Genomic DNA, 461,373 nt, shown 5'->3' on the forward strand with positions numbered 1-461,373 from the left:
ACTTGACGCCCATTCCAGCTAATCAACTGTATGAATGATTTTTGGTGGTTAATAAATATTATGCCTCTGAACCATTTTCAGTTTTAATTGACAAACTATTTGTAATCAAATAGATAAATAGTTGACTTATGAATACGACGGAAGTGAACCTGCTGGACTGGCAGAAACGGTACGGAACGGAAGAAGCCTGCGCTCAAGCGCTGGCGCAACAACGCTGGTCGGAAGGATTCCGTTGTCCGCAATGTAGAATGGCTATGCCCTCACCACGCGCCACAGTTACGAATGCTCCCAATGTCATTACCAAGCTTCGCTCACGGCTGGGACGCTGTTTCACTCCACCAACCTTTCCCTGACCAAGTGGTTCTGGGCAATCTATCTGAGTTCATCGGACAAGGGTATCTCCACCATGCGGCTTTCCAAACAAATCGGTATATCTTGGATCACCGTCAGCCGGATACTGCGCAAGATACGTATTGCCATGGGGCATCTTGCAGCCTCTATCGGCTGCAAGATCTGATCGAGATTGACGATGCTCTGGTAGGTGGCAGACGCAGTGGAAAGCGGGGCGCGGCGCTGAAGGAAAATCTCCGGTGCTGGTGGCGGTTGAGAACCGGGGTCAGCGTGCCGGTTATATCGCCATGCAAAAGGTCTCCGCTGTGACAAAGAAGTCGGTGGCGAAGTTTGTGCAACACCCCCTCCCGCCTGGCCAACCAGTGCGCAATGATGCGCTGGCTTCGTTGGTGGAGATCGGCAAGACCCAGCACCATACCGCACGGGTGACCCCGCCCGACAAAGCCGGAGAATGGCTGCCCTGGGTGCATATCGCCATCGGCAACCTCAAGGCGTTTCTGCTGGGAACCTATCACGGGGTATCGTCCAAGTATCTGCAAGAGTATTTCAATGAGTTCTGTTATCGATTCAATTGACGTGCGTGGGAAGCAGAATTGCCATTACACCTCCTCAACGCTTGCCTTACGCATACTCAGGTTAAACTGAAAATGGTTTAGAGGCATAATAAATATTGAATTAAGTACGGTATCGCACTGTCCGAGTTTAATATTTCGCGCAGTATTCACGTGCGGATATTACCGTCATATTGGTAATCAATTTCCAGGAGATTTTTATGAACAAAGATGATGACAAGGATATGGAAGTAAAAGGAAAGCTTCAGAAGAACATTGGTAAAGCCCAAGTTGGTTTTGGTGATCTTAAGGAATGATCTAAAGAAAAACAACTGAAGCGAATATGGTGCAGAATGCATTAACAATATTAAATGTGCGAATGCACAGCAAACATTTCTTAAACAAAAAATTTCTACTGGAGATAAATTATGAGTTATGAAAATAATGATACTGATGAGATAAACAAAAACAGTGGTAATAGGCTTGGCCCCCAATTAATGGGGGTAAATACGCTTATTGGAAATGATGTCTATAATCAAATAGAAGAAGATCTGGGTGACATCAAGGAAATAATGCTGGACATGGAGAGCGGTAAAATCGTTTATGCAGTTTTGTCCTATGGCGGTATTCTCGGCATCGGAGAAAAACTTTTCGCAGTGCCATGGGGTGCGTTGACACTAGATACGCCGAATAAGCGTTTCATACTTAATGTAGAGAAAGATCAACTCGAGAATGCGCCGGGATTCGATAAGGATAATTGGCCCAATGTGGCGGATCCAGCTTGGAAAAATCAAGTTTAGCAATCTGGACTTGATCTGACAGACACCCTAAAAATTCGGTAACTGTCAGATTAAGTCTGACCTAGTGCAACTACACATTAACTTACCTGATTAGCCACAATGTTCAGCCGCGCGTATGAGGCGCTCAGGATAGGGCGAAGTGACGGATGATGCTCGAAGCAGTCTGAACAGAATGACAGACAGGTCGAAGCGGCGGTTGAATCGATATTGAAACTCGGCGAGATCACGATGGGCGTACTTGGAGAAATCGAACGCATGGTAGGTTCCAGAGAACGTCGTCTTCAGATTGCCTAAGAGGGTATTGACCGCGCGAAATTGCTCCAGCTTTACGCAGGCAGTACCGCCGCCGGTGACGGTGCGCTCGTGAGTGGCTCCAGATTCTGTGACGGCTCGGAAGCACCCCAATCCATCGGAAATGACATTAACCGACGCGCACAGCGATTTCTTCGCCCACTGGGCAATCGCGTCTTTGGTAAATTTCAGCCTGGTCAGGCAAACGAACAGCGGATGGCCAGTTTCAGTGGTCTGCACCGCAGCGATGAAGGGCACCTTGTTCTCCGAGCCCCGGCCGCTCTTGCCGCCGGGCAACTCCCCACCCAGATAAGCGTCGTCGATCTCAACGCGACCGTCGAGCTGGCGCGATTCTTCCCGCACCGTCATGACTTGCATCAGCTTGTGTTTCAACAGCCAGGCGGTCTTGTAGCGTACCCCCAAATGACGTTTGAGTTCCAGCGCCAATATGCTGTTCTTCGATTGACTCAACAGATGCATACCCAAAAACCAGTGGGTCAGGGGCAGCTTCGTGGCGTGGAAAATCGTCCCGCAGATTGCAGTGGTCTGTTCTCGGCACATCGAACACTGCCAGTAATGCAGTCCCTTGCGCTCGAAGGTGCTATGGTGCGTACCGCCGCACTTCGGACAAACAAACCCGGCAGGCCAGCGCGAAGCAACCAATGCTGCGTGGCATTTATCCTCCGTTCCGTAATTTTCCATGAATCCAGTCATCGACAGACCTTTTTGAAACTGAATCTTGTTGATCCCCATCGCGCACTCCTCTTGTCGGTATGCGCTTATTATCCGCCTCTACAGGCTCACCAGATGAGCCTGCTGAGTTTCGTGGCTAATCAGGTTAACTTTTGTGGTTGGGATCTTGAATCCGGCCTACATTAAATTTCACCGCCGTGCTTCTTCCATGTCGATCACTAGGCATGCATTGCATCAAGATCCCTTCTGAATTTTAGCCGTTCAAACTTATTTCTCGTTGGAAATTCAAATCACTTTCAATCTTCCCGTGTTGGACATTGCACCGTGCTGAAAATTCCAACTGTATAAGTTCAAGAAACGACGCTGCAAATTCTGTTATCTACCCCGTATCGGCGGCCAATCCGAAAGCAATGGCAAGCGGGGTTGCAATAGCATATGTTGCCCATGGCGGCATGATTAAATTTGAACTGTAAAAAATTGTGTAGGTGCTCCCAGGGGTGAAACAATTTGTTACAAATTTTTCCTTAAAATGAATATTTTTCTTACAGTTCAAGCATATTCTCTATTTTCTCAATGTTATATAATAAAAATATTAACTAGGTGATTCATACAATAAGCAGATATTAATCTATATCAAAAGCTTTCAACAAAGGTTGGCAGCCAGAGGGATTGAAATATACACATGGCATGCTGGCCTGAATATTCGTCGAAACAAGTATCCTGTTAACCCAAGCACATACGTCATTTAAATTGGCACGTTGAAAGTCTTGCTGTTGAATTTATAGTAAAGATAACCAAAAATTGCATCAAATTAACGGTAGGAAACTGAATGAAGAATAAAGCCATTTGGATTACGGTCGGGGTTTTAGTGATCGTCGGAGTACTTGCGACCTTTTTATTATATGGGAAGCAGGAAAAGCAAACGCTAACGGAAACGCCGCCAATGGGACGTGGTGGCAGGGATGGTGCAAACCGACCCGTGCCGGTGACAGTTGCAATCGCCCGGACAGGTGACATCGATGTGATGATTAACGCATTGGGCACTGTTACCGCACGCAACACTGTAACGGTTAAGCCACGCGTCGACGGCCAGCTTGTTCGAGTTGCTTTCCGTGAAGGTCAAGTCGTGAAGATTGGAGATTTACTTGCAGAAATTGACCCGCGCTCTTTCCAGTCGCAACTTGATCAAGCGAACGGACAGTTAATGCGGGATCAGGCGTTACTTGCCAATGCGCGGCTTGATCAGGCTCGTTATCGCGGCTTGTTGGCGAAGGACTCTATCGCGAAGCAACAGGTCGACGCGCAGGAAGCGCTGGTAAGACAATATGAGGGAGGGGTGAAAACGGATAGAGCTCTGGTGGATAACGCTAAATTACAGCTTGCTTTTACTCGCGTTACGGCACCGATTGCCGGCCGTCTTGGGCTGCGTTTGGTTGACACCGGTAACATGGTTCGCGTTACGGATACGGGTGGTTTGGTGGTTATTACTCAGACCCAGCCGATTACTGTTATTTTCTCAATTCCTTCGGACAATCTTGCTGTAGTGATAAGCAAACTTCAGGATAATCAACAGCTGACAGTCGAAGCTTGGGATCGTGATGATAAAAATAAGTTGGCGATCGGTACGTTGCTGACAATTGACAATCAGATTGATGCAACAACGGGAACTGTCAAGCTTAAGGCCGAATTCACCAATTCTGACAATGCTCTTTTCCCGAATCAATTTGTCAATGTTCACTTGCGCATCGAAACTCGTCATGGAGTTACTGTAATTCCGACTTCAGCATCCCAGCGTGGCACACAGGGAACTTTTTTCTATGTGGTAGATGAGAGCAAAACAGTGAGCATGCGACCTGTCGTGCTCGGACCAATTTCGGGCAATATTGTGGCGGTCGAGAAGGGTTTGGTTCCTGGCGAGAAAGTAGTAATCGACGGTGCGGACAAGCTGCGTCCGGGCGCAAAAGTGGAGATAAATTTCCCTGGTGAGAAGGGTGGAGAAAGCAAAGGCCCTCCTCGAGGTGATAGGTCTCGAGGTAATAGGCCTCAAGGTGAGAGGCCTCAAGGTGAGAGGCCTCAAGGTGAGAGGCGCCAAAATGGGCGCAATCCCCCGGCTGAGAGCAAAGGCGGGGTATGAACCCTTCACGTCTGTTTATTATCCGGCCAGTTGCAACATCACTGCTAATGGTCGCCATCCTGTTGTCAGGAATGCTGGCCTACCGGTTATTGCCAGTTTCAGCTTTGCCGGAGGTTGATTACCCGACTATTCAGGTGACTACTTTTTATCCCGGTGCCAGCCCGGACGTCACAACATCCTCAATTACCGCTCCATTGGAGCGTCAATTCGGTCAAATGCCCGGTCTGAACCAGATGTCTTCCAGCAGTTCAGGCGGTGCCTCAGTCATTACCCTGCAGTTCGGACTCGATCTCAGTCTTGATGTTGCCGAACAAGGAGTGCAGGCAGCGATTAACGCGGCTACTTCTTTCCTGCCTACTGATTTACCGATGCCGCCGATTTACAGCAAGGTCAATCCCGCTGATGCGCCTATCGTTACGCTGGCGATTACGTCCGCAACGCTGCCGCTGCCGAAAGTGCAAGACTTGGTAGATACGCGCCTGGCGCAGAAACTTTCGCAGCTTCCTGGCGTTGGCCTGGTTAGTATTGGTGGCGGTCAACGGCCTGCGGTTCGTATTCAGGCCAATCCAAAATCACTTGCTGCAAATGGTCTAAACCTCGACGATATTCGCATTGCTATCGGAAATGCCAATGTAAACATTGCGAAAGGAAGTTTTGATGGCGCGGCACGGGCTTCAACCCTGGACGCCAACGATCAACTCAAATCAGCCGAAGAATACCGAAATCTTATTATCGCTTGGCGCAATGGTGCCCCGATTCGTTTAAGTGATATTGCCGACACCATTGATGGAGCCGAGAACACACATCTTGCTGCTTGGGCTGACCAAACTCGGGCTGTGATCCTAAATGTTCGGCGTCAACCTGGGGCCAATGTCATCGAAACGGTGGATCGCATCCAGAAGCTGTTGCCGCAACTGCAAGCTACATTACCTGGATCTATCAATGTCAAGGTTCTCACCGACCGAACTACTACGATTCGTGCCTCGGTGGAAGATGTCCGTTTCGAGTTGATGCTTTCTGTCGTACTGGTGGTGATGGTCATCTTTCTGTTTTTACGTAACGTGTACGCCACCATCATCCCCGGCATTGCCGTGCCACTGTCGCTTATCGGCACTTTTGGGGTGATGTATCTGGCGGGTTTCAGCATCAATAACTTAACGCTGATGGCGTTAACTATTGCTACCGGATTCGTGGTGGATGACGCAATTGTAATGATCGAGAATATCACGCGTTATATTGAGGCTGGTGATTCGCCCTTGCAAGCGGCGCTCAAGGGCGCTGAGCAAATAAGTTTTACCATTATTTCGTTGACCTTTTCGCTAATCGCTGTGCTGATTCCGCTGCTGTTCATGGGAGATGTAGTCGGCCGGCTGTTCCGCGAATTCGCTATCACATTGGCGGTGGCGATTCTGATTTCTGCCGTTGTATCGCTTACCCTCACGCCGATGATGTGTGCCAAATTGTTGCGACATATACCTGCTGCCGAGCAAGGTTGGTTTTACCGCAAGAGTGGCGTTTTTTTCGATAGGGTGATTGCGCGTTATGGGGTCATGCTCAACTGGGTGCTTGACCGTCAGTTAGCTACGTTGCTGGTAGCGGGAGCCACATTGGTTCTTACCGTACTGCTCTATATGTTCGTGCCTAAAGGTTTTTTCCCGGTGCAGGACACTGGAGTGATTCAAGGTATGACCCAAGCCCCTCAGTCTGTTTCTTTCGCGGCGATGGCCGAACGACAACAGGCACTCGCTCAGGTTGTGCTGAAAGATCCTGCGGTGGAGAGCTTGTCGTCATTTATCGGCGTTGATGGCACTAATGCCACGTTAAACAGTGGTCGCATGCTGATTAACCTCAAACCAAAGAGCGCTCGCAACACTGACGCCACTGGTGTGATTCGTCGCCTGCAACACAGTCTGGCACAGGTGCAGGGAATAGAGATGTACATGCAACCGGTGCAGGATCTAACTATTGAGACGCGGGTAAGTAGTACTCAATACCAGTTCAGTGTCGAAGATGCCAATCCGGCCGAGCTAGCCGAATGGGCGCCCAAATTGTTGGAGCGTCTGCGTAAATTGCCGGAACTGATTGATGTGAACAGTGATGTTCAGGACCAAGGCTTACAGGCTTATGTCGAGATCGACCGCGATACCGCTGGCCGACTTGGTATTACGCCTGCGGCAATAGATAACACGCTATACAATGCCTTTGGCCAACGACTTATCTCAACCATATTCACCCAATCCAGCTTGTATCGCGTAGTGCTGGAAGTTAAGCCTGAATTTCAGCGAGGGCCGGAGGCTCTGAATGGAATTTACATCGTATCGCTTAATGGTAGTCAGGTGCCGTTATCGTCGATTGCTCGTATTTCAGAACGTGCGACACCTCTGTCTATCAACCATATTGATCAGTTTCCCGCCGCCACTATTTCTTTTAACTTGGCGCCTGGCGCTTCGTTGGGTAACGCAGTGAAGGCTATCCGTGCTGCGGAACAAGAAATTGGACTACCTGTCAGCGTTCAAACCAGTTTTCAGGGAGCTGCTCTGGCGTTCCAAGCTTCTCTGAGCAACATGTTGCTACTGATTCTTGCGGCAATTATTACAATGTATATTGTTCTGGGGATACTCTATGAGAGTTATATTCACCCAGTCACCATTCTATCCACCCTTCCTTCCGCTGGCGTGGGGGCATTATTAGCACTGTTGCTGTCGCGCACCGACCTTGGAGTAATCGGTATCATCGGTATCATTTTACTAATTGGTATCGTTAAGAAAAATGCCATTATGATGATCGACTTCGCACTGGATGCAGAGCGTAACCATGGTAAAACACCACGTGAGGCAATCTATGAAGCTTGCCTGTTACGTTTTCGGCCGATTCTGATGACGACCATGTGTGCCTTGCTTGCCGCGCTTCCATTGATGCTCGGCACCGGCGTTGGGTCCGAATTGCGCCATCCTCTGGGTATCACGATGGTGGGAGGGTTGCTGGTAAGTCAGGTGCTGACTCTATTTACAACGCCGGTTATTTACCTTGCCTTTGATCAGTGGGCGCAGCGCTTCAAATCATCCCCCCAGCTGCCAACCGTATCTGAGGTGTAACTTAATCTTGCTGCCATGAGTTTATCTGAAACCTTCATAAACCGCCCGGTTGCCACGACGCTATTGGCATTGGGTATCGTATTGTCGGGGGTAATTGCATTTACATTGCTTCCTGTAGCAGCCTTACCACAAGTTGATTTTCCAACAATCTCGGTGCAGGCAACACTGCCGGGGGCCAGTCCAGAAACGATGGCTGCCACGGTGGCGACACCGCTTGAACGATCGCTTGGCCTCATTGCCGGTGTTACCGAGATCAGCTCGTCTAGTTCGCTTGGTTCAACCCGAATCACTTTGCAATTCGATCTTGATCGCAATATCGATGGTGCTGCGCGTGATGTTCAGGCGGCAATGAACGCGACGCGGAATCTACTACCCACTGGTCTTCCCAGCAACCCACTCTACCGTAAAGTTAATCCGGCCGATGCGCCGATTATGATTCTTTCTCTTACCTCAGAATCGATGAGTCGAGGGCAAATGTACGATGCGGCATCGACTATCCTCGCGCAAAAAATATCCCAACTGAAAGGAATCGGTCTGGTGACCGTAGGGGGCAGTTCACTACCTGCAGTGCGTGTGTCACTCAACCCGAATGTCCTGAACAAGTATGGCATAGGCGTAGAGGATGTACGTGCTGCGATCGTCGCTACCAACGCTAACAGGCCTAAAGGCTCGCTTGAGAACGAAGATCGGCGCTGGCAGATACTGGCTAACGATCAGGCCAAAACTGCTGCCGAATATCTTCCGACAATCGTAGCTTATCGTAACGGCGCCCCCGTTCGTCTTGCCGACATTGCTCAGGTAGAGGATTCAGTACAGGACATCCGAAATGCCGGACTGGTCAATGGTAAACCTGCCGTGATGCTGCTCCTGAATCGCCAGCCGGGCGCCAATATCATTGAAACGGTAGATCAGGTAAAGCAATTATTGCCCCTATTGCGTGCTTCTATACCAGCAGCAATGACCCTGTCTGTGGCGTCGGACCGCACGCCGACCATTCGCGCATCGTTGCAGGCAGTCGAACACACCCTTTTGATTTCGATCGCCCTGGTGATATTGGTTGTATTTCTGTTTCTGCGCGACGTCCGGGCTGCGCTCATCCCAAGCGTTGCGGTCTCGGTATCGCTGATCGGTACCTTTGGTGTGATGTATCTGGCCGGTTTCAGTCTGAACAATATTTCGCTTATGGCCCTGACCGTCGGTACCGGATTTGTGGTGGATGATGCTGTGGTGATGCTGGAAAATATTTCTCGCCACATCGAGAACGGTCTTTCGCCATTTAAAGCTGCTGTTCAAGGGGCACGCGAGGTGAGCTTCACGGTATTATCAATGAGTCTGTCTTTGATCGCTGTATTCATACCGATTTTGTTAATGGGCGGTGTCGTCGGGCGACTGTTTCGAGAATTTGCTATTACGTTATCGGCAGCCATTCTAGTATCCTTGGTTGTCTCGTTGACTGTTACACCCATGATGTGTGCACGGCTATTGCGTCCACGATCAGAGTCATCGCAAGGACGTTTTTATCGGGTAAATGAACGTATCTTCAATGCGCTATTGAACGGTTATCGAGTATCGCTCGATTGGGCACTCGTTCACGGTCGCTTCATGCTATTCGTACTTTTGGCAACAGTTTGCCTTAATATTTATCTTTACACGGTCATACCCAAGGGCTTTTTCCCGCAGCAGGATACCGGCCGTCTGACGGGAGCCATTCAGGCAGACCAAAGCATTTCTTTCCAGGCCATGCGAGACAAACTTGCTACTTTCGTCAATATTGTCGGGCAAGATCCTGCGGTGGATAGTGTCGTAGGTTTTACTGGGGGAGGGCAAGTCAATACTGGGCGAATGTTCGTTGGACTAAAGCCTTTGGCTGAACGTCAGATATCCGCTGACAAGGTTATCGCCCGGTTGCGCAGCAAGCTTGGCCATGAACCCGGTGCCAACCTGTTTCTGCAATCGGTCCAGGACATTAGCGTCGGTGGTCGTGCCGGTAACGCGCAATACCAATACACACTCCAGGCAGATGGGATTGATGAATTGCGTACCTGGGAACCCATCATCCGCCAAGCATTGCGCTCGCTACCACAGCTTGCGGATGTCAACACCGACCAACAAAACAAAGGGGGGCAGACTTCGCTGATCATCGACCGCGATGCTGCTGCCCGGCTAGGATTGACGCAGAGGCTTATCGATACAACATTGAACGATTTATTCGGTCAGCGCCAAGTATCAACGATATATAACCCATTGAACCAGTATCGAGTGGTTATGGAAGCTGCTCCGCAATATTTACAGAGCCCGGAAGCACTGAAAGACGTGTTCTTCATTGCCCCCGGAGGCCTGCAAGTGCCACTGGCTGCATTTGCCCGCTGGGAAGAAACGGCGACGCCACTGGCGATTAATCACCAAGGTCAGTTTGCAGCCTCAACAATCTCATTTAACCTCCCGGTTGGCGTGTCGCTTTCAGATGCTACGCGAGCAATTGAGGATGCAATGGCGAAGATCGGCGTGCCTACTTCTGTACATGGCAGCTTTCAGGGAACAGCTAAAGCCTTTCAGATGTCGCTCGCCACACAGCCTTTGCTTATCCTTGCCGCGTTGGTTGCAGTATACCTCGTGCTCGGCATGCTTTATGAGAGCTACATTCATCCTATAACCATTCTTTCGACGCTACCGTCGGCGGGAGTAGGAGCGATTCTAGCGCTGCTCGCGTTCAAGATGGATTTTAGTATTATCGCGTTGATTGGCGTCATCCTTCTAATCGGCATTGTCAAAAAGAATGCGATCTTGATGATCGACTTTGCGCTTGAAGCCGAACGGCAACGTGGCTTGAGTCCACGTGATGCGATCTATGAAGCCTGTTTATTACGTTTCCGTCCAATCATGATGACCAGTATGGCTGCCTTGTTTGGCGCACTGCCGCTCGCCTTGGGCTCGGGCATGGGTGCTGAATTGCGCCAACCACTGGGAATATCTATTGTGGGTGGGTTGATTTTAAGTCAACTGTTAACGTTGTATACGACCCCGGTGGTCTATCTATACCTCGATCGATTTGGGCTATGGTGTCAAAAAATTTGGAAGCAACGGCCCCAAGTTAAATCCCTGAAAACTGCGCAACAAACAGAATTATGACTAATTTAAAGGGATTGATAACAACTTCAGGAGTTATATTGATAAAAACTAACAATATCATTTGTGTGCTGGTATTTTTAAGCCTGACCGGATGTGCCGTGGGACCCGACTACAAAAAACCTGATGTCATACCTCCAACCACTTTCAAGGAAGAGGCAAATCATTGGAAATTGGCAGAACCGCGGGATCACACTCCGCGCGGTAAATGGTGGGAAGTATATGGTGACATCCAGCTGAATGCGCTTGTACAACAAGTAGCAATCTCCAACCAAAATATACATAGCGCCGAAGCGCAATACCGGCAGGCACTCGCTCTTCTGGGTGCTGCGCGTGCACGTTACTTCCCTACAGTGACCGGAAACTTTGCTCATACTCGGGGACAAGGCACAAGCTCAACCAATTCTGGGGTAACAATTCCAGGTAATCCCACCGCAGCGATTACCGATACGAACCGGTTATTAATGAGTGCCAGCTGGGAGGTCGATTTGTGGGGACGAATAGGGCGCACTGTTGAATTAAATCAAGCTTCAGCTGAAGCCAGTGCTGCCGACCTGCAATCAGCATTGCTAAGTGTTCAATCTACGTTGGTACAGACTTACTTTCAATTGCGTATCAATGATGCACAACGTAAATTACTGGAACAAACAACCATAGCCTATAAGCGGTCGCTTCAAATTACTCAAAATCGCTATGAAGCTGGCATTGCAGGACGTTCTGATGTTGTTCAAGCAGATACACAATTAAAATCTACTCAAGCTCAGGCGATAGATCTGGGTGTGCAGAGGGCACAGTTTGAGCATGCGATCGCCGTGCTGATCGGTAAAGCCCCGTCCAATTTTTTTCTAAAACCTAGTTCAATCTTGCCAAATTTGCCAGAATTTCCTGCGGGCCTTCCGTCAGAATTGCTGGAGCGGCGCCCCGATATTGCCGCAGCGGAACGTCGCATTCAGGCTGCGAATGCCCAGATTGGCGTTACTCAAGCTGCATTTTTTCCATCTCTCATACTTGGCGCCTCAACTGGTTATCAAAGTTCACTGCTTTCCAATTTAATATCCTTGCCAAGGCGAGTATGGTCTTTGGGGCCGACCATTGCGGCCACAGTGTTTGACGGAGGGTTGAGGTCATCACAAAAAGAGCAGGCAATTGCTTTATTTGACAAAAGCGTTGCTGACTATCGCCAGATCGTTCTGGCTGGATTTCAGGAAGTTGAGGACAATCTTTCTACGTTGCGCATCCTGAGTGAAGAAGCCAAGGTACAACTTGAAGCGAGACAGTCGGCGCAGGAATCCGTTACGCTCTTTAATAACCAGTACATAGCTGGAACAGTAAGCTACCTGAATGTCGTCACAGCACAGGCAACAGCGCTTGATGCGGACATACGCAGCCTCAATATCATTGGCCGAAGCTTGGTCGCCAATGCAGCCTTGCTCAAAGCACTTGGTGGGGACTGGCGGGAACGTTCAATTTAGTTGTCGCCTGAGTGCCATGCGTTCATGTTGCCATTTTGAGCGCAAAATATTCTTCCTCTTTCTCAAATTTAAGGGCAGAAATATTTGTCAGTAAATTTTACAAAACGGGTAATGTAGTGAATCGCATAATTTATAATACATTGAATTTAGAATAGTTATAAATAATGGCATGATAAATGCTTATATAGATTGCGAACAATAAAATTGGGGATAAAAATGAAATCTAAACAAATCTTAATAGCAGTTAGTTTAATGAGTGCTGTGATGGGGAGTCACTCGGTGCTAGCGGACATAATTACTGTCGCTTATGAAGGTTCAGCAAATTTTGGCAGCGGGGGCGTTGGCTATTATTTTAACGGTACAGTCGCTCCCAACCCTAACTCCAATACGGTTCCTGTTGGCGTTGGAATTGGCGGTGACAGCTTCACATCGTTAGATCATTCATATGATTTTTCCACCTCCGGTCAATTCAATACGTGGTGCGTTGACATTTACCATTGGTTGAACGGTAGCAATGTTCAATATACGGTTGGTACCGCAGCTGAACTTACCAATGCATTAAGTATTTTGCGTCCAGATGCCGCGACGAGAGTGAATCAACTAGGGCAATTGGCCAATCAAGTTTATGGCACTTTCGACAATAAAGATGGGTCAGCGGCCTTTCAATTGGCCGTATGGGCAATTACTTACGGGACAGCTGACGTATCAGGACACTACCACATCAGCACGATAGACACAGGCTTCATGGTGGATAGCGGCACAGCGGGTTCGTCCTACGGAATCCTGGCCAACCAGTGGCTACAGAACCTGGGTGCAGGAGGTCCAGGGAATTACAAACTTACATATTTGAATGACGGTGATGTTAACAAAACGCAAGATATGGTTGTTTTTACAGCTGTTCCTCCTAAACTGGTCACTGTTCCCGAACCTACTACCCTCGCTCTTCTCGGTCTTGGCCTAGCTGGACTTGGATTCAGTAGACGTAAGTTCGTAAGTTAATCAGTATTTAGGGTTTGATTGTTTTCTTGCCTTGTTATTGATATTACGTCCACAGCATGATGCCAAAGAGTTCGCTGTTGCATCATGACTGTGGCGTTTGTCGGCAACCGAATTAAAATCGGTGGTACTCGGCCAGTTGCGTGCGGTTTTGCGTATGCTGGTTTTGTTGGGTGACATAATTGCTTAGACAATCGAATTCGACTCGAACATGTACCTACATGTCTTTTGCCACACCCGTTAGTTCTATTCACATAATCTAAGTTGGACGGTTCTACGGACAATTGTGAGTCTATTGATCCGGCACCGTTTATCCAAGAAGTCGTTCGCATTGAGCTTGTCGAAATGTGAATGGCTTCTTATGCTTCGACAAGCTCAGCACGAACGGCAGTCAAGTTCAAGTCGTGCCGGATCAATAATAGGCTACAGTTTATTGTGGAAATACTTCTGGTTAGAAGCCCAACTGCGACGAACATCTAAATAGCTACTGCGAACGATTGTGGGAAATGCTCGAGTTATTGCGTTTTCATCATCCGCGCTTTCATGGCATTGTCGAAAATACATTTGTAGCGTGGGTGCTGGGCAAAAAAACAAAAAATTCAAGGTCGAAATGGACAGTTCGGACATTTTGATTCTTCAGTTTTTTGGTTAAAACAACACTCCAGTGACTGTGCCAGGCAGCTTGTAGATCGACGGCAAGCAATAAACGGTATACCTTGGACTAGCGCCAAGTTACGAAAATGGTGCATCACATTATGCCCCAGGAAATCTGTAAATAATATCAACAGTTCTGTATTCCTAGGCAGTCCATGCGGTTTGCGCTGGTGTGCCACATGTCGTCCGGTAATATGACGGGTAATGTTTATATTCCAATCAGACAGCAGTTCAGGAATATTTCCCAATCGATCCGCACCAATTACTATTGCGTTCATGTATTCACCCCTTGTACGAATTGCTTAATATTTAACAGATACAAATAATAACTATTATCATTTAAATTGTCAATGCAATTGATAATAATTATCAATTGATACTGGTGGCTCAGTAGTCCATTACACGGTATTGATGGACTACTGATTTATAGATCTCTGATTAACAGATTGAACTATGGTGGTTAAAAGTCTTTTTTCTTGGAAAATATAGACGTAAAAACACTTAAAAATGAATTACTCCATAACAGTTCTTTGATTACTTAAGCATGGAAGACGCGCGTAAATAATTCAAACTTTGAAGTTGATCGATTCCGCTGAAGGTAAGGTTATTTGATTCTGAAAGGTGGCACGGCTGGAATAAATCTGATACCAAATGGAAATGCGTGCCGCTGCCAACGATTCTTAGCGATGAAATGCGCCCGTTCTTCATCGCGGCCAGCACTTGACCATCGCGCTCGCCAGCGACAATTGCGCGCAAAATCTTTTGCCCCGTTTCAACGACCACCTCCGAGATGACGTTGGTGAGCTGGATGTTCATCTGCGTGAGCGTCTTTTGCATGCGCTGCACATACGTGCCCTGGCTTCTCAAAAGCATCCCGCGCTGGCGCCACAGAGAGCGCAATACGCACACGGCTTCGGTGGGACGAAATGCGCCGCGAAGCAAACCGTAGCTCATAAGTTGCTGCAACCATTGACAGTCCAGCAGGTCAGACTTGCGGCCCGAGACATTTTTGACGTGGCGCGCATTAACCTGAAATACTTTGAAACCGCGCGATTCCAGAAGCTCGAACAAAGGGATCCAGTACACGCCCGTGGATTCCATCGCGACCGTGTCCACACCGCAAGCGTCGAGCCAGATCTGCATTAAGGCTTGCAGTCCTGCTTCTTCCATGTCGATCTCTATCATGATCTATTCAGAATTTCAGCTGCTCAGAATCATGTCCCGTTTAAAATTCGATTCGCCTCCAAACTCAATACACCTTGAATAAAGGCTGAATCTTGCATGTCATTAAATATGAGAATAGAATCACGAACTATTATCACTTGTAATGTTAGATGAATTAATAGTTATGAGTAAATTAGGTATTGCTCCACTGATTGGTATTGATAAGTGCAAAAATACTTGATCGAAATAAGCATTCATAGTGATGCCGTGTTTTGCATGAGGACGAAGTGCTCATCCAGCATTCAGAATAAACGTACCGTTTAGATGCACCAGTTTTAAGTATGTGACATCGAATTACCCGCCGCTAAGTAGTGCATTACGTACCAGATATTTTTTGATTTGATATTAATTTTGATTTGGAGAAACAACAATGTATACCCGAAACCTTAAATGCATTACTACCGTGGCGCGAAAACATGATGGCATCCAAACTCGATGCAGCCATCGCCAAACTAAGCTCGTCATCGCAATGAATAGCGCATTAATCTGCTTTGGAGTAGCCACTTTTGGTTTATCGGGTGCTGCAGTTGCGCAGTCCAATATTGTTGCCAGCACAGCTTTGCAGACATACAACATTTCCGCGGGGTCGTTGCAAACTGCACTGATTCTTTTTGTAAAACAGGCAGACGTTAAAGTCTTCACTGATCCTGCATTGCTCAGTGGAAAAACGACACAAGGACTCCAGGGAAATTACACTGTTCAGGATGGATTGAAGCATTTGCTTGATGATAGTGGCCTGCAAGCAGTGCCTCAGGGTAAGGGGTATATGGTGAAAAAATCACAAATATCTAAATCAAACCCTGAGCCAACCGACAGTGAAACTACGCTGCCAGTAATATCGGTCTCTGCAAAAAGTAGCCCCAGTAACACAAGTACTGGTTACACAATAACTAGTACCACCACAGCTACCAAGACAAACACGCCGCTGCTTGATACACCGCAATCTATATCTGTTGTGACGCAGGCTATGATCAAAGATCAGGCTATACAAAGCATGGCGGATACAGTGCGCTATGTCCCGGGCATGGGGATTTCGCAAGGGGAAGGGAATCGGGATGCCTTGGTTTTCCGGGGTAACCGCTCCACAGGAGACTTTTTTGTTTCTGGCATACGAGATGATGTTCAGTATTTTCGCGATATCTACAACATAGAAAGAGTTGAAGTACTCAAGGGCCCCAATGGAATGATCTTTGGCCGGGGCGGCTCCGGGGGCGTAATCAACCGGGTGATTAAAGAAGCGGACTGGAACCAGATACGTGAACTCACGGTACAAGCGGGTTCGTTTGATACTAAGCGCGTGGCACTGGATGTTGGTCAGGGCGTGAATGACGTTGCCGCAGTTCGTCTTAATACCATGTATGAAAATTCGGGCAGTTTTCGTAATGGCGTGGATTTGAAACGATACGGAATCAATCCTACTGTTACGATCATGCCTAGTGATAACACCAAAGTAGTGCTCAATGCAGAATATTTCAAGGATGACCGCACAGCCGATCGAGGTATCCCTTCCTTTAATGGACGCCCTTTAAAAACCAATGCGTCAACATTTTTTGGTGATTCCGATCGAAGCAATGCGAACACAGAACTTAAGGCAGCCAATGCGCTTATCGAGCATAAGTTTAATGATGAAGTAATGATCCGCAACCGCACACGTTTTGCTATTCAAGACAAATTTTATCAGAACGTATACCCAAACGCTGTAAATGCTGCTGGAACCACGGTAGCGATTAATGCTTACAGCGAAGCAACTCAGCGAGATAATTTCTTCAACCAGACAGACCTTTTGTTTTCCCTGAACACAGGGAAGGTGAAACATGATCTGGTAGTTGGCCTCGAAGTAGGTCGTCAGGAAACAGACAGTCTACGTCGGACCGGGTTTTTCAATAACACAGCCACATCGGTTACCGCACCTCTTACTAACCCGATTACGACTGTTCCAATCACATTCAGGACACAGGCCTCAGATGGTGATAATCATAGTGTCACAAAACAAACAGCGCTTTATCTGCAAGACCAGATTAAACTATTGCCTCAATTACAAGCAATTCTCGGAGTGCGCTACGATAGGATCGAAGTGGATTTCCGCAAAAATAACGCCGCTCCTGCTCTTGACATAAATACCAAGGATAATTTTTTCTCACCAAGAGTCGGCTTGGTTTACAAGCCAATCGAGACAGTCTCAATTTATACAAGCTATAGTTTGTCATATGTGCCCAGAGCCGGCGAACAACTTACTTCACTAACGGTGACCAACAAAGCGCTCGAACCGGAAAAATTTAAAAATGTGGAAGTGGGAGCGAAGTGGGATATCCGTCCTGGCCTCGCTTTGACTACTGCCCTGTTTCAGCTGGATCGTACCAATGTGATTATTCCAGATCCGAACAATGCAGCCATCTCTCATTTAGGCGGTGGCCAGCGTAATAAGGGCTTCGAGTTAGGTCTGGCCGGCCGAGTTACATCGGATTGGAGCGTCATGGGGGGATATACTTACCAAGATGGGGTAATTACCAACACGCTTTCCTCTACCGCCAAAGAAGGGGCCGTCTTGGCGGAACTTCCAAAGAACACATTCTCATTGTGGAACCGGTATGACATCAACCCGAGATGGGGTGTTGGACTTGGTGTTATAAATCGTGGTGCTATGTACACTTCGACTGACAATACAGTTCGTTTGCCGGGCTTCACTCGAGTAGATGCGGCTATATATGCCAAGATTGATAAAAACCTGCGGGCTCAGTTGAATATAGAAAACCTGCTTGATAGAAATTATTACGCTTCCGCCCACAATAATAACAATATTTCTCCAGGGTCTCCTCTTGCTGCAAGAGTTTCATTAATTGCTAATTTCTAGATTTTTAGGATAGCAAAAAGGTACATCAGCCCCCGTCGCACAGGCGGGGCATCATAAAAATTTACAATCCCGTCAAGCTGAAGTAGAATACAAATTGTTCTTGTTTGTATTCTTTATGGGCGACCATTAATGGGTTTGAAATTGGTCTAGGCTAAGCTTGATGGGACTCGCTTAATCTTCGACGAATTCAAGGCGAACGGCCCGAAGATTTAACAACCGACTCTACAGATTGATCCATGTAACTACGGTAGCTCAACTTAAAATCATTACAACTTTGCAAGTTTATTGTGACCACGACACGAATAAAAGAACAATTTTAATGTTTCTATACAAACGATAATCAGGATTCAATTAATCGTAATTTCACTTAATCTGGAAGCCAGCCACGTGTTTTCTCACCAGCCAGCCACCTTTTTTTATTTAAAGAACAGGGGAACTCATGAGATTCAAAAAAACACGTCCTGTGTTACTGGTAGCGCTGGCATTACAACAACTCTACAGCCCAGCCTTCGCACAAACCTCCACAAACGATGGCAAAAACGATAAATCAATCGATGCCACCCAATTGCCGGAAATTAAAGTGAACAGTCAAAAGGTGACTGACGATTTTGCAGCAAGTTCTTTCGCGGGTTTTAGAACGCCGACACCCTTGCGTGATATTCCGCAGACAATCACGGTCATCAATCGTGCCCTGATGGACTCTCAGGCGATCGCTTCGTTATCGGAGGCTTTACGCAATGTACCCGGCATTACCGTAGGCGGCGCCGAAGGCGGGCAGATCGGTAACAACATCAACCTGCGCGGCTTCACGGCACGTACCGACATGTATCTCAATGGGATGCGTGACAGTGGTCAGTATTATCGCGACACCTACTATCTTGAGTCGGTCGAAGTATTAAAAGGTCCATCGTCCATGCTGTTTGGGCGCGGTTCTACCGGAGGCGTGATCAACCAGGTCAGTAAACGGCCACAATTAGGCGATGCAAATCAAGTTACCGGCACCGTCGACACCAATGGGGGGGTGCGTTCAACGGGGGACTTTAACCGTCAATTGTCGGATACTTCCGCGTTCCGCATTGTCATGATGGGTCAAAAAGCGCAAACGACACGTGATGTCATTGTCAATAGAGACTTTGGAATTGCACCGTCCCTGCGCTTTGGAATTGGCACGCAGACTGAAATCACACTGTCAGCGATTCTCTCTCACAACAACGACATAGTGGATTACGGCATTCCCTCCGTCAATGGCCGCCCGGTCAAGGTTAATCGCGATACTTTTTACGGCTTGACAGACGATAAGACCGTACAAAATACAGCTATTTTAAGTGGCCTCGTCGAACACAAGTTGAATTCAAACATGACACTGCGTAATCAGTTGCAATATAGCCACTACAGAACTGACGCACAGACATCATATGGTAACGCCATCGGCACCATGGCCGGTAACGTATTTACCCCGCTAACCACCGCAGGCATTGGAAATATTACTGCGCAGCCGTTGAGTTCATTGTTTAACAGGTTCGCCAGTCATGATCGCCTGCTTAAAAATGAAATAGTCAATAATCAGACCGATCTGATCGCAAAATTTGATACCGGCACCCTCAAGCATACAATGATCGCCGGCGTTGCACTCAGCCGTGAGACCTCCAACATTCAAACTACTGCCCGTAGCAACCTGCCCATCGTATCGATAGTCAATCCGGCCTACATTTCGACACCCGCCAATTCCGTGAAAACGTTCGGAAATAACGCAGATGCAGAAGCTACTCAAGTGGGCGCATATATCAACGACACGATCGAATTGAACAAGCAATGGAAAGTGGTCGGCGGTGTGCGCTGGGATCGCTTCAAGGCGGACCTGACCAACACCGTCAGTACCGCTACCCCGCCGCTTCTTAGAGCCGATCAAACGGTGAGTTTTACCAGCGTACGGGGCGGCGTGATTTACCAACCGGATAATGTGCAATCGTACTATGCATCGTATGGCACCTCATTTAACCCATCATTGGAACAACTGACGGCAACCGCTGGTACGCAAGCCTTACCACCAGAAAAAAGTCGTTCCTACGAAGTCGGTACCAAATGGGATGTACTGGGCGGCAATCTATCGTTGACGTCGGCCTTATTCGATATTGAAAAGACCAATTCGCGCTCACAAGTATCGCCCGGGATCTATATCTCTAATGGGAACGTGCGCGTCACCGGTTTTGAGTTTGGTGCAGCGGGTCGGATCACGCGCGACTGGCAACTGATGGGCGGCTACACGCATCTTGTCCCCAAGATTGCTCAAGCTTCACCGTTGGAGGGATCCAATGGAAAAGATCTGGCCAATACGCCGCGTGACATGGCCACGTTATGGACGACCTACAAAGTCACCCCACAATGGGAAACCGGTGGTGGGGCCACCTATATGTCCTCACGCTTTGCCAGCAACACCAATGTCGTTTCTGCCGCTGGCTACACTCGCTGGGATGGCACGGTTGCCTATCATTTGCCTAAGTATGATATCCGGTTGAACCTTCTTAATCTGACCAACAAGGAATATATCAGCTCACTGATTCCATCAGATGGGGGGCGCTCGGTACCTGGAAGCGGACGTACTGCACTGATAACCGTTGCCCATCGCTTTTAAACATCTCAGCGCCCACGATCCATGTTAGTACAAATTCCTGAGGTATTGAGCGTCGAACAGGTACGCTTTGTGCGAGAAAAGCTCGATACCGCTGGGGAGGCATGGGTCGATGGTCGCGCGACGGCAGGCCATCAAGGGGCGCCGGTCAAGCGTAATTTGCAGATCGCGGAAAATACACCTATTGCGTACGAGTTAGGCGATTTGATTTTGGCCGAACTCGAACGCAACCCCCTCTTTATTAGTTCTACGCTGCCAAATCGGGTTTATCCTCCGATGTTTAATCGATATGAAAGCGGCATGTATTTTGGCAGCCATGTCGATGGTGGTATGCGGTTGATACCGGGCACAGGTGAAAAAATCCGCACTGATGTCTCTGCCACCTTATTTCTTTCTGCACCCGACGAATACGACGGGGGTGAGTTACAGATTGAAGATACTTACGGTATGCACAACGCGAAATTCGCGGCAGGTGATTTGCTGATTTATCCGGCTACCAGCCTGCATCGAGTGACGCCGATAACACGCGGCGTGCGTACCGCCTGTTTTTTCTGGGTTCAAAGTTTGATTGCTGATGATGGACAGCGCACTTTACTGTTCGATCTCGATACCGCTATTCAACGGCTGAATACTGCCAATGCGGATGAAACTGCGCGTATCCATTTAACTGGTTGTTATCACAACCTGATACGCATGTGGGGTGCACCCTAAGAATTTTTCTGAATAACCCTATGACGACAATCGTTCAACTCAATACCTCTCACAATGTCCGCGCAGCGAAAGGCGCTGATAATGACTTGGTTGATTCAAAAGACCGTGATCTTCGTTCACGGCGTGCCGTTTTTTTAAAATGGTTGCGCAAGACCCATGGCTGGATCGGACTTTGGGGCGCGGCCATAGGCTTGCTCTTTGGAGTGACCGGAATCTTGCTAAACCATCGCACTGTGCTGAAAATACCGGCTGCGCAAGTTCAAGAAACGACACTGCAAATTCCGTTACCAACTCCTGCACCGACCACTTCGAAAGCAATGGCAAGCTGGTTGCAACAGGAATTGATGGTCGATCGGCCTGCCTCGCGCGAGCGTAGTGAACCGGCCAAGCCTGTGGCATGGGGTGATAAGACCCTGAAACAGCCTGCGCACTGGACGGTTACATTTAGCTCGCCGCAAGCCAACCTGCAGGCGGAATATTGGGTCGGTAACACTTTCGTCACCGTCAAGCGTAGCGACCAAAATATATTCGGTACTTTGAATAATCTGCACAAAGGTAACAATGTGGGCATACCTTGGGTTCTTCTCGCAGATACGTTGGCTGGAAGCATTATCCTGCTGTCATTAACGGGTGTTGTACTTTGGACACAGCTTAATCGCCGCCGCATGATCGGCTTCGGCATAGGCTTAACATCGCTCACGCTGTTGATTGGTTTTGCGATGCAGGAGTTGATGTAAGAAATCCCTGAGTAAGTCGGTTTTCGTAGAGATTTACGTTTCGTAGCTGAGCACTTTTTAAAACCTGTCTGTCTCATCAGTCAACTCCCTCCCCGCGTTCAAACAACCTCTCGAACACGGTCTGAATCAATATCTAATCTCCAAGCGTCACGACAAAGCTGCCTGTTTAACATTCCTGCATGCAAGTGGAAAGGGCGCGGACTTTCAGCGTTCTCATTGCTTGCACACACTCGCTGACGCTGGTTCAACATCTGTTGGCCGTCGAGCTTTGTAAATGCACCAATTACATACACATTCCGGTTGGGCTTGCACTGACATCGTGCAATCCCAGTTTAATCCATGTCTTTAATTTAATAACTTGTTGATTTTTATAATAAAAAATATGGCATTAATATTGCTTGTAACTAATTATCTAATTAATGAACTGATTTAATTTTTAAACGTGTGTGTAGCTGGATGCATTGTCCATTTGCTAACAGGACCAATCGGGAGACGGGAGTAAACATGAAAAATGCACAGGTATATTTGATAGGGGCAGGGCCAGGTAGTTTGGAGCTGTTAACTCTTGGTGCAGTGCGAGCCATTGGGCTGGCGGATGCTCTTCTGATTGATGACTTAGTGAATCCTGATGTTCTGGAGTTTGCCCGAGGCAACGCGCAGATTATTCACGTGGGCAAGCGCGGGGGATGTAACTCTACACCACAAGCATTCATCCACAAGCAGATGATTTCACTGGCGCGTGCAGGCAAGGTGGTAGCGCGCATCAAGGGCGGTGATCCGTTTATGTTCGGGCGCGGGGGTGAAGAACTACAAGCTTTGCGACAAGCTGGTATTTCGGTATCCGTGATCAGTGGCATTACTTCCGGCATGGCAGTTACGGCTTCTTTGAATATTCCACTTACGCATAGAAACTGTACGCATGGCGTAACGTTTGTCACGGGCCATACGCAAGGAGCAGAGGAACCGAATTGGCAGGCATTGGCGGAGACAGGCACTACTCTGGTTATTTATATGGGTATGTCCAATTTAGGGCACATCGTGCAGCAACTGATAGCGAATGGATTACCGGCAGATATTCCCGCTGCTGCAATTCAGAACGGTACGCTGCCTAATCAGCGGCAAGTAGTGACTACGCTGGGGCAACTTGAATCAATGGTAGTTGCCGAAAAAATGGCTAGCCCCGCGATCGTGGTTATTGGCGAAGTAGTGCGATTTGCCGAAATGACGGAACAAATCTCGCAACAATTGGCCGCATAAAAATTTGTAAATAGGAGTGATGTCATGAAAAAAATGAAGCTGGTTATGGTGGGTAATGGAATGGCGGGTGTACGGACTTTGGAAGAGTTATTGAAACTGACTCCCGATTTGTATGACATTACCGTATTTGGTGCCGAGCCTTATCCTAATTACAACCGCATTATGTTGTCCCCGGTATTGGCAGGCGAACAAGGTATCCAGGACATTATCCTGAACGACATTGACTGGTATAAGCAAAACAACATCACCTTGCATCTGAATAAAAAGGTCGTGCGCATCGCCCGAAAAAACAAGGTAGTGGTGGCTGAGGATGGCACAGAAGCCGAGTACGATAGATTGTTGCTGGCGACTGGATCCAGTTCCTTTATTTTGCCGGTTCCCGGCAAGGAACTGGCGGGAGTGATTGGCTACCGCGACATTCAGGATACCAATGCGATGATAGCCGCAGCGGAAAAATATAAGCATGCGGTGGTTATCGGCGGTGGCCTGCTCGGACTGGAAGCCGCTAATGGCTTGGCGCTTAGAGGTATGGATGTCACCGTGGTGCATCTCATGTCATGGCTGATGGAACGTCAACTGGATGACAATTCCGCCCAAATGCTGCAATCCGCTTTGGAAGCCAAGGGTTTGAAATTCCTGTTGGAGCAGCAAACGCAAGAGTTGGTCAGCGATGGTCATGGCCGCGTAAAGACGATTCGCTTCAAGGATGGTACTGAGATTCCTGCTGACCTGGTGGTGATGGCGGTTGGTATCCGCCCGAATGTTGCGCTGGCAGAAGCAGCCGGGATTTATTGTAATCGTGGCATTGTGGTGAGCGATACCATGCAAACCTATGATCCCAGTATCTACGCAGTGGGTGAGTGCGTTTCCCATCGCGGCACTGCTTACGGTTTGGTTGCTCCGCTATTCGACATGGCTAAAGTCTGTGCCAATCATCTGGCGCGTATGGGAATCGCATATTACCAAGGCTCGGTTACCTCCACCAAGCTCAAAGTTACCGGAGTAGATTTGTTTTCAGCCGGGAATTTTACTGGCAGCAATGAAACGAATGAGATCGTCATGCACGATGTCACTGGCGGGCGGTACAAGAAACTGGTACTGAACAACGATACGCTGATCGGCGCAGTGATGTACGGCGATACCAAGGATAGCTCGTGGTATTTCCAGATGATACGTGATGGTAAAAATGTCGCCGAAATCCGTGATCAATTAATATTTGGCCAATCCCATCTAGGCAATGCTGGCTCTCAAGGGCAAAACCTTGCGGCGACCATGACAAACGCGATGGAAGTCTGCGGCTGCAATGGAGTATGCAAAGGGACTATCGTCAAGGCAATCAAGGAACAAGGGCTATTCACGTTGGAGGATGTACGCAAGCACACTAAGGCGTCTGCTTCCTGTGGTTCATGCACCGGTCTGGTCGAACAAATTCTCGCCTCCACCGTCGGAGGTGCTTATGCACCACCAGCTACGACCGTGAAGCCTTTATGTGACTGCACTTCTCACAGTCATGAAGAGGTGCGCAAAGCAATCCGCGAGGAAAAGTTGATTTCAATCTCGCAAGTCATGGCGTTCCTTAATTGGAACACTACAAATGGGTGTGTCAAGTGTAGGCCGGCATTGAACTATTACCTGCTATGCGCTTGGCCGCATGAAGCAAAAGATGATCCACAATCACGGTTCATCAATGAGCGCGCCAACGCCAACATACAAAAGGACGGCACATTCTCGGTAGTGCCGCGCATGTATGGCGGCATAACCACCCCACAGCAATTACGCCGCATTGCTGATGTAGCAGAAAAATACAACATCCCGACGGTTAAGGTGACAGGCGGGCAACGTATAGATTTACTCGGCGTAAAAAAAACAGACTTGCCGAAGGTGTGGGCAGATCTGGACATGCCATCAGGCTATGCCTATGGAAAAGCCTTGCGCACGGTCAAAACCTGTGTGGGCAGCGAGTGGTGCCGTTTCGGTGTGCAAGACTCGACGCAGATGGGTATCGACATCGAACGCGCATTTGACCATATGTGGATGCCGCACAAATTCAAGGTTGCCGTGTCCGGCTGCCCGCGTAACTGTGCTGAATCAGGCATTAAAGATGTGGGCATAATCGGCGTGGAATCAGGTTGGGAAATCTATGTGGCTGGTAACGGCGGTATCAAGACCGTGGTCGCGCAATTCCTGGTGAAGGTAAAGACTCATGATGACGTGATGGAGTACACCGGTGCATTCGCCCAGCTTTATCGCGAAGAAGCACATTACCTGGACCGCACAGTACATTACGTCGAACGGGTTGGTCTGGACCATATCAAGAAACACGTAGTAGAGAATGCAGGCAATCGTAAAGCTCTATATGCAAGATTGCTATTTGCGCTACAGGGTGCAACAAACCCATGGTCTAAAGAAAACATCAATGCGCGTGAATTCGAATCGCTGGCAATTTAACAAGGGGCAAATCATGAACACTTGGCATGAAGTCACAACCTTAGAAGAAATACCGCCTCTGGGCGCGCGCGTAGTTACGACAAAACAGGGGGACATCGCACTGTTTCGCACTGCTGAAGGAGAGGTATTTGCGTTGCTCGATCGGTGTCCGCATAAGGGCGGCCATCTATCACAAGGCATTGTATTCGGGAAGAAAGTTGCCTGTCCGCTGCATAGCTGGAATATCTGCCTGGATGATGGCAAAGCAGTAGCGCCAGACGTAGGGTGCACGCGCTCCTATCCGGTCAAAGTAGAAAATGATGTGGTGTATTTATCGCTTGCATAAGTTTATAGAATTACCCGAAGGTTAATTTCATAACGTTAAAGGTGATGAAAATGGATTACGTGCAACCTATCAAGTTAATAAAGCAGCTTGTTATTGTTGGCGAAAAAAAAGCATCTCTCAGTGTTCGGGATATGCTACTTCGTGGTTTTCTTTCTGGAGTGCTGCTGGGTTTTGCGACTGCACTTGCGTTCAGGGTCTCAGATGGATTTACGGGAGGCGCGGCTGCACTGGTGATGGGGGTCATTTTCCCCGTCGGCTTCGTAATGATCGTACTACTTGGATTGGAATTGGTCACTGGCAGCTTTGCGCTGTTACCGATGAGTGTCGCTGATGGAAAAATAAGTGGCAGGGAAATGTTGCGAAATTGGTGCTGGGTTTTTCTAGGGAATTTACTGGGCAGTCTGTTTTTTGGTGGGTTGCTGGCCTTGGCACTGACTGGAACTTCGCCTGCTCCGAGTGGCCGATTGGCAGAAAAAATTATTGCGGTTGCTCAGGCTAAAACGCTTGCCTATCAGCATGCAGGTTCAATCGGCTGGCTCGCTGCCTTGATCAATGGCATCCTCTGTAATTGGATGGTGACTTTAGGCGTAGTGTTGGGTTTGATCTCTACTTCAACTATTGGAAAAATCATTGCTCCCTGGCTGCCAATCATGACATTTTTTGCACTAGGGTTTGAGCACTGTGTCGTCAATATGTTCGTAATCCCTACCGCAATATTATTGGGTGCCGACATCAGCGTTTATCAATGGTGGTTCTGGAATCAAATTCCGGTCACGCTGGGAAACTTAATTGGAGGTTCGATTTTTACCGGCATGCTCTTGTACACCACTTATGGCAGAATGAATAAACATGTTCGATTGTAGGGCAATGTGAGGTCAATTTGACGGTTGTCGAAATGGTAGCCGTCACAAAAGAATAAAAGCGGGTTTTGCTTTACAGTAAATTCACAATACAAGGATGTTTACTACAAACTTGGCAGTATTTTTAAAAGCTAATCCCATAAAACTATTGCGTATATTTGCCGTCTAATTTGCATTTAGGTGTTGGATAGATTTATTAATAAACCATGGAGCAATTATTTCAAAAGTGAAAATGCTTATGGCCAATACCTTTTTACCTACCTTGGAACACCTCGCCACTGCAGTTATTCTGCTGGATGGGGAGTCGCATATCGCATACCTCAACCCGGCTGCGGAAAACCTGTTTGCCTTAAGCAGCAAAAGTCTGATTGGCCATCCAGTGCAGCATGTATTCACCCACACCGAGCAACTCGTTGCTGCAATGCAGCATGCACTAACCAATAACGCCAGCTATATTGAACATGATCTTATGTTGGGCATACCTCCACATGGCAAGCTGCATTTGCGCTGCACCGCGACGCCACTACAATTAAACAATCATTTGCTACTTGAATTTCATACCATTGATCGTCCGCTAAAGTTAGCACGCGAAGAACAGATGCTAGACCAGACTCAAGCTAATCGCCTTCTGTTACGTAATCTGGCACACGAAATCAAGAATCCTTTGGGTGGCATACGAGGTGCTGCACAACTACTCGAACATGAATTAGAGAAACCCAGTCTGCGTGAATACACCCAAGTCGTTATTCAGGAAACCGACCGTTTGGTTTCGCTAATGGAAAAATTGCTCACTCCGCAACATAAGCCCAATTTCAGCTCCCTCAACATTCACGAAGTTCTTGAACGCGTGCGTAGCGTAGTTCAAGCTGAATTCCCAGAAAATATGTCTATCCAGCGCGATTACGACATCAGCCTGCCAGTACTTATGGGCGACAAGGAGCAACTCATTCAGACAATCCTGAATCTCGTACGCAATGCTGCGCAGTCCATGCAGGGACAAGGTAAGATTGTGCTACGTACACGCATCTCGCGCCAGGTAACGTTGATGAAGAAACGCCATCGCTTGGCGGTAATGATTCAGGTTATCGACGATGGCCCGGGCATCCCCTTACATTTGCACGACAAGATTTTTTATCCGCTGGTCTCTGGCCGTGATAATGGACATGGCCTGGGATTGAGCCTGGCGCAAGATTTTGTCAGCCAGCATGAAGGCAGTATCGAATTTGACAGTGAACCGGGACGCACCTGCTTCACGGTAATGCTGCCACTAAAATAAAGTGCATAAATGGGAACCAATATGAAACCTGTTTGGATCATTGATGATGACCGCTCCATACGCTGGGTTCTGGAAAAAGCCCTGGCACGTTCGGACATCAAATTTACAAGCTTTGCTTCGGCCGATGAAGCATTAGTTGCGCTGCAGCACGACACACCGCAGGTCGTCATCAGTGATATCCGCATGCCCGGCAGCTCTGGGCTGGATCTTTTGCAAAAAATACGAGAAAGGATTCCGAGTTTGCCAGTCATCATCATGACTGCTTATTCTGACCTGGAAAGTGCGGTGTCGGCATTTCAAGGTGGCGCTTTTGAGTATCTGCCCAAACCGTTTGACGTCGATCAGGCTGTCGCTCTAATACGCCGTGCGTTAGAACAAAGCTTGCGTACTGACGTGCCTACAGAAGAGCAATCAGCCGCATCTGCACCTGATATTCTGGGACAAGCACCCGCAATGCAGGAAGTGTTCCGCGCTATTGGTCGGCTCGCACATTCCCATGCAACTGTGATTATCAACGGCGAATCCGGCACCGGCAAGGAGTTGGTAGCACACGCTCTGCACCGCCACAGTCCACGCGCCAACGAACCCTTCATCGCCATTAACACTGCGGCTATTCCGAAAGATTTGCTCGAATCCGAATTGTTTGGGCATGAGCGCGGGGCATTTACTGGTGCGGCCACGACCCGCCGCGGTCGTTTTGAGCAAGCCGAAGGTGGCACACTGTTTCTTGATGAAATCGGCGACATGCCGGCGGAGCTGCAAACACGTTTATTGCGTGTGCTGTCGGACAAGAATTATTATCGCGTTGGAGGGCATCAGCCGATTAAAACTAATGTACGTATTATTGCTGCCACGCACCAGAATCTGGATGAGCGGGTAAAAGAAGGTCTATTTCGTGAAGATTTATTTCACCGCCTCAACGTTATCCGTCTGCGCCTGCCGCCACTACGTGAACGGCGTGTGGATATTCCCTTGTTGGCAAAATATTTTTTGCAGAAAAAAGCAGGCGAACTTGCTGTCGAACAAAAGACTTTTAGCGAGGACACACTGAATTATCTTGCAACACAGAATTTCCCCGGCAATGTGCGGCAACTGGAAAACCTCTGCCATTGGCTCACTGTAATGACACCATCACAACAGATAGAAATTGCCGACCTGCCGCTCGAATTGCGCGAGGCACCCGCTGTCACTGATGCCTCGCCCGACGATTGGCGTTGCGAGTTGGGTCTGCAGGTCACGCTTGCATTGCAACGTGGGGATCAAAATATACTAGGCAGTTTAAACCAGCAGTTCGAACGCACACTGATTACTCAGGCACTGAAGCACACTGATGGCAGACGCATAGAAGCTGCTGCCCTCCTGGGCATGGGACGTAACACGATGACACGCAAGATTCAGGAATTTGGATTGGATCAATAAATAGCGGCGATATTATTTAATAATAACTTGCACCGGACAAAAAAGAGGATTCCCGGAATCAATCAATTCAACTTAGCGGGGATGAGTCAGAACAGTGTTTTTGGTCTGGCCGCAAGAGTACAAATACCGTCAGTGCGGTAAAGGCAAGACATGCAGCCAAAAAGAAAGCGCTGGACGGATGCATTAACCACAACGCCCCAGCGATCAGTGATGCAGGCAGATAGATAAGGCCGGTCACAAAATTGTAGACACCGATCGCGGATGCGCGCCGCTCTAATTCGAGATCTGCTATAAACGCCTTGCTTTGGGCTTCGTCGATCGCATAAAACACGCCATAGATGATGAAGAGGGCAATGATCTGCCATTGTGTGGTCGCGAATGCGAAGCCGAGGCTCATCAATAGATAGATCAGGTAGCCCAGCATTATTATCCGAGCCCTTCCTAAACGGTCCCCAAGTTTGCCTATCAGTGGTGATGCAACAACGAACGCAATATTGAACAAGGCGTAAAGCAACACGATGTCCTTAATTGAAAAACCGACGCTGTGTGCACGTAACAGCAGAAAGCCGAAACTGAAATAGGCCAGTGAAAAGATTCCTGCTGCAACAAGGTAGCGTTTGAATTGCGGGCTGAGAATTTTCCATGTTTCGAACATATTCTCGCGTCGGTGCTCAACCCCTGGAGGATTCTTGATGAGACTCAAGATCAGGACGCCGAGCAAGGCGGGAATGAGCGCGGCCCAGAACAGGATCCGGAACGTCGAGGCTCCGTCACCCAGCCATGAAAGCAGACCGTACGCCACAAGTGGGCCAAGAACGGCTCCAGACTTGTCGAGAGCTTTGTGCACTCCGAATGAATATCCCCTCGTGTCTTTGTCGGATACTGCCGCAAGCCAGGCATCTCGTGGTGGCCCGCGGAAACCCTTACCCAGCCGTTCGATGACACGAAATATACTGAGTCCTACAACTGAACTGGTGATTAACAAAATGATTTTAGCCAGCGCGGAGAAACCATATCCGGCCAGAGCGAAAACTTTGCGTTTTCCGGTTCGATCGGACAACCAGCCCGCCAAGTAATTCAATGAGGATGCGGAGAAGTCGGCAAGTCCCTCGATCAGACCAAGCAAAGCGGCTGATGCCCCTGCGATGGTTGTAAAGAAAATTGCGAAGACGGAAAAAATCATCTCGGAGCTAAGGTCAGTTAAAAAGCTCACTAGACCCAGCTTGAGTATGTCTGGATGCACACCAAACTTCTTACCTGCCGGATCAGGTGACATCGTACCCTTGCCCCTTTTTAATTAGTTTTACTCGAATTTGCTTGTAATGTGGGCAAAAATTTGTAGTTTTTTAGCCTGCTTTTTCATCAGGCGTTTTGACGGCAGACTCTACCATAAACTGCAAGCCATTTTTATGGCACAAAAAACAGTCCCGAAAAATTAATAATTGTTTTTAAACGATCTTATGTAAAAAATGTGTGGCTGGTGTTAGCACGTGGTGTGGTTGTCAGTTCGGTTGAAATTAAGAGCTATTTGAAGTGGCTGGCGTTATGCCTAATAGCCGGGTTAAAAAATTCCGTTTACCCCATGTTTTTTCTATTTATTTTCTTCATATAACTTCAGAACGTTTAATTATTTTGCATTTATAACGCGGAAATTAAGGCGGTTTCCTACGCTTATTCGTTCAATAGTCATAGCGCATTGTTGTTTAGCATGTGTGTCATGGAAGAAGTAAAAAAGTAATGGAGGATATAAGCAAAATGGTCAGCAAAATTGACAATGCATTACAGTTTAATCGAACCGTGCTGAATCTGCGCGCGGCGCGGCAGGAACTTATTGCTTCCAATATCGCTAATGTCGATACACCTAACTACAAGGCAAAAGATATTGATTTTGTCAAGACGTTGCAAGGCGCAATTTCAGGTAATACGGTGAAGTTGCAGATGGCAGGTACCATGCCCCATCACTTGAGTAGTAGCCCAGGTGAAAACGTAATGGGTGCGCCGGTAATGTTCCGCAATGTAGTGCAGCCTAGCGCGGACGGCAACACGGTGGATATGGATGTTGAGCGTGCGCAGTTTGCTGATAATGCTTTGCGCTATGAAGCCAGCGTGAAATTTGTGGACAACCAAATCAAAAGTGTATTGACCGCGTTACAAGGATAACCATTATGTCGTTATTTAATATTTTTAACATTTCTGGTTCTGCCATGACGGCGCAGTCACAGCGTCTGAATGTGGTGGCCAGCAATTTGGCCAACGCCGATAGTACGACTAGTGCCAATGGCCAGCCTTATCGTGCCAAGCAGGTGATGTTTAGCGCCACGCCGATGGGAGATGGAGGGGGGGCCGGGGTAAAAGTATCAGGGGTGGTGGAAGATGCTTCACCGATGAAAATGCTTTATGACCCCAAACACCCTATGGCCAACGCGCAGGGTTATGTCACGCTGCCCAATGTTAATGTGGTGGAAGAGATGGTGAACATGATTTCGTCTTCGCGTTCCTATCAAAATAATGTGGAGGTGATGAATACCTCCAAGAGTTTGTTGCTCAAAACTCTGACCATAGGTCAGTAACGAAAGGATAAACCATGATTAGCGCAACTCAAGATACCGGCTCCGCTTCCGCACTTATTTCTTCGCTTAATGCCAAGCGCAATGCTGCGTCGAATACTGAAAGCAGCGTTGCTACTACAGAGGATAGATTTTTGAAACTGTTAGTTACCCAAATGAAAAATCAGGATCCGTTGAATCCGATGGATAACGCGCAGGTGACATCACAGATGGCGCAGCTTAGTACGGTAAGCGGCATTGATAAGCTTAATGCCACCCTGCAGGCATTAAGCGACAGTATGTCCATGGGACAGTCTTTATCAGCCACCAGCATGATAGGGCATGGGGTTTTGATTTCAGGCTCTACGATTACTCTGCAAGATGGCAAGGCAATTGGTGGGATTGAACTGACTCAGCCCGCTGATAGCGTAAAGGTTTTGATACAGGATGCTGCGGGTAACACGGTGAGCACCTTGCAAATGGGTCCGCAGAAGGCTGGTGTGACACCACTGGCATGGGATGGTCAGACAGACGCGGGTTCACCTGCCGTAAATGGAACATATAAATTTTCGGTGGAAGCAATGCTGGCTGGCAATAAAATTGACGCTAATGCCCTGACCTTTGGCATGGTAAATGCTGTAACTCCAGGAACAAATGGAGCTACTCTGGATGTGGGGTCGGCTGGTAGCGTTGCGTTATCTGCAGTAAAGCAAATTATCTAATGTAAGGAGAGTGTCATGGGATTTCAACAAGGGTTAAGTGGATTAAATGCGGCGGCCCAGAATCTGAACGTAATCGGTAATAACGTTGCTAACGCAAGTACCGTTGGTTTTAAACAATCACAAACGCAGTTTGCGGATGTGTATGCCAGCACTTTGGGCGGCTCCGGTGGCTTGGCAGCAGGGATTGGCACTAAAGTTTCAACTGTGGCCCAACAATTTGGGCAAGGGAATATCAGTGTCACCAGCAACCCGCTGGATATAGCGATTAGCGGCCAAGGGTTTTATCAACTGGACAATAATGGCGCAATATCTTACAGCCGGAATGGCCAATTTCAATTGGACAAAAACGGTTTTGTAGTAAATGCACAGGGTCACAAGTTAACCGGTTTCGCGGCTAATCCGGTGACGGGAGCCATTTCGCTGGGTAGTGCAGTGCCATTGCAAGTGTCTACGCAGTCTCTTACTCCTTTGCCGAGTTCCACATCTTCGGTTGGCGTAAATTTGGATTCCCGTATGTCAGTGCCTACTACGGCAGTTTTTAGCGCGACTGATTCAACCTCGTATAATAGTTCTACCGCCTTGACGCTATATGACAGTTTGGGCAATAGCCATATTGCGACTACGTATTTTGTGAAGAATGCGACTGTAAATACTTGGGATGTTCATGTGACCGTGGATGGTTTAGGTCTGGATGGAACAGCTGCGACTGCAACGAATACTTTGCTAGGGACATCTCCTACTTTAACCTTTAATACAACCGGTGCGCTCATTACCCCAGCGACAGGCATAGTAAGCGTACCGGGTATTGTTTATGCAACAGGTTCGACTACCCCTCAGCCTTTGACGTTCAATTTTCTTTCTTCTACGCAATTCGGTGCGGCATTTGCAGTGAATCAACTGACTCAAAATGGCTATACATCCGGGCAGTTGAGTGGTTTTAACACAAGTGCGGACGGTACTATTGTGGGCCGCTATACCAACGGGCAATCCAAGGCATTGGGACAAATTTTGCTCGCTAACTTTGCCAATCCACAGGGCCTGCAGCCTGTGGGCAACAATGAATGGAGTGCCTCCGCAAGTTCTGGTTCAGCATTGATAGGTACGCCGGGCACCTCAAGTTTGGGTGTGGTGCAGTCAAGCGCAGTGGAAGATTCCAACGTGGATTTGACCGCTGAACTGGTGAATATGATTATGGCGCAGCGTGTATATCAGGCTAATGCGCAAACCATCAAGACGGAGGATGCAATGATGCAAACCATTACCAATCTGCGCTAAGTAGTTACCTGACTGCTGCGCTTAACTGAGGAGAAGAAGATGGACAGGCTTATTTATACTGCCATGAGCGGGGCATCGCACACGTTGCAACAGCAAGCGACGGTGGGGCAAAATTTATCCAACGTTAACACTCCTGGTTATCGCGCTGCCGTTAATGCATTCCGCGCAGTGCCGCTAGTTGGCGAAGGTTTGCCGACGCGTGCTTTTGTAGTGGATTCCACTGCCGGTGCTGATTTTTCACCAGGGGTAATGCAGCCAACCGGGCGCAATCTGGACATGGCGGTACAGGGTAGAGGCTGGATTGCCGTACAACTGGAAAACGGCAGTGAGGCATATACCCGTAATGGCAGTTTCCACGTTACTCCCGAAGGTATTCTGCAGACCCGTACCGGCTTGAATGTGGCAGGTGACTCGGGCTTGATTACTATTCCGCCCAATACCGAAGTGACCGTAGCCAAGGATGGCACCCTTTCCACCGTACCAACTGGAATGCCACCTAATCAGGTTGTGGTGGTTGGGCGGATCAAGTTAGTGAATCCGGCAGAAGCGCAGATGGTACGCGGTGACGACGGCTTGTTTCGTACAAGGGATGGTAAGCCTGCCGCGGCTGATATAGAGGTGACAGTGGCTCCCGGTAATCTGGAAAGTAGCAATGTGAATACTGTAGAAGTAATGGTAAATATGATTGCGCTGGCACGGCAGTTCGATATGCAGATGAAAATGCTGCAAAGCGCTGACAGTAATGCCAAGCAGGCCAGCCAAATACTCAATATGAACGCTTGATTTCGACGCGACTAACCGCGCTCCTATAAATTTTGAAAGGATAGTGACCATGATACGTTCCTTATGGATTTCTAAAACGGGACTGGAAGCGCAGCAAACCCAGATGGACGTCATCGCTAACAACCTTGCGAACGTTAGTACCACCGGTTTCAAACGTTCGCGTGCGGTGTTCGAGGATTTGCTGTACCAGACTATACGTCAGCCTGGTGCGCAATCTTCGCAGCAGACCCAGATTCCATCCGGTTTGCAGATCGGCACTGGCGTGCGTCCGACTGCCTCGGAGCGTATTCAAACTCAGGGTAATCTGCAACAAACCAGCAACCAGTTTGATATAGCAATACAAGGCGCAGGTTTCTTTCAGGTACTAATGCCGGACGGTACGACGGCTTATACACGAAGCGGATCATTTCAGACTGACAGCCAGGGACAGCTGGTGACTGCTAGCGGCTTTGTAGTGCAGCCTGCTTTAACTATCCCTGTCAATGCCACCAACGTCACCATAGCCCGCGACGGCACGGTGTCGGTCACTCAGGCCGGGGTCGCAACACCCGTGCAGATCGGCAGTATGCAATTGGCTGTCTTCATTAATCCGGTTGGCCTGCAAAGCCAAGGAGAAAATTTGTACGTAGAAACTGCATCATCTGGAACGCCCAACACCAATGTGCCGGGCACTAATGGCGCTGGATTGCTGAATCAGGGCTATGTGGAAACCTCTAATGTGAACGTAGTTGAGGAGCTGGTTAATATGATACAGACGCAGCGTGCTTATGAAATCAACTCCAAGGCAATCACGGTTTCCGATCAAATGTTGCAAAAATTAGCGCAGATGTAAGTGGAGTGAAATGCGCCATGCGGAACTTGTCTAGCCGGATTATGTGCAGCGTGATGTTGGTGCTTGGGGGGTGTGCGCATACTCCTTCGACCAATATCCATCAGCCGATGACAGCACGTGCGCCCGATAAAAAAGCAGAGGCTGATAATGGTTCCATCTTTCAGGCCGGGCAGAATGAGCGACCATTGTATGAAGGAAAACGCGCGCGTAACGTGGGCGATATTCTCACTATTATCATTTCAGAAACGACTTCAGCTGCCGGAAAATCGACTAGCGGCGCAGAACATAAAGGAAGTATGTCTTTACAAACGCCGAGTATCACGCAAATTCCCGGCGCCAATTTAACGATGCATGGCATCGGTCTTGCTAGCAGCTCAAGCGGCAGTTTGGCTGACAAAAGTAATAATGCTGGTGACAATACCTTTATTGGAACCGTCACAGTGACTGTGGTTGAAGTGTTAACAAACGGCAATTTATTAGTCAGTGGTGAGAAGCAGGTCGCGATTAATCAAGCGAATGAATATATTCGATTTTCCGGTGTAGTCAATCCGTACACCATAACTGGCAGCAATACCGTGCAATCCACACAAGTGGCGGATGCACATATTGAATACAAAGGTGCCAATCATATTGATATGGCTGTAATCATGAGCATGCTGGGACGCGCCTTTTTGTCTGTATTACCGTTCTGAAAAAGGCTAATACAATGAATATTGTACAAATTATTATTCGAATTGCCAAAATAATATTCCTGATATTGGTAGTTGCTGTGCCTACTGCCTCATACGCTGAGCGCATCAAGGATCTCGCCAGCATTCAGGGTGTGCGAGAAAACCAGTTGCTTGGCTATGGCTTGGTTGCTGGTCTGGATAACAGTGGTGATATGACCACACAAACGCCATTCACTGTTCAAAGCGTGATCAGTATGTTGACGCAAATGGGAGTAAGTTTGCCTCCTAATATCACCCTACAATTAAAAAATGTGGCGGCAGTAATGGTGACGGCAATGCTTCCACCATTCGCGCGTCCCGGACAGGCTATAGACGTCACAGTTTCTTCGATGGGTAATGCAAAAAGCCTGCGCGGAGGAACACTTTTAATGACGCCACTCAAAGGTGCAGATGGCCAGGTGTATGCCATGTCGCAGGGTAATTTGCTGGTTGGTGGTGTGGGGGCGGCAGCCGGCAATGCCAAGGTGCAGGTCAATCACTTGAGTGTCGGACGCATTCCTGGTGGGGCAACAATAGAACGATCCGTGCCAACAGTATTGGGGCAGGGCGATTACATCCATCTGGAATTAAAAGCTATGGATTTCACTACTGCAACACGTCTTGCCGTTGCAATCAATTCTGCACTTTCGCCGTCTACGGAAATTGCTGCTGCATTGGATGGTCGCACTATCCAGGTGCGCGCACCAACAGGCAGTGCGCGTGTGGCTTTTGTTTCGCAGGTTGAAAATTTACAGGTTGACCCCGCGCAGGGTGGGGCGCGCGTGATCGTAAATGCGCGCACCGGTTCGGTCGTTATGAATCAGACGGTGACGTTGGATAATTGCGCGATCTCACACGGCAACCTGACGGTGGTGATCAATACTGATATCACGGTGAGTCAACCCAACCCATTCTCCCAAGGCAAAACAGTGCAGGTCGCTAAATCTACAATCGACATTCAGTCCGATAAAGGGGGGCTGGTCATGCTGAATAAAGGCGTGACGTTGGGCGAAGTTGTGAAGGCGTTGAATTCGATAGGTGCAACTCCGCAGGATCTGCTTGCTATCTTGCAGGCGATGAAGTCTGCCGGGGCATTGCGCGCTGAACTCGAGATTATTTAATGAACATTATGCGACACACTTTGGTTGCACCAACTGTCTATCTTAATTTAGAACTTTAATTCATTGAGATACCGAGAATGATCAATTCAAGTGATATTTCCGGTAGAGCCGATGTTTCCGGCAGCTTGGCGGTGAGTGCGCAAAGCTTGGACAAACTGCGTATGCAGGCCAAACAGTCACCCGACCAGGCCTTAAAACTGGTTGCACAACAGTTCGAAACAGTATTTATGAACATGATGCTGAAATCCATGCGTGATGCTACACCGCAAGACGGCATGTTTGATAGCGAACAAACCAAAATGTTTACCGGAATGCTGGATCAGCAATTGGTGCAGAGTATGTCTAGCCGAGGAGTGGGTTTGGCTGACATCATGATCAAGCAATTGAGCCGAGCAGCCAGTACTGATGTTGCTCAGACACGGGCAGAATCTGTATTGGCTACGCCAGTGCGCACTGCTAGTGCGATGCCTGTGCCGTATAATGACAGTTTTGCGAATGGGATAAAAAGCAGTCCATCCCAGCCCACCCCGCTCCAACAAGATTTTGTGCGTCGCATGACACCTCACGCTGTGCAAGCGAGCCAGGAAACCGGTGTGCCGACGCATCTGGTAATGGGACAAGCTGCGCTGGAAAGTGGCTGGGGCCGACGGGAGATACGTCTGCCTGATGGCAGCACCAGTTTCAACCTGTTTGGCATCAAGGCTGGTGGTAACTGGAATGGAAAGGTAGCGGAAGTGGTCACTACTGAGTACCACAATGGAGTAGCAAGCAAGCAGGTAGAAAAATTTCGTGCTTATTCATCCTATACCGAAGCATTCAGCGATTACGCACATCTGTTACGGGACAATCCACGCTATGCTCAAGTGTTGCAGTCAGGGCAAGGGAGCCCTCCCGAGTTAGCCCATGCATTACAGCGAGCGGGTTATGCGACTGATCCTGATTATGCGGATAAATTGGTGAAAGTCATGAATCGGATTAATACGATAAGTTAACAGTGTCGCTCAATTAAAGAAATTTTATGGGACGCCGATAACTTGTACAACGTCCTGCAAGTATTCAGGTTAGATGGAGCACACCCTTTCTCGCAAATGAGGAGAAAATAGTGATTATTTATAATCCTTCATTCTGGGCTGAGTGCATACGATCAGTTTAAACACGCAAAGTGTGGCAAGGAATTTATGGGAATCGGTATTTTCGGGAGTGGGGTCAGCGCATTGAATGCAGCCCAAATTGGGTTGTCGATAACTGAACACAATATTGCCAATGTGAATACCCCCGGTTTTAATCGGCAGGAGGTCGTGCTAGGGACACGCTTACCTCAAGCGACTGGCGCAGGATTTATTGGCCAAGGGGTAGATGTCAACAGTGTCAAACGAATATATAACGAATTTCTGTCTAACCAAGTTATGCAAGGACAGGCGCAGGCCAGTCAATTGGAAACCTATGCCAATCAGATTGGACAGATCAATAATATGCTGGCTGATCCCGATGCCGGCCTGTCGCCCGCATTACAGGAATTTTTCGGCGCGGTAAATGATGTTGCCGGCTCGCCGGAGTCTCAAGCCGCGAGGCAAGCTATGCTGGGTAGCGCTCAGTCTCTGGTGTCACGGTTTCAGTCGTTAAATCAGCGCATGAGTGACATTAATAGCAGCATCAATGGCCAGATTACCAGCAGCGTAACGACCATTAATAGTTATGCGCAGCAGATTGCATCCATGAATAAGAATATCGTGCTGGCACAAGCGGCATTCAATGGGCAGCCGCCTAACGATTTGCTAGACCAGCGTGATCAACTTATCTCGCAGTTGAATCAGGAAATAAAAGCAAATGTAGTTAAGCAAAGCGATGGTAGCTTTAACGTATTCATCGGCGCTGGCCAATCACTGGTGGTGGGAGAGCAGGTAAATACTTTACAGGCAGTTCAATCGCTTAGTGATCCCTCCAGGATTGATGTGGCATATCGCTCAGGTGCGAGCGTTATTCGCTTGCAGCAAAATAGTCTTCAGGGTGGCAATATGGGGGGGCTTTTAGCTTTCCGCAGTGAGTCGCTGGATGTCGAACAAAATGCCTTGGGCCGGGTGGCCATGGTATTGGCAGATACGTTTAATCAACAGCATAAGCTTGGACAGGATCTGAATGGTACGCTCGGCGGTAATTTCTTTGCCCAGCCTGTGCCTGTAGTCAATACGAATGCAGCAAATACAGGCAACGCTACTGTTAGCGCCAGCGTTGCTAGTTCTTCAGCGTTGACCGCCAGCGATTATTCGTTGCGATTTAACGGTGGGACTGCTTATACATTGACTCGTCTTTCGGATAATACGGTTACCGCCTTTGCTACTTTGCCACAAACAGTGGACGGCCTTACGATCACTACTACTGCGGGAGCAATGACGGGTGATAGTTACACGATACGCCCGACCGTAAATGGAGCACGTGACATTTCTGTTGCCATCAGTGATCCCTCCAAGATTGCCGTATCGGTGCCAATTCGTACTAATGCATCACTGGCTAATATTGGATCGGGGCGCATTAGCGCAGGCACGGTGAATGCAACTCTTCCTATCAATGCCAATTTGCAGCAGCCAGTCAGCATTGTTTTTGATAGCCCACCGACTACATTCACTGTGACGGGCGTAGGGATATCGGGTTCCCCGGTTGCAGGTGTGGCTTATGTCGTGGGTACAGCTATTACCTATAACGGGTGGACTATGCAGATCACTGGTGCCCCTGCTGCGGGGGATACCTTCACGGTGGCAAGTAATACCAATGCTGCAGCAGACAACCGTAATGCACTGCTGCTGGCGAGCTTGCAAACCAAAAATACAGTTGCGGGCGGAACTGCCTCTTATCAGGGCGCTTATGCGCAATTGGTCAGTCAAGTTGGTAATAAGACACGTGAGCTGGAAACAATCAGTCTGGCGCAAACCAGTATGGTTAATCAGCTTATTCAAACACAACAATCAGTCTCCGGAGTGAATCTGGATGAGGAGGCAGCCAATCTGATGCGTTATCAGCGTGCCTATCAAGCTGCGGGGAAAGCAATTCAAATTGCCGGTACTTTGTTTGATACTTTGTTAAGTTTAGGAGGGTAACAAGCCATGCGTATTAGCACTAGCACTCTTTATAATGCCAACGTAAGTGTGCTTAATCAGCAGCAGGCTCAGCTGTTGCACACACAACAGCAGATTTCCACTCAGCGGCGTATCCTCACTCCAGCAGATGATCCGATTGCCTCAGCTCGCGTACTGGACGTATCGCAAGCGGACGCCTCTAATTCACAATATGCGGCCAACCGAAATGTTGCACTGAATTCCACGTCGATGAGTGAGGGAGTTTTGCAAAGCGTAACGAACTTGCTGCAGGATGTCAGAACTCTAGCAGTCAATGCGGGTAGTGGGGTACTAAATAATTCTGACCGGCAAACTATGGCAACGGATTTAAGTGGTCATCTGGAAGAGTTATTGGCATTGGCAAATAGCACAGATGGAATAGGTAATTACCTGTTTTCTGGTTTTCAGGGCAGAACACAACCTTTCGCTAACAGCAATGCGGGTGTCCAGTATCAGACCGATGATGGTCAACGCATGATTCAGGTCAGCAGTTCAAGACAATTGGCGGCCAGTGATTCCGGCGCAGACATTTTTATGCGCATCAAGAATGGCAATGGAACCTTTACTACCCAGGCGGCACCTGCGAATGTCGGGAGTGGCATTGTCAGCTCAGGAGTGGTTACTAATCCGACGTTGCTTACGGGAAATAATTATCAGGTGACATTCAGTGTGGTCGCTGGTGTGACAACTTATGGTGTGACCAATACCACGCCGGGAGCATTGGTGCCGGTGCCAGTAGCAGCCGGTACCCCTTATGTCAGCGGACAGGTAATCAGCTTTGATGGCTTGCAGTTTGATGTCACAGGGGCGCCGGCTAGTGGGGATGTATTCACTGTAGCGCCCAGCACCAATGAAAGTATATTCAAAACTATCTCCAATTTAATTACTGCTCTGAGAACGCCTAATCCACCGGGGGGGGCGATTGCAACAGCGTTAAATAGTCTGGATCGTGGCATGGATAATGTGTTGACAGTGCGCGCCTCATTAGGGACCCGCATGCGGGAGCTGGATGCTCTGCAAAGCGCAGGGGAAAGTATAGGGGAACAGTACAAACAGACATTATCGCAATTGCAGGGTGTGGATTTAAATAAGGCGATCAGCGATCTCACCCAGCAAAGAACCAGCCTGGAAGCTGCGCAGAAATCTTTTCTGGCTGTGTCTGGGTTGTCTCTTTTCAACTATATGTAGAAACTCTGCCCCCAAGTTTCTACATTGTCAGTTTTATTTGTTCTATGTGAAATAGAGTAGTAATCAGCTTTCAATCTCCCGCATAAAAAGTAGCGTTCCCACAGAAAAAGATGCATCTGTTTGTCTTGAGCTTGTCGAAGGATGAGCGAATTTACTTTTCGCCAAACGAGAAACTTCTATTCAGTCGCCGTGCATTATGGCTTCTTGCCGTTCATTTTGTACTTCTAGAAAAATTATCCCTACGAATCATAATTTAGTGCTGTTTTAGTATTAAAGATTCTTTAAAGATTGCCGCTACATATTTGAGAATTTTATTTTTTAATAAAAGCTAAAAAGAAAGTGGGGGACGAAATTATGGCAGTGCAAAAAATTAATTCGGCAGCACATAAAGCTACAGCAACATTCTGTTGGGGAATTGCTTTAGGAATTGGTATTGCCGGCGCCTCACTGTTGCTTATTCTGGGTGAAATGGGCTGGGCTAATATCGTGTCGGCTGTCGTTCTGATCGGAATATCAGCAGCTGCTGGAGAGTGGGGCGCTCGCCGTCATCGTACCTTACTTAAGTTAGCCATAGCACAAGAGATGGTCAATGCCAAAGCAAGATTTGAAATCGAACTTGAGAATGCGGCTGTAGGTGGCTTGGAAGAGGTATGTACGGAGGTGGTGCCTATCTGGTCCAGACAAGTCGAAATCACTCGTAATCAAACCGAAACAGCCATCATGGACTTGGCCAATCGTTTTGTTGGCATTAATGCAAAACTGGAGGCATCGGTACGTGCGTCGCAAAGCGCTGCTGGTGATCTGGCAGGTAATGCGGAGGGTGGGGCATTGGCAGTAATGACACAAAGCGAGTCATCGCTGACCAGTGTGATTGACTCTATTAGGGAAGCGCAGCATAGCCGCAACGACATGCTGGAACAAGTTAGAAGCCTCAATGATTACACGGGCGAACTGAGAGCCATGGCCGTCAAGGTAGCAGAGATTGCCGCTCAAACAAACTTGCTCGCTTTAAATGCCGCGATCGAAGCTGCAAGGGCCGGAGAAGCAGGGCGTGGATTCGCTGTGGTGGCGGACGAAGTGCGCAAACTATCCAGCCTTTCCAGTGAAACCGGTAAAAAAATGTCAGGTACCGTTGATATTATCAGTAACGCCATCACCAGCGTATTCAAGATCGCTGAAAGCTCTTCCGAACATGATTTCAAATCAGTCGCAAGTTCTGAATTGATTATCCAACAGGTTCTCCAAAGCTTTAATAACGTCACTTCGAATTTGTCAGACTCTGCGGAACTGCTACAACAGGAAAGCGCAGGTATTCGCGATGAATTATCCGACGTGCTGGTTTCACTTCAGTTCCAGGATCGCGTCAGCCAGATACTGGTTCATGTGCGCAACAACATGGAAAAGTTGCACCAGCACTTGCAGCAATACAAGCAGGACAGGGCAGCGTCTATTCCGGTTAAACACATCAATATCAAAACATGGTTGGCGGATATGGAGACGCTCTATGCCACGCAGGAACAAGTGCACACTCATCGCGGGGGTCAATCCAGCGCAGCCGCGAAACAAGAAATTACATTTTTTTAGGAGGAAGTATGGGTAAAGCAATATTGATAGTTGATGATTCCGCAAGTGTAAGGCAGGTCGTCAGCATTGCATTAAAAGGGGCAGGTTACGACGTGATTGAGGGGTGTGATGGCAAGGATGCGTTGACAAAACTTAATGGGCAAAAAATCCATCTGATTATCAGCGATGTGAACATGCCCAACATGGATGGGATTACCTTCGTCAAGGAAGTCAAGAAACTGCCAAATTATAAGTTCACGCCAATCATCATGCTCACCACCGAGTCTCAGGAAGGAAAAAAACAGGAAGGCCAAGCAGCGGGTGCCAAGGCTTGGGTGGTTAAACCGTTCCAGCCGGCACAAATGCTGACCGCCGTGGCCAAATTGATATTGCCATAAAGCTTGGCAATGAGGACTACATAAGGAAATACCATGCCTATCATCTCAACAAATAAAAATGGACAGTCGCTACTGCATATTGAGGGCGACATGACTATCTACACTGCTGCCGACATGAAGAGTGAACTGATGACTCATATGGCTCAACCGTGCGAGCGAGAAATTGATTTGTCAGAGGTCAGTGAAATGGATAGCGCTGGCCTGCAAATTCTTATCTCGGCTAAGCGCGAAGCCGAAAAGCACGGAACCAGTTTGCGATTAAGCGGGCACAGCCGTGCGGTGCTCGATGTGCTGGATATGTGTAATTTGGCATCTTATTTCGGCGATCCGGTGGTGCTTTCTTGTAATGAGAAAAAAGGACAATAAAATGAGCATAAATCTCGATCAAGCACTACAAACATACATCGCCGAAGCACGCGAGCTACTGCAAGAGATGGAGGACTCGCTGTTGCGGCTTGAAGGTGATCCGAACGATGCCGACACAATCGGCGCTATATTTCGCGCCGCGCATACTATCAAGGGATCAGCCGGTTTGTTCGGATTAGATCCTATTGTCAGTTTCACTCATATTGTTGAAGACGTATTGGACCGAGTACGCGATGGAGACGTTGCTATTGAGGCCAATCTGATCGCGGTATTGCTTGAAAGCGGCGATCACATGTTGCACTTGGTTAACGTAGTTGCCGCCCAAGGCGAACAGTTGGATACAGAAGCGATTGCACGGGAAAGTGGTTTGCGTATTCGGTTGCAGGCATATCAGGATGATTCCAAGACAAGTCATACCGTTCAAATAAAGGCAGAAATTCCACTGGAGTCCAGCGGTGGTGGTTTGGTAGAGACGGACAATTGGCACATCTCATTGCGCTTCGGCCAGAACGTAATGAGAGATGGGATGGATCCACTTTCTTTCCTCCGTTACTTGTCTACTCTCGGAGAAATTGTTTCCATTACTACTATGTTCGATGCCCTGCCGCTTGCCCATGAAATGGATGCGGAATCGTGCTATCTCGGTTTTGAAATTGATTTTAAGTCGGATGCGGACAAGGCGACTATCGCGGGAGTGTTCGAATTCGCACGAGAAGGCAGTCTTATCCATATTCTGCCGCCGCATAGCAAGCTGACGGAATACATCGAATTAATTCGCACGTTACCGGAATGCGAAACGCGCTTAGGCGAAATCTTGGTGATCACAGGGGCGCTCACCCAACAGGAATTGGAAGATGGCCTAAGCGAACAGCAAACCAGTGTCCGTTCGGACGGCTCTACAACGCCGCTGGGTGAAATTTTGGTGGACCAGCACTCGGTCGAACATGAAGTAGTGCAAGCCGCGCTGGATAAGCAAACTCAGTCCAAAGATAGTAAAAACAAGGAAAACCGTTACATTCGGGTGCATGCCGACAAGCTGGATGAATTGATCAATATGGTGGGTGAGTTGGTCATAGCCGGAGCAGGTGTAAGTTTGCTTGCCCAGCGCGTTAGCGATAACGGACTACAGGAAGCCACTTCAGTGATGTCGGGGTTAGTGGAGGAAATACGCGATGGTGCGTTGCGTCTGCGTATGGTTCCTATTGGTGAAACCTTTAACCGTTTTCAGCGTGTGGTACGTGATGTTGGCCGCGAACTTGGGAAGGACATTGAACTGGTAATTACCGGTGCAGATACCGAACTGGACAAGACCGTTGTGGAAAAAATTGGAGATCCACTTATGCATCTGGTGCGTAACGCTATGGATCACGGTATCGAGTCGGCTTCAATTCGAGAGGCAAAAGGGAAGTCAGCCAAAGGTACGCTGCGGCTTAACGCTTTTCATGATTCGGGCAGTATTGTAATTGAGATTGTCGATGATGGAGGTGGTCTTAACCGTGATCGAATTCTGCAAAAGGCTAGGGATCGCGGCTTGATTGCTCCTAACGTAACACCGCCTGATCAGGAGATTTACAACATGATTTTTGAGGCAGGTTTCTCTACCGCAGAAGCCGTAACCAATCTTTCAGGTCGAGGCGTGGGGATGGATGTAGTCAAACGTAACATCACAGCACTGCGCGGCACTGTGAGTCTAGATAGCGCGGTAGGTCAAGGCACTACAGTCAGTATTCGTTTGCCGCTTACTCTCGCGATTATCGATGGCTTTTTGGTAGGTGTCGGAAAATCCAGCTATATAGTGCCGCTGGACATGGTACAGGAATGCATTGAGCTGACCGAAAATGACCGCCAGTTAACGCGCGAGCGCAGCTATCTCAATCTACGCGGCGAGGTATTGCCATTTGTCATGCTGCGCGATCATTTTGAAGTTGAGGGTACTACCGGAGTGCGGCGCGAGAATGTGGTCGTAGTGAGTTGTGCAGGTCAAAAAGCGGGGCTGGTGGTAGATGAGCTAATGGGCGAATTCCAGACTGTAATCAAACCACTAGGTAAGATATTCAGTACCCTGCGCGGAATCAGTGGCTCCACCATACTCGGTAGCGGTGAAGTGGCGCTGATTTTGGATGTGTCATCGTTGGTTCAGCAGGCAGTTAATCGGGAATCTCAGCATGTTTCAACCAGGCAATTTACACATTAATTTTCGTGTCACTAAATTTTATAAACTTTACTTAAAGTAATCACTGGGAGAATAAATTATGTTTAAAAATATGAAAATAGGTATGCGTTTGGGCTTTGGTTTTGGCTTGGTGGTGATTTTACTGTTAATCATCGCGGTCTTAGCTATTTCGCGGCTTTCGCAGCAAAACGATATGCTGAATCTTATCGTTAATGATCGATATATGAAAATGGGTGTAGTGACGGATATCAAGAGCGAATCCACTGCCATTGCCATCGCGTTAAGAAACATGATGCTCACTGATAGCCGTGATGACATGAAGAAACAAGAAGGAAAAATTATTGAATCGAAGAATAAAATTGGAGAAAACGTAGAGAAATTGCAAAAGATAGTTATCTTGCCGAAAGGAAAGGAGATGCTGCAGCAAGTTCTGGAGGCCCGAACAAAATATGTTGATGGCTATAAGACATTGATTAATATTGTTAATGAAGGGAAGAACGATGAAGCGCGGGTGTATTTGACTAATGTACTGCGTCCCATCCTAGGCGCTTATCAAGCCAGCTTGAATAAATTTAACGATTTTCAGAATGAGTTGGTGGTTACAGCCGTCAAGGATGCCGCCGATAGTTATAACATGGCACGCAACGTGATGCTGGCCCTGGTAGCGATTGCGCTGGCATTGGCCGCAAGTATCGCCTTATGGGTCACTAGCAGCATTACCAAACCGTTGAATGTAGCCGTGAACGTGGCAAACCAATTAGCCGAAGGAGATCTGTCTGCAAAGATCGAGGTGACTTCTAAAGATGAAACCGGTCAATTACTTATAGCCATGCAAAACATGGTAGGAAAATTGTCGCAGGTTGTCACTGAAGTGCGCAGTGCCTCGGACAATCTCTCCAGCGCTTCTGAAGAAGTAAGCGCGACTGCCCAATCCATGAGCCAAGCCACTAGCGAACAGGCAGCCAGTGTGGAAGAAACCAGTGCATCGGTTGAGCAGATGAGTGCTTCCATCAATCAGAATACCGAAAATGCCAAGGTTACCGACGGTATGGCCAGCAAGGCAGCCAAGGAAGCGACCGAGGGTGGCGAGTCAGTGCAGCAAACTGTGTCGGCCATGAAGGAAATCGCAAAGAAAATCAGCATTATCGACGACATTGCCTATCAGACGAATTTGCTTGCGCTCAATGCTGCCATCGAAGCAGCTCGGGCGGGCGAACATGGCAAGGGTTTCGCAGTAGTGGCAGCGGAGGTGCGCAAACTGGCTGAACGCAGCCAGGTGGCGGCGCAGGAAATTGGCGAGCTGGCCTCCAGCAGCGTCGGGATGGCGGAGAAGGCTGGCAGACTGTTGGATGAAATGGTGCCCTCCATTAACAAGACTTCCGATTTGGTACAGGAGATCAGCGCCGCATCGGAAGAGCAATCTTCCGGCGTGAGTCAGATCAATACCGCAATGAGCCAGTTGAGCCAGATTACTCAGCAAAATGCATCGGCATCTGAAGAGCTGGCAGCTACCGCTGAGGAAATGAACAATCAGGCGGAGCAACTGCAACAGACCATGGGGTTCTTTAAAGTCGAAACGAATGTCGGCGGCAGTCAACGCAAGGCTGTCGTGAATAAGGTGGCGGCGGATAATAGCAAAGCTGCACGCCCGGCCAAGGCAAAAGCAAAAGCTGCCATGCACGCCCTTGCTGGCATCCCGAATGAAGCTGAATTTGCCCGATTTTAATAGGAGATAGCCATGGGCGCACTAGTTAAAAAGGAAATTCATGCGGCTGTCGTGCAGCAGGAAAGGGGGCAATATCTAACCTTCCTGATTGGAGGCGAGATGTTTGCCATCAGCATCCTCGGCATCAAGGAGATCATCGAATACGGCAACCTCACTACCGTACCCATGATGCCGGATTTCATTCGCGGCGTGATAAACCTGCGGGGTGCAGTGGTGCCGGTAGTGGACATGTCGGCACGCTTCGGCCGCACCGCATCCGAAGTAACGCGGCGTAGCTGTATTGTCATCATTGAAGTCGAAGCGGATGACGAAAAGCAGGATGTCGGCGTAGTCGTGGATTCGGTATCAGAAGTGCTCGAAATACCAGCCGCTGAAATTGAGCCGGCACCGAGTTTCGGTGCCAGGATCCGGGCTGACTTCATCAGCGGCATGGGTAAAGTAAACGGTCAGTTCGTGATCATACTCAACGCTGACCGCGTACTGTCAGTGAATGAAATGGCCATGCTGTCAGGGGCAAGCGTGACGGAGATTGCTGAGGCAGTATTAGCGTAAGCAAGCAGAACACGCATGGTGAGCGACGGATGGGTGAAAGTTGGCGTAATTTACCAAACTTTCTCCATCCTGATGCCATCCACTTCGGCAGTTTTGCCGATCCCAGGTAGACCAAGCGTTTACAATAAACTGTAGAACGAAAAAACCAATGCATACCGCCACGCTAAGAGATGATGAATTTAACCAGTTCCGTAGCTGGTTACATCGCACCGCCGGGATTAATCTCTCCGACGCAAAAAAAGCGTTGGTCTCAGGACGTCTGTCCAAGCGGCTGAAACACTATGATTTGACCAGCTATGGTGATTATTTCCGGCTGATTACTCAGAGCACCGAAGCAGCGGAATTACAGACTGCACTGGATCTGCTTACCACCAACGAGACCTATTTTTTTCGCGAACCCAAACACTTTGATTTTCTGCGAGGGCAGATTTTACCCAAGGCGCATGCAGGCAAAACATTTCGCTTATGGAGTGCAGCCAGCTCGTCCGGCGAAGAACCTTACAGCCTCGCCATGACACTTGCCGATGGTTTGTCTAGCACGCCTTGGGAAATCGTCGCGTCCGACATCAGCACCCGCGTTCTCGAAAAAGCCCGCTCTGGCCACTATGACATGGAACGGGCGCACAATATTCCGCAGTCTCTGCTCTCTAAGCACTGCCTGAAGGGTACTGGTTCCCAAGAAGGTACTTTCATGATTGAGCGCAGCTTGCGCAGTCGCATGCAATTCATGCAAATCAATCTGAATACAACACTGCCGAAGCTGGGCGAGTTTGACGTTATTTTTCTGCGTAATGTCATGATCTATTTCGACATGGATACAAAACGCCAAGTAGTTGCACGCATGTTGCCATTTTTGAAGCCTGGCGGTTATTTTATTGTCAGCCATTCAGAAAGCCTTAATGGAATCACCGATGGCCTGAAATTGGTATCCCCATCTATATACAGCAAACCATGAAGCGGTCTGGAAATGTCATTGAAGTATTTTTACAGCCGGGAGATTTTTATTTCGGTGATACGAATACTCGCATCCGTACTCTTCTTGGATCCTGTGTATCTATTACCATGTGGCATCCGACAAGATTAATTGGTGGCATGTGTCACTACCTGCTACCTGCTCGGGAAAACGCTTCGGCGAATTCGCTCGATGGCCGTTATGCGAAGGAAGCCATGCAAATGTTTGCGCGGGAAATTCGGGCAGCCAAAACACACCCTTCAGAATATACCGTGAAATTATTCGGGGCGGGCAACATGTTTCCCGGTATAAAAAAAAAGAACCCGTGCGATCTTAAAGGCTGCACTGATAGTATAAATATATGCATGAACATCTCCTGCAAAAACATGACTATTGCTCGCTCGCTTGTTGCTTCACACGGATTCGTGGTCACAGCCGAAGACTTGGGAGGGGCTGGCCATCGGCAGATTGTATTCGACATTCATAACGGCAATGTCTGGGTGCGCAAACCCGGCGTAACCCAAGCATGATTTAAAGAGCATAAATAAATGAAAAAAATTAAAGTGTTATTGGTCGACGATTCGGCTGTAGTGCGGCAAGTATTGCAGGCAGTATTGGATCAGGAACCGGACATTCAGGTAATTGGCGCGGCATCCGATCCTATTTTTGCCATGGAAAAAATGACTCGCGAATGGCCGGATGTCATCGTGCTAGACGTGGAGATGCCGCGCATGGACGGCATCACCTTCCTCAAAAAAATAATGGCTGAACACCCCACGCCGGTGGTGATCTGTTCTACGCTCACGGAAAAAGGTGCGGAAACCACCATGCAAGCGCTTGCCGCTGGAGCAGTTGAAATTATTACCAAGCCCAAAGTCGGGTTGAAAAGTTTTTTGCAGGAATCATCAAACGATTTAGTAGCTGCAGTCAGGGCGGCAGCCCAGGCCAACGTCAGGCGCCAGGTCAGAGCGGCAGCACCGCTACCACAAGTGGCAGTAAAACTTAATGCCGATGCTATTCTCTCAGCAGCCACTGCACATTCCATGGCGCAAACCACCGAACGAATTGTTGCCATCGGTACCTCGACCGGTGGTACACAGGCTCTGGAAGCCGTGTTGACAGCATTGCCGCGAGTTTGCCCCGGCATAGTTATCGTGCAACATATGCCGGAAAAATTTACTGCCTTATTTGCTGAACGTCTCAACGGTCTGTGTCAAATAGAAGTGAGAGAGGCAAAAAATAACGATCGTGTTATTCCGGGTCTTGCCCTGATTGCTCCCGGTGGCAAGCATATGCTGCTTAAGCGTAGCGGCGCGTATTACCATGTTGAAGTGGTGGATGGCCCCTTGGTTAATCGCCATCGTCCGTCAGTGGATGTGCTGTTCCGCTCAGTGGCCAAGTTTGCGGGAAAAAATGCCACCGGCATCATCATGACAGGCATGGGTGACGATGGTGCACGCGGCCTGAAAGAAATGCTGGACGCAGGAGCTCCCACGGTGGCGCAGGATGAAGCTACATGTGTTGTATTCGGTATGCCCAAGGAAGCCATTAAGCTGGGCGCTGCAAAAAAGGTGGTGCCATTGCATGAAATGCATTGGGCTATTTTGGGAAGATAAATGGGGCTGGCAGGTATCGAGTCTTGAGGTGTTAAATTATGCACATTCAGCTTGGATGCAGACGATTAAAATTATTTATATCTAAGCTGCGTTAACCCACTTATTTAAGTCGGGTGTAGTTGAGTTACAGTGATTTTTCGGTTTGGTTGTCGTGGCATTGCTTGGATTTCTGCCTCATCCAAAAATGAAATCCAACATTTATTTTGTAGTGTGTGTTGCGAGTTTTGGAAGGCATAGTTTGGCCTATCTAAATGTTGCTGCAACAGAACGGAATATTCACATCGACCGAAATTAGCAATAGATCATTTTTGTTCAAAAGAGCTGTAAGCCTGGTCAATTCCAACTGCTTTGTTGTAGCGGATACTTGGGCAAATATTTAGTTTTGCATCCGCTCCCGATTAATTATTATCTGTTTCGCAGGTTACCAATTAATACCTGTGGCGACATTAATAATCGACAGATTTACAGGTAGCCAAGAAAAAAAGTTCATGACATAGCTCATCACTTCTGTGTGGCAACTTTCTCGCTATTGATGAACTATGAAAGTCTGCTTGGAACGGAAGCAAGCTTTTGGGTGTAGCTGACCAGTCTCTCTGGGTATTGTTAATGCTGCTGGTATATAAAGAAAAATTCCTGTCCCCAGCAGCGTAACTTTGCAATCAATTTTTTAAATTTCACGATTCCTCCACTGTTTTCAAATTCATTAAAAATTTGCTCACACTTCCGCTACTCCTCATTCAGTAACGGCTGTATAACTTGTAACTTTATAGCGCCCTTGAGTTTTGAAAGAAATTTCAAACTATGATTTCAACGCTAGAAGAGCAAGTGTATGAACCGGAGGACAAGGGATCCTGTATGTGTTGATGGTCAAACACGTTGATCATGAATTCTTGATTTGTGGAGTGATTGCATTGCCGCGCAAGCTTGAAACATAAGCATAACCGGCTAATATCGCCAGGAATGGACAGTCACCCTGTGCTCATGATATTGCGCGTTTCGGATGCATTCTGGCTGCTGTCATGCAGAATGTGTTGCTTAATAAAACAATATATCAAACTCAGTTTGTTATTAATATTTCTGTCGCTATCTCGGCAAATCTCAAATACCAAATTCAACTACCACCTACTAAAGTAGGTGGGTTGAGGCTACGTCCGCCGCCCACTAAGAGTGAGCGAACCGTGGCGGACTACGCTAAAACCATATTCACAGAGCATGTAATGAAACTCATAGCATTTAAAACCTTAAATGCACCAGCTAAAGCAGGTGGTTTTTACCAATTGATGGAAAATTAAAGTAATGAATAAAATATCCGTTAAAGATACATAGAAAGTACATTTTCTGGAAATAGTTACTTATCCAGAACGTAGTGGCAGTTAAATATGGCGCTGTATGCGGCGTATATGTTGTAGATAGCAGTCGGGTGAAATTCAGGCTGTGATAAGTTGTTGAGCAAGATATTCAACCCCTCAGTGTGAGATTAGTGGCACCCCTATATCGGGCAGCAATGAAGTAGCACTGATTTTAGATGTGTAATTGTTGGTTCAATAATTAGCCAATCGGAAAACATGTCTATGTAACGAATGTAGGTGCCTCGCTCAATATGGGGTTCCATATTTATATTTAAAATATTAACAAGAGAGGCTGGTTATGTTTAAAAACATGAAAATAGGTATGCGTCTTGGATTTGGATTTAGTTTGGTATTGATTTTACTAATAATAATAGCGTCGATAGCAATTACACGACTTTCAAAATTGAATGAAATGTTGGATCTGGTGGTTAGTGATAGAAATATTAAAGTGGCTATGATTACGGATATCAATAATGAAACCAATAAAATTGCTATCGCGCTAAGAAATATGTTGCTCACAGATAAACGCGATGATCTGGTAAAGCAGGAAGATAAGGTTATCGAAGCGCGGAAAAAAATTCAAGACAATGTAGATAAGTTACAAAAGCTTATCGCATTGCCGAAAGGAAAGGAGATGCTGCAACATATTCTGGATGATCGCGCAAAGTATATCGATAGCCAGAAAAACTTGATAACCATGATTAAAGATGGGAAGAAAGACGAGTCGCGGGCATTTATGACTAACGTACTACGGCCCACCCTGGAAGCTTATCAAGCTAATTTGAATGTTTTTAACGATTTTCAAGTTGAGTTAGTTCGGACAACCGCCAAGGAGGCTACCGAAAACTATAACTTTGCACGTAACTTAATGCTGGCCCTGGCAACAATTGCTTTAGGGCTAGCTGCAGGTATCGCCTACTGGGTCACGCGCAGCATAACAAATCCATTGAATGAAGCAGTGAGTGTGTCTAATCAGTTGGCTAAAGGTGATCTGACTGTCAAGGTCAATGTAAATTCTAAAGATGAAACTGGCCAACTGCTCGCAGCCATGCAAATCATGGCAGACAATATTCGTTCGAACGTAGAGGAGGCGGCAAAAATTGCCAATGAAAATCTGCGTATTAAGATCGCATTGGATAGCGTTAGTACCAATGTGATGATAGCCGACAATGATCGAAATATTATTTACGCGAATGCCGCTGTTGTAAGTATGTTGTCTAATGCTGAAGCTGACATGCGCAAGGCTTTGCCTAATTTCTCGGTGGCGAGATTGGTCGGTTCCAATATCGATCAATTCCACAAAAATCCGTCACACCAGAAGCACTTGCTTGCCACTTTCAACAGTAACCACAAGGCGCAAATTACCGTGGGTGCCCGTATATTTGGGCTGTCGGCTAATCCGGTGTTGAACGATAAGGGTGAGCGCCTTGGCAGTGTTGTCGAATGGAATGATCGCACTGTAGAGGTGGCGATCGAAAATGAGATCAGTTCTATTGTTGAAGGGGCAGTGAATGGTAACTTTACTTTACGGGTTGTAGAAGAAGGGAAAACCGGTTTCTCCGCTAAAGTTAGCACAGACATCAATCAATTAATGGCAACCAGCGAGGAAGGACTGAACGATGTATTGCGTGTTCTTGCAGCCCTTGCTCAAGGCGATCTAACGAAAACCATAGAGAAGGAGTACGCGGGAACATTTGGTGAATTGAAGGTGGCTAGTAACGAAGTAGTTGAAAAATTATCGCATATTGTTACCGACGTAATCAGTTCAACGGATGCCTTGTTACAAGCCTCAGAACAGGTTAGTGCCACTTCACAATCGTTGTCACAAGCTGCTAGCGAACAGGCAGCCAGTGTGGAAGAAACCAGTGCCTCGATCGAGCAGATGAGCGCTTCAATCAGCCAGAATACCGAAAATGCCAAGGTTACCGACGGTATGGCCAGCAAGGCAGCCAAGGAAGCGACCGAGGGTGGCGAGGCGGTCGGGCAGACAGTGTCGGCCATGAAGGAAATCGCAAAGAAAATCAGCATTATCGACGACATTGCCTATCAGACGAATTTGCTTGCGCTCAATGCTGCCATCGAAGCAGCCCGGGCGGGCGAACATGGCAAGGGTTTCGCAGTAGTGGCAGCGGAGGTGCGCAAACTGGCTGAACGCAGCCAGGTGGCGGCGCAGGAAATTGGCGAGCTGGCCTCCAGCAGCGTCGGGATGGCGGAGAAGGCTGGCAGACTGTTGGATGAAATGGTGCCCTCCATTAACAAGACTTCCGATTTGGTACAGGAGATCAGCGCCGCATCGGAAGAGCAATCTTCCGGCGTGAGTCAGATCAACAACGCCATGGGACAGTTGAATCAGATGACTCAGCAAAATGCATCGGCATCCGAAGAGCTGGCTGCAACCGCTGAGGAAATGAGCGGTCAGGCGGATCAACTGCAAGGGATAATGGGATTCTTTACAGTAAAGACGAATACCAGCGGCAGCCAGCAACGTCAGGCTGCTGTAAACAGGGTAGCTGCATCTACAAATAGCAAAGCTGCACGCCCGGCCAAGGCAAAAGCAAAAGCTGCCATGCACGCCCTTGCTGGCATCCCGAATGAAGCTGAATTTGCCCGATTTTAATAGGAGATAGCCATGGGCGCACTAGTTAAAAAGGAAATTCATGCGGCTGTCGTGCAGCAGGAAAGGGGGCAATATCTAACCTTCCTGATTGGAGGCGAGATGTTTGCCATCAGCATCCTCGGCATCAAGGAGATCATCGAATACGGCAACCTCACTACCGTACCCATGATGCCGGATTTCATTCGCGGCGTGATAAACCTGCGGGGTGCAGTGGTGCCGGTAGTGGACATGTCGGCACGCTTCGGCCGCACCGCATCCGAAGTAACGCGGCGTAGCTGTATTGTCATCATTGAAGTCGAAGCGGATGACGAAAAGCAGGATGTCGGCGTAGTCGTGGATTCGGTATCAGAAGTGCTCGAAATACCAGCCGCTGAAATTGAGCCGGCACCGAGTTTCGGTGCCAGGATCCGGGCTGACTTCATCAGCGGCATGGGTAAAGTAAACGGTCAGTTCGTGATCATACTCAACGCTGACCGCGTACTGTCAGTGAATGAAATGGCCATGCTGTCAGGGGCAAGCGTGACGGAGATTGCTGAGGCAGTATTAGCGTAAGCAAGCAGAACACGCATGGTGAGCGACGGATGGGTGAAAGTTGGCGTAATTTACCAAACTTTCTCCATCCTGATGCCATCCACTTCGGCAGTTTTGCCGATCCCAGGTAGACCAAGCGTTTACAATAAACTGTAGAACGAAAAAACCAATGCATACCGCCACGCTAAGAGATGATGAATTTAACCAGTTCCGTAGCTGGTTACATCGCACCGCCGGGATTAATCTCTCCGACGCAAAAAAAGCGTTGGTCTCAGGACGTCTGTCCAAGCGGCTGAAACACTATGATTTGACCAGCTATGGTGATTATTTCCGGCTGATTACTCAGAGCACCGAAGCAGCGGAATTACAGACTGCACTGGATCTGCTTACCACCAACGAGACCTATTTTTTTCGCGAACCCAAACACTTTGATTTTCTGCGAGGGCAGATTTTACCCAAGGCGCATGCAGGCAAAACATTTCGCTTATGGAGTGCAGCCAGCTCGTCCGGCGAAGAACCTTACAGCCTCGCCATGACACTTGCCGATGGTTTGTCTAGCACGCCTTGGGAAATCGTCGCGTCCGACATCAGCACCCGCGTTCTCGAAAAAGCCCGCTCTGGCCACTATGACATGGAACGGGCGCACAATATTCCGCAGTCTCTGCTCTCTAAGCACTGCCTGAAGGGTACTGGTTCCCAAGAAGGTACTTTCATGATTGAGCGCAGCTTGCGCAGTCGCATGCAATTCATGCAAATCAATCTGAATACAACACTGCCGAAGCTGGGCGAGTTTGACGTTATTTTTCTGCGTAATGTCATGATCTATTTCGACATGGATACAAAACGCCAAGTAGTTGCACGCATGTTGCCATTTTTGAAGCCTGGCGGTTATTTTATTGTCAGCCATTCAGAAAGCCTTAATGGAATCACCGATGGCCTGAAATTGGTATCCCCGTCTATATACAGCAAGCCATGAAGCGGTCTGGAAATGTCATTGAAGTATTTTTACAGCCGGGAGATTTTTATTTCGGTGATATGAATACTCGCATCCGTACCCTTCTTGGGTCCTGTGTATCTATTACCATGTGGCATCCGACAAGACTAATCGGTGGCATGTGTCACTACCTGCTACCTGCCCGGGAAAACGCTTCGGCGAATTCGCTCGATGGCCGTTATGCGAAGGAAGCCATGCAAATGTTTGCGCGGGAAATTCGGGCAGCCAAAACACACCCTTCAGAATATACCGTGAAATTATTCGGAGCGGGCAACATGTTTCCCGGTATAAAAAAAAAGAACCCGTGCGATCTTAAAGGTTGCACTGATAGTATAAATATATGCATGAACATCTCCTGCAAAAACATGACTATTGCTCGCTCGCTTGTTGCTTCACACGGATTCGTGGTCACAGCCGAAGACATGGGAGGGAATAGTCATCGGCAGATTGTATTTGATATTCATAACGGCAATGTCTGGGTGCGCAAACCCGGCGTAACCCAGGCATGATTTAAAGAGCGGCAGTTGAAGCAGCTAAAGTTCAGCTAGATCATTTGGCCCCTCATGATGTTCTCACCGGTTTGCCTAATCGTATATTGTTTCAAGACCGACTTAACGAAGCGATTGAGTTGGCCTGTCGTCAAGGTAGGCAAATTGCACTGTTGTTTGTGGATCTTGATCAATTTAAACATATCAATGACTCATTAGGACATGGGGTGGGTGACAAACTGCTGCAATCGGTTGTGCAACGCTTGGTAAGTTGTGTGCGTCACTCGGATACCATCAGCCGTCAGGGCGGTGATGAGTTTGTCCTGCTCTTACCTTATATAAAGCATCCGGAAGATGCTGCTATTTGTGCGCAAAAGATATTGGCCGCGCTCGCCCTACCTCACAATATCGATCAAAACTATCTTTATATCAGTGGAAGTATTGGTATCAGTATTTATCCTGATGATGGGAAGAATGGGGAGACCCTCATCAAGAGCGCGGATACTGCGATGTATTTTGCCAAGGACAACGGCCGCAATAATTACAAGTTTTTCAAGCAGGACATGAATGATCGCGCCGTCCAGCGGCAAACCATCGAAGCCAGCTTGCGTCGCGCACTTGAACGACAGGAATTTGTGTTGTATTACCAACCAAAAATAAATCTTACAAGTGGTGCGATTGTCGGTGCCGAGGCGCTTATCCGCTGGCAACATCCGGAACGAGGGCTGATACCGCCAGGACAATTCGTGGCTATCGCCGAAGACTGTGGCTTGATTCTGCAGTTGGGCCGTTGGGTGCTACGGGAAGCTTGTCTCCAGGCTCGATCTTGGCAGCAGGCTGGGCTACCGCCCATTATTGTTGCAGTTAACACCTCTGCGCTCGAGTTCTGCGCCAGGAATTTTTTAGATAATATCTGTGCAGTGTTCAAGGAAACTGGCTTGGAGCCGCGCTATCTGGTACTGGAATTAACCGAAAGCGTCCTCATGCAAGATGCCGGGTGTACTGATTCTATGCTTCATACACTTGCAGATTTGGGTGTAAAGCTTTCGATCGATGATTTTGGTACTGGCTATTCCAGCCTGAGTTACCTGAGACAATTTCCGATCGACACCCTGAAGATTGATCAGTCGTTCGTGAAGCAAATGTGCAGCAACGCGGACGATGCTGCCATCGTCAGTGCGGTGATAAGCATGGGTAAAAATCTCAAGAAACGTGTCATTGCGGAGGGTATAGAAACACGAGAGCAATACGAACTTCTTCTTGCTCAGGATTGCGACGAGGGCCAAGGCTATTACTTTAGCCATCCGGTGACTGTAAATGATTTCACAGCTTTATTGCAAACTGGCATTTCACCTACAAGGGATTAATCAAAACAACCCCTGCTTGGGCTACTTTTAGTCGATCGTTACAGTTCAGTACTATTCTGCCGATACGAATACAAGTAGGGGAATTGTGAAAATGCCTTCTTCAATTTTCGACAATCAGGCATTCAATCCGTGTTGAGCAGGTCGCTAGCTGAATCACAATAAGAGGTTTTACATGCAGATACTGAATAACATCAAATTAGCTTATCGTTTTGGCTTAATCGTTTTGTCCGTTGTCGTCGGCTTCTCTATTTATGGTATGTGGTCATTCAAGACGCTCAATGAGCTGAAGGTCAACGGCCCAATTTATCACCGCATAGTTCAAGGCAAAGATTTGGTAGCAGATATTCTTCCTCCTCCTGAATACATCATCGAATCCTATTTGGTTAGTTTGCAGTTGGAAGAGAGCGATAAAAACGATCAGCCCTCATTGATTGCTCGCCTTAAAACGCTAAAAAACGAATATGACACTCGTTATGAATTTTGGAAAACAGAAAATTTATCACCAGATCTTAGTGAACCTCTACTCAAGGATGCGCACGAACCAGCTGCCGCATTCTATGAAATGGCACTTAAAGAGTTTGTTCCTGCGATAGAGAGCGGAAATAAAGATGTCTCTGAGAAAGCAATGAAAAAAATGAAATCAGCTTATGAACATCACCGCAAAGCCATTGAGCGCGTGGTTGAAAATGCTAATAAACGCTTCGTTGCTGATGAAAATACCGCGGCTGCTCGAATAAATTCAGCGACGTTTTTAATGTTAACGGTCTTAGTTATATCAGTGGCTGTAACAGTTTGTATCTCTATGCTGATCTCTAAGTCGGTTACGGCTTCTCTACTAAATGTGCAGCGTACGATGCTCGAAATTAAAAACACTAATGATCTTACACGCCGAATAAATATCGAAAGTGATGACGAAATTGGTCAGACTTCAAAAACATTCAACGAGCTGATTATTAGCCTGCAAAGCTCTTTACTATCACTCACTAACAACGCAAACGGTGTATCACAAGCGGCCCTTGAGTTATCTTCTTCCGCTCAGCAAGTAGCACGTAGCTCAGAAGAGCAGAGTTCATCTGCGTCTGCGATGGCGGCAACTGTAGAGCAAGTAACCGTCGGAATAACGCTCATTACTGATGGTGCACGTGAAGCACAGGATATTTCAATCAAATCAGGTAATCTATCCAGCCAGGGTGCTGAAATCATTCAAAATGCAGCTGTAACGATGATGCAAATAGCTGAGACGGTTAAGCAAACCTCCACATCAATTGAAGTACTTGGCTTACGGTCCAACCAAATATCTTCCGTTGTTCAGGTAATCAAAGAAGTGGCTGATCAAACCAACTTGTTGGCACTAAACGCTGCGATTGAGGCAGCCAGAGCAGGTGAGCAAGGTAGAGGGTTTGCCGTTGTAGCAGATGAAGTTCGAAAGCTAGCTGCACGCACCTCTAAAGCCACAGAAGAAATTTCGCACATGATACAAAGTATTCAGAGCAGTACGAATAATGCCATGGAGACAATGAAAGTTGCTGTAACTGAGGCAGACAGAGGTGCGGTATTGGCTCAAGAAGCGGGAGTATCCATTATTCAAATCAAAGACGGATCTTCAAAAGTGGTGGCAGTGGTGAATAATATTTCCGACTCGCTCAATGAACAAAATAGTGCAAGCCAAGATATTGCTGTTCACGTTGAGCGGGTGGCTCAACAGGCAGAAGAAAATACTGCTGCTGCTGGCCAGACCGCAAGCTCTGCAATTCAACTCGAAAAACTAGCAAGCGATATGCTTGCTACAGTAGGTAAATTTAAGTTGTAGTCTTACAGTTGTGCTCTGTCCACTTAGTTTTTATGAGCGAACTTTTTTAGCAACTCGATAATAAGGCTGTTTCATTTGTGTGGTTTGTATTGAGTTGCCAGATGGATAATCTTTGCACTTCTAGCAGGTTGAGCTGATAAGTTTGTTGATTTGCAATCCCTTCCCACTAAGGTGCTCAATGAATTATTTAAATCCACGAATGCATCCCACATCAAGGTTGATAGTCGCAAACAGGACTTCAACGGGGTGTGAGCACGTATTCTTTCCATATCAATACGGCATTGCAATCCTCGCAGGCGGAAAACATTGTCACTACTGGAGATTTGACTTTCGATAACAGTACGACGTCGCAACTCAAAGTCATCCGGATCCGTTCTCGCCAGCCTAGCCCAATCATCGAAATCGAAGTTATCCATTGAGTCAAACTTAAAGCATTCAATGGAAAAAGTCTAGGCTTACTATCAAATTCAATCTGTGCGGAGGAAAGCTATAGAAGGCTGCCTACGGGCAACTTCGACCAAAAGGTAGACAGGTCCTGGGTTCGAGTCCAGGTCGGGGGGACAAACAGGCTTTTGCCAGTTGGCGAGCGTTGCTAATTACATGCGGCCTCTAGGAATCATATAGACCCTTGTTATGGCTTGCCAAGTAGATGCATGACGCGCTGCACAGTGTCCAGACTGGTGTGGGTGATGTTTTCCAGTAGCGGTATTATGTGGGGCAGCAATAGCATCACTGTTGCAAAACCGATTGTTAAAGTAATCGGGAAGCCGACCGCGAAGATGTTCAGTTGTGGCGCGCTACGGGTTAGGATGCCAAGTGCAAAATTAGAAATTAGCAGCGCGCCGATCACTGGCATGCTTAGTTGTAGCGCATTAGAGAATATGCTACCGCCCCATGAGGCCAGAGTATGCAGCGCGATTGCCGCAGGGGGTGCGCTATTAACGGGAAAAGCGCGGAAGCTGTCTGCTAGCGCTTCCAGCATGATGAGATGTCCATTGAAGCTGAGAAAGGCGAGCATAGCGAGGACGCTTAAAATTTGCGCTATCACTGGCGTGTAGGACGTGTTCTGCGGGTCATAGAAAATAGCGAAACCTAGTCCCATTTGAATTCCGATCATATCCCCGGCCATTTCAATTGCCGTGAAAATCAGGCGCATGGTGAAACCTATAGCCAGCCCGGCTAGAAGTTGCTGGATCAGAATAAAAAAACCAAGCGCAGAAGCTGGGTCAATATTGGACTGTACAGTTAAGGTAGGCACCATAATTATGGTTAATAGTATGGATAAACCGATCTTTATACGTACCGGAACTTGCTTATTGCCCAGGATAGGTGAACTGGCGATCATGGCCAGGATGCGTACAAACGGAAAAATGAATAGGGCGAGCCAGGAAGATAACTGGGCGCTGGTGACAGTAATCATTGCAATTATTTAACGGGTGAGATCGTCATTACGCACTTATCTGGAACATCATTACCCAACCAGCCAGGGAATGCTGCTGAACAGGCGCTGGATATAATCCAGCATCATGCCCACCATCCACGGGCCGGTGATGATCAGCACCCCAAACATACCGATCAGCTTTGGAATAAATGACAGAGTCATTTCGTTGATTTGGGTGGCTGCCTGGAAAATGCTGATCAGCAGCCCGATGATTAGAGCCGTTAACAGTGCAGGAGCTGATACCATCAGGGTTAGCTCCAGTGCCTGGCGGCCAAGTGTCATTACGCTTTCAGGGGTCATGGTTGTTTAGCCTCAAGTATAAAAACTGTGTACTAGCGATCCGATCAGCAGGTTCCAGCCATCTGCCAGCACGAATAGCATAATCTTGAAGGGCAATGAAATCATCGCTGGCGATACCATCATCATACCCATAGACATCAGTATGCTGGCCACCACCATATCGATGATTAGAAACGGGATAAATATTACGAAACCAATCTGGAAGGCTGTTTTTAGTTCGCTGATGACATAGGCTGGCACCAGGATTTTTAGGGGTACTTGATCCGCACTTTGCAGCGGCTCGCTATTGGAAATTTGAACGAAAAGAGCGAGGTCTTTTTCACGCGTTTGTCTCAGCATAAATGCCTTGAGCGGTACGCTGCCGGTATCGAATGCTTGTGCTAGCGTCAGTTTGTTCTCGCTGAATGGCAGGTAGGCGTCAGTATAAATTTTATCCAGCACCGGCGACATAACGAAGAAAGTGAGAAACAAGGCTAGTCCGACCAATACCTGATTGGGCGGAGAGGAGGGCGTGCCGAGAGCGGAGCGTAACAGTGATAGCACGATAATAATGCGGGTAAAACTGGTCATCAGCAGCATTACGGCCGGTAAAAAACTTAGCGAGGTAAGCAGAAGCAGCGTTTGTAAGCTAAGCGAGTAGGTCTGCCCACCACCTGATGTAGCGGTGCTAGTAAATGCGGGCAGGCCAAGATCAGCCGCAAATGCTGCGGGGATTAGGCTAAATAGCAGGGTTGCTACTAGAAGTGAACTAAGGCGCATTACGCTTTTCCATCATTTGTTTCAGCCAAGCCTGGAATTTTCCATTGGTATTGATAGCCATGCTCACTTGTGCTGTGGGTAATTCGGCTTTGGGCATGCTGTGCAGGGTGCGCACCTGTCCGGGAGCAACGCCTACTACCAGCCAGGTATCGTTGATTTCCACTAGTACGATGCGTTCGCGTTGACCTACCGCCACCGCGGCTTGCACCTTAATCAGGTTGCCGGCGGCATGTTGAGGTAGATTGATGCGTTTTAATATCCATGCAACCAGCACCACCGCTGCCAATACCAGTAGCAAGCTGAAAATGACCTGCATGATGCTGCCGGACGATATTGTTGCAGGTGACGGAGGAGTGTAAGCGGGGCGTGTGTTTTGCGCTGTTGCGAGCAGAGGTGTGTAAAAGCCGGTGATGAGGCAGAGGCGCGCGCAGATGAATCTTGGTTTGTTCAATAGATTGCCAAAAGTTTTCATTTCAGCGGCTGAGGCGGCGTAAACGTTCAGATGGGGTGATAACATCGGTGAGGCGGATACCGATTTTTTCGTTCACGACGACGACCTCACCTTGTGCGATCAGAAAGCCGTTGATCATTACATCGAGCGGTTCGCCCGCCTGGCCGGTCAGTTCTACCACCGATCCTTGCGCCAGTTGTAGCAGATTTTTGATGGGCATCTTGGTGCGGCCAAGCTCAACCGTTAGTTGAACCGGGATGTCCATGATCATATCGAGATCGTTGTGCACGGCCGTGCCAGCTGCGCTGGTGAATTGCGAGAATGCATGCGGTTGAGCAGCGGGTTGTGATTCGCTGGATGGTGTGCTGGTAGCCTGTTCAGCCATTGCTGCACCCCAGTCATCAGCGCTAATTTCATCCATATTGTCGTCAGTCATCATTGTCTCCATTAGCCAAATTGCCACTTGTATTGCTCAACATTTTTTCCACTTTAAGGGCGTACTGGTTGTTGAAAATGCCGTACTTGCATTTCATTACGGGCACTTCATCCACTAGCGCCGTAATACTGTCTGCCACATCTAATGGGATGAAGTCGCCGTTGCGCATTCCCAGCACCTGTTCAAATGTAATTTGAGCTTGACCGAGAATCGCAGTCAATTCAATTTCTGCGGATTGCACCTGTTTGGATAGTGTGCGCAGCCATCGCTTGTCTACAACCATATGGTCGCCTTGCATGCTGCTATAGAGCAGCTCGCGAATTGGCTCTATCATGGAATAGGGTATTAATGCATGAAATGCACCGCCTACGCCGCCGAATTCAATGTCGAAAGTGGTGGTAACAACTACTTCGTTCGGCGTGGCGATATTGGCGAACTGCGGGTTCAATTCCGATCGCACAAACTCAAATTTCAACGGATATACGGCTTGCCAAGCTTTGTTATAGGACTCGAATACGGCAGCCAGTAGTTGCTGGATGATGCGCTGTTCGGTCTGGGTGAATTCGCGTCCCTCGACCCGGGTGTGAAATCGCCCATCACCACCGAACATATTGTCTACTACTAAAAAAACCAGGTTGGGATCGAAAATAAACAGCGCGTTGCCCCGTAAAGGCTTGGCTTGCACGATGTTGATGTTGGCAGGTATCGGTAGATTGCGGAGGAATTCGCTGAATTTCTGTACGCGTATGGGCCCCACTGAAATTTCCGCAGTGCGCCGGATCAAGTTGAATAAAGTTATTCTGAACAGACGCGCAAAACGTTCGTTGAGGATTTCCATCGTGGGCATACGCCCACGCACGATTCGTTCCTGCGTACCCATGTTATACGGGCGCACAGTGCCTGGTGCTTCGGCTGGCGCAGCTACCTCATCCGCCTCCCCTGTTACTCCCTTGAGCAGTGAGTCAACTTCGTCCTGTGAGAGAAAATCGCTCATGACCTTATTACTGGATGATGAAAGAGGTAAATAGAACGTCCACGATGCTGTTCTCCTTTTCGCCGTTGGGCTTGGCGGATTCCACTTTTGAATCTGATGTGGCGGATGACTCTTCGGCGCTTGTTGCTTCTACTGGACTAGTTGCTTCTACGCTGGATACAACACCGGATTTTGCACTTGCATCAGCAATTGCATTGGAGACGGCGGGCGCAGTACGCAGGCCAAGCACGATCTCGGTTTCAGCAATAATTTCATTGACGAGTTTTTTTTTGCCTTTGGATGCAGTTAATTCTGAAGGGTATTTGCCGGACAGCAGTACCAACAGGCGGCTGCGAATTTCTGGAAGATTTTGCTTAATTTTTTCTTCCAGTTCTGGCTGAACGATTTTTAGTGTGATGCCGATTTGTAAAAATTGGTCAGCTGTCTCGCGTTGCAAGTTAACCGTAAAAGGCTCCAACGCAATAAATTTTATGTGCTCGGATGATTTGGTAGTCTTTTTGTCGCTCTTGCCGTTGTGATTTTCGCCCTTGGTAAAGTACCATCCTGCGCCGCCCGCAATCCCTAAAACCAAGACACTCCCTATGATGATGAACAATATTTTTTTGCTTTTTGGTTTTGTCTGGACTTCAGTAGGTAGAGGATCCGACTCTGTTTTTTTAGTTACCGGTTTTACCATTGCAGCTCCTTAATTTTCTGAGTTGAATTATCAGAGAAATTCAATCGGTATGATAAATGGAATAAGGCGGAGAATTCCCGCCAACTTGGCATTTAGTAATGTTCTGGTTCGGTAACGCAGTTTTCTTTTCTGTTGAGAGGAGAGAATAAAACCGTGGTTATTTCTAACCCCCTAAAATTAGGAACTCGCATAATTACCGTATTTATTGCGTTGTTCATCAGGCAAACGTATCCACTGATCCCTGCTGATAGCGCCCAGACCTGACTTGGGTGCTGCTGACGAGGATAGCGTCATCTATTTTTGCTTGCCGGCTTTCTCTTCTATGCTGTTGGTCAGTTTGTTTCGTTTGCTGTTCTCTGGGAGATTGGTCGCTTACTGTGGCATTGCTCAGCATAATTCCATTATCGGCCAGCATTTCACGAAGCTTAGGCAGTGCCTGTTCTATCGCATCGCGTACAACGGCATGTGCTGAAGTGAAGATCGCAGTAGCCTGGCCACCATCTACTTTTATTAATACATCCACCGGGCCGAGTTGCGGCGGATTCAGGTGCAGTTCTGCACTTTGTCCGTGCTGAGTAGCTACCCAAACAATCTTCTGGCTAAACTCATCGGCCCAAGCCTTATGTGTCACGGGCATGTTTACGGAAAGTGATATCGGTGAATTTAAGTGCGTGACATTTGACACCGGTGCTTGTAGTGCGACCAGAGTCGTTGCATCAGGCTGTGGCGCGCTTGCCTGATTGGATAATTCGGTTGTGAGTTGTGCATCGGCCAATAATGTCATGCTTTTGCTACTATGACCGGAATTCAAGATTTCCAGTGTAGTGGCAGGTGTGGCAGGTGTGTCGTACCCAAAGGACATTTTACTTGTAGCGATAGATTGTGCTCGATTGCGTGAGAGAGCTTCTGATTGAGTTGGCTGTGCGCGGCTGATGGATATTTGCGGGGCAAGGTTAGATGGCAACAATGCTGCCAGCATATCGTTGGGTAATGCGCTGAGACTATCCAGTGTTGGTGCTTGTGGTTCGATAGATTGCTCATTACTGGAAGTTGCGGTGAGTATGGTATCCGTGGCGGGGCTGGAAGTAGCGGAGAGTATGTTCTCCGTGGTGGACAATGCGGGTAGACGTGTGTCAGGAGTATTGGTTTTTGTAGGCTGAGCGCTATCCGCGAGCTGACGCGCCAGCACGTTGCCGAAAGTTTCTGTCGGCAACGTACCATCGTCCGCTACTACTGGGGACGTATGCGCCGCAACGGCGGGCGAGGTCACCGGGATGATTATGTTTTGCATGATGTCTCCTGAGTTTAGATATCGTCTTGTGCAGCCATGACTTTGCGTGCAGAGTGACGCCCTGTGTGTTCGTCCTGTTGTCGCTGTTCTAATTTTTCTTCCAGTTTTTTTTCTTTTTCTATATGGCGTTGTGCCAGCGTATCGAAAGATCTCATTTTGCGCTGCGTATTTTCCAGTTCATTTCGTCCGGTTTGGATCGAGTGGCTTATTTGTTCAAGGGCATTGCGTTGTTGTGTAACTGCTTCGTCCAGACGGCGAATAAAATTTTGAAAATTACGCAAATTAATTTGATTGATACCGTTCTGAATCTCTTGCTGCAAGCGCATCTGATAGTCTTCGCGATATTGTTCCAAGGTATGTAGCTTAGTTTGTGCGGCCTGCTGTTGCTGGATTAACTGGCCGAATTTTCGGGTGGCATCATCATTTTTCTGGTGTGCCAAATGTACCAGCGGTTGCATGGAAAATATCTTGGACATGGTTTAGTTACCTCAGTGTAGATCTTCAAATAGATGGTTAAAGGCGGTGATACCGCTAGCATAGGATTCACGCTCGAACATACCTTGCTTGAGGAAACGTTCCATATAGGGATAGAGCGTAATCCCTTCGTCCAATAATGGATCGCTGCCGTTGACATATGCGCCAACACTGATTAAATCGTGGTTACGTTGATAATGTGCATATACGTGTTTGAAGCGGTGTACCAAGGTGAAATGCTGTTCTGAAACAAGGGAATTCATAGCGCGGCTGATGGAGGCCTCGATGTCTATGGCAGGGTAATGACCTTGTTCAGCCAAGCGGCGCGATAACACAATATGGCCATCTAAAATGGCCCGTGCGCTATCGGCGATAGGATCTTGTTGGTCATCTCCCTCCGTGAGGACAGTATAGAACGCGGTGATTGAGCCGCCCCCTTCGGTGCCGTTACCGGCACGTTCCACCAACTGGGGCAGCTTGGCGAATACCGAAGGTGGATAGCCTTTGGTGGCGGGGGGCTCGCCAATCGCCAGTGCAATTTCGCGCTGCGCCATGGCATATCGGGTGAGTGAATCCATAATAAGCAATACATGCTTACCCTGATCACGAAAATATTCGGCGATAGTGGTGGCATAGGCGGCGCCTTGTAAACGCATCAGCGGACTGGTGTCGGCAGGGGCTGCGACCACAACTGAACGCGCCATGCCTTCTTCTCCCAGAATATTAGTGATGAATTCCTTCACTTCGCGTCCGCGCTCGCCGATTAATCCCACTACGATGACATCGGCACTGGTATACCGCGCCATCATGCCGAGTAACACACTTTTTCCGACACCACTGCCAGCGAATAGTCCCATGCGTTGGCCGCGTCCGACAGTGAGCAGATTATTAATAGCCCGTACGCCGACATCCAGAACATCCTCGATCGGTGCGCGGTTCAGTGGATTGATGGGACGGCTTTGTGAGGGTGCGGTTGTTACTGCCACTAGCGGTCCCAACTGATCCAGTGGACGGCCAGCTCCATCCAGCACTCGGCCAAGTAACTTGTCACCTACTGGCAGATGGCGTGTGTGATCAGTTGCGCGCCGCCGGAAGGTACGCTGTTTGCCGCCCAGCAGTGGCGCACTCACCGGTTCTAGCGGCACTACGCGCGCGCCGGGTATCAGTCCATGAACGTCATTTTCTGGCATGAGAAATAGTTTTTCCCCAGAGAAACCGACCACTTCCGCTTCGATTCGATTGTTGGGTAATTCGATAACACAAGTGCTACCAACTGCCATCTTTAAACCGACCGCTTCCATTACGAGCCCGGTGACCTTGGTCAAGCGGCCACTGATTAATAAAAGTTTGCTCTGTGCGACGAATTTCTGGTTGTTTTGCAGGCAGGCTTGCCAATGCTGGGCATGGTCGTCCATGGGAGCCAGAATGGCGGGGGGAGGGGAGTGAATGATAGGGGAGGTCATGATTCCAGCCATGCGTTGTCTTGCCCGATAGAGGCGACTACTCGTTGCCAGCGTTTAGGCAAAGTAGCATCAATCTGGCTATGTGCTGTTTCCACACGGCAACCTCCGCGTTCAATTTGGCTATCCTCGAAAATTTTCCAACCGGTATGGAGCAACTGCTCACCCATGCTTGTGCGTAGTAGTTCTGCATCGTCAGTATGCAATACAAGATGGGCATGTTGATTGAAATACGGCAGTTCACTAATAGCTGAGCGCACCACATTTAGCAGCAGCTCGGGCTTGATTTTGAGTGCTTGTTGTAACATCTGTTTAGAAATTTCTAATGCCAGATTCAGCAAGTCCTGTGCGATTCGCTGATCCACTTGCTGCAATTCTTTGTTCAGTGATTCCAGCATGTTTGTTATGCGCTGTGCTTCAGTGCCGGCTTGTTTCATACCCTCGGCATAACCAGCCTGATAGCCTTCTTCATGCGCCTGTATATGTATGTCTTCAAGCTGGGCTGCAGTGGGCAAGTCGATCGTGGGAGGTGTACCCGCTTCCTTCACCATATCGAAGGCGGGCAGCTCCCAGCGCTGATAGGCAGTAAGGTTTCCCTTGGGGGTGACAGCGTCAGGCATAGGATTCTTCTCCCCCTTTTCCACCTAGAGCGATCTGCCCTTCGTCCGCAAGGCGGTGTACTATTCTGAGAATTTCTTTTTGTTCCGCTTCTACTTCGCTGACCTTGACTGGACCTTTCCCACTCAAATCTTCGCGCAGCATTTCGCCAGCGCGTTGCGACATATTTTTGAAGATTTTTTCACGTAGTTCTTCGCTCGCGCCTTTAAGTGCAACAATTAGAGATTCGGATTGGACCTCACGCAGAATGAGCTGAATACCGCGGTCATCCACTTCCAGGAGGTTTTCAAAGACAAACATTTCATCAAGAATTTTTTGTGCCAAGTCAGCGTCATGACTGCGGACTATTTCAATGACGACACCTTCCTGTACGCTGCCCATGAAGTTGAGGATTTTCGCTGCGGTGCGAACACCGCCCTTAATGCGCTTCTTGTTGACCGCGTTGCCAGTGAGCAGCTTGGTTAATACATCGTTAAGTTCACGTAGCGCGGTGGGTTGTACCCCATCCAGGGTGGCAATGCGCAATAGTACGTCGCTACGCGTACGTTCCGTCAATAAACCCAGGATGCTGGCAGCCATATCAGGTTCGAGATGCACCAGGATGGCGGCTATGATCTGCGGGTGTTCGTTGCAGACCAGTTCGGCGACCGATGCTGGATCCATCCACTTCAGACTTTCAATACCGCTAGTATCACTATTGTGCAAGATGCGATCGAGCAAGCCAGCTGCTTTGTCGTCTCCCAGTGCCTGGGTTAGCATGCTGCGGATATAATCGCTTGCATCCATGCCGATGGTTGTTTTTTGTGCGGCAATTTCGTGAAATTCATCGAAAACATTGCTAACCTGTTCACGCGTCAGATTTTTGAGCGTTATCATCGCGGAACTGATCTTCTGCACCTCCCTCGGCTCAAGATATTTAAGCACCTCCGCTGCTTCGCGCTCACCCAGCGTCATGAGCAGAATCGCGCTTTTGGTGATACCTGCATCACTCATTGCTATTCACCCATCCCTGAACAACTGATGCCACGATCTTGGGATCTTGTCCTGCTATTTTTTTTGCGGCTTCTAAATTAGTTTCATAAGAGTTATTTGCCTGCTGTGCTGCGTTTTGCGCTGTGCTGCGTTCTTGAGCCGCAGTTTCCACGGCATTATCAGTTTTGCTCGCCACTGTTGGTGCAGACGCGGCGGAAAAATTTCTGAAAGCTGGGCGAATGACACCGAACAGCAAAAACAGCCCGATACCCGTGATTAATAGATACTTCAATAAGTCCTTCGCCAACGCGATCATTTCTGGCTGTTTCCAGAAGGGTTCTTCTGGAGTTATAGTTTCTTTTTCAACGTTGAAGGCGCTGTTTAGAACGTTCAGACTGTCACCGCGGCTGACGTTGAAGCCCATGGCGTCTTTTACTAGTGCGGTGATTTGCTCCTTCTCGCTGTCGTTAAGTGGTTTGGAGCTTTTCTTTCCATTTTTGTCGGTAATGGTACGATTGTTGAGCACTACTGCAACTGACAAGCGCTTAATGCTGCCTACAGGCAATTTGGTGTGGCGGATGGTGCGATCCACTTCATAATTGACGGTGGATTCCTTGAGGGAGCTTGTCACACCGCCGCCATTTGCAGCAGGCACAGAGCTGGACGGGGCGACGATGGGCGCGGTGGCAGGAACTGGTGGCTGATTCGATAACGCACCCGGTACGCCAGATGCATTTTGGTTTCCGCCATTCGTTGAAGCCGTGGTTTGCTGGCTGCGTAAAGTGGACTCTTTTGGATCCTGGTTGGGCTTGTAGCTTTCGGCCGTCTGCTCGGTTTGTGCGAAATCGACGTCTGCTGTGACTTGCGCACGTACGTTGTTAGCGCCGATTAATGGTGCGATGATGGCTTCAATGCGATTGATATAGGCTTGTTCAATCTGCCGTACGTAACTGATTTGAGTAGCGTCCATCTGCCCGACAGTGCCCTCTTTGACAGAGCTCAACAGAGAACCACTTTGGTCAACTACGGTAACATTTTTGGCTGGCATATTAGGCACGCTGCTGGAAATTAGATGCACGATGCCGCTTATCTGGCTGCCATCCAGAGTACGGCCAGGGTGTAGTGTCAGTACCACGGACGCGCCGGGTTGCTGTTGTTCTTTCACAAATACTGTCGGTTTTGGTATGGCCAGGTGTACTCGTGCGCTTTGCACCGAAGCCAGTGTTTGTACCGAGCGCGCTAACTCACCTTCCAAAGCACGTTGGTAATTCATCTGTTCGAGAAATTGGCTGGTGCCGAACTTCTGATTTTCCATCAATTCGAACCCGGCTAAGCTTCCCTTTGGCAGACCTTGTGAAGCCATGCGTAGACGCACCTCATGCACCTGATCGGCGGGGACCAGCAGGGCACCGCCGCCTTCAGCGAATTTATAAGGCACGTTCATTTGTTGCAGTGATTCGATGATAGCTCCGCCATCGCGATCGGAAAGATTGCCATACAACACGCGGTAGTCTGGAGTTTTTCCCCACGTCCACATGCCAAAAAGTAGCGCGACCATGGCCGCAGTAGCGACCAATAGCCCTACGCTTTGCTTGCTATTGAACCCTGAAAACGTTTGTATCAGCGTAGGGGTTGGATTGAGCTCTGCCATTTTATTCGCCGCATTTTATGCTTAATAGATTTTTGAACAAAAGATGAAATATCGTAAGTTGTGCCAACACATTAGGTAACAAAGTTTTGTGCAGGCGCATGCAATAAAATCATTGTCGCTTCTAAATGTATCTTTAAGAATTGTTGATCCAGTAACGTATGCTATGCATTATCACCAGACATTTCAGATGCCGTACGGTGAAAAGCGAGAGAATTCTGCTGCTTTTCTGGCGCTAACATAGTAGGGGCGGGTGATAAAGTGCATGCTTCAATAGAAGAGGTGAGTCATGAATGTCTCTGGAGTGGGTGGTTTGCTGGCTGAAATGCGCGCAGCAATGGTTGTCGCGCAAGGCGGATCTGCACCGAAAATCGACGCAATTGCAACGACAGATTTCGCCAGCGTGCTGAAATCTTCACTGGATGGAGTAGCTCAGGCGCAGAATCACGCCGAAACCATGCAAAAAGAATTTGTACTGGGTAATGATAAAGTTAGCTTAAGCGACGTGATGATAGATATGCAAAAAGCGAATATTTCATTTCAGGCTACTGTACAGGTTCGCAACAAGGTGATCGCTGCCTATAACGATATTATGAACATGCAAGTGTAAAGGCAGCAGTATCTTGACCTTCATTAAAAATTCGTGGGCATGACGAATCGTACTATTAAATGGCCGGCTACTATAAAGCAGTCGAACCTATAGCGATTGTTCCATCAACTTGTGATATACGAACGCTAGCAAGGGAATCGAATCTTCGGTGGATATGTCTACGAATTGGAGGCCGAGCTGGCATGGCAAATCGGTATCCTTGAACTGATGGGTATTGACGGATTTAATAACGGCATCCAGTTTCAGGAAGGTCTCGACACCGTTGACGATCACCTTGAACTTGATGCTAAGCTTCTGGCCTTTGTGTCCGAATACCTTTTTAACCCCAACCATTGCACCTTCAATGCTTATATTAACAATGGTTCCGGCTTCTTGGAGCTGAACGTCGTCGTAACCGGTGATAGCGCAAATCAACTTGACCTTGGCACGATCGCCTTTACGCACGACTAGCGACCGAACCTCCCGAGGATAGGCGAGGTGTAGGTAAGGATAGGGCGTATGTAGGCTTTTGAGTATATGCGTCGTAAAGGCAAAGGCGCTCCTGCCCGAAAATACTCTCAAGATATAAGTATGGCCAACGCGCATCAACTCATATTTTCCGTCGATCATCGGCGTGGTCACAAGCACGCTGTGACCATGGGAAAGCCCGATTAGTGTGGCTGAATAGCGCTCATCGGCACCCTCGGTCAGAATTTGTAAGTTGACGAGATCGCCTATCTGAAGGCGCGCTTCTTCCAGTGTGGTTATCTTCTCGGATATTTTTTCCTGCGCCTGTTTATGAATTGGGGTCATTAAACGGTACCCTCACGACATGAGATTGCAATATGCAAACGTTTCATTGTAAGTGATAAACGGGAACCCCCAACTTTGTTTTTTCATTGCCGACTAAATCGACATACTTAATTAACGTTGTGAGAGATTTTGGCTTTGTAGGTTTGTAAGGTAACGTTGTAGCATGATGGCCATCGTGCCATTCAAGTGGAGGAATTTGCAGCCTGCACGTTTCTTGACCTCTCCATTATGCATGGTAATTATAAAAATATTCTTTACTAGTATAGTGGCAGTCAACATGCCAATATTGGGCAGATGAATATGGCAGACTGAGTAAACCTTCCCCGGTTGAAATTCAGTGTCACTCTCTTGGCATTCTAGTGCCACGCCTCCAACACTGATATCCATAATGGTCGGGCTACTCTTGAGAGTTGGCGCGTCTGACTTGGCTGGAATGACACAAATGAGTGGCTTTTTCACAGGCACAATTAAGCGGAAATAATCGCGCCGTTGTAAGTACAGCAGGCTATTGGGCATCGGTAAAAAAAATGCTTCTTTATTCTTGAATAAAGCGTTTTCGATTTGGTGCGCTACGAACTGCACTTTCACCTGCAGGTACGAACTGACAAAGATTATTTTATGGCTTGGCAGGATACGCCGATTGTCTGCCTCTCGGAGGCTGATATCCAGCCACACATTCTGTTCGTCAATCCCAAGCAGCTTGGTTAGAATGAAATCATTTTCATCGTCATAGTAAAGTGCCGCGAGCGAGCTGGATTTCACAATACCGCGGAGTATGGATTGAATTTCCTTGTTTGAGTGTATGCGGAATTCACTATCTTCACCGTCTGAAATGAGCTCTATTTTTAACGGAATTTCTTTTTCTTTGGCCATGCTGCACCTAATTAAAAATTAAAATCAACACATCTCTAAAAATTCCACCGAGATTTTTTTTTCCGGCAATACTTAAATAAGATGGTAGTTTTTTATGCTTAAACTGGAACGATCAAGTGAAGAGTTTTTTGCTGTCATGGTTATGAAGCGTAATAACATATTGAGTTAATTAAATTTTAATTATAAGTCATAAAAGATGGTGATATTATCATTGCATTCCGCAATCACATCTCTGGGTTAGCGGGAGTTTCTCCATGCTCCAAGCGGTATAGCCAAGCTAGTAGTTCCGCCACAGCCAGATAAAGCTGCGGTGGAATGTGCTGATCCAGCTCAACTTGCATCAGCAATCCCACAAGATCCTCCGATTCATGCACAAACACGCCATGCTCTTTGGCACGTTTGATGATTGCCTGTGCGATCAAGCCACGACCCTGTGCCACGACTCTGGGGGCTGATTCGTGGTCATGATAAGCCAGTGCGACAGCAATTTGGCGTTTATTGGGTGGGCTCATGTTGCGTGATTAGCGTACTGACAATTGGAATTCCACAGTCGGACATGGTAGCGACTAGTTGCGAACTGGCATTGCCCAGTGTGGCAAGTGTCGTTGGGGAACTGGCATTTAGTATTAGGCTTAGGCCTGTATTATTGAAATTTAATGTGGCAGAAACCATGCCCAGGTTGGGCAAATCAAGATGGATTTGTGTGGCCCATTGCTGCTGGTTATCTGTTGCAGGCGTTTGCGAAGCTTGTTCGTGAATTTCCCATTGCATAGCTTGGCCTGGCCAGATATTACCTTGCCATAACATCTGCTGTGTTTCCAATGCGTTGATTTGCTGCTGTATGAGTGGTTGTAGATGGTGGGGAATTAATGGAATTTTTTCTTCTGCTAAGGCTGCCGTATTTAATTGGCTTGTAGAGGGGATGTTACCGTCAGGTAAAGACAATGTTTTAACGTTTGTTGAAGGGTTCGCTGTTGCGGAATTCTGTGGTTCTTGCAGAAGTTGCGAAGTGCTGCGCGCGCCTTCTAGCCACTGAACCTGATGTGATTCATAGAATAGACCGCTGTTACTCAAAGCATCGTGCAGCAGTCCGGCCAGTTGCCCGCTTTGCGTGGTCTGGGGTGTTGTCCACAGTGGCGGGCTTTTCATCGCGCGCATATCAATTTGCTCGCGCGGTTGCTGGGATAGAGCAGATAGCAGCCGTGATACCGAACTTAATTCCTCCTGTGTGGATAACGGGTTGTTTGAAGCGGACATGCTAAAGGTCAGGCGGGGAGTTGTGGCGATGACTTGCAGTTTGATCGTGTCGCCGCTATGGATAAAATCTGGAAGCAGTATTTGAGTAAGTTGTTCGCCAACACGAACATTGAATAACCCGGGGGATACTTGATTTTGTACAATGCCCTGAATTTTTTGCCCCGGCTCAAACTGTCCCGTTTTAGGTGCCGTGTCAATAGCAGCTGTCGGAAGCGTTTTTTGCGCTAGTCCGAGCACCTTGAGTGTATTCAGGAGTTTGACAGGCAGCATGTACATTTAGCGTGTTATGCAGAATGCTACAGTATTTCCCCGCTTTCCTAAAGCATGGTTATGCCTGCACGCATTCTAATTGTTAATATTCGCTGGAGTAAGTCTGCTGCAAACGGCGTTCTTGCCCCGTGCTACGCATGATGCGCTGTAATTGCTCAACCCACGGTTCTGTATGGTTACGGATTTCCGCATCGTCTGCGAGGATTTTACGGATCAACTCCACTTTACACAATCGTGTACTCTCGTTAGGCGGGATGCCTATATCTTGAGTTTTCATGATTTCTACATGTTGGCTACATTGTTTCTCCAATTCTACCAACTGATCCCACTGGCCATCTATGGCGGCTACGCGCATCTGGGCGGTGATAGATGAAAGAAATTCGTAATTTTCGATAACTGGATTCATGGTCTACATCCTTTAATCTTGGTTTATTGATTGCGTAACTATGTTGTTGACCATTTCGATTCGCTTTATGTTGCAGGTATAACCAAGCATCGTCGTTCAGGGTATCGGCTAGCGTCTAGAAAACTTTAACTGGGTTCTAGGATTTTTATCCGCTCTACTGTAATGCGTTAGAGCGAGTAGGCTCTTATTCACTGTCTATACACCTCCATAAGCTGACATGGCATGTCTGACGGTTGCTGACTGGGGAGTGGAAATTGATTGGACGTTGACTACTTGCGGTTTAACAGTGGAGACTGCCTGTTGCCGCGCGATGATGGGGACAGCAGGCGAGGTTGATGTGGTTTCTGGGCGTATGCTTTCCCAAGCACCTTTCAGATCATTCAACAGGCGAGTAACTTCATTCAGAGCGATCTCGTCGTTCTTCAAGTTGGCGGTCAGCAGGCGGTTGGTCATGTAGTCATACAAGGCCGCGAGGTTGTGTGCCAATTCGCCGCCCACGTCTTTGTTCAGGCTGGCTTTCAGACCATCATCAATGATCAGAATGGCTTGGGAAATGGCAGCACCTTTGGCAGGAATATCTTTGCGCAACATTCCGTTCTTTGCATTGACAATAGCCAACAATGCGCCTTGAAACAACATCAAAATCAGTTGGTGCGGGTCTGCTGCCGCTACGCCGGATTCGACCCTCACTTTGTTATAGGTTCGGATTGCAGTCATTGTGTTCATGATTTTCTCCTACTTAAAATTTTGGTAAATTGGCAAGTTGCTGGGTCAGGTAGGTGCTGGTCTGGTTCATGCTGGTTAACATGGCATCCAACGCACTATATTGCATGCGATAACGTTGCTCGATGCCGACCAGCCGCGCCTGTAATGTGGTGCGCCGGTTGCCGATGTCTGCAATGGATTTGTTGATGCCATTGGTACGACTCACCAGAACTCCATCGCCAGCAAGAATGGATGTTGACCATTTATTCAGTGAGTAGGCATAGCCTTGTGAGTAATTCAACATGCCGCGTGCCCCCAATACTCCGCCGTTGATGCTGATGCTTAAATCTTGCGGATCGCCGCTGGTTGCGGTTAGAGTTTGACCAGAGCCGGTCGCAGTTATCCCACCAATGGTACCGGCTACATTTACTCCGGCCGACTGTATCGGTGCACCACCCATTAAGTCGAGCGCTCCGTTGCCACCGGCGATGGCGACACTGGAGCCAGAACCATAATTAGCCGCAGTCACCGAAAGCACGCCGGCATTTTGAGTAACGGCAACCGAAATACCCGCTGCGGATAGCTCGCTCGCGCTGTTGATTTTCGATTGCAGCTCGGCCGCTAGCGACTGTGCAGTATAGGTAGCGGCAGTCAAGGTCACGGAAGTGCTGACCCCGTTGATGATAAAGCTCAATGTGTCATTGGTGGCCGTAGTGATGGTGGTATTGGCAGCGGCTGATCCAACGGCTGTGCCTCGGGTAGCCAATTGGCTGATGTTCACCGCATAGTTTCCAGGTTTGGTGGCGTTGCTCGCAGAATTAAAGTTGACCAGGCTGTCCGTGGCATTTCCCACTGCGGCAAACAAACTGGCAATGTCGTTAAAGTTGTTAGAGATTGCGTTGCCGAGTTTGGTGCTATCCAGAGCCAGTGCCCCATCTTTTTGGAAAGAAACGCCTACCTGTGAAAGTGTGGTCAATGCGCCAGAAGTACCCGCAATGGTAGTTGTTAATGCGGCGCGCAATTGTGACTGCAGGGAGCGTACCGTGCTATCGCCTTGCAACAGTGCGCCTGTTTTAGATGCAGGATTGTAAGCCGACAATGTTGTCAATGTAGAGGATAAATCGTTGTAAGCCTTAACGAATCCAGAGATGGAGTTGCTGATTGCGGCGGTGTCGCGTACTACCGTCAGGCTTGTAGCTGAAGTAGTGGTCTTGTTCAGATTGAGGGTCACCCCTGGAATTACGTCAAAAATGGTGTTAGAGCTTTTGCTCACCGTTACGCCATTCACCTTGAAGTTGGCATTCTGAGCAGTGACAGTCTCGGCGAGATGCTGTATGCCAGCCGGATCGTTTGCTAGCAGGTTACTTACTGCAGTGTCGCCCGTCACGTTGATCTTGAGGCTGTTGTTCGCGCCATTGTTATCCGAAGACAGAGCAAGACGATAGGGGGTGCCGCTACCGTCGTTGATGATGGTTGCTGTTACGCCCATCTTGCCAGCATTGATAGCATCACGGATACCTTGCAGCGAATTATTAGTGCTGTCTATGGTGATGCTCTTGGTAGCGTTGCCATTGCTGGTAAACGCTGCGCCGGTATAAACTCCGGTGACGGCACTGAAGGTACCACCGCTGATGGAACCAAAATCGAACGTCACTGTAGTTGTAGCACCTGCGCCGATCGCAGCGGTGCTGCTCGTTTGCCCGGAGGCAACCAACTTTTGTGCCTGGGCTAGGCTAGTCACATCCAAAGAATAAGAGCCCGCTATTGCAGTGCTGGCGGCAGTAGCGGAAAAAATGGTGGCGTCGGAAGGGGTAGCATTGACCGCTTGAAATTTGCTGGCATTACTTAGCCCTTGCAAGGCAGTTTGGAAGGTTGCCAAGGCACTTTTGATTGTCCCAAAGGCGGAAAGTTTGGCCTGATAGCTGGCTTCTTTGACATTCAGTTTGGTAATGGGTTGTTGTTCCACCGTCATCAACTGACTGACGATGCTGTTGACGTCGATGCTTGTGCCAGTCGTTGCAGATGCGGTGGTAGTCACCATTCTGAATTTCTCCTAGGCCTTCTGTGTCAACAATAAACCATTTTGAATGCGGTCTATTGCGCGAGTAAGTGACAGTCCTTCTTCAGAAGGGAATTGACGAATCAGATCGCCGGTTGTCGAATCAACCACTTTAATTATAGATTTCTTGGTGCTGTCGTCTACGCTGAACTCAACGTCCTTGTTAGCCTGCTGCAACATTTGATTGATGTTGTCTACCGCACTCTTCAATTCTGTTGCGGAGGTCTGCTGTTTGGCGATTTGTTGCGCCGCAATTTCAGGCAACTCTGAGGCTACACCAGGCCTGGAAACAACCACACCAGGCTCGCCATTACTGGCGAGCCTGTCATTTGTGAGACTAGCAGGCTGTTGAGCCTGAGTCGTGTTGCTTATGTTTGGGATGAGCATTTTGCTTCTCCTTCTCTTAAAAACCTAGCCGAATCGCTTCGGCTAGGTTTATGTAGCTAACTAACTTATCTCAACAGCGCCATTACTCCGTTCGGGATCTGGTTCGCCTGCGCCAACATCGCTGTACCGGCTTGTTGCAAGATCTGGTTGCGGGATAATGAAGCAGTTTCGGCAGCAAAGTCGGTATCCACGATGCGGCTGCGTGATGCAGTCAAATTTTCTGTAGAGGTTTGCAGACTGGTTACCACCGATGCGAAACGGTTTTGAAAAGCACCGAGTGAAGCGCGTGAGCTGTTTATTGAGACTAATGCACCGTCAAGAGCGGATAGTGCTGCAGTCGCACCTGCTGCGGTTGAAATGTCCAATGCCGATATGGAGGAGACCGAGGAGACGGTAGTGGCTGCTGTGACGAGTCCGCCGGCTGTAAGTCCGGCGCGTGCTGCTGCGCCGCCGCCCTGCACGATGCCCGCTGCATTGGTGCTGTTCAGCGTGATTGTACCGTGAGTCGTTACAGCGGCAACTGGGCCTGCAACGTCACCGGTTACCAAACCAAAGGTCGTTAAAGCAGTAGCAGCATTGGTAGTACCTAGTGCTAGCAGACTGATGTCACGTCCATCCACAGCTGATAGACTAACCACTCCAGTGGACGCATTTGCTGTGGCTGTCACCCCGGATTGGTCGGAAACCGAGTTGATGGCTGCCGCAACGTTGGCACCTTGACCTGCGGCCGTAGCACCGCCAGCAATCGCGCCTACTGCGATGCCGTTTACACTGAAACTGTTGGCGGCAGTAACGCCAGCAAATACCGATGCTGCAGCGCCAGTGAGAGTGGTTGCATTCGCTGTTGCAGTGACACCTGACTGAGAGGAAATGGCATTGATGGCTGATGCGATGGAATAGGCACTGGCGGCACTCTGGCCGGGCAATGAACCGATATTTGACGCGCCTACCTGGAAACCATTCAGCGTTACATCACCAGCAACAAGCGCGGCTGTTGTGGCTGCTCCGGTTCGTGTGGCCGCAGTTGTTGCTCCAGCGCTGCCCAGTTGTGTGGTACGTGCGCTGGAAATCGTGTTGATCGAGATTTGGTCGTTGGCAGTTCCACCTGCGCCGACTTGGAAGTTCTGTGCAGTGAACGTACCATCCAACAGCTTCACGCCGTTGAATGAGGAGTTTTGTGCAACACGGTCGATTTCAGCACCTAGCGATTGCATTTCGCTATTCAGTGCGGCACGGTCAGACACGGAATTGGTGCCATTGGCCGATTGAACCGCCAAGTCACGCATCCGTTGTAAGTTGGCACCGATCTGTGACAAATCGCCTTCAGCTGTTTGCGCCAAGGAGATGCCATCGTTGGCGTTACGTGCGGCTTGGGTGTTACCGTTGATTTGTGAAGTCATACGGTTCGAAATCGCTAGTCCCGCTGCGTCGTCTTTGGCGCCGTTGATGCGTAAGCCGGAAGACAAACGTTGCAAGGAGGTTTGCAGCATGCTTTGCGATGTGTTCAGGTTGCGTTGTGCATTCAGGGATGAAATGTTGGTATTAATGAATGAAGGCATTTTAATGCTCCTTTAACTGTGTTTGTTGTACGGCATGATTGCCATTTACTTTGGCTGGCCAGATTTTTCAGGCTCATCAACCTCGGTTAGTACAGTTAACGGAAAGGGCTGAGAAAACTTTAGTACATGCTTATTTTTTTGTCTGAGGCGTAGAAGATCTCATTACAATTGGTCGCTGACAGGAATTCTTGCTAATTCATAACACTATGTTTATTGTAGTATAATTTACAAAAATCGCATAATGGAACCACTAAATCTGAATCACACTCTTCCCGTCAATCGGCCGCAAATACACGATTTTTACCGGCTCGTTTGGCGTTGTACATGGCTTTATCTGCCCGTCCGATTGTTGATTCAGGGTCTTCGCCACTAGTATGTAGTGCAACCCCGGCGCTAAAGGTAATCAGCTGTCGGTTATTGTTATGTAGAAAAAGATTTTTAGTGAGCTCGCGCTGCAGGCGGATTATGGTGGCCATTGCCTCTTCCAGGCTAGTATCTATCAGGATAATCAGGAATTCTTCGCCGCCATAACGTGCTACTTCATCGGTCGGGCGGAGGGCATTTTTAATTACCTGGATTAAATGCACTAGTGCTTGGTCGCCGGTCTGGTGACCCAAGGAGTCGTTAAGTTGCTTAAAATTATCAATGTCGAGCAGCGCAATGCTGACTGGCGTTTGCTGGCGGTCTGCGCGTTTTATTTCGCGATCCAGTACATCATCGAGCCCGCGTCGGTTGAGTGCCCCAGTAAGTTGGTCCTCGCGTACTAATTCGCTTACTTGTTCGAGTTCTTGCTCCAGTTGTTTGACACGTTCTTCGGCAATGTGCGCCTGTTTTCGTGTGCTAACCAGCTCTTCATGTGAGCGCATTGAGATAGCCTGAATGATGCGCGTGTCTTGCATGATGTCGCCCAGGATGTGGCTTAATTCAGTTAAGTTATCTGCTTGTCCGATTTCCAGGCTATAACCTTCAATTTTAGTGTGATATGCACTAGTGCTGTCGGTCATTTCGCTCAGGCGATCGATGAAGGTGGTCATCAGACTTTTAAGCGTGATCTTGGCATCGATCATGTTTTGTCTTAGCAAGCCTTGCTTAATGATCGTGCTGCGCAGGTTGCGTTCCGCAGTGGCGATTGTGTGTTTACTGATGGGATTCTCGATGATTTCCTGTAGGTTAAGAATCTGGTCGTGCAGCCACTTGTCTTCGGTCACCAGTTCGCCGACGTTTTCCACCAACAGGCGAAATAGACGCATCAATCCTTCCTGAATGTTGAAATTATCGTTGTCGCGTAATTCCAGCTTTATCCAGAGCTTGCGTAGTTGCTTATTCAGCTTAATGGCTTGACCATAATCGCCGGTGGCGCGTGTCTGTTGGGCCAGTACCTGAATTTCACTCTTCAAATCGGGATCTTCGTTGTTTATGCTTTCAAGAGACTGCGCCAGCAACTCGCGCAGTTGTTCTACCAGTTCAATATCTATTGTCGTATCAATAGCCACGTCAGGATGGCTGCTGTGAATAATGTTATTAACATTTACGGTGTCAGGTGGCAAAATGTTATCTTCTGCTTCCGATTCAAGTTTTGTCGGGATTAATTCGCGAGGATTAGACGAAGTTGTTTCTTTCCAGGAAACTATTAGGCTCTGTAATTTTGTGAACAGGGCATTGGAGTCATTATTGAATCTATTTAGAACGGTTACAACGCTTTGTTTTTTGCGTGAAATAGTGATGCCTTTGTGCGAAGCTTCCATTTGTGTGAGCAGGTCACGAATCAAATTTGGCCATGCCAGTTTCAATTGGTCGTCGATTGATTTTTGAGGAAGCTGCGCCTCTGATGTCAAAATTTGGACCGTACTATTGGCATCGTGGTTGCCACTAATTTCCTGATACAGGCGCGTATAATTATCCGGCGTTGGAGCGATCTTGCGAGCCGCCAGGGTACTTAGGGTTAATCGCGCGATTTGGGAAGAGGTGTGATTAGGCATAACTTTAATTAAAAATTAAATAGTCGAAAATTTGCTTTCTTACAGTTCTCTTTACGAAGTCGAGAAAATGCTCATTTTAGTGTGCGAGAGCAGAGTTAAAACAAAAAACCTCATAAACATTGTTGATGATCATCGGATGGTGCCCATTGTAGGGTATGTAGCGGGCGGCTAAGCTAGGATTAGCAGCTGATTTCCGCTGTAATTCACTGTGAATGCTTTATAAATTCGCGTGATGACCGTGCATCAAGCTTATTGATTATTGAATGAACGATAGCTCAAGGCTTCGCTTTTGAAGCTGGCAAGCGATTCTTGCAATTTCGTCAAATTTTTTTGGGGGCTGTCACTGGCAGGCTTCAGATCTGTGGGGATGATTTACCCAAGATTCAGCCTAATTAAAATTGCCGTGTGGCGGCAAAATTAGCTAATTGTAGTAGAGATTGTTTGTAAGCCGTATCGGGCAGGATGGACAGTGCCGCGCATGCCGCATCGGATTCTTTTTTTGCCTGCTGCCGGGTATATTCTAAGGCGCCGGTTTGTTTTATCACCTGCAATACTTCGGTAAAACCTTCGATGTTACCTTGCTCGATGGCTCGCTTTATCATTGCAGCTTGGCGGGCATCACCATGCTGCATGGCATAAATAAGCGGTAATGTGGGTTTGCCTTCAGATAGGTCATCGCCTAAGTTTTTGCCGGTTGTTTGCTCGTCCCCAGAATAGTCCAGCATATCGTCCACCAATTGGAATGCTGTTCCCAAGTGCATGCCATACTTCGCCACAGCTTCTTCGCTGGCGCTGTCAACCTGCACCAAGATAGCGCCCAGACGCATCGCCGCCTCGAATAGTTTGGCTGTTTTGCAATAGATTACGCGTAAATAACTGGCTGCATCTACGCTCGCGTCATGACAGCTCAATAATTGCAACACTTCGCCTTCTGCAATAGTGTTAGTAGCATCTGCCAACGTTTGCATCACACGCATGTTATTTACTTCCACCATCATTTGAAAAGCGCGCGAATATAAAAAATCGCCAACCAGTACACTGGCTGCATTACCAAATAAGGCGCTGGCAGTTGCGTGCCCACGGCGTAGCTCGGATTCATCCACCACATCGTCGTGTAGCAACGTGGCGGTATGAATAAATTCCACTACCGCTGCCAAGCAGTGATGATACTCTCCCGTGTAACCTAATGCTTTGGCGGATAACACCACTAAGGCTGGGCGTAGCCGTTTGCCGCCATTATTGATAATGTACTCGCTCATTTGGTTGACCAGTGCTACATCTGAATGTAAACGGGTACGTATAATTCTGTCCACAACGGACATATCTGAGGCAAGAGATTGTTTTATAGCTTCAAACGACACAACAAACCCCTAATAATGACAATTAAAAACGGTGGTAATTAATAAAACCCGCGATGGTATGGATTGTACAGATACCGTGTCAAGCAAACATCATTTTGCGGTAGCAACCTTGCATAGAAATTAAGTGCCGGAATTGCACTATGGAAATTAATTACCTCTCATTAATGGCGATTATACCGGCCGGAAATAAGGTTAGAGGTATGAAATTGTTACTGTTAAATTATCCTTGCCTGCCCATCCTGCGATACTGTACAGCCTCGGCGATGTGAGAAGCAAGGATGTTTTCGTTGCCTGCCAGATCGGCAATAGTGCGCGCCACTTTGAGCACGCGGTGATAAGCGCGTGCAGACAAATTCAGGTGACTGATGGCTTGCTGCAATAGTGCGGCACCTTGTGCATCGGGCGCACAGAGAACGTCAATCTCGCTTACCGTAAGCTGTGCGTTCGGTTTGTTCTGGCGGGTTAATGCGCGTTGTCGCGCTACGTTTACACGCGCTTGAATATCACTATTTGATTCTCCATCAGCCTGTTTGAGCAGAGTTTCTTGTGGCACCGCGGGAACTTCGATCTGAATGTCTATGCGATCTAATAGCGGACCAGAAATTTTGCCGCGATAGCGTGCAATTTGATCGGGGGTGCAACGGCATTTGCCGTTGTAATGGCCAAAATAGCCACACGGGCAAGGGTTCATTGCAGCAAGTAACTGAAATTGCGCGCGGAAATCTGCGCGGCGCGCAGCGCGCGAGATGGTGATGCGTCCACTCTCCAGCGGTTCGCGTAGCACTTCCAGTACATGGCGCTCAAATTCCGGCAATTCATCAAGGAACAGCACGCCGTGCATTGCGATAGAAATTTCACCAGGACGCGGATTGCTGCCGCCGCCGACCATAGCTACCGCGGATGCGGTGTGGTGCGGTGATCGGTACGGTCTCGTTTTCCAGCGGCTAACATCAAACATGCCGCCTAACGATTGCATGGCCGCACTTTCCAATGCTTCAGCTTCAGTCATTTGCGGCAGGATGCCGGGGAAACGCGCTGCCAGCATTGATTTCCCGGTACCAGGCGGACCGCACATCAACACGCTATGGCCGCCAGCGGCGGCAATCTCAAGCGCGCGCTTGGCCTGCCCTTGACCCTTCACTTCACACATGTCTGGATAGTCCGGCATAACAGGCTGTGCACTGGCAACTTGACGGGTGAGTGCAGCGCGACCAGATAAATGTGCCGCCACCTGCAACAAGGATTGTGCTGGATAGACTGCTGCATCTTCTACCAGCGCCGCTTCGACAGCATTTATTTCGGGAAGAATAAATGCCCGCCCGTTGGATGCTGCGTGATAGGTCATTGCAAGCGCCCCGCGTATCGGTCGTAGTTCGCCGGTAAGCGCCAGTTCACCGGCAAATTCATATTCGGCAAGGTGGTTTGAGGGTATCTGCCCGGATGCGGCGAGAATGCCTAGCGCGATGGGTAAATCAAAACGTCCGCTTTCCTTGGGTAGGTCGGCCGGCGCGAGATTAACAGTGATGCGGCGACTAGGAAATTCAAATTGGCAAGTCAGTAAGGCTGCACGGACGCGATCCTTACTTTCTTTCACTTCGGTTTCAGGCAGGCCGACAATGGTAAAGCTGGGTAGGCCGTTGGCCAGATGCACCTCGACCGTGACCAGCGCAGCATCCATGCCGGAAAGGGCGCGGCTATATAAAACCGCGAGGCTCATTTATCTACGGGTTGCGTTGTGCTTCAAGGGCGACGACTCGAGCTTCCAGTGCCGTCAATTTTTCGATTGTGTGTGATAACAGTTGGGTTTGTACATCGAATTCTTCACGCGTCACAAGATCCAGTTTGGTAAACCCTTGCGCCAGCAAAGCGCGGGCATTTTTCTCAACATCTTTTGCCGGGCTGTTAGCCACTGCTTTGCTTAATTTGTCGGAAATTTCATCGAAGAATTTTGTATTGAACATTATGTATCTCCATACTTATGCATGAGGTATGTAGTGTAGCAAACTTTGTTTGAGCTATAGTTGTGTCTGATAATTCAAATATAAGAAATACCGCATGAAATGTTCGCGGTAACTTACCGTGATTGCCATCATCATGGCCAGCGCGAAAGTTAGAACGAGATGTGCTTTATGATGCATCGTCGTTTTTCCAACGCCAACGATTAATGGCGTAATCCGTCACCTTGCCGATGAATGGCAACATTAAGATACCTGGCAGCCAAACACAGTGATTGACCTCACGAAAGGTGCTGATGCCAGTAGTCATATCCTCGTGCCCCGCGCGAGGTTGATCGCGGTAGGTGCCGAAAAGCCGATCCCACATGGACAGATTAAAAGCGAAGTTGCTATTAGTCTCATCCTCCTCGATAGAATGGTGTACGCGATGCATGTCAGGCGTCACCAAGAGCAAGCGTAGCAATCTGTCCAGCGCCGGAGACATACGCACATTGCCGTGGTTGAACAGGGAGGTGGCGTTGAGCAATACCTCAAAGATCACCACCGCCACCACGGGCGGGCCCAGTAACAGGATCACCGCAGCCTTGATGAGCATGGACAGCATGATCTCGATGGGGTGAAAACGTGTACCCGTCGTTACATCGATATCGAGATCGGCATGATGCACGCGATGCAGGCGCCACAGCAGCGGCACGGCGTGGAACATCACGTGCTGGAGATAAATAACGAAGTCCAGTAATACAACCGAGATCAGCACGGCCATCCACAATGGGATGACGAAATAATTCAGCAGTCCCCAGCTCTGCTGGGTGGCAAATGCTGCCACTCCCACCGCCGCAGCCGGGAACAGCGCACGTAACAAAACGCTGTTGAGCACCACCAGCACAAGGTTGTTTGCCCAGCGCAAGTGCTTGGACACGGTGGGCCGACGCCGCGGCGCGGCAAGCTCCCACAGTGACATGCTGCAGAATACACAGAAGAAGCAGGCCAAGCGAATGGCAAGTTCATGTTGCAGCATGAATGCGTTCATAACAGAAATCCCTTTGTCACATCATAGCTTGGCCACACATCTGCGCCATGCGCTTACTTCGCATGTTTTTGCAAGAACTTGACGACGGTTTCGAACGACCCACGAAGGAAGTATCTACTGGCTCGTTGTTCACCCAAACTTGATATTCCACTTTACGCCTAATCTCGAGTTTGTTTGACCAGATTGAAATTATGATGCGGAATTTTGCAGCGCGAAGCACTGCGGGAAGCAAGTTTTGAAAGTATTGACAAGCTTACGCAAGTTATTTAAAGACTTCACGGCTGCGCATAATTTAAGAATGTATTGCCGTTCGCTTGGCATGAGCGAACAGTCAAAGGTATCGAGCTTTGCAATATTATTAACTTGTGCAATTAAACACTACATCAGCATCTTCTAACCAGCGGGATAGAAATTTATTTCGTCAGCATATTTTTTCAAAATATATATTTACTAAGAATAAAAATGGAAGCATTTTTAAGCGCCCCACCCAGCCTGATAAGGTGTGACATCGAATGGTTGTTGCGCACCTGTGATTTCATTTAACAGAATTTCGACGCTGGACGGAGCCATGGTCACGCCATAACGAAAATGCCCGCTATTAAGGTAAAGATTGTCCAGCTGCGGATGTCGTCCGATGGTGGGGATATTGTGCGGCGAAGCGGGACGCAATCCGGCCCAGTGTTGTACCAACGACATGTTGCGCAGGGATGGTAACAATTTTTGGGCACGTTGCCACAACATGTCGCGTGCCTCACGGGTCGTGCGCTGATCAAAACCTACGTCCTCCAGCGTACTACCGACCAGTAGGTGTCCATCCCGACGCGGGATCAAATACAAACCGTCTTGCAACACAATATGACGGAGCGGCGACACATCGAACTTGAACAACAGCATCTGCCCGCGTATCGGCTTAATATCTAATCGTAGTGCATTTCGTCCCAATACTTCCTTGCTCCATGCTCCGGCGGTAACGATATAGTTCTGTGCGTTACACTTGCCGCTGGACGTGATGAGTGTTTGTACTCGCCCATTTTCGACCACAATATCACTTACTGCACATTGTTCGATGACACGCCCCCCAAGCGATTCCACATGCTGACGCAAGGCGCGCAATAACCTCGGATTACGTACCTGAGCGACTTCCGGCAAATAGAGCGCATCGCCTTGCGCGAGCAGGTTATAGTCTGTTGCACGGACTTGATGCACTGAATAAGCCCTATGCGCCGCGCACCATTGCTCTGCTTCCTGTGTATCAAATGGTGGCAAAACCACCATTCCGCTTGTCTCATATTCCGGATCTATGCCAGTAACCGCATGCAATTCTTTTGCCCATGCCGAAAATAGCTCTGCGCCACGAGTAGTTAGGCGCGTAACTTCATCGGGATAATTCCACGGACACAGCGGCGACAAAATGCCGCCGCCTGCCCAAGAAGCTTCCTGTCCAACCTCACCACGCTCCAGCAGGGTCACTAACGCCCCTTGCTGCAGCAAACGTTGCGCAGTCGATAACCCGGCCACGCCGCCCCCAATGATTAAAAAATCGGAATTCAAGTATCTAATCATTGATTAGGTTCGCTATCAAGCCCGGCACAATAAAATTGTTGGCGTGTACTTAAGAAATCGCCCATGGTTAGTTCTTTGTAATAAAAAAATTATTGATTGTAAATCATAAGATCTTGGTTTTATAGCTGCTACGAAAGACATTTCTAAATGTATTGAGGGCGTGCGTAATCGTAGGTTTCGATTACGACTAAGCCCCAGGATGCCATTAGTTTTGCTGCTTAAGGTTGCACAAGAGTCGGTACAGAGGTGAGTGCACAGAAATTTAATTGCGCAGTCCGACACTCCCCTGAGTACTAAGCAAAATTAGTAATATTATTTCTTCCAATATTGCATTCCATCTACAATGTGAATATAATTACGAATCGTTATCATTAATAATTCTATTTTTGGTCTTTTAGCTGCACGTTAATTAAGAAAAATTAAACTTTAAGATACTTGTGATGTATAAATTTCAATTTTTAATTGACAGCAAAGTAAGCTTTTTTTTAAGTAGAATTTCAGTGTTCAGTGTGTAATACAGAATTTTTCCATCCCGCGCTAGCACATCCCGCGCAAGCCAATTATGGCTGGATCCTAGTCTTAGCATGGAACAACAACAATGCAGGAAATCGTCTTCGACCTATGTGTGTAGCGCTTGCATTATCAGCTTATGGCCCCTCCAGCTGTACAAATTACCGGGTTCATATGAGTGTGTTCGACAAGCTATTGAAAAGTGCCGTCGAATATCTACGCTACATAACAGATACATCATGGTACCGGAAACTGCTGGACATCGATTTTTACGATGTGCAAGGACTTAACTTATTGTTAAGTGGTAAGTTGAATTTTGCCAAGCCAGAGCAATCAATACGCGGATGCAAAAAGCATGGATAAAATCTGGGTACAGGTATTTTTGACTGTAGCCATGCATGTCACAGCGTGGGGTGCACATAACCCATACCCGCGGAGATAAAGTTGAATCCACTTTCATATATTTATCCTCCCACCCCAGCCTCGCGTGAGCGAGCGGTTGTCGTTGCGGTTGTCGTGGTACTGCACTTAGTCGTTTTGTATCCCACAATGGCACAATCACAGGGGGCTTCCAAGCCGATGCGAGAGATGAAGGTGACAGTTGCGATGGCTGACAAGCCTGCTCCACTTTCTGCATCACCATCAACTGCTGCTCCTTCCTTGCCTGGTAAGAAAAAGCCGCATGTTGCTGAGCCAGTGCCTGATCCATTGAAGCCTGAGCCTGTTGCACAGGCAGTAGAAATACCCATTGAGAAACCTGTCGAGCCGGAAAAAAGTTCAGATCCAATAAAAATTGATACCGAAACGGCGGAAAAAATCAGGCTAGAGCAAGAAGCTGCGCTCGCCAAAGCGAGAGAGGAAGCAGAGGCTGCACAACGCAGGGTAGAACAGGAAGCAGCAAAAACCAAAGCCGAGCAAGCCGCTGCGCTAGCCAAGGTACAAGCAGAAGCCAAAGCAAGAGTAGAAAAGGAGCTTGCCCGCCTTGAAGCAATGCAAGAAGCGAAAAGAGTCAAGGCAGAGCAAGAAGCAGCAGAAGCCAAAGCACAAGCAGAAGTTAGGGCACAAGCAGAAGTCAAGGCGAGAGCAGAAGTCGAAGCTGTAAGACTCAAGGAAGAACAGGAAGTAGCAAAAGCCAAGACGGAACAATTAGCTGAGCAGGCTAGAGCAAGAGCAGATGCCTTAGCGCAAGCACAGGCCAAAGCTGAAGCCGAAGCAATACGTCTTAAGGCGGTGCAGGAGGCAATAAGAGTCAAGGCAGAACACGAAGCAGCGCAAGCTCGGGCAAAAGCTGACGTCTTGGCCCATGCGGAGGCTGTCCGTATCAAAACGGCGCAGGAAGCAGCAAGAGCGAGAGTAGAGCACGAAGCTGTACAGGCTCGGGTAAAAGCTGCAGTCATGGCTCATGCCGAAGCTGTACGCATTAAGACGGAGCAGGAAGCAACAAGAGCGAGGGTAGAGCACGAAGCTGCGCAGGCGCGGGCAAGAGCAGAAACCGTAGCGCGTGTAGAAGCCGAAGTTCGCCTTAAAGCAGATCAGGAAGCGGTGAGAGTCAGGGCAGAACAAGAGGTCGTGCAGGCCCGAGCGAAAGCTGAAGCCATGGCACATGCGGAAGCTCTACGGTTCAGGGCAGAGCAAGAAGTTGCCCGAGCCAGAGCAGAACATGATGCCGCTCAGGCCAGAGCAAGGGCAGATGCCATGGCACGTGCGGAAGTTGAAGTTGCCCGAGCCAGAGCAGAACATGAAGCCGCTCAGGCCAGAGCAGAACATGAAGCCGCTCAGGCCAGAGCAAGGGCAGATGCCATGGCACGTGCGGAAGTTGAAGCTGCCCGAGCTAGAGCAGAACATGAAGCCGCTCAGGCCAGAGCAAGGGCAGATGCCATGGCACGTGCGGAAGTTGAAGCTGCCCGAGCTAGAGCAGAACATGAAGCTGCTCAGGCTAGAGCAAGGGCAGATGCCATGGCACGTGCGGAAGTTGAAGCTGCCCGAGCTAGAGCAGAACATGAAGCTGCTCAGGCTAGAGCAAGGGCAGAAGCCATGACACGTGCGGAAGCCGCACGGCTTAGAGCAGAGCAAGAAGCTGCACAAGCCCGGGCAAGAGCAGAAGCCATGACACGTGCGGAAGCCGAGGCCGCCCGTCTCAAGGCAGAACAGGAAGCGGCGAGACTCAGGGCGGAACAGGAAGCTGCACTCGCTAAGGCCAAAGCTGAAGCCATAGCGCGTGCAGAAGCCGAAGCTGCCCGCCTCAAAGCTGAGCAGGAAGCGGCGAGAATTAGGGCGGAACAGGAAGCGACGCTCGCTAAGGCCAAAGCTGAAGCGGACGCCAAAGCGCGTGCCGCAGCCGAAATGGCTCGCCTCAATGCAGAGCAAAGCGAGCCAAGTTACAAAGCATTTTATCACCTGAAAAATGCGAGCCCATCATACCCAGTTGCAGCACGTCGCATGGGTTTGCAAGGCAAGGTGATATTGAATGTAGAAGTACTGGCCGATGGTTCGTGCGGTCAAGTCAGTGTGGCTAAGAGCAGCGGTCACACCATGCTCGATGACAATGCGTTAGAAACCGTGAGATCTTGGCACTTTATCCCTGCCCGTCAGGATGGGGAGGCAATTAACAAATGGTTTAAGGTACCAATCATTTTTTCTTTGAAAGATAACGAAACATGAACAATCTATTTTCCGTTGGTTCGCCTGTTGTAGCTGCCACACTGCTACTTCTTATTTTTCTGTCCGTAGCGACTTGGTCAATTGCCTTGCTCAAACTATGGCGGCAAATGCGGAACGATAAATCCAATCGTGCCTTCAGTGATGTCTTCTGGGCCGCACGCGACTGGCACGCTGCGGCTGAGGTGGCGCAGCAAGGTTCGAGCGACTTGGCGCGGTTGGCGCAAGCAGGTTTTGCCGAAGTGAAAAACTTGAGTGCTGAACAGCAAGACTTGAAACATATCGGTGCGCCGCAAGACGTATTGGAACGCATGCTGCGGCAGCAAGTGGAAAATATGCAACGCTATCATGAACGTGGCTTGGCCGAACTCGCTACGATAGGCTCGACCTCGCCGTTCGTCGGTTTGTTCGGTACGGTCTGGGGCATCATGCACGCGTTGCAGGACATAGGCACAAGCGGTTCAGCCAGTCTGGATGTGGTTGCCGGACCGATAGGTGAAGCGCTGATTGCGACTGCCATCGGTATCGCCACTGCGCTCCCCGCAGTGTTAGCTTACAACTATTTCCTGCGCCGCCTGCGCGTGCAAGTAACAGAGCTGGAAAATTTCGCGCACGATTTCGTGCGGCTGGCATTTAAACATAATTTCAAACTGTGAGGTCATTATGGCAATGAGTAATTCAACGCAACAGGGAATGATGAGCGAAATCAATGTAACGCCGCTAGTAGATGTGATGCTGGTGCTGCTGGTGGTCTTCATCGTTACTGCACCACTGCTTACCCCGCAGTCGCTCAAAGTTGCTCTGCCCAAAACTACAGCGGTAGCAGCCTCGGACCCGATAAAACTGCTTCCAGCATTGCTGACTGTAGATGCACACGGACAGATCGAGCTTGACAACAACGCTTTGAGTGACTCGCAACTGGCAGACATTTTAAAACAGCGAGCGGCCGATCCGCAGTTTCAGATGAAAATTGAGGCAGACAAGGCCGTGCCTTATGGTCGCGTGGCGGAATTTATGGCAATTGCGCAACATGCCGGGGTAACCAATCTGTCTTTTGTAACAATTCGTCAGTAACGAGAACTATTGATGTACCGTTTAAAACTTAATTACTATTACTTGGTGCTGATGCTACTTGATGATGAGTGAAGTTACTTATTATTATTCGCAATCAGATGGGATAAAATCACTCGGTAAATTTGAACTGTCTACTCTGGAAAGCTCACCATGAATTTCTTACACCTAACGATTTTATTCTTGTTTGTCACCATTCTTGCTGCTTGCTCTACTACTGAAAAAACGGTTGTTAAAGAGGTTCCTGGCGTATCAAAAGAATTGTCACCAGAAAACATATTGACGCCAATGCAGCAGGAGATTGAAACAGCAAATACAAAAAAGCAATTGGATATCAAAAATATCAATGATCAAGATTTAGATGTTCGTAAACCTGCAAAAACTATTGAGTCATATCAGAAAGAAGCGGCCCAAGGGGATAGTAATGCCGAATATGCACTGGGTATAAAGTATCGTAATGGCGATAATGTCGCCCAGGACTATGCTAAAGCCAGAGAGTGGTTTCAGAAATCTGCTACTCAGGGACATGCGGCTGCACAGACCATGCTTGGTAATATATACCGCAAAGGCGAGGGTGTAGATAAAGATACTAATAAAGCCATAGAGTGGTATGAGAAGGCCGCTGCACGGGGAGACGCAGGTGCGCAACTTAATCTTGGCTGGATGTATCGTAATGGCGAAGGCGTTGCCAAGGATGCTACTAAAGCCGTAGAGTGGTACCAAAAAGCTGCTGCACAGGGAGATCCTAGTGCGCAATATGCAGTTGGTATGATGTATCGCAAAGGGTTGTTAGGCGTACCCAAGGACGCCGCTAAGGCAATTGAGTGGTATGAGAAAGCTGCTGTGCAGGGAGATGCGGGTGCGCAATTTATCCTTGGCGGAATGTATCGCAATGGCGAAGGCGTTGCCAAGGATGCTACTAAAGCCGTAGAGTGGTATCAGAAATCTGCTGAGCAAGGATATCCGATTGCGCAAACTCTCCTTGGTCATATGTATCGCAATGGCGAAGGCTCAGCCATAAATGCAGCTAAAGCTGCGGATTGGTATCAAAAAGCTGCTTTACAGGGAGATCCAGAAGCGCAATTCATACTTGGCTCGATGTATCAAATTGGTGAAGGAATACCAAAAGATGATGCCAAGGCACGCGAATGGTGGCAAAAAGCCGCGGCACAGGGAGATCCTAATGCACAAGCTGCGCTGGCACGGTGAATTGCAATCATCCTCGCCCAACCACCCACCCAGACAATACGTCTTATGCGCAGCGATGACTTTGCCACGCTGTACCTACACTTCCGCGTAACGTCATTCACCCACCTCCCTTTCCTTGAAGTTTGACTGCATGCCTACGCCTTTCGGTTAATGTCTGCATCGAGGTATCATCATTAAGTTTAATATTTAACTGTCGAGTAAATAATCTGCGCGGCATAAAGGTACACCTTCGGCTAATCAATAAAAATAGCACTCTGTTCAAGCGCATGGTGATAATCCGAGCGATAAGTGGATTCATAAAGGGTGCGGTAACGTTATAATCGCAGCACTATGACTGACCGTTACGCCGTAATCGGCAACCCAATTTCGCACAGTAAATCCCCGCTTATTCACGCTCAATTCGCCCGTCAGACCGGGCAGGATTTAAGCTATGAGGCCATCTCCGCACCGCTGAATGGCTTCCGAGACACCGTGCTGGCTTTACGAGATGAGGGATGTCGCGGCATGAACGTGACCGTTCCGTTCAAGTTTGAGGCGTTCCAGCTTGCCACTCAACTCACCGTCCGCGCACAAGCGGCTCAGGCCGTGAATACTCTAAAGTTTGATGGTACAGAGATAATAGGCGATAACACCGACGGCGCAGGATTAGTAGCAGACATCGAACATAATCTTGGTTTCATATTTCAAGGCAAGCGCGTATTGCTAATGGGGGCAGGGGGTGCGGCCTATGGCGTGGCGCTACCATTACTCAATGCAGGAGCAATTATCACGGTAGCGAATCGCACTGAAGATAAGGCTTACCAATTGGCTGCTCTATTTTCCGCGCACGGCCCCATTCAGGGTAGCAGCTACATCGCACTTGCAGGTTCGCAATTTGATTGCGTGATTAATGCGACTTCCAGTAGCTTGGCAGACTCACTCCCACCGTTGCCGCGAGGAGAAAGCGCTTTCTCACTTTCTTCCCCTAACTTACCTTTTTCAATTGAAGAAAACCCGAAATATGGAGGGATTTTCGCGCCTAATGCGCTGGCCTACGACATGATGTATGGAAAAGAAACCCCTTTCTTGATTTTCGCTAAAGAGCAAGCCGCAGCGCGGCTTGCGGATGGACTCGGCATGCTGGTTGAGCAAGCCGCCGAGTCATTTTTTCTATGGCGCAACATACGCCCCGATACCGCCCCTGTCATCGCCAAACTGCGTCTGATTTGAGCAAACTGAAGGGCACGACGCCATGAAAAAACTGTGGTCGTGGATATGGCGAATAGTTGGAGCGCTACTGCTACTTTTATTGCTCTACCAACTGTGGATTTTTGCGCATATTGCATGGTGGGTAAAAAACAATCCCTCCACTAGTTCTTTCATGGATCAACGATTGTTAATGATGCAAAACAAGCATCCGGATGCTGAATTACGGCACCAGTGGGTACCCTATGCAAAGATATCCAACAATCTCAAACGCGCACTGATTGCTTCTGAAGACGCAAAATTCGTTGACCATGAAGGCTTCGATTGGGAAGGCATCCAGAAGGCTTACGAAAAAAACATGAAAAAGGGCAAGATCGTGGCAGGTGGCTCTACCATCAGTCAGCAGTTGGCAAAAAATCTATTTTTATCTACCAAGCGCACGCCATGGCGTAAGGCAGAGGAAGTTCTCATCACCATAATGCTGGAACAGATGATGACCAAACAACGAATTTTTGAGATTTATTTGAACGTTATAGAGTGGGGCAATGGCGTGTTCGGTGCTGAGGCAGCAGCTCGGTATTATTACCGTGTCAGCTCAACGCAGCTTTCTGCGACACAAGCCGCCAAACTTGCCGCCATGGTTCCTAACCCGCGCTACTATGACCAACACCGCGAAGCGCGAGGTATGTTAAGAAAGGCAGACATTATTTTAAGACGGATGAATTTTGCGGAAATCCCTTGAATATTAACGCAAGACCCTAGAACATAAACGATATTTTTCCTCGTTTTTAGTTGTCGAAGATTTCTAACTCAAAGCATAACGGGTGAATTTATTTGGCGACAGACAAAAAGACTTTGATATAAGCTGAAGGAATAATAAAAGTCTCTTCTCCCCCTTTACCGCTTACCTTAAAAATAATCCCATTCTCCTGATTTTTTTCCAAGTACTCTCGCGATACATTCATTCCCAGATGTTCATGGTGGGCGCAGGTAGAGTAATCACAAGAGCTAACATCTCGTGAATTAAGTGTAATATTAAGAATACTGCCTTTTGAATCAGAAGCCGTATCGTAAAAACGCCAATCGCCATGGTAGTAATCTACAACGTAAATCTGATAACTTAACCCTCCACCCTCATCTGATTTCCATGCGCGTAACAAAACGGTGTCCAGAATACCTTTGCTACTGTTTGGCCCCTTGAAGTTTGTCGTTTTCTTTAAATCGTCGCGTTGAACACTGATTGCACTTGCAATGGATTGAACGTCATTCCAATTTATTTTCGGCTTTGGCGCAATGCTTAGCCCCGGCTCAGCACATCCGGCGAGCATGAAAATGCCTGTAACAAGCATGGTGATTATTAAAGTTTTCAATCTGGTTCTCCTTGTTGCGAATGTCTATGGTAAAAGTTAAATCACATTATGAGCTTAGCTCGCACGAGCTAACCATATTCGTTATGTATTTGTCATTTCAGAGATAGTTCAAGAACGTCTTTTTTATTGTTGGCCATATTCCTATCAAGGCAAATTGATTGGCATGCACGCTTTGATATCAAAGCCCTTGATCCATCTCGTGATATCTCAAAGAAACAACGATTACCAGCAGCCATATAATTTACCGGAATCCCGTTGCTATTTTTTGATATCAAGAATTTAATTTCTGCCCTTTGTGCATCTTCTGAAGCAAATTCAAAGTTATCGTCAACGCCATCGAATTTTAACGACTCAGCATATTTGTCAAGGCCGGGGCATACAGCCCTGAGTTTTAGAAAACTATTTTCAATTAATAGTCTTGTTTCGGCTTTCGTACCATCAGGTATGGTAATGCTAATTTTTGAATTTTTTTTATTTGAGTCGTTGCCCGATGAGCATTGGGTAACGAGCCACCCCATGAATAGGAGGGTTAATACGCCAACCACTATGGTTTTGGCAGCGACCCCTGGATTCTTAACGCCGCAATGTGGGCACGTCTTAGCGCTTGATGAAACATCCTTTCCACACTCTTTGCATTTTTTCAATGCCATATGGGTTACCTCGGCGGATTCAAGAACCAACCACAACAGTTAATGTTTAGTCGCGAATTTAGCGAATTCCATATTGAGCAGGAGCTCGTTGTAAACCGCTACGGGTGTTCGAAATCCGAGCGATTTCCTCGGACGTGTATTTAAACTCCAAGCAATTTCATCCAACTGTTCTTGCGTGTAGGTCGACAGGTCTACTCCCTTCGGCAAATACTGGCGCAGCAGTCCGTTCGTATTTTCGTTCAAGCCGCGTTGCCACGGGCTGTGCGGGTCGCAGAAGTAAACCGCCATACCCGTTCGTTCAGTCAGTTGCACGTGTTTGCTCATCTCGCGCCCCTGATCGTAGGTGAAGGTCTTGCGTAGCTCTGGCGGAATTGCACTGAGCGCTTCACTGAAACCGTCCAGGGCAGATTGCGCCGTGCCATCAGCCATTTTGGCTAACACCACCAGTAATGTAGTGCGTTCGACCAGCGTGCCGACTGAGGAACGGTTCATCGCACCTTTGATCATGTCGGCTTCCCAGTGCCCCGCTATCAAACGATCCGCCACTTCCGGCGGACGCAGGTGGATGCTCTGCATTTCTGCGATATGTCCGCGACCATCTGGAGCACGGGTCTTGGAACGGCGCTTGTCACGACTCCAGCGTAAGCTGGCAATCAATTCACGGCGCAGTTCACCACGCGGCATGGCGTAAAGGGTGTGGTAAATCGTTTCATGGCTTACACGTTGTGAAGGCTGATCTGGGTACATACTTTTAAGTGTGCCTGCAATTTGCTCAGGTGACCATTTCTTCTTGAGATGTTCCTTCACAACTTCAAACAACGGATTCCCCTCCACGAGCTTCAATGGCCTACGGGGCTTGATTCGCAAACGGCGTGCCTGTTCGCCAGCCAAGGAGGCAACGTAGCCAGACTCACATCCCAAATCTCGTGCAATCTCGTTTGAGATAGTGCTTGGCGAGCGTTTCAAGAATCGCCCAATTTCCCTCAGTCCACTTCCTTCTCGTTTCATTAGCATAATCGTCGCGCGCTCTTCAGCATTCAACTGCTTGTAATGCTTTCCTGATTTCTCCATTCCAACACCTTAACCTCTCCAAGGTGTTGCGGTTGGTTATTGAGCGCGCCCTTTTAATAACGTAAAAAATGGTCTGCGCGCTTTTACGCAGTTCCGTTTGACTGTCGGGTTGGACGAAGCCGCTACGCGGAGAGTTCAGTTTCGACGGGCCGAAGTAAAAATATAACCTCCCCCCCCTTTCGCGATGGATTATTCCATGACGAACTATGAGTTTATCTTAAGATGGAAGCATGATCCGACGCAAATTTCAGACTGAACTGCCAGCCGGGTTAGTTGGGCTAAATGAAATGAAGCCCAATATCACAGGTGAACACATGCGTTACTTAAGCTCTAATAAACTCACTTGCGGTAAAATGATAATCTTGCCACTGGTGGGCTTCTTCTTACTCCCTGACAGAATATTTACGGAATACTGTGCATGTTGCGATTGACTGAAGTTAAGCTTCCTTTAAACCACCCTGATGATGATCTCAAGGCCGCGCTTCTGAAACGGCTGGGTATTAGTACGGATGAACTGATTAGCTATGCAATATTTCGCCGTAGCTATGATGCCCGCAAGCCATCGGCCATTGTTTTTACGTATACGCTGGATATTGAGGTCAAGAACGAAGCTGCACTGTTTCAGCGCCTGCAAGACGATAAGCATATCTCGCTCACACCCGATACAAGCTACCATTTTGTAGCACATGCGCCGGCCAAGCTGGCTTCTCGCCCAATCGTGATTGGTACCGGTCCCTGTGGAATATTTGCGGCCCTGATTTTAGCGCAGATGGGTTTCTGTCCGATTGTTCTGGAGCGCGGTAAAGCCGTGCGTGAGCGCACCAAAGACACTTTTGGTCTGTGGCGGCAAGGAATACTCAATCCAGAATCCAACGTGCAGTTTGGTGAAGGTGGCGCGGGAACATTTTCTGACGGCAAGCTGCACAGCCAAATTAAAGACCCCAAACACTACGGTCGCAAGGTGCTCGCAGAATTCGTCAAGGCAGGTGCCCCAGAGGAAATCCTTTACGTGAGCAAGCCACATATTGGCACGTTTCGGCTGGTGGGGATGGTGGAAGAAATACGCGCGAGTATCGAAGCCCTAGGCGGAGAAGTTCGTTTTCAGAGCAAGGTTGAAGATATCGTCATAGACAACGGACAAGTTAGGGGAGTAGTGCTGAGTAGTGGCGAATTCATTGCCAGCGATTATGTCGTGCTCGCTGTTGGGCACAGTGCCCGCGATACCTTCCACATGTTGCATCAGCGCGGCGTATACATGGAGGCCAAAGCGTTCTCCATAGGTTTTCGCATCGAGCATCCGCAACCGCTGATCAATCACTGCCGTTTTGGCAAGAACGCTGGCAATCCACTGCTGGGCGCGGCCGATTACAAGCTGGTGCATCACTGCGACAATGGCCGTTCAGTCTACAGCTTCTGCATGTGTCCGGGCGGCACCGTGGTAGCAGCAGCTTCCGAGGAAGGCCGCGTCGTTACCAACGGCATGAGCCAGTATTCGCGTAATGAGCGCAATGCCAATAGCGGGATTGTTGTGGGCATCACCCCCGCTGATTATCCGGGAAATCCATTGGCGGGCATCGAGTTACAACGGTACTGGGAAGCGCGCGCCTTTGAGTTGGGCGGCAGTAATTACCGTGCACCGGCACAAAAAGTCGGTGATTTTCTCGCAAGCCTACCCTCGACCACGCTTGGGTCTGTTGTGCCGTCTTACGCACCAGGTGTGCACCTATGCGATCTTTCTACGTCATTGCCGGATTACGCTATCGCAGCGATAAGAGAAGCCATTCCGGCATTCGATAAGCAGCTTAAAGGGTTTGCTATGTTTGATGCCGTGCTTACCGGCGTGGAAACACGAACTTCTTCCCCCGTACGCATCAAGCGCCGCGAAGATTTTCAAAGCCTGAATATCTCAGGGCTCTATCCGGCAGGAGAAGGCGCGGGTTATGCAGGCGGCATACTTTCCGCTGCAGTGGACGGTATACAGGTCGCTGAAGCCGTGGCATTGAGCATGATCCAGCATGGCAAATGCTGAAGGGGAAAATTTGAAATTTCATTCAGCCAAAATGGGTATCTCCTTGACGCACGTAGTATTACGTTTCAGCAAATCAGTTGCCGTTCGCGGTGAGCTTGTCGAACCGCTGGTTCCGCGCCAGCACTGGCCTTCGACAAGCTCAGGCCGAACGGCGTCTTGTCATTTTTGGTGAATCGATCTGTTACGTGCGTGAAGTGGATACTCATTTCAGCCAATTTCATGATATCAGCGAGTTTTACATGTTATTGCAGTGCACTATCCCTGCTACAATCCTTTGCCCAGCTTGCAAAGTTCTATACGTCCATCAAGCGAATTCATGAACGCTCAGATTGAGCATGTAAATATGCTCCTTACGGCAAGTTCAGATAGACACTCCACTCGTGATACCTGTGCAACTAGAAAATTTCTGGTTTTTTGCAAGGAACACCGTGATTCAAGAAATATGCGCATTCCAAACGGACTATAAATGAACCTGCTTAAAGCTCTTGGTACCATAGGCAGTTTTACGCTGGCTTCGCGCATACTTGGCATAATCCGCGATGTATTAGTTGCGCGCGTTTTCGGCGCGGGCATGGCGACCGATGCTTTTTTCGTCGCCTTTAAGCTACCCAACCTGTTGCGCCGCTTATTCGCGGAAGGTGCATTCTCCCAAGCCTTCGTGCCAATTTTGGGTGAATATAAAAACCGTCGTGGGCATGAGGAAACCAAGCTGTTGGTCGATCATGTAACCACATTGCTGGCAATCATCCTGTTCATTGTTACGCTCATCGGCGTTATTGCTGCGCCGATTTTGGTCTACATCAGTGCACCGGGTTTCGCAGTTACACCGGCGAAATTTGATCTTACTGTCCAGTTGCTACGCATTTCTTCTCCTTACATATTTTTCATTTCGCTGGTCGCCGTGGCGTCGGGGATACTCAATACCTACAATAAATTTTGGGTGCCTGCATTTACCCCCATTTTGCTCAACGTGTGTTTTATCGGCGCTGCGCTGTGGCTGGCTCCGTATTTTGAACCACCTATCATGGCGCTGGCATGGGCGGTATTCATAGCGGGATTTGTGCAGCTTGCATTCCAGCTGCCATTTCTGAAAAAAATCGGTATGCTGCCGACCCTACGTCCCAACCTGAAAGATGCGGGCGTGTGGCGTATCATCAAACAGATGGGACCAGCGGTATTCGGTGTATCGATCAGCCAGATCAGCCTTATCATTAACACCATCTTCGCCTCTTTTCTGGTGGCGGGCAGTGTATCCTGGCTTTATTACGCCGACCGCCTGATGGAGTTTCCATCTGGCGTATTGGGTGCGGCAATTGCCACTATTCTGCTGCCATCTTTATCCAAACATCACTCCGATGGCCATCTGGTTGAGTATTCCAAGTTGCTCGACTGGGGGTTACGCCTGACCTTCATGCTCACCTTGCCCGCGGCTCTCGCACTAGGCATGATTGCGGTGCCACTTCTGGCAACCTTCTTTCAGCATGGCGCATTTACTGCGCACGACGTGCTTATGACGCGTAACGCGCTGGTCGGCTACAGCGTCGGCCTGATCGGCATTCTCTCGGTGAAAGTTCTGGCACCGGGTTTCTATGCTCGTCAGGATATCAGGACCCCGGTGAAAACCGGCATCATCACCTTGCTCGCTACCCAAGCGATGAATTTGCTGTTCATCGGCTGGCTGCAACATGCAGGGCTGGCGCTGGCCATCGGTCTTGGTTCTTGCCTTAACTCTGCCATCCTGTTCTACCTGCTGCGCAAGCGTGATATCTACCAGCCAGAACCTGGCTGGGGAAAGTTTCTCGCCAAGCTGGGTGCGGCAATGCTGGTGCTGGGATTGACGCTCTGGTTTGGTATGGGTAGTGAGCAAAGCTGGCTGACCAGCGGCGGCTGGATACGTATCTGGCGACTAACTGGATTGGTAGTGATGGGTATGACGGTGTATTTTGCCGTGCTGTGGTTGCTCGGTTTTCGACTTAAAGATTTTTCAAGGCGCGGTGCATGAAGTTGCGAACGCAATGTCCTCAGGCACCACTTGTCTTATCGAGTTGATCCTCTGCCAGTGGCAAGCAGCTTGTTACTGGCAAACCTTCAGGGCAGCACTCCCAGGCCCTGCATCCTTTGAGCGCAATGCGCTAATGGGTCAAGTTCATTGTGGCTTGGGAATGGACTGTTAGTGCTTTATTGAATTATAAATTTAATAAGACCGCAGTTTTGTTAAGCGTGAAGTCTACCGTTTTCAGATTTGCGGCGGCGCAATCCACCCATACATGCAAGGGCCAATCCCATCAGAGCCAAAGTGCTGGGTTCTGGGACGGAAGTCAAGGTTGGAGGGGTATTGCCGATTCCATCACTTACCACAACCGAATAGCCGGGATGATCTAAAGCCCAAGTTGGGTCGATTGTTATTACTGGATCGATAAGACCACTAAATGTGTACGTTTCATTGGCATAACTCCTTACATATGGCGTGTTTTCGTAGAGAAAGGCACCAACTTCCATTATGATTAGATTGGCATTATTCGGAGTAACCCAAAAGTCAAACGACTCACTAAAATCTGAATACAGATGACTTGACCCACCGTTCTGCTGCGTGAAATTTTCAGTGGGCTGCACGTTAGTTATTCCTAAGCCTGAATTCCCACCGGTTCTCAATCCATAAGTTCTTTGATCATACCCGCTAGAGGTATTTGTGCCGAAATATGATGTTATATAACTATTCGGAGAATTTGGGTTCAGATTATAAGTATTGAGTTGGTAAGGAAGGTAACTATAGTCATTGTTAATCCACCCAGATGTTGAAATGTGAACCAGTACCGGTGTGCCAGCAGCGCCCTCAATTACCCACTGGTAAGTTAAGCTGGCCGAGAGCGAGGGTGCATTTACCGATGTTGTGGGGGTTGTAGCTAAAAATTGAATGAATGGCGATCCTGATAAATTTCCACTGATTGTCGTTCTTCCTTCACCTATTCCAGATACAGAATGTGTTCCAAAAATGGTTTGATTGGATGCTGTTGGCTGGCTGTATGGATAGGTATATATATTAGAGTTAACTGTAGCCTCCATAAGAATCGTTGCATAAGCATTTTGAGCTGTGCTTGCTAGTGAAATAAGCAGGGCCAGAATTAATTTTCTCGCAGTCATTGTAGTAATCCTCCTGAGTTAAACCACGCCAAATAACACGTACCTGATCAATAAGCAAGAAATGCGCCATTAAGTATTTTTTTACTATTGTGTTTACTAATCAATTTATTAGTAAAACAGCAAGAGCAGATATCCGCAGATATAACAGAGTAATGTAAAAAAATCTGACACTCAAAGTGCTGGTGATTGAACTTTACACAGTATCCATGAAGGGCAATTTGTATTGAGTTGTTTGCATGTGCAGGGGTAAAACGTACCTGAAATTTGGAACACGATGCTTGCGGTATATCGCACTACGCTCACGTAAATTCGTGTGGTTAGTTTTTGCTGATTGCACCACCAGAACCTGTAAAATGGACATTGTCACTGGGGAGTAGTCCTCGTCCGACCTTGTCCAGTCATTGGAGCTTTTTATGCTAGAAAATCTTCACCCTCTGATATCCGAACTCATTTCTTTTGGAAATGCGCAGTTCATAAGACATTTGCATGCAATATTGAGGGGAGACGAATGACTAATCTTGTTTTAGAGCTGGTTATGATGCTTTTTATCATTCTGGCCGCCTCCGAACTCTTCACCAATGCATTAGAGCACCTTGGCGAGCAACTAAAAATATCGGAAGGCGTGACCGGTTCGGTGTTCGCTGCTATCGGAACGGCTTTGCCCGAAACAATGGTTCCGCTGCTCGCATTGTTCGCCGGTACGAAAAACATCAGCATTAATGAAGAAATTGGTGTCGGCGCTATTCTGGGCGCACCCCTAATGCTATCAACACTCTCTACTTGCCTTATGGCATTTGCCATTCTTCATCGGCGTGGATTCAATGGCTATGTTCGTCCGGAACGTAGTGGTTTCATACGTGATTTAAATTTCTTTCTGTTTGCTTTTATTCTCGCCGCTGTGGCTATGTACATTCCGCAGGATGCACGCACCCTCCGTGGCGCGTTAAGTTTTGCACTGGTTCTCACCTATTTCATCTACATTTTACTTACGTTGCGTGCCTCGGAAAAGCTGGTCGAGGATGGACATGGCACGGCGGCTGAAGGCAAGATGTTCTTTGCCAAACTGGGGTTGCCGACTAATCTATGGATCATTTTGCTGCAACTAGGGATCGGGTTGGCTCTGCTGATTTTTGGTGCCAAGGGGTTTATCCACGGTATTGAAGGTACTTCGCACATCTTGGGTATTTCTGCATTGCTGCTGTCTCTGCTCATTATTCCGATAGCGACCGAGCTTCCTGAAAAAGTAAACAGTATTTTATGGATTCGGCGTGGTAAAGATACGTTGGCTTTCGGAAATATTACTGGCGCGATGGTGTTTCAAGGAACGTTGTTACCTGCCATTGGAATTATGCTAACACCTTGGCAACCGCGTATAGAAGTGTTGACCGGTGTACTGATTACCTTGGTTGCCGCCGCATGGCTCCGTTTCCATTCTCGTTCAGGCGGATTACCGGTGTGGGCGCTACTTGTAAATGGCGGCTTTTACGTTATCTTTCTCGCGATCACATTATCGCGATAGGGCGTGAATTAGCTGCACATGGGGCGGGGAAGTTCTCGGTAAAAAATAGAATGAACGAACCAAGGTGATATATTTTATGTGGCCGAATTCAAAAATAAACGACGGAAATTTGTTGTAGTAGCATGCGCCACCTCTGAAAGAGAAATGCCACGCAATTTGGCTATTTCTTCCGCTACATGCTTAACATAGGCGGGTTGGTTGAGTTTGCCGCGATAGGGCACCGGGGCGAGATAGGGTGAGTCAGTTTCAATCAATATGCGCTCAAGTGGAATATGCCGCGCTACTTCTTTCAACAAAATAGCATTCTTGAAAGTAACGATACCGGAAAAGGAAATGTAGAAGTTCATTTCAATAGCTGCTTGGGCGACTTCCAGGCTTTCGGTAAAACAGTGCATGACGCCGCCAATTTCGGCAGCGCCTTCTTCAGCCATAAGGCGCAAGGTGTCTTGTGCCGCCTCACGGGTGTGAATAATGAGAGGTTTACGGCACTCGCGTGCAGCGCGAATATGGGTGCGGAAGCGCGCACGTTGCCACTCCAGATCACCTTTTAAACGAAAATAATCGAGGCCGGTTTCCCCGATAGCAATGATTTTAGGGTGCTGTGCCAGCTGTACCAGTAACGCTTGGGTTGGCTCAGTATCTGATTCATGGTCTGGGTGCACACCAACCGAAGCATAGATATGCTCATATTTTTCTGCGAGCAATTGAATTTGAGGAAAGTCTTCTAAATTTACCGAAACGCACAGCGCGTGAGTAATTTCGTTCTGGCGCATGTTTGCCAAAACTTCATCGAAGATTGCGGTTAGTGCCGGGAAATTGATGTGGCAATGCGAATCTATAAACATAAAGTATTAGTGAGTAAAAGATTATTATGGCGCTCTTGGTGATCATCCAGTGTCATATATTGGCTCCTAACATCATGTGCCGGTAAGACAGCAGGATGGATTCAAATAATAGCTTGGGATTCAAAGGATGCAACGCCTCACGTTTTGCGATGATTAACTCATTTTGATAACGTAGCAGGTTGAATATGGCAATATTATTGGAAAGATTTTTTAATAAATCAGTAAGATAAGGATGATATCTAACCTTTCCCGTGAGCTTCGCGCTGCCTAAATCATAGCACCATTGTTGCAACCAATGGATGACATGAATCGGTTCTATGCGTTGCAACTGTTCGGCCAAAGCAAATACATCGAATTGGGCGGGCTGTTTGATTTCCTGCAAAAAAAGACTGTACTCACTTTCCCCTATAGCTTCCTCAGCCAGGCGTGCCGCTAGTAACGGAGCAAAGCCAGCCCGTGCCAACATTGCTAGTGGATTGGCATATTTCTGCTGTTGCAGCCAGGTAAAACTTGCCTCGAGTGATGGCATTGGAGCCTCGAGAGTGAGGCAGCGGCTTACGATAGTGGGTAGCAATTGCTGTGGTTTATGGCTAATCAAAATAATCAGCATCTGCTCGGGGGGTTCCTCCAGCGTTTTGAGCAAGGCATTCGCTGCATTGGTATTCATTGTTTCCGCGGGATGAATCACTACTACACGATGGCCACCCTGATGTGTGGATAGGTTGATGAAATTCGCGAGCGAGCGCACTTGATGAACAGAAATCTCTTGGCTCGGTTTTTTCCCTTTCTTTTGTTGTTCCTCAAGAACTTCTTCAGCGATTCTCTTTGTCCAACTCTTCAAGGTCAAAGATGCTTGAGTTTTGCTGGATTCCTGCATTTCGATCGATTGCGCGCCCGATATCAGCAAACGAAAATCAGGGTGAGTACCTTGTTCAAACCAGTGACAGGAAGTGCAACCTTGGCAAGCCAACTTGCTACCCAATGAGTTTTTGCACAGCAAAGAGCGGGCGAGATTCATGGCGAAATCTAACTTACCTATTCCTTGTGGCCCTTTCAATAGGATTGCATGCGGCAAACGTGCACGCAATCCGATCCAGCGTTGCCAAAGCTCATCTTGCCATTCGTACAGTTCATTCATTAACAAATTTATATTTTTCAAGTAATTAAGAGTCAATCACAACTGGTTTTAGCTTTTGAGCTTATTGGTTAGCGCGGGTTATCACAAACCTGTGTTGCAAATTAATATTCAAGCATCTCCACCGATGCTGTTGTTATTGGGAGGGTTTCAGAAACAAAAGAGTATTGATATATCGCGGATAATGCAGCTCTGACGAGTATTGAATTAGACTAGTGGTATTTACTGCATTCTTACTACACGCTTCAGCACATTCACTGCCCCCTATAGCGAACGGAATCGGCGACCTGCATTACTGTGCGTGGAGGGACTTCGCCAACCACCGTTACCAAATAATCGCCCTTTTCTTTACTGTAAACATGGATTGCCCCTCGGCTGGATAGACCAAGTTTTCTATTAAAATGATTCCCCAATGTTTCGATAAACACGGAGATGCCAGCCAATCCGTCAGAAAATACAAAATGGATCACGTCTGTCTTTTTACCAGGCAGTGGGCGACGCATTTCCATGATTTTCTTGAAACCGGAAGGAACGGCAACGACCTTCCAATCGTTCGTTGCAGTCTGTGTGCTGGTTTCGGACGGCGTGGCATGAGATTGTTGCTGTAAAGTGGTAGTGGATTGACCCGTTATCACCTGCGTACGCTCAATGTCACCGCCTATTTTTAGCTGGATAAAAGTATATTGCTCCACCATCTGTCTACGTTCGTCCAGCACGGCAGCTTTTAACAACAGGCCGGAATCCCTGTGTGCCCACATTTTATGAGTATAGCGCAGCGTATCTTTAGGCTGGAATACGATGGCCTGAGTGTCAAAACCGGCGATGCGTGCCTGTTCGGCGGTATGAATCAAGTAATTCTCGTTAAGCGCAGATAGTTGCTCCGGTAGCAGAGCAGGGAAACTTTTACCGCTATATTGCCTTTCGACCTGCACGGCTTTGTGGTCACCCACATACCACAAAATTTCTTTGTTATTACGGATGAACTCACGACGTGGGCCTTCCAGACTTTCAAGCTTCTCGTGCTCACCGTTCTGGTCGGAGATGTGAGTAATCCGCGCGGTCTCCATATTACCGTTATGCTGATATACAAAAGTCCCACTGTAATCGGTTTGGTGCGTAGCAAAAGCAATAGTTTGCAGCCAATCTAAGTCAACTTGCCTGCCAGTGTCGGCGAATGCTGGAGCGACGGCAAAAAATAAAACCACGATCAGCGCACATCTGGCCTTCATGGTTACTTATCCTCCTGAAGACGTGCCACTGTATGAACATAGGAAGTCATACCATAGACATCGGAACTGGGTGAAAACTCCTGATGTGCTATCAGATAATCATCCAAGCCGTTAGCAGGCAGGCTAGCAGAATGTACTGCATTTGACTGTAGCATGGCGATTTGCGGAGCAGTCTCAGGCCCAATTTGCACTGATAGCCATGCTACTAGTGTTAATGCCATAATTGATGCAGCGGCAGAAAGCGCGAACCATTGGACATTATGGCTAACACGACTGTGCGGTGCGATAACCGTGGGTTCGGCCTGTAAACGTTCCCGTATGGCAATATTAATATTGGCATGAACATGATCGGATTGGCGCAATACATCGCTAATCAGATGATAGGTTCGCCATTCGTCATGTTTGTCAGGATTTCGCTTCAATTTGTCGAGAATTGCTTCCGCATCGTCATCGAACAACTCACCATCCATTAATGCTGAAATTTCCTGCTTCATGTTCACCACCTCTTGTCTTTACTAGTTCCCAGCAATGGCCGTAAATTTGTTGCAATCGCTTCACGCGCTCGAAAAATACGAGAACGCACGGTGCCGACCGGACAATTCATCGCGGCTGCGATTTCCTCATAGCTCAATTCTTCGATTTCACGCAAAGTGAGTGCGGTACGCAAATCATCAGGCAACTCCTGCAAAGATAAGTTCACTACGTCAACCACTTGTTTACTCATTAATTCGTTTTCAGGTGTGCTAACTTCATGTAACAACCCCGCATCCTCGAAGCCTTCTGACTCTTCCGCATCGAATAGGGTAGTGGTTGGAGCGCGTCTCTTGAGCGCTTGTAGATGATTTTTAGCGGTATTAATGCCAATGCGATACAGCCAAGTGTAGAACGCACTTTCTCCGCGAAACGTCGGCAAGGCACGATAAGCCTTTATAAAGGCTTCTTGAGTCACATCCTCGACCTCAACTGAATCGCGCACGAAACGCGAAATTAATCGCGCCAGCCGACGCTGGTATTTGGAGACTAATAATTCGAAGGCGTGCTTATCCCCGCGCTGTGCGCGATCAACCAATTGCTGATCGACTTCCTTCTCGCCCATTCTGTTACCCTAAGTTTTATCATGCCGCCTCCAAGGCGGCTCGCTAGTATAACCGGACAGGCGAGAGGAATCAGGCCCACCGTATAAATTTGGCAAAGCATAAAAGCATAATGAAATTAGTTCATATATAGCAAAGGTCATTTTTCCGCAAACAAGCAAGATTTGCCATAGTTCAAATTCAATAAAAACATGAACTTTAGGTTTGTTCTAGTCTGTGTAATAAGATAATTCCCTTTAGAGTTAACAACCAACCGGATAGCTAGCATGTTGCAATTTGATATTCTGATTATAGGTAGCGGACGGGCAGGGCTTTCATTGGCGTTGGAGCTTGCCGACCAGCGAAAAATCGCCGTCATCACCAAGAAATCGTTATTGGAAGGTGCAAGTGTTTGGCACAGGGTGTTACGGATACAGACGATTGGTGGAAAATGCCAGCCGATAAGCATTGGTTAACTGATATCAATCGCTTTCTAGGGAAGCGCTGATTAATTCGCGTTTCAAAATTTCACACATTAATAATCAATTGGTTACGCGCGAAATTCCGCGAAATTTTGAATTAATCAGCGTCTCCCTAGGTTTAAAACTTGGTGTTTCACTCAGTGATTAATGTCTGAAGTATGTACACGGGCAAACAATTGAGTTGCTACTGCTCAGCAGCCTAGAACGTCATGTTCTTATCCACGATGCGGCAGTCATCTATCTGCTGTTGGTGATTTTCTGAAACTCGGGCTCGGGAATGAAGCCGTCCCGATTGGGCATTTTTATTTTCGGCAATGTGTCCTTATCAAGCTTCTCGTCTTGAGGCACAATTCCACTCAAACTTAGAACATAGGCCGTTACTGCGTAGGTATCGTCGATACTGAGCGATCCAGGTGTCTGGTAAGGCATGGCCCGGCGAATGTAATCGAACAGTGTTGTTGCATAAGGCCAGTAACTGCCTACAGTTTTAATAGGTTTCTCCGAAGCCAGCGTACCCAGTCCACCGGCCAGCCGATCCTTGATGCCGTCCTTGCCATTGGCTCCGTGACAAGCCATGCAGTTCAGTTCATAGACGGTCTTCCCGTACGCCACTGTGCCGCTACCGGCCGGGAGGCCTTTGCCATCCGGTCTGACATCGATGTCCCACAGTTTGATTTCCTCCTGTGTCGCTGGACGTCCGAAATCATGGGCAAATGCCGAGAATGTAAGCGAAGCGGTAGCAATTGCGCCCACCATGATCATGATGTGTTTATGCAAGAACATTACGAACCCTCCCTTCCGCGTTGATGCTCCAGGTTTGCTGTGCGTTATAGTGAAAGAGTGCATTCGTTCCCATATGATTTATCAGTGTTTTTCGATCAGGTTGCACATTTCCCTTTTCGTCTGTCGATCGGCTGACAATCTTGGTAGGCTTGCCATCCCATTCCCAATCCATCTGAAAGCGTGCCTGCGCTTTGGGCAGAACAGGATAGTTCAATTGCGCGCTGCTCCAGGTCTTGCCAGCATCGGTGCTGATTTCGACATCCTTGATTTTGCCATGCCCACTCCAGGCAAGACCGGTAATGCGGTTGTACCCCGGCTTGATTTCCATCATCCCGGAGGGGGACGTGATCACCGAGTTGATTTCCTGTCGTAATTGGAACTGCCTGGCTTTGCCATTGGGCATTAGACTGGTGTAGCGCGCGGTTTCCCAGCGAGTCATAAACGGCTGATTGCCGAATTTCAGTCGTCGCAGCCACTTCACGCTCAAGTTGCCTTCCCATCCCGGAATGAGCAACCGAATCGGAAAGCCGTGCGCAGGCCTTAGCGGCTCGCCATTCTGGGCATAAGCGACAATCGCCTCATTCATGATTTCGTCAGTCATGGGGATGCTGCGTGCCATACCTGCAGCATCGCCTCCTTCTGCCAGCATCCATGTTGCTTCAGGTTGCATGCCGACGATATCGATCAGAAATCCAAGCGGAACCCCCGTCCATTCATTAGTGCTAATCAGGCCATGCGTGTTCTGAACGGTCAGACTCTCGTCGGCCTGCTTCCAGTTTTCCCACCCGTTGCCTGAGCACTCGATGAAGGCGATACGCGAGACCGCGGGCATGGTTTTAAGATCATCCACTGTCAGGACCAAGGCTTTCTTCGTCATGCCATGGATCAGGAGCCGGTGTTTGATTGGATTGAGATTGGGCACACCTGAGTGGCTACGCTCGTAGTGCAAGTCCGATGGCGTTATGGTGCCCACTAGCTTGTTCAAAGGCGTCTTTGAATTAATGGCGACACTCGGGTTAACATTGCGCAACCCGGGGCCCGCTTCGGGGATTCGGCTGAGCTGAACAAACTCTGATCGTTCACTGTGCCCGCTCAGTGGCGCCCCGACTGCACGAACTGGCACGTCGTTGAGACTGTCGGCCAACGCGTGGCGCCCGACGACGGTTCCGATAACCCCGACAGTTGCAACCCTCAAGAACTTTCTACGGGATGCAGGGCCAACCTTCGGTACAATTGGTTCATGGTCATTGTTCGACATCATCTACCTCCTACTTTGGTGTGATCTATCTCGATGCGGGATTGTCTCGACAATGATCGTGCCCCTGTTGTCCGCACGCCATAGGCTGCCCATTATGGGGACTTCCCGGCGGCTGTCAAATAAATTGACGCCTGAAGTGGGGTGAGTTATTTTAAAATGTGATGCGATTGGCCGTGGCGCAGCGACAACGGCAATGGCTCGAGGATCTTTGGGCTCAAGCCGCAACCAATCCGGGTCCGTCTCGGTTTGGGCATGACTGAGAAGTGATTATTTCTAGTGGATTATTTGGGATTATTGAAATGTTGATATAATAGTTTTCGCACACAGCATTCCACTCATCACTGCTCCTTCCAGCGTAGCCGGATAATCGCCTGCCGTGTAATCGCCAGCTAACAGTACGTTGGTAAGCATTGTGGTATGGGCAGGACGAGGCAGGTTCGTTTCGCAGGAGAAGGTGGCACGTTTCTCTGCAATAACTTTGTGCCACAAAGGCGCTTCCATTATTCCAAGTTGTTCGCATATCTCTTGCGCTACTTTCTGCGCTAACAATTCATGTTTTAAATTCTGATGTTTCCCTTGCGCGCTAATGACGGCGGCGATGAGACCGTGCTGTCCGGCGATCTGTCCTTTATCAAACAACCATTGAGTAAAGCAGCGGTCTAAACCCAGCATCGGTTGTGGCAAGCGCACCTGTTCGGGGTATTGTAGATATAGGGTGTAAATAGGTTGATGCGGAATGGCTGCAATCTGCTCAGCTATGAATGCAAGTTGCGGCACGGTACGGAACAGTCGTGCAGCTGGAATGGGCGAGACTGCACAGATGACATGGCTGAATAGTTGGGTGTGCTCTGAGGCTATTGTAGTTGGCCGGGTAATTAATTCGATTTTATCGCCGTGTGGAATGATGGCTTCTACGCTGCAAGCGGTCAGCACCTTGCCCCTATGTTGTTTGATATATTCGCTTGCGCGTTTCGGAAAAAGTGCTGTGAAATCAACGCGTGGAAGCAACATGTCGCTATCGCTGCGCAAACCATTCAGACTATCGCGCAACACATGCAGTAACACTTGGGCAGAGGCAATGTGTATCGGTGTGTTGAGTGCCGAGATGCAAAGTGGCTCCCAAAGTAATCGTATCAGCTCGTCACCTTGACCATGCTTGCGTAACAATTTCAATACACTGATGTCGTGTGGCAAGGTGAAATTAATGCGGCGTAGCGCCAGCATAAAACGTGCGGCGCGCAAGCGGTCGCCGAATGACAGTCCTTTTGCGCTGAGCAACCCAGCCAGCAGATGGAAAGGGGCGGGAAGGCGGGGTGCTTTTAATTCAAAGCGATTGTGTAGTGTGAGTTGCAGCGGCAAATGCAGGAAATCATGCTCGATGTTACCGCCGACTTGTTCAATAAGCTGCAGTGTATGGTGATAGCAGCCAAGCAGAATGTGTTGGCCGTTATCGAGCTGGACATCATTATGCCACACGCCGCGGGCGCGGCCGCCGAGTTGCTTGGCGCTTTCGAATACCGTAACTGGAACATCTGCTGCAGCCAGCGTAACGGCGGCGGCCATGCCGGCGTAGCCGCCCCCAATGATGGCGACATGATAATTTGTATTATTGCTCACGATACCAATTCTCTGTTCGCTTTGAGCGTAGCGTTGCGAAGTGCAGAAAATTAATTCATCTCACTCCGACTCAGGCGTAAATGCATCTTATGGATTAGAACGGCAGATCAGGACAGTTTTAAAGTTCTTAGTTTTTCACCCACGTCTTCCATGCCAGCCACAGCTTGCGTAGCGGGGTGAGCGAAACGCGTTCTTTTAGCACATGACAGCCGCTGGCAACAATTTCTTCCAGAGTAGCTCGATAAATTGCTGCCATGATAAGGCCGGTGCGCTGCGCTTTGCGGTCTGTAGCGGGCAGTTGCTCGATTGCTCGTTGGTAATAGCGCTGTGCGCGATCAATCTGAAACTGCATTAATTTTTGAAAGCCTTCACTCTCTTTGTTATCAAGGATATCGTTGGTGTGCACACCAAAAAGCGCTAACTCACCAAGCGGCAGGTAGATGCGCCCGCGTCGAGCATCTTCACCCACGTCACGGATAATATTGGTAAGCTGGAAGGCAAGACCAAGATCGTGCGCATATTTGAGCGTATTACGGTCAGTGTAGCCAAAAATTTCAGCAGCGAGTAACCCCACAACCGAAGCGACACGATAGCAATACTGTTGCAGGGCCTTGAAATCGACATATTGGTGCTGCTGCAAATCCATTTCCATACCGTCGATGATCTCGTGGAAATGCTCTTGTGGCAGGTTGTATTGCTTGACTACCGGTATCAATGCCCGTGCGACCGGATGCTGCGGAGTTCCTGTGTAAATAGCAGTCACTTCGGTATGCCACCACGCCAGCGTAGTGCGTGCCACGTTCTCGTCCGAACTTTCGTCCACAACATCGTCTACTTCGCGACAAAAAGCATACAACGCTGTAATAGCGCGGCGCTTGTCTGGCGGGAGAAACATAAAGCTATAGTAAAAACTTGAGCCGCTTTGAGCTGCCTTGTCTTTGCAATACTGATCTGGAGTCATGTTAATTCGTAATCAACGGTAATTGGCTGGATTTCCTTTAAAAACCAAATGGTGCGCTTTTGCCCAGCATGATAACCCAGTCGAATGGGCGCAACATAGGACGTTGGCGGAACATGTCATACTGCACTGCTTCAAGCTTGTCGAGAATGCGGTTACCGCCAGCGATGATGAGCCGCATCTCAATGCCAATACGGCCGGTGAGTATGCTACCGAGCGGGGCGCCGCTGCGCATCAGGTCGCGTGTACGCTGAACCTGAAACTGCATGAGTTGCTGCCATTCCTTATCCACGCGGCTTTGCGCAACATGTGTTTCAGTTACTCCAAAGTGCGCCATTTCGTCCTGCGGTAAATAGATACGGTCAATGGCATAATCTTTCGTGACATCCTGCCAGAAATTGATAAGTTGCAGGCTGGTACAAATGGCATCGGAATATTTCAGGTTTGGGGGGGTGGCTTCTTCATACAGGTGTAACAATAATCTGCCGACTGGGTTAGCGGAACGACAACAGTAGTCCAGCACTTCGTCGAAATTGGCGTATCGTTTTTTGAGCACATCTTGCGAGAAAGCATCAAGTAGGTCGTGGAATAATTGCAACGGCAGTTGGTGCCGCGCAATGATGTCCGCTAAATCTTGGAACAAAGGCGTCAACGGTGCTTCATTGGCGGCGATGCGCTGGAGTTCACTACGAAAACTATCAAGTGCTGTAAAGCGTTCTTCCTCTTGGAGATCGCCCTCGTCTGCGAAATCGTCAGCCTGACGCGCAAACTGGTAAATTATTTCTACTGCCCGCCGCAAGCGTTTGGGCAGAAGGATGGAGGCAACAGGAAAGTTCTCGTAGTGATTGACGGCCATTTGAAAGCAAGCTTTGAGCGGTTATTCTCGCGTTGATGGGAGTCCAAGACACAGTAAACTGTGATGGTGATGACTTATTATCGCCAGCACGTTTCAGCTATATCCTTGCTGCAGATGGTGAAATTAGATATGTTTAGGACGCAGCTAGACTATGGTTCAGTTGTACCAAGTGCTGTGGTGTTAAAACCACCATCCACATAGGTGATTTCTCCGGTGATGCCGCTGGCCAAATCGCTACATAAAAACGCTGCAACATTACCTACCTCTTCAGTCGTAACGTTACGCTTCAACGGAGCATTTTTTTCATTGTAGTTTAAGAGTTTATTAAAATCGGCAATGCCTGCCGAAGCAAGTGTCTTAATCGGGCCTGCGGAAATGCCATTAACACGAATACCCTTGTGGCCGAGATTCATTGCTAAATAACGAACACTGGCTTCCAGACTGGCTTTAGCTAGACCCATTACGTTGTAGTGTGGCATGGTGCGTACCGCGCCGAGATAGCTTAATGTTAGCAGCGCAGCGGCACGGCCTTCCATCATGGGTAACGCGGCTTTAGCCATCGCCGGAAAACTGTAAGAACTAATGTCATGCGCAATTCGGAAAGATTCGCGGGTAAATCCATCAAGAAATTCACCAGCGAGGGCCTCGCGTGGAGAAAAAGCGATTGCGTGCACGAAGCCGTCGAATTTATCCCAATGTTTGCCAAGATTAACAAATAGCTGGTCAATTTCAGCATCACTCGTTACATCGCACGGGAATATTAGTTCACTGTCAAACTCTCGTGCGAGATCGCATACTCGGTCACGTATGCGCTCACCCTGATAGGTAAATGCCATTTCTGCGCCTTCACGCCACATGGCTTGTGCCACACCATAAGCGATAGAACGATTACTAATCATACCCGTAATCAAAATGCGTTTATTTGTCAGAAATCCCATGTTATTCCTTTTGAAGTGTTGCTTAATAATTCCCGCAATTATAGCCTTACTATCATTTCCACGCGTTACGCTGATACAACCTAAAATCTGTGATTGAAATTTAATTACGTTATTTCAAAGGGTTTTCCTCGAATTTCTACCAAGCGATAAAACGTGTGTGTCGACACGCCCATAATCTTGCAGGTTTTAGAGACGTTTGAAGTTCTGATGCAAGATTGAGCAATCCTGCTTTATGTTTAATTGTTGAGTTGCTGGTAATGAAAAATGAGCGTTACCTTTCTTTAAGTTTGATGACGGATTTAATACCCATATCAAACTGGTAACGCTCACTTTTACAAAATATTGTCAAATCAGATGGAGATATTTCAAATTCACATGATGGCGGTCTTAATTCAAAAGCGCGCCGCCATCATATCCCAATCATGGCTTAGAATGCTCTGCTAGCCACTTTCGTGCCAATGCCTGTGCCTGTTCTATTTGCACTTTTGCCAATTTGTATTCAATATTTTTTCTACTTCTCTCAGCCGCTTCGTACCCTTCTCCCGCTGCCAAGTTATACCACATGTGCGCTTGGACCCAGTCCTGTGGTACGCCTTGGCCACTTTCATACATCACCCCCACGCTGTGCTGCGCTTTTGCATTTCCTTGGTCGGCTGACTTTAGATACCACGATGCTGCTTCCTTGAAATCCTGTGGCACGCCTTGGCCATTTTCATACAGCAAACCAAGGTTGTATTGCGCTACTGCGCTACCCTGAGCGGCCGCTTTGCGATACCACCACGCAGCTTCTCTGTAATTTTGCGGCACACCTTTACCATTATGGTACATCTGACCTAGATTAAACTGTGCACCTGCATGACCTTGTCCGGCCGCTCTGTGATACAGAGAGTCTGCCTCATCATAGTCTTGAGAAACACCTTTACCATACTGGTACAAACCGCCAAGAGAGGTTTGTGCATCCGCAAGCCCCTGCCTAGCTGCATATCTATACCATACAGCCGCTTCTTTGAAGTCTTGAGGAACACCTTGACCCTTGTGGTACATCAAACCAAGATTATATTGAGCAACTGCATCGCCGTTGACTGCAAGCCGACGAAATTCTTTTAATGCAGCGGGATAATTACCTTTCTCATAAGCCTCAGTTGCATCTTGCAAATCAGCTTGCGCACCTGCACTCATCGCTAAAAAAATCATTGTCAAAAACAATCTGAATAAATTTACCTTAATTGTGTTGTGCATTTTGATTCCTCGTAATTTAAGTCTATTAACCCGACGTAATTCTGTTTTACCCTACACCGTCGCTATTGCCTTCGATCTGCTGATACATCTTACTCGTGTTTTAAAACACTGAGCTTGAGTGGGTGGATATAATCTCTAACAGTGTTTTTACATCCTACCACCATCATCATCAGCACTCAAACTCCATTCAAGCTATTGCTATGTGTAACACTCATCATTTTATCAGTCTGCATTGAATTAAAATTAAACAATTTTCGGCGAAACAGGAGGTTGTACGCCCATAGGGCGTGTATTTATGGGGTGCAAGACTTCGCCGGAGTTGGCGACAGCTCCAGAGCTGAGGTAGCTGCTCGTCTGAGACCGGGTGGAGTGTAACGAGATAGCGAACTATCAGTCCATGGGATAACGAACCTGTTTCCGCGGTGTATGACGGCGAGCTTGCAACCTCGTGATGAAGCTGGAATAAACGCGGCACGCCAGTGTGGCGGGTAAAGCGATGTTGCGGCATACTATATAATTGAGGGTGGAACGATAGGTTTTGTCGTAAATTTTGGCTCGGACGTTCCGTCTAGTGTGATTATTCCCGATACGTAGCTGGCCACTGTTTATAGCCCGTTGATGAGAGACATTATGCAATGCTGATTGACGTACATGCGTCGTAATGAATTATGCTCCTGCGGTAGTGGCAAGCGCTACAAACACTGCTGTGGTCTGCATCAAAATGCTCCTTTTCAGGTGCGTGTCGAGGCATTGGCGGCTCACCGGCAGGGATTGCTTGGACGTGCAGAAGTGCTGTACAAAAAAGCTTTAGTCGAAAATCCCGCCGACCTTAATGTGCTGCATATGCTGGGTGTGGTGCAATTGCAGCGCTTGAATTACCACGAAGCCCTTAAAAACCTTTTGGATACGGCGGAACGGACCGGTTGGGCTCAGCCCGAGATTCGACACAATCTAAGCCTCGTATTGGCCAGGCTTTTAACCCGGAAGGCCAACGACCGACAGACAGAACTCTTGACCGAGTTTGTGGCTTGGAAGCTCGAGCAGCAGCAGGAGGTCAAGGCGGTTTCCCCGCTAGTGTCTGTCGTCCTGCCCACATACAACCATGAACGCTACGTGGCTCAGGCGATAAACTCGGTGCTCGGCCAAACTTACCCTCACATCGAATTGATAGTCATTGATGATGGGTCGACAGATCGTACGCCAGAGAAGGTGACCAACAGCTTGGCGGGCGCATCCTGTCCGGTCCGTTTTATGGCCCAGAACAACCGGGGAGCCCCCGCGACCCTCAATGAGGGGGCTGAAATGGCACAGGGCCAATACCTTGCCTTCCTCAACTCCGATGACTATTACGATCCAGAGCGTATTGCCTGCCTTGTGGAGGAGATCGCCGGTCTCGCGATTCCATGGGGCTATTCGCTGGTGACCAGCGTGCGTGACCATACGACAACATCAGTCTCTGATGCGCATCGCCAGCGGCAGCTGGGCTATCTGGGCCGGGCCTCGAACAGTTTCGCTCTGGTTTCCCACAATACGTTAATCTCGACTGGTAACCTGTTCGTCGAACGTCAGTTCTTCCTCAATCTCGGCGGCTTCCGGGATTATCGCTACAACCATGATTGGGATTTCTGCCTGCGGGCGGCAGCGCTAGCCGAGCCCCTGGTCGTACTTCGTCCGCTCTACTTTTATCGAATCCACGAAAGCAATACCATCAAAGAGTCGAAGACGACGGTAACGGCGGATGCGGATAAAGTGCTTGGTAATTTCGTTGCTACCGCGTTGAACAACACGGCGCCTTGCACCAACCCATTGTCACCACAATGGCCGGCGAACCGGGTGGTGATGCTCAAACATCTCTTCTCTGCTGGAGAAGGGGCGTTGGTACCAAGCCACATAATGCGCCAGCTGGCTGCGGAAATGCGTGCCACCATGGCATTGCAAAGCACCCCAGCGCATTTGCCCACGGTACCTTATGGCCTGCGGAGAACTGCAGTCGTTGTGCTAGGCATGCATCGCAGCGGCACGTCCGCCTTCGCTCGCATGCTCAATCTTTGCGGCGCCTTCCTGCCGGCCAAGCTGAAACCGCCGCATCTAGGCAACAATCCAAAGGGTTTCTGGGAACCGGAGGATGTGGTCGAACTCAACGAGAGGATTCTTGGGCAACTGGGTGGAGGTTGGGGCCGGGTCGGATTTACGCTGCCGGCAGACGGCGATCTGGTCGACGAATTCGTGAGTGACGCCCGCGCTCTCCTTTCTTCCGAGTATGGCGATGCGAAGACGATCATCATCAAGGATCCTCGCATCGGCGTATTGGCCCCTCTGTGGCACCGGGCGCTCCTTGCCGCCGGCTATCGTCCGGTTTATGTCATACCCGTGCGCCATCCTTTGGAAGTAGCACAGTCGTTGCATGCCCGGGGGGACATGACCATCGGCAGTGGATTGTTACTCTGGCAGGCCTACATGGCGCGGATTGAGACTTTTGCCGAGGGGCAGACGGATGTCATTCACGTTCGTTTCACAGACCTGCTGGCCGACTGGCGCCAATTGGTCCGTCGGATCGGAGACCGACTCGATCTCCGACTTAACGATCTTAGTCAGGCAGACGCTATAGACCAATTTCTCGATCTGGCCCTGTACCGACAGAGAGTTGGGGATGACGACGCGCTCGCTGCGTTTCTCGAAGACTCGGCAGAGCATGGCCTCCGGGCGCTATACCGGTCATGTATCGACCGATGTAATCAAGATGCCGTTGCTTATCCTGTCGTTCCAGAAGCGGCTGGCCGTTATATATCCATGACCGCGGAAAGCTCAGTGCCCTCGACAACGACTGCGAGCTTTGTCCTTTGTATCGAAAACAACGGCATCCGCGACCAAGCGCTTTTGCTCTGCGAGAGCATCCGACGCTTCGGCGGACGCCACCGAGATGCACCTGTTCTCGCTTTCTCACCGAGGCCTGGACTTGGTATCGATGCAGAGACCCGCAGCGCACTAACCGACCTTTGCGTTCAGTATGTGGATGAACCGCTGAACACTTTCTGTCCCGAGTATGGCTCTGCCAACCGTGTCGTAGCGGCGGCCTGGGCCGAGACCCATTGCACCTCGGATTTTATCGTCGTGCTCGATAGCGATACGGTGTTTCTCAACGAGCCGCAACTGCCTGACGAAGCGGATGTCGCCGTCAGGCCGGTGGACTCTAAGGGCAGCGCCACCAGCGGCCCGGGTGACCCATTCGAGGCCTATTGGCAAATGCTTGCCGACATGGGCTCGACATCACTAGAGAGACTGCCCTACATGGATACGACGATAGGCCGGGAGCGCATTCGAGCATCATATAACGGGGGCCTGATCGTCGCGCGTCGAAAAAATGGTCTGCTCACTCGGTGGGCTAACCTGTTCACCCGATCGATAAAGGCGGGGCTGCGGCCCTATCGCGGCAGTGGTTTGAGTATCTTTGCCTCCACCGGCCACGTCGGACAGGTCGCCAGCGAGCACTGGGGATCCAATCAAGCAGCCCTTGCACTCACCGTCTGGGCCGGAACCGATCGGGTCGTTCATTATCCTGCCTGCTACAACGTGCCCTTGCACTTGGTTGCTTCGCAAGGGGACATCGACGCGGCCTGGTCCGCTCAGCCACCGATTCATCTGCATTATCATTGGATGTTCCAGCCTGAGTATCACGAAATCGCAATGGAACTCATGGCTAAGCTTGGAGTACCAGAAGACCGTCTCAGTTGGCTGGCGCGGCGCATTCCTCTCCAGAATTCTTAAACATTAAGCCCCCAAAGTCGCCACCATACGTTTTGCCGCTCATGTCCAACGTTAGTCGAAAGAAATACGAGGTCAACTATATGTTTAGAGAAGTATTAAAATTTTGGTTTGAAGAAATTGATCCAAAAATGTGGTGGGTTACAGACTCAAGCTTTGATAATGAAATTAAAGATAGATTTACTAATCTTGTTAGCCAAGCGGCTCAAGGCGGGTTATATGCTTGGAGAAAAGAACCAAAAGGGCGACTTGCAGAGATCATTTTAATAGATCAATTTTCAAGAAATATTTTTCGAAATACACCAAGAGCCTTTTCCAATGATCAAATGGCATTGGTGTTAGCTCAAGAAGCTGTTGAAGCTAAAGTACCACATGTATTAAGCAAAACAGAATGTGGGTTTCTATTACTCCCATATATGCACAGTGAGTCAAAGATAATTCACGAGGTTGCCGAAATCCTATATCGTGAATTTGCAACTCAATATAACTACGAATATGAGCTTAAACATAAAGCAATCATAGATCGTTTTGGAAGATATCCTCATAGAAATGCTATTTTAGGCCGTGAATCCAGCCCTGAAGAAATTGAATTTTTAAAACAACCAGATTCAAGTTTTTAACAGTGTTACAACCGCCCTTCAGTGTTACCCCGCCAACCCCACATAAACATTCTGCACGTCATCATCCGCATCGATGGCTTCGAGGAAGGCTTCGACTTCTTCACGTTCGGCATCGTTGCTGATGGTGACGGGATTTTTGGGGCGGTAGCCAACCATTGCGGAGGTGACGGTGAAGCCTTGTGCGGGTAGCGCTTTGCACACGGCATCCAGATCGGTGAACTGGGTGATGAAAAGAGTAGCACCGTCATCCGCAGGCTCAAAATCTTGCGCGCCCGCTTCAATTGCGGCGATTTCGGCATCTACATCTTTTGTATTGGGTGTCGCTTCAATCATGCCGACATGGTTGAAATCCCATGACACAGAACCGGGCGCACCCAACTGTCCTTTGCGGAACAGCACATTCATGCTGGATTTAGTGCGGTTGATGTTATCGGACAGACATTCAACGATGACGGGTACACGGTGCGGCGCGAAACCTTCGTACACCAGATGTTCCATGTGAAGCGGACCATCCAACAAGCCTGCGCCTTTTTTGATGGCGCGATCTAAGGTGTCTTTCGGCATAGAGGCTTTTTTGGCTTGCTCAACCACCAGACGCAAACGTGAGTTTGAACCAATGTCAGCACCGCCCTTTGCGGCCACCATGATTTCTTTGGCTAGCTTGCCGAAAATCTTACCCCTTGCATTCGCTGCGACTTCTTTGTGCCTTGCTTTCCACTGTGCGCCCATGTCTGTTCTCTTCTGTGATGGTTAATACAACAATCGTTGAGGAGGCATCTTGCCTCAAGTGGCGTGGTGGTTCAACCTACAATGGCCGATATTGCAAGACCTCGTCATTCCCGCGCAGGCGCGAATCCAGCGATGTTATTCAAAATGCCTTTGGAAAAATCCCTGGTAACAGACTCGATTGGTGGTTTTGTTTTTGACTTCCTCAGACCGTTCATGTGTTTGGGGCTTTATCAATTGAGTCTGACCTTATTGATTTTCACTCAGCCACCAATTCATTGCACTACCACTGGATGAGAGTGCGGCCAAGAAGCACAAAAGGAAATCAATTGAGTCCAGAAATCGACTCAAAAATCGCAAAATTGCGTTCGAATTCAGAAAAACAGAAAACTGACTGAATCCCAGCTAATTCGTCGCTTTGACGACGGATTTATAGAAGTGCCCTAAAAAATAAGCATTTTGCTTATTCTTTTTTATAGTACATCAATTTATTATTTGATCATCCAGAGACCGAAGTGGGTTGGTAAGAATTTACAATAGAAAGAAAAATTTTATGTTAACAATAGCAAATAGAGGCGGGAAAGCGGGAATATTATTGCTGATGGCCACCCTCTTATCGGGATGCGCCGGGGCGCGGTTCTACAGTGAGGCCAGAGACAATCAAGGGAAAGCGGCCCACGCCGCCTGGCAGAAGGTGGACTTAACCAAAATGGTAAGCACCGACAGGGACAACCTGAATCAAGTGCTGCAGGCGCAACTTGATACGCAAGACAAGCTGGCCGCAGCCATTCGCAACAACAAGCTACGCGCACTTATCGAGCAGGAGGTGGGTGAGACAAATAAGAAAGAACATACAGGCCTCCTCGCCAGTATCGAAGCGAGCCTAAACAATCTAGTCAAACCCGATGCAAGCAACGAAAAAGACGCTTCTAAAATCATCGCTGAGTCCCGCGAAGCAATTGAGACTTACCAGTCAGCCCTCACTGAAAAGGGTGTCTACGACCGCATTTTCTCGCGCAACGGCTTGGACGTTCCGTCCTGCGATGAAGTGAAGGACTCAAAGATTCCAGATGCTATTACGGAGTTCGAAAAGACCGCCAGCACTATTCAGAAGACATTCATTACGGGTGCCCTGAAAGAGGTAAGGAATGAGTGCGAAGACCCCATTAGCAAGAAATTCGATGCAGCATTTAGCGGTTTTGAAGGAGGTGCCATAGCGACCGCCGTCAAGCAACAGAAGGATGATGAAAAAAATCTGGCTGAAGCAAAGGCGAAGACGGAGAACTTGCGGACAAAATATAAGGTTGCGCTAAGTGCATACAACGCTGCGGTGACCGCAGCAGCTACTCCAGGCGCCCAGGACACGGCCGTCACCCCGGCGCCGACAAGGGCGGCCACGTCCGGTGACAAGGTGTGCCCGGATGGTCCGAAGACTGGTGACGATGCGGTCGTTAAGGCCGGGGAAGCGGGCAAGTACTTGTGCCGAATTGTTGCACTTATCGACGAGGCAGACGACGCATTCTCTATTTCCTTCATCAGCAAGGAACGCCTGGACGCGCTGGATAAGTTCGTGACGACGGTCACGAAGACCAACCTCGACGGTAAACTCCCCGACGATGCCAGCGAGGCCGCCAAAGCGTTCGTCCTCCTGCCAAAGCTAATGGTCGACGCTAAGGAATCCATCGCAGCAGCTAAAAAACCGTTGATGCTGCCTCTCATGATTAGGCGCAACATGGAGCAGCTCAAGCTGGACGGTGCCAACAAGGAAATTACGATTCTTGAGACCCGGGTTCAGCTATCCAAAGCCATTGTGGACACGCTGTATGCGCAAGCTGTACAGGTGTGGCGAGCGTATGAGACTCTAACATCAGATGGAAGCAAAGAAGGGTACCCGGATATGCGATCCGTTCTGCCGATGAAAATGGTGGAGGCGTTCTCCAAGGCATCCAAAGATCAGAAGGAGGTTCTCTACAATTCGGCGTCCATGTACTCGGATGCCTTAAATCGCCTCAGCGCAAAGCGCTACAAACTTGAGTATCAGCGCATCGCCACCTTCCAAGAGGTTTCGCTCTCCTACGCTGAGGTTAACCTGAAGCAGTGGAGTACCCTGATTGGCGGGTCGGTCGATCAAGTGGCGGAATCAGCTTCCTTGGGGATTAAACCTGAGACCATCGCCGCGCTTCTCAACACCATCGGCATATTCTATATTGGACACGGGGTGAGCAAATGAACAAGTTGAATTTTAGTGCACTTATAGGGGTTGTCGTCGCGCTGTCGCTTCTGGGAGGCTGCGCCAGCACGTCGCAGCCGGCATTGGATCAAGCCAACAATGGTGCGGCTCTGATGCTGTCCTTACAGGCGGAAATTGCGAAATTCAATGCGGTTCAGACCGCCATCCTGAAGGATCGGGTTGCGAGCATCAAGGATCAGCAAAGTGTCATGGCCACGTACGAAATTGACTTCAACTTTGACGAAAAGCTGCTCCTTCTTGCCGAGAAAAAGGATGTTGTTGACCTGTACAAGGCACTCACGGACTTAAGCGATGGCCGAATCAAGGATGAGCAGGCATTAAATACCAAATTGGCCGAAATTTCCGCCGCTCTCGACAAGCTCCTCACACCATTGCCAGATGTCTCGAAGGACTTGACGGAAGCACAAACGGCGTTGGCCGTCCTGGGGGAACAGCTCTCGGTGAAGGAGCGCATCGCCATCGTCACTGATTTTGCGAAAACTTTGGACAAGGCCATTAAGGATAACAAACAGAAAATTAGAGACGCCCAAAATTTAACTCCCACTGCTCCTGTTCAGGAACCTAAGCCCGCAGGTGCGTAAGCATTTCATTAACTGAAAGGAGAAGTAAATCATGGTCACTGACAATAAGAACTCTCCTATACCCGCGGCCCCGGAGCCCGTCTTTCTGGCTTTTAGTACGGACGGTGCAAGCCCCGAGGAGCTCTACTTTCGTGCCTTTCTTGCGACCGTGAAAATATGCTCGCGAGCTAAGGCAAAGTTTAACGTGCTGGCAGTTGATCGGCTGACGTCCGCTGGCCGGGCCGATGCCAGGGCGAGAAGCATGCAAGCGGTCCAAGAACTCCACCTCGTTGAGGAACTTAGCGGTGCGGTGACGGACGGCAAAATGGCCATCAACCCACCCTCCGCTATCCAGGTGGCCAACACGGAGAGTCTGGCGGACGATTTGGCGAAGCTCTCTGCCCAGGAGGCGAACTTCAACGCCATCGTCAATATTTTTGTGGAGGCTGGAACCGCCTTCAACGTAATTCATGGAAAGCCGCTTCCGCGGAAACCCACGTCCATCACCGTGTAACCACTCTGATATTTGATCTTCCAACCGTCATTAATCTGATAGAGCGAATGGGAATGAGGGTTACTACAGCGACGAAGTCCGCCTCATCGTCCGGCGATGCCTGTATTGAGGTATCCCAGAAGCTTCCCACCTAAATTAATCACAGGAGACAACACTCTCATGCCAATCACCACCGAATTTACTACGTTTACCCGCGACGTGCTCGGACGCTACGTCTGCAACACTTTTGACGAAGTGCTCCTCACCATAGACGCGAATGCCCGTTCCGCTGCCGGTTTGCCCGTTCGCGGCGACCTGCGGCCTTTCGATTTCATCATCATTGGTGGCGGCACGTTCGGTGCCGCGCTTGCCGAACACCTTTGGTTCCGCAGCACTAAGCGTAATGAGCGCATCCTCGTGCTCGACGGCGGACCGTTCGTTCTACCGGAGCACGTGCAGAATCTTCCGGTGCTCGGCCTCGGCGCCGCCGATCCGTCGTCGGTCGCAGAGTACAATACGATGAACGAGGATAATAAACGCAAATGGCGTAAAGAAGTGTGGGGGTTGGCCTGGAACGCTCCAGAGAAATTTCCCGGCCTGGCCTACTGCGTCGGCGGACGCTCTCTGTTCTGGGGCGGCTGGTCGCCGCGGCTGCTGGATTCGGAACTGCCGAAAAACGTCTGGCCCAAGGCGGTGCTGGACGACCTGATGCCAAAGAATCTGCCCGACGGCCGCAAAGGCTACTTCCGTCAGTCAAGCGATCAGATTGGTGTCACCGAAACGAACGACTTCATCTTTGGCGATCTGCACCGTGCGATGCGAAAGCAGCTTTTCGAGGGACTCTCTACAATAACCGACGCGATGGATATCGCGACCCTGCCGGATCATCCGGCGGTCGAGTATCTCGACACGCCCGCGACACTGGACGACTTGGCCAAGGTACTCGGCATCGACAAATTGCCGAGTCCGCCGCCACCCATCCAGAAACTCCGCAATGAAGCGAAACTCGAAGCGCCACTCGCCGTACAAGGACAATCTGGACACGCCGGATTCTTTCCCTTTAACAAATTCAGCACTGTCCCGTTGCTCATGAAAGCTGTGCGCGAGGCGGCTGACCAATCCGGTTTCGATGATGTGAAAAAACGGTTGATGGTCGTGCCACGGTGCCATGTTGTCCGGCTGAACACCGTTAACGACGTGGGCGGCCAGCGCGTGAGTGAGGTAATTACCGAACGCGGGTCGCTGCCCGTGTCGCCGGATGCCAAAGTTATCATCGCGCTTGGCACGGTCGAGAGCGCGCGGCTCGCTCTTCTCTCCTTTGGCAGCGACGGAAGAATCGGCAGGAATCTCATGGCTCATCTGCGCTCGAACGTGGACATCCGCGTGCCGCGCACGGCACTGACGGCTCTGTCGGCGACGGCGAAAGCGATCGAAGCGGCGGCATTGCTCGTCAAATGTCAACACTCGTTCAAGAAACCGGACGGATCCCCGGACGGCATCGGACACTTCCATTTTCAAATTACTGCATCGGGGCTGAGTGCAAGCGGGGTGGGCTCTGAGGCGGAGCTGTTCAAGAAAATCCCTGATATCGACACGTTCGACGCACACAAGAACGCGACTGACACGCACGTCGTGATTACCATCCGCGGCATCGGCGAGATGGAGCCAAAGAACGATAATGACTTCGGCAACTCGGTCACGCTTGATCTCGATACGCAACAGAACGACGAATTTCAGACGCGCAGAGCATGGGTGAACATCCAGCCAAGCTCTCGCGACGAGGCGTTGTGGAAGACGATGGACAAAGCTGCAGACGACATCGCGAAGATTTTCGCGAATGGGCACAAGATCGATGTGATTAAGAACGGGCAGGTGATTGCAACAAGCGTCGAGCCCAGCTCCCTTCCGACGATTCTGCCATATAAATTCTCCGACCTGAACGGCCCGGGTCGCCGCGATGGCCTCGGTACGACCCATCACGAAGCGGGTACACTGCGAATGGGAGAGGATCCTAACAAATCGGTAACCAATCCGAATTGTCGCTTTCACAATGTGACCAACACGTATGTTGCCGGACCTGCACTCTTTCCCACGATCGGCTCGCCAAATCCGATGCTCACGGGCATCGCTCTCGCCCGCCGCCTCGGAGATCACTTAATGTCGGAGCCGCCGCCCGCAACGCTGGAAGCTGGTTTTACCTACATCTTTGACGGCAGCGATACACAGTTCGCGAACTGGCAAATGGCCGGTGGGGGCTCCTTCTCTCGGTTTGGCCGAACTCTGATCGCGCAACAGGACGGCAAGGGAATTGGCTTGTTGTTCTACAAGCCTCAGCCTTTCGAGAATTTTATTCTGCGTCTCGATTTCCTGCTCCCGCATCCGCGCGGCGGCTACAACGACAATTCGGGCGTCTTCGTTCGCTTCCGCGACCCACGCTTGCCCGATCCGGCACCAGATCCGAACGATCCTGCGAACAATTCTGCGTTTGTCGCAGTACACACAGGGTTTGAAATCCAGATCGACGAAGAAGCACGCGGTGATAAGCGATTCGGCGAATCTGATGGTGCTTTCTTCTCCAGGACAGGAGCCATTTACAAGATCAAGTCGCATGGCACGGGCCAAGGGCAGCAGAATTACAAGAATAATCAGAATCTCGCAGCGGAGCGATGGCACAGCTACGAAATCGAAGTGAACAATCAAGACTATATTGTCCGGCTCAACGGCCAAGAAGCGACTCGGTTCCAGCGTGACGCGACCGATACGATCCGGGGGAATGCGCCTAGTACCGACCCTAACTCGGGTTTTATCGGTCTGCAGACACATACCGGCAACGTAGTCTTCGCGAATATCCGAATCAGGACAACATAGAAGGTGTTCTTCTAGCCTGAATATTGCATAAACTTTCCGCAGAGCATTACCTCGGTCTTGATGCAATTTTTTTGATTTCAGTCGACAGTCCCCCAACCCCCACTGGCAGGGTGAAGCGTGAAGTAGTTATAAAAAAGAGTGGGCGGCATCGTCTCGTGAGCCTAACGTGCCAGGTCATGAGGAAGCCAGCATGGCGCGCACCCTGCTGTTGGGTGAGTAGAGCCGCTTACAGACCGTCGACAGTAGCGCTTTGACCGGGCATGCCGTGGGCAGGTACAGCAACCCCTGTCTTTGTACTGTTTGGCACGCAGGGCGATCTTGAACAGCGAGAGGATGACTGTCTTGGGCTGAGCGGTAGCCAGCGCCCGCTGTTTGATCTAGTAGGTGTTCCGTTGGCCTTGCACGATGAATGGTTCATACGCATCATGCAGCTCGCTTTTCCGCGTCCCGCATAATGCGTATGCCGACACGCGCCAGATCGCCTAACGCACCAGGTTTTTCGATGCCAATAACGACCCGGCTGCAATGCCATTCGGTTAACATGCGCTGGGCAACGTGCTCTGCCAACGCTTCCAGTAATCGATAGCGACAGGGTGCTAGCCAACCGGCAAGCTGCTGCTCGATGAGAGTACGTGTCAGGCCAAGCGGGTGTGTACTTTCTAGTCTTAAATCGAAAACGAGCGGTCGTGAGTCTGCCCGTTCCCATTCGTACACGCCAATGATGGTATACAACGCAATTCCATCATGTGCGAGCGTGTGCGCCATCAGGCTGCGATGTTCCGCAATGTATGTGCTACAGCAACCATGTTGCGTAGGGCCGCTTCCACTTCCGGCCATCCGCGCGTTTTCAATCCGCAGTCCGGGTTAACCCACAAACGCTCGCGGGGAATAACAGCACATGCTTTGCGCATCAGACGTTGCATTTCTTCCTGACTTGGCACACGGGGTGAATGGATGTCGTACACGCCGGGGCCTATATCATTCGGATAATGGAAGGCACGGAAGGCTTCCAGTAGTTCCATATCCGAGCGCGACGTTTCTATCGTAATCACATCAGCATCCATCGCGGCGATGGCGGGCAAAATGTCGTTGAATTCTGAATAGCACATGTGCGTGTGAATTTGCGTGGTGTCCCGCACACCGCTGGTACTGATGCGGAAAGCGCGCACTGCCCAGTCGAGGTAATGCGCCCAGTCCTGCCGTTTGATCGGCAAGCCTTCGCGTAAGGCGGCTTCGTCAATCTGAATGATGCCAATGCCGGCCCGTTCTAAATCCTGTACTTCGGCGCGAATCGCCAGCGCGATTTGCAAGGCGGTGGCAGCGCGAGGAATATCGTTGCGCACGAATGACCATTGCAAAATGGTGATTGGTCCGGTGAGCATTCCTTTCATCGGTTTGTCGGTCAAGCTTTGTGCGTAGCAACTCCATTCGACGGTCATTGGGTGCGGGCGTGAAATGTCGCCATAGATGATAGGGGGTTTTACGCAGCGCGAGCCGTAGCTTTGAACCCAGCCGTATTGCGTAAAAGCAAAGCCTTTCAGCTGTTCGCCGAAGTATTCCACCATGTCATTACGTTCGGCTTCACCATGCACCAGCACGTCGATCCCCAGTTCTTCCTGCTTGGCCACCACATGATGGATTTCTGCCTGCATTGCCGTGCGATATTGCTCCTCGCTTAGTTTGCCTTGCTTGTATCCAGCGCGGGCACTGCGGATGGCTGCGGTTTGGGGGAAAGAGCCGATGGTAGTGGTCGGGAAAGCAGGCAGCTTGAATTGCTCTTGCTGTGCAGCGATGCGCTGGGCAAACGGTGTAGAGCGTTTTTCATCGGCAGGTTTCAAGGCTGCAATACGCTGATGCACTTCACGATCATGTCGTAGCGGCGAGTACACGCGGCTTTCCAATGCAGCATTGGTTTTGGCCAATTGAGGAGCGATGGCTTCCCTACCGTGCGATACACCTTGCGCCAAGGTGACAACCTCCTCGAGCTTTTGCGTGGCGAATGCCATCCAACTTTTGACGGTTTTATCCAGTCCGGTTTCTTGTGCTAAATCCACCGGTACATGCAACAGAGAACAACTGGGGGCAACCCATAGTCGATCCCCCAATGTTATGTGCAATTCTTCGAGGATGGATAACGAAGCAGGCAAGTTGTTGAGCCAGATATTACGGCCATCTACAATACCTGCAGAAAGGATTTTATCCACCGGGAAATCACGGATAAAGATATCAGCTTGCTGCGGAGCGCGCACCAAGTCGATATGCAGGCCGGCAACCGGCAAGGCTTTGAGCGCTTCGGCATGGTCTTCCACGCTATCGAAATAGGTGGCGAGCAGAATTTTGGGGGCGTCCTGCGACAGGCTGGCATAGGTGTGAGCGAGTGCTGCCACCCATTCCTGCGGCAAATCGAGTGCCAGCACAGGCTCGTCAATTTGCACCCACTCCACGCCTTGCGCGTTCAGGCGCTCCAGAATTTGCTTGTACACCGGAATTAGCTTGGGCAATAAATTCAGGCGGTTCAGACCGGCATGTTTTTCTTTACCGAGATACAGGTAGGTGAGCGGGCCAATTAATACCGGCTTGGCATTGATCCCCAGTGCCTGCGCTTCACCTACTTCATCGAATAGCCATGTGCTATTCAGGTTGAACTCAGTAGAATTCAGAAATTCCGGGACGAGATAGTGATAGTTGGTGTCAAACCATTTTGTCATTTCCATGGCGGGCTGTTGTGCATTGCCTCGCGCAAGCTGGAAATACTGCTCCAGTGTTGATAAACCTGTAAAACCGAATCGTTCGGGCGCGGCACCCAAGAGGACGGTCATATTCAACATTTGGTCGTACCATGCGAAATCCCCAGCCGGAATCAGAGCAATTCCCGCATCGCGCTGCACTGCCCAGTGCCGTGCTCGTAATTCTTTGCCAATGGCGAGCAGGGATGCTTCGTCCAATTGGCCATTCCAATACGATTCCAAAGCCTTTTTGAGTTCGCGTTGCGCGCCGATGCGTGGAAAGCCAAGATTGTGCGTAATTGCCATGATAATCCTCCGTTGGAAAGGATGGCATCTTCGGCAAATTCCTATTATTATGCAAAATCATTATTTTCGTGTTAATCATTAAATTATTTAATAATGCTATCCATTCTGGAATTTCGCCATTTACGCATGTTGGAAGCCTTGGTCGGGAGCGGCAATCTGTCGCGTGCCGCGCAACGCTTACACCTAACACAATCGGCAATTTCGCATCAGGTCAAACAAATAGAAGATCATTACGGCGTTCCGTTGTTTGAGCGCAAGACCCAGCCTTTGCGTCTGACGGCCGCCGGCCAGCGACTGCAGGTTTTGGCGGGAGCGGTGCTCGCGCAGGTGGCGGAAGCCGAGCGCGATATTTCGCGCATTGTAGAAGGACAGGCCGGACGCTTGCGCATAGCGGTCGAGTGCCATACTTGCTTCGAATGGCTAATGCCCGCGATGGATGTTTTTCGTGAGCATTGGCCAGAGGTTGAGTTGGATTTGGTATCCGGTTTTCATGTTGATCCGCTGGCACTGCTGCGCGAAGACCGCGCCGACCTGGCCGTGGTATCTGAGTACCGCAAGAACGGAATGACTTATCACTCTTTGTTTGGTTTCGAAATTGTCGGTATCGTCTCTTGTTTACACAAATTGGCGCAAAAAGAATACCTCACTCCCCCCGACTTTGCCGACGAAACGTTAGTGACCTACCCGGTACCTGAAGAAATGCTGGACGTTATTCGTAATTTTCTGAAGCCGCATGGCGTTGAGCCGAAACGACGAACCGCCGAACTAACCGTTGCAATTTTACAATTGGTTGCCAGCCGCCGAGGTATCTCCGCCATGCCGAACTGGGCGGTGCAAAGCTATTTGAAAACCGGCTACGTGCATAGTATGCGCCTAGGCAAGGAGGGATTGTTCGGCGAGTTGTATGCCGTCACACATGTGGAGGCTGCACAGGCTGTCTATATGCAGGATTTTCTAGAAACCGTGCGAACGGTCAGTTTTAACCGTTTGCCGGGGCTGATACCGTTATCGATCCCTGAGGGATGAGTTTTTATATTTCTCCGTGTCCAAGTGCAACATCATCTTCAGTTTTTGAAGTTATCTCTCTGTTGTGCCCAGCTGTGCCATCGTTTCGATCGTTGACAGGTCGAGCACTTTATTTAAAATCACTTCGAGCGGCCGTCGAAGTTGTGTATGGGCACAGACGCCAGGTCAATATTCTCAAGACAGCGAATATTGATGGCGGCCATCGGATTGCCTTTTGGATCGACGCCTTCTCCGTATGGAAGAATGCCGCAGACGGGGCAGAAACGATGCTTAATAACGTGCTTATTGAAGGTGTAGGTGCTAGTCGCATCTTCGGCGGTAAGCAGGCGAAGATTGGTTCGTGGCACAAACCACAAAAGCGATCCTCTACGTGAACAAATTGAGCAGTTGCAGGAGATCGCTTGGTCTAGCTCACCTTCAACTTCAAGTGTAATTTTTCCGCAATGACAGCTGCCTTTGTAAATCATTGGCTATCTCCGTATTCGTTAAATTCAGCGTAAATTGAACAATGCATAACTTTGCTTCGTGACGAACAACAACAGGAACAGGATCATAAATACCGCTTTAGATATGACCTGTCCTGAGGGCTGCTTTGAAGGCAGTAGAGCCAGTGCAGTCAAGTTAATGAAACACTCCAAGGAAATGGTAGTGGGCCTTAGCAGCCCATCTTGGCCATGTCCGCCTGCATTTCTTCGGGCGTCACATCGCGCGTATGGGTGGCTATCGACCAACGGTGTCCAAATGGGTCTTCCACTTGACCGTAACGGTCGCCCCAAAACATATCCGCAATAGGCATGGTAATTTTTGCACCCGCTGCCACGGCTTGCGCCATGGTTTCGTCCGCGTTTTCGATTTGCAAATGGATCGTGATCGGTGAGCCTTTCAATGTTTTTGGTCCAAATGCGCCCCATTGCGGGTTTTCTTCAGCGAGCATCAATTGTGAGTCGCCAATCTGGACACAGGCGTGCATGAGTTTGCCGTCTGGGCCTGGAAGACGCATTACCTCTATGGCATTGAATGCTTTTTTGTAAAACTCAATAGCGTCCGATGCGCCTGCGCAGATGATGTGCGGAGTGATCGAATGCATGCCATCAGGAATAGCTTTAACTTTTAAACTGGTCATGGTTAATTCTCCTAATTATCGATAAATATTAAATTATTTACTTCTCGCGTACTGCCTTTTGATCAGCTACTTAATTCGCATCATAAGCTCGCTGTATATCTGCAATCACGATCTTCGACATAGTCATCATTGCTTGCATCACACGTCCCGCTTTCACAGGGTCTGGGTCACTTATCAATTGTATGAGTTGCTTGGGAACAATCTGCCACGACACGCCGTATTTATCGTCCAGCCACGAGCATTGGCTGGGCTTGCCGCCAGCGACCAATGCGTCCCAGTAGTAGTCCACTTCTTCCTGAGTTTCGCAATTCACGACGAAAGAGGTCGCAGGTGAAAATTTGTACATCGGCCCATTGAGCGCCATAAATTGGCGTCCCTCCAGCTCAAAATTTGCGGTCATCACTGTGCCCTCTGGCATGGGCGCGCCTTTGCCGTAATGAGTGACTTTCAATATTTTTGAGTTTTTAAAAATAGAGATGTAATAGTTCATCGCTTCCTCGGCTTGCCCGGCGAACAATAAACACGTGGTGATTTTTTGCATGGTTTTTCTCCTATTTTGGTTGAATATGATTCAGTCGCTGTGCCAGATAGTCCGCTAAACGGTCAAACGTGCTGTTCCATCCTTCGTTATGCCCCTCTTGCTCGAACAATGACTGGAATGGTGTTTGCCTCAGCACCATCGTAGTTTTTTCGTGATTCTCGGTAAGTGTGATAGTGATTAAGTTTTCTATGCCTCGCTCGCCTGTTTCTTCCCACGCAAAGGTAAATGCCAGTAATTCAGGCTCGACTACCTCACGAAATTCGCCACCGTGCCATAGCAAATCTCCGGTTTCAACAGAACGCAAACAATTGCGCCAGCGAGCGCCCGACCGCGCATCCCACATCACATTGACTGCGGGATGGTGGCTGGGCCCCCACCAATTCAACGCGTGCTTGGGATCAGTCCAAGCCTTCCACACTAACTCTCTTGGCGCATCGAATGTGCGAGTGATGATAAGTTCGTTGGGTTTCCCTGTCGTTGTTAAATAAGCATCGAGCCGCGCCAGTGTTTGCTGGCCACCCTCAATCGCGCCAAATTCAGCCAAAGCTTTGCGTTGCGCTTCTGACTCCAGGATTATTCGCAGTGTGACCTGCGTCTGATCACCCAAGTCTTGCAACGTCACGGTGGTGTTGAACTCGGCATGGTCAGGGTCGTCGCCGCCGTGCTCGTAGGCCATGAAAGTCGGCTCGGTGATGGTGGTGTAGCGAATCCAGTTGTTGTAATTTATGCCCGGGCTACCGTCTGCGTTGGCGGGTGCGTGCATGATGTAGCGCCACAGTCCGCCCACACGCACGTCCATCTCGAAAATCGTATTGGTAAAACCGTTTGGCCCCCACCAATGTTGGATGTGCTCGGGCCGGGTGAACATTTGCCAGACGCGCTGGATTGGCGCTCTTACGGTGCGGGTAATGACAATCTCGTTGGATTTCTCGGGAGCTACGGCAGACATGGTCAGATGCCTTTCTTGATCATCGCGACCAGTTGGTCGAGCGCTGTACCCCAGCCGCTTTCAAAGCCCATCGCAGCGTGTTGCTTGCGACCTGTTTCATCCGCGTGAATCACCGTGGCGGTGTAGCGTGTGCCGCTTGGGTGGTCTGCCAGCTCGATCATGGCGGTGAACTTGAAATCTACTTGTTCGTCTCCGCAAGTTGGACTGGGTGTGCTGGGTCGAAAGCCTGGCAACAAGGCATTAGTCCAGACCAGTTTTTCGTTGGGGATGACTTCCAGGTAGCAGCCGATATTGGGGAAGTCCTTACCTTCTGGTGACTGCATGGTGGTGCGGAACATGCCGCCGGGTCGCAGATCAATCTCAGCGTCTATTGTTTTCCATGGCAGCGGGCAAAACCATGGTTTGAGCAGTGCCGGCTCAGTCCAAGCGCGCCAAACAAGTTCTTTGGGGACATCGACGATGCGCTCAAAAGTGAGGTCAAGTTTGGGGTTGAATTGGCTATATGTTGCATTGGTCTTCACTTTAACTCTCCTTTGGTGGATTGATATCGGGGTCTGGGTTTTGTTGCAGGGTGAGTAAATAAGTATCCAAGCGGTCCAGCCGCTCTTCCCAAAACTGTTTGTATTGACCAATCCAGTCCATCGCCACTTTGAGCTGTTCAGCGTCAATACGGCAGGGCCGCCACTGCGCGTCGCGCCCTTTAGTGACCAGCCCCGCTTTTTCCAGCACTTTGATGTGCTTTGATACGGCAGGCAAGCTCATCGCAAATGGTGCAGCAAGCTCGTTAACCGACGCTTCACCTTTAGCCAGACGCGCCAACATCGCCCGCCGTGTGGGGTCGGCCAAGGCGGAGAAGGTCACGCTGAGACGGTCTAATGTGACATTTGTGGACATGTGTATCTATCCAGTTGGATAATTAACTAATTGGTTTATTATCAGGCTGAATTTTAAGGCTGTCAATCGTATGAGAATTCTCAGTTGATGCCGAGCGCGATTGAGACTGTGCTAATTGTCGGCTGAATTAGCTGTTGCAACACTAATAGTGTATTAAACGGATATGCACGAAATCAACTACGCATCCATCTAAATTGTTGGAGATACTGTGCAGCAGTGATTCCGCTCAAACGCTTGAAAAGTCTGCTAAAAAAGAAAGGGCGTCATGACAGACAGCCAAAATCATTTACTACTGCACTTATTTATTTAAGACATACGAGCTCAGTCGGTCTCGCCGATCTGGATCAGCAAATCGGCTGGATCGTGGATCGCCGCCGCCATCGCTTGGGCCAAGTTCTCACCTACCAATTTGACGATGCCCGCATCCACTTTTCCTTGGTTCGCAAGTTCGTTCAGAAACCCGAGTACTTCGTGCGCTGCCAATCCCGCACGATAGGGACGATCCTGGGCCATGGCCTGAAAGATGTCCGCGACGCGCAGGATGCGCGCCTCGATGGACAGGCCTTTCTCGTGGATGTGGAACGGGTACCCCATGCCGTCTGGCTCCTCGTGATGGTACGCGGCCCACAGCGCAACTTCTTCGAATCCCCCAATGCTGCGCAGTATCTGGTAAGTCTCGAAACTATGGGTATTGATTATCCGCCGCTCGTGCGAATCCAGTGGCCCGGGTTTATCCAGTATCTCATCCGGTACGCGCAGCTTGCCGAGATCGTGCAACAAACCTGCGAGCTCAAGTTTGTCGCAATTTTCCTCATTTACCCCAGCGCGTTCTGCAAGAAAACGTGCCAAGCGAGCCACACCCAGCGAATGCTGTGCGGTAAACGGGCTTTTGGCATCGACAATGTGCGAAAAAATCAGTGCCAGCTGTTTGAGCTCCGCAAATAGCGGCTGATAGCTCTCACCGCGCGACAACAGGTCGCGCAAGTAATTTTGGATCGAGCGCGGCTCCAGTTGCAGCCAGAATGCCTCCGCCTCGGATGCCGCCAGAAAAGTGTCCACAAGCTCGGGAGCAAAATAGCTGCCGGCACTGCGTTGAATATGATCGCGGATCTCACCGAGATGATCGAACAAGACACCGCTGCTGTAGTAAGGCACAGCCAGCGCGTCCACGCGATCGACCATGAAAATGAGGTTTGCCTGTTGCATTTGTTGCGCGGTAAGCTCAGACGGAGGCAGCGTAGTCAGTTTGTCCCATCGTGTGTGATGGTAGCGTACAGGAATGGCCATGCGCGACAGTGGTGCGAACCCACTTAAAAGGCCATAGCCAATCTCGGCATGCACTTGCGAACCCTCCCAATCGAACTCGGCGACCAGATGATGATGCGTCTGCGTCGAGGACACGCCAATGTCGTGCAGCATACCCAAGTCGAACAGAAAGGTCGTCTCTGCTTCCGCCAACCCCTGAGTTCTGCCGCACTCTGCGGCCATGATGCCAACACGCTTGCCGTGGGCGACATCGTTGACCCCTACCAGATCGAGCGCATCGGACAACGCATAGATGACGTGACGGAGATCAGTTTGTTGAAGCGCTTTGGACATATACCGAACCTTTCTATTATTGGGTTGCAACAAACGCCAATTAGCCAGTTACTTTGAGCCTCGAACTTCTCTTTTGGGTCGAAGACCACAATCGTAATAAACGCCGTACTCGCAACATAGCATCGGTATTGTTGGAGTAATTAACGGGACTCTGAAATAACATACAAATATTTCCGCTATTTTTTTGCCTACTTAACGCCATTTGCCTCATCTTCAATGACTTTCAGAAAATCATCTCCATAACGGGCTAACTTGGCTAATCCGACTCCGCTAATTTTTCCTAAATCGGTGAGATTACCAGGACGAAGTTTGAGAATTTCCAGCAAAGTGCTGTCGTGGAAAATCACATAAGGCGGTACGCCTTGTTCGCGGGCGAGCTCCATGCGCTTGGCTTTAAGCGCCAGCCACAGCGGGTCTTCATTTGCACCGTCAAATGCTTCGCGCATTCTTGCGCTGCGCTCAATCTTGCTGATTTTGTTTTTAGCCGGTTCAGCATCGCGCCGCAGCCACACTTCGGATTCACCGCGTAGCACCGGGCGTGCTTCTTCGGTAAGACGCAATCCGCCGTAAGCTTCCATGTCCACATTGAGCAAACCAGCAGCAACCAACTGGCGATAGACACTGCTCCATTGAGTCTGCGCGAGCGACTGGCCGATCCCAAAAGTACTAAGTTGCTGGTGGCGAAATTTTTCGACCTGTGCAGTGGCCTTGCCCAGTAGCACGTCGATCAAATAACCAACGCCGAAGCGCTGCCCAGTGCGGTAAACACACGACAATGCCATACGTGATGCCTGAGTCGCGTCCCACGTATCTATCGGCTCCAGGCAATTGTCGCACTGAGCACAGTTACCAGGATGCTCCTCTCCAAAATAGCGCAGGATAATTTGGTGGCGGCAAGCAGTGGATTCGCAAAACCCCAGTAGTGCATCAAGTTTATGCATCTCTAATCGTTTGCGCTCCTCTGGTGCATCGCCGGATGCCAGCATCTGACGCATGGACACCACATCGCCCAAACCGTAAGTCATCCATGCATTTGCGGGTAAGCCGTCGCGTCCGGCACGACCCGTTTCCTGATAATAGCCTTCCATGCTCTTGGGCAGATCAAGGTGAGCGACAAAGCGCACGTTGGGCTTATCGATGCCCATGCCGAAAGCGACAGTAGCAACTATGATGACGCCCTCCTTGCGCAGGAAACAGCGTTGATTCTCGCTACGTATGGCCGCATCCAGTCCGGCATGGTAAGGCAATGCATTCCAGCCGCGCTCTCGAAGCCACGTAGCAGTTTCATCCACTTTTTTGCGCGACAGGCAATATACGATGCCGGCATCGTTAGCATGCTCCGTTTCCAGAAACGCCAGCAATTGCTGTCGAGCATTGGCTTTCAGCGTTACCCGGTAACGGATGTTAGGGCGGTCGAAACTGGAAACAAATTGGCGCGCCTGTTCCAGCGCCAACCGCTCGACGATCTCGCCTCGCGTTGGCGCATCCGCCGTGGCCGTCAGCGCGATGCGCGGCACGTTCGGAAAGCGTTCATGCAATACAGTCAGTCCGCGATACTCTGGACGGAAGTCATGGCCCCATTGTGATACGCAATGCGCCTCGTCAATGGCAAACAGTGCCATGCCATGTTCGGCTTGCACCTGTTCCAGCATGGACAAGAATCCCGCCATCAGCAACCGCTCTGGCGCCACATACAAGAGATCTAAATCACCCCGCAACAAACGGCTTGACACTGTACGGGCAGCGTTCGCATCCAGGCTGGAGTTAAGAAAAGCGGCGCGCACACCAAGCTGGTTAAGTGCGTCCACTTGATCCTGCATTAGCGCAATCAACGGTGACACCACTATGCCTACCCCACGCCGCAATAATGCCGGAAGCTGGTAGCACAACGACTTGCCACCGCCGGTTGGCATTAATACCAGCGCATCACCACCAGCAACAACATATTCAACTATAGATTGTTGTTCACCACGAAAGGACGTATAGCCGAAAACATCGTGAAGAATTTGTTTGGCGGTAGGAGCAGTCATAAAAAGAAAGGTATCACACTAGAGGTTATTTTGCCCCGGCACATATTCTTGTTAGAGAATCATTCATAGTGAACACAGATATTGATGTGATGTTTATAACTTCCAAGATGGCATGCCTACCTTTGTGGGCAAGTAAGTAAATTCACCGGTGACTTTGAGCTCATCACTTGGTTGGTTATCAAGTAATATTTGGCCAGTGGGATATTGCGGATTAATTATTATCATTGTGTGATCCTGAAGGAGAAGAATAATGCATAACATCATTGAAGCAATCGACAAAGAAGCCCGCAGACTGCCGCCGGAATTCCAGCGGGAAGTGCTCGATTTTATCGGTTATTTACACACAAAGAGTAAACGCAAATCTGATCCGGCGTGGCTGGAACGGGCTTGGGGCGCTGCACCCGATTTCCCGGAAAGACCACAATCACCTCAGGTATCCGATATGCAGGGATTGTGATGCGCTACCTTCTCAACCCCAAATGTTGCTAATGGATCGGGTGAGGACTCCCTTCGAGAGTTCTCCAGAAGAGGATGTAGGTTGAGGAATAGCTCGGACTGCTTGTCACGCTGCTTACTTGCCGTGCGTCAAACCATTAAGCCGCTTTGGTTTTTAGCGCGATAATCGTTGCTCCGCGTACCGTCTTTCAGGAAACAGCGATCCGCCGCACTTGGCATAACGAGGAATGGTGGTTCGCCATTGTGGATGTGGTTGCCGTTCTCACCGATTCGGTTCAGCCAGACAAGTATGTCAAGGATTTACGACGCCGTGACAAAGAGTTAGCTAAAGGGTGGGAGCAAATTGCCACCCCCCTTCGGGTTGAAACCGAAGGCGGTGTGCAACGGGTTAATTGCGTCAATACCGAGAGCCTGTTCCGCATCATTTAGTACAAGCTTTTCTAAATGATCCAGCGGTCCCAGTTGCCGTAGCGCTCCCGGATCAAGCCGCGGCGCATGCTGAGCGCTATCAGGCCAAGGCCCAAGACCACACTGGCGATGGTCGCCGTGATACTTGCCGCAAACATGAACGGTGCGGCCATCAAGGCGGCTCCCAGCAAGATATTCAGGTAGCGCACCGGCCGGGCAACTTCAGCGGCAGCGATCGAGACGACCGTCAGAACCAGCGAGCCGATCACGTGGTGGGCATGGGCCATATTGCCATCGACTCCAAGCGTAATACGCGTGAACAGCAGCGACAGGCCGATGAGTGCCGCCAGAGCCAGGTTCCACGGGAGGCTTACGCCGTCGCCAATCATGTTCTTGATTATGATGCGGGGTGACTGGTCGAACTCGTCGGTGTTGGCCTCGACACTTCGTGTCTTGGGTACTTCATCAGTGTCGCCCACAAAGAAAATCCGCAACCAATTGTGGCCGGCCTGTGCGCGACGGCGCAAAAACTGCAACGTCGCAATCAGTTCGTCGAGTGAATACGGGATCTGGATCAGGACCGCAGCCGCGCCGATCAGCGCAATGATGCTCCAAGTGCCGATGACGACTGGCTGGATGACGATGAAGAAGATCGACGTGATGCCAAGTGGCGCGATCATCAGGCCGAACAGAATCACCAACCAGGGCATGGTGCGCCAGCGCATCCGCGAGCCGACGATGCCGGTGAGGATCTCCAGCAGGTAGGTATAGCCCCCGACGGCCGCATCGGATACTGGCCAGGCTTTCGAGACCCACGAGGTGATGATGTCCTCGGTCCCGTTGCGCGAATCCAGGGGCGAGGAGGCGGCGAAGAACGGATCCCATACACCGGGTATGTAGCCAAGCTGGTAGGCGGCGAGATAGCGTGAGACGTAAAGACCGAGGATCGCCAGCACGATGATCGGTATGCGCTGCGACCAGGTTGACGGGTTGTAGCTCCAGCCCGGCGGCACTTCGGGGCCGGTCAGCGCAGCGATGGCCGAGACACCGGGCTCGGGCTTGGTACACACGGCGAAGCCGAAGATCAGCGCACCCATCAGCGTGTCGGAAAGATAAGCCGCGGCGTTCCCGGTGGCAAACAAGAACGGCACTCCCATGACCAGTGCGCCGATGCCTGCGCACAGCCAGCGCGCTGAGGGCGCACGCCACGACAGCGCCACGCCAGCGCAGACAATGAGCATCGCACCCAGAAAAATTTCGCTCCAGCGCAGCAGCGGCTCGGTGACGTTGATCAGCAGCGGCTGCGTTATCAGCCAAGTGCCCAGGCCCATGTTGACAAAATGCGCCCAGCGGTTGGCGCGGTGCTCGGTCCTGATCTGCGCTTCATGGCGGTCGCGCAGGTTCCCCGGATTCTTGCCGAGGTCGGCTGCATCGCTGAGCCATGCCGGCGGCGTGATACCGTTGGTTTTGTACCAAGCGGTCGGGTCGTTCTTCAAGGCCGCGACGAGCTTCGGCAACTCGTCCTTCAATCGATGCCGCGGCTCCCAGCCGAGCAGCTCGCGAGCGCGCCGGATGTCGAGCGCGTAGTGATCGTCGGCCATGACAACCATGAAGGGTTTGATGAACGGGACCTCGCCCCCGTCGATCACGTCGGGGATGACTGGTTCGAGCTTGCCTTGCGCCCACGCGCCAACGGCGGCAATGGGCTTGGGCACGCGCACCGTCGGCCAATCATCGACACCGTGAATGAGATAGCCGAGCTCGTCTTGCAGCGCGTCGTAGCCGATCGCGTCGGCCTCGCCAATCAGAATCTCGGTCTCTCGCGGCAATACAGCGCGACGGTCGACGGTGCGATGAAATGCTTCGAGCATGTCGTCGCGGTGCAGCATTGCCTGACCAACGAGTGTGCTGCCCGAATAAAAATAACTCTGAAAGTCGCGGTCGTAAATCCGCGCTATTTGCCTGGCCAGCGTTGGCACCATCGCGTGCTCGTCGTAAACCCCTGCCAGCCGCAAAATGGCGTAAGGGATTACTTTGTGCTCCGCCCGAACCATCGCTTCAGCGGCGGCCTTTGATTTTGGATAGGCCCAGCCCGGCTCAATCGGCTGCTGCTCGTCGATGTGCTCGCCGGGGCGACATGGGGCGTGAACGAGCATCGTGCTTGCATAAATAAACTGCTCGACTTCGAAGTCTTGCAGCGCACGCAGAAGACGACGGGTGCCATCGACATTAACGGTTTCGTAGAGCGGCTTTTCCTCACCGGTAAAGTCGAAATAAGCGACGAGGTGAATAACGCTGGCGATACGCGAGCCGAACGCGTCGCGAAACTTTCGCATCGCCAGCTCAACCGAAGGCTCAGAGGTGAAGTCCGCATCAAAAACCGGGAACTCGGTGCCCTGAGCTTTCAGGTCCATACCGGCGATCCGGTAGTCGCGACCAAGCGCTTTGGCAAGCGAACGGCCGAGGTTGCCGGTCGCGCCGGTGATGAGAACGATCGGCCTGGTGTCGGAGACTGTCATCGTCAAATCCTCACCGGTAGCCAATACCCATCACGTAGTCACGAAGCAGCGCCTCTTCATACTTTCCTTCCGCCATCAATGCCCGCAACGCATCGCGCGCATTGACGACGCCAGACGGTTTGGACTTCTCGTCAATGACGGGGAGGTGAACGAAGCCACTCTTCTCCATCATCGACAAGGCGTCAAGCAGGGAGTTGGTCGGGTAGCAGGAGGTGACATTCCGAGTCATTACGTCAGAAGCCACGGTCGTACCAATGCTTTCGCAGGAACGGCCAATCTGCTGGACCATGTTCGTCTTTGTGATGACACCCACCATCGCCCCATGAGAATCACAGACGACGACAAGGCTGATATGTGTGTCCAAGAGCAGGTTGGATACGTCCACCAGCGATGCATCGGCGCTGACCGTCACCAGCCGGGAACGAGCCAAAGCGTCTATATTCTTGACAAGTATTGAATGCATTTTGTAACTCCTTGCAGTGGTGGACTCGCGTTGAGCGTGTCCTGAATTTTGTGTAAACGTACGGTGTATGCATATTCCTGCGTGTATAAAATTTAATCTGATGTCAGAGTTAGCTTATTTTTGCACCTTAGGCTTAAATCCCAAGGCCTTCATTGCGGATAATATAGATTGAGCGCTGGCGTTATACTCTGCCCATGGATCATTCCCTTTATCCAGACGACTGTGAATATTTGATACAGTCCAGTGATCACTACTTGTAAGCGATTTGAGTTCTTCCCAGGCGATAGGCACGCTTACTCCCAAACCCGGACGAGCGCGAGCAGACCAAGCCGACACGGTGGTAGCCCCAAAACCGTTACGCAAGTAATCAATGAAAATTTTTCCAACACGATTGTCAGGCCCACTTATAGCTACAAAGCGCTGCGGTAGAGTTGCAGCCAGATGGTTAACAATGGCGTGAGAGAAATCCTTAACGGTATCCCAGTCGCGCAGACGTTTTATGGGCACTACCATATGCAAGCCTTTACTTCCGCTGGTTTTGAGAAAAGAATTCAGCCCCAGCTCTTTAAGAAACTCGCGAACAAGCTGCGCTGATTCCTGCATGATATTCCATGGCACTCCCTCTCCAGGATCCAGATCAAATATCATCCTGTCAGGTTTGCCAATAGCACTCTTTGTGGCGTTCCACGTGTGAAATTCAAGCACATTCATTTGAGCTGCAGACAGAATCCCCTCAGCGGTCGAAATTTCAAGTAATGCCGCATGCTCAGGGTCAAGGGCAGTGTCAAGGTGCTTGACTCCTGGCATGCTATTTTTTTCCAAATGTTTCTGGAAAAAAAGTTGGCCTGTGACGCCAGCGGGGGCGCGTACCAAAGAAACTGGCCGCCCCCTGAGATGTTCCAGGATTAAAGGAGCGACCAGGCTGTAGTAGCGTACGAGGTCAATTTTTGTCAGTCCAGTGGATGAATCTATGACACGATCAGGATGCGTTACGTGTAATGAGGCTTGGAGCGAAGGCAGCGGTGCAGGCTTTGTGGAAATGGAATGCATAGGTTTCTCACGAATAATGGTATTGGCTTTTTTGTCAGTTCTAAGGCCATGGAAAACAGAGTGACGGATATGCCCGCTGTTAGTCCACTCACCAAATGAAACTTCAGCCACCAGTGTTGGTTTGACCCAGTGTGCCTTTTTATCGATATCAGTAGCTTTGCTAAATAGACTGTGGTCAGCAGGAATTCTATCCAGCTTCGCCTTCAGATCTTTGAGAGTCTTTTCGTTAAATCCAGTGCCCACATTGCCCGTGTATTGCAGCTCTCCTTTTTCATCATAAACGCCAAGCAGAAGTGAGCCGATAAGCGAACGGGAGCCCTGCGGATCCGTATAACCACCAATAACAAATTCTTGTCGCTGCTTGCACTTCAGTTTTATCCAATCAGTTGACCGGCGCGGGACGTAAGTGGAGCTTTTACGTTTGCCAACGACACCTTCCAATCCCAGGTGGCATGCTGTAGCCATAATATCGCCTGGTGGCGCATCAAAAACATCACTGAAACGTATCTGTTCTGGTGTTGGATTTTCAAAGAGTGTTTTGAGTAGTGCCCTACGCTCAATCAAGGGAGCCGATCTTAAGTCGTGTCCGCCATAAAATGGCACATCAAAAAGGTAGTAAATAATACTTTGAGTCATCGAGCTATCAAAGGCACCTTGCAAAGCTTGAAAATCAGGAATCCCTTGCTCATTAAGCATTACGATTTCGCCATCAAGCCATCCCGACTCTAAATTCATTTCATCTATGGCCTTTACCAACGTAGGTAATTTATGTGACCAATCATTTCCGTTACGCGTGAACAGTTGAACCTTCTTGCCACTTATCCTGGTCAATATTCTGTATCCATCAAATTTTATTTCATATATCCATTCAACGGAGTCCTTTGGAGGCGCATCCACGAGCGTTGCAAGTTGAGGCTGAAGCATAAGCGGAAGATCAGCTTTAACTGCTTTGCCAGAAGTACCGGAAGTTAATTTTTTTTTATAGCAGGTAATTCTTCCTTAGGTTTTGCAACCTTATGACTCTCTGGTTCGAGTTTGGCAACGCTGTCAGGCATTTCATCGACCACGCTGAATTCACTCGAAGGACGAACGTATTCATCCTTTTCCTTGATAAGTAACCAGGGCTCTTGCCTTTCCCCCTTGCTTTTCATGCGAACCAGCGCCCAATGGCCATGTAACTTAACTCCACGCAGGTCAAATTTCAGATTGCCCTCACGATAATTTTTATGGGGATCTTCAAGTGGAATCCAGATTCCTTTGTCCCAAATGATCACCTTGCCTGCGCCATATTGCCCCGCTGGAATTTGTCCTTCAAAGCTGTTGTAGGAAATAGGATGGTCTTCCACATGAACTGCCAAGCGCTTATCTTTGGAATCAAAGCTTGGCCCCTTGGGGATAGCCCAACTTTTCATTGCCCCATCAAGTTCCAGCCGGAAATCGTAATGCAGACGAGAGGCCCAATGTTTTTGAACAACAAACGAAAGAGCTTTCTCATTCGCTTTACCGCCTTCGGTGGGTTCAGAAGTAATGGAGAAATCGCGTTTGGCTTTATAGGTCTTAAGTGGATCTGACTTTGCCATGTTCTTTAATATTTAGGACGCACTAGATTTCTTCCGTGCTGTTGAGTGGGCCAATACCTTCGCCGGAGTTTTCGCAGATTTTTTGGCTGGCGGCTTGTTATCTTCTTCCTTATTTTTATCTTTCTTTAGGCTGTTCCGGAGTAGTTCAGCAAGATCAATAATTTGCGCCCCGCCTTGTGGTTGTTCTAATTGTTCAGGTTGAGAAACAGATTGAAGTTCACCACTTTCAGCTTTCTGGTGGACAAGATCCATTATTTTTTCTTTGAATGTGTCGTGGAATTCTTCAGGATTCCATTCTGAACTCATACTATTCACTAATTGGGCAGCCATCTTTAATTCTTTATCTGTAAGACCAGTACCTTTGATTCCTTCAGCAGGAAGATTGAGTTCTTCCCAGCTACGGATGTCATTACCCCAGCGCAGCAAGTTGAGGGTGAGCACAGGACCTGAGGGAATGAGAGCGGCAAGATGCTGCTTGGTTTGAATTACAACGCGAGCAATCCCTACACGCTGAGTTTCAAGAAGAGTTTCTCGCAGGAGTGCATAAACTTTTTCTCCTTTGTTGATCGGCGCGGTGTAATACGGTCGTTCCATATAAACGAATGGTATATCGGTAGCCGGCACGAACGTCACTATCTCAATCGTTTGTGTGCTCTTTGGGTAAGCCGCTGAAATTTCTTCCGGGCTTAGAATAATGTATTGACCATCTTGATATTCAATACCTTTGACGATATTTTCCTTGTCAATTTCCTTGCCAGTTTTTTTGTTAATGCGCTTGTACCCCACCGGATCCATACTCCGCTTGTCCAGCCAATCGAAATCCAAGCCTGTTTCAGTGGTCGCGGAATATAGGGCAATTGGAATATGCACCAAGCCAAAGGTGATCGCACCTTTCCATAAAACACGATTACTTGAGGGAGTCATAATCTACCTTGGGTCGTTATCTTCATGTGTATGAGTTTCGTAAAAAATTTACAGTTGATAATGAAAAATAATATTTGAGAATGCAAATATCATTTCGAAGTTTGCACATCCATTTCAATCAGGTCGGTACGGCAACGTACAGAGCATGGTGAATAGAGCAGATATTATTTTTCAAAATAAGAATCTAAAGATATTCCAAGATCCAAGATTGAATGCTTAAAGAATTTGGAATGCGCAGAAGCTAATATCCCTCTATATAAAAACTCTTGAACTGTAATTATTCTTTGAAGCAATCCCCATGAATATTCAAATAATATTGAATATTATTAAAGGCACTTTTTCAGCATGGATTGACGACAAGGCACCAAGCATGAGTACGGCACTTGCCTATTACACAGTGTTTTCGATTGCACCCCTTCTATTGATTGTAATATCTATTGCAGGGCTAATTTTTGGGGCTGAAGTAGCAAGAGGAGAAATTTTTGCTCAGCTACAAAACTTAATGGGAAAAACTGAGGCCCTAGCGGTGCAAGGCATGCTTGAAAGCGTTAGTAAGCCAACAGAAGGTGTAACTGCCACTATTATTGGCGTAGTTTTGCTGCTGATCGGTGCCACTACAGTATTTGGCGAGTTACAGGACGATTTGGATAGGATATGGCGGGCCCCAAAAAGAACGGATGATGGTGGGATATTTGGATTAATTCGTACGCGCGTGCTGTCTTTTGGAATGATCTTGGGAATAGGTTTTTTGCTGATTGTTTCGCTTATATTCAGTGCGGTACTGGCTGCATTGGGAAAATGGTGGGCACCTATATTCGGCGGAATGGCACTTCTTGGGAATTTAATAAATGTCGCGTTAAGTTTTGTACTACTTACTTTTCCATTCGCAATGATCTACAAAATTATGCCGCGGGTTAATATAAATTGGCGTGATGTATGGATTGGTGCGGTAGTTACCGCGTTTCTGTTTACGATCGGCAAATTCTTGATCGGTTTTTATATTGGCAGAAGTGGTTTGGCTTCTGGATTTGGAGCGGCTGGATCGCTTGTTGTAGTTTTAGTATGGATTTATTACTCAGCTCAGATATTTTTAATGGGCGCGGAATTTACGAGGATTTACTCTTTTACATTGGGATCGCGCAAAGGTCAGCCCATAGAATAGAAAGGATTTATCGGAAAAATGGCGTTTAGGTGGGATTTTGTGATTACCTATTCCACTCACATTTACATTGCAGATGATCAACCAAGAATACCGTTTTTCGATAATGAGTTGCTCCTTTGCGCGAGTTGGCCATCGCATACATTTAGGCTTTGAAGCTTGATATTCCACCATCTAGGGAGTAATTGGATGCACATCCCGTCTTGAAAATTGAGTGTCTATCAAAAATACGAATCCTCGATCTAAGCTGCTTCGAATTACCCTGTCTGGTGCCTGCACCACCTTTTGTATGCCTGGATAAAGGTAAGTGTATTCATATCCGGGTTGCCGATCTCCGCATAGTGCAATTTACTCGCAAGAAAGAGATTCCCTTACGCATTATCATTTGGACAAAGATGACCTTGGATTCAGTAGAAAGAGTCGAAAAGCTCTCGATGAAATCGATCTCGCTTTGGTTCAGTAAGTCGGAGGATCGTTCCTGTATCCAGGTTAAGACCCTATCGAAATTATTGAGATAATAGTAAGGATTTTCAAATGTACTTTTCATTGAAATCTATACAACGGGCTAATATTTTCTCTCGATAAACATCTATTGGATTCTTAGTACTACTCCACGATCAGTAATTCAGACCAGTCTGTAGTGTAATTTGGAGACTGCCGCTCATTACGCATAGCCCAGCGATGCTTTAAACCAGCTGCGGCTAAAGTTACGCTCCCCTTACCCATTTTTTGATTGATCGCATCTAGAGTTCGCATCATATTGTCGGACTTTGTCTGTTTGTCTATGTCATCAAACAGGGTGGCTTGAATCGATCCTTTGCTCTGTAATCCCATCAACACCACGCCGCTTTTCTTGTAGTGAAAGCCACTGCGATAAATTTCCTTCAAGCCCTTGATCGCAGCATCGACGAGTTCCATCGTGTCGTCGCTGGGTTGATTCAATTGCACGATGGTCGAGCCAGTATATTGAGGGGCGTCTTCCTTGAACGCATTGGTATAGATATAAACCGAAATGCTGGCAGCAACCGAACCGTCTTGCCGGAGCTTTTCGGCTGCTCGACTGGTGAAGTAGGCAATAGATTCTGACAAGTCATCTAATCCCGTTATCATAGTCCCGAAGGAGCGAGAAACAATGATCTGTTGTCGTGGCTTTGCTACTTCTTCCATTTGGATACAAGAGATGCCGTTGAGCTCCTGTACGGTGCGTTCCAGCACGATGGAAAATTGACTACGAATTCTTTTAAGATTGGCCGTGCGCAGGTCTTCGATAGTCTTGATTCTCATGGCAAGGAGCCCCTCGGAGATGCGTCTCCCGACTCCCCATACTTCTCTCACTGAAATACTCGCAAAGAGCGCACTGCGCTCAGCATCATTCAACTGCCCAAAGTCGCACACGCCATCCTCTCCCACCAATTCCATCTTGGCGCAATAATTGGCCAGCTTGGCCAGCGTCTTCGTATCAGCGATACCAACACAGACGGGAAGGCCAAGACTGCGCAGAACCGTTTTTCGTATCTTCTGCCCGTAAGCCACCAGTGAATGTGGCTCAATGACCTCTAGATCAAGAAAAGATTCGTCTATTGAATAGATTTCCTGGCGTGGCGCGAATGTGGAAAGAATGGACATGAAGCGCTTGGACATGTCGTCGTAGAGTGTATAGTTACTTGAGAACGCAACGATGCCATTTTGTTTGGCCAATTTTTCCATTTTGAACCACGGCGCGCACATCCTGACGCCAAGCGCTTTTGCTTCATTTGAACGAGAGATGATGCAGCCATCGTTATTGGACAGCACCACGACCGGCTTGCCGTTCAGTTTTGGCTGAAAGACACGCTCGCAGGAGACGTAAAAATTATTACAATCGATGAGGGCGAAGGGCATGGGTTATGTCAATTAAAGCGCTTGATGGCTGAGGTTACGACACCCCAAATGAGCAGTTCCTGTCCATCTTGAAGTTCGATTGCCTTGAAACGTGGATTTTCTGGTTTAAGAATGGTCTTGTTGTCCCGCAGGACAAGGCGTTTTATCGTCAAGCCACCATCCACAATCGCGATCACAATTTGCCCGGAAGTAGGTGTAATTGATTTGTCGACTACCAGCAAATCACCGTCATAAATGCCTGCACCAATCATGCTGTTGCCTTGAGCATGGACGAAGAAAGTTGCATCCTTCTTGCCAATAAGGTGCTCATCTAAACTTAGCCTTCCCTCAATATAATCATCAGCAGGAGAGGGGAAACCAGCTGCCACCTTATGCCCAAACACCGGTAAGCGGATAGGTTGGCTGTCTAAGGTCGGATATAAGATATCGTTCTTGAAGCGTTTCTCAAGCCGTTGGGCTTTGCAGGAGGATAGAACATCCTTAACTGCACTGACTACGCTTTCGGGGATACGCATGAGCTTTGTATTTTCACCATAGGGACTTGAGCCGATTTTACGACCGGCACCCGGACGAGTGCCGCCGCGTGTGGGAAATTTTGAATCAGGTTGCTTCATATGATTATCGTAACAATAATCATGTAGTCGCGTCAAATGTTGCACGCATCGTGCTGTGGTATGGCTTTTCCTCATCATGCTCTACATTGCCAATACTTTTTTGTCGTTTAAGTAACTTAAAGTCCCAATTTTGTTCATGAACAATTAATTCCCATATTGGGAGCTTGACAGTCATAATCAGGAAAGAGTATATTATCCCAAATTGGGAGAAAGAGGTCTATGCGACTTATAGGGCGTGAAAAAATCCATCATCTTAAAGGTGCTGGTGAACAAATCGATAAATGGGCTCTAAATTGGACATCCGAAGTAATGAGCGCCCATTGGAAACTACCAGTTGATGTAATTACTCAGTTTCCTAAAGCTAGCGTTAAAGATGATGTTTTCTTCATATTCCCTGTTGGCGGCAACAAATGGACTATCCATGTGTTAGTTGCATTTTCACAAGGTATAGCCCTAATTACAGATTTGAAAGCTAACTACTGACCCCATGATTACTAAAGTCATTCAAACCGAAAATCAATACCACGCTTACCTTGAAGAAATTCAAATGCTAATTTCATTGGGCTCATCTCTCAATTCTGAACAAAAAGATAAGCTTGAGTTGTTATCAGTTTTAATTGAAACATATGAAAATACTAAGTATCCAGTTGAGTCTCCAAACCCTATTGATGCAATCCTCTTTCGCATGAGTGAGAAAGGTTTGAAACAAGCTGATCTTGTTCAGTATTTTGGTACTAGCAGCCGAGTTTCAGAGGTATTAGGAGGAAAACGCCCTCTTACAGTTCAAATGATTCGTGCGTTATCCATTGGTCTTGGAATTTCCGCGGATGTTCTTATCGGACTATCAATGCCTAATACAGCCGTGACCAATAATGCGATTGACTGGTCAAAATTTCCCATCAAAGAAATGGCAAAACGCGGCTGGCTGAGTAATCTCATGGGAAAAACGAAGACGTCAGCTGAAGATGTGATAAGAAATTATATATTAGATGCGGGGCTACAGTTTGGTGCGGCATCTTTCCGCAAAACATTAGTAGGAGCAGCAGAGTCCCCTACTACGCGCTATGCCCTTTATGCATGGTTAGCTAGGGTTATACAAAAGGCACGAAATAAGAAATCATCACTCGGCATATTTGATAGAGAGAAATTATCTGCCAATTTCTTACGGGAATTAGCTCAACTTAGTTGGTCAGTTAGCGGACCTCTTCTTGCTGTCGAGTACTTAGAAAACCATGGCATTGCAGTGATTATCGAGCCTCATTTAAAGGGAACATTACTTGATGGCGCGGCATTGAAAGATTTGGATGGCACTCCCATAATCGGCCTGACCCTGAGACATGATCGGTTAGACAACTTTTGGTTTACCTTGCTCCATGAAGTGGCTCATATTTGGAAGCATGTTGATAAAGATGATGCTTTTCTAGACGATTTAGATGCTTCATCAGATGATAGACGCGAAGCAGAGGCCAATCGGCTATCTAGGGAGGCATTTATCCCTCGGCTTATATGGAAACGAAGTGATGCTTTCATTTCACCCAGCAAAGAGTCTATTGATAAGTTATCTCGTGAATTAAAAATCCATCCTGCCATAATTGCAGGCCGCTTGCGGAGAGAAACCGGTAATTTTCAGCATTTCAATGATCTAGTCGGACATGGACTAGTCAAAAATATGTTTCTTATAACTTCAACTGAAAGCGATGCTTAAAATGATCCCCATCTATCTCCCAATATTAAAAGCCAAGCCTGGTGAGTTTGAAGCAATCTCACAATTATCAAAGCGCACCGCCGACAAGACCTTGCCATTTTTTGAAATTAGTAGAATGGGAGAGAAAATTCGTGAAGCAAAGCGATTTAAAAACTCAGATGCGGTGACATGTAAATATCTTGATGAAATAGCCCAAAAAATTTCTGATGTATGGAGTGGCAGAGCTGCTTTGATCGATGCATACCAGTGGCCCGCACATTCGACAACTGAAAGCGGCGAGCATATTCTCACGTACATCTATGCCGAGTTAAAGTCACTTGGAGTTGATGTGATTCCAGTTATTGGTTATGACAGATGGGATAGCAAACCTTATCGGCTCGCGATGCAAGGCTGTAAAGTAGATAAAGATGATTATGTTTGTCTTCGCTTAGACTCACATGCAATCGAAGATTCTGCGGAACCAGAATTCTTTGAGGAGCAAATATTGAATATTTTAAACGACCTTAGCTTGGAGCCTGAGCGTTGCGGGGTACTGATAGATTTTGGTGAAGTTTTTTCTTCTCCATTGGAGGACTTGGTTGACAAAGCAAATGGCATTATTGATTTACTGAGAGGCAGGGGATTTAAGTTCTTTTGCACCGCAGGTTGTTCATTGCCGACGAGTATTGATAAGGCAGTAAAGAAAAACAACTCGACTGGCAATATCATGCGTAAGGAAATGCTGCTCTGGCAGACTATGAGGAAAGAATATCCAAAATTAAATTGGTTATTTAGTGACTACGGAATACGTGGGCCGAATATGGTTGAAGATGTTATTGCTCAGCACGCCAACGGAAAGATTCGTTATGCCACAGCCCTAAGCTATTTTATCGCGCGGGGGCACTCTATGAAATTGGGAAACAAAGGGGCGCAGATGTATGAGCTCGCAAATATCATAGTCGAATCACCTTGCTATATGGGTAAGGATTTTAGCTGGGGTGACTTTAGAATTTTAGAATGCAGTAGGGAAAAGTTTCGTGGCAATTCGACACAGTGGATTGGAATTGACACTAATCACCATATAACTTGGATCATCGCTGAAGTAACTGAATTTGAGATTTCGCATATTATTTCAGCTTCTATGGCAACTTAGGTACAGAGATTGGTCATAATGAATTCTGCCTGACTAGCGGCCGGTTGGTTCTGCCATTAAAGCTGCCAACCATTCGGAATGCCAAGCGTATTTGATCGTGAATTTATAAATTATATTTTCAGAAAAGTATATCAACCCGATTGAATCGGAACAATGTTCAGTTACTCAGATTCACAACCCTTTGTTCAGACTCATTTACGAATTGGAAAATACTGGAGAGTTTTATGTCACAAGGTTTGTGTACATCATGCGGCCATATAGGTGAGACGAAAACTATAGCGAAAGGCAGCACCGATACCGAAATCATCCTCTGGTTTTGTTTTTTGATTCCGGGCTTGATTTATTCAGTTTGGCGTTTCCGTTCCCGGCATGAAATATGCCTAATCTGTGATCAAGCAACAATTATTCCGGCTGACTCTCCCAAAGCTCAGCAAATCATTCGCGAGAATCGTGCAAAACAGGTTGTCGTCGAAATCCCGGATTTCAGACCGCCATCGAAAGCAGCTATTGGAGCAGGTAGGGTGGTTGGACGTTTCGTCGGTCGTTTACTCAAATGACCCCCATCTAGCCAGTCTGTTGAGTGGAGAAAAGTATGGAACAGCAACAGTATATCGTGTGGCTTGAGGCATTGCGTATGAGCGATGTGGCCAAGGTGGGCGGCAAGAATGCGTCGCTTGGAGAAATGATCAGCCAGCTTGCCCATCTTGGTGTGCGTGTGCCGGGTGGCTTTGCTACCACGGCCGCAGCCTATCGTGATTTCCTCGCGCAGAGTGATTTGGATAAGCGCATTCGCGCAGTGCTCGACAATCTTGCTGTGACCGATGTGACCGCGCTGGCTGAGGTTGGTAGCCGGATACGCCAGTGGATTGTGGACACGCCTTTGCCGCCGCGTTTGGAAAGTGAAGTTCGCGACGCTTATGGAAAGATGCAGGCCGAAGCGGGTGTGGATATTTCCTGGGCCATTCGTTCCTCTGCCACGGCAGAAGATTTGCCGGACGCTTCGTTCGCCGGGCAGCAGGAAACTTTTCTCAATATTCATGGCGTGGATCATGTCTTGTCAGCTATTAAGCAGGTGTTCGCTTCGCTGTATAACGATCGTGCTATTGCCTACCGTGTTCATCAGGGATTTAAACATCAGGATGTGGCATTGTCGGCAGGCGTACAGCGAATGGTGCGCAGCGATGTAGGCGCAAGCGGCGTGATGTTTACGCTGGATACTGAGTCTGGTTTTGAACAGGCGGTACTCATCACTTCCGCATACGGGTTGGGCGAGACGGTAGTACAAGGTGCGGTCAATCCGGACGAATTTTATGTGTACAAGCCTGCATTAAAGCAAGGTAAAGCTGCAGTGATCAGCCGTAATCTTGGTGGCAAGGCGATTAAAATGATATTCGGTGCAGGACACGAAACTGGGCGTTCCGTTCTCACGGTGGAGGTTCCGCTGGCTGAGAGTCAGCGCTTCTCCATTACCGACGCAGAGGTGGAAGAGTTGGCGCGATATGGGCTGATCATTGAGCAACATTATGGTCGCGCGATGGATATCGAGTGGGGCAAGGATGGGTTGGATGGCAAGCTCTATATATTGCAGGCACGGCCGGAGACGGTGCAGTCGCATGAAACTCAAGGCAAGCTAAGGCGTTATCGGTTAAAGCAACAGTCCCAAATATTGGTCAGCGGACGTGCCGTCGGGCAACGTATTGGCAGCGGCCCGGTATGCTTGGTAGCGGATGCCAGCAAGATGAACCAAGTGCAGCCAGGTGATGTCCTGGTAACGGATATGACCGACCCTGACTGGGAGCCGGTAATGAAGCGCGCGTCGGCGATTGTCACCAACCGAGGCGGGCGTACCTGTCATGCGGCCATTGTGGCGCGCGAACTCGGTATTCCGGCAGTAGTGGGATGCGGCGATGCAACGCAAATTCTTAAACCTGGCGATGCAGTGACAGTTTCTTGTGCCGAGGGAGATGTCGGCAAGGTGTATCAGGGCATGCTCGACATTGAGGTGTCGGATTTAGCGCTGGATGAAATGCCGACCCCGCCAATTAAAATCAGTCTGAACGTGGCGAACCCCGAACTGGCGTTTGAGTCCAGCCGTCTGCCCAATGCGGGCGTGGGGCTGGCGCGGCTGGAATTTATCATCGCACGGATGATAGGTGTACATCCTAAAGTGGTGCTTGACTATCCCAATTTGTCAGCGGAGTTAAAAGGGCAGGTGGAGGCAAAGACCGCGGGTTATGCCACGCCGGTAGATTTTTATGTTGAGAAGTTGGCCGAAGGCATCGCCATGCTGGGCGCGGCCTTCGCACCTAAACCGGTGATCGTTCGCTTTTCAGATTTCAAGTCCAACGAATATTCCAGCTTGCTCGGCGGTACGCTATACGAGCCGAATGAAGAGAATCCGATGATCGGTTTACGCGGTGCCTCACGTTACATTGTCGACAGCTTCCGCGATTGTTTTGCGCTGGAGTGCCGTGCCATACGCCGGGTACGCGATGAAATCGGGCTGACCAATATAGAAGTGATGATTCCCTTTGTACGCACGCTGGATGAAGCTGAGCTGGTGATAAAAGAACTGGCTGAAAATGGCTTGCGACGGGGCGAGAACGGCCTGCGTGTGATAATGATGTGCGAGATACCTTCCAACGCTTTGCTGGCCGAGCAGTTCCTGGAGTATTTCGATGGTTTCTCCATCGGCTCAAATGACATGACCCAGCTTACTTTAGGTATAGATCGTGAATCGGGGCTGATAGCGGGGGCATTTGATGAGCGCAACCCGGCAGTGAAAGTGTTGCTCAGCATGGCGATTCAGGCATGCCGCAAGGCCAATAAATACATCGGCATCTGTGGGCAGGGCCCGTCCGATCATCCTGATTTGGCGCAGTGGCTGGTAGAGCAGGGTATTGAGGCAGTTTCGTTGAATCCGGATACCGTAGTAGAAACATGGCTATATCTGGCAGATCAGTCAGCTAAAAAATAATAGCTCGTCTTATTTCATGATGGCGGCAATTTTTCGTCATTGGGTCAAATTGGAATATGCAGACTGCACATGCGCACTATATTTTTTTGTAAGCAAACGCGACTAATAGTGAGCAAAGTTATATTTCAAGCATTCCACCTTTACAGGTCTGTGCTTGCTCCAATCGAGTCAACGTTGCAAGCAGGTTGAGGCCAGTTTCTTTTTTTAATATCACCGCCTGCTCCTTCAAATCATCTATCGAAATGCAGACTGGTTCGCCCGCTACGGCGAAGGCAATGGCGTTGCCACTGTCGCAGGAAGGAAAAGCCAGGACGCGGCCATCAAAGGCGCTGTGGATGCGTTCGACACTGCTCTTGTAGCCACGGCTGTGCCCCAAAAGATTGACGGCCATGATGCCTTCTTCGCTCAGGTGAGCGCGTACAACCTGATAGAAGGGCAAGGTGTCGAGCGCACCAGCCCGGGCATTGGCATCAAATCCATCCACCAGTATCAGGTCATAGGTCTGGTCGCTGTTGGCGACAAATTCGGCACCGTCGCCAATCACTATTTTCAATCGCTTGGGGTCTTCCGGCAGCTTGAAGAATTGCCGGGCGGCAGCGACTACCGCGGGTTCAATTTCTACCACAGTGAGCTTGGCCAGTGGTTGGTTGCGATAAAGAAACTTGGTTAGTGAGGCGGCACCCAGGCCAATCAATAATACCTTGCGCGGAAAACGGGTCTCCTCACGGAATAGTAGGCTCGTCATCATTTCTTTTGTGTAATCGAGCTCCAGATTCCATGGACGCGCGATGCGCATCGCACCTTGGATCCACTCAGATCCAAAGTGCAGGGTGCGGACGCCGAACTCCTCGCGAATATCAATTGAGAGGCTCATAATTTTTATCGAAATTTGTGTTTGTTTTGCAGCTGCTTTGCTTGGATGCAGGTCTGCGCAGGCATGCGTAATGAAGCTATTTGCCTTATGGTCACCTCTAAAAATCCAATTTTCGTCACAATACGACGTTACTCGAAAAAAATTATCGCTTACTTATTAACTATATGCTGCGCTCAAGTTTTTTACTCGTGCCTTGTCTTGCCTAGAAACTTGAATTTTTAGAGGCGCCTTTATATTATCCATTGGTTTAACAACCAGCGCGCCCATTCTGTCACTTCAGTAGCTGTCATGCCGATTGTAACTTTCTGTTTTGCCATCGCATCGCCTGCCGCGCCATGCAGGTGCACTGCCAACAATAAGGCTTGGTCCACATCCAATCCTTGAGCGATAAAGGCGGCGATAATGCCAGTCAACACATCGCCCATGCCGGGGCTACTCATGCCGGGGTTGCCGGTCTTGTTTACATATGTCTTGCCATCGCGAGTGACGCACAAGCTATGAGCACCTTTCAGTACCACGGTGCTATGAAAGCGTTTAGCTAGTTCTTGTGCGGTTTCAGCGCGTGCGGCCTGCACTTCTTCAGTGTTGCAGCCGAGCAGGCGTGCGGCTTCGCCAGGATGAGGGGTAATTACGTTGGCATTCTTGCGTGAACTCAAAACAGTGTGTAAATCTGGGCGGAGGGCGAGAATGTTAAGTGCGTCAGCATCAAGCACCAGTACGGTATCCAGCTTGAGCGCATCGTGTAAAATTTTCTGAGCAGCGTCGTCATATCCCATACCACAGCCGATGGCCAGTACATCCAGCTTTGGTAGACGCAATGCCGCTTGAGCGCTATGCAGCATTAACTCGGGTTGTAATATATCAACATTCAGGGCGTTGTCCGCCAGCATGCCCACATGTACGCAGCCAGTGCCCAGCTTAAGCGCCGCACGCGCAGCCAGCAGCGGTGCGCCGACCATGCCGCTGGCCCCTCCTATGACGGCGACTGTGCCAAAGTTACCCTTATGGCTGTCACGCGGGCGAGGGGACAGGAAGGTGGCGACTTGTTTTTGTGTAATGGTAGGGATGCGCGGTGCGGCTGGCATGAATGTATTTTCCTTCGGGTGGAAATGAGGTCGCATAGTATAATGGCAAGCTGTTTTTAACAGCCCCTGAGAGCCTGTTTATGTTCCGCGTGTCCCCCGGCAAGTCCGCGCTGTCTTTCTTCCGTCTTGAAAAATTGCGTGCTGTCATCAGCAGCGCCCTTCCAAATGTATCTCTAGCAGAGGCATGCCATTGGTATTTCGTGGCGCTCAATACGGATTTGTCAGTCCCTGAAGCCAACTTGCTGGATACGTTGCTCGATTTGGATGATTCGAAAGTGGGGGAGGGAGGGCATAGGGTTAAAGACAGGTTACAACATCTGCTGGTTGTGCCGCGCTTGGGTACCATCTCGCCGTGGTCTTCCAAGGCCACGGAAATTGCGCAGCATTGCAGTCTGCATAGTGTTGAGCGCATTGAGCGCGGCGTTGTGTACTCCGTTAAGACCAAGAAGGGCAAAGCGCTGACGCAAGCAGAACTGAAAGTGTTGCTGCCGCTACTGCATGACCGCATGACAGAATCCGTGTTTGATCCTGTGGTTAGTCTCAAAACAGGCTTTAATGATGTGGCAAAAAATATTTTTCGTCACGGTGAGCCATTGCCGCTCTCTATTGTGGACACAATGCACGGCGGTAATGCAGCGCTGGCAGCGGCTAATATCGAGATGGGACTGGCGTTGTCCAGCGATGAGATTGATTATTTGGTGGAGAGTTTCCATCGAATAGGGCGCAATCCTACCGATGTAGAGTTAATGATGTTTGCCCAGGCGAACTCCGAACATTGCCGTCACAAGATTTTCAATGCGGATTGGGTGATAGACGATGAGCAGCAAGCGATCTCACTGTTCGCCATGATCCGCAATACCCATAAGCTGCATCCGGAAGGTACGGTGGTTGCGTATTCCGACAATTCCTCTGTGATCGAAGGAGCGCGCATTGAGCGCTTTTATCCGCGCACCGATGGCGGCTATGCCTATAGCGATGAGCTGACGCACACGTTGATGAAAGTGGAAACACATAACCATCCTACGGCCATCTCTCCCTTTGCCGGTGCGGCCACTGGAGCGGGTGGCGAGATACGCGATGAAGGTGCGACTGGTTCCGGTTCTAAACCCAAGGCGGGGCTAACCGGGTTTTCTGTGTCAAATTTGAATATTCCTGGTTTTGAGCAGCCGTGGGAAATTTACGGCAGCGCTCTTGCTAACCCTCTTCGGGGTGGAGATAAAGCCCCTCCGATTTATGGCAAGCCGTCACGCATCGCTTCCGCCTTGCAGATTATGCTGGAAGGACCTATTGGTGGTGCAGCGTTCAATAATGAGTTTGGTCGTCCCAATCTGGCCGGTTATTTTCGCACCTTTGAAGAGGCTGTGAACGGCGAGATGCGCGGTTATCACAAGCCAATTATGCTGGCCGGCGGGGTGGGCAGTATCGCAGCGCAACACACACACAAGCATGCATTGCCGGTGGGCGCGCTGCTGATCCAATTGGGTGGAGCAGGGATGTTGATCGGTCTAGGCGGCGGTGCGGCATCCAGCATGGATACAGGTGCCAATGCGGAAAATTTGGATTTTGCTTCGGTGCAGCGTGGTAATCCTGAGATGCAACGTCGTGCCCAGGAAGTAATTGACCGTTGCTGGCAGATGGGTGACAACAATCTCATTTTGTCCATACACGATGTTGGTGCGGGCGGCATTTCCAACGCTTTGCCGGAACTAGTTCATGGCGGCGGACGTGGCGCTCGTTTTGAATTGCGTGCTGTTCCTTCTGAAGAGCGAGGTATGTCGCCGATGCAGATTTGGAGCAACGAAGCGCAGGAACGCTATGTACTGGCGATAAATTCGGTACGTTTGGATGAGTTTAAAGCCTTGTGCGAGCGTGAACGCTGTCCATTCGCAGTATTGGGGCACGCAATTGCCGACGACCAATTGATCGTGCATGACGAATTATTTAAAAATAATGCGGTGGATATGCCGCTGTCGGTACTGTTGGGCAAACCACCTAAAATGACGCGCAATGTAAAGCGTGAGGATGTGAAGCTTCCTGCATTTGATGTCAGCAAAATAAATCTTAAAGATGCAATCGAGCGCACGCTGCGCTTACCCTCCGTGGCCGACAAAACTTTCCTTATTAGCATCGGCGACCGCACGGTGGGTGGCTTGACTGCACGCGACCAGATGGTGGGGCCGTGGCAAGTTCCAGTCGCGGATGTGGCAGTTACCTTGATGGGTTTCAATACGGCATTGGGTGAAGCTTTTGCGCTAGGCGAGCGCACTACGCTGGCGGTGTTGAACGCCCCGGCTTCCGGACGAATGGCTGTGGGAGAGGCGATTACCAATATTGCAGCGGCGCGCATCGAAAAAATCGGCGACATTAAGTTATCGGCCAACTGGATGGCGGCCGCTGGCCATCATGGTGAAGATGCCGCGCTGTTTGACACCGTGCGTGCGGTGGGCATGGAACTGTGCCCGCAACTCGGCATTAGCATTCCGGTAGGCAAGGACTCCATGTCCATGCGTACAGCATGGCAGGAAGGCACAGAGAAGAAGGCGGTAACGGCCCCATTGTCGCTCATCGTGACAGCCTTCGCGCCGTGCATGGATGCACGTTTGACATTGACGCCGCAATTGGCAGCCAATCTGGACACTGCATTACTATTGATTGATCTGGGCGAGGGCAAGAATCGCATGGGTGGCTCGGCGCTGGCGCAGGTGTATAAACAGGTGGGCAATGTTGGACCAGACCTGGATGATGCCGGCAAGCTGAAAATCTTTTTCGACGTTGTCCAGCGCCTGAATGGCGAGGGCAAATTGTTGGCTTATCATGACCGTTCGGATGGTGGATTGTTTACCACGCTATGCGAAATGGCGTTTGCTACCCATGTCGGCCTGACCATAAATCTTGATGAATTGCAGGGAGATGACTTAAGTATATTGTTCAACGAAGAATTGGGTGCGGTAGTGCAGGTACATTGCCGCGATTTACAGTATGTACTGGGCGTGTGCCATAGCGCTGGGCTTGCAGCGGTTCGTTCGGTGGCTACACTGAATAAGAGCGGCACGATAGACATCGTGCAGCAAGGCAAAACATTGTTCAGTGAGACAGGCATTAATCTGAAGCGCATCTGGTCGGAAACGACGTATCGGATGCAGAAACTACGTGATAACCCGGTTTGTGCCCAGCAGGAGTATGACCGCATTCTGGATGCCGCTGATCTTGGCTTGCAAGTGACACTCACTTACGACCTGAACGAAAATATTGTCGCACCTGTGCTGCTGAAATTACGTCCTACGATCGCTATATTGCGTGAGCAGGGTGTGAACGGCCATGTGGAGATGGCGGCGGCGTTTGACCGCGCCGGTTTCGCGGCGGTGGACGTGCACATGAGCGACATCATCGCTGGACGTGTAAAATTGGCGGATTTTAAAGGCATGGCGGCGTGCGGTGGTTTTTCTTATGGCGATGTACTAGGGGCTGGTGAAGGCTGGGCAAAATCTATTTTGTTCAACTCACGTGCACGTGATGAGTTTGAAGCCTTCTTCAAGCGCGATGATACGTTTGCTCTGGGTGTGTGTAATGGCTGCCAGATGATGAGCAATTTGCACGAAATTATTCCAGGGGCAGAACATTGGGCACATTTTGTGCGCAATTTGTCGGAGCAGTTTGAGGCGCGTTTCGTGATGGTGGAAGTTCAGCACTCGCCCTCTATTTTATTTGATGGCATGGCAGGTAGCCGTATGCCCATCGTGGTGGCGCACGGCGAGGGATATGCTCATTTCGGTAACGACAAACGCTTGAAGGCGGCGCAGCCGCTGGTCACACTACGTTATGTAGATAACTACGGCCAGCCGACAGATATTTATCCGCTTAATCCAAACGGTTCGCCACAGGGTATTACCGGACTGACCACAACTGATGGACGATTCAGCATCATGATGCCGCACCCGGAAAGATTGTTCCGGGCGTTGCAGCATTCCTGGCATCCAGCAGAATGGAAGGAAAGTGGAGCATGGTTGAGAATGTTCCAGAATGCGCGCAAGTGGGTTAATTAATAGATTACAAACGTGCATACAAAATAAAAGGCGACCAATGGTCGCCTTTTATTTTCATTTAATAATCAGTTATTCAATCTTTGCTTTGGCCCGCATGTCAATGATGGCCTTCTGTATGGCTTGCTGTTGTAGACGTTGCAGTATATTTGCTTTCACTTCCTGGTAAGCAGGGAACTTGAAATCACGCACATCTTCCTGTTTGATTAAATGCCAGCCAGCATCAGATTTTACCGGTGCGCTCACGCCACCCTTTTTCAGATTTACTAGCGCATCAGCAAACGACTGCGTGAAATTGCCTGGCAACGCCCAGCCCAAAGAGCCACCCTTGTCACGTGAACCTTGATCCAGAGAGTGTTTTTTTGCCAGTTCTTCAAATTTGCTTCCCTTTTTTAGTTGGGCAGCAATAGATTTCGCTTCATTTTCATCTTTTACCAAAATGTGACGTGCGTTATATTCCTTGCTTCCTGTGGTTTGTTTAATATTTTCATATTCCTGCTTGATTGCATCTTCGCTAATTGGATGATTTTTAATGTAATCCTGTAAAAATGCATTTACAAGAACAGTCTGTTTGGCTAGCTCAAATTGGCTAATGGTTTCAGGTTGTTTATCGAAACCTTGTTTTACCGCCTCTTGGGCCATTATTTCACGGTTGATTAATTCATCTTGAATGGCGAGACGCAGTTCTGGACTATCCATTTTACCTTGCGAAGCTGCAGCCTTGACGTGCATGTTCACACGCGCTTTCGGAATAGCGACGCCATTCACTACTGCGGCGGGTTTTTCTTGCGCATAAACCTGATTCATTGCAAGTGCAGAAACAGAAAATAGAGCGATAGTGGCAAGTTTTGAAAATTTCAGCATTGTTTTGTCCTCAGTCGTTGAAAGTTTAAGTTAAAATTATAGTTCTTCTGGTGTATAGGCAGCAATGGCCAGTGCATGAATATCATGCTTCATCATGTCTCCCAACACAGAATATATCATACGGTGTCGTGTCAAAGTAGGCTTACTGTCGAACTGCGTGGACACAATCAGGAGGCGATAGTGTCCGCCCCCACTACGTGCTCCAACGTGTCCTGCATGCTTATGGCTATCATCGGCAATCTCTATTTTTGTGGGTTGGAGCGCTGCAAGGAGAGTATTCATCTGCTCTATGCGGTTGTTTGAGTGATTGGTTGCGAAATGGTTCATATTGGAAATACTTTCTTAAACGGTTTGACCAGAATTTGCGTATATATCCCAGCGATCATATAAGGGTCAGCCTGAGCCCATGTTTCCGCGTCCTTTAATGTAGCAAATTCTGCCACTATCAAGCTGCCGGAAAAACCCGCGGCGCCGGGATCCACAGCATCCACATTTGGGAAAGGGCCAGCCAGAATTAAACGTCCTTCGTTTTGCAATGCCTGTAGCCGCGCCACGTGTGCGGGCCGTGTCGCCAGACGTTTTGTTAAACTATCAGGTATATCATGGCCGATAATGGCATATAGCATTTAGTTACTTTCGTTCTCTTCCTGCATGTATTTCGACAGCGCCATTGCTTGTAGCAGTACGAATACTAGCATCATTCCAGTGGTACCAAAAAGTTTGAAATTAACCCATGCATCTGTAGAAAAGTTAAATGCAACATATAAGTTTACAACGCCGAGCAGAACAAAGAATAAACTCCAGCCCAAGTTGACTTGGTTCCATACTTTAGTTGGAAGCGTAATTTTTTCCTTCAGTAAAGTACGCATCAGATTCTTTTTTAAGAGTAGATTGGAACCCAACAGTATGATGGCAAACACCCAATATAGAATGGTAGGTTTAAACTTGATGAAGGTCTCATCGTGAAGAATTAGTGTCGCGCCACCGAATACGGCAATGATGGCAAAGCTTACCCATAGCATGGTATCTACCTTGCCGTGCCGCCATTTCACCCACCCAATTTGGGCAATAGTGGCGACAATCGCAGTACCTGTGGCAACATAAACGTTGAACATTTTGAAAGCGACAAAGAACAGGATAACGGGGAATAGGTCAAATAGTAGTTTCATGGCGATTGATTATGCAGGGAAGTTTATTCTCGGTCTAGCGTCAGTGCGGCGGAGTTGATGCAGTAGCGCAGTCCTGTCGGTTTCGGGCCATCTTCGAATACATGACCAAGATGGGCATCGCAGCGGCTACACAGAACTTCCGCGCGCTCCATACCATGACTGTCATCTTTTTTCACAGTAATGCTGTCAGGTTGGTGTGGTTGCCAGAAACTGGGCCAGCCGCTGCCAGATTCATATTTCACATTTGAATCGAATAGCGCGTTACCACAGCACACACAGCGATATAGTCCGCTGTCATGGCAATCCCAATACGTACCAGTAAATGCGGGTTCAGTGCCGCACTGGCGGCATACTTTGTATTGTTCGGGGGAAAGCTCGTTGCGCCAGATGGCGTCAGGTTTTTGGATTTTTTCGCTCATTAGGCTATCTTCAAAATAGGTAATCTGACAAATCGTCTCCCAAGCTTCTCATTTGAGTGCAATGGGGGCTGAAAGGTTGAAATTGAGATAACGAAGTGACCGTTACTCACAGCACCTCTCCGGCATGGTCGGCCAGACGTGAGCGTTCTCCTCTTTGCAAGGTGACATGTCCGCTGTGTTGCCAGCCCTTGAAACGATCTACCACATAAGTCAGCCCAGAGCTGCCTTCGGTCAAGTAAGGTGTATCAATCTGTGCGATGTTGCCCATGCATACTACCTTGGTGCCCGGGCCAGCGCGTGTGATCAGCGTTTTCATCTGTTTGGGCGTGAGGTTCTGGGCTTCATCAATGATCAGATATTTATTCAAAAAAGTGCGTCCACGCATGAAGTTAAGGGATTTGATCTTGATGCGCGAACGGATCAGATCGCGCGTGGCGGCTCGCCCCCATTCTCCGCTTTCGTCGTTGGGTTTATTGAGTACATCCAAATTGTCATCCAGCGCGCCCATCCAGGGCGACATTTTTTCTTCCTCGGTACCTGGTAAAAAACCAATGTCTTCACCAACCGGCACGGTGACGCGGGTCATGATGATTTCTGAATACAATTTATGTTCCAGCATCTGTACCAACCCAGCGGCGAGCGTTAGCAGGGTCTTGCCGGTACCAGCCTGACCGAGCAGGGTAACAAAATCAATCTCCGGGTTCATCAGCAGATTGAGCACAAAACTCTGTTCACGATTACGTGCAGTAATTCCCCAGATGGCATTTTTGGTGTGGGTATAGTCAGTCAACGTGCGCAACATGGCAGTGTTGTCATTCTGTTCGGTGACTACAGCATAGAAAGGATGACCGCCGTTTTCTTGATAAACAAATTGATTTAACAGCATGTCACGGCATAGCGGCCCCTGAATATTGTAAAAAGTGTGCTCACCTTGGGGGCCGGATTTCATATCCTTGCCATGTTTATCCCAAAAATCCTGCGGTAATGCCAGTACGCCGGTGTAAAGCAGGTCGGTATCTTCCAGCACCTTGTCATTAAAATAGTCCTGCGCATCCAATCCCAGCGCACGCGCTTTAATGCGCATGTTGATATCCTTGCTGACCAAGATCACGGAACGCTTGGGTTGCTGGTTGTGGAGGAACATTACTACCCCAAGGATAGCGTTGTCAGCTTTGCCGATTGCCATATTGGCAGGCAATTCGTTGGTGATGAACTGGGTTTGCAAAAACAGACGACCGGTAGCGCTCTTGTTACTTGGCGTTTGTAACGGTACGCCGGCATCAATGTTATGTGTACTCTCGCTGATCAAAGAGTCGAGGAACCGACTGGCCTGTCGCGCATTGCGTGCGACTTCAGTCATGCCTTTTTTATTGTTGTCCAGCTCTTCCAGCACGAATATCGGCAAGTAAATGTCATGTTCCTCAAAACGGAACAGGCTGGTTGGATCGTGCATTAGCACATTGGTATCCAGCACGAATAATTTGGTAGCATGATTTTCAGCCACTATTTTGCGGGGGGGCATAATGCTCCTTATGTGGTTAGAGATTGCACGAATTGCAATACTTCCTGAGCGTGGCCGTCGGCTTTAACGCTGCGCCATTCGCCACGTAATATGCCGTTTTGGTCGAGCACGAAAGTGCTGCGCTCGATGCCCCGCACTTGTTTGCCATACAGATTCTTCAGTTTGATTACGCCGAACTGTTCACATACTGTTTCTTCTGAATCGGCAAGCAGAGCGAAGGGCAGGCTGAACTTAGCTTTGAATTTTTCATGCGACTCTATGCTGTCACGTGAAATGCCAACCACCTCACAATCAGCCTTTTTAAAATCTGCATACAAATCGCGGAATTGTTGGCTCTCAGTAGTGCAGCCCGGAGTGTTGTCCTTAGGGTAAAAATAAATCACTAGGGATTTGCCGCGCGCGGCAAAGAGTTTGAAAGTCCCTCCACCAGTGGCGGGTATTACGAAATCGGCAATAGCTTGATCAAGCATCTAGGTAATCTCCTATTTTAGGAGATGCCATTGTTGATAAAATTCTCGTACAAGGCAAGCGTCTCATGGGTTAATGCGTAAAAAGCTTTTTCGTTCCGCGTATTATAAGGTTAAGTCTTATCCTAAGTTTAGGATGACCTGCTACATTATTATAGACTGCATTCATGAGGGAGTCCGACGAATTCGATGCATGCATTCGAAAGCATGGTGTGATGGTCTTGAGCATTTCTCCTGCATTCTTCGAGCTATGGGTTCAGTTTTATTAAGAAGCTCGTGTTTGAGTTGATTGGGTGCTTAGGTTACAATGTGCGCCCTGCTTATTTGGCAAGTTTAAGTAGCAGGAAATTCGCACACTCGTTCATGTTGGGGTGCCTGCAAGGGTCGATTTGACGAGTGGAAGACTTTAACCCTTAACATATGGAGTAATTATGGCTGTAATTATGCGTCAAATGCTGGAAGCGGGCGTCCATTTTGGACATCAAACTCGTTATTGGAATCCCAAAATGGCTCCTTTTATCTTCGGCCATCGCAACAAAATTCATATTATCAATTTAGAAAAAACCGTTGTAATGTATAACGACGCGCTGAAGTTTGTGCGCAAAACTGCTGCCAATAAGGGCACGATATTGTTTGTTGCGACTAAGCGTCAAGCGCGTGAAATTATTAAAGAAGAGGCGCTTCGTTGTGGCAGCCCTTTTGTTGATCATCGCTGGCTGGGCGGTATGCTCACTAATTTCAAGACGGTACAGCAATCCGTCAAGCGTTTGCATGAACTGGAAGCTATGATGTTGGATAGCGTAGCCATGGAAAAAATTTCCAAGAAGGAAGGTCTGATGATGCAGCGCGAGTTGGAAAAGCTGGATCGCAGCCTCGGTGGCATCAAGAATATGCAGAATCTGCCTACCGCGATTTTTGTGATCGATGTTGGTTACCAAAAGGGTGCCATTGTGGAAGCACAGAAACTGAATATTCCGGTGATTGGCGTGGTAGACACCAACCATACGCCACTAGGTGTCGATTATGTTATCCCGGGCAACGACGATTCCAGTCAGGCGATACGCCTGTATGCGCGCGGAATGGCTGACGCAGTGCTGGAAGGGCGCGAACAGGCGCTTAACGAGATTGTGGCACAAGCCGAAGATCAGGCGGCGTAAGCTTTATTCGTTTGTCCAAAAGGGGCGAGAGCCCCTTTTTTTAGGTTATGTTTTCAAGGAGTGGGAAATGGCGGAAATTACCGCAGGCATGGTAAAAGATTTACGTGAGGCAACTGGTCTCGGCATGATGGATTGCAAGAAGGCGCTAGTTGAAACGAATGGCGACTTTAAGGCAGCTGAAGAATTTCTACGCATTAAGAGCGGTGCCAAGGCTAGCAAGGCGGCTTCCCGCATAGCAGCTGAGGGTTTGGTGAGTGCGTTTATCAGTGCTGATGGTAAAGTCGGTGCGCTGGTGGAAGTGAACTGCGAAACTGATTTTATGGCAAAGAATGATGCCTTTATGGCATTTGCGAGTAATGTGGCGCAAGCCATTGCACAAAATAATCCAAGTGATTCTGAGACTTTGTCCTCAGTGGTATTGGCCAGTGGTGACAGTGTGGAAGACGCGCGCAAGTCACTCATCATGAAGTTGGGCGAGAATGTCAGTGTGCGTCGTTTCGTGCGTTATAGCACAACGGGTAAAGTGGTAGCTTATTTGCACGGCAGCAAAATCGGTGTGCTTTTAGATGTCAGCGGTGGTGACGATGCATTGGGTAAAGATTTGGCGATGCACATCGCTGCGAGCAAGCCGGTATGTGTTTCCAAAGAGCAAGTCTCTCAGGAGTTGCTTGATACTGAACGCAAGGTATACACCGCACAAGCCGCAGAAAGCGGAAAGCCGGCCAATATTATTGAAAAGATGGTGGATGGACGTATTGCCAAGTATTTGGCCGAAGTTACTTTATTGGGCCAACCTTTTGTGAAGGATCCCGATATTTTGGTAGAAAAGTTATTGTCCACCCATAACGTGAAGGTCAATGCGTTCCAGATGTTCGTGGTGGGAGAGGGTATAGAGAAGGCTGTAGTGGATTACGCTGCCGAAGTTGCTGCGGCTGCAAAGATATAAGCAGATGCCAACTGCTCCAGCATACAAGCGTATCCTGCTCAAACTTTCAGGGGAAGCCCTGATGGGCGATGATAGCTACGGAATTAATCGTGCTGTGATTGAGCGCATTGTTAGCGAAATTGGCGAGGTGGTTGGACTGGGCGTACAGGTGGCGGTGGTGATCGGCGGTGGCAATATCTTCCGCGGAGTTGCGCCTGCCGCTGCCGGGATGGATCGCGCCACCGCCGACTATATGGGAATGTTGGCTACCGTTATGAACGCCATGGCCTTGCAGGATGCGATGAAACGCTTCGGTTTGGATTGTCGGGTGCAGTCGGCCCTCAACCTGGAACAAGTGGCTGAACCATTTATACGAGGCAAGGCATTGCGCTACCTGGAGGATGGCAAAGTGGTGATATTTGCTGCCGGGACTGGTAATCCATTCTTCACCACCGATACCGCGGCCGCCTTACGCGGCGTGGAAATGGATGCGGAAGTTGTCATTAAGGCGACCAAGGTGGACGGCGTATATACTGCCGACCCGAAACTGGATCCCGCCGCTATTCGCTATCAGAAATTGAGTTTTGATGAAGCGATTAACAAAAACCTTAAGGTAATGGATGCCACTGCATTGACCCTGTGCCGTGATCAGAGCTTACCGATCATCGTATTCAGCATCTTCAAGCATAACGCGCTGAAGCGCGTAGTGATGGGGCAGGATGAAGGGACGCTGGTACACTGTAACTGATGGAGGATAAATGTAATGATTTCTGATATCAAAAAAAATGCTGAACAAAAGATGAATAAGACGCTGGAAACGCTTAAGGTGGATTTCGGCAAGATTCGTACTGGTAGGGCACACACAGGTATTCTGGATCATGTGACCGTAGATTATTACGGTAGTCCTACGTTGATTAGCCAAGTTGCTAATGTGACTTTGATTGATGCACGTACCATCGGGGTACAACCGTGGGAAAAAAATATGATTGCAGCGGTGGAAAAAGCGATACGCGACGCTGATTTGGGACTGAACCCGGCGACCAATGGGGATCTAATCCGCGTACCAACGCCAATGTTGACCGAAGAGCGTCGTCGCGATTTGATCAAGGTAGTACGTAGTGAGTCGGAGAACGCTAAGGTGGCTATACGCAACGTACGTCGCGATGCCAACGAGCATCTTAAAAAGTTGCTCAAGGATAAAGAAATCGGTGAAGATGATGAACGCCGTGGGCAGGACGAGGTGCAGAAACTTACGGATCATTTCGTAGTAGAAATAGACAAGTCGCTGCAAATAAAAGAAATTGACCTGATGGCAGTTTAACTGCACTGCATATGGATTTGTTTTCCATGAGAAAGCGAGCGTATTGCTTGCTTGTGCGACCAACAGGGTCGCTGTCCTCGCGAGATTGCTTCAGAGGTTCTTGATGGCGTTATTTCAAAGTCCCACTCGCTCCGTCCCGACTATACCTCAAGTGCCACGCCATATTGCCATCATCATGGATGGTAATGGTCGCTGGGCAAAGCAACGCTATTTGCCACGTATTGCCGGACATCAGCGCGGTGTGGAAACGGTACGCGAGATCGTGAAAGCCTGCCGTGAACTGGGGATCGAATACCTGACCCTGTTTGCCTTTAGTAGCGAGAATTGGCGCCGACCGGCAGACGAAGTTTCCTTTCTGATGCAATTATTCCTGAAAATGCTTGAACGTGAAGTATCCAAGTTGCACGAAAATGATATTCGGCTAAAAATAATTGGTGACCGTAACCGTTTTGATGCCAATCTTAATCAACGCATTTTGGACGCAGAACAATTGACTGCAGGCAATGTTAGCTTAACGCTTACTGTTGCTGCTGACTACGGTGGACGCTGGGATATTATGCAAGCCATGCAGAAGATGCTGCAAGCGCGTCCTGATCTGGTTAGCGGTTTTAATGAAGAAGACCTGGAAGCATACCTTTCCATGCATTATGCGCCGGAGCCAGATTTGTTTATCCGTACGGGAGGCGAGCAACGCATCAGCAATTTCCTGCTGTGGCAACTGGCTTATACCGAGTTATATTTTACCGATACGCTATGGCCAGCCTTTGATGGCGAAGCATTAAAATTGGCTATCCAGTCCTACTATGCCCGGGAGCGTCGCTTCGGCCGAACCAGTGAACAAGTTCGGAGCGAGCGGATGCAGGATGGAAAAATTAATGCTTAAGCAGCGGGTGATTACAGCCGTGATCCTGCTGGTGCTGTTCTTGTTAGCGCTGTTTTTATTGCCCACTTTGGGGTGGGCTGCGCTGGTAGTTATCATGGTGATGCAAGGTTCATTGGAATGGGCGCGCTTATCCAGGCTGTCCAGGAAGACTGTTAGTGTTTATTTGGGGCTGACTCTGGCTTTGATCCTTGGTATCGTTTGGCTTGATACGCAATATCCCGGACAGCTTGAGTCATTGCATATGCTGATATATGGTATGTCGGCATTGCTATGGTTAATTATGGTGCCACTTTGGCTTATGGCTCGTTGGCACGTGCGTCAACCGCTGTTGATGATGCTAACTGGTTGGGTACTATTGATTCCGACTGGTTTGGCGATGATGGACTTGCGTATACAAAATCCCTGGTGGCTATTGGGAGTGATTGGACTAGTATGGGTGGCAGACATCGCTGCTTATTTCAGCGGACGCAAATTTGGCAAGAACAAGCTTGCGCCCAATATTAGTCCGGGTAAGACTTGGGAAGGAGTATTCGGCGCACTGCTCGGAGTTACCGCGTATGTGTTGCTTATTGTTTGGACAAGCGACCTTTCCACAAACTACGAAGCGCTGCTCGGTATGTTAATAGCGTCCTGGGGATGGGTGGGACTGGCAGTGATCGGTGATTTGTTCGAGTCGGCTATTAAACGCCAAGCTGGGGTTAAGGACAGCGGCACATTGCTTCCCGGCCATGGTGGCCTGCTGGATCGCATTGATGCTCTGACCTCAACTTTGCCATTGGCTGCAATGGTGATTCTGCTCCAAAGGGTGGTATGAAAAGCATAAGCCATCTCACCATACTGGGTTCCACGGGCAGCATAGGTACCAGCACCTTGGATGTCGTGGCGCGTCACCCTGGGCGCTACCGTATCGTGGCACTCACTGCACAGTGTCAAGACAATATTCTGTTTGAGCAATGTCTCCGTTTTGCGCCACGCTACGCTGTGTTGTTGGACGAGGGGGCAGCCATGCGTCTGGCGCAGCGTGTCGCCGTAGCTGGCTTGGATGTTGAAGTTTTATGGGGTGCCGCAGCGCTGGAGCGGGTTGCGTCATTGCCGCAGGTGGATACGGTAATGGCTGCTATTGTCGGTGCAGCAGGGTTGCGTCCTACGCTGGCTGCTGCACGCGCGGGCAAGAAAATTCTGCTGGCGAACAAGGAAGCACTGGTAATGGCGGGACGAGTGTTCATGGATTTGGTGCAGAAACATGGCGCTACGCTGTTGCCCATTGACAGTGAGCATAACGCCATCTTTCAGGCTTTGCCCCATGATTATTCCCGTCATCACACGGATAGTTTAACTGCCAGCGGGGTAAGTAAAATTCTGCTCACTGCATCTGGCGGTCCTTTTCTCAACACTACTTTGTCTGAATTAAAACACGTCACGCCTGAACAAGCGTGTGCACACCCTAATTGGATAATGGGACGCAAGATTTCGGTCGATTCCGCTACCATGATAAACAAGGGGCTGGAAGTCATTGAGGCACACTGGTTGTTTAACGCGCCAGCCGATGCGATTCAGGTAGTGGTGCATCCGCAAAGCATTATTCATTCGCTGGTGCAATATGTGGACGGTTCGGTACTGGCGCAGCTGGGCAACCCGGACATGCGCATTCCGATCGCATATGCGTTGGCTTACCCGGAACGCATTGAAACGGGTGTTGAACCGCTGGATCTGCTCAAGATAGCTACTCTCGATTTTGTCGCGTCGGACTTTATGCGTTTCCCAGGCTTGGCTCTGGCCTATCAAGCTTTGCGCGCCGGCGGTACAGCACCTACCGTGCTCAATGCGGCCAATGAAGTAGCCGTGGTCGCATTCCTAAACAAACAGATTCCTTTTCTTGCCATTCCCCGTTTGATAGAAGATGTACTAGCTGACTTGCCGGTAACCACGGTTAACACGCTGGAGGATGTGTTAAGTGCGGATGCCGGTGCGCGCGTAGTAGCAAATGAATTATTAATAAAAAGTACGATTTGTTTTTCATGATCACACTACTGGCTTTCATTGCGGCTATAGCGATACTCGTAGTGATCCATGAGATGGGGCACTACTGGGTAGCACGATTGTGCGGAGTGAAAGTATTGCGTTTTTCAGTTGGTTTCGGCAAGACAATTTATACCAAACGCTTTGCAAATAGCGAGACAGATTGGGTGATCTCCGCCATTCCCTTAGGCGGTTATGTCAAGATGCTGGATGAGCGTGAAGGTAAAGTAGCAGCGCATGAGCTGCATCTTGCATTTAATCGTAAACCTGTGCTGCAGCGCATGGCTATCGTGGTGGCGGGGCCGGTGGCCAATCTACTACTGGCTATTTTATTATTCTGGGCGTTATTCATCTATGGCGTGCCGAGCCTTAAACCTATGCTGGGCAAAGTATTACCGAATACCCCTGCAGCAACAGCATCCTTGCAAGCGCAGGAAACCATCGTCAGCATTAATGAGCAAGCCATTCCGAGCTGGGAGCAAGTGAGCTGGGTATTATTGGATCTCGCTCTGCAAGGTGCTACCGAAGCACGCATAGAAGCGCGCACTGCCCAAGGAGAAATAGTCCGGCATGCGCTCAATCTGAAAGCCCTCACTCCGGATGATATGGATGAAAATTTTTTGCACTCTCTCGGTTTACAACCTTATCAGCCGTTGGTACGCCCCGTCATCGGAAAGTTGGTAGAAGGTGGGGTTGCCCAACGTGCAGGACTACTCCCAAATGATAAAGTTCTGCGAGTAGATAGCCAGAGTATCGAAGATTGGAAAGACTTGGTGAAGGCAGTGCGCGGTCATCCGGGACAGCTACTGAAGTTGGAAATTGAACGAAGTGACACGCTACGGGTTGTTAATCTCACGCCTGAAGCAACCAGCGAAGCAAATATAACGGTAGGCAAGATTGGAGTTGCTCCGTACATAGATCGGCGTGAGTTCGACGCATTGTTGACTATAGTGCGTTATGCGCCGCTTGCAGCATTCGGGCATGCCGTACGAAAGACTTGGGAAATTGCCAAGATGAGTTTGAAATCGTTGGGTAAAATGGTCATAGGCGAAATGTCGCTGAAAAATCTGAGCGGGCCAATTACCATTGCCGATTATGCTGGACAGTCAGCACAGATGGGTATGGTTGCATACCTGAATTTCCTGGCGCTGATCAGTATTAGCCTCGGAGTGTTGAATTTGCTGCCTATCCCCTTATTAGATGGTGGGCATTTGCTGTATTATATGGCCGAGTTAATTAAAGGCAGTCCGATGTCCGAGAAGGCTTGGGGGGCAGGGCAGAAAATTGGTATTGTGCTGCTCGTTACCTTGATGGCTCTCGCGTTGTTTAACGACTTTAGCCGCGTATTTTAGGTTGAAATAATACATGAAATTGAAAAATCTAGCGGGGCTTATCCCGCTGTTGTACGCCACGTCCGCCATAGCCATCGAACCTTTTGTGGTTAAGGATATTCGTGTAGAAGGTATACAGCGTACTGAGCCAGGCACTGTATTCAGCTATTTACCGGTCAAGGTCGGTGACAAACTGGATGATGAACATGCTGCTGCGGCAATCCGTGCATTGTTCGCCACTGGTTTTTTCAAGGATGTGCGCCTTGAAATGCAACAGGGAGTGTTAATTGTCCTGGTGCGCGAACGTCCGTCCATCGCCAGCATTGAAATTAACGGAGTGAAGGACTTTCCGAAAGATACGCTGCGCGACAATCTTAAGTCGGTTGGGCTGGCGGATGGTCGTATCTTCGATAAATCTGCCTTGGATAAAGCGGAGCAAGAACTCAAACGTCAGTATGTGGCGCGCGGCAAATATGGGGTGAAATTCAGCACCACTGTTACCGAGTTAGAACGCAACCGTGTTGCTATCATCTTTAATGTGGTAGAGGGCGAAACCTCTAAAATCAGGCAAATTAATATTATCGGTAACCAGACTTTTAACGAAAAAAAATTGAAGGATTTGATGCAGCTCGGTACACCAAACTGGATAAGCTGGTTTACCAAAAATGATCAATATTCCAAGCAAAAACTGTCAGCTGATTTGGAAACTTTACGTTCACTTTATCTTGACGCGGGCTATCTGGAATTTTCCATAGACTCTACCCAAGTTTCTATCACACCAGACAAAGAGCACATTTACATCACCATTAATATTAGCGAAGGCGCCAAGTACACAGTTTCCGATGTTAAGGTATCTGGACCTGAAAATATCTTGCCGCATGTAGAGACGCGTAAATTGATTAAAGTACAAGCGGGTGATGTATTTTCTCGTAAGGAGCTGACCGATTCCACTAAGAAAATAGGCGACCGCCTTGGTGAGGATGGTTATGCTTTCGCTAATGTCAATGCGGTACCGGATATAGATAAAGAAAAGCATCAGGTGGGGTTCACCTATGTAGTCGACCCTGGCTCGCGAGCCTATGTGCGACACATCGATATTACAGGTAACACTAAAACTCGCGACCTGGTGATTCGGCGCGAATTTCGTCAGATGGAGGGCGCGTGGTATTCAGCGTCTAAAATTAAGACGTCCAAACAAAAAGTCGATCGTTTGGACTTTTTTAGTGAAGTAAATATTGAGACCCTCCCGGTGCCTGGTACAAATGACCAGCTAGATGTTAGTCTGGCTGTTAAGGAAAAGTCCACCGGAGATTTTTCGGTCGGTGCCGGAATATCCAGTAACGTTGGAGTGGTGTTTACTGGTTCTGTCACTCAGCGAAATTTGTTCGGTACCGGCAACAATCTATCTACACAAATTAATACCAGCAAGATTAATCAAGTGTATTCGGTGTCCTATACCAACCCGTATTTCACTGATAATGGAGTGAGCCAGGGTTTTGATGTATATAAACGCAACGTGAATTCCACTTACACAGCAATTAGCCCATACCTTTCTTCAACCATTGGAGGAGGAGTGCGTTTTGGCGTACCAATCAGCGACTTCGAGAATACACATTATGGTTTATCGGCGGAAAAAACCCAATTGACACTTACCGATACCAGCTCGCTACAAATGAAAGATTACGTTAGAATCTTTGGACCTTCCACAAGTAACCTGGTGAGCTCGGTGGGCTGGAGTCAGGATAGCCGTGACAGCGCTATTTACACTACGGCGGGAACGGTGCAGCGTGCTTTTGTAGAAGTAGCTTTGCCGGTCTCCAATCAGCGGTTTTACAAGCTTACCTATCAGCAACAGTGGTTCTATCCGATAAGTCAAAATGTTACCCTTATGCTAAATGGCGAAGCTGGAGGTGCGGAAGGCTATGGCGGCTTACCAGTGCCATTCTTCAAGAATTTCTATGCTGGCGGACCAGGTTCGGTGCGTGGTTTTAAGCCATTTTCCATTGGGCCGCGAGACCTTAACAATAATTCCTTGGGTGGCACCCGACGCATAGTCGGAAACGCTGAATTACTATTTCCCATGCCTGGAATGAACAAGGACAGGTCAGTGCGCTTGAGTGCTTTTGTAGACGTTGGCACGGTGTTTGGCTTGGGCCTTACGGCATCTGACAGCTTGCGTTATTCTACTGGTGTCGCTGTTACTTGGGTATCACCGGTTGGCCCACTTAAAATTAGCGTGGGTGTTCCGCTAAACAAGCAACCTAGTGACAAATTACAAATATTCCAGTTCACGTTGGGTTCGTTATTTTAAATGAGGGTAGGAGAAAAAATGAAAACTTGGAGTATGAAGTTTATGCAGATATTGCTGTTGGTCGGCAGTACTCAAGCATTGGCGGCTGATTTTCGGGTAGGTATAGTGAATACCGAACGCATTTTGCGTGAATCGGCTCCCGCTGTGAAGGCCGAGAAAAAGATTGAGAAGGAGTTTTCCGGACGCGACCAGGAAATCAAGAAAGTCGCTAAGCAGGTGAAAGATGTACAAACACTCATGGAAAAAGAAGGTCTGACCCTGCCAGATGGTGAAAAACGCAACAAGGAACGTGAACTGGCCAATCTCAACATGAATCTACAACGCATGCAACGTGGTTTTAGCGAAGATTTGAATCTGCGCAAGAATGAGGAAATGTCAGTGGTTCTGGAACATGCCAATAAAGCAATTCAAGCGCTTGCAGAAAAAGAAAAGTATGATTTGATATTACAAGAAGCTGTATATCGCAACCCAAATATTGATATTACCGAAAAAGTTTTGAAATACATGGCGAATGATAAATAAAGTTTTAAGTTATATTTAAATTGTATGAAGCGAACAAACTATAGCCTTAAAGAAATCGCAGCACGTTTCGGTGGTTTGTTGCTGGGTAATACCGAGACAACGGTTAATCAAATAGCTACGCTAGAAAATGCGCAAGCAGGGCATATTACTTTTTTAGCGAGCGCAAAATATCGTCCGCTGCTTGCTGCTACGCGTGCCAGTGCAATAATTGTAGGCTCGACAGACGCTGAGGCGACATCACTTCCCCGCATCGTATGCGATAACCCTTATGTTTATTTTGCCAAGGTTTCCGCATTTCTAAATCCTCTACCTTTGGTCGTGCCGGGCATACACTCCAGCGCCGTGATTGAGGAAGGTGCTCATATTGATCCGACCGCCTATATTGGCCCAAATGTAGTGATCGGTGCAGATACCAGGATAGGAGCTGGCTGTGCGATTATGGCAGGATGTAGTATTGGTGCAGGGGTAACTATAGGTATAGATGGACGCTTATATCCACGTGTCGTGGTATATCACAATTGTGTTTTGGGAAACAGACTGATAGCACATTCTGGCGTAGTGATCGGCGCAGACGGTTTCGGCATAGCGATGAATGAAGGCCGCTGGCTGAAAATTCCGCAGATCGGGCGTGTGGTCATTGGCGATGATGTGGAGATCGGCGCGAATACCACTATCGATCGTGGCGCATTGGATGACACAGTGATTGAGGAAGGAGTCAAGTTAGATAATCTGATTCAGATTGCGCACAATGTTCGCATTGGTGCACATACCGCTATTGCTGGATGTGTTGGCATTGCAGGTAGCGCGATTATCGGGCGCCATTGTCGGATAGGTGGTGGAACCGGTATTTTAGGACATACACAGATATCGGATCATGTCGAGATTTCTTCTTATACGATGATCGGAAAATCTATTCGGGAACCCGGTACCTATACGGGAATTTTTCCATTCAGTACGCACGATGTGTGGCGCAAAAATGCTGCCCAGCTACGTCATCTGGATGAGCTGGCAAATAAAGTAAAAATGCTGCAGCAAGAGGTTGAGATTTTAAGGAAGGAAGGTTGATGAGCACAGGCACCCAAATGGACATCTATGAAGTTTTGGAATACTTGCCGCACCGTTATCCGTTTCTACTAATCGATCGTGTGCTGTCATACGATCCTGGTAAGGATATCGTGGCATTGAAAAATGTCAGTATCAATGAACCTTTTTTTGGCGGTCATTTTCCGCATCATCCGGTTATGCCCGGAGTGCTGATCGTCGAAGCCATGGCGCAGGCTGCGGCAATCCTGACATTTAAGACCCTAGGCACCAAGCCGGACGATAAATCAGTTTATTATTTTGTTGGTATTGATGGAGCGCGTTTTAAGAAGCCAGTGAGCGCGGGTGACCAACTCATTTTAAAGGTATCGTTCCTCCGTAATTTGCGCGGTCTATGGAAGTTTTCTGCGACTGTGGAAGTAGACGAACAGATTGTCGCAGAGGCTGAATTGATGTGTACTGTTCGGGAATTGTAATGCTTCACCCTACAGCCCTTATTCACCCAAACGCTAAGTTGGCAAGTAACGTTGAGGTGGGTGCGTATTCAATCATCGGCGAGCATGTCGAGATAGGCAAAAATACACATATCGGTCCACATGTAGTGATCGGCGGACATACCAGCATCGGCCAGCACAACCGCATATTTCAGTTTTGTTCACTGGGGGAAATCCCACAAGACAAGAAGTACGCTGGTGAACCGACACGGCTGGAAATTGGTGATAACAATACCATTCGTGAATTCTGTACCTTCAATATAGGCACCTCACAAGATGCTGGCGTGACACGTGTTGGAAACAATAACTGGATCATGGCCTATGTGCATTTGGCGCATGATTGTCAGATCGGAAGCCACACTATTTTTGCTAATAACGCAAGTCTGGCCGGACATGTCAAGATTGCTGATTATGCAATCCTGGGAGGGTTTTCTATAGTGCACCAGTTTTGTCAAATTGGCATGCATGCGATTATTGGAATGGGATCTGTTCTCTTGCAGGATGTTCCGCCTTATGTTACAGCCGCTGGCAACCCGGCTGCACCTCACGGTATTAATTCAGAAGGGTTAAAGCGGCGTGGTTTTTCAAGTACAGCGGTAATGGCGATTAAGCGCGCTTATAAGACCTTGTACAAATCGGGGTTGATGTTAGAGCAGGCTAAAGTTGTCATTGAAGAACAGGCAGCAGAATATCCAGATTTAAATGTACTGGTTGATTTTCTAGGTCGTTCGCAACGCGGCTTTATTCGTTAATCTCGTTATATGACACAGCAAGTAAAAGTGATCGGCATTGTTGCCGGTGAAGCTTCAGGTGACCTGCTCGCCAGTCATATGATGGAGGAACTAAAACGGGCAGTGCCCAGCGTGAAATTCATCGGAATCGGTGGACCCAAGATGCAGGCAGTTGGTATGCAAGTATTATTCCCGCAGGAAAAGCTTGCAGTGCGCGGTTATGTCGAAGTGCTGAGACATTATTGTGAAATTTTGGGTATACGTCGCAAGCTCCGAGCGTATTTCTATGCTCATCCCCCCGATTTATTTATTGGTATTGATGCACCAGATTTTAATCTGGATCTAGAGTTGAAGCTCAAGGAACATGGCATTCCTACCGTACATTACATTAGTCCATCCATTTGGGCATGGCGCGGCGAACGTATCCACAAGATTAAACGTGCGGTATCGCATATGCTGGCGTTATTTCCTTTTGAAACTCCACTATATGAAAAAGCAGGCATTCCGGTAACCTATGTCGGGCACCCTTTGGCCGATATATTGCCAGAGGTACCCAATCGGAACGCAATGCGCGAGCAGATGCGTTTGCCCATGCAAAGTAAAGTATTTGCCTTTCTGCCAGGAAGTCGTCAGAGTGAGGTGCGAAATCTGGCTTTAATCTTTATTAATACCGCGAGAGTTATTTTACAAAAACTACCTGAAGCAATCTTCCTTGTACCATTGGCGACCATTGAAACGCGTCGTATTTTTGAGGAAATATTGAGGCATTGCGGGGGACAGAATTTGCCAATCAGGATCCAATTTGGCCATGCGCACGATGCGATTATCGCTGCAGATGTTGTGCTGGTTGCATCGGGTACCGCTACGCTGGAAGTTGCGCTACTCAAACGTCCCATGGTGATTACTTACAAGATGCCAGCCTTGTCATATTGGCTATTAAAGCCCAAGGCATACCAGCCATATTTCGGTCTTCCAAATATTCTTGCGGGTAAATTTGTAGTGCCAGAGCTGTTTCAGGATAATGCAACACCGGAGAACCTTGCACAGGCGCTGCTAAACTGGTTGTCTAACAAAGAAGCAGTTACCGAACTAGAGGCAATATTTACCGATATGCATTCCACGCTTAGGCAGGGTAATGCGCATAAAGCCGCGCAAGCTATTTTGTCATATCTGGGTATGCAACAGGGAGCCAACAAGTGAACAACCAACTACTTATCTGTGGAGTGGATGAAGCGGGGCGCGGGCCGTTAGCAGGACCAGTCTATGCCGCTGCGGTAATATTGAATAACTGCCGGCCAATAGAGGGACTAGATGATTCCAAGAAGCTCAGCGAAAAGCGGCGTAATTATCTAGCGTTAGAAATAAAGCAATATGCCTTGGCATGGGCGATTGCAGAGGCTTCAGTCAAAGAGATTGATTCCATCAATATTTTGCGTGCCAGCCTGTTGGCTATGCGCCGTGCAATTAAAATGCTACAGATCCGACCGCATGAAGTTTTGGTCGACGGTCTGTATTGCCCGAATACGGGACTCCCGAGCCGTGCCATTGTGCGAGGGGATAGCAGTGTTGCGTCCATCTCGGCAGCTTCTATATTAGCTAAAACCGCGCGTGACGCGGCTATGCTGTTGCTACATGATACCTATCCACAATATGGTTTTGCTGCGCATAAAGGCTACGCGACTGAGGTACATCTGGTGGCATTGAGGATGCACGGCGTTTCCGCCGAACATAGAAGAAGTTTCCGACCCGTACGAGAAGCATTGGAGCAGAAAAAGAGATGAAGTGGATCTGTTCAAACGGATGTATATTCCTACTTTTTACGATGTAGAGACTTGATAATAAGGGTATGTGCTTTGAGTATCCTGTTAAAGTTTAATGTTCCAAATTAAACAATAAATCATAAATATTTTTCAAAAACTTCCATTGAATGAATTCTGGATAAAAGTCGATAAAACGCTTCGCTATCATGGACGGCAGATTCTACGTTCAACGCGCGGTGTGTGGTGGGATATGCGCCGCTTACCTATGGAACGCCCCGTCTTCGTCATTGGCTGTAGCCGAGCGGGCACCACTTTGGTGTATAAAACATTTTCTGAATCAAAGAATTTAGGCACGCTGCAGCGGGAAACGCATGATTTCTGGACGGAGATGCATTCTCCGGCCAGCAAACACTGGAATACCCATGCGTTAATCGCACAAGACGCCACTCAAAACGACAGGGATACTGTGGCCCGCTATTTTTATGCCCATACTGGTAAAACAAGGTTTATCGACAAAAATAACCAGAATGGCTTAGGTGTATCCTATTTATATTCCTTATTTCCTGATGCGCATTTCGTTTACGTAAAACGCAACCCCGGTGACAACATCAATTCTCTTATCGAGGGTTGGAACAAACCAAAGGAATTCGCCACCTGGTCAAATTTATTACCGGAACAAATCTCTGTCGAGAATGGACGGCATACGCAATGGTGTTTCTTCCTTGCCAATGGCTGGCGTGACTATATAAATGCATCTGTCGAGGAGGTCTGTGCATTCCAGTATAACGCGATCAACCAAGCTATCCTCGATGCCCAGTGCATTATTCCAACCGCACAATGGAGCGAAGTTTTCTACGAAGATATAGTGCGTCACCCAACAGAGAGTTTCCGCAAGCTATTCGAGGCTAGCGGCTTACCTTTTGGTGCGCAACTACAAGCGCATTGCGAGAATGTGTTAGACACACCTTACAACGCCTTCTCCGAAATCCGCTTGGACAAGTGGAAGGATAGCCGTAATTGCGAAAAAATTGAGCGAGTGCTGGCTAAAGTTCAAGCGACCGCCTGTGCCATGGGATATAAACTTTGAGTCGTTTCTCCCGGGTATTCCATTTATTCGGCTGGGGCAGTGTAATCGGCTTATTATTACTAGGATTGGTAGAAGTCTGGCTACACACAGACGACTTCATGTATCGCTACCGTTCAGTGTTCGCCGCGGGGCGCGCCATGGGTAAGTTACATTATTTAAAATCGCAAAATCCAACACTGCTGGTATTAGGAAATAGCCGGATAGATAATGGTTTTATCCCACAAATTTTGTTGGAAGGTGGTGCGGCAGATGTCTCCGGCTTCAATATGGGTATGCCGGGCGCTAACGCGAGCATTCTTTATGGCGTAGTGAAACGTTTAGCGAATGATGGCAACTTGGGCACAAAAGGCATACGCACTGTACTTATCGGTCTGGACGAACATCTGTTACAAGCCGAGGATAGTTTAGGGTATGGTGTGTTTTATAGTGACCCCGCCTGGCTATGGCGCAATCACGACTGGCGTGGAATGCTGGCGCACAGCATACGCCTATGGGGTTTCTCCGCTAATCTGAAGCAATTGCGGGAGCCGGGCAAAGCACTGGGATTTTTTCAGGCAAGTTTTATCAATACTGAACCTATCGGTGGTGGTGCAGCAATGTACTTAGGCTATCGAGCTGGTTTTGGTGGCTTGCAGGATGCAGGACAGATACGCCGGCAGCAGGAAAGTTTTGATGCGCCCCCCGACGGGGTTCAGATCGACGCACTGTTCGCCACCGTTGCCCTGTTGCGACAATATGGCGTACAAGTGGCAGTGGTATATCCTCCGCTGCTAAATCGTGAACTTTTGTACCTCACGCCACAGCTACCGGCGGCACGCCCCTATATCGCCGTGGCTGAGCGTTTAAATGCCCAGGGGGTTCCGCAATTGACACTTGAGGCGGGTACACAGCGCAACCCAGAAATGTTTATCAATTCCGGCCACTTAAATGATTACGGCGCGCAATATCACAGTCGCTTACTGGCACGGCAATTGCGGGTCATCTGGCCAAGCCTGTTTGTCAAAGAGGAGGGCGCATGATTTTCAGCAGCATGAGCTTCATAGTGTTCCTGATCGCGGTGTTATTCATCTATGCCGCCACCGATAACTACCGCCAGCGTGCCGCCATCATTCTGGTAGCGAGCTTGGTGTTTTATGGGTCGTGGAAACCCTCCTATCTGCTTTTGCTGATAGCCTCGCTTACCCTAAACTATGGCTTTTACCGCATCCTCCAACATAACCGCTCCCGCGCCTGGCTCAGCCTGGGTTTAGTGATTAATCTTGGGGTACTAATTTTTTTCAAATATCTGGGGCTGTTTTTCCAGACCCTCATTACCATGGGTGGCTATTTCCAATTCCCCGTACCTGTCGAATCACCCAGTTGGACACAATGGGCACTACCACTGGGAGTAAGCTTTTATACTTTTCATATGCTCTCGGTGATGATAGATGTGTACCGGGGCGATTGGGTACGCCCCATCAGCTTCCGCGCCTGGAGCATGTATGTCACATTTTTCCCACATATGATTGCCGGCCCCATTCTGCGTGCCAGCGAATTGGTGGAACAACTGGAAAAACTCGAACCACTAAAACTGGATGCGGTGCGGCTGGGTGCGCTAATTTTTATTGGCGGTCTTATCAAAAAGACACTTTTGGCTGACAACCTGTCGGGTTTTGTAGAGCCACTATATGCTCACCCGGAGCAGTTAAATTTTTTCACTTCCTGGCTCGCCACACTGGCCTTCGCCTTGCAGATTTATTTCGATTTTTCCGGGTACAGCGAGATGGCTGTTGGCCTCGCCCGCATGTTTGGTGTTACCCTTCCACGTAACTTTCTCTACCCTTACATCAGCCGCAGCGTGAAGGAATTTTGGCAACGCTGGCACATTACTTTGTCGCGTTGGCTCAGGGATTACCTCTATATTTCATTGGGTGGTTCGCATTGCTCCCTTCCCCGCAACATGGTCAATCTTATGATTACCATGTTATTGGGTGGCTTATGGCACGGCGCGGGCTGGAATTTTGTGTTCTGGGGTTTCTTGCATGGAAGTTATCTGGTAGGGCATCGTTTGTTACTGCATGTGTACACTTGGGCAGGCGTCACGGCAGGTTCTGTTATTGATCGCACTTTGTCTTGGCTGGGCTGGCCTCTTACCTTCATTTTAGTGTGCTTTACCTGGGTGTTTTTCCGCGCCAATACCTTTCCTGATGCTTGGCACATTAGTGCAACTATGCTGGGCCTGGCCCAGCCCCGTGGTGCAATTCATTTTATTCGCCTCTCGGAACAGATGATAATAACTGCAGCCCTATTGGTAGCATTGCTGGAGCCACATATCGTGGCGTGGTTTCAGCGGCAAGGCCCCCTCAATTGGTGGTGGGTAGCCAGTCCTGTGCGTGGTTTTGCATATGCGGCACTGGTACTGGCACTAGTATTGTTTGGCGGTGACACCCAGAAATTCATCTATTTTGATTTCTAAGATTACGATGGGAACTTGGGTTTGTGGAATAAGTATCGTTTGGCTGTTAGCCCAACTTGCGTTGCTTTTTGTCTATCGCCATACGTTGGCGGCTTATTGGCGGGAGCCTGCGTTACGTTATCCGGTACTGGTTTTTGAAAGTGATGATTGGGGTGCGGGGCCGCTAGAACAGGCACAAGCACTCGATGCGCTGCGAAAGATACTAAAAGGCCACCGGGATCAGTCTAACCATTATCCGGTAATGACTTTGGGTCTTATCTTGAGCATTGCGGATACTCAGGCCATGTCTACAGCAAAAAACCCCGATTACATTCGGATCACTCTCGACCATGCCAGCTTCGGACCCGTGGTGGTTGCACTGCACGCGGGGATAGATGAGGGCGTATTTGCCCCGCAATTGCATGGCTTGGAGCACTATTGGCCGCCCGCAGTCATAGCGGCGGCGAGGGCGGATGCACCAGTAGCTGCGTGGCTAAAAACAAATGGCTTAGCGTATAGTGAAGACTTACCTCCTCGCTTACAAAGCCGTTGGATTGACGCCGCTTCACTTCCCTCTCAGCCACTTTCTGAAACAGAAATTCATGCTGCTGTAATGGAAGAGGCCAAAATATATATGAAAATTTTCGGTACAAGACCTGTAATTGCCGTACCCACCACTTTTATTTGGAGCGACGAAGTAGAGCGTGCCTGGGCCGCCCAGGGCGTGCGCTGTGTTATTACTCCCGGCACCCGTTACGAAAGCCGCGATATGCAAGGCCGCCCCAGCGGAGACGGTAGGGTAATACTGAACGGTGAACACGGGCAGGGTAATGTGATGTACCTAGTACGCAATAATTATTTTGAACCTAAACTGGGTCATCTAGCCGAAAAAGGACTGGCCGCCCTATCATTACAAACACAATGTGGGCGCCCAACTTTGCTGGAAACGCATCGTTTTAATTTTCTAGGTAATCCGGCCCAATCCAAGGCAGCATTGGCAGAGCTAAACCGGCTGCTGACGGAAACACGGGCACGTTATAGTGAACTACGATTCTTGTCCACGCAAGACATTGTTGATGCGATTGCGGATCAGGATACGTCGCTGATTGCAACCACATCGCGGGCCCGGATGCACGCTTGGCTCGCGCGCATCAGTCAAATATCACGGTTTTGGAAACTTGCGCAGCTCACTGGATTGGTGGTTCCACTGTGGTTATTAAAAAAATGGGTAGCCTGAGCGGGCCGCGTTTCTCTGTCATTATTCCTGCTTACAATGCAGCAGGTACTCTGGCACGTGCACTTGATTCAGTATTAACCCAAAGTTGGGCAGCATTTGAAGTTATCGTGATTGATGATGGCTCCGTTGATAATACTGCGGCGGTAGCAGCAAATTACGGGGAAAAAATTCGATATCTGCGCCAAAACAATGTCGGAGTGTCTGCTGCACGTAACCATGGCGCACGCATAGCGAGTGGAGACTGGCTGACTTTTCTTGATGCCGACGACTGGTACTACCCCGACCGGTTGAAATGGCACGGCGAATGGATTACGCGCGATCCAACACTGGATTTTCTCACTGGCAATTATGAATATCGTGATACTAGTGGCACGCTACTAAGCTACTCTATGCAAAATAAGGCGTCCGGTCGTGTCATGCTGACCAAAGCTGCTGGTAACCTTGAGGTAGTAATGGCAGACTCAGAATTCGAGGCCTTCATTGCCGACCATTTCGGCGATACCCATACCTTAAGTTTGCCACGTGCCACTTTTCTAGAGTTGGGGGGCTACCCCATGGGATTCAAGGTTTGTGAAGACGTACACCTTCTCACCCGCTTGGTAGCGCGCAGCCACCGGGTGGGCGTAGTTTGCGAGCCATTAGCGGTCTATCTCATCCATGCCGCTAGTGCGACCCGTGCTGACCCGGTGCGAGCGCAGTTCGAAAATGTGCGTACCCTGCTTGCGCTTGGAAAACTTGCAGGTAGTCTGCCACCAGAGGTGCGCCGTGGTTATTTTACCCGGCTACACCAAGCGCGACTGAACTTGGGTTACGCGCTAATAAAATCAGGGCGTCATTTTTCTGCCGTGCGCGCCGTATTACCTTCACTAATCGAAGCGCCAAGCCTGACCAGCGTGCGTAATTTATTGTCTATCATTAAAGGCTGACATGTCGCGATATCTGGTACTTACCGAGTTATTTTTACCTACCAAAGGCGGCACCGCAGTCTGGTTTGCTGAGGTCTACCAACGCCTGTCCGGCAAGGAAACCCACATTGTCACCGCAAATGTACCAAATGCAGCGGCGGTGGATGCGATACATTCCAACACAATCCATCGTATCCCCATGCGTCGGGTGACTTGGCTCCGGCCAGAATCGTTGGGCATGTATGCTAACCTGCTTATCAAATCCTTATGGTTGGCACTTACTCACCGCTTCACCGCTATTCATGCCGGTCGCGCTCTGCCGGAAGGCATTACAGCCTGGCTTGTAGCACGGTTGACTTTACATCAGGTCGTAATCTATGCTCACGGTGAGGAACTTACTACCTGGGGGCACGGTGGGAAATACAAGGCAATGCGTTTTGCTTTACGTCACGCTGACCAGGTTATTGCTAATAGTGAATACACTCGCGACGTACTCATCAAAATGGGTGTAAATCCTACCCGCATCGCACTTATCTATCCTGGCGTAGACGTGACTCGCTTCCACCCAGGTTTGGCGTTTGCGGAGTTGCGTCAATCAGTGGGTGTAACGGATGTTGGTAAGCTAATTTTGTCGGTAGGGCGGCTGTCACGGCGTAAGGGATTTGATCAGGTGATCCAAGCACTACCTGCACTGATTCATGCAGGGTTGGATATACAGTATGTGCTGATTGGTATTGGTGAAGATTATGATTATTTGTATGATCTCGCACGCAAATACGGTGTGGCTGACCGAGTTCACCTATTGGGTCACGTCAGTGATAATGACCTACCACGTTGGTACAATGCCTGTGACGTATTTATCATGCCTAATCGTGAGATCAATGGTGACACCGAAGGGTTTGGGATGGTGTTTATTGAAGCAGCGGCATGTGGCAAGCCCGCCATTGCCGGGCAAGCTGGCGGTACAGGAGCAGCGGTATTGGATGGGATTACAGGTTTCAGAGTGGACGGTACGGATCCTGCTGCAGTCACATTCGCATTGCAACGGATACTGGAAAACGCACAATATGCCCAGCAGATCGGGAACCGTGCACTAACAAGAGCAATCCAACAATTTGATTGGATTGTCGTGGCCGAAAAAACTCAACAATTGCAAATGAAATAATACCTAGTCAATACCCGTTGCTGCATTTGAGTCGTGCTTAATATAAGGATAAAAATTATGAAACAAATCAAATTAAGGATTGCATTTTCACTGACAATACTGGTCGTGCTTGGATTGCTTGCAGTGAACCAAGTATCAGCTGTGGCGCCCTATAAAGCTACAGCGGCAGAATTATCCGTACTTCCACTTTTTTGCCAAACCAAATTAAGCGCCACTTCCAGTGCAGCAGATCACGCACTATATTCCGGAAAGATTGGACCCGATTGGCTGCACATCCACCATTACTGTTTCGGACTCAATTTCATTAATCGGTACAAAAGATCTTTCGGTAACAAAACTGACCAAGCCTTCTATTTTCAAAGTGCGATGAGTGAGTTTGAATATATTTTTGGTCATTCGTCACCCACTTTCTGGTTGCGGCCGGAGATGCATGTTCAGAAAGGCAAGTTGCTTGCTGCCGCTAAACGCAATGTCGAAGCAGTAAGCGAATTTGAGCAAGCGCTACAAAGAGATCCAAACTATGTTGAAGCGTATGTTGCACTCAGTGAGCTTTATCAGAATACCGGCCAGCAATTGAAATCTATTGCGGCAGTGGAACAAGCGTTACAGCGTGCGCCAAATAGTAAACCCTTGCAAAGACGATACAATCAGTTGACGGGCAAAATCTTTACGCCACCCACACTCACTGTAGAGCAGGTTGCACAAATCTCCCCGATGCCTGTTACGCAAGCCGTTGTGATAAGCGGGGTTAGCTCGACCACTGTGCAACCAGTTCCTGCTTCATCGCCAGTGGTCGTGCCCGAAAAGATTGGAACTCCTACCAACCCATATTGCCGTTTTTGTCCGTCAGAGTAAGAATGGTCAATCTGCGGAGGTGTCACTGACAATATATTTGAATCTAAATGATAATTTAATCCAAGCACTCTCCAGCCTGAGCATTTTTTCCCACCCAAGCCAGTAGTTGTCTCTTCATGGCTTCTGCCAGTTCAGGTTTATCTGCGATGAGGTTGTGTTGGCAGGTCAGGTCTGTTTCCAAGTCGAACAATTTGTAAAGCGCGCCACCTACCACAGGCTGATAAACAAGCTTCCAGCGGCCGATACGGATCATTCTGTCCTTGGCCTGGAATACAATATCATGGTATTGCGGTTTGATCGCCAGGGTGCCGCTGGCCTTATTCGAAACCTCCAGTAGTTCCAGTAAATTGGGATAGCGCAGGTGATCTTCGTGCATACCCGGCATGTCGGTAATCCAGATACCTGTTTCATTGAAGGCAGGCAGTCCCAGATCGTGTTTTTCACCACGCACTAGATCCGCCAGAGATACACCTTCCATCGAATCTGGAATAGTTAATCCGGCCAGTTCCAGCAGGGTTGGGGCAACGTCGATGCTGCGGATGACCTGATTGATTTTTCCGCAGGCTGGTTTACGCGGGTCGCGGATCAGTAGTGGAATGCGGGAACTGAAATCACCAACCGCAGAATTACCTTGGCCCCAAGTTTCGTGCTCGAAAAATTCCATGCCATGGTCGGAATAGACAACGACTATAGTGTTGTCTGCCAAGCCACAATCCTTGAGGTGGCAGATCATTTTTCCGACTTCATCATCAAACTCTGCCACGCAGCCATCGTATAAATCAATGATTTGGTCGAGGTCAAATTCCTCTTTGGGTGCGCCCTGTCGACGGATGATCTCGAATGGATCAGTCAATCGTGCCATGGCGAACTTGGATTCACCGTTATAGGCCGGATCGGCAAAGCGCGTGTACCACGGCCATTCGGAGGCAAACGGCGGGTGCGTGGTGGAATAAAACACATTGAGAAAAAATGGTTGAGCGCTATCCGCTAGACGCGAAACCAGGTGCCGGGCATATTTGCCCATCGGTTGGGTCAGTGGCATGCCTCCAAGATAATAAATTTCCGGCAGCATCAGTCGCCCCAACCGGTTGTGTGTAAACAGCGATAAAAAAAGGCGTAAATCCTTAGGCCCCTGTCGGATCAGATATTTGAGATTCCACTGGTCTTCTGGCAGGTCGGCATAATCGAAACCGAAAGAAAATTTGCCCATGTCGCCACCGCACCAATCTGAGATTGCAGCGGTGCGGTAGCCATGTGCCTTGAGAAGATGGGGCAGTGCATCGACTTTTAGACGGGTAACATCGTCCGCGTTGAAATTGTCGCGAATGCCGTGGGTGTGCGGCCAAGTACCTGTCATCAGCGAAATCAGGCTGGGAGCGGTGCGAGCGCAGGGCACATAGCAATTGGCAAACAGCACCCCAAGCTCGGCCAGTTGATCAATGTTGGGCGTGAGGGCACGTCTATATCCCAGCGTACCCAGCCGATCTGCACGCAAGGTGTCTGATCCGATCATTAAAATATTGGGTGGCGTATTGGCCGCGCGTTCGGGTGTTCGACGGGGTGGACGTGCCTCGGGCAACCAGGCCGCCCAGGTAATTGTCCCTGAAAAAAATAGCGCAGCAGACCACAATGCAATCAGATCGGTCATCAGGTTCAGCTTGATCAATTGCAATGAAGTTGCGATCAGCAACAGCAAAGTGGCAGAAATACACGCAACCTGCATTAGATAAATTCGTTCCGGCGTCATCCAGCGCCACAGCCCATAAAAACGGCTTATACGGTAATGCATGGAGGCGACCAGCAGCCCTGGATTAAAGCGCAGCTTGCGGATAAATTGCAGCATGACCGCGCCTAGGATACCCAGCACTGCGGCGAGTGTTGCAAGATCACTTGACCATTCGCCGCCCAGACTTACAGTCAACATGTAATATAGCAATACTCCTGCACTGCCAGTAAATAGCATGATAAAAAATGCCCAGGCAAACAGGCGGGCGAGCGCAAACAGGGTGTAGTGCCGGTAATAAATGAGCACTTCTTTTTGAATGTGTGGACCGGTTTGAGAAAAGTCAATTAGCGATTTTGCCAGCAGTGCCACAGAACCCACGCTTGCCACAAATAACGCAGGTAACACACCACCAGCCCAGAGTGTACTGCTGCTGGTATAGCAGGCAATCAATCCACAGGTAACTGTCGAAATCGCCAACGCTACTATGAGCAAGATGCTACGATCAAGGGGGATGTTTAGCTTTTTTTTGCGATATTTTTTGGGGGAATCGGAGAAATCGAGATCATCCACTGATGCAACACCCATGTACTGGGTCTGTTGATGAATGTAAACCGGATGGGATATTCGATCCCATCGCCCCTGTAAAAATCCATAGAGGGTTACCACTCGAACAAACTCCATGACTACCAGCACACGTAAGCGCATGCGCCAGTTGTCTGGGGGTGTAGTAGCTACAACCTGGGACCAGAGACGCTTATGAATATGCCATCCAAACAAGGCAAGGGCAGCAGCGGCCAATGGAAAAAACCACAGTCCAGCCACCAGCAACAAGGTAATGGCGCCATGTACGCGCAGATTGGTGAGATAACCTGCTGTGCCTATGCCGACACGCGCATTGCCACGGGAGAAGTTGATCCGCTGTCGGGCAAGCGCGCGCCATGTTTCCCTTGGGCGCCAGCGCACGATCGCATCACGGCAAAAAACAAAACGGCATCCGAGTTGTCGCATGCGTATGTTAAATAGCGTGTCTTCAGCAGCATAAAGCCATTCAGGATAGCCTCCGGCCTTTTCCCATGCAGCCTTGGAAAATGCCACAGAACGGCTGGAGGGAAAGTAGCGAGCAGCTTGTGTTCCTTCACGGTTTGGTTGAAAAGTGGCTCGAACTACGGCAACCTCAAATGGTGTATGCGTTTCAAAGTGGAAATTGCCGGCAACGACATCTGGCGCAGGTTCAGAATGGAAACGCTGCGCAATTTTGGCAAGCCAGTCCATATCTACCCGGCAACCTGCATCGGTAACAGCCAGATGGGTGCCCGTTGCTGCGGCAATCCCAAGATTTCTGCCTTGGGCAATATTGCAGGGCTGGGATATCACGCGTAGCAGACCCTGGGCAGCGTACTCCATCAGAATCTCGCGTGTGCCATCCGTGCTGGCTCCATCAACGATCAGAATTTCGTCGGGCATGTGACTTTGCGCCAGCAAGGAAGCAACGAACGAGCGGATAGTATTGGCTTCGTTACGTACCGTGGCGATGAGGGTAAAGCGTAGTTCAGCCATGTTTAGCGATCTTGGTGTTTCGCGTTAATCGATGGCGCTGATGCAATCCCTTTATCAGCCCGAAGGCATGGGTCACATTCATCGCCTGGCGCAGGCTTTCAGGCTGGTTCAAGAGCAGCATGGCAATGGCTTTGATATTGTGCGAGGCGGCTTGGCCAAACAGGAAGGGGGAATGCTAAACAGCGTTCGCATATACTCAGGCAGTTCATGCAAGCCCTTGCGGGTACCTGCCTGATGATGCAAGCGTAAAAAATAACGTCGGTTCAGGCGCCGCGGTTCCACGCCATGCAATACCGCCATATCCAGACGGTGGCGGATACGGGCACCCATACTTAACAGGCGCTGGAACATTACTACGACTTCCCCCCCTCCGAAAGCAGCGCCTTCCGGGTTGTAGCGTTTGTCGAAGCGCAGACTGGGATCGTTACGAAACAGGCGCATGTCGTAGGCGACGTTACCGGTCCAGATGGGGGTGCTGTGGTTGGTGATCCCGAATGGTGTCGGGCTGTGGTTCACTTCGGCCAGGAAGCCAAGCAGGTCATCGCTCAGCCAGGCCGGGCGGCCATGGCGGGTGAAATCCACCTCCACACGTCCACCGGCACATTGCGCCCTCTCATTGACAATGGCGTTTTGGGCCGCATTCAGCACCCCGTTTAACGGGAATTCGTCGTCATCCATGAATCAAAATGTCGCTATCCAGCGCCTCCTCGATGGGCCAGTTGCGGGCCGGGACGAAACTCTGGGCGGGTCTCGATGACGAAGCGCAGAGGATCGCCCAGCCGGGCGGCCAGGTTTTCCAGGATGGCGCGGGTGTTGTCCTTGCTGTTGTTGTTGACGGCCAGGATTTCAAAGGGTACCGGACAATTCTGAGTGCACATGGCAGTTACTAGTTTTTCTAGGCGATTGGCGCGATTGTGGACGCAGATCGGGATGGTGAGCAGCGGGGTCAAGATGAACGCGATCGGTATAGGCCTTGCATCAGGCCGAGAAAATGGCACACTACCATTTCCCGGTTGAATGCTTCATCCCGGGGCTGGGTCATATGTCCCCACAGCATGCGCACCACGGCTCGGAGAAACTGGGGAAAAACATACAGAGGGATATTGAGCAGGCGGCGCTCACCCGCAATGTTTTTGCTTTGTGCGATGTTGCGGCTGGTTTGAAAACGCCAGCGACGGAAGTAGCGCTTGGTCAGACGGAAGCTCTCCACCTTGTGGCGCACACGGGACTGACCGAGAAACATGGACTTGAGACCCGCTGACAGGATGCGCTCGAAAAGTTCGATATCCTCTCCGCTGGCAAGCACCTTGCCCTTGCGTCCACGACTGGTGTCGAAACCGCCCACCTTTTGGATCACCTCGCGGCGGAAGGCCATGTTGGCGCCGTAGGGCGCCTGGGAAGGTGAGGTGATGTCGTAATCATCGCTGCGTTCCGTACGGACAGCGAGAAAGCCATGGAAGCGCTCAGTCAGCCAGCCGGGAGGCGGCACTTCCCAGATGGGGGCAATGTAGCCGCCACAGGCATCGGCGCTGTATTGCTCTAGTCCGGCCAAGGTCACTTCCATCCAGTCCGATTCGGGCAGCACGTCGTCGTCAGTGAAGAGCAGGATATCGCCCTGCGCGGCGGCAATGCCATGGTTGCGTGCGTGGGACAGCCCCTGCTCGCCTTCGAATTCATAGCGGAGCAGCGGCCATTCGCGCTGAAATTCTGCGATCACCTGTTGAGTGTGATCATTCGAGTTATTGTCTACCACGATGACTTCCCACTCGCGTCTGGCCACTGGTTGTTGAGCCTTGAGCGCACGCAGGGTGTCGCGCAGCGATTCCCCGCGGTTGTAGGTACAGACGATGACAGAGGCATCCATTATTAGTTTAATCGCAGAATTCGGTGCAAGTAATAACGCATCAGATGCGTCAAGCTGCCGTCATTGGTCCCCAGACGAATCTTGCGCAGCAGCATGGCCGGGGTGTCGGTTCCAAACACATCCAATCGGCGGATTTGATAGGCGCTCACTGTCGGCCGGTTGAAACCGGATTCTACCGAAAAAGCGGTGGTGAAACCTGCACGCTGGGCAGCGTTGCGGACGGCTTCGTTGTGACGGCCATAGGGGTACGCAAGATACACCGGGGCTTGACCGCAGATGTCTGTGATCAGAACGCGCGAATCGCGTAAATCCTGTTCCAGTGCCGACGTTTCCAGTTTAGTCAGGTCGTGGTGCAGCAACGAATGCGAGTGCAGGCTGAAGCCCTGCGCGGAAAGACTGCGCAGTTGTGCCGCATTCATCAACGGATGGGGGAGCATGGGTTCTTCAGTGGTGACTTCCCAGTCACTTTGCCCGCCTAGCTTGCCAGCTACCAGAAACACCGTTGCGGGCCACTCCAATTTTTTCAGGGTGGGCGCTGCGAAATCGAACACACCGGTGAATCCGTCATCAAAAGTCAGCACGAAGGAATTCTCTGGTAACGATTTTTCACCACGCCGCCAAGCGTCGAAATCTTCAATGCTGACGGCGCACCAGCTTGCACGGGCCAGTGCCTGCATCTGGGCAGAAAAATGCTCCGGGCGAATGCAATAGATGTCGCGTGGGTGTTCCGGCTCACCCACGCGGTGGTACATGAGAATGGGGATACGTTGAGCCGTGTCCATCAGAAATTGAACCTTTTTTTGGCCGCGAGGATAGCGCGATGGACACTTAGCGGCAGCAGGCTGGGAAGCATGCGCAATTTGGCAGAAAGCGAGCCGTGCCCTGTGAGTAGGGTCTTGCGGAAAATAGGTCGCACATTTTTGAGGTCACCCTGCCAGTGCAGGGCATTGCCTTGCTGGATCAGCTTATCCCAAGTGAGGGATTCAATCTTGCCTGGCCCCAGTTGCCTGACGATTTGGGGATGTCGACGAAGAAACATCTCTTTCGCCCTGAAGGTATCGAGCGCGGCAAGCGCCAGATTGTGTGTGGCCTGCAGGCCATTGTGGTGTCGGTACTGGGCCAGCACCTCTGGCACGCGGATGATGGAACCAATGGCGGACACCTCCATCCACAGAAGATAATCCTCGGCAATGGTGAGCTGGGTGTTGAATCCACCTGCCTGGACAATGGCTGCATGCCGGGTGAGGCAGGCATGGATGGGCCAGCGGCAGCCCTCCAGCAGGGCGGCGGTCTTGCCCGGGTTTTCGTAATCAGGCGGGACGAACGGTTCGCCACGTAATCCGGGCAAACCCAGGTTCTGCCAGCCACAATAAGCGAGAACGACCTTGGAATCAGAAGCAAGTGCCATGTGCATTTTCTCAAGGAATTCAGCGCTCCAAGTATCGTCGCTGTCGAGAAAGGCGATGAAGGCACCACGCGCTTCCCTTAGCCCTAGGTTGCGCGCGCGGCTTACGCCGCGTTCCGGCAGGGTAAGCACCCTGAGGCGGGGGTCGTTAACCGAGCCGAGAATTTCAGACGTGCGATCGGTGGAGCCGTTGTCCACTACGATAAGTTCAAAATCGTTAAAAGTCTGCACCAGCACACTGTCGATGGTTGCCTGAATATGTCGCTCGCCGTTGAGGCAGGGCATGATGATAGAGACGATGGGGATCATGTTGTCCGCCCCTTCATGCGGGAAGTTACACGCTGCAAGGCGTAGCGTGAGACGGCGTGCCAAGAAACATCATTGCTGCCGAAGTAGGGTTTACGAGCCAAACTGCTGGTTGTGTCTGTGTTGAACACAGTCAGGTGACACAGTTGTGGGGGGGCGGTGCCACCGCGCAATGCCCAACTGGTGTGGGTGGTGCAGATAGGACAATAGCCGACCTCGCGCACTGTATTTACGCAGCGCCCGTCCCAAGCGCCGTAAGGATAGGCGAAACTGGATATTTCGCTGCCTAGCAGCCTGTCGGGCATCCCGTTAAATCCATCAACAACTCGAAGTTGACGAGCAAATTTGATCATCGTTTAGTATGTTGTATTTTCAGTTGTCTATCAAATTGTTTTTCAGGCTCTTAGAACGGTCATTGCTGTCGTAGATTACTGTTTTGCCTCTCTGTTCTACCCTGCTAACACAAACATTCGTTTCAAATTCCACGCCATCCGATAGGAGATGGCTATGGGCGTTGAGTACAGGTATTCAAGACGATGCCAACGGATAGTATTTTAATTTGCATCGTTGTCTTTCCGCCAAGTGCTCCATTTCCACTTTATGTAATTTGCCAAGCTTGATTGCTTTAGAGCACGTCGATAGCTGCTAACGCATCTGGCAAGTGTAAACAAGGCATTGTTATCCATGAACTCGCGTGAATAGAGCGAGCGACTGTGGTTAGACCACGAAAACTTGTAAGGCTCCGCGCCGTAACCAAAATCGATTTCGTGCAGATCATTGGCTAGACAATGATCTATTAGCAAAGCAAGATGAACAACACCGGGAGAATACTTTTGTACTTGGGTAGTATACGTTGGCTTTAACCAAAGCAATGAGCCTCTATGAACGAAGCCGAAATGCCAGTGCCACACCTTATCTCCAACTACTAGGCGGCTGAAGTGCAGCTTGCCGAGCTGCTGCGCGATGTCTGCCAGGTCTTTGTAAAACATTCGCACTTCAAGGACTTTGAAAAAATGAGGTTTATCATCCGTACCCCATTGATTTTCATAGGTGACGAACATTTGTTCCAGGGCGCTGGCTACATCAATATCCGTGATTATCTCTAGGGACACGGTCCCAAGTTTCTCTGCCTGTCGGATGCTCCTGCGTACATTTCCGCGATGTGATGCACCACAGTTCTGTAAAACCTGCTCCAAGGTTTGCCCGGGTTCGAAAGGCAGGAAGGGTGCCACTGGATCTGGCTTTCCCGGCTCTACAGTCGTGCCTGAGTGTGTCTCAAATAGTCGATAGGCCGCAAGCTGGCCTAACTTTGGGAATACTGCTGTAGCAGATTGGTACAATGCAGACCAAAAAGTATCCCAATCTTCTGCCTGCATAGTCACGCCGAGAGGCAAGGGGTTTTGATAATCAAAATGCAATAGGCCGCCAATAGGTTCAACAATTGTCCGCATCAAACCAAATAGCAGTGTCTCTCTAGCATAAAGCAAATACAAGATTTCGTGATTGGCATTATCGCTAGCGTGTATAAGAAAGGGTCTGCGTCCCTCGGCGGCGGCAATGGTACGCTCCCAACTACAGGCAAATTGCCTGCACTGCCAAATATCACCGTATAACTCAAAGGCTGTATCCCAGCGTGCGGCAAGGGCTGCATCCGCTGCATGTGCACCTCCCTCGATCCATTCAACCTGCCAACTCATAGCAGTTCAGATGACGCTGTTAATGACCCATTTCGCAACGCAAGTTTATTTTGCACGGAGCTCATCTCGCAGTACCTCAAGATATTGTTTTCCAAATTTCAGATCCGGTTCTAAGTGGTTACCTTCCGCCCACTCGTTCCACGCTTTAATGAATAGCAGGCGCTGTTCGGCAGGCTTATCGATGACTATATCTATGGCCTGCTTGATGTGCTCACGAAATAGCTCAGGTGTTGACCCATGAAAAATCAGGCTATTCAACTTGGATCGTGGACTATTATCCCAATTTGGAAATGCGCATGGAAACTCCAAGTAATCGATCTTTCCCTTGCGCAACATATGCTTCATTGCGTCTTTATAATCGTAGATTGTAAGTTGAGATCCTTTCAGCAGTTGATCAAGCTTCCGTAATGGGTAACGCCATGGAATCCTCTTTATTTTACGGGGTGCCTTTTCCAAAATAGCTGCGTCAAAGTGATGCGGGCGTGGATCCCAATTGTCGTCGTGATTCATGCCAATCAAAAATAGCCCCGGCAGCCCCGCCTTAACGGCCAGTTCTTGCCAGAAATCGGCCACCTTCGCCAAATTTGATATTTCAGTCGGCCGGTAGACGACGAGGATAGGCTTGCCATTTACCGTCATATAGCGTGGGTCGAGAAACGCCTTGAGCATTTCATTAAAGTTAGCCTCGTAATCCATCCAGCCTGGGTACGTTTGTTCAATTAGAATCTTGTTCGGCGCACCGTGCCATATTCCTGTCCAGGTCTGGTTTGCCCAACACAGGCAAAAAGGAAAGTCAGGCTGACCTGATTCAAGTACTTCATTGAAGGGCCGTTCGATTATCCGTTTCCCGGCAAACCAGTAGTGATAATAGCAAAATCCTTCGATACCATATTCTCTCGCCATTCCTGCTTGCGCGATGCGTGTTTCCGGTACGCGTAAATCATAAAATCCCAGGTCGGCAGGAATGTGCGGTTGGTAGTGGTCGCGGAATAGGGGCTTGGCTTTTGCTGTGTTGGTCCACTCCGTGAAGCCTTTACCCCACCATTCGTCGTTTTCGGGAATAGGATGGTATTGTGGAAGATAAAATGCAATCAATCGTACAGTCATAACTCGTTTTCAGCCCTTCGCCTGTGCGTTATTTTTTTGTTATTTAGGTAAATGTAGTTCAGTAAATCCAACTTTTATTGAGAGAAATAGCAAAGCATGTCATGCCTAATAGGTGCAATACTCCACCCTACACACTGCATTTGTGACCCTCGGTGGATCACCAAGGGATGTGCATAATCGCCAAGCCTCCCCTCCACCAAGTTGGTATAGCAGCTTTTTATTTCTCAGTCCCATCTAACCCTAGCAGAGTTCGGCAATGCCATACGATGAGGTGCCATTGACGAAGAAGGCTATATCGTAACGGAACCGAAGAGAGGCCTTTAAAGTGTATCGCGACGTCTTGCCATTCGTTGAGCAAAGAACCGTCTGGATTTGTGCCATTCCTGGCAGCCCTCTTTGCAAGCCCGTACGCCCATAGCGCTTTACTTCTGAACTGCTGAGCCAAATTAACTGAGAGATACGCCGCAACTTCTCGGAGTGGCGCATAGCGAGAATTAAACACTGCCTCGTGGAACAATACAAGCCCGTCTAGCACATTCATGCGGTAGTTACGTTGCAGAAGGCTGCGTGCGCTAACGGAAGCGCCATGAACGCGGAAACTTGCGAGATACTCTGGGACTGGGACGACACCAGCGTGAATTCCCACTCGAACCCAGTACTCTAAGTCGCACGATACAATCAGGTGCGAATTGAAATTCCCAAATTCCTGAAACACCCGTTTATGCAACATTACCACGGAGGGTTCGCCGATCAGGTTCCTCCCCAAATTATTCAACACCAGCTCGGAAAATTGCCGAGCAGTTACTGGGGTGGAGTTGGGAAAGAGTCGTTCCACTAGGGCTTTTTCTGCAAGATAGTAGTCTAGGATAGACTGGGTAGTACCTTCTTCGAAAATGAATTCTCTACGGCAGAAGACAAGCACACTGTCAGGCTGGACCGCGTGCAGCATGCGCTCTAGACACGTTGGCGCAATCAAATCGTCCTGAAATACGAACTTGATCCACTCACCCTGGGTTAGTTCGATGCAATGATTCCAGTTATGTACCAGTCCTAAATTTCGTTCGTTGCGCAAGACGCGAATACGACTATCGCGGGTTGCATATTCACTTGCAATCTCGAAAGTAGTATCGGAAGAGCAATCATCCACCACGAGCACTTCGAAATCGGAATAAGTCTGCGCTCTGACGCTATCGAGGCATTGGGCAAGATATTTTTCGCCGTTGTAGGTCGGGATACATATGCTGATAGAAGGTTTCATTCGTTAAGGCAACAGTTGTCTTATTCACAATGATTCAAGTTTGGTATTGTATGCCCCTGCAGAAATAATCCTGTCGCACCAGGGTTTATGCTGCCATGCAAGCACTTACTCGTTTGAATAAAGTTGGGTTTAACCTTTATCTTTTGGAGAAAAGTTTTTTAGTAACTCTTTTTGTTCGTCAATAACGTTGGAAGCTCGCCAATAAAGTCTTTTGAGGAAGCTCGGTTGCCGGACACCATTCTCATTCATTTCAAAGTGGTCATTCATGGGCGCGAACTCTGCTCGGCTGAGAGCATCCCGAGTCTCTTCCAGATAGGCGCTTCCCCATTTCAAGTCCGGCTCCAAGTGGTTGCCCTCTGCCCATTCATTCCAAGCGTTCACGAAAACGATGCGTTCTTCCCCCTTGTACTTGCGAATAGTTTTCTCGATTGTTGACCTTAGCCACGCCCCATACTTGCCTGGTGTCGACCCTACGTAAAGCCAAGCACCGTGCTTTCTGCGCGCACTATTGTCCCAGGAAGGAGTCACACAATGGAAACGGGTAAAATCTGCATCGGGCCTTCGCAGCGTTCCTTCTGCCATGGCATTATAGTGTGCTACCTTGTTTTCGAGGTAGCTTCTTGGCAACAAACCTGTATACGCAAGGAACCGATGGAATCGGCTTTGGTACATAAGTTTACCTACAGTCGTATGATCGGGCGCAAACTCCACGGCAGCATCAAACCCAATATTCCGCGGATCATTGTCTGAGAAATTTTCAACTCTTGCCAGATATAAACCACCAATCCCGGCCCGCCTTGCGGCCTCTCGCCAGATTTCGGCCGTTCGGGCCGGATCAGGCATAAGTTCAGTGCGATAAACAAGAAACAGTGGCTTACCATCGATACGGATGTAGCGCTTATCGCGAAAAACGGGCATCAGATTCTCGATATGGGCCAAATCATCCTCATGAGTGTATTTCTGTTCGAGTAGAACATTCTTTTCTCCACCATCCCAAGTCCTGGTCCAGTTCTCGTTAGCCCAGCACAGGCAGAAAGGGAAATCTGGCTTGCCTGAGTCTAGCACCTCGTTGAACGGCCGCTCCAGGATGCGGCGGCCATTGAACCAATAGTGGTAGTAACAAAAGCCATGGATGCCATGCTGGCGCGCGAGCTCAGCTTGCGCCTCGCGCACCTCAGGCAAACGCAGGTCGTAAAAACCCAGATCGGCAGGAATATGCGGCTGATAGTGGCCTGGGAAAAGCGGCTTGGCTTTCGCGACATTAGTCCACTCGGTAAAGCCCTTGCCCCACCATTCGTCGTTTTCAGGGATGGGGTGGAACTGGGGGAGGTAGAAGGCGATAAGTCGCAGTTGCCTCGCCGTATCATTAGTATTGTTCGTGCTCATGCTTTCAATCTCCAAAGCACGTACTTGTCTAGGTAGTGCGGGGCAAGCATTTTTATGCGCTTAACCACGGACATGCGCTTCGGTGGGCGGGCGACTAAACCATCCAAAATAGGTGCAATTAGGCATTCTGCCGCTTGCTCAGAGTAGCGGTCATTGATGAAATTCCAACCATTTCTGCGAACGGTCTCGTAGCGGTTCCGGTCTTGCCACAATATTGCTATAGCATCGACGAACGCTTGAGGTGTATCGCATGCCAGTACATCTTCGCCAATTCGGAAGCCGAAGCCTTCGATACCGATCGAAGTCGAAACGACTGGCAAACCATGCGCCATTGCCTCGCCGATCTTTCCTTTGATACCTCCGCCGTAGCGAAGTGGTGCAATGGAAATATCACTTGATAGGAGTAAAGGGGTTGTTTCTGGCACGAAACCCACCACCTGCACGTCGTCCGCGGCTAAGGCTTTAACTTCGTCGGTGGGCGCGCTGCCAATGATGCGCAATCTGAACTGTGGGACCGTTTGACGTAAAAGTGGGAGCATCTCCCGGCAGAAATAAATCATGGCATCAATGTTAGGCGCCCACTTATAGCAGCCTATGAAAATTAGTTCCAATCTGTCTCCCCACTGATGAGGGGCAAGCGGCAGAATTGCGTGAATATTAGGGATTACATCGATTTCGTTACGTAGCCCCTCGTTACGTAGAACACGGCTATCTTCTTCGCTTACCGTTAGCACGAGATCCGCTTGGCGGTACACGGTCAATTCGCTACGTTTGATTACTTCGGCATGTTCACGATCTGAGCGCAAACCGGTCAAATGTGCTTTGGAACGCAAGCGATGAAAGTGGACATCTACTGAATCTACCACCACACGCGCTCTCGGCTGCCAAGCCCGTACGAACTCAAGCAAGCCTTCAGCGACAAAGTAGAATTCGAAGAAAACTATGTCGAAGCTTTCACGCCTGAGCAGATGTTCGAAAGTGCCATTTTCAATGCGGACGCCAAGGTCACTCAATGCTTGGGCAGCGGCATCTAGTTCGGTCGTGATCGTCATGTCTTCGGAATAGAACGTGATTTCATGAGTGCGAGCCAGAAGCGAAAGCAGTGTAAAAAAGCGCAGCTCGCCTGAACTTTGGTCCGGGTATGGAATGTCATAGGAAACGGCAAGGATCTTCATTTTAAAGTATAGGAAAGTGAGTCATGAATGGGGCCTTAGTCCTAAATATTGAAAAGCAGCTTGTGATTGCGCGCCAAAAAACAGGAATAGCATAAAACAAAGGGTGCCGGAGACTGATCGAATTGGTGAATAAAATCGGAGATTATAATAAAATCCCTAATGACTGTGCTTGTGGGGACCACGTTCATATCATTGTTTTCGATTGTCTGAGTGTTCTTACCTTCGGCGGGCAGTTTCCGAACCTGCCCAAGTAATAGTCACGTAGACCCATCAGCGTAGCCTGGTTCATTGGATTGGCCAGGTTTCGTCTGAGAGTTTTGATCCAGCTGAAAAATGACCATAGCAATTTCTTCACAAATGGAAGGTCCGTCTGGGGCAAGCTTAGTGGCGGTAATAGAATTTGTAACAGCGTTTGGCGAGCTTCTTCGTGCAGTTGTTTCATCGTTTGAGGCGAAAGATTTTTTTTCCCCCACAGCAGTTTGTTCCGTTGCATAAAATATTCAACCAATGGTGAGTCAGCTCCTCCGAACGAAGAGGATACTTTGTGCCAAAGTTTTGCATTAGGAACAAAGATGCACTTGTGCCCTTTCGATCTTGCCCTGTAACACCAGTCTGTCTCTTCGTATGTAAGAAAAAAAATTTCATCCAAAAGCCCAACGCTTTTGAAAGTTTCGATGCTCGCAAATATTGCGCATCCGGTTATATAGTCAGTTTGGGTGACATTATTAAAATCTGGGCCATCAATTTGATCAAATCCAATATGCTCAAAACTGTTGGCGCTCTCATTCCAGTGTCCCCCGGCGAACCAAAGTGTATGGGGTCTGTCATAAAAAAAAATTTTTGCACCTAAAATAGAATTTGCGGGAAGAGTTTTTGTTGCTGAGATAAATGAGTCCAGCAGATCAGCTGACACAATAGTGTCATTGTTTAGTATCAAGACATAATCTGCGCCGCTTTCGATAGCCCAACGAATACCAACATTATTCCCTCCAGCATATCCGAGGTTTGCGCCAGTTTTTAATATGGTGACGTCGGGATATTGCCTGGAAATGGTCTCGACAGAATCATCGGTCGACCCGTTGTCGACCAGGATTATCTCGAAGTTTGGGTAGTGAAGTTGCTTTATGGAGCCTATGCACTCAAGCGTGTCTTCCTTTCCGTTCCAGTTAAGTACGATAACGGAAACTATCGAGACTGGAGCTAGATCTTCCTCATTTCCAACTATTGAACCATGCGCATCTAGTGAGGTGGCTAATGGTGTAATGTTGTGCATAAGACTTGAGTTCGTTAACACTTATGATTTTTGAAAGAAGAAACAGCCGCGACCCCCGCGGCCCTCCTTATTAGCTGATTCAGCACGAGCTCGAAAGTCGGTCATTTCGCGATATGTGAAGTTGCTAAGTGCAGGATTACGCATAAAAGATGTATCAGACATCAACGGCAAACCTCTGCGGTATTGCTCACTACCCCAGAACTCGAACTCTGTCGAGTCCCAGCAATTATCGACGAGGTTGAATCCTGCTTGTTCTCCAGCCAACTTTATACTCTTGAGTGAATGTAAATAAAAATGCCGGGGGGCATCGAGTTCAACCCAGTCAGTTCCATACTGTTCCCACACGAGCGACGAAACTAATGGGATGCGCACCAAACAGAAACCGCCTGGCGTTAAAATGTTGTTAACAGCCTTTAGTGCATCGGTCTGGTTGGGAATGTGTTCAAGCGAATGGTGAAGGCTCACTAAATCGAACGGACCAGCTGTTTGGTCAATATGTTGCTTCATGATGTTGATGCCATTGACATTAACATTTTTTTCAATGTAAGGATCTACCCCTAATAGATTCTTAAAGCCAAGTTGCTTAAGTGTATGTAGCCATCCTGATGCTGAGCCACACCCTACGTCAAGAAATCGAGCTTTAAATGACTGAATCTGACATTTTTTCAGCCAAGGGCCGATGACGTTCAACTGGTACGGCATGTCTACAATATAACTAGCTAGTTTGGCAAGTTTATAGTTCCTACCGAAGAGAGCATTACCAACGCGCAAACGCTCCATTGTCATTCGAAAAACCGACCCCTGTGTTAAAGGTTGTTCCTGCGGGTTCATAGAATAATAATTCGACGGGTAGAAGCGTGCTATATCTGCGGGAATTTCAGATATCTGTAGGCAACCACACGATGAACATTGAAAATATTCAAATTCCTCTTTTGTTCCGAACATCATTTCCCGTGGAAGGTATATTGCATGCTTGTCTGCAACATGGCAAATCCGGCAACGGTACAAGTCTCCAGTCATAAATATTAACGGCCTTCCTTTAATTTGCACGCCTGGATGTCATCGAGCGACCAGTCGACATCGAGGGTGACGAATCCGTCTCTAGCGCTTGTTGTTAAAATGCCTCCAGCTTTCGGGATGACTTGAAAATGAAATAAGTTTTCCGCATAAAAGACAGTGCGGACAGCCTCACCATCGGTCACGCCAGCTCGTAAAGAGTATATTCCAGGAAGGAAAGGGAAGCGTATAATTTTGCATCGCAACACATACTCCCCGGGAAGAATGGTGCCATAGTGCTTTATATTTTCAGTATTTTGAGTAGCCAAATAGAGAAAGTCTGGCGTATGAATTCCTAACCCAAAGGTGGGGTTACGAAGCTCTTTATGTACTCTAAAATGCATTGATGCAGTTACGTCGGAATTGCTTTCTACTCTATCTATTTTACAATTATGCTTATTGATGAACTTCAGGTCAATAAGATCGAACTCTTCTGTGGAGACCGAGCTTGTCGAGATATCACCAATCTGTGTTTTTATTTTTTCATCGCTGCGAGCAAAGAAAAGATCACAAACAACTTCGGGAAGGCCATCAGCTGCAACTTGCCCATGATCTAATAGAATCGCGCGCCCAGAAAGGCGCTCAACCTGACGAATGTTATGGCTAACTAGCAATACAGTCTTTCCCTGCCGTTTGATCAAATCCTCCATCCGGTCAAAGCATTTTCGCTGAAATGCCAGATCTCCTACCGCCAAGACTTCATCGACGATAAGGATATCTGACTCGACGCTAGTAGCAATGGAAAATCCCAAGCGCACCTGCATACCTGAAGAGTATCGCTTGATTGGAGTATCGATGAATTCCTCCAGCTCGGCGAAAGCTACGATGTCGTCGAACTTACGCCTGATCTCAACTTTCGGGATGCCCAAGATGGCACCGTTGAGGTAAATGTTTTCACGTCCGGTAAGATCTCCCACCAAGCCGGCGCCTACCTCAATTAGTGGAGCAATTTTGCCCTTGACTTGGACGGTGCCGCTAGAGGGTTTTGAGATGTTAGCCAGCAACTTAAGCAAAGTACTCTTGCCAGCGCCGTTGTGGCCGATGATACCAACAACTTCACCTTGCTCGATGCTGAAGTTGACGTCGTCCAGTGCCTTGAATGGAGGACGTTCGTCTATCGAATGGCCTCTGAGCCGCCGCCACTTATTGAACAAAGTAGTTTTCATGCTCTGTAATTGGCCGAGCTGGTATTCTTTGGTGACGTGGTTGACTTCGATTATAGGCATGTTCAGATCACATCCGCGAAATAGAATTCCGCCCGTTTGAAAAAGGCGTAGCTTAAAGGAAGCAGGATCGCCACCAAGATGATGCCCGGTACCATGGCCGTCAGATCCGGTGGCTGGTTTCTTAGAACGACACTCTGAAATGCGTCAATGATGCCCGCTAGTGGGTTAAGGGTATATAAGGTATAGAGCAGGTTGGACCACTCGCCGGCAGCATGTTGCTCCAAAAGTTTATCCTTCACCAGTTGCAATGGATAGATGACCGGAGATGCATACATTAACAGAGAAAGAAGCACGGGTAGAGCGGTACCCATATCCCGGTAGTAAACATTTATTGCTGCGCCCACAAATGCGATGCTAAGCGCTGCCAGAATGGTGTACAGGATAATGAGAGGGACCCAAAGCATGTAGATGCTGGGTATATATTGAAACCAAATCATTAGCCCTGCCAAGATGATAAAGTTGATGCCAAGCTCCACAAGCTTAGTTACGACAGCCGTTATGGGGAATATCTCCCGCGGAAAATAGATTTTTTTTATCAAGTTGGCATTGCCAACTACACTGCTTACCCCTTCTGATGCAGATTCTTGAAAGAAAATCCAGGGCATGAGCGCAGCAAAGGTCAAAAGGGGATAAGGAATGTTGCCACTATCGATTCCAACAAAGCTCTTGACCAAGGTAAAAATCAGCATGAGGATGAGTGGCTTAATTACAGCCCAGGCAATACCTAGATAAGCCTGTTTATAGCGTAACGTCACGTTCTTCCAAGCCAGTACTATCATCAGTTCGCGGTATTCGACAAGATTTTTTACGACTGCGATCATGTGCTTCTTGCTCCCTTTTTTACAGATGGTGGATTTTCCTTCGGAATGACATGCTTTTATTTCATACAGCTCTTAACCGATATTCATTTCTTCTTATTAATTTGTGCCATTCAATTAAAACTTAAGCGTAACCTTCATGATAAAACTCCTCGGATACTCATTCTCTTTTGATATAGCGTTAAACTTGTGCCAATTGTTATTAGTAATCAAGCAATGATATTTTTGCATTTGGTGATCCACTGGTTGTTACGGACTCTGCAGAATTTACTTGAATATTATTAGTTTTTAAGATTCAATAAATTACAATGAACATTCGTATTTAGACCTTTCTCCTCTGTTATTAATGCAATTCAGATGACCTCGAAACGAAAATCGGGACTATTCAATTCACAGCATCTCTTGACGAGCGATCAACCCCTATTCTTTACGTATCCATATACTGGCCCCAGTATTTTTCAGACATAGGGGCATTTTTTCACGGAAAAAAGGCTCATAGAAATACTCCATAAATGTATTCATAAACACAACTCGGAATGCAGTATTGTATTGGAGAAAGGTACGCAACATATACATCTCGTTCCATGCACGACCTTCGTAAACCCATTCTTTAGGATACTCAAACGGGAAAAAAATGTCATGAAAATGAATATGAACCCCTGGTGCGAGAGATGGCAAAATATCGAAGAAGATACTATTTACATCGCTATTAATCTTGCTGACATGTGTAGAGTCTATGAATAGAATGTCATTCGCACCTAGTGCTTCAAACTCGCTCAAAGGCACATCCTGCAAACGTTTAGAAATTACCCTTGCCTTATTTTTGTCTTTTTCCTTCATAATTGACATTAGGAGTTCAGGAAAAGGCTCGATGAAAGTAGTTTCAATTGAATTATTGAATAGCAGTTCATTTGTATCGAGAGTCACACCTGATGAAAAGCCCGAGCCAATTTCTATAATTTTTTTGGGATTAAGATGTCTTATCATGCAATAAAGAAAAATCGCATCTGAATATGAATATGCCGGATTGTCAAAGTAATACCGCATCCCTTGTGTTTTCTGTGATCGGAAAGGCAACTCTTTATAATATTGCAAAAAACCTTCAAGCAGATGAAGTTGTTCCGTTTCATGGAGCTCCAACCCCTGAATTACACGCGGCATCATTCCAAAGATTATCGACTCGTCTTTCTTTATTTCTTCTAATGAAGGAATAGGAGAATAGAAGTGACCCGGAGGTACGAACCCGCAGTCGCTTCGTAACTGTTTGCATTCATGGATAAGCGCATTGCATTCGGTACGTAATTTTTCCCGGTCGGAGATTAGCTCGTTTATTATTGGCAGCTTTTTCATGGCTGATTTAAGTGCAGTAACAACAAACATGATTTATTCCTTAATGTTTTAATGAACTACAAAATTGTCCCTTATTACTCTCTAAAATGAAAATAATCGTGGCATTATGCCCATATCGGTGCATTGCACCCTTATGTAGCACAGCTAACCATAGAGTCTATGCGCAACTGAGGAGAATGGTAGCATTGTCACAATAAATGAAGCTGTTGCTTTGAGCAAACAGACCAATAAAAACTATCCCTTGTCCGAAATTATAATATTGAACCAAGCTTCGGAATTCCTGTCCCTACGTGATACCCCTTGGAGTGTCTTTGAATGATAAAACAATTTCTTTTTGCTTATTTGTTCAGTCTTTTGATTGCAGTGCCGGCCCGCGCGATGAGTGTGATACCCCTTTACATGGATGAAATCGTAACCGACGCCGCTATCGCATTTCAGGGTAAAGCTCTTGAGAGCCACAGCGAACGGGATCCCCAAACAGGTTCAATTGTGACGTATTCAACCTTTGAAGTGCAGGAAGTTCTCAAGGGTGAAGTCGGAGCCACACATACCATTAAACAAATCGGCGGGAAGATACAGGGGGGAATTAATCAAATAACAGGCGTGCCTACTTTTACAGTAGGGGAGAGTTATATACTTTTCCTGTACGGAGTTTCGGCATCAGGGTTCTCAAGTCCCGTGGGTCTTGAGCAGGGAAAGTTTAATATTGTCCCGGTGTCAAAGGGCTTTCATGTAACCAACGGCAGAGATTTCAAAGAAATGACATTGGGTATCCCTGATCACTTAGTGCCTCCATCAGCTCTAAAAAAAATGCGGCAGGCACCGGGCCCTATTAAGCGGCTTGATCTTGACGAATTTAAACAGCTTGTGCGCCAGCAAAGGGGCGTTGCTAAATGATATGTCTGAGAATTATGCGCGGGTTCATAGCGGGGTTCCTGATTACGTTTGCGGCTTCTGCGTTTGCTGGCGGACCGTTAGCGGTTTGTTATCAGCTTCCAACAAAATATCCAGGGGCTGGCTCAGTGACGCTTAACTATGATCAAGGAATTCTTGGTTCCCGTACTAAAGCACAAGCAGATGCACTGGTTACAGAGGCGGTATCCCTATGGACTAATGTGGCTACATCAACAGTAACGCTCTCGCGCGGGCCAGATCTTCCAGTGGATGTTACCAGCAGTAATTATTCGACCTTCTTGTATAATTTTTCGGATGGGTTGAATCCGGTGATTTATGACAACGATGGATCCATTATTGATTCCATATTCGGTGTGGGTGCAAAAAATAGCGTACTTGGTTTTGCGGGTTCTGCTTGGAACAATAACGGTACACAGTGTGCATATACGGAAGGCCGCGCGGTGATCAGCGGCTACATCTCCGTAAACGACACTACTATGAAAGTCGTACTTGCCCATGAAACGGGGCACTTGATCGGGTTGGATCACTCTCAACTGGATAATTCACAAGGACTAGTGAATTCAAATTATCCATTAATGTACCCCATTGCCTACCGGAGCTTCACTTCTCTACACGAAGATGACACTGCCGCAGTAAGCGCTCTTTATCCTGATGCAACCCTGGCCAGTATCTATGGCCAGCTTACGGGAAGTTTTACTCAAGCCAATGGCACGCCTATCCGTGGCGCCAATATCTGGGCTAGGGAAGTAAATACCAATAAAGTATTTAGTTATGTTTCGGACTATCTTAGTCAAAATACCGGCTACTTTAAATTGCTGCTACCCCCTGGTAGCTACACACTGCATGCAGAAGTAATTCATACAGCATTTACTGCTGGCTCCAGTGTTGGCCCCTACTCGGAAACATCCTCAGATCTTTCTTTTCAGCCACCACTTTATAATAATGGGGTAGCGATAGCCCCCGTTGTGCTTGGGGGAAATACACCGACACAGTTTTCTATCACGGCTGGATGTGCGGCTTCGGCCACGTTTAAAATGGATGGAACGGGTACGGTTGGTGGAAATTGTGGCGCAGACAATTTATCACCTACTGTACCGACCGGCCTTTCTGCCACGCCCGTTAGTTCTGCTCAAATAAATCTGAGTTGGACGGCCTCGACGGACAATGTGGGCGTAACGGGCTACAAAGTTTATCGAGGGGGCGTTCTAGTTGGAAGCCCGGCTACGACGAGCTATAACGATACGGGTCTGACTGCATCGTCCAGTTATAGCTATACATTAGCGGCGTGTGATGCTGCAAACAACTGCTCAGTGCAGTCAAATCCGGGTTCGGCAACGACGATGTCAGCCACGTCGAGTAGCAACGTGGCGCTCGCCAGCGTCGGGGCGGTGGCTTCGGCATCAAGTACCTACAGCAGTGCTTTCCCGGTGGCGGCGGTTAACGACGGCCAGTGCACCGGTGCCACCTGGGGTAATGGAGGTGGCTGGAATGATGCAACAATCAACACGCAACCCGACTGGGTGCAAATCAACTTCAACGGCACGAAAACGATCGATCGCGTGGTGGTCTATACGATTCAGGACAACTACACTGACGGGAACGAACCGACCGATATACTCACCTTTAGCCTGGGAGGTATAACCGGATTTACAATCCAGGGCTGGAATGGATCGGCCTGGACCACCCTTGCTACGGTAAGCGGAAACAATCTGGTCAAGCGCACAGTAAGCTTTGCTGCGTTCACCACTAACCAGATTCGGATAAACGTCACCAGCGTGCTAGCCGGCTACTCCCGCATCATTGAAATCGAGGCATGGGGCGTTGCCTCGCCTGTTGTCCCTGACACGACCCCCCCTGCTGTACCGACCGGCCTTTCTGCCACGCCCGTTAGTTCTGCTCAAATAAATCTGAGTTGGACGGCCTCGACGGACAATGTGGGCGTAACGGGCTACAAAGTTTATCGAGGGGGCGTTCTAGTTGGAAGCCCGGCTACGACGAGCTATAACGATACGGGTCTGACTGCATCGTCCAGTTATAGCTATACATTAGCGGCGTGTGATGCTGCAAACAACTGCTCAGTGCAGTCAAATCCGGGTTCGGCAACGACGATGTCAGCCACGTCGAGTAGCAACGTGGCGCTCGCCAGCGTCGGGGCGGTGGCTTCGGCATCAAGTACCTACAGCAGTGCTTTCCCGGTGGCGGCGGTTAACGACGGCCAGTGCACCGGTGCCACCTGGGGTAATGGAGGTGGCTGGAATGATGCAACAATCAACACGCAACCCGACTGGGTGCAAATCAACTTCAACGGCACGAAAACGATCGATCGCGTGGTGGTCTATACGATTCAGGACAACTACACTGACGGGAACGAACCGACCGATATACTCACCTTTAGCCTGGGAGGTATAACCGGATTTACAATCCAGGGCTGGAATGGATCGGCCTGGACCACCCTTGCTACGGTAAGCGGAAACAATCTGGTCAAGCGCACAGTAAGCTTTGCTGCGTTCACCACTAACCAGATTCGGATAAACGTCACCAGCGTGCTAGCCGGCTACTCCCGCATCATTGAAATCGAGGCATGGGGCGTTGCCTCGCCTGTTGTCCCTGACACGACCCCCCCTGCTGTACCGACCGGCCTTTCTGCCACGCCCGTTAGTTCTGCTCAAATAAATCTGAGTTGGACGGCCTCGACGGACAATGTGGGCGTAACGGGCTACAAAGTTTATCGAGGGGGCGTTCTAGTTGGAAGCCCGGCTACGACGAGCTATAACGATACGGGTCTGACTGCATCGTCCAGTTATAGCTATACATTAGCGGCGTGTGATGCTGCAAACAACTGCTCAGTGCAGTCAAATCCGGGTTCGGCAACGACGATGTCAGCCACGTCGAGTAGCAACGTGGCGCTCGCCAGCGTCGGGGCGGTGGCTTCGGCATCAAGTACCTACAGCAGTGCTTTCCCGGTGGCGGCGGTTAACGACGGCCAGTGCACCGGTGCCACCTGGGGTAATGGAGGTGGCTGGAATGATGCAACAATCAACACGCAACCCGACTGGGTGCAAATCAACTTCAACGGCACGAAAACGATCGATCGCGTGGTGGTCTATACGATTCAGGACAACTACACTGACGGGAACGAACCGACCGATATACTCACCTTTAGCCTGGGAGGTATAACCGGATTTACAATCCAGGGCTGGAATGGATCGGCCTGGACCACCCTTGCTACGGTAAGCGGAAACAATCTGGTCAAGCGCACAGTAAGCTTTGCTGCGTTCACCACTAACCAGATTCGGATAAACGTCACCAGCGTGCTAGCCGGCTACTCCCGCATCATTGAAATCGAGGCATGGGGCGTTGCCTCGCCCGTTGGCCCCTGATACGATCACCGATAATGAGCGCGTTAAGTAATTCGGAATTCAGGGTCCCATACTGATGGTCCAAATCTGTGTTACCGCGTCCATGTTGATCAGGGTGAAGATCATAGCGGAATGACGCTAGTCCTGACTGGATTCTGAACACGAACAGGCGCGCTAGCACAAAGGCCGTCACCATGCCGACAGGTAAGCGACAATGATAGACGAGGAATAGTCCAGCCAGTGGTTATAGAGAAGACGACTGAAGAAATTGACCGCCGCCGCAGTGACGCCAGTTAGCAGGAATAACCAAACTGTCGGGAAGGAAGCGCGGATCACGCAGTCGCCATTTTCGCCACGTTGCGGCCGAAGCCAATGCTCTCAGAGATACCCCGATCTTCGGGATAATAGTAGGACGTATCCGCTACCCACAGGCCCTTCACCGGCAGGGCAACCGGCGGCAGCCGGTCGAGATGGCCCGGCTCGCAGATGGGTTGGGCATAACGGTAACGGCTGGCGCGCAACTCGATGAAATCGTCATCCGTCAACGCCGGATTGATCTTACACAGGTAGCGCCGCACCTTGACCAGAAAGGCGCTGTCCGGCTCTGAAAACTTTGGATGCTCACCGGGCATATAGAACGGCACATAGACGATATGATTCGCCAGCGGCCGCAGATTGGTATACTCGACCAGACCGGGGATATCCATTTCCGGATCGTTGGTGTTCAGCCAGAAATTCTCCGTCACCGATTTCTTTAGCTTGGCGATCACGCAAACCACGGCTATGTTCTTCAACTCTTGGAATGTTTGCAGGATATCTAGCGGCAAGTCGGGCATAAGGCGAGACACATAAGGGAGGGGCACGGTGCTGATGACCTTGTTGAAAGCATGAAATTGATCGCCTTGCTGGATGCCCTTGACCACACCGCCCTCCATCACCACTCGCGACACCGGCGAAGACAGGCGAATCTCGCCGCCGTGACGTTCTATATCGGCCTTCAATGCCTGCAACAAGGTGTTCGATCCACCTTCCAGATAACCCAGTTTTTCTCTGAACAGGTTATAGCGTGAACGCCCAATGCGGCGAATGCGGCTCCAGATCCACGCCGCCGAGAGTCCATAGGCATAGTCGTAAAACTTGTAATCAAACAGTTTGCGCCAGAGTACCTCGAAGGCCTCCTCACCGACCCAGCGCTTGATCCATGAGGTAGCTTCCAGCGTATCCAGCGGACGCCAATCTTTGCGCTTAGTGGAAAGAAAAGCATGCAGGCCATAGCGAAACTTAGCGATCAGGCTCAAGCCGGGAAACTTGAGCAAGGCCACGGGGTTGCCCCAAGGATGCAGCGCACCCTGATAGAAATACCCCATCTTCGTTTCCACCCAGTGCATCTTGTCGGCGATGCCCAATTCGTCGAGCATCTGCAAAAAGGCGGAGTCTGAAATGCAATGGAAGTGGTAATAGCGCTCAATATCGAGGCCATTGAAGTCGAAGATGGCGGTCATGCCGCCAACCCGGTCATCGGCTTCGAACAACACTGGATGATGACCATCGCGCGCCAGTTGATAAGCGACCGCCAAGCCCATGGGGCCGGCACCGAGAACCGCAATAGTATGTGCTGTCATAATGGCATTGGATTGGAATTGAAGTGGCAATAAACTAGAACGCGCGATTTGCACGGCTTAATACTGCTTGGGATGCCGCACATCATTACGTCAACTTTAGTCAACACGACGAAATACTGACGCCATTAAACCAATTGGCACAGGAATTGTAAAAGAACCTATCCACTTTGGGAGCTTCAACTGAGTCATCTGGTAGGTCTGTGAGAAACGATTGAAAACATGGGAAAGGGGAGCCTCGTAAGGCATGGATGATGTAAAAACATGCTTAAAACCATGGCGTTCCATGATGAGCCGCAGGGTCTTGGGTGAGAAATACCACAAATGTTCAAGTAATATCATATTCCATCGTTCCCCTGTTAACTTCGCAACAACGCTATTGACATTGGGCACTGTGATAACAAGATGTCCCTCAGCTCGGATCAATAGACGCAGACGCCCTAAGTAGCGCGGCAAGTCTGGGAGATGTTCGAATACATCAATAGCGGTAATAAAAGAGAACACCTCATCTGTAAAAGGATCCTGCCCTTGTAAATCGAAAAAGTTGCCCGTTATGATCTGGTGACCCTTTTCAGACTGGCGCCTACCCAATTGTCCCACCTCAAAACCAAGTCCGCGGTTATCGTTAATAACATCGAGGAAACCTCCTGTTCCACAACCGAGATCCAAAAAAGGGCCGGGTTTGACATATTGCTGTACCATTTTGGCAAGTCGTGAAAACCTGATATTCCCAGCCTCTTGCAAGTCATGAGAATCAGGAGGCCCTTTTGGGGCCTGCTGATAAATGGAATCATACTCCGCGGGAGTGAACTGGGGGCTGGTGTAAACAAACCCACAATTATCACAACGGACAATCTGACCATGAGCTACTCTCTTGCGGTGAGAAAGGAAATAATCTGAAGCAGTTTCTGCCGAACCATTGAAAGTAGATTTGTAGATTTGCGCGTACTCTGTTTCTCTACACACAATGCATGTCACATCACGAAGCATAATATTAATTCCTACAATTTAGTGCGCTATTGTAAAGGCCGGATTGGCATGGTCATTAACGAAATTTTTCCCAATGATGGAACTGGAAGCATTACTGTCACAGTTTAAGGTCTGTTCGAAATGTCACATTTCGATGCAGAAAAAATCCAGTAAACACGACTGAGCCAACACCTATCATGCTAGCAAGGGCTTCTCTGAGATTGCTAGTCCAGTAAACCGGCAGCACCCATCGTTCAATCGATACAGAAACAAGCCAGATTTGCATGCAAACCACAGCGTGAACAGACAAAAACCGCATGATCTCAGAATGATCAAAAGCCTTGCTATTGGCGTTAAATACGAATATTTTTGTAAGTAAATAAGTGGTTATTGTGCCGGCTATAGCGCCAATAAAAACAGAGATTTCATAATTTGTGATTTGCCTTGAAAGCCATATGGCGGCTAAATTCACCACGGTAGCTGTGCCTCCGCTAATGACATAACGCACAAATTCTGCCTGTCGATTGAATATGCTGAGAATCTGATTAATTGATCTTGGAAAGTTTGGCAACCGACGACTCAAAATAAATACCTTTTATCTCATTGATGAAGCTGCATCATTGATGCCGCCGCTACATTTTCCCTTGGAAATGGATTAACAATCAACATCCGAAAACCATTCTTCAACCATTTTACTTTCAATTGGAAGCGCTTTTCCCCTTCAGAGTGGCTTACTGCTTGCGCTCACATAGTCATGCGCCTAAAGATTCCGCCGGGGATATGGATGATGATCAGCATGATGAAGCGCCAGAACCAGGGGGTGTATAGGGTGTCGCGCCGCTTCTCCACCGCGCGCACGATGTCTTGCGCCACCTTGTCTGGTGTTACCAGCAACAGCTTGGGCAGAGCCAAGTCCTTAGTCATGGGGGTATCGACGAAACCGGGCTTGATGGTCAGTACCTGCACGCCAGACTTGAACAGCCTGCCCCGTAGACCGCTGCAAAAATTAGTTACCGCGCCCTTGGCTGCGCCATAGAGGTAGTTGGAGGGTCGCCCGCGATCACCCGCCACCGAGGAAATTACCGCGATGCAGCCGGACTTCTGCGCTTCCATGCGGTTGGCCAATTCAGTGAGCAGGGCGATCACGCTCAGGGCGTTGTTGGTGAACTCTTGTATTGCGAGTTGAGCATCCTGTTCGCAAGCCTTCTGGTCAGGCAGAGTGCCGTGGGCGATAAGGGCGATATCAATCTGCCCCAACGCTGCGTAACAGGCATCCAGCATGGCTGAGTGTTGATCAAAACGGTTCAGGTCTAGCACATGGGTATAGACGGTTGCGCCCCGTGCAGCCAGGTCATCGGCAACCTGGCCGAGTTTTTCGGCTGTTCTACCTACCAGAAAGAAGATTGCACCATGAACGGCCCAACGCCGTGCACAGGCGGTGGCAATGGCGGAAGTTGCGCCTATTACGAGAATTTTTTGCATTTTTCTAACTCACTTAGGTGGCAATTCGACAGACCAGACCAGACCGATGGCGGTTTGGCTATCCCAAACCGGATGTGCCTGCAATTTTCTGCCCGGATCCAACCCCCATGCTTTCACCTCATCTGACCAAGCAGGCCAACGCGGATTACGGAAATTGTCCATCCCGCTCTTATAGTGCCATGACCAGTACGCAATTGATGCAGAGAGCAGAATGCCGGCAGTTACCCTCGCTACCCTTGGTATCCTCAAATCAGAGCTATAGGCCACAAGCAATAACGCCAAAATCACAGCAACTGGATATGCATATCTCGGCCCCCCCTGCATGCCCAATGAAGATACAACCGATAGAGCTGTCAGCAGCAATATAGCTACATAAAATTCCCATTGATCACGCAATATTCGTCTTGCAAGATATGCAGTAATTAATAATACTGCAGCTCCAAACCAGCCCCATGCCCCAGAGTCGCTGAAAAGAGGGTAGACGACCGCGTAATAGACGACCTTGTGCAGGACAGAAAGTGCATGGAATTGCGATGAAAAGCGAGCTTGGCTCGGGTGTGCATAGGCCAAGTCCCCAAGTACAAGTGATGAGTATCCGATTGCAACAAGTTGAATGGCTACTGTCGAAGCGAGGATGAAGAATAAAACAAGGTCTGCCTTTTCGCGCCGATGCAAATAGCGCAGTAAGAACAAGGGGGCGAGAAAATTGGCGGCTACACTGGATAACCCGGCTAACACTGTGACGAAATACTCTATTCGGTGTTTTTCATTGTTGTGTTTTTTATCAATGAGGATTAGAAACACCAGCAAAGTTATATAGTATTGACTGTTGATAGATGTAAGCCAAATCTCACCAGTGGCGCCGACCACTAGAACAGCTACGCCAGCTATAGCCTTTTTCAGGGTCGAGTCGAGCGCAACAGATTCGCTTTTCATTATTACCACCAGTATCAGCAGCAGGATAAGCAATGACATACCGGTAGTGACAACTGGGGCATATTTCAGAGGAGGTATGGTTGCTAGAAGCCCCGCCAAATTGGCCCATAACATATAGTATCCCTGATGAGGGGCAATCAGGGCATCCCATGCGGTGTCAAGATATGCCGTCCGAAAAAAGACAGTCGCTTCCTCTGCCCAGAAGCGCGGTCCCGTAAATAATGTCGGATCGCGCAGCACGATAAGGGCGCACAACAGTACGAACACAATGGCATTGAGATGTGTAACCGAGTGTCGGTGTGCCTGATGCTTGATACCATTTGCCAAGAGATACAGCGTCCCAGCAAGGGCTAACAGGCAGAAAAATCCGGTGCGTGCGAGGTCTAAGAAGGCCGAGATATATTCTGAAACTGGATGATCTCCTTGACCAGTGATCATGGAATTGAGGATTGCGAGGGAGCGACCTTGGTAGGCCTGCTCGATAAGAATTGGGCCAAAAGCATTCATGGCGAGCCATAAGACTAGGGCAGTCAGCGCTGAACCTAGCGACAAGCGAATGAGTGGCGGCGCAATGCCCTGTCTTTGATTAACAAAAAACCTAGAGAAATTCGACATGGATGAGGCTTTCATGTTGTTATGCGGAAATACACTTATGATTGGTAGAGGTGAACCACGTCTTGATTGCCATCTTCATTATGTGGTCACCCTTTCCCAGAATCGAGATGACAGCACAGGATCACGCAGCCCTTCATATTGCGCCCATGCCGGATATGCGTTTCTAAAATCCGCACCACTCATGTGCGCATCCTTGGCCGGATATAGTCGACCCCCGGCCTCACGCACGATGGTATCCAGTCGCGAGAACAGGCGTGCAGTAATTTCGCCCTGTTGCGGAAAATCCAGGGCCAGTGTTGCGCCAGGCAGGGGGAACGAGAGCAGCCCGGGCGATGCCACGTCACCGAAGCGCTTCAACACCGCCAGGAAGGAGCCGCTATGCGCGGCTGCGATGGCATCAAGCAGCTCACGGGTCGCCGCCGCCGCATTACCTTCCGGAATTGCGCACTGGTATTGCTGGAAACCGCGTGGTCCATAAATGCGGTTCCAGTTAAGGATGCGGTCTAAAGGATAAAAGAACGGTTCGTAGCTGATACGGCTGTTATGTCGGCCATCCCGGTGGCCCCCGTAGTAGGCGGAGTTCAACAGGCGCAATGACAGTCGGTTGATCGCGGAAAACGGTGGCGTTAGGGGGACATTTAGTTTGCATGGGTTGGCAAAAACCAGTGGCCCTTCCTCGGCATGATTGGCCGCCATATAGATCCCTCGTCCGACCGATTTGCCCCTGGCCAGGCAGTCGATCCACGACACAGCGAACTCATGCTTGGGATCCAGTTCCGCCGAGAGGACAAAGAACTCCTCTAGGGAACCGAAGCGCACATGGGTAGCGTCGATCAGGCTGGAGCGGATGGGTACCAGTTGCAGTTCTAGCCATTCGATGATGCCGGTCAGGCCCAACCCGCCTATGGTTGCCGCATACAATTCGGCGTTTTCCTGACGGGAACAGACCAAAGGAGGCCGATCGCTTCTGATCAGTCCAAAACGTGGCACATGGCAGCCGAAGGTTCCTCGAACATGGTGATTCTTGCCATGCACGTCATTGGCTAGCGCACCCCCCAATGTGACGAACTGGGTGCCGGGAGTCACCGGCAGGAACCAGCCTTGGGGGATGGCAAGGGCGAGCAATTCGCCCAGGGTCACCCCAGCCTCGGCACGAATTAAGCCGCTCTCCCAGTTTGCAGAAATAAAACGGTCAAGCGGTCGCATGTGCAGCGCATGGCCGCTGGTCGCCAAGCAACTGTCGCCATATGAACGGCCATTACCGAAGGGCAGCAAGGTGCCGTGTTGTGCCGCCATGTCAGCCAGTGTTTGCTGCAAGTCCGCACGCCAGTAACAAGGTTTGGCTGTTTGCGGATGAGATGGGTAGCGTCCCCACGATTGAAGGCTGTAGCTCATGTGGCGAACCAGAAAACGACAGCGAAAAGTACACCGAGAAGCAGGCTGTTGCGATCTTTCATGGCGAAGACCACGGGGTCGTCGTGCATCCAGCCCCGATGGGCGATCATCCAGATGCGGGTGATCCAGTAGAGCAGTAAGGGGCAAGCCAGCCAGATGACCTGGGGATGGTGGTACAGCGCAAGAGTGTTTTGATCCTGAATGTATAGCGCCAGTACCATCACGGCTAGATAGCCGGACGCCACACCCTGAGAGGAGATCATTTCTAGGTCACCCGGGTAGTAGCCGCGCCCGTGGGTCAGCTCAGTCTTGCCTTTGCTGCGCGACTCGCGTAATTCCCCGTAGCGTTTGACCATAGCCAGGCTGAGGAACAGGAACATCGAAAATGCCAGCATCCAGAAGGTCAGACTGACATCGAATGCGAAGGTACCGGCGACAATACGCATGGTGTATAGCATCGCCAGGGTAATGACATCCACCGTCATGATCCGTTTCAGCACGAGGGAATAAGCCAGAGTTAAGGCGTAGTAAGAAGCCAGCGTCAGCGTGAATTTCCATGGCAGCAGCCACGCCGCCCCGGCGAATGCACCCAATAGCAGTGCCGGAAACACGAGCAAGGCCGCCTTGATCGGTACCATACCAGAGGCCAGCGGGCGTAGACGCTTGCTGGGGTGCTGGCGGTCATCTTCTATATCCAGCAGATCATTGAGCAGATAGACGCTGGAGGCGCACAGGCCGAAAAATACAAAGGCAAGCATACCGTAAACCAGAAGGTCGAGTTCGCCGACCCGATGTGACGCCAGCAACGGCACGAAAAGCAGTGCATTTTTGACCCATTGATGCAAGCGCAACTGTTTTATCCAGGCGCGCCAGGGGTGGGCAGTGGTGCGTATCACTTGCTCCACGTTACCGAGCCGCGTGGCCGCAGCCTCGACCCCAAATTCAGGATTGGCAAGATAAGCCTTGTGAGCCGATGCCCACACCTTCAAGTCATCCCTTGAATTACCCACATAGTCGAAACCCTTCTCCCCATATTCACGGACCAAGACATCCCGTTTGGTGCGGGCTGAAAGATTGATATCCCCGTATGTAGCCAGAACACGAGCAAACAGGCCAAGATGGGTCGCGATCGCGTCCGCGTAATCTTGATGGCTAGCTGTAGCCAGAATCAGGGTTCGTCCCCCCGCTTTTTCCTGTTCAAGAAAGGCAATGACCTGCCTGTCATATGGAAGCAAAGTGACATCAAGTGACACTGCTGCCGCCAATTTTGTTTTCAGGTTTGCTTTGCCAGCCGACAACCAGAAAAGTGGTATCAATGCCCGAATTGGATTCTGCCGAAGAAAGGCAAACGTGGACTCGACTAACATGTCCGAACGCAGAAGTGTGCCGTCAAGATCGACGATTAAAGGGCGATTGATTAGCATAAAGTTGCTTTGTCGGTAAAGCAGGCCGGATTGTATTTGACCGCAAAATATTGCTTTTGGGCAATTGGAAATAAATTCATACAGATTGACTCAGGCACTAACAAAAAGTATCTGCTGCCCTGAGTTTCTCTACGATTTTACTTTTTCTAAAGCAACGACATTATTGCCACCAATTTAATTGCTGACTTATTTTGCAATAAATTAATTACTTAAGCAACCAATAACAGACTGTTTGTCAGCTCGAAATCAATGGCAAATCAATACGCCAATAAATGCAAATAAATGGGGGCAGACTCACTGCTGTCCCATAATTCATCTAAATCAATTTACAAGACGTGATCTCATCGCACTATTTAAACTTAAACCACCATCAGATCAAAATTCCGATGCAGTAAAAGTGGTCTGCGGCATAGTTGAAGGATGCCGCATAATGAGTAAGTTAAGAGATACGGAATTCCATTGATGTGTGTCTTAGCAGCAACTTTTTTTGAGCATCTTCCTGATAGGCAAGCAATGGACGATGTTTTAAAAGAGGCGTTACGTGTATTGAAGCCTAATGGGCGATATGTGGCAATGCAGCGAAATATACACTATGAGCCAGGCAAGTATTGGGATTACTACGATCGTGTTTTGCCATTAAGTCATTTGTCCTGCAAAGAGGCTTTTGAAAAAGCAGGATTTATGGTTGAAGAGCTGATTCCAAAATTTGTCCCTTTCTCGACTTCTAGTCGATTACCTCAGTGGCCCATTCTAGTAAGGCTATATTTGGCTTTTCCACCAATATGGAATCTTTTAGGTGGTCAGTTTGTTCTAATTGCAAGAAAGATAGCAAATGATTAATGCGATCATTGGCAATGCGAAAACGAGAGCGAACAGTAATGCATCCCAATGCAGCAGAAAATCGGAGGTGTTGAATTGCCAATAGCCAGTAATTATGAGCGGATCACTGTTGGGCGCTCTCTTCGGCCTACTGGGTGATCGTGTGCTAAGCCGCGCCAACTCGCGGCAGCGCGATATCTTGGTAAAGGAGCAAGCAAGGCAGGTAAGGCATGAAGAAAGCACTTACTCAGATGAATGTACCACTGATCAACGTAATTGCCGAGATCGTCGGCAACACTGGACAGGACATCGCCGGGGAGCGTGACCGCCTAACTGACGAAACTGTCCAACTATCGGATTCACGCCAACGCTGAATAATTTCAAAGACCTTCGAAGACAACTGGTTGGACGAGCATGTATTCTGCTTGTCCTAGGCGCAGATTGTTGCGATATACGCCAAGTGGGTGAAAATAATCAAACCGATTGCGGGAGGTTGAAAGTTGGCTATCCATTCTAGATCACGCAGAGCCGTTATTTCGTTATCTTTCGGGACGCATTTGCGGAAATAAAATTACATCGCGGATGCTGGGACTATTGGTAAGCAGCATCACCAGCCGGTCTATTCCGATGCCTTCTCCGGCGGTGGGTGGCAGACCATACTCCAGCGCGCGAATATAATCGCTGTCCTTGAACATGGCTTCTTCGTCACCTGCTTCCCGAGCCGTTACCTGCGCATCAAAGCGCGCTTCCTGGTCTTCCGGGTCATTCAACTCAGAGAAGCCATTGGCGATTTCGCGTCCCACCATAAATAGTTCAAATCGCTCGGTAATTTCCGGGCGCGTATCACTGCGGCGCGCCAGTGGCGAGGCTTCTGCGGGATAGTCGATGATGAAAGTTGGCTCGAATAACTGATGCTCAGTCAGCTCTTCAAACAGCGAAAGTTGCAGTCCGCCCACACCATCCGCCGCCCTGTATTTGGCCTTCAGGTCTTGTAATTCGTTGATGAGGAAATCGCGGTCATTCAGTTGCTCGTCAGAAAACTGCGGATGATATTTCTGAATTGCCTGTGCAATGGTCAGTCGATGGAACGGTTGCCCCAAGTCGAGCTCACGTCCCTGATAGGAGAATACGGTGGTGCCCAGCACCTTGCGCGCCACTTCGCTAAACAGCTTCTCGGTGAAGTCCATTAGATATCGATAATCCCGATAGGCTTCATAAAATTCGATCATGGTGAACTCGGGGTTATGTCGGGTAGAAAGCCCCTCGTTGCGAAAGTTGCGGTTGATTTCGAATACCTTCTCAAACCCACCCACCACCAGCCGCTTGAGATATAGCTCCGGCGCGATGCGCAGATATAGCTGCATATCCAGGGCATTGTGGTGCGTGATAAAGGGCTTGGCCGATGCGCCGCCCGGAATGGAATGCATCATCGGCGTTTCCACTTCGAGGTAATTGTGGCGTATGAAAAATTCCCGTATAGCCTGAATTACTTTGGAGCGAATAATAAATGTATTGCGCGTGTCTTCATTGGTGATGAGATCCACATGCCGTTGACGATATTTTTGTTCCTGGTCGCTCAGACCGTGAAATTTTTCCGGTAACGGGCGGAGTGCTTTAGTCAACAGACGCAGCCCGGTCACACGAACAGAAAGTTCACCGGTTTTGGTTTTAAACAGTACGCCTGTTGCACCAAGAATGTCGCCCAGGTCATAGTGCTTGAATGCATCATGCGCTACTTCGCCGGTATCGCTATTGTTAATAAATAGCTGGATGCGTCCGCTCATGTCATTCAGAGTGGCAAAGCTGGCTTTGCCCATTACGCGCTTTAACATCATGCGCCCGGCTACAGCCACGCTTATATGTGCTGTTTCCAGTTCGTCCTGGCTCATTGCGCTGTAAGCATCATGCAAATCACCGGCCAGATTTTTTCGCTCAAAATCATTCGGAAAAGCTACGCCTTCTTTGCGAAGTGTAGTGAGTTTAGCGCGGCGCTCGGTGATAATTTGATTTTCGTCTTGCTGAGGTATGGTTGGTTCGGTAGTCATGATGTGTGGATAAATTTATGATCAAAAATTCAGGAGTACTTTCAAAGGCGCAGGATTGTGGCACGAATGCTACATTACGTGCAATTTAAGAAAGGATATGCGAAGAGGTGGGAACATCCGAATGCTTTGTCCATTGTCGTCGTACAAATTTTAACAATGCAAATCAGGGCATGGAAAAACTCTCGCGTGGCACAAATAATTATCACAACGGGGTTAGGTGCAACTACGTTTTTACACGGTCTGGTGCGAAGCTAACTACCATGAAACGGAAATCGTAGTCTGGCTCCGTGAATGTTCTCATCACCTCGTAATACTATCGATGCCACACCATCGGCCTAACGTACTTGACTGGCGGACGAATTGAACTGAAGTGTGAAGGTACCACATGCCAGATACGAGCCATTGCTCACCACCGGTTGTGTAGTTGCAGTCGCCGTAGCGCCTGGCGCAAGTCCAAAGGTGAGGAAAGACACCTGGCCCGTTATGTCACCATCGACTATTACATCGAAGAAGAGGGCAGGTGAAACTGTGACGGCGCTCACATTGGTAAATGACAACGTAGCTTGGCAAATAATGCCCAATAAGGGGTTGAATGCCATAGAGTTGAGCCGAATACCTTTGAAGTCAAAAGGAAAGTGACCCGTCTGAACCGGCTCAGTGGCAAACACCTGCCTTGTAATCATCTTCGATCCTGATACACCGTTAATCGTATACTTCATCGTGCCAGTATTGGTATCAGTAAACGCGAAATTGATCGTTCCAACCGTAGTCACAATCTTATTAGCGCTGTTCCATGGAATTGTTAGCGCCGAGCCTCCTGTAACCGCGTATAAATCGCCAGTACACCCATCGGCCGCCACCGCACAATTGGAAGCGACATACCACGTTGGTCTACCCTCAAAGTCGTAGGTATAGAGCGTAGCGAAAATCACACCATATTGCTGAGTAAGCCCAACACCCCAACCAGATTCATTTTGATTCCACCATAAACCCGTCATGGGTGAGATCGTTGTATAAACGGTAAAGCTCGTCGAGCTGGCCATGGGCGATACAAGAACAAACGCCAGCGCCATCACCGCGCCAAAGCAAGCGTGCAGCTTGCGAGTAATAGCAATTTGGAAGGCACCATGAATTTTATTTTCGAATAGAAATTTAATATTTTTCATATTTTATAGATGCTATAGGTTCACTTAAAGGCTGTCTGTTCAGGACATTATTTGATAGGGTTCCATCGTTACTGACTCGACTTTGTCACCAAGTAAGACCAGTTGTCCTTCAAGCCGAGTGTTACCTGTCTCGCTGAACAAGAAACGATAGGTGCGTCGCAATACCCTTCGCCCCGTCTTATCGCGAGCAAGAACCAGCCCGATGTTGGCAACTGTGTCGTCGAGGAATTGCAAATTTTCATTGTTGCAGATATTTTTTCCCATATTCCGGGCGATCTCAAGGGCGCGCAGACTGTCAAACCAGAACCACCCCAGCGCAGCTAACAAAAGCAGGAGAAATAAACTTATCGTATCCATTGTTGGAAAATCCTGAATGATCAATTCGGTAAATTTTAACTGATTCTAATGTGATTTTTTTCAAAAGACGCACATCATTATTAGCCTGCGCCAGCTCAATCTGATTAGCCCCCTTGCTTCAAACTGGCACTAATAAATTCATCAAGGTCACCATCCAGCACCCCTTGAGTGTTGCCTATTTCCACATTGGTGCGCAGATCCTTGATGCGCGATTGATCCAGAACGTAAGAACGGATTTGATGTCCCCAGCCGATGTCTGTTTTTCCATCTTCCATTTCCTTTTTTTCGGCATTGCGTTTACGCAGTTCGGCTTCATACATGCGTGACTTTAGCATTGCCATCGCTTCTGCACGATTGCGGTGTTGCGAGCGGTCGCTCTGGCATTGCACCACAATGCCGGTCGGTGCGTGGGTGATGCGCACCGCTGAATCGGTCTTGTTGATATGCTGTCCGCCCGCACCACTTGCGCGGTAGGTATCCACGCGCAGGTCTGCCGGGTTGATTTCGATTTCGATCGATTCATCTACTTCAGGATAGACAAATACGCTGGAAAAAGAGGTGTGGCGGCGGTTTCCGGAGTCGAATGGGGACTTGCGCACCAGTCGGTGTACGCCAGTCTCGGTACGTAAATGGCCATGAGCATAGTCGCCAGTTACCTTGAGTACGGCCCCTTTGATACCGGCTACTTCGCCATCGGATTGCTCCAATACTTCCACTTGGAAGCCCTTTTTTTCGCAGTATCGCAGATACATGCGCAACAGCATCGAAGCCCAGTCTTGTGCCTCGGTACCACCAGAGCCCGCTTGAATGTCGAGGAAGCAGTTGTTGGAATCCATTGGCTTGGAAAACATGCGGCGGAATTCCATGTCCGCCACTTTTTTCTCCATTTTTTGCACATCCTGCACGATGCTATTGAGACTGTCATCGTCATTTTCCGCCAACGCCATTTCAAATAGCTCGGCTGTATCATCAAGATCTTGATTTAGCTGATTCAGGGTGAGAACGATGCCTTCAAGCATCTTCCGCTCACGCCCCAGTTCTTGAGAGCGCTTATTGTCCTGCCAGATGGCTGGATCCTCAGCGAGGATTACGACTTCGGCCAGTCGCTCTTGTTTGCCATCGAAGTCAAAGATACCTCCGTAGTTCAGTGATACGAACACGAAGGTCCTGTAACTGGTAGGTGAGGGCGTTGAGTTGTTCGGCTTCCATTAGTATTGTCGAGTACAGAAAAAGGGGCGATTATAACTGAAAGCTCAGCTCGGAGTTTAAAGGGGCAGCTATAGCATAAACAGGCCCAGCGCAACACCGACTCCCATCGCCAAAAACCCTGCTGCGACATGTTTTGCCAAGGTCATGCCGCCGATAAATACCACCAGCCCAAATTTGAATATCATATTGGACAGGAAAGCGATGGCGATGGCTGTTACTGCCTGATCATCGTGCAGTTTATCCAAATCGAATAAATGCAGACTGGAGAGTGTGATGGCATCCACGTCCGTAAGTCCGGAGATCAAAGCGACCACGTACAGGCCGCCACTGCCGGCAATATCCGAAAGCCAGGCAGAAAAAAACAGTACCACCGCGTAAAGCAGACCGAAGCTTAGAGCGATAGGGATCTCGGTCGGGTTGGAGGTTTTTGGCATGGGTAGATCTGAAGAGGTATGTAATTTGCGCCAGTCGAGAAGGGTAACGACCAGTCCAAACAAAAGGCCGAGCCCCATCACCGGCAATAGTTTGGTGAGTAAGCCGGGCGACACTACTGCGCTTATCACTGTTAAACGCAGCAGGACAACTTGGCTGGCAAGCAAAATAACCACAGCAGACAGGCGCGCCATGATTTCACTGGTTTTGGCGTGGCGTGCGTAAACCAATGTGGTTGCGGTGCTGGATACTAGTCCACCGAGCAAGCCGAGCAATGGTGCGCCATAGCGTTGAGCCGTCCAGTGCAGAGCGACATAACCCGCTAGACTTAGCCCGGAAATCAGCACGACCATCATCCAGATCTGATGCGGATTGAATGCCTCATAAGGGCCATAGTTCTGGTTTGGCAGAATTGGCAGGATGACGAAGGTTAGTACCAAAAATTGCAAGATGGAAACCAGGTCGCGGCGCGTCAAACGTTTCGTCATACCACGTAGTTCGGGTTTGAAGTAGAGCAGGGTAGTAGTGATTATGGCTAGCATGACGGCCAATGTTGTTTGTTCATACCAGATTAATGCGCCGAGTGCATAACACAGCAGTAAAGCGGCAATCGTGGTGGTGCCTGGATCATTGTCTTCGGTAGGGCTGGTGAAATAAGCGGCAATGATCATAACACCCACAATACAGAAGCCTGTAATCAGCAGCCAGGGAGAGCCAATTTTACTGGAGAGCATGGCGGTGAGAGTGCCCAAGAGTGCAACCAGTGCGAAGGTTCTCAGTCCCGCTTTGGACGAAAGTCTGCGTTCACGTTCCAGGCCGATCAGCAGGCCGATGGCGAGGCTGGCGAGGAACTGTGGCAGGACCTCAATACCGTTGCTTTGCCAAATTTGATGATTCATCGCTTGAACGCCTTAATAGTAAGTTAAACGAAGCCTGCGTAACCGACATTTCAGATCTTAAACAAACGGTCTCATACGGCTTTATATATCTGTTTTTTGCCAGTGCCGGACGATGAGTTGCAAGCTGATGGTGCCGTTGTATTCATTGACTGCCAGGTTAAAAACCGCTCGAATGCCGGCTGGCATGGGATCGACACAAAAAAAGTGAATGGCATCATATGCTGCACTTGACGTGGTGAGTTTTAGTTTGAGATGTTTTTCGCCAACCACGCGCTGGCTTGCTACAGTGAATTCACCTTCAAAGAATGGCTGCGGGAAACCTTGTCCCCAAACCTGCTGTTCCAGGCTGCGCGCAATGCTTAATGTGAATTCGGAGGCTGCGAGCAGACCATCTGTTTCAATAATCTTGGTCAGATCGGCTGGGGAAAGCAGGCTTTGAGCTACGGCTTCAAAGGCGACCTTAAATTCATCGAAATGCTCCTCGCGCAGGCTAAGACCTGCCGCCATGGCATGGCCGCCAAATTTTTGCAGCAAATGTGGATGGCGTTTTGACACAAGGTCAAGTGCATCGCGCAGATGCAGGGCATGGATGCTGCGCCCAGAACCTTTTATTTCACCATTTAGCGATCGTGCGAAAGCGATGACGGGACGATGGTAGCGGTCTTTCAGACGTGAAGCGAGAATGCCGATAACACCCTGGTGCCAAGTTTCGTCAAACAGCGCGAGACTGCAACTGTCCGTCGGAGTGATGTGTTCCAGCGTGGCCAGTGCCGCTTGCTGCATATCAGCTTCTATGTTGCGCCGCGTATGGTTTAGTGCATCAAGTTGTGCCGCAATTTTGGCTGCTTCAGTGACATCATCGCTAATCAAACATGCAATACCCAAGCTCATATCTTCCAGCCGTCCCGCTGCATTCAGCCGTGGTCCTATGACAAAGCCCAACTCATAACTGGAAACCTGTGCATAATTTTTACCGGCTACCTGCAACAATGCGTTGATGCCGCAACATGCGCGCAGGGAGCGGATGCGCTGGAGTCCTTGTTGTACCAGAATACGATTGTTTTCATCCAGTTTTACAACATCTGCAACTGTTCCCAAGGCGACCAGATCGAGTAACTTGCCTAGGTTGGGTTCCGCTTGTTCTGTGTATGCGCCGCGAGCCCGCAGTTCGGCGCGTAATGCGAGTAACACATAGAACATGACACCAACCCCTGCAAGATTTTTGCTGGGAAAATTGCAGCCCGGTTGGTTTGGATTGACAATGCAAAGAGCATCCGGCAAAGCATCGCCAGGCAGATGGTGGTCGGTGACCAATACTTGCATGCCCAATCGGTTGGCCTCGGCCACGCCTTCCACGCTGGCGATGCCGTTGTCGACGGTGATTAATATGTCGGGGGTGGATTGCGCCGCCAGGCGCACGATCTCCGGCGTCAAACCATAACCGTATTCGAATCGGTTAGGCACGATGAAATCCACTTGCGCACCCAATAAACTTAGACCACGCAGCCCCACAGCACAGGCGGTCGCGCCGTCGGCATCATAATCTGCCACGATTAACAGCTTGCGTTGCGTGGCGATGGCATCAGCCAATAAGCACGCCATTTTTTGTGCGTTTTTTAGTTGCGTGAAGGGCAACAAATATTGCAGGCTGGTATCCAACTGCGTCACATTACCAATACCACGCGCCGCGTAAATACGTGCCAATAGCGGTGTGATGCCAGTGTCGATAAGTTGTTGTGCAGTATCGGTTGGGTAAGAACGTTGCCTTATTTGTATCATGCGGCTAAGCAGTATGTGGACAGGGAGGAATGATTTTAGCAGAGACAGGATATATTCCCTGCTTGTGGAAAGAGAAGAGAGGCAATATAGTCGAACTGGTTAATAGAGGAAATATTCCTTGAGCACTTAACGATGGAAATTTAACACTATGGAAATTTAACCTGTTTTTAAAATACATCAAAAACAATACCAAAAACCCTGAATCAGTCACATCGGCGCGGCACTTTCACGGTGAAAGTATTTCTTGATAATGTCTGGTACCGTACCACCGTACCATGGATAGTTGAGAGCATAAATGGTAAATAACTTCTAAAGTTATGGGGGAATTGAGCAATTCAATTCCCCTGACAATTACTGAATGAGGAATGTGATGACCCAGATGCAAACAAATCCAAATCGAAGATTTGATGACCCCAAAAATGACAGCGAAGAGAATCAATCCAACGAGGTTGTTTTACGGAATATGAGAGCCTCGGATGGAGGATTGGAAGATGGCAAAATGCAATTATTGCACGAGTTGCAGATGCGCCATCTTGAGCTGGAGGCGCAAAATCGAAAATTTAGAGAAATGCATAGGAGAGCCTCGGACAGAGAGACAGAAAATGACAAAATTCATCTGTTGCATGAATTGCAATTACGTCATATTGAGCTGGAGATGCAGAACCGCGAACTAAGGGAAGCACAACGGGTGCTGGAAGAAACACGCGATCGTTATGCCAACCTTTATGATTTTATCCCCGTGGGCTATCTAACGCTTGATGAGGCTGGATACGTTCAGGAAATCAATCTGATTGGAGCCACTATGCTGTGTGAAGCGCGTGAAAACATTGTGGGCACGCCTTTTGTAACTCGTATTATCAAAGGTGATGTTTACGCACTCTCACACCATCTGCAGCAAACTTTCAATTCCTCCAGCAATATTGTTACCGAATTGAGAATCATGACTCGTACTGATGAGCCGGATTATATCCGCCTGGAAAGTGCAGCGATAGGGAATGGGATATGTGCCTGTCGCACGGTGATGACCAATATTACCGAACAGAAACGTATTGCATTGGCACTACAACAAAAACGAACTGAGCAAGATGCCTTGCTGAATGCGATACCGGCCATCGTGTTCTACAAGGATCTGAATTTGCGTTATGTAACCGTTAGTCAGATGTTTGCTGATTTTCTCGGCCATACAGTAGGTAATGTGCTCGGTAAAACCGATTTTGAACTCCTACCACGCGAACTAGCCGAGGATTGTCAGCGCATAAACCGTGAAGTGCTGGAATCTGGCGTCAAAGCGAATGTAGAAAACAGACTTACGAATGCAAGCGGTAATGTAGTTTATTTGTCTACTGTGCTCGCCCCTTTTAATAATCCGGAAGGTGATGTCGCCGGGCTATTAGGAGTCGGCATCGACATTAGTTCACTTAAAAAGGCAGCAGATATCAATCTGGAATTGTTGCTGCAAAACCGCACGCTTACGCAAAACCTGTACAGCGTTCAGGAAACTGAACGTTGCCATCTGGCTCGTGAATTGCATGATGAGTTAGGTCAGTGGCTTACCGCTATTCATGCGGAAGCTCAGGCGATTTTATGTATGTCCCACGGAGAGTCTACAGTTCGAGCAAGCGTACAAGCTATTAGCGAAAGCGCCAAGGAAATGCATGAAGTGATCCGTGGCATGTTGCGTCATTTACGCCCGGCATTGTTGGATGAACTTGGACTGGCGGATAGTCTGCGTGAACTGACGAATAAGTGGTGTTTACATAACCCAGACATAATCTTCGAGTTTGCACTTGAAGGTGATTTAAACGGTTTGGGTGAGAACATTAATATTACTGTATACCGCATTATTCAGGAGGCACTCACTAATATTTGCTGCCACGCCCTGGCCAAGCATGTTTCTGTATGCTTGAGCCGTGAATCGGGTGCGACACCTGATGCCGATGCAGTGTTCCTAAGGGTAACAGATGACGGCAAAGGCTTTGACCCAAACCAGGCATTCAATGGATTTGGGCTATTAGGCATTCGTGAGCGGGCAATTGCAGCGGGGGGAGAATTTTCCTCATTTAGTACTCCCGGCCATGGTGTGCGTATCGACGTTCGATTACCGCTTAAGTATCAGTTAGAAAGAAGAAGAAAATGAACTTAAGCACTTCTGTACAGCCGATCACAGTATTACTGATAGATGATCACCCCGTAGTGCGCGACGGTTTTCGTCGCTTGCTTGAAAGTACAACTGACATTCGAGTAGTGGCGGAAGCCGATGATGGAGAAAGAGGCTATATTCTTTACCGGGAATTTAAACCTGATGTAGTGGTTCTTGATCTCAATATGCCAGGTATTGGTGGCTTGGAAACAATTCGTCGTATCAGGGCACATGATCCGGTTGCACACATCCTGGTATTCAGTATGCACAGTAATGAAACTATGGTTCAGCGCGCCTTGGAGATAGGCGCAACGGGTTATCTAACCAAACAAAGCGGTCTCAAACAAATGGTGCACGCTGTACGCCAAGTAAAGTTGGGAAAAACATATGTTGACCCGGAGCATATTTCGGACCTGGTTGTAGACAGGCAGTTGTTTCACGCGGCCCTAGATCCAATAAACGGGCTTTCCAAACGTGAATTCCAGTTATTCAAATTGATGGCAGAAGGCAATTCGATACTAGAAATTGCCGAGAATCTTTCCATTAGCCCAAAAACTGTCGGTGTCCACCACGCTAGCATAATGAGAAAACTTAAATTGCAGAACACTGCGCAACTTGTTCGTTTGGCTATTCTTTGTGACATTATTCAATTGTAACGATTGCCATCCGACAGCGGCCTCAAGCAGATTATCCTATTGATATAGTTACAAATAATTAAGTATTAATGTTCGGCGGAATATCGTGTTTTAAACTATTGCCTTAAGGAAAAATAAGCAATTTGCTTATTCATTTATGTTGGATAACACACTAACATATCTTTTCATTATCAAATTCAAACTGCATATTATCTAGTTGTTTAATAAGTATCCGGAATATATTGATTTATATTAATAATATACTTTATAACTGGCTCATTTCAATTCGTTAAATAAGGCATTCATATAATTGAAATCACCTATAAATAAATCACCTTACATGATTATATTAGTGCCCAAGAGGTGGTTTGAGTTTTCTGGAAATTATTACCAGCTATCTGTATGGTTTGGTAGATATGAAGTGGAATTGGGGTAACGAACCACAGGGGAGATTATCATGAGTAATGCAACCATTCCTACCGGTTTTAATAACAAACGAAGCGAACATATGTTGCAAGAACATGTGCATGATGCCTACAAATTAAAGGGTAAATTGCAAGATCCAACTGTCTGCCCACAATGTAACGCGGTATTTCATGAAGGACGTTGGCAGTGGCGCCAAGCTCCGGCAGAGGCATATCGGGAAACCTGTCCTGCCTGCCATCGTATACAAGACCACTATCCTGCAGGTTTCCTTACTTTACAGGGTCAGTTTTTCGCCACTCATGGCGAGGAAATTTTGAATCTTGTCCATAACGTGGAAAAACGTGAACGAACAGAGCACCCACTCAAGCGCATTATGGCAGTGGAAGATAAAAAAGATGGGGGTATCCTGGTAACCACAACTGATCTACATCTTGCTCGTGGTATAGGCGAAGCTTTGCACCATGCCTATCAAGGGGAGCTGAAGTTTCACTATAACAAAAAGGAAAATTTGTTACGCGTTAGTTGGACGCACTAACGGAAAATTTATGATGCGTACTATGAGAAAACCTGTACTCACAGTCGTTTTATTGATCACCTTGTTTGCATTAGATAGCTGTGGAAAGAAACAACAAGCACCCCCTCCCGTAACTACCAGTAGCGCTGTAAGCACTGCATCAACGATTGTTGCACTCCCGAATTTTACAGTTTTGGTCAAGAAAGAAGGACCAGCGGTTGTCAACATCAGCACTACACAGAAGATTCGCAAGGAGCATCTTCCATTCCCGGCATTTCCTGGTACCAAACAAGATGATCCATTCTATGAGTTTTTTCGTCGGTTTGCGCCTGGCGAGATGCTTCCGCATGAATTTCGCAGTCAATCACTGGGTTCCGGCTTCATTATTAGCCAGGACGGTTATATTCTTACTAACGCTCATGTTATCGATAATGCGGACGCGGTGACGGTGCGACTCACTGACAAACGAGAGTTCAAGGCAAAGGTAGTAGGTGCCGACAAGCGTAGCGATATTGCACTATTGAAAATTTCAGCTAAGGATCTTCCTGTTGCGAGTATTGGTGACACCTCAAAGCTTGAGGTTGGTGAATGGGTCGTTGCAATTGGATCGCCATTTGGCTTCACCAACTCGGTTTCTCAGGGTATCGTAAGTGCCATGGGACGTAGCTTGCCCGGCGAAAATACCACTCCATTTATTCAGACTGATGTTCCAATCAACCCGGGGAATTCTGGGGGACCGCTGTTCAATTTAAAAGGTGAGGTCATCGGTATCAATTCACAGATTTATAGCCGTAGCGGAGGCTATATGGGTTTGTCCTTTGCGATCCCGATCGACCTTGCAATAAAAGTAAAGAACGAGCTATTAAAGCATGGCACGGTCAAACGTGGCTGGCTTGGTGTAACGATTCAAGATGTAGGCCCTGAACATGCCAGATCATTTGGCCTGACAAAGGCAAGTGGTGCGCTGATTACTACAGTAGGGAAGAATACACCGGCAGCACGGGCCAGCCTTGAGATCGGGGATATTATCTTGAAGTTTAATGCTAAAGAACTAACGGATGCAGATGATTTGGCTCGCACAGTTGCCGATGCCGCACCTGGATCGATTGCACGACTGAGCGTATGGCGTCGGGGGGAAGTAAAGGAAGTGGTAGTCACCCTTGGAGACACGGAAACTGACCTCAAAACACTCAAACCGAGGCTGATGGACAAAGAAATGGCACCGGACAAAATTGGCTTGACTATGCATGAGTTGAATCCTGATGAGCGGCAGATGCTGCGCACAGACGGCTATGTAGTGGTTAATGCAGTTGACGGTATTGCGGCAGAGTCAGGCATTCAGCCAAAAGACATTATTATAGCCATCAATAGTCAACGTATCTCCAGCATTAAGCAGTTCCGTACTGTGATGGCTGAAGTGGGCAAGCGTGCCGCTTTGCTCGTTCAGCGTGAGGGCAATATGATTTTTATTCCATTGATAAGTAAATGATAATAGAGGAGAAGCTGTCTGGATTTTGTGTAAACAGAATAGGTGGTACATGAACGACTGCATAAATAATTGAATCGGTGATAATTATATGGGGTTGCGACTACGACAAATTATCAGCTGATAGATGTCATCTGTTTAAGGGGTAAGCAGCTGTGTGGTGGGCCACCAAGTTCAAATTGGGTATTCGACAGGAAATTGACGGCCACACGGGAAAATAGATGCAAATCGGCTTACGCAAGCCCCATTTGAAAATTTACGCTCAGTTGGAAATGTTTATAATACCTTCAACGAACCCTAGTCCCGTACCAATATGAGACATTCCGTCCGCGTCGCCCAATCCGCTTACCCCCTTGAAGCGACCCGTTCCTCCTGTTATTGTGAGTTTAAAGTTCTGATACTCAAAGATAAGTGGATCATCGTTTGGATCCTCGGTTTGACTAAAGTCAGTAGAATAAAGAGCAGTGATGGTGTTGTTTTTACCAGCAGAAAGCGTCAAATTTCCTTTAGCCGTAAAATGTGAAGCATCCAACTGAGCAATGCAATCATTGGCTGTCAGAGAAAGCACACCTAAACGTTCCCTTTTTCCTTTCACAGTAATCGAGCCAGTCCCTACCCCAGTAATCGTGCCACCGTAATAAGAAAAAGGAGCACACTCCGCTTTTGGACCTGGAACTTCGTACGTACCCAAGGCAAATTCTATGGTTGCCTGTTTTGAATTAGTTCCAGCAACTGCACTTAGAGGAGAAATAATCGCAGCAAATAGTAGTGCAAATACTTGCAGCTTAATAAAATTATGGGTAGTCATGGATATTCCTTTATTTTATTGTTGATCAGAGGTTATCGTCTAGCTTGAGAAAAATATTGTTTGAATCGGCGGATCATTCATTAAGATTGGGTTTTCATGAGAGGGATTGATATCGTATGCGGTGATTTTTTAATAAGTTGAGGTTTGGAAGAAGTCCTTAGATACGGGGCACTTAATCACTAATGTATTATCTTTCATATTATAGAGAAGAATCTGTGCGGTACCGAACTTACGAAGCAGGCTAAGCATCAATAAGTTATTGCCTTCCACGCCCCTAATTTCTCATCAAAGGAAGTTGCAGCATTCGCTGGACTAGTTGAAGGCAGGCGAATATATTCGATATCTGAGGAGTTTTGAAGAAATGGTTGCACAAGTTTCATGTACAGACTTTCCGCTTTAGCTCCGTTAAAACACACCCTATGAATGTGCGGATGATTTTCAAAAAAGCTCGCAAAATCGTTTAGCATGATCGTGTCATGGTCTATATCAGAATCGAGACTGCTCTCCCGCCTGCATGACTTCAAAACGTCCCAGAGTGCAATTCTTGCCGCAATAATTGATGATGTTCTGGCTTCATAAGAATTTACGTCCTTGCCGCCAAGAATTTCCCTAATAATCTTCCAGAATACATTTCGTGGATGTGCATAATACTGCTGTGCGTGCAAGGAGGCCTTGCCTGGCATCGTGCCAAGGATAAGGACGCTTGAATTATTTCTTTCGATTGGGGGAAAGCTATGAATGTGAGCTATTGGAGGATCTTCAATAATCATTTGGTCGTTTGAAGCTTTCTTATTCCTATCAAAATAACATGGAGTTACTGATTTCCAGAAGAAGTTGTGTTTATTACAAGCCATCAATCTAAAAATTAATTTAACCAATCCTGTGATGCATACATGAGTGCTATGCAGTTAATTTTATTAGGAGAAAATCAAGAGGATTCCTTATATCTTTAAGATAGCTCTAACCGTTTTTCTGGTTTCAATATTGTAAATATAATATAAATGAATTTTATATGTAAACATAGAACTTGATAAGCTATCGAAGAAAACAGCACGGCTTATAAATCAACAAACTTAAGGAGTATCACATGGCAATGGATGTTATCGACTACCAAATTTACGGATCAGAAATGCAATTCGTAGAGATCGAACTTGATCCTGAGGAATCCGCCGTAGGCGAAGCCAGTTCCATGATGTACATGGAAGATGGCATTGATATGGACACGATATTCGGTGATGGCTCGGCGCAACAGTCTGGTATTTTTGGCAAGCTGCTAGGGGCTGGTAAACGCGTGCTCACCGGCGAATCCTTGTTCACCACTGTTTATACAAACAAAGGCTCCGGAAAAAAGAAAGTTGCGTTCGGCGCGCCCTATCCAGGGAAACTGTTGCCGATGGATCTGTCCAAACTCGGTGGTTCTCTTATTTGTCAGAAAGACGCCTTTCTATGCGCTGCCAAAGGGGTTTCGCTGTCAATCGCATTTCAGAAAAAACTGGGTGCCGGATTTTTTGGCGGCGAAGGCTTCATTATGCAAAAACTGGAAGGTGATGGTTTAGCATTCATTCATGCCGGTGGCACCATGATGAAGCGCGATTTAGCACCGGGTGAAACGCTACGCGTTGACACCGGTTGCCTAGTAGCAATGCAACCTACCGTAGACTACGATATTCAATATGTGGGCAAGATCAAGACCGCGTTATTTGGAGGCGAAGGTCTATTTTTCGCCGTATTACGTGGGCCAGGTATGGTCATCATCCAATCCTTACCATTCAATCGACTGGCCTCGCGCATTTTTGCCGCAGCACCAAAAAGTAGTGGTGTAGCTAGCGCATTTGGTTTGGGTAGTGGCGGTGGACGTGAGGAAGGCGGCATCTTGGGGGGTATATTTAATGGCGATAACTAAGCGGTAATTTCAACTATCTCAACTCGACATGGCTGAACTCAATAAAATCGTAGGGCTTGCTTGGGGGCCAGGATTCCAGAGTACCGGCAGCCCGGTTGAAGTCTCAATATCGAACTATGGACTGCAACTGACCACGCAGGATGACTACGACGGAACTCCTGCTTGGCGCGACATTTCTGTGCGTAAGGGGGGATTCAATGACAGTCAAGTGATGATCGAATGGCAGGGGCGTGCTGGGAGTTACATGCTGACAGTCTCGGACATATCATCGGTAGCCACACTTAGAGTACAACTTAAGACTGCCCCTCAGAATAAAGAAAATATCAAAACGGCTGGGGCCAAAATACAGGATAGGGCGACTCGCATTTGGTCAAATGCATTCATCTGGGGCATATTCGTGTTGCCGATGCTGGTGCTCGTTGCGATTGTATGGGAGCACGAGAGACTTACGACATGGGCCATTTCGCATGTGACTGTGACACAGGAACGCAAATGGGGCGAGCAAATATTCGCGCTCACCAAGCAGCACTTAACACTGGTCAAAGGCCCGGGCGCCACCATGGTGCGAGAGATAGGTACGCGGCTATCGCAGGGCTCGGCATATCAATATGAGTTTTACGTGGCGGACGATGCGTCAGTTAACGCCTTTGCGATGCCCGGGGGGTTCATCGTAATAAATACCGGGTTACTGGCACTTGCCGATAATGCTGAACAGGTAGCGGGGGTTATTGCGCATGAAATTCAGCACGTGGAAAAACGTCACAGTCTGAATGGCATGGTGAAATCAGCAGGTCTGATGGTAACTGCCAGCATGGTGTTCGGCGATCTCAGCGGTGTGGCTTCACTTGGCTCTGCTTTGATCAAGTATAAGTTTTCACGTCAACATGAAGCAGAAGCGGACATCGAAGGTCTCAAAGCCTTGGTTGTCTCTGGCATTTCACCCATAGGAATGCGTGATTTTTTTCGAAAAATGAGCCAAAAAGAGACGCTTAATCTGGAATGGTTCTCGTCTCATCCTGCAAGCAACGACCGCTTCATGTCGCTTGATACAGCCATTAAAGCGTTACTACCAGCAACTGTCGCGGCCAAGCCATTGCCTTATGATTACACAGTGATAAAAGCGGTACTTTTAAAATAGTACTCTCTGCACATTTCAAACCAAGTGAGAAAATTTGACAAATGAGTTCCTTGTTCTTGGGGACGCCATCTTGCATAGCATACTCAAGCAAATATTCAAGGAATGCGTATTTCTGTTTTGTTAGCTGTACCAGTTGCTGTTTGTAGGGGCTGATCTTTGTGCGATCCGAACGTATAGGAGTAGATCCGCGTAAATTCCGCGCCCATTAAAAAAATCTGAGCTGAGTAATATATCCATACCAATAAAACAACAAGCGAACCTGCCGCTCCAAATCCTGAAGCAACGCCACTTCTGCCAATGTAAAACCCGATCAAGAATTTGCCGATCGTAAACAGAAACGCGGTGACCACCGCACCAATCCATACATCGCGCCAAGCAATCTTCATTCGTGGCATTAACTTGTAGATCATTGCGAATGCAAGGGTAATTATCAAAAAACTCAGTGTTATATCGACTAAATTTGCGAGAAGCCTGAACCCGCCAAATACAGGCTCCCACCATTTTCCTAATGCTGCCAACGCAGCACTAAATATGAGCGAAACAATCAATAAAAAACCTATCCCCAAGATCATTCCAAAAGAAAGCACTCGCGTGCGGATTAACCCAAATATCCCCGCATCTTCGGTTCTTTTTGGTGCACGCCATATCCTATCCAGATCGTCCTGTAACTCGGAAAATACTGTAGTTGCACCAACAAGGAGCAAAACTACGCCGATAATAGCGGCAGTTACACTTTCTGCCGGTTTACTCACGCTTTCGAGCAAACCTTGCACTACCAATGCACCGGTTTTTCCCATTAAGCCCTGTAGCTGAACAAAAATTTCTCCCCTTGCCACATCAACGCCAAAAATAAGTCCCGCTATAGATATAACAATTAGTAGCAGTGGAGCAATCGAAAACACGGTGTAATAGGCAAGTGCTGCTCCCATGCTGGGTGCATTGTCGTCAATCCACGCTGCAAAAGTGGCTTTGATAAGATTAAATATTTGTTTTGTTTTCATGAGATTGCTCTTAATTATTGCACATCTTTTAGATAACCGGATTTGATACTTACGCATGCCAAATTTCCTTGGCATTAAAACTGAATTCCTTAATTTTGAGAAAATTATTTAATTTTTGCGGGTTTAATTTAACGCCTTTTGGGCAAAGGAGGCTGGTTGAAAGTCAGCGAATTATAAAAGTGCAGATACTATCTCAATATCTATGGATATTATGACAAGACACGCTTACGTGGAAAATTAAGTGGATTATGTGAGTTTTGTTAAGACAGTCAACGTTGTTATGGCGCTATGCGTTTCTGATTGAAGAGCGACTTCGTCGTTCATTTTTGCAAGAGGGCTATAATGAAAAAATTGCTACTGACGTTTATTTCACTAATTATTTCTACCAGCATGGCGATGGCTACTGTGAATTTGAATACGGCCACCAAGGATGATCTAGATGGAGTTAAGGGTATAGGCCCGGTGAAGGCTCAATCGATCATCGATTACCGTAAAAAGAATGGTTCATTCAAGAGCGTGGATGAATTAGAAAATGTTAAAGGTTTTGGTAGCAAGTCGGTAAAAAAACTACGTTCCGAGTTGACAGTGGCCGGTATTTCTCCTGCTAACAAGCCAGTGGCAGTTAAAGCAACCGACAAAAAAACAAAGTGAAAAATAATTTATAGTTGAGATTTTATTTACGCCTGCAACGATGATACCGGTAAGTATTGGGTTGTTTTGCTTTTCTCCATTATTAGGTCAGATAACATTGACCCCGGTCACCTAAAGCTATACAAGATTTTATTTAAGTTTTAGATGTAGCACAAATAACAACCCCGTCCCGCGTGAGCTTGACGGGGTTGTTATTTGTACCTGTATGTAATGGTAAGATAATACCTTTGTTTCAGGAACATATAGATGTACCACACTATTGAACATTTTGTTGGCAACACGCCGCTGGTCCGGCTAAAACGTATTCCCGGTGTAACGAGTAATGTGCTGTTGGCTAAGCTGGAAGGCAACAATCCAGCGGGCTCGGTGAAAGATCGTCCGGCGCTCTCAATGATCATGCAGGCCGAAAAACGCGGTGACATTAAACCGGGTGACACGCTAATAGAAGCAACCAGTGGCAATACCGGCATTGCGCTTGCGATGGTAGCGGCCATGCGAGGCTATAAGATGATACTGGTGATGCCTGAAAACCAGAGTATCGAGCGTCGGCAGAGCATGCGCGCCTATGGCGCGGAATTGGTGCTGACATCCAAAGAGGGCAGCATGGAATTGGCGCGGGATATGGCAGAGAAGCTACGCGACGAAGGGCGCGGGGTCATCCTCGACCAATTCGCTAACGGGGACAATCCTCTGGCTCATTATCAAGGCACCGCACCGGAAATTTGGCGAGACACGCAGGGCGGTATCACTCATTTTATTAGCAGTATGGGCACCACCGGCACAATCATGGGTTGTTCGCGCTATTTCAAGGAAAAAAATCCCCACATTCAAATCATCGGCGCACAACCGGAAGAAGGTGCGCAAATCCCCGGCATTCGCAAATGGCCTGAAGCTTACCTTCCAAAAATTTATGATACTAAGCGTGTAGATAAGTTAGAGAACGTTGGTCAACAAGAGGCGGAAGAAATGACACGTCGCTTGGCGAGCGAGGAAGGCATTTTTTGTGGCATCTCATCCGGCGGCGCACTGGCAGTGGCGCTACGCGTAGCACAGACGGTGGAGAACGCAACCATCGTGTTCATTGTGTGTGATCGAGGAGATCGCTATTTGAGTACAGGTGTGTTTCCGGCGTGATGTGCTTGCTTCTGTGGGATTGAAAAGGTTCTTGCGGTGATCGGAACTAGATTCCTTCTTCCATAGCCATTTCAAGAGCCATTTCAAGTTCAAGCCAGCTTTCCTCCAATTCGGCCACTTTTTTTTCAAAGGTTGTATACAGGGTGTTCAGCTTGATGATTTCTTCACGGTCAGGATTGACATAGGTAGCTGGATCGGCCAACTGGCGGTTGACTTCGGCCAGTTCCGCCTGAGCTTTTGACAGCGCAGCTTCGAGTTTGGATTGTTTCGATAGAAGTGCTTTCTTATTTGGCTTGGCTGCAGTTGACTGGCGCGATTTTTCTGTTTGAACTTGAGTGGTTTCGCGCGGGCGGCGTGTTTCTATCCAATTTTTGTAGTCTTCCAAGTCACCATCAAACAGTTTGGCATTGCCATCCGCAACCAGCCATAACTCGTCGGCTACGGCGCGGATCAGGCTGCGATCGTGAGACACTAATACCACTGCGCCAGTGTATTCCTCCAGCGCCAGCGTGAGGGCATCGCGCATGTCCAGATCGAGATGATTGGTGGGTTCGTCGAGTAACAATAAATGCGGCTTCTGCCAAGCTAAAAGGGCCAGCGCCAAACGGCTTTTTTCGCCACCGGAAAAGCTTGATACCGGGCGATCTTCGCTGTCTCCAGCTAGACCGAAGCGACCGAGAAAGGTGCGCAGTACCAGTGTCGTGACTTTAGGCGCCAACTTTTCCATGTGTTGCAAAGGCGTAGCCGCACTGTCCAAGTTTTCCAGTTGATGCTGGGCGAAGTAACCGATGCGGATGTCCGGCGTGATTTCCAGCTGACCCAAGGTGGGCTTAAGCTCGCCCACTAACAGCTTGATCAAGGTGGATTTCCCGGCGCCGTTCGGCCCAAGCAGGGCGATGCGCGCGCCCGCTCGCAGTACCAAGTCGACGTTATGAAATAGGGCTTTGTCACCATAACTAAAGCCCATTTTATCGGCACGCAGTAATAAGTCGGGGCTACGCTCCGGCGCCTCGATTTCCAGTTCGAAATGACCGTCGGTAATATGGGCCGGGGCGATGCGCGTGAGCCGTTCCAGCGCTTTAACGCGGCTCTGTGCTTGTTTGGCCTTGGTTGCTTTGGCACTAAAGCGGCGGACAAAATCTTCCAAGTGCGCGATTTTTTCCTGCTGCTGGTGAAAAGCTTGATTTTGCTGCGCTATGCGCTCGGCGCGGGCGCGCTCGAAGTCGTCGTAGTTTCCGGTGTAGCTATCAATCACTTGGTTGTGGACATGAGCGATGCGATTGACACAGGCATTAAGAAATTCGCGGTCATGCGAAACCAGAATAAGGCTGCCGGGGTAACGTGCAAGGTATTGTTCAAGCCAGAGGATCGCTTCCAGATCGAGGTGGTTGGTGGGTTCGTCCAGCAACAGCAAATCGGCTCTATGCATTAGCGCGCGGGCTAGATTCAAACGCATGCGCCAACCTCCGGAAAAGCTGCTGACCGGACGCTCCAGCGTGTCGTTGGCAAAACCTAATCCGTTCAGCAGTTGAGCGGCACGGGCTTTGGCCACGTAGCCATTAATTGCTTCGTAGCGGTGCTGAGCCTCGAACCAGGTTGGATCATGCTGTTCTCGCGCCATATTTTTTTCAAGCTCACGCAACTCCACGTCACCGTCGAGCACGAATTCCAAAGCGGGCTGATCCGAGTTGGCGATTTCCTGCTCGACAAAAGCGATTGTCTTGCCGGATTGCAGTGAGATTTCGCCGCTGTCCGGCAAAACTTCGCCGCGAATAAGACGAAATAGCGTGGATTTGCCGCAGCCATTTTTGCCTACCAACCCGATACGTTGACTGGCGTAAGCCTGAAAATTTACTTGCTGCAGTAGCGTAGTGCCGCCCTGCAGGTACGTCAGATTTTGAATGTTTAGCATGGTGTCATGATAACAGACGTGCCACACCTTAAATATTAGAGCGACAGCTGGGTTAGTCTGTCCGATTGCGGCTATTTATTACTGGCAGCAATGTGCCATTTTCAGATGGTCGATATGTCATGGGGACGGACCGCCTTCGGCCATTGTTGCCGGTGACGTCCAGATGAAACTACGACCAGTAAGCAGCCTTCAGCGGTCATAGGCGCTGAAATCATTCAGAACGGCTGCTTTCTTGAAACCCGACTGCGTGTTTTCGACACACTGCTGTCCTTCACAGCTAACATCGCGAATGACTGCTTCGCGCTGTACAACAGATATTCAACGTGGAGGTCACCGGCGCTGCGCGGCTTTATTGCGCAGCGTCGGGTGGCCGCAGGGTTAAACGCCTGAATCATTCAAAGTAAATACGGTTACCAGTTTCATTTTCGGCCAAAACTCCAGTCGCTGGGTGCCTGAAGTCCTGAGGCTTCGCGAAACTCTAGTTCACCTGGACTTGCGCCCGTAACAGAGCGCTCTAATGCCGAAACAAAGGCGTTTACATCCAATCGAGTCGGCATCGTGGCATTCTCGGACAACACTGGGTTCATCAAAGCCCAACCGCTAGCGCTTGGGATGTGCTCAATCCCGAAAGCGTGGCCCAACTCGTGCGTGAATACTGGTAGCAAATTGACGCAATTATCATCTCTAAGAGCGACCTGATCGTTGGTCATTTCCGGCATCGTTCTGAAGCAGGCCACATCCCGCATGTTGAGGGAAATGGTTCGGCCAACCAATCGGGACTTAGCAAGCGTGAGAAAGAGAGAGCTATTAGGGAAGGTCCCGTCACCCCCAAAATTCAACTCGACTATGAATGTTGCGGCATGAGGGCAATATAGTTGTACGACTTGCGGTGAAGTGAGCAACGTGTAGCCACCAGCAGTAGTCGACGTGCGCGAACGGATGAAAGTGCGAATTGTCGGCGTGAGCATGGCATTGTTGTCCTGAAGCCCTGAAGTCCAGATGGTCAAGGCTCGACCAAATGAAGATCGAATGTCCTCTCCAGCCCTCTCAATGTCAAAGCCATCGATTGGATGCCCCGCCACCCGGACATAAAACGAGAAACCGTTGATAAAGATCTTGTTATTTAGAGGGGCTCCGTAGTCAAACGCAACAGCGAATTGCCGTGGCTCCCGGCACGCGTCTGATGGGAGTTCAGGTCTTGAAGGAGAAGAAGCATTTGCTGTACACCACTCCACTCGTTTAATGGCCACAATATCTTGCCTATCACCATGCGCATCCTCCATGGCGCCGAAAAGCCGCAAGTGAAAATGCTGTTTGGAAAGCACTACAGATTCAGCTAGCACCCAGTCCCGTCTACCTTGAAAGAGGACGCCCAAAACTGGAAATGACCTTGCCGGACAAGTTGCCATCGGCTTATTGGAATTGCGCCATCTTGCAGGCTCACAAATGTCCGCTGCGTCAATAACTACTCCAGAGTTAACGGAAATGCTACCTATTTTCGGACATCCTGCCCCTAGTTTCGCCACCTCGGGCAATATGCTGATCTGACCCGACGGTGTTGCCACCGAGATCAGATGCTGCGCAAACGAAAATGAACTCCCGATGAAAAATACAATGATCGATGCCAATGCTATTGGCGCGCATTTATTCATCTCAGGTTACCGGGAATATTTTTCCATTCCTCCCAGCCAATTGAGAGGTCGCTAGGAAACTTTGCGAGCATGCGACGTTCGCCGTTTGCCTTAACGCGCCTATTTTTTTCCCAAGCACATTGCCCCAGTTTGTCTACCGCTTGGTAGATCGCCCATCGCTCAATTCCGTCCACCTTTGAGTCCGCTAGTGCATATTTAAGAATTAAATCCGATTCCTCCCGTGATCGCACCTGAGACCAATAAAGGTAGTCATGCACAACGGCCGCGTAGGCATATCTCCCTTCAGGCCGCAACACCTGCCAGAATACTCTTGGAATACTTGTCAGATCAGTTACAAAACCCTCTGGCACCGAAACGGGCTTAAAAGACTGCCCGTAGTTGGGGCGCCATAAAATCGATCCTCCTTTGACGTAGTAGTAATCCCAATCGCCGAAGGGAATAAGTGTTGCTAAGCTCAAGGCAGCGGCAGCTCCTCGACTCTCCTGAGCCGCGCTTTCCTTCCCAGCTTCGTCCTGAAGAGCTAACATCGCATTTTCGATGAATGCCTTGCGCTCAGTGCTTTCCAATCGTCTCGGTCCTAGTTGGGCACACCCCATGAAGGGTGCTGCAAATAGGGCAACACAGCTATTGAGTACTTTGCGACGCACTGTATCCACAGTTGAGGTCTCCATACAATATAGCGATCAATGACCGCTTCATAGACTAGATAAGGTCTTCTATCTCGATTACGCCGAAGCTCTTCGGATTCAAGAGTTCAGCGGCCTTTGGCTTGATGTGCACGTCTCCCTGCACCCGAACCAATTTTCCCTGGTCATGGGCGATAACTGCCAAGTGATAGTCATCACCTTTCAACTCGACTCGAACCTTGCGCTCTACATCACCAATAATGGAGTCCAGCGTGATAGTGCCGGTAGTCTCATCCTTTGGTCGAACTAGCTTTGTGATGTGGCCGGTTAGGACTCGATCAGGCAAGACGTAGTCGTCCTTGTAGTAGCTGGAGACTTGCTCTAGTACCTCGACATGGTTTCCATCAAACTCGAACTTACGAGGCACGTTCTCGAACATCGGACCAGCCGCAGCTGTGACGGTAATCTCGAATGTTCGGTTGTGCTTCTCGCCACTGAAACCGAGCAACGCATCGCATAGATTCGCACTAACGCCTGAGAGTACAGCTTCATCAAACGCTTTGAGGTTCCGTGTCTTCTCATACGTCGTGCTCGCTTTCGCAAGAGCATCTAGCCCGGTTACAAGACTCCACATGATCGCCTGCGAGAGTGGTACGGCATCAGCGGTCTCTTGATCCGCAACAACTTGGTCGACAACAAAGTTCGTCTGGTTCGGCACAATCACACTGACAACGTAGCTGCCAATCTCTGTTTGCCCAAGCAGGAGCGTGTCGAGACATTCTCGGGCATCCTTCGGCGCGCGTCCGGAGAAATTCCTGCGCTTGGCGTAGATGGCCTGGGCGGCAGCTGACAGCATATCCTTTGCCTTTGAGATAAGTAAAACGCCATCGTTAATCGGGATAGTGCCGTCTTCCGTATCCGCGTGAATAACTCTGACGGTGATGGCGTTTAAGAAAAGTCTTTTGACGTCGCCAATAGCCTCAAAAACATCGCGCTTCTCAAACGATGCGAGGGCAATGAGCGCATCGCGAACTCGTTGCTGAAAGTCTTTGGCATTGGAGGTCGGCAGCACGACCTCTGCATCCTCATCTTGGTGCCGATGCCAGATCGTCGCGACATTCCGAATCATGCCATCTTCGAACCATTGCTTTGACTGCAGATAGGCCTGCAGCTGCTCAACGGACACCGGCGGAGTATGACGATTGTGGCGCTCGTTTTCGCTCATAGCGACTCTCCCGCACTCGCACGGTCCATCATCTGAAAAAGTGTCGCGCTGGTCAGGCGTTGCATAAGGGGTACGCCAACGGTGACTGAAGCTTCGTTATCGGTCGGTCCATAGTGTCGGAGGGACAACCAATGGCACGACTTGAACAAGACGATGTGGTCATCGTAGTTGGCGATCCACTGATCCAGATTATCTGGCACAAGCAACACTGCAAGGTAACGCGGCACGACTACGTCCTCGCCGCGAAGGTCATTGTAGTTTTTTATCTTCAGCGGAAATTTGATGACGTCATCCGCAATTAGGTCTTGCGACGAGCACTTGAGTTGGATCTGAATCATTGGGCTGCGAATTCTGCCCATGCCGAAGTGCCCCTTCGCTTGAAAAGTGATATCGATGCTATCGTTATCAACCTGAAATTGGCCACGGTTCAGCCCTGCATGAGCCGCTAGCGCACACACGTAAGCATACTGGAACTCCTCTTTTTGCCTTTGTGGATCCATACGTTCTCTAGCTCCCCTCCAGAGAGTCTAATGTTACACGAGGTTGTCCGGAGTTTCGCGCAAAGCAGTCGTTTTCATCATCTGTTGAATATGTCCGAAAAGGCCGAAAAGCAGTCATTCCTTTGGGTAGAGGTAGCCAAAAGCGGCACTTGATAATGTCAACAACAGTACGGAATACTACCGATAACAACGCTTATCAATAGTAGGCATTTCAGTATTGAATCTGCCCCACCATTGGTTGCAGCTCAAAGGGATGCTAAGGCACGAAATACACTAGGTGAAATATATGCCAAAGAGATCGAGAAATAACCCAAGAAAACTAGCTACAAGCCCTGACAGTCGGACGAAGGTTTCTTGAAAATCATACTGCGAGTCGCTTCTGTTCGCACTCAAGCAGGCGATTGCGCTCTATGAAAATTTAGCGTGAAGTGCTTGTTGGTACTGTTTTCTAAATTCTATAGGTGATTGGATATTGTTGAATGCCTCATTAGAGCCACCAGTACCAATTACTTCAATATTTCCGTAACCAAGAATTCTACCGAGAATGCTCTGGTCAACTTTAATTGATTCAATTTTGGGTAAGTTCATTTCAAGAGTTCTTCTGGAAATAAAACCGACTTTCGCGATAACCCGCCTATTTGTAACGGCATATTCGCTTGTGTACATTTCAATTATAGGTGCAATGAAAAGCGAAAATAAACCACGCCAAGATAAGAAGATAATCCAGTGGGGTTTCGCTTCATAGATTACATTCTCACCAGCAGTTAGATTATTTTGAACGTATTTACCCATAGGTCACCTGTATTTTTTACTTTGATAATTAAGGTTTTGCTTTTACAGCTTTAATCCGATGACCAAGTTGGCAATGTGGCAATTTTTCTAAATAAGAATTAGTGCGGTATGGCAGTTTATGCCATAACTGCCATACAACAAAAGGTGTCGGGCAGGCTGAGTCACAACTGAGATCGTCAACAAATTAAGCCTTCATCACTTTTAGCAGGTCATGCTCATCGGGAAAACCAGATATTCCAGCCTGATTTGCCGATGAGTTCCAGCAGTGTATCTCTTAAAAAAGTCGTTTGATAATATCTGCTTGATCTATACATGGGGTTTTGCTTCAATAGTTAGCGAGATTAAATTTGTTGAGAATAATGTCTCTCCCGATTTAAGCTGCGCGCCATGAATTCTTAAGTCCTGCGAGGTCAGTGCAACGTGCGCGGCGAAAAGCCGCAAGCTATTATGATCTCCTAGTTTCTGATAAGGTAAATAAATGAATATTAATTCCCTCAGAAATAATTTCGATAAGCTTGATCCGCATGGATTGGGCGAGCGACTAAGGTCGGTGCGCGCGCGCACGGAAGCTCTCTGCGCGCCTTTGGAAAAAGAGGATCACTGTATTCAAGGTATGCTGGATGTCAGTCCGCCCAAATGGCATTTGGCTCATACCACATGGTTTTTTGAAACCTTTGTTCTATTGCCTTTCGGACAAAACTATCAGGTTTTTCATCATGCCTACGGATATCTGTTTAACTCCTATTATGAAACGGTTGGTACTTTCTTTCCCAGGTCACAACGTGGGCTCTTGTCTCGTCCAACCGTAGCAGAGGTTTATAACTATCGCTGCCACGTAAACGCCGCACTTGATCAAATATTGGAGAATTACACCGGGCAGAATTGGCAGGAGATTGCTGAACGAATTCGTTTGGGCATTGAGCATGAGATTCAGCATCAAGAACTTTTACTGATGGATGCGAAATACAATTTCTTCATTAACCCCTTAAAGCCAGCCTATCATAGTCAGTCTCCAATTCGATGCCCAGAGCCACCACCATTGGCCTGGATGGAATACGAAGGCGGTATTGTCGAAATTGGGCATGATGATGATCAAGGTTTTTCTTTTGACAACGAAAGACCTCGTCATAAAACTTTTCTTAGAGACTTTCGCTTGGGCACAAGGCTAATTACCAATGCAGAATATTTATCTTTCATCGCCGATAAAAGTTATCAACGGGCCGAACTCTGGCTTTCCGATGGCTGGCGCACTGTCAACGAGCAGGGATGGCAAGCCCCACTTTATTGGATAAAAGAAGAGAATAACTGGTTGCTATCGGGGCTGGCGGGTCAGCATCTTATTGACCTGAATGAACCAGTAGCTCACCTGAGCTATTATGAAGCCGATGCTTTCGCGCGATGGTCTGGCAAGCGGCTACCAACCGAAAGCGAATGGGAATACGTCGCCGCCAAATTGCCGATAGAAGGAAATTTCCTTGATTCCGGGCGCTTCCATCCAGATGGCGCTCGATGTTCTGGTCTAACCCAGCTTTACGGTGATCTTTGGGAGTGGACTCAAAGTCCTTATCAACCCTATCCGGGTTTTCGTTCTCTTCCTGGCGCATTGGGTGAATATAACGGCAAATTCATGTGTAATCAGATGGTGCTGCGTGGCGGGTCATGCGCAACAGCAAAGGATCATATCAGGGCGAGTTATCGAAATTTTTTTCCTCCAGGGAGTCGTTGGGTATTCTCAGGTTTACGTTTAGCGGAGGATTTGTAATGAAAATGGAATACCCCAACGTTCCAGCAGATATTGTCGAGAGTGAGAGTTTTCGGTTAGATGTTTGCGCCGGTCTGCGCCAACAGCAGCGTTCAATTCCGCCGAAATATTTTTATGATGCGCAAGGATCAGCGCTGTTCGAGCAGATATGTGAAACTACAGAATATTACCCGACTCGTACTGAAACGGCCATTCTGGATCAGTATAGTGTTGAGATGATGGGCCTCATCGGTCAATCTTGTGCCCTAGTCGAATTTGGTTGCGGTAGCGCAGTGAAGACGCCATTACTTATGCGTCATTTGGATTCTTCAGCAGCCTGTGTACTCATAGATATTTGTAAACCGCAATTAGAACAAACTGAGGCACGTTTGGTCGCGCAGTTCCCTAATATTGAAATCTTAGCTGTGTGTGCGGATTACACTCAGCTAGAAGCTCTGCCGTTGCCAATATCCTGTGATTTACGTCCCGTAATTTTCTTTCCCGGTTCTACTATCGGCAATTACACACCTGAAGAAGCGCAACATCTCTTGCGCAAAGCCGCCAAATTAATCGGGCCCAATGGCTCGATGCTGATAGGCGTAGATTGTAAAAAAGATCCGGCGGTTCTCAATGCCGCCTATAACGATAAGGCAGGTTTGACCAAGGCTTTTAACCTCAATTTACTTGCACGAATGGAGCGAGAACTTGGAGCCGAGATCGAACCGGATGGATTTACTCATTATGCCTTTTACAACCCTGTGCCAGGGCGCGTTGAAATGCACTTGGTTAGCCGCTTTGATCAAGTTATTCGTATATCAGGTGAGGAATTTTGGATAGGCGCGGGAGAAATTATTCATACAGAAAATTCCTATAAATATCGGCCTGATGAATTTCAGGATTTGGCGAAAAGCGCCGGCTGGCATTCGGAAATATTTTGGACAGATGCTAATAAATTTTTCAGTATTCACCTGCTTCGAGTTTCATGAATGATTACTGACAGGTATCGGCTGGAATATTTTGGTTATATTCATTTTCGTTAAATTTTTTTATACGCGTATACAATATATTAGGAGGGGAAATGCGAAAATTGAGTGAATATGTCGAGATGGCTGCAACGGAGTATTTGCAGGAAACTGGGAAAGCTGAATTGGATGCACATTGGATTGCCGAATTTTTCCAGGACAATGGCGTGCAGGATAATTATCCCCAGCAGGATTTGATCGCTTTTTGCACAATGGTGCAAAAAGCATTGACCATAAAATCCGAAAGAATCAACAAACAAACGCGTTTGCAATTGGATAAAACGATCCGTCTAGTAAAGCATAAGCAAAAGTAATGTCAAAAATTGCACCTATCCATCCAAAAGATCTACTTTATTGAGAGCTCATAAAATCATCATGGCGCTTAAATTTGGGTGGTATTTATTTAGTATAATTAAAAATTTGAGTGCAAAATATGTGGTTCAAAAACCTTCAGATATATCGCATTACCAACTGGAATGTCTCACCTGCTGAGCTTGAAACAGCACTTTCAAAACATACTCTACATAACTGTCTCAGCATGGAAATGCAAAGTCGTGGCTGGGTTTCTCCCAAAGCCGAAGATGAGCCTTTAGTGCATATTCTGGGGCAGCAAATGCTAATCGCTCTGGGTGTGGAGAAAAAATTGCTCCCCATTTCTGTTATCAATCAATTTGCGAAATTGCGTGCTGCTGAAATTGAAGACCAGCAAGGATACAAGCCGGGCCGCAAGCAAATGAAGGAGCTTAAGGAACTCGTCACCGATGAACTTCTGCCACGGGCATTCGCACTCCGGCGCAAGACCTGTGCATGGATTGATCCAGTGGGCGGCTGGTTTGTCATCGATACTTCCAATGCCGCAAAGGCTGATGAGTTGATCGAGTTGTTGCATAAATCAATTGAGGGATGTTCAATTGCACTGGTTAAAACCAAAAAATCACCCACTTCAGCCATGACAGAATGGCTTGCTGGAGATGATGTTCCAGCTTCATTTACCATCGACCGCGACTGCGAACTATGCGGCATGGGTGATGAAAAAGCGACAGTGCGTTATGTACGCCACGCTCTTGATTCAGCAGAAATTATCAGGCATGTTAAAGAAGGCAAAAAAGCAACACGGCTAGCCATGACATGGAGAGACAAAATTTCATTTACTTTAAATGAAAACATGCAACTTAAACGCATTGTTCCACTTGATTTTATTAAAGATCAAATTGATACCAGTGAAGCAGATGATGTATTTGACACCGATTTTGCCATTATGACTGGTGAGTTACCGCATTTGTTGGCTGATCTCATGGATACACTTGGCGGGGAATATGATTTACACTAAATCAGCAGAATTCATTGACCTTTGCCATTTCCAAGCTCTCTTGCGATAATTCAACAGTAACGGTGTGATTTGCCGAGTATGCAGAAAATTAATCTACCGCATTATTTCCATTATGAGTGAACTACAAATTAGCTTGCTCGGCATCGGCGTCGCCGTGGTGCTGATAATATATATTTATAATTGGTGGCAGCAACGCCAGTATCGACACAAGTTCGGTGCGGCGTTCAAGCATAGGCATGAAGATATATTGTATCGTCCAGCTGAAGTAATCCCGACAGATGAATTGCTGGTCGAGAAGATGGAACAGGCCGTACCCATTGATATATTGCCCAAAGAATCGCAGCCCGGCTACACGATAGATGCAGTGTGTGTATTGTTGGATGAGAAGACCGATTACATTGCAATGATTTCGCCTAAAAGCCCGGTGGGTGCAGATGCGCTAAAATTGTTATGGCAGCAACGCTTTGATTTTGGTAAAAACGTCCATGTGTGTGGCTTAAGTGCGGCGAGCGGCGAATGGGAGAAAGTGATTGCCGATAGTCCATTGGCCTACACTTCATTTAAATTGGCATTACAACTGGTTAATCGTTCCGGCGCAGTGAGTGAAGCTAGATTGATGGATTTTCGCGAGCTCGCACGAATGATTGCAGCACAATTGCATACCAGTGTGGTACTGCCGGATGTTGCAAAAACTGCCGCGCACGCGGTAGAGTTGGATACATTCTGCGCTGGCGTAGATCAAATGATCGGCCTTAATATTTTGCCTAGCGATAAACACATACTGTCTGGCAACGATATCGCGCGCGTGGCTGAGCAGTACGATTTACGTTTGCAAGCAGACGGTGCTTTCCATTTAGTTGATACGCACGGACATACTCTGTTCAGCCTGTGCAATGAAGACAACACACCATTTCAACACCATACTTTGGGCCAATTGCATGTAGATGGCCTGACTTTATTGCTGGACGTGCCGCGTGTGGAGCAGCCTTCTTTAGGTTTTGACCAAATGGTGATTTTGGCACGACAACTGGCTAGCGAACTGCGTGCAACCATAGTGGATGCGAACCATGTGGCATTAAGCGAAGATAGCATTACGCTAATCCGTGAGCGCATTGCTGCTGTTGAGGCTGAAATGCGAGCCAACCACATTATTGCTGGCAGCGCCCAAGCGCGCAGGCTGTTTTCCTAGATTTTTCTTTCAGATTAGGTTCCATTGATGAGTGAATCAGTGCCGCAGCGTATCGCGCATTTGCGTGGGGAAATTGAGCGACACAATTATCAATATCATACGTTGGACGCTCCACTGGTTACCGACGCGGAATTTGATGCAATGTTCCGTGAACTGCAAATTCTCGAGATCCAATATCCCTCACTCGCTACGCCGGACTCGCCTACCCAGCGAGTTGGTGCTGTGCCGCTACTCTCCTTTGCCAAAGTAGTACATCGCTCCCCAATGCTTTCGCTTAACAATGCCTTCAATGAAGACGAGGTACGGGCATTTGATGTTCGTACCCGCGAGACATTGGGCGTGGCCGAAGTAGAATATTCAGTAGAACCTAAATTTGATGGCCTGGCCGTTACGCTCACCTATCGTGATGGAATATTTGTGCAAGGCGCTACGCGCGGCGATGGCGAGGTTGGCGAAGATGTGACGCACAACCTACGCACCGTAAGGAATCTTCCATTGCGATTGGATTCAGGGCGATTAACCAAACCCATTCCGTTTATAGAGATACGCGGCGAGGTGTTAATGTTCAAGGTTGATTTTATCGCGCTGAATCGCCAGCAAGCAGATAGGGGCGACAGACTGTTCGCTAATCCACGCAATGCCGCGGCAGGTTCGTTGCGCCAGCTTAATTCGCGGATTACATCCAGTCGTCACCTGAGTTTTTTAGCCTATGGAGCAGGCGCGGTCGAAGGATTTATGTTGCCTGAGACGCATGCCGAGCAGTTGGAATATTTGCAAAAGTTGTCAGTGCCGGTGCCCCAGGAACGCCGTGTAGTGCACGGGCTTGAAGGGTTACTTGCCTATTATCGCGAAATTGGTGAACTGCGCCGCAAGCTGCCCTACGAAATTGACGGCGTAGTATATAAAGTCAACAACATCTCCCAACAAATCAAATTGGGTTATGTGTCGCGTGCACCGCGCTTTGCTCTTGCGCACAAATTTCCGGCAGAGGAGGCATTGACCACCGTCCTGGACATTGAGGTGCAAGTGGGCCGCACTGGCGCATTGACTCCAGTAGCGCGCCTGGCACCAGTATTTGTCGGTGGGGTAACGGTAACCAATGCCACGCTGCACAATGAAGAAGAATTGCGTCGCAAGGATATCCGCATCGGCGATACGGTAAGCGTCCGACGTGCTGGCGACGTCATTCCAGAAGTAGCACGTATCCTTCTTGAACGGCGTCCTGCGAATGCGCGTGAATTCAACATGCCGCGGACCTGTCCAGTATGCGGCGCACACGTTACCAAACAGCCGGACGAGGCAATATGGCGCTGCAGTGGCGGGCTGTTTTGTCCGGCACAACGTAAACAGGCACTGCTGCATTTCGCCAGCCGTCGTGCACTGGATATCGAGGGACTTGGCGAGAAGCTGGTTGACCAACTGGTGGAGCAGCAACTGGTGCTTACGCCTGCCGATTTATATAATCTATATAAACTGAATTTGCAGACACTGGCCCAACTGGAGCGTATGGGTGAGAAGTCCGCCCAAAATTTGCTGGATGCAATAGAACACAGTAAGCAAACCACACTCGCTCGTTTCATCTACGCGCTTGGTATCCGTAATGTGGGCGAGGCGACTGCGAAAGAACTGGCGCGTCATTTTGCTACGCTGGATAATTTCATGACGGCCGACGAAACACGCCTGCAACTTGTACCGGATATCGGGCCTATCGTTGCGCAAAGTATTTCAACGTTTTTTGCTGAGCCGCATAATATTGAGGTGATCACCCAATTACGCGCTGCGGGCGTGCAGTGGCCGGAGCAGGCCGAAAAGGCAGTACAGGTATTACCTTTGAACGCTAAAATTTTTGTTTTAACCGGTACGCTTGCCAGCATGAGTCGCGACGAGGCAAAATTGAGACTGGAAACGCTCGGCGCGCGCGTGACGGGTAGCGTGTCGCAGAAAACTGATTATGTGGTGGCTGGCGCTGAGGCGGGTACCAAGCTCGGCAAAGCACAGCAATTAAATATTGCTGTACTGGATGAACAACAATTTTTGCAACTATTAAGCACCAACGAAATCTCATCAGCCTCTGGCTAAATCGTAATTGTTTGTTTGAAAATCTTTAACCGGAAAGTTATGGGGAAATATTATGACTAAAATTACTAAAGCTGTATTTCCGGTAGCTGGATTGGGCAGCCGTTTTCTGCCTGCCACCAAGGCCAGTCCCAAGGAAATGATGCCGGTAGTCGACAAACCGTTAATCCAATATGCGGTGGAAGAGGCTGTAGCAGCGGGTATTACTGACATGGTGTTCATTACTGGTCGCAACAAACGCGCTATTGAGGACCATTTCGACACGGCTTATGAGATTGAAGCTGAACTTTTCGCGCGCGGCAAGAGCGAGCTGTTACGCGCAGTTCAGGAAGTGATTCCCAAGCATGTGAATTGCATCTACATCCGCCAGTCAGAAACGCTTGGGCTCGGTCATGCAGTCCTGTGTGCGCAGCCGGTGGTACACAATGAACCGTTTGCGGTGATTTTGGCCGATGACTTGATCGCTGGGGAAATATCAGTCATTAAACAGATGACGGACGTATACCAGCGCTATCAATGTTCCGTGCTCGGCGTGGAGGACGTGCCACCTTCACAGACAGGGCAGTATGGAATAGTCAGCAGTAGCAATGTGGAACAGAATGTGGAGCAGGTACATGCCATCGTTGAAAAGCCCAGCCCGTCAGATGCGCCTTCCACACTGGCGGTAGTGGGGCGCTATGTGTTGACGCCGCGTATTTTTCATCACCTGGCGCAGTTGCAGGCGGGTGCGGGCGGCGAAATTCAGCTGACCGATGGTATTTCAGCGCTGATTAAGGAAGAAAAAGTGCTGGCATACCGGTTTAACGGTATTCGTTACGATTGCGGCTCCAAGCTTGGCTATCTCAAGGCAACGGTGGCATTCGGCCTTAAGCATCCAGAGCTGGGTGAAGAATTTGCTGCTTATCTGGCAACGATCAAGTAATGCTCTCAAATCAGCAGGCGAGCGATATCCTGAATCAAGCCGAGTTAATTATTTCAGCTGAAGAAGTGCAGGCGGCAGTAATGAATGTCGCACAGGAAATAAATACTGTATTGGCTGACATGCATCCACTATTGCTATCCGTGATGGGCGGTGCGGTGGTGTTTACCGGGCAGTTACTGCCGCTGCTTACTTTTCCGCTCGATTTTGATTATGTGCATGTATCGCGCTATGGCAGTAACCAGCAGGGCGGCACCTTACACTGGAAAGTCGAACCGCGCGAAAATGTAACCGGCCGCGTGGTATTAGTAGTGGATGACATTCTTGACGCGGGCGAAACATTAGCCGCGGTCAAACAGCGTGTGCTGAATTTGGGTGCCGCCAAGTTTTACAGTGCGGTATTTGCTGACAAACGGATCGGAAAGGCTAAACCGATACGTGCCGATTTTGTCGGGGTAGAATTGCCTGACCGCTTTGTATTCGGCTTCGGCATGGACATACATGGCGCGTGGCGTAATCTCCCTGCGGTTTACGCAACAAGGGGGAAATAGGTCCATTTATATTAAAGTAATACATTCTATTTATAATATTATGTATTGATTAAATATAATAATTATTATTTATACTACCTGAATTAAATGCAGGTAATTCGGGAATTAGTGAGTCCTAGATTTTCCAAAAGGTAATAACAAATGTTAGCGATTATTGGTGGCACGGGGCTGACGCAACTGACCAACCTGGAAATATCACATCGACAGGTAATGCGTACACCCTATGGTGAGCCTTCCGGAGCAATTACGTTTGGCCGCTTGCGCCAGCATGAGGTAATGTTTATTGCTCGTCATGGCTACGGCCATACGATCCCGCCGCATGAGGTAAATTATCGTGCCAATCTCTGGGCGTTAAAAGAACAAGGAGCGCAACGCATCATTTCTGTCGCGGCAGTTGGGGGTATCCGTGCTGACCTGTTGCCCGGTGTTATTGTGTTGCCAGATCAGATTATTGATTACACCTATGGGCGCGAGTTCACCTACTTTGATGGGCGCGATTGCTCGGTAACGCATATTGATTTTACCCAGCCTTATAGTCAGGAACTACGTCAACAAATTCTGGATGCTGGCAGATGTGCCGACATTCCTTGTCTGGATGGCGGAGTATATGCCGCTACGCAGGGGCCGCGTCTGGATACGGCAGCGGAAATCAATCGCTTGGAGCGCGACGGAGCTGATATGGTGGGTATGACTGGTATGCCTGAAGCTGGCTTGGCCAAAGAGCTCGGTTTAAATTACGCCGCGATCGCGGTGGTAGTGAATCATGCTGCCGGTCGCGGTAGCAGTCGCAATGGCGTGCATTTGGAAACCATCAGTGCAGTGGCACAACCTGCCATGGCGCGTGTGCGCAGCATCCTCGAATGTGTGGTGGATTCTGATGTCGATTAGGGAAGTATTGCGTATGGGCGATGCGCGCCTGTTGCGTTGCGCGGAGGAAGTCGTTGTTTTCGATACGCCAGAGCTGCACGCCTTGCTGGTCGACATGCGCGACACCATGCAAGCGCTGAACGGCGCGGGGCTGGCAGCACCGCAGATAGGTGTGAATTTACGTGTCGTGATCTTCGGTGTGCAGTTCAACCCACGCTATCCCGATGCCGAAATAGTGCCAGAAACGGTATTGATCAACCCCATTATCACTCCGCTAACAAAATCAGGTAATCCCTCAGGTAATTCATTAAGTACAGTAGATTCGCATGTGGGATCAACATTGAATCCGGATAAGATGGAGGGATGGGAAGGCTGCTTGAGCGTACCGGGATTGCGTGGACTGGTACCGCGTTTTCAATCCATCCATTACCACGGACGGGATGAATATGGCGTATTAATAGACCGTGCGGTAAACGATTTTCATGCTCGCGTGGTACAGCATGAGTGCGATCATCTGGACGGAATTCTGTATCCCATGCGTATCCGCGACCTAAGCCAGTTTGGCTTTACCGATGTGCTGTATCCTGATCAGCATCTGGTAGACGAGTAGGGAAAGTGGGAAATGTGAAATTGAACAATAGGCTTTAAGCTATTTTAGATAGATTACGTCATCTTCGCTGGCTGCACCCAGCAGTCGAATTCTTCTTCCGTAACATAGCCTAGCACTAATGCCGTCTGTTTTAGCGTGTCGCCATCCCGGTGTGCTTGCTTGGCGATTTCGGCGGCCCGATCGTAGCCGATATGCGGGGTCAAGGCGGTTACCAGCATTAGCGAACGTTCCAGCAATTCCGCAATACGCTCGTGGTTGGCCTGGATCCCGTAAACGCAGTGTTCCTCGAAGCTTGCCATTCCGTCAGCAAGGAGACGCACGCTTTGTTGGAAATTGTGAGCGATGAGCGGCTTGAAAACATTGAGTTCGAAATTCCCCGAAGCGCCACCTATATTGATTGCAACGTCATTGCCAAAGACTTGGCAACACAGCATGGTGAGTGCTTCGCACTGTGTGGGATTAACCTTGCCAGGCATGATCGAGCTGCCCGGTTCGTTCTCAGGAATACTGATTTCTCCAAGACCCGAGCGTGGTCCAGAAGCCATCCAGCGGATATCGTTGGCAACTTTCATGAGGGCGGCAGCGAGTGTTTTGAGCATGCCATGTGCAGCTACTAGTGCGTCATGTGCGGCCAGAGCGGCAAATTTGTTGGCAGCACTTTTGAACGGCAATCGGGTGCTAAGGGCCAACTCCGCAGCAACGCGCTCACCGAATTCGACGTGTGTGTTAAGCCCGGTACCCACTGCAGTACCCCCGACCGCAAGTTCGCAAAGCGAGGGCAGGGTAGCTTTAATCATGGATTCTGCATTATCCATCTGCGCCACATAAGCAGAAAATTCCTGTCCAAGCGTTAGCGGAGTCGCATCTTGTAAGTGCGTGCGTCCAATCTTGACGATGTCGTTAAAGTTACGGGATTTCTCCTCCAATGTCGAGCGTAGTTTGCTTAGCGCAGGAAGCAGGGCTTGAGTAATGCTGAGGCTGGCAGCCACGTGCATTGCAGTGGGGAAAATGTCATTAGATGATTGACCGAGATTCACGTCATCATTGGGATGTACCAACCGGTCTTTGCCCCATTTTCCACCGAGCAGTTCAGAAGCACGGTTCGCGAGCACCTCGTTCAGGTTCATATTGGTCTGGGTACCCGAACCCGTCTGCCAAACAGAAAGTGGAAACTCTTGCGTATGCTGACCGGCCAGTATTTCATCCGCCGCCTGCACAATAGCATCCGCCTTGGTAGCGCTTAACAGATTTAAATCGCGATTGACCAGCGCGCAAGCGCGCTTGACCAAAGCAAGTGCAAGGATGAGTTCCTTAGGCATGCGCTCAGAGGAAATGTGGAAATGTTCAAGCGAACGTTGTGTTTGCGCGCCCCAAAGGCGGTCTGCTGCAACCTCTATGGGGCCGAATGTGTCGTGCTCAATTCTAGTTTGAGTCATGCAATACGGCTTCTATTTGGTAATAATATAAGCCTGCTGAATGCCAAAGCCGCCGCCAGAAAAGTCTTTTTCTATATCATAAAAAATGCGATTAATTGGGTTGAAGCCTGGGTATGCCGCCGGGTCTGTTACCAACTCTCTTAAAAATCTTGATCCCAGGTAATAAATTGATGAAAATTCATTAATCTCAAACGTCAAACCCTTTTGAGTGAGAAATTCTTCTAATACAGCTTTTTTAAAGAATCGATTTGAATCATGCTCGATCAATGGGGGCATATCCTTAAGTTGCCTCAATGCATTAAGCAATGTAAATGGCTCTAAAAAAGGCTCGGAAAAAATCACCTTGCCGCCTGGTTTCACGACCCGTATACATTCATTGATAGCAATTTGTTGCTCTTCCCAAGTAGCCATAAGCGTAACCACTCGTGTGGCATAAGCTACATCAAAAGTATCATCTGAAAATTGTAAGGAATTAATGTCACCTACTTCAAATTTTACGATATCTCCTACCCACTGAGCTTTTTTCAGGCTATTGGCCTGTTTAATCATGTTCTCAGCAAAATCAACGCCTGTAATCGAACCAACATCTTTGTGCCGTTCCAATTGTTGGAACGCGGAATATCCATTAGCACAACCTACATCAAGAACATGATCCCCACTTGAAATATGTTCTCCTATAGCATCGATTTCAAGTTCAATCATAAAGTTATCGCTCCAAGATGCTAGATGTGAGCCTTTATGGGTTTTAGCCTGATTTTCCCAATAGTCTTTCGCAACATCCTTTTCAATCTTTTCCACGCTATCTCCTTATAGACTAAGTACTTTAAGTACTATTGCCTGCTTAATAATTTATGTTGCATTGCGCAAAAAATTTATTTCGTGCAATACGTACCAACTTGTCCTACACCATCTATTGGCTTTACTTATGTAAAGTGAGGGCAGTATTCTAAACAATTCAAAAAATAATTGCCAAACAATGCGCTAACTTGCGCATTGTTAAATTTGACTATTGTCACTGCTGATGAAGTTCAAACCAAGTAAACTTCACATCTGATTGATTACGGAAGAAGTAATGCTTCTAGAGATTTCCTTATGCAGATGGAGTGAGCACGGTCGATACGGCCAGTGGCAGCATATCGGGGTAGTCTTTGCTGTAATGTAATCCACGGCTTTCGTGCCGAGACAATGCGCTTTGTACGATAAGATCGGCCGTTAACACCAAATTACGTAATTCGAGCAAATCAGCTGTAACATGAAAATTGGCGTAATATTCGTTTATTTCCTCATGCAATAATCGGATGCGATGCTGTGCGCGTTGCAATCTTTTAGTGGTGCGCACAATTCCGACATAGTCCCACATGAATTGGCGTAATTCTGCCCAGTTGTGCGAGATAATAATTTCTTCATCGGCATCGGTCACGCGGCTCTCATCCCACTGCGGCAGTGGAATTAACTGACTTTGCGGCGTGGCCAGTATGTCACGCGCAGCAGCCTCGGCAAATACCATACATTCCAGCAGTGAATTGCTCGCCAGGCGATTGGCCCCGTGCAGGCCGGTGTGAGCGGTTTCGCCCACAGCATAAAGATTGGCGACATCGGTGCGTCCATGCAGATCAGTAACGATGCCACCGCAGGTATAGTGCGCTGCCGGCACCACTGGTATGGGCTGGCGCGCGATATCAATACCCAGTGACAGGCAGCGCGCGTAGATGGTAGGAAAATGCGCTTGCAGAAACTCTACCGATTTATGTGAGATATCAAGATATACGCAATCTAAACCACGCTTTTTCATTTCGAAATCGATGGCACGCGCGACGATGTCGCGCGGCGCGAGTTCGGCACGCTCATCATGAGCAGGCATGAATCGTGTGCCGTCGGGCAGTTTCAGGATGCCACCCTCGCCACGAACCGCCTCAGAAATTAGGAAAGACTTGGCGTGCGGATGATATAAGCAGGTCGGATGAAATTGAATGAATTCCATGTTAGCCACCCGGCAACCGGCACGCCAACCCATGGCAATGCCGTCGCCAGTGGCAGTGTCTGGATTGGTGGTGTAAAGATATACCTTGCCAGCACCGCCGGTGGCCAGAATTGTGTCATGAGCAGCGATGGTGCTGACTTCGTCGCTCAGGCTGTTGAGTGCGTAAGCGCCATAGCAATGATTATGTGTGTGGCCAAGTTTATTGCCAGTAATCAGATCGATGGCAATGTAATGTTCCAACAGCGTGATATTGGGATGTGCCAGAACTTTTGAGGCGAGAGTTTCCTGTACGGCATGGCCAGTGGCATCGGCGGCGTGGATGATACGTCGATGACTGTGACCGCCTTCGCGTGTCAGGTGATAGCCGGTATCAGTATTGGCATCACGTGTGAACGGCACACCTTGCCCAATTAGCCAGTCGATTGCCGGCTTGGCGTGTTCGATAACATAGCGCGCTGTAGCTGGGTCACAGAGACCAGCACCAGCAGTCAAAGTATCTTGTATGTGCTCGGCTAGAGAATCTTCTTGCGACAACACGGCTGCGATTCCGCCCTGTGCCCAAACACTTGCACCTTCCAATAAAGATTTCTTGGTGATGATGGCAATTTTTCGCTTATCGGCCAGTTTCAATGCCAATGAAAGTCCGGCCAGTCCGCTGCCTATAATTAAAATATCAAATTGCAGCATACTAGTTTAGTACTTCATTTATCTTCAACCAAGCTTACGATTGGCACGAATGATTTTAAGGAAATTATCTTAATTACGCAGACTAAAATACATAAATTCATGTTTTTGTTAAATTTTAACTATAACAAATCTTGCTCGTTCAAAAATGACCACTGCTATACCTTAAGCACGTTCCATGCGCTTCGAGTCTGGCTACTCGATAATCTTAATAATAAATTGTGATAAGTGATGTTTATTAGCCAGTCTCTCATCGAAGGCAGGGATAGGTAGTTTATGTCATATTTGAGGGGCTTGAAGCGACTCGTGGAATGATATTAAACTTATTGTTTAATAAGGCGTGATTGTACCACTTCACAATTTCAATTAAATTTAAATTGATTTTTATAGATTTGTGAATTTCCGGCTTGTATTCCCAACTCTTGAGCAAAGGCTGACTGATAGCCAGCCATCGTAAGAGCGCAGATTAATGCTCAGATGCTTGCGGCGAGGTTGCTTAGTTAGTGTAAGCCAGATAGGTTGCTGGCGGTACCAAACAAGATCATTTGCGGCGCATCAGTCCCATTATAAGTGAGATGACAAACAAGATAAGAAAGATGAAGAACAGAATCTTGGCAATCTCACTCGCACCGGCTGCAATACCAGTAAAGCCGAGTAGAGCAGCGACCAGTGCTATAACTAAAAACACAACAGTATAGTGCAGCATGATATTTTCCTTTCTTTGTTGGTCGGTCGACCGGATATTGCCACGTTTGAAGACCGACCTTTATCCTTATTTGACCCGCATATCATTTTTTACCGATTTCACACCTTTGACGTCGCGTGCAACATCGGCCGCCTTGTTGATATCAGCTTGGGAATTCACGAAACCACTCAGTTGTACTACGCCCTTGAAGGTTTCAACGTTGATTTCAGTGGATTTCAGGGAGGGCTCATTGAAAACTGCCGCCTTGACCTTGGTGGTCAGGACGCTATCGTCAATATATTCTCCTGTCCCTTCTTGTTTTGATGTAGCTGCGCAGCCCACAAAAAACACCAACAAAGCAGTCAGAAAAAAAGTGGAAAAACGTTTAAATTGTGTCATGGGAAGCCTTTTAAGTGAATGATGATACTAAATTGCCTCTCGATACTGGAACCAGAACAGAATCAAGAGGCCCGTGTTCGCAATCTTCGTTGCGTTGAAAATAGAAATTTCGATTTCATTGTCCATCGAATAGCGGACTAAAAATAAATTTAGAGCAACTCGCTATATTTTGCCCATCAGCAACAGAATGATCAGGATCAGCAACACCAATCCAAGACCACCGCTAGGTCCATAACCCCAACCTTGGCTGTGAGGCCAACTTGGGATCGCGCCGATCAGTAGCAGGATCACAATGATTAATAAAATTGTTCCGAATGTCATTTCATAATCTCCTAATAATAATCATGATAGCGTAACGCATGTAAAATCTATCACAGCCCCACAATGTCGTTTTTATCGACACCTAGAAAGCAGCCTTCCAGCTGCGTCTCCGTCGAGACAAGCCAACAACCATCTGTTGATTTCCGCAGTCATCGCCATGCCCTTGATAAAAAGTATGATTTAAACGAAAGCGATCGTCTGTGCTCCACCGCACACAGAACACGATTTCTACTCGTCGTAGACAAAGGCACTTATCCTGGAAGGATCTCGTTATCTCATGCTTTCGCAGATGCCATACCTAATGGTGCGCACAATATAGCCCATTGCAAGCACCAGACACATGTCCGCTCGCCCCTTTTATGAATCTGGCTTTCAAACACATCAGTAGCTAGCTTCTATTCGTGGAATTTGGAGAGGAGTACGTAATGGGCATACAATTAGTCGTTATTTCCCATTAGCATTAATCGCATGATTCATGCGGCTAGTCAAACATCTGGCTGTGCGATATCGCAGAATCAGCCACTATATCAACTTATTGTCTTCGTCTAGCGTATGCGGCTCGTGCTTCCAAACGATCTAAGCTCATGCAATTGTTCCAAAGAGCGCGCCAACGCCGGCGGTCAATCCCATGGCTAGAGCACCCCAAAATGTGACGCGTATTGCACCTATAGCCACTCGCGCTCCACCGGCCCACGCAGCCACACCACCCAGAAGTGCAAGGAACACAAGTGAAGTAACTGAGATGAGGGGAATCAAGCTTGCGTTCGGGGCCAATGCTGTGACTAAGAGAGGCATGGCTGCTCCAACAGCGAAGCTGACTGCTGAAGCAAAGGTAGCCTGAAGAGGACGCGCATTAAGCGTTTCAGATATCCCAAGTTCGTCGCGAGTGTGTGCGCCAAGCGCATCATGTGCCATGAGTTGATCGGCTACCTGCTTCGCAAGCGCAGGATCAAGGCCACGGCCGATATAGATTGCAACCAGTTCTTTGCGCTCGCCAAGATCATCTGTCTCAAGTTCTTTTCTTTCACGCTCAATGTCAGCTTGTTCGGAATCTGCCTGTGAGTGGACGGACACGTACTCACCTGCAGCCATTGACATGGCTCCTGCGACAAGACCGGCAACTCCCGCGAGCAATATGCTGTCGTGGGTTGCATGTGCAGCTGCAACACCCAGTATCAAGCTGGCCGTGGAAACGATACCGTCGTTCGCCCCCAATACTGCGGGACGAAGCCAACCGATTTGTCCAGTGAGGTGTCTTTCCATATGGCGTGAGCGCATTTTTTTAATGTTTCCGTGAAATGATGCGTGTTAATTAAAAAATTTGTGAGAGGCGGCAATTTTATTGCCGTCGTAATTATTTTTTCAGCAAAATTCACGATTTTAAAGATGGATCAAATATTATATGAAAAGGCATCACCCCGAGTACTGCATGGTCCTGATGGATGCCCATATTATCGCAACGGCAGTAGTATCGAGAAATAACGATGCGATGCAGGGAATGATGATTTATACCTGAGTCAATTCAGGCGATAATAACAATTATACTGTTTTCGGTTCTAATACTTTAACGTGCACTTTACTCAAAAAAAAACGTTTATTAAAAAGCGTATTCACGGGTGCTAAGCCCATACAGAACAAAAGGATAGTAGCAATATGATGCTTATGCTTAGCAACGATGATGGTTATTTTTCACCTGGGCTGGCTTGTCTTGCGGAAACGTTATCTACTATTGCCGAAATAATAGTGGTAGCGCCAGAGCGCGACCGCAGCGGTGCAAGCAACTCACTGACGCTGGATCGCCCGCTCAATTTACGTCGTGCAGCCAACGGTTTTTATTACGTGAATGGGACGCCGACCGACTGCGTGCATTTGGCAGTTACCGGCATGCTGGAGACTCAACCGGATATGGTTATCTCCGGTATTAATGCGGGTGCCAACATGGGTGACGATACAATTTATTCAGGCACGGTGGCAGCCGCCACGGAAGGCTTTTTGCTGGGCATCCCGGCCATTGCCGTATCGCTCGCGAGCAGGACGTTGGCGCATTACGATACTGCGGCACGTGTGGTGGCTGACTTGGTGCAGCAATTTGAAAAACGCACTCATTCTCTCCCATGGTTACTCAACGTGAATGTGCCAGACATTCCCTACGAACAATTGCAAGGCCGCGAAGTGACCCGCTTGGGCAAGCGCCATAAGGCTGAGCCAGTGGTAAAGGGTACCAATCCGCACGGGGAGACTGTGTATTGGGTCGGTGCGGCTGGCAAGGCTCAGGATGCGGGTGCGGGCACGGATTTTTATGCCATTGCTCAGCGCCGTGTATCAATTACGCCATTACAGATGGATCTGACACAATATAGCCAGCTCGATGCGGTGGGAACATGGCTGGCAGGTGACGCCGCATGAGCGGACGCCATAGTGGCATTGGCATGACCTCGCAGCGCACACGCGGGCGGTTGATCGAGCGGTTGCGTGCGCAGGGGATTGAGGATGAGGTTGTACTGGCTGCAATGAATGCGGTGCCGCGCCACATTTTTATTGACGAAGCGCTGGCCAGCCGCGCTTATGACGATGTGTCGTTACCGTTGGGTTTTGGTCAGACCATTTCGCAACCTTATATTGTGGCGCGCATGGTCGAAATCCTGCGTAATGGCATGGCACTAAACCGCGTATTGGAAGTGGGTACCGGTTGCGGTTATCAGGCAGCGGTGCTAGCTCAGGTGGCACATGAAGTATATTCAGTGGAACGCGTACAACCTTTGTATGAACGCGCGACAGGCTACATGAAAGAATTGAAGGTAAAAAATGTTATCTTGCGTTATGCGGACGGCAACATTGGTTTGCCGGCAGTCGCACCGTTTGATGGCATCATTATGGCGGCAGCCGCTACGCATATATCCCAGGCATTGCTGGAGCAGTTAGCAGTGGGTGGTAGAATGGTGCTGCCATTGGGCGCGCAGGAACAGTTTTTATGCCTGATCGAGCGTGGGGCGCAGGGCTACCGTGAAACTCGCTTGGAAGCGGTGAAATTCGTGCCACTATTGATGGGGAAAGTATGATACTGACAAAATTCACTTTTCGATTACGGTCCATCGTTATTGCCGCAGTGCTAGTGGCAGGTTGTTCTTCCAGCGGATCTCACGCGCCTGTAGTGGAACATGGCGCAGAACGCGAAATAGCACGCGGAGTCAAGTTGAAAAAACCGGTTGTACCGGTAGTTGCGCCAGCCATGAAAGCTGTGCCACGCGATAAAGACGGACGTCCGCAGGTTTACGTGGTACAAAAAAGCGATACTTTGTACAGCATAGCCTTCAACTATGGTCTCGATTATCGCGAAATTGCCGAACTAAATAACATTCAGAATCATAGCATTATTCATGTGGGTAAGGAGTTACGTTTGCCCTCTGCCAGTACTTCGACCGTGGTTAAAACCATGGTTGAAAGTAAGCCTCTGGAAATTCCCGTCAAGAGTCAACCTAAGGTGGTCAAGCTGCCATATACCGAACAGGCTGTGGCACAAATTGAAAAAATGCAGGAAGATCCGCAAAAATCCGAACCTCTGATGGTGACCAAAATTCCGTCTAAACCTGAAATCAAACTGGAGGCCAAGATTGATGGGATTACCGATGACAATGACAGTACGTTGGAGTGGGGTATACCAACGGTGGGAACATTAATAAGCGAATTTTCTGAAACCGCCAGCCGCAAGGGAATCGATATTGCAGGTAAGTTAGGCCAGGCGATAGTTGCCAGTTCGGCGGGCAAGGTCGTCTATAGCGGCAGTGGGCTGCGCGGATATGGCAAACTGGTCATCATCAAGCATAACAAGGCTTATCTTAGCGCTTACGCCCACAATGACCAGCTACTGGTAAAAGAAGGGCAGAATGTAAGCAAAGGACAGAAGATTGCAGAGATGGGCAATACTGACACCGATCAGGTCAGCCTGCACTTCGAGATACGCCGCTTTGGCAAGCCAGTTGATCCGGCCAAATATCTACCACTCGTAAAATCTTGAGTAACGCTGGTCTTGATGTAACCGACCACAGTCGCGACAGCGCGGGTTTACGCTATGTCTATCCCGTAGTATCGCGGCGGGCGGGCGGGGTGTCAGTTGGCATCAATCTCAATACCAATAATGCCTGCAACTGGCGCTGCATATATTGCCAGGTGCCGGAACTCAAGCGCGGCACAGCTCCGCCAGTTGATCTAGCATTACTGGAGCAGGAGTTGCGTGGTTTTCTTCATGAGTTATTGCACGGTGATTTCATGCTGCGCCGCGTGCCAGAAGGGGCGCGCCGCATTAATGATATTGCCTTATCCGGCAATGGTGAACCGACCAGCGCCAAAGAATTTGAGCAAGTTATAATACTCATCGCCAAACTGCGCCAAGAATTGGCCCTGCCCCCATATATCAAACTGGTTCTCATCACTAATGGCAGCCTTATGCACCGCAAAAATGTGCAGCAAGGACTACGCAAGATGGCACAACTCAATGGTGAAGTGTGGTTCAAGGTTGACCGTGTCAGCAAGGCGGGCACGCAACGAATCAACAACACCCGCACAAGTCTGGTTAAGGTGCGCGAAAACCTCGCCACCGCCATCACGCTGTGCCCGACTTGGCTGCAAACCTGCTGGTTCATGCTGGATGGCGAGCCGCCGGGCAAGCAGGACGAGGACGATTATCTGAATTTTCTAGCCACATTACTGCATGACAATATCAAACCTGAAGGTGTGTTGCTTTACAGCCTGGCACGCCCCACATTGCAACCGGAAGCACCGAAACTGGCTGCGTTGTCAGAGCAACAATTGGAAGGGTTCGCTACGCGCATTCGAGCGTTAGGAGTAGAAACGAAGGTGGCAACATGAATTAGGGAAAAACAGTCATCAAGCATGTAAGTTTTTTCGATGCTGAACCTGTACCCATGTCGTATATGAAGCGCGCGGTTTGGTGCAACGCTAGCCATGCCAACCCTGATCCTCCCGACGATTCAAATGAATGTTCGTGCCGGAGCATTTTCCGCCAGCGGAGAGCAATGAACCATTACCTGAAAATTTCGCTTAATGCTTCATAGTTCGAACGATAACTAGGCTATCCTGCATGACTCGGTGTGAGATAGATATGCAGATATCAAAGTCATACGGCTTTTCAGATTTTTTGAAAAATAAATCCGCTGCAATTAACCACGCACTTAGAGAATGGCTCGTCTGTCTTTAGGTATAATCCGCGCCTCATTTATTTCTTGAACACACCATGAGCATTTTGGTCTGGATTATTACCACCTGCATTGTAGGTGGGACGTTAAGCGTAGTATGTGCAGCATTATTCGCGTTTAATAACCGTACACAGAATTATCTTGGTGGCATGGTGAGTTATGCAATAGGTGCGCTGCTTGGAGCAGTATTTCTCAATATTTTGCCCGAGGCAATCAACCTAACCCCCAATGTAGCTATTTTGAGCGGTACGGTGTTGTTTGGCATCCTGCTGTTTTTCATTCTGGAAAAATTGGTGCTATGGAGGCATTGCCACCATGAGCATTGTGAAGCACATCTAACAATCCATGCAGAGCATGGATACGACCATGGACGCAGTGGCATGATGATTATAATAGGTGACACTTTCCATAATTTTGTGGATGGCATCATCATAGCAGCAGCTTTTCTTACTGACGTGCATCTGGGCGTCGTCACAGCACTGGCCATCATCGCACACGAAATTCCGCAAGAAGTGGGGGATTTCGCTATCCTACTCCACTCAGGTTATAGCAAACTGCGTGCCTTTCAATTGAATTTGATATCCAGCTTCGCCTCTGTGGCAGGCGGCATACTTGGATACTTCACCTTGCAGACCATGCAGTCGTGGATTCCATCGCTGTTGGCACTGGCCGCTGCGAGCATGATTTATGTTGCGGTAGCAGACCTGATACCTGGTTTACACAAACGCGTGCAGCTACGCGATACCTTGCAGCAAGTGGTGCTGATTGTATCGGGCGTAGGGACAGTGTGGTTGATGAGCGTGTTAATGGTAGAGTAAAAAACGTTTCCTCCTGCATTACCACATACCACTTTTTGCGTAATTAGTGCAGTGTAGACAAAGCTGGCTGCGGGAAAGACAATGTTCAATCCAATATATAAAGTTAAAACATGAGCAAACAAAACACAGCGCCACGCGTCGGCTTCGTATCTCTCGGTTGTCCTAAGGCGACGGTGGATTCCGAGCATATTCTTACTCGTTTACGCACCGAGGGTTACATTATTTCTCCCAACTATGCGGATTCCGATCTGGTAGTAGTTAACACTTGCGGTTTCATCGACAGCGCGGTGGCAGAATCGCTTGAAGCAATCGGCGAAGCGCTGGCCGAGAATGGAAAAGTTATTGTTACTGGCTGCTTGGGTGCCAAGGGCAATGTGGTGAAAGAAACGCATCCCAAAGTATTGGCAGTCACTGGTCCGCATGCGACCGATGAGGTAATGGAAGCTATCCATGCCCATTTGCCCAAGTTGCATGATCCATACAGCGATCTGGTCCCGCCGCAAGGCATACGGCTGACACCCAAGCATTATGCTTATGTGAAAATTTCCGAGGGCTGCAACCATCGCTGTACCTTTTGTATCATCCCCAGCATGCGCGGCGATCTGGTGAGCCGTCCGGTGGGTGACGTGATGCAGGAAGCGCAGAATTTGGTGAACGCAGGCGTGAAAGAATTGTTGGTGATCTCGCAAGACACCAGTGCCTATGGCGTGGATGTAAAATATCGCACGGGTTTCTGGGGCGGTCGGCCGATCAAGACGCGTATGACCGAGCTAGTGCAGGCGATGGGCGAACTGGGCGTATGGGTGCGATTGCATTACGTTTACCCTTATCCACATGTAGATGAAGTCATCCCGCTGATGGCGCAAGGAAAAATTCTGCCCTATCTGGATATCCCTTTTCAGCACGCCAATGCACGCATTCTTAAGTTAATGAAACGCCCCGCCAGCAGTGAAAACGTGCTGACGCGCATTCTGCAATGGCGCAAAATCTGTCCGGACATTACTTTACGCAGTACTTTCATCGTCGGTTTCCCCGGCGAAACAGAAGAAGAATTTAAAGAGCTGCTCGATTTTCTCGAAATGGCTCAACTGGATCGCGTCGGTGCATTTATGTATTCACCTGTGGAAGGTGCAGTGGCCAATAATTTACCGGATCACATCCCACTTGAAATCCAGCAAGAACGTTTGGGCCGTTTGATGCAATTGCAGGAAGAAATCAGTGGCGAACGCCTTGCATGTAAAAAGGGCAAGACCATGCAGGTGTTGGTGGATGAAGTGGATGAGGAGGGTGCAATTGCACGTAGTTCAGCTGATGCACCAGAGATTGATGGTCTGGTTTATATCAGTAATGGCCAGACATTAAAGGTAGGTGATTTTGTGAATGTCCGAATAACTGCTTCGGATGTTCATGATCTGTGGGCGGAAACGGTTTAACCTATCAACCGCAGGTATAGCGAGTAAATGAAATGTTTCGACTTGAATACATGATTTGCCCGGGTAAATTCAGTTCTCACAGATGGAAGAGATGAATTGGACGAAATTTCTCCAAGAGATATGGAAATCCGATTTTATATCTTCAAATACGATTTTTTTCGTATTTATCGACTGATCGGTACGCCTTGCTTTGCTTTAATTTGTTCGTCATTTATCAGATTTAGATCGAAAATTTCTTTAGCTACGGTAGGTGGAAAACCTTCACGTGGCACGGCACGCGTGTGCAACATTAGATCAATGAAATATTGATCTAATGGAGGCGACCCCCATAACTCTATGATCTTACTAATAATATGTGGAAAATTCTGTTCCAATGTGTGCGGATATTTGTCTTCAGCACCATCTAATAGCTCCAAAAGTTTTTTATTCATAAGTGACTCCAAAAATAACAACCAGCAGCATATTCTAATCTAAATCCCCATTCTTTTTATACGAAAGGTAATATTTCAGAACGTTAATTACCCCACTATTTTTCACTAGTCTGAATACTTTCTGGAACTACTAGAATGTTTTGAGAGCCGATTTAAATAGGTTGACTAGGGCCTGGATTTCAGACCTTCAAGAGAAGGACTAACCACACTATTTAATGGCTAGCCATCTATAGTACATCGTGTATTTGAAACTGTTATTCAAGCAATTTATATGTAAAAAAGTAAGGCCAGCATTGAGCTGGCCTTACTTTTAAACGAATTTTTTCATTCATTGCTACTAAACGTAGTTTACTACCTTCCCATGGGATATCTCTCTTGGGAGTTCATTCCTGGATTTCCCAATTGATTGAATGGTCCATTAGGTCCGGACTGAACAATACTGGTTTGATTGGAAACATGAGAGTAACGGTAAGTTTCAGTTGGTTGATTCTGAATCTCAAATTGGCTTCCGCTTGGCTGAACTCGACCATCTGCGCCCATAGGCTGGACTCTGCCACCAGATGGGCCATAGGACATCCCAGTGTTGGTAGATACACCAGAAGTAGTCACACCAACCATCGAATCAGCGTTTGCCAAAGAAACACCCAAAGCGAAACAGGACATAAGTGTGATATTTATAAGACTCTTTTTCATGAAAAGCTCCTAAATATAAAGTTGGAAGGATAGTTGTATAGGATCAAGGTCGCCTTGACTTGCGTATAGTACCAGTTAACCAGAAGCTGTAAATAGTTTTGTATGTTCATTTGTAGCAATTGTTTGGTAATTATCAGTCACTCGAAAAAATGATAACCGAATCAAAGCATATACGACATGCCAAGCTGATCTAAAATCATTCAAGCAGGCCGATGACCTATTGATCAACCACAATAAATATCAAGATATTATCTTTGAACAGCCTCTTAAAGTCTCAAATTAATGCATAAATTAAAAGCACAGTCTTTACAATTCCTTTATTGCTCTTCTGTCAGCTCATCTCCGTCCAGATCAACTTGACCATCTTTAAACACACGACTGGCAAAGATTTCTTCGGCTTCAATGGTCATCAAATCAATTTTAGTGAGATTTTTCTTGGCGCCGGCGAATAGGCGGTTAGCTTGGCGCATACGTGCGCGGTCCAGTGCGTTGCGGATGGAACGGGCATTGGCAAAATGCTCCAGCTTCATCCGTAGCGGAATATATTCTGCAAATGCTTTTTCCGCTTCCGGGCTGAAACGATAATTTTGCGCTGCCAGCATTAGCTTTGCGATGATAAGCAATTCTTCTGCTGAGTAATCAGGAAAATCGATGTGATGCGCAATGCGCGAGCGCATGCCGGGATTGCTGTGGAAAAATTTATCCATCCGGTCTTTGTAACCGGCCAAAATAACGACCAGATCGTCCCGGTTGTTCTCCATTATTTGCAATAGGATTTCAATAGATTCAGCACCATAATCCCGTTCGTTTTCAGGCTTGTATAGGTAATAGGCTTCATCTATAAATAACACGCCGCCCATTGCTTTTTTAATTACTTCTTTTGTCTTTGGTGCCGTGTGTCCAATGTATTGACCGACTAGATCATCGCGTGTGACTGATATCAAATGGCCTTCACGCACATAACCCAGGCGATGCAGTATTTCAGCCATGCGTAATGCGACCGTGGTTTTTCCGGTGCCAGGATTACCCGTAAAGCTCATATGCAGCGTTGGGGAAACCGCTGACAAGTTGAGTTTCTTGCGAACGCGATCTACCAATAAGAGTGCTGCGGTTTCGCGGATGCGTGTCTTGACTGGCGACAGACCAATCAATTCTCGATCAAGTTTAGCCAGCACTTCCTGTATGTTAGAGTTGCGAAATTCGGCGTCCAGATCAACCGGAGTGTCGTCGGGAAGAATGAGATTTTTTGAGGGTTCGTCCATTTATTTATCCTTTTAAATCAATCGGCTGTTAAAATTTCCCGCATTATCATTCTGCGTATTTTTAAATAAGTATATATTTAATTTGGAACGGCAATTTTTAAAGAAGCAAATTCTTTATCGCCAAGTTCTGAAGAAGACTATTTACAGAGCATTTCAACAGCTGGTTAAAAAACGGGTACGGCATATGCCGTACCCGCAATTGCTTAGTACCGCTCGCCTTCAGGCTTTTCAGTTGCGTAGGAATGGACGGTGTAGCGTATGCTACGACTATCCACTTCCTGGCGCACGAGCTTGAAACCCGGCTCTTTTTTAGGACGGTTTACAATGTAAGACATGGTTGGACTTTCTATTCCGTGTGCTGAACTAAAAGCCACAACCCGGATGTAATGATTCGGGAAAGTCTTACGGCAATTGTTGACTTCCATCAAAATTCCTGCGGGATCTTTAAGGTCGAACATGGGGTTGCCGAACATTTCCCAATAGGTATTGCGCGGGTGCGGGTCGTCGGTGTATTCAACGGCTAGCGACCAGCCAGATTTCAGCGCATATTTAATTTGTGCTGTGATTTGTACATCAGTCAACGGGGGCAGAAAAGAAAACTGCCCTTGCGTGATCTGATTTCCAGGATTGGTCATCATAATTGATTCTCCTTGATATTAATTAAACGCTGGTCGTGGCAGAAGGAACAAAGTCGGGGGTGTCGGTAGACTCGTAGTTGAAGCTGACATCTTTCCACGTATCCAATCCTGCTTTGAGCGGAGCGCACCATTTGGCTGCATCCTGCAGAATTTGCGGACCTTCGTTCCAAATGTCGCGACCTTCATTACGTGCCAGAACCATGACTTCCAGTGCCGTACGATTTGCTACCGCACCTGCCTGAATTCCTTGTGGATGTCCAATAGTACCGCCACCGAATTGCAGAACTACATCGTCGCCGAGATAGGTTAGCAATTGGTGCATTTGACCAGCGTGAATTCCACCGGACGCTACTGGCATACATTTATTGAGGGAAGCCCACTCTTGTTCGAAGAACAGACCTTTCTCCAAATTGATAGGAGTATGTATATCGAGCAGCGTGTCGTAATAGCCTCTGATCATCAGAGGGTCGCCTTCCAGCTTGCCCACAACAGTACCAGCATGGATGTGATCCACACCCGCCATACGCATCCACTTACAAATAACGCGGAAGCTCATACCGTGATTTTTTTGGCGAGAGTAGGTCGAGTTACCCGCACGGTGCAAGTGCAGAATCATGTCGTTCTGACGTGCCCAAATCGCCATCGACTGAATAGCAGTGTAGCCGATAACAAGGTCAATCATGATGATGACCGAACCCAGTGATTTGGCAAACTCAGCGCGCTTATACATTTCTTCCATCGTGCCAGCGGTAACATTAAGATAATGTCCCTTGACTTCACCGGTTGCAGCAGAAGCTTTGTTCACAGCCTCCATGCAATACAGGAAACGGTCACGCCAGTGCATGAAAGGCTGAGAATTGATGTTCTCGTCGTCTTTCATGAAATCCAGGCCGCCTTTTAGGGCTTCATACACTACGCGTCCGTAGTTACGGCCGGAAAGACCGAGTTTAGGCTTAGTAGTTGCACCCAATAGGGGACGACCAAATTTGTCCAGACGTTCACGCTCGACGATGACACCGGTGGCGGGACCTTGGAATGTTTTGAGATATGCAACCGGGATACGCATATCTTCGAGGCGTAATGCCTTCACTGCTTTCATACCAAACACGTTACCGATAATGGAGGCAGTCAAGTTGGCAATCGAACCTCCTTCGAACAAATCTAATTCATAAGCGATATAGGCAAAGTACTGGGCTTCAGTTTTGGTGCCCTCGCCTGTATTGGGGACAGGATCACAACGGTAAGCTTTGGCGCGATACATTTCGCACGCGGTCAAACGGTCAGTCCACACCACCGTCCAGGTGGCAGTGGAAGATTCGCCTGCCACTGCAGCAGCAACTTCCTCTGGATCCATACCTGGTTGCGGTGTAATACGGAACATTGCGAGCACATCTGTGTCTTTTACCTTGTAATCAGGCTCCCAATAGCCCATTTTCTTATAGGGTAGAACGCCAGATTTGTAGCGTTCTTTACCTTCTTTCATCGTTTCAGATGCCATGGTTATCTCCAATTATTGAAAAAACCGCACCGCGCCCTCCTGCGTAAGCTGGCGGGCAATACTCATTACGATTAATGGGTATTAGTTTCAGCGCGTGGGATGTACAGTACCTAATATAATCCATAAATAATAGTCAATTATATTGATGCTAACTATAAGTATTGATTATAATCAAACGATGTTACATTTAACTATCCGCCAACTTAAAATTTTCGATGCCGTAGCACGGCATTTGAGTCATTCTCGTGCGGCCAAAGAATTGTATCTCAGCCAGCCTGCAGTCTCCATGCAAATCAAGCAAGTTGAACATAGTGTCGGCTTACCCCTATTTGACCGAGTGGGTAAGCAGATACACCTGACTGAAGCAGGACAGGAAATGCTGCATTACACTCGCAACATTGCGCAGCAACTTGAGGAAATGGACGCTATGTTTAGCGAAATGAAAGGGCTGGAACATGGCCGTTTGAATATCTCTGCAGTCAGCACTGCTAGTTATTTCATGCCTCAACTATTGGCTAAATTTATCCAGCAACATCCTAAGATCAGCGTAAGTCTGCATGTTGCCAATCGTGATGCGGTAATAAGATTGCTCGCTGATAATAGTGCCGACCTTGCTATCATGGGTCAGCCACCGGAAGGTACAGATATGTTATCGCAGCAGTTTATGCAAAACCCGCTGGTCGTTATCGCTGCACTCCATCACCCTTTGACCAAGGTGCGCAACATCAAGCCCAAGCAATTGGCACAAGAAGTTTTTTTGCTGCGCGAGCAAGGGTCTGGCACGCGCGGGGTTGTAGAACGATATTTCGCCAGTCACCATTTGAAATTGCCTACTCATATGGAAATGGACACTAATGAAGCAATTAAGCAATCGGTGCAAGCCGGCATGGGATTAGGCATCATCTCCTTGCATGGCATCGAACTGGAATTGGAAATCAAACGTCTTCAAGTACTGAGTGTGGATCATTTTCCTATCATGCGTCACTGGCATATCGTACAGCGCAAGAGTAAACGCCTTTCCACTGCTGCGCACGTATTCAATCAATTTTTGCTGAATGAAGCTGAGAGTTTGGCATCACAAATACCGAGCAAGCGAAGCAGCACTAAGTAAATAACAAATCTTGGTTGCCTGCCGACATTATTTTAGGCGGCAGGCATTGAGGCAGTATTTCCTAATGTCTCGCTCCCATTCTTTGCTCTCACGGTATAATCGCACTCCTTTTTTCTCGGCGATCCAGCCTGAATGTTGATTTTTCGTGGACTTAACTCAACAGATAAAAAGCCAGTTGCATTAACTATCGGCAATTTTGATGGAGTACATCTGGGTCATCAGGCGCTACTCAAGCAATTAAGGATGGCAGCGCAATTGCTCGGACTTCCGACAGCAGTGCTGGTATTCGAGCCGCATCCGCGTGAATTTTTTACACCGCAAGAGGCTCCTGCGCGGCTGACCAGCATGCGCGAGAAGCTTGAGTTTTTCGCGACACTCGATATAGATCGGGTATATGTATGTCGCTTTAACAGCAGTTTTGCTCAGATGAGCGCAGTGGATTTCATTCATGCTCTGTCTGATAAGTTGGCGGCGAAGTTTGTGTTGATTGGCGATGATTTTCGTTTCGGTAACCGACGTAGCGGCGATTTTGCGTTGATGGAGAAGATAGGCGGCCAGCAAGGTTTTAAAGTGAAGGACATGCACAGTGTATCGCACAGTGGCGTACGCATATCCAGCACGGCGGTACGCGCTGCGCTAGTTGAAGGTGATCTGCGTGCGGCACAGCGTTATTTGGGGCGGCCTTATAGTATCAGCGGGCGTGTGGTTCATGGCGATGGTTTAGGCAAGCAGCTGGGGTTCCCGACCGCAAATATCCAGTTGAAGCACAATCGGCCGCCGCTTACCGGTATTTTTGTAGTAAGGGTGCAAGGGGATGGTCTGCCATCAATGCAGGGCGTAGCGAGCCTAGGTGTACGTCCCACGGTGAAACAAAACGGCAAGCCAGTACTGGAAGTACATCTTTTCGATTTTTCGGGCGAAATTTATAACAAACATTTGCACGTAGATTTTCTGCACAAGCTACGCGATGAAGTGAAGTACCTCGACCTGCAAAGTTTGACACAGCAGATTGAGCTCGACGTGTGTAATGCAAAGCAATGGTTTATTCAACATGATTGATTATAAAAAAACTCTTAATCTTCCCGACACGCCTTTCCCCATGCGCGGCGATTTGGCCAAGCGCGAACCGCAGATGCTCGCTCAATGGCAGGCACAGCAACGCTATGAAAAAATACGCGCCACCAGCCTGGGGCGTCCCAAGTTCATCCTGCATGACGGCCCACCGTACGCTAATGGTGACATCCACATTGGCCATGCGGTGAACAAGGTGCTCAAGGATATCATTGTCAAAAGCAAGACTTTATCTGGCTTTGATGCGCCGTATGTGCCCGGCTGGGATTGTCATGGTCTGCCAATTGAATTGCAGGTGGAAAAAAAGCATGGCAAGGAGATGCCGCCTGCTCGCTTTCGCGAGCTGTGCCGCGAATACGCCACGGAGCAAATCGAGAGACAGAGAAAGGATTTTATTCGTCTGGGCGTGCTGGGTGATTGGAGCAATCCCTATCTCACCATGAACTACCAAACTGAGGCGGATATCATCCGCGCCTTGGGAGAAATATATAAGCGTGGCTATCTTTATCAGGGATACAAGCCAGTGAACTGGTGTCTGGATTGTCAGTCTGCGTTGGCCGAAGCTGAAGTTGAACATGAGGATAAAACTTCATCCGCGATTGATGTGGGCTTTAAAGTCATAAATAACGATTCATTGGCTAAGGCTTTTGGCGTGACTTTGCCGGGTGATGAAAAAGCTTATGCGGTAATTTGGACTACCACGCCATGGACGTTGCCCGCTAATCAGGCAGTAAGTGTACATCCTGATTTTGACTATGTACTGGTACGAACGTCACGCGGATTGCTGATACTGGCTGCTGATCTGAAACAAGCATGCCTGGATCGCTATGATTTTGATGGAGAAACACTCGCCACTTGCAAGGGCGTTGCACTGGATGGCATGCAATTACATCACCCATTCGATAAACGTTGGGTAAAAATTATTTGTGGTGACCATGTAACACTGGAGGCTGGTACGGGCTTGGTGCATACCGCACCCGCACATGGCCTGGATGACTATTTTGTTGGCCAGAAATACGGGCTGCCAAATGACAGCCCGGTGGGCGACGATGGCAAGTTCCTCCCCAACACGCCGTTGGTCGGCGGTTTGTTCGTATGGAAAGCGAATGATGTCGTGGTTGAAACACTTCAGGCCAGCGGGCATCTGCTGCACCTGGAAAAAATTCAGCATAGCTATCCGCACTGCTGGCGGCACAAGACCCCGATCATTTTCCGTTCCACCCCCCAGTGGTTTATCGCTATGGGCGGATGTGATGAATATGGAACGTTCCATTTCAATAACATACCTGATAAGGAGATGTCTTTTAGTGTACGTGCCCTCGCTAACCAGGCCGTTGAAGCCACACAATTTTACCCGGCATGGGGCAAGGCGCGATTGAAAGCAATGATTGCAAACCGTCCGGACTGGTGTGTGTCGCGTCAGCGTAATTGGGGCGTGCCGATGCCGTTTTTCATCAACAAGGTAACCATGAAGTTGCACCCGCGCACGCCTGAGCTGATCGAACAGGTCGCACAGCGCTTCGAGCAGCAGGGTATCGAAGCGTGGTTTTCGTTGGACGCTAAAGAGTTGCTGGGTGAAGATTCGGCGCAATACCGCAAACTTTCCGACACGCTGGACGTGTGGTTCGATTCCGGCACCACCCATGCGTCGGTGTTGCACCGACGCAAAGATTTGTCATTCCCGGCGGATTTGTATCTGGAAGGATCGGATCAACATCGCGGCTGGTTTCAGTCTTCACTGCTTACCTCCTGCGCCATGAATGACCGTGCACCATACAACGCACTACTCACCCATGGTTTTGTGGTGGATGGCCATGGACATAAGATGAGCAAATCCAAGGGCAATGTCATCGCACCGCAGAAAATTTTTGATACGCTGGGTGCGGACATTTTGCGTCTGTGGGCTGCGTCCACTGATTACTCCGGCGAGATGACCATCTCCGATGAGATTCTTAAGCGTGTGGTAGAAAGCTACCGCCGCATCCGCAACACCTTACGTTTTTTATTGGCGAACACTGCCGATTTCGATGTGCAGCGAGATGCCTTGCCAGTGGATGAATGGCTGGAGATTGACCGCTATGCTCTGGCGCTGGTAAGCCGGCTGCAGGCAGAGGTTAAAGACGATTATGCGCGCTATGAGTTCCATTTGGTCGCACAGAAATTGCAGACTTTTTGTTCCGAGCAACTGGGGGGATTCTATCTGGATATCCTTAAAGATCGTCTCTACACTACGGCGCAAAATTCGCACGCACGACGCTCAGCGCAGAATGCACTACACCATATTAGTCATAGCCTGGTGAGATTAATGGCGCCGATACTCAGTTTCACCGCAGAAGAAGCATGGGAGATATTGAGTGCCCAGCAGGACGTGAGCGTGTTTCAGCAGACATGGCTTTCCCTACCAGATTTGCCGAACACAGACGATCAAGTTTTAGTGCAAAACTGGACGACAATTTGTAACTGGCGTGCCAGAATAAATAAGCACATCGAAGAGGTGCGCGCTGCCGGGCTGATTGGCCAGGCGCTGGCCGCCGAAGTGAAAATTTACGCAGCGGGTGAAAATTTCGATGTGCTTGCCCGTCTTGGTGATGACCTACGATTTGTGCTGATTACTTCGCGTGCTACCCTGCATCGCGTCACATCTGAAGCGGAAGAGCACATTGAAGTAACGCCGAGCGTGAATATCAAGTGCGAACGTTGCTGGCATTACCGTGCCGATGTAGGCAGCGATCCTCAAAACGCTACTCTGTGTGGGCGTTGTGTCAGTAATTTATTGGGTGACGGCGAGGTGCGGAAGTATGCTTAAGCAAAGACTTCATTCCCTTCTATCTCTTACGGGAAAAGAATGACGAAGCCAGTTGGGAGAGGTGCAGGCTTGAAACACTGGTTAAGCTTGGCAACAGTAATAATCATCCTCGATCAGATCACTAAGCTGTGGATAAGCCAGATTTTTGTCTATGGTGAGAGTGTGGCGGTGACAGATTTTTTTAACTTGGTGCTTGTGCACAACAGTGGTGCGGCGTTCAGCTTTCTCAGCAATGCGGGAGGCTGGCAACGTTGGTTATTCAGCGCTGTCGCCGCGACTGCTTCGGTATGGATAATTTGGTTACTGCGCAAACATAAGCAGGAGAAACTGTTTTGTTTTGCTCTGACATTGATACTAGGTGGTGCACTGGGTAACCTGATAGACCGTGTTGCTTACGGTTATGTGGTGGACTTCCTGGATTTTTACTGGAACACTTATCATTTTCCAGCATTCAACATTGCAGATTCAGCGGTTACCTGTGGTGCGGGCTTGTTGCTATGGGAAAGTTTTACCAAAAAAACATAGGATATGTTCCTGCCTTCGCGAGTCTAAAAATTCAGAACTCTACAAAATGCAAGACGCTAAAGAAATTTGCAATGCTGCATATATCTGATATGCAAGCAATAGATCTGATTTCTTAGAGACATTTATTATTTATTGAAGAGATAAAAATGGAATTATTACTCGCCAATCCCCGCGGTTTTTGTGCTGGCGTTGATCGCGCCATCGAAATGGTCGAGCGTGCATTGGCTCTGCATGGTGCCCCAATTTATGTGCGCCACGAAGTGGTACACAACGAGTTTGTGGTTGCTAACTTGCGCAAAAAAGGCGCAGTGTTCATTGATGATTTAGCCGATGTACCAGCGGGTAGTATCCTCATTTTCAGCGCACATGGCGTATCGCAAGCGGTACGAAACGAAGCGGCGGCACGTGGTTTCACGGTATTCGATGCAACTTGCCCGCTAGTAACCAAGGTGCATAGCGAAGTTGCGCGCCTGCGCGAGCGGGGCAAGGAAATTATAATGATAGGCCATGCTGGCCATCCCGAAGTGGAAGGCACGATGGGGCAGGGCGACGGTAGCATGTATCTGGTGGAGTCGCCCGCAGACGCGCAGCTTCTGGACGTGAAAGACCCAACTAATGTCGCCTTTGTCACCCAAACTACCCTGTCCGTGGATGATACCGCTGCCATCATCTCGGTGCTCAAAACACGTTTCCCGGGCATTATAGGCCCCAGTAAGAATGACATTTGCTATGCAACGCAAAACCGTCAGGATTCGGTCAAACATCTGGCTAGCCAGTGCGACGTAGTAATCGTGGTGGGGTCGCCCAGTAGTTCTAATTCCAACCGCTTGCGCGAAGTGGCGCACAACATGAACGTTCCTGCCTACCTGATTGATAATGCGGGAGAATTGCAAGCAGAATGGTTGTCCGGAAAATTACATATCGGCATCTCAGCCGGAGCTTCCGCCCCAGAAGTGTTGGTGCAGGATGTGATTGCCCGGTTACAAGAACTGGGTGCCGAGAGTGTGCGTGAATTGGATGGCATTAGCGAAAATGTAGTATTCCCAATCCCCAAAGTGCTTGCCTGAGTATCTTGCGTAAAAATCTCAACCACTTTATGTGCCCATGACGCTAGTGGCATTTTGAGATCATTAAACCTAACTTTTACAAGTGCAGTGTCAGATCAAATTGAAGCTGCTTCAAATTAAATCTTCGCGCCGCAGCATAAATACAAACTCGTTACCCGCAGCTACCTCCAGCCAGATGAAAGGCAGATTGGGGTAGGCGACTTCAAGCGCGGGACGGTTATGGCCGATTTCGACCACCAGCAATCCATTGGGATTGAGGTGGTCGGCCGCATGTTCCAGGATTTCACGTGTAGCAACTAGCCCATCTGCACCACTGCCCAATGCGAGTTGCGGCTCATGCCGATATTCTGGCGGTAGCGCGGCCATGGATGGCGCATCCACATAAGGTGGGTTACTGATGATGAGGTCGTATTGCTTGCCCGTCAGATTGGAAAATATATCTGACTTTATAAGATTAATTCGGTCTTCCAAGCCATAGTCAGCAACATTGCGTTGTGCAACTTTCAATGCGGTTGGAGAAATATCAACAGCATCTACTATGGCATCAGGGAATGCGTGAGCAGCCAAAATGGCGAGGCAGCCGCTGCCAGTGCACAGATCCAATACATTGGTCATGATCTTCGTATCGGCTATCCAGGGCGCAAATTGCTCCTGTATCAGTTCAGCGATAAAAGAGCGGGGCACGATGACGCGCTCGTCCACATAGAAGCGGAAGTCCCCTAACCAAGCTTCATGAGTTAGGTAGGCGGCAGGAATTCGTTTGTCTACGCGCTGCTTGAGCAATGCGAGCAACGCATTTTTTTCATCAGAAATTAGTCGCGCGTCAAGAAAAGGATTCAACGTGTCCAGCGGCAGGTGCAGGGTATGCAGAATAAGATAGGCTGCTTCATCGTATGCGCTGGCCGACCCATGTCCGAAACTGAGCTTTGCTTCGTTGAATGCACTTACCGTAAAGCGTAGCCAGTCACGCACGGTTTGAAGTTCGTTGGTACGGTCAAAGTGGTGCAGCCTACTCATATTTTATTGACCAGCAAATTAACCAATGTGCGGCAGTAGATTTCGGACAATACATCCAAGTCGGTCACGGATACGCATTCATTGAGTTTATGTATCGTTGCATTAAGCGGACCAAACTCAATCACTTGCGGGCAGATATCGGCTATGAAGCGCCCGTCCGAGGTACCGCCACTGGTGGAAAGCTCGGTTTCGATACCTGTTACCTCCTTGATAGCAGCGCCCACTGCATCTACCAGATCGCCGCGTGGAGTGAGATAGGGCTTGCCGGATAGTGACCAGGCCAACTCATAATTCAGTCCGTGCTGATCGAGAATGGCGTGGGTCTTGGCTTTCAGTTCGTCCACTGTGCTTGCGGTTGAAAAACGCAAATTGAATTCGATTTCCACTGTGCCCGGAATAACATTGGTTGCCCCGGTGCCACTGTGTATGTTGGAAATCTGCCAAGTTGTAGCCGGGAAGTAAGCGTTTCCATTATCCCATACCATTGCGGCTAGCTCGGCGATGGCCGGAGCGGCAAGATGGATAGGGTTTTTGGCCAAGTGCGGGTAAGCAATGTGGCCTTGCACCCCTTTCACGGTAAGTTTGCCTGAGAGCGAGCCGCGTCGACCGTTTTTGATGGTGTCGCCGATTTTGGCTGATGAGGTGGGTTCACCCACGATACAGTAGTCCATTTTTTCGCCACGCATTTGCAGTACCTCTACCACGCGAACTGTGCCATTCACGGCTATACCTTCTTCATCCGAAGTCAGCAACAAGGCAATTGAACCAGCATGACTGGGGTACGCTGCCACAAATCGTTCGATGGAAGTAACGAAGGCAGCCAGTGAGCCCTTCATGTCGGCAGCGCCGCGCCCAAATAACATGCCATCCCGTAGGGTTGGCGTGAATGGGTCGCTGTGCCACTGGTCCACCGGGCCGGTCGGCACGACATCGGTGTGGCCGGCAAAACAAACCACGGGGCCATTGCTGCCACGCCGAGCCCACAGGTTGTCCACATTGTCGTAGCGTAACATTTCCAGCTTGAATCCAAGTGGTTCGAGGCGCGCGCCGATGAGAGCCAGGCAGCCTTCGTCAAACGGTGTGAGTGAACGACGGGCAATAAGTTGTTTGGCAAGCTCAAGAGTGGACATATATAAATTAAGACTTAAAGTTTAAAATTTTTTCGTAGCTGACATCGTCGAAGCCGATATGTAGCAGCTTGCCATCTTGTTCCAATAGCGGGCGTTTAATGACGCTGGTTTTTTCCAGCAGCAGTGGTAATGCGCTAGTGTTGTCCTTAATGACTTCTTTTTGTTCTGCAGATAAACCGCGCCAAGTCAGACCCTTGCGGTTGATTAGATGTTCCCAGCCTATCTGTTGCAGCCAGCATTGCGCCAGTTCTGGTTCAAGGCCCTGTTTTTTAAAATCGTGAAATTGATACTCGGCACAATGCTGTTCCAGCCAAGCGCGGGCTTTCTTGACAGTGTTACAATTTGCAATCCCATACAATTTCATCTTGCTGAATCCATTAATATATTTAAATATTTTTATTTCGATTATTGTGACATTGCAAAAGTAGGCTGCAATTTGATGGGGTGGCTATGAGTAAGAAATCAAGGATGATAGATTGCTGGCTGAGTCGGCGTTGCGCAAAGCATCTTCCTTGGTGATCTCACCATTTTTATACAGCTTGTACAAGGCCTGTTCAAAGGTCTGTGAACCAGACGATACACTTTGATCGATCGCATCACGAATTTTGTCGAGCTCATCATTTTTAATCAGCTCTGCGATCAGCGTTGTATTGAGTAACACTTCCACAGCAGGTACCAACGTGCCATGCACGTTGGGTACCAAACGTTGTGAAATCACTGCCCGTAAGCTCATTGCCATATCGGCGAGTACAGCTCGACGTGTATCTTGTGGGAAGAGATTAACGATACGGTTCAGCGTATGGTAGCTATTATTGGCGTGCAGCGTGGACAGGCACAGATGGCCGCTCTGAGCAAAGACCAACGCATGTTTAAACGTTTCACGGTCGCGTATTTCACCAATCATTAGCACATCAGGTGTCTCACGCATGGCATTTTCCAGGGCATTGCCATAGGAAAGCGTGTCGGTACCGATTTCACGCTGATTAACAATAGATTTATTGTGTTGAAACAGGTATTCGACAGGGTCTTCAATGGTCAGGATATGGCCGGTGGCAGTGTTATTGCGATGCTCAATCATGGCCGCCATTGTGGTGGATTTGCCCGAACCAGTCGCACCCGCCACCAATATCAGGCCACGCTTTTCCATAATGAGTTGGTTTAAAACCGGTGGCAGATTCAGTTCCTCGACGTTAAGAATATTGAACCGTATATAGCGAATGACAATGGAAATGGTGCCTCGTTGGCGGAAAATATTGACCCGATAATTTCCGGCATCCAACAGACGATAGGAAAAATTCATTTCCATGCTGGATTCGAACGTCGCAATTTGCTCCGGTGTCATTATTTCATAGGCGATGCGCTCAATCGTTTCGCTATCAAGTTTCTCTGTGTTCACTGGCATAACCACGCCATTGATCTTAATATTGATTGGTGCACCAGCGGAGAAAAAAAGATCAGAAGCCAGTTTGTCAGCAGCTAACTGTAAAAAAGGTGTAATGATCATAATTTTCCCCCCGGGTTAAATCAGGCTTTAAATTCCCCGTAGTAGCTCATTTATGCCGACTTTTGCCCGGGTTTTGGCATCCACTTTTTTTACGATCACGGCGCAATACAGGCTGTAGCTGCCATCCTTAGAGGGCAGGTTGCCGGATACGACCACCGAGCCAGCAGGTACGCGACCATAGTGCACTTCGCCAGTTTCGCGATCAAAAATCTTGGTGCTTTGCCCGATGTACACACCCATCGAAATGACCGCGCCTTCTTCCACAATCACGCCTTCGACAATTTCCGAGCGCGCACCGATGAAACAGTTGTCCTCGATAATGGTCGGGTTGGCCTGCACCGGTTCCAGCACACCGCCGATGCCGACTCCGCCACTTAAGTGAACATTTTTGCCGATCTGCGCGCAAGAGCCGACCGTCGCCCAGGTATCCACCATCGTGCCTTCATCCACATAAGCGCCAATGTTGATGTAAGAGGGCATCAAGACCACATTCTTAGCTATGAATGAACCCTTGCGCGCCGCAGCTGGCGGAACTACGCGAAAACCGCCTTCGCGAAAATCGCGCGAGTTGTAGTCGGCAAACTTGGACGGTACCTTGTCGTAATAATTGGTAAAGCCGCCCTTGATGAAGGCATTGTCTTCCATGCGGAAAGACAATAGCACTGCTTTTTTCAGCCATTGATGGGTTACCCACTGACCCTCTATTTTTTCCGCCACTCGCAGCGTACCGTGGTCGAGGTGGCCGATAACAGTGTCCACCGCCTCTTTCAGTTTTGCATCTACGTTGCGTGGTGTAATTTCGGCACGACGTTCAAAAGCGGGTTCGATGATCTGTTGCAGTTGTTCCATGATTTTCCTAGTCAAGTTTGCGGATAAATTCGGCGATACGTTGCGCGGCTTCTATAGTTTCACTCAGCTCTGCTACCAGGGCGATGCGGATAAAATTTTCGCCTGGATTTACGCCATGTGCATCACGCGCCAGGAAACTACCGGGCAACACCGTGACATTATAGTCTCGATGCAGATATTGCGCGAAGCGGGTATCAACTATAGGCACGCGCAGCCACAAGTAAAAACTGGCATCCGGCAGCGCCACCGGCAGCACGGGTTTCAGGATGCTGATAACCTGTGAGAATTTCTCCGTATACAGGCGACGGTTTTCGGCGACATGTGCTTCATCCTGCCAGGCGACGGTGCTGGCGGCTTGCACTGCCGGGTTCATGGCGCAGCCGTGGTAAGTGCGATACAGCGTGAATTTCTCTATTACCTTTGCATCGCCCGCCACAAAGCCGGAACGCATGCCGGGTACGTTAGAGCGCTTGGACAGGCTGAAAAAAGACACTAGATTGCGGTAATCGCTGCGCCCCAGGTGTTGCGCTGCTTGTAACGCACCGAGCGGCGGCGTATCGAAATAGATTTCAGAATAGCATTCGTCTGCAGCGATGATAAAGCCGTAACGGTCGGCCAAATCGAATAGCGTCTTCCATTCTGCAAGTTCAATGACACGCCCGGTCGGATTACCAGGCGAGCACACATATATAAGTTGCGTGCGCTGCCAAACTTCTTGCGGCAATTGATCAAAATTCAACGCGTAGTTATCTTCCGACAGGGTGTTGAGGAAATAGGGCCTGGCACCAGCGATTAGAGCTGCGCCTTCATAAATCTGATAAAACGGATTAGGACAAATTACGGTAGGGTTGTCACACGTACGGTCAATCACCGCTTGGGCGAAAGCAAACAACGCTTCACGGCTGCCGTTCACCGGCAGGACTTGTGATTTTGCATCCAGCGCAGGAAGATCGTAACGTTGCGCAAGCCAGCTGGCAATGCTGCCACGCAGCGCGTCACTCCCTGCGGTTGTGGGATAATTCGAAAGTCCCGCCAGATTGGCACTTAATGCGTCACTAATGAAGCGCGGAGTGGCATGTTTGGGTTCCCCGATGTGCAGGCTAATAGGTCTCAAGGCTGGGTTAGGTGTAACTGAGCTAAATAAATTGGCGAGTTTCTGGAACGGGTAGGGCTGTAGACGATCAAGATCAGGATTCATAATTTTTTGTTTAAGCTGAATAGGCACAATTATAAAGGCGTAGCGAGTGGCATCAAAACAAAAAATTTTGTCGGTGATAGGCCTGTTAAGTGGGGCGCTGGTGTGGGGACTGATGTGGTATCCCTATCGCGCACTACACAATATGGGGATAGGCGGCGAATTATCTACGCTGCTCAGCTATTGTATGGCAATGATATTAGGCTTGCTGTTCCTGGGGCCAATATGGCGCGAGTTACGAATTGCCGGATGGCTGAGTATTGTGTTGATGGCGAGTGCGGGCTGGACCAATTTAGGCTATGTGCTGGCGGTGTTGGACGGCGAAGTAATGCGCGTGCTGCTGCTGTTCTATCTCGCGCCATTGTGGACGGTGATCTTTTCGCGCTGGCTGCTCGGTGAAAAATTAAATCGTTACGGCTACGCCATTATCGCGCTGTCATTGGGTGGTGCGTTCGTTATGCTGTGGGATAGGCAGCATGGTTTGCCACTACCGCAAAATCAGGCGGAATGGATAGGTCTTTCAGCGGGGATTAGTTTTGCTTTAATGAATGTAATTGTGCGTCGTACGCAGCACCTGAGCGTGAATTTCAAAGTGGCCAGTGTGTGGTTTGGCACGATGCTGTTCACCACCGTGTTGCTGTTATACCAGGGTAATGTCATAGCACAATGGCAGAATATTCCATCGGATGCGTGGTGGCTGCTATGGCTGATTGGATTGGTTGTATGCGTCATTAGTTTTGCTGTGCAGTACGGGCTGACTTATCTGCCAGCCAATCAGGCTATTGTTCTGTTGCTATCCGAGCTGGTGTTTGCTGCCGTATCCTCGTATTTATTGGCGGATGAGGAAATGGGACTGCGAGAAATTATCGGAGCAGCGCTGATTGTTTCGGCCAGCTTGCTGTCTGGAAAATGCACATCACACAACGGAAAATAATTTTGGGGGAGTAAATGAATAAGGCAAAATTTATTACCTTTGAAGGAGTAGACGGGGCAGGTAAGAGCACCCATTTGGCCTGGTTTGCCGAGGCCTTGCGCAAACGCGGCAAGGAGGTGCTTGTAACGCGTGAGCCGGGTGGTACACCCTTGGGTGAATGTCTGCGGGACATTCTACTAAACCAACCCATGCACGCAGAAACGGAGGCTCTGCTAATGTTTGCCGCTCGCTTTGAACATATCGAGCAGGTTATCAAGCCAGCCTTGCAAAGGGGAATCTGGGTAGTATCCGACCGTTTTAGCGATGCCAGTTTTGCCTATCAAGGTGGGGGCAGGGGGATGAACGTGGCAAAGCTGGAACAATTGGAATGCTGGGTACATAAAAATTTTCAGCCGGATTTGACATTGTTGTTTGACCTTCCGGTCGAGGTGGCACGCCAACGCCTATCGAAGAATATAACCCTGGATCGCTTTGAACAGGAAAAAGACAACTTTTTCGAAAAGGTGCGGCAAGCTTACCTGGAGCGACGTAAGAAACATCCAGATCGCTTTGTGTTGATTGATGCTACCCAAACACCAGAGCAAGTTAAAGCAGATTTAGAGAAAGCAATCCTATTGGTCTGATATAACTAATAATTTAAAATTAACTATCATTGTATTTAATAATATTTTGAGATATTGGTTGGCTCTATGTGCAATTGAGTGGGTAATCAATTTCCGTTCGCCCTGAACTTTCAAATAGTCTTTGGGTAAATCAATGCCCAATTTAATTGGCTACTTTAAGCTGCCAAGCTGAGTGGCAAGTGACACATTTTGTTAAGATGTTAGACAGCATCTTCAAAATTTCTGGTGCTGGTGCTTTACTCTCGGCCGCTTTGGCTATTACATCCATGTCGCGGTGAACACTCATGCCTAGCAATTTTAATTTTATCGGCAGTTTTGCCATCAGTGCCGGGCTTGCGTCAGAAGCGACAACCATGCCTGCAGCACTGGAAGCTTTGATAACGCGCTGCATGTCGCCCTGATTCACGCCTTCTAGAATTCCTTGTGTTGCAGATAGCAAGCCACGCATTTCGGATAAGATCAAGTCACGTTCGCTAACTTGCAACATAACTGCAGTTCTACCATCGGTTCCGGCAGTAGTATTTCCACGAATAAAGAACCATGCGAATACGGCAATAGTGAGAACCCAAAGCAACAAGGCAATTGAAGCAAGTTTATTGGATTTCATTTTTAGTTTTTTATGCGGTTTATGAAGGTGCGAAATATAGAGAAAACTCGCACCCCTGTCTGTGCTAAAAGTCACATATCCACGACCTGTTTTGCCCAAGTATGCCTGAGGTCAAGCCAGCGGAAGTTCTCGATGCCCATCTGTTTTAAAGGTTGAAGCCGTGCTCTGGTGTTTACCTTCATGGCTGGCTAGCCGTTGAAGGTGTTGCAGGCGTAAAGATTGATGCAGTCTAGCCGATAGATGACAAGGAAAGTGGTCGTATGCTTTCCTTTGTTGTTTTGGCACCGCAAGGTGTGCGGTAGACGATGGATTTTCAGATGTACGTTTTACCGGGAATGTAGCTATGTCTGTCGATATCAAACCACCATCTTGTAGTGACGAAATGCGTAACGTGCGCGATGCGCTTGTGCAGAAACTGAGTAGCGATGTCGGCTTGTTTGCGCTCGGTGCTGCTGTATCGCACGTTGTGCAACTCACTGCGTCCGATGACGAAGCGGCCCATAATCTCGCGTATTACGTGTTGTCGGATGTGGCGCTGACGCAAAAGATTTTGCGTCTGTCGAACTCGGTGACCTATCGTCGGGTGGTCAACACGCCCGTAACGACTATCTCCCGGGCGATTTTTATGCTTGGTTTTGATACCGTAAAAACTAGCGCGTTGGCCATGCTGCTGGTCGATAGCTTGTCTAACCATAAGCATGCACAGAGTATTCGCGCAGAGCTTGCCGACGCCTTGCGTGCCAGCCTGGTCGGCCGCGAGCTGGCGCGCCGCAGCCACTACCAGGACGCGGAAGAAGCGTCAATTGCGGCTTTGTTCAAAAACCTGGGCCGTTTGCTGGTGGCGTCGCACGAACCCGCCTGTCTAAGTCAAATTGAAGTGCTCGTCGCCGCAGGCGAGCACAGTCCGGCTCAAGCCTCAGCCCACGTGCTTGGCTGCAGTTTTGAAGCTCTGGCCGAAGCGGTGCTGACTGAATGGAATATCCCGGCTACCATCATCCACGCGCTAAGTGCTGTGCCTGCCGGTAAGCAGCGGGTGGCGGGTAATCGTCAGGAATGGATGCGTCAGGTCGCCTCATTTAGTGTCGAGGCATCCAAACTACTCGCGCGCGCCGACATCGAAGTGGAGGCGGACGGTCATAAACTGCTGGCGCATTTTGGCGCAGCCTTAAACCTCGATACTAAAAAAATGCGCGAGTTGTTTGTCTCGGTTACCGAGGAAATGCGAGTACTGACCGAGAGCCTTAAGCTTGATGTGCCGGACATCAAGGCCGTCGACGCTGACAGCGGCATGCCAGACGTGTTGTTGATGGCGACTATGGGCGCGGACGCCAAGACTGAAGGTTGGCATCCCAGCGGCAAGCCGATCAATGCACGCGATTTATTGTTGGCCGGCGTGCAGGATGTGATACAGATGCGGGCGTTGGGCCGCAGTAAAGTCAATGAGCTGATCTTGCTGGTACTGGAAACGCTGTACCGCAGCATGGGCTTTCGTTTTGCAACCGTATGTTTAAAAGATACTAAATTGGGTCAATTCCGTGCCCGCGTTGCCCTTGGAGAAGGCCATGCCTCGCGCCAAGCGCGCTTTGTATTCCAGATGGTCCCGGAGCGGGATCTGTTCCATCTATCTATGAAAAATAACACTGACCTGATGATAGCAGACGCTAGCAGCGAGAAAATACGCGATCTCTTGCCTGCATGGCATCGCGCTCTGTTACCGGACGCGCGCAGTTTTATCGTGCTGCCGCTGGTGGTGCAAAAAGTACAGATCGGATTGTTTTATGCAGACCGTGTTTTGCCAGCGCTTGAGGGCTTGCCACCCGATGAGATCGCGCTGATCAAGGCTTTAAAGAGCCAAATATTGGCTGCGCTTAGCGGCACTTGAAGAGTGCTCGGTTCTTATCTTGCATAGCGCGTGAAACGTGAATGGAATTTTCTTTGAACTGTTGCTCGTCAATCAGATTGATATTGAATACGTCAGCCCCTGGAAATCATTCAAGGAATGAGCACAACGCTCAAAACACTCAACACCCTTTCGCAATGGTTTATCAGATGTACACTCCTTTATGAGTAGGGATGATAATTGGATTGTCACCTGCCTGAAAAATGAATAATCCCACAAAGAAGCTGAGAACCGCAATGAAGATACTCGCAAAAAATGCGGTCCAAAATCCAGATACTTTGAAGCCCGGAACAAGAGATGACACCAGAAGCATCATCAGTGCATTGATAACCAGCAGAAAAAAACCGAAAGTGATAAGTGTTAACGGTATGGTAAGCAATATGACGACAGGTCTAATGACCGCATTGGCGAAACCCAGCAACAGCGCCGATACAAACAAGGATTGTTTATTTGAAAAAGAAATACCGTGAAATATAAGGCCCGCAACCCATAGTGAAAGCGCAGTTATGCCCCAGTGAGCCAAAAATTCCATTATGTTATTCATCATAATCGGGACACCAACTTCGCTCCATCATTCTTTGCATTGTTCACTTTGGCAGAAACCACATGCTATGCAAATCTTTCAGTGCTCAGCGGGCTTTGAGCCCGCGTATAGATTTCTTCGGCTGCCGAGCCACATCTAATCCATTGCTTTCCGGTTTCTGCGAATAGGATCAGCAGTTTTCTGCGAATACTCCCTGAGTGAAACAGATCATTTTTCTTTCAACTGCCCCATCGTATTAAGCCAAGGTCGGGCATCTTTTTTCAACCATTCCAGCGACAATTGATCTTTTTTGATATAGGCATTAAGAAAGGCTGTAGTTACCTGTTCAATGGCAACTCCCATAATGGCGCGCTGAGTCGGAGAATTAACGGCTTCGCGCTTGGAAGATAATTCAGAATCATTCCCGCTATTGGATGATTTTTTGCCACGACGATTGCCACGCCCTTTACTCGATCCTTCACTGGTACTGCCATGTCGAGTTTGTTGAGCGTTGTCATCTCCTTCATTATCTGATTTAGCTGAATTATCATTGCCAATGACGGAATGAGATGCTCCCACCAATAATAGTAAATACTTATTTCCCGGTGGCATATATTGAAATGGGACCTGGTGCAACGATGGCGCAACTTTTTCATGGGCATCGCTATCTGTCTCGCTGGTTATGGATAGCACCGGCATATTAATATTGTGATAGCGCGCATTAAATTCCGAACCAGAAAAATCAGCATAAGGACTCAAGGCAATTGCCCCTGTTATGTGAACGGGCAATCGGGCAATGGAAGCGTTTGGAACGTTTTCACCAGCAACAATCATCGCTGAGCTGGCTCCGATATCAAAGCCAACCATCGCTATGCTAGACAAATCAATCTGTTGAAAAATAGAATCACCTGATTCGATACGTTGCTTCAGATATTGAATTGAATTCTTCAATACATTAAGGCGCTCGGATATCACCTCGGATGAATACCGTTCATGCCTGATAAATGTAAAATCGCCGCGTCGCGCTGCCTTTGACGACCAGATGTTTACATCATCTTCCAATGGTTGAAGAGAAAGGACGACATATCCTGATTTTGCCCATGCATTACGCATATCTGCTGCAGCGTCGCTGGATTCGCCGAGGCCTGGCATATATATAACTAATGGATATTTCCCTTCTCGACTGGGTTGAATAATGGTGATTGGACAAAACCCATTTCCAGTATTCAATGATGATTTGGTGATTGAGGTTGCATACGCAATTCCGGAATCGTACCCGCGGCTAGCAAACTGCTTGATTTTTTCATGGTCAATCTCTGGTTGTTTTGGGGAAGTCGAGCATCCATTCATCAGGATGGTAGCAAGGCCCGCTCCTATAATGAGGTAGAGCCTCGATAAACTAAAAATATCTAAAATGAGATTCATGGCAAGCCAAGTGTATTTGATGGGCGATTTTGCTGTTTCACCAATATCATGAGTTTTTGTCGCACTCATTGATACATCGAGTGGGTTACTGGAAGAACTGTTAAAGGTGCGGAATTTTTATGTCTCTATTTGCTGAATATTATCCTTCTATAAGGCTGAAAGCTTCTTCACAAATCACCCTATTTGAACATACTATCGTTGCCCATTGACTCGTTGTGTAAGCAAATGCAGCAAACACGAGCATCCTCATACTCCCCCCTGATAGGGAGTGTTAGAGTTTCCTCATCCATCAAAAAACCTAACTGGCAACATATGTCCACAAAAGTGGTTAAACATGTGATATTCAATCTCCTCATGCACGCTATCCCGATAGACGCTCATTTCTGATGCAACTGTTTGGAATCTCAATCGTGGCGACTCTTTCACTTCAGTATTAAGGATAACTGAGCTCAAGGCTTGCAAGTGACACGACTGTATAGGTCGCTGAATCAGTTTAATCATTATCATCTCCTGTAAATATTTGGAGTTGGAATAGCGTACCTGTTTTTAAGAGAAGTTTCCTTATGACTTATGAATTGCGATGATGAGTTTGGAACTGTTTATCGAATATGCCCTTCTGATCTTGAGTTAATGTGTCGTAAAACGCACGTACCGCTGCTGCATGTTCAGTCATTTTGATTTCCTGAGCTTTCACATAGCTGAGCCTTCGGTCGAGACGATCAGGAGTGCTCAGATTTTTCCAATCTTGAGGAGCAGGCGCCTCCATTTTGACAGGCTTTATTTTATTCAAAAATTCTGTCCATGATGCTTCCTGAGCAGAGGTTAGCTGAAGGGCGGTATGCAATACTGACATTCGGTTATCAAAATGTGCAGCGTAGCCACCTTTCTTACCCCAAGAATGCCTGCATTGATCTTTCGAGCCCATCTTTTCGTTGGCTAACACACTGTTGCTCAGTAAGACAGAGAGGCTTATGCCAAGTATGGTGCTAAGAGTTGATTTACTAATGTTCATGGTTTATCTCCTGAAATGAATTTTTCGGTTAACGCAGTAATGTGCGTGTAGGGTATCTTGAGGGGAAACTGTAAGCAAAATGTTTGCAACAACGAAGAAAATGTAACAGTTTGTTTCTGTAAAGAGATTACAAATATGCGATCAATATTTAGCAAAGACCAAACATGGGGCGTTGTAGAATCAATTAATTTTCATCAATAATTGCTGGGCGGCTCAAATTCCGGCTCGACCATGATGTAAGGCATAGTAATCAACATGGAAGAGACCCGGCTGCAACAGATCAAGGCATTTCTGGACGGGCATTGGATATCTTCCAGGTAAATTGCCGACGCGACTAATATCGTGGCGTAGATTTGGTTAACGAGCAGCTCGGCATCGATATGCCGAATAAAAATTCAGGTCGCTACACCAAAAAAGCTTAACAACAGGCCATAGACAACGGTTCCAGAAATGTGCATATTGCAATTCTGACGGATGATCTGTTCTGTCGTGCATACGTAAACTAGATGCATACTAACTTTTGACAAATACAGCGTACATATTAAGCCGAGCTGATTGCTCGCATCCAGGGATACCAACTCTTGTTAACCAAAGGAAGATATGATGAAAAAAACTATTACTGGAATAATGGTTGGCGTTCTGTCGGTTATTTCATTGTCTATTTCTGCCCAGCACCAGGGAAGGACATTGGGAAGGCCGTGAAATTCACAGGTTTGCTGAGCGTGATCTAAGAATATGGAGGCAAGGCAATTGGTTTCATGGTCGTCACGACGGACGATTTGGATGGTGGTGGATTTCTGCTGGCGTATGGTATTATTTCTACCCTACCCCAGTTTATCCTTACCCAGATCCGTACACGCCTCCAGTCACAGTAATATACCAGCAACAACCCCCCGTGATAATGCCGCAAATGAATGCTCCGGCGCAGCCCCAGTCGCCGGGTTATCCTGATCCTTATACACCTCCGGGCACAGTAACAATGCAGCAGCCTCTCGTGCTCGCGCCTCAAACAAATGCTCCGGCTCAGTCATCAGCTCAGTTCTGGTACTACTGTGATTCGGCAAAAGGTTATTATCCCTATGTGTCTAGTTGCCCAGAGGCGTGGCGGTCAGTTCCAGCTCAATCTCCACAGACAGTACCGAATTAAGATTGTCTCGCATGTTGTTAAATGCTGCGTGAATTGTATTCCGCATCGACGTTCGAGATACAATTCGAGATGCAGTTCGCAATTATGCGTTGAAGGTCGTCGAATCTACGTGCTTAAATAATTGCGATATAACCACGTGATCCAGTAACTGGGCAGACCAGGAAGAAACGCCGTCTTAGACGGCGTTAATGTTTATTCACCGGGGGGCGGTGGGGGCGGTGTGCCACTTGGAGGTCTCGGCGGCTGAATGTATTCAGCATTCGGCGGCGGCATGTAAACATTTGGAGGAGGAGGTAGCGGTGAAATCCCACGAGGCGGTGGCGGTGGCACGGAAGAACCAACAGAAGGCGACGATAGCGTTCTACTCGGAGCCGGAGGAGATACATAATTGCTATTCCTGACAGACTGCCGCGGATAATCCAAGCGTCCCGATACTGGGACACGATGGCCTTTCGAATACATACATTGTTGATAGGCGAAATCATAACGCTGCTGAAGGTTACGTCCTGAACTGTCACCAGTACCAGCCCCCATCATAGAACCAATGAGCAATCCAGATCCGGCACCCACGCCAGCGCCATTGTGGCCGCCTAACAATGCGCCCGCAGTGGCACCAATAACAGTTCCAACCACTGCGCTTTTTACACCACTATCGGCCGCTGCTTCATTCGCCGTGCGGCCACCGACCTGAGCGCTGGCATATTGCCTGCAATCGTCCTCATCAAATCGGAACTGGTCAAAGCTTTTTCCCGTACCCGGCAGCACGAGCATACCCGGACCAGTCGGTATCGACGTACATGCGCTCAGAGCCAGCACAGTCGTTGCTATTGATAATAGCCTAAATTTATTGATCATGGCATCGGTACCTTATCTAAAGCAGGTTGACCATCTGAGCCGGGCGCAGGTTGTGCTGCTACTCTCAGCCAACCTCCTGGGCATTGATTGACATAGGGATAGTAGGCCTTAGCATCGACACAGTAATACCACCAGGATCCCTGAACATCTTGCGACGAATTTCTTGGTGCTACTTGTGGGCTTATCTGTGGCCCGTCGTTTTGCTCGGTATAAATCGGCGCGGACTGTACCGGCGGGTAATAAGCGGGCACCGGCGAATAGTAGGGTGACCCATAGTATGGCGACCCGTAGTATGAGTACGGATAATATCCATAGTTAAAACCAATCGGTGCACCGAGATAGATACCCACGCGAGCTCCGCCGTGCCATCCGCCTCCGCCGTGCCATCCTCCGCCTCCGCGCCCACCATGCCCGCCCCCTACAGCAAACGCCGCTCCGCTTGTCGACACTCCCACTAACAAGGCTATGATCAAGGTTAAAGACAGACCAATTTTCGATGTCTTCATTATCTCTGTACTCCATAATTTAATATTCGCAACAATCCAATTTTCAGAATTGCTATCCCATAAACTTGAGAAACGATTTCACTCAAGTCTCCATAAAGCACATTTACATATCAAATATTAAGACAAAAAATTAATACTTAATTCCAAGCCACACACAGTGTTTCATGAAATGTTTCAACGGACATACTGGCAAAACGGGCACACAAAACCATAGCGTATTAACAGATGTTCGCAATAGTAATCAAAACTGTCATAGCCATTTTCTTCGCTGTCACAAATTGTGCTTATTAATTAAATAATGAATTTTCTCTATAATCCTGGCTGTTTTTAACAACCGATCTCATTAGTTAACGCAGTAGCGTCTATGAAGACCATCATGGAAGAGAATTGTAAATAAAGTGTTTGTACCAACACATAATATGTAACTGTTTGTTACTGTATGTAAGATATAAAAAATAAATTATTGTTGTATTATTATTAATAAACATCATGTTATGCAAAAATTCCGCATAACATCATTATGCCGCGTTACGTTACGTGACTTGGCAATATTAAATCTGATTACGGAAGATAAGGTGTTCCAATGGTGACCAATCATAACGAGAACTTGTGGTCGGATACAGGGATATTCTGATTACATTAGAGAAATAGTTAAGTTTAACTGCCTAGTCTAATTTCTGTTGTTACGGCAAACAGAATATCTATAATTCACGTACTCTCATCCAAAAATTAACCTCATCATTTTAGACTTCGGTAGTATTTCCAATGCGCACTGTTACTTAAACATATCCTGAGTAATTCAAGGAACTGGGTGATTTCGTGCTGGTTAATTCCGCCAGATCAAGTGACTATGGAAAAGCCGAATGGCAATAGGGAAAACCATGATGGTCTTGCTCGACGTATTGGGCGCAAACTGCACCTTGCAATCGATAAAAACAATAAGTTTTAAAGTACGAACCTGCTACGCATGATGCAAGCACGAGCACTCTATTACTTTCAATGCGCTTGCGATATAGAGCTTATCTATGCTCACGGTCGAATTGCCTTTCGGCATCAGCAAGGTGATTGATCAATATATGAGACAAAATATTCACACCAATACCTGCAAATATGATCGGAAGAAGGTAGAGCGCGACTGAAAGTTCTGATGTAAAAACTCTATCATCAAGCAACGACGGTGTTTTTGTCGCCATTTCTGACAAGCTCTGCAAAAGAACTACATTTACCCCTGAAATCGTAATCAGAATAACGCCAAATAGCAGCACTACTTTACGGGAAATGACTCTCCTCCACATCATATAAATGTAAATGCTAACGGGTAAGATAAATGAGAAGACGATCAGCAAAAAAAATTCGATTTCAACAAATATTGAATCACTCATTTTGAATTCATTTTTCCCATTGCAATCTTATTGGTTAAGCTTAAGGCGGCTCATCTGTCTTAAGCAACATAGACTACTGGAGCATGGGCTAGTAAGGCAAACGCTTCTGGCGCGATATATCAAGTTTTAACTGTTCGCGTTCTTCCGACGACATATTCTCCCAGCGCTCATGCATTTTTTTTCGTCGGGCGTCACGTTCAGTCGGTGACATTTTTTGCCAGTGTTCTTTCATCTTTTCGCGCATTTTATGGCGTTCTTCGGGAGGCATTTTTTCCCAATGCTCATGCATTTCCTTACGTTTTTCAGCGCGTTGTTCCGATGTCATAGTTTCCCATCTCTTATGCAATCCACCCTCAAGCTTATTTGAGGGCATGTTTTGCCACTTCTTGTTTATCTCCCGATGTTCTTCGGCGCGTTGCTCAGGTGTTTTATTTTTCCATTCCTTAAGAATTTTCTCACGGGCTTTGATCTGATCTTCAGATAATTCATTTTGCATTTGCTCGATACGGACAGCCTGTGCAGTATCGTCAATCGGTTCAACTGCTAACACAGGCATGGCGATACAAATCCCAACACCTGTTGCGAAAAAAAGTTTAAACAAGTTTATAGCCACGGATATTCTCAATAAATTAAGTGGATCGAAGATGCCTTACGAATGCAAAAATTCTTCATGATTAAGTTGCATATGTGATTTAACTAACGAAAATTCTGGTGTTGACGAATATGGTGATGCGCATGGTCGTGTGTATATTTTCAATGTTCATCTGGCCTGAAAACCATTGCCGCAAATTTATTGGTACATTAACAACTATGTCTTGTATGAATTGTCCGGTGAATATCTTTAGCGTTCACACAAAATGGATCATAAAATTTAACTGTAAGAAAAATATTTTTTCCAAGGACAGAATTGTAACAATTTGTTTCAACCAAGGCGTAGCTACACAATTCTTTACAGTTCAAACTTGAAGTTAGCTTTATGATGCCTGCCATGGATAACATACAACGAATTCTGATTATTGACGATGACTCTCGCTTACGCTCGCTGTTGCTCCGCTATTTGGGTGAACAGGGCTTAGCGGTGAAAGCAGTCGTTGATGGTAGCGAGATGGATAAGGCCTTAGCGCTAAACCGTTATCATCTTTTGGTGCTGGATCTGATGTTGCCCAATGAAGACGGACTGTCTATTTTGCGACGTCTACGCGGAGCAGGAGAAAATGTTCCGGTGATTCTGCTCACCGCCAAGGGCGACGAAATAGATCGCATCATCGGATTGGAAATGGGAGCGGATGATTATCTTCCCAAGCCGTTTAATCCACGCGAACTAGTAGCACGTATTCATGCAGTGTTACGCCGCAAAGGAATACAGCCGATTGGCGCACCGCAAACCGAAGAAAAAATAGTCACATTCGGTGTTTGTGAATTAAATTTGGCGACCCGTGCGTTGAGCAAAGCGGGTAAAGCAATTACGCTCACGACCGGCGAATTTGCATTGCTCAAGGTACTAGTCACCCATCCTCGTCATCCTTTATCGCGCGACAAGCTCATGGACCTGGCGCGTGGTCGCAACCATGATCCATTCGACCGTGCTATAGACGTGCAAATTTCTCGACTGCGCAAACTCATTGAGGCGGACCTTGCACATCCCCGTTTCATCCAAACGGTTTGGGGGCATGGATATGTGTTTGTACCGGATGGAATAAAGACTTGATTAATTTCCCAAAAACTTTGCTGGTACGTGCCTTTCTACTCATCATGGTGCTGACCATACTGTCTTTAACAGCCGCTCTGGCAATTTTCAATCAAGTCGAACGTGAACCGCATGCACAGCAGATGGCACAGTTGGTGGTGTCGGTGATCAATCTCACACGCGCTGCCGTTCTGTCCGCCGCCCCGGAATGGCGCTCCGCGCTACTCGACGAATTGGCGGATGTAGAAAGATTGCGTGTACAAATGGCAGATAAAAGTGATGTGCTCAGACCCTTGCCAGCCCATCCTCTTGAATTGCATTTGATGATGAAAAAAGTGCGCGAGAGCTTAGGTAAGAATACCCGCTTTGCTGCGGAACATAATGGTATGGAAGCTTTGTGGGTAAGCTTCTTCATTGGCAATGAAGAATTCTGGGTGGCCTTACCCAAAGAACACATCGAACATCCGGTATCGCAAGTATTATTGATATGGGGCAGCTTAGTTTTTGGCCTGGCCTTACTCGGCGCTTACTTCATTGCGCGTCAGGTGGCGTATCCCTTACAGAAACTTGCACAAGCGGCACAAAAAGTAGGCCAGGGTGCGACTCTGCAGCCGTTACCGGAACGAGGCGCACATGAAATTGTCGCGGTAACGCGCGCCTTTAATCAGATGTCCGCCGATCTCACAGCGAATGAACGTGAACGCGCTTTGGTGTTGGCAGGCATCTCGCATGACCTGCGTACTCCTTTGACGCGTGTGCGATTGGCCGCTGAATTTATCGCCGAGGAATCCCTACGCGAGGGACTTGCCGCTGATGTTGAACAGATGAATGCAGTCATTCAGCAATTCCTGGACTATGCGCGCCTAGATGAAGATGAAGTCGTTATCCAACTGAATATAAAATCACTCGTACGCGAAGTTGCGGAGCGATTTAAACAGCAAGCGAAATCGCTTACGCTCGAACTGCATGATATGCCTATGCTGCAAGTCAGACCATTGCTATTGAAACGCGCACTCTCCAACCTGCTGGATAATGCTATCAAACATGGTGGCGGCAAAATTACTTTGCAGCTCAAACAGGAAGAAAACCAAGTCAATCTAACTATAACGGATCGCGGTACGGGTATTCCTGCTGCGCAACACGAAGCGATCAAGCGACCCTTCGCCCGGTTGGAAACCTCACGCAGCAATGTCACCGGAACAGGATTGGGATTGGCAATTGTTGAACGTGCGGCACGTTTGCATGGTGGCGAATTTCGTTTGAGAGATAGCGCAGAGGGCGGGTTGGTGGCCCAACTAATTTTGCCGTGCGTCTAACCGTTCATTGCAATTAATAACTCTTATTGGTCGCCGCGCGAATCGTTCCTTCTTTCAACATATTTATGTGTCCAATTGCACCCCTATTGGGGCTGTATTTAAACTCCGACGAATCAGGGCGGTCACTAGAATCGTATTCCCAACGCCAGACGCGTCATGTCGCTGGCAGTAAAGTTTGCCTTGGGATCCCAAGCGAGACGAACGAACCACGGTTCCTGATCATAGGTCAACGCCACACCGGTGGCGTGAAAGAACTCGGAATACTGATCACTACGGCCTGCGCGCCTAAATAAGTCAACCGTCAGTCGAGACTGTTCGCCTGTTTGTCTGCGCAACACAAGGTGTGTAACACGTTGTCCGGTTCTAAGTCGGTCATCGTGAACTTGATACAGGGTTACCAAGTTGATGTGATCCGGGCGCCATCCAGCGCCGAGCAAGGTAGAGTCGTTCGGATCAAAGTTGAGATTGTAATAGGGTTTAAGATTAGTCCGTCCAAAACCGAGCAGCCCGAAGTAGGGTGCTTCTTTGCCATTGCTTAATTCCAGGGTCGCGCTGGCGCCCAGGAACCCGCGCGACGCGTACTGCCCTGAAGCAATGATTCTCCCAAAAGGCAAGGGGTACTGACGTTCATAGCCGACGCGCATCTGCTGAAATTCAGTGCCTCGCTGGTACTGACCGATCCAGAAAACATCATCTTCCCGGTTGCCGCGTAAATTGATGTCCACCGCTGAACGGCCTGCAGTCTCATGGTAGAAGTTTGGAGTCAATTTCCAAGCGATCGCATGTTCCACGCTGACCGGGTCGTTTGGCTCGATATCAGCCCGATCTTGAATGGCCTGGGTTGGGGAAGATACCAATATAACAATTGCCGCGACTAATACTACGTTCCTGCGCGATGACCAGTCCATCATCTACTGGATCAGACCGGGTTTTTCAGACTGCACCGGACTGAGATGACATTCAGTCGCATACTTTAAAGTTTTTCTGCTGGCAATCATTTGCCATCTTCTGTGCTTTTGCGATTTGTTGTAATGTCATTTGCTTTGAAACGATGTCGCGACTCTTCACGGCATCCCCATATCCCAACGCTGCACTAAGATTGAACCACATGTGTGCACGAACATAATCCAGGGCAACCCCTTTTCCTTCCTCATACATTTCGCCTAGATTGTATTGCGCATGCGCATTTTCTTGCACTGCTGCTAAGCGATACCATCTTCCTGCTTCAGCGTAATCTTGCGGGACGCCTTGCCCTACCTTATAACTCACGCCGAGGTTGAATTGCGCTTCCGCTTGTCCTTGGACTGCTGCTAAACGCCACCACTTGACTGCTTGTGTAGAGTCCTGCGCAACGCCTTGTCCTTTATCATACATATAGCCAAGATTGAATTGCGCCAGATTATCACCCTGCGCTGCAGCCAGACGATACCACTTGGCAGCTTCAAGGTAGTCTTGTGGGACGCTTTGCCCACTGTAATACATCAAACCGAGGTTGTTTTGCGCATTTGCATTACCTTGGGCTGCGGCTAACCGATACCACCTGACAGCTTCAGCGTAGTCTTGCGGGACACCTTGTCCTTTCATATAGCTCACGCCGAGGTTGAATTGTGCCTCTGCTTGCCCTTGTGCTGCTGCTAGGCGCCACCACTTGAATGCTTCCGTATAATCCTGCCCAAGACCTTGGCCGTTGATATACTTCAAGCCCAGATTGTATTGCGCATTCGCATTTCCTTGTGCTGCAGCCAGGCGATACCATTTCACTGCTTCTGCGTAGTCCTGAACAACGTCTTTCCCTTTGTCATACAAATAGCCAAGATTGAATTGTGCATTCGCGTTCCCCTGCGCTGCAGCTAGACGGTACCACTTCACGGCATCTACATAGTCCTGTGCAACACCTTGCCCATTTGCATATTTCAAACCAAGCTCGTATTGAGCATTCGCATTCCCTTGTGCTGCAGCTAAACGATACCATTTCACTGCTTCTGCGTAGTCCTGTGCGGTACCTTGCCCATTGGCATACTTCAAACCAAGATTGAATTGCGCATTCACATTTTCCTGTGCTGCTGCTAAGCGATACCACCTGACTGCTTCAGCATATTCTTGCGGGACGCCTCGCCCTTCGTCATACATCACGCCAAGGTTGTATTGCGCCAGCGCATCCCCCTGCGCCGCTGCTAGACGCCACCATTTGAATGTTTCTGTGTAATCTTGCGCAACGCCTTGCCCGTTGGCATAGTTCAAGCCGAGATTATATTGTGCCTCTGCGTTCCCCTGCGCTGCAGCCAAACGGTACCACTTCACGGCATCTGCATAGTCCTGCGCAACACCTTGTCCGTTTTTATACCGATGACCGAGATTTATTTGCGCCCTCGCATCTCCATGCGCTGCAGCTAGGCGATACCATTTCACTGCTTCTGCGTAATCCTGAGAAATACCTGTCCCGTTCTCATACATCAAGCCGAGATCGTATTCCGCATTCGCATTCCCCTGTGCTGCTGCTAATCGATACCATTTAATTGCTTCTGCGTAGTCCTGCGAAACACCTTTCCCTTTGTCATACATATAGCCAAGATTAAACTGCGCTTCCGCATTTCCATGTGTTGCAGCTAGACGGTACCACTTCACTGCTTTTATGTAGTCACCGCGCTTATACGCAGCCAAGCCATCTTCGAATGGAGACGTCCACGCTGTACCAACATTCAACAGTAGCGCAGTAAATATACAGAACAGCAGTTGTTTCATTGGTCACCTCATTGTGCAATAGCGAATGGTGGCTTAGATCAGGGGGCATGAGGTCTTATGCAAGTAACGTCAATACAGAACCAAGGAGGGCTAATGATGGCAATAAAACATAGTATGCGTATTGGTTTGTGCGTAGCACGCTGCAAGACTTCCTAATCATAAAATATTTGCGTACATACAGCCATCGACATTAATTGGCCGTGATAACCAGACGCTATTTTTTGGAACTTAAGTAACTGTTGGCTCTGATGATTGTTTGATGGGTGCATGAAATCACAGCGAGTTGTGAAGGTAACTGAAGATTAGGTATCTTCAGATTTTATAGATGAAATAGAAATGCAAAATTGCAAAGGGACTGCTAAGTTTGCAGCCCTTTTGTGCTTTATGCCCTTAAATTATTTGACGGCAGTGTCTTTTTCACATTTTTCAAAAAGCTGTTCTTAGCTGCGCCGGCCAATTTTTTCTCGGTGGCTTGAATGCCATATGCGGTAAGTGCAAGATCCTTGTTACACTTTTTCAAGAAACTGTTCTTGGCAGCACCAGCCAGTTTCTTTTCGGCAGCCTTGGCATCGCAGCTGCTGCCAGCAGCGAAAGTTAGGTTGACGGCAAACGTACCCAATACAGCAACAATCACGATCTTCTTCATTGACGGTCTCCTCAGGTTGTTGAGCTTATGCACAGGATTAATCATGGACTTATAACCTTACCGGAACATGACAGGCATAACAAGAGGCAGATTCTCGCGCCGCAAGCTCCAGATCCCAAAGCGTGCTTTACCGAACATACAACATTCTGTGTGTAATGGATAATTCAACAGTACGTAAAAGCTCGTAACCCGAATACTAAAAAATTGCGTTGGGGGCGGCCAGCGACCTCGGAACAAAAACACATAGCGCGATGGATCCCGCGTTTTTCCGCCAATCGCCCCGTACGCGAATACACTGAACAACACTTGCGAATAGAGATCCTTTTACAGAGTGAAGAAAGAGTCATCTATGAAGCCACTTAACCCATGCATCCTGACGATCAATGGCGGCTCATCAAGCATCAAATTCGCGCTGTACCAGTTTGGCAAAACACTGGAGCGAGAACTTTATGGAAGTATAGATCGCATCGGTTTGAGCGGGACCAATCTGACATTCAATTACCCGACCACAAATCATCGGGACAGCAGACACTTCGCCACCTCCGATCACAAATCGGCGGCTAATTTCCTGATTGATTGGCTCGAAGAACAGAATAGTTTCGAATGGGTTCGAGCGATCGGACACCGGGTGGTTCATGGTATGAAACACACTATGCCCGAGTTAGTAACGAAAGATCTATTGGATGAACTGCATTCCATCAGGCCATATGACCCGGATCATCTTCCCTGCGAGATCGAACTGATCGAGGCGTTTCGTCAGCGTTATCCGAAGCTACCACAATTGGCCTGCTTCGATACGGCGTTTCATTGCGACATGCCGCGCGTGGCTAAGCTGCTTCCCATCCCACGCCGCTACGAGGCGAAAGGAGTTCAACGTTACGGTTTCCACGGTTTGTCTTACGCCTATCTCATGGAAGAACTCGCGCGACTCGGTGACCCGGCTGCAACGACTGGCCGAGTGATCCTTGCGCACCTCGGAAACGGTGCAAGCATGGCCGCTGTGCGCGACGGCAAAAGTGTAGACACCAGCATGGGGTTCACGCCGACGGCAGGATTTCCCATGAGCACCCGCTCCGGCGATCTGGACCCGGGACTGGTGAGCTACCTGGCGCACACTGAGCGAATGACCGCGGCGCAATTTCATCAAATGGTGAACCACGAGTCCGGGCTGCTCGGGGTGTCGGAGATCAGTTCCGATATTCGAGACTTGCTTGAGCAAGAAGCCACTGACGTCCGGGCGGCGGAAGCTTTGGCACTTTTTTGCTATCAGGCAAAAAAATGGATCGGCTCCTTCACCGCGGCGCTCGGTGGATTGGACACGCTCGTTTTCGCAGGAGGAATTGGCGAAAATGCGTCGCAGATCCGCTCCCGGATCTGCGACGGGCTCGGCTTTCTCGGCATCGAACTAAATCGGAAACGCAATGCGGAGCATGCACAACTAATTTCCTCGGATGCGGGTCGCGTCAAGGTACGAATTATCCGCACCGACGAGGCACTCATGATCGCCAGGTCTGTCACTCAGGTTATCGATCTCACTTCAATTCGGTAAATTTATATCATGAAAATCAATACACTCACGTCTGAATTACTCCACAAGATGGATGCCTACTGGCGCGCCGCCAACTATCTGTCGGTAGGACAGATTTATCTTTACGACAATCCCCTGTTGAAACGGCCGCTGACGCTCGCGGATGTGAAGCATATGCTGCTGGGACACTGGGGCACAACTCCCGGGCAGAACTTCATTTATGTGCACTTGAACCGCGTCATCAAGAAATACGACCTTGACATGATCTATGTATCGGGTCCCGGGCACGGCGGCCCGGCTATCGTGGGCAACACGTATCTCGAGGGTACGTACAGCGAGATTTATCCCAATATTAGTCAGGATGAGGCCGGGTTGCGGAAGCTCTTTCTTCAGTTTTCATTTCCCGGTGGTATTCCCAGCCATGTATCTCCGGAATGCCCGGGCTCGATCCACGAAGGTGGCGAGTTGGGTTATTCGCTCAGCCATTCATTCGGGGCGGTGTTCGATAATCCGGATCTGGTCGTCGCCTGCGTCGTAGGCGATGGCGAGGCGGAAACCGGACCGCTAGCCACGGCGTGGCATTCAAACAAGTTCCTTGATCCGGCCACCGACGGTGCGGTGTTACCGATCCTGCATCTCAACGGCTACAAGATTTCCAACCCGACTATCCTCGCCCGCATCACACGTGAAGAGTTGGAACAGTTGTTCCGCGGGTATGGGTGGACGCCAGTGTTCGTCGAGGGAGACGAGCCGGAGCTGATGCACGAGGCGATGGCCAGGGCGCTCGACACCGCCGTCGAACACATCAAGGCAATCCAAGAGGACGCCCGCGTTCGCGGCAACCTTAGCCGTCCGCGCTGGCCGATGATCATCCTCAATTCACCCAAGGGCTGGACTGGCCCTAAAGTAGTTGATGGTTTGCAGGTGGAAGGCACCTTTCGGGCGCATCAGGTTCCGCTCCACCCACGGGCCCATCCCGAGCACCTCGGGCTGCTCGATGCTTGGCTGAGAAGCTACCGACCGGAGGAGCTCTTCGATGAGCGAGGCCGCTTGAAGGCGGAATTGGCCGAGCTCGCGCCCAAGGGTCATGGACGCATGGGCGCCAATTCTCACGCCAACGGCGGCATGCTGCTGCGGGATCTGCGGATGCCGAACTTCCGCGATTATGCAGCCGACGTGCCCATGCCGGGTGTGCACGGTGTAGGTGACACGCGTGTGCTAGGGCCTTTCCTCCGTGACGTGGTGAAGCTCAATAGTGAGCAGCGGAACTTTCGGCTCTTCGGACCTGACGAGACGCTCTCTAACGGCCTCGGAGCTGTCTTCGAAGTGACTAACCGGCAATGGGACGCCGCGACTCAGCCGAACGACGAGTTTCTGGCGCCGGACGGACGGGTGCTCGACTCGATGCTCAGCGAGCATCAATGCCAGGGCTGGCTCGAGGGCTACCTGCTCACCGGACGGCACGGCGTCTTCAACTCCTATGAGGCGTTTATCCACATTATAGGTTCGATGTTCAACCAGCACGCCAAGTGGCTGAAAGTTACAGCAGAGCTACCGTGGCGGCGCAAAATCGCCTCGTTGAACTATCTTCTGGCATCTCACGTCTGGCGGCAGGATCACAACGGCTTCACCCACCAGGATCCCGGCTTCATCGATCACGTGGTTAACAAGAAAGCCGAGATCGTGCGTGTTTACTTTCCGCCGGATGCAAACTGCCTGCTGTCGGTGATGGACCACTGCCTGCGCAGCCGTCATTATGTAAACGTCGTGATCGCTGGCAAACACCCGGCGCCGCAGTGGCTGGCAATGGACGCCGCCGTCAAGCACTGCACCGAGGGCATCGGCATCTGGCAGTGGGCCAGCAACGACCAGTGCGTCGCGCCAGACGTTGTCATGGCTTGCTGTGGTGACGTGCCCACGCTAGAAACGCTCGCTGCCGTTTCCATCCTTCGAGAGCATCTGCCCGACCTCAAAATCCGGGTAGTTAACGTCGTTGACCTCATGAAGTTGCAGCCACCATCAGAGCATCCGCACGGTTTGAGTGATATGGATTTTGACGAGCTTTTCACCAAGGACAAGCCTGTCATCTTCGCCTTCCATGCATATCCGTGGTTGATTCACCGGCTGACCTACCGCCGCACTAACCATGACAACATCCATGTCCGCGGTTACAAGGAAGAGGGCACCATCACCACACCCTTCGACATGACGGTGTTAAATGATCTGGACCGCTTCCACCTCGTGATGGACACCATCGACCGCCTGCCTCAGACCGGCGACAGGGGTATTTACCTGAAACAGCAGCTCAAAGGTAAGCTGATCGAGCACAAGCAATATATTGACAAGCACGGGCAGGACATGCCGGAAATCCGGAACTGGAAGTGGAGCAGCCCCAAATGAATACGCAAGCACTTATAGAGGCCGGGAGGACGCTGGTCGCCAGCGACAATGGACTGCTTGGCAATGGATGATAGTTGCTCAAGCTGCAATAAATGATTTGCCAGGTTGAGGATTCCCCAAACCGAGGAGGTGCGGCACGTCTATCGGGTGTTGGTTGTGCAGGCGCATGAAAACTAATACACCAAACTCCCTGCGCGTGTACCTCATTCGGCACGGAGAAACCGAGTGGTCACTCTCCGGTCGGCACACTGGTCGCACGGATATTCCGTTGACCCAGAACGGAGAGAATGAGGCGCGTGAACTTGGCAAGCGCCTCCGAGACATCCCGTTTGCACATGTGCTGACCAGTCCGCTCAAGCGCGCACTGCAAACCTGTGAGTTGGTCGGTCTGGATAAAGTCCCGGAAATAGAAACTGATCTTGCTGAATGGGACTATGGCGATTACGAAGGACAGCGTTCTGTGGATATCCACAAGGAGCGGCCAGACTGGAATATTTATCGGGACGGTTGTCCTCGGGGTGAAATTCCCGAACAAGTTTCCGATCGTGTTGACCGGCTCATTGCCCGTCTGCGCAAGCTGGACGGAAATATCGCACTCTTTTCGCACGGCCATGTCGGGGCCGTCCTGGCCGCAAGGTGGATCGGATTAGCGGTGGTCGAAGCGCAGCATTTCAAGCTCGGCACAGCGTCGCTCAGCATTTTTGCCTTCGACCCCCACCACCCAGGTGTGCCGGTTATCGCATTATGGAATGCGGTCTCTCACGAAATATCAACCCAGTGCCTTCCCATCCCGCTAGCGGCACCATGACGACGAGACAGCGAACTCTTGAAAGATTGGAAAATAAGGGAGGAATTATCCTCTGCCAACTGATTCGTGCTCCCGGCAATCACTGCACGGTAAATCCGCCATCCACGGCCAGTGCTTGCCCAGTCACGAAAGTCGAACCAGGACTGCATAGCCAGAGCACGGCGTCGGCGATCTCCTCGGCTCGCCCCAGGCGGCGCATCGGCAGGTCGCGCAGGAGATCGTCCATCGCCAGCATTCCACTGTCCAGCATGTCCGACACCATCGGCGTGTCGATCGTGCCTGGGCAGACTGCATTGACGCGGATGCCGCGCGCAGCGTATTCAAGCGCCACGCTGCGCGTCAGGCCGATCACGCCGTGCTTGGAGCCGTGATAGGCGGCAAGTAGCGCGCGGCCGGTCAGCCCGCCAATCGACGAGCAGTTGACGATCGCGCCGCTGCCTTGCTTTCGCATTTGCAAAAGTTCGTGCTTCATACACGCCCAGACACCGCGCTGGTTGATGGCACTGATCCGGTCATAGTCCTGCGCCGATTGATCTGCAATCTCCGAGGCGGGGATCTGGATGCCGGCGTTGTTGAATGCGGCGTCGAGGCGGCCGAAGGCATCCACCGTGCTCTTCACCATGGCCGCCACTTGGGCTTCGTCGGACACATCGCAGACCACACCCATTGCCTTGCCGCCGGCGGCCGTGATTTCGTCAACGGCCCGTTGCAAGGCTGCCTCGCTCACGTCCGCCAGCGTGACGGCCGCTCCGGCCTTGGCGAATGCACGCGCCGTATCGAGGCCCATGCCGGAAGCGGCGCCGGTGACCAGTGCGACCTGCCCTGTAAAGTTGTAGGTAATGCTCATTATTTTTCCTTTAGTTGGAATCAAGGCTTCAAGGAAGCGTTGTCGATTACGAAGCGGCACTTCACATCGCCTTTGAGCATGCGCTCGCAGGCTTCATTTAAAAGTCCTGTCAGGAGCGGAGCACTCTCGCGATCTGGCCGCCGTCGGCAACGAACTCTGACCCTGTGCAGAACGTCGACTCGTCGCTGGCGAGGTAAACCGATGTCGGAAATTTTCTTCATTGCGAGTGTGTCGCGAGCGACGCGGTTGCGGAGAGGGTCGTGGCAAGAAGAAGGGCTGACGCAACAAATCGAAGCATGATTGGACTTTCTATGTGTTGAATCGCGGTTAGTGTTAGTGGTCTGACCAGGCATCGCAGAATCAGTTCGGAACGACGCGCCAGATCTCTCCGTCGTCGTTGGCGGTGTATAGATTGCCGTCGGGACCTTGCACCAGGGTGCGGGTTCGCGCTGAAGGCAACTCGACGCTCGCATCATTGGTCGCCATGCCGCGCGCATCCAGTTGAAGCACGGCAATCCTTTGGCCGCCCATCAAGCTCACCAGCAAGCGGCCAGTCCATGCTCTCCATTGTTTGCCGTCGAGAAACAGCGCCGAGTCCATGCCGCGACCGCTGCCGTTGTAGACCCAGCTTGGGGGCATCGCGTTGGGGAAGCGTTGGCTATCGGTCATCGGCATCGTGGTTGGGTCGCCCGCGTAGCCGCAATAGTTGTCGGGGCAACGTAATCCCGGCCGATTCTGTGGATCCCATCCTGCATTTCCACCCGCTACCAACGCAGTGACTTCATCGCTGTGATTCGGGCCGTGCTCGGCGGTAAACGGTTGGCCGGCGTTTGGCTGACCCTGCGGCCTGAAGGTGATGCCCTGCACGTTGCGGTGGCCGTACGTGAAGATGCGTGGATCGCCGCCGGCCGGCGTGTTGTTGCCCGGCGCCGCTGTGCCGTCACGGTTCACGCGCAGTACCTTGGCGCCGAGACGCTTCAAGTCTTGTGGCAGCGTTGCGTTGTGGTTGTCGCCGGTGGGTACGTACAGGAATCGATCCGGGCCGAAACGAATGCGCCCGCCGCTATGCGCGCCGGCGCCGCCAGCGCCATTGGCCGCATCCTTATATGCGATGTCTTCGATGATATCGGTGCGGTTTCCTACACTCGTGTAGTCGGCGTTGACGGTCAGGCGAACGACCCGATTGGTGCCCGGCTTGCGCAGGCTGGATGCCATGAACACATAGATGTCGCGTGTTCCCTTGGCGAAATCTGGATCGATCGCGATTCCGTGCACGCCGCTCTGGCCCTGGCAAAACAGATCCGGCGCCACGAGCGCCGATCCGCTGGTGCCGAACAGCCGAACCGTCTTTCCATCAGCGAGGCGTGCCGATACGCCGCGACACTTCTCGGTGAACAGCATCACACCGTCGGACGTGAAGGCGATGTCCCACGGGTTCTGTAAGCCGGTCATTACGACTGTGCGAGTCAGCTTCGGCGCTTCGGCTGATGCGGCGGAAAGCGATGCAGGCGATCGGGTTGCAGCAACAACGGCAACACAGCCGACGAGAAGCGTGCTTGCAATGGCGCACGCTAAAACCCGAATTCGGACTCGACTCATCTTGATCTCGTCCCCCGAGCCCAAGGTACGGTGCCTGGTGATGATAGGCAGGTTCATTGCATTACTCCCTGATGAAGTTGCTGGCGCCGGCTATGCAGATTCATAAGATGTCTCTCCCTAATGTGGTTGATTGGCGGCGGATGCGATCGGCGCCTCCACGTTGCGCGCATTGACGATGTCCACCGCTTCGGCCAGATCTGAAGGCTTGATAAAAGCGCCGATGTGAACGTCACCGACGTTGGCGATCCTCAGTCCATCCAGGCCGTCGGGGAGATTCTTGGCGTGAACGACTTCCTCGCGCACGACCGGGCCGTCTACCCTACTGAAGCTCACCGCAATACCGACCGCCAGCGCTATGCCCAAGTAGGCGAGCGACACCCCAAGGCCGCCCGTCTGTTTCCGTGTGGACGGTTGCCGGAGCATCAGCCGGCGAACCCCGAGAAACAGTGCGAACGGCAAGATCAGCAGCACCGCCATCACAAGCGCGGCTACCCAGGCACTGACCAACCACGCCGCTGCTTTGCCCGCGATCCCATCCATGTTGGGCAACTGCCACCAGATCAGATGAACGAGTGCCGCCGTGATGCAGAAGGCGAGGACGGAGCCGCGTCCGCGCGCCGTCCTGCCAGTGGCGAGAAGGAACAAACCGACCGCAACGGTCAGCACGATCGAACGGAAGATAGCGAAAGTCACGCTCATCAGTGCATCAATCTGTTGTCGACCGTGCCGATGGCCGGCAAAGCCCGGGTGTGCAGGACGCAGCGTTCCTGTCACTCATCGTCGGTACCTCGACTTTCACTGCTTTGTCGCAGGAAGCGCGTAGGCCACCAGCTTGGTGCCCGCCTTCGTTCCATAGGCCGGTCGGCCGCCTTCGGCGACCACGACAAACTGGCGCCCGCTGATCGGGCTGCGGTAGGTTATCGGCGTCGCGTTGGCACTGGTGGCCAGACGATGGCTCCACACTTCCTTGCCGGTGGCGGTATCCAGCGCCCGGAACGTGTGCTCCGCCGCACCACCGATGAACACCAGACCGCCACGCGTCGTCACTGCGCCGCCGGCGGTCGGCGTGCCGATCGTGATGGGGAGCATGGTGCGCACGCCCAACTTCAGCGGGCCGATGTCACGGCCGGTGCCGAAAGGCTTGGACCAGAGCACCTTGCCGCTCGCCAGGTCAACGCCGGCGATCAGCCCCCATGGAGGCGCGGTGCACGGGCTTCCCAGCGGTGAGAGGAATTGAGCCCGGTATGCACCATAAGGCGTGCCAAGCATCGGCTGATCGGTCTGGCCGCCCGCATCCAGCCCCGGCGCAATCTTGAAATTGCGGCGCGTGGCCTCTTCGCGCGTGATCAGTTCGAGCCGGTCGGGAACTTGCGTCCAGTTCACGATCATGATGCCGCGGTCGGCGTCGAGAGAAATGCCGTTCCAGTTGATCCCGCCCATGGAGCCCGGATCGATCAGGATGTTTTTTCCCAGCGTGACCGGGGTAAACATGCCTTCGTAGAGCGAGCGCCTGAACTCGATCCGGCAGTAAAGCTGGTCGAGCGGCGTCATGCCCCACATGTCCTTCTCGCGCAGGGGCGCGCCGCGAAAAGCGGGCAGATCGCTGGATTCGGGCTGGGTCTTGGCCAGTCGCTCGCCCGCGGCGACAGCGCTCTGCGGCGCTGGCAGTTCACGCACCGTTTTGATCGCCTCGCCGGTCCGGCGATCCAGCACGAAGATCTCGCCGCGTTTGGTCGGCTGGATCAGAGCGGACCGCACACCCTGTGGCGTCGGCACATCGGCCAGCGTAGGCTGTGAGGCGACGTCGTAGTCCCAGATGTCGTGGTGGGTGGTCTGGAAGCGCCAGCGCATTCGGCCGCTTTCCGCATCGAGCGCGATGACGGCGCTGCCGATGCTGTCGTCGAACGGGCGACGCAGCCCGCCGAACGCGTCGGGCGTCGCGCCACCCATGGGCAGGTAGACCAGGCCGAGCGCTTCATCGGCGCTGATCGGCGCCCAGCTGTTGGGAGAAGACGGTGTGTAGAACTCGCCTGGCGGCGGCGCACCGATCCGCTCCGGCGCACCGGCGTCATAGGCCCAGGCCAGCTCGCCAGTCACGGCATCGAATGCACGGATGACCCCTGACGGGCCGCCCCAATACTGACCGTCCGGAATACCACCGCCGACGACGACCTTGCCGCGGATCACCTGAGGCGCCGAGCTGACGTAGAAAAGTCCGTGCGGGTATGGCGCAATGCCGGATTGCAGGTCCACCGACCCCTGATTGCCAAAGCCTGGGCAGAGCTGGCCGGTCTTTGCGTCGAGCGCGACCAGCGTGGGGTTGTGGCTCGGCGCGAAGATGCGCTCGGCACAAACGCCACTGGCGTCGGGAACCTTGTAGTACGCCACGCCCCGGCAAGGCTTGCCGGAAGGCTGCTCGCCGCCAGAGACGTTCTGGCGCCAGCGGACCTGTCCGGTTTCGGCGTCGAACGCGTGAACGCCGTTGTTGCCGTCGCAGGCGTAGAGCGTGTCGCCGATCATGAGGGGCGTGACCTGCAGCGCATTCATCGGGCCGGGCACGGTGGGCGTCATCTCGGCCTCCCAGACCTTCGTCAGGCCCGCGACGTTGGAGGTGTCGATCTGGGCGAGTGGGCTGAAGCGCGTACCGCCTTGATCGTTGCCATACGCCTGCCAATCATCGCGGTCGATCTTCGCAAGCGGTTCGGCCAGCCTGGCCGGAGCCTGCGCCTGCATTCCTCGCCGCAGCGCCGGAAACTCGGGGTCATCCGATCCGAGGGTGTGACCGGCGCTACCCAGCACGACCGCGGCGATCAATCCGCCGCCGAAGGCTGCCCAGCCGCGGCCGCGCCACAGTGGAAGCCAGTCCGTTCGAAGCCGCCTGACCGATGGCAGTAGCAACAACGCGGCGAGGACGAACGGTGCGATGAGCCGCGGCACGAGTTGCCAGCCGCTGTAGCCGACTTCCCAGATGCTCCAGGCAACGGTCCAGACCAGCATCGCGCCATACATCCAGACGCCCCGCGCGTCGCCGCGCCAGAGTAGGACGCTGCTGGCGATGAGCGCCACGCCGCTGATCAGATAGTAGAGCGAGCCGCCGCTTGCAGCCAGGATCACGCCGCCTCCGGCCAGTGCTGAGCCGAAGACAAGCAGGATCAGCGCAGCGATCCGGATGGGCCAGGTGCGGGGACCCGGCGACGGACGGTTCTTCGAACGCTTGTCCGCAGCGCCGAGCGCCGTCACAGCAGTTTCTCCGGCGTGATCGGCAGGTCGCGGATCCTCCGGCCGGTCGCGTGGAAGACGGCGTTGGCGATGGCGGCCGGAATGCCCACTATGCCCAGTTCGCCCATGGCTGCCACCTGGGATTCGTCGGATACGTCGCAGAGCACGCCGATCGCGTTGCCGCCGGCCGACTTGATCTCGTCCACGGCCTTCTGCAGGGCGTCCTCGCTGATGTTCGCCAAAGTGACGGCCGCCCCTGCATGGGCGAAAGCCCGCGCCGTGGCAAGCCCCATGCCGGAAGCCGCACCAGTGACCAAGGCAACCTGCCCAGCAAAATTGTAGGTAATGCTCATGATTGTTCCTCCCGTTGGGATCAGAGCTTCAAAGAAGCGTTGTCGATCACGAATCGATACTTCACGTCGCCATTGAGCATGCGTTCGCAGGCTTCGTTGATTTCATCGATGACCTGACGATCCTCTGCTGATTCGCATCTGTATCCATGCAATTTGAAAATCGCAACCTACGCTTTCATATCCATCACGTAGCGGTAGCGAGCTTTTTTTTCAATAACCTTTGTCCAAGCATCATCAATTCCGTTCATCAAGATTTTTGTGATCTCGGGCTTGATCTTGTTGAGAGCGCAGAAATCAATCATGTCCTGAGTTTCCTTGATGCCTCCGGTGTTCGATCCAGCCAGTGAGTTTCTATACAGCACAAGATTCATCTGACCGATCTCATTTGAATCGACGACATTACCGACGCCGACCCTGCAGTAAGTCGCATCTCTCTTCAAGAGCGGGATGAACCGATTGAGATCATGCTTGTAGGGAACGGTATCAAGAGCAAAATCGAATGCATGTTTAAATCTGGAGAAATCAGCTCCCTCCTTGTTTATGACGACGTCCTTGGCACCGAAGCGCCTTGCGTCTTCGACCTTGTCCGGTGACGTCGTGAAGACGGTGACTTCAGCACCGAGTGCGGTGGCAATCTTGACCGCCAAATGTCCAAGACCACCCATTCCCACAATAGCGACCTTCTTGCCAGCAGAGACTCCCCATCTAAGAAGTGGCGAGTAAACGGTAATTCCCGCGCACATCAACGGGCCTGCTTCAGCCAGGTCAATCGCGGCAGGAATATTGATCACGAAGTCTTCGTCTACGACGACAAAGGTTGAATATCCGCCTTGAGTAATCGTGCCGTCTCTATCTTTTGAACCATAGGCTTGGGTATTTCCGTTGAGACAATAACTCTCATGTCCTGCCTGGCACTCTGTACAAACACGGCAAGAATTCACCATCGTGCCAACACCGACACGAGCACCGACATTGAATTTGCTCGCACTTGATCCAACAGCAACGACTTCGCCAGCCAGCTCATGACCAACAATTTGGGGATATTGGATCTTTCCCCAATCTCCGCGGATCGTGTGGATGTCTGAATGACAAACTCCGCAATAGTGGATCTTGATAGCAACGTCTTTGGGGCCAAGAGTTCGACGTTGAAACTTCATCGGCCTATGCGGGCCAGCCGGAGAATAAGCGGCCATACCTTCTACGGGGTACGGGCCATTTCCAATGGCAACAACATTATTTGTGATAGCTGCATTCGCGGTTTGTAAATTCAAAAGGTTGGCAGCGCTGACGCCCGCTACTGCGGTGGCTGCCGATACCATAAACCCTCGGCGCGAGTGGCCAGCAGTTTCCATTTTATTTGTTCGATCTTTATCGTTTGTATTGCTCATTGTTTTCTCCTTTTTGTTCAGTAATTACTGCACTGTTTGACCGCCGTCGACCACCAGGGCATGTCCGACGACAAAGGAAGCCGCATCCGAACACAGCCATATAACGGCGTCCGCTATTTCCTCCGGTCGACCGGCCCGTCCGATTGGCTCCTCCGATACCACTTGCGCCCAACCTTCATCGGTTCCGCCGGTGAAGCGATCCATCATCGGAGTCGCGATGTACCCGGGGGCAACGGCATTGATGCGTATGTTCTGCCCGGCGTAATCGAGAGCCGCCGACTTGGTCAGTCCGATCACGCCATGCTTTGAGGCTGCGTATGCGGCCCCGCCTTTGATGCCAATAACCCCGGCGCCCGAGGAAGTGTTGACGATCGCTCCGCCCCCTTGCTTGAGCATCAGCGGGATCTCGTACTTCATGCAAAGAAAGACGCCACGAAGATTGACGTTCACTATACGCTCCCACTCGTCCTCTTCGAATTCCGCTATCGCTGCGTTTCTCTGTTCGACGCCTGCGTTGTTGAAGGCGAAATCCAGCCGCCCGAACGCATCGATGGTCTTGTCCAAAGCCGCCTTCACGTCTTCGGTTCGCGTCACATCGCACTTGACGGCGAGCGCGCGACCGCCTTGTTCCTCAATCAGGCGCGCCGTTTCCTGGCTGCCCAGTTCTGAAACGTCGGCAACCGTCACGCTCGCACCTTCGCGCGCAAACGCCAGCGCCGCAGCGCGTCCGATGCCGCTTCCTGCTCCGGTTACAAACGCGACCTTCCCTTGATAAAACCCATTCTCGTTCATTGTCATTTATTTTCCTTTCCTTGCTCATTGAACCAACTCGACTCGACGGCGCTCCATGCCTGCCTATTGGAGAACTATCCGAGCGGGTCAGATGACGCTGACGCTGTTGTGTCCGTCATGATTGTTTCCGTCACAACGCCGTCAGACTGGCGTTGTCGATGACGAAGCGGTATTTCACGTCCCCATTGATCATACGCTCATAGGCTTCGTTGATCTCATCGGCGCGGATCATCTCGATGTCCGACACAATGCCGCGCTCGGCGCAGAAATCGAGCATCTCCTGCGTCTCGGGAATGCCACCGATCGCCGAGCCGGCGATGCTTCGGCGCTTGAGGATCAGGTTCATTACGTTCGGCGAAGGGTGCGGCGTGGCCGGCGCGCCGACCAGGGTCATGGCCCCATCGCGCTTGAGCAGGACCACGAAGGCGTCTAGATCATGGGGTGCGGCGACGGTATTGAGTATGAAATCGAAGCTCTTGGCATGCGCGGCCATTTCGTCGGCATTGCGCGAGACCACCGCCTCATCCGCGCCCAGTGCTTTCGCCGCCTCACGTTTGGATTCGGACGTAGTGAAGGCGACCACGTGCGCGCCCATCGCGTGCGCCAGCTTGATGCCTATGTGGCCCAGTCCACCGATGCCGACGATGCCCACTTTCTTGCCCGGCCCCGTCTTCCAGTGGCGTAGCGGTGAGTAGGTGGTGATGCCTGCGCACAGCAGCGGCGCCACGGCAGCCAGCTGCGCCTCGGGGTGGCGAATGCGCAGCACGTAGCGTTCGTGCACGACGATCTGTTGTGAGTAGCCGCCCAGCGTATGGCCGGGCGCGTCCGGGGTTGGGCCGTTGTAGGTGCCGACCATGCCGTCACAGTAGTTTTCAAGGCCAACATCGCACTCCTCGCAATTCTGGCAACTATCAACGATACAACCGATGCCGACCAGATCATCGACCTGAAAGTCCACCACGTGCGCACCGACGGCGGAAACGCGGCCAACAATTTCATGTCCCGGTACGCAGGGGTAGAGTGTGCCGGGCCACTCGGAGCGTACCTGGTGAATATCCGAGTGGCACACGCCACAATAAGCGATGTCGATCTGTACATCGTGCGCGCCCGGCGCACGCCGGATAATTTCCATCGGTTCTAGAGGTTTCTCGCCCGCGTGGGCGCCATAGGCTTCTACAATCATCAAAGTACTCCTTATATAAGTAATCTTTCATCGCCCCACTTACTCAGGTCCTGCCCTGCTGGTGAGATGCCGTTCCAGCGCATCGCCTGCGCGCCGCGCAGCATCGGCATCCACCCGGTCCGCCAGTACTTGGGTAAGTTGGCGCAGTTAGTCGGCTGTGATGCCCACGTTCATACTAATGCGCATGTGCGCTTGCAATTGCGATTCGGCCCCTTGCAGAGCGGACAGCATGCCCACCGTAGCGAGCTCGCGACTGGGCCAGTCCAGGTTGTCGCGGTCAAAGATATCGCCGAATAGATGGGTCTTTCGGTCTGCTGGCGGCCCGTAGTTGCCGCTGATGCTCATACAACCAAAGCCCAGTTCCGACACCTCCAGGCCGCCCAGTTTACGAGTTTGCATACTTTCCTTTCCGTTCCACCGACTGTGCAGCTGCTGGGATTGCCCCCGACGCTGCCGCAAAAGGTAGCGCCCCGACGGCGACGGTACTGATTACCTTCAGGAAATCGCGTCGGCCGGAAGCCGAGCCGGACAGCTCTTCTGTCGTCTCATGGCTGTTATCGGATGGCATGTTCATGTTTGATACTCCTGCTGATAAATAAAAGGGAGGGACTGAAATGGAAAAAACTTTTTTAATTTATTAGAAAAACTATGTAAGCCATCTTTTCAAGAGTGTCTAGATCGAATGGCATAAACATACCTTCCTAAAATTACTTCAAATAGGCTCCACTTAGATCGCGTCAAGAGAGACTTCCAGTAAAAAAAGAGACTGAGGCTATCTGAACTCTATAGCAAGAAGTGGGGCGATACAGGATAACGAGGTGGCATTTTGGGGTATGTGCGGTAGGTCACAATTTGAGTAAATTTTTCCTGAAAGCTGACATCTTACTCATGGGAAATACTACGAAAATATGATATCAACTATGCGATCCATCAGTATGAAAGCCAAATGAAGCCTAGCGCTATGCAGCGTTTTACTGCGCGTGGCTGACGCAGTTGAATCAAAGCGACGCTGAGATGGATTCAGGCTACTCTTCATGTCATGGCAGTCTTGAAAAGCCGTCCAACTGATCGTCAATGCGCGCTGTCGCTCCACCACCTACGATACCCCATCGCCACGCACCGTCGCGGCAAGCTGTTGCGCTAGCCGCGGCTCGATCATAGATTTTCACGGCACAAGACTGAACCCCATACTGTGGTCCAACATGGCGAAACCTTCGCTGGCGAGCATCACGCTGCGCCGGTAGATATTTAATGGAACCTGCTTGGCCTGCGGCAATATCATGCCAAAACAAATCGCTACTTAAGCTGTAGGACTCCACTATAGCCAATCGATCTCAGTTCCCACGGGCGTGGAAAGTGCTCGGTAAATCACTATCTTGGCATGCACTCGGACAATATCAATTTTTACATTTCCTTTATGCCTGACAGGCAAATCTTTACATAATTTTTATATCGCTTCCTCTAATATGCTCATCATCAAAATAACCTGGACGGGAGTGATGATGGACATTGTCTTTATTTGTGCAATCGTGATGTTCCTACTGGTGACCTGTGCGTTCGCTGTGGGGTGCGCCAAGCTGGAGGAACGTCAATGAACACGTTTTATGTTATCGGCGCGGCCGTAGCGACTGGATTGCTGGTGTATCTGGTGGTGGCATTATTGAAAGCGGAGGATTTGTAAATGACTACGCAATCGTTCCTTTTGCTCATCGCGTTTCTGGCTGTGTTGCTGGCGCTGGCCTATCCCATGGGTCTCTATCTGGCAAAGGTCGGTAACGGTACACCGATCCCCGGTCTGGGCTGGATGGTCAAAGTAGAAAACTTTATTTATCGACTCTCTGGCATCACCGCAGATTCAGTGATGAGCTGGAAAACCTATGCCATAGCGCTGGTGGTATTCAACGCACTGGGCGCCATAGCCGTTTACACAGTGCAGCGTTTGCAAGCCTGGCTACCACTCAACCCGCAAGCGCTTGCCAATGTCAGCCCGGATTCTGCATTCAACACCGCGATCAGCTTTGTCAGCAATACCAATTGGCAGGGGTATGGCGGCGAATCCACAATGAGTTACCTGACTCAGATGCTGGTGTTGACCGGACAGAACTTCTTCTCAGCAGCGACCGGGATGGCGGTTGCATTCGCGCTGATTCGTGGTTTTTCATCGCGTTCGGTCAAAACTATCGGCAATTTCTGGATCGACATTACCCGCTCGACGCTGTATGTGCTGCTGCCTTTGTCGATAGTCTTTGCCGTGTTTCTGATGGGGCAAGGCGTGATCCAGAATTTTTCTGCCTACAAGGATGTCACGCTGCTCGATCCGGTAACGTACATGCAACCCAAGAGTGGCCCGGACGGCCAGCCCCTGAAGGATGCGAAAGGCAATCCGGTGCTGGAAACCTTGACCGCGAAGACGCAAACGCTGGCCATGGGTCCGGTTGCATCGCAGGAAGCGATCAAGTTGCTCGGGACCAATGGCGGCGGCTTTTTTAATGCCAACTCGGCACATCCTTACGAGAACCCGACAGCGCTGTCCAACTTCTTCCAAATGTTGTCGATTTTCCTGATTCCCGCCGGAATGTGCTTTGCGTTCGGCCGTATGGTGGGCGATATACGGCAAGGGTGGGCCGTGCTGGGCGCGATGACGGCGATATTCATGGTGACGACAGTCGTCGTGCTGATCGCAGAGCAGCAAGCCCACCCGGCACTCCACGCGCTCGGCGTCGATCAGGCAGCCAGTGCACTGCAATCAGGTGGCAACATGGAAGGCAAGGAAACACGCTTTGGCATTAGCGCATCGGCATTGTTCGCTGCGGTCACGACGGCAGCCTCGTGTGGCGCGGTGAACGCGATGCATGATTCCTTCATGCCGCTCGGCGGGATGGTGCCCTTGGTGCTCATGCAGTTCGGCGAAGTGGTATTCGGCGGCGTCGGTTCCGGTTTGTACGGCATGCTGATTTTTGCGATTCTGGCGGTGTTCATTGCCGGCTTGATGATCGGCCGCACGCCAGAATATCTCGGCAAGAAAATCCAGTCGTTCGAGATGAAAATGACGTCGATCGCGATTTTGGTGACACCGGTACTGGTGCTGGCTGGTACCGCGATTGCCGTCATACTCGACCCCGGCAGGGCCAGCATTGCCAATCCCGGCGCGCATGGCTTTTCGGAAATCCTGTATGCATTCAGCTCGGCAGCCAACAACAACGGCAGCGCGTTCGCCGGCTTGTCGGCCAATACGCCGTTCTACAACATCATGCTAGTGATCGCAATGTGGTTCGGCCGCTTTGCAATGATCGTGCCGATCCTGGCGGTGGCCGGTTCGCTGGCAGCGAAGAAACGCCTTGAAGTCACCGCTGGCACGATGCCGACGCATGGTCCCTTGTTCGTTGCATTGTTGGTCGGCGTCGTGGTGTTGGTTGGCATCCTGAACTATGTACCGGCGCTTGCTCTTGGGCCGATTGTCGAACACCTGCAACTTTTCGCACATTAATCAGGACACCTGCCATGCATATGCCAGAATCCAAGACGGCGACAGTCATGTCGCGCAAAAGCTTGACGCTTTTTGATTCCACATTGATCGGCCCAGCCATCATCGATGCGTTCAAAAAACTGCACCCACGCACGCAGTGGCGCAGCCCTGTCATGTTTGTTGTCTATGTCGGCAGCATTATCACCACCTTGCTGTTTATCCAATCCATCACCGGCAAAGGCGAGGCGAGTCCCGGCTTTATTCTCGCCACTACGGTGTGGTTATGGTTCACCGTATTGTTTGCCAACTTCGCCGAATCGATGGCTGAAGGCCGCAGCAAGGCACAGGCAGCATCATTGCGCGCACTGAAACAAACAGTCATGGCGAAGAAGCTGGTGACACCGCGGCATGACACTCCCTGGTTGCCCACTTCCGCATCTGACCTGCGCAAAGGCGATACGGTGCTGGTTGAAGCGGGTGACGTGATTCCTGCCGACGGCGAAGTGATCGAAGGTGTCGCATCGGTGGATGAAAGCGCAATTACCGGCGAATCCGCGCCTGTGATTCGTGAGTCGGGCGGCGATTTTTCCGCCGTCACCGGCGGCACGCGCGTACTATCCGATTGGCTGGTCGTGCGCATCTCGGTCAATCCCGGCGAAGCATTTATCGACCGCATGATCGCCATGGTTGAAGGTGCTAAACGGCAGAAGACGCCGAACGAAATCGCGCTGACCATTTTATTGGTCGCGCTTACCATCATCTTTTTGGTGGTGACCGTCACCTTGCTGCCGATGTCGCTGTTTTCAGTCGAAGCGGCCAAGGCGGGTGAGCCGGTCACGATTACAGTATTGATTGCGCTATTGGTATGTCTGATCCCGACCACGATCGGCGGCTTGCTATCCGCCATCGGCGTGGCCGGCATGAGTCGTATGATGCAAGCCAACGTGATCGCGACTTCAGGCCGTGCCGTCGAAGCGGCGGGCGATGTCGATGTGCTGTTGCTGGACAAGACCGGCACCATCACGCTCGGCAATCGTCAGGCATCCGCATTCATGCCGGCGCCCGGCATTACCGAAGCACAGCTGGCTGATGTCGCGCAGCTGGCATCGTTAGCCGATGAAACACCGGAAGGACGCAGTATTGTGATCCTGGCCAAGCAGCGTTTCAATATTCGCGAGCGCGAGATGGCAGAACTCAACGCGACATTCGTGCCGTTCACGGTCCAAACTCGCATGAGCGGCGTTGATATCGGCGAACGTGCGATTCGCAAGGGTGCGGCCGACGCGCTGAAAAAATACGTCGAATCGCTGGGGCGTCCATTCCCCGCCGAGGTAGCCAGAACGGTGGACGATATCGCGCGTCGCGGCAGTACCCCGCTCGTTGTGGTGGATGATGGTCGTGTGATGGGGACAATCGAATTGAAGGATATCGTCAAGGGCGGCATCAAGGAACGCTTTGCCGAATTGCGCCGGATGGGTATCAAAACCGTAATGATCACCGGCGACAATAAGCTGACCGCCGCTGCGATTGCGGCTGAAGCCGGCGTCGATGACTTCCTGGCGGAGGCGACACCGGAAGAAAAGCTCAAGCTGATCCGTAGCTATCAGGCGCAAGGCCGCCTGGTTGCGATGACGGGTGACGGCACCAACGATGCACCGGCGCTGGCGCAGGCTGACGTGGCGGTGGCAATGAATTCTGGTACACAGGCGGCGAAAGAAGCCGGCAACATGGTCGATCTCGATTCCAATCCGACCAAGCTCCTGGAAATCGTCGAAATTGGTAAGCAGATGCTGATGACGCGCGGTTCGCTGACCACGTTTTCGATCGCCAACGATATTGCCAAATACTTTGCGATCATCCCGGCCGCATTCGTGACCACCTATCCGCAATTAAAGGCGCTCGACGTGATGCATCTGACCAGTCCGTCGTCGGCCATCATGTCGGCGGTTATTTTCAATGCGCTGATTATCGTGGTGTTGATTCCGTTGGCTTTGAAAGGCGTCAAATACCGTGCGGTCGGCGCGGCATTGTTATTGCGCCGTAATCTGCTGATTTACGGATTGGGCGGCATTCTGGTGCCGTTTGTCGGAATCAAGCTGATTGATATGACACTGACCGTTTTTAATCTCGTTTAGGAGCTTCACATGATATCCATTCTTCGACCAGCGTTCGTGTTGTTTGCCGCACTGACGCTACTCTGTGGTGTGTTGTATCCGTATGCGATCACTGGTATCGGGCAAGTTGCCTTTGCCAGTCAGGCCACAGGCAGCTTGGTGTTACGCGGCGGTCAGCCGGTAGGTTCTTCGCTGATCGGTCAGGCGTTTTCTTCTCCGAAATATTTCTGGGGGAGACCATCTGCCACCAGCCCGATGCCGAACAATGCCACCGCTTCCAGCGGTTCCAATCAAGGACCGCTCAACCCGGCCCTGATCGACGCGGTAAAGGGCCGCATCGATGCATTGAAAGCCGCCGATCCAGCCAATACCGCGCCGATTCCGGTCGATCTGGTGACCGCATCGGCCAGCGGCCTGGACCCGGAAATCAGCGTGGCTGCGGCGTATTACCAGACTGGTCGCATCGCGCGCGCGCGACAATTGCCTGTCGATGAAGTGCGCAGCATCATCGATCAACACAGAGAATCCCGGTATTTAGGTTTCTTCGGCGAACCGCGCGTGAATGTGCTTGCATTGAATCTTGCACTGGATCAGCGGCGTTAAATTGGTACTGTTGAATCGTAAAATAGGCTGAATCATCCCACTGACTTATGTATCCAAACAACGACCAACGCCCGGACCCGGATGCCTTGCTGGCGCAAGTACAAGCGCAGGAGCGTCGCGCCGCGCGCGGCAAGCTCCGCATATATTTCGGCGCGTCGGCGGGCGTCGGTAAAACCTATGCGATGCTGACCGCAGCCCGCAAGCTGCAGGCTGACGGCCATGACGTGGTAGTTGGTATTGTCGAAACGCACGGTCGCAGCGAAACCGCCTCGTTGCTTGAGGGGCTCGATGTTCTACCATTGAAGACCATCGATTATCGGGGCAAGGCACTTACCGAATTCGATATCGATGCCGCGCTGGCGCGCCGTCCTGTTTTGATCCTGATCGATGAGCTGGCGCATTCGAACGCACCTGGTTCACGCCATCCAAAGCGTTGGCAGGATGTTGAAGAGTTGCTGGATGCCGGCATCGACGTTTTCACGACACTGAATGTGCAACACCTGGAAAGTTTGAATGACGTTGTCGGTGGCATCACCGGCATTCGCGTATCGGAAACCTTGCCGGATACGGTCTTCGATGAGGCCGATGAAGTTGTACTAGTTGATATTCCGGCCGATGAACTGCTGGCACGGCTCAAGGTGGGCAAAGTCTATCAGGCGCAACACGTGGAACGTGCTTCGCGCAATTTTTTCCGCAAAGGCAATCTCATCGCATTGCGCGAACTTGCGCTGCGCCGTACCGCCGATCGGATAGAGGATGATGTGCAGGCGTATCGGATAGAGAAATCCATCAACACGGTATGGAAAACTGATTCCGCACTGCTGGCTTGCATTGGACCACATTCGGGGGCCGAGCATGTTATTCGCAGCACCGCACGATTGGCCAGCCAGTTGAATGCGGACTGGCATGTGATTTACATTGAAACGCCACAATTGCAGCGCCTGCTGCCCGCGCAACGCGAACGCATTTTGAGGACATTGAAACTTGGCGAGAGTCTTGGCGCTACGACGGCTATCCTGTCCGGGAACGATGTTGCGTTGGAGATCGTGAATTATGCGCGCAGCCAAAATTTCTCGAAAATCATACTGGGACGCAGCCTTCCGACGTGGCCTTGGCATACCCCGCATCTGAAACGTGTTGCCGCCCTTGCCCCGGATATCGATTTGACCCAACTAGGTCTAGCCAGTTCGGAACCATTGCAGACTGCCGAAGAATCGAATGCGCCCGGTGTTGCGCTAAGCCTTACTCAACCACCAGCAGATGAAGTGGAATCCCTTTCGCCCCGCAAGCAACGCCAATGGCATTATGTGTGGGCGACCGCCGCGAGTCTATTGACGGCGGTGATCGCCACACCGTTATTGCCGTACCTCGATCTTGCCAACATCGTGATGCTGTTCTTGCTGACCGTTGTGCTGATTGCGGTGCGCTTCGGGCGCGGGCCGGCGGTGACCGCTACCATCGTGGGCGTTGCAGCATTCGATTTCTTTTTTGTGTCGCCGCGATTTTCCTTCGCGGTCAGCGACTTTCAATATGTGGTGACCTTTGCGGTAATGCTGGTGGTTGGATTGATCACCGCGCATTTGACTTCGGGCCTGCGTTATCAGGCGCGTGTCGCCTTACATCGCGAATCCCGTTCGCGTGCTTTGTATGAATTTGCGCGCGAATTATCCAGTGCATTGCAAACTGAGCAGATATTCGAAATTACGCGCACATTCATTGCCCGTACTTTCCGTGCCCAGGCGACACTGCTCTTACCGGACGATGCAGGCCTCTTGCAACCTCCACCGCTTGTCGTGGGAGAATTATCCAGAAATTCCAATAGGGCAGTACTCGATATGGGCATCGCCCAATGGGCATTCGATCACGCAACAGCGGCCGGTATCGGCACCGACACGCTGCCGGGTAGTCATTTCTTTTACCTGCCGCTGGTTGCGCCGATGCGCACCCGTGGCGTGCTGGCCATACAGCCGGAAAGCCGTCGCTGGATATTGATTCCGGAACAACGTCAACAGCTCGATACCTTCGCCGTGTTGGCGGCGATCGCACTGGAACGGGTGCACTACATTGAGGTCGCACAGGACGCGCTGGTGCGCATGGAATCGGAAATGCTGCGCAATTCCTTGCTGGCGGCACTGTCGCATGACTTGCGCACGCCGCTCACCTCACTGGTGGGCTTGTCCGAATCGCTGGCCCGGTTCAAACCGCCACTGGCATCAGGACAGCAGGCACTTGCCGACGCGTTGCATAATGAAACACTACGTATGAGCAATCTGGTGTCGAACCTGCTCGACATGGCGCGTATCCAGAGCGGGGAAGTCAAATTCAATTTGCAGTGGCAACCGTTTGAAGAAGTGGTCGGTAGCGCATTGCGCGCCAGCCAATCATTCCTCGGCAGCCATGAGGTGCAGACCCGACTTGCACGCGACTTGCCACTGATACATATCGACGCCGTATTGATCGAGCGTGTGTTGTGCAACCTGCTGGAAAACGCGACCAAATACACGCCGGCCGGTTCGCGTATCGTTATTGCAGCGGAAGTCAGCGGCCAGTTTCTGGAAGTTGCGGTGATCGATAATGGACCCGGCCTTCCGGCTGGCAAGGAAGAAGCGATATTTGAAAAATTCACACGCGGTAAACGTGAATCATCGATTCCCGGCGTCGGTCTGGGTCTGGCGATTTGTCGCGCCATCGTCGAGGCGCATGGGGGTGCCATCCGCGCTGGACAGGCAGCGGGTGGCGGAGCGTCCATCGTCTTTACTCTTCCCCTCGGCACGCCTCCCGCCATGCCTGACATGGACGAGAGTGAGGCGAACATCGGTAACACACACCATGACTGAATCCATGCCAATTGTTCTTCTGGTCGAAGACGAACCACAAATACAGCGTTTTGTGCGCACTGCGCTGGAAGAAGAAGGATGGCAAGTCTTCGGATCGGAAACGATGAAACGCGGCTTGATCGATGCCGGGACACGCAAGCCGGACTTGATCATCCTCGATCTCGGATTGCCTGATGGCGATGGCGTCGATTTCATTGTCGACGTCCGGGATTGGTCTACCGTGCCGATTATCGTACTGTCAGCGCGCACTAATGAGGCAGACAAGATCCGCGCGCTCGATGCCGGCGCTGACGACTATCTGACCAAGCCATTCGGGGTTGGCGAATTACTTGCACGCGTGCGTTCCGCCGTGCGGCGGTTGCGCCAGCCAAATGTGAATCTACATGGAGTAATCCAGTTTGGTGATATCAAGGTAGATATCAAGGCACGCCTTGTGACAAAGGCAAATCAAGTAGTGCATTTGACTCCGACTGAATATCGGTTACTTATGGTACTTGTGACCAATGCGGGACGGGTGATAACCAACCCACAATTGCTTCGTGAAGTATGGGGCCGTCGCACTCCGAGAGTAGCCATTATCTGCGTGTCTACATGGGGCATTTACGGCAAAAGCTAGAGGATAATCCAGCGCAGCCTCGCTATCTTCTTACTGAAACTGCTGTGGGCTACCGACTACTTTTACCTTTGTAAATTCGTTTGCCTCAGAGCGCTTTTAAAAAATGGTAGCGTCCCATTTGCATCTTCTTGGTTGCCATCATTTGTACTTGGCAGCCTCTTCCAGCATCCGGACGTTAAAATCTGTGCCCCAACCGATCTCAGTTCGGGCAAGGAAAACGTTCGATAACTCGCTATTTCGGCACGCAGCCAGACAATATCAATTTTTACATTTCATTTATGCCTGACAAGCATGTTTTTACAAAATTTTTAGATCGTTTCCGCTAATCTGCTCATCATCCAAATAAATTCGGATGAAAGTGATGATGCCGGCTTTTGAAAAGCACTTTCAATTGTGACTGCGCAACACCTGTACAACTAAAACCATTAGTAATGGAAATATCATGAAAAAACTGATTCTCGCTACCACAGCGATAGCTGCATTTACAGGCGGCTTTGCTCACGCAGAAGATAAAAAACCAGATACCGCATTAACCTTTAACGGTTATGCTGAAACATACTATAGCTACGATTTTAATAGACCAATAAATAACACTAAACCACCATTTATTTATAGCTATAACAAAAATAATGAGGTTTCAGTGAATTTGGCTTTTGTGAAAGGATCGTACAACACAGATAGTGTCAGAGCTAATCTCGCATTAGCTGCTGGTACTTATATGAATGCTAATTATGCATCTGAGCCTGGCGTATTGAATAATATCTATGAAAGCAATGTTGGCCTGAAGCTTTCTAATAAAAATAACCTGTGGTTTGATGCTGGTGTCTTTTCTTCACATATTGGTTTTGAAAGTGCCGTTGGTAAAGACAATTGGACTTTGACCAGAAGTATAGGAGCAGATAACACACCTTATTATGAAACTGGCGCCAAAATCAGTTATACGTCAGAGAATGGCATATGGTTTGTGAGTGCCTTAGTTCTGAATGGTTGGCAACATATTCGACGCGTGGAGGGGAATTTTTCCCCTTCCTTTGGTACGCAGGTTACTTATAAGCCTTCCGCAAAAGTAACCTTGAATTGGAGCACATTTATTGGAAACGACAAGCCTGATAATGATAAGAAAATGCGTTATTTCAATAATTTTTATGGGGTTTTTCAACTGAATAGTGAGCTTGCCGCAATATTTGGTTTTGATATGGGAGCCGAACAAAAAAGCAAAGACTCTTCAGCCATGAATACGTGGGTCAACCCATCGATAATTTTGAAATATACGCCAGCAGCAAAAACTGCTATCGCTATAAGAGCGGAATATTATGATGATAAAAATGGAGTGATTATCGCAACTGGCACACCTAATGGTTTTAAAACATGGGGTTTCTCAACTAATTTTGACTATAACATTGCGAATAATATTGTGTGGAGAATTGAAGCTAGGACATTAAGTAGCAAAGACAATATTTTCATTAAAAATAATAATAATATCGCTAACAACAATGCTTTTGTGACAACGGCTTTGGCTATAAGTTTCTGATGAATCATTGCAACAAAACTGTGTACTGTCAATCCTTCAGCCCTTACTTGATGTATCGACGCGATTTCCCGCCATTGCGACAAAAGTCACTACGGCAATCACGCTTCGTGCAGTACTCCATCCATCAGGCGAAGTTGACGCTGCATTTTCCCCGCTAGCTCCAAGTCGTGGGTGACTACGATGAAACTGGTATTAAGCCTGGAATTGAGCTCTTGCATCAGTTCAAATAATGCTTGCGCACTGGCGCGGTCAAGATTTCCTGTAGGCTCGTCGGCTAATACGCAGGCTGGCTCGGTGACGAGTGCGCGCGCTACGGCGACACGCTGACGTTCACCACCGGAAAGTTCGGCGGGCAGATGCTCCGTACGTTGTGCGAGACCTACTAGCCCGAGCATGCGCGCGGCAATCGGGGCTGTTTCACTGCGCTTCATGCCACGGATCAGTAATGGCATGGCAACATTTTCCAGTGCGGTGAATTCCGCTAGCAGATGATGGAACTGGTACACAAAACCCAGCGCCCGGTTACGCAGAGTACCGCGCTCTGCTTCATTCATGGCTTGCACATCGTGGCCGAGGAGGGCGACGCTGCCGCTGCTGGCCTTGTCCAATCCACCGAGCAAGTGGAGCAGGGTGCTTTTGCCGGAGCCGGAGCTACCTACGATGGCGATACGTTCACCGCGCATGACGTCAATGTTAACGCCGGTAAGCACGGGTACATTGAGTTTTCCTTGCACAAAGATTTTGCATAAATTGCGGCAGGAAATAACCATCTCACTCATAGCGTAGCGCCTCCGCCGGTTGTGTTCTGGATGCGCGCCAACTTGGATAAAGCGTAGCGAGCAGGCTGATGAGAAAGGAGAAACATGCCACGACCAGCACATCGTCGCGCTGTAAATCGGAGGGCAGCTCGTTGATAAAATACACTTCCTTCGAAAGAAAGTGCATGCCCAGCAGTCGTTCTATAAACGGAACCACAGTGTCGATGTTGAGGCTTAGCAGTATGCCTCCTCCAACGCCGAATACCGAGCCGATCAGGCCAATCAGGGCGCCTTGTACAATGAAAATTTTCATAATGCTGGCGGGCGAAGCACCGAGCGTGCGCAGAATGGCGATGTCGGCTTGTTTATCGGTAACCGCCATTACCAGCGTGGAGACAATATTGAACGCGGCTACCGCAACGATGAGTGAGAGAATGATAAACATCATTTTCTTTTCGATCTGCACTGCGCGGAAATAATTAGAGTGCTGGCGCGTCCAGTCACTAACGTAGGTATTGCGCGGTAAGATGCGTTGTATCTCGATGGCTACCTGCGGAGCCAAATCGAGATCATTCAGACGTGCGCTGATGCCGCTTACCGCACTACCCATTTGATAGAGCTTCTGCGCGTCATTCAGGTGAATTAGTGCCAGCGCATTGTCATATGGCGCCATACCGATCTCAAAAATGCCGACTACGCGGAATTGCTTGAGGCGCGGCACCATTCCAGCAGGCGTGATCTGCCCCTGAGGAGAGATGAGTAACACCTTGTCATTCAGATGTGCCCCTAGCGTGCGTGCCAAGTCTGAACCCAGCACGATGCCGAAACTGCCTTCCCGTAAGGCTTCCAGCGAACCGGCTTTCATCTTGTCGGAAAGGTCTATCACTTTGCTTTCATGCTGCGGCAAAATGCCGCGTACCATTACGCCCTGTACGTTTTGATCAAACGACACCATGCCTTGTCCATTCACGAAAGGCGCGGCAGCCGCTACTTGCGGATATTTTGCCGTGAGCTGTAAGGTAGGTTGCCAATCGACCATATAGTTTCCCTCTTCACTGATTTGCAGGTGGGGCGCGATACCTAGAATACGTGTACGGATTTCTTTTTGGAAACCGTTCATCACCGACAGCACTACAATCAGCGCGGCCACACCCAAGCCCATACCCAGCATGGAGATAAGCGAAATAAAGGAAATGAAATGATTGCGCCGCTTGGCACGGGTGTAACGCAGACCGATAAAGAGTTCGTAAGGACGCAAAGTTGAAGAGTTCGAAATGAATTGGGCGCTAGTTTGCCACAAGAGCGTTCCCTGTGGGATGGTAAACTAGTACGGATAAAAAATTACTTCACGACAGCTGTCTCTGGTATCCCTATACGAAAAAAGATTCAAGGGGGTTTCTTGATTGGATATGAGGCGATTACTCAGGGTTTTGGACGCTGGCCGAATTGGTTTTGACAAGAATATTGCACAGCGATCATTCGCAAAAATCGTCCATTTCTGCGGTTTTTTTGTTGTTGGATAAGCAACAAGGTGAAGATCAACGTGGTCATTCATCAAGAGCAACAAAAGTATGCATCAATTTACGCAATATCCTGATTAAGTACTTTCAGACAAATTCAACATGAAAAATGTAGACATCGTTATCCTTGATCTATTCTTGCCGCAAGAGATTTCTGTCGATGCTTGCGCCGATCTGTCAGTGCCTGTCCTTGAGAAAATGCTGGCGCGTGCCAAGTGTGAATTGTTACCATCAGAAGTTTATTCAACAGGTACGCTGGAAGAGTGGCTATGCCGGGCTTTTGGTATCGCACGACAATTGGACGAACCCATCGCACCGATTACCGTGATGGCGGACGGGATGCAGCCAGGTACCGGCTATTGGTTACGTGCAGACCCAGTACATTTGCAGATGCAGCGCACGCAATTGTTTTTGCATCCGGATGTACCATTAAATGCTGATGAAGCGACTCAGCTGTGCGCCAGTTTGAATACACATTTTGCTGCTGAAGGTTTAAGTTTTTTTTCGCCTCATCCGCAGCGCTGGTATCTCTACATGGAGAGCATTCCAGACATCGTGACACGTCCTTTGTCACAGGTGGCAGGCAGGAATGTACAAACGCATTTGCCGAAAGGACAGGATGCCTTGCGTTGGCATAAAATCTTCAACGAAATCCAAATGCTTTTTTTCGAACATGCTGTTAATCAGGCGCGCGAGGTGCATGGTGATTTGCCCATAAACAGTATATGGCTGTGGGGAGGAGGGCATGCGGTAGAGCAATTGGCACGGCCGTATACGAAAGTTTGTGGTGACAGTTTTCTGGCCGGGGCTTTCGCACAGGCGGCAGGCATTTCCTATCAGATATTGCCGGATGATTTAAGCCCGTATGTTGATGATAATGAGGGTGATATGCTAATCATCTGGGAAGGTTTGCGCCGGCCTTTCCAACAAGGCGACCTGCATGCCTGGCGCGATTCAGTGCAATGCCTGGAGCAAAGTTATATCGCACCATTATGGAAAGCACTGCGTAACGGGCACATCAAGCAGCTGAGCTTGAATGTACTGAATGCAGGCGTTGTCAATCGATTTGTGTTGACGCGCAGTGCGGTGTGGAAGCCGTGGCGTTTGTCTAAATCTTTGGCGCAATATGCGTTGGCATAGCGTAAATAACCAAACTAAAATTTTTCAGCAATCCAACAAAATTCTATCCGCGCTTCTTTGGCCTGGCTAACCAGATACTGTATCATTTGAATACGCAAATAAATACGAAATTTATGAAAGCTATCTTCTTGGATTTTGAGCAGCCCATCGCCGAATTGGCAGGCAAAATTGAGCAACTGCGCTTTGTACAGAATGATTCTGCACTTGATATTTCCGATGAAATTAACCGTCTACAAATAAAAAGCCAGGCGTTAGCTAAGGATATTTACGCCAAGCTCACACCGTGGCAAATCTCGCAAGTGTCACGCCATCCACAGCGCCCCTACACGCTAGATTACATTCAGCACCTGTTTACTGATTTTGAGGAACTGCATGGAGATCGCTCCTATGCCGATGATCCGGCTATCGTCGGCGGGCTGGCGCGTTTTAATGGCCAAAGTGTAATGGTGATCGGACATCAAAAAGGGCGGGATACCAAGGAGCGACAATATCGCAACTTTGGCATGCCTCGCCCCGAGGGCTACCGCAAAGCGATGCGCTTGATGCGGCTGGCGGAGAAATTCGATATTCCCATTATGACTTTTATTGACACTCCGGGTGCATACCCCGGAATTGGTGCCGAAGAACGTGGTCAGTCCGAAGCCATCGGAAAAAGCTTGTATGTGATGGCAGAACTACGGGTGCCATTGATTTGTACGGTGATCGGAGAGGGCGGCTCTGGTGGCGCGTTGGCCATTGCGGTCGGTGACGTGTTGTTGATGCTGCAATACGCCACATACTCAGTCATCTCGCCAGAAGGCTGCGCTGCCATCCTTTGGAAAAATGCAGACAAGACGGCTGATGCGGCTGAAACGCTGGGTATCACCGCGACCAGATTGAAGACGTTAGGGTTGATTGACAAGATCGTTAACGAACCGCTGGGCGGTGCTCACCGTGATTGTGAAGCAATGATGCTGACTCTGAAAAAAAGCTTACAAGACGCCCTGAAACAGGTGCAATCTCACTCCATAGACAAGTTATTACAGATCCGTTTCAACCGCGTAATGGGCTATGGCAAATTCAAGGAAGTCGAGCTTTGATTTAACAGAGCACGTCGCCGACGCGCTCTCACCCTTGCTTCCTGCGGACAGCTCCATCCTGCTCGGATTAAGCGGTGGTGTTGATTCGGTCGTCCTGCTGCACCTGCTACAGCAGCTTTCCCTCCGTTGCTCATGGCGTTTAAGCGCATTGCATGTACATCACGGTATCAGCCCGCAGGCGGATGTTTGGGCGGTATTTTGTGCTGATTTGTGCGCGCTCTATGGAGTCTCCCTGCAAGTCGAACATGTAGATATCGCGCCGTTACGCTCGCTAGGCATTGAGGCGGCGGCGCGAAAACTTCGTCACGCCGCGCTTGCACAACAGCAGGTGGATTTTGTAGCGCTGGCGCATCATCTTGATGATCAAGCTGAAACTTTGCTGCTGCAATTGTTGCGCGGGGCTGGGGTGCGTGGCGCAAGCGCTATGCCAGCGATAAAGTATCGTACCAATGCCCCAACACTGTTACGCCCTTTACTTAATATTCCTCGTTCCATATTGCTGGAATACGCCCAACAACATAACCTCCAATGGGTGGAAGATGAAAGCAACGCTGATGACACTTACCCACGCAATTTTTTACGTCATCGCATACTGCCGCTGTTAGAACAACGCTTTCCAACCTACCGCAAAACTTTGTTGCGCAGCGCACAACATTTTGCCGAAGCAACTGAACTGCTGGATCAATTGGCACAACAGGATGCGGATGGGGCAATATCGAATAACTGTTTGGATATTAAGCAATTGCGTGTGTTAGGCATTGTACGGGGGAAAAATTTATTGCGTTATTTCCTTACAGCGCAGGGGGCAGCCATTCCGGACAGTACACGGCTACAAGAAATGCTGCGCCAGCTGTGCAATGCTCGCCAAGATGCGCAGGTGTGCATCGACTGGCAGGGCTGGCAAATGCGTCGATATCGCGACCACGCTTACACCATGCCTGCGTTGCCGCCACCGATTGATTTTACCGTTACGTGGCATGGTGAAGCAGAAATATTGTTGCCTCCACCACACGGTGTGCTTCATTTTAGAAATACCATCGGACAGGGTATCAGTGTGGCAAAGTTACAACTTGGAATTGCCAAAATTCGTTCGCGTCGTGGTGGCGAAAACATTCGAGTGAATGCGGCGCGACCGCAACGCGACTTAAAAAATCTGTTGCAAGAGCATGGGATGCTACCATGGCAACGCGACTTATTACCCTTGCTTTTTTGCGATACTGACTTAGTGTGTGTCCCTGGCATAGCAATAGCCAGTACATATCAGGCTCAACCGGATGAAGCTGGAGTGGTGGTCATTTGGCGCGCAGATCTCAATACGGAATAAATTCCCGGCTACTGGATGGTGAAGCAGTTCAGAGTGGCTTTCCAGTCCAGATTAATATTGTCCACTAGTGCTAGGTAAAATAGTCAGGATGAACTACGAGTTTTTGATAACTTTGTGCAGACTCCTGTTAATCGACTAGATTGAATATGTCGTATAGATCACTTTTCGGATTATCTATAGCTAACTGTAGGGTAACCTTCCCTTATCAATATCTTAACTTTTCCATAAGTAGAAATAATTTTTATAACTTCTTTTTGCTTAATAAAGTCAAAGAGTTCAATGGTTGTATAGTCCTGTAAATAGTGATCACTAATTTTGAATTCTTTGGTAATTCCGGAAATTTCCATATAAAAAACCACTTCGTTAGCATCAAATTCATGCTTGTGCCTGACTTTACACCCCGGAATAATATTTGATAGATGCTTGCTTATTACCTCATGCTTTACTTTCATTTCCCTTATTTCGCTCATTTGAGGTAATTTGAACCATTTTATCATCCAGTTTCTTAGCATTTAATTATGTAAGTGCATTCTAGCCTAATTGAGGAATAGCTATAGTTGTTATTACTGATGTTACTGAAGAGCAAGTGCAGCGAGCGGTAGAACGACTCAACCACCGGCCACGCAAAGTGCTGGGTTTCAGATCACCGCATGAAGTACTATTCGGGGTGGAGATGCGCTACACCAAACCAACATTAGCTGTTGCACTTCGAACTTGAATCCGCCCAATTAAAATTGTAAGCTCAACAAGATTAATACAACTAAATTTGTTACTGCAGGGTCAATAGTTTTATAATTTCTTGTAATTGATACGATGACTTGGTACAGTTCACCGTCTTTTCAACCACACGGAAGTCAACATCATGAATAAATCAGAATTGATTGATGCAGTAGCCAAATCCACTAAGCAGACAAAGTCTAGTATAGAAGAAACCTTAAATGCACTAACGGCGGCGATTCAAACTTCTTTAACAAAAGGCAATAACGTCCAACTAATAGGTTTTGGTACTTTTGCCGTAGAAGCACGCGCTGCAAGAATCGGCCGCAATCCAGCCACAGGCAAAGAATTAAAGATATCAGCCAAGAATGTTGTTAAATTCAAAGTCGGTAGTAAGTTGAAAGATGCGGTCGCTGGTGCAAAAACCAAGAAAAAATAACAGGATATTGTTTAACTACCAAAATCTGCGGGATATCCGATATTTTATATCTTCTGCAGATTAATTAAATCAAGAATCGGAAGCAGAGTTATTCTTTATAATTTCAATATTATCAAGGAGTAAAATTATGAGCAAAGGTCAAGAAAGTAAAAAGGCGGTCAAGAAGGAACCCACGAAAACACTGAAAGAAAAAAAGGCCGCAAAAAAAATAAAAAAAGATGAAAAGATGCGCCAAGGATAAATACCATATCAGCATCTAGCACACCCGCCAAAAAACGCTTAAACGTAAGCAACGGAGACTGTTAGAGAAGATTTAAGAAGCTGACGTATTTCAGGAGAATTGGCTAGTTTTTTGACATTTTCAAGAATCAGTAATCTAACCTTAAAGGTGTTGCGTAATAATGAATTACGCAACACCTTTTTTATTGGGGGCGGATTCAAGAACCAACCACAACAGTTAATGTTTAGTCGCGAATTTAGCGAATTCCATATTGAGCAGGAGCTCGTTGTAAACCGCTACGGGTGTTCGAAATCCGAGCGATTTCCTCGGACGTGTATTTAAACTCCAAGCAATTTCATCCAACTGTTCTTGCGTGTAGGTCGACAGGTCTACTCCCTTCGGCAAATACTGGCGCAGCAGTCCGTTCGTATTTTCGTTCAAGCCGCGTTGCCACGGGCTGTGCGGGTCGCAGAAGTAAACCGCCATACCCGTTCGTTCAGTCAGTTGCACGTGTTTGCTCATCTCGCGCCCCTGATCGTAGGTGAAGGTCTTGCGTAGCTCTGGCGGAATTGCACTGAGCGCTTCACTGAAACCGTCCAGGGCAGATTGCGCCGTGCCATCAGCCATTTTGGCTAACACCACCAGTAATGTAGTGCGTTCGACCAGCGTGCCGACTGAGGAACGGTTCATCGCACCTTTGATCATGTCGGCTTCCCAGTGCCCCGCTATCAAACGATCCGCCACTTCCGGCGGACGCAGGTGGATGCTCTGCATTTCTGCGATATGTCCGCGACCATCTGGAGCACGGGTCTTGGAACGGCGCTTGTCACGACTCCAGCGTAAGCTGGCAATCAATTCACGGCGCAGTTCACCACGCGGCATGGCGTAAAGGGTGTGGTAAATCGTTTCATGGCTTACACGTTGTGAAGGCTGATCTGGGTACATACTTTTAAGTGTGCCTGCAATTTGCTCAGGTGACCATTTCTTCTTGAGATGTTCCTTCACAACTTCAAACAACGGATTCCCCTCCACGAGCTTCAATGGCCTACGGGGCTTGATTCGCAAACGGCGTGCCTGTTCGCCAGCCAAGGAGGCAACGTAGCCAGACTCACATCCCAAATCTCGTGCAATCTCGTTTGAGATAGTGCTTGGCGAGCGTTTCAAGAATCGCCCAATTTCCCTCAGTCCACTTCCTTCTCGTTTCATTAGCATAATCGTCGCGCGCTCTTCAGCATTCAACTGCTTGTAATGCTTTCCTGATTTCTCCATTCCAACACCTTAACCTCTCCAAGGTGTTGTGGTTGGTTATTGAGCGCGCCGGGTTTATCCAAGGGTGTAATTGCGTTTCCCTATCCACTTCAGGCATCGATGGGCACTGTCTCGGTCTTGAAGTGACCACACTTCGAACAGACGAGCATCAATTTCGCACAGTTAACGTTATCTTCAATTTCCCGGTTGCAGGGCCACAGCTAGGTCCCGCTTTTCACCTTGATGCATTACAGTCAGCTGGATTACATCGCCGACTTTGTAGTCACCAAGACGGGCCAGCAGTTTTTGTACCGAATAGACATCCTTGCCATTAACCGCCACGAGAATGTCGCCAAGAGTCATACCTTGTTGGGTCACTGTCACGCCCTTGAGACCCACTTTTTCGGCGGCTGATCTTGGATGCACGCACAGTACCACTATACCCTTGGTGCCAGTGATAGCATTCAATCGTTCGTTGATTTGTTCATCAGCTTCGATACCCAAAGCTGGACGAGAGTATATTTCCCACTCTTGATTAGTTGTGGCACCACGCGCATTACGGTGTCTACAGGGACAGCAAAACCGATACAGGCGGATGCCCCACTGGGACTGTAGACGGCGGTATTGATGCCAATGAGACGACCCGCTGAATCCAGCAGCGGACCGCCCGAGTTGCCAGGATTGTGATTTGGCGAAATTCGGCTCGATGCTGCCGAAGCAATAAACCATAGCCTCTTTACATGAGCAAGCCAGCAACTTTTTATACCTAAATTATGAACGCTATGAATATCCTTTTGAATCTGCTTATAAGTTGCCATTTACTCTCCTTAGAGAAATAAAAAAAACTCATATCGCTGACGAGCCAAATATTAATTAGTGCTGATGAATGAAAAACTGTCGGTTTACTGATCTCAAATGGAATACATTTCCGAGATAAATACGAGACAAGATGCAAGGAATAATGGGCTTTATTTATATAAGCCATTGTTTAATTGGCGTCCCCAACGAGATTCGAACTCGTGTTACCGCCGTGAAAGGGCGGTGTCCTAGGCCTCTAGACGATGGGGACTAAAGGGCTTGATGATGCCATTTTGGTGGAGATAAGCGGGATCGAACCGCTGACCTCTTGCATGCCATGCAAGCGCTCTCCCAGCTGAGCTATACCCCCAAAATGTGCGCGCATTATAATGATCGAGGCTATCCTTGTAAAGCTGAATACCCGGTAAGTGTCAAAGATGTCGTGCTATACGCGCTAATACGACCTCGCGCGAAAACAGCATTAATACTGCATCTACCGAGGGTGTCTGGGTTTGCCCAGTGAGCATTACGCGCAACGGCATCGCCAACTTAGGCATTTTCAAACCATGTTTACTTACAATTTCCTTGATCGCGGTCCCAATCGCCACAGCTTCCCATACGACATCTTTTAGGCGCTCCGCAAGTTCACGCAAAGCAGGTATCGCTTCAGCAGATAGTTGGGCATTCAGCAATTCCTGATTGGGATGCAAGTCAATATAAAATACTTCTGCTGCATCCGCCAATTCATTGAGAGTTACGACTCGTTCTTTATAAAGGGCAATTATGGCTTCTAGAGCAGGTACGGCGCTCACCAATACGCCCCGTGCTTCCAAGCGCGGACGTGTTAACGCAACAAGCCGCGTATTATCGGCCTGCTTTATGTAGTGCTGATTGAGCCAGTTTAATTTCTCTGTATTAAATTGTGCCGCAGATGGCGTGATATGGTCGAGGTCGAACCACGCGCAAAACTGCTCCACCGAAAAAACTTCATCATTACCGTGCGACCATCCCAGTCTTGCCAGGTAATTAATCACTGCCTCCGGCAGATAACCCTCTTCGTCATATTGCATCACACTAACTGCACCATGGCGCTTGGACAGTTTCTGCCCATCGTCACCCAATATCATTGATAGATGTGCGTACTGTGGCACATTGGCGCCCAATGCCTTGAGGATATTAATCTGACGCGGGGTATTATTGACATGGTCATCGCCGCGTATTACGTGCGTAATGCCCATATCCCAATCATCTACTACTACACAAAAATTATAGGTAGGTGTGCCATCGGCACGGGCAATAATGAGATCATCTAGCTCTCCATTGTCAAATTCAATGTGCCCTTTCACCAAATCTTTCCACGTTACCAATCCTCTAGCAGGATTCTTGAAACGCACCACTGGCATCGTTTCAGCAGGTGGTTCAGGCAGTATCTTGCCGGATTCTGGACGCCAGTGACCGTCGTAACGTGGTTTTTCACCACTTGCACGTTGGGCCTCACGCATAGTTTCCAGTTCACTTGGCGAGGTGTAACAGTAATAGGCTAATCCCTGCGCCAGCATATGCTGGATCACCTCTTTATATCGTCCCATACACTGCATTTGATAAAACGGGCCTTCGTCATAACTCAGATTAAGCCAAACCATGCCATCTAGAATGGCTTGTACCGCCTCAGGTGTGGAGCGTTCTACATCAGTATCTTCTATGCGCAAGATAAAAGTGCCACCATGCTTGCGGGCATAAGCCCAAGAGAATAGTGCAGTGCGGGCGCCGCCGATATGCAGATAACCCGTGGGGCTAGGCGCGAAACGAGTACGTATGGTCATAATTTTTAATCAGTAATTTTAGTCACGAACAGGATACACATTTTACGCCACCTTGCCGCTCGCACTACTATCAAAGTTAGCATCAAACAGATTTACCCGGTACTGCAGCACATAAACTGTCCGCTTTTGATTTCTCTATATTTACCAATGACGGCCTCTAATTTTCGCAAGCTGGCGAATGTTCCACGACGTAGGCGTAGCTTGCTGCTCACTTTTGGTCCAACATTTGAGCTTGGCTTGGAATTCGGTTATGATGGTATGCTTTATATAGGCGCGTAGCTCAGCTGGTTAGAGCACCACCTTGACATGGTGGGGGTCGTTGGTTCGAGTCCAATCGCGCCTACCACTGAATTTGTAGTATAATCAGTGGCTTGCCGTATATAAAACAGACCATAAGTTTTCTTTTACGGACTTATTCAGCACCCTCTCCTCACACATCCATTGTCCGATACTGGCCACTGCAATATTTAAAATCAATTTATCATTACAATCATTCCGTCAATCCTGTAATGCTTCTTTCTGTCGTGCTTCTGCGTAGCCGCGGGAATAGATAATTTCCATCAATTCCAGCTTTTTTTAGTCAGCCCTTAATCGTGTCAGGTACAAGAGTTAAAATCTCGTGAATGAGTCGCTTTAAAAGCTTTTTTCCATATTTGACCGGCCAAATAGATGCAGGAATCCTGCATAAGCTTACCTGATTAGCCACGAAACTCAGCAGGCTCATGTGGTGAGCCTGTAGAGGCGGATAATAAGCGCATACCGACAAGAGGAGACGCGCGATGGGGATCAACAAGATTCAGTTTCAAAAAGGTCTGTCGATGACTGGATTCATGGAAAATTACGGAACGGAGGATAAATGCCACGCAGCATTGGTTGCTTCGCGCTGGCCTGCCGGGTTTGTTTGTCCGAAGTGCGGGGCGGTACGCACCATAGCACCTTCGAGCGCAAGGGACTGCATTACTGGCAGTGTTCGATGTGCCGAGAACAGACCACTGCAATCTGCGGGACGATTTTCCACGCCACGAAGCTGCCCCTGACCCACTGGTTTTTGGGTATGCATCTGTTGAGTCAATCGAAGAACAGCATATTGGCGCTGGAACTCAAACGTCATTTGGGGGTACGCTACAAGACCGCCTGGCTGTTGAAACACAAGCTGATGCAAGTCATGACGGTGCGGGAAGAATCGCGCCAGCTCGACGGTCGCGTTGAGATCGACGACGCTTATCTGGGTGGGGAGTTGCCCGGCGGCAAGAGCGGCCGGGGCTCGGAGAACAAGGTGCCCTTCATCGCTGCGGTGCAGACCACTGAAACTGGCCATCCGCTGTTCGTTTGCCTGACCAGGCTGAAATTTACCAAAGACGCGATTGCCCAGTGGGCGAAGAAATCGCTGTGCGCGTCGGTTAATGTCATTTCCGATGGATTGGGGTGCTTCCGAGCCGTCACAGAATCTGGAGCCACTCACGAGCGCACCGTCACCGGCGGCAGTACTGCCTGCGTAAAGCTGGAGCAATTTCGCGCGGTCAATACCCTCTTAGGCAATCTGAAGACGATGTTCTCTGGAACCTACCATGCGTTCGATTTCTCCAAGTACGCCCATCGTTACCTCGCCGAGTTTCAATATCGATTCAACCGCCGCTTCGACCTGTCTGTCATTCTGGTCAGACTGCTTCGGCATCATCCGTCACTTCGCCCTATCCTGTGCGCCTCATTCGCGAGGCTGAGCATTGTGGCTAATCAGGTAAGCTTATGTTCACCCGCTTCTTTCCCGATCGTATTTTTATAATTTTTTTTACGTGCTTTATAGATGAAGAGGAGGGAGATAAAAAAACCGCTCACTTCCCTCGGAGGAAGTGAGCGGATAAGGAGCACCATTTATGAAGCCCTCTGCTTAATGCGCATCAGGGGAGACTTTCGAATTACAAATAATCAGAAGATGAGTTATTTGCACTCTAATTGCAAAAGCAGAGAACATTTGTATTGCACATCAATGCAAATGATTCGTATATGCAATTGTACAAAGTTAGCCGCTTCGCAGTTTTATGATTGGAAAAAACCGAAGAAACCGCACACAATAAAATGGTTTCTTCGGGGCAATTTAAACTGACAACGGTTAAAGTTTTCTCATTAATTAAATTTTTTAATTCTTTAAACGCGTTTTGCCTTATTCCCTAACAAGTCAGAGAGTAGAAATTTTTATTTGTACATCGCGGATGTTTCCAGCTTGAGTAAACATTGCTCTATTTTGTGATTCGATTGCCACTTACAGCAGTGATGGAATATAAAACCACGGGGCGTTTTTTGTCTATGCAACCTTATGACTGGACTTTTTATGCTGGTTGGACAAAGCGACATAAGCTGCAAAGCCTGTTAAAATCCGCAACTTGATTGTTAATCACCATTGGAGAAAGTAGCATGGCTGTTGAACGTACCTTGTCAATTATTAAACCAGACGCCGTCGCCAAGAATGTTATTGGTCAGATTTACACACGCTTTGAAAATGCTGGATTAAAAGTGATTGCGGCACGCATGGTGCAGATGTCGCACACCGAAGCAGAAAACTTTTATGGCGTACATCGCGAGCGTCCATTCTTTAAGGATCTGGTAGGTTTTATGATTTCTGGTCCAGTGATGGTGCAAGCATTGGAAGGCGAAAATGCGATTGCAAAAAATCGTGATTTAATGGGAGCCACGGATCCGAAAAAAGCTGATAAGGGTAGTATCCGCGCAGATTTCGCTGACAGCATTGATGCCAATGCAGTACATGGTTCAGATTCATCGGAAGCTGCCGCAGTGGAAATTTCTTATTTCTTTCCTGATCTGAAAGCTTCATAAGTTAACCCGTTCTTCTGCAAGTCATTTATGGTTGCTATGTAAGGTTTTATCTAGGCCGCTCCTTCACATTATCGTCTGTCAAATAATAGCCTGAGTCGATCAATACGCGAACTATGAAACGTTCAGGCTATTATGGACGTAAATCCGCGCTAATTTAAGAGCCCCAATAAGAAATTCAATATTTGTCATCCTCGCCATCGCGGGATGGCGTAATTTTTCAAGGTCATCATGAATGTCCGAAAACCTTCTTAACTTTGATGTGCAGCGGCTTACCGCCTGGTTTGCTTCAATGGGTGAAAAACCCTTCCGTGCACGCCAGATATTGCGCTGGGTGCACAAAATGGGTGAACCAGATTTTTCAGCGATGACCGACATTGCTGCTTTGTTGCGCGAGAAGCTGCAGCAGCAAGCTTATGTGGCTGCACCACAGGTGATGCGCGACGAAATTTCTGCAGATGGCACGCGTAAATGGTTGCTGGACGTTGGTACGGGCAATGCAGTAGAAACAGTTTTTATTCCAGAGGCGGGGCGCGGCACACTATGTATCTCTACTCAGGCAGGTTGCGCGCTTAACTGCTCATTCTGTTCGACCGGTAAACAAGGTTTCAACCGTAACTTGGGCGTGGCCGAAATTATTGGTCAATTGTGGTGGGCTAACCGTCAGATTGGCAAAGATTATGATGGAAAATGGCCAGTGACCAATGTGGTGATGATGGGTATGGGCGAGCCGTTGCTAAATTTCGATAATACCGTAAGCGCCTTGCGTCTGATGCTGGACGATAATGCTTATGGCTTATCTCGACGTCGGGTGACTTTATCCACTTCTGGCATCGTACCGGCGATGGACAGGCTGCGTGAGGAATGCCCCGTAGCGCTGGCGGTGTCGTTGCATGCATCCAACGACAGCTTGCGCGATGTGCTGGTGCCGATCAACCAAAAATACCCTTTGCGCATATTACTGGCAGCATGCCAGCGCTATCTGGAACGCGCCCCACGTGATTTTGTCACCTTCGAGTATGTGATGCTGGAAGGTGTGAATGACAGCGTACAACAAGCGCATGAACTGGTTGCGTTGGTGCGCGATGTGCCATGCAAATTTAATCTGATACCGTTCAATCCTTTTCCGCAAACGCATTACCGCCGATCCAAAGCCGACGCTATAGCCCGGTTTCGCGACGTACTGGTGCAGGCCGATATTGTTACTACTATCCGCAAAACACGCGGTGATGATATTGCTGCGGCCTGCGGACAGTTAGCTGGACAGGTACAGGATAAAACCAAAAGAACGCACCGATTATTAGAGATCCGCACATGAAATTATTTTCACGCATGGGAGGGTTGAGTTTTTTTCTGCTTGCTTTAAGCACGGCAGGATGTGTTGCGCAATCCGATGGCGGATACGGCGGTACGCCGCAGCATAATATTTCGCGGGAAGAGGCCAGCGCCAAAATACATACTGAATTAGCTGCACAATATTACGACCGGGGCCAACTCGGGGTGGCATTAGAAGAGGTATCTTTGGCTCTGTATTCTAAATCCGACTACGCACCGGCTTACAACGTGCGCGGCCTTGTGCGTATGGCTTTGCATGAAGATCAGCAGGCAGATGAGGATTTTCAGCACAGCTTACGTTTAGATAGCACAGATTCAGAGGCGCATAACAATTATGGCTGGTTTCTTTGTAACCGAGGCAAGGAACTGGATTCCATCAAACACTTCATGGCAGCGCTAAAGAATCCACTTTATTCTACTCCGGGGAAAGCTTATTTAAATGCAGGCTTATGTTCTATAAATGCTGGCAATGTGAAAGACGCTGAAGAATTTTTACAAAAAGCGCTAACGGCCCAACCTAATATGCCGGAAGCACTGCTGGGTTTGGCCAATCTATACTTTACTAAAGCCGATTATGCCGGTGCAAAATCTTATTTCATGACCTTTAAAAGAAACAACGTATCTCCTTTGACAGCTGAAAACCTATGGCTGGCAGTGCGTATTGAACGTAAGCTGGGTGATAGAATCGCGGAAAATAACTACGCGATGCAATTACGTAAAAATTTTCCTGATGCGCGTGAAACTCAGCTAATGCTGTATAGACAATAGTGGATAATTCGTCGGAAAATACTTTAGGCAATGCCTCCAGCAGCGTTGAGGTACGGCCTTTTAGCGTGGGAGCAGTGCTGCGTGAAGCACGCGAGCGACTCGGGCTGAGTGTTGCTGATGTGGAAAGTCGTCTCAAGTTTGCATCACGCCAAATTGAGGCACTGGAAGCGGACAATTTCACTCGTTTGCCGGAAATTTCCTTTGTGCGCCGCTTCGTACGCAGTTATGCCAAGCTATTACAATTGGACCCTACTCCCTTGCTGGCATCACTGCCAGTAGAACCGGCGCAGTCCTCGCTGCATACTGCAAGCGTTGCGATTGACGTGCCGTTCCCAAATATCTACGCAACGCGCAGAATCAATATCATCTGGTTGTTGACCGGTCTTATTGTCATCGCGATCATATTGGTACTCTTTCTGTTGTTAAACCGCGGCATGCCGATTATGCAGCAGGCTACGATGGAAACAATAGAATTGCCAACCGTCATGCCTATTCCAGCTTCTAGGGTGATCGCAGCAGCACCGCCTGATATGCTCGCTGTATCCCCGAAAGTCTCCACTGCTACCAAAATCATACAAACAGAATCAAAGAGCGCATCTAAGCAATCCACTTCTATTCGGCTAAAGTTTGATGCAAATTCTTGGGTGAAAGTAACAGACAATGACGGCAAGATATTACTGTCACAACTTAATTCGAGCGGCAGCGAACAACATCTGAAAGGCAAGGCACCGTTTTCCGTGGTTATTGGTAATATCAGCGGAGTGCGCCTCTATTATCAAGGGAAGCCTGTTGAACTCGCGCCCTTTAACAATGGCGGAACCGCGCGCCTCACGTTGGAGTAAATATGAGCCAGCATTCCATTATTCCACGTCGTGCGACGCAACGTGTCATGGTAGGTAATATCGCCATAGGCGGCGGTGCCCCTATCGTTGTACAGTCAATGACCAATACTGATACCGTGGATGCCGCAGGAACTGCGCGCCAAGTATTTGAGCTTGCACAAGCTGGTTCCGAGTTAGTGCGCATTACTGTCAATACCGCCGAAGCTGCCGCACAGGTACCCCACATTCGCGAGCTGCTCGACCAAAAGGGCTGTAATGTACCTTTGGTGGGCGATTTTCATTACAACGGCCATCGTCTGTTAACAGATTTTCCGGAATGTGCCCAAACACTGGGAGGATACCGGATTAACCCGGGCAATGTCGGTCGCAACCGTAAGGGTGAAGACCAATTCGCTATGATGATAGACGCTGCCTGCCGTTATTCTAAGCCGGTGCGTATCGGGGTGAACTGGGGGAGCCTGGACGCTGATTTGATCGTGCGCATGATGGATGAAAACGCTAAATCACCCCAACCGAAGGAGGCTGCGGCAGTAATGCGTGAAGCGCTCATCGTGTCTGCACTGGATAGCGCTCAGCGTGCCGAGAAACTCGGTTTGCCACATGATCGAATCGTGCTGTCATGCAAGGTAAGTGAGGTTCAAGGTTTAATCGCGGTATACCGTGAACTAGCACTGCGCTGCGATTATCCGCTGCACTTGGGGTTAACCGAAGCTGGCATGGGATCCAAAGGTATTGTCGCCTCCACCGCCGCGCTGGCCGTGCTACTACAGGAAGGGATAGGAGATACCATACGTATTTCTCTCACCCCGGAACCGGGTGGTGACCGTACGCAGGAGGTCATCGTGGCGCAGGAAATTTTGCAAACGATGGGGTTGCGCTCCTTTACACCTATGGTGATTGCTTGTCCCGGCTGCGGGCGCACCACCAGCACGGTTTTTCAAGAATTAGCGCAAAGTATTCAATCTTACTTGCGCGAGCAAATGCCGGTGTGGCGCGAGCAATACAGCGGCGCTGAAGAAATGACAGTGGCGGTAATGGGTTGCATCGTGAATGGTCCGGGAGAAAGCAAGATGGCCAACATTGGTATCAGTCTGCCCGGCAGTAACGAGCATCCTGCAGCACCGGTATATGTGGATGGTCAAAAAGTTGTTACTTTGCGTGGTGATAATATTGCCAACGAGTTCAAGCAGATCGTGAATGATTACGTGGCGCGCAACTACGCGCGACGTGAAACGGGTCGCCCTCATTCTAAAACTATACCGATCCATGTAATAAATTAAGCGTCAAATAATTGAAAGCAGCCCTCAGACAGTGCAAATGTACAGCGTAGTAGGCCGAAATCCACTAGCTATACATTTTAATGACGGCTGCTTTAATCAGTCATAAGTGAAGTAAAGGTTAATCGTTTTATGAGCAGCAATTCTCCATTGCAGGCCGTGCGCGGCATGAATGACATCTTGCCGGAAGAGGCACGGCTTTGGTTGTGGTTCGAGGATACAGTGCGTGACTGGCTGGAAGGTTATGGTTACCGCAACATTCGCATGCCGTTGCTGGAACATACGGCGCTATTCAAACGTGCGATAGGCGAAGTGACCGATATCGTAGAAAAAGAAATGTACAGCTTTGAGGATAGTCTCAATGGCGATCAGCTCACGCTTCGCCCGGAAGGTACGGCTTCCTGCGTGCGCGCCGCACTGCAACACAGCCTGCTGTACAATGCGCCGCAGCGTTTGTACTACAGTGGCGCGATGTTCCGCCACGAGCGTCCGCAGAAGGGGCGTTACCGTCAGTTTCACCAGATTGGTGTGGAAGCATTGGGTTTCGCTGGCCCGGATATTGATGCCGAACAGATTGTGATGTGCGCGCGCCTGTGGCGCAAACTGGGCCTGCGCGATATCACGTTGCAACTCAACACGCTAGGTGATATAGCTGCACGACAACGACATCGCGCCAAGTTGATAGCCTATTTCGAGCAGTACAGTAGTGTGCTGGATGAGGATGCAACACGCCGTTTGTACACTAATCCATTACGTATTCTTGATAGCAAAAACCCGGCTATGCAAGAATTGATTATGGCCGCGCCCAATCTGATGGAGGAACTGGAAGAAGATGCGCTTAAGCATTTCGAGACGGTACAAAAAATTTTACAGCGCCATGAAGTGGCATTTGAGATAAATCCACGCTTAGTGCGCGGGCTGGATTATTATAATCGCACTGTATTCGAATGGATTACCACTCGCCTCGGCGCGCAGGGCACTGTCTGTGCTGGCGGTCGTTTTGATGGTTTGATTGAGCAAATCAGTGGAAAATCTGCACCGGCCACCGGTTTTGCCATGGGCATTGAACGCTTATTGGCACTGTTGCAGGAAGATGGTATGAACACTCCGCCGGCCCCTCTAGATGTGTATGTGGTGCATCAAGGTGAGATGGCAGATGGCATGGCGAGCTTGGTAGCAGAGCGATTGAGGGATTCTGGACTGCGCGTTTTGTTGCATTGCAATGGGGGGAGCTTTAAGTCGCAGATGAAAAAGGCAGATGCCAGTAATGCATGTGCTGCAGTTATCCTCGGCGACAATGAGGTGAGCACTGAGCTGGCCACTCTCAAGCCGTTACGCGGTGGCGAACAAATGCAGGTGGCATTTGACGACTTGCCAGCCAAAATTAATGAATTGATTAAACAAGGATAGAAAAAATGGCAGTACTCGATTTGCAGGAACAGGAGCAGGTAGATGCGTTTAAGGCATGGTGGAAAGATAATGGCAAGTGGCTATTGATAGCATTGGCCTTGGCTTTAGGCGGTTTTGCTGCAATGCAGGGCTGGCAGTTCTATAAAGAAAAGAAAATGGCGGATGCCAGCACTTTGTATGCTGAACTTGAAAAACAGCTCGCCAGCAACGATCCCAAGCGTATCAATGATGCCGAGCAAGCAGTGATCGACCAGTACGGTTCTACCGCTTACGCGCCGCGAGCAGCTCTGTTGGCGGCACAGGTTAATCTTCAGAATAAAGATGTGGCGCGCGCTAAATCACAATTAGAGTGGGTGATCAAACATGCTGACGAGACCGGGCTACAGAACGTAGCGCGTCTCAAATTAGCTAGTGTATTACTGGATGAAAAAAATTATGCTGATGCACTCAAGCTGCTGGACGCAAAGCATGCTGACTCTTTCATGGGTTTGTATGCCGACCTCAAGGGTGACGTACTACATGCACAAGGTAAGGCTGACGAAGCACGTGCCGCTTACCAGCTTGCATTCAATAAAACTGATGCCCAAAGCAAGTATCGCAATCTGATCCAAATGAAACTGGATGCGCTTGGAGGCGCTAAATGATTATTCGCATTGCCGCGTTGCTGTTACTTGTAATGCTAGCAGGCTGCTCCACCGTGTCTGGCTGGTTTGCCAAAGACAAGACCGGCAATGAGCCCGCAAAGCTGGTTGAATTCAAGCAGACTGCTACGTTTAATGTGCGCTGGCATCTCAAAATCGGAGGGAGTGGCAATTATATACTTCAGCCTGCCGTAACGAGTGATGCGGTGTATGCGGCCAATACCAAGGGGGAGTTATTTCGATTCGATCCTGCAACAGGTAAACAGGTATGGCGTGTCGACAGTGGCTTCGCCATTTCTGCTGGGGTAGGGGCGGGCGAGGGCTTCGTGCTGGTCGGTGGTGGTAAGGGTCAATTGGCAGCCTTTGCGGTGGATGGTAAATTGATTTGGAAAACGAAAGTATCCAGCGAAGTGCTGAATATAGCAAAAATTGTCGATGGTATGGTCGTGGTGCGTACCGCTGACGGCCGACTTTCTGGACTAGACGTTACGGATGGCAAGCGCCTATGGTTGTATGAACAGTCCGTACCCCCGCTGATTGTGCGCAGCCATGCGGGCGTGGCAATTGAACGTGGCACCATATTCGGCGGATTCGCCGCTGGTAAATTAGCGGCAGTTAGCTTGGGTTCTGGCATTGTCATATGGGAAACAGTTGTGTCTCAACCGCGTGGTAACACGGAACTGGAGCGCATCAGCGACATCACCAGCTCGCCGGTGCTAGATGACGACCAGGTTTGTGCAGTGGCATTCCAAGGGCGTATTGCATGTTATGGCCTGGCACAAGGTAATTTACTATGGAGCCGGGACATCTCCAGCGATAAAGGCATGACTCTATTTCATAATTATCTCTATATTACGAATACCAGTGGCGCTATATTAGCGATGGATAAAAGCAGTGGAAGTTCATTTTGGAAAAATGAACAACTATTCATGCGCCAAACGTCGGCACCCTATGCATTCGGAGATCATCTGACGGTGGGCGATTATGAAGGTTATCTGCATGCGCTGAGCCGCGAGGATGGCAGCATGGCGGCAAGACTCAAGACCGATGGTAGCGCCATATTGACTGCTCCGATGGAGTTAGATGGTGGTCTGCTGGTACAAACCCAAAAAGGCAGTTTGTATTCGGTGACTCTCCATTAAGTTTTTGCTCCTAATTGAAAGTCTGAAATGTTACCCACGCTAGTTTTAGTTGGTCGTCCCAATGTGGGGAAATCCACTTTGTTTAACCGCCTTACACGTAGCCGTGATGCTCTGGTAGCTGATCTGCCAGGGCTAACGCGTGACCGTCACTATGGTCGCGGGCGCGTGGGCGAACGGCCATTTCTAGTGGTGGATACCGGTGGTTTAGAGCCAGTCGCCAAGGACGGCATTCTGTATGAAATGGCTAAGCAAACACGGCAAGCAGTAGACGAAGCTGATCTGGTGTTGTTCCTGGTTGATGGGCGTCAAGGATTAACCCCGCAGGACAGGATTATTGCCGAGCAATTGCGTAAAACTGGGCGCCCTCTGTTGCTCTTGGTCAACAAGGCTGAAGGCATGCAGCGTGCTGCTATTGTCAATGAATTTTTCGAATTGGGAATCGGCGAGCCGTTGCCAATTTCTTCGGCTCATGGTGACAATGTCACTGAAATGGTGGAGCTTGCACTGGAAGAGTTACCACTTCAGACTGAAAGTGCAGAAAATCATTCAGATCACCCGAAGATGGCTATTGTTGGCCGCCCCAACGTTGGTAAATCTACATTAGTGAATGCGATTTTAGGTGAGGAGCGCGTAATCGCCTTCGACCAACCCGGTACCACACGCGACAGCATTTATATTGATTTTGAACGGGATGGCAAGCAATATACTATCATCGACACCGCTGGGGTTCGCCGCCGTGGCAAAGTCGACGAAGTAGTCGAGAAATTTTCCGTAATCAAAACCTTGCAAGCGGTAGAAGACGCCAACGTTGTCGTTCTCGTGGTAGATGCGCAACAGACTATCACCGAGCAGGATGCGCATATCGCAGATTTCGTTTTGCAAGCTGGACGGGCATTGGTCTTAGCGGTAAACAAGTGGGACGGGCTGGACGACTACCAACGTGAGACGACTAAACGCGACATTGATCGCAAGCTGCATTTCCTCAGTTTCGCCAAATTGCATTTCATTTCTGCGCTTCTTGGCAATGGCGTGCCCGCCATATTGAAATCGGTGAATGAGGCTTATGCTGCCGCCATGGCCAAGCTGCCTACGCCTCAGCTCACGCGGGTACTTATCGCTGCAGTGGAAAAGCAACAACCTCCACGCTCACTGTTTCGTCCCAAAATGCGTTACGCTCATCAAGGCGGCAGCAATCCGCCGCTGATCGTAATTCATGGCAGCGCGCTAGACAAAATACCAGACAGTTACCGCCGTTATCTTGAGCACACTTTCTGCGCTGCTTTTAAACTGCAAGGCACTCCACTCAGAATCGAATTCAAGGCAGGCAAAAATCCATTTGCTAATAAGGCTCCCAAACCGCTAACAGAAAGCGAAGAACGTAGTGCACACCGCGCTCGTATCCGTGGGCGCAGGCTGTACGGACGTTAATTCAGACTTAATAATATTATTTTTATTGTTATCAATTTATTACGTGACGTACTTAATAAATCCATGCAACATTTCTTGGCAATTGTTGCATAAGGAAAACCTGCAACAAACTGACTATTGAAGAACAAACGTTGATCCAGCCGTAGTTATCTGAATTACGCAACAAATAAAGACATGTTTTGTATATTCTTGCGACACATAGTTTTTCTTCACTTTCTCCTGTTCAGTTCAATATTACAAGCCGCCGGCATCGTTACAGCTAACGCCGATAATTATCGTGAATTGCTTTCAAGACTGGAACCCGGCGATACTCTTTTACTGCAGCCCGGCGTTTATAAAAAAGGTTTGCCTGTGCACCAACTGCATGGGAATAAGGACAAACCCGTCATCATAATGGGCCCGACCAATGGTCCATTACCTGTTTTTTCGGCAAGACCCGGACACAATACGATCAGCATCATTAATGCCAGCTATATAGTAATCCGTAATTTGGAACTTGACGGGCAGGGCATAGCTGTGGACGGCGTTAAATGCGAAGGAAACGCTGACTGGGCTCACCACATCACGCTTGAAAATCTCGTTATTAAGGGTCATGGCAATAACCAGCAAACTGTGGGCATTTCGACAAAATGTCCTGCTTGGAACTGGGTTATTCGGAATAACATAATTTTGGGAGCCGGAACTGGAATTTATCTCGGCAACTCCGACGGAAATGCACCATTTGTGGGAGGATTGATAGAACACAATCTAATCAAGGACACGATGGGCTACAACTTGCAAATCAAGCATCAAAATACACGACCGGAGATTCCGGGTATGCCCAGCGAGCCAAGCGTCACAATCATCCGCCACAACGTTTTTAGCAAGGAGAAAGGAGCGGCCACCGCGCCATTTGCGCGGCCTAATGTGCTCGTAGGGCACTGGCCCGTGAAAGGGAATGGATCAAAAGATACTTACGAAATCTATGGCAACTTCTTTTATCAAAATACTACAGAAGCTCTTTTTCAGGGGGAAGGGAACATTGCCCTGTATAACAATCTTTTCGTCAATGATCATGGGGATGCGATTCGAATTCAGCCACACAATGATATTCCACGCGCTATACATGTTTTCTACAATACTGTTATTGCCTCTGAAACCGGCGTTTCAATCATATCAGGGCAGGGCAGCGAAAATTATGTTCAACATGTTTCCGCGAATGTAATCTTTGCTTCTAACCCTATTATGGCTAAATCGCAGGAATCCAATAGCATCGGCAAAAGAGAAGATGCAGTTAATTATCTAGTGAAGCCATTTGCCCCCTTAGGCGCTATGGATCTTTACCCAAAAGTAGAAAAGATGAAATCCCAAGCGGTTGACACCACCAATTTTCGCGTCTTTAAGGACTGGGATATAGACTTTAACGGGCGCAAGCGGAATGAGCACTCCCGTGGAGCATATGGCGGCGAGGGGATAAATTCTGGCTGGTTGCCGCAAATCGAACGCAAGCCATAATTATGGATTCTCCAAGATAGTCGTGATCTGTCGCAGATATTGCGAGAATCCACGAATTCAATTCGGAGTTAGGTACTAAATTATAATTGGAGCGGTTTTTTTACGTTAAGAATACTTGCACCAACTGGTAGCTGCTAATTGCTGTTAGATTGTGTAGCGAAACTCTTTTCATTTGGCAATTGTGTATCCGGATTTAAGCCGCTTGGCTTGGTACATGGCTTTGTCCGCGCTCTTAATCAAGTCGTCCGCAGATTTGCCATTTTTGGGGAAAATTGAAATCCCAATGCTTGCCCTTATTACGAGGTCGCGTGTACCTATATTGCATGGCTTTTGAATAGCTTTAATAATTTTTTTTGCGACCAATGTAGCGTCTCGAATGTTGTTAATCTCCATCAGCAAGTACAAAAATTCATCACCGCCGTGGCGGCTGACTGTATCATCAACACGAGTCGTCTCCTTGAGTCGCTGAGAGATGGTCTGCAACACAGCATCTCCTGCATCGTGCCCATACAGATCATTAATACTTTTAAATTCATCCAGATCCACAAACATGACTGCCAAATTCCAACCGTGTCGAGTTGCTTGCGTCAAGCCATGTTCAAGTCTGTCATTAAAAAGTACGCGGTTGGGGAGGCCAGTTAAAGGATCGTGAAACGCCGCATGGCGCGCAGATTCCTCTTGTGCTTTTACCGAAATTAACTGGTGTTCTAATCTCTCCCTCTCTATAATCTCTTCCTCTAGCGCATTATTAACTGCTGTCAGTTGTTCAGCTACATCTAGCACTTTCATTTCAACTTCACCGCTTTTTTCAAGAGCTTTTTCAACCTCTGCGGGCTGATCTTGATCTGCACGCACTTGCTTAAGAGCAATGTTCACACACGACAATTCTTCGGCACACTCCACCACAACGTCCTTTATCTGTTCGCTATGAGCTAGCGTGTTAGGTAAAGAGGGGGAAATTTTGGATTGTTTTGTCAATTGCCCAAGCTTAACTTGACCATTTTGTTTTGATTTCATGAGATTTATCATTTCAGTATTATTTATAATAATATCATTCCACACTAAGCCAATCTGTTCACTAGCACACACAAGATCAAAAACAGAAGAAACAGCCCAGACACATCAGGCAGTTTTTTAGGAATATGTACTTCGCATAATGTATATTATGTCAAATTGATAATCGAATTATCAGGAAGATTAAGAAGGTTTTTTGGAGAACTTTTGAGAAGCGCATTCCAGAAACGCTCCGCCGCTTTTTGGTTTTTCAGGTTCACCATATGACGACATAAAAGCCGGATTAACTCAGCATCAACGCTTTCAATTTGGAGGCGTTTTTTTTCGGACGCAATATAGCGGTATCGCTTGCGGATTTTAACAAGATCAAAACCCCGCGCATAACGCAAATACCAGTAATGATTTCGAATGGTAGATGTCCAAGCTGGATAGCAATTAAAATTCATGAAGGTCAACCGAAAGGAAAGGCATTGGCTATATCGGCCCCAGTCGTTTTAAATCCAGATATGATGTGTAATTGACGGATCGAAACTCAACAGCAAATGTCGACTCACTACGAGAACCCTGCCATAGCTGAACGTGTGTATTTTGCCCAGCGAGAATTAAGGCAATAATTTCACATGTTGCAAATGGCATGTCCGGCCCGAAATAGACCCCTGTCAGTGCTTCGGCCTGATAACCATAGGGCCGTGCCCGCCTGACTATGAATAACACGCCACTCTTGCTCATATGCCCAATCAATCGCCTTAGTGCAATAGAGAGTGACTATTATTGGGTCGAAGTCTTCATCGCATAGCATATGAACAATATCAAATACAGGTATATCTTGCTTGTAAAGGACCTTCTTAAGCCCTTGGAATGGATCGGCAGAGCTCTTAAATTCTAGGCAGAATCCTTTGCAATGATCTCCGTAATGGGACCACATCAAGAGGTTATCCTTCTTCTCCGAGAAACAAGAAACACCACGATTCAATAAAAATTTTTGAATTGCATCTTTTAAGACATTCTCACACGTGCGAATAAATATTTCCTCAAGTTTAGACGGTAAAGCCGTCTTGTACATTTGCCGAATATTATCCTCAAGATCAGGGTCCGCTAAATAATGGTCTCGAATTTTATTAATTTCGTCATTTGTTGGTTTTTTAAAGTTTGGCGTAAGTGCGCAGTCATAAGGGTCATTAAAATTCAGCGGAGAACCAAAATAGATAACTTGATTCTTTAGATTCTGAAGTGACTGTGCCGTAAAGGGCTCGTACTTATAAAGAAGCGTGGGAGGAGTCATAAATGAAGATATGGGGCGATGATGAAATAGGGAATATCTGGATTTCTGGAACTGCCTCAAACCTTCACGACGGACGATTTATTCAGCCTTTGCCTTTTTAACGGTTTTAATTTCCATTTTTTAAATTTGGATCTTTATTTTCTACCATCATGCTGATTAACATTTTATCTGAACCCCAGACCATATATCCAGCAGCACCGAGATTCGATAGTATGCCCTTGGTCAAAAAAGTAATATGAGCAGGATCGTGTACAAGTTCATGTCTAAGCGCGAATGTATCCTTCAAACCCTGTAAGTCATCATCACTCCATTTATATATTGTTTCTGGCTTGTCTTTTCTTCGAATCTGCCGTTCTTTTAAAGAATTCCACAAGTTTTTTTTATCTAAAAAAAGTGAGAAGACCTTTTCGATCTGTTCCGCATTCTGAAATGACTGTCCTTTGGAAACTAATTCTAATGGGTGAATATTATGCGCATAAATATCCTGCAATTCTAAAATGTCATATTTTTGGGTATGTAATAGTTTGAGTTTTGGCTCAAAAAATTCGGGTGAGCAGAATTTGAAAATGAAATCAAGCATGTCTCGGTAGTACACTTCAATTGCACTCACAGTTGATATGATGATGGATCGCTCAATTAAAGAGGCATATTCTGGCTGAATTCCTCCTTCTAGAAATTTAGTTCCAGCATCCATACATTGATCGAACGTTTCAAAAAAGTTATCAAATGGTTTTGCTATGCGATCTTTTCGAGTTTGTCGATTTTCACGTGCTCGAAGTATATTTAGATAATCCATGAATGATAGAAGTGGTTAAAAAAATTTAATGACAGAATATTACAGCCATTTTTGAGTCTCTAGCATTAAATTAAAGGTAACTAATTCTTTACTCTTTCTGGCGGCCAGTTTCCTGTTTTTTTTTGCTGTTCGTATTTTTTGTTCTCAGATGCTTGCATATCCTTATTACCTTTAAAGTGTTTATTAAAACGGGCATGGTCGCACAAACTTTCCCGCGTGAAATTGAGAAGCAGTGCCAGAAATCCATATGTTTCCTATGTCTTCGTCAGCCCATATTTTCGCCTCAACAATTCCCTGTTCTACCATTGCATCCCGAGCCTCCCTGAGCACATCAATTCAAAAAAGAAATGCAATGTAGCCAATTATTTAATAAATATTCGCACAGCTTAGAATTCGAATGATCTGCTTCTCTCCATAACTGTCTGATGAAAATCGACTAATGGGTTATTGTGGTTAAACACTAACTCCCCCACCTGAGCCACACTCGTAACTGCCGGAAAGATTCAGCATCCAGGCTGTCCGGCAAAATAATGACGCTACGCGCTAAGTACTTCCCTTGCGGCAACACATTTAGTACGGTAAGAAAAGGACTAACCAGACTATCGGCCAATACCCGGGCAGTCACTTGATTCCCATTGCGCGCAACCAACAGGATCATGTCTCCGTCCAGCAGTAGCGTTTTGTTAGAGGATAGCGCTAATAACCAGGCATCATGCCATACGTGATACAGCAGGCTGGTTAACACGAGCGAGGCCAGTAGTATCTTCGCCCATAATGGCAAAGCTAATGGAACCAGAACCGCGAGCGCAGCGCCATGCGAAGCAACCAATGCGATTGTAAAATAAATGGAAGGTTGAAGATTAAATTGCCGTTGCATGGTTACTTTTTGGCAACTCGAAATATCTTCAAGGAAAAATCAGAGCTTGGCGCCTATTTCAGGAGCGCACTTTATTTTTAAACGGTGTTGTGCTGCGACGTGAGTCTGTCTTGCGATGGGGAGCGGCGCTCATGTCAGTGCCTATTTTTTTGCTTTTATGCCCTGCATCCGTAATTCCGTTATCAAATTTTTCGGCCTTGCTTCCAGTCCATGGGGCGACTTTCTCCGTAACAGGTTTCGATTCCATGCCCACCCAGTCAAGAATTTGACTCACCTCTCCTGTGCCGAGTTCTGCCAGCGTGCCGCGCTTCAAACGAGGCGGCAGATTAACGATGCCGAAGCGCACACGTATTAAACGGCTAATGGGCAAACCTAATGCCTCGAAGGTACGACGCACAATGCGATTGCGTCCTTCCTTCAACATCAGGCGATACCAGTGGTTGTAGCCCTCCCCTCCTTCGTCGGTAAGCCTCTCGAACTTCACTGGGCCATCCTCCAAGGTGATTCCTTCCTTCACCATCAGCTCCATCTGCTCATCAGTCATACTGCCCTGCACGCGCACAGCGTATTCACGTTCTACTTCAAAACGCGGATGCATTAGTCGGTTAGCCAGATCACCAGAGGTCGTAAAAATCAACAGCCCACTGGTATTAAAATCGAGCCGCCCAATGGCAATCCATTTCATGCCTCGCAACTTAGGTAATTTGTCGAATACGTTTGCACGCTTTTCCGGATCATCGCGACTAACAATCTCGCCTTCCTGCTTGTGATACAGCAATACACGCGGCAAATTATTGTTACTTGTTCTAATGTTAACAATACGCTTGTCGGCACGTACTACGTCATCTTCGGTCACACGCATACCCAGCGTCGCCACTTCTCCGTTCACCGTTATGCGCCCAGCGGAAATCCATTCTTCCATAGTACGACGGGAACCCAAACCGACTTGCGCCAATACCTTCTGTAAGCGCTCGCCTTGTTGTTCTGGTTGCTTTACCTGTTCGTTCATCCCGTAACCTCTCGCCTTTCCAGCACGGCTTGCGCCAGCGTACCGCTATCCACATGTTCCAGTTCGCCACCCACTGGCAGCCCACGCGCGATGCGTGACACTTTGATGCCCTGCGCACATAGCAAGATAGTAATGTAGTGTGCAGTGGCATCACCTTCGACGGTGAAATTAGTGGCGAGTATCACTTCGCATGTATTTTCCTGTGCCCGCCTAACCAGCCGTTCAAGGTGCAATTCACGCGGGCCAATGCCATCCAGTGGAGAAAGCCGTCCCATCAGCACAAAATACATACCGCGATAGCACTGCGCCTGTTCCATCATGAGCAAGTCTGCCGGCATCTCCACTACACACAGCAGGCTAGCATCACGCTTGGGCGAACGGCATAAAGCGCAAATTTCTTCTTCGGAAAAATTATTACACTTGGCACAATGATGGATGCTTTCCACAGCGTGTCCAAGCGCCCGTGCCAGCCGCAATGCGCCTGGTTTGTCACGTTGCAACAAGTGGTATGCCATACGCTGCGCAGATTTAGGTCCAACACCGGGCAGACAGCGCAAGGCGGCTATCATTTCATCCAGACTGGAAAGCGTGTTCATTCAGGTACTAAAAACATTATGGTTTTCAGAACGGCAAACTCATGCCGGGCGGCAGATTCATGCCCGCTGTGAAACCGCCCATTTTTTGTTGGGTCACTGCAGCAACCTGTTTCATCGCATCATTCATTGCCGCCACGATCAAATCTTCCAGCATTTCCTTATCGTCGGATAACAGGCTGTTATCCAGCATCACGCGGCGTACATCGTGCGCACAGGTCATAACTACTTTTACCATGCCGGAACCGGCTTGGCCTTCTACCTCGACTGTAGCCAGCTCGTCCTGCGCCTTTTTCATGTTCTGTTGCATCTGCTGGGCTTGTTTCATCATCCCGGCCAATCCGCCCTTCATCATGTGCATACCCTCCTTAACTTATTGTATTGATTTAATCGTTTCTTCAAGTATCTGCGCGCCTAGTTGTGCCTGTGCCTCACGCACAAATGGGTCTTGCATAATGGCCTCAACTGCGTGCTGCTGACGTGTCTGTTTTACACGTTGCTCGACTGCGGCTGGCGTTGCCACGTTGTTCACACCTAACGTAACCGACAATCGCACTGACTGAACGAAATAGTCGGCAAGAGCAGTCTGCAATTTTTCCTGAGCCATTTTATTGGTCAACAAATGTTTGTGCTGCGGCGCTAAAATTAAAGTTAACCGCCCCTCAATAAAACTTTCCAACGTGCAATGCTTCGCCAATTCGCGCGCCATACCTTGCACATTCAGTTGTGCCAATAATGTGCTCCAATCAAGCGCCACCGAAGTAATTTCTACCGGATTGACTGGTGGGGAAATAGTCTGAATAGGTTGCGGTTGAAGTTGCTGCTTCGGTTTTGGCACAAGTGTCTCGGTAGCGTGAACTGTCGGCGGCGCAGTGACTTCAGCTGTGCGCTGTTCCAACATTGCCTTAGTGCCAGCTGGCCTAAATGCCAACATGCGCAACAAGGTCATGGTAAAACCAGCATACTCATCAGGCGCAAGGTCAATTTCATTACGCCCGTGTATGGCAATCTGATAATACAACTGGATTTCCTCCGCGCTAAAAATCTGCGCCAGTTCTAGTAAGCGCGTTCGCTCCGGCTCATCTTCTGCGATGGCTTGCGGCACCGTCTGTGCCAAAGCAACATGGTGCAACAGAGTCGCCAAGTCTTGCAAGGCAACATCAAATGCCAAACTGCGACTTTGCATATCGTCAGCAATACGCAGTAAACCAACTCCGTCCCGCGCTAGCAACGTTTGCAACACGTCATACAGATAACTTTGGTCAATCGCGCCTAACATATTACGGACCGTCGCCTCATCGATTCTGGAATCGGAATAGGCAATGGCTTGATCGAGCAAGCTTAACGCATCGCGCATACTGCCCTGCGCCGCACGGGCCAGCAATGACAGCGCAGCGATTTCAAACGTGATGTCTTCCTGCCCCAGCACATACTCCAAGTGTGTGACGATTAGTGCGGGCGGCAATTGTTTCAGATTAAACTGCAAACAGCGCGACAGCACAGTGACGGGGATTTTTTGCGGGTCAGTTGTGGCAAGAATAAATTTGACGTGTGCGGGCGGCTCTTCCAATGTCTTCAACATCGAGTTAAACGCTGCCTTGGAAAGCATATGTACTTCATCAATCAGATAAACTTTGTAGCGTCCCAATGTGGGCAGATATTGCGCGTTATCCAGTACTTCGCGCATATTATCAATCCCGGTATTAGACGCTGCATCCAATTCAATGAGATCAACAAAACGTCCACTGTCGATTTCCGTGCACGCGCTGCAAATTCCACACGGTGTGGCGGTAACGCCGTTGATACAATTCAAGGATTTTGCAAAAATGCGGGCGATGGTGGTTTTTCCCACGCCGCGCGTACCAGTAAACAAATAGGCGTGATGTAAACGGTTTTGTGTCAGCGCATTGCTTAATGCCTGCACAACATGCTTCTGCCCCGCCAATTGCGCGAAGATCTTAGGTCGCCATTTGCGCGCTAGAACAGAAGTTACTGACAAAATTTACGTTGTCTCAAAAATGGTAGGCAAGGCGAATTTGGCTAAAATTGATGCCTGGATTTGGGTGCTTAATTGAACCATTAGATAGATGCTGGAAACGATAGCCCAGATCGAACTGCTTCCGATCACCGAAACGCAGGCCTGCGCCGAGATGATCACCGAATTGAAAAGCGGTACTAAATCTACGGTCGGCATTGATATGAATATCGGAAATCAGATGAACTCCGATCCCTGCTTCCAGATAGGGCGCTAAGCCGGAAAGATTTTTCTGTTGCAAACGAAATACCGGAGTAAAACCGATATCCGTAATGTTGTGATTACTGCCCGCACTGTTTTGGCCGTTCCAACGTCCCGCTGAAGCTTCCCAATAGCCAGTCACCAACCAGTTGCCCTCGGTAAACCACTTCTTTTGCCAATCCCATTGGGCGCCGATACGCGCCATATTGGTTTTATCGCCACTTCCAATCTCAGCGGAAACACCATCTATGGCCCACACATTCCCATTTAACAATAGCGCACCGATCAGTACACAGATTTTTTTCATTGTCACTCCAACTTCGAATAAGGAGGCGAGCCTTGCCCCCGGCACTTGCAGTAAATGGTTATGGCTGCTTCCTTCCGGATCTGACCAGGTTCACCACCTTGCAATGCGGGGAGGCCCGCCAATTCTTTCAAGCTATCCAACAGCCTGCTGCGCAATACCAAGAGACCGTAACTAAGCCACTAAAAATACTAATGTATTTGTATATAATGCGCATTCAGGTTTCATTCTTAATGCGTTTTGCCCTGGCGATACTTTCTACGGCTATTGAACCACTTATATCTTATTATAATACTATCAAATGAATCGGCTGGCAAAATCCAGCCTTGTACAATGTGGTATGAACCCGAACGAGAGCTGTATTCCTACTAGCGTTTCTCGTGATGTCCACCGAATTCATAGCGCAAGGCGGACAATAATTTATTGCCATAATCTGCTTCTCCACGCGAATTAAAGCGATCAAATAATGCGGCGGTGAGAACCGGCGCGGGTGTACCCGATTCGATAGCGGCGATGCTGGTCCAGCGTCCTTCGCCGGAATCCGACACCTTGCCGCCGAACCCTTCCAGGTTGGGATCGGCTTGCAACGCGTGCGCGGTCAAATCCAGTAACCAGGAACTCACCACGCTGCCGCGCCGCCACAATTCAGCCACTTCAGCCACGTCGATATCGTAGCGGAAAGCTTCCGGCTCGCGTAATGGGGTAGTCTCCGCATCCACCCCGTGTGACATGTTACCCACATTGGCATGACGCAGCAGATTGAAACCTTCGGCAAAGGCGGCCATCATGCCGTATTCAATACCATTGTGAACCATCTTGACGAAGTGCCCGGCTCCCTCAGGGCCGCAGTGCAAATAGCCGATCTCGGCCGTGCTCGGCTGGCCGCTGCGTCCTTCGGTGCGCGGCGTGGTTCCCACACCCGGCGCCAGTGCGGCAAAGATGGGTTGCAAGCGCGCAACCGTGTGCTGCTGGGCACCGATCATCAGGCAATAGCCGCGCTCCAGCCCCCAAGTCCCACCGCTGACTCCCACATCCGCATAATGGATGGACTGCGCTGACAGACTCTTTGCGCGGACGATGTCGTCTTTATAATAGGAATTACCGCCGTCAATGATGATGTCGTCCGCACTCAGCAACGGGGTCAGTTCCGCGATGCTGGCGTCCACCACCGCCGCGGGCAACATTAGCCAAATGGCGCGCGGTGCACTCAATTTATTCACAAACTCCTGCACGCTGGCAGCAGGTGTCATGCCTTCTTTTGCCAGTGCCTGCACCGCTTCGCTGCTGCGATCGAACACTACACATTGATGTCCGGCGCGCTGCAAACGACGCACCATGTTTGCACCCATACGTCCCAACCCTATCATTCCGATCTGCATTATTTACTCCTTTAATAAAATTTTCTGCGGCATGGGGTGTAACCCCGGTTCAGTGCTCTGCATCCAGACATAAAGCCAGCCCCGAAATGTTCGGCACGGTGAAAGCCGTTCAAACTATCTTTTCAGCATGATGTGCAGCGAATAAGGCCGGACCATACAATGCCGCGCGATCATTCAGAATCACCTTGACCGGCATCGCCGTCAGTAATGGTCGCATTCGCCCTTTATCAAGAAAGGCATTGAGGAAATCACCTGTCTGCAACAGCGGTAATATTTTCGGCGCGATGCCACCACCAATATAGAGACCGCCCCGGCTCATGACCTTGAGTGCCAGATTGCCGGCTTCCGCGCCATACAAGCTGACGAATAATTGCATCGTCTCCAGGCATATTGTATCGCTGCCTGCCAGTGCCGCAGCGGAAATAGCCGCCGCTGTATCTGCGTTACGCATCTCTTCCGCTAGCCACGCCGGGGTTGATACATGCCGGTAGTCAAGCAAGAATGCATACAGATCTAGCAGCCCCATGCCGGAAACGACACGCTCCCAACTGACATGTCCCCTCATGTGCTCAGAATGGCGTTGTTGTAAATGTCTTAGTAAGGCAAATTCCAAGGTATTGCGCGGACTGAACGTAGCGTGTCCGCCTTCCGTAGCGAAGGGGCAATGGGATTGTCCGTCCCAATATAAACCCGCCTCGCCTAAACCCGTCCCGGCAGCGATCACCGCCACATTACCCAGCGCTTCGGGCGACCCCGCTTGCAGCGTCAATAAATCAGCATCACCTAGCGCGGGCAAACCATAAGCTGTGGCCTCTAAATCATTCAGCAGATGACAGCGCAAAAAACCGAAGCGTTGGCGCAGCGCGGCGGCATCGATCCGCCACGGCAAATTAGTCGCTTGCGCCACGCCACTCTGCACCTGCCCGGCAATGCCAAAAGTCGCATCGTCAACGTGATTACCCGCTGACAAAAACTCACTCAGCAACGTTTCAAAAGTGTCATAACGCTGGCTGGCATAACTAAGTTCGTGGAGGATCACAACGTCACTACCGTTCACGTCGACTAACGCCAAACGGGTCTTGGTACCGCCGATATCACCGGTAAGGATAGGTCCCATTTTAATATGCCTCAAGATTGCCACCTTCTGGATTTAAGGAATGGCGCCAGAACTGGTCTTCACGATCGAACAGGCGGTAGGTGCCGCGCGGCCCCCAGCTACCGGCGGGATAGGTATTGATGAAGCTGCGCTCCATCGACCACACCTTGATTACTGGATCGACCACGCGCCAGGCCGCCTCGACTTCATCGATGCGCAGAAACAGCGAGTGGTCGCCGAGGATGACATCAAGGATCAATCCCTCGTAAGCATCAAAATCTTCCTCGCCAGCTTTGCGATACGTCGCGTCCAGGCTGATGGTACGTGTTTGCATATCCAACCCCGGCACCTTGACCTGCAATTCCATCTTCAGACAATCGTCCGGCTGGATGCCGAGCATAATCCAGTTTGGTTGCGGCGCACCTTTACGGATGTGCCGCAGCAAATCCTGCGGCGGCGCCTTGAAGCGAATGCAAATCGCCGAGCTACCTTCCGCCATGCGTTTGCCGGTACGCAGATAAAACGGCACGCCCGCCCAGCGCCAGTTGTCGATGAATAATTTCATTGCGGCATAAGTTTCGGTCGTGCTGCCCGGCGCGACATTTGGCTCTTCCAAATAACCAGGCACGGTCTTGCCGCCGATGACGCCGCTGGCGTACTGGCCGCGAAAAGCATGGGCATGCACCGCGTTCTGGGTGATGGGACGGATGGCTTTCAGCACTTTTACTTTTTCGTCACGCAAGTGTTCTGCCGACATGCTCAACGGCGGCTCTATCGCCACCAGCGCTAACAACTGCATCAAATGGCTCTGCACCATGTCGCGCAGCGCGCCTGCACCTTCGTAGTAATCGGCGCGTCCTTCCACCCCCAGCGTTTCGGAATGGGTGATCTGCACATGGTCGATGTAGTGATTTTTCCACAACGGTTCCAGCAGCAGGTTTGCGAAGCGGAACACCATGATGTTCTGCACCGTGCCCTTGCCGAGGTAGTGATCAATGCGATAAATCTGCGGCTCATCGAGATGACGATAAAGACTGGCTTGCAGGGTCTGCGCGGAAAGCAGGTCGTAGCCGAACGGTTTTTCAATCACCACGCGACGCCAGCCGTTGTGCTGTTTCAACAGCCCGATGTTGCCCAGTTTTTCCACGATACCGGGATAATCAACGGGGCGCACCGCCATGTAATACATCACGTTTGGTGGAAACTTCGGATCATCGTCCAGCAAGGTTTGCAGTCGCGTATAAGCTTCATCATCACCGGGTGGAATGGAAAAATAATGCAGGCGAGTACAAAAACGTTGCAGTGCCCCCTCGTCAATTTTCGCACCATGCACTTTACGCAGAATGTCACATACAAAATCCAGCCATTGTTCATGCTCGTAGGGGGCAATATCGCAGCCCAGGATGATCAGGTGGGCAGGCAGACGCTGTGCAGTTTCCAGATGAAACAATGCTGGAATCAGTTTGCGTCGGCTGAGGTTCCCGCCGGCACCGAAAAAAACCAGCGTGCAGGGTTCCAGGGTTTTCATATGGACTATCCTTTCATGTGAAATGACTTGTATATCCGGCAAGCCGGAACAGCGGTTCGGGTAAACGGGTGGATTCGGGGTTTTACTCTCCCTTAACAAGTAGAAATTGGCATGAAAAAGGGGTTTTTCAAAGTGTTCCTATTCGTTATGTTTGCTTTTGCTAATGTGACAGAACCCCCTGCCGTGGTCTAAGCGATTGAATAGCGCATGACCTGCAACGCGATCTCGTCCTGGTCGTGGAGCATAATATTTAGTTCTACCTCGTTTACAGAGCCAACGCTCATCCGCGCAAGAGAAAGCTTAATACGTTCCGCATCCATCCGTAGCGCGACCAATTTTGCAAATTCATTTGGAGAGGCGATCGACACTCCACTAGGGCTCTTGATGACCAGTTCGGACAATGTCGCTACCAAGCTGCCGGCGACCGCAGCAAGTGCAGTGAGAAAAGTGCTGTTCGATTTCCCCTCCTCGGTCCAGGCCAAATAGGCAGTGATGGCACTGGTTAATACTGCGCCAATCGCACCACCTTGCTTGATCCAGAAGGCCAAGTTCATCTTCTTCCGTGCGTAGGCCAACAGCTTGTCGAGCTGTTCGCGATTGGCCTTGTCACCAGCCTTGGCATGCGCAAGTTCCACACCACTGGACGATGGTGTGGCCGCTAGTGACACGGGTGCAGTTTCCTCTGCGCCAAAATGTTTATAGACTGAAAACCGAGATTCATTTCCAGGATAGGATGCCTTAAGGCCTTGCAATTCGCCGTGGGCGACCATGTCGATGACGGCATTGAGATTACTGTAGGTCATAAATCTATTTCCGTTTCTCGTTAAGGTTAAGGTACAGGGAGTATAGCAAGATTAGTGCCAGTAGCAGAAATGGAGAAAGCGCCAGGAGAAATACCACAAGAAATACCACGAAGATGATCGCCGCGACTACAAGGCCGGTCTTCCTGGCAAATCGGAATAACCTCATCATTTGAAACAATATGCCCAGCCAGTTAACACGGGTGCGATTGGCAAGTATGAAGCGGCTGGTCGATAAGCGTACTGTGATTAGTTCAGCGACCCACGCGAAACCAGTCGCCAATGTTAGTCGCTCCACGAAACGCAACACTAACGGTGTGTCATTGGTCAAGTTGGCATCCGTCACGTCGGCATAAAGGTCTTTGGGGAATTCCATGCGCGCGTGCATTCCACCGTACGTTTGTGTATCGAACTGTCCGGTTTCTTTCTGACTTGAGCTCGACGTAGAGGGGCTGGATTTTACAACTGGAGCTAACATCGCATTGATGAGGGGCTCCCCTTGTTCGAGGTCAATCTTGATGGGACCGATTAGCTCCATCGCGCTAAACAGACTTCTAAAAGTGGGCTGACTGTCGATCTTCGCTAAAAAACGCACGACTCCACCTGCATTGATCTTGTTCAGGAAGCCAAAAGGGTTGCCGGTGGCCGCTGTCTCGCAGCCAAACGCTAGTAGTAGCACTCCATGCCTTGCGGCTTGACTAGACAAGGCGGCCATCGGCAACCTCGCCTTGTCCTTACCATTCGCGTCGGTTAACACATAGTCGCCGTCAACCACATGACCGATCAGGACTATAGTACTCCCGACATAGAGCTTGAAATATACTTCGATTGCGTCCGGTTCGCTGGGAAAAGTGTCTGGTGCCACACCGTTCTTCCCTTTCCAAGCCTCGTCGATCTCCGCTTTATCGCGCTTGAAGTAGTCACCGTCGAGCAGGGTCGCGACAATTAAAGTGGGGCCTGGTACTCGCTTGTCGAGCAGTCTCGCAAATGCCGCCTTTTTAGACTCGGAGCCAACGGTATTCCAACGTTCCAGATAGGTCGAATCGGCTACCCGTTCGTTGGTTGGTTCCGGCCTTCGATCGGTTGGCCGTGAGATATCACTTTCATGACGAGGTGCGGGATCCGTCTTGTACGCATGTCCGCCAGTCGGGCGCCCTATTGGCGGTGCAGCTGCATTCGCTGCAATGGTCAGAGCGCAAATGGCTACGAAAGCCAGGGCAATCCAATGTTTGAATCGATTGTTCAAGGCGGCTTCCTTTTATTAGAAGCTGGATGAAAATGCTGCATTGAAGTCAACCCTCTGGGAGAAACTCTTCAAAAGTATAGTGTCATCGTAGGGGTTTTCATAATTTTTTTGTGAGGTTCATACCTGAATGAGACGGCACAATTCCCAAGGTGGACTTGATCCCGGAGAGGGTTGCACTGCCTACACGTTCTTCGCATACAATTTAGAGAATTTAAGGAAATGAGGCAGTATGCCTCGTTATGTTCCAAGTCACTCCCCCTGTGTCAGCCTAGTTATCGCCTCTAATTTTTATATTAAATCCAGAGGCAGTAATGAAAATAAAGTATTAGTAGGAAACTATAATTGACTAGGGCACTTGGGCCGAGATGCGTCCCGGAACTGGCTTTAGTATTTTCGATGAGTGGAAGTAACAGCCTTGAGCAGCAATAAAGGATTGGTGGTGGCATCCTGCAGTTGGTGATAGTGATCGCCTTGATATCGCCGGTATCTGCCACGATGGTGATAATAAATTTCATGCTGTTCCAGCAAGTTGTGCATGTTATTTCTCTTGTCAAGTATTGGTCTAGAACTGAATATTGGTCAGGGCTTGCCCGCAACATGCTCTGCAAAACACGCCGCATCTTTCTCAACAAACTGAAAATCAGCGAAACCGGCGTGAGCGTGTTCTCCAGTATTGTCGGTGTCAGATGCAACGGAGAGCAGAACCAGGTGCGCCTGCTCTGATCCGAACTCCGTAACCATATCCTTGTGCACGTCGTGGCGTGCAACGACCCATTTTCCTGCATTCGCAGCACCCGATTCGGCCACTATCATGTGGATGCGGTCGGTATAGACATTGGGCTTGCGCGTACCCACCGGATAACGGTTGTCCCACACATAACTGATCGCGGCATCTGGCATCGCATCACCATAGATACTGCGTGCCAACTTGAGCTTGACGCGCGTCGCAAAACTCAGCGCGGACGCAGGCATGGCAAACGACACATATACGCGCGCAGCATAATCATCCCCTTCTTTGGTGGCCATGTCGGCCGTGACCAGCGGGGCATCCACGCGCCAACGCCAGCACAGCACCGGCGTGTGATTCAAATCGATCTCAACCGGTCGCGCCAGCAACGTCATACTGCGCTCAGCAGTGGCTTCGATGGCCAACACATCATCCCATCGCGTGACGCGGTAATGGGTGGGTGGTACTTTTTTATTAAGCTGTATCAATTGCCACGGAGACGGGACATCCGCGGACTCCTGGGTGAAATGATCAAGCCTGACTTCCTCGCTCGCTTGAGCCAGTGAAGAGAAAATTGCCCCTATCAGCAGCACTAAGTTTCGTAATGTCATGAGATCTCTATTTTTGGTAGCAAGTATTTCAAATCCTGCGGCGTATCCACATCGTGCAACAATTGCCCGACATACAGCGACCAGCCGAGCTGCTCGATGCGCGCAATGGTAGTACTGGCAACCGCATCGGTGCTCCACGGCATGCCACTGAATAGCACTGCACTGTAGCGCTTGAATCCCAGCAGCGCATAACCGCCATCGGCGGTGCAATGAATGACTGCATCGTGTTCGTGCAATGATTGAGCAGCCTCGCGCAACAAGGTGGCGGACATTTCAACGCAGTCTGTCCCAATCAATAAAACGAATCCTGCATTTTCAATGGCGCGCTCTGATGCACGCGCCAGTCGCGCACCGAGATCATCTTCGCCTTGATCGGTAATTTCAATCCCAACCGGCAATGCAATACCTTGCCAAGCGATATCGTCAATCTTGGGCGTGCTGCATAACTCGACCGTGCCGATGCCAGCGGCCAGTGCGTTGAACAAAGTGTTGGACAGCATCTGCAGCGCCAGTTTGGCCGCAGCCTCAGCCCCCAGCAAAGGGATCAAGCGCGTCTTGGCAAAACCGGGCTGCGGGGCTTTGGCAAAGATAATGATGCGCGTGGGTATCATCGGTACAACCTCACCAACTCACCCGCATCCGTGCCGCGCCAATACGCCCAACGCAAACGCCACATCAGCAAAATGGTGCGCCACACCCCGCGCGCCTCCCAACGGCGACCGGATGTCGTCACACAATGCGCGATGCAGGTGGGACGCGAGAACGCCAGCAACCGTTTGCTCAGCTCCACATCCTCCATGAGCGGCTGATCAGGAAATCCCCGCAAATGCTCGAACACGGCACGCCGCACGAATATCGCCTGGTCACCGGTGGCGATTCCGGTCAAGCGCGAGCGCCAATTCATCAAGCGGCTGACCACGCGCAACATAATGGGACGACCGGTAATGCACACATCGAAACGCCCCCAGCAAGGCTCTTTATTTGCCAAAGCTAGCTCGATGTGATGTGTTGCACCCTGTGGCAGACGCGTGTCGGCATGCAAAAATAACAACACATCACCGCTGGCCTGTGATGCACCGGCATTCATTTGATTTGCTCTGCCGCGAGAAGTGCACAACGCAATGAATCCAGCCATCTCTAACAGCATTGCTGACCCATCCGCACTGCCGCCATCAACAAATATGATTTCGCAACCGGCTTTCTGGTATGGCAACAAGTGCGCGAACAATTCCGGCAATTGCTCCGCTTCATTGAGCATCGGCACAATAATGGACAGACGCATCGTTCAGCCTCGCTTCCATGCGTGATAGCGCTTCAGCCACGCCAGCACTTTTTGCGGCGCATGGGCGCGTTTCCATTCCCCAGCAGCATATTTGTTCGCTTCAGCCAGAGTCGGGTAAATGTGGATGGTACTGAGTATCTTATTCAGCCCCAGCCCGTATTTCATCGCTAACACGAACTCGATTAGCAAATCGCCAGCGTGTTCGCCAACGATGGTGGCACCGAGGATCTTATCCTTGCCGGGCACGGTCAGCACCTTGACAAAGCCGTACGCCGTGCCATCAACGATGGCGCGATCGAGATCATCTATGCCGTATTTCACTAATTCATAAGGGATGCCTTGCTCGCGCGCTTCCTGTTCGTTGAGCCCGACGCGCGCGATTTCCGGATCCATGAAAGTTGACCAGGGTATCACCGAGTAATCTACCTTGAATTTCCAGAAATCACCAAACAATGCGTTCACCGCTGTATACCACCCTTGGTGGGCGGCAATATGGGTAAACTGATAAGGTCCGGCTACATCGCCCGCCGCAAAAATATTGGGATAAATAGTTTCCAGATAGTCGTTGGTAACCACTGTGCGCTGGGTTTCAATACCCAGCTCTTCCAGGCCGTAGCCTGTCAACCGCGCCACGCGGCCTACAGCACACAACAGCGCGTCGAACTCGATACGGCGCGATTTGCCATCCTGTTCAACCACGATGTATTTGTGACCGTCTTCCTGCTCGCAGCGCACGGCCTTATGGTCGGTCAGCACGCCCACCCCATCTGCGGTGAGCGACGCGCGAGCCAACTCGGAGACTTCGCTATCTTCGCGAACCATGATGCGCGACCCCTTCTCGATCTGGGTGACATGCGAGCCCAATCGCGCGAAACTCTGTGCCAATTCACAACCGATCGGGCCGCCGCCCAGCACCACCAGTCGCGCAGGTGCCGTGTCCAGCTTGGCGAATGTTTCCCACAGAGTTTCGCTGGTAACGTAGCCCACCTCATCCAAACCGGGCAGCGGCGGCACGAAAGGCCGCGCACCGGTGGCAATGATGATACTGCGCGTGGTGAGCACTTGAGTCGTGCCATCGTTCAATTTTATTTCCACCGTCCACGGGTCGGTAATGCGCGCATAGCCTTGCAGCACTTCCACGCCCAGGTCGGTATAGCGTTCCTCGCTGTCGTGCGGCGCCACGGTGCGGATGACCTCATGCACACGCGCCATCACTTTTTGAAAACTGAACTTTGCTTCGTTCGCCTCTAGCCCATAATAATCGGCGTGACGTATTTGATGCGCCAGCTTGGCACTTCTGATCAACGCCTTGCTCGGCACGCAGCCGTAATTGAGGCAATCGCCCCCCATCTTGTTCGCCTCAATCAGCGTCACCTTGGCCTTGACCGTCGACGCGATATAGGCGGACACCAGCCCACCCGCTCCGCCGCCGATCACGATCAGATTGCGGTCGAATCGTGCCGGAAGATTCCATTTGGCATAAATGCGGCGGCGTTGCAGCCAAGTCGTTATTTTTTTGGCTATTATCGGGAAAACTCCCAACAGTACAAACGAAAACAATAAGCCCGGTGACAAAATACCGGCCAGACTTTGCAATTGCGCGAGTTGTGTCCCCGCATTCACGAACACCAATGTGCCCGCCAACATCCCCACCTGACTAACCCAATAGAAGGTGCGGGTGCGCATCGGCGTGAGTCCCATTAGCAGGTTGACGAGAAAAAATGGAAACACGGGAATCAGACGCAAGGTAAACAGGTACCAAGCCCCGTCTTTGGCCACCCCGTCGTTAATCGCTTTCAACTTGTCGCCGAAGCGTTGCTGCACAGTGTCGCGCAACACAAAGCGCGAAGCCAGGAAAGCTAGCGTCGCGCCGATGCTGGAAGCAAATGACACCAACAGCGTGCCCATCAGCAACCCAAACAACGCACCCATGGCCAGTGTCATAACCAATGCGCCCGGCAAGGAAAGCGCAGCGACGATTACATACAGCACAAAACCAACTGCCGCGACCAACCAGGGCGACTGCGCCTTGAACGCAGTAAAATCATGCTGACTCTGCTTGAGCGATTCCAAGGTCAAAAACCGCTCTAGATCGAAGGCAAAGAAGCTGACGACCAGCACAAGAATCAACATAACGAGCAGCGCACGCTTCATGTGGCGAGGCTTTCTTCTTCTTTCAATGCGCCGCCGCAACTGCTGCCTTGTCCGGCAGTGCAGCCGTAGCAGTGGCCAGCAACATGGATCGGATGATCCTGCAAGTCTTGCTGCAGCAAATCACGCAGATGCGGACGACCTTGACCGCGGATAGCCAATCCCAACTGCTGGTTGAAATCGCAGTCGTAGAGAAATCCCTGCCAGTCCACGCTGACCAGGTTGCGGCACATCACCGTGTCGAGATTGGCAGCGGCGAAGTTTTCTTGCAGTAGGCGCAAGTAGTCGTTAAACCGGCCTTTGGAGACCAACATTGAACCGAAACGCTGGATCGGCATATTGGTAATGACAAACAGCTGGTTGAACACGATACCAAAATGCTCGAACAGCTCGCGCTGATAATCTGCTTGCAACGCAGTCTGATCTGGCGGCAGTGAAGCGCCCTGCGGATTGAATACCAGGTTCAGCGTCAGGCCGCTGTCAGGCTGCCCGTAACCCAGCATATTGAGTTTTTGCAGTGCGACAATACTCTTATCGAACGTGCCTTTACCGCGCTGCTTGTCCACATTGTCCTGCGAGTAACAGGGTAGCGAGGCGACGATCTCGACCTGCTGCACGGCAAGAAATTCGGCGAGATCTTCCTGTCCCGGCTCGAACAGAATGGTGAGATTGCAACGGTCAATCACCGTGCGGCCTTGCGCGCGAGCGGCGCGCACCAGATCACGAAAGCCCTCATGCAATTCCGGTGCGCCACCAGTCAGATCAAGCGTATGCAAGTCGCGCGCCACCAACACCTGTGGAATCAGCGCCACCGTTTCACTATCCATCATCTCGGTACGAGTCGGTCCGGCATTCACATGACAATGCACGCAAGTCTGGTTGCACTTGTAACCCAGATTGACTTGTAGAATTTCCAGCGTGCGACGACGCAAAGCGGGGAATTCAGTGGCTTGTAGCAAAGGCAGAGTGGCGTGCATGACTTACTCCTGTAAATTCTTTTATCCATCACAATTTCACCAGATGGACAATGCAATGCGTTCCTGAGTTGTAGTCGTTACAGAAACCAGATTACTTACAACGTAAATTTGCAGCATCTTATTCGATAACTAACAAACTTTCATTTTGGCAACCTCTGCTCAATTGCAAGAAGAGTATTGTGCAGTTGATCAAGATCGAAGTCTTCTCAATAAAATTTATAGATATGCGCGTCAAGTGCGCGAAGAAAGACTTTATTCGGGAACCCTTTTGTCCCTGTTACAAGATTCATGTCAAAGAAAGGGCTGCCATCATATTTTGATACCCAATGATCTAGCCTTTCGTCAAAATGCTCTAAATGATTTCTAAGCCTGCGGAAAGGCTTGAGGTCTATGCGTGAAAGGTCAACACGATTGAGTAGTATTTGTTCACGTTCACTACCTTTTTTTGGATCGAGGGTCTTATCTACAATTGCCGCGTGACTTAAGAAGTGTTGAAGATGGAGAAAAATTTCTTCTACGCACCCTCTCTTTTCCGAATTCTCGAACGCAGCCCACGCATACTTCGCGTACTCAATCTGAGCGTGGGCTTCCTTTGTATAAAATCGCCACTTATCCATGTTCTGTTTTGCTCGGTAATGCCGAGTTCAGCGGCAACAACTTGTTAGGCCCTCACTGGGGCTTCACTCGATATGGCCTTGCTGTTCCAGGAGTTTGGCCGCTGACTCAAATGCGGCGAGAAACTCAGAGGCAACCTCACGAATACGCTCCAGGCTGCCTTCAGTTATGTTCAAGTGGCGATCCACTCCTTGGTAATGCGCCGATGTCATGCCGGAATGTTAACCCCATTCCTTTGTCATGGTCGAGTCACTGCGCGCATTGCAGAAAAAAGTTGCACAAAAGGGGGCAGATCTAGCTAAATTGGCTATTCAAACTGCTGGGGAAGATTGCGCGCACTGTGCAGCACCCGCTCGACCAGGATGACAGAATCAGTTTCAGAAAAGAAAAGGAAATCAAATATCGCTCATACGGAAGCTGGCGCAAGTCTTCGGCCAAGTCTGGCCTGGCGACTCCCAGCCCCGGTTGTTCCACCAACAACGTGCATTGCAGGCGCAGTTCATTCATAAAACCACGGGCGCGTTGCGGGTTGTCGCGAGCAATGTAACGGGCAATTTCCAACAAATCTTTGCGCGCCCATTTGGCAAACTCCAGTTGTGCCGTCTTCGCCATTACGCGCTGGCTTGTTCAATGGCCACCTGATCAATTGCTGCATTCATTTCGGCGAACATTTGTTCAGCTGAAATTGGCGGTTGCTGGTCGCGTCGGCTAATCGCAATCGCTTCGCGCAAAGTTGCTGTGTCCAATGCCTCCATCTGACGCATATACAGTGCCGCCGGAACCAAATACGCCGCCGGGCGATTATGATTCAACACGGCAACCGCTTCATCGCCCGCTTGCTCGATAATGGCGCTGGGGCTGCGTTTAAGTTCAGTGATGCTAACCGAACGATTAGCCAATAATTGTTCCATGATTTTGTCTCCAATAGGCACTAAATAAGATGCCGAATTGTGACCATTATTTTCGCAGCGGTCAATGCTAGACATCGCGCCAATGTACCAATCCACTCGCGAACAAATGCCCGCTTGCTCGGTTCTATTGCCCTTGCAACGGCTCGGTCCCAAATCCTCCTCTCACCAACCACGCCTTTGCCACGCCGGACATCACCTGCGCCGCCCTACAAGATTTTTCACCTTGGTCGAAATGAAAGTCCATTGAAGTTACCCATAGCCAACCCGCATGCCTTGTGCTAAATTCTGTCCAGTCTGGCCAGAATTAACGCCAGTATTAACGGAGGACATCATGCATAGGGAATGGCAACTGCAAAAAGCGAAAGGCAACTTCAGTCAGCTTATCAAGGAGGCGGTGAGTGGCGATGCCCAAGTAGTTACGGTGCACGGAAAACCCACGGCGGTAATTGTTTCGGCTGAAGAATACGCTCGACTCACCCGCCACCGAACCAAGCTCTCCAGCGCACTGCTGCGTCCCGATCTCGCAGCCGAAGATCTGGATATTTCCCGCAGCCGCGACGCCGGGCGCGACATCGATCTATGAGCTGGCTGCTGGATACCTGCGCGCTTTCCGAATACGCCAAAAAGGCCCCCACACCGAAAGTTATCGCCTGGCTGGATGAACAAGACGAAACCAGCCTGTTCATCAGCGTCATCACGCTGGGTGAAATCGAAAAAGGCATCCTCAAACTACGCGCAAATGACCCGCACCGCAGCCAGAAACTCACTGCTTGGCTGGGTAAGGTGGAGCAGCGCTTTGCTGGGCGCATCCTGCCGCTCAATGCCGCTGCCCTTCACGTATGGGCGCAAATCACCGCACACTCCGAACTGACTGGACAGCCCATGCCGGTGATGGACGGCCTGCTCATGGCCACTGCCCAATGCCACGGCTTCACCGTGGTCACCCGTTACGTGCAGGATTTCGCGATGTACCCGCAAGTGTTTAATCCTTGGGCGTTGTAAATCCGTCGGAGTGAAGCCGTCGTTCGCGGAATTGCTCTACCACTTCTCGCGACAACCGCATGGTGATGCGCTCTTTAAGTCGGTGCTTTTTGAGGGCCACGCACGCCTAGTTTCTTTCTCAGGGACAGTGGCAACACTTCAGTGGTCGACCTAAATTTCGCCATATCTTCGGCGGTTAGTTCACGGACCTCCCCGTCTTCGTCAATCAAGGGTTTGCGATTTGCCATGTCTATTTTCCTCTCTCGTATTTGCCTTAACGGCTTACCACGTTCAAGTCCGGCTTCAATTCGTTTTCATCGATATACCCAATAGCGCCGGGTGTGGTTTGGACAAAGCTAATGACTTCGGCGGCACTCGATAGCTCTTTTGGCGGAATACCCTTACCGATGAAGCGGCGCACCGTCCAATAAGCTGTGTATTTGTCATCTTTCTGATTCAGGTAGCGCTGCAAGAAACGATCACGCACTGCGCCTGCCTTGTGATTCACCGCCGTGACATGCATGCCATCAACTTCGATGACCTTGCCGGTAAATATTCTTTGTACGGTATTCGCATTCAACTTACTTAAACCCGCATGGCCGATAACAACTACGTTCTCCGCATGCGCCTCACCTATCGCAAGCGCCAGTAGCGCGGAGATCAGCTTGAGTTTGAATTTCATCATGGCTGTCTCCCTTAGAACGTAAAGTTGTAAGAGAGAGAAAACACATTGATACGTTGATCGCCGGATTTTCCACCCGGCGGTGCATCAATAAAACTGGACGCGATGCCGGTCTGTACGACAGACCATTCAGCCTTGATTTTGCTGTTGATGCCAAGCGAGTAGGCGGTGCCGAGCGCCCATGTGTTTTGGTCATACACCACCATCGTATCGGCCAGGTTGCGCTCCAAAGCGTTAACCGCCGGGATAATCGTCTGGACGCCATTTATCGCCTGATACAGGTCGCGGTTTTTCGTGATTAGCTTGGCGTAGGTCAGGTAGGGTGTCCAGTTACCGATTTCTTTCTGCAGGCTCAGGTAAAAGCCTTTGCTGTCGGGAGAAAGGGTTGAGCCTTCATTTTTGCGTCTGACATACTCGCCGATTGTGCGAAAGCCGTGCCCCAAATCAATGCTGGCACCTAAATTGGTGGTAACGGTTTTTATCCTGGATGGGCCGTCCGCAGCAGGGCAGTAATAGTCGCCAATGAATGCCGGCGGAATGCCAATTGGTGCGCAACCCCCAGCCGGTGCGGGCACATACGTCGATGGCCCCAGTGTGGTGCCGTTACGGGCCGTGGTATTGGCTAAATGCATGCCCGCCAAAAAAGTGTTTCCGCCGCGATTCAAGCTCAGCCGCAGTCCTTTTGACTCGGTCGCCAAGGGTGCAAAGAATTCACCCGCCGCACCGCTTTGGGTGAGGATATTACCGGGGTCACGCGCATGGAAGCGCCATGATTCCTTCTCGGCATTTCCCCAATAGCCATCAAGAATAAATTCGTTCTCGTTGAGTTGCCAGGTCTTGGCGAACGATGCCCCAATAAAGTCCACCGTAGATGCGGAGGCATAAACCTCAACCGGCAAGCGAGCCGCGGCGTAAGTCGTGCCTACATTGGCATTCTCGGAATTCAGGTAAAAAGGAATACGTAATTTTCCTACGCGAAACAACCAATCGTCAGCTGGACGGTAGGATAAAAATGCCCAAGTAAGGGTTGGTTGCCAGTTTTGACTGTCACTTAGCAGTGCGGGCGGCGCTACTCTGGCTTGTAGCGTCGCGCTCCATTCGGGATTAAATTGGGCATTTAATTGTGCGCCAAACGTGGTGTCACGGTCGAAGCTGCCTTTGTTATTGATGTAACGCTGGTAGGTGTAGTCTTTGTCGGAGATGGCATAGCCTATCGTGCCATAACCCGACAGGGAAAAATCGACTGCTTGCGTGGATAAGCTGACCGTGCCGAGCAGGAGGCAGGCAAGCGTGCATGCACTATTTCTAAGCCGTTTTTGCATGGCCATTAGCATTATTATGAGGCGGATCAAGGCGGTTGCAGGATTTTAGAATTCAAGGGTTCTATTTAAAACGCGGCAAATTATAACCGTTTGGCTTTTCCTTTTGGCTCTTCCTTCGCAGGTTTGCTCAATACCCAGGCTTTGGACATTTGCAATAGCCATTTAGCTCTACATAGGCTTGGCCGTTTACTGCGCCGCTGATGGTGCACGCCCCTTCCCAATACACCGGGCCGACCCAGAAGTTGTGATTGCCGCGAATTTCCTGGTCTGGCACGGCAGGCTGCACGGTGAAGATTTCGCTGCCGATTGTCACCGTCCAGCCGGCGGGATAGGTGCAGCCAGTGGTGGGACTGGTCCAGTAACCCAGTATGATCACGTCGAATTGATGCGCGGCGAGATTTGTGGTTAGCCCCTGTGCGTCTGTGATTGAGCCGGATTTTTCTACCGTGACATCTTCGCCGTTGAAATCGAACAGCATGATTTGGCGGTTGTCTGCCAGTTCGATGGCGAACCATTGCCAGCCTTTATCGATCGCTTGAAACAGTTCGCCGTACTGGCGGTCAAACCAGCTGGTTCCGGTGACTTTGTAAGACTTGCCTTTAATGCTCAAGGTGCCAGTCGTCGCCATGTGGGTGCGCGAGTAGTAGTAGGTGTAGCCGCCAAAAACATAGGGGTGCGCGTCGCCGCCGTAGTGCAGCGCGGGCGGTTTAGTTGATTGCAGGTCAATATCCAGCACGTAGTCACCAACTACGCTGTGCAAGTGATCTGTGCCATTGCCGCCCACCGCGGTGATGGAGTTGTTCGCACCGGCACTGAGCTTGAAGCCATTGGGGGTTTTGTTGGGGAGCTTGAATTCGACAAATTCCTCAAATTCAAAGCGATTGCCGTTCACATCGGTGATGGCCGCCTGCACCAGCTGATCGCGCATGAACAGGAAAGCATCGAAGGTAAAAAACACCACTTCAAAACCAAAATGCTGGCCGTCTTCCGTTTCCAGATGGCCCGTCCAGTACCACCACTGCACCTCTTCGGTGGATAAAAATGCATCGTCTGCAGGCAGGATCACCGGACCAATCAAACCGCGTTTTGGGCTAAACCAGCACTTGAAAATGACTGCCACCAAGAGTATCCACGGCAGTAACGGTGGGTATTTCCAAACCAACAGCGCCAAAATTAATACGATGAGCCAAGGTGACTTTTGCCAGATTGTGCGCATGCTTAAACGTTCCTCGGGGTAAAATTTTTGTGCCAAGATTTTACCTGATTGCGTCCAGATTGTTTGGCCAGGTAGAGCGCCTGGTCAGCCAGTTTGAGCAACTCCGCCTCCAAGTTTGTTTCGCTCTGGGTGTTGCAAGCGGCCCCGATGCTGATCGTGATATGTGCTGCGGCAGGTGAGTGGGCATGGGGAATCTGCATGGCGGCAACGGTTTCGCGCAAGGACTCGGCTACTTTACGCGCATCTTCCAGATCAGTTTCAGGTAATAAAACGACAAATTCTTCGCCGCCGTAACGCGCTAGCAAATCCATCGGACGGTTCACTTCGGCCTGCATGGCTTGGGCGACCCGCATCAAACATTGATCGCCCAAGCCGTGACCATAGTGGTCGTTAAACAGTTTGAAGTAATCCACATCCAGCATCAGCAAAGACAATTCATGTTGCTGCCGTACCGCACGCCGCAGCTCGTTGCCCAGCGTGTCGTCGAAACGACGTCGATTGGCGACCTGAGTTAGTCCATCCATGAACGAAAGGCGTTTTAACGCATCGGTTTGCAGTTTGAGCGCAATGTGGTTGCGCACCCGTGCTTTGATAATCGGCGGGCTAATCGGCTTATGAATGTAGTCCATTGCGCCCAGCGTCAGTCCGAGTTCTTCATCTTCGGTTTGGTTGCGGGCGGTGACGAACAACACGGGAATATCACAGGTGTCTGGATTGGCCTTGAGACGTTTGCAGACTTCATAACCATCCATCTCCGGCATCATCACATCCAGCAAAATCAAATCCGGCGAGCTGGCCGCAACCAGCGCCAGGGCTTTGGCGCCGCTGGTCGCCAACTGGACACGGTAATCCTCGCGCAAGATGCTGCTCAACACGCTCAGGTTGGCGGGCACATCGTCCACCAGCAAGATAGTCGCGCGTTTGGTTTTGGCAAACATGGGGCTGTACTCCGCTATGTTATAAAGTTTCAGGGTTTTAAAGTTTCAAGTTTCCGGCAACAAGGCCAGGGCAATATCAAAATCAAAATTATCCAGTGCCACCGAGATGCGATGTACGGTTTGCACTGGCAGCAAGCTTTCAAATGCGGGCTTGTGGGCCTGCCATAAATCTGCCGCCTCAACATTGCATTCTCTCAGCAATATTCTGAGTTGGGGCAAACAGTCTGGCCATTGGCCTGGTAGTGTGACAGTCTCTGGCTGTGCGCTTGGTTCATGCGGCGGCGATGCGGGCGCATGCTCCGACAGGCCCTTGAGTAAATGTCGTAGCGCCTCAGGCAATACAGGTTTGGACAGGAATAGATGAGCATTCAATCTCAAGACGGTGTCGTGCATGACATCCGTATCGTAAGCGGAGACGACGACCGGTAAAGGCTGGTTGGCTGGAGGTTGTGCGTGCAGACTGCGCAAAACTTGTTCGCCATCCATGTCGGGCATGACCCAGTCCAACATCAGCAGATGATAGGGGCGGTTTTGTTGCTGTGCCTGGGCAATCATCTCTAGCGCAACCTGCCCGTTTTCAGCACTGTCGATGCCAGCTCCCGGTGTTTCACCCACGCCAAGATGATGCAGCATTTTGACCAGCACCATGCGCGCTTCAGGTTGATCGTCCACGACCAAAACGCGCAGGGTCTGTACGCCGGACAAGCTCGCTGGGGGAGCCGTGCCCTGTTGCGCGCGCAACAGATGGGCGGTAAAGATAAAGCACGAACCTGCATCTGGTTTGCTTTCCACCCAGATGCGCCCGCCCATCAGCTCGACAAAACGCTTGGCAATCACCAGTCCCAAGCCCGTCCCCCCATATTTTCGCGTGGTGGAGCCATCCGCCTGGATGAACTCTTGAAACAAGTGTTCTATCTGTTCCGCCGTCATGCCGATACCCGTATCGCTCACGGTAAAGCGTAGTGTCATCGATTCGGCATCTTGTGCGTCGATACCCAGCGTCAATTTGACATGACCGCTATGCGTAAATTTGATGGCGTTGGATAACAGGTTGATGAGGATTTGCCCTAGGCGCAGCGCATCCCCAACTAAAGCGCCCCCTTCATCCAGCAAATGTGGGGTGTCCACTTCGAACAATAATTCCACTTCTTTTTCGTAAGCGCGTTGCTGCAACAAGGCCAGGGCGTTGGAAACCACCTCCTCAACCAGAAAGCGATTTTGTTCCAGCTCCAGCTTACCAGCTTCAATCTTGGAAAAATCCAGGACGTTGTTGATGATGTCCATCAACATCTTGGCAGCGTTATGCACCTTGGAAATATAATCGCGTTGACGCGCATTCAGGTCTGTTTTTAGCGCTAAGTAAGCCATACCAAGAATAGCGTTCATGGGCGTGCGGATTTCATGGCTCATCGTAGCCAAAAACATGGATTTGATCTTGGTCGCATTCTCGGCTTGATTGCGCGCTTTTTCCAATGCCAACTGTACGGTTTGGCGACGGCTGATATCAGCTTCAATTGATTGCGCCATACTGTCAAACGTCTCGCTCAACACGGCCAGCTCATCTACCTCTGAGTCCCGTGCCGAATCCAGTCGGGTGCGGCTGGTGTAGTTACCTGCTGACAATCGGTCAGCAGACAGTTTGAGTCGTTCGATCGGCTTTAATACCTGGCGACGCACGGTATTAAAGGCTAACCCAACCAGACCGATGGTGACCGCCATGCTTGCCAGCAAAACCATAATGAGCCGCTGCAAGTGTGCGGTTGCTTGCTCGACCTCGCCCTGGGTGCGCTTGCTGACTTGTTCCTTCAGCCCCTCTACAGCGTGTGCCAAATTGGCTTTCAGCCCGTTATAAGTCTGGCTGTAAACCAGCTTGCTGGCAAAGTCGAGGCGGGGAGTCCCTTCGGAAACGAATGCGCGTTTGTCTGGGTCATAAAGCCCTTGTGTAGCGGCAAAAGCGATCTGTTCGGTTTGTTTCATGGCCTCGGTGGCCGCAAAAACCTGCGTTAGTGTTTGGAGTTCCTGTGCGTTGAAACCCAAAGCGCGCATCCTGTCCGTTAATACATGGCGTTCAACTTTTTCGGGGAGGACATGCAGCACCCGCTCTGCAATCACATCATCCCAATAAGTCGCTGGATTAAACATGGCAGGCGCGGATTTTTTGCCCTGACGTACGGCGAGGATGTCGTAGTAATAAAACAGATAGCGCGACTCGCCGGTGGTCGTGTATGCGCGCACCAAACTGGCCAGTTGCTCGGTCTCTTGTTGCAGTTCGTTGGACAATTGAATGGACAGCCGCCGATGCTCTTGCACGGCCATCATTTTGCTGTACGCCTGCTCAATCAGCACGACACACAACATATTTGCGCCCAATACCAGCAACACCCCCACAGAAAACCAGATTGAGAGTTTGCGCAGTTTCATCAGTGCGGGCGATTATCTACAGCGATGTGTTCACAATGTTCAGGCATATTCGATCGCGTATGACTGCTTTCAGCATAAAGTTTCATCATCGTGCCACAAGTTTCACCGCCAAGCCATCAGGGTTCCCCACATGCGAATGGCTCGAAGCGTTCGCCGATCAGATCAACGCGCCTCGAAGATAGATCGAGATCAAGCTGTATCTCGGGATAGATTTCGATGAAGGTAGCGAACAGGATATAGTCGTCAGCGGAGATATTCTTTTGTTCCATTTGTGGAACAGCTTATCCCATCTTCATGGCTTTATCTATCTTTTCGAGCCGTCTAAGATGTAGCCACATTACTTCAATTGAGGAGTCAACATGATTTATTTTGAATGATTCATTCTGAAATTCCCGAGCAAAAAGACGGCGTGATGGAAATGATGATTTTAGGAATGGGCACTTTGCCTGAATCAAATAATTTCAAACCAACAAGGAGCATGACATGACTACCAACAATATTTTCAGGCAGATCAATGGCAATATCGTGAAATTGGTATCAATACCCGCGGTCAGCGCGTCGCTTGCGCTCGTCGCCAGACTTTTAGCGTCGGTAATCTTCATTGGTGCAGGATTCAGCAAGCTGGGAGCGGGTTATGCAGGAGCGCAAGCCTATATGGCATCTGTCGGTCTCCCCGGTGAGCTTCTTCCCTTGGTGATCGGGCTGGAAATGGGGGGTGGACTGGCGTTGTTGCTTGGGTTTCAGACCCGCTTGGTGGCATTCGCGCTGTCGGTATTTTGCATCGTTTCCGCTGTGTTGTTTCACTCTGGTGCAGACCCGATGCAACAGATCATGTTTATGAAAAATCTCGCGATGGGAGGCGGATTAATGGCCTTCACCTTATTTGGTGCGGGTCGTATGAGTCTGGATGGGGAAACACAGGTTCAGGCTTCTTAACATGGAGTCACTTACCCGTATCTTAATTGAGAAAATATCTAGTAAGGAAAAACAACATGACCACTACCCTGTTCACCTCCACCACGCAAGGCAAACTGCAACTGAAGAACCGCATTGTCATGGCACCACTAACGCGTTCACGCGCCATCGGCAATGTGCCGAACGAACTGATGGAAAAATATTATCGACTGCGTGCCGGAGCCGGACTCATCATTACTGAAGGCACATCGCCATCGCCGAACGGACTCGGCTATGCGCGGATTCCAGGTATATATAACGATGCACAAGTACAAGGCTGGCGGCGAGTGACGGACGGTGTACATCAGGCAGGTGGCAAGATATTTATGCAATTGATGCATACTGGGCGGGTTAGTCATCCCGCGAATATGCCAGCCAACGCCAGGGTGCTCGCGCCATCCGCCATTGCCACGCCAGGTGAAATGTGGACGGACAGCAATGGATTGCAACCGCATCCTGTTCCCATTGCAATGAACGAAGCCGATATTGCTCAGGCTATCGCCGAGTATGCAGCTGCCTCCAAGCGGGCGATCGAAGCTGGATTCGATGGAGTAGAGTTGCATGGGGCGAATGGCTACTTAATCGATCAATTTCTTAACTCCGCTTCCAATCAGCGCACTGACCGCTGGGGCGGCAGTATTGAAAATCGCATTCGCTTCGCCGTAGAAGTTGCCAAAGCTGTCGCCGTGGCTATCGGTGCAGATCACATCGGTATGCGCATCTCACCTTATGGTGTATTCAACGGAATGACTCCCGATGCTGAGATGGACGCGTTGTACGAGCGCTTGATCGCCGAATTAAACAGCATCGGCTTGGTTTATATCCACATTGTCGATCACAGCTCGATGGGCGCACCGGAAGTTAGCCCAGCGTTGAAGGCAAAGATACGTGCCACGTTCAAAGGAAAATACATTTTGTCAGGCGGCTATGATTTGACTCGCGCGAACATCGATCTCAATTTGCAACGTGGCGACCTCGTCGCATTCGGCCGCCCATTCATCTCCAATCCCGATCTGGTGGAAAAACTACGCAATGACAGCCCCTTGGCTTCACCAGACTTCAATACCTTTTATACGCCGGGAGAAAAAGGATACACCGACTATTAATGCAAGCAATGACTATGAGGGAGCCATTCTTGCCTTAAGAGTAGCACCAACCTTAAATACTTAAACTTTAGATGCTTTTATTTTAAAGAAAAAAGGGTGGCGTCGTCTTTTTTCCTTTATTTTACGCACCTTTCTTATGCCGAATCGGAAGGTCAAGTCGCCAGCGAATCATATCGCCAATGATTGGATATATGTCATTGTGCTTGGCACCAAAGCGCATGAACCCACCTTGAAATTTACCAATGTCGCGATTAACAGTAATGTCATTCTCTGGCAAATAAAGCGCCAAATCTTCAAAATCGCCACCTTTACGCTGCTCCTCAGTCATATCAAAATACTGCCACATTGGATTCTGATGCGAAAAATCGACTTCTGTAATGCCATCAAAAATTTGATTGAGGATCACGTCACCATTGTCAGGCCTTCGATTACTGAATGCAAAATCATACACAAGCTTCGCGAGAGCTTTAAGAACAACTGGCTGAGCGGCCACGGTCTTTTCACGAGCCTGGGGCTCTCCGAATCCTGAAATGGCTGTAACGGCTTCCCAAAATCGATAAGCAACCTCTACCTTTGGAGTCACCTCGGGGGGAATTGCGCTTGCAATATTGGTCTTATTAAGGAATAAGATTGCGTTTACAGCCACCAAATCTTTGCGCGTTACACTCCCGTCATCTGTATGCCAATCAGACTGGTCACGTTCTTGCACTTTGACGCCTAGATTGTTGATGATTCGATCCTTGATAAACAGATTTACAGGATTAGAGTTATCGAAACTTAGTGCAATGCTGGTCTCGACTTTCTTACTGAGTCGATTCAAATCGTGAAAAAGCTGACGCTCTTGATCAATATCAAGCCCGAGATGTACCTCAACCACTATAGTGCAAAAAGTGCGCGCAACCACGAAGCATTCTTCCCACAACGCCATTTCGTCAGGACTGATTTCTTGAGATGGAGATTGAAATAGGCTGCCCTTTTTGGGATAAGCTCCCTTGGATCTCAGCTCGTCTAGAAACTGGAATACCATTTCCATTCCCTTTCTACGATGCTGCCCATCAACCACCCATAAAACATGCTTTTGCGAAAGAAAAATTTTAAAAGCGGCGGTCTCATGGTCGGTTGTAATCAACCGAATACCTCGAAGGTTCTCACCGCTAGGGCTACACTCTCTGACATTCACAACAAGTGGCTGCAAAGAAAGATATGGTTGTTTTCCAAGGTTTGTTTGTACTTCAATGAATTTATCGGGAATTGTTTTTTTCTCAATTCCGCGTCGAGTAATCGTAGCCGTCACTAACCCTTTCAATATGTACAAAGCCAATTTTTGAGCGTGAGTAATATCAAGTTTACGTTGAGAAATGGCTTCACCATCCCTAATTGGATCATTAGCCACCTCAGACATTTCAAAGAATTCATGCATGGGGACATGCATTACAAATGTTCTAAAACCGAGGTTGTGCCCAATAAATACTTTCATTGGCTTGTCTGCAGTCCCCCCTTCGTCTATTAAATTATCAAGCGATGTTAAAGGCGAAGGTGTTCCTTGAGCATTTGCTGGGTACATTTTATATCTCCTGGGTTGTTTATGTTAAATTCCAGGGACAACTATAATTATAGTCCTGGTTAAAGTCAATATTATTTCCAGGATATATTTAATAATATTCCAGGGATATCATTAATCAGAAATTATAAATAAATTTCTATGGGGTTACGTAAAGGCGCTCTCTTTTATCTATCGGAGAGATAGAGCATGGAGTGCTATAACCTTTTTAATCAATCCACAGCTCGTTACCTGAATTCACCTACAAAAGTTACACCTCAATGTTGTATCCGCCATTTTTAAAAAACTCGAACGTTGCATCGTCGCCACAATGAGCTACATTAAACCTGAACCAAGGTGAAGATTCCTGGTGCGGTCGGAACATGTTTCCGGGGGCGAGCATGATTCCATCTTTTGCAGCGAGGCTTGCAATTTCAGCCGCATTATTTTGATCATTCAATTTTGCCCAAACGAACATCCCGCCTTCCGGCTCACAATAAAGTGTAAAGCCAAGATTTTCGAGTTTTGCAATCGTGTTTTGTCGCGCCAGTTGCAATTTTGCTCGAAGCTTATCCAAATGCTTTCGATAATGGCCGTCAGTCAAGAGCTGATATATCAGTCGCTCGCTCACTTCCGAAGTGGTAAGACCTGTCAGTAGCTTAACGTCACAGAGGCTCTCTGCGATTTCTCGGTTACATGCAAAATATCCAACACGCAGACTTGCTGAGACCGATTTCGAGAAGCTGCTTACATAGATCACCCGATTGAGCTGGTCGAGCGTAGCAAGACGAGTTGCTGTCGCAGGGTGAAAGTCGCCATAGATGTCATCCTCGACCAACATCAAGTCGTATTTTTCGGCCAGCTGAAGCATGCGATGAGCGACAGGCTGACTAATGCTGGCACCGGTTGGGTTGTGCAAAATCGTATTGGTAAAAAAGAGCTTGGGATGATGTTCTTTGATCAACGCTTCCATCGCACAGGTATCAGGGCCATCATGGTTCCAGGGTACCCCGACGATTTTGGCGCCAAATGATTTCAGCCCACCAAAAAGAATGAAATATCCCGGATCATCGACTAAAACAGCGTCTCCGGGCCGTATGAAGTAACGCGTTACCAGATCCATCGCATGCGTCACTCCTGTGGTCAGGATGATCTGCGAAGTGTCCGCTACCACACCGATATTGGATAACCTTCTTTGAAGTAGATCCCTCAGCGGTAAATAACCACCCGGCGTGCCATAGGCAGTAAGAAACTCTCCATCTTTCAGTGACAATGCCCTCAAACTTTTTTTGATGCCTGTTTCTACCATCCATGAGGCTGGAAGCCACCATGCTCCGGGCATCGTCTTGCTGGCACGATCCTTAAGAGAATTCCTTAACAGCCAAACGACATCTATGACGCTATCGAGTTTGTACGCCGCTTCCGACGAATCTCGTGGTGCCGGACGCGATGAAACATAAAAACCAGAACCTTGCCTCGAATGCAGATATCCCATTGCCACCAGCTTGTCATATGCCTGGACGACCGTGAAGCGGCTTATCCCATGGTTTTGAGCGAAACTTCGAATCGAAGGCATGCGCGCGCCCGACCGAATCGCCCTGTCGTCTATCATTTTTTTGACGGCATTGGCGATCTGGTCAATCAGCGGTAAAGGATCATTTGAATCTAAACTTAACATTGGCATGGTTAATGAACCGGTACAGGTGGGTAAAATATAAAAATAACTGTACCTGTATTGTCAGATTATTGTCCTGTAATGTAAGGGCTGAGAGATAGGGATGAGTACAAAACATCTCTCAAACAAGAGGCACCTTGAAAAATTTTAAAAATAAATGTGTAGTTTGACTGAAAAAGGAGTAATAAAAATGAATTCTCGATATATTAAAGGATTTATTGCTGTGTTGGTTGGCATGGCAATAAACTATTTGGGAGATAAAGCGCTGGGGGTCAATATCGAAATATTTACGGGTATCTCCACCTTTACTTTTGCCTGGATGATAGATATATTTTTGGTGCCTTTCATCGCGGGGTTGGCGGTGTCCTGGATTTTTGGTCTAGGCGGGAAATGGTTGGCTTGTTTACCCCCCCTGTTTGTACGCTGCATCAGTTTTGTCTATTTAACCTATTTCGACAATTCTTCTACAGATACAGACCTGTTTTTCCAAGTCCCCCTCGCCTACTGGGGGCCTTGTCTCATTTTGGTAGTCGAGGCTGCCAATTTTGGAGGAATTATCGGAGAAGTTTGGAAAGGGGTATATCGTCGTCCAAACAAAGAGAATGGGGAAATAAACATGACTACCCCTACCAAAATAACCACTTAATTCTTTGTTTAATTAATTTATTTTAGTATTTATCGGGGCAGCGCGCTGCATATAAAAACTACCTTTTTTACTGAAGGTTATCTTAATAGAATGGCTGCCTGTAAGCCATTAGAAAGGATGAATAGCCATGTTGAAATTTCTGCCATATTTTATTCTAAGTTCGATTATAGCCATCAATATGAGCGCACTCACAGTCATGCTGCAAATGGATTTAATTAACAATTCAATCACTGCTAAAACCATCTCGTGGATATTAACGGCATGTGCATGGTCTTTGGTGTACGTTTATCGCAACCGATAGTGTTGAGCAGAAAATGGCCCAAGATTCCTCTTAAAAATGGGATGCTACCCTTTTAAGCACGATTGGATATAAGGGTTGTACGCCCCAATCCACGAAAATTTCAGAGTCCCCGGTTTTCTCAGCGTCCCAGCATCTTCTGACCGTCTTGGCGCAGCGCGCCGTCAGGGCCAATATGCCGTTAAAGGGTCTGGCGCGCGCGGTGTGTGTTATCTGCGATGACTCCGGCCACAAACCCAAACAGCGATGGTGGAAAATCGTGGCCCATTCCCTCGACGATGAGTAGTTCGGCTCCTTTAATATTGGCCGCCGCGTCCTTCCCAGCTTCCGGGGGAACTAGTGGGTCGTCTGACCCATGCAACACAAGCGTCGGAGCACTTATGTTGGCTAGTCGTGATCTTAAGTCACCGGTTGCTGCGATGGCGGCGATGTGCCGCCAAAACCCGCTTGGGTTGTATGCTCGTTTGACTTCGGCTAAGGCTTGATCTCGTTGAGCGGATTCGTCAAACGGATAGCCTCGCCCGGCAATCACTTGAGAAAAGGCAACGCAATGTGCGAGATAGCCCTGTTCGTCTTTCAAAGGATGTGGCGCGGGCGATGTCATCGCCGCCATCACTGCTGGGCTGGCCTGCGGCAGATCACGATTGCCAGTACTCGACATAATGCAAACCAGAGATAGAACGCGGTCAGCATGCTCGCTGGCCACCAGTTGTGCGATCATGCCGCCCATTGATCTCCCAACCACGTGCGCTCGTTTGATCATCAACGAATCGAGAAGTCTTACAGCGTCGTTCGCCATATCGAACAGCGTATAAGGCACATTGGGCGTTTCGCCGCGAGAGACTGCGTCGGCAATTGCAGCGAGATCTGGCATCGACGCGCTATCGAAGTGAGTTGAAAGGCCTGCGTCACGATTATCAAAGCGAATCACGCGGTAGCCTTGTTCTACCAATATCTGGCAAAACGTTTCGCTCCAACGAATCATCTGCGTACCCAGACCGGAAATCAGCAGAACAGCTTCCGCGTCGTTATTGCCAAAACAATCGTATTCAATTTCAATTCCGTTCGCTTTAGTCTTGGGCATGGCGTGTGGTCTTTAAATGTTCTTGCGTCGTGCGCTTTTTGGGAGCGCTCCGCTATTTCGTTTGGTCGGCTTCTCTACTGCACAACGGATGCACCACCGGGCTATGCAAGTAGCCACGTACCTAACAAATCGGTGCAGAGACGGTTGCTCATGAGAGTGCTAAGGTTGGCGTGCGTGCAAGCGTTACCATTACTGCGGAAACTGTCGCAACCACAGCAGAGTCGATTGACTCGACAGCTCCGGTGCAAATGCTATCGGCAGTTTCGCGCGCGGCGTTCACCAGCGCACGCCCGGCCGGGCGAAGCACGGCCTGACGAAATCCATTCGCACCGTCGCGCACCACGAGGCCAATCTTCTCGAGCACGATCAACTGACGCAGCACAGCCGATTGAGGCTGACCAATCGGACGCACGAGTTCCGGAATGCTTACCCGACCACCGTCCGCTTGCGCGAGCAAATTCAGCAGCGCAAAGTCGCTGAAACTGATGCCATGGTATGTGCCCAACTCATCGTCAAGCTTGAGTTGCAGGCTGGCGTGGGCACGATGTAGCGCCAAACAGAAGTCGAGATTCGTGTTCATCGAGGATCCCTCCTCGGTTCGTCATAGCCGAGTTCGCCGTGACAAGGGATTTCTTGGCGCCACAGGCTAACCAGCATTTCCAATTCCTGTGCGGCATTGAACGCTGGATCTTCGCTGGGTTTGACCATGTCGAGTACTTCGAAGAGAAAGTTGGTCTCGCCATGTTCGACCCAATCCTGCGCAAGCCTCACGTTGCGATGCTGTCCATGCTGCAGTTCAAAACGATGCCGGTTGAGTGTGCCCTGAACGTTCGTACTTCCGGCAACCAACGCCCGGCCCGTGATCTGGTTACGGATCGCATATACGCCTGCTCGGGTTTTCGTCTCCAGGTACTGTCGTTTCAGCGTCTTTCTGTTTGTCATCATCAATCCTTTTTGTTCCAAATGAGTCACGGTGCAAGCGATGGCACTTCTGTCAGCGGAGTGGATAAGCTAGGTACCTGACGTAATCGCGAACGTCGGCCGGCCAAGCTTCGGTCAGTTGGCGGAACTTTGCCGCGTCGTTTGCGAACAGCGCGCGCGTGGCCTCTTCAAAGCCAGCCATATCACCAGCCATGACTGACATGAAGTGGTAAGCACATTCACTCGCCCGGCGTTGCCGGTCTCGGTCCACGTTGGCCCGGCGTGCCTCATCAACCAGTTTCCGTAAAGTCACCGATGCACCGCCTGGCTGTGCAGCCAACCAATCCCAGTGGCGCGGCAGTAGCGTGACTTCTCGCGCGACAACCCCAAGCTTTGGCCGGCCACGGCCACGTGGCTCACCAGATTCCCCGGAATCGATCAGTGCCGATTCGTTTCCTTGAGGCTGGCACCCCTCTGGAGGTAGACGTGCAAACATCTCGGCATCGCTTCCTCGAATGTCGATCTCGACAACTTGACCAGTCTGGTCGCAGAAGGTCAGCAGCGGACTGGGTGCGCCGGATGCCAGAGCGTGTTTCACAGCCAATGCATTGACCGGCAAGCTGCAAGAGGCGATGCGCTTGTGGCCGTTGAAGCTGGTGTAGGAAGGCGTAGCGGTATCAATCACGGTGAGATTTGGCTTGAATTGGATGAGCCAATAATACCCGGGTTAAATTGCCGCGTCAATAATACCCGGGTTAAATTTTAGCCATGGTGCTTCTGTGACTGGCGCATCGGTACTGCCATGGGTTGAAATCCCAATCCGGCGAAAGTTGTCAAGCGCTCCAGAACCGGCGACTACTCCCAGTCAATCCCCGCCAAAACAGCCTCCAAATCAATCAGATTGCGCTTGTCTCTGAAGGCATAGTGCCCAAGAAAATGCAGGTGCTGCCACGCCGCCGGTGAAATCCGTCTGAGTAAATCCAATGCCTTGTCGTTCCCCGTTGCCAGACACCGGCCAAGCAGTCCCGACAGCAGCATCGAGTTGTAAGCGATTACCACATTGGCAATCAGCCGGCCACACTGGTTGCTGATGTCCACGTCCAGGTCGGTACGTCCGGTAAGTTCCTTTTTACCGTTGACCTGGGCGATGGTGGAGCGCAGCTGGTGGTAGGACTCAATGCGGTTTTCCGAGCGGTGGACATCACGCTGCAATTGAGGGTCGCGCAAGTAGCGCAGCGTGTAGATCGTGCGGATCAGCTTGTCATAATCGAAAAGGGCCTTAGAGCCTGTTCACGATCTTCGCAGCAGCAGAACCAGGAAGGCAAGGTGGATGAATTGCAGGCTGGTATTGAGTTTGCGTTCGCAGTTCTTCCATAGCCGTCTGCATTTCTCCAACCAGGCGAAGCTGCGCTCAACCACCCAACGCTTTGGGATGACGGCGAAGGTGTGCAGTTCGTTGCGCTTGGCGATCTGCACCGATGCCCCCAGTATTTCATCGACTGCCAACGCAAATGGTCGACCTACATAACCACCGTCAGCCAGAATACGTTGTACCTGCGCAAGGCCTGGTTTGCACCGTGCCATCGCCTGCAAGATACCTTTCCGATCAGTGACCTCAGCGGTGGTCACCGCAACTGCATGCGGTAGTCCTTGGGTATCCACCGCAATGTGGCGCTTGATTCCAGAGATCTTCTTGCCTGCGTCATAACCCTTCTGACCCGCCGTGTCCGTGTTTTTCACGCTCTGCGCGTCCACAATCAATAGCGTCGGCTGTGCGTTGCGCCCCTGTCTCGTACGGGCCACGCCAACTTGATTTTTTTAACGCCCGCTCCAGCAGGCTCATTCCTTCCTCGTCCTGCTCACTCCACTTGGCAAAGTAGGAGTGCACCGTGCGCCATTTCGGAAACTCCCTCGGTAGCATTCGCCACTGGCAGCCGCTCTTGAGCAGGTACAGTACCGCGCTCCAGACCTCATATAAGTCCACCGTGCGGGGCTTGGTACGCTTGCGCGCCCCTTCCAGCAAGGGCCTAATTTGCTCGAACTGCTCGCGGCTGATGTCGCTTGGGTATTTTTTCTTGCGCATTCGGACATTGTCTCGGATTTCAGCAAGATCGTGAACAGGCTCTTACGCGTGCGGTGGTGTCCAGACAGGGTGCAAATTTTGCGCACCAGCACACTTTGGCTCATTTCCTTGAGCCCGAGGGTGGCAGCAATGTGATCCAAATTGGATTTTTCAGCGCCAATCAGATGACGGCCAATTTGACCCATAGGCTGAATCAGGAAATCAGCATAACCCTCCTGGCCAGGGCCACGGTAGAGGTGCTTCAACTGGGCATGCAAATTGGTGAAACGCGGTGCCAGGTTCATGCCAAACCACTGCAGGATGGCAAAGTTGGCCATGTTGATGCTGTGCATGTCGCCGGTGATCGTGGTCGGCTTGATGTCCGAGGTGTTGTTGTAGCAGATGTCAAACACCCAGTAGCTCTCATGCTGGTTAGCACCCAGCATCTGGGTCTGCAACGCCACATGGTTGGCCAGCAAGGTATAGGCGACAACGCCACGGTCCTTACCAAAATACTTGCGTGAATGGCGGGCCTTGAGCGTTGTGGGGAGGCCGCGGCAAACTTTTGCCCGTCCACGCTGCCGTACAGCACATCCATGTCGATGGAGTAGCTCGGTAGGTTGGGCTGAATGAAATGAAGCCCAACATCTCACCGCTCACCATAACCATCTACTCCATCATCTATTTTCTCACCCCACAATCCGATGCTGCCAGATGCCGCGCTCAAGCTTGGCTTGGCGGCTGACACGAATGTGCTCGCCTTTTGCCAGCCGCCGAGAGAACCTGGCCTTGATAAGCGACCAGCGCAGTAGATAGTCTGAATCGCCCGGTTGCAAGCGCGCCATATCGCATGCAGGTGTTCTGGTAACACCACCATCGCCAGAATAGCAAACGGATGCGCGTCTTTCACCGTTTTCATGGCCGCGCGCAATTCATCGATATGCCGCACCAATACGTCGGAGCGCCGTTCAGCCAAATTAACAGTGAAGAAGTATGTGCCCTCCGCTGCATCGGCACGTCGGTAATGTATCTGTTCATCCACTCCTTGGGATGTTGGGCTTCATTTTATTCAGCCCAACCTACCGAGCTCGCCCGCGTGGTGCAGGCCGGTGTTGTACCCATGGACACGGCCGCCGTGGCGTCCGAGCTGCAAGGCTCTTGGAACCGAGAAGACGCGATGGAATGGGCCAACATTTACACCAAGATTTTCCCGGCCTATCAACTGCTCATCGAGAGCTACATAAAAGCGCAGGATGTGGCGAAGAGCAACGAGTTATTGGATTCCCAGCGCAAGTAATTCGTCGGGTTCACGGCCCCCATCGCAAGGGGGGGCCTTTTACTTTGGAGACTACTTTCATGAAAGCAGCCGTTATCTAATCGTTCGAACATCCGCCGCGTTTGACACCGCAGCAAGTGCACAGGAGGGGTGCCCGTTTGGCGATTTCTTCACTGCCCAGATGTCTGGCCGAGAGGATTTTTCAATTCGTTCTTTGATCGGTTGGAGTTGTGTTTCAAGCAGGCCGGGTTGAATGTTGCTGGGTCGTTAGCAACGCATGCATACAACTCGGTTTCACAAACCATAGCCCGGTAAGTTCGAAAGTTTGACCATCTATCAGGGCGTAGTGGTAGCCGTTGCACGAGCGGTCATATTCAATCGGTGCATTAAAGAACAGCCGCAGTTCCTGAATAACAAGGTTGATCGTGGCGCGAGAGAATTCGAGTATTTCTTGCAACACCCGATGCGGCACAGTCTGGCGTCAGCCTGCAAGAATCTAATGTAACCTATAAATTCGTTACAAGTAAGTGAAGGAAGTTAGTTAAAAAGCCAGCATGGCCGGGCTTTACATATCACTTCAACGTGAAATCGACACGGTTAGGCTTGCCCTGATCCTTTATGCCTTCTGCCGTCAGTTTGGGTGTCACCAGGAACATTCGCCCATTCGCCACTTTGCCTTGCTCTTCCAGATGTCGCTTGACCAACAGTGCGCGGCTCTCAGCTAATGCCTTGAGTTCGTTTTGACCAATTGGTGCATTTACAATCATCAAATTTTCCATTTCTTTGGGCGGCAGAGATTTTAGTAAGCCGATCAAATTACGTGGTTTTGAAAACTTTTCTGCTTTGTAGGCTCGCTCCAGGAATTTTGGATATTCCTCAGGCGTGACAACCACCTCCTCTACATTTACGGAGGCTCCATCAGATTTCAGACTGCTTATTTTTTGCGCCTTTATTTTTTGCGTGACATAGACACGGCGGGCGCCATCACGATCAGTGACGGGATCGACACGGCCGATGATTTCAAGCTTAAGCGCAGGCCGATCATTAAGCGCTTTGGCCAGTGTAGCGAGCTTGGCCAGTGCTTCCGGCGTCAGGCTGCTGATACCAGGGGCAAATTCTACATAGCCCAGTTCATCGCCGCCGCCAAAAGCTGAGGCTAACAACGAGAATGGCGAGATGATGGCCTTGGTTATCAGGTTAACGAATACCTTAAAAATGATGCCGCCGAGGCTGAATTTAGGGTCGGATAGCGAACCAGAAACGGGCAGGTTGATATCGATTTCACCTCGGCTATTTTTCAACAGTGCGACCGCAAGTAATACGGGCAATTTGAGCGCATCAGGGCTGTCCACTTTTTCGCCGAAGGTTAGCTGATCGAGAAATATGTTGTTCTTGGCATTCAACTGACCATTCTCAATGTGATATTTTACATCTACTGATAGCTTACCTTTTGTTATCGGATAGCCCGCATATTTTGCCGCATAGGGAGTCAAACGAGTCAGCTCGATACCATGAGCTTTGGCGGCCAAATTAAGAAATAATTGCGTGCCCAGCGGGTTGATCTTACCGATAATTTCCAACGCAGCATCATCGTCAATTTTGCCATTCATGACGAGGTCGGCTGGTGTGGGATCATCAGACTCAACCTTTGAAACCGAACCGGTCAGACCCGTCAGGTTAGCACTGTAGCTGGGCTTGATAAAGTTATCGGAAAAATAGATATTGCCGCCTTGCAGGGTAATTTGACCAATGCGTATTAATGGTCTGGCACTTGCATCTTTAATAGCCGGAGCTTCGCCTGCCGTCTGGGCTGAGACAACGGTAGAAGATACATTCGAGGCAGCCACATTTGCTGACGCAGTCATGGTTGGCGTAGGTGATTCAACAGCAGCAACTTCAGTGGAATTGTCTGTTGAAGGTGTCGCCTGTGTCAGACTGGTGGAAGTGGGTTGCCCCTGGCCATTTTTTGTTGCGATATCCTGTAGGTTAAGGTGTCCGTCTGCATTGACAATAACCCGTGCATAAAAGTCAGAAAGTGCAATATTGCCAAGCGATACTGCCAACGGATTTTTCTGCGTGTTGATTTGTGCGTTTATATTGCCGATGTACAACGATTTCCAGCGCATGAAGTCATCGCCGCTAATTTTATCCAACGCCTGGATATCGGCCAAGCTGATTGAACCAATATAGCTAGCGCGCAGCGGTCGACGCTCAGGTAATTGCACCATCAGCTTGCCCTTGGTACTAAGATTGCCGTTGGTAAAAATGGCATTAATCTGATCCGCGAAATAGGGCTGGAATGCCTTTACACTAAGCTTTTTGCTATCGATTTTAAGATTAACGCCAAACGGACGTAATGCCAGGGTGCCATTGGCATTCAGATTGCCCCGTTTGTTGTGGCTAAGCTTGAGAATCAACGGCGAAGGAGTTGAAGTGGCAGCCTCAGTCATCAAGGCAATACTCTCAAGTGTGAGGTCTATGTTACTCAGTTGCTGTACTGCAGGCTTGCCTCCATTTTGAGGTGCCACCTTTGCGTCGCTAAAATGAATATCGGATTGCTCGATTTTCAGTTGCTTCAATGATGCCTGCCAAGCGCTGGGCTTGGCAGATGTGCGGACGTTAGCTGTGGTTTCTTTTGTTGCATGGCGATTGCCTGCAAGCATCGCCATTAAATCGATTTCACCTTTTGCGTTGCGCTTGATTTTTATATTGGCAGCGTTTACGACTATGCCATCGAGCACGGCGATTTGTTTAACAAGGTCAAACTGAAAACCATCAAGCGCGATGTTTTTGGCAGTGATGCTGCTGTCTTTTTCTTTTGGCAGCTTCATTTGCAGGTTGCGCAGATGAGCACTGGCGTTGGTGAGCACCAGATTAACGCCGCTTTCCGGCCAAGTCAGCTGATAAGGTAATTTGGCATCCAGCAACGTATCTGCCAGTTCGGCGGCAAAAACTGGGGCAAAGTATGGCCGCAAGTGCTGCGGCTGAAGGGCTGTGATTTGCAAATCGCCTTGCAAAGATTTGCCGTTAAGCATGAGTGATCCCTGGTGACTCAAGATCTCACCTGCATCGGTTTCTAATTTGATATTTACAAGTGCTGGCGTATTTCCTTCAGTGCTGAATTTGGACAGGCTGGCATCCAATCGTTTGATCAACAGCGCGGCGGGCCCAAACGTAGGGTCGGTAGTGGCATCCTGCCAGTCTACGTGCCCGTTCACAATCTCGGCATTACCGAGCGAAAAGATAAAAGTCTTGGACTTGGCAGTGGTGGGCTGACTGCTTGGCGTTGTGCTTGCACTATTACTAGCTTTGTCCTTCTGAGCTTTCGAAGGCAACACAAATGCATGCAAAAGATTTAGCGAGCCATCCTGCAGTCGCTTTACTTGCAAATCCGGTCTTTCCAGTTTGATTTCGCGCAAACGCACCAGATTGTTAAACGGCTCCACACGATCAAGTACCACCGATAGCTTGTCCCATTGCACCAACGGTACTCCCGATTTTTCCTGCAACTGCAATTTACGGACGCTAGCATCACCGCTGAGAACGATGCTTTGCGTGCTGCCGCTTTGTTTAAAATCGACCTTCAAGCGCGTATCCAGCAAAGCGGAAACCAATTTAAAATTTAGCTGTAATGGCACAAAGGGCATATAGGTTGGCAGCGACAGCCCGTCGAGGTTGATCTGCACTGAACTGTCGTGTGACGTAGTAAACGGCTTGGTTTTAGCCTTGATACCGAGTGGAGTGCCGTTTACCTTTGCACTAAACGCTGGGGAAATAAAAATCTCGACATCGTGTGGGAGGTTTGAAATAAATGGAATAGCAAGTTCAAAATCGGAAATGGTATGACGTGATTTGAGCACACGGTCGTCGTAGTCAATGCGGCCTTGATGGATGTGGATATTGTTTAGCGAGAAGCGTGCAGGCGCATCGTCAGATTTTGGTTTAGCCAAAATTTTGTTGACTATATCTGAAAAATTGAAGCTGTTTCCTCCTATGCGGATGATGCGCACGACCGGCTGTGTAATCCGAATTTCATTGATAACAGGCGCAAAACGGCTAGCGCTAGCCAGTGAGGCATCCACATAAAGTTCATCTATAGCGAGAGTCTTTTCCTGTAGTTGACCAGGTTCGTAGATGGCGATGTTGCGTATCGTTGCTGACAGCGTAAAGGGGTTAATATTGACTGCGCCGAAATCAACCTTGCGTCCTATTTCCTCACCAATTTTTTTGGCTACAAATGATTTGACGATTGGTGGTCCGACAAAAAAAAGAAGTGCGCTAAAAACAAGAAAGACGATAGCAGTGATTTTGCCAATCGAAAGCAGTTTACGCTTATGCTTATGGGTGAGATTCAGTGCGAGTTTGCGCATGGAGGTCAGAATAATTAAATATTACTCATTATCAATCCCGCCAGCAATGCTGGATGGCATTAAAAAAGAAAACCACCAGCAAACCTTTGTCTATTATCGTCAAAGGCCCGTTGTCAAGAGTCCCTCACTTGCGCCAGTTCTGTGCGCTGGCGCCTACTTTTGGCCATCAGCGATGGCTTTGCGTATTGTTAAGCTAATCAGTTCCGCGTTCATAATAGATGGCTGGTTAACTTTCCCGACTTTTGATAATTCCGCAATATAAACAAGATCAATAAACGGTGGGTATAGCCAGATTATCGACCTTTAAACGCTCCTGCGATTCAGAATTCATAAGAGACTCTCAGCGACGCGAAATAACTGCGCCAAGGAGAATACCAACCGCTGCCGCAATTCCTATGGCCTGCCATGGATTAACGTGTACGTATTCATCCGTGGCCGTGGCAACAGCCTTAGTTTTTTCCATAACCGCCACTTGTGCATTGGAAAGCCGAGTCTTGGCTGCTTGCAGTGACTCTCCTGCCTTGGCACGTGCTGCTGCGATACGTTCCCCAGTCTGATTTGCAGTTGCCTTTAGCAGTTCTTCAGCATCTGCTACCACTATTCTCAAATCATCCATTAGCTTTTCTTTGGAAATATCCACTGTTGACGTTGCTGCTCCTAGCATATTCATTATAAAGTTCCTTTCGTTAAGAAGCGCCATTTACTGTTTTCACTATAACAACCAAAATTGAGCAAATCAAGCCGCCCATTTGAATTCTATAAAATGCGAGCTGAAAGAGTACGTCCATTCAATTTCTCCTGGCGTAGATTTCCAAGCAACAATTTGCTTGATATTTGCGGATCAATGATTACCTGCGTTGCCTCACTGCTTCGAACAAACATACAGCGGTGGCCGCAGCAACGTTCAATGATTCGCTACGCCCCGGCATGGGAATAGTAATGTGCTGGTTGATCACTGCCAGCAAATTTTCAGACAGCCCTGCTCCCTCATTTCCAACCGCAAAGGCAATGTTGCCACGAAGATCACAATCATATAGATTGCTTTTTGCACCCACCACAGTAGCAAAAACTTTCCCTTGAAATGCAGTAGCCATGGCGAGCAAATCCATTGATTCATGGATACTTAATACAAAATGTCCACCCATCCCGGCACGCAGCACCTTAGGCGACCATGCATCGGCGCAGTTCTTGGACAAGAATAATGTATCGCAACCTGCCGCAGCAGCGGAACGCAATATGGATCCAAGATTGCCAGGATCCTGGATGTCTTCCAGCAACAAACAAAAGCTGCTCTGCACTGATGCGATTGGGATTCGAGGGAATTCAATAAGAGCGAGAATACAACTGGGAGTTTTGAGCTCGGACAGTTCAGCAAACAAGCCATCGTCCAATTGAGATAAAGGTACATCAGGAAACTTTTTCAACAACTCTGCCACTTCGCGGTTTTGCACTGCCGCTTCCGTCACAAATAGATGCTGAGGCTGTTGGTTGCCGGAGGCATGATACGCTTGCAGTAGGTGTGCGCCTTCTAATAGAGTCTGCTGAGTCTTTCGGCGTTGACGTGCTGAACTGGCCAGCTTGAGCAGTTCTTTAAAGAAAGGGTTGCTGTGCGAGCTGATGTATTTCATGGATCAGTTTGCACTCAAAATTCATGCCTCATCGTGTTCCAGCAGACTGCTCATTTCTTCCAGCGGGGGCAACTCCTGCAACGAACGCAGATTAAGGTCGTCCAGCAGTTGTTTGGTGGTAGCGAACAATTCTGGTTTACCGGGTGTATCGCGTGTTCCGACTACATCTATCCAGCCGCGCGCTTCCAAGGTCTTTAAAATTTGCGAGGATACTGCTACCCCGCGAATCTCTTCGATATCGCCACGTGTTACTGGTTGACGATAAACGATAATTGCGAGTGTTTCCATTACTGCGCGCGAATAGCGCGGCGGTTTCTGCGGGTTGAGGCGATCTAGATAAGGTTGCATCTCAGGACATGCGCGAAAACGCCAACCATTTGCCACGCGGTTGAGTTCCACGCCGCTGCCTCTATATTCCTGCGCCAATTGTTCCAGTATTTTTTCTATAGTATGGTTTTCTACCGGTGCATCGCTAAGTTTTTTCAGCTCCGCCAGTGACAGTGGCTCTGGGGTAGTCAACAGCGCAACTTCTAATATTTTCTTGAGTTGCACCGCATCAATTTGTGCGGCAGCTCCTTCACTCAGAGGTAAGGCTACGGCTTGCCCGGACATAAATATTTCCCAATGTTTCGGTTTGAGTAATTTCGACCAATGTCTCCTTGGCCAACTCCAGAATTGCGATAAAAGTCACTACTAGTGGAGCAATACCACCGCTCGCCTCAAACAGACTCTCAAATGCTTCGAACTCGCCGTGCCACAACTGGCGCAACACACGCGTCATTTGTTCGCGTACCGAAAGCTCCTCGCGCCGCACTCTATGATGAGTATTTAGTTTTGCACGTGCCAGCAGCGCCAGCCACGCTTGGCGCAAATCTTCCACAGTAATATTCGGTAATCGCTGCTCTTCAACACGTTCGATCAAGACTTGAACCAGCTCAAAATCTCGCCCGGCCTGCGGCAATTCGTTGAGCTTCTGCGCGGCTAGTTTCATCTGTTCGTATTCCAGCAAGCGACGCATCAGCTCGACACGTGGATCTTCCTCTCCCGCATCTACAAGTTTGGACGGCCGCGGCAACAACATGCGTGATTTAATCTCAATCAGTACCGCCGCCATTAGCAAATATTCGGCGGCCAACTCTAAACGGTTGTGCTGCATGATCTCAATATAGACCATGTATTGTTGCGTCAACTGTGCCATCGGTATATCGAGCACATCCAAATTGTGCTTACGGATCAGGTACAGCAATAAGTCTAACGGTCCCTGGAAAGTCTCAAGAACAATTTCCAAAGCATCCGGCGGAATATAAAGGTCAAGTGGCATCTCCAGCAGCGGTTGGCCATGGATATGAACGCCATGCGTGTTTCCCGGAGACTGCGCCAAAGTATTCACCTGTTATGCCAGCATCTATAAATCAGGAATATCTCTCGCCCTGTTTAGCTGTAAATCAGACCCATCGCCTCGCGCACGTCACGCATGGTCTCGGCCGCCAGCTTGCGTGCTTTCTCGCAACCATCAGAGATGATGTTGCGCACCAACGTAGGATCGTCCAGATAGAGCTGAGCACGTTCGCGCATTGGTTTTTGTTCAGCCAGAACTGCATCTATCACCGGTTGTTTACATTCGATACAGCCTATGCCTGCGCTCGTACAGCCTTGTTGCACCCAGTGCTTGGTATCCTCATTGGAATATACCTGATGTAACTGCCACACAGGACATTTCTCCGGATTTCCTACATCGGTACGGCGTACACGCGCTGGATCGGTCGGCATAGTGCGAATTTTCTTCGTCACACTCACTTCGTCCTCGCGCAAACTGATTGTGTTATTGTAAGACTTCGACATTTTCTGTCCGTCCAGCCCGGGCATTTTCGAAGCCGCAGTAAGCATGGCATGGGGTTCGAATAAAATCATTTTTCCACCGCCTTCAAGGTAGCCGAAGAGACGCTCGCGGTCGCTCATGCTTAGGCTCTGCTGTTCGTCGAGTAGTAATTTGGCAGATTGCAACGCTTCGTCATCACCTTGCTCCTGATAACGAGTACGCAACTCGTCATACAGTTTTGCTTTCTTGCCCCCCAATTTCTTGACGGCGGCTTTGGCTTTTTCCTCGAAACCCGATTCGCGCCCATAAATGTGATTGAAACGACGTGCAATTTCGCGCGTGAACTCGATGTGCGGCACCTGATCCTCACCTACTGGCACTTGGGTAGCGCGGTAGATGAGAATATCCGCACTTTGCAATAGCGGATACCCAAGGAAACCATATGTACCCAAATCCTTCTCTGACAGCTTTTCCTGCTGGTCTTTATAGGTCGGCACACGTTCCAACCATCCTCGTGGCGTAATCATGGATAGCAACAGATGTAATTCGGCGTGCTCTGGGACCCTGGATTGAATGAACAGCGTAGCTCGCGCTGGATCAACTCCCACAGCCAGCCAGTCAATGACCATATCCCATACACTTTGTTCAATAATCTGAGGGGTATCATAATGTGTGGTCAGCGCATGCCAGTCAGCAACGAAAAAAAAACACTCGTATTTTTGCTGCATCTCCACCCAGTTTTTCAACACGCCATGGTAATGCCCAAGGTGCAGGCTACCCGTGGGCCTCATTCCTGATAACACTCGATCAACAAGCATAATTTTTACTTCACAGTCCAAAAATAGAATTAATTAACTTAATAAGTCCGATTACAGGCGGCCCCAATATCCAGCTGAGAACAGGCGATATCGCCAAAAAAATTAGTATGAACATACCATAGGGTTCAACTCTCTCCAGAATGGAAGCCTGACGATGGGGTAGCAGGCTGACGGCCATACGTCCACCATCCAGAGGCGGTAGCGGCAGCAAATTTAGCACCATTAATACGACGTTGATTTTAATTCCGATCTGTGCCATTTCCAACAATGGCTCGGCGAAATAATTTGCCGGTAATGTCCATGCCAGCTTGGCCAGTGCCGCCCAGAGTAGCGCCATGAACAGGTTCGCGATCGGACCGGCCAGCGCCACCCACAGCATGTCTTGCTTTGGACGGTGCAGTGCAGCGAAGTTCACAGGCACCGGTTTGGCCCAACCGAACAAGATTCCACCCATCCATAGCGTCAGCAACGGTAACAGGATCGTACCGACAGGATCAATGTGACGAATGGGATTCAAGCTGATACGCCCCTGCTGATAAGCCGTCATATCGCCGAAATGGCGCGCTACATAGCCATGCGCCGCCTCATGTAAAGTAATTGCAAATAAAATTGGAATCGCTGCAATGGCAATGGTTTGTATTAATTGGTCGATCTGCATTTATTATTTATTTCTTACTTAAAAATGGTGAAACATCACCCTTGCCGAAGCGAACTACCACAGGTATATCCGTAGTTAGGTCGATTACCGTGGTCGGTTCTAATCCCACCGCGCCACCATCCACCACCAAATCAACTTGATGCTGTAACAGGTCGCGAATCTGTTCGGCATCATTCATTGCAAACTCTTCATTTGGCAAAATCAAAGTAGAACTTATCAGCGGCTCTCCTAGTTCTTCCAGCAGCGCCAATGCCACCGGATGATCGGGAATGCGCACGCCGACCGTGCTGCGCTTGGGATGTTGTAGGCGCTTAGGAACTTCCTTGGTCGCTTCAAGGATAAATGTATAACTGCCGGGTGTATTATTTTTTAGCAGTCGAAATTGCACATTATCCACCCGCGCATAGCGGGCTAGCTCGGACAAGTCACGGCAAACCATCGTCATATGATGTTTATCATCCACACCACGTATTTGGCGAATGCGCCCCACTGCTTCCTTATCACCAAGATGACAACCTAAGGCGTAGCAGGAATCAGTAGGGTAGACAATCACCGCACCATTGCGAACTAAATCGGCGGCCTGTTTAATCAGCCGTGGCTGTGGATTTATTGGATGAATCGTGAAAAATTGTGACATGGTCAGCGGTTTACTGTCTCCGCTTTTCCTTGTTCCTTCTCTGGAGAAATGAGCAAAGTGCCTGAAGACGGAGATGGGTCAGTTTCCCACGCCAGCCAAATAGGACGGCAATCCAACGGAAAATCGGGCAAACGTCCTAAATCCCGATAGCTTTCACCTGGCCCATGAAAATCTGAACCACACGAAGCCAGCAAATTAAATTCATTAGCATAGCGCGCAAACTCGGCATATTGCTCTGGCGTGTGGCTACCACACACTACCTCGATCCCCTGTCCGCCCAAATCGATAAATTCACGCAGCAATTCGCGCAATGTCTTCTGTCCCATACCTTTGCGCGCCAGAGTATAACGACCCGGATGTGCCAGCACGGCAACACCACCGCTGCCGCATATCCAGCTAACTGCATCCGGCAACGAAGCCCATTGATGCGGCACATATCCGGGTTTATCCTTAACCAGATAATTCTTGAACACGCTACGCACATCCTTGCAGTAGCCTCTCTCGACCAAAAATCGTGCGAAGTGTGTGCGTCCAATAATGCCATCGTTATCTGCATATTGATAAGCACCTGCCAGCGCCCCGCTAATGCCGCTCCTGGCCAGCGACTCAGCCATCAGCTGCGCACGTGCTCCACGTCCACTGCGAATGTTACGTAAACCTTCCGCCAGCGGTTTATAGTTCGGATCGATACGTAAACCAATAATATGCAGGGTGTAGCTACGCCAAGTGACCGAGATTTCCACTCCGTTAATAAATTGCATACCGTGCTGTGCAGCGGCCGCAGCGGCCTCAGCCAACCCAGATAGATCGTCATGGTCAGTCAACGCAAGAAACTTCACTCCTCGCTCAGCCGCACGTGCAACCAGATCTGTAGGCGATAGCAATCCGTCCGAAACAGTTGAATGGCAATGCAGGTCGTAATCTAACATTTAGTAACCCTAAGTAAATCTCGGCTTGCCGCACAGATGGATATCCATTTAATAGGCTAACAGGCACATTGCAATACTAATCTGGTCTCTCATTTCCTGTATAAATCTTTTCTGCACGATGAACAAAAGCATCCACAAAACTATTGGCAATAAAATGAAAAATGGGGCCGAACACTTTTTCCAGTAACTTGTTAGAAAATTCGTAATGCAACTTAAATTCAATTTTACAGGCAGATTCGGAAAGAGGTATAAAGTGCCAATCACCGTCAAGGTGCTTGAACGGTCCATCTTTCAGAGTGATATCAATTTGATGCGGAAACTGACGCACATTCTCGGTGGTAAAACTTTGCTTAATATGGTGATAATTGATATGTACTGTCGCATGTACGGTATCTCCATCCACTGAGATGACACTGGCTCCGCCACACCACGGCAAAAACCGCGGATAATCCGCCACATTATCCACCAGAACGAACATCTGCTCCGCGCTGTAGGGAACCAGTACTGATTTCTCGACTAAGGCCATTCTAGCAGTACGTCCATGCAAAGCTGGTAGAATATACAAATTATGAGCATAGTCCAAAATAAAAAAGCATACCACGACTACTTCATCGAAGACCGCTATGAGGCTGGTATCATGCTGGAAGGCTGGGAAGTCAAAGCAATCCGCGCCGGACGCGCCAATCTCAAGGAAGCCTATATTACGGTGAAAGATAGCGCCCTGTATCTGTTCGGCTCCCATATCAGCCCATTGACTACCGCGTCCACGCATATATATCCTGACCCGGTTCGCACGCGCAAATTACTATTACATGCAGCTGAGATCAACAAGTTGATCAGCAAAGTGCAGCGCGCTGGATACACGCTTATGCCATTGAACATGCACTTTAAAGGCAGTCTCGTCAAACTGGATATCGGCCTTGCGAAAGGGAAAAAGCAACACGACAAACGTGACACCGAGCGTGAACGCGATGCTTCACGCGAGGCTCAACAAGCAATGAAAAAATCACGCAATTAACTGCACTACAATCACTCTGCATCGAAATACTGCATCAACCATCATACCTATCGCCTACCCCGCATATTTCACGACCAACCAATACCATGATCGTGTGATCCAATAGCAAAGTTTTGACACAGCGAACCGTCGCAGGTCGCTCAACATGCGATGACAAAGCTATGCTAGTTACACCGGCATGAATAACAGAATAGTTTAATTAAAATAGCGCGACTCTGCGTGAGAGATACGCTTGCAGCATTTATGAACCAACCTTTGCAAGCTCTGCGTGCAGAGTAGCGACAATGGAATCATATTGATTTGGGTCAGTCTCATTGCCTGCTTCGTATATAGCGGAGCCGACCACAAAAGTGTCAGCACCAGCCATGGCAATTTGTGCGATATTGCCTAAATTCACGTCACCGTGAACTTCAAGAATGATATTGCGCCCGCTCTCATTGATTTTTTTGCGTGCCATGCGCACCTTATTAATCGCCTCGGGAATAAATTTCTGACCACTAATTAAGCCAGTCTGTTTAGACATGATCAAGACCACGTCGATCTTGCTTATAACATGATCGAGGTAGCTAAAAGGCGTGCCAGCATTGAAGGCCAACCCGGCTTTACAGCCATTTTCATGAATTAAATCAATGACCCGTTCTATATTTTCGAAGGACGGTAGGTTGTACGCATCTCGATCAACTGCTTCAGGATGAAAAGTAATAATGTTTGCACCCGCCTTAGCGTACTCCGGTACAAGGTCATTCAGTGAATTGTCTACATTGTATCCACTCGTCAGGTGTATCTCTATTGGCGCTTGAGTAATAGGGCGGATGGCCGCGCATGCCTTCGAACCATTTCTGAAAGTGGGCACAAAGTGCTTATTCATCACTTCCAGGTGAATAATGTCTGCGCCCGAGGCAAGAACATTGATAATCTCTTCGCCAAGCTTAGCAAAATTGGCAGAAATAATACTGGGTGCGATTTTGTACATTAAAGATGCCTTTAAATAAATTTTGAAAAATAGTCATTCTACCCGAAACTCATGGCGAATAATTTTAACGGCAGATGTCATGAGGACATGTTAATTCATCAGTTAATACAATTGAATTAATCATAAGCCGAATGTCCAGAGCGCTGTTCAATAGTACGGGAAGGCCTGATCATTTTTACCGTTAGTTCATAGCTAACCCAGAATCCGCGATTTAAATTTTATAAACCATATTACGAAGCATTCGTTCAAATAAATGTACATGCAATCTATTCGTTACAAAGCACTTTATTACAAAAAACAAATTCAAAGCACCTGAATGGTGCGATATCTATTTTTAGATGCATAAAATTAGTGCATAAAATTAAATTTTATCTTCACGATACGCATCAATGTATTGCTTTAATTAACTAAATAATATTGGCACGAAATTTGCTTTTAATTGATTGGGCGTTACTGAATTTCGCTCCCAATCTTAGAAAGAAAACGCCATGTACAAGACTAAATTACTCATTGTTGCTCTAGGTGCTTTGTTCATACTTCCCGCAGCAGCTGCCGATGAATCTGCATCTTTATTTAAAGATAATGGCATTGAAGTCGGCGGTTGGATCAATGCAGGAATAACTTATAACGCGAATAACCCAGCTGATCGATTCAACGGCCCTGTCACTTTCGCGGATCGTTCTAAAGAATTTCAATTGAATCAGCTTAATGTATTTATGCAGCGCGCCGTGGCGACAGAGGGCAAAGCGTGGGATTTCGGCGGCCGGTTTGATTTAATGTTCGGTACTGACGCTATTTTTGCCCAAGCGTACGGCATTCCCGCATTCGATGTGAATACCGGCCAACCTTTGAAAAGGAGCAATTGGGATCTGCATTTATGCTGTTCTTCTAGTCGCTTCTACAATATGGCATTACCACAGCTTTATATAGAAACCTATGTGCCGGTCGGAAACGGCCTAAATCTCAAGATCGGGCATTTTTATTCACCAACCGGTTATGAAACGGTTCCAGCTCCTGACAATTTCTTTTATACACGTTCTTACACCTTTAGTAATGGCGAGCCATTTACCCATACCGGCGTGGTGGGTAACTACACAGTCAACAAAAATTGGTCGTTTATGGGCGGTGCAATCACCGGCAGCGCAACCGGCGGTTGGGATGGAGGTTGGGATAAAGAGTTGAGTAATTGGGGCGGCTTAGCCGGAACTACCTGGACCAGCGACGACAAGCGAAGCTCAGTCAATCTCACGGGCTCTTACAGCAGGACTTCTACACGAAGCAATGAACCTTGGGCTTTCTACAGTCTTGTGCTACAACATAAAATCACTCCCCAAACACTCCTGGTTTTGCACCATACTAGCGGTTTCGCGGGTGGGGTCTTCGTACCTGACGGCCATAAGGATATTACCTGGCATGGCATCGACATGCAGTTGCATCATGATCTCAGGGAGGATTTGTCGGTGGGCATCCGTAGTGAGTGGTTCCGTGATAAAGACGGCTTTCGTGTCTGCTCACCACTACGGGTCGCTCAAGCAACCAATAGTGTACAGATTAGCTTTGCGGCTGACTTCTTGGCTACCTGTAAACCTGCCGATTATTATGATGTCACCTTAGGCATGAATTGGAAGCCGGCTAAACAGTTAAAACTTGATTCAAAACTGATGCAAAAGCTGAATATTCGCCCAAATATCCGTTACGACAGAGTGGATGGCGTTGGTCAGGTATACAAGCCTTTTGATAATAAAAAGGATCAATTGCTATTATCAGTCGATGCGACGATCCCGTTCTAAAGTCTAAAGCGGCAATATTTGGACAGGTCGAACTTTGCCTGCCCAAATACACTCACCATGAAACGATGACTTTCCTTTCTAAGGAAACGTTACTGATTGATCAACAATAGATTCTGAATATTGCTGTTTACGCTCTAACACACATTAGGAGTGATAATGATGAAAATGGTTACTGCAATCATCAAGCCGTTCAAACTCGACGAAGTACGTGAGGCTCTGACTGCCATTGGCGTGCTGGGTATAACCGTTACGGAAGTAAAAGGCTTTGGCCGGCAAAAAGGTCATACTGAGCTGTATCGCGGCGCGGAATATGTGGTGGACTTTCTGCCCAAGGTCAAGCTGGAAGCCGCTGTCAAAAAGGAGATGCTGGAACTGGTGCTCGAAGCCATCGAAAAATCTGCACACACCGGTAATATTGGTGACGGTAAGATATTCGTTCACAACATTGAACAAGTAATTCGTATCCGTACCGGAGAAACTGGCGCGGAAGCATTGTAAGGTGACACATCAAGTTTCCGTACCGACTTGCTGGCTCGATAAAGGAACGGCTCTATTGTACAGCGCTATGCGGTGGATGGCTTTGACGGCTGCTACATAATACTGTGGATACCGCCTCCACGGGAAGGATGGCGACGGTCATGATTTATTTAGACACTGTTCAAGATACGGCCTGACACGGGTAAGCTGGGCTGGCCGTCAGATCCATATAAGCCATTGGCACTATGTGTGGCATTGTGCAGTATGGTTAGTGTCTGCTGGTTAAGACGCATTTTTACTTGAATTAATTCACCATTGGTGCGGTTCATATGCTGTGCATGGGTAGCCAGTTGCCGGATTTCGTGCCACGCGGGTAAATTAATTGCAGTGTGGGTTTGCAACCAAGTTTCCATACTGCCGGGTTCAATTTTTATACCCCGCGTAAGCATGCCATTCCTCCGAGCATTCACCAGCTTGGTTAACTCCTGTACCATCTGGGTCTTGGTGTCAGCCAGCACATGTATTTGTTCGCTCTGTTCATTGAGTAAGGCTTGTTGTTCAGTTTCAAGCAAGCCTATAAAAGCCTGTAAGGCAGCGCGCTCTGCATGCATCTGAGAAATAAACTCTGCCGTCGCAGCGGCAGATATGTCATTAATCATATTGCATCAGGTTTTGTGCGAACTAATCAAATCCTTCACCGTTTGGATCAGGCCATCAGCCACAGCACTGGAATTAACCTGAAAACGACCTTCACTGATGGCTTGCTTAATATCTGCGACTTTAGCTGCATCCACTAGCGGTGTGTTTGCCATGCTGCTTTCCATTTTTTGAAGTTGTGCGGAAGTTGCACCCAGATGTACGCTGGTGGCAGTGGATTGTGTGCTACTCGCAGGGCTAGCAGTGGGCGCACGCGCCCGCTCTTCACCCGACGTGATAGTAGGCAACGGTTTACTATTTTTTTCAATTTTCATGATGACCTCTTTTTCCAACGCGGATAAAATTTACTATCGGCAGCCAAATGCAAAACTTTAGAACACAGCTTTTATACACCAGCAAAACTTTCTGCACAATATGGCTCGCAGGATAGACATGCAAATAAGCCTATGCAGTAGCTTGGCTTTTATATGCGAAATTACATAATATTTAATCTATCTAAGGCTAAGGCCGAATGTTTACCGCTCCATCCGGCTGCACTACACCGCTCACCACCTGACCCGATGAGGTTTTAACCTGTATAGTTTGTCCTTCCGCCGCGTTACTTAATGCTTGACCATCAGCGTGAATTTTGAGGCCTTGTCTTTCAACTTGAATTTGTACTGTCTGTCCCTGCCTTACTACGTAGGATGCGCGTAGCATGTCTTGTTTTAACACTTGTCCTGCCCCAACACTATATTTAAGTACTTTGCCAATAGCTTGCAAAGGGTCAGTGAGAATACCTGGTTGAGCTAATTCACTTTTCTGGTTTCCAATATCTTCGGCACGTAGTACATGCCCCTGTTGCAGGGGGCTATTGGCGATAAGCAAATTCGCACTCACTTTAATATGCACTGGCACGAACAGTGTCCATTTCTTCATATCAGCAGTGCAGCGAACGCCTACTGTGCCGTTGCCCAACAGCTGTCCTCCAGGAGGAAGAAATGCCTCCAGCGCTGGACAGGCTGGAAGCGAGACGCGCCGATCAATTTCATTCACCATGATAGTAACTTGGCCCGGCAGGTTAAGCGTTTGCTCGTGCACGAAAGCAGCAATGAGTGTGCGTATTTCAACATGGCTTTGTTGCGGCACTGCCCATGCGGACAGGTTGCACAGTAGTGCGCCGAGCAACGTCCATTGCAAAATATTTTTCATATTGATAATGTCTGCTTGCAGTAGATATAGAGGAGCTTTCAAAGTGTCACGCCACCGTTTGTTTGCTTCCATCTCTATCGATAGAGCAGTTCCAACAGACAATTGCGACACAGGTTTAATTGTGTCGTATTTAATAAACTAAACCAGCAATCTCAGCCACCCTTACAATCCTACACATTGTCATGTTACTCCCAGGTGAATTGTATGTCTTTATTAACCAGCAACCCACCGCAACAATGCCGTTGGCACAGTTTCAAAACAACCGCCGCATTAGAGCAGGCTGCAACACAAACAATATTGCAAGCTGCGCTGCAGGCCATTAGCCTACGCGGGGCATTTCAAATCGTGCTGGCCGGCGGCACAACACCGCGCCGTGTATATGAGTCGCTGCGCAACGCTGATGCAGACTGGGCTGCCTGGCATGTTTATTTCGGTGATGAACGTTGTCTGCCAGCTGACCATGTAGAACGCAACAGCTGGATGGCCGCGCAGGCGTGGCTGAACCATGTCGCCATCCCTCTTACCCAGATTCACTTTATTCCCACAGAGAAAGGCACACAGGCAGCAGCCAGCGCTTATACACAGACACTGGTAGGCATCGAGTTATTCGATTTAGTTTTACTGGGATTAGGAGAAGATGGCCACACTGCCAGCCTGTTTCCTGATCACGAGCTGGCTAACACGGCCAATGCTCCAGCCGTTATTGTAGTAGAAGATGCGCCAAAATATCCGCCACAGCGAGTATCGCTCAGCGCGCATCGCTTAAGTGCCGCACGCAAAGTTATATTTATCGTGAGCGGTGCTACGAAACAGCAGGCAGTAAAGAACTGGCGCAATGGGATCGCTATTCCTGCTGCTGCTGTTAATCCGACAAACGGTGTGGATGTATATCTTGAGGCGGCGCTGCTAGCGTGAGTTGCTTATCGCATGGCGGATTCAAGAATCAACCACAACAATTAATGTTTAGTCGCAGATTTAACGAGTTCCATATTGAGCAGTGGGCTCGTTGTAAGCCACTACCGGCAATCGAAATCCGAGCGATTTCCTCGGACGTGTATTTGAGCTCCAAGCAATTTCATCCAACTGTTCTTGCGTGTAAGTCAACAGGTCTGCCCCTTGGGAAAATACTGGCGCAGCAGTCCGTTAGTACTTTCATTCAAGCCGCGTTGCCATGTGCTGTGCAGGAAAGCGGTAAATATAATAGCTGATAATTACAGCATCACGTTGCCCGGATTTATGGTCAACATAACGCTCATTTCATTTTGTGCAAGCGGCCATTGCAGGGTTAGCATTACGGCCTGCATAATCTTCTCGAATCCGGCTTCGGATTGCGAAACTGTGAAATATGGCATGCCAAGTAACTGGATCGGGTGGTTGCTATTCAGCACTAAATTCCCGCCTAATACACGGTCATCAAGTACCAAGCCATTCATATCAGTCAATTCGAGCTCACTGCCAAAACCGCTGAGAATTTTTTCATCCCGGATATAACGACCGGCATAACCATTACAACTCGGCATCGCCAGTGCCACACGAGTGAGAAAACTTCCTTGTAATGCGCTATCGAAGGTGTAACTAACATATAGACAATTAGCGTTCAGACTAATACGTTTTTGTATAGTTTTACCACCAAAATCAGTACGGAATAATATTCCTTCGGTGTTTGCTTCAACCAATTCATAAGCAAGCTCAATTTCTTCGGCATTCAGCAGTAAGGAATCGCGAAATAAGGTCTGTGCGTGGCTATCTGCCATCAAATTTTTCGCAGTGATTTCATGCTTGAAAGCCACGCGATCATGCGCTGAAACAATACCACCACCTTCATGCGGGTGCGTGGCGTGACTGGATTCAATTTTGCGGAAATAATGCTCCAACTGACGGCGCAGGGTATCACCGAAGTTGTGGTGCAATTGATATGCATCAAGTTCGGATATGCTGGCGCTGCCATCAAGTTTCACGATAGCTTGCAGCATTGCGTTATGCAGGAAAACTTCATCGTGGCCGTCGCTATCGGCATCTGTGCAAATACAGGCTGAACGCGGGAGAACATTATCTAGTAAGGACTCCAGCTTAACGATGGCGCCATATACTGCACGGCGCAGATGTGGCAGATACAACCCGCCAAACAAGCCATGCCAGTATGCGTCGTTGGCTTGCGCAATATAGAGTTGATCCAGCATCTCAGGTGTGCGTTTCTCTTCCGGCAGGACATGCAAACGCTCGGACAACCCCAACATGCGCTTGTGCATCCAGTTAGATTCCGGATAGCGAGAGAAAAAATTCTTCCAAATACCGCCGCGCAAAAAAGCCTTGCGCTCTTCGTAATGACCGCTTGCTTTTTCCGTATGGACCAAATCGGCATACGTATGTGCAGCAGCCATCGGCAAAGTCCACTCGTTCATTTCAATGTAGGAAGTAGTGGGCAGATATACTATGCCGCGCGTTTTTTCATTTGCGTGATAGTCACGATAGGTCTGAGTGGTAATTTTCGGTGAAGCCAGCACTCCTCGAATAAAATCTTCCAACCAGCCTTTTTCATAAACCCACTGGTAAGTTTCCGGCCAGATACCGAACTTTTCGATGTCATCGAAATACACGGCTGATGCTTGCATGTCGTTACGCGTCAGGCTTTCCAAATAGGCCACTACTTCATGCGCCGGAGAAAACGGCATGCGGTAGCGTAACGCCTCGGAAATCGGAAACAGGTCGAGTTTACGGCCGTCCTCTTCGGTAGTGAAATAGCCATTCAATTCTTCAATGCGTTTGCCGCTGCACAAAAAGTGGTAATCATCTACTGTAACGTACTTAATTTTGGAATCTGATAAGGCAGGAACTACCGTTGCCTCCCACACGCGTTCGGTTAACCATGCACCTTGTGCCCTAGTGCCCATTCTGGCTTCCAATTTGTCAGATAACCTGATGATCTGCCCGATACGATCACGATTGGGAATAACCGCCAGAACCGGCTCGGTATCTCCGCCACCAAACATTTCGACCTGGCCGCGTTGTACCATTTCCGTGAGTAAAGCCATATCTTGCGGATATTTATTAAACAGGTAATCGAGCAACCAGCCGCTGAAATGTGCAGCAAAACGAAATTCCGGATAGCGATGCAAGATATGCAGGAATGGCTTGTAACAACGTTGATGCGCGTCATCTACCACTTCCGGGAAGTTGCCCACCGGCTGATGAGCATGGACACCAAAAAGTAAGGAAACTGTTTCGTACGTTTTCATTTTTCAGACTCGGTGTTAATTGCTAATGACATCGGGATATCTCAAAAAATGGTCATCCTGACATCTGCGTAAACAATAATTACTAGATTTCTCAGGCTCCCAGAATATCCACTAAAATTGAGGCAGAAAATCAATCTTCATGATCGAGTTTATCTACTTTAGGTAAATCAGATTTTATTGAAACGAGCGACAGAATGAATTTCTACTTTCGATCGTCGGTAATTTTTTATGTTCATCTTTGATCACTTTCCTACACAAAAATTCACACTCAAAAAATATTTAATTACGATTGATACACAGTGAACCAACATTAGTCGCCAGTTAATTGCAAGTGCGCCATTAAGAGCCACGGCGCATCGTACCACCTGATTCAGGTAAACCCCCACCTTGGCTGATTGGAGAGTTTAAGATAGCTGGAACAGGTAATTTCAAGTAACGATATAACTGCATTAGATTGCTGCGATAGAGGCGATCAAAACTTTCCACTGCATGAGCAGGATTGTAATCACCGAACCACCAGAACCAGTCGGAGCTTTCGCATGAAGCCAATTGTTTTTCGGCAATCAAGCGCTCTGCCTCGTTCAAGCGGTCGCTTGCCATCACCAAGTCATAATTTTGTTTCGCTATACACAACAAATCCCAAGCGCGGTTTTTGTCGGGCGAGCCAATCCATGTGGAGAAATCACCGTATACCCAACTACCGGCAACGAGACGCGGTAGTTCTTCTTCCTTGGCAAGCTGTTTGTTTCCTTCAGCCTCATCAAGCCGATCCAGATAACCGCTATAAGTCGTGGTTCTGATTGTCGAGTGTGTTTGTAACGCAGAATATAAATCGGTAAAGAAATGATAGCCATTATAGGGATAATATTCCCAAGCGTTTTCACCATCCAGGATAACACTGACTACTGGCGCTTCGCCCTCAGGTGCCTGTTGTGCAATCGCTTCGAGCTGGGAAATAAAATGCAGTGCGGCATCCTTGCCATTCCAACGCGAATATTCAAAACCAATCAAATCGGATAGGCGGTCATCTCGAAAAAAACAGCGCACACCACTTGCTGCACCTTGCAAATGATAGGGACGATAGAGATATTGGGCACGCTCAGGCAAATAATGCTCCGCCGTACGTAAGCTGTTAGCCAGCACGCCCTCGCCACTCGCCGTCCAACGGCACTCTTGCACCGCAAACACTTCCAGCAACGCGGTTGAAACCGCTCCTTCAGCTGGCCAAATACCGTGTGGCGTGACGCCAAAACGTGTTTGGTGACTTTTTTGGGCAGAAAGAAGATGCGCCTGGACGCGTGATTTTCCGCCGGGATAGCATTTCGATTGCGGCAGACTGATATCCGGTTTGCTTTCACGCGCACTATTAATATCCAGCAACAATGGCGCAAGCGGATGGTAATGAGGTGTCGTGGAAAGTTCAATTTGACCGCTTTCAGCCAATTTGCGATACCGCGGAATAATGCCGCAAATGACTTGTCCGATCAGATCGAATAACCATTTGCGATCGGCATGACTAAAGCCTTCATTCTTGCTCATTAAGCCAATAACCAAATTGTGTTCGCGGCGCACGCTTTCGCCACACCAGACCAAATGGTACCAAGTCAGCAAGTCGGCAAAATATTGTCCAGACAAATAGGCAAGCTCTGTACTGCCGCCTGGTTCGAGCATTTTGTACAAATCGGACAGACGCTTGTAGGCTTGATACGGCGCGACCATACTATGATGGTTACTGCGGAAACAACTAGTCAACACCAGATCGCGTTCCTCTACATTCAGATCATTGAGATTCTCGCGCGCCAGCAGTCGCAACAGCGGATCGCGTATCTGGCCAGTGGTGAACTGCTGTTCGTAATCTTCCAGTTGATCCAACAAAACCGGCACAAAATTCACCGTCACTTTCACCTGAGGATGTTGTTCCAGATGAAAAGCCATATCGGTGTAATCCTTAATCGCGTGCAGATAAACCCACGGCAACAAAAAATCGCCACTGGCATGATCGCGATAATCTGGCTGATGCATGTGCCAGAGAAAAACTAAATCGAGGGGCCTTGACATGAAAATTCCATTTAATTAAATGTGAGTAAAACTAAGTTCAGCGCACGCGGTGCACTTCCTGGCCCAGCATGTCCGGAGTGATCAGTGTAATACCGTTATCACTTACAAAAAAACGTCTCGCATCTTCCTCACGGTTGACCCCGGCGGTTAAGCCCTCCGGAATCACACAATTTTTGTCCACCACCACGCGCTTGAGCGTTACATTACGAGACACCTTTACGTTGGGCAAAATCACCGAATCCTCGACATTACTGTAACTATGTATGTGCACGTTGGAGAAGAGAAGCGAATTGCGCACGTGTGCACCGCTAATGATGCAGCCTCCCGATACTAAAGAATCCACCGCCATACCGCGGCGAGTACTGTCATCAAATACGAATTTGGCTGGTGGTAATTGTTCCTGATACGTCCAGATTGGCCATTCCTGATCGTACATATTAAGGGCAGGGGTAACCTTGGTAAGTTCCATGTTAGCTTCCCAGTAGGCGTCTATAGTTCCCACATCTCGCCAATAGGGTACTTCACCATTCAGATTTACACAGCTATCTTCAAAACTCTGCGCAAACACACGGTAGTGCGCAGACACTAAATGCGGGATGATGTCCTTGCCGAAATCGTGGCTGGAATTCTTATCATCTGCGTCCCGCACCAATTGTTCGTACAGAAAGCGTGTGTTGAACACGTACACTCCCATACTGGCCAGCGCCATATCAGGGTTTCCCGGGATCGGAGTGGGATGATCAGGCTTCTCATTAAAGTTCACCACTCGTGATTCCATATTCACGCCCATTACACCGAATCCACAAGCATCTTTGATGGGAACCTCGATACAAGCAACAGTCATGTCGGCCTGCTTTTCTACATGGAAGGCGAGGAGTTTGCCGTAGTCCATCTTGTAGACGTGGTCACCCGCCAATAACAGCACGTAATCCGGATTAGTTGTGCGCATGATATCCAGATTTTGAAATACCGCATCGGCCGTGCCCCTATACCACATTTCCTCTATCCTTTGCTGAGCCGGCAGCACGTCAATGAATTCGCCGAACTGGCCATTCAGGAAACTCCAGCCGCGCTGAATATGCTGGATCAAACTGTGTGACTTGTATTGCGTCGCCACACCGATCCGTCTGATGCCAGAATTCACACAATTTGATAGCACAAAATCAATAATGCGAAACTTGCCGCCAAATGGCACCGCAGGCTTAGCCCGCCAGTCTGTAAGTTGATGTAGACGAGTGCCACGCCCCCCCGCCAGAATCATGGCGTAAGTGCTTTTAGTTATGGAACTCACAAAACGTAATTTTTCAGTTAGCGGCATGATTCCCCTCGTAGTCGTTGATTCTGAATCTTGTTCAGAACTGTATCAGATTGTAATTATAGCCGGGTCTTAATTGTGGTTATAATCACCTCACCATGAGAAAGAATCTTCGCATCAAACTTGATCCGCGTGCTGAATTATTGTTGCAAGGGCGACTGCATGATCCCTTCGCTTATCTTGGCCCACATCAGAAAAATGAAAGATATGTAGTGCGGGTATTTAACCCTCACGCAAGTGAAATCTGGCTGAAAACCGCGCATGGCGATGAAGCCCTAGAACGCGTTCATCCAGATGGATTATTCGAATGGTACGGTCGCGAAGAACCACGCCATCCCTATAGTCTGCGTATCATAGAAAACGAATCAGGGCTAAACAACGGAATTGAACGTTTAGTGCATGATTGCTATGCCTTTGCACCACAAATTTCCGATTTCGACCTGCACCTTTTTAACGAAGGAAAGTTACATCAGGCCTATCGCGTACTGGGCTCACATGCAATGCAAATTAACGGCATTCCAGGTGTGCGTTTTGCAGTGTGGGCGCCAAATGCCGAGCGAATCAGCGTAATCGGTGAATTTAACCGCTGGGATGGGCGCATCCATCCGATGGCGGCACATGGTTCCAGCGGCGTTTGGGAGTTATTTATCCCAGAAATTGAACAAGGCACGCTGTACAAATTTGAGATCCGCAACCATGCCGGGACCTTGCTGGTCAAAACCGACCCCTATGCCAACACGTTTGAATTGCGCCCTGGTACTGCTGCTCGCGCTGGATCTGCTATCCATCACACATGGCAGGATATAGAATGGACGAAGCAGCGTAACAACTGGGACTGGCTACACGCCCCACTCAATATCTACGAAATTCATGCGGGATCATGGAAACGTCACCCAGACGGACGTTTTTATACCTATCGCGAACTGGCTGAAAACCTTGTTCCCTATCTCAAAGACATGGGTTATACCCACGTTGAACTAATGCCTGTTTCGGAGCACCCGTTAGACGAGTCATGGGGTTACCAAGCGACTGGCTATTTCGCCGCGACCAGCCGCTTCGGATCCCTTGATGATTTATGCCACTTCGTAGATAACTGTCATCAGGCCGGAATTGGCGTGCTGCTCGACTGGGTGCCAGCGCATTTCCCGCAGGACGCGTTTGCGCTGGCGTATTTTGATGGCACCGCACTCTATGAACACGAAGATCCGCGCCTCGGCTTTCATCAAGACTGGGGCACGCACATTTTTAACTATGGTCGTAATGAGGTAAAAAGCTTTTTGTTGTCGAGTGCGCATTACTGGCTGTCGCAATTTCACTTCGATGGCCTGCGTGTGGATGCGGTGGCTTCCATGTTGTATCTCGATTATTCGCGTAGGGAAGGTGAATGGCTACCGAACAAATATGGCGGGCGAGAAAATCTCGAGGCCATCGAGTTCCTGCGCGAACTGAACATCATGGTACATGACGTATTTCCAGGTGCGTTGACACTAGCCGAGGAATCCACCTCATGGCCGGGGGTATCGCGTCCGGTGTATCTTGGTGGGCTTGGCTTTTCAATGAAATGGAACATGGGTTGGATGAATGACACACTTAGCTTCATGCAGTTAGACCCAGTTCACCGCCGCTATCATCTTAATCAACTTACCTTTAGTCAGCTTTATGCTTATAGCGAAAATTTCATGCTGCCGTTTTCGCATGATGAGGTGGTACATGGCAAAGGTTCGCTACTCGACAAAATGCCCGGCGATAGCTGGCAGAAATTTGCCAACCTGCGGTTACTACTTACTTATCAAATAACAAGTCCAGGCAAGAAGCTCAACTTCATGGGCAATGAATTCGGCCAAGGACGTGAATGGAGATCGAGCTGGGAACTTGAATGGTGGCAACTCACCCTGGAGCCGCATCGAGGCATACAAAGCATGGTGCGCGACTTAAATCATCTTTACCGTGACTTACCGGCTTTATATGAACAAGACTTTGAACAAAGTGGTTTTTCCTGGATTAATTGTCAGGACACCGAACGTTCGCTGCTTTCTTTCTTGCGCCATGGGCGAAATGGCGAAACAGTTGTAGTTGCCTTTAATTTCACTCCAGTCCCACGTCACCGCTACCGCATCGGAGTGCCATTCAATTGTACTTATCGCGAAATTTTTAACAGTGATTCACACTATTATGGCGGCGGCAATCTCGGAAATTCTAGTGAGATACATGCCGAACCTCTATCCTGGATGGGACAACCCTATTCCGTCGAAATAGAATTGCCGCCGCTCGCAGGTATTATGCTAACGCCGGTACGAGTATGAAACTAACGTTTATATTCTATTGTCATGTTATTGATCTTTATAATTTATACCCAATAACATCATTCTCGTCTTGGCGAGAATGATGCAGGAAAATATCCTGCATATTGCAAATATTCTGAATGACAAACCTCTGTCTGTAATAGTGAAATCGTTAATAATATAACTGTTCAATCAATAAATACTTAAGACAACTATGTCGACTTTAGTCCATTCGCCAGCTTGGCAAGCTTTAACAGCTCATCAAATAAAAATCAGTCAGCAGACCATGCGCGAAATGTTTTGCGATGACCCGCAGCGTTTCGACAAATTCTCATTGCAATGGGATGGTCTGCTGCTGGATTACTCGAAGAATCTCATTACCGCAGAAACACTCACACTATTATTGAACCTTGCACGCCAGTCAAAACTGGATGACTGGATTGTTCGCATGTTCAATGGCGACAAAATCAATACTAGCGAACAGCGTGCGGCGTTGCACACTGCATTGCGCGCTCCCCGAGGCACTTCGGTGTATGTAGACGGCAAAGATGTTGTGCCGGACGTACATCGCGTGTTGGATCATATCCGCCACTTCTCCGAAGCAGTGCGTAATGGTACCTTCTGTGGGCATACCGGGAAACCATTTAGGGACGTGGTAAATATCGGCATCGGCGGTTCCGCTTTAGGGCCGCTTATGGTCAGCGAGGCGCTCAAATCTTATGGCAGCGCGCAATTGAACGTACATTTCGTTTCTAATGTGGATGCGACAGACTTGGTAGAAACATTGAAACGTCTCGATCCAGAAACCACTCTTTTTATAATTAGTTCAAAAACATTTACCACACTGGAAACACTTACCAATGCCCATTCCGCGCGCGATTGGGTAGTTAAGCATTTGGGCGCTGACGAAGTTATCGGCAAACATTTCGTTGCGGTCTCGACTAACCTCACTGAAACATCCAAATTTGGCATTAACCCAGAGAATGTGTTTGAATTTTGGGATTGGGTTGGCGGCCGTTACTCATTATGGTCGGCTATAGGTTTGCCCATTGCGCTTTATATTGGAATAAACAATTTTGAACGCCTGCTTGCCGGTGCTCATGCCATGGACACCCACTTTCGTGAAGCGCCCCTGGAGCGCAACATGCCAGTAATACTTGGAATACTTGGCATCTGGTACGCCAATTTTTTTGGTGCCGCTTCGCATGTCATCCTTCCCTACGATCAATATTTGCAACACTTTCCCGCTTATCTGCAACAGCTGGAGATGGAAAGCAATGGTAAACGCATAGACCGCAATGGGCAGGTAGTGGACTATGCCACCGGTATGGTAATTTGGGGCGAACCTGGCACCAACGGCCAACACTCCTTCTATCAACTCCTACACCAAGGTACGCGCATGGTGCCTGCAGATTTTCTCGCGCCGATTATCAGCCACAATCCCATCGGCGAACACCATTCCATATTGCTGGCGAATTGCTTTGCACAGACTGAGGCATTAATGCTAGGTAAAACTACTGGGGAGGCACGTGCTGAACTCGAGACGCAAGGCCTAAGTGGTGCAGCGCTAGAAACATTGTTGCCGTACAAAGTATTTCCGGGCAACCGCCCAACTAATACTTTGCTATTTGATCAGCTGGATCCATACACTATGGGAATGCTGGTTGCTCTTTACGAACATAAAGTATTTGTACAAAGCGTGATCTGGAACATCAACCCTTTTGACCAGTGGGGTGTTGAATTCGGCAAACAACTCGCTGGTAAATTGCTGCCTGAACTTCAAAGGAAAGAGCGCGTTTTTGTGCATGACTCTTCAACAAACGGCTTGATCAATTACTTTCTCGCACGACGGGTTTAGATATTTAGATTTGCAAAGTTTTTCAATTAGTTAAAAGTCATGCTGAAAAAAATAAAAGTTAATGACGTCCGCTTAGGCATGTATCTCCAAGAGGTCTGTGGCAGTTGGATGGATCATCCTTTTTGGAAACGTTCGTTCAAACTGTCTGAGTATAAAGAACTCAATACCCTCAAAAATTGTGGGGTGGACGAAATATGGATAGACACCAGCAAAGGTTTGGATGTCGATGCCGGTATGGCAGCACTTTCACAAGAAGAAGCGGAGCTCAAGGTCGAAAGTGAACTGAAGAAAATCGAGCAAGCCTCACAAAAAACTGAAGCACCTGTGTCTTTGCAGATCGAGTTAATTGCAGCAAAAAAAATACATACCAAAACTAAGGAGGCTGTTGTCTCCATGTTCAGCGATGTGCGCATGGGTAATGCACTCAAACTTGATGATGCGCTATCGCTGGTAGACGAAATAAACCAATCCATAGCACGCAACTCCTCTGCATTGGTTAGTTTAACTCGGCTAAAAAATGTAGACGACTATACCTATTTACATTCGGTCGCTGTCTGTGTCTTGATGATGGCACTGGGGCGACAGCTGGGGTTGGAAGACAAGGTGCTAAAACAAGTTGGCCTTGCCGGGTTAATGCATGATCTCGGCAAGGTTTTTATCCCCAAGGAAGTACTCAACAAACCAGGAAAATTGACGGAGGAAGAGTTCAATATAGTTAAAATGCATCCTCTAAAAGGTTGGGAATTTCTAAAAAATTCTAATGAGGTAAACGATTTGACGCTGGATGTCTGCCGACACCATCACGAGCGCGTAGATGGCAAGGGCTATCCAGACAAACTATCCGGTGAGGCGTTAACATTATTTGCACGTATGGGTGCGATATGTGACGTATATGATGCAATCACTTCAAATCGCTGCTATAAAAAAGGATGGGAGCCTGCAGAATCCATCCGCAAGATGGCAGAATGGAAGGATGGACACTTTGACGAGGCCATCTTTCATGCCTTCGTTAAAACGGTCGGCATTTACCCAACCGGCACCTTGCTTAAACTGAAGTCCGGGCGTCTAGGCGTCGTAACTGACCAATCGCAGCACAGTTTGACCAAGCCTTTAGTGAAAGTTTTTTTCTCAACCCGCTCTAACGCGCCCATCTTGCAGGAAACAATTGACCTGTCAAAATCTCCAGACAGCATCGCTAATCTTGAAAATCCACTACAATGGGGATTCGATTTAGACGAAATTATGGGTGTCTAGCACCAAAGATGCAACAATAACTCCTTTCATCCTGAGACTGAACGGATCCGCTTTGCGCCAAGCGAGAAACTTCCGTCCAGTCATCGCGCACATGGCATCTTGCGGCTTCCAGCCCTTTCCGGTAAGACATGAACACTCCGTTCATGCCCCCCCAAACATAGCGAATCATGCTGAACCAACGACGATTGCACATTCAATCTGGGTTGCTTGATTTTATTGCTACGGTTTTTTGGACGAACATAGTTTATTCAAGCAACCTCACCACAGCCAATCACTTTGGCATATAAACCGACATTAATGTCAGTCTTGCCAAAGTTCTAATCTTAATATTCTAGCAGACTACTTTCACTCTTTCTTATGGCACTTTAGTGCGAGAAACGACCATTGGCCACTGGTTAGTGGCGCAGTCTCTGCAAGTGGAGTTTACCGAAGTTGCTTTCGGCAGCGATTAACTGTATGCCCTTGAAATTCATTTTCCCAGAACCGTGTGGAGACTTGGGATTGCAGTTTGTCAGTAGAAAACAATAGAGGGTTACTGCCATTCCAGCTTCAATTGCGCACTATTTCAGTGATGGTTAAGTTAAGTGTTTAAATTTAAAAACCAAAGGTCAAAGTATGGAAATTTCTAGACTTACATTGGCCGTTACTACTGTTTTAGGTGCAGGTGCATCATCTGGCGCTTTTGCTCTGGATCTTTATATGAATACTCAAACCGCACAAATTTATGCGGAACCTGGCCCTAATCGTAAATTCATGGGCACTTTCGATAAAGTTCAGGATGCTCCTTCGAAAATAGCAGATAAATCAAATATTGCAGACAAAGCAGAAATTACGACTATTCGTGAAGATTTGGCCTTAAAAACCAACGAAATAAAAGCATTAAAAGATCGTGCGACAGAAACAGGGCTCGTTAAAGCAACGTTTGGAGACAATGGTCTAGAAATTGAGACCAAAAATGGTGACTTTAAAATGGCCATAGGCGGAGATTTACAACTAGATGGGCAGATAAATCAAAACGGGCACAGGATCCCTCAAAGTGCGCAGTTAGATGATGGCGCCGGTCTGCGTCGAGGCCGTATTCATATGCAGGGAACGGTTAATCAAGATTACAATTTCAGGTATGAATACGATTTTGTACGAGGCACCGGTACCACCGCTGCTGGCATCACTGATGCCTGGATTGAATATACAGCCCTCAAGCCAATCAGCTTTACGGTTGGTCAATTCAGAGAGCCGTTCAGTTTAGAGTCTTTAACCAATTATAAATATCTAACCTTTATTGAACGTTCCGCGCCCAATAATGCCTTCGTAGAAAATTCGAATCCGTTTCTTATGGGTATCAGCGCTCAAACCTTTGGCGATAGATATACCGCGTGGCGCTTTCCAAGTAGAACCAATCGGAAATGGCACTTTTGCTAACAATACCTCTTTAAATGCCAATGGTAATGCCAACCGCAACGGCCAGAGCGGCAACCCCAGCCATGGGATTACTGGTCGCGCCACTTTCCTGCCAATTTACACAGCAAGACTGAATTGCTACACATAGGCGCCTCAGGTTCCTATCGTAAAGTTAATAATATTAGCAACGAGTTGCAGCCATGTCATTTGCTAGTAATGTGGGCGACATAGACCGTAGTTTTTGGGCAAATACTGGAAACTTGACTGACCCTGCTACAGTAACAACAAACAGAAGGATACTGGAAAGTTTCTCTCGCGTAGGTGCCGAGGTGTCGGGTGTATATGGACCAGCTTCGTTCCAAGGTGAATACACGCGTACTCAACTTAACGGGCAAAATTATAATTCAAACGATCATCTGGACGCTATTATGCTTTTACCAGTTATTTTCTGACTGGCGAATCACGTAATTATGACACCAAGAGGGGGGTATTTGGTCTTCAAAAGCCTAATAATAACTTCGACTTCAAAAATGGTGGTCCAGGTGCGTGGGAGCTTGCAACTCGCTTTGACTCTCTGGATATGAATACTGAGCACGTATCCGGTGGACGTCTACAGAGCGGCACCCTGGCTTTGAACTGGTACATCAATCCTCATGTTCGTTTTATGGCTAATTATGCTCATATATTCACCAATAAAACCATCGACACAGGCTTTACTAAGGTTATGCCAGCTTTAGCCACTAACGGGCAGCATCCCAATATCTTTATGGCACGTGCTCAAGTCGAGTTTTAAGTATTAAATTGCACCTAATTATCAAATAATGAAAGACTGGATACCGATAATTGTTTCAATCTGCACGGTAATTATGTTCTTTGTATGGTAAGTGTTTACCTTATTAGACTATGACAATGAGTCACGGTAATATAATGAACCGTGCTTTGCCTTATTAGTTTTTAAAGTAAGCTGCTATCAAATCATGCTGACTTGCAGGCATAGACGGCTTTGCCCGGCACGCCCACTACGAAAAGTATGCTCTGGAGTTTTTGATGGTTTCGACCACGTCTCCCTCTTGTAGATCAAACCCTCAAACTCTCATCGTTAAAATATGCAGCACTAAATGATACTTGTGGTCCTAGTGCCCCTTTTTGTGAAGCGCCTCTGCCTGATTACTGAGAAAAACTATCCGAGATAAGCATGATGTATATCCTTAACGACAACAGAAGGGGATGAATAGCGATCAGCCCATAATGGTTGTGACCATAGCGTAATCAAATGAAGACTGAATCAGGCTATTTAGGAGACTACTCCGCCTCTTGAAAGAAAAACAGCCAAACCACTAAAATAGCTTAGCTGCATTGGTCTCCGGTGGCTTCTGGAGACCTTTAGATTAGTGAAGACGGCGGAAATTGAACCCACCGTTTGAACGAATAGACTAGTGTTATTTCGCGGTCACGCTAATCGTGCTACGCATTTTTTCGCCATAAGAAACATGCGCGCCATTAGCGAATTGCAATGTCAACGTATGCACACCTGGAGCCAATTTGATCGAGGTCTCCGTTTGACCTTTGCCAAAATGGAGATGCTTATCACTTCCAGTCGGAACCGCTTCCCCGGCATTCAGCTGCTGTTGTGCATCTATCAGCAAATGATGGTGTCCGGTATTTTCTACTACGGCACCAGCAGGCTTGATCTCCATGCCTTGCACACCCATCACAACTTTAACTTCGTTACCAACCACTGCGCCATCTTTAGGTTCGATAAAATAAACTCGTTGTTCCGGCGATTGTTTTATATCGTGATCATTCGCCAATACATTATGGACGTAGCCGACTGATGAAAATAATATAAAAATCGGCAATGCTAACTTTAATCTCATTATTTTGTCTCCTAAGTTTAAGTGTGTCCAACCTTGTAATTTTAACGCGTAAATTAATATTCGCAAGAAATAACTGGCAAAATATTAATTTTTATTGAAAAATCGATAAGGTATGATTTTGTCTATTATTACAGCCAAGTGCAGTTTTTAAGTTCAAAGTGCCGCCACTATGCAGTTTGACTGGCAAATTAGTTCAAACATATCCTAGCCGAATCAATAAATATAGTCGGCATCTGCTTTCCAAAATCTGGATTTTTTATATACGGTTATTTCAGAAGCACACCGCTAGCTGCCCTGACATCAAGCCCTGCTGACGCAGGCAATAACGAATGATCACCCACTATCTGAAAGAAGATTTCATCGCGCTTGACCATACCTAGCTCATTACGAGCGCGTTCTTCTACGGCTTCTGTACCTTGTTTTAGATCGCGCACCTCGGCATCCAGCACTGCATTGCGCGCTTGAGTCTTTTGATTTATATTTTTCTGTTTATCAACTTGGCGGGCAAGATCCCAAGCTTTCAACCAGCTGCCCTTCCCCAGCCACAGCGGATACTGCAATAGCAGTAGCAAAAATATCAGTATCAGCGAGATCCAGCGCATTTATATTAAATTAGGATCAAGCGCAAAGCCTATGCTAGTTGGTGGTATGCATCACGTCCAGGATAATACGCGCTGTCGCCCATGTCTTCTTCAATACGTAACAGCTGGTTATATTTGGCTATTCGGTCGGAACGTGACAGTGAGCCGGTTTTTATTTGCAGGACGTTGGTACCCACGGCAATATCGGCAATCATAGTATCTTCAGTCTCCCCAGAACGGTGCGAGATCACTGCGGTATAGCCCGCGCGCTTAGCCATCTCGATGGCGGCGAAAGTTTCAGTCAGCGTGCCGATCTGATTTATTTTAATCAGAATAGAATTAGCCAAGCCCTGACGAATTCCTTCGCGCAATATCTTGGTATTGGTTACGAAGACGTCATCACCTACCAGTTGCACATTTTTACCCAAACGCTGGGTCAAAAGCTTCCAGCCGGTCCAATCATGCTCACTCATACCATCTTCTATACTAATTAACGGATATTTATCGACCCATTTGGCAAGGTAATCAACAAACTGCGCGGATGTCAGCTTGATACCTTCTGATTCTAGATGATACAGACCGTCCTTGTAAAACTCGGAACTAGCGCAATCCACACCGATAGCCACATCCATACCTGGCACATAACCTGCTGCCTCTATACCTTCGATAATCAACTGCAATGCAGCTTCGTTATTGGGTAAATTGGGTGCGAAACCACCTTCATCCCCAACGGTAGTTGGCATGCCCTTGCCGTCAATCAGACCCTTTAACGCGTGGAATATTTCTGCCCCGCAACGCAACGCCTCGCGAAAGCTGGCCGCACCAACCGGAATAATCATGAATTCCTGCATATCAATATTATTATTGGCGTGTGCACCGCCGTTGATGATGTTCATCATGGGAACGGGCATTCCCATTCGCGCCGCGCCACCCAGATAACGGTACAACGGCAAACCAGATTCTTCCGCAGCGGCCTTGGCCACTGCCATAGATACCGCTAAGATGGCATTTGCACCGAGACGAGATTTATTTTCGGTACCATCAAGATCGATCATAGTCTGATCAATAAACGCCTGCTCGGCAACATCCAAGCCGATGATAGCTTCGGCGATTTCAGTATTAACGTTCTCCACCGCTTTCAACACGCCCTTGCCGTAGTATCGCTGTTTATCATCATCACGCAGCTCAACAGCTTCTTTGTCCCCGGTGGATGCACCAGACGGTACTGCAGCACGCCCCATAATGCCTGATTCCAATAACACATCCGCCTCGACCGTGGGATTGCCACGGGAATCCAAAATCTCACGCGCTATAACATCTACAATTGCACTCATAACTTATTCCTTCATTCACTAAACATTACTCAAGTCTATGCTTTCTTCGATTAAACCTTGTTCCTTGACTACCTCATCCAAAATTTTCAAGGTGTGCAACAGTACCTCCAAATGTCCAAGCGGAAAGGCATTCGGCCCATCCGACAATGCCTGCGCCGGATTGGGATGCGTTTCCATGAACAGCCCGGAAATACCCGCCGCTACTGCTGCCCGCGCCAGCACTGGTACGAATTCGCGCTGCCCGCCGCTTACTGTGCCCTGCCCGCCCGGCAACTGCACTGAATGCGTGGCATCGAATACAACCGGACAACTGGTGTTACGCATTACTGCTAAAGAACGCATGTCTGACACCAGATTGTTATAACCAAATGATGCACCGCGCTCACACACCATGATGTTGTCCAAACCGCTAGCCTCACGTGCCTTTACAACCACGTTTTGCATGTCCCATGGCGATAGAAATTGCCCTTTCTTTATATTCACCGGCCGTCCAGCACTTGCGACGGCATGAATGAAATCGGTCTGACGACACAGAAAAGCAGGTGTTTGCAGAACATCAACCACTGCAGCAACCGACGCGATTTCCTCAATGCTATGCACATCGGTTAGCACCGGTACGCCAATTTGAGTCTTCACTTTGTCCAGAACTTTCAGGCCCGCATCCATTCCAAAGCCACGAAAGGATTTGCCAGAACTGCGATTTGCTTTGTCATAAGATGACTTGTAAATAAAGGGGATGCCCAGCTTCAGACAAATCTCCTTGATTTGCCCCGCAGTGTCCAACGCCAATTGCTCGGACTCAATCACACAAGGTCCTGCAATTAAAAACAATGGCTTATTCAGGCCGATTTCAAAATTACATAGTTTCATATGGCCGCTATTTTTTTACAGAAAGCGTTGACTTATGGCATTCAATAGCCGCTTCAACAAACGCTTTAAAAAGAGGATGACCTTCGCGCGGTGTGGAAGTAAATTCAGGATGGAACTGTACGCCAATAAACCACGGGTGCATAGTTTGCGACAATTCCATAATCTCCGGTAAAGCCTCGCTTGGCGTGCGTGCAGAAATCACCAGGCCAGCTTTCTCAAGCGCGGGCACATAGTAATTATTAACCTCATAGCGATGGCGGTGACGTTCATTAACTTCAGCACCGTAAATAGTCGCAGCCAGGGTGTCCAGTTTGATTGGGCAGCGCTGCGCACCTAAGCGCATGGTGCCGCCAAGATTGGAATCAGTACTGCGAATTTCTACCCTGCCGTCGCTGTCCTGCCATTCGGTAATAAGCGCCACCACCGGATGTTCTGTTTCTGGATTGAGCTCAGTGCTGTTTGCATCCATCATGCCTGCCACGTGACGTGCATATTCAATCACCGCAAGCTGCATACCCAGACAAATACCAAGGTAAGGCAGTTTATTTTCGCGCGCATAGCGTATCGCGGCAATTTTTCCCTCGGTGCCGCGCTTGCCGAAACCGCCCGGAACTAGAATCGCATCAAGACTTTTCAGACCATCTATGCCACCGCTTTCAAGCACTTCTGAATCAATATATTCGATATTGACGCGCGTCGAAGTGTGTATGCCCGCATGGCGCAAAGCTTCGATAAGAGATTTGTATGATTCAGTCAATTCAACATATTTACCAACCATACCGATAGTAATTTCATGCTGCGGATGTTCTAACGCATGGACAAGTTTAGCCCAAACTGACAAATCAGCAGGGGGAAGATGGGACCACCCCAGTTGCTCGCAGACAATACGATCCAGACCCTGTTCATGCAACATCTGCGGAACTTTATAGATGCTGTCTACATCCCACATTGAAATCACAGCCTCTTCACGCACATTAGAAAACAATGAAATTTTGGCACGCTCTTCGTCAGGAATCGAACGATCTGCCCGGCATAGCAAAGCCGTTGGGAAAATGCCAATCTCACGTAGTTTCTGCACACTGTGCTGGGTCGGCTTGGTTTTCAATTCACCCGCGCTGGCAATATATGGCACCAGCGTTAAATGTACATAGGCCGTATTATTACGTTCATGGCGCAACCCCATCTGCCGGGCAGCTTCCAAAAATGGCAAAGATTCAATGTCCCCTACCGTTCCGCCAATTTCGACAATCGCCACATCGGCATTGCCCTCATACGAAGCCGCCGCGCCACGTTCAATGAATGCATTAATTTCATTCGTTATGTGTGGAATAACCTGCACCGTCTTCCCAAGGTATTCGCCGCGACGTTCCTTGCGAATCACGCTGTCATATATTTGCCCTGTTGTAAAATTGTTAGCTTTGCGCATCTTGGCTGAAACGAAACGTTCGTAATGTCCTAAATCCAGGTCCGTTTCTGCACCGTCCTCTGTAACGAACACTTCACCATGCTGGAAGGGACTCATAGTACCTGGATCAACATTTATGTAAGGATCCAACTTAAGTAGCGTTACTTTAAGACCGCGCGACTCAAGAATCGCCGCGAGTGAAGCCGCTGCAATGCCTTTGCCTAAGGAGGACACCACGCCACCGGTAATAAAAATATATTTGATCATAAGGGCTAATGATACTGTAAATCCTTATTACTCTCAAAATGAGAGGTCTTGATGGACTATAAACGACAAAGCCCTCACTTGGAGGGCTTTGTCGTTTATAAGGAGTCTGACGATGACCTACTTTCACATACGTATGTACACTATCATCGGCGCAAAGTCGTTTCACTGTCCTGTTCGAGATGGGAAGGAGTGGGGCCAACTTGCTATGGTCGTCAGACATAACTGTCGGCTAACTGGCTATCTGATTAAACAGATAATCAATCAGCCATCAACTGGAAGAAGTAATTGGTTTTGATTGCAACGCAACTTGTAATATTTAATGTTATAGGGTCAAGCCTCACGGGCAATTAGTATCAGTTAGCTTAACGCATTACTGCGCTTCCACACCTGACCTATCAACGTGGTGGTCTTCCACGACCCTTTAGGGGGATCGAGTCCCCAGGGAAATCTCATCTTAAGGCGAGTTTCCCGCTTAGATGCTTTCAGCGGTTATCTCTTCCGGATTTAGCTACCCGGCAATACGACTGGCGTCATAACCGGTACACCAGAGATCCGTCCACTCCGGTCCTCTCGTACTAGGAGCAGGTCCCTTCAAATTTCCAGCGCCCACGGCAGATAGGGACCAAACTGTCTCACGACGTTTTAAACCCAGCTCACGTACCACTTTAAATGGCGAACAGCCATACCCTTGGGACCGACTACAGCCCCAGGATGTGATGAGCCGACATCGAGGTGCCAAACTCCCCCGTCGATATGAACTCTTGGGAGGAATCAGCCTGTTATCCCCAGCGTACCTTTTATCCGTTGAGCGATGGCCCTTCCATACAGAACCACCGGATCACTATGACCTGCTTTCGCACCTGCTCGACTTGTCAGTCTCGCAGTCAAGCATCCTTTTGCCATTGCACTATCAGTACGATGTCCGACCGTACCTAGGATACCTTCGTACTCCTCCGTTACTCTTTGGGAGGAGACCGCCCCAGTCAAACTGCCTACCATGCAATGTCCCCGATCCGGATTACGGACCTAGGTTAGAACCTCAAACACATCAGGGTGGTATTTCAAGGTTGGCTCCACGATGTCTGGCGACACCGCTTCAAAGCCTCCCACCTATCCTACACAGATCTGTTCAAAGTCCAATGCAAAGCTACAGTAAAGGTGCATGGGGTCTTTCCGTCTAGCCGCGGGTAGATTGCATCTTCACAAACATTTCAACTTCGCTGAGTCTCGGGTGGAGACAGTGTGGCCATCGTTACTCCATTCGTGCAGGTCGGAACTTACCCGACAAGGAATTTCGCTACCTTAGGACCGTTATAGTTACGGCCGCCGTTTACCGGGGCTTCAATCAAGAGCTTGCACCCCATCATTTAACCTTCCGGCACCGGGCAGGAGTCACACTCTATACGTCCACTTTCGTGTTTGCAGAGTGCTGTGTTTTTATTAAACAGTCGCAGCCACCATTTCACTGCAACCCCATCGAGCTTCGGACGCGAAGTCCTACACTCTACCGGGGCGCACCTTCTCCCGAAGTTACGGTGCAAATTTGCCGAGTTCCTTCACCCGAGTTCTCTCAAGCGCCTTAGAATTCTCATCCTGCCCACCTGTGTCGGTTTGCGGTACGGTCTCTATACAACTGAAGCTTAGTGGCTTTTCTTGGAAGCTTGGTATCAGCAACTTCGCGCCTAAATGGCACTCGTCATCACGCCTCAGAATTGACCCCCCGGATTTACCTAAGAGATCTCCCTACACGCTTAAACCAAGACGTCCAACACTTGGCTTGCCTAACCTTCTCCGTCCCCACATCGCATTGTATTGAGGTACAGGAATATTAACCTGTTTCCCATCGACTACGCATTTCTGCCTCGCCTTAGGGGCCGACTCACCCTGCGTCGATGAACGTTGCACAGGAAACCTTGGGCTTTCGGCGAGGGAGCCTTTCACTCCCTTTATCGCTACTCATGTCAGCATTCGCACTTCTGATACCTCCAACAGCCTTCTCAAGCTGCCTTCGCAGGCCTACAGAACGCTCTCCTACCATATGTACAAGTACATATCCGCGATTTCGGTGCATAGTTTGAGCCCCGTTACATCTTCCGCGCAGGACGACTCGATCAGTGAGCTATTACGCTTTCTTTAAATGATGGCTGCTTCTAAGCCAACATCCTGACTGTTTTAGCCTTCCCACTTCGTTTTCCACTTAACTATGTCTTGGGGACCTTAATCGGCGGTCTGGGTTGTTTCCCTTTCGACACCGGACGTTAGCACCCGATGTCTGTCTCCCATGCTCGCACTTCTCGGTATTCGGAGTTTGCAATGGTTTGGTAATCAGCAATAGACCCCTAGCCATGACAGTGCTCTACCCCCGAGAGTGATACATGAGGCACTACCTAAATAGTTTTCGGAGAGAACCAGCTATTTCCAAGTTTGTTTAGCCTTTCACCCCTATCCACAGCTCATCCCCTAATTTTTCAACATTAGTGGGTTCGGACCTCCAGTGAGTGTTACCCCACCTTCATCCTGGCCATGGATAGATCACTTGGTTTCGGGTCTACACCCAGCAACTATCGCCCTTATCAGACTCGCTTTCGCTACGCCTCCCCTATTCGGTTAAGCTCGCTACTGAATGTAAGTCGCTGACCCATTATACAAAAGGTACGCAGTCACGGAACAAGTCCGCTCCCACTGTTTGTATGCATGCGGTTTCAGGATCTATTTCACTCCCCTTCCGGGGTTCTTTTCGCCTTTCCCTCACGGTACTGGTTCACTATCGGTCGATTACGAGTATTTAGCCTTGGAGGATGGTCCCCCCATATTCAGACAGGATTTCTCGTGTCCCGCCCTACTTGTTCCAACCCTATTTCCACTCCTGAATTTTCGCGTACGGGGCTATCACCCACTATGGCCAGACTTTCCAGACTGTTCCACTAATTCAGAAGCTAAAGGTTGAAGGCTCCTCCGATTTCGCTCGCCACTACTCTCGGAATCTCGGTTGATTTCTTTTCCTCCGGCTACTTAGATGTTTCAGTTCACCGGGTTCGCTCTACCTGACCTATGTATTCAGTCAGGAGTGACCCTTGCGGGCCGGGTTTCCCCATTCAGATATCTACGGATCAAAGCTTTATTGCCAGCTCCCCGTAGCTTTTCGCAGGCTTACACGTCTTTCGTCGCCTGTAATCGCCAAGGCATCCACCACATGCACTTATTCGCTTGACCCTATAACATTAAACCCTCAGTCTTTTAGAAACCAAAGCTTTTCGTTACAAGTTTTTTTGTCTTGCGTTTGTGACCGCTTCCATCCGACTTGAATGGTTACGGCTTGATACAATCAAAACCCAAGTTTTTCATGCACGCGCATTAACAGGTTGCCCTATTAACGCTTGTGCGTGAATCACTTTTTACTTCTTCCAGATTTTTAAAGAACTACTATTAGCAAAAGCCAATATCAAAACAAATAGCTTGGATATAGGTTCTTACTTTGAACATTATTAATGTGTCACGGTAAATGGTGGAGGATGACGGGATCGAACCGACGACCCCCTGCTTGCAAAGCAGGTGCTCTCCCAGCTGAGCTAATCCCCCATGCTTGGTGGGTCTGGGTGGACTCGAACCACCGACCCCACGCTTATCAAGCGTGTGCTCTAACCAACTGAGCTACAGACCCTATTAAGCGTGAGAAGCGAGAGGTCAGGCATGAGAATCAAACCTCAGTCCTCACTCCAGCCACCTCACTACTTTAGTTTAGACAACCGATGAGTGTGGATACGTACGCCAAGGCTTCTCTAGAAAGGAGGTGATCCAGCCGCACCTTCCGATACGGCTACCTTGTTACGACTTCACCCCAGTCACGAACCCTACCGTGGCAACCGCCCCCCTTGCGGTTAGGCTAGCTGCTTCTGGTAGAACCCGCTCCCATGGTGTGACGGGCGGTGTGTACAAGACCCGGGAACGTATTCACCGCGACATGCTGATCCGCGATTACTAGCGATTCCGACTTCATGGAGTCGAGTTGCAGACTCCAATCCGGACTACGATCGGCTTTCTGAGATTAGCTCCCCCTCGCGGGTTGGCAACCCTCTGTACCGACCATTGTATTACGTGTGAAGCCCTACCCATAAGGGCCATGAGGACTTGACGTCATCCCCACCTTCCTCCGGTTTGTCACCGGCAGTCTCATTAAAGTGCCCAACTAAATGATGGCAATTAATGACAAGGGTTGCGCTCGTTGCGGGACTTAACCCAACATCTCACGACACGAGCTGACGACAGCCATGCAGCACCTGTGTCCAGGTTCCCTTTCGGGCACCAAGCCATCTCTGGCAAGTTCCTGGCATGTCAAGGGTAGGTAAGGTTTTTCGCGTTGCATCGAATTAATCCACATAATCCACCGCTTGTGCGGGTCCCCGTCAATTCCTTTGAGTTTTAATCTTGCGACCGTACTCCCCAGGCGGTCAACTTCACGCGTTAGCTGCGGTACTAAGGAAGTCTCCTCCCCCAACACCTAGTTGACATCGTTTAGGGCGTGGACTACCAGGGTATCTAATCCTGTTTGCTCCCCACGCTTTCGTGCATGAGCGTCAGTATCGACCCAGGGGGCTGCCTTCGCCATCGGTATTCCTCCACATATCTACGCATTTCACTGCTACACGTGGAATTCTACCCCCCTCTGCCGTACTCTAGCCTTGCAGTCACAAATGCAGTTCCCAGGTTAAGCCCGGGGATTTCACATCTGTCTTACAAAACCGCCTGCGCACGCTTTACGCCCAGTAATTCCGATTAACGCTCGCACCCTACGTATTACCGCGGCTGCTGGCACGTAGTTAGCCGGTGCTTCTTCTTCCGGTACCGTCATCCACACAGGGTATTAACCCGTGCGTTTTCTTTCCGGCTGAAAGAGCTTTACAACCCGAAGGCCTTCTTCACTCACGCGGCATGGCTGGATCAGGCTTGCGCCCATTGTCCAAAATTCCCCACTGCTGCCTCCCGTAGGAGTCTGGACCGTGTCTCAGTTCCAGTGTGGCTGGTCGTCCTCTCAGACCAGCTACGGATCGTCGCCTAGGTGAGCCTTTACCTCACCTACTAGCTAATCCGATATCGGCCGCTCCGAAAACGCGAGGTTCTTACGAATCCCCCGCTTTCCCCCTTAGGGCATATGCGGTATTAGCGTAACTTTCGCTACGTTATCCCCCATTTCCGGGTACGTTCCGATATATTACTCACCCGTTCGCCACTCGCCACCAAGGTTGCCCCCGTGCTGCCGTTCGACTTGCATGTGTAAAGCATGCCGCCAGCGTTCAATCTGAGCCAGGATCAAACTCTTCAGTTCAATCTCTATGCTTAATTTGATCTGCCCTCGCAGGCAAATCGATCTCACTCAAAGCGAATCAATATTTCATTTCTTCGACTTCGTGTGAGGTACTGCTTTTATGTCTTGAGTCATGATGATCATGCAAACTAATTCGCCTGACCATCAATACCTCAGCGCATGTACCCACACTCGTCGGTTGTCTGTAAACTTTTAAAGAACGGGCTGCCGTAGATGCATTTGCATAACGGGTTGCGGGGGCAGGATTTGAACCTACGACCTTCGGGTTATGAGCCCGACGAGCTGCCAGACTGCTCCACCCCGCGTCAGCTAAGAAATAGAACTATAGCAAAGCAGACAGGATTCGTCAAACATTATTCAAAGTTACTCACATTAACGTACCATTATTATTTAGTCGAAAGTGTAATCTTTCTTACCAATTGCGATGCAAATAACGACCCAAGCCACCTACGACGCCATCAGGAATCCATAAGCTGCGATGCTCAGCGTAACGTAGCTTGAGGCGGTAGTGAGGCACTATTTTGTCGGTTCGACTTCATCTTCAGACCATTCGAGCAAGCAGCTACACCTCGCGATGCGTTTCTAGCCTAAGATAATCCTGGTGAGCTGGACACACACGCACTACGACGAAACGAGAGGAACATTCGCTATTGATACCCTCCCGCCAAACGACCATGCGTCAGGCTTTCTTCGATAATGTTATTGTCCGGCCAGTTGAAGTTTTCATGCTGCATATTTCACGCGAACATCCTGAAAGTATTTTTTGACACGCTCGGATGATTTCTCCAATGTTTCCATATGCTCGGTTGCTGCGAGCTTTCAGCTTGTCCTTGTTGCGTACCGGAACCTTTAAATAAATGGCATACTTCAAATCGGCGTTAAGCCTCTCTTCCGGGTTGAGCTCTGGACTCTAGCTGGACAGGTAAAACAACTCGATTTTTTCCTCTATTGCTTGACTGGTTTGCTGTGATCCACACGTAAATTATCGAGAATCAGGAACATTTTCCTCGCCACCTCTTGGGTCAGCGCTTCTAGGAACTCGATTAGTTTGTCCGAGTTGAGGGCCTCATCAATCATCATCCAGCATGCCTTGCCCTGATGGGTGACGGTGGCGATCATCGCCAGCTTCTGGGTTGTGCCGCCCACCACGAGAAGGTCACTGGTATTTTGCCAGCCAGTACGTAGCGACGATCTGTGTTACCACCGTTGTCTCGTTACCCCAATGAATCTCAGCACCCTCGGCCTGGGCACACTGCTCGATTATCGGATATTCGTTATCCAGCCAACTCTTCACTGCCTCCGGGCGTTGCTCATAAGTCTTCTTGATTAGCTTCTGTAGAGTAAATCCCCAACGTTTGAGGTAGTTGCCCACACCTCATACCGCGCTGTATGGCAAAGACCCGTTGATTCGCCTTTGCACCGTAATTGCAATGGCGCTCTTTCTGAAAGATAGGTCGATGCGGGCGTGGTGCTCGTTCTATGATGCGGACAAACCAGAACGGGTCAAAAGTGCGCTTGTTGATAGCGATAAGGCCTGCCTGTAGACAGAAAATCACCCCGTTTATTACGGTGAAACGTGAGCAACATTAGCCGATCCGGCGGTACATTTTACCGAATCACCACCACTGAAAATAGATGCGACAAAGGTTAAGACGATCTATTATTTACTACTAACCATGGAAGGACGGGCACTCTATGCGAAACGCACATACACGGTGGAACCAGTGCTTGAAATCATCACGGAGGATAATCAGATTTCGTCAATTCTCACTGCGTAGATTAAAAAACGTCAACAGCGAGTTTAATCCAGTCGCGATGGCGTGGAACTTGAAGCGAATGTTGTGTTGGCAGGGTAATTTAGAGCGTCAATGAAATAATTTACGATGCAAATTACCGTGCTTAGGAGTCTAGAAAGTGATTTGATGAAAATCTGAACATTTTCTTGCAAGCGTGATTATAGATCTAGCCATCAAATAGATTGACAGAACATCTGAATTACGGCCTTCACGAGTATGATGAATCGTACTCTATTAATGATTAATGGACGGATCTATAAGTGTGCTCAAAAATCCAAGTTGTTAGTGAGATAATTCGAAGCTAGGCAGACTACTAGGGGGACGCTGATTAATTCAAAATTTCGCAGAATTTCGCGCGTAACAAATTGATTTTTAAATGTGTGAATTCTGAAACGCGAGTTAATCAGCGCTTCCCTAGCTTAACAATACGTACGGTACGTCTTAATTTGTTTCATCTGACCAAGCAGTTTTACACCTGACTTTTCTAATCCTATTTTTTTTTCTTGATTATTAATGTCTCAGGTGCACCCTCTATGGATACATTTACTGCAATCTGGTTAGCATGTGCCAAATCGTCCAGCGTATTAATGTTAGTAAATGCAATTGCATCATCTAATACTACTTCGCTCAAATGTAAGGTTTCTAGCCAGCTATTTACTTTGCGCCCGCCTGAGTTTAGATAGGTATCCAATTTAGGAAGTACGTTCTTATGATAAAGGGCAATAGTAGGCTGCCGCTTTCCAGCAACGACTGCCACTGAAGCCTCCACCGTAGTTATTGTGCTAACTGCTTTATATAAGCGGGCGATTAAATCGACTGGCAGAAATGGTGTATCGCAAGGAACGCTCGCAACCCAATCATGACGTGCAAGTCGCAGAGCGGACTGCAATCCGGCAAGCGGCCCTACCCAATTCGGGGTCTGATCGGCAATGACAGGATAACCGAAGCACAAATAATCATCTTGCACACCATTCGCATTAATCAAAACCTCTGCACTTTGGCGGCTAACCGAATCTAATACCCAGTCAATTAACGCTCGTCCATGCAAGGATTGCAAACCCTTTGCGCCGCCAATACGAGTACCCAATCCCCCTGCCAGAATTACAGTGGTTATTGCGGGCTGTACTGATTCAATGAACTCCTCAAATTTAATCTGAGAAGTTCTCATATCATATTACTATCTAGTGCCAATGCCATAAATTATATTTTTTAAATAACATATTTCAATTGGGGGACATACAAATATTATTTGCACAAGATTTCATTTTAAGAAAAACCATCAACCCGCCGAGAAGTGAACCCGGGCGTCTTGCAAATAATGTTTTGGTTACTGCTTATTCAGACTGATAGATTTAATAAATTCTTGGGTCTCAGCCGTAGTTGTTTCCTCAGCAAGTAATCCATATTTATTCTTAATCGTGATGTCTGCGCCATGTTCAATTAAAATTTTTGCTGTCTCTAAATTGTTAGCACAATGTAACGCGGTATTCCCTTTTTTATAAATCCCTCCTCTTGATAATGTACCTCCGCGTGCCAACTGAATATTTGGGTTTGCACCCGCAACCAACAAACGTTGGGCGACTTTTGGATGATTAACCCATAAATGTAAAGGTGTAAAACTATCCTTATCTTTCAAATTAAAATTGGCACCGCAATCAATTAAAAATATGGCAATATTGGGGTCATCAACCTCGAATAATGGAGTTCGATTATTATTATCCATAATATTAAGGTTAGCTCCACCATCAATTAGCACCTTAGCTGCGACTATACTTGCAACATAGTGTAAGGGCGTTTTACCCAGAAAATCACGAACATTCAAATCTGCACCCTGTTTAATTGCGCACTCCATCCCCTCTAAATTGTTATCCCATGTCGCTACCATCAGAGCATCATTATCTTTCACCGCTAATAGAGCATTATTATCTTCAGAACGAACGATACTAGCGGCTTTTTTTGCAGCAATTGATCCTGCATCTTCCTCTAATAAAAATGCTTTAGCTTTTCCAAAAAGAGGATTATTTTCATCTGCTAGTTTTTGTACTACTTTCGGCAAAATTGCCATGAAAAAATCTCCTGATGAAATATTATTAAATATTAAGGACAACTACCCGGTGAGTGGCTCGTTTTGCAAAACTTAGTACATATTTTTGAGCATTTTTGCATCTGCATCATTGAGACCAAGCCTAATTTTTAAAGTATTTGAAAAGTCATTGTTTACTATGCCTATTGATCCGGCACAAATTATTCATGAAGCCGCGTAGGCGACTTTTGGGTCGCCGAAATAACGGCGCACGCGTTCGGGGTTTTGCTCAAGCATGGTCATGTGATCAGTCGCAGCAGCTCTGAGTTTTGCCTTGGTGCGCACTGGCACCTTTGAAGTGATGACGTGTTTGAGATCCGCATTCAGTCTTTCTTCGGGGTTGAGTTCAGGGCTGTAGCTGGGCAAGTAGAACAACTCGATTTTCTGTGCGTTCTCGGCAGCCCAAGCCTTTACAGGTTTGCTGTGATGAACTCTCAAGTTGTCCAGTATCAGAAACACCTTGCGGTCTGTATCCTTGATGAGCGCCTCCAGAAATTCAATGAGCTTGTCGGAGTTAAATGCCTCATCAATAATCATCCAGCGCGTTTTACCCTGATTGGTTACCGTCGCAATCATCGATAGCTTGTGGCGCGTGCCGCCTACTGCGAACGTCACAGGTGTCTTGCCCACCGGCGCATAGCTCCTGCCTCTGACATCCGTGTTGACTAGCGCCGTCTCGTCGCCCCAGTGAATTTCCGCACCTTCTGTTTTTGCTCTGGCTTCAATGGCCGGATATTGTTCATCAAGCCAAGCCTGGACGGCTTCAGGCCGCTGCTCGTATGCTTTTTTAATGGGTTTTTGTGGTGTAAAACCCCAACGTGCCAAGTAGTTGCCTACTGCCCGAATAGACAGCTTGATACCGTGCGCCAGCTCAATGTGCTGGCGCACAGCGGGCCTGCTCCATAGCGCAAAATCCATCTTGAGTTGTTCGGGGCGTCTGTCGCAGATGGTTTGTTGAATCGCCAGCTCTTGGCTAACCGTCAAGCGGCGTCCACTGCCAGGTTTTTTACCCCGAACGCCGGGCTTGAGTGCCCCCGAACCTTCAGCCTTATACAACCGCAGCGCCGTATTGACTGCCGTCCAGCTCAGTCCCGTTTGCACCACGATCTCCATCACCGCCACACCTTTGCGGTGCATACGAATAACTTGCTTGCGTCGTTCATGCAGTACTTCTCGCGACTGCTTGCGGGCATCTTCTTTTTCCATACTCCATAGACATCGAAAACCAATAAAAATTCATTTATAAATCGTGCCGGGTCTATAGTATCAGAGGTTATTCATTGATATTTATTCCATTTTTTAAATAAATATGTGCAATAGCAATACCTGAATATATGATAAATCTCTTTGTATAATTCCGCAAATGAACAACCTCGTAGCAAGCTGCGGGATATCTCAAAACAGCGCACGCTCATGGTTCGAATGTAATTTATGATACTTATTCCTTTGACTCTTGACGTACTTACCTAATATAGCTTCATCGCCATGTTTCCCAATCGAGCTTGCAAAAAACCATCCATCCAGAATTCACCACCCACAAAACTGTTTCTTTACTTGCGGGCAACGCCTGAATATCTCTCGTACCGTTATGCTCTTCAGCATCCTCAGCATCTTCGTCACACTGTATGTCGCTCTGAACCAAAAAATGGACATGATCCTTGTCCGCTCCTATCTCCAAACTTCATTTGGTAGCGCTCCTCAATTTCCCAACATACTTCTTTAAAAATCTCATCAACCCTGCCGTCAAAGGCGACTCGTCAATACTTTACCGGAAATACCAAGTAATACATCAACACCGTTAGGTTGGAACTTTTATGGGTATATCGCTCATCCGCAATACTTACGCCGCAAGCGGCGGGGAGTTCACCCCAAAGGTTCAATATTGAGCGTGAGCGAAGTTATCAAAACGTGTATATTCACCACGGAACGTCAACTCAACCTTGCCTATCGGGCCGTTACGCTGCTTGCCGATGATAATTTCCGCCTTACCCTTGTCAGGTGAATCAGGGTTGTATACTTCATCACGATAGATAAACAGAATCAGATCGGCATCCTGTTCGATAGCACCGGATTCGCGCAGATCGGACATCATCGGGCGTTTGTTAGGACGCTGCTCCAAGCTACGGTTAAGCTGCGATAGCGCCATAACAGGTACTTGTAACTCCTTGGCTAACCCTTTCAAAGAACGTGAAATTTCTGAAATTTCGGTAGCACGATTTTCACTTGCCTTACTTGAAGGAGAAGACATTAACTGCAAGTAATCGATAATAATCAACCCTAAGCCATTATTTTGGCGATGTAATCTGCGTGCACGCGAGCGTAACTCAAGCGAATTTAGCGCGGCTGTTTCGTCGATGAAAATGGCTGCATCATTCAAACGCCCCAGTGCATGGGTCAGGCGCGGCCAGTCATCTTCCTGCAAACGTCCAGTGCGCAAATCATGCTGGTTGAGTTTACCTACTGAACCTATCATGCGCATGGCCAATTGGATGCCACCCATTTCCATACTAAAGATTGCCACTGGCTTACAGCTTTCCAACGCCACATGCTCGGCGATATTAATAGCAAAAGCAGTTTTACCCATACTCGGGCGCCCGGCAACAATAATCAGTTCACCTGGTTGCAGGCCGGAAGTCATGCTGTCCAAGTCGGTAAATCCACTTGCCACACCAGTCACATCGCTGGAGTTATCACGACCGTAAAGTGTCTCAATACGCTCCACTACCTTCGTAAGTAGCGGTGGAAGGGGGCTGAAACCCTGACGGCCGCGCTCACCAGCCTCAGCAATCTCAAATACACGGCTTTCCGCTTCATCCAGCAACTGGTTCGCATCGCGCCCAGCGGGGTTATAGGCGCTAGTAGCAATTTCGCTGCCAACCTCAGCTAGTTTGCGCATAACAGCGCGCTCACGCACAATTTCAGCATAGCGCCGGATGTTAGCTGCGGACGGCACGTTTTGCGCCAAGGAGCCTAAATAAGCCAATCCACCGGCTTTATCGAGTTCAGCATTGCTTTCCAACGATTCCGCCACGGTGATAACGTCTACCGGTTTGGCATGCTCGGTCAAGCGCGCGATATGCCGGTAAATCAGGCGGTGCTCAAAACGGTAAAAATCTTGTTCACTAATCAGGTCGGCAATTTTGTCCCACGCGGTGGAGTCCAAAAAAATGCCGCCCAATACCGACTGCTCAGCTTCCACCGAATGAGGTGGAAGTTTTAATGCCTCAAGCTGGGGATCTGGTGGAGGAATATATAGGTTGTGCATAGTGCCGAGTTATTGATCAAGAACTAATGTAGAGCCGCATTCTTGGTGGGACTTATTTTTGAGATCATTATTTTCGGTATTTATTGCATGGAATATAAAAACTTAAAAATAAAACCGGTAGTTTTAGCCACTACGTTAACAATATTTTGCAAAGAACTTCTTCTTTGACCAATTATATAAGCTCCAATTAACGTAAACACCAAACTAGCTGCAGCATTCTATCACTGAGAAAATTTCTGCCACCAAAAATAAAATAGAGCTGTCGCCAGCTCTATTTTATTTACAACAATGCGTAAAAAACTACGGCTTATGCTCGCCCAACACTGAAACTATAATATTAGCTATAACATCAGTGTGCAACGCGATGTTGACTGGATAATCGCCGACTTGCTTTATATGCCCCGCCGACATGCGCACTTGAGTTTTTTCCACAGTAAAACCTTGCAGTGCCAGCGCCGTAACGATGTCGGCATTGGTCACGGAACCGAACAACTTGCCGTCAACGCCGGCCTTTTGTACGATTTGCACAGTCAGTCCGTTGTACTTCTCAGCGCGTGCCTGAGCTTCTCCCACCTTGGCTTGCTCTGCAGCTTCCAGTTCAAGGCGACGAACTGCAAATTCCGCCTTATTACCCTCAGTCGCACGCTTGGCTTTGCCTTGCGGAATCAGAAAATTACGTGCATAGCCATTTTTAACCTTAACTACATCGCCCAATTGGCCAAGGTTTACCATTTTTTCCATAAGTATCACTTGCATGTTCTGCTCCTTAATGCAAATCTGTGTAAGGCAGCAACGCCAAGAATCTTGCACGCTTGATTGCAATGCCCAATTGACGCTGGAAGCGCGATTTGGTGCCAGTAATACGTGCCGGAATAACCTTGCCGTTCTCAGCAATAAATTCCTTGAGAATATTCAAATCTTTATAATCTACTTCTGCAATCTTATCTGCAGTGAAGCGGCAAAATTTGCGGCGTTTGAACAATTGACGCGAAGAGTTACTCTTCTTGTCATCTTTTTTCTTAAAAACACGAGCCATGCTGTGCTCCTTATTCTAATGTAATGTTATCAATGTGCAACACAAGTTGTGTGATGCGTAAACTGCGCTGAGCCAAAAATCCTTCTGCTTTTACCCGCTGTCCCAATTGCAAATTATTAGCCTGCTGGGCAGCTGCACCAAGTGCCAAAGCTGGGATATCACACTGTACATGACGCGCTATGCCGGCCTCTAGTTGAGTTGAAGCATGACGAATTTTTAATGCGATTCGCGCTACCCCTGCCGGGGTGTACCGCAAACTATCTAGTTCAACGAGTTCTCCGTCAACGGAGAGCCGGTTGCAAGCAACACTCAATCAGTAACCGCAGCAACTTCAGCTGGCACGACCAATTCAATCTGAGGAGCCTGTCCTGAGCCTGCCGCAGGGGCAGTCAACGAACGCGACTTTTCCTCTCTCATCATCGCCGAAGGAATGGTTACCGCAGATTTAGTTTTGATAGTCAAGTGGCGTAGCACAGCATCGTTAAACTTGAATGCATGTTCAATCTCGTCCAAAACTTCCTGGTTGCATTCAATATTCATCAACACATAATGCGCTTTATGGATTTTTTGGATCGGGTAAGCCAATTGACGGCGACCCCAGTCTTCCAAGCGATGAATTAAACCATTCTTGGCCGTCACCAGAGCACGGTAGCGTTCAATCATAGCGGGTACCTGCTCGCTCTGGTCGGGGTGCACGATAAATATAATTTCGTAATGTCGCATTAATTCTCCTTTTGGATATAAAGCCCCCCGTCATGCGTAACGGTAGAGCAAGGGTTTGAGGGAGCGTGATTATAGCGAAAAATTCAGTCAGGTCAAGGAAAAGCCTTGTTTACAATCTTGTTGTCTCTATCTCAAACTCTTTAAGGAAACGCATTATTGTCCCAATTCGAGATAACGGTATAGATCAGCAGAGTGCAATGTAATTCGCTAAATCGGATGAATCGCCGAACAAGGTTGATGCATGATAATTACAGAATTTCAGCGATGACTACTACATCCGCGTAAAAAAACGACCACTCATTTCTTCCAGCCCCAGAGTTTGCAGCATTTCTTTCAATCGCTCAGCCGAACGATTACATGGCAAATTTTTGAAATTCGCGATAATAAGTTCATTTTTCATCGAATGCTCCCAACCCACTAGCTCGGTCACTGTCACTTGGTAACCGTGAGCTTCCAATTGCAAACAGCGCAGCACGTTGGTAATGTGACTACCAAATTCACGGGTATGGATGGGATGGCGCCATAGTTCAATCAGAACATTTTTCGCCAGATCTTTGCCTTTATTTTTCTTCAATACCACCGCCACTTCGGCTTGGCAGCATGGCACCAATACGATAAATTGAGCATTTTTTTTCAACGCAAAGCGTATGGCATCGTCAGTAGCGGTATTACACGCATGGAGGGCTGTGACCACATTCACCTTGGCGGGCAAAATCTCTGACTCAATAGACTGTTCCACCGATAAGTTAAGGAATGACATACTTGGAAAATTTAGCCGTGACGCCAACGCCTGCGAGTGTTTGACCAAGTCATCACGTGTTTCGATGCCGTAGATACGCGATGCATCGTTCAATGTCTTAAAAAACAAGTCATAGAGGATGAAGCCAAGATAAGATTTGCCTGCCCCATGATCCACCAGTTGAATGCTGTGGTGATCTTGCTTAATTTCTTGCAGCAACGGCTCGATAAATTGATAGAGGTGATAGACCTGCTTAAGCTTGCGTCGGGAATCTTGATTCATCTTCCCATCTCGAGTAAGAATGTGCAGCTCTTTAAGCAGATCAATTGATTGACCAGATTTTATTTCATGCATACCGCTCCCAATAGCTCCCCTCAAAATAGCTCCCCTCAAAAATTAATTTCGCCCCTCCAATGGCTATTATAAAATAGTTATTATTAATAAATAAGTTAAACGATTATACTAAACCAGAATATGAAGACTGCATGACGACGATCGTACTTTCTTGTTAGCGACGAAACTAATAAGAAAACTGAACCATGCGAGCTGGACATACTGTAACGCGAGTATGGGAACCGTGCAACGCATTGTCCATACGATTGCATAGTTAGACAATGCGGCCCGTGCAGTGAGATAAACTGAAAAAATAGACACAAACGTTTTATTAAACTTGAGACGAAGATGTCAAATTAAGAAAAAATAACGAAAGCAAATACAGCAAGAAATTTCAAGAACAAGCAACCAAGCAATCAACGAAAGCAGAATTGAGTAAGGAACGATGTAATAACCATCGTTGCCACCTTTGACCTTGGTAACCTGGCGCCGATAAGAAAAGTAGACGAGATCGGCAAGACACAACTTACACCTTTACTTTATTTCGATACATATAACCATTGATTTCCCTCTTTGTAACCAGATACCAGCAGACTGTTAATTTTTTCGGGTGGCACCGGTTGGCTGAAGTAATAGCCTTGTATCTCGTCGCATTCCTGATATTTCAGGAAAGATAGCTGCTCGGCAGTTTCCACTCCCTCAGCGATCACTTTCAACTTAAGGGTGCGCGCCATATTAATGATCGTACTAACAATCACAGCATCATCCGAATCAACTATTATATCGCGCACAAATGATTGATCGATCTTGAGCTTATCGATAGGGAAACGCTTGAGATAACTCAAACTGGAGTAGCCAGTACCAAAATCGTCCACTACGAGTTTCAGTCCCATCGTCTTTAGCTCTAATAACAACGCAATTGACGCTTCAGCATTTTGCATGACAACGCCTTCGGTAATTTCCAGTTCAAGGGCAGACGGTTCAAGACCGTTCTCACACAAAATTGTCTTGATCATTTCGCCGAAATTATTTTGGCGAAACTGTACTGCCGATAGGTTGACCGCCACGGTAAGTTCCGGTAAACCTAACATACGCCATTCGCTGTTCTGCCGGCAAGCCTCACGCAATACCCATTCGCCGATCGGAATAATCAAACCGGTCTCTTCCGCGATGGGAATGAAATAACCTGGTGAAATCATTCCAGTCTCGGGATTATTCCAGCGCAGCAATGCTTCTACACCAATGATGCGACCGCTACGCAAGTCTACCTGAGGCTGGTAATGTAAACAAAATTCCTGGCGTTCTATTGCATGACGCAGTTTCCGTTCAATCGACATGCGTTCAAGCGCAAGCTGATTCATTTCATTAGTAAAAAACTGGTAATTATTGCGGCCATTTTTTTTAGCGTGGTACATTGCAGCATCAGCATATTTGATCAAGTAATCCCCATCGCATCCATCTTCGGGAAATATGCTGATGCCGATGCTAGTGGTTATTTTGATTTCATTGCCATCAATCATGCACAGGCCAGAGATGGCATTTAACAGCTTGACCGCAATAACGGCAGCATCATCCACCGTTTCCAAATCCGGCAGTATGATAACGAACTCATCCCCACCCCGCCTGCTTACCGTATCGCTAGCGCGACCCACACTACTAATTCGTCTGGCAACCTCTTGCAATAATTTATCGCCAACAAGGTGGCCCAGCATATCGTTAATAACTTTGAAATGATCCAGATCAAGACACATGACTGCCACTTTGTGTTTTTCACGGCCAGCATGGGAAATGGCCTGAGCTAAACGATCCTGTAATAGCAGGCCATTGGGCAAATTGGTGAGAAAATCATGCAGTACAACATATGCCACGCGTTCTTCTGCCGCCTTACGCTCACTGATATCAGAAAAAACGCCGATATAGTAACTGACTTCGCCGAGTTCATTTTTCATTGTGCTGATACTTAAACACTCGGCATAACTTTCATCATTTTTTCGTCGACCGATCATCTCACCCTGCCAGCGCCCGGTCTCGTTAATGCTGCGCCATGTATCCTGGCTGAACGCGTCATCCATCAAGCCAAGGTGTAACAGGTTCAAGTTTTTACCTATCAAATCATTAGCACTGTAACCGGTAATAGTAGAAAAGGCCGGGTTAATAAACAACATGTTTTTGTCGGCATCGGTGACGATTATGCCTTCATTTACACTATCAAATATATGCGCGAATAGCCTGAGTTGCCTCTCTTTTTGACGTGTATCATTTCTCTCTTGTCCCCAAACCGGATGAATTTTCTTATAATTCGTGGCATCTGGATCAATTTGTTGGTCGGAGCTAGATAAGTCCTGCATTAATATCACTCATTATCTTGGTTAATCAGGCTAGGCAACAAACATCGGATAGTAAAGAACATCGAAATTTGGAATTCATATTAGACGAACGAGTAAACCTGTGTCCTGCAGCTATTGTATGCATATCAACCTTGCCCCGAGTATTCAAAAACAACTGGTTCCAGGGGCTGACGCTCGCATGCATCACGCAATAGAGCGGCGGTTTCGCTCAAGGCAAGTTCCTTTAAACGACAGCGCATGCGCCAGATCCCGTCACCGGATTCGGAAACGCCACAAGAATGGTCGGCCATATTGCATTGTGTGTTTTCAGCCGCTGCAGGAGTACCCACGTAATTCAATGCCGCTACCGGCAGATCCGGAAAAAGACGCCTGGCCTCCCGCACCCATTCCAACAAGCGCGCTTGTTCAGAGCAATCGCAAACATTACCATCTATCAACACCATGTCGTATTGTTCCAAATCTGGCTCAGGCATATCCTCCCATGCTTGCTGAACTAACTGATGTCTGGATTTTTCCAGCATCTGATTCAAGATGCGACGGGTGCCTGATGCTTCACCGAGTAACAGAATATTCATGCAGCTAGCCTCAGTGCATGCTCGGGCAGGGTACCGAACAGGGCGAATTCGGTTATCTCGTCGATTTCAATGGAGCAAGCCACAGTCAACACCCGGCCTATTTTGATGGGTGGCCCAAATCTGCTTAGATTAACGCCTGTTTTAGATATTAATCTTTCAACCGCAACAGTGGTTACTGTAACGTAACGAACAATACCGTTGAGTTGAGCAAACTTAAATAATTTTTGCATCATCTGCATGGGTATTGCACTAAAACCATAATTTGCACTTTCATGTTTGGGTACAGTTACGGCAAATCGACTTAGTTCCCACACGTCGGCTTGTTGCGGTGCACGCTGTCCGTGCAAGAGCTGCGGAAAAGTATCCTTTAACATGTTGGGCCCGGTTGTAGGTAATAGTCGCCAACAACCCAATACCTCATTCTCATCCTCATCTGCATCTTCATCCCCTCTTACCAGTACATAAACCGGATTGGCTCGGTCGAATTCGTCGTGTTCCATGCCATTGTCGCTGGTCACTTCCCAACCCAGTCGGTCATGAAAGACATCGTGCCTGAGCCGGTACATTTCCATCGCGGCTTGACGATTTAGTGAGCCGTCCCCATGTTGCGCAAGCATTATCGAACTCATTTTTGTGCCCTCTGTCGTTGGTTGATGACAGGAGCAATGAGACTACGTATCTCAACGGCTAGCTAGCTGTAAGATCTTACAGGGTAAAATAACAATTAATGGCTACAAACCTTGGCTGGACAAGGCTCTAGAGTTAAGCAGCAAGTATACTTTGGGATAAAATAGAGGGAGTTCGCCGTTCACGGCATCTCATAGGTCGAATAATCTGTTGCACACATAAAATTATGCAAACTCTGTCGGGCTCGAGTATGGCAGCGATCCATCACCATACAGATCCGCAGTCATACAAAGTTCAGGGAGCGATAAGACCCATCGAAAGAGCACGGGAAATCGCATGCTGGCGACCAGATACTCCCATTTTGCTGGCTGCATTTTGCAGATGAAAAGTCACAGTGCGCTCGGAAAGCTTAAGAATATTAGCTATTTCCCACCCGGTTTTTCCTTCTGCCGCCCAGAGAATGCATTCTCTTTCTCGATCGGTCAGATTTATTTTTTTCAGAGGCAAAGAATCTTTGCTAAGCACGATGCGCTGAATCGCCTCGTGCAAGTAACACGTCAGCAACTGCGCTGTTCCCAGCATAGTAATAATATCTTGCTTAGCTTGACGTGAATTACGGGAAGTGGTCAGACTCAGCATTGCGGCTTCCCCTTGCCTTCCATGGACAGAAAAGCTCGCACCATTAGCAAGTCCAAATTCTCCCGCTTCGTTCCTTATTCTGGCTGTAGGCCTGCTATTAAAAATTTTACGATCCCAAATTACCGGGATTACTGTCTTGGCACAATGCAGGACCGTCGGATCAATCTTGGCATAGCCGGATAGCTCATAATGTTCACGCCACTCCTTTGGATAGCCGCTAAAAAGAAAATGATAAGGTCGGGTAAGCGATACGTTTACCCGCACCGCATAAAGAAAATGCTCAAATCCCATCTGCTTGATTATAGTTGTAGTCGTGGCATGCAATTCTGCAACCGTGTCGCAATCTAGCAACGACTGGAGCAGATCCAAATCAGTCATAGTATTCTCCTCGTTTGTATTTCCGGGAAAACGGGATTTTATTTATTTTCATCCCTCATTGCTTGAAAAGATTGTATTTGAATCCGCTCTCAGAGCGTTCCACAATAATTCTGACCGTCAAGTTCAATCTCATATTTGAGCTCAATTGTTTACTGTACCCCTATACCCGAGTAAAGCGCAACTAGGCAAACGGTAATTCTGCGGTGCCTGAGCCTATAGCAGCGATTTCATGCACCGCCTTCATAAATCCTGTTTGCTCATGTAATTGCACCAATGTATCTGGATGGTTTCGGCCACGCATATGCGCCAGACGCGCTTTACTAGTTGCTGGCATGTCCCACTTTAGTCCAGCTAGCAATTCATCTGCCAAGGATGGTTGATTACATACCAGCACCATATCACAGCCGGCCTGCAGCGCCGCTTCCGCACGTTGCAGGATACCGCCCGCTACCGTGGCACCTTCCATGCTAAGGTCATCGCTAAAGATACATCCATTGAAATCCAGCTCACCGCGCAGAATATCTTTCAGCCATACTTTTGAAAAACCTGCTGGATATGTGTCCACCTTGGAATAAATAACGTGTGCGGGCATGACCGCAGTCAGACCATAATTCACCATCTGACGAAATGGAATCAGGTCGCACAACTCAATGTCGGTATAGCTGCGCTCATCTATCGGAATTTCCAAGTGTGAATCGGCATGTACGTAACCGTGGCCAGGAAAATGTTTGCCCACGGTGGACATGCCACCCTGCCTGAGTCCCAATAACAGGCTATGTGCCAATTCGCCTATGGCCTGAGGCTCAGAATGAAAAGCACGGTCGCCAATCACTTTGCTGATGCCAAAATCTATATCTAGCACCGGGGTAAAGCTGAAATCCACGCCACAAGCACGCAATTCTGCAGCCAACACATAACCTACCTGCTGCGCCAGATGCTTGGCGCGGCGCGGATGTTCATCCCAAATATTACCCAACTCACGCATCGCCGGGATACGTGTAAAACCCTCGATAAAACGTTGCACTCGCCCACCCTCATGATCCACAGCAATCAATAGCGGGGGAGAACGCAACGCATGAATGCTGGCTGTCAGCTGGGCCAACTGGGGTGGAGATTCGTAATTACGCGCAAACAGAATCACGCCACCCACCAGTCCATGACGTAAGCGTGCTTCATCTTCCACAGTAAGGGTAGGTCCTGCGATATCCAGCATGCATGGGCCGATTCCCATTCAAATTCTCCTAATGATCTTTACGTAATTCATAACGGATGTTCTTGCTGTCCTTCCTGCGAAAGTGGAATCCGGAAGACTTGTACTAAATACATTTTGAATGGCTGAAGTTTTCACTTGAGAAAACTTATCGAAGCAGTAAATTTCGTCCGTGTCTTCACAATTTAACGCTTACTTAATCTTTCTCCAAAATGACGAATGCCACGGCAACATCATGGTCATCACTGATACTTAGATGGTGGTGAGTCAATCCTAATTGCATTAAGTGCGCAGCCAGTTCTGCATCAAATATAAAAATGGGTTTGCCAAAAGCATCATGTGTCACAGTAATTTTCTGCAAGCTCACGGGATAACGCAGGCCGCTTCCTATTGCCTTAGCCAGTGCTTCCTTGGCAGCAAAGCGTTTCATTAGCAGACGCACAGGGTAGGTATGGACACGATACTCCGTTAATTCCTGTTGGCTCAAAATGCGCTGTGCGAATCGCTCGCCGTAACTGGCATGCACTGCCTCAATGCGTGCATAAGCCACAATGTCAGTGCCGATACCAAAAATCACGGTAACTGAACTTCCATGATTTATGGATGAATGCCGCTTAGCAATGCTTTCATTTTTTTCACAGCTTGCTCCAGGCCAATAAAAAGTGCCTCAGCGATTATGGCATGACCGATGTTGAGTTCGCAGATATTAGGAATAGCAACAATAGGCTGTACGTTGTAATAGTTTAGGCCGTGTCCAGCATTCACTTGCAAACCGAGCGCATGGGCATGCACCACTGTGCGTTGAATGCGCGCCAATTCTTGTGTCTGATGCGATACGCTGGCCCCATCAGCATATTTCCCCGTGTGTATTTCTACTACCGGCGCGCCCGCAGATCGCGCCGCATCCATTTGTTTTTCATCCGCGTCCACAAACAATGACACACGTATGCCCGCCGCCGCACAGCACTCACAAGCGTGCCTCACACTATCAAAATTCCCCACCACATCCAATCCTCCCTCGGTGGTCAATTCCTCGCGCCGTTCCGGCACGAAGCAGACATCGTGCGGCTTAATGCGCAAAGCAATGGCCAACATTTCGTCGGTAATGGCGCTTTCAAGATTCATGCGCGTTTGCAGCATGTCACGCAGGATTTCCACGTCCTTATCCTGGATGTGGCGGCGGTCTTCGCGTAAATGCAGTGTAATAACATCGGCACCCGCCGCCTCACCGATCAACGCTGCCTGAATTACATTGGGGTAACGCGTACCCCTAACTTGGCGCAACGTGGCAACGTGGTCAATGTTAAATCCGAGTTTGATCATATTTTTTGTAGATCCCTTATCAATTCGCGCGTGTGCAATGTCTTACCCGCGAGATGATGATTCAGTAGCATACGCATCAACTGCTTGCTCTGCTGCGCGCTCACTGCATCGCGATAATCGTCAGCAGCCATATCTTGCAAGGTTTTGCCCAACATCAACAAGCCTTCTGATACATCTGATATGTCTGAGTCATTTGGTGTAGCACGCACCGCACCCCGTTCAAGCACATAACGATAGGGCGCGACAGAATTAATCGGCTCACCGCTGTCCGCTTCCTGTACCAATAAAAGCGCATAGCCCAACTCTTGCAGCAAATGTTTTTCAAAACAACGTAAAATGGCAGCATAGTCCGCTTCATTTGCTAGCCGTTGTAGGGTGTGCTGGTAATAATCGAACAGTTGTTCGTGCGGATCATCACGCACCATCAGGTTAAGCAGCAATTCATTCAAATAGAAACCACACAGCAATGCCGTTCCCTGTAATTGCGGCTGACCACCCTGCCACTCGGCACGGTGCAAGGTGCGCAATTCATGTTTGCCAAACCAGCTTAACATTAATGGCTGAAAACCCATTAATAAACCGCGTAACGCCGATCTCGGGCGCCGTGCACCGCGTGCCACCAATGCTACGCGACCATGCTGCCGACTTAACACTTCCAGCACCAGGCTGGTTTCACGGTATGGATAGCTGTGCAGGACGAACGCGGGTTCGTCTTCTAATCTGTGTTTGTGCGACTGCAATCTACCCCTCCCAGCTTCCCCTTGTCACAGAAGAATAGAACGAGAAAAACAAAGCCAACCATCCAACTATGAAAAGTGCACTACCTAGCAGTGAGAACCACACCAATAAATCACTTACTGATGCAGGAAAAAAAGAGTTTACGGTTAGAATTATTCATACCCCAAACTTTTCAATACTTGTGCATTATCTGCCCAACCACTTCGCACTTTAATCCACACTTCGAGATAAACTTTTCCATCGAATAGTGCTTCCATATCTAACCGCGCTTGGGTAGCGATCTCCTTAAGCTTCTCACCATTCTTACCGATCAGCATTGCCTTATGCGCGTCCTTATCCACAAGAACCGCAGCGTGAATACGGCGCAGCTTTCCTTCTATTTTGAACTGTTCAATCACGACACTTACTGAGTAGGGTAACTCTTCACCGGAATAGCGAAAGATTTTTTCACGCACCAATTCGGCCGCGAGAAAGCGTTCATTACGATCGGTGATTTCATCTTCAGGATAAATTTTTTCACCTTCAAGCAGATAGGGTCGAACCGCATTTAACAAGGTGTCGAGCTGCTTGTTCTGTTTTGCGCTCACTGGCACGATAGCAGTGAATTCACGCTCCTTGGCTATCTCCTGAATAAAGGGCAGTAATTCTGATTTATTCTCCATGTTATCTACCTTGTTGATAACAAGCAGCACTGGCATATTTTTTGGTAGCAGATTCATTACTTGACGATCACGCTCGTCGAAATTCCTGGCTTCAATTACGAACAACACCACATTCACATTACGCAAACTACTCGTCACCACACGATTCAAACCGCGATTCAGAGTATTAAGATGCTTCGTCTGAAATCCGGGAGTATCTACAAATACAAATTGCGCATGCTCTTCAGTTAGTATTCCGCTAATACGATGGCGTGTGGTCTGTGCCTTGCGTGAGGTGATGCTAATTTTTTGGCCAACCAGATGATTAAGCAAAGTGGATTTACCCACATTCGGGCGGCCGACAATAGCGATAAAGCCACTGTGGTAATTATTTGCATTCATGACTGGCTCTCAATTTTCCGGTAAGCGGCTTCTGCTGCTACCTGCTCTGCGGTGCGACGACTACTGCCTTCACCACACGTGAATAATTTCAATTGTTCGATTTGACATTCAACTTTAAATAGCTGTGCATGTGCCTCGCCCTGAGTCGCAATCACGATATATTTTGGTAATGCCAGACGCTTGCCTTGCAAATATTCCTGCAACAAGGTTTTGAAATCCTTACCCAACGTTTGCGCGTCTGCTTGCGCTATAAAGGGCACATACAGCCGGAGCACAACTTGCTCTGCGGCTGCAAAACCCGCATCTATGAATACTGCACCGAACAATGCTTCCATGGTATCGGCAAGGATAGACGGGCGACGAAAGCCGGCGCTTTTGCGCTCCCCTTCGCCCAATAATAATAATTCACCCAAACGTAATTGCTGCGCTAAGATAAACAAGGTTTGCTGATTGACCAGATTGGAACGCAGACGAGATAAATCACCTTCTGGTAAATCGGGATAAATGCCATATAGATATTTGGCTACGACGCAATTGAGTATGCTATCACCCAGAAACTCCAATCGCTCGTTGTGTTCTGCACTATAACTACGATGCGTCAGAGCACGCTGTAATAATTGCGATTGCGTGAAAACATGGCCAATCTGATTGCACAGCACATCACGATTCATCGGCTATTTTTTAAAACTACTTGGATTGAATTCAAGTAACAAGCTAGCATTGCCGACCAAGGGTATTTTAACTTGATAGTTAATGCTCAGCGATAGGCCGCGTGCATCCTTGACTATCTCAATGTCATTTGCCGTGACGACATTGATGTTATTCATCATGGCGCGCTTACTGAATGACTCACGAATATCCTTGGATTGAGCACCTTGCATTTCAGAATCATTCACGATGGTAGAGAGAATGCTTTTAATTTCGGCATCCTGAACATACGTCGGAATAACCTTCATGCCGCCAATTGCCACTATTATTAATATTACTGACCATACCAGAAGACCAGACAAACTCACGCCACGCTGCCTGTTTGCTATTGTTTTTATCATGCTCCTCCTTTGTTTATAACTTCAATCAATGGATAAGCCTATACGTTTCAAATCGTTAAAATTCATCCAGATCATGAATGCTTTGCCAACTATCATGTTATCCGGCACGAAACCCCAATAACGACTATCTCGGCTGTTATCGCGATTATCACCAAGCATAAAATAATGCCCAGCTGGAACTATACAGCGCACCTCCTTTTCGCTGTATGCACAATTCTCCCGATGAGGAAATTCCGCCACCGCACCGAGATGAATGCTGGGCACTTCTGGATTTACTAGCATTGAATGAACATGCCCAGTCAAATTTTCTCTATAACGTTCGGTATGCACAAAGTTCAGTGCAGTCTCTACATAATTATAGTCACCGTCCGGCTGCTGCTCTTGCAGCACATCGTTCACAAACACTTTCTTATTCCGATATGCAATTTGGTCGCCGGGCAATCCAACTACCCGCTTAATATAATCTAGCGATGGATTTTCCGGGTAGTGGAATACCATCACATCGCCTCGGCTGGGGGAATTAATTTCTACCAGCTTCTTACTGATGATGGGCAAACGAATACCATAAGTAAACTTATTAACCAAGATGAAATCGCCTACCTGTAAGGTAGGAATCATCGAGCCAGACGGTATTTTGAACGGCTCAACCAGAAATGAGCGCAGCATGAATACCGCCAGAATAACAGGGAAAAAACTCTTGGAATATTCCACCCACCAAGGTTCCTTTGCGGAGTCTATGCGTTTCGATTGCAATATAAAGCGATCCAGCAACCACACGCTACCGGTGATCAGTAGCAATACAAACATAATTAAAGCAAAGTCCATCTCAATTCCCGTCTTTATACGTTATTTTTCGCCTACCTGCAGAATGGCCAAGAAAGCCTCCTGCGGAATTTCCACATTACCTACTTGCTTCATACGTTTCTTGCCAGCCTTCTGTTTTTCCAGCAATTTACGCTTACGTGAGATGTCGCCACCATAGCATTTGGCTAATACATTTTTTCGTAGAGCTTTGACATTTTCGCGCGAGATTATGTTTGAACCGACAGCAGCTTGGATCGCCACATCGAACATCTGACGCGGAATCAACTCACGCATCTTGGCGGCAACTTCACGACCGCGGTACTGGCTGTTGCTGCGGTGCAGGATAATCGCCAATGCATCCACCTTTTCACCGTTGATCAGTATATCCACCTTGACTACATCGGCCGGACGGTATTCCTTAAACTCGTAATCCATTGAGGCATAGCCACGCGAAATCGACTTCAGCCTGTCAAAGAAATCGAGTACGATTTCCGCCATAGGTATCTCATACACCAGCAACACTTGCTTTCCGTGATAACTCATGTCGAGCTGTACACCGCGTTTTTGCGTACACAATGTAATCACCGAGCCAACATACTCCTGCGGCATATACAAGTTGACTGTCACGATGGGTTCACGGATTTCCTCGATCTTGGACGGGTCTGGCATCTTGGACGGATTATCCACTACCAGCACCGTTCCGTCGCGCTGCACCACCTCGTAAATAACGGTAGGAGCAGTCGTAATCAAATCCATGTCGAACTCGCGCTCCAGCCGTTCCTGCACAATTTCCATATGCAGCAATCCTAGGAATCCGCAGCGAAAACCAAAACCCAATGCCTGCGATACTTCCGGTTCATACTGCAATGAAGCGTCATTAAGCTTGAGTTTTTCCAGCGAATCACGCAGCGATTCATACTGATTGGATTCTACTGGAAACAATCCAGCAAATACTTGTGGCTGCACTTCCTTGAAACCCGGCAAGGCTGTAGCTGTGGGCCTGTTTGCCAGCGTGATGGTGTCTCCAACCTTGGCCGCCTTCAGCTCCTTAATACCCGCAATGACAAAACCGACCTGGCCGGCAGCCAGTACTTCCCGCGGTTGCGACTTCGGCGTAAATACACCGATGTGCTCAGTCAAATGCTGCGCACCAGTAGCCATCAACAAAATCTTATCCTTGGGTTTTAAGGTGCCGTTAAAAACCCTCACCAACATTACTACGCCGACATAATTATCGAACCACGCATCTATAATTAGCGCACATAACGGCGCAGCCGGGTCGCCTTTAGGTGCCGGCACTTTAACGATTAAAGCTTCGAGCACGTCCTGTACACCCTCACCTGTCTTGGCTGAGCAGCGTGTCGCGTCGTGCGCATCGATACCGATTACTTCCTCGATTTCTTCAATGGCGTTTTCCGGGTTAGCAGACGGCAGGTCGATTTTATTCAACACTGGCACTACTTCCACCCCCAAATCAAGGGCGGTGTAGCAGTTAGCAACGGTCTGTGCTTCCACTCCCTGAGATGCATCAACGACTAGCAGCGCGCCTTCGCAGGCAGATAATGAGCGTGATACCTCATAAGAAAAATCCACGTGTCCCGGCGTATCAATCAGGTTGAGATTGTATATCTGGCCATCACGGGCCTTATATTGCAGCGCAGCTGTCTGAGCTTTGATGGTGATGCCGCGCTCACGTTCCAAGTCCATGGAATCGAGCACCTGCGCCTCCATTTCGCGATCAGAAAGCCCGCCGCACAACTGAATAATTCGATCAGCCAAAGTAGATTTGCCGTGATCAATGTGGGCGATAATGGAAAAATTACGAATGTGTTGCATGTGCATTAAACTTGTATCAAATAGATTAAGGGGGTATCATTTGTCACGGTAACTAACTGATTATTCGCTATTTGTTGAATCATCTCAACTTGTCTCATGCCAGCTCAAGGCAAAGCGGGTAGAAATGCGGGTAGACTTTTGGTTGATTCTAAATCTACCCGCATTTTGTTCAAAAACCCAGCAGCAAAGAGATTAACGAGCAATTACAGCCCTACCGGAGGGATCATGCTGACCGATACACAGATTAGAAACACCAAGCCAGAAGCAAAAATCATCAAACTAACCGATAGCCATGGATTATACCTTGAAGTCACTCCATCAGGCAGCAAGCATTGGCGCTTCCGCTTTAGGCTAGATGGCAAAGAAAGCTTGTTCTCAATCGGTGAGT

General features: G+C 49.0%; 418 protein-coding genes, 6 tRNA genes, 3 rRNA genes, 1 other RNA gene and 14 pseudogenes (1 of these 442 running past the window's edge). 176 read left to right on the top strand and 266 right to left on the bottom strand.

Annotated elements, in window-relative coordinates:
* Nucleotides 1-128: 128 nt before the first annotated feature.
* A pseudogene (locus MKZ32_RS06420) lies at nt 129-1,007 on the top strand (IS1595 family transposase).
* A 323-nt stretch (nt 1,008-1,330) separates the two neighbouring features.
* Nucleotides 1,331-1,702 carry a PRC-barrel domain-containing protein gene (locus MKZ32_RS06425; protein ID WP_239796513.1) on the top strand — a complete coding sequence of 124 codons (372 nt, stop codon included), beginning with the start codon at nt 1,331-1,333 and terminating at the stop codon, nt 1,700-1,702.
* Nucleotides 1,703-1,792: 90 nt separating this feature from the next.
* Here the strand turns inward: MKZ32_RS06425 and MKZ32_RS06430 are convergent, their stop codons facing one another.
* A complete protein-coding gene (locus tag MKZ32_RS06430; protein WP_239796514.1) occupies nt 1,793-2,746 on the bottom strand; it encodes an IS1595 family transposase in 954 nt (317 codons plus the stop codon).
* Nucleotides 2,747-3,515: 769 nt separating this feature from the next.
* Between MKZ32_RS06430 and MKZ32_RS06435 the strand changes: the two genes are divergently transcribed.
* From MKZ32_RS06435 to MKZ32_RS06455, 5 genes are all read left to right on the top strand, one after another.
* Nucleotides 3,516-4,820: an MdtA/MuxA family multidrug efflux RND transporter periplasmic adaptor subunit gene (locus MKZ32_RS06435; RefSeq protein WP_239796515.1), complete on the top strand. Its 1,305-nt coding sequence runs from the start codon at nt 3,516-3,518 to the stop codon at nt 4,818-4,820.
* Nucleotides 4,817-7,915 (top strand): MdtB/MuxB family multidrug efflux RND transporter permease subunit, encoded by a 3,099-nt coding sequence (locus MKZ32_RS06440; RefSeq protein WP_239796516.1) that lies wholly within the window; start codon nt 4,817-4,819, stop codon nt 7,913-7,915. The genes MKZ32_RS06435 and MKZ32_RS06440 overlap by 4 nt, the downstream gene beginning before the upstream one ends.
* 15 nt (nt 7,916-7,930) lie before the next feature.
* Nucleotides 7,931-11,044 carry a multidrug efflux RND transporter permease subunit gene (locus MKZ32_RS06445; RefSeq protein ID WP_239796517.1) on the top strand — a complete coding sequence of 1,038 codons (3,114 nt, stop codon included), beginning with the start codon at nt 7,931-7,933 and terminating at the stop codon, nt 11,042-11,044.
* Nucleotides 11,045-11,082: 38 nt separating this feature from the next.
* A complete protein-coding gene (locus MKZ32_RS06450) occupies nt 11,083-12,513 on the top strand; it encodes an efflux transporter outer membrane subunit (protein WP_239796518.1) in 1,431 nt (476 codons plus the stop codon).
* A gap of 216 nt (nt 12,514-12,729) precedes the next feature.
* Entirely contained in the window at nt 12,730-13,512 is a 783-nt protein-coding gene (locus tag MKZ32_RS06455; protein WP_239796519.1) for a PEP-CTERM sorting domain-containing protein, read from the top strand.
* Between the two features lie 596 nt (nt 13,513-14,108).
* Here the strand turns inward: MKZ32_RS06455 and MKZ32_RS06460 are convergent.
* Nucleotides 14,109-14,441 carry a DUF2325 domain-containing protein gene (locus tag MKZ32_RS06460; RefSeq protein WP_239796520.1) on the bottom strand — a complete coding sequence of 111 codons (333 nt, stop codon included), beginning with the start codon at nt 14,439-14,441 and terminating at the stop codon, nt 14,109-14,111.
* A 406-nt stretch (nt 14,442-14,847) separates the two neighbouring features.
* Nucleotides 14,848-15,348: pseudogene (locus MKZ32_RS06465) on the bottom strand (IS110 family transposase); the annotation flags it as partial.
* Nucleotides 15,349-15,790: 442 nt separating this feature from the next.
* Between MKZ32_RS06465 and MKZ32_RS06470 the strand changes: the two are divergent.
* From MKZ32_RS06470 to ntrC, 10 genes are all read left to right on the top strand, one after another.
* On the top strand, nt 15,791-18,238 hold the full coding sequence (locus MKZ32_RS06470; RefSeq protein ID WP_239796521.1) for a TonB-dependent siderophore receptor: 2,448 nt from the start codon (nt 15,791-15,793) through the stop codon (nt 18,236-18,238).
* Nucleotides 18,239-18,677: 439 nt separating this feature from the next.
* A complete protein-coding gene (locus MKZ32_RS06475; protein WP_239796522.1) occupies nt 18,678-20,870 on the top strand; it encodes a TonB-dependent receptor in 2,193 nt (730 codons plus the stop codon).
* 21 nt (nt 20,871-20,891) lie between these two features.
* Nucleotides 20,892-21,578 carry a Fe2+-dependent dioxygenase gene (locus tag MKZ32_RS06480; protein WP_239796523.1) on the top strand — a complete coding sequence of 229 codons (687 nt, stop codon included), beginning with the start codon at nt 20,892-20,894 and terminating at the stop codon, nt 21,576-21,578.
* Nucleotides 21,579-21,598: 20 nt separating this feature from the next.
* The gene (locus MKZ32_RS06485; protein WP_239796524.1) at nt 21,599-22,315 is read left to right on the top strand and encodes a PepSY-associated TM helix domain-containing protein; all 717 of its coding nucleotides are present in this window, start codon (nt 21,599-21,601) and stop codon (nt 22,313-22,315) included.
* Between the two features lie 504 nt (nt 22,316-22,819).
* A complete protein-coding gene (cobA, locus tag MKZ32_RS06490; RefSeq protein ID WP_239796525.1) occupies nt 22,820-23,572 on the top strand; it encodes a uroporphyrinogen-III C-methyltransferase in 753 nt (250 codons plus the stop codon).
* Nucleotides 23,573-23,596: 24 nt separating this feature from the next.
* Nucleotides 23,597-26,020 (top strand): nitrite reductase large subunit NirB, encoded by a 2,424-nt coding sequence (gene nirB / locus MKZ32_RS06495; RefSeq protein WP_239796526.1) that lies wholly within the window; start codon nt 23,597-23,599, stop codon nt 26,018-26,020.
* A gap of 13 nt (nt 26,021-26,033) precedes the next feature.
* Complete coding sequence (gene nirD, locus MKZ32_RS06500; RefSeq protein ID WP_239796527.1) at nt 26,034-26,345, top strand: nitrite reductase small subunit NirD; 312 nt, start codon at nt 26,034-26,036, stop codon at nt 26,343-26,345.
* A 50-nt stretch (nt 26,346-26,395) separates the two neighbouring features.
* Nucleotides 26,396-27,208: a formate/nitrite transporter family protein gene (locus MKZ32_RS06505; RefSeq protein ID WP_239796528.1), complete on the top strand. Its 813-nt coding sequence runs from the start codon at nt 26,396-26,398 to the stop codon at nt 27,206-27,208.
* A gap of 229 nt (nt 27,209-27,437) precedes the next feature.
* On the top strand, nt 27,438-28,481 hold the full coding sequence (glnL, locus tag MKZ32_RS06510; RefSeq protein WP_239798108.1) for a nitrogen regulation protein NR(II): 1,044 nt from the start codon (nt 27,438-27,440) through the stop codon (nt 28,479-28,481).
* A 21-nt stretch (nt 28,482-28,502) separates the two neighbouring features.
* A complete protein-coding gene (gene ntrC, locus MKZ32_RS06515; RefSeq protein WP_239796529.1) occupies nt 28,503-29,900 on the top strand; it encodes a nitrogen regulation protein NR(I) in 1,398 nt (465 codons plus the stop codon).
* Nucleotides 29,901-29,967: 67 nt separating this feature from the next.
* Here ntrC and MKZ32_RS06520 read toward each other — a convergent pair whose 3' ends face one another.
* Entirely contained in the window at nt 29,968-31,176 is a 1,209-nt protein-coding gene (locus MKZ32_RS06520; protein ID WP_239796530.1) for an MFS transporter, read from the bottom strand.
* A 479-nt stretch (nt 31,177-31,655) separates the two neighbouring features.
* Here MKZ32_RS06520 and flgB point away from each other — a divergent pair, with 479 nt between their 5' ends.
* The 27 genes from flgB (at nt 31,656) to MKZ32_RS06655 (ending at nt 60,689) form a co-directional block, all read left to right on the top strand.
* On the top strand, nt 31,656-32,060 hold the full coding sequence (gene flgB, locus MKZ32_RS06525; protein ID WP_239796531.1) for a flagellar basal body rod protein FlgB: 405 nt from the start codon (nt 31,656-31,658) through the stop codon (nt 32,058-32,060).
* 5 nt (nt 32,061-32,065) lie between these two features.
* Nucleotides 32,066-32,470, top strand: coding sequence for a flagellar basal body rod protein FlgC (gene flgC / locus MKZ32_RS06530; protein ID WP_239796532.1), 405 nt, complete (start codon nt 32,066-32,068; stop codon nt 32,468-32,470).
* 14 nt (nt 32,471-32,484) lie between these two features.
* Nucleotides 32,485-33,168 carry a flagellar hook assembly protein FlgD gene (locus MKZ32_RS06535; RefSeq protein WP_239796533.1) on the top strand — a complete coding sequence of 228 codons (684 nt, stop codon included), beginning with the start codon at nt 32,485-32,487 and terminating at the stop codon, nt 33,166-33,168.
* Nucleotides 33,169-33,183: 15 nt separating this feature from the next.
* Entirely contained in the window at nt 33,184-34,443 is a 1,260-nt protein-coding gene (gene flgE, locus MKZ32_RS06540; protein ID WP_239796534.1) for a flagellar hook protein FlgE, read from the top strand.
* A gap of 39 nt (nt 34,444-34,482) precedes the next feature.
* A complete protein-coding gene (locus tag MKZ32_RS06545; RefSeq protein WP_239796535.1) occupies nt 34,483-35,226 on the top strand; it encodes a flagellar basal body rod protein FlgF in 744 nt (247 codons plus the stop codon).
* Nucleotides 35,227-35,275: 49 nt separating this feature from the next.
* On the top strand, nt 35,276-36,058 hold the full coding sequence (flgG, locus tag MKZ32_RS06550) for a flagellar basal-body rod protein FlgG (protein WP_239796536.1): 783 nt from the start codon (nt 35,276-35,278) through the stop codon (nt 36,056-36,058).
* Nucleotides 36,059-36,075: 17 nt separating this feature from the next.
* Nucleotides 36,076-36,750, top strand: a complete 675-nt coding sequence (locus MKZ32_RS06555) for a flagellar basal body L-ring protein FlgH (RefSeq protein ID WP_239796537.1) — start codon at nt 36,076-36,078, stop codon at nt 36,748-36,750.
* 14 nt (nt 36,751-36,764) lie between these two features.
* Nucleotides 36,765-37,889, top strand: a complete 1,125-nt coding sequence (locus MKZ32_RS06560; protein ID WP_239796538.1) for a flagellar basal body P-ring protein FlgI — start codon at nt 36,765-36,767, stop codon at nt 37,887-37,889.
* A 77-nt stretch (nt 37,890-37,966) separates the two neighbouring features.
* Nucleotides 37,967-38,881, top strand: coding sequence for a flagellar assembly peptidoglycan hydrolase FlgJ (flgJ, locus tag MKZ32_RS06565; protein ID WP_239796539.1), 915 nt, complete (start codon nt 37,967-37,969; stop codon nt 38,879-38,881).
* A gap of 186 nt (nt 38,882-39,067) precedes the next feature.
* Nucleotides 39,068-40,981: a flagellar hook-associated protein FlgK gene (gene flgK / locus MKZ32_RS06570; protein WP_239796540.1), complete on the top strand. Its 1,914-nt coding sequence runs from the start codon at nt 39,068-39,070 to the stop codon at nt 40,979-40,981.
* Nucleotides 40,982-40,987: 6 nt separating this feature from the next.
* The gene (flgL, locus tag MKZ32_RS06575; protein ID WP_239796541.1) at nt 40,988-42,187 is read left to right on the top strand and encodes a flagellar hook-associated protein FlgL; all 1,200 of its coding nucleotides are present in this window, start codon (nt 40,988-40,990) and stop codon (nt 42,185-42,187) included.
* Between the two features lie 354 nt (nt 42,188-42,541).
* Nucleotides 42,542-43,771, top strand: coding sequence for a methyl-accepting chemotaxis protein (locus MKZ32_RS06580; RefSeq protein ID WP_239796542.1), 1,230 nt, complete (start codon nt 42,542-42,544; stop codon nt 43,769-43,771).
* A gap of 8 nt (nt 43,772-43,779) precedes the next feature.
* The gene (locus MKZ32_RS06585; RefSeq protein WP_239186157.1) at nt 43,780-44,148 is read left to right on the top strand and encodes a response regulator; all 369 of its coding nucleotides are present in this window, start codon (nt 43,780-43,782) and stop codon (nt 44,146-44,148) included.
* A gap of 33 nt (nt 44,149-44,181) precedes the next feature.
* A complete protein-coding gene (locus MKZ32_RS06590) occupies nt 44,182-44,514 on the top strand; it encodes an STAS domain-containing protein (protein ID WP_239796543.1) in 333 nt (110 codons plus the stop codon).
* A 1-nt stretch (nt 44,515) separates the two neighbouring features.
* On the top strand, nt 44,516-46,708 hold the full coding sequence (locus MKZ32_RS06595) for a chemotaxis protein CheA (protein WP_239796544.1): 2,193 nt from the start codon (nt 44,516-44,518) through the stop codon (nt 46,706-46,708).
* 58 nt (nt 46,709-46,766) lie between these two features.
* Nucleotides 46,767-48,413 carry a methyl-accepting chemotaxis protein gene (locus MKZ32_RS06600; RefSeq protein WP_239796545.1) on the top strand — a complete coding sequence of 549 codons (1,647 nt, stop codon included), beginning with the start codon at nt 46,767-46,769 and terminating at the stop codon, nt 48,411-48,413.
* 12 nt (nt 48,414-48,425) lie between these two features.
* Nucleotides 48,426-48,965 (top strand): chemotaxis protein CheW, encoded by a 540-nt coding sequence (locus tag MKZ32_RS06605; protein WP_239796546.1) that lies wholly within the window; start codon nt 48,426-48,428, stop codon nt 48,963-48,965.
* 148 nt (nt 48,966-49,113) lie between these two features.
* Nucleotides 49,114-49,920 carry a CheR family methyltransferase gene (locus MKZ32_RS06610; RefSeq protein ID WP_239796547.1) on the top strand — a complete coding sequence of 269 codons (807 nt, stop codon included), beginning with the start codon at nt 49,114-49,116 and terminating at the stop codon, nt 49,918-49,920.
* Complete coding sequence (locus MKZ32_RS06615; protein ID WP_239796548.1) at nt 49,917-50,447, top strand: chemotaxis protein CheD; 531 nt, start codon at nt 49,917-49,919, stop codon at nt 50,445-50,447. Before MKZ32_RS06610 ends, MKZ32_RS06615 begins: the two co-directional genes overlap by 4 nt.
* Before the next feature lie 18 nt (nt 50,448-50,465).
* Nucleotides 50,466-51,533 carry a protein-glutamate methylesterase/protein-glutamine glutaminase gene (locus tag MKZ32_RS06620; protein WP_239796549.1) on the top strand — a complete coding sequence of 356 codons (1,068 nt, stop codon included), beginning with the start codon at nt 50,466-50,468 and terminating at the stop codon, nt 51,531-51,533.
* A 1,019-nt stretch (nt 51,534-52,552) separates the two neighbouring features.
* Nucleotides 52,553-52,825: a hypothetical protein gene (locus tag MKZ32_RS06625; RefSeq protein ID WP_239796550.1), complete on the top strand. Its 273-nt coding sequence runs from the start codon at nt 52,553-52,555 to the stop codon at nt 52,823-52,825.
* Between the two features lie 367 nt (nt 52,826-53,192).
* Nucleotides 53,193-55,499 (top strand): methyl-accepting chemotaxis protein, encoded by a 2,307-nt coding sequence (locus tag MKZ32_RS06630; RefSeq protein ID WP_275584265.1) that lies wholly within the window; start codon nt 53,193-53,195, stop codon nt 55,497-55,499.
* 12 nt (nt 55,500-55,511) lie between these two features.
* Nucleotides 55,512-56,051: a chemotaxis protein CheW gene (locus MKZ32_RS06635; protein WP_239796546.1), complete on the top strand. Its 540-nt coding sequence runs from the start codon at nt 55,512-55,514 to the stop codon at nt 56,049-56,051.
* A 148-nt stretch (nt 56,052-56,199) separates the two neighbouring features.
* On the top strand, nt 56,200-57,006 hold the full coding sequence (locus MKZ32_RS06640) for a CheR family methyltransferase (protein ID WP_239796547.1): 807 nt from the start codon (nt 56,200-56,202) through the stop codon (nt 57,004-57,006).
* A complete protein-coding gene (locus tag MKZ32_RS06645) occupies nt 57,003-57,533 on the top strand; it encodes a chemotaxis protein CheD (RefSeq protein ID WP_239796551.1) in 531 nt (176 codons plus the stop codon). The genes MKZ32_RS06640 and MKZ32_RS06645 overlap by 4 nt, the downstream gene beginning before the upstream one ends.
* Before the next feature lie 44 nt (nt 57,534-57,577).
* The gene (locus MKZ32_RS06650) at nt 57,578-58,879 is read left to right on the top strand and encodes a putative bifunctional diguanylate cyclase/phosphodiesterase (protein ID WP_239796552.1); all 1,302 of its coding nucleotides are present in this window, start codon (nt 57,578-57,580) and stop codon (nt 58,877-58,879) included.
* 172 nt (nt 58,880-59,051) lie between these two features.
* Nucleotides 59,052-60,689 carry a methyl-accepting chemotaxis protein gene (locus tag MKZ32_RS06655; protein WP_239796553.1) on the top strand — a complete coding sequence of 546 codons (1,638 nt, stop codon included), beginning with the start codon at nt 59,052-59,054 and terminating at the stop codon, nt 60,687-60,689.
* Between the two features lie 71 nt (nt 60,690-60,760).
* On the opposite strand, the gene MKZ32_RS06660 is transcribed toward MKZ32_RS06655, so the two are convergent.
* The 14 genes from MKZ32_RS06660 to fliF form a co-directional block, all read right to left on the bottom strand.
* Nucleotides 60,761-61,105, bottom strand: coding sequence for a DUF3135 domain-containing protein (locus MKZ32_RS06660; protein WP_239796554.1), 345 nt, complete (start codon nt 61,103-61,105; stop codon nt 60,761-60,763).
* A gap of 215 nt (nt 61,106-61,320) precedes the next feature.
* Nucleotides 61,321-62,109: a flagellar biosynthetic protein FliR gene (gene fliR, locus MKZ32_RS06665; RefSeq protein WP_239796555.1), complete on the bottom strand. Its 789-nt coding sequence runs from the start codon at nt 62,107-62,109 to the stop codon at nt 61,321-61,323.
* Between the two features lie 51 nt (nt 62,110-62,160).
* The gene (gene fliQ, locus MKZ32_RS06670) at nt 62,161-62,430 is read right to left on the bottom strand and encodes a flagellar biosynthesis protein FliQ (protein WP_173052001.1); all 270 of its coding nucleotides are present in this window, start codon (nt 62,428-62,430) and stop codon (nt 62,161-62,163) included.
* A 12-nt stretch (nt 62,431-62,442) separates the two neighbouring features.
* Entirely contained in the window at nt 62,443-63,189 is a 747-nt protein-coding gene (gene fliP / locus MKZ32_RS06675) for a flagellar type III secretion system pore protein FliP (protein WP_239796556.1), read from the bottom strand.
* Entirely contained in the window at nt 63,179-63,640 is a 462-nt protein-coding gene (gene fliO, locus MKZ32_RS06680; RefSeq protein WP_239796557.1) for a flagellar biosynthetic protein FliO, read from the bottom strand. The genes fliP and fliO overlap by 11 nt, the downstream gene beginning before the upstream one ends.
* A gap of 22 nt (nt 63,641-63,662) precedes the next feature.
* Complete coding sequence (fliN, locus tag MKZ32_RS06685) at nt 63,663-64,076, bottom strand: flagellar motor switch protein FliN (RefSeq protein ID WP_239798110.1); 414 nt, start codon at nt 64,074-64,076, stop codon at nt 63,663-63,665.
* Nucleotides 64,069-65,070, bottom strand: a complete 1,002-nt coding sequence (gene fliM, locus MKZ32_RS06690; RefSeq protein WP_239796558.1) for a flagellar motor switch protein FliM — start codon at nt 65,068-65,070, stop codon at nt 64,069-64,071. Before fliM ends, fliN begins: the two co-directional genes overlap by 8 nt.
* 7 nt (nt 65,071-65,077) lie before the next feature.
* Nucleotides 65,078-65,746 carry a flagellar basal body-associated FliL family protein gene (locus tag MKZ32_RS06695; protein WP_239796559.1) on the bottom strand — a complete coding sequence of 223 codons (669 nt, stop codon included), beginning with the start codon at nt 65,744-65,746 and terminating at the stop codon, nt 65,078-65,080.
* Nucleotides 65,747-65,963: 217 nt separating this feature from the next.
* Nucleotides 65,964-67,037: a flagellar hook-length control protein FliK gene (locus MKZ32_RS06700; protein ID WP_239796560.1), complete on the bottom strand. Its 1,074-nt coding sequence runs from the start codon at nt 67,035-67,037 to the stop codon at nt 65,964-65,966.
* Nucleotides 67,038-67,051: 14 nt separating this feature from the next.
* Nucleotides 67,052-67,513 (bottom strand): flagellar export protein FliJ, encoded by a 462-nt coding sequence (fliJ, locus tag MKZ32_RS06705; protein ID WP_239796561.1) that lies wholly within the window; start codon nt 67,511-67,513, stop codon nt 67,052-67,054.
* A 12-nt stretch (nt 67,514-67,525) separates the two neighbouring features.
* Nucleotides 67,526-68,974 (bottom strand): flagellar protein export ATPase FliI, encoded by a 1,449-nt coding sequence (gene fliI, locus MKZ32_RS06710; protein ID WP_420887721.1) that lies wholly within the window; start codon nt 68,972-68,974, stop codon nt 67,526-67,528.
* Complete coding sequence (locus MKZ32_RS06715) at nt 68,971-69,591, bottom strand: flagellar assembly protein FliH (protein ID WP_239796562.1); 621 nt, start codon at nt 69,589-69,591, stop codon at nt 68,971-68,973. Before MKZ32_RS06715 ends, fliI begins: the two co-directional genes overlap by 4 nt.
* Complete coding sequence (fliG, locus tag MKZ32_RS06720; RefSeq protein ID WP_239796563.1) at nt 69,584-70,582, bottom strand: flagellar motor switch protein FliG; 999 nt, start codon at nt 70,580-70,582, stop codon at nt 69,584-69,586. Before fliG ends, MKZ32_RS06715 begins: the two co-directional genes overlap by 8 nt.
* On the bottom strand, nt 70,575-72,212 hold the full coding sequence (fliF, locus tag MKZ32_RS06725; protein WP_239796564.1) for a flagellar basal-body MS-ring/collar protein FliF: 1,638 nt from the start codon (nt 72,210-72,212) through the stop codon (nt 70,575-70,577). Before fliF ends, fliG begins: the two co-directional genes overlap by 8 nt.
* A 286-nt stretch (nt 72,213-72,498) precedes the next feature.
* On the opposite strand from fliF, the gene fliE reads away from it, so the two are divergent.
* A complete protein-coding gene (gene fliE / locus MKZ32_RS06730) occupies nt 72,499-72,819 on the top strand; it encodes a flagellar hook-basal body complex protein FliE (RefSeq protein ID WP_420887722.1) in 321 nt (106 codons plus the stop codon).
* Between the two features lie 87 nt (nt 72,820-72,906).
* On the opposite strand, the gene MKZ32_RS06735 is transcribed toward fliE, so the two are convergent.
* From MKZ32_RS06735 to thiO, 15 genes are all read right to left on the bottom strand, one after another.
* The gene (locus MKZ32_RS06735; RefSeq protein ID WP_239796565.1) at nt 72,907-73,611 is read right to left on the bottom strand and encodes a flagellar brake protein; all 705 of its coding nucleotides are present in this window, start codon (nt 73,609-73,611) and stop codon (nt 72,907-72,909) included.
* A 111-nt stretch (nt 73,612-73,722) separates the two neighbouring features.
* Nucleotides 73,723-74,484, bottom strand: coding sequence for a flagellar brake protein (locus MKZ32_RS06740; protein WP_239796566.1), 762 nt, complete (start codon nt 74,482-74,484; stop codon nt 73,723-73,725).
* 224 nt (nt 74,485-74,708) lie between these two features.
* The gene (locus tag MKZ32_RS06745) at nt 74,709-74,996 is read right to left on the bottom strand and encodes an EscU/YscU/HrcU family type III secretion system export apparatus switch protein (RefSeq protein WP_239796567.1); all 288 of its coding nucleotides are present in this window, start codon (nt 74,994-74,996) and stop codon (nt 74,709-74,711) included.
* On the bottom strand, nt 74,980-76,017 hold the full coding sequence (fliK, locus tag MKZ32_RS06750) for a flagellar hook-length control protein FliK (protein WP_239796568.1): 1,038 nt from the start codon (nt 76,015-76,017) through the stop codon (nt 74,980-74,982). The genes MKZ32_RS06745 and fliK overlap by 17 nt, the downstream gene beginning before the upstream one ends.
* A gap of 76 nt (nt 76,018-76,093) precedes the next feature.
* Nucleotides 76,094-76,417 (bottom strand): flagellar protein FliT, encoded by a 324-nt coding sequence (locus MKZ32_RS06755; RefSeq protein WP_239796569.1) that lies wholly within the window; start codon nt 76,415-76,417, stop codon nt 76,094-76,096.
* A 195-nt stretch (nt 76,418-76,612) separates the two neighbouring features.
* A complete protein-coding gene (gene fliS / locus MKZ32_RS06760) occupies nt 76,613-77,143 on the bottom strand; it encodes a flagellar export chaperone FliS (protein WP_239796570.1) in 531 nt (176 codons plus the stop codon).
* Between the two features lie 13 nt (nt 77,144-77,156).
* Nucleotides 77,157-79,163 carry a flagellar filament capping protein FliD gene (gene fliD, locus MKZ32_RS06765; RefSeq protein WP_239796571.1) on the bottom strand — a complete coding sequence of 669 codons (2,007 nt, stop codon included), beginning with the start codon at nt 79,161-79,163 and terminating at the stop codon, nt 77,157-77,159.
* A 12-nt stretch (nt 79,164-79,175) separates the two neighbouring features.
* Nucleotides 79,176-79,568: a flagellar protein FlaG gene (locus tag MKZ32_RS06770; RefSeq protein WP_239796572.1), complete on the bottom strand. Its 393-nt coding sequence runs from the start codon at nt 79,566-79,568 to the stop codon at nt 79,176-79,178.
* A gap of 65 nt (nt 79,569-79,633) precedes the next feature.
* Nucleotides 79,634-81,127: a flagellin N-terminal helical domain-containing protein gene (locus MKZ32_RS15435; RefSeq protein ID WP_275584266.1), complete on the bottom strand. Its 1,494-nt coding sequence runs from the start codon at nt 81,125-81,127 to the stop codon at nt 79,634-79,636.
* A gap of 275 nt (nt 81,128-81,402) precedes the next feature.
* Nucleotides 81,403-83,106 (bottom strand): GGDEF domain-containing protein, encoded by a 1,704-nt coding sequence (locus tag MKZ32_RS06785; RefSeq protein WP_239796573.1) that lies wholly within the window; start codon nt 83,104-83,106, stop codon nt 81,403-81,405.
* Nucleotides 83,107-83,498: 392 nt separating this feature from the next.
* Complete coding sequence (gene ispB / locus MKZ32_RS06790; protein ID WP_239796574.1) at nt 83,499-84,467, bottom strand: octaprenyl diphosphate synthase; 969 nt, start codon at nt 84,465-84,467, stop codon at nt 83,499-83,501.
* A 220-nt stretch (nt 84,468-84,687) separates the two neighbouring features.
* A complete protein-coding gene (locus MKZ32_RS06795) occupies nt 84,688-86,184 on the bottom strand; it encodes a YifB family Mg chelatase-like AAA ATPase (protein ID WP_239796575.1) in 1,497 nt (498 codons plus the stop codon).
* 4 nt (nt 86,185-86,188) lie between these two features.
* Nucleotides 86,189-86,428 carry an accessory factor UbiK family protein gene (locus MKZ32_RS06800; RefSeq protein WP_239796576.1) on the bottom strand — a complete coding sequence of 80 codons (240 nt, stop codon included), beginning with the start codon at nt 86,426-86,428 and terminating at the stop codon, nt 86,189-86,191.
* A gap of 166 nt (nt 86,429-86,594) precedes the next feature.
* Nucleotides 86,595-87,452, bottom strand: coding sequence for a sterol desaturase family protein (locus tag MKZ32_RS06805; protein ID WP_239796577.1), 858 nt, complete (start codon nt 87,450-87,452; stop codon nt 86,595-86,597).
* 474 nt (nt 87,453-87,926) lie between these two features.
* Nucleotides 87,927-89,015: a glycine oxidase ThiO gene (gene thiO, locus MKZ32_RS06810; RefSeq protein WP_239796578.1), complete on the bottom strand. Its 1,089-nt coding sequence runs from the start codon at nt 89,013-89,015 to the stop codon at nt 87,927-87,929.
* Nucleotides 89,016-89,969: 954 nt separating this feature from the next.
* On the opposite strand from thiO, the gene MKZ32_RS06815 reads away from it, so the two are divergent.
* The 6 genes from MKZ32_RS06815 (at nt 89,970) to mtgA (ending at nt 96,390) form a co-directional block, all read left to right on the top strand.
* Nucleotides 89,970-92,186, top strand: a complete 2,217-nt coding sequence (locus MKZ32_RS06815) for a TonB family protein (protein ID WP_239796579.1) — start codon at nt 89,970-89,972, stop codon at nt 92,184-92,186.
* A complete protein-coding gene (locus MKZ32_RS06820; protein ID WP_239796580.1) occupies nt 92,183-92,839 on the top strand; it encodes a MotA/TolQ/ExbB proton channel family protein in 657 nt (218 codons plus the stop codon). The genes MKZ32_RS06815 and MKZ32_RS06820 overlap by 4 nt, the downstream gene beginning before the upstream one ends.
* 13 nt (nt 92,840-92,852) lie before the next feature.
* Nucleotides 92,853-93,257: an ExbD/TolR family protein gene (locus MKZ32_RS06825; protein WP_239796581.1), complete on the top strand. Its 405-nt coding sequence runs from the start codon at nt 92,853-92,855 to the stop codon at nt 93,255-93,257.
* Between the two features lie 150 nt (nt 93,258-93,407).
* Nucleotides 93,408-94,463, top strand: coding sequence for a tetratricopeptide repeat protein (locus MKZ32_RS06830; protein ID WP_239796582.1), 1,056 nt, complete (start codon nt 93,408-93,410; stop codon nt 94,461-94,463).
* A gap of 330 nt (nt 94,464-94,793) precedes the next feature.
* Nucleotides 94,794-95,672 (top strand): shikimate dehydrogenase, encoded by an 879-nt coding sequence (aroE, locus tag MKZ32_RS06835; protein ID WP_239796583.1) that lies wholly within the window; start codon nt 94,794-94,796, stop codon nt 95,670-95,672.
* Nucleotides 95,673-95,694: 22 nt separating this feature from the next.
* Entirely contained in the window at nt 95,695-96,390 is a 696-nt protein-coding gene (mtgA, locus tag MKZ32_RS06840) for a monofunctional biosynthetic peptidoglycan transglycosylase (RefSeq protein WP_239796584.1), read from the top strand.
* Between the two features lie 88 nt (nt 96,391-96,478).
* Here the strand turns inward: mtgA and MKZ32_RS06845 are convergent, their stop codons facing one another.
* The 3 genes from MKZ32_RS06845 to MKZ32_RS06855 all read right to left on the bottom strand — a co-directional run bounded on the left by MKZ32_RS06845 (nt 96,479) and on the right by MKZ32_RS06855 (nt 98,739).
* Nucleotides 96,479-97,018 carry a YajG family lipoprotein gene (locus MKZ32_RS06845; protein WP_239796585.1) on the bottom strand — a complete coding sequence of 180 codons (540 nt, stop codon included), beginning with the start codon at nt 97,016-97,018 and terminating at the stop codon, nt 96,479-96,481.
* Between the two features lie 92 nt (nt 97,019-97,110).
* A complete protein-coding gene (locus MKZ32_RS06850) occupies nt 97,111-97,668 on the bottom strand; it encodes a zinc ribbon domain-containing protein (protein WP_239796586.1) in 558 nt (185 codons plus the stop codon).
* Nucleotides 97,669-97,707: 39 nt separating this feature from the next.
* Nucleotides 97,708-98,739 (bottom strand): IS30 family transposase, encoded by a 1,032-nt coding sequence (locus tag MKZ32_RS06855; protein WP_239796587.1) that lies wholly within the window; start codon nt 98,737-98,739, stop codon nt 97,708-97,710.
* A 418-nt stretch (nt 98,740-99,157) separates the two neighbouring features.
* On the opposite strand from MKZ32_RS06855, the gene MKZ32_RS06860 reads away from it, so the two are divergent.
* Nucleotides 99,158-100,768: an NAD(P)/FAD-dependent oxidoreductase gene (locus MKZ32_RS06860; protein WP_239796588.1), complete on the top strand. Its 1,611-nt coding sequence runs from the start codon at nt 99,158-99,160 to the stop codon at nt 100,766-100,768.
* 65 nt (nt 100,769-100,833) lie between these two features.
* Here the strand turns inward: MKZ32_RS06860 and MKZ32_RS06865 are convergent, their stop codons facing one another.
* Nucleotides 100,834-100,974 carry a hypothetical protein gene (locus tag MKZ32_RS06865; protein ID WP_239796589.1) on the bottom strand — a complete coding sequence of 47 codons (141 nt, stop codon included), beginning with the start codon at nt 100,972-100,974 and terminating at the stop codon, nt 100,834-100,836.
* A 260-nt stretch (nt 100,975-101,234) separates the two neighbouring features.
* Here MKZ32_RS06865 and murJ point away from each other — a divergent pair, with 260 nt between their 5' ends.
* A complete protein-coding gene (gene murJ / locus MKZ32_RS06870) occupies nt 101,235-102,770 on the top strand; it encodes a murein biosynthesis integral membrane protein MurJ (protein ID WP_239796590.1) in 1,536 nt (511 codons plus the stop codon).
* A 212-nt stretch (nt 102,771-102,982) separates the two neighbouring features.
* On the opposite strand, the gene MKZ32_RS06875 is transcribed toward murJ, so the two are convergent.
* Nucleotides 102,983-103,909: a PEP-CTERM sorting domain-containing protein gene (locus tag MKZ32_RS06875; RefSeq protein WP_239796591.1), complete on the bottom strand. Its 927-nt coding sequence runs from the start codon at nt 103,907-103,909 to the stop codon at nt 102,983-102,985.
* 508 nt (nt 103,910-104,417) lie between these two features.
* Here MKZ32_RS06875 and MKZ32_RS06880 point away from each other — a divergent pair.
* Nucleotides 104,418-105,428, top strand: a complete 1,011-nt coding sequence (locus MKZ32_RS06880; RefSeq protein ID WP_239796592.1) for a sodium:calcium antiporter — start codon at nt 104,418-104,420, stop codon at nt 105,426-105,428.
* 74 nt (nt 105,429-105,502) lie between these two features.
* Here MKZ32_RS06880 and MKZ32_RS06885 read toward each other — a convergent pair whose 3' ends face one another.
* From MKZ32_RS06885 to rpoE, 5 genes are all read right to left on the bottom strand, one after another.
* Complete coding sequence (locus tag MKZ32_RS06885) at nt 105,503-106,273, bottom strand: TatD family hydrolase (RefSeq protein WP_239796593.1); 771 nt, start codon at nt 106,271-106,273, stop codon at nt 105,503-105,505.
* A 52-nt stretch (nt 106,274-106,325) separates the two neighbouring features.
* A complete protein-coding gene (holB, locus tag MKZ32_RS06890; protein ID WP_239796594.1) occupies nt 106,326-107,411 on the bottom strand; it encodes a DNA polymerase III subunit delta' in 1,086 nt (361 codons plus the stop codon).
* Nucleotides 107,412-107,662: 251 nt separating this feature from the next.
* Entirely contained in the window at nt 107,663-108,637 is a 975-nt protein-coding gene (locus tag MKZ32_RS06895) for a MucB/RseB C-terminal domain-containing protein (RefSeq protein WP_239796595.1), read from the bottom strand.
* Nucleotides 108,638-108,639: 2 nt separating this feature from the next.
* Nucleotides 108,640-109,131, bottom strand: a complete 492-nt coding sequence (locus tag MKZ32_RS06900) for a sigma-E factor negative regulatory protein (RefSeq protein WP_239796596.1) — start codon at nt 109,129-109,131, stop codon at nt 108,640-108,642.
* A gap of 2 nt (nt 109,132-109,133) precedes the next feature.
* On the bottom strand, nt 109,134-109,733 hold the full coding sequence (rpoE, locus tag MKZ32_RS06905; protein WP_239796597.1) for an RNA polymerase sigma factor RpoE: 600 nt from the start codon (nt 109,731-109,733) through the stop codon (nt 109,134-109,136).
* Nucleotides 109,734-109,997: 264 nt separating this feature from the next.
* On the opposite strand from rpoE, the gene MKZ32_RS06910 reads away from it, so the two are divergent.
* Entirely contained in the window at nt 109,998-110,186 is a 189-nt protein-coding gene (locus MKZ32_RS06910) for an FAD-binding protein (protein WP_239796598.1), read from the top strand.
* A gap of 243 nt (nt 110,187-110,429) precedes the next feature.
* On the opposite strand, the gene MKZ32_RS06915 is transcribed toward MKZ32_RS06910, so the two are convergent.
* The 8 genes and pseudogenes from MKZ32_RS06915 to MKZ32_RS15440 form a co-directional block, all read right to left on the bottom strand.
* Nucleotides 110,430-110,975, bottom strand: coding sequence for a c-type cytochrome (locus tag MKZ32_RS06915; RefSeq protein WP_239796599.1), 546 nt, complete (start codon nt 110,973-110,975; stop codon nt 110,430-110,432).
* Nucleotides 110,962-112,236, bottom strand: a complete 1,275-nt coding sequence (soxC, locus tag MKZ32_RS06920) for a sulfite dehydrogenase (RefSeq protein WP_239796600.1) — start codon at nt 112,234-112,236, stop codon at nt 110,962-110,964. The genes MKZ32_RS06915 and soxC overlap by 14 nt, the downstream gene beginning before the upstream one ends.
* Nucleotides 112,237-112,524: 288 nt before the next feature.
* Nucleotides 112,525-113,850 carry a hydroxysqualene dehydroxylase HpnE gene (gene hpnE / locus MKZ32_RS06925; protein ID WP_239796601.1) on the bottom strand — a complete coding sequence of 442 codons (1,326 nt, stop codon included), beginning with the start codon at nt 113,848-113,850 and terminating at the stop codon, nt 112,525-112,527.
* A 127-nt stretch (nt 113,851-113,977) separates the two neighbouring features.
* Entirely contained in the window at nt 113,978-114,811 is an 834-nt protein-coding gene (gene hpnD / locus MKZ32_RS06930) for a presqualene diphosphate synthase HpnD (protein ID WP_239796602.1), read from the bottom strand.
* Nucleotides 114,812-114,848: 37 nt separating this feature from the next.
* Complete coding sequence (hpnC, locus tag MKZ32_RS06935; protein ID WP_239796603.1) at nt 114,849-115,664, bottom strand: squalene synthase HpnC; 816 nt, start codon at nt 115,662-115,664, stop codon at nt 114,849-114,851.
* A gap of 149 nt (nt 115,665-115,813) precedes the next feature.
* Nucleotides 115,814-116,602 (bottom strand): enoyl-ACP reductase FabI, encoded by a 789-nt coding sequence (fabI, locus tag MKZ32_RS06940; RefSeq protein ID WP_239796604.1) that lies wholly within the window; start codon nt 116,600-116,602, stop codon nt 115,814-115,816.
* A 131-nt stretch (nt 116,603-116,733) separates the two neighbouring features.
* Nucleotides 116,734-116,861: pseudogene (locus tag MKZ32_RS15675) on the bottom strand (helix-turn-helix domain-containing protein); the annotation flags it as partial.
* Nucleotides 116,862-117,022: 161 nt separating this feature from the next.
* On the bottom strand, nt 117,023-117,841 hold the full coding sequence (locus tag MKZ32_RS15440; protein ID WP_275584268.1) for a tetratricopeptide repeat protein: 819 nt from the start codon (nt 117,839-117,841) through the stop codon (nt 117,023-117,025).
* A gap of 651 nt (nt 117,842-118,492) precedes the next feature.
* On the opposite strand from MKZ32_RS15440, the gene MKZ32_RS06955 reads away from it, so the two are divergent.
* Together MKZ32_RS06955 and MKZ32_RS06960 are read left to right on the top strand one after the other, a co-directional pair.
* Nucleotides 118,493-121,606 (top strand): glycosyltransferase, encoded by a 3,114-nt coding sequence (locus MKZ32_RS06955; RefSeq protein ID WP_239796605.1) that lies wholly within the window; start codon nt 118,493-118,495, stop codon nt 121,604-121,606.
* An 80-nt stretch (nt 121,607-121,686) separates the two neighbouring features.
* Nucleotides 121,687-122,223 carry a DUF924 family protein gene (locus MKZ32_RS06960; protein WP_239796606.1) on the top strand — a complete coding sequence of 179 codons (537 nt, stop codon included), beginning with the start codon at nt 121,687-121,689 and terminating at the stop codon, nt 122,221-122,223.
* Nucleotides 122,224-122,247: 24 nt separating this feature from the next.
* Here the strand turns inward: MKZ32_RS06960 and MKZ32_RS06965 are convergent, their stop codons facing one another.
* Nucleotides 122,248-122,952: a YebC/PmpR family DNA-binding transcriptional regulator gene (locus tag MKZ32_RS06965; protein WP_239796607.1), complete on the bottom strand. Its 705-nt coding sequence runs from the start codon at nt 122,950-122,952 to the stop codon at nt 122,248-122,250.
* Between the two features lie 81 nt (nt 122,953-123,033).
* Here MKZ32_RS06965 and MKZ32_RS06970 point away from each other — a divergent pair, with 81 nt between their 5' ends.
* The 5 genes from MKZ32_RS06970 to MKZ32_RS06990 all read left to right on the top strand — a co-directional run bounded on the left by MKZ32_RS06970 (nt 123,034) and on the right by MKZ32_RS06990 (nt 129,121).
* Nucleotides 123,034-123,246, top strand: a complete 213-nt coding sequence (locus MKZ32_RS06970) for a hypothetical protein (RefSeq protein WP_239796608.1) — start codon at nt 123,034-123,036, stop codon at nt 123,244-123,246.
* 256 nt (nt 123,247-123,502) lie between these two features.
* Nucleotides 123,503-125,179 (top strand): hypothetical protein, encoded by a 1,677-nt coding sequence (locus MKZ32_RS06975; RefSeq protein WP_239796609.1) that lies wholly within the window; start codon nt 123,503-123,505, stop codon nt 125,177-125,179.
* A complete protein-coding gene (locus MKZ32_RS06980; RefSeq protein WP_239796610.1) occupies nt 125,176-125,781 on the top strand; it encodes a hypothetical protein in 606 nt (201 codons plus the stop codon). Before MKZ32_RS06975 ends, MKZ32_RS06980 begins: the two co-directional genes overlap by 4 nt.
* 31 nt (nt 125,782-125,812) lie before the next feature.
* The gene (locus MKZ32_RS06985) at nt 125,813-126,274 is read left to right on the top strand and encodes a hypothetical protein (protein WP_239796611.1); all 462 of its coding nucleotides are present in this window, start codon (nt 125,813-125,815) and stop codon (nt 126,272-126,274) included.
* Nucleotides 126,275-126,433: 159 nt separating this feature from the next.
* Nucleotides 126,434-129,121 (top strand): 3-keto-alpha-glucoside-1,2-lyase-like domain-containing protein, encoded by a 2,688-nt coding sequence (locus tag MKZ32_RS06990; RefSeq protein WP_239796612.1) that lies wholly within the window; start codon nt 126,434-126,436, stop codon nt 129,119-129,121.
* Nucleotides 129,122-129,295: 174 nt separating this feature from the next.
* On the opposite strand, the pseudogene MKZ32_RS06995 reads toward MKZ32_RS06990, so the two are convergent.
* The 3 genes and pseudogenes from MKZ32_RS06995 to metE all read right to left on the bottom strand — a co-directional run.
* Nucleotides 129,296-129,486: pseudogene (locus tag MKZ32_RS06995) on the bottom strand (IS1380-like element ISCARN98 family transposase); the annotation flags it as partial.
* Between the two features lie 58 nt (nt 129,487-129,544).
* A complete protein-coding gene (locus MKZ32_RS07000) occupies nt 129,545-129,886 on the bottom strand; it encodes a dihydroneopterin aldolase (RefSeq protein ID WP_239796613.1) in 342 nt (113 codons plus the stop codon).
* A complete protein-coding gene (gene metE, locus MKZ32_RS07005) occupies nt 129,886-132,153 on the bottom strand; it encodes a 5-methyltetrahydropteroyltriglutamate--homocysteine S-methyltransferase (RefSeq protein WP_239796614.1) in 2,268 nt (755 codons plus the stop codon). The genes MKZ32_RS07000 and metE overlap by 1 nt, the downstream gene beginning before the upstream one ends.
* 93 nt (nt 132,154-132,246) lie before the next feature.
* Here metE and MKZ32_RS07010 point away from each other — a divergent pair, with 93 nt between their 5' ends.
* On the top strand, nt 132,247-133,179 hold the full coding sequence (locus tag MKZ32_RS07010) for a LysR family transcriptional regulator (RefSeq protein WP_275584269.1): 933 nt from the start codon (nt 132,247-132,249) through the stop codon (nt 133,177-133,179).
* A 119-nt stretch (nt 133,180-133,298) separates the two neighbouring features.
* Here the strand turns inward: MKZ32_RS07010 and MKZ32_RS07015 are convergent, their stop codons facing one another.
* From MKZ32_RS07015 to recQ, 8 genes are all read right to left on the bottom strand, one after another.
* A complete protein-coding gene (locus MKZ32_RS07015) occupies nt 133,299-133,646 on the bottom strand; it encodes a GFA family protein (protein WP_239796615.1) in 348 nt (115 codons plus the stop codon).
* A 188-nt stretch (nt 133,647-133,834) separates the two neighbouring features.
* On the bottom strand, nt 133,835-134,302 hold the full coding sequence (locus tag MKZ32_RS07020) for a VOC family protein (protein WP_239796616.1): 468 nt from the start codon (nt 134,300-134,302) through the stop codon (nt 133,835-133,837).
* 70 nt (nt 134,303-134,372) lie between these two features.
* Nucleotides 134,373-134,843 carry a VOC family protein gene (locus MKZ32_RS07025; RefSeq protein ID WP_239796617.1) on the bottom strand — a complete coding sequence of 157 codons (471 nt, stop codon included), beginning with the start codon at nt 134,841-134,843 and terminating at the stop codon, nt 134,373-134,375.
* Nucleotides 134,844-134,853: 10 nt separating this feature from the next.
* Complete coding sequence (locus tag MKZ32_RS07030) at nt 134,854-135,792, bottom strand: SRPBCC family protein (RefSeq protein ID WP_239796618.1); 939 nt, start codon at nt 135,790-135,792, stop codon at nt 134,854-134,856.
* Between the two features lie 2 nt (nt 135,793-135,794).
* Complete coding sequence (locus tag MKZ32_RS07035; protein WP_239796619.1) at nt 135,795-136,313, bottom strand: SRPBCC family protein; 519 nt, start codon at nt 136,311-136,313, stop codon at nt 135,795-135,797.
* Between the two features lies 1 nt (nt 136,314).
* Nucleotides 136,315-136,686 carry an ArsR/SmtB family transcription factor gene (locus MKZ32_RS07040; protein WP_239796620.1) on the bottom strand — a complete coding sequence of 124 codons (372 nt, stop codon included), beginning with the start codon at nt 136,684-136,686 and terminating at the stop codon, nt 136,315-136,317.
* A 321-nt stretch (nt 136,687-137,007) separates the two neighbouring features.
* The gene (locus MKZ32_RS07045) at nt 137,008-138,285 is read right to left on the bottom strand and encodes an HD-GYP domain-containing protein (protein ID WP_239796621.1); all 1,278 of its coding nucleotides are present in this window, start codon (nt 138,283-138,285) and stop codon (nt 137,008-137,010) included.
* 188 nt (nt 138,286-138,473) lie between these two features.
* On the bottom strand, nt 138,474-140,315 hold the full coding sequence (gene recQ, locus MKZ32_RS07050) for a DNA helicase RecQ (RefSeq protein ID WP_239796622.1): 1,842 nt from the start codon (nt 140,313-140,315) through the stop codon (nt 138,474-138,476).
* Between the two features lie 250 nt (nt 140,316-140,565).
* Between recQ and MKZ32_RS07055 the strand changes: the two genes are divergently transcribed.
* Both MKZ32_RS07055 and MKZ32_RS07060 read left to right on the top strand, forming a co-directional pair.
* On the top strand, nt 140,566-140,772 hold the full coding sequence (locus MKZ32_RS07055) for a DUF2281 domain-containing protein (RefSeq protein ID WP_239796623.1): 207 nt from the start codon (nt 140,566-140,568) through the stop codon (nt 140,770-140,772).
* A gap of 146 nt (nt 140,773-140,918) precedes the next feature.
* Entirely contained in the window at nt 140,919-141,200 is a 282-nt protein-coding gene (locus MKZ32_RS07060) for a BRO family protein (protein WP_239796624.1), read from the top strand.
* A gap of 11 nt (nt 141,201-141,211) precedes the next feature.
* On the opposite strand, the gene MKZ32_RS07065 is transcribed toward MKZ32_RS07060, so the two are convergent.
* The 5 genes from MKZ32_RS07065 to ku all read right to left on the bottom strand — a co-directional run bounded on the left by MKZ32_RS07065 (nt 141,212) and on the right by ku (nt 147,715).
* A complete protein-coding gene (locus MKZ32_RS07065) occupies nt 141,212-143,698 on the bottom strand; it encodes an NAD-dependent epimerase/dehydratase family protein (protein ID WP_239796625.1) in 2,487 nt (828 codons plus the stop codon).
* Between the two features lie 10 nt (nt 143,699-143,708).
* A complete protein-coding gene (locus MKZ32_RS07070; protein ID WP_239796626.1) occupies nt 143,709-144,161 on the bottom strand; it encodes a CBS domain-containing protein in 453 nt (150 codons plus the stop codon).
* 114 nt (nt 144,162-144,275) lie between these two features.
* Nucleotides 144,276-146,135, bottom strand: coding sequence for a DNA ligase D (gene ligD, locus MKZ32_RS07075; RefSeq protein WP_239796627.1), 1,860 nt, complete (start codon nt 146,133-146,135; stop codon nt 144,276-144,278).
* Nucleotides 146,136-146,179: 44 nt separating this feature from the next.
* Complete coding sequence (locus MKZ32_RS07080; protein ID WP_239796628.1) at nt 146,180-146,791, bottom strand: DNA polymerase ligase N-terminal domain-containing protein; 612 nt, start codon at nt 146,789-146,791, stop codon at nt 146,180-146,182.
* Nucleotides 146,792-146,803: 12 nt separating this feature from the next.
* Nucleotides 146,804-147,715, bottom strand: a complete 912-nt coding sequence (gene ku / locus MKZ32_RS07085; RefSeq protein ID WP_239796629.1) for a non-homologous end joining protein Ku — start codon at nt 147,713-147,715, stop codon at nt 146,804-146,806.
* A 298-nt stretch (nt 147,716-148,013) separates the two neighbouring features.
* On the opposite strand from ku, the gene MKZ32_RS07090 reads away from it, so the two are divergent.
* On the top strand, nt 148,014-148,877 hold the full coding sequence (locus tag MKZ32_RS07090; RefSeq protein ID WP_239796630.1) for a YihY/virulence factor BrkB family protein: 864 nt from the start codon (nt 148,014-148,016) through the stop codon (nt 148,875-148,877).
* A gap of 171 nt (nt 148,878-149,048) precedes the next feature.
* Here MKZ32_RS07090 and MKZ32_RS07095 read toward each other — a convergent pair whose 3' ends face one another.
* From MKZ32_RS07095 to MKZ32_RS07105, 4 genes are read right to left on the bottom strand one after another with little or no spacing between them, the layout of a single operon-like run.
* Complete coding sequence (locus tag MKZ32_RS07095) at nt 149,049-149,156, bottom strand: hypothetical protein (RefSeq protein ID WP_320412263.1); 108 nt, start codon at nt 149,154-149,156, stop codon at nt 149,049-149,051.
* 31 nt (nt 149,157-149,187) lie between these two features.
* Complete coding sequence (locus tag MKZ32_RS15680; protein WP_420887723.1) at nt 149,188-149,421, bottom strand: hypothetical protein; 234 nt, start codon at nt 149,419-149,421, stop codon at nt 149,188-149,190.
* A 59-nt stretch (nt 149,422-149,480) separates the two neighbouring features.
* Entirely contained in the window at nt 149,481-150,755 is a 1,275-nt protein-coding gene (locus MKZ32_RS07100) for a Y-family DNA polymerase (RefSeq protein WP_239796631.1), read from the bottom strand.
* 8 nt (nt 150,756-150,763) lie between these two features.
* Complete coding sequence (locus tag MKZ32_RS07105) at nt 150,764-151,369, bottom strand: LexA family protein (protein ID WP_239796632.1); 606 nt, start codon at nt 151,367-151,369, stop codon at nt 150,764-150,766.
* Between the two features lie 219 nt (nt 151,370-151,588).
* Here MKZ32_RS07105 and MKZ32_RS07110 point away from each other — a divergent pair, with 219 nt between their 5' ends.
* The 5 genes from MKZ32_RS07110 (at nt 151,589) to ppsA (ending at nt 157,183) form a co-directional block, all read left to right on the top strand.
* On the top strand, nt 151,589-151,852 hold the full coding sequence (locus tag MKZ32_RS07110; RefSeq protein WP_239796633.1) for a type II toxin-antitoxin system HigB family toxin: 264 nt from the start codon (nt 151,589-151,591) through the stop codon (nt 151,850-151,852).
* A gap of 4 nt (nt 151,853-151,856) precedes the next feature.
* On the top strand, nt 151,857-153,074 hold the full coding sequence (locus MKZ32_RS07115) for an ImmA/IrrE family metallo-endopeptidase (RefSeq protein ID WP_239796634.1): 1,218 nt from the start codon (nt 151,857-151,859) through the stop codon (nt 153,072-153,074).
* On the top strand, nt 153,067-154,206 hold the full coding sequence (locus MKZ32_RS07120; RefSeq protein ID WP_239796635.1) for a beta family protein: 1,140 nt from the start codon (nt 153,067-153,069) through the stop codon (nt 154,204-154,206). Before MKZ32_RS07115 ends, MKZ32_RS07120 begins: the two co-directional genes overlap by 8 nt.
* Before the next feature lie 224 nt (nt 154,207-154,430).
* Nucleotides 154,431-154,763, top strand: a complete 333-nt coding sequence (locus MKZ32_RS07125; RefSeq protein ID WP_239796636.1) for a hypothetical protein — start codon at nt 154,431-154,433, stop codon at nt 154,761-154,763.
* 35 nt (nt 154,764-154,798) lie between these two features.
* Nucleotides 154,799-157,183, top strand: coding sequence for a phosphoenolpyruvate synthase (ppsA, locus tag MKZ32_RS07130; protein ID WP_239796637.1), 2,385 nt, complete (start codon nt 154,799-154,801; stop codon nt 157,181-157,183).
* A 118-nt stretch (nt 157,184-157,301) separates the two neighbouring features.
* Here ppsA and MKZ32_RS07135 read toward each other — a convergent pair whose 3' ends face one another.
* Nucleotides 157,302-158,057: a fused MFS/spermidine synthase gene (locus tag MKZ32_RS07135; RefSeq protein ID WP_239796638.1), complete on the bottom strand. Its 756-nt coding sequence runs from the start codon at nt 158,055-158,057 to the stop codon at nt 157,302-157,304.
* A 230-nt stretch (nt 158,058-158,287) separates the two neighbouring features.
* On the bottom strand, nt 158,288-159,142 hold the full coding sequence (locus MKZ32_RS07140) for an NAD(P)H-hydrate dehydratase (RefSeq protein WP_239796639.1): 855 nt from the start codon (nt 159,140-159,142) through the stop codon (nt 158,288-158,290).
* A gap of 80 nt (nt 159,143-159,222) precedes the next feature.
* Between MKZ32_RS07140 and purL the strand changes: the two genes are divergently transcribed.
* Nucleotides 159,223-163,185, top strand: coding sequence for a phosphoribosylformylglycinamidine synthase (gene purL / locus MKZ32_RS07145; protein ID WP_239796640.1), 3,963 nt, complete (start codon nt 159,223-159,225; stop codon nt 163,183-163,185).
* 69 nt (nt 163,186-163,254) lie between these two features.
* Here purL and MKZ32_RS07150 read toward each other — a convergent pair whose 3' ends face one another.
* From MKZ32_RS07150 to MKZ32_RS07180, 7 genes are all read right to left on the bottom strand, one after another.
* The gene (locus MKZ32_RS07150) at nt 163,255-164,046 is read right to left on the bottom strand and encodes a peptidylprolyl isomerase (RefSeq protein ID WP_239796641.1); all 792 of its coding nucleotides are present in this window, start codon (nt 164,044-164,046) and stop codon (nt 163,255-163,257) included.
* 36 nt (nt 164,047-164,082) lie between these two features.
* Nucleotides 164,083-164,328 (bottom strand): BolA family protein, encoded by a 246-nt coding sequence (locus tag MKZ32_RS07155; RefSeq protein ID WP_239796642.1) that lies wholly within the window; start codon nt 164,326-164,328, stop codon nt 164,083-164,085.
* Between the two features lie 41 nt (nt 164,329-164,369).
* Entirely contained in the window at nt 164,370-164,672 is a 303-nt protein-coding gene (locus MKZ32_RS07160; protein ID WP_239796643.1) for a YciI family protein, read from the bottom strand.
* A complete protein-coding gene (locus tag MKZ32_RS07165; protein ID WP_239796644.1) occupies nt 164,673-165,215 on the bottom strand; it encodes a septation protein A in 543 nt (180 codons plus the stop codon).
* 23 nt (nt 165,216-165,238) lie between these two features.
* Complete coding sequence (gene msrB / locus MKZ32_RS07170; RefSeq protein WP_239796645.1) at nt 165,239-165,634, bottom strand: peptide-methionine (R)-S-oxide reductase MsrB; 396 nt, start codon at nt 165,632-165,634, stop codon at nt 165,239-165,241.
* A gap of 106 nt (nt 165,635-165,740) precedes the next feature.
* Nucleotides 165,741-167,156, bottom strand: coding sequence for a PhoH family protein (locus tag MKZ32_RS07175; RefSeq protein WP_239796646.1), 1,416 nt, complete (start codon nt 167,154-167,156; stop codon nt 165,741-165,743).
* An 8-nt stretch (nt 167,157-167,164) separates the two neighbouring features.
* Nucleotides 167,165-167,626 carry a peroxiredoxin gene (locus MKZ32_RS07180; RefSeq protein WP_239796647.1) on the bottom strand — a complete coding sequence of 154 codons (462 nt, stop codon included), beginning with the start codon at nt 167,624-167,626 and terminating at the stop codon, nt 167,165-167,167.
* 428 nt (nt 167,627-168,054) lie between these two features.
* Here MKZ32_RS07180 and rpsB point away from each other — a divergent pair, with 428 nt between their 5' ends.
* The 22 genes from rpsB to MKZ32_RS07290 all read left to right on the top strand — a co-directional run bounded on the left by rpsB (nt 168,055) and on the right by MKZ32_RS07290 (nt 189,801).
* Nucleotides 168,055-168,780, top strand: coding sequence for a 30S ribosomal protein S2 (gene rpsB, locus MKZ32_RS07185; RefSeq protein WP_239796648.1), 726 nt, complete (start codon nt 168,055-168,057; stop codon nt 168,778-168,780).
* Between the two features lie 67 nt (nt 168,781-168,847).
* The gene (gene tsf, locus MKZ32_RS07190; protein ID WP_239796649.1) at nt 168,848-169,726 is read left to right on the top strand and encodes a translation elongation factor Ts; all 879 of its coding nucleotides are present in this window, start codon (nt 168,848-168,850) and stop codon (nt 169,724-169,726) included.
* A gap of 4 nt (nt 169,727-169,730) precedes the next feature.
* Entirely contained in the window at nt 169,731-170,453 is a 723-nt protein-coding gene (pyrH, locus tag MKZ32_RS07195; RefSeq protein ID WP_239796650.1) for a UMP kinase, read from the top strand.
* A 15-nt stretch (nt 170,454-170,468) separates the two neighbouring features.
* Nucleotides 170,469-171,026 (top strand): ribosome recycling factor, encoded by a 558-nt coding sequence (gene frr / locus MKZ32_RS07200; protein ID WP_239796651.1) that lies wholly within the window; start codon nt 170,469-170,471, stop codon nt 171,024-171,026.
* Nucleotides 171,027-171,129: 103 nt separating this feature from the next.
* The gene (gene uppS / locus MKZ32_RS07205) at nt 171,130-171,909 is read left to right on the top strand and encodes a polyprenyl diphosphate synthase (RefSeq protein WP_239796652.1); all 780 of its coding nucleotides are present in this window, start codon (nt 171,130-171,132) and stop codon (nt 171,907-171,909) included.
* On the top strand, nt 171,902-172,723 hold the full coding sequence (locus MKZ32_RS07210) for a phosphatidate cytidylyltransferase (protein ID WP_239796653.1): 822 nt from the start codon (nt 171,902-171,904) through the stop codon (nt 172,721-172,723). The genes uppS and MKZ32_RS07210 overlap by 8 nt, the downstream gene beginning before the upstream one ends.
* On the top strand, nt 172,720-173,931 hold the full coding sequence (ispC, locus tag MKZ32_RS07215; protein WP_239796654.1) for a 1-deoxy-D-xylulose-5-phosphate reductoisomerase: 1,212 nt from the start codon (nt 172,720-172,722) through the stop codon (nt 173,929-173,931). Before MKZ32_RS07210 ends, ispC begins: the two co-directional genes overlap by 4 nt.
* Nucleotides 173,928-175,280 carry an RIP metalloprotease RseP gene (gene rseP, locus MKZ32_RS07220; protein ID WP_239796655.1) on the top strand — a complete coding sequence of 451 codons (1,353 nt, stop codon included), beginning with the start codon at nt 173,928-173,930 and terminating at the stop codon, nt 175,278-175,280. Before ispC ends, rseP begins: the two co-directional genes overlap by 4 nt.
* 13 nt (nt 175,281-175,293) lie before the next feature.
* A complete protein-coding gene (gene bamA / locus MKZ32_RS07225; protein ID WP_239796656.1) occupies nt 175,294-177,570 on the top strand; it encodes an outer membrane protein assembly factor BamA in 2,277 nt (758 codons plus the stop codon).
* A gap of 18 nt (nt 177,571-177,588) precedes the next feature.
* Entirely contained in the window at nt 177,589-178,092 is a 504-nt protein-coding gene (locus MKZ32_RS07230; protein ID WP_239796657.1) for an OmpH/Skp family outer membrane protein, read from the top strand.
* 24 nt (nt 178,093-178,116) lie between these two features.
* Entirely contained in the window at nt 178,117-179,157 is a 1,041-nt protein-coding gene (gene lpxD / locus MKZ32_RS07235) for a UDP-3-O-(3-hydroxymyristoyl)glucosamine N-acyltransferase (RefSeq protein WP_239796658.1), read from the top strand.
* A complete protein-coding gene (fabZ, locus tag MKZ32_RS07240; protein WP_239796659.1) occupies nt 179,157-179,609 on the top strand; it encodes a 3-hydroxyacyl-ACP dehydratase FabZ in 453 nt (150 codons plus the stop codon). Before lpxD ends, fabZ begins: the two co-directional genes overlap by 1 nt.
* Nucleotides 179,603-180,379, top strand: a complete 777-nt coding sequence (lpxA, locus tag MKZ32_RS07245) for an acyl-ACP--UDP-N-acetylglucosamine O-acyltransferase (protein ID WP_239798117.1) — start codon at nt 179,603-179,605, stop codon at nt 180,377-180,379. The genes fabZ and lpxA overlap by 7 nt, the downstream gene beginning before the upstream one ends.
* 9 nt (nt 180,380-180,388) lie before the next feature.
* A complete protein-coding gene (gene lpxB, locus MKZ32_RS07250; protein WP_239796660.1) occupies nt 180,389-181,558 on the top strand; it encodes a lipid-A-disaccharide synthase in 1,170 nt (389 codons plus the stop codon).
* Complete coding sequence (gene rnhB / locus MKZ32_RS07255) at nt 181,555-182,139, top strand: ribonuclease HII (RefSeq protein ID WP_239796661.1); 585 nt, start codon at nt 181,555-181,557, stop codon at nt 182,137-182,139. Before lpxB ends, rnhB begins: the two co-directional genes overlap by 4 nt.
* 142 nt (nt 182,140-182,281) lie before the next feature.
* Nucleotides 182,282-183,205 carry a sulfotransferase family protein gene (locus tag MKZ32_RS07260; RefSeq protein WP_239796662.1) on the top strand — a complete coding sequence of 308 codons (924 nt, stop codon included), beginning with the start codon at nt 182,282-182,284 and terminating at the stop codon, nt 183,203-183,205.
* Nucleotides 183,202-184,224: a hypothetical protein gene (locus tag MKZ32_RS07265; protein WP_239796663.1), complete on the top strand. Its 1,023-nt coding sequence runs from the start codon at nt 183,202-183,204 to the stop codon at nt 184,222-184,224. The genes MKZ32_RS07260 and MKZ32_RS07265 overlap by 4 nt, the downstream gene beginning before the upstream one ends.
* Nucleotides 184,221-185,660, top strand: a complete 1,440-nt coding sequence (locus MKZ32_RS07270) for an MBOAT family O-acyltransferase (protein WP_239796664.1) — start codon at nt 184,221-184,223, stop codon at nt 185,658-185,660. Before MKZ32_RS07265 ends, MKZ32_RS07270 begins: the two co-directional genes overlap by 4 nt.
* A 7-nt stretch (nt 185,661-185,667) precedes the next feature.
* A complete protein-coding gene (locus tag MKZ32_RS07275; protein ID WP_239796665.1) occupies nt 185,668-186,876 on the top strand; it encodes a hypothetical protein in 1,209 nt (402 codons plus the stop codon).
* Nucleotides 186,849-187,802: a glycosyltransferase family 2 protein gene (locus tag MKZ32_RS07280; RefSeq protein ID WP_239796666.1), complete on the top strand. Its 954-nt coding sequence runs from the start codon at nt 186,849-186,851 to the stop codon at nt 187,800-187,802. The genes MKZ32_RS07275 and MKZ32_RS07280 overlap by 28 nt, the downstream gene beginning before the upstream one ends.
* Nucleotide 187,803: 1 nt before the next feature.
* Nucleotides 187,804-188,946 (top strand): glycosyltransferase family 4 protein, encoded by a 1,143-nt coding sequence (locus MKZ32_RS07285; protein ID WP_239796667.1) that lies wholly within the window; start codon nt 187,804-187,806, stop codon nt 188,944-188,946.
* A 57-nt stretch (nt 188,947-189,003) separates the two neighbouring features.
* Nucleotides 189,004-189,801 (top strand): tetratricopeptide repeat protein, encoded by a 798-nt coding sequence (locus MKZ32_RS07290; protein ID WP_239796668.1) that lies wholly within the window; start codon nt 189,004-189,006, stop codon nt 189,799-189,801.
* Between the two features lie 55 nt (nt 189,802-189,856).
* On the opposite strand, the gene MKZ32_RS07295 is transcribed toward MKZ32_RS07290, so the two are convergent.
* The 18 genes from MKZ32_RS07295 to MKZ32_RS07375 form a co-directional block, all read right to left on the bottom strand.
* Complete coding sequence (locus tag MKZ32_RS07295) at nt 189,857-193,084, bottom strand: sulfatase-like hydrolase/transferase (RefSeq protein ID WP_239796669.1); 3,228 nt, start codon at nt 193,082-193,084, stop codon at nt 189,857-189,859.
* Complete coding sequence (locus tag MKZ32_RS15445; RefSeq protein ID WP_275584273.1) at nt 193,077-193,205, bottom strand: hypothetical protein; 129 nt, start codon at nt 193,203-193,205, stop codon at nt 193,077-193,079. The genes MKZ32_RS07295 and MKZ32_RS15445 overlap by 8 nt, the downstream gene beginning before the upstream one ends.
* Entirely contained in the window at nt 193,193-193,762 is a 570-nt protein-coding gene (locus tag MKZ32_RS07300) for a hypothetical protein (RefSeq protein WP_239796670.1), read from the bottom strand. Before MKZ32_RS07300 ends, MKZ32_RS15445 begins: the two co-directional genes overlap by 13 nt.
* A gap of 14 nt (nt 193,763-193,776) precedes the next feature.
* The gene (locus tag MKZ32_RS07305; protein ID WP_239796671.1) at nt 193,777-194,034 is read right to left on the bottom strand and encodes a glycosyltransferase family 2 protein; all 258 of its coding nucleotides are present in this window, start codon (nt 194,032-194,034) and stop codon (nt 193,777-193,779) included.
* The gene (locus MKZ32_RS07310; protein WP_239796672.1) at nt 194,031-194,948 is read right to left on the bottom strand and encodes a glycosyltransferase; all 918 of its coding nucleotides are present in this window, start codon (nt 194,946-194,948) and stop codon (nt 194,031-194,033) included. Before MKZ32_RS07310 ends, MKZ32_RS07305 begins: the two co-directional genes overlap by 4 nt.
* 2 nt (nt 194,949-194,950) lie before the next feature.
* A complete protein-coding gene (locus tag MKZ32_RS07315) occupies nt 194,951-195,730 on the bottom strand; it encodes a polysaccharide deacetylase family protein (RefSeq protein ID WP_239796673.1) in 780 nt (259 codons plus the stop codon).
* Nucleotides 195,730-196,662 (bottom strand): glycosyltransferase, encoded by a 933-nt coding sequence (locus tag MKZ32_RS07320; protein WP_239796674.1) that lies wholly within the window; start codon nt 196,660-196,662, stop codon nt 195,730-195,732. The genes MKZ32_RS07315 and MKZ32_RS07320 overlap by 1 nt, the downstream gene beginning before the upstream one ends.
* Entirely contained in the window at nt 196,659-197,012 is a 354-nt protein-coding gene (locus tag MKZ32_RS07325) for a polysaccharide deacetylase family protein (protein ID WP_239796675.1), read from the bottom strand. Before MKZ32_RS07325 ends, MKZ32_RS07320 begins: the two co-directional genes overlap by 4 nt.
* A 201-nt stretch (nt 197,013-197,213) precedes the next feature.
* The gene (locus tag MKZ32_RS07330; protein ID WP_239796676.1) at nt 197,214-198,356 is read right to left on the bottom strand and encodes a GNAT family N-acetyltransferase; all 1,143 of its coding nucleotides are present in this window, start codon (nt 198,354-198,356) and stop codon (nt 197,214-197,216) included.
* A 45-nt stretch (nt 198,357-198,401) separates the two neighbouring features.
* Nucleotides 198,402-199,463: a glycosyltransferase WbsX family protein gene (locus MKZ32_RS07335; RefSeq protein ID WP_239796677.1), complete on the bottom strand. Its 1,062-nt coding sequence runs from the start codon at nt 199,461-199,463 to the stop codon at nt 198,402-198,404.
* Between the two features lie 217 nt (nt 199,464-199,680).
* Nucleotides 199,681-200,721 (bottom strand): glycosyltransferase family 2 protein, encoded by a 1,041-nt coding sequence (locus MKZ32_RS07340; protein ID WP_239796678.1) that lies wholly within the window; start codon nt 200,719-200,721, stop codon nt 199,681-199,683.
* Between the two features lie 129 nt (nt 200,722-200,850).
* Entirely contained in the window at nt 200,851-202,107 is a 1,257-nt protein-coding gene (locus MKZ32_RS07345) for a glycosyltransferase WbsX family protein (RefSeq protein WP_239796679.1), read from the bottom strand.
* Nucleotides 202,104-203,282, bottom strand: a complete 1,179-nt coding sequence (locus tag MKZ32_RS07350) for a glycosyltransferase family 4 protein (RefSeq protein WP_239796680.1) — start codon at nt 203,280-203,282, stop codon at nt 202,104-202,106. Before MKZ32_RS07350 ends, MKZ32_RS07345 begins: the two co-directional genes overlap by 4 nt.
* A 184-nt stretch (nt 203,283-203,466) precedes the next feature.
* Entirely contained in the window at nt 203,467-204,555 is a 1,089-nt protein-coding gene (locus MKZ32_RS07355; protein ID WP_239796681.1) for a glycosyltransferase family 2 protein, read from the bottom strand.
* 21 nt (nt 204,556-204,576) lie between these two features.
* The gene (locus MKZ32_RS07360; protein ID WP_239796682.1) at nt 204,577-205,575 is read right to left on the bottom strand and encodes a class I SAM-dependent methyltransferase; all 999 of its coding nucleotides are present in this window, start codon (nt 205,573-205,575) and stop codon (nt 204,577-204,579) included.
* Nucleotides 205,576-205,580: 5 nt separating this feature from the next.
* Nucleotides 205,581-206,837 (bottom strand): ABC transporter ATP-binding protein, encoded by a 1,257-nt coding sequence (locus MKZ32_RS07365; RefSeq protein ID WP_239796683.1) that lies wholly within the window; start codon nt 206,835-206,837, stop codon nt 205,581-205,583.
* Nucleotides 206,838-206,839: 2 nt separating this feature from the next.
* A complete protein-coding gene (locus MKZ32_RS07370) occupies nt 206,840-207,658 on the bottom strand; it encodes an ABC transporter permease (protein WP_239796684.1) in 819 nt (272 codons plus the stop codon).
* 417 nt (nt 207,659-208,075) lie between these two features.
* Nucleotides 208,076-209,035 carry a class I SAM-dependent methyltransferase gene (locus tag MKZ32_RS07375; protein WP_239796685.1) on the bottom strand — a complete coding sequence of 320 codons (960 nt, stop codon included), beginning with the start codon at nt 209,033-209,035 and terminating at the stop codon, nt 208,076-208,078.
* Nucleotides 209,036-209,320: 285 nt separating this feature from the next.
* Between MKZ32_RS07375 and MKZ32_RS07380 the strand changes: the two genes are divergently transcribed.
* Complete coding sequence (locus tag MKZ32_RS07380) at nt 209,321-209,902, top strand: hypothetical protein (protein WP_239796686.1); 582 nt, start codon at nt 209,321-209,323, stop codon at nt 209,900-209,902.
* Nucleotides 209,903-210,027: 125 nt separating this feature from the next.
* On the top strand, nt 210,028-213,300 hold the full coding sequence (locus MKZ32_RS07385) for a fibronectin type III domain-containing protein (RefSeq protein ID WP_239796687.1): 3,273 nt from the start codon (nt 210,028-210,030) through the stop codon (nt 213,298-213,300).
* Between the two features lie 311 nt (nt 213,301-213,611).
* Here the strand turns inward: MKZ32_RS07385 and MKZ32_RS07390 are convergent, their stop codons facing one another.
* The 7 genes from MKZ32_RS07390 to MKZ32_RS07420 form a co-directional block, all read right to left on the bottom strand.
* Complete coding sequence (locus MKZ32_RS07390) at nt 213,612-214,901, bottom strand: NAD(P)/FAD-dependent oxidoreductase (protein WP_239796688.1); 1,290 nt, start codon at nt 214,899-214,901, stop codon at nt 213,612-213,614.
* A gap of 96 nt (nt 214,902-214,997) precedes the next feature.
* Nucleotides 214,998-215,888, bottom strand: coding sequence for a class I SAM-dependent methyltransferase (locus MKZ32_RS07395; protein WP_239796689.1), 891 nt, complete (start codon nt 215,886-215,888; stop codon nt 214,998-215,000).
* Between the two features lie 97 nt (nt 215,889-215,985).
* Complete coding sequence (locus tag MKZ32_RS07400; RefSeq protein WP_239796690.1) at nt 215,986-216,450, bottom strand: GtrA family protein; 465 nt, start codon at nt 216,448-216,450, stop codon at nt 215,986-215,988.
* 161 nt (nt 216,451-216,611) lie between these two features.
* Entirely contained in the window at nt 216,612-217,349 is a 738-nt protein-coding gene (locus MKZ32_RS07405; protein WP_239796691.1) for an SDR family oxidoreductase, read from the bottom strand.
* A gap of 9 nt (nt 217,350-217,358) precedes the next feature.
* On the bottom strand, nt 217,359-218,915 hold the full coding sequence (locus MKZ32_RS07410) for a hypothetical protein (protein ID WP_239796692.1): 1,557 nt from the start codon (nt 218,913-218,915) through the stop codon (nt 217,359-217,361).
* A gap of 63 nt (nt 218,916-218,978) precedes the next feature.
* Nucleotides 218,979-220,295 carry an FAD-binding oxidoreductase gene (locus MKZ32_RS07415; RefSeq protein ID WP_239796693.1) on the bottom strand — a complete coding sequence of 439 codons (1,317 nt, stop codon included), beginning with the start codon at nt 220,293-220,295 and terminating at the stop codon, nt 218,979-218,981.
* The gene (locus MKZ32_RS07420; RefSeq protein ID WP_239796694.1) at nt 220,292-221,719 is read right to left on the bottom strand and encodes a UbiA family prenyltransferase; all 1,428 of its coding nucleotides are present in this window, start codon (nt 221,717-221,719) and stop codon (nt 220,292-220,294) included. The genes MKZ32_RS07415 and MKZ32_RS07420 overlap by 4 nt, the downstream gene beginning before the upstream one ends.
* Nucleotides 221,720-222,181: 462 nt before the next feature.
* On the opposite strand from MKZ32_RS07420, the gene MKZ32_RS07425 reads away from it, so the two are divergent.
* On the top strand, nt 222,182-222,559 hold the full coding sequence (locus MKZ32_RS07425; protein ID WP_239796695.1) for a class I SAM-dependent methyltransferase: 378 nt from the start codon (nt 222,182-222,184) through the stop codon (nt 222,557-222,559).
* A gap of 209 nt (nt 222,560-222,768) precedes the next feature.
* A complete protein-coding gene (locus MKZ32_RS07430; RefSeq protein WP_239796696.1) occupies nt 222,769-222,912 on the top strand; it encodes a hypothetical protein in 144 nt (47 codons plus the stop codon).
* Nucleotides 222,913-223,077: 165 nt separating this feature from the next.
* On the opposite strand, the gene lysS is transcribed toward MKZ32_RS07430, so the two are convergent.
* The 6 genes from lysS to recJ form a co-directional block, all read right to left on the bottom strand.
* Entirely contained in the window at nt 223,078-224,583 is a 1,506-nt protein-coding gene (lysS, locus tag MKZ32_RS07435; RefSeq protein ID WP_239796697.1) for a lysine--tRNA ligase, read from the bottom strand.
* Between the two features lie 335 nt (nt 224,584-224,918).
* Complete coding sequence (locus MKZ32_RS07440) at nt 224,919-225,749, bottom strand: hypothetical protein (protein ID WP_239796698.1); 831 nt, start codon at nt 225,747-225,749, stop codon at nt 224,919-224,921.
* Between the two features lie 39 nt (nt 225,750-225,788).
* Nucleotides 225,789-226,106, bottom strand: coding sequence for a DUF3301 domain-containing protein (locus MKZ32_RS07445; protein ID WP_239796699.1), 318 nt, complete (start codon nt 226,104-226,106; stop codon nt 225,789-225,791).
* A 104-nt stretch (nt 226,107-226,210) separates the two neighbouring features.
* A protein-coding gene (prfB, locus tag MKZ32_RS07450; protein WP_239796700.1) for a peptide chain release factor 2 occupies nt 226,211-227,315 on the bottom strand; the annotation gives its coding sequence in 2 pieces (ribosomal slippage) (nt 226,211-227,233 and nt 227,235-227,315; 1,104 coding nt in all).
* 68 nt (nt 227,316-227,383) lie between these two features.
* The gene (locus tag MKZ32_RS07455; RefSeq protein ID WP_239796701.1) at nt 227,384-228,646 is read right to left on the bottom strand and encodes an MgtC/SapB family protein; all 1,263 of its coding nucleotides are present in this window, start codon (nt 228,644-228,646) and stop codon (nt 227,384-227,386) included.
* 81 nt (nt 228,647-228,727) lie between these two features.
* On the bottom strand, nt 228,728-230,425 hold the full coding sequence (recJ, locus tag MKZ32_RS07460) for a single-stranded-DNA-specific exonuclease RecJ (RefSeq protein WP_239796702.1): 1,698 nt from the start codon (nt 230,423-230,425) through the stop codon (nt 228,728-228,730).
* 370 nt (nt 230,426-230,795) lie between these two features.
* Here recJ and MKZ32_RS07465 point away from each other — a divergent pair, with 370 nt between their 5' ends.
* The 4 genes from MKZ32_RS07465 to MKZ32_RS07480 all read left to right on the top strand — a co-directional run bounded on the left by MKZ32_RS07465 (nt 230,796) and on the right by MKZ32_RS07480 (nt 235,629).
* Nucleotides 230,796-232,562 (top strand): PAS domain-containing protein, encoded by a 1,767-nt coding sequence (locus MKZ32_RS07465; protein WP_239796703.1) that lies wholly within the window; start codon nt 230,796-230,798, stop codon nt 232,560-232,562.
* On the top strand, nt 232,559-233,221 hold the full coding sequence (locus tag MKZ32_RS07470) for a response regulator (protein WP_239796704.1): 663 nt from the start codon (nt 232,559-232,561) through the stop codon (nt 233,219-233,221). The genes MKZ32_RS07465 and MKZ32_RS07470 overlap by 4 nt, the downstream gene beginning before the upstream one ends.
* Before the next feature lie 436 nt (nt 233,222-233,657).
* Nucleotides 233,658-234,161 (top strand): BCAM0308 family protein, encoded by a 504-nt coding sequence (locus tag MKZ32_RS07475; protein ID WP_239796705.1) that lies wholly within the window; start codon nt 233,658-233,660, stop codon nt 234,159-234,161.
* Nucleotides 234,162-234,183: 22 nt separating this feature from the next.
* On the top strand, nt 234,184-235,629 hold the full coding sequence (locus MKZ32_RS07480) for a DegQ family serine endoprotease (RefSeq protein ID WP_239796706.1): 1,446 nt from the start codon (nt 234,184-234,186) through the stop codon (nt 235,627-235,629).
* Nucleotides 235,630-235,888: 259 nt separating this feature from the next.
* Here the strand turns inward: MKZ32_RS07480 and MKZ32_RS07485 are convergent, their stop codons facing one another.
* Nucleotides 235,889-236,434: a hypothetical protein gene (locus MKZ32_RS07485; protein ID WP_239796707.1), complete on the bottom strand. Its 546-nt coding sequence runs from the start codon at nt 236,432-236,434 to the stop codon at nt 235,889-235,891.
* A gap of 248 nt (nt 236,435-236,682) precedes the next feature.
* Nucleotides 236,683-237,204: a DNA-deoxyinosine glycosylase gene (locus MKZ32_RS07490; protein ID WP_239796708.1), complete on the bottom strand. Its 522-nt coding sequence runs from the start codon at nt 237,202-237,204 to the stop codon at nt 236,683-236,685.
* A gap of 317 nt (nt 237,205-237,521) precedes the next feature.
* On the opposite strand from MKZ32_RS07490, the gene MKZ32_RS07495 reads away from it, so the two are divergent.
* Nucleotides 237,522-238,337, top strand: a complete 816-nt coding sequence (locus MKZ32_RS07495) for an AIM24 family protein (RefSeq protein ID WP_239796709.1) — start codon at nt 237,522-237,524, stop codon at nt 238,335-238,337.
* A 28-nt stretch (nt 238,338-238,365) separates the two neighbouring features.
* Complete coding sequence (locus MKZ32_RS07500; protein WP_239796710.1) at nt 238,366-239,475, top strand: M48 family metallopeptidase; 1,110 nt, start codon at nt 238,366-238,368, stop codon at nt 239,473-239,475.
* Nucleotides 239,476-239,570: 95 nt separating this feature from the next.
* Here MKZ32_RS07500 and MKZ32_RS07505 read toward each other — a convergent pair whose 3' ends face one another.
* Nucleotides 239,571-240,533: a YihY/virulence factor BrkB family protein gene (locus tag MKZ32_RS07505; protein WP_239796711.1), complete on the bottom strand. Its 963-nt coding sequence runs from the start codon at nt 240,531-240,533 to the stop codon at nt 239,571-239,573.
* 285 nt (nt 240,534-240,818) lie between these two features.
* Here MKZ32_RS07505 and MKZ32_RS07510 point away from each other — a divergent pair, with 285 nt between their 5' ends.
* Together MKZ32_RS07510 and cysM are read left to right on the top strand one after the other, a co-directional pair.
* Complete coding sequence (locus MKZ32_RS07510) at nt 240,819-241,127, top strand: ComEA family DNA-binding protein (RefSeq protein WP_239796712.1); 309 nt, start codon at nt 240,819-240,821, stop codon at nt 241,125-241,127.
* A gap of 246 nt (nt 241,128-241,373) precedes the next feature.
* Nucleotides 241,374-242,261, top strand: a complete 888-nt coding sequence (gene cysM, locus MKZ32_RS07515; RefSeq protein ID WP_239796713.1) for a cysteine synthase CysM — start codon at nt 241,374-241,376, stop codon at nt 242,259-242,261.
* A gap of 46 nt (nt 242,262-242,307) precedes the next feature.
* Here cysM and MKZ32_RS07520 read toward each other — a convergent pair whose 3' ends face one another.
* The 6 genes from MKZ32_RS07520 to MKZ32_RS07545 all read right to left on the bottom strand — a co-directional run bounded on the left by MKZ32_RS07520 (nt 242,308) and on the right by MKZ32_RS07545 (nt 248,968).
* Nucleotides 242,308-244,173 (bottom strand): ABC-F family ATP-binding cassette domain-containing protein, encoded by a 1,866-nt coding sequence (locus tag MKZ32_RS07520; protein ID WP_239796714.1) that lies wholly within the window; start codon nt 244,171-244,173, stop codon nt 242,308-242,310.
* A 419-nt stretch (nt 244,174-244,592) separates the two neighbouring features.
* A complete protein-coding gene (locus tag MKZ32_RS07525; protein WP_239796715.1) occupies nt 244,593-245,801 on the bottom strand; it encodes a M10 family metallopeptidase domain-containing protein in 1,209 nt (402 codons plus the stop codon).
* Between the two features lie 20 nt (nt 245,802-245,821).
* Nucleotides 245,822-246,496, bottom strand: coding sequence for a DUF1353 domain-containing protein (locus MKZ32_RS07530; protein ID WP_239796716.1), 675 nt, complete (start codon nt 246,494-246,496; stop codon nt 245,822-245,824).
* 31 nt (nt 246,497-246,527) lie between these two features.
* Nucleotides 246,528-247,580 (bottom strand): hypothetical protein, encoded by a 1,053-nt coding sequence (locus tag MKZ32_RS07535; protein WP_239796717.1) that lies wholly within the window; start codon nt 247,578-247,580, stop codon nt 246,528-246,530.
* Nucleotides 247,581-247,672: 92 nt separating this feature from the next.
* The gene (locus tag MKZ32_RS07540; RefSeq protein WP_239796718.1) at nt 247,673-248,176 is read right to left on the bottom strand and encodes a DUF4365 domain-containing protein; all 504 of its coding nucleotides are present in this window, start codon (nt 248,174-248,176) and stop codon (nt 247,673-247,675) included.
* A gap of 408 nt (nt 248,177-248,584) precedes the next feature.
* Nucleotides 248,585-248,968 (bottom strand): PH domain-containing protein, encoded by a 384-nt coding sequence (locus tag MKZ32_RS07545; protein ID WP_239796719.1) that lies wholly within the window; start codon nt 248,966-248,968, stop codon nt 248,585-248,587.
* A gap of 478 nt (nt 248,969-249,446) precedes the next feature.
* Between MKZ32_RS07545 and egtB the strand changes: the two genes are divergently transcribed.
* The 10 genes from egtB to MKZ32_RS07595 all read left to right on the top strand — a co-directional run bounded on the left by egtB (nt 249,447) and on the right by MKZ32_RS07595 (nt 259,273).
* Nucleotides 249,447-250,730 carry an ergothioneine biosynthesis protein EgtB gene (gene egtB / locus MKZ32_RS07550; protein WP_275584275.1) on the top strand — a complete coding sequence of 428 codons (1,284 nt, stop codon included), beginning with the start codon at nt 249,447-249,449 and terminating at the stop codon, nt 250,728-250,730.
* Nucleotides 250,730-251,695, top strand: a complete 966-nt coding sequence (gene egtD / locus MKZ32_RS07555) for an L-histidine N(alpha)-methyltransferase (RefSeq protein ID WP_239796721.1) — start codon at nt 250,730-250,732, stop codon at nt 251,693-251,695. The genes egtB and egtD overlap by 1 nt, the downstream gene beginning before the upstream one ends.
* 92 nt (nt 251,696-251,787) lie before the next feature.
* The gene (locus MKZ32_RS07560) at nt 251,788-252,045 is read left to right on the top strand and encodes a hypothetical protein (protein ID WP_239796722.1); all 258 of its coding nucleotides are present in this window, start codon (nt 251,788-251,790) and stop codon (nt 252,043-252,045) included.
* Nucleotides 252,046-252,164: 119 nt separating this feature from the next.
* Nucleotides 252,165-253,061, top strand: a complete 897-nt coding sequence (locus MKZ32_RS07565; protein WP_239798118.1) for a recombination-associated protein RdgC — start codon at nt 252,165-252,167, stop codon at nt 253,059-253,061.
* A gap of 112 nt (nt 253,062-253,173) precedes the next feature.
* Nucleotides 253,174-254,250, top strand: coding sequence for a cell division protein ZipA (locus MKZ32_RS07570; protein WP_239796723.1), 1,077 nt, complete (start codon nt 253,174-253,176; stop codon nt 254,248-254,250).
* Nucleotides 254,251-254,277: 27 nt separating this feature from the next.
* Nucleotides 254,278-256,329 (top strand): NAD-dependent DNA ligase LigA, encoded by a 2,052-nt coding sequence (gene ligA, locus MKZ32_RS07575; RefSeq protein WP_239796724.1) that lies wholly within the window; start codon nt 254,278-254,280, stop codon nt 256,327-256,329.
* A 52-nt stretch (nt 256,330-256,381) separates the two neighbouring features.
* Nucleotides 256,382-257,248: a UTP--glucose-1-phosphate uridylyltransferase GalU gene (gene galU / locus MKZ32_RS07580; protein ID WP_239796725.1), complete on the top strand. Its 867-nt coding sequence runs from the start codon at nt 256,382-256,384 to the stop codon at nt 257,246-257,248.
* The gene (locus MKZ32_RS07585; protein WP_239796726.1) at nt 257,248-257,796 is read left to right on the top strand and encodes a hypoxanthine-guanine phosphoribosyltransferase; all 549 of its coding nucleotides are present in this window, start codon (nt 257,248-257,250) and stop codon (nt 257,794-257,796) included. The genes galU and MKZ32_RS07585 overlap by 1 nt, the downstream gene beginning before the upstream one ends.
* Before the next feature lie 141 nt (nt 257,797-257,937).
* A complete protein-coding gene (locus MKZ32_RS07590) occupies nt 257,938-258,684 on the top strand; it encodes an S-methyl-5'-thioinosine phosphorylase (protein WP_239796727.1) in 747 nt (248 codons plus the stop codon).
* A complete protein-coding gene (locus tag MKZ32_RS07595; RefSeq protein WP_239796728.1) occupies nt 258,674-259,273 on the top strand; it encodes a peptide deformylase in 600 nt (199 codons plus the stop codon). The genes MKZ32_RS07590 and MKZ32_RS07595 overlap by 11 nt, the downstream gene beginning before the upstream one ends.
* 53 nt (nt 259,274-259,326) lie before the next feature.
* Here the strand turns inward: MKZ32_RS07595 and fumC are convergent, their stop codons facing one another.
* From fumC to MKZ32_RS07630, 7 genes are all read right to left on the bottom strand, one after another.
* Nucleotides 259,327-260,709, bottom strand: a complete 1,383-nt coding sequence (gene fumC / locus MKZ32_RS07600; protein WP_239796729.1) for a class II fumarate hydratase — start codon at nt 260,707-260,709, stop codon at nt 259,327-259,329.
* 12 nt (nt 260,710-260,721) lie between these two features.
* Nucleotides 260,722-261,507 carry a class I SAM-dependent methyltransferase gene (locus MKZ32_RS07605; RefSeq protein WP_239796730.1) on the bottom strand — a complete coding sequence of 262 codons (786 nt, stop codon included), beginning with the start codon at nt 261,505-261,507 and terminating at the stop codon, nt 260,722-260,724.
* Nucleotides 261,508-261,799: 292 nt separating this feature from the next.
* The gene (gene nadB / locus MKZ32_RS07610) at nt 261,800-263,377 is read right to left on the bottom strand and encodes an L-aspartate oxidase (protein WP_239796731.1); all 1,578 of its coding nucleotides are present in this window, start codon (nt 263,375-263,377) and stop codon (nt 261,800-261,802) included.
* A gap of 538 nt (nt 263,378-263,915) precedes the next feature.
* Nucleotides 263,916-264,080 carry a DUF1328 domain-containing protein gene (locus MKZ32_RS07615; RefSeq protein WP_239796732.1) on the bottom strand — a complete coding sequence of 55 codons (165 nt, stop codon included), beginning with the start codon at nt 264,078-264,080 and terminating at the stop codon, nt 263,916-263,918.
* Nucleotides 264,081-264,146: 66 nt separating this feature from the next.
* Entirely contained in the window at nt 264,147-264,458 is a 312-nt protein-coding gene (locus MKZ32_RS07620; protein ID WP_239796733.1) for a BON domain-containing protein, read from the bottom strand.
* Nucleotides 264,459-264,620: 162 nt separating this feature from the next.
* Complete coding sequence (locus MKZ32_RS07625; RefSeq protein WP_239796734.1) at nt 264,621-264,779, bottom strand: DUF3309 family protein; 159 nt, start codon at nt 264,777-264,779, stop codon at nt 264,621-264,623.
* 582 nt (nt 264,780-265,361) lie between these two features.
* Nucleotides 265,362-266,057, bottom strand: coding sequence for a VIT1/CCC1 transporter family protein (locus tag MKZ32_RS07630; protein ID WP_239796735.1), 696 nt, complete (start codon nt 266,055-266,057; stop codon nt 265,362-265,364).
* Nucleotides 266,058-266,432: 375 nt separating this feature from the next.
* On the opposite strand from MKZ32_RS07630, the gene surE reads away from it, so the two are divergent.
* From surE to rimO, 6 genes are all read left to right on the top strand, one after another.
* Nucleotides 266,433-267,185, top strand: coding sequence for a 5'/3'-nucleotidase SurE (gene surE, locus MKZ32_RS07635; RefSeq protein ID WP_239796736.1), 753 nt, complete (start codon nt 266,433-266,435; stop codon nt 267,183-267,185).
* Nucleotides 267,182-267,838, top strand: a complete 657-nt coding sequence (locus tag MKZ32_RS07640) for a protein-L-isoaspartate(D-aspartate) O-methyltransferase (RefSeq protein ID WP_239796737.1) — start codon at nt 267,182-267,184, stop codon at nt 267,836-267,838. Before surE ends, MKZ32_RS07640 begins: the two co-directional genes overlap by 4 nt.
* Nucleotides 267,835-268,794, top strand: a complete 960-nt coding sequence (locus MKZ32_RS07645) for a peptidoglycan DD-metalloendopeptidase family protein (protein WP_239796738.1) — start codon at nt 267,835-267,837, stop codon at nt 268,792-268,794. The genes MKZ32_RS07640 and MKZ32_RS07645 overlap by 4 nt, the downstream gene beginning before the upstream one ends.
* Complete coding sequence (locus MKZ32_RS07650) at nt 268,791-269,645, top strand: radical SAM protein (RefSeq protein ID WP_239796739.1); 855 nt, start codon at nt 268,791-268,793, stop codon at nt 269,643-269,645. The genes MKZ32_RS07645 and MKZ32_RS07650 overlap by 4 nt, the downstream gene beginning before the upstream one ends.
* A 385-nt stretch (nt 269,646-270,030) precedes the next feature.
* Nucleotides 270,031-270,810 carry a ZIP family metal transporter gene (locus MKZ32_RS07655; RefSeq protein ID WP_239796740.1) on the top strand — a complete coding sequence of 260 codons (780 nt, stop codon included), beginning with the start codon at nt 270,031-270,033 and terminating at the stop codon, nt 270,808-270,810.
* Nucleotides 270,811-270,920: 110 nt separating this feature from the next.
* On the top strand, nt 270,921-272,243 hold the full coding sequence (gene rimO / locus MKZ32_RS07660; protein ID WP_239796741.1) for a 30S ribosomal protein S12 methylthiotransferase RimO: 1,323 nt from the start codon (nt 270,921-270,923) through the stop codon (nt 272,241-272,243).
* A 164-nt stretch (nt 272,244-272,407) separates the two neighbouring features.
* On the opposite strand, the gene MKZ32_RS07665 is transcribed toward rimO, so the two are convergent.
* The 5 genes from MKZ32_RS07665 to MKZ32_RS07685 form a co-directional block, all read right to left on the bottom strand.
* Entirely contained in the window at nt 272,408-272,674 is a 267-nt protein-coding gene (locus MKZ32_RS07665) for a hypothetical protein (RefSeq protein WP_239796742.1), read from the bottom strand.
* Between the two features lie 351 nt (nt 272,675-273,025).
* Nucleotides 273,026-273,367: a hypothetical protein gene (locus MKZ32_RS07670; RefSeq protein WP_239796743.1), complete on the bottom strand. Its 342-nt coding sequence runs from the start codon at nt 273,365-273,367 to the stop codon at nt 273,026-273,028.
* Nucleotides 273,368-273,684: 317 nt separating this feature from the next.
* Nucleotides 273,685-274,629: a CbbX protein gene (cbbX, locus tag MKZ32_RS07675; protein ID WP_239796744.1), complete on the bottom strand. Its 945-nt coding sequence runs from the start codon at nt 274,627-274,629 to the stop codon at nt 273,685-273,687.
* Between the two features lie 203 nt (nt 274,630-274,832).
* Entirely contained in the window at nt 274,833-275,267 is a 435-nt protein-coding gene (locus MKZ32_RS07680) for a ribulose bisphosphate carboxylase small subunit (RefSeq protein ID WP_239796745.1), read from the bottom strand.
* Nucleotides 275,268-275,289: 22 nt separating this feature from the next.
* Nucleotides 275,290-276,765 (bottom strand): ribulose-bisphosphate carboxylase large subunit, encoded by a 1,476-nt coding sequence (locus MKZ32_RS07685; protein WP_239796746.1) that lies wholly within the window; start codon nt 276,763-276,765, stop codon nt 275,290-275,292.
* Nucleotides 276,766-276,943: 178 nt separating this feature from the next.
* Between MKZ32_RS07685 and MKZ32_RS07690 the strand changes: the two genes are divergently transcribed.
* The 5 genes from MKZ32_RS07690 to ispH all read left to right on the top strand — a co-directional run bounded on the left by MKZ32_RS07690 (nt 276,944) and on the right by ispH (nt 283,345).
* Nucleotides 276,944-277,876 (top strand): LysR family transcriptional regulator, encoded by a 933-nt coding sequence (locus MKZ32_RS07690; protein WP_239796747.1) that lies wholly within the window; start codon nt 276,944-276,946, stop codon nt 277,874-277,876.
* 132 nt (nt 277,877-278,008) lie between these two features.
* A complete protein-coding gene (locus MKZ32_RS07695; protein ID WP_239796748.1) occupies nt 278,009-278,935 on the top strand; it encodes a bifunctional riboflavin kinase/FAD synthetase in 927 nt (308 codons plus the stop codon).
* Entirely contained in the window at nt 278,928-281,753 is a 2,826-nt protein-coding gene (gene ileS, locus MKZ32_RS07700) for an isoleucine--tRNA ligase (RefSeq protein WP_239796749.1), read from the top strand. Before MKZ32_RS07695 ends, ileS begins: the two co-directional genes overlap by 8 nt.
* A 69-nt stretch (nt 281,754-281,822) precedes the next feature.
* Nucleotides 281,823-282,278: a signal peptidase II gene (gene lspA / locus MKZ32_RS07705; protein WP_239796750.1), complete on the top strand. Its 456-nt coding sequence runs from the start codon at nt 281,823-281,825 to the stop codon at nt 282,276-282,278.
* A 146-nt stretch (nt 282,279-282,424) separates the two neighbouring features.
* Nucleotides 282,425-283,345: a 4-hydroxy-3-methylbut-2-enyl diphosphate reductase gene (ispH, locus tag MKZ32_RS07710; RefSeq protein WP_239796751.1), complete on the top strand. Its 921-nt coding sequence runs from the start codon at nt 282,425-282,427 to the stop codon at nt 283,343-283,345.
* A gap of 111 nt (nt 283,346-283,456) precedes the next feature.
* Here the strand turns inward: ispH and prmB are convergent, their stop codons facing one another.
* From prmB to dapC, 6 genes are all read right to left on the bottom strand, one after another.
* Nucleotides 283,457-284,362, bottom strand: a complete 906-nt coding sequence (prmB, locus tag MKZ32_RS07715) for a 50S ribosomal protein L3 N(5)-glutamine methyltransferase (protein WP_239796752.1) — start codon at nt 284,360-284,362, stop codon at nt 283,457-283,459.
* Entirely contained in the window at nt 284,359-285,492 is a 1,134-nt protein-coding gene (gene dapE, locus MKZ32_RS07720) for a succinyl-diaminopimelate desuccinylase (RefSeq protein ID WP_239796753.1), read from the bottom strand. Before dapE ends, prmB begins: the two co-directional genes overlap by 4 nt.
* A gap of 7 nt (nt 285,493-285,499) precedes the next feature.
* Nucleotides 285,500-285,856 (bottom strand): ArsC family reductase, encoded by a 357-nt coding sequence (locus tag MKZ32_RS07725; protein WP_239796754.1) that lies wholly within the window; start codon nt 285,854-285,856, stop codon nt 285,500-285,502.
* Nucleotides 285,857-285,940: 84 nt separating this feature from the next.
* Complete coding sequence (locus tag MKZ32_RS07730) at nt 285,941-286,996, bottom strand: PilT/PilU family type 4a pilus ATPase (protein ID WP_239796755.1); 1,056 nt, start codon at nt 286,994-286,996, stop codon at nt 285,941-285,943.
* 27 nt (nt 286,997-287,023) lie between these two features.
* Nucleotides 287,024-287,845 (bottom strand): 2,3,4,5-tetrahydropyridine-2,6-dicarboxylate N-succinyltransferase, encoded by an 822-nt coding sequence (dapD, locus tag MKZ32_RS07735; protein WP_239796756.1) that lies wholly within the window; start codon nt 287,843-287,845, stop codon nt 287,024-287,026.
* Nucleotides 287,846-287,852: 7 nt separating this feature from the next.
* Nucleotides 287,853-289,043: a succinyldiaminopimelate transaminase gene (gene dapC, locus MKZ32_RS07740; RefSeq protein ID WP_239796757.1), complete on the bottom strand. Its 1,191-nt coding sequence runs from the start codon at nt 289,041-289,043 to the stop codon at nt 287,853-287,855.
* A 46-nt stretch (nt 289,044-289,089) separates the two neighbouring features.
* Here dapC and MKZ32_RS07745 point away from each other — a divergent pair, with 46 nt between their 5' ends.
* Together MKZ32_RS07745 and tmk are read left to right on the top strand one after the other, a co-directional pair.
* Nucleotides 289,090-289,974: a DMT family transporter gene (locus MKZ32_RS07745; RefSeq protein ID WP_239796758.1), complete on the top strand. Its 885-nt coding sequence runs from the start codon at nt 289,090-289,092 to the stop codon at nt 289,972-289,974.
* 14 nt (nt 289,975-289,988) lie between these two features.
* Entirely contained in the window at nt 289,989-290,597 is a 609-nt protein-coding gene (gene tmk, locus MKZ32_RS07750; protein ID WP_239796759.1) for a dTMP kinase, read from the top strand.
* 142 nt (nt 290,598-290,739) lie between these two features.
* Here the strand turns inward: tmk and MKZ32_RS07755 are convergent, their stop codons facing one another.
* On the bottom strand, nt 290,740-291,204 hold the full coding sequence (locus tag MKZ32_RS07755; RefSeq protein WP_239796760.1) for a hypothetical protein: 465 nt from the start codon (nt 291,202-291,204) through the stop codon (nt 290,740-290,742).
* 343 nt (nt 291,205-291,547) lie between these two features.
* On the opposite strand from MKZ32_RS07755, the gene MKZ32_RS07760 reads away from it, so the two are divergent.
* Nucleotides 291,548-293,086 carry an HDOD domain-containing protein gene (locus MKZ32_RS07760; RefSeq protein WP_239796761.1) on the top strand — a complete coding sequence of 513 codons (1,539 nt, stop codon included), beginning with the start codon at nt 291,548-291,550 and terminating at the stop codon, nt 293,084-293,086.
* Nucleotides 293,087-293,249: 163 nt separating this feature from the next.
* On the opposite strand, the gene MKZ32_RS07765 is transcribed toward MKZ32_RS07760, so the two are convergent.
* The 8 genes from MKZ32_RS07765 to MKZ32_RS07800 form a co-directional block, all read right to left on the bottom strand.
* The gene (locus MKZ32_RS07765) at nt 293,250-293,651 is read right to left on the bottom strand and encodes a phage holin family protein (RefSeq protein WP_239796762.1); all 402 of its coding nucleotides are present in this window, start codon (nt 293,649-293,651) and stop codon (nt 293,250-293,252) included.
* Between the two features lie 204 nt (nt 293,652-293,855).
* Complete coding sequence (locus MKZ32_RS07770) at nt 293,856-295,121, bottom strand: alpha/beta hydrolase family protein (protein WP_239796763.1); 1,266 nt, start codon at nt 295,119-295,121, stop codon at nt 293,856-293,858.
* Between the two features lie 499 nt (nt 295,122-295,620).
* A complete protein-coding gene (locus MKZ32_RS07775; RefSeq protein ID WP_239796764.1) occupies nt 295,621-296,064 on the bottom strand; it encodes a Spy/CpxP family protein refolding chaperone in 444 nt (147 codons plus the stop codon).
* Nucleotides 296,065-296,930: 866 nt separating this feature from the next.
* Nucleotides 296,931-297,095 carry a hypothetical protein gene (locus MKZ32_RS07780; RefSeq protein ID WP_239796765.1) on the bottom strand — a complete coding sequence of 55 codons (165 nt, stop codon included), beginning with the start codon at nt 297,093-297,095 and terminating at the stop codon, nt 296,931-296,933.
* Between the two features lie 308 nt (nt 297,096-297,403).
* Nucleotides 297,404-298,066, bottom strand: a complete 663-nt coding sequence (locus MKZ32_RS07785) for a glycine zipper family protein (RefSeq protein ID WP_239796766.1) — start codon at nt 298,064-298,066, stop codon at nt 297,404-297,406.
* Nucleotides 298,063-298,572 (bottom strand): hypothetical protein, encoded by a 510-nt coding sequence (locus MKZ32_RS07790; RefSeq protein ID WP_239796767.1) that lies wholly within the window; start codon nt 298,570-298,572, stop codon nt 298,063-298,065. Before MKZ32_RS07790 ends, MKZ32_RS07785 begins: the two co-directional genes overlap by 4 nt.
* A gap of 1,019 nt (nt 298,573-299,591) precedes the next feature.
* Nucleotides 299,592-299,954 carry a hypothetical protein gene (locus MKZ32_RS07795; RefSeq protein ID WP_239796768.1) on the bottom strand — a complete coding sequence of 121 codons (363 nt, stop codon included), beginning with the start codon at nt 299,952-299,954 and terminating at the stop codon, nt 299,592-299,594.
* Nucleotides 299,955-300,042: 88 nt separating this feature from the next.
* Complete coding sequence (locus MKZ32_RS07800) at nt 300,043-300,567, bottom strand: DUF3106 domain-containing protein (RefSeq protein WP_239796769.1); 525 nt, start codon at nt 300,565-300,567, stop codon at nt 300,043-300,045.
* Nucleotides 300,568-300,942: 375 nt separating this feature from the next.
* Between MKZ32_RS07800 and ompR the strand changes: the two genes are divergently transcribed.
* Both ompR and MKZ32_RS07810 read left to right on the top strand, forming a co-directional pair.
* Nucleotides 300,943-301,662 carry an osmolarity response regulator transcription factor OmpR gene (ompR, locus tag MKZ32_RS07805; protein ID WP_239796770.1) on the top strand — a complete coding sequence of 240 codons (720 nt, stop codon included), beginning with the start codon at nt 300,943-300,945 and terminating at the stop codon, nt 301,660-301,662.
* A complete protein-coding gene (locus MKZ32_RS07810; protein WP_239796771.1) occupies nt 301,659-302,957 on the top strand; it encodes an ATP-binding protein in 1,299 nt (432 codons plus the stop codon). The genes ompR and MKZ32_RS07810 overlap by 4 nt, the downstream gene beginning before the upstream one ends.
* 125 nt (nt 302,958-303,082) lie before the next feature.
* Here the strand turns inward: MKZ32_RS07810 and MKZ32_RS07815 are convergent, their stop codons facing one another.
* From MKZ32_RS07815 to MKZ32_RS07835, 3 genes are all read right to left on the bottom strand, one after another.
* Nucleotides 303,083-303,868 (bottom strand): hypothetical protein, encoded by a 786-nt coding sequence (locus tag MKZ32_RS07815; RefSeq protein WP_239796772.1) that lies wholly within the window; start codon nt 303,866-303,868, stop codon nt 303,083-303,085.
* A gap of 49 nt (nt 303,869-303,917) precedes the next feature.
* On the bottom strand, nt 303,918-305,699 hold the full coding sequence (locus tag MKZ32_RS15450) for an SEL1-like repeat protein (RefSeq protein WP_275584277.1): 1,782 nt from the start codon (nt 305,697-305,699) through the stop codon (nt 303,918-303,920).
* Nucleotides 305,700-306,081: 382 nt separating this feature from the next.
* A complete protein-coding gene (locus MKZ32_RS07835; RefSeq protein ID WP_239796773.1) occupies nt 306,082-306,345 on the bottom strand; it encodes a hypothetical protein in 264 nt (87 codons plus the stop codon).
* A 349-nt stretch (nt 306,346-306,694) separates the two neighbouring features.
* Between MKZ32_RS07835 and MKZ32_RS07840 the strand changes: the two genes are divergently transcribed.
* From MKZ32_RS07840 to MKZ32_RS07850, 3 genes are all read left to right on the top strand, one after another.
* Nucleotides 306,695-307,894: an acetate/propionate family kinase gene (locus MKZ32_RS07840; RefSeq protein ID WP_239796774.1), complete on the top strand. Its 1,200-nt coding sequence runs from the start codon at nt 306,695-306,697 to the stop codon at nt 307,892-307,894.
* A gap of 9 nt (nt 307,895-307,903) precedes the next feature.
* Nucleotides 307,904-310,273 (top strand): phosphoketolase family protein, encoded by a 2,370-nt coding sequence (locus tag MKZ32_RS07845; RefSeq protein WP_239796775.1) that lies wholly within the window; start codon nt 307,904-307,906, stop codon nt 310,271-310,273.
* A gap of 166 nt (nt 310,274-310,439) precedes the next feature.
* Nucleotides 310,440-311,081, top strand: a complete 642-nt coding sequence (locus MKZ32_RS07850; RefSeq protein WP_239796776.1) for a histidine phosphatase family protein — start codon at nt 310,440-310,442, stop codon at nt 311,079-311,081.
* Nucleotides 311,082-311,160: 79 nt separating this feature from the next.
* Here MKZ32_RS07850 and MKZ32_RS07855 read toward each other — a convergent pair whose 3' ends face one another.
* From MKZ32_RS07855 to MKZ32_RS15830, 11 genes are all read right to left on the bottom strand, one after another.
* Complete coding sequence (locus MKZ32_RS07855) at nt 311,161-311,928, bottom strand: glucose 1-dehydrogenase (protein ID WP_239796777.1); 768 nt, start codon at nt 311,926-311,928, stop codon at nt 311,161-311,163.
* Nucleotides 311,929-312,288: 360 nt separating this feature from the next.
* Nucleotides 312,289-313,584 (bottom strand): PQQ-dependent sugar dehydrogenase, encoded by a 1,296-nt coding sequence (locus MKZ32_RS07860; protein ID WP_239796778.1) that lies wholly within the window; start codon nt 313,582-313,584, stop codon nt 312,289-312,291.
* Between the two features lie 60 nt (nt 313,585-313,644).
* Nucleotides 313,645-314,301: a metallophosphoesterase family protein gene (locus tag MKZ32_RS07865; RefSeq protein WP_239796779.1), complete on the bottom strand. Its 657-nt coding sequence runs from the start codon at nt 314,299-314,301 to the stop codon at nt 313,645-313,647.
* 21 nt (nt 314,302-314,322) lie between these two features.
* On the bottom strand, nt 314,323-316,767 hold the full coding sequence (locus tag MKZ32_RS07870) for an outer membrane protein assembly factor BamB family protein (RefSeq protein WP_239796780.1): 2,445 nt from the start codon (nt 316,765-316,767) through the stop codon (nt 314,323-314,325).
* Complete coding sequence (locus MKZ32_RS15455) at nt 316,764-317,099, bottom strand: SDR family NAD(P)-dependent oxidoreductase (RefSeq protein ID WP_275584278.1); 336 nt, start codon at nt 317,097-317,099, stop codon at nt 316,764-316,766. Before MKZ32_RS15455 ends, MKZ32_RS07870 begins: the two co-directional genes overlap by 4 nt.
* Nucleotides 317,100-317,266: 167 nt before the next feature.
* Nucleotides 317,267-318,487: an NAD(P)-dependent alcohol dehydrogenase gene (locus MKZ32_RS07880; protein WP_239796781.1), complete on the bottom strand. Its 1,221-nt coding sequence runs from the start codon at nt 318,485-318,487 to the stop codon at nt 317,267-317,269.
* Between the two features lie 24 nt (nt 318,488-318,511).
* The gene (locus MKZ32_RS07885) at nt 318,512-319,285 is read right to left on the bottom strand and encodes an SDR family oxidoreductase (protein ID WP_239796782.1); all 774 of its coding nucleotides are present in this window, start codon (nt 319,283-319,285) and stop codon (nt 318,512-318,514) included.
* A 124-nt stretch (nt 319,286-319,409) separates the two neighbouring features.
* Nucleotides 319,410-320,462, bottom strand: a complete 1,053-nt coding sequence (locus MKZ32_RS07890) for an NAD(P)-dependent alcohol dehydrogenase (RefSeq protein ID WP_239796783.1) — start codon at nt 320,460-320,462, stop codon at nt 319,410-319,412.
* A 147-nt stretch (nt 320,463-320,609) separates the two neighbouring features.
* On the bottom strand, nt 320,610-320,861 hold the full coding sequence (locus MKZ32_RS07895) for a carboxymuconolactone decarboxylase family protein (protein ID WP_239796784.1): 252 nt from the start codon (nt 320,859-320,861) through the stop codon (nt 320,610-320,612).
* A complete protein-coding gene (locus tag MKZ32_RS07900) occupies nt 320,848-321,036 on the bottom strand; it encodes a hypothetical protein (RefSeq protein ID WP_239796785.1) in 189 nt (62 codons plus the stop codon). Before MKZ32_RS07900 ends, MKZ32_RS07895 begins: the two co-directional genes overlap by 14 nt.
* A gap of 463 nt (nt 321,037-321,499) precedes the next feature.
* Entirely contained in the window at nt 321,500-321,790 is a 291-nt protein-coding gene (locus MKZ32_RS15830; protein ID WP_478210033.1) for a hypothetical protein, read from the bottom strand.
* 263 nt (nt 321,791-322,053) lie between these two features.
* Here MKZ32_RS15830 and kdpF point away from each other — a divergent pair, with 263 nt between their 5' ends.
* The 7 genes and pseudogenes from kdpF to MKZ32_RS07940 all read left to right on the top strand — a co-directional run bounded on the left by kdpF (nt 322,054) and on the right by MKZ32_RS07940 (nt 331,629).
* Nucleotides 322,054-322,143, top strand: a complete 90-nt coding sequence (gene kdpF / locus MKZ32_RS07910) for a K(+)-transporting ATPase subunit F (protein WP_173052072.1) — start codon at nt 322,054-322,056, stop codon at nt 322,141-322,143.
* Nucleotides 322,144-323,949 carry a potassium-transporting ATPase subunit KdpA gene (gene kdpA, locus MKZ32_RS07915; RefSeq protein WP_239796786.1) on the top strand — a complete coding sequence of 602 codons (1,806 nt, stop codon included), beginning with the start codon at nt 322,144-322,146 and terminating at the stop codon, nt 323,947-323,949.
* A 47-nt stretch (nt 323,950-323,996) separates the two neighbouring features.
* Entirely contained in the window at nt 323,997-326,063 is a 2,067-nt protein-coding gene (gene kdpB / locus MKZ32_RS07920) for a potassium-transporting ATPase subunit KdpB (protein ID WP_239796787.1), read from the top strand.
* Nucleotides 326,064-326,072: 9 nt separating this feature from the next.
* Complete coding sequence (gene kdpC, locus MKZ32_RS07925) at nt 326,073-326,645, top strand: potassium-transporting ATPase subunit KdpC (protein WP_239796788.1); 573 nt, start codon at nt 326,073-326,075, stop codon at nt 326,643-326,645.
* A gap of 47 nt (nt 326,646-326,692) precedes the next feature.
* Entirely contained in the window at nt 326,693-329,482 is a 2,790-nt protein-coding gene (gene kdpD / locus MKZ32_RS07930; protein ID WP_239796789.1) for a two-component system sensor histidine kinase KdpD, read from the top strand.
* Nucleotides 329,448-330,172 (top strand): annotated as a pseudogene (gene kdpE, locus MKZ32_RS07935) (two-component system response regulator KdpE). The gene kdpD and the pseudogene kdpE overlap by 35 nt, the downstream one beginning before the upstream one ends.
* A gap of 368 nt (nt 330,173-330,540) precedes the next feature.
* On the top strand, nt 330,541-331,629 hold the full coding sequence (locus MKZ32_RS07940; protein ID WP_239796790.1) for a porin: 1,089 nt from the start codon (nt 330,541-330,543) through the stop codon (nt 331,627-331,629).
* A 98-nt stretch (nt 331,630-331,727) separates the two neighbouring features.
* On the opposite strand, the gene lolD is transcribed toward MKZ32_RS07940, so the two are convergent.
* Nucleotides 331,728-332,408 (bottom strand): lipoprotein-releasing ABC transporter ATP-binding protein LolD, encoded by a 681-nt coding sequence (gene lolD / locus MKZ32_RS07945; protein WP_239796791.1) that lies wholly within the window; start codon nt 332,406-332,408, stop codon nt 331,728-331,730.
* The gene (locus MKZ32_RS07950; RefSeq protein ID WP_239798120.1) at nt 332,401-333,645 is read right to left on the bottom strand and encodes a lipoprotein-releasing ABC transporter permease subunit; all 1,245 of its coding nucleotides are present in this window, start codon (nt 333,643-333,645) and stop codon (nt 332,401-332,403) included. Before MKZ32_RS07950 ends, lolD begins: the two co-directional genes overlap by 8 nt.
* Nucleotides 333,646-334,009: 364 nt before the next feature.
* Between MKZ32_RS07950 and MKZ32_RS07955 the strand changes: the two genes are divergently transcribed.
* The 3 genes from MKZ32_RS07955 (at nt 334,010) to tilS (ending at nt 337,450) form a co-directional block, all read left to right on the top strand.
* Complete coding sequence (locus MKZ32_RS07955; RefSeq protein ID WP_239796792.1) at nt 334,010-335,047, top strand: hypothetical protein; 1,038 nt, start codon at nt 334,010-334,012, stop codon at nt 335,045-335,047.
* 113 nt (nt 335,048-335,160) lie between these two features.
* Nucleotides 335,161-336,126 carry an acetyl-CoA carboxylase carboxyltransferase subunit alpha gene (locus MKZ32_RS07960; protein ID WP_239796793.1) on the top strand — a complete coding sequence of 322 codons (966 nt, stop codon included), beginning with the start codon at nt 335,161-335,163 and terminating at the stop codon, nt 336,124-336,126.
* Nucleotides 336,098-337,450 carry a tRNA lysidine(34) synthetase TilS gene (tilS, locus tag MKZ32_RS07965; RefSeq protein WP_239796794.1) on the top strand — a complete coding sequence of 451 codons (1,353 nt, stop codon included), beginning with the start codon at nt 336,098-336,100 and terminating at the stop codon, nt 337,448-337,450. The genes MKZ32_RS07960 and tilS overlap by 29 nt, the downstream gene beginning before the upstream one ends.
* Nucleotides 337,451-337,620: 170 nt before the next feature.
* On the opposite strand, the gene MKZ32_RS07970 is transcribed toward tilS, so the two are convergent.
* Complete coding sequence (locus MKZ32_RS07970; protein WP_239796795.1) at nt 337,621-337,920, bottom strand: hypothetical protein; 300 nt, start codon at nt 337,918-337,920, stop codon at nt 337,621-337,623.
* Between the two features lie 92 nt (nt 337,921-338,012).
* Here MKZ32_RS07970 and MKZ32_RS15685 point away from each other — a divergent pair.
* A pseudogene (locus MKZ32_RS15685) lies at nt 338,013-338,168 on the top strand (IS30 family transposase); the annotation flags it as partial.
* A gap of 144 nt (nt 338,169-338,312) precedes the next feature.
* Nucleotides 338,313-338,606, top strand: coding sequence for an HU family DNA-binding protein (locus MKZ32_RS07975; protein WP_239796796.1), 294 nt, complete (start codon nt 338,313-338,315; stop codon nt 338,604-338,606).
* Between the two features lie 457 nt (nt 338,607-339,063).
* Here MKZ32_RS07975 and MKZ32_RS07980 read toward each other — a convergent pair whose 3' ends face one another.
* The 6 genes from MKZ32_RS07980 to gltX all read right to left on the bottom strand — a co-directional run bounded on the left by MKZ32_RS07980 (nt 339,064) and on the right by gltX (nt 342,695).
* Nucleotides 339,064-340,095, bottom strand: a complete 1,032-nt coding sequence (locus MKZ32_RS07980; protein ID WP_239796587.1) for an IS30 family transposase — start codon at nt 340,093-340,095, stop codon at nt 339,064-339,066.
* Between the two features lie 174 nt (nt 340,096-340,269).
* Entirely contained in the window at nt 340,270-340,542 is a 273-nt protein-coding gene (locus tag MKZ32_RS15835) for a PDZ domain-containing protein (RefSeq protein ID WP_478210034.1), read from the bottom strand.
* A complete protein-coding gene (locus MKZ32_RS15840) occupies nt 340,539-340,892 on the bottom strand; it encodes a S1C family serine protease (RefSeq protein WP_478210035.1) in 354 nt (117 codons plus the stop codon). The genes MKZ32_RS15835 and MKZ32_RS15840 overlap by 4 nt, the downstream gene beginning before the upstream one ends.
* A 175-nt stretch (nt 340,893-341,067) precedes the next feature.
* Nucleotides 341,068-341,143: transfer RNA gene (locus tag MKZ32_RS07990), tRNA-Glu, on the bottom strand.
* 23 nt (nt 341,144-341,166) lie between these two features.
* Nucleotides 341,167-341,242: transfer RNA gene (locus MKZ32_RS07995), tRNA-Ala, on the bottom strand.
* A 61-nt stretch (nt 341,243-341,303) separates the two neighbouring features.
* Nucleotides 341,304-342,695, bottom strand: a complete 1,392-nt coding sequence (gene gltX, locus MKZ32_RS08000; protein ID WP_239796797.1) for a glutamate--tRNA ligase — start codon at nt 342,693-342,695, stop codon at nt 341,304-341,306.
* Nucleotides 342,696-342,964: 269 nt separating this feature from the next.
* Between gltX and MKZ32_RS08005 the strand changes: the two genes are divergently transcribed.
* The 12 genes and pseudogenes from MKZ32_RS08005 (at nt 342,965) to MKZ32_RS08060 (ending at nt 355,861) form a co-directional block, all read left to right on the top strand.
* A tRNA-Val gene (locus MKZ32_RS08005) sits at nt 342,965-343,041 on the top strand.
* A gap of 433 nt (nt 343,042-343,474) precedes the next feature.
* Nucleotides 343,475-344,429: pseudogene (locus MKZ32_RS08010) on the top strand (IS1595 family transposase).
* Between the two features lie 678 nt (nt 344,430-345,107).
* Complete coding sequence (gene ndk / locus MKZ32_RS08015; RefSeq protein WP_239798121.1) at nt 345,108-345,527, top strand: nucleoside-diphosphate kinase; 420 nt, start codon at nt 345,108-345,110, stop codon at nt 345,525-345,527.
* Nucleotides 345,528-345,759: 232 nt separating this feature from the next.
* Complete coding sequence (gene rlmN, locus MKZ32_RS08020) at nt 345,760-346,842, top strand: dual-specificity RNA methyltransferase RlmN (RefSeq protein ID WP_239796798.1); 1,083 nt, start codon at nt 345,760-345,762, stop codon at nt 346,840-346,842.
* Nucleotides 346,839-347,627 (top strand): type IV pilus biogenesis/stability protein PilW, encoded by a 789-nt coding sequence (gene pilW / locus MKZ32_RS08025; RefSeq protein ID WP_239796799.1) that lies wholly within the window; start codon nt 346,839-346,841, stop codon nt 347,625-347,627. The genes rlmN and pilW overlap by 4 nt, the downstream gene beginning before the upstream one ends.
* Nucleotides 347,627-348,469, top strand: a complete 843-nt coding sequence (locus MKZ32_RS08030) for a helix-turn-helix domain-containing protein (RefSeq protein WP_239796800.1) — start codon at nt 347,627-347,629, stop codon at nt 348,467-348,469. Before pilW ends, MKZ32_RS08030 begins: the two co-directional genes overlap by 1 nt.
* 2 nt (nt 348,470-348,471) lie before the next feature.
* Nucleotides 348,472-349,749 (top strand): flavodoxin-dependent (E)-4-hydroxy-3-methylbut-2-enyl-diphosphate synthase, encoded by a 1,278-nt coding sequence (gene ispG, locus MKZ32_RS08035; protein WP_239796801.1) that lies wholly within the window; start codon nt 348,472-348,474, stop codon nt 349,747-349,749.
* A gap of 129 nt (nt 349,750-349,878) precedes the next feature.
* Complete coding sequence (gene hisS, locus MKZ32_RS08040; protein WP_239796802.1) at nt 349,879-351,156, top strand: histidine--tRNA ligase; 1,278 nt, start codon at nt 349,879-349,881, stop codon at nt 351,154-351,156.
* Between the two features lie 5 nt (nt 351,157-351,161).
* The gene (locus MKZ32_RS08045; RefSeq protein ID WP_239796803.1) at nt 351,162-351,800 is read left to right on the top strand and encodes a tetratricopeptide repeat protein; all 639 of its coding nucleotides are present in this window, start codon (nt 351,162-351,164) and stop codon (nt 351,798-351,800) included.
* On the top strand, nt 351,797-352,939 hold the full coding sequence (gene bamB / locus MKZ32_RS08050; protein WP_239796804.1) for an outer membrane protein assembly factor BamB: 1,143 nt from the start codon (nt 351,797-351,799) through the stop codon (nt 352,937-352,939). Before MKZ32_RS08045 ends, bamB begins: the two co-directional genes overlap by 4 nt.
* 27 nt (nt 352,940-352,966) lie before the next feature.
* A complete protein-coding gene (gene der / locus MKZ32_RS08055) occupies nt 352,967-354,367 on the top strand; it encodes a ribosome biogenesis GTPase Der (RefSeq protein ID WP_239796805.1) in 1,401 nt (466 codons plus the stop codon).
* Between the two features lie 189 nt (nt 354,368-354,556).
* A complete protein-coding gene (locus MKZ32_RS08060; RefSeq protein WP_239796806.1) occupies nt 354,557-355,861 on the top strand; it encodes a right-handed parallel beta-helix repeat-containing protein in 1,305 nt (434 codons plus the stop codon).
* A gap of 168 nt (nt 355,862-356,029) precedes the next feature.
* Here the strand turns inward: MKZ32_RS08060 and MKZ32_RS08065 are convergent, their stop codons facing one another.
* From MKZ32_RS08065 to MKZ32_RS08180, 24 genes are all read right to left on the bottom strand, one after another.
* The gene (locus MKZ32_RS08065) at nt 356,030-356,878 is read right to left on the bottom strand and encodes a GGDEF domain-containing protein (RefSeq protein ID WP_239796807.1); all 849 of its coding nucleotides are present in this window, start codon (nt 356,876-356,878) and stop codon (nt 356,030-356,032) included.
* A 613-nt stretch (nt 356,879-357,491) separates the two neighbouring features.
* Nucleotides 357,492-358,157: a DUF2971 domain-containing protein gene (locus MKZ32_RS08070; protein WP_239796808.1), complete on the bottom strand. Its 666-nt coding sequence runs from the start codon at nt 358,155-358,157 to the stop codon at nt 357,492-357,494.
* 106 nt (nt 358,158-358,263) lie between these two features.
* Nucleotides 358,264-358,953: a hypothetical protein gene (locus MKZ32_RS08075; protein WP_239796809.1), complete on the bottom strand. Its 690-nt coding sequence runs from the start codon at nt 358,951-358,953 to the stop codon at nt 358,264-358,266.
* Nucleotides 358,954-359,413: 460 nt separating this feature from the next.
* On the bottom strand, nt 359,414-359,830 hold the full coding sequence (locus tag MKZ32_RS08080; RefSeq protein ID WP_239796810.1) for a protein YgfX: 417 nt from the start codon (nt 359,828-359,830) through the stop codon (nt 359,414-359,416).
* A gap of 58 nt (nt 359,831-359,888) precedes the next feature.
* On the bottom strand, nt 359,889-360,839 hold the full coding sequence (rluB, locus tag MKZ32_RS08085) for a 23S rRNA pseudouridine(2605) synthase RluB (protein ID WP_239796811.1): 951 nt from the start codon (nt 360,837-360,839) through the stop codon (nt 359,889-359,891).
* A complete protein-coding gene (gene recR, locus MKZ32_RS08090; protein ID WP_239796812.1) occupies nt 360,836-361,435 on the bottom strand; it encodes a recombination mediator RecR in 600 nt (199 codons plus the stop codon). The genes rluB and recR overlap by 4 nt, the downstream gene beginning before the upstream one ends.
* Nucleotides 361,436-361,460: 25 nt before the next feature.
* On the bottom strand, nt 361,461-361,787 hold the full coding sequence (locus tag MKZ32_RS08095; RefSeq protein WP_173052114.1) for a YbaB/EbfC family nucleoid-associated protein: 327 nt from the start codon (nt 361,785-361,787) through the stop codon (nt 361,461-361,463).
* Between the two features lie 18 nt (nt 361,788-361,805).
* The gene (gene dnaX / locus MKZ32_RS08100) at nt 361,806-363,431 is read right to left on the bottom strand and encodes a DNA polymerase III subunit gamma/tau (RefSeq protein WP_239796813.1); all 1,626 of its coding nucleotides are present in this window, start codon (nt 363,429-363,431) and stop codon (nt 361,806-361,808) included.
* 13 nt (nt 363,432-363,444) lie between these two features.
* Complete coding sequence (locus MKZ32_RS08105) at nt 363,445-363,975, bottom strand: acyloxyacyl hydrolase (protein ID WP_239796814.1); 531 nt, start codon at nt 363,973-363,975, stop codon at nt 363,445-363,447.
* 21 nt (nt 363,976-363,996) lie between these two features.
* Nucleotides 363,997-364,095, bottom strand: an RNA gene (gene ffs / locus MKZ32_RS08110) — signal recognition particle sRNA small type.
* Between the two features lie 245 nt (nt 364,096-364,340).
* Nucleotides 364,341-365,351: a phosphogluconate dehydrogenase (NAD(+)-dependent, decarboxylating) gene (gnd, locus tag MKZ32_RS08115; protein WP_239796815.1), complete on the bottom strand. Its 1,011-nt coding sequence runs from the start codon at nt 365,349-365,351 to the stop codon at nt 364,341-364,343.
* A gap of 109 nt (nt 365,352-365,460) precedes the next feature.
* Entirely contained in the window at nt 365,461-366,468 is a 1,008-nt protein-coding gene (gene glk / locus MKZ32_RS08120; protein ID WP_239796816.1) for a glucokinase, read from the bottom strand.
* Nucleotide 366,469: 1 nt separating this feature from the next.
* The gene (gene zwf / locus MKZ32_RS08125; RefSeq protein ID WP_239796817.1) at nt 366,470-367,975 is read right to left on the bottom strand and encodes a glucose-6-phosphate dehydrogenase; all 1,506 of its coding nucleotides are present in this window, start codon (nt 367,973-367,975) and stop codon (nt 366,470-366,472) included.
* A gap of 188 nt (nt 367,976-368,163) precedes the next feature.
* On the bottom strand, nt 368,164-368,778 hold the full coding sequence (locus MKZ32_RS08130; RefSeq protein WP_239796818.1) for a hypothetical protein: 615 nt from the start codon (nt 368,776-368,778) through the stop codon (nt 368,164-368,166).
* Between the two features lie 4 nt (nt 368,779-368,782).
* The gene (locus MKZ32_RS08135; RefSeq protein WP_239796819.1) at nt 368,783-370,021 is read right to left on the bottom strand and encodes a hypothetical protein; all 1,239 of its coding nucleotides are present in this window, start codon (nt 370,019-370,021) and stop codon (nt 368,783-368,785) included.
* A gap of 384 nt (nt 370,022-370,405) precedes the next feature.
* Nucleotides 370,406-370,558, bottom strand: a complete 153-nt coding sequence (locus MKZ32_RS08140; protein ID WP_239796820.1) for a hypothetical protein — start codon at nt 370,556-370,558, stop codon at nt 370,406-370,408.
* A gap of 42 nt (nt 370,559-370,600) precedes the next feature.
* Nucleotides 370,601-371,359 (bottom strand): DUF3047 domain-containing protein, encoded by a 759-nt coding sequence (locus tag MKZ32_RS08145; protein ID WP_239796821.1) that lies wholly within the window; start codon nt 371,357-371,359, stop codon nt 370,601-370,603.
* Complete coding sequence (locus MKZ32_RS08150) at nt 371,356-371,970, bottom strand: TIGR04282 family arsenosugar biosynthesis glycosyltransferase (RefSeq protein WP_239796822.1); 615 nt, start codon at nt 371,968-371,970, stop codon at nt 371,356-371,358. The genes MKZ32_RS08145 and MKZ32_RS08150 overlap by 4 nt, the downstream gene beginning before the upstream one ends.
* The gene (locus MKZ32_RS08155; RefSeq protein ID WP_239796823.1) at nt 371,967-372,641 is read right to left on the bottom strand and encodes a TIGR04283 family arsenosugar biosynthesis glycosyltransferase; all 675 of its coding nucleotides are present in this window, start codon (nt 372,639-372,641) and stop codon (nt 371,967-371,969) included. Before MKZ32_RS08155 ends, MKZ32_RS08150 begins: the two co-directional genes overlap by 4 nt.
* Nucleotides 372,642-372,644: 3 nt before the next feature.
* Nucleotides 372,645-374,795, bottom strand: coding sequence for an FAD-dependent oxidoreductase (locus tag MKZ32_RS08160; RefSeq protein WP_239796824.1), 2,151 nt, complete (start codon nt 374,793-374,795; stop codon nt 372,645-372,647).
* Nucleotides 374,792-375,769: an arsenosugar biosynthesis radical SAM (seleno)protein ArsS gene (gene arsS / locus MKZ32_RS08165; protein ID WP_239796825.1), complete on the bottom strand. Its 978-nt coding sequence runs from the start codon at nt 375,767-375,769 to the stop codon at nt 374,792-374,794. Before arsS ends, MKZ32_RS08160 begins: the two co-directional genes overlap by 4 nt.
* A 206-nt stretch (nt 375,770-375,975) precedes the next feature.
* A complete protein-coding gene (locus MKZ32_RS08170) occupies nt 375,976-376,386 on the bottom strand; it encodes a hypothetical protein (RefSeq protein ID WP_239796826.1) in 411 nt (136 codons plus the stop codon).
* A gap of 292 nt (nt 376,387-376,678) precedes the next feature.
* A complete protein-coding gene (locus MKZ32_RS08175) occupies nt 376,679-376,996 on the bottom strand; it encodes a type II toxin-antitoxin system RelE/ParE family toxin (RefSeq protein ID WP_239796827.1) in 318 nt (105 codons plus the stop codon).
* Nucleotides 376,996-377,295 (bottom strand): type II toxin-antitoxin system Phd/YefM family antitoxin, encoded by a 300-nt coding sequence (locus tag MKZ32_RS08180; protein ID WP_239796828.1) that lies wholly within the window; start codon nt 377,293-377,295, stop codon nt 376,996-376,998. The genes MKZ32_RS08175 and MKZ32_RS08180 overlap by 1 nt, the downstream gene beginning before the upstream one ends.
* A 331-nt stretch (nt 377,296-377,626) precedes the next feature.
* On the opposite strand from MKZ32_RS08180, the gene MKZ32_RS08185 reads away from it, so the two are divergent.
* Entirely contained in the window at nt 377,627-377,878 is a 252-nt protein-coding gene (locus MKZ32_RS08185; RefSeq protein ID WP_239796829.1) for a type II toxin-antitoxin system Phd/YefM family antitoxin, read from the top strand.
* On the top strand, nt 377,875-378,297 hold the full coding sequence (locus MKZ32_RS08190; RefSeq protein ID WP_239796830.1) for a type II toxin-antitoxin system VapC family toxin: 423 nt from the start codon (nt 377,875-377,877) through the stop codon (nt 378,295-378,297). The genes MKZ32_RS08185 and MKZ32_RS08190 overlap by 4 nt, the downstream gene beginning before the upstream one ends.
* Before the next feature lie 74 nt (nt 378,298-378,371).
* On the opposite strand, the gene MKZ32_RS08195 is transcribed toward MKZ32_RS08190, so the two are convergent.
* The 7 genes from MKZ32_RS08195 to MKZ32_RS08225 all read right to left on the bottom strand — a co-directional run bounded on the left by MKZ32_RS08195 (nt 378,372) and on the right by MKZ32_RS08225 (nt 385,124).
* Nucleotides 378,372-378,524 carry a hypothetical protein gene (locus tag MKZ32_RS08195; RefSeq protein WP_239796831.1) on the bottom strand — a complete coding sequence of 51 codons (153 nt, stop codon included), beginning with the start codon at nt 378,522-378,524 and terminating at the stop codon, nt 378,372-378,374.
* A gap of 26 nt (nt 378,525-378,550) precedes the next feature.
* Entirely contained in the window at nt 378,551-378,961 is a 411-nt protein-coding gene (locus MKZ32_RS08200; protein WP_239796832.1) for a type 2 periplasmic-binding domain-containing protein, read from the bottom strand.
* A gap of 11 nt (nt 378,962-378,972) precedes the next feature.
* Nucleotides 378,973-380,280 carry a hypothetical protein gene (locus tag MKZ32_RS08205; protein ID WP_239796833.1) on the bottom strand — a complete coding sequence of 436 codons (1,308 nt, stop codon included), beginning with the start codon at nt 380,278-380,280 and terminating at the stop codon, nt 378,973-378,975.
* A 127-nt stretch (nt 380,281-380,407) separates the two neighbouring features.
* Nucleotides 380,408-381,496: a lipocalin family protein gene (locus MKZ32_RS08210; RefSeq protein ID WP_239796834.1), complete on the bottom strand. Its 1,089-nt coding sequence runs from the start codon at nt 381,494-381,496 to the stop codon at nt 380,408-380,410.
* A 2-nt stretch (nt 381,497-381,498) separates the two neighbouring features.
* Nucleotides 381,499-382,434, bottom strand: a complete 936-nt coding sequence (locus MKZ32_RS08215) for a diguanylate cyclase domain-containing protein (protein ID WP_239796835.1) — start codon at nt 382,432-382,434, stop codon at nt 381,499-381,501.
* Between the two features lie 45 nt (nt 382,435-382,479).
* The gene (locus tag MKZ32_RS08220; protein ID WP_239796836.1) at nt 382,480-384,855 is read right to left on the bottom strand and encodes an ATP-binding protein; all 2,376 of its coding nucleotides are present in this window, start codon (nt 384,853-384,855) and stop codon (nt 382,480-382,482) included.
* A gap of 116 nt (nt 384,856-384,971) precedes the next feature.
* Nucleotides 384,972-385,124: a hypothetical protein gene (locus tag MKZ32_RS08225; RefSeq protein WP_239796837.1), complete on the bottom strand. Its 153-nt coding sequence runs from the start codon at nt 385,122-385,124 to the stop codon at nt 384,972-384,974.
* A 214-nt stretch (nt 385,125-385,338) separates the two neighbouring features.
* On the opposite strand from MKZ32_RS08225, the gene MKZ32_RS08230 reads away from it, so the two are divergent.
* Nucleotides 385,339-385,791 carry a DoxX family protein gene (locus MKZ32_RS08230; protein WP_239796838.1) on the top strand — a complete coding sequence of 151 codons (453 nt, stop codon included), beginning with the start codon at nt 385,339-385,341 and terminating at the stop codon, nt 385,789-385,791.
* Nucleotides 385,792-385,847: 56 nt separating this feature from the next.
* Entirely contained in the window at nt 385,848-386,915 is a 1,068-nt protein-coding gene (locus MKZ32_RS08235; RefSeq protein WP_239796839.1) for an alkene reductase, read from the top strand.
* A gap of 121 nt (nt 386,916-387,036) precedes the next feature.
* On the opposite strand, the gene MKZ32_RS08240 is transcribed toward MKZ32_RS08235, so the two are convergent.
* Nucleotides 387,037-388,479: a DNA sulfur modification protein DndB gene (locus MKZ32_RS08240; protein WP_239796840.1), complete on the bottom strand. Its 1,443-nt coding sequence runs from the start codon at nt 388,477-388,479 to the stop codon at nt 387,037-387,039.
* Nucleotides 388,480-388,726: 247 nt separating this feature from the next.
* Nucleotides 388,727-390,133 carry an aminotransferase-like domain-containing protein gene (locus tag MKZ32_RS08245; protein WP_239796841.1) on the bottom strand — a complete coding sequence of 469 codons (1,407 nt, stop codon included), beginning with the start codon at nt 390,131-390,133 and terminating at the stop codon, nt 388,727-388,729.
* Between the two features lie 163 nt (nt 390,134-390,296).
* On the opposite strand from MKZ32_RS08245, the gene MKZ32_RS08250 reads away from it, so the two are divergent.
* Entirely contained in the window at nt 390,297-390,776 is a 480-nt protein-coding gene (locus MKZ32_RS08250) for a hypothetical protein (RefSeq protein ID WP_239796842.1), read from the top strand.
* Between the two features lie 479 nt (nt 390,777-391,255).
* On the opposite strand, the gene MKZ32_RS08255 is transcribed toward MKZ32_RS08250, so the two are convergent.
* The 8 genes and pseudogenes from MKZ32_RS08255 to MKZ32_RS08290 all read right to left on the bottom strand — a co-directional run bounded on the left by MKZ32_RS08255 (nt 391,256) and on the right by MKZ32_RS08290 (nt 396,090).
* The gene (locus MKZ32_RS08255) at nt 391,256-392,158 is read right to left on the bottom strand and encodes an alpha/beta fold hydrolase (RefSeq protein ID WP_239796843.1); all 903 of its coding nucleotides are present in this window, start codon (nt 392,156-392,158) and stop codon (nt 391,256-391,258) included.
* Nucleotides 392,159-392,306: 148 nt separating this feature from the next.
* Nucleotides 392,307-392,738, bottom strand: a complete 432-nt coding sequence (locus MKZ32_RS08260; RefSeq protein ID WP_239796844.1) for a MarR family winged helix-turn-helix transcriptional regulator — start codon at nt 392,736-392,738, stop codon at nt 392,307-392,309.
* On the bottom strand, nt 392,735-393,103 hold the full coding sequence (locus tag MKZ32_RS08265; protein WP_239796845.1) for a GIY-YIG nuclease family protein: 369 nt from the start codon (nt 393,101-393,103) through the stop codon (nt 392,735-392,737). Before MKZ32_RS08265 ends, MKZ32_RS08260 begins: the two co-directional genes overlap by 4 nt.
* Before the next feature lie 49 nt (nt 393,104-393,152).
* Nucleotides 393,153-393,764: a DUF2239 family protein gene (locus MKZ32_RS08270; RefSeq protein WP_239796846.1), complete on the bottom strand. Its 612-nt coding sequence runs from the start codon at nt 393,762-393,764 to the stop codon at nt 393,153-393,155.
* 170 nt (nt 393,765-393,934) lie between these two features.
* A pseudogene (locus MKZ32_RS08275) lies at nt 393,935-394,360 on the bottom strand (Tn3 family transposase); the annotation flags it as partial.
* Between the two features lie 9 nt (nt 394,361-394,369).
* Nucleotides 394,370-395,162 (bottom strand): IS5 family transposase gene (locus MKZ32_RS08280; RefSeq protein ID WP_239796113.1). Its coding sequence is split into 2 segments (ribosomal slippage): nt 394,370-394,892 and nt 394,891-395,162, totalling 795 coding nucleotides; the frame shifts between segments, so codons are not numbered across the junction.
* A gap of 95 nt (nt 395,163-395,257) precedes the next feature.
* Nucleotides 395,258-395,794, bottom strand: a pseudogene (locus MKZ32_RS15690) (Tn3 family transposase); the annotation flags it as partial.
* Nucleotides 395,791-396,090, bottom strand: coding sequence for a hypothetical protein (locus MKZ32_RS08290; RefSeq protein ID WP_239796848.1), 300 nt, complete (start codon nt 396,088-396,090; stop codon nt 395,791-395,793). The pseudogene MKZ32_RS15690 and the gene MKZ32_RS08290, both read right to left, overlap by 4 nt.
* Between MKZ32_RS08290 and MKZ32_RS08295 the strand changes: the two genes are divergently transcribed.
* Nucleotides 396,082-396,438 (top strand): hypothetical protein, encoded by a 357-nt coding sequence (locus MKZ32_RS08295; protein WP_239796849.1) that lies wholly within the window; start codon nt 396,082-396,084, stop codon nt 396,436-396,438. The two genes, MKZ32_RS08290 and MKZ32_RS08295, sit on opposite strands and share 9 nt — an antisense overlap.
* Before the next feature lie 214 nt (nt 396,439-396,652).
* On the opposite strand, the gene MKZ32_RS08300 is transcribed toward MKZ32_RS08295, so the two are convergent.
* The 11 genes from MKZ32_RS08300 to MKZ32_RS08350 all read right to left on the bottom strand — a co-directional run bounded on the left by MKZ32_RS08300 (nt 396,653) and on the right by MKZ32_RS08350 (nt 407,802).
* Nucleotides 396,653-396,877 (bottom strand): hypothetical protein, encoded by a 225-nt coding sequence (locus MKZ32_RS08300; RefSeq protein WP_239796850.1) that lies wholly within the window; start codon nt 396,875-396,877, stop codon nt 396,653-396,655.
* Nucleotides 396,878-396,989: 112 nt separating this feature from the next.
* Nucleotides 396,990-400,787, bottom strand: coding sequence for a DUF748 domain-containing protein (locus MKZ32_RS08305; RefSeq protein WP_239796851.1), 3,798 nt, complete (start codon nt 400,785-400,787; stop codon nt 396,990-396,992).
* 340 nt (nt 400,788-401,127) lie between these two features.
* Nucleotides 401,128-401,457: an ElaB/YgaM/YqjD family protein gene (locus tag MKZ32_RS08310; protein WP_239796852.1), complete on the bottom strand. Its 330-nt coding sequence runs from the start codon at nt 401,455-401,457 to the stop codon at nt 401,128-401,130.
* Between the two features lie 178 nt (nt 401,458-401,635).
* Entirely contained in the window at nt 401,636-402,415 is a 780-nt protein-coding gene (locus tag MKZ32_RS08315) for a TrmH family RNA methyltransferase (protein ID WP_239796853.1), read from the bottom strand.
* A gap of 21 nt (nt 402,416-402,436) precedes the next feature.
* The gene (gene scpB, locus MKZ32_RS08320; RefSeq protein WP_239796854.1) at nt 402,437-403,027 is read right to left on the bottom strand and encodes an SMC-Scp complex subunit ScpB; all 591 of its coding nucleotides are present in this window, start codon (nt 403,025-403,027) and stop codon (nt 402,437-402,439) included.
* Nucleotides 402,993-403,805 (bottom strand): segregation and condensation protein A, encoded by an 813-nt coding sequence (locus MKZ32_RS08325; RefSeq protein WP_420887724.1) that lies wholly within the window; start codon nt 403,803-403,805, stop codon nt 402,993-402,995. Before MKZ32_RS08325 ends, scpB begins: the two co-directional genes overlap by 35 nt.
* 44 nt (nt 403,806-403,849) lie before the next feature.
* Nucleotides 403,850-405,052 (bottom strand): tryptophan--tRNA ligase, encoded by a 1,203-nt coding sequence (locus MKZ32_RS08330; protein WP_239796855.1) that lies wholly within the window; start codon nt 405,050-405,052, stop codon nt 403,850-403,852.
* A gap of 10 nt (nt 405,053-405,062) precedes the next feature.
* On the bottom strand, nt 405,063-405,710 hold the full coding sequence (locus tag MKZ32_RS08335; protein ID WP_239796856.1) for a site-2 protease family protein: 648 nt from the start codon (nt 405,708-405,710) through the stop codon (nt 405,063-405,065).
* A 7-nt stretch (nt 405,711-405,717) separates the two neighbouring features.
* Entirely contained in the window at nt 405,718-406,347 is a 630-nt protein-coding gene (locus tag MKZ32_RS08340) for an L-threonylcarbamoyladenylate synthase (protein WP_239796857.1), read from the bottom strand.
* Between the two features lie 2 nt (nt 406,348-406,349).
* Nucleotides 406,350-407,276 (bottom strand): 3',5'-nucleoside bisphosphate phosphatase, encoded by a 927-nt coding sequence (locus MKZ32_RS08345; protein WP_239796858.1) that lies wholly within the window; start codon nt 407,274-407,276, stop codon nt 406,350-406,352.
* A gap of 76 nt (nt 407,277-407,352) precedes the next feature.
* Nucleotides 407,353-407,802 carry a type II toxin-antitoxin system RatA family toxin gene (locus MKZ32_RS08350; protein WP_239796859.1) on the bottom strand — a complete coding sequence of 150 codons (450 nt, stop codon included), beginning with the start codon at nt 407,800-407,802 and terminating at the stop codon, nt 407,353-407,355.
* Nucleotides 407,803-407,844: 42 nt separating this feature from the next.
* Between MKZ32_RS08350 and smpB the strand changes: the two genes are divergently transcribed.
* On the top strand, nt 407,845-408,294 hold the full coding sequence (gene smpB, locus MKZ32_RS08355; RefSeq protein ID WP_239796860.1) for an SsrA-binding protein SmpB: 450 nt from the start codon (nt 407,845-407,847) through the stop codon (nt 408,292-408,294).
* 241 nt (nt 408,295-408,535) lie between these two features.
* Here the strand turns inward: smpB and MKZ32_RS08360 are convergent, their stop codons facing one another.
* On the bottom strand, nt 408,536-409,267 hold the full coding sequence (locus MKZ32_RS08360) for a ribulose-phosphate 3-epimerase (RefSeq protein ID WP_239796861.1): 732 nt from the start codon (nt 409,265-409,267) through the stop codon (nt 408,536-408,538).
* A 488-nt stretch (nt 409,268-409,755) separates the two neighbouring features.
* On the opposite strand from MKZ32_RS08360, the gene MKZ32_RS08365 reads away from it, so the two are divergent.
* Nucleotides 409,756-411,057, top strand: a complete 1,302-nt coding sequence (locus MKZ32_RS08365) for a porin (protein WP_239796862.1) — start codon at nt 409,756-409,758, stop codon at nt 411,055-411,057.
* Nucleotides 411,058-411,216: 159 nt separating this feature from the next.
* The gene (locus tag MKZ32_RS08370; RefSeq protein WP_173055609.1) at nt 411,217-411,555 is read left to right on the top strand and encodes a P-II family nitrogen regulator; all 339 of its coding nucleotides are present in this window, start codon (nt 411,217-411,219) and stop codon (nt 411,553-411,555) included.
* Between the two features lie 149 nt (nt 411,556-411,704).
* Here MKZ32_RS08370 and MKZ32_RS08375 read toward each other — a convergent pair whose 3' ends face one another.
* The 3 genes from MKZ32_RS08375 to flgA form a co-directional block, all read right to left on the bottom strand.
* Nucleotides 411,705-412,193, bottom strand: a complete 489-nt coding sequence (locus MKZ32_RS08375) for a flagella synthesis protein FlgN (RefSeq protein ID WP_239796863.1) — start codon at nt 412,191-412,193, stop codon at nt 411,705-411,707.
* Nucleotides 412,194-412,199: 6 nt separating this feature from the next.
* Complete coding sequence (gene flgM / locus MKZ32_RS08380) at nt 412,200-412,505, bottom strand: flagellar biosynthesis anti-sigma factor FlgM (protein ID WP_239796864.1); 306 nt, start codon at nt 412,503-412,505, stop codon at nt 412,200-412,202.
* Nucleotides 412,506-412,692: 187 nt separating this feature from the next.
* Nucleotides 412,693-413,493 carry a flagellar basal body P-ring formation chaperone FlgA gene (flgA, locus tag MKZ32_RS08385; RefSeq protein WP_239796865.1) on the bottom strand — a complete coding sequence of 267 codons (801 nt, stop codon included), beginning with the start codon at nt 413,491-413,493 and terminating at the stop codon, nt 412,693-412,695.
* Nucleotides 413,494-413,586: 93 nt separating this feature from the next.
* Between flgA and pgl the strand changes: the two genes are divergently transcribed.
* On the top strand, nt 413,587-414,297 hold the full coding sequence (pgl, locus tag MKZ32_RS08390; RefSeq protein ID WP_239796866.1) for a 6-phosphogluconolactonase: 711 nt from the start codon (nt 413,587-413,589) through the stop codon (nt 414,295-414,297).
* A gap of 60 nt (nt 414,298-414,357) precedes the next feature.
* On the opposite strand, the pseudogene MKZ32_RS08395 reads toward pgl, so the two are convergent.
* The 4 genes and pseudogenes from MKZ32_RS08395 to glgC form a co-directional block, all read right to left on the bottom strand.
* Nucleotides 414,358-414,563: pseudogene (locus MKZ32_RS08395) on the bottom strand (transposase); the annotation flags it as partial.
* A gap of 30 nt (nt 414,564-414,593) precedes the next feature.
* The gene (locus tag MKZ32_RS08400) at nt 414,594-416,618 is read right to left on the bottom strand and encodes an alpha-amylase/4-alpha-glucanotransferase domain-containing protein (RefSeq protein ID WP_239796867.1); all 2,025 of its coding nucleotides are present in this window, start codon (nt 416,616-416,618) and stop codon (nt 414,594-414,596) included.
* 339 nt (nt 416,619-416,957) lie between these two features.
* On the bottom strand, nt 416,958-418,676 hold the full coding sequence (locus MKZ32_RS08405) for a glycoside hydrolase family 57 protein (protein WP_239796868.1): 1,719 nt from the start codon (nt 418,674-418,676) through the stop codon (nt 416,958-416,960).
* 37 nt (nt 418,677-418,713) lie between these two features.
* Nucleotides 418,714-419,994 carry a glucose-1-phosphate adenylyltransferase gene (gene glgC, locus MKZ32_RS08410; protein WP_239796869.1) on the bottom strand — a complete coding sequence of 427 codons (1,281 nt, stop codon included), beginning with the start codon at nt 419,992-419,994 and terminating at the stop codon, nt 418,714-418,716.
* 95 nt (nt 419,995-420,089) lie between these two features.
* Between glgC and glgB the strand changes: the two genes are divergently transcribed.
* The 5 genes and pseudogenes from glgB to MKZ32_RS08435 form a co-directional block, all read left to right on the top strand.
* A complete protein-coding gene (gene glgB, locus MKZ32_RS08415; protein WP_239796870.1) occupies nt 420,090-422,294 on the top strand; it encodes a 1,4-alpha-glucan branching protein GlgB in 2,205 nt (734 codons plus the stop codon).
* Between the two features lie 193 nt (nt 422,295-422,487).
* Complete coding sequence (gene pgi / locus MKZ32_RS08420; protein ID WP_239796871.1) at nt 422,488-424,131, top strand: glucose-6-phosphate isomerase; 1,644 nt, start codon at nt 422,488-422,490, stop codon at nt 424,129-424,131.
* 39 nt (nt 424,132-424,170) lie between these two features.
* Nucleotides 424,171-425,385: an HD-GYP domain-containing protein gene (locus tag MKZ32_RS08425; protein WP_239796872.1), complete on the top strand. Its 1,215-nt coding sequence runs from the start codon at nt 424,171-424,173 to the stop codon at nt 425,383-425,385.
* A 615-nt stretch (nt 425,386-426,000) separates the two neighbouring features.
* Nucleotides 426,001-426,804, top strand: coding sequence for a porin (locus MKZ32_RS08430; protein ID WP_239796873.1), 804 nt, complete (start codon nt 426,001-426,003; stop codon nt 426,802-426,804).
* A 415-nt stretch (nt 426,805-427,219) separates the two neighbouring features.
* Nucleotides 427,220-427,576 (top strand): annotated as a pseudogene (locus MKZ32_RS08435) (porin); the annotation flags it as partial.
* Between the two features lie 646 nt (nt 427,577-428,222).
* Here MKZ32_RS08435 and MKZ32_RS08440 read toward each other — a convergent pair.
* The 12 genes and pseudogenes from MKZ32_RS08440 to MKZ32_RS08495 all read right to left on the bottom strand — a co-directional run.
* Nucleotides 428,223-428,660 (bottom strand): DUF4399 domain-containing protein, encoded by a 438-nt coding sequence (locus MKZ32_RS08440; RefSeq protein ID WP_239796874.1) that lies wholly within the window; start codon nt 428,658-428,660, stop codon nt 428,223-428,225.
* A gap of 266 nt (nt 428,661-428,926) precedes the next feature.
* Nucleotides 428,927-429,262 carry a cell division protein FtsB gene (gene ftsB, locus MKZ32_RS08445; RefSeq protein WP_239796875.1) on the bottom strand — a complete coding sequence of 112 codons (336 nt, stop codon included), beginning with the start codon at nt 429,260-429,262 and terminating at the stop codon, nt 428,927-428,929.
* A gap of 29 nt (nt 429,263-429,291) precedes the next feature.
* Nucleotides 429,292-430,575 carry a phosphopyruvate hydratase gene (gene eno / locus MKZ32_RS08450; protein ID WP_239796876.1) on the bottom strand — a complete coding sequence of 428 codons (1,284 nt, stop codon included), beginning with the start codon at nt 430,573-430,575 and terminating at the stop codon, nt 429,292-429,294.
* An 18-nt stretch (nt 430,576-430,593) separates the two neighbouring features.
* Entirely contained in the window at nt 430,594-431,445 is an 852-nt protein-coding gene (gene kdsA / locus MKZ32_RS08455; protein ID WP_239796877.1) for a 3-deoxy-8-phosphooctulonate synthase, read from the bottom strand.
* Between the two features lie 7 nt (nt 431,446-431,452).
* Nucleotides 431,453-433,117: a CTP synthase gene (locus tag MKZ32_RS08460; protein ID WP_239796878.1), complete on the bottom strand. Its 1,665-nt coding sequence runs from the start codon at nt 433,115-433,117 to the stop codon at nt 431,453-431,455.
* 104 nt (nt 433,118-433,221) lie between these two features.
* Nucleotides 433,222-433,334: ribosomal RNA gene (rrf, locus tag MKZ32_RS08465) — 5S ribosomal RNA — on the bottom strand.
* Nucleotides 433,335-433,443: 109 nt separating this feature from the next.
* Nucleotides 433,444-436,330 (bottom strand): 23S ribosomal RNA (locus MKZ32_RS08470).
* Nucleotides 436,331-436,620: 290 nt separating this feature from the next.
* Nucleotides 436,621-436,696: transfer RNA gene (locus MKZ32_RS08475), tRNA-Ala, on the bottom strand.
* A 5-nt stretch (nt 436,697-436,701) separates the two neighbouring features.
* Nucleotides 436,702-436,778 (bottom strand) — tRNA-Ile (locus MKZ32_RS08480).
* A gap of 122 nt (nt 436,779-436,900) precedes the next feature.
* A 16S ribosomal RNA gene (locus MKZ32_RS08485) occupies nt 436,901-438,440 on the bottom strand.
* Together the 16S, 23S and 5S rRNA genes with 3 tRNA genes alongside form the textbook arrangement of a ribosomal RNA operon.
* A gap of 231 nt (nt 438,441-438,671) precedes the next feature.
* Nucleotides 438,672-438,745, bottom strand: a tRNA-Met gene (locus MKZ32_RS08490).
* Nucleotides 438,746-439,163: 418 nt separating this feature from the next.
* Nucleotides 439,164-439,812 (bottom strand): annotated as a pseudogene (locus MKZ32_RS08495) (IS630 family transposase); the annotation flags it as partial.
* A 164-nt stretch (nt 439,813-439,976) separates the two neighbouring features.
* On the opposite strand from MKZ32_RS08495, the pseudogene MKZ32_RS08500 reads away from it, so the two are divergent.
* A pseudogene (locus MKZ32_RS08500) lies at nt 439,977-440,312 on the top strand (transposase); the annotation flags it as partial.
* Between the two features lie 414 nt (nt 440,313-440,726).
* Here the strand turns inward: MKZ32_RS08500 and mobA are convergent.
* The 23 genes and pseudogenes from mobA to lepA form a co-directional block, all read right to left on the bottom strand.
* Nucleotides 440,727-441,404, bottom strand: a complete 678-nt coding sequence (gene mobA, locus MKZ32_RS08505) for a molybdenum cofactor guanylyltransferase MobA (RefSeq protein WP_239796879.1) — start codon at nt 441,402-441,404, stop codon at nt 440,727-440,729.
* A gap of 159 nt (nt 441,405-441,563) precedes the next feature.
* Complete coding sequence (locus MKZ32_RS08510) at nt 441,564-442,301, bottom strand: ankyrin repeat domain-containing protein (protein ID WP_239796880.1); 738 nt, start codon at nt 442,299-442,301, stop codon at nt 441,564-441,566.
* Nucleotides 442,302-442,484: 183 nt separating this feature from the next.
* Nucleotides 442,485-443,525, bottom strand: a complete 1,041-nt coding sequence (locus MKZ32_RS08515; protein WP_239796881.1) for an IS630 family transposase — start codon at nt 443,523-443,525, stop codon at nt 442,485-442,487.
* 189 nt (nt 443,526-443,714) lie between these two features.
* Nucleotides 443,715-444,109: pseudogene (gene tnpA, locus MKZ32_RS08520) on the bottom strand (IS200/IS605 family transposase).
* An 86-nt stretch (nt 444,110-444,195) separates the two neighbouring features.
* On the bottom strand, nt 444,196-445,584 hold the full coding sequence (gene dnaB / locus MKZ32_RS08525) for a replicative DNA helicase (protein ID WP_239796882.1): 1,389 nt from the start codon (nt 445,582-445,584) through the stop codon (nt 444,196-444,198).
* Nucleotides 445,585-445,884: 300 nt separating this feature from the next.
* On the bottom strand, nt 445,885-446,340 hold the full coding sequence (gene rplI / locus MKZ32_RS08530) for a 50S ribosomal protein L9 (RefSeq protein ID WP_239796883.1): 456 nt from the start codon (nt 446,338-446,340) through the stop codon (nt 445,885-445,887).
* 10 nt (nt 446,341-446,350) lie between these two features.
* Complete coding sequence (gene rpsR, locus MKZ32_RS08535; RefSeq protein ID WP_173052052.1) at nt 446,351-446,620, bottom strand: 30S ribosomal protein S18; 270 nt, start codon at nt 446,618-446,620, stop codon at nt 446,351-446,353.
* A 10-nt stretch (nt 446,621-446,630) separates the two neighbouring features.
* A complete protein-coding gene (gene priB / locus MKZ32_RS08540) occupies nt 446,631-446,933 on the bottom strand; it encodes a primosomal replication protein N (RefSeq protein ID WP_239796884.1) in 303 nt (100 codons plus the stop codon).
* On the bottom strand, nt 446,930-447,343 hold the full coding sequence (gene rpsF, locus MKZ32_RS08545; RefSeq protein WP_239796885.1) for a 30S ribosomal protein S6: 414 nt from the start codon (nt 447,341-447,343) through the stop codon (nt 446,930-446,932). The genes priB and rpsF overlap by 4 nt, the downstream gene beginning before the upstream one ends.
* Before the next feature lie 271 nt (nt 447,344-447,614).
* Nucleotides 447,615-448,436 carry a class I SAM-dependent methyltransferase gene (locus MKZ32_RS08550; protein WP_239796886.1) on the bottom strand — a complete coding sequence of 274 codons (822 nt, stop codon included), beginning with the start codon at nt 448,434-448,436 and terminating at the stop codon, nt 447,615-447,617.
* A 518-nt stretch (nt 448,437-448,954) separates the two neighbouring features.
* Entirely contained in the window at nt 448,955-450,763 is a 1,809-nt protein-coding gene (locus MKZ32_RS08555; RefSeq protein WP_239796887.1) for a putative bifunctional diguanylate cyclase/phosphodiesterase, read from the bottom strand.
* A gap of 125 nt (nt 450,764-450,888) precedes the next feature.
* Nucleotides 450,889-451,338: a hypothetical protein gene (locus MKZ32_RS08560; protein WP_239796888.1), complete on the bottom strand. Its 450-nt coding sequence runs from the start codon at nt 451,336-451,338 to the stop codon at nt 450,889-450,891.
* Nucleotides 451,335-451,955: an acyl-homoserine-lactone synthase gene (locus MKZ32_RS08565; protein WP_239796889.1), complete on the bottom strand. Its 621-nt coding sequence runs from the start codon at nt 451,953-451,955 to the stop codon at nt 451,335-451,337. Before MKZ32_RS08565 ends, MKZ32_RS08560 begins: the two co-directional genes overlap by 4 nt.
* A gap of 304 nt (nt 451,956-452,259) precedes the next feature.
* Nucleotides 452,260-452,982 carry a LuxR family transcriptional regulator gene (locus MKZ32_RS08570; protein ID WP_239796890.1) on the bottom strand — a complete coding sequence of 241 codons (723 nt, stop codon included), beginning with the start codon at nt 452,980-452,982 and terminating at the stop codon, nt 452,260-452,262.
* 181 nt (nt 452,983-453,163) lie between these two features.
* Nucleotides 453,164-454,213, bottom strand: a complete 1,050-nt coding sequence (gene nagZ, locus MKZ32_RS08575) for a beta-N-acetylhexosaminidase (protein WP_239796891.1) — start codon at nt 454,211-454,213, stop codon at nt 453,164-453,166.
* Nucleotides 454,214-454,388: 175 nt separating this feature from the next.
* Nucleotides 454,389-454,769: a holo-ACP synthase gene (gene acpS / locus MKZ32_RS08580; protein WP_239796892.1), complete on the bottom strand. Its 381-nt coding sequence runs from the start codon at nt 454,767-454,769 to the stop codon at nt 454,389-454,391.
* A 20-nt stretch (nt 454,770-454,789) separates the two neighbouring features.
* A complete protein-coding gene (pdxJ, locus tag MKZ32_RS08585) occupies nt 454,790-455,515 on the bottom strand; it encodes a pyridoxine 5'-phosphate synthase (RefSeq protein WP_239796893.1) in 726 nt (241 codons plus the stop codon).
* A complete protein-coding gene (gene recO, locus MKZ32_RS08590) occupies nt 455,512-456,255 on the bottom strand; it encodes a DNA repair protein RecO (RefSeq protein WP_239796894.1) in 744 nt (247 codons plus the stop codon). The genes pdxJ and recO overlap by 4 nt, the downstream gene beginning before the upstream one ends.
* Before the next feature lie 150 nt (nt 456,256-456,405).
* The gene (gene era / locus MKZ32_RS08595) at nt 456,406-457,296 is read right to left on the bottom strand and encodes a GTPase Era (RefSeq protein ID WP_239796895.1); all 891 of its coding nucleotides are present in this window, start codon (nt 457,294-457,296) and stop codon (nt 456,406-456,408) included.
* Nucleotides 457,293-457,967 carry a ribonuclease III gene (gene rnc, locus MKZ32_RS08600; RefSeq protein ID WP_239796896.1) on the bottom strand — a complete coding sequence of 225 codons (675 nt, stop codon included), beginning with the start codon at nt 457,965-457,967 and terminating at the stop codon, nt 457,293-457,295. Before rnc ends, era begins: the two co-directional genes overlap by 4 nt.
* 3 nt (nt 457,968-457,970) lie before the next feature.
* A complete protein-coding gene (locus MKZ32_RS08605) occupies nt 457,971-458,345 on the bottom strand; it encodes a DUF4845 domain-containing protein (protein ID WP_239796897.1) in 375 nt (124 codons plus the stop codon).
* Nucleotides 458,346-458,366: 21 nt separating this feature from the next.
* A complete protein-coding gene (gene lepB, locus MKZ32_RS08610; protein ID WP_239796898.1) occupies nt 458,367-459,170 on the bottom strand; it encodes a signal peptidase I in 804 nt (267 codons plus the stop codon).
* A 21-nt stretch (nt 459,171-459,191) separates the two neighbouring features.
* Nucleotides 459,192-460,985: a translation elongation factor 4 gene (lepA, locus tag MKZ32_RS08615; protein WP_239798124.1), complete on the bottom strand. Its 1,794-nt coding sequence runs from the start codon at nt 460,983-460,985 to the stop codon at nt 459,192-459,194.
* Between the two features lie 225 nt (nt 460,986-461,210).
* On the opposite strand from lepA, the gene MKZ32_RS08620 reads away from it, so the two are divergent.
* Nucleotides 461,211-461,373: the 5' portion of a tyrosine-type recombinase/integrase gene (locus MKZ32_RS08620; RefSeq protein WP_239796899.1), read on the top strand. It continues 1,067 nt past the right edge of the window; 163 of the gene's 1,230 nt are visible here — the first part of the coding sequence; the start codon lies at nt 461,211-461,213; its stop codon lies beyond the right edge, outside the window.

The sequence above is a fragment of the Candidatus Nitrotoga arctica genome (genome assembly GCF_918378365.1).
GTDB classification, from domain to species: Bacteria; Pseudomonadota; Gammaproteobacteria; order Burkholderiales; family Gallionellaceae; genus Nitrotoga; species Nitrotoga arctica.

Excerpts from the sequence above, each read along its gene's own strand:
- MKZ32_RS06425 (WP_239796513.1), top strand. The coding sequence starts at position 1,331 with ATGAGTTATGAAAATAATGATACTGATGAGATAAACAAAAACAGTGGT.
- MKZ32_RS06430 (WP_239796514.1), bottom strand. The coding sequence starts at position 2,746 with ATGGGGATCAACAAGATTCAGTTTCAAAAAGGTCTGTCGATGACTGGA.
- MKZ32_RS06435 (WP_239796515.1), top strand. The coding sequence starts at position 3,516 with ATGAAGAATAAAGCCATTTGGATTACGGTCGGGGTTTTAGTGATCGTC.
- MKZ32_RS06440 (WP_239796516.1), top strand. The coding sequence starts at position 4,817 with ATGAACCCTTCACGTCTGTTTATTATCCGGCCAGTTGCAACATCACTG.
- MKZ32_RS06445 (WP_239796517.1), top strand. The coding sequence starts at position 7,931 with ATGAGTTTATCTGAAACCTTCATAAACCGCCCGGTTGCCACGACGCTA.
- MKZ32_RS06455 (WP_239796519.1), top strand. The coding sequence starts at position 12,730 with ATGAAATCTAAACAAATCTTAATAGCAGTTAGTTTAATGAGTGCTGTG.
- MKZ32_RS06460 (WP_239796520.1), bottom strand. The coding sequence starts at position 14,441 with ATGAACGCAATAGTAATTGGTGCGGATCGATTGGGAAATATTCCTGAA.
- MKZ32_RS06475 (WP_239796522.1), top strand. The coding sequence starts at position 18,678 with ATGAGATTCAAAAAAACACGTCCTGTGTTACTGGTAGCGCTGGCATTA.
- MKZ32_RS06480 (WP_239796523.1), top strand. The coding sequence starts at position 20,892 with ATGTTAGTACAAATTCCTGAGGTATTGAGCGTCGAACAGGTACGCTTT.
- MKZ32_RS06485 (WP_239796524.1), top strand. The coding sequence starts at position 21,599 with ATGACGACAATCGTTCAACTCAATACCTCTCACAATGTCCGCGCAGCG.
- cobA (WP_239796525.1), top strand. The coding sequence starts at position 22,820 with ATGAAAAATGCACAGGTATATTTGATAGGGGCAGGGCCAGGTAGTTTG.
- nirB (WP_239796526.1), top strand. The coding sequence starts at position 23,597 with ATGAAAAAAATGAAGCTGGTTATGGTGGGTAATGGAATGGCGGGTGTA.
- nirD (WP_239796527.1), top strand. The coding sequence starts at position 26,034 with ATGAACACTTGGCATGAAGTCACAACCTTAGAAGAAATACCGCCTCTG.
- MKZ32_RS06505 (WP_239796528.1), top strand. The coding sequence starts at position 26,396 with ATGGATTACGTGCAACCTATCAAGTTAATAAAGCAGCTTGTTATTGTT.
- glnL (WP_239798108.1), top strand. The coding sequence starts at position 27,438 with ATGCTTATGGCCAATACCTTTTTACCTACCTTGGAACACCTCGCCACT.
- ntrC (WP_239796529.1), top strand. The coding sequence starts at position 28,503 with ATGAAACCTGTTTGGATCATTGATGATGACCGCTCCATACGCTGGGTT.
- MKZ32_RS06520 (WP_239796530.1), bottom strand. The coding sequence starts at position 31,176 with ATGTCACCTGATCCGGCAGGTAAGAAGTTTGGTGTGCATCCAGACATA.
- flgB (WP_239796531.1), top strand. The coding sequence starts at position 31,656 with ATGGTCAGCAAAATTGACAATGCATTACAGTTTAATCGAACCGTGCTG.
- flgC (WP_239796532.1), top strand. The coding sequence starts at position 32,066 with ATGTCGTTATTTAATATTTTTAACATTTCTGGTTCTGCCATGACGGCG.
- MKZ32_RS06535 (WP_239796533.1), top strand. The coding sequence starts at position 32,485 with ATGATTAGCGCAACTCAAGATACCGGCTCCGCTTCCGCACTTATTTCT.
- flgE (WP_239796534.1), top strand. The coding sequence starts at position 33,184 with ATGGGATTTCAACAAGGGTTAAGTGGATTAAATGCGGCGGCCCAGAAT.
- MKZ32_RS06545 (WP_239796535.1), top strand. The coding sequence starts at position 34,483 with ATGGACAGGCTTATTTATACTGCCATGAGCGGGGCATCGCACACGTTG.
- flgG (WP_239796536.1), top strand. The coding sequence starts at position 35,276 with ATGATACGTTCCTTATGGATTTCTAAAACGGGACTGGAAGCGCAGCAA.
- MKZ32_RS06555 (WP_239796537.1), top strand. The coding sequence starts at position 36,076 with ATGCGGAACTTGTCTAGCCGGATTATGTGCAGCGTGATGTTGGTGCTT.
- MKZ32_RS06560 (WP_239796538.1), top strand. The coding sequence starts at position 36,765 with ATGAATATTGTACAAATTATTATTCGAATTGCCAAAATAATATTCCTG.
- flgJ (WP_239796539.1), top strand. The coding sequence starts at position 37,967 with ATGATCAATTCAAGTGATATTTCCGGTAGAGCCGATGTTTCCGGCAGC.
- flgK (WP_239796540.1), top strand. The coding sequence starts at position 39,068 with ATGGGAATCGGTATTTTCGGGAGTGGGGTCAGCGCATTGAATGCAGCC.
- flgL (WP_239796541.1), top strand. The coding sequence starts at position 40,988 with ATGCGTATTAGCACTAGCACTCTTTATAATGCCAACGTAAGTGTGCTT.
- MKZ32_RS06580 (WP_239796542.1), top strand. The coding sequence starts at position 42,542 with ATGGCAGTGCAAAAAATTAATTCGGCAGCACATAAAGCTACAGCAACA.
- MKZ32_RS06585 (WP_239186157.1), top strand. The coding sequence starts at position 43,780 with ATGGGTAAAGCAATATTGATAGTTGATGATTCCGCAAGTGTAAGGCAG.
- MKZ32_RS06590 (WP_239796543.1), top strand. The coding sequence starts at position 44,182 with ATGCCTATCATCTCAACAAATAAAAATGGACAGTCGCTACTGCATATT.
- MKZ32_RS06595 (WP_239796544.1), top strand. The coding sequence starts at position 44,516 with ATGAGCATAAATCTCGATCAAGCACTACAAACATACATCGCCGAAGCA.
- MKZ32_RS06600 (WP_239796545.1), top strand. The coding sequence starts at position 46,767 with ATGTTTAAAAATATGAAAATAGGTATGCGTTTGGGCTTTGGTTTTGGC.
- MKZ32_RS06605 (WP_239796546.1), top strand. The coding sequence starts at position 48,426 with ATGGGCGCACTAGTTAAAAAGGAAATTCATGCGGCTGTCGTGCAGCAG.
- MKZ32_RS06610 (WP_239796547.1), top strand. The coding sequence starts at position 49,114 with ATGCATACCGCCACGCTAAGAGATGATGAATTTAACCAGTTCCGTAGC.
- MKZ32_RS06615 (WP_239796548.1), top strand. The coding sequence starts at position 49,917 with ATGAAGCGGTCTGGAAATGTCATTGAAGTATTTTTACAGCCGGGAGAT.
- MKZ32_RS06620 (WP_239796549.1), top strand. The coding sequence starts at position 50,466 with ATGAAAAAAATTAAAGTGTTATTGGTCGACGATTCGGCTGTAGTGCGG.
- MKZ32_RS06625 (WP_239796550.1), top strand. The coding sequence starts at position 52,553 with ATGCAGAATGTGTTGCTTAATAAAACAATATATCAAACTCAGTTTGTT.
- MKZ32_RS06630 (WP_275584265.1), top strand. The coding sequence starts at position 53,193 with ATGAAAATAGGTATGCGTCTTGGATTTGGATTTAGTTTGGTATTGATT.
- MKZ32_RS06635 (WP_239796546.1), top strand. The coding sequence starts at position 55,512 with ATGGGCGCACTAGTTAAAAAGGAAATTCATGCGGCTGTCGTGCAGCAG.
- MKZ32_RS06640 (WP_239796547.1), top strand. The coding sequence starts at position 56,200 with ATGCATACCGCCACGCTAAGAGATGATGAATTTAACCAGTTCCGTAGC.
- MKZ32_RS06645 (WP_239796551.1), top strand. The coding sequence starts at position 57,003 with ATGAAGCGGTCTGGAAATGTCATTGAAGTATTTTTACAGCCGGGAGAT.
- MKZ32_RS06655 (WP_239796553.1), top strand. The coding sequence starts at position 59,052 with ATGCAGATACTGAATAACATCAAATTAGCTTATCGTTTTGGCTTAATC.
- MKZ32_RS06660 (WP_239796554.1), bottom strand. The coding sequence starts at position 61,105 with ATGGATAACTTCGATTTCGATGATTGGGCTAGGCTGGCGAGAACGGAT.
- fliR (WP_239796555.1), bottom strand. The coding sequence starts at position 62,109 with ATGATTACTGTCACCAGCGCCCAGTTATCTTCCTGGCTCGCCCTATTC.
- fliQ (WP_173052001.1), bottom strand. The coding sequence starts at position 62,430 with ATGACCCCTGAAAGCGTAATGACACTTGGCCGCCAGGCACTGGAGCTA.
- fliP (WP_239796556.1), bottom strand. The coding sequence starts at position 63,189 with ATGCGCCTTAGTTCACTTCTAGTAGCAACCCTGCTATTTAGCCTAATC.
- fliN (WP_239798110.1), bottom strand. The coding sequence starts at position 64,076 with ATGACTGACGACAATATGGATGAAATTAGCGCTGATGACTGGGGTGCA.
- fliM (WP_239796558.1), bottom strand. The coding sequence starts at position 65,070 with ATGAGCGATTTTCTCTCACAGGACGAAGTTGACTCACTGCTCAAGGGA.
- MKZ32_RS06695 (WP_239796559.1), bottom strand. The coding sequence starts at position 65,746 with ATGGTAAAACCGGTAACTAAAAAAACAGAGTCGGATCCTCTACCTACT.
- MKZ32_RS06700 (WP_239796560.1), bottom strand. The coding sequence starts at position 67,037 with ATGCAAAACATAATCATCCCGGTGACCTCGCCCGCCGTTGCGGCGCAT.
- fliJ (WP_239796561.1), bottom strand. The coding sequence starts at position 67,513 with ATGTCCAAGATATTTTCCATGCAACCGCTGGTACATTTGGCACACCAG.
- fliI (WP_420887721.1), bottom strand. The coding sequence starts at position 68,974 with ATGACCTCCCCTATCATTCACTCCCCTCCCCCCGCCATTCTGGCTCCC.
- MKZ32_RS06715 (WP_239796562.1), bottom strand. The coding sequence starts at position 69,591 with ATGCCTGACGCTGTCACCCCCAAGGGAAACCTTACTGCCTATCAGCGC.
- fliG (WP_239796563.1), bottom strand. The coding sequence starts at position 70,582 with ATGAGTGATGCAGGTATCACCAAAAGCGCGATTCTGCTCATGACGCTG.
- fliF (WP_239796564.1), bottom strand. The coding sequence starts at position 72,212 with ATGGCAGAGCTCAATCCAACCCCTACGCTGATACAAACGTTTTCAGGG.
- fliE (WP_420887722.1), top strand. The coding sequence starts at position 72,499 with ATGAATGTCTCTGGAGTGGGTGGTTTGCTGGCTGAAATGCGCGCAGCA.
- MKZ32_RS06735 (WP_239796565.1), bottom strand. The coding sequence starts at position 73,611 with ATGACCCCAATTCATAAACAGGCGCAGGAAAAAATATCCGAGAAGATA.
- MKZ32_RS06740 (WP_239796566.1), bottom strand. The coding sequence starts at position 74,484 with ATGGCCAAAGAAAAAGAAATTCCGTTAAAAATAGAGCTCATTTCAGAC.
- MKZ32_RS06745 (WP_239796567.1), bottom strand. The coding sequence starts at position 74,996 with ATGAGCCCACCCAATAAACGCCAAATTGCTGTCGCACTGGCTTATCAT.
- fliK (WP_239796568.1), bottom strand. The coding sequence starts at position 76,017 with ATGTACATGCTGCCTGTCAAACTCCTGAATACACTCAAGGTGCTCGGA.
- MKZ32_RS06755 (WP_239796569.1), bottom strand. The coding sequence starts at position 76,417 with ATGAATCCAGTTATCGAAAATTACGAATTTCTTTCATCTATCACCGCC.
- fliS (WP_239796570.1), bottom strand. The coding sequence starts at position 77,143 with ATGAACACAATGACTGCAATCCGAACCTATAACAAAGTGAGGGTCGAA.
- fliD (WP_239796571.1), bottom strand. The coding sequence starts at position 79,163 with ATGGTGACTACCACCGCATCTGCAACGACTGGCACAAGCATCGACGTC.
- MKZ32_RS06770 (WP_239796572.1), bottom strand. The coding sequence starts at position 79,568 with ATGCTCATCCCAAACATAAGCAACACGACTCAGGCTCAACAGCCTGCT.
- MKZ32_RS15435 (WP_275584266.1), bottom strand. The coding sequence starts at position 81,127 with ATGCCTTCATTCATTAATACCAACATTTCATCCCTGAATGCACAACGC.
- MKZ32_RS06785 (WP_239796573.1), bottom strand. The coding sequence starts at position 83,106 with ATGCCTAATCACACCTCTTCCCAAATCGCGCGATTAACCCTAAGTACC.
- MKZ32_RS06795 (WP_239796575.1), bottom strand. The coding sequence starts at position 86,184 with ATGAGCCTCGCGGTTTTATATAGCCGCGCCCTTTCCGGCATGGATGCT.
- MKZ32_RS06800 (WP_239796576.1), bottom strand. The coding sequence starts at position 86,428 with ATGTTCAATACAAAATTCTTCGATGAAATTTCCGACAAATTAAGCAAA.
- MKZ32_RS06805 (WP_239796577.1), bottom strand. The coding sequence starts at position 87,452 with ATGAACGCATTCATGCTGCAACATGAACTTGCCATTCGCTTGGCCTGC.
- thiO (WP_239796578.1), bottom strand. The coding sequence starts at position 89,015 with ATGATTAGATACTTGAATTCCGATTTTTTAATCATTGGGGGCGGCGTG.
- MKZ32_RS06820 (WP_239796580.1), top strand. The coding sequence starts at position 92,183 with ATGAACAATCTATTTTCCGTTGGTTCGCCTGTTGTAGCTGCCACACTG.
- MKZ32_RS06825 (WP_239796581.1), top strand. The coding sequence starts at position 92,853 with ATGAGTAATTCAACGCAACAGGGAATGATGAGCGAAATCAATGTAACG.
- MKZ32_RS06830 (WP_239796582.1), top strand. The coding sequence starts at position 93,408 with ATGAATTTCTTACACCTAACGATTTTATTCTTGTTTGTCACCATTCTT.
- aroE (WP_239796583.1), top strand. The coding sequence starts at position 94,794 with ATGACTGACCGTTACGCCGTAATCGGCAACCCAATTTCGCACAGTAAA.
- mtgA (WP_239796584.1), top strand. The coding sequence starts at position 95,695 with ATGAAAAAACTGTGGTCGTGGATATGGCGAATAGTTGGAGCGCTACTG.
- MKZ32_RS06850 (WP_239796586.1), bottom strand. The coding sequence starts at position 97,668 with ATGGCATTGAAAAAATGCAAAGAGTGTGGAAAGGATGTTTCATCAAGC.
- MKZ32_RS06855 (WP_239796587.1), bottom strand. The coding sequence starts at position 98,739 with ATGGAGAAATCAGGAAAGCATTACAAGCAGTTGAATGCTGAAGAGCGC.
- MKZ32_RS06860 (WP_239796588.1), top strand. The coding sequence starts at position 99,158 with ATGTTGCGATTGACTGAAGTTAAGCTTCCTTTAAACCACCCTGATGAT.
- MKZ32_RS06865 (WP_239796589.1), bottom strand. The coding sequence starts at position 100,974 with ATGAGTATCCACTTCACGCACGTAACAGATCGATTCACCAAAAATGAC.
- murJ (WP_239796590.1), top strand. The coding sequence starts at position 101,235 with ATGAACCTGCTTAAAGCTCTTGGTACCATAGGCAGTTTTACGCTGGCT.
- MKZ32_RS06875 (WP_239796591.1), bottom strand. The coding sequence starts at position 103,909 with ATGACTGCGAGAAAATTAATTCTGGCCCTGCTTATTTCACTAGCAAGC.
- MKZ32_RS06880 (WP_239796592.1), top strand. The coding sequence starts at position 104,418 with ATGACTAATCTTGTTTTAGAGCTGGTTATGATGCTTTTTATCATTCTG.
- MKZ32_RS06885 (WP_239796593.1), bottom strand. The coding sequence starts at position 106,273 with ATGTTTATAGATTCGCATTGCCACATCAATTTCCCGGCACTAACCGCA.
- holB (WP_239796594.1), bottom strand. The coding sequence starts at position 107,411 with ATGAATGAACTGTACGAATGGCAAGATGAGCTTTGGCAACGCTGGATC.
- MKZ32_RS06895 (WP_239796595.1), bottom strand. The coding sequence starts at position 108,637 with ATGAAGGCCAGATGTGCGCTGATCGTGGTTTTATTTTTTGCCGTCGCT.
- MKZ32_RS06900 (WP_239796596.1), bottom strand. The coding sequence starts at position 109,131 with ATGAAGCAGGAAATTTCAGCATTAATGGATGGTGAGTTGTTCGATGAC.
- rpoE (WP_239796597.1), bottom strand. The coding sequence starts at position 109,733 with ATGGGCGAGAAGGAAGTCGATCAGCAATTGGTTGATCGCGCACAGCGC.
- MKZ32_RS06910 (WP_239796598.1), top strand. The coding sequence starts at position 109,998 with ATGTTGCAATTTGATATTCTGATTATAGGTAGCGGACGGGCAGGGCTT.
- MKZ32_RS06915 (WP_239796599.1), bottom strand. The coding sequence starts at position 110,975 with ATGTTCTTGCATAAACACATCATGATCATGGTGGGCGCAATTGCTACC.
- soxC (WP_239796600.1), bottom strand. The coding sequence starts at position 112,236 with ATGATGTCGAACAATGACCATGAACCAATTGTACCGAAGGTTGGCCCT.
- hpnD (WP_239796602.1), bottom strand. The coding sequence starts at position 114,811 with ATGACTCCAGATCAGTATTGCAAAGACAAGGCAGCTCAAAGCGGCTCA.
- hpnC (WP_239796603.1), bottom strand. The coding sequence starts at position 115,664 with ATGGCCGTCAATCACTACGAGAACTTTCCTGTTGCCTCCATCCTTCTG.
- fabI (WP_239796604.1), bottom strand. The coding sequence starts at position 116,602 with ATGGGATTTCTGACAAATAAACGCATTTTGATTACGGGTATGATTAGT.
- MKZ32_RS15440 (WP_275584268.1), bottom strand. The coding sequence starts at position 117,841 with ATGCACAACACAATTAAGGTAAATTTATTCAGATTGTTTTTGACAATG.
- MKZ32_RS06955 (WP_239796605.1), top strand. The coding sequence starts at position 118,493 with ATGCGTCGTAATGAATTATGCTCCTGCGGTAGTGGCAAGCGCTACAAA.
- MKZ32_RS06960 (WP_239796606.1), top strand. The coding sequence starts at position 121,687 with ATGTTTAGAGAAGTATTAAAATTTTGGTTTGAAGAAATTGATCCAAAA.
- MKZ32_RS06965 (WP_239796607.1), bottom strand. The coding sequence starts at position 122,952 with ATGGGCGCACAGTGGAAAGCAAGGCACAAAGAAGTCGCAGCGAATGCA.
- MKZ32_RS06970 (WP_239796608.1), top strand. The coding sequence starts at position 123,034 with ATGGCCGATATTGCAAGACCTCGTCATTCCCGCGCAGGCGCGAATCCA.
- MKZ32_RS06975 (WP_239796609.1), top strand. The coding sequence starts at position 123,503 with ATGTTAACAATAGCAAATAGAGGCGGGAAAGCGGGAATATTATTGCTG.
- MKZ32_RS06980 (WP_239796610.1), top strand. The coding sequence starts at position 125,176 with ATGAACAAGTTGAATTTTAGTGCACTTATAGGGGTTGTCGTCGCGCTG.
- MKZ32_RS06985 (WP_239796611.1), top strand. The coding sequence starts at position 125,813 with ATGGTCACTGACAATAAGAACTCTCCTATACCCGCGGCCCCGGAGCCC.
- MKZ32_RS06990 (WP_239796612.1), top strand. The coding sequence starts at position 126,434 with ATGCCAATCACCACCGAATTTACTACGTTTACCCGCGACGTGCTCGGA.
- MKZ32_RS07000 (WP_239796613.1), bottom strand. The coding sequence starts at position 129,886 with ATGGCGCACACGCTCGCACATGATGGAATTGCGTTGTATACCATCATT.
- metE (WP_239796614.1), bottom strand. The coding sequence starts at position 132,153 with ATGGCAATTACGCACAATCTTGGCTTTCCACGCATCGGCGCGCAACGC.
- MKZ32_RS07010 (WP_275584269.1), top strand. The coding sequence starts at position 132,247 with ATGCTATCCATTCTGGAATTTCGCCATTTACGCATGTTGGAAGCCTTG.
- MKZ32_RS07015 (WP_239796615.1), bottom strand. The coding sequence starts at position 133,646 with ATGATTTACAAAGGCAGCTGTCATTGCGGAAAAATTACACTTGAAGTT.
- MKZ32_RS07020 (WP_239796616.1), bottom strand. The coding sequence starts at position 134,302 with ATGACCAGTTTAAAAGTTAAAGCTATTCCTGATGGCATGCATTCGATC.
- MKZ32_RS07025 (WP_239796617.1), bottom strand. The coding sequence starts at position 134,843 with ATGCAAAAAATCACCACGTGTTTATTGTTCGCCGGGCAAGCCGAGGAA.
- MKZ32_RS07030 (WP_239796618.1), bottom strand. The coding sequence starts at position 135,792 with ATGTCTGCCGTAGCTCCCGAGAAATCCAACGAGATTGTCATTACCCGC.
- MKZ32_RS07040 (WP_239796620.1), bottom strand. The coding sequence starts at position 136,686 with ATGTCCACAAATGTCACATTAGACCGTCTCAGCGTGACCTTCTCCGCC.
- MKZ32_RS07045 (WP_239796621.1), bottom strand. The coding sequence starts at position 138,285 with ATGTCCAAAGCGCTTCAACAAACTGATCTCCGTCACGTCATCTATGCG.
- recQ (WP_239796622.1), bottom strand. The coding sequence starts at position 140,315 with ATGACTGCTCCTACCGCCAAACAAATTCTTCACGATGTTTTCGGCTAT.
- MKZ32_RS07055 (WP_239796623.1), top strand. The coding sequence starts at position 140,566 with ATGCATAACATCATTGAAGCAATCGACAAAGAAGCCCGCAGACTGCCG.
- MKZ32_RS07065 (WP_239796625.1), bottom strand. The coding sequence starts at position 143,698 with ATGACAGTCTCCGACACCAGGCCGATCGTTCTCATCACCGGCGCGACC.
- MKZ32_RS07070 (WP_239796626.1), bottom strand. The coding sequence starts at position 144,161 with ATGCATTCAATACTTGTCAAGAATATAGACGCTTTGGCTCGTTCCCGG.
- ligD (WP_239796627.1), bottom strand. The coding sequence starts at position 146,135 with ATGCTTCAGCCTCAACTTGCAACGCTCGTGGATGCGCCTCCAAAGGAC.
- MKZ32_RS07080 (WP_239796628.1), bottom strand. The coding sequence starts at position 146,791 with ATGGCAAAGTCAGATCCACTTAAGACCTATAAAGCCAAACGCGATTTC.
- ku (WP_239796629.1), bottom strand. The coding sequence starts at position 147,715 with ATGACTCCCTCAAGTAATCGTGTTTTATGGAAAGGTGCGATCACCTTT.
- MKZ32_RS07090 (WP_239796630.1), top strand. The coding sequence starts at position 148,014 with ATGAATATTCAAATAATATTGAATATTATTAAAGGCACTTTTTCAGCA.
- MKZ32_RS15680 (WP_420887723.1), bottom strand. The coding sequence starts at position 149,421 with ATGAAAAGTACATTTGAAAATCCTTACTATTATCTCAATAATTTCGAT.
- MKZ32_RS07100 (WP_239796631.1), bottom strand. The coding sequence starts at position 150,755 with ATGCCCTTCGCCCTCATCGATTGTAATAATTTTTACGTCTCCTGCGAG.
- MKZ32_RS07105 (WP_239796632.1), bottom strand. The coding sequence starts at position 151,369 with ATGAAGCAACCTGATTCAAAATTTCCCACACGCGGCGGCACTCGTCCG.
- MKZ32_RS07110 (WP_239796633.1), top strand. The coding sequence starts at position 151,589 with ATGCGACTTATAGGGCGTGAAAAAATCCATCATCTTAAAGGTGCTGGT.
- MKZ32_RS07115 (WP_239796634.1), top strand. The coding sequence starts at position 151,857 with ATGATTACTAAAGTCATTCAAACCGAAAATCAATACCACGCTTACCTT.
- MKZ32_RS07120 (WP_239796635.1), top strand. The coding sequence starts at position 153,067 with ATGCTTAAAATGATCCCCATCTATCTCCCAATATTAAAAGCCAAGCCT.
- MKZ32_RS07125 (WP_239796636.1), top strand. The coding sequence starts at position 154,431 with ATGTCACAAGGTTTGTGTACATCATGCGGCCATATAGGTGAGACGAAA.
- ppsA (WP_239796637.1), top strand. The coding sequence starts at position 154,799 with ATGGAACAGCAACAGTATATCGTGTGGCTTGAGGCATTGCGTATGAGC.
- MKZ32_RS07135 (WP_239796638.1), bottom strand. The coding sequence starts at position 158,057 with ATGAGCCTCTCAATTGATATTCGCGAGGAGTTCGGCGTCCGCACCCTG.
- MKZ32_RS07140 (WP_239796639.1), bottom strand. The coding sequence starts at position 159,142 with ATGCCAGCCGCACCGCGCATCCCTACCATTACACAAAAACAAGTCGCC.
- purL (WP_239796640.1), top strand. The coding sequence starts at position 159,223 with ATGTTCCGCGTGTCCCCCGGCAAGTCCGCGCTGTCTTTCTTCCGTCTT.
- MKZ32_RS07150 (WP_239796641.1), bottom strand. The coding sequence starts at position 164,046 with ATGCTGAAATTTTCAAAACTTGCCACTATCGCTCTATTTTCTGTTTCT.
- MKZ32_RS07155 (WP_239796642.1), bottom strand. The coding sequence starts at position 164,328 with ATGAATACTCTCCTTGCAGCGCTCCAACCCACAAAAATAGAGATTGCC.
- MKZ32_RS07160 (WP_239796643.1), bottom strand. The coding sequence starts at position 164,672 with ATGCTATATGCCATTATCGGCCATGATATACCTGATAGTTTAACAAAA.
- MKZ32_RS07165 (WP_239796644.1), bottom strand. The coding sequence starts at position 165,215 with ATGAAACTACTATTTGACCTATTCCCCGTTATCCTGTTCTTTGTCGCT.
- msrB (WP_239796645.1), bottom strand. The coding sequence starts at position 165,634 with ATGAGCGAAAAAATCCAAAAACCTGACGCCATCTGGCGCAACGAGCTT.
- MKZ32_RS07175 (WP_239796646.1), bottom strand. The coding sequence starts at position 167,156 with ATGCCCCCCCGCAAAATAGTGGCTGAAAATCATGCTACCAAATTATTC.
- MKZ32_RS07180 (WP_239796647.1), bottom strand. The coding sequence starts at position 167,626 with ATGCTTGATCAAGCTATTGCCGATTTCGTAATACCCGCCACTGGTGGA.
- rpsB (WP_239796648.1), top strand. The coding sequence starts at position 168,055 with ATGGCTGTAATTATGCGTCAAATGCTGGAAGCGGGCGTCCATTTTGGA.
- tsf (WP_239796649.1), top strand. The coding sequence starts at position 168,848 with ATGGCGGAAATTACCGCAGGCATGGTAAAAGATTTACGTGAGGCAACT.
- pyrH (WP_239796650.1), top strand. The coding sequence starts at position 169,731 with ATGCCAACTGCTCCAGCATACAAGCGTATCCTGCTCAAACTTTCAGGG.
- frr (WP_239796651.1), top strand. The coding sequence starts at position 170,469 with ATGATTTCTGATATCAAAAAAAATGCTGAACAAAAGATGAATAAGACG.
- uppS (WP_239796652.1), top strand. The coding sequence starts at position 171,130 with ATGGCGTTATTTCAAAGTCCCACTCGCTCCGTCCCGACTATACCTCAA.
- MKZ32_RS07210 (WP_239796653.1), top strand. The coding sequence starts at position 171,902 with ATGCTTAAGCAGCGGGTGATTACAGCCGTGATCCTGCTGGTGCTGTTC.
- ispC (WP_239796654.1), top strand. The coding sequence starts at position 172,720 with ATGAAAAGCATAAGCCATCTCACCATACTGGGTTCCACGGGCAGCATA.
- rseP (WP_239796655.1), top strand. The coding sequence starts at position 173,928 with ATGATCACACTACTGGCTTTCATTGCGGCTATAGCGATACTCGTAGTG.
- bamA (WP_239796656.1), top strand. The coding sequence starts at position 175,294 with ATGAAATTGAAAAATCTAGCGGGGCTTATCCCGCTGTTGTACGCCACG.
- MKZ32_RS07230 (WP_239796657.1), top strand. The coding sequence starts at position 177,589 with ATGAAAACTTGGAGTATGAAGTTTATGCAGATATTGCTGTTGGTCGGC.
- lpxD (WP_239796658.1), top strand. The coding sequence starts at position 178,117 with ATGAAGCGAACAAACTATAGCCTTAAAGAAATCGCAGCACGTTTCGGT.
- fabZ (WP_239796659.1), top strand. The coding sequence starts at position 179,157 with ATGAGCACAGGCACCCAAATGGACATCTATGAAGTTTTGGAATACTTG.
- lpxB (WP_239796660.1), top strand. The coding sequence starts at position 180,389 with ATGACACAGCAAGTAAAAGTGATCGGCATTGTTGCCGGTGAAGCTTCA.
- MKZ32_RS07270 (WP_239796664.1), top strand. The coding sequence starts at position 184,221 with ATGATTTTCAGCAGCATGAGCTTCATAGTGTTCCTGATCGCGGTGTTA.
- MKZ32_RS07275 (WP_239796665.1), top strand. The coding sequence starts at position 185,668 with ATGGGAACTTGGGTTTGTGGAATAAGTATCGTTTGGCTGTTAGCCCAA.
- MKZ32_RS07285 (WP_239796667.1), top strand. The coding sequence starts at position 187,804 with ATGTCGCGATATCTGGTACTTACCGAGTTATTTTTACCTACCAAAGGC.
- MKZ32_RS07290 (WP_239796668.1), top strand. The coding sequence starts at position 189,004 with ATGAAACAAATCAAATTAAGGATTGCATTTTCACTGACAATACTGGTC.
- MKZ32_RS07295 (WP_239796669.1), bottom strand. The coding sequence starts at position 193,084 with ATGGCTGAACTACGCTTTACCCTCATCGCCACGGTACGTAACGAAGCC.
- MKZ32_RS15445 (WP_275584273.1), bottom strand. The coding sequence starts at position 193,205 with ATGCTGCTCTTGAACCAGCCTGAAAGCCTGCGCCAGGCGATGAATGTG.
- MKZ32_RS07300 (WP_239796670.1), bottom strand. The coding sequence starts at position 193,762 with ATGGATGACGACGAATTCCCGTTAAACGGGGTGCTGAATGCGGCCCAA.
- MKZ32_RS07310 (WP_239796672.1), bottom strand. The coding sequence starts at position 194,948 with ATGGATGCCTCTGTCATCGTCTGTACCTACAACCGCGGGGAATCGCTG.
- MKZ32_RS07315 (WP_239796673.1), bottom strand. The coding sequence starts at position 195,730 with ATGGACACGGCTCAACGTATCCCCATTCTCATGTACCACCGCGTGGGT.
- MKZ32_RS07320 (WP_239796674.1), bottom strand. The coding sequence starts at position 196,662 with ATGATCCCCATCGTCTCTATCATCATGCCCTGCCTCAACGGCGAGCGA.
- MKZ32_RS07325 (WP_239796675.1), bottom strand. The coding sequence starts at position 197,012 with ATGATCAAATTTGCTCGTCAACTTCGAGTTGTTGATGGATTTAACGGG.
- MKZ32_RS07330 (WP_239796676.1), bottom strand. The coding sequence starts at position 198,356 with ATGAGTTGGCAGGTTGAATGGATCGAGGGAGGTGCACATGCAGCGGAT.
- MKZ32_RS07335 (WP_239796677.1), bottom strand. The coding sequence starts at position 199,463 with ATGACTGTACGATTGATTGCATTTTATCTTCCACAATACCATCCTATT.
- MKZ32_RS07340 (WP_239796678.1), bottom strand. The coding sequence starts at position 200,721 with ATGAAACCTTCTATCAGCATATGTATCCCGACCTACAACGGCGAAAAA.
- MKZ32_RS07345 (WP_239796679.1), bottom strand. The coding sequence starts at position 202,107 with ATGAGCACGAACAATACTAATGATACGGCGAGGCAACTGCGACTTATC.
- MKZ32_RS07350 (WP_239796680.1), bottom strand. The coding sequence starts at position 203,282 with ATGAAGATCCTTGCCGTTTCCTATGACATTCCATACCCGGACCAAAGT.
- MKZ32_RS07355 (WP_239796681.1), bottom strand. The coding sequence starts at position 204,555 with ATGCACAACATTACACCATTAGCCACCTCACTAGATGCGCATGGTTCA.
- MKZ32_RS07360 (WP_239796682.1), bottom strand. The coding sequence starts at position 205,575 with ATGACTGGAGACTTGTACCGTTGCCGGATTTGCCATGTTGCAGACAAG.
- MKZ32_RS07365 (WP_239796683.1), bottom strand. The coding sequence starts at position 206,837 with ATGCCTATAATCGAAGTCAACCACGTCACCAAAGAATACCAGCTCGGC.
- MKZ32_RS07370 (WP_239796684.1), bottom strand. The coding sequence starts at position 207,658 with ATGATCGCAGTCGTAAAAAATCTTGTCGAATACCGCGAACTGATGATA.
- MKZ32_RS07375 (WP_239796685.1), bottom strand. The coding sequence starts at position 209,035 with ATGTTTGTTGTTACTGCACTTAAATCAGCCATGAAAAAGCTGCCAATA.
- MKZ32_RS07380 (WP_239796686.1), top strand. The coding sequence starts at position 209,321 with ATGATAAAACAATTTCTTTTTGCTTATTTGTTCAGTCTTTTGATTGCA.
- MKZ32_RS07390 (WP_239796688.1), bottom strand. The coding sequence starts at position 214,901 with ATGACAGCACATACTATTGCGGTTCTCGGTGCCGGCCCCATGGGCTTG.
- MKZ32_RS07395 (WP_239796689.1), bottom strand. The coding sequence starts at position 215,888 with ATGCTTCGTGATGTGACATGCATTGTGTGTAGAGAAACAGAGTACGCG.
- MKZ32_RS07405 (WP_239796691.1), bottom strand. The coding sequence starts at position 217,349 with ATGCAAAAAATTCTCGTAATAGGCGCAACTTCCGCCATTGCCACCGCC.
- MKZ32_RS07410 (WP_239796692.1), bottom strand. The coding sequence starts at position 218,915 with ATGAAAGCCTCATCCATGTCGAATTTCTCTAGGTTTTTTGTTAATCAA.
- MKZ32_RS07415 (WP_239796693.1), bottom strand. The coding sequence starts at position 220,295 with ATGAGCTACAGCCTTCAATCGTGGGGACGCTACCCATCTCATCCGCAA.
- MKZ32_RS07420 (WP_239796694.1), bottom strand. The coding sequence starts at position 221,719 with ATGCTAATCAATCGCCCTTTAATCGTCGATCTTGACGGCACACTTCTG.
- MKZ32_RS07425 (WP_239796695.1), top strand. The coding sequence starts at position 222,182 with ATGTGTGTCTTAGCAGCAACTTTTTTTGAGCATCTTCCTGATAGGCAA.
- MKZ32_RS07430 (WP_239796696.1), top strand. The coding sequence starts at position 222,769 with ATGAAGAAAGCACTTACTCAGATGAATGTACCACTGATCAACGTAATT.
- lysS (WP_239796697.1), bottom strand. The coding sequence starts at position 224,583 with ATGACTACCGAACCAACCATACCTCAGCAAGACGAAAATCAAATTATC.
- MKZ32_RS07440 (WP_239796698.1), bottom strand. The coding sequence starts at position 225,749 with ATGAAAAATATTAAATTTCTATTCGAAAATAAAATTCATGGTGCCTTC.
- MKZ32_RS07445 (WP_239796699.1), bottom strand. The coding sequence starts at position 226,106 with ATGGATACGATAAGTTTATTTCTCCTGCTTTTGTTAGCTGCGCTGGGG.
- MKZ32_RS07455 (WP_239796701.1), bottom strand. The coding sequence starts at position 228,646 with ATGAATCATCAAATTTGGCAAAGCAACGGTATTGAGGTCCTGCCACAG.
- recJ (WP_239796702.1), bottom strand. The coding sequence starts at position 230,425 with ATGATACAAATAAGGCAACGTTCTTACCCAACCGATACTGCACAACAA.
- MKZ32_RS07465 (WP_239796703.1), top strand. The coding sequence starts at position 230,796 with ATGACCCAGATGCAAACAAATCCAAATCGAAGATTTGATGACCCCAAA.
- MKZ32_RS07470 (WP_239796704.1), top strand. The coding sequence starts at position 232,559 with ATGAACTTAAGCACTTCTGTACAGCCGATCACAGTATTACTGATAGAT.
- MKZ32_RS07475 (WP_239796705.1), top strand. The coding sequence starts at position 233,658 with ATGAGTAATGCAACCATTCCTACCGGTTTTAATAACAAACGAAGCGAA.
- MKZ32_RS07480 (WP_239796706.1), top strand. The coding sequence starts at position 234,184 with ATGAGAAAACCTGTACTCACAGTCGTTTTATTGATCACCTTGTTTGCA.
- MKZ32_RS07485 (WP_239796707.1), bottom strand. The coding sequence starts at position 236,434 with ATGACTACCCATAATTTTATTAAGCTGCAAGTATTTGCACTACTATTT.
- MKZ32_RS07490 (WP_239796708.1), bottom strand. The coding sequence starts at position 237,204 with ATGATTATTGAAGATCCTCCAATAGCTCACATTCATAGCTTTCCCCCA.
- MKZ32_RS07495 (WP_239796709.1), top strand. The coding sequence starts at position 237,522 with ATGGCAATGGATGTTATCGACTACCAAATTTACGGATCAGAAATGCAA.
- MKZ32_RS07500 (WP_239796710.1), top strand. The coding sequence starts at position 238,366 with ATGGCTGAACTCAATAAAATCGTAGGGCTTGCTTGGGGGCCAGGATTC.
- MKZ32_RS07505 (WP_239796711.1), bottom strand. The coding sequence starts at position 240,533 with ATGCGTAAGTATCAAATCCGGTTATCTAAAAGATGTGCAATAATTAAG.
- MKZ32_RS07510 (WP_239796712.1), top strand. The coding sequence starts at position 240,819 with ATGAAAAAATTGCTACTGACGTTTATTTCACTAATTATTTCTACCAGC.
- cysM (WP_239796713.1), top strand. The coding sequence starts at position 241,374 with ATGTACCACACTATTGAACATTTTGTTGGCAACACGCCGCTGGTCCGG.
- MKZ32_RS07520 (WP_239796714.1), bottom strand. The coding sequence starts at position 244,173 with ATGCTAAACATTCAAAATCTGACGTACCTGCAGGGCGGCACTACGCTA.
- MKZ32_RS07530 (WP_239796716.1), bottom strand. The coding sequence starts at position 246,496 with ATGGAGACCTCAACTGTGGATACAGTGCGTCGCAAAGTACTCAATAGC.
- MKZ32_RS07535 (WP_239796717.1), bottom strand. The coding sequence starts at position 247,580 with ATGATTCGGAATGTCGCGACGATCTGGCATCGGCACCAAGATGAGGAT.
- MKZ32_RS07540 (WP_239796718.1), bottom strand. The coding sequence starts at position 248,176 with ATGGATCCACAAAGGCAAAAAGAGGAGTTCCAGTATGCTTACGTGTGT.
- MKZ32_RS07545 (WP_239796719.1), bottom strand. The coding sequence starts at position 248,968 with ATGGGTAAATACGTTCAAAATAATCTAACTGCTGGTGAGAATGTAATC.
- egtB (WP_275584275.1), top strand. The coding sequence starts at position 249,447 with ATGAATATTAATTCCCTCAGAAATAATTTCGATAAGCTTGATCCGCAT.
- egtD (WP_239796721.1), top strand. The coding sequence starts at position 250,730 with ATGAAAATGGAATACCCCAACGTTCCAGCAGATATTGTCGAGAGTGAG.
- MKZ32_RS07560 (WP_239796722.1), top strand. The coding sequence starts at position 251,788 with ATGCGAAAATTGAGTGAATATGTCGAGATGGCTGCAACGGAGTATTTG.
- MKZ32_RS07565 (WP_239798118.1), top strand. The coding sequence starts at position 252,165 with ATGTGGTTCAAAAACCTTCAGATATATCGCATTACCAACTGGAATGTC.
- MKZ32_RS07570 (WP_239796723.1), top strand. The coding sequence starts at position 253,174 with ATGAGTGAACTACAAATTAGCTTGCTCGGCATCGGCGTCGCCGTGGTG.
- ligA (WP_239796724.1), top strand. The coding sequence starts at position 254,278 with ATGAGTGAATCAGTGCCGCAGCGTATCGCGCATTTGCGTGGGGAAATT.
- galU (WP_239796725.1), top strand. The coding sequence starts at position 256,382 with ATGACTAAAATTACTAAAGCTGTATTTCCGGTAGCTGGATTGGGCAGC.
- MKZ32_RS07585 (WP_239796726.1), top strand. The coding sequence starts at position 257,248 with ATGCTCTCAAATCAGCAGGCGAGCGATATCCTGAATCAAGCCGAGTTA.
- MKZ32_RS07590 (WP_239796727.1), top strand. The coding sequence starts at position 257,938 with ATGTTAGCGATTATTGGTGGCACGGGGCTGACGCAACTGACCAACCTG.
- MKZ32_RS07595 (WP_239796728.1), top strand. The coding sequence starts at position 258,674 with ATGTCGATTAGGGAAGTATTGCGTATGGGCGATGCGCGCCTGTTGCGT.
- fumC (WP_239796729.1), bottom strand. The coding sequence starts at position 260,709 with ATGACTCAAACTAGAATTGAGCACGACACATTCGGCCCCATAGAGGTT.
- nadB (WP_239796731.1), bottom strand. The coding sequence starts at position 263,377 with ATGCTGCAATTTGATATTTTAATTATAGGCAGCGGACTGGCCGGACTT.
- MKZ32_RS07615 (WP_239796732.1), bottom strand. The coding sequence starts at position 264,080 with ATGCTGCACTATACTGTTGTGTTTTTAGTTATAGCACTGGTCGCTGCT.
- MKZ32_RS07620 (WP_239796733.1), bottom strand. The coding sequence starts at position 264,458 with ATGACACAATTTAAACGTTTTTCCACTTTTTTTCTGACTGCTTTGTTG.
- MKZ32_RS07625 (WP_239796734.1), bottom strand. The coding sequence starts at position 264,779 with ATGACATTCGGAACAATTTTATTAATCATTGTGATCCTGCTACTGATC.
- MKZ32_RS07630 (WP_239796735.1), bottom strand. The coding sequence starts at position 266,057 with ATGCGCTCACGCCATATGGAAAGACACCTCACTGGACAAATCGGTTGG.
- surE (WP_239796736.1), top strand. The coding sequence starts at position 266,433 with ATGATGCTTATGCTTAGCAACGATGATGGTTATTTTTCACCTGGGCTG.
- MKZ32_RS07640 (WP_239796737.1), top strand. The coding sequence starts at position 267,182 with ATGAGCGGACGCCATAGTGGCATTGGCATGACCTCGCAGCGCACACGC.
- MKZ32_RS07645 (WP_239796738.1), top strand. The coding sequence starts at position 267,835 with ATGATACTGACAAAATTCACTTTTCGATTACGGTCCATCGTTATTGCC.
- MKZ32_RS07655 (WP_239796740.1), top strand. The coding sequence starts at position 270,031 with ATGAGCATTTTGGTCTGGATTATTACCACCTGCATTGTAGGTGGGACG.
- rimO (WP_239796741.1), top strand. The coding sequence starts at position 270,921 with ATGAGCAAACAAAACACAGCGCCACGCGTCGGCTTCGTATCTCTCGGT.
- MKZ32_RS07665 (WP_239796742.1), bottom strand. The coding sequence starts at position 272,674 with ATGAATAAAAAACTTTTGGAGCTATTAGATGGTGCTGAAGACAAATAT.
- MKZ32_RS07670 (WP_239796743.1), bottom strand. The coding sequence starts at position 273,367 with ATGAAAAAGAGTCTTATAAATATCACACTTATGTCCTGTTTCGCTTTG.
- cbbX (WP_239796744.1), bottom strand. The coding sequence starts at position 274,629 with ATGGACGAACCCTCAAAAAATCTCATTCTTCCCGACGACACTCCGGTT.
- MKZ32_RS07680 (WP_239796745.1), bottom strand. The coding sequence starts at position 275,267 with ATGATGACCAATCCTGGAAATCAGATCACGCAAGGGCAGTTTTCTTTT.
- MKZ32_RS07685 (WP_239796746.1), bottom strand. The coding sequence starts at position 276,765 with ATGGCATCTGAAACGATGAAAGAAGGTAAAGAACGCTACAAATCTGGC.
- MKZ32_RS07690 (WP_239796747.1), top strand. The coding sequence starts at position 276,944 with ATGTTACATTTAACTATCCGCCAACTTAAAATTTTCGATGCCGTAGCA.
- MKZ32_RS07695 (WP_239796748.1), top strand. The coding sequence starts at position 278,009 with ATGTTGATTTTTCGTGGACTTAACTCAACAGATAAAAAGCCAGTTGCA.
- ileS (WP_239796749.1), top strand. The coding sequence starts at position 278,928 with ATGATTGATTATAAAAAAACTCTTAATCTTCCCGACACGCCTTTCCCC.
- ispH (WP_239796751.1), top strand. The coding sequence starts at position 282,425 with ATGGAATTATTACTCGCCAATCCCCGCGGTTTTTGTGCTGGCGTTGAT.
- prmB (WP_239796752.1), bottom strand. The coding sequence starts at position 284,362 with ATGAGTAGGCTGCACCACTTTGACCGTACCAACGAACTTCAAACCGTG.
- dapE (WP_239796753.1), bottom strand. The coding sequence starts at position 285,492 with ATGTCCACTCTTGAGCTTGCCAAACAACTTATTGCCCGTCGTTCACTC.
- MKZ32_RS07725 (WP_239796754.1), bottom strand. The coding sequence starts at position 285,856 with ATGAAATTGTATGGGATTGCAAATTGTAACACTGTCAAGAAAGCCCGC.
- MKZ32_RS07730 (WP_239796755.1), bottom strand. The coding sequence starts at position 286,996 with ATGATCATTACACCTTTTTTACAGTTAGCTGCTGACAAACTGGCTTCT.
- dapD (WP_239796756.1), bottom strand. The coding sequence starts at position 287,845 with ATGGAACAACTGCAACAGATCATCGAACCCGCTTTTGAACGTCGTGCC.
- dapC (WP_239796757.1), bottom strand. The coding sequence starts at position 289,043 with ATGAATCCTGATCTTGATCGTCTACAGCCCTACCCGTTCCAGAAACTC.
- tmk (WP_239796759.1), top strand. The coding sequence starts at position 289,989 with ATGAATAAGGCAAAATTTATTACCTTTGAAGGAGTAGACGGGGCAGGT.
- MKZ32_RS07755 (WP_239796760.1), bottom strand. The coding sequence starts at position 291,204 with ATGAAATCCAATAAACTTGCTTCAATTGCCTTGTTGCTTTGGGTTCTC.
- MKZ32_RS07760 (WP_239796761.1), top strand. The coding sequence starts at position 291,548 with ATGTCTGTCGATATCAAACCACCATCTTGTAGTGACGAAATGCGTAAC.
- MKZ32_RS07765 (WP_239796762.1), bottom strand. The coding sequence starts at position 293,651 with ATGATGAATAACATAATGGAATTTTTGGCTCACTGGGGCATAACTGCG.
- MKZ32_RS07770 (WP_239796763.1), bottom strand. The coding sequence starts at position 295,121 with ATGAGTGCGACAAAAACTCATGATATTGGTGAAACAGCAAAATCGCCC.
- MKZ32_RS07775 (WP_239796764.1), bottom strand. The coding sequence starts at position 296,064 with ATGAACATTAGTAAATCAACTCTTAGCACCATACTTGGCATAAGCCTC.
- MKZ32_RS07780 (WP_239796765.1), bottom strand. The coding sequence starts at position 297,095 with ATGACTGAGCCGGAGCATTTGTTTGAGGCGCGAGCACGAGAGGCTGCT.
- MKZ32_RS07785 (WP_239796766.1), bottom strand. The coding sequence starts at position 298,066 with ATGATCAATAAATTTAGGCTATTATCAATAGCAACGACTGTGCTGGCT.
- MKZ32_RS07790 (WP_239796767.1), bottom strand. The coding sequence starts at position 298,572 with ATGAAGACATCGAAAATTGGTCTGTCTTTAACCTTGATCATAGCCTTG.
- MKZ32_RS07795 (WP_239796768.1), bottom strand. The coding sequence starts at position 299,954 with ATGAGTGATTCAATATTTGTTGAAATCGAATTTTTTTTGCTGATCGTC.
- ompR (WP_239796770.1), top strand. The coding sequence starts at position 300,943 with ATGGATAACATACAACGAATTCTGATTATTGACGATGACTCTCGCTTA.
- MKZ32_RS07815 (WP_239796772.1), bottom strand. The coding sequence starts at position 303,868 with ATGATGGACTGGTCATCGCGCAGGAACGTAGTATTAGTCGCGGCAATT.
- MKZ32_RS15450 (WP_275584277.1), bottom strand. The coding sequence starts at position 305,699 with ATGAAACAACTGCTGTTCTGTATATTTACTGCGCTACTGTTGAATGTT.
- MKZ32_RS07835 (WP_239796773.1), bottom strand. The coding sequence starts at position 306,345 with ATGAAGAAGATCGTGATTGTTGCTGTATTGGGTACGTTTGCCGTCAAC.
- MKZ32_RS07840 (WP_239796774.1), top strand. The coding sequence starts at position 306,695 with ATGAAGCCACTTAACCCATGCATCCTGACGATCAATGGCGGCTCATCA.
- MKZ32_RS07845 (WP_239796775.1), top strand. The coding sequence starts at position 307,904 with ATGAAAATCAATACACTCACGTCTGAATTACTCCACAAGATGGATGCC.
- MKZ32_RS07850 (WP_239796776.1), top strand. The coding sequence starts at position 310,440 with ATGAAAACTAATACACCAAACTCCCTGCGCGTGTACCTCATTCGGCAC.
- MKZ32_RS07855 (WP_239796777.1), bottom strand. The coding sequence starts at position 311,928 with ATGAGCATTACCTACAACTTTACAGGGCAGGTCGCACTGGTCACCGGC.
- MKZ32_RS07860 (WP_239796778.1), bottom strand. The coding sequence starts at position 313,584 with ATGAACCTGCCTATCATCACCAGGCACCGTACCTTGGGCTCGGGGGAC.
- MKZ32_RS15455 (WP_275584278.1), bottom strand. The coding sequence starts at position 317,099 with ATGAGCATTACCTACAATTTTGCTGGGCAGGTTGCCTTGGTCACTGGT.
- MKZ32_RS07880 (WP_239796781.1), bottom strand. The coding sequence starts at position 318,487 with ATGAGCAATACAAACGATAAAGATCGAACAAATAAAATGGAAACTGCT.
- MKZ32_RS07885 (WP_239796782.1), bottom strand. The coding sequence starts at position 319,285 with ATGACAATGAACGAGAATGGGTTTTATCAAGGGAAGGTCGCGTTTGTA.
- MKZ32_RS07890 (WP_239796783.1), bottom strand. The coding sequence starts at position 320,462 with ATGATTGTAGAAGCCTATGGCGCCCACGCGGGCGAGAAACCTCTAGAA.
- MKZ32_RS07895 (WP_239796784.1), bottom strand. The coding sequence starts at position 320,861 with ATGCAAACTCGTAAACTGGGCGGCCTGGAGGTGTCGGAACTGGGCTTT.
- MKZ32_RS07900 (WP_239796785.1), bottom strand. The coding sequence starts at position 321,036 with ATGAACATGCCATCCGATAACAGCCATGAGACGACAGAAGAGCTGTCC.
- kdpF (WP_173052072.1), top strand. The coding sequence starts at position 322,054 with ATGAACACGTTTTATGTTATCGGCGCGGCCGTAGCGACTGGATTGCTG.
- kdpA (WP_239796786.1), top strand. The coding sequence starts at position 322,144 with ATGACTACGCAATCGTTCCTTTTGCTCATCGCGTTTCTGGCTGTGTTG.
- kdpB (WP_239796787.1), top strand. The coding sequence starts at position 323,997 with ATGTCGCGCAAAAGCTTGACGCTTTTTGATTCCACATTGATCGGCCCA.
- kdpC (WP_239796788.1), top strand. The coding sequence starts at position 326,073 with ATGATATCCATTCTTCGACCAGCGTTCGTGTTGTTTGCCGCACTGACG.
- kdpD (WP_239796789.1), top strand. The coding sequence starts at position 326,693 with ATGTATCCAAACAACGACCAACGCCCGGACCCGGATGCCTTGCTGGCG.
- MKZ32_RS07940 (WP_239796790.1), top strand. The coding sequence starts at position 330,541 with ATGAAAAAACTGATTCTCGCTACCACAGCGATAGCTGCATTTACAGGC.
- lolD (WP_239796791.1), bottom strand. The coding sequence starts at position 332,408 with ATGAGTGAGATGGTTATTTCCTGCCGCAATTTATGCAAAATCTTTGTG.
- MKZ32_RS07955 (WP_239796792.1), top strand. The coding sequence starts at position 334,010 with ATGAAAAATGTAGACATCGTTATCCTTGATCTATTCTTGCCGCAAGAG.
- MKZ32_RS07960 (WP_239796793.1), top strand. The coding sequence starts at position 335,161 with ATGAAAGCTATCTTCTTGGATTTTGAGCAGCCCATCGCCGAATTGGCA.
- tilS (WP_239796794.1), top strand. The coding sequence starts at position 336,098 with ATGGCAAATTCAAGGAAGTCGAGCTTTGATTTAACAGAGCACGTCGCC.
- MKZ32_RS07970 (WP_239796795.1), bottom strand. The coding sequence starts at position 337,920 with ATGAGCGAAATAAGGGAAATGAAAGTAAAGCATGAGGTAATAAGCAAG.
- MKZ32_RS07975 (WP_239796796.1), top strand. The coding sequence starts at position 338,313 with ATGAATAAATCAGAATTGATTGATGCAGTAGCCAAATCCACTAAGCAG.
- MKZ32_RS07980 (WP_239796587.1), bottom strand. The coding sequence starts at position 340,095 with ATGGAGAAATCAGGAAAGCATTACAAGCAGTTGAATGCTGAAGAGCGC.
- MKZ32_RS15840 (WP_478210035.1), bottom strand. The coding sequence starts at position 340,892 with ATGGCAACTTATAAGCAGATTCAAAAGGATATTCATAGCGTTCATAAT.
- gltX (WP_239796797.1), bottom strand. The coding sequence starts at position 342,695 with ATGACCATACGTACTCGTTTCGCGCCTAGCCCCACGGGTTATCTGCAT.
- ndk (WP_239798121.1), top strand. The coding sequence starts at position 345,108 with ATGGCTGTTGAACGTACCTTGTCAATTATTAAACCAGACGCCGTCGCC.
- rlmN (WP_239796798.1), top strand. The coding sequence starts at position 345,760 with ATGTCCGAAAACCTTCTTAACTTTGATGTGCAGCGGCTTACCGCCTGG.
- pilW (WP_239796799.1), top strand. The coding sequence starts at position 346,839 with ATGAAATTATTTTCACGCATGGGAGGGTTGAGTTTTTTTCTGCTTGCT.
- ispG (WP_239796801.1), top strand. The coding sequence starts at position 348,472 with ATGAGCCAGCATTCCATTATTCCACGTCGTGCGACGCAACGTGTCATG.
- hisS (WP_239796802.1), top strand. The coding sequence starts at position 349,879 with ATGAGCAGCAATTCTCCATTGCAGGCCGTGCGCGGCATGAATGACATC.
- MKZ32_RS08045 (WP_239796803.1), top strand. The coding sequence starts at position 351,162 with ATGGCAGTACTCGATTTGCAGGAACAGGAGCAGGTAGATGCGTTTAAG.
- bamB (WP_239796804.1), top strand. The coding sequence starts at position 351,797 with ATGATTATTCGCATTGCCGCGTTGCTGTTACTTGTAATGCTAGCAGGC.
- der (WP_239796805.1), top strand. The coding sequence starts at position 352,967 with ATGTTACCCACGCTAGTTTTAGTTGGTCGTCCCAATGTGGGGAAATCC.
- MKZ32_RS08065 (WP_239796807.1), bottom strand. The coding sequence starts at position 356,878 with ATGAAATCAAAACAAAATGGTCAAGTTAAGCTTGGGCAATTGACAAAA.
- MKZ32_RS08070 (WP_239796808.1), bottom strand. The coding sequence starts at position 358,157 with ATGACTCCTCCCACGCTTCTTTATAAGTACGAGCCCTTTACGGCACAG.
- MKZ32_RS08075 (WP_239796809.1), bottom strand. The coding sequence starts at position 358,953 with ATGGATTATCTAAATATACTTCGAGCACGTGAAAATCGACAAACTCGA.
- MKZ32_RS08080 (WP_239796810.1), bottom strand. The coding sequence starts at position 359,830 with ATGCAACGGCAATTTAATCTTCAACCTTCCATTTATTTTACAATCGCA.
- rluB (WP_239796811.1), bottom strand. The coding sequence starts at position 360,839 with ATGAACGAACAGGTAAAGCAACCAGAACAACAAGGCGAGCGCTTACAG.
- recR (WP_239796812.1), bottom strand. The coding sequence starts at position 361,435 with ATGAACACGCTTTCCAGTCTGGATGAAATGATAGCCGCCTTGCGCTGT.
- MKZ32_RS08095 (WP_173052114.1), bottom strand. The coding sequence starts at position 361,787 with ATGATGAAGGGCGGATTGGCCGGGATGATGAAACAAGCCCAGCAGATG.
- MKZ32_RS08105 (WP_239796814.1), bottom strand. The coding sequence starts at position 363,975 with ATGAAAAAAATCTGTGTACTGATCGGTGCGCTATTGTTAAATGGGAAT.
- gnd (WP_239796815.1), bottom strand. The coding sequence starts at position 365,351 with ATGCAGATCGGAATGATAGGGTTGGGACGTATGGGTGCAAACATGGTG.
- glk (WP_239796816.1), bottom strand. The coding sequence starts at position 366,468 with ATGGGACCTATCCTTACCGGTGATATCGGCGGTACCAAGACCCGTTTG.
- zwf (WP_239796817.1), bottom strand. The coding sequence starts at position 367,975 with ATGAAAACCCTGGAACCCTGCACGCTGGTTTTTTTCGGTGCCGGCGGG.
- MKZ32_RS08130 (WP_239796818.1), bottom strand. The coding sequence starts at position 368,778 with ATGACCTACAGTAATCTCAATGCCGTCATCGACATGGTCGCCCACGGC.
- MKZ32_RS08140 (WP_239796820.1), bottom strand. The coding sequence starts at position 370,558 with ATGCACAACTTGCTGGAACAGCATGAAATTTATTATCACCATCGTGGC.
- MKZ32_RS08145 (WP_239796821.1), bottom strand. The coding sequence starts at position 371,359 with ATGACATTACGAAACTTAGTGCTGCTGATAGGGGCAATTTTCTCTTCA.
- MKZ32_RS08150 (WP_239796822.1), bottom strand. The coding sequence starts at position 371,970 with ATGATACCCACGCGCATCATTATCTTTGCCAAAGCCCCGCAGCCCGGT.
- MKZ32_RS08155 (WP_239796823.1), bottom strand. The coding sequence starts at position 372,641 with ATGCGTCTGTCCATTATTGTGCCGATGCTCAATGAAGCGGAGCAATTG.
- MKZ32_RS08160 (WP_239796824.1), bottom strand. The coding sequence starts at position 374,795 with ATGAAGCGTGCGCTGCTCGTTATGTTGATTCTTGTGCTGGTCGTCAGC.
- arsS (WP_239796825.1), bottom strand. The coding sequence starts at position 375,769 with ATGCACGCCACTCTGCCTTTGCTACAAGCCACTGAATTCCCCGCTTTG.
- MKZ32_RS08170 (WP_239796826.1), bottom strand. The coding sequence starts at position 376,386 with ATGGATAAGTGGCGATTTTATACAAAGGAAGCCCACGCTCAGATTGAG.
- MKZ32_RS08175 (WP_239796827.1), bottom strand. The coding sequence starts at position 376,996 with ATGGCGAAGACGGCACAACTGGAGTTTGCCAAATGGGCGCGCAAAGAT.
- MKZ32_RS08180 (WP_239796828.1), bottom strand. The coding sequence starts at position 377,295 with ATGGAACAATTATTGGCTAATCGTTCGGTTAGCATCACTGAACTTAAA.
- MKZ32_RS08185 (WP_239796829.1), top strand. The coding sequence starts at position 377,627 with ATGCATAGGGAATGGCAACTGCAAAAAGCGAAAGGCAACTTCAGTCAG.
- MKZ32_RS08190 (WP_239796830.1), top strand. The coding sequence starts at position 377,875 with ATGAGCTGGCTGCTGGATACCTGCGCGCTTTCCGAATACGCCAAAAAG.
- MKZ32_RS08195 (WP_239796831.1), bottom strand. The coding sequence starts at position 378,524 with ATGGCAAATCGCAAACCCTTGATTGACGAAGACGGGGAGGTCCGTGAA.
- MKZ32_RS08200 (WP_239796832.1), bottom strand. The coding sequence starts at position 378,961 with ATGATGAAATTCAAACTCAAGCTGATCTCCGCGCTACTGGCGCTTGCG.
- MKZ32_RS08205 (WP_239796833.1), bottom strand. The coding sequence starts at position 380,280 with ATGCAAAAACGGCTTAGAAATAGTGCATGCACGCTTGCCTGCCTCCTG.
- MKZ32_RS08210 (WP_239796834.1), bottom strand. The coding sequence starts at position 381,496 with ATGCGCACAATCTGGCAAAAGTCACCTTGGCTCATCGTATTAATTTTG.
- MKZ32_RS08215 (WP_239796835.1), bottom strand. The coding sequence starts at position 382,434 with ATGTTTGCCAAAACCAAACGCGCGACTATCTTGCTGGTGGACGATGTG.
- MKZ32_RS08220 (WP_239796836.1), bottom strand. The coding sequence starts at position 384,855 with ATGAAACTGCGCAAACTCTCAATCTGGTTTTCTGTGGGGGTGTTGCTG.
- MKZ32_RS08225 (WP_239796837.1), bottom strand. The coding sequence starts at position 385,124 with ATGGAACAAAAGAATATCTCCGCTGACGACTATATCCTGTTCGCTACC.
- MKZ32_RS08230 (WP_239796838.1), top strand. The coding sequence starts at position 385,339 with ATGACTACCAACAATATTTTCAGGCAGATCAATGGCAATATCGTGAAA.
- MKZ32_RS08235 (WP_239796839.1), top strand. The coding sequence starts at position 385,848 with ATGACCACTACCCTGTTCACCTCCACCACGCAAGGCAAACTGCAACTG.
- MKZ32_RS08240 (WP_239796840.1), bottom strand. The coding sequence starts at position 388,479 with ATGTACCCAGCAAATGCTCAAGGAACACCTTCGCCTTTAACATCGCTT.
- MKZ32_RS08245 (WP_239796841.1), bottom strand. The coding sequence starts at position 390,133 with ATGTTAAGTTTAGATTCAAATGATCCTTTACCGCTGATTGACCAGATC.
- MKZ32_RS08255 (WP_239796843.1), bottom strand. The coding sequence starts at position 392,158 with ATGCCCAAGACTAAAGCGAACGGAATTGAAATTGAATACGATTGTTTT.
- MKZ32_RS08260 (WP_239796844.1), bottom strand. The coding sequence starts at position 392,738 with ATGAACACGAATCTCGACTTCTGTTTGGCGCTACATCGTGCCCACGCC.
- MKZ32_RS08265 (WP_239796845.1), bottom strand. The coding sequence starts at position 393,103 with ATGATGACAAACAGAAAGACGCTGAAACGACAGTACCTGGAGACGAAA.
- MKZ32_RS08295 (WP_239796849.1), top strand. The coding sequence starts at position 396,082 with ATGCCGCACCAATACGTCGGAGCGCCGTTCAGCCAAATTAACAGTGAA.
- MKZ32_RS08305 (WP_239796851.1), bottom strand. The coding sequence starts at position 400,787 with ATGCGCAAACTCGCACTGAATCTCACCCATAAGCATAAGCGTAAACTG.
- MKZ32_RS08310 (WP_239796852.1), bottom strand. The coding sequence starts at position 401,457 with ATGAATATGCTAGGAGCAGCAACGTCAACAGTGGATATTTCCAAAGAA.
- MKZ32_RS08315 (WP_239796853.1), bottom strand. The coding sequence starts at position 402,415 with ATGAAATACATCAGCTCGCACAGCAACCCTTTCTTTAAAGAACTGCTC.
- scpB (WP_239796854.1), bottom strand. The coding sequence starts at position 403,027 with ATGTCCGGGCAAGCCGTAGCCTTACCTCTGAGTGAAGGAGCTGCCGCA.
- MKZ32_RS08330 (WP_239796855.1), bottom strand. The coding sequence starts at position 405,052 with ATGCTTGTTGATCGAGTGTTATCAGGAATGAGGCCCACGGGTAGCCTG.
- MKZ32_RS08335 (WP_239796856.1), bottom strand. The coding sequence starts at position 405,710 with ATGCAGATCGACCAATTAATACAAACCATTGCCATTGCAGCGATTCCA.
- MKZ32_RS08340 (WP_239796857.1), bottom strand. The coding sequence starts at position 406,347 with ATGTCACAATTTTTCACGATTCATCCAATAAATCCACAGCCACGGCTG.
- MKZ32_RS08345 (WP_239796858.1), bottom strand. The coding sequence starts at position 407,276 with ATGTTAGATTACGACCTGCATTGCCATTCAACTGTTTCGGACGGATTG.
- MKZ32_RS08350 (WP_239796859.1), bottom strand. The coding sequence starts at position 407,802 with ATGGCCTTAGTCGAGAAATCAGTACTGGTTCCCTACAGCGCGGAGCAG.
- smpB (WP_239796860.1), top strand. The coding sequence starts at position 407,845 with ATGAGCATAGTCCAAAATAAAAAAGCATACCACGACTACTTCATCGAA.
- MKZ32_RS08360 (WP_239796861.1), bottom strand. The coding sequence starts at position 409,267 with ATGTACAAAATCGCACCCAGTATTATTTCTGCCAATTTTGCTAAGCTT.
- MKZ32_RS08365 (WP_239796862.1), top strand. The coding sequence starts at position 409,756 with ATGTACAAGACTAAATTACTCATTGTTGCTCTAGGTGCTTTGTTCATA.
- MKZ32_RS08370 (WP_173055609.1), top strand. The coding sequence starts at position 411,217 with ATGAAAATGGTTACTGCAATCATCAAGCCGTTCAAACTCGACGAAGTA.
- MKZ32_RS08375 (WP_239796863.1), bottom strand. The coding sequence starts at position 412,193 with ATGATTAATGACATATCTGCCGCTGCGACGGCAGAGTTTATTTCTCAG.
- flgM (WP_239796864.1), bottom strand. The coding sequence starts at position 412,505 with ATGAAAATTGAAAAAAATAGTAAACCGTTGCCTACTATCACGTCGGGT.
- pgl (WP_239796866.1), top strand. The coding sequence starts at position 413,587 with ATGTCTTTATTAACCAGCAACCCACCGCAACAATGCCGTTGGCACAGT.
- MKZ32_RS08400 (WP_239796867.1), bottom strand. The coding sequence starts at position 416,618 with ATGAAAACGTACGAAACAGTTTCCTTACTTTTTGGTGTCCATGCTCAT.
- MKZ32_RS08405 (WP_239796868.1), bottom strand. The coding sequence starts at position 418,676 with ATGTCAAGGCCCCTCGATTTAGTTTTTCTCTGGCACATGCATCAGCCA.
- glgC (WP_239796869.1), bottom strand. The coding sequence starts at position 419,994 with ATGCCGCTAACTGAAAAATTACGTTTTGTGAGTTCCATAACTAAAAGC.
- glgB (WP_239796870.1), top strand. The coding sequence starts at position 420,090 with ATGAGAAAGAATCTTCGCATCAAACTTGATCCGCGTGCTGAATTATTG.
- pgi (WP_239796871.1), top strand. The coding sequence starts at position 422,488 with ATGTCGACTTTAGTCCATTCGCCAGCTTGGCAAGCTTTAACAGCTCAT.
- MKZ32_RS08425 (WP_239796872.1), top strand. The coding sequence starts at position 424,171 with ATGCTGAAAAAAATAAAAGTTAATGACGTCCGCTTAGGCATGTATCTC.
- MKZ32_RS08430 (WP_239796873.1), top strand. The coding sequence starts at position 426,001 with ATGGAAATTTCTAGACTTACATTGGCCGTTACTACTGTTTTAGGTGCA.
- MKZ32_RS08440 (WP_239796874.1), bottom strand. The coding sequence starts at position 428,660 with ATGAGATTAAAGTTAGCATTGCCGATTTTTATATTATTTTCATCAGTC.
- ftsB (WP_239796875.1), bottom strand. The coding sequence starts at position 429,262 with ATGCGCTGGATCTCGCTGATACTGATATTTTTGCTACTGCTATTGCAG.
- eno (WP_239796876.1), bottom strand. The coding sequence starts at position 430,575 with ATGAGTGCAATTGTAGATGTTATAGCGCGTGAGATTTTGGATTCCCGT.
- kdsA (WP_239796877.1), bottom strand. The coding sequence starts at position 431,445 with ATGAAACTATGTAATTTTGAAATCGGCCTGAATAAGCCATTGTTTTTA.
- MKZ32_RS08460 (WP_239796878.1), bottom strand. The coding sequence starts at position 433,117 with ATGATCAAATATATTTTTATTACCGGTGGCGTGGTGTCCTCCTTAGGC.
- mobA (WP_239796879.1), bottom strand. The coding sequence starts at position 441,404 with ATGAGAACTTCTCAGATTAAATTTGAGGAGTTCATTGAATCAGTACAG.
- MKZ32_RS08510 (WP_239796880.1), bottom strand. The coding sequence starts at position 442,301 with ATGGCAATTTTGCCGAAAGTAGTACAAAAACTAGCAGATGAAAATAAT.
- MKZ32_RS08515 (WP_239796881.1), bottom strand. The coding sequence starts at position 443,525 with ATGGAAAAAGAAGATGCCCGCAAGCAGTCGCGAGAAGTACTGCATGAA.
- dnaB (WP_239796882.1), bottom strand. The coding sequence starts at position 445,584 with ATGCACAACCTATATATTCCTCCACCAGATCCCCAGCTTGAGGCATTA.
- rplI (WP_239796883.1), bottom strand. The coding sequence starts at position 446,340 with ATGCAAGTGATACTTATGGAAAAAATGGTAAACCTTGGCCAATTGGGC.
- rpsR (WP_173052052.1), bottom strand. The coding sequence starts at position 446,620 with ATGGCTCGTGTTTTTAAGAAAAAAGATGACAAGAAGAGTAACTCTTCG.
- rpsF (WP_239796885.1), bottom strand. The coding sequence starts at position 447,343 with ATGCGACATTACGAAATTATATTTATCGTGCACCCCGACCAGAGCGAG.
- MKZ32_RS08550 (WP_239796886.1), bottom strand. The coding sequence starts at position 448,436 with ATGCATGAAATAAAATCTGGTCAATCAATTGATCTGCTTAAAGAGCTG.
- MKZ32_RS08555 (WP_239796887.1), bottom strand. The coding sequence starts at position 450,763 with ATGCAGGACTTATCTAGCTCCGACCAACAAATTGATCCAGATGCCACG.
- MKZ32_RS08560 (WP_239796888.1), bottom strand. The coding sequence starts at position 451,338 with ATGAATATTCTGTTACTCGGTGAAGCATCAGGCACCCGTCGCATCTTG.
- MKZ32_RS08565 (WP_239796889.1), bottom strand. The coding sequence starts at position 451,955 with ATGCTTGCGCAACATGGGGACGGCTCACTAAATCGTCAAGCCGCGATG.
- MKZ32_RS08570 (WP_239796890.1), bottom strand. The coding sequence starts at position 452,982 with ATGACTGATTTGGATCTGCTCCAGTCGTTGCTAGATTGCGACACGGTT.
- nagZ (WP_239796891.1), bottom strand. The coding sequence starts at position 454,213 with ATGGGAATCGGCCCATGCATGCTGGATATCGCAGGACCTACCCTTACT.
- pdxJ (WP_239796893.1), bottom strand. The coding sequence starts at position 455,515 with ATGATCAAACTCGGATTTAACATTGACCACGTTGCCACGTTGCGCCAA.
- era (WP_239796895.1), bottom strand. The coding sequence starts at position 457,296 with ATGAATGCAAATAATTACCACAGTGGCTTTATCGCTATTGTCGGCCGC.
- rnc (WP_239796896.1), bottom strand. The coding sequence starts at position 457,967 with ATGAATCGTGATGTGCTGTGCAATCAGATTGGCCATGTTTTCACGCAA.
- MKZ32_RS08605 (WP_239796897.1), bottom strand. The coding sequence starts at position 458,345 with ATGATAAAAACAATAGCAAACAGGCAGCGTGGCGTGAGTTTGTCTGGT.
- lepB (WP_239796898.1), bottom strand. The coding sequence starts at position 459,170 with ATGGACTTTGCTTTAATTATGTTTGTATTGCTACTGATCACCGGTAGC.
- lepA (WP_239798124.1), bottom strand. The coding sequence starts at position 460,985 with ATGCAACACATTCGTAATTTTTCCATTATCGCCCACATTGATCACGGC.